The following is a 461,373-nucleotide window of genomic DNA, read 5'->3' as shown; positions in this document are numbered from 1 at the left end:
CGCCGACGCCGACGGGGACGGCGGCGCGCGGGCCCTGTACGAGGCCGTGGCGGTCCTGCGGCGCGCGGTGACGGCCCCGGCCGGGCCCGGCGACCCCCCGGAGGAGGCGGAGACCGAGCTGGCGGGCGCGCTGCTGCGGCTGTGGGCGGCCCAGCGGGACCCGGAGCTCCTCGCCGAGGCGGAACGGGCCGTGACCGGGCTGCGGACGCCGCAGGCGGGAGCGCTGCTCGGCCGGGTGCTGTACGAGCGGGCGCTGGCCTCCGGACCGGATGCGGAGCTGCTGGCCGCGGCGGACATGGAGTTCGCGGCGGCGGGCGCCGCGGCCGACCCCGAACTGCGGCGGGACTGCGCGGTGCGGCGGGCCGAGACCCTGATCCGGCTGAGCCTGCTGCGGGACGAGCCGGGCGCGCTCCGGGAGGCCCGCGCGGCCCTCGAACCCCTGGCGGGCCCGGCCCCCGGCCCCGGTGCGGAAGCGGGCGGGGAGCCCGGCGGAGAAGCCGGTGGGGTAGTCGGCGGAGAGGCCGTTGGGGCCGCCGGTGGTGCGGCCGGTGGGGTAGCCGGCCGCCCGGACCACGCCGGGGCGGGCCGCCGCCGCCCGGCCCCGTACCCCGAGCTGCAACTGGCCCTGGGCCGCGTCCTGCTGGCCCTGCTGCCCCGCACCGCCGACCCGGCCGAGCGCACGGCCCTCGCCGAACAGGCCGCCGCCCGCCTCGGGGCGGCCCTGGGCCCCTCACCGGCCGCCCCGGCCCGGCCCGGTCCGGCCCGGCCCGGCCCGGGGACGGCGCGGGTACGGGTGGAACTCGCCGACGCGCTGCGCCACCTCCCGGGCCGCCTGGAGGAGGCCGCGGTCCAGCTGGACGCGGCCCTCGCGGAGCCGGGCGGGGACCCGGAGCTGCGGGTGGCCGCCCTGGTGTGCCTGGCCCGGGTGCACCGGGAGCGGTACGCACGGGATGCCGACCCGTCGGCACTGGAGGACGCCGCCGAGGCGTACGGCCGGGCCCGGCGGCTGATCCCCCGCGACGCGGAGGCCTTCGCGGAACTGCTGCCCGAGTGGGGCGACGTACTCCTGGACCGGGCCCGGGCGGCCGACGGGCGCCGGTTCACCGGGGCGGCCGTACGCGTCCTGCGCGAGAGCCGGGCCGCGGTCCCCCAGTCCGACCCGGGGGCGGCGCACCGGCTGCAGCGGCTGGCCACCGGGCTCCGGCTGCGGCACGCCTACGAGGGCGACCCGGTGGACCTGCGGGAGGCCGAGTACCTGCTGGAGCTGGCCGTCCGGCACAGCCGCAGCCCGCTGGAACAGGCCCGCGCCTGGCGGGACCACGGCGACGTGCAGCAGGAGATCCACGGCCACACCCGGGCACTGGACCGCCTCGACCGGGCGGCGGACTCCTACCGGCGGGCCTGGCGGGCCGCCCTGGAGGCCGACGTGGAGGACCGCGAGGACACCGCGGTCCAGCTGGCCGCCCGCGTACAGCAGTTGCGCGGGGACGTGCTGGAGCGCCTCGCCCGGCCCCGCGCGGCTCTGGACGCGTACCGCTCGGCGCTGGAGCTGTGGACGCGTACCCGCGAGGGCGCCGCCGGGCGCCCGGAGGCGGTCCGGGCGCGGATCCGGGCCCTGGAGGCCGGTCTCTGATGCGCCCGCGACGCCCGCGCCACGGGCGCGGCCCGGGCCGGGGGCCGCCGTTTCCACGGACCGGTCGGCGGGAAAAGGAAGTGGACCCAGGAGTGGACCAGTGGACCCACTGGACCATCCGGTGTGCGACGCGACAGGGGGACCGGCGGCACATGGTGACGAAGCAGCAGGAAGTGGCGGCAGCGACCCCGGGATGTCCGGGGCGGCTGCCGGATCTCTCCGGGCTGGACCTGGCGGCGCTGCGCGGGATCGACCATCCCGTACTGGCCCGGGTGATCGAGGGCATGGTCGAGCGGGTGAACCGTCCGGCGGAGATCCTCAACGCCTTCGACTCCAGCGTGGCCTGACCGCGGCGCGCCCCGGAGTGCGCCTGATCCGCCCCGACTTGAAACCGAGTTGACCACTTTCCGCCGTTAGCCGGGACCGTCCCCAGGGCAGGGATGGACCGTCCGCCGGGGTGTCCCCGGGCGGTGCCGGCCGGGGGAGGGAGATACGGCGATGGGGCGAGCGGTCAGGAACGGCTCCCCGCTGCCCGCTCCCGGCAGCCCCGACCCCACCACCCCGCACCCGCCCCCGGCGCCCGACGACCCGGCGGCGCAGCACCCGCTCCGCGACCCGGCGGCGGCCGCGCTCCGTGACCCGGCCGTGCAGTACCCGCTCCGCGACCCGGCGGCGGCCGCGCCCGACGACTTGCCGACACCCGCGCACCGCGACCCGGCGGCGCAGCACCCGAACCGAGCTCCGGCAGCTCCCGCGCAGCCCGCGCTCCGTGACCCGGCCGTGCAGTACCCGTACCGCGGCCCGGCGGCGGCCGCGCCCGACGACTTGCCGACACCCGCGCACCGCGACCCGGCGGCGCAGCACCCGAACCGAGCTCCGGCAGCTCCCGCGCAGCCCGCGCTCCGCGACCCGGCCGTGCAGTACCCGTACCGCGGCCCGGCGGCGGCCGCGCAGCCCCCGCGCCCGGCCGCCGCGCTCCACGCCCCCGCCGGGCAGCCCCCGCGCCACGACCCCGCCGCGCAGCGGGCACGGCACGCCCGGCACGCGCCCTGGCCGTACACCCGGCTCGACGTGGCCGCCGCCCGGGCCGCCGGCCACCGGCCCCACCCCGTCCGGCAGTTCGTCCTCAAGACCCGCAGCCGCTGCAACCTCGCCTGCACCTACTGCTACGTCTACGAGATGGCCGACCAGGGCTGGCGTGAACAGCCGCCCGTCATGACCCCCGCCACCTTCGCCCGCGCCGCGCAGCGGATCGCCGAACACGCCGCCGCCCACGACCTGCCCCGCGTCGACCTCGTCCTGCACGGCGGCGAACCGCTGCTCACCGCCCCCGCCCGGCTGGCCGAGCCCGTCGACGCCGTACGGACCGCCGTCGCCGAGGCCGCCCCGCGCACCCGCGTCACCGCCACCGTCCAGACCAACGGCGTCCTGCTCACCCGCGGCCGCCTCGCCGCCCTCGCCGCCGCCGGGATCCGCGTCGGCGTCAGCCTCGACGGCGGCCTGCCCGCGCACAACACCCGGCGCGTGGACCACGCCGGCCGCCCCGGCTTCGGCGCCGCCGCCCGCGGCCTGCGACTGCTCGCCCGGCACCCGCAGAGCTACGCCGGAGTGCTCTGCGTCGTCGATCTCGACCAGGACCCGGTGGAGACCTACGAGTCCCTCCTCGCCTTCGCCCCGCCCAGCATCGGGCTGCTCCTGCCGCTCGCGAACTGGAGCGACCCGCCCCCCGGCCACCACCCGGACCGGACCCCGTACGCCGACTGGCTCCTCGCCGTCTTCGAACGCTGGTGGCACGACGGCGTACGGCGCACCCGGATCCGGCTCTTCGAGGAGATCATCGCCCTGTTGCTCGGCCTGCCCACCACCACCGAGACCCTCGGGCTGACGCCCGCCGCCACCGCCGTGATCGAGACCGACGGTTCCATCGAACAGGCCGACTCCCTGAAATCCGCCTACGAGGGCGCCGCCGCGACCGGAATGACCCTGGACACCCACAGCTTCGACCAGTTCCTCGACCATCCCGGACTCGCCGCCCGCCAGCTCGGGCGGGACGCGCTCGCCGCCCGGTGCCGCGCCTGCGAGCTGGTGGAAGTGTGCGGCGGCGGGCACTACCCGCACCGCTACCGCGCCGGCGAGGGCTTCCGCCAGCCGTCCGTGTACTGCGCCGACCTCCAGCCGCTGATCCGGCACATCGCCGCCGCCGTGGAGCAAGCCGTCCAGCACGCCGCCGCCCAGGCCCCCGCCGGTCCCACCGGTCCCCCCGGTCCCGGCACCCCCGGCCCCGGTGCCCCCGCCCACCCCCCGGCGGTCGCCTCATGACCACCGTCCTCACCGCCTTCACCGTCTCCTCGCCCACCCTGCGCGCCCTCGCCTCCACCGAGCCGTCCATGGAGGGCACCCGCCTGGTCCGCGACGTACGCCGCTCCAAACGCCTGCTCCTGCTGCGCGCCGTCCTCGACGCCGCCCCCGGCGGCCGGTCCGGGGAGACCGCCGACCACTGGGCCCTGCTGGAGGAGGCCGAGCGGCACGACGCGGGCGCCGTGCGCGACGTACTGCACTACCCCGCCACCGGGGTGTGGGCCGAGGAGACCCTGCGCCGGCTGCACGCCCCCTGCGGCCCCCCGCCCGACCTCGGACACCTCGGCGCGCTCGCCGTCGCCGCGGCCCTGCGTGCCGGGATCGCCTTCACCCACACCCTGCGGCCCCTGCACGGCCGGCTCGTCCTGCCCACCCTCGGCCTGCTGCGCCCGGACCGCCCAGGCCCGCTCGCCCTCACCGAACGCTCCTGGGACCCCGACGACCCCGCCACCGTGCCCCTGCACGCCCTGCCCGGGGGCCGGACCGCACTCGACGACCTCGACCCCTACCGGGCCGCCGGCTCCGCGCAGCCCGCCCCGGTCCGCCCCGCCCGCCGGCTCACCCCCAAGGGCCACAAGCGGTGGGACACCCAGTGGTCCGGCGCGCTCACCCTGCTCCAGCGCTACGACACCCTCCGCGCGGAGGAGACCGTCCAGCTCCTGCGCTCCGTCGTACCGCTGGCCGGCGGCTCCCGCTCCAGCGGTGCCACCCTGCCCGCGGCCGCAGGCTGCGTACTGGCCCGCGCACAGGCCCCGCCCGCGCTCGCCGCGACCCTCGTCCACGAGGTCCAGCACGGCAAACTGGCCGCCCTCGCCGACGTGCTGACCCTGCACACCGCCGACCACACACCCCGCCACTGGGCGCCCTGGCGCAGCGACCCGCGCCCCCTGGAGGGACTGCTGCACGGCGCCTACGCCCACCTGGCCCTCGCCGGGTACTGGCAGCGCGCCGCCCTCTACGGGGCCCGCGGCGCCTGGGCCCAGCACGCCCGGGTCCGCGCCCAGGTGGCGGCGGTCCTGCCCACCCTGCGGGCGCACGAGCGACTGACCGCCGCGGGGCGGGAGTTCGCCGACGCGATGGGCGCCGCCGAGCGCGCCATGGACGACCTCCCCCCGCCCGGCGACCAGCACGCCGCGGCCCGCCGGGCCGTCGACCGCGAACGCCGCGCGTGGTGCGAGGCGCACCCCGAACTCGCTCCGTTCGCACAGGGCTGACGGACCGTCCGCTGCGGTACCTTTCAAGCCCGTCCACCGCCCGCATTCAGGGAGACGGCCGCATGACCACCGGTAGTCGGCAGGACCGTGAATCGGCGGCGCCGCAGCCGCCCCACCCGCAGCGATTCGTCATCAGCTTCGCGGGGTTCAACCGCCCCTGGGCGGTGTGGATCGCCCACCGCCTGGAGGAGCACGGCCACCGCGTCGCCCTCCAGCGCTGGGACCCGCAGAGCAGCCCCGGCATCGGCCAGGCCCTCGACGACCTGGCCCGCTCCGGCAGCCGGGTCCTCCTCATCCTCAGCGAGCGCTACTTCTCCGCCGGCACCCACACCGAGGAGGAGTGGAACACCGCCCTGCGCGCGGTCACCGACCGCCATCCCGAACGGTTCGCGGCGGTCTGCCTCACCGACGCCCCGCTGCCCAGCGCCGTCGCCGTACTGGAGAAGACCGACCTGTGGGGCCTGGACGCGTACGAGGCCGAGTACCGCGTGCTGCGCCGCCTGGAGCTGCCCACCGACCGGATCGGCGCCGAGACCGGCCGCCGCGGGCCGCGCTTCCCCAACGACCCGCCGGAGATCTGGGGCCGCGTCCCGCGCCGCAACCCGCGCTTCACCGGCCGCAACGACGTCATCGGGACCCTGCGCGAGGCGCTGACCGAGGCCCCGCCCGGCGCGTCCACCGTCACCCTGCTGGGACTCTCCGGCGTCGGCAAGACCCAGGTCGCCACCGAGTACGCCTACCGCTTCGCCTCCGAGTACGACGTGGTGTGGTGGGTCCCCGCCGAGGACCGGCCCACCCTGCGCGAGCGCCTCGCCGACCTGGCCCCGGCACTCGGGCTGCCGCGCGGCGCGGGCAGCTACGGCGAGCAGATCCGGGCCGTCCTCGAAGCACTCCGGCGCGGGAACCCGTACGGCCGCTGGCTGATCGTCTTCGACGGCTGCGACAACCCGGACGACCTGATCGACCTGCTGCCCTCCGGCGCCGGCGATGTGATCATCACCTCGCGCAACCGCGAATGGGCCGCCCGGCACACCAGCCTCGTCGAGGTCCCCCTCTACGCCCGCCCCGAGTCGATCACCTTCATCCGCCGCCGGGCCCTGCGTCTCACCGCCGCCGAGGCCGACCAGCTCGCCGACGCCCTGGAGGACTACCCGCTCGCCCTCGACCAGACCGCCGGATGGCTCGCCGACTCCCCGCTGCCGGTGGGCGACTACCTCGTCCTGCTCCAGCACCGGATGGACTCGCACGAGGCCGTCACCGTCTCCGAGGACTACCCCCTGCCCTTCCCCACGGCCCTCGCCATACTGCTCAACAACGTCCGCGAGAACTTCCCCGACGCCCTCGCCCTGCTCCGGCTGTTCGTCTTCTTCGCACCGGGACCCGTGCCCCTGCGACTGCTGCGCGAGTTCCCCGCCGACGACGTGCCCGAACAGCTCGCCGGACTCATCAACGACCAGATCCGGTGGAACGCAGCCCTCAACAAGCTCGTCCAGTTCTCCGTGGTGCGCCTGGAGTACTCGGACCTGGCAGTGGAGGAGGGCGGCGGCGGGCTGGAGACCGTACAACTGCACCGCATGGTTCACGGCATCGTCCGCGAGAACCTCTCCCGGGACGAGGCCGAGCCCCTGGCCCGCGCCGTGCGCCAGGTCCTCGCCGCCGCCGACCCCGGCCGGCCCTCCGACTCCCGGCTGTGGCCCCGGTACGCCGAACTCATCCCGCACCTGGCCACCTCCGGCGTGCTCACCAGCAGCAACCCGCGCATCCAGAACTTCCTGCTGCACTGCCTGCGCTACCTGATCCTCGCCGGGGAGTACCGCACCTGCCTGCGCCTGTCGGAGGAGACCGACCTGATCTGGCGGGCCCTGCTCGGCGAGGAGCACCCCAAGGTCCGCGAACTCAGCTACCAGTACGGCGAAGCCCTGCGCAACCTCGGGCTGTTCCGGCGTGCCGAGGCCCTCACCCGCGCCCGCGCCACCCAGCTCACCGGGGAGCGCGGCGACCGCGACCTGGAAACCCTGCGCGCGACCAGCTCGTACGGCGGGGTCCTGCTGTGCATCGCCCGCTTCGAACCGGCCCGGGAGATCTTCGAGCACTGCCTGGCCACCTACCGCGAACTGCTCGGCGAGGACGACTCCACCACCCTCGCCGCCCAGAACAACCTGGCTGCCACCTACCGCCTGCTCGGCCGCTACCAGGACGCCTACGACCTCGACCTGGACACCCTGCGCCGCCGCGAAAGGGTCCTGAGGACCCATCACATCTCCACCCTGTCCTCCGGGATCGCCTGCGCCATGGGACTGCGGCTGATGGGCCGCTACCACGAGGCCCAGACCCGGCAGGAACAGGGCGTGAAGATCAACACCCAGGTGCTGGGCCTGGAACACCCGCAGACCCTGCGCGCCGAGCACAACCTCGGGATGTGCCTGCGCCGCTCCGGTGACATCCCCGGCGCGGGCCTGCGGCTGCGGACCGTGTGGGAGCGGGCCACCAGGGTCTTCGGCGCCGACTACCCGTGGACCCTGATGGTCGCCTCCGACTACGCCACCTACCTCAGGGAGTACGGGGACATCGGCGAGGCCCGCCGGATCTCCGACGACGTGGTCCGCGGCTACCAGTCGCAGCTCGGCCTCGCCCACCCGTACAGCATCGGTACGGTCGGCAACCTCGGCCTCGTCCTGCGGGCGCAGGGCGAGCGCGCGGCGGCCCTGTCGCTGGCGGAGCAGGCGCTGGTGGGCATGCGGGGCGCGCTCGGCGACCGGCACCCCTGGACCCTGGGCTGCGCCCTGAACGCCACCGGGCACCGCAACATCACCGGGCGCCTGGAGGACGCGCTGGACCTGAGCCGGGACACCCTGCGCACGGCCGAGCAGGTGCTGGGCCCGGACCACCCGATGTCCCTGAGCGCCCAGATCGCCCTGGCGGCGGACCTCCGGTCGGTACGCGAACACGAGGAGGCGGCGAAACACGAGGACGCGGGCATCAAGGGCCTCACCCGCACCCTGGGCCCGCAGCACGTCCACACCATCTCGGCGAAACAACAGACCAGGCCGTACTGGGACTTCGAACCGCAGCCGTAGGGGGCGTACGAGGCCACGCGCGCGGGGGCCGAGGGCCTTGCCGGGCGGGTGGGGCGTCGGCGAGCTCCGTGCGGCCGGGCCGGTTCGTGGGGCGGGCTTCGGGGGCGGCACCCGCTTGACCGGCATCAGAGTGGCGTATGGGGGTTTCCTTTCAGGGACGGGCGCGTCGGAGATGCCCGAGCGGGCCGGGGGAAGCCCACCAGATCGCTACGCGCTCCTCATCTCTCAGCGTCTCCGGCCCGTCTTGGGCTGGACCTGGGCAGCCTGTGATCCGTGAGCGCGACGGGTGCGGGGCTGCCAGGTCGAACGTCGTCAGGTATCGGCCACCGATCAGCACTGAAGGCGATGAATGACCGACTGTCAGAATAGGTGACTTTATCACGCTAATCACCTTAAAGCAGGCGACGAGAAATACCGAAATGTCGAGGCGATAGTACTGGAATCGGTCAGAGGAGTTTTGAGTCAATAGATTCAATATTCCTTTGTCGGCAGATGCGGGCCCGTGAAGGATCTCTCCCGTTCCCAACAGGGGGATCAAGGGAGGGAATTTCGTGAAGATTGCCAGTAGATCCATCGCTTTCGCCGTCGCGGGTGCAGCCGTTGCGGCTGTAGGCCTCGCGACCCCGGCCACCGCGGACACGTCTGCAACCGCCGGCGCCTCCGGAGCCACCGTCGCCGTCCACCACCGCGGGGACGGTACCCAGGCGCCTGCAGGGCTGGGCAACCCCTCTGAATGGGGTGTGGTGACGTTCAAGATGGACGCTTCGGCGGGCTCTTTCAGCCCGCAGTCGACTACATGCCTCAGCCCGTCCAGCGGTGGCACCTGGTGTTACGGCTGGTACGCAAGAGAGGTCAGCCCCGGGGTGATCAATAAGTACTGCTACTCGAACTACGCTCACCAGACGAAGGGGCACTCGTCCACGGTGAAGCTCGCGGGCAGTACGCGTCGCGTTTGGGCCGCAGCCGGGAATACCTCTAACGCGAACCTCACTGCGGGCCTCGCCTACACCTGCTCCAGCTACTACAGCGTCGATTAGGTGCTGATTGCCGCACCAAGCAGTAACTCCTCGGAGGGTGCGGTAGGTTGGTGAGCCATTCCGGGGCTGCTCGGTTGCCCGCGCAGCCCCGGAATGGCAATACCTCCAACTCGGACTTACCCACTGAAGGGGGAAGAACAATCACACGCTTTACACGTGCTCGCGTTGTGCCGGTCACCGTGTCTCTCGGAGCGGGTTTGCTGCTTGGCCTGGTGGGCCCCATTTTCGGAAAATGGGACAATTCTCTTTGTGTCGCCGTGGGTATTGTTTTTTCCAGTGGCTGGCCGTGGGCCTGCTACGCAATGCTGGTGGGCTATTTCCGTCGATCCAAAATCGAGTCGACATTGCTGGCGTCTTTGGGATTGGCCATCGGTGTCGTCACGTACTATCTTTTCAAGGATATGAATCCCACCATTCCGGCCGGAATGGAATCCGCCACCTCGGTTCCGGCCGGAATGGAGGTGGAATCTGGCGCTTCCGGTGACGGGCGAATTCTCGTGTGGGGAATGGCGGCTTTCGTGTTCGGTGCGCCTTTGGGACTCATGGGGAACGTCGCGCGAACGCCGGGAGTCGGTGGCCTTCTGTTCCGTCTGCTTGTTCCGTTGATCGCCTTCTTCGAGGCGACTCAGCGGTTGAACGTAGAGGCGGACTCGCAGGGGCAGATTTTCGTCATAACCTGGAACGTAACTCGCGTCGCAGCATGCGTCGCCGCCGTGGCTCTCATGGGACACGCGGTGTGGAGCTGGCGCGTTCGGCGTGGCCGCGCCGACGGGCGAGCGGAAGCTGCCGCGCCGGCACGGCGTCTCTGACCCCTGGTCCGCCAGGACAGCTGAACCGCGACAACGCAAAACAGCCCCGCCCTCCGAAGAGGACGCCGCCGGGCGGGCGCTTGAGGCCGGTGGTCACCCAGGGACCGGCGCCCTGGTAGGCGCGGCAGCCGGTTGTCAGGCCATGCACTGGTGTTGTTCGGCCTGCAGTACGAGCCGGCGGGCCGTGTCCGCCTCCTCGCGGACCTTGTCGAGGCGCTCCTCCAGCTGGGCGACCCGCTCGCGGTAGCGCTCCAGCTCGGCTCGTACGAACTCCACGTCGGCCACCTGCTGCGTGGCCTCCTGGCGGATCTTCTCCGTCTCCTCCGCGAACCGGTGCTTGGAAACGTCCAGTTGGGCGACGGCCAGGTCCGCGGCCTCCTCCGCCAGCGCGGTGCGCTGTTCGGCGTCCAGGGTCCGCTGGGCCGCGGCCTTGGTCACGGTCCGGATGCGCTCCTCGGCGGCGGCCGAGTCCGTGATGATGGCCAGTTCCTCGATGTAGCCGGGCAGGTCCGTGGCCAGCCGGGAGATGAGCGCCACGAGGTCGTCGCGGGCGCCTGATGCGTCCTTGCCCTCTGTTGCGGCTTCCATGGCGGTCCACATGGTGGCTTCCGTCGTGGGATCCACGGGTGCGCCGTCCGCCTTGGCCGCCTTCTTGGCCTCGGCCGCCTGGCGCTTCTCGTCCTTGCGCTGCTGGCGCTTGGCACGGAACTTGCGGAACGCGCCCAGCGCGTTGTGGTCGGGGTGAGCGCAGTATCGGGGTGCGGGGTTGTCGGCCGTCGGCGCCTCGGGGTGGTTCGTGCACTCCGGGTAAGCGCAGTGGGGGAGCGTCTCAACCGTCATTTTTCCGCCTTCTAGTGAAATTCCGGGTTCGCCGGGTGCGGCTTGCGCCGACCGGTCGCACTCGGGGATGTACGAACACGCTAGAGGCGGATGGGGACTTGGGGGCGTCCCCGGGGGGTGGCGTCAGAGATCCGTAAGATCATCGGCCGGCCCGGGGCAGCACGCCGGAAGGCCCGGCCCCCCGAGGGGGCCGGGCCTTCCGTGGTGCCGCGGGGCGGTTACGCCTCGAAGACCTCGTTCAGCAGGAGCTGCTGCTCCGCCTGGTGGCGCTTCGCGGAGCCCACCGCCGGGGACGAGCCGTGCGGGCGCGAGATGCGCCGCAGGCGCTCGCCCGCCGGGACGTCCGCGCCGACCGCCAGGTCGAGGTGGTCGATCAGGTTCAGCGCGATGAACGGCCACGCACCCTGGTTCGCCGGCTCCTCCTGCGCCCAGATGTACTTCGCCGCGTTCGGGAACTTGGCGATCTCGGCCTGGATCTCCGCGCCGGCCAGCGGGTACAGCCGCTCGATGCGGATGATCGCGGTGTCCGTGATGCCGCGCTTCTCGCGCTCGGCCTCCAGGTCGTAGTAGACCTTGCCCGCGCAGAAGACGACCTTGCGGACCGCGTTCGCGTCCACCGTCGCGTCACCGATGACCGGACGGAACGAACCGGTGGTGAACTCCTCCGCCTTCGACGCCGCCGCCTTCAGACGCAGCATCGACTTCGGGGTGAAGACGATGAGCGGCTTGTGGTGCGGGTTGTGGACCTGCCACCGCAGGAGGTGGAAGTAGTTCGACGGGAGGGTGGGCATGGCCACCGTCATGTTGTCCTGCGCGCACATCTGGAGGAAGCGCTCGGGACGCGCGGACGAGTGGTCCGGGCCCTGGCCCTCGTAGCCGTGCGGGAGGAGCAGCGTGACGCCGGAGGTCTGGCCCCACTTCTGCTCGGCCGAGGAGATGAACTCGTCGACGACGGTCTGCGCGCCGTTGACGAAGTCACCGAACTGGGCCTCCCAGAGGACCAGCGCGTCCGGACGGGCCAGCGAGTAGCCGTACTCGAAGCCCATGGCCGCGTACTCGGAGAGCAGCGAGTCGTAGACGTTGTAGCGGGCCTGGTCGTCCGAGAGGTAGAGGAGAGGCGTGTAGTCCTCGCCCGTCTCCCGGTCGATGAGGACCGCGTGGCGCTGGCCGAAGGTGCCGCGGCGGGAGTCCTGGCCGGACAGCCGGACCGGGGTGCCCTCCATCAGCAGCGAGCCGAAGGCGAGGGTCTCGCCCATGCCCCAGTCGATGGTGCCCTCGTCGATCATCGCCGCGCGGCGCTGCAGCTGCGGCAGCAGACGCGGGTGGACGGTGACGCCCTCGGGGATGGTGACCTGGGACTCGGCGATCCGCTTGACGACGTCCTGGGAGATCGCGGTGTTGACGGCGACCGGGAAGTCGGCCTGCGGGGCCGGCACGGGCGCGGCGGCCGCGGGCTGCGTGGCGGCCTCGCGGACCTCCGCGAAGACCTTCTCCAGCTGGCCCTGGAAGTCCTGGAGCGCCTGCTCGGCCTCTTCCAGCGTGATGTCGCCGCGACCGATGAGGGACTCGGTGTAGAGCTTGCGCACCGAGCGCTTCTTGTCGATCAGGTCGTACATCAGCGGCTGGGTGAACGCCGGGTTGTCGGACTCGTTGTGGCCGCGACGGCGGTAGCAGATGAGGTCGATGACCACGTCCTTGTTGAACGCCTGGCGGAACTCGAAGGCCAGACGCGCAACGCGGACGACGGCCTCGGGGTCGTCGCCGTTCACGTGGAAGATCGGCGCCTCGATCATGCGGGCCACGTCGGTCGCGTACATCGAGGAACGCGAGGACTCCGGGGCGGCGGTGAAGCCGACCTGGTTGTTGATGACCACGTGCACGGTGCCGCCGGTGCGGTAGCCGCGCAGCTGCGACATGTTCAGCGTCTCGGCGACCACGCCCTGGCCCGCGAAGGCCGCGTCGCCGTGGAGCGCGAGGGGGAGGACCGTGAAGTCCGTGCCGCCCTTGTTGATGACGTCCTGCTTGGCGCGGGCGACACCCTCCAGGACCGGGTCGACCGCCTCCAGGTGCGAGGGGTTCGCGACGAGCGAGACCTTGATCTGCTCGCCGTCCAGGCCGGTGAAGGTGCCCTCGGCGCCCAGGTGGTACTTGACGTCGCCGGAGCCGTGCATGGACTTCGGGTCGAGGTTGCCCTCGAACTCGCGGAAGATCTGCGCGTACGACTTGCCGACGATGTTCGCCAGGACGTTCAGGCGGCCGCGGTGGGCCATGCCGATGACGACCTCTTCGAGGCGGGCCTCGGCGGCCGAGTCGATGACGGCGTCGAGCAGCGGGATGACGGACTCGCCGCCCTCCAGCGAGAAGCGCTTCTGGCCGACGTACTTCGTCTGCAGGAAGGTCTCGAAGGCCTCCGCCGCATTCAGGCGGCGCAGGATGCGCAGCTGCTCCTCGCGCTCCGGCTTGGTGTGCGGGCGCTCGATGCGGTCCTGGATCCAGCGGCGCTGCTTCGGGTCCTGGATGTGCATGAACTCGACGCCGGTGGTGCGGCAGTACGAGTCGCGCAGCACGCCGAGGATGTCGCGGAGCTTCATCATCGACTTGCCGGAGAAGCCGCCGACCGCGAACTCGCGCTCCAGGTCCCACAGGGTGAGGCCGTGCTCGGTGATGTCGAGGTCGGGGTGCTTGCGCTGCTTGTACTCCAGCGGGTCGGTGTCGGCCATGACGTGGCCGCGGACCCGGTAGGAGTGGATCAGCTCGAAGACGCGGGCCGCCTTCGTGACGTCGTCGTCGTGCGAGGCGTCGATGTCCCGGTTCCAGCGGACGGGCTCGTACGGGATGCGCAGCGACTCGAAGACGGAGTCGTAGAAGTCGTTCTCGCCGAGGAGCAGGTTCGCGACGATGCGCAGGAACTCGCCGGAGGCCGCGCCCTGGATGACCCGGTGGTCGTAGGTCGAGGTCAGGGTCATGACCTTCGAGATGCCCAGCTTGTTCAGGGTGTCCTGCGAGGTGCCCTGGAACTCGGCGGGGTAGTCCATGGAGCCGACGCCCATGATGACCGACTGTCCGGGCATCAGGCGGGGCACGGAGTGCACGGTGCCCAGGCCGCCGGGGTTGGTGAGGGAGCACGTCACGCCGGTGAAGTCGTCCATCGTCAGCTTGCCGACGCGGGCGCGGCGGACGATGTCCTCGTAGGCCTGCCAGAACTCGAAGAAGTTGAGGGTCTCGGCCTTCTTGATGCCGGCGACGACGAGCTGGCGGTCGCCGTTGGGCTTCACCAGGTCGATGGCGAGGCCGAAGTTCACGTGGTCGGGCTTGACCAGGGTCGGCTTGCCGTCCTTCTCCGCGAAGGAGTAGTTCATCGACGGCATGGCCTTGATGGCCTGCACCATCGCGTAGCCGATGAGGTGCGTGAAGGAGATCTTCCCGCCCCGGGCCCGCTTGAGGTGGTTGTTGATGACGATGCGGTTGTCGAACAGCAGCTTCACCGGGACGGCGCGGACGGACGTGGCCGTCGGGACGTCGAGGGAGGCGTTCATGTTCTTGGCAACGGCAGCCGCCGGGCCGCGGAGCGTCACCAGCTCGGGGCCCGCGGGGGCCTCGGTGGCGGGCGCGGCCTTCTGCGGGGCTACGGAGGAGGGGGCGGGCGCGGCCGGTGCGGCGGCCGGGGCCTGGGAGGTGACAGTCACAGCAGGGGCACCAGAGGGGGTGGCAGGAGCAGGGGCAGGGGCTGGCACAGGCGCGGGCGCGGGCGTCGTGGTGGGGGCCGCGGCGCGCGCCGCCCCCGTGGCGGCGGCGTCGGTGACCTGGGGCGCCGCGGCGACGGTGGTGGCGGCCTGTGCGGAGGCGCCGTCCGTCGTCGCGGGCTTCTCGGGACCGTCCGACTTCACCGGAGCGACAGCGCCCCCCGGCTTGTAGTCGGCGAAGAAGTCCCACCAGGCCCGGTCGACCGAGTTCGGGTCCTGGAGGTACTGCTGATAGATCTCGTCGACGAGCCACTCATTCGCGCCGAAGCCTGAGGCAGGGTTCTTCCCGCCCTCTGCTGCTTCGGTCGTGGTGCTCGAGTTACTGGGGGACTGTGGCGACACGGCGGCAACCGCCCTCTTCCGCTTCACAAGGTATGGACAGCGGGAATAAAGGCTACGCCTCCTCGGCCGCTGCATGCAGGCCGGGCGGGACTTACGTCGTGCAGGTCACATCGAACGGCGGGTTTCATGACGTGGAATGGCGGGAAACCAGCCTGGTTCGGGTAGGGGGCACCGAGGTTGCGGCCCCCTTGGCTTCGCACCCCTGACGGACCCCGGGTACGTGTGGCCGAGATCATGTCCTTCCCACTCGAACCCTACGTCAACCCGGCACCTGCGAGCTGCCCGGAAGCGTGACGAGGATGCGGCAGCCACGTGACGATTCGGCCACTCCGATCCGCCCTCCGTGCAGCTCCACGGCCCAGCGGGCGATCGCCAGGCCCAGTCCGGTGCCTCCGTCGCCGCCGCCCGCGCTGCCCCGGTTGAACCGCTCGAAGACCCGGTGCCGCTCCGCCTCCGGGATGCCGGGACCCTCGTCCCGTACCTCCAGGACCAGGCTTCCGGGCGCGTCCCCGGCCCGGGCGCGGACCGTGACCCGGCCGTGCGGAGGGCTGTGCTTGACCGCGTTGTCGATCAAATTTGCCACTACCTGGTGCAGCCGTTCGGCGTCCGCGTGCGCCCACAGCTCGGACGGGAAGACGTCCAGGTGCAGGTGCACGTCGTTGCGGGTGTGCCCGCCCGAACCCGAGAGCAGCCCCGGCCGGCCGGCGGCCGCCAGCCTCGATTCCTTCAGGACGCCCGACAGGTACGGCCACACCTCGAAGCGGCGGGCGCGCAGCGGGACCACACCGTTGTCGACCCGGGAGAGGTCCAGCAGGGTCTCCACGAGCCCGCCGAGCCGCTCGGTCTGCTTCAGCATCGTGCGCATGGTCTCCGGATCGGCGGCCGAGACCCCGTCCACCACGTTCTCCAGCACCGCCCGCAGCGCCGCGATGGGCGTGCGCAGCTCGTGCGACACATTGGCGACGAGCTCCTTGCGGTGCCGGTCCACGGCCTCCAGGTCGTCCGCCATCAGGTTGATCGTGGAGGCCAGGTCGCCGAGCTCGTCGCGGCGACCCGCCCCGCGTACCCGCCGGGTGAAGTCGCCGTGGGAAATCGCCCGGGCCACGGTCGTCATGTCGTCCAGCGGCGCCGTCAGGCTGTGCGCCACGAACTGGGTGATCAGCATCGAGGCGATCACCGAGAAGACCGTGATGAAGCGCAGCTCGGTGTCCGTGCGCAGGGCCACCAGCAGCAGGCCCGTCGTGATGAAGACCGAGACCACCACGAGGGTGCCCAGCTTGGTCTTGATCGAGAAGGGCGAGAAGGGCCGCAGCCCGCCCACGGGCCGCTGGCGCTGCCTCTGCCGCTGCCGTACCGGCGGGCCGCTCATGCCTGGGCCGGGGTCTCCAGGGCGTACCCGACGCCGTGGACCGTACGGATCCGCTCCGCGCCGATCTTGCGTCGCAGGGCCTTGATGTGGCTGTCGACCGTACGGGTCCCGGAGGCGTCGGCCCAGTCCCACACCTCGGCCAGCAGCTGCTCCCGGGAGAGGACCGCCCGCGGGGTGCCGGCCAGGCAGACCAGCAGGTCGAACTCGGTCGGGGTCAGGTGCACGTCCTCGGTGTGCACCCGCACCCGGCGCTGCGCGTGGTCGATCTCCAGATCGCCCAGGCGCAGGGTGGCCCCGCGCGGGGTGTGCGCGGCGATGGTGGCCCGCTCCACGCGCCGCAGCAGGACGTGGACCCGGGCGGCCAGCTCGCGCATCGAGAAGGGCTTGGTCATGTAGTCGTCCGCGCCGACCCCGAGCCCGACCAGCAGGTCGGTCTCGTCGTCACGCGCGGTGAGCATGAGTACCGGGACGGGCCGCTGGGCCTGGACCCGGCGGCACACCTCCAGGCCGTCGAAGCCGGGCAGCATGATGTCGAGGACCAGCAGCTCCGGCAGCCAGTTCTCGGCCGCGGCGACGGCGGAGGGTCCGTCCCCGGCCGTCTGCACCTGGAAGCCCTCGGCGCGCAGGCGGGCCGCGATGGCCTCGGCGATGGTGTGGTCGTCCTCGACGACCAGCACACGCCGCTGGGCGCCGGGTGTCGCCGCGGCGCCCTGATGGGTGGTGTGTGTCTGTTCCATGTCCGCCCCTGAAGATCCCGCGTGAATGGGGTGCAGCGTAGAGGAGGCGTGGGCCTGCGGCTACGTGGGGTTCGGACATGGCATATGTGCTTGACCACAGTAAACGGAATGTGATGTACCGGGTACCGGTCCCCCCACGGGACCGGTACCCGGCGGGCGAGACCGGTCAGGTGCCTCGCCGTCCGTGGGCCGGGCGGCGGCTAGAGGGCCAGCCCGTGGCCGTGCGGGAAGACCGGGTCGAGCGTGTCGTTCGGCACATCCGGACGGGATGCCTCCACGGCCTTCATCGAGCGCGGGAGCTCGAAGGGGAGGCGGCCCTCGGCGGTGGCGCGACCGAAGGCCACGTCCAGCAGGGCGGCGTCACAGGCGCCGTAGTCCGCGATCAGGGCCGCCGCGCGCTCGGCGATCTCCGGGATGACCGCGGCCCGCTCCAGGTTGATGCAGACCAGGGTGGGCACCCGGTCCAGGAGGGCCAGGATCTCGGCGAGCTCGGGCTCGGCGAAGGCCAGCGAACCCGAGTGGAAGTAGGACTCGAAGACGTTCTCCCGCGGCTCGTGCGGCGTCCGCAGCCGCAGTACGGCCAGGTCCGCGTCGGCCGGGTCGGCGACCACCTCGCCGTACGCGGCGGCGACGCTCGCGTCCACGCCCCGCACGTACAGCCTCGGCCGCGCGGTGAGCGGGAGCAGGCCCCCGGGGTTGGTGAGGACGGTGAGGGAGCGGCGCTGGGCCGCGGCCCCCAGGGCCGTGAAATCGGCCCGCCCCACGATCCCGGCCGCCGCGTCCGGGTCCACGTACGGGTCCTCGAACAGGCCGAGCGTGAACTTCTCGCGCAGCAGGCGGCGTACCGAGGCGTCGATCCTGGACTCCGCGACCCGGCCCGAGCGGACCAGCTCCACGATCACCTCCGGGCACTGCTCGCCGCCGAACTGGTCGCAGCCGGCCTCCAGGCCGCGCGCCGCCCGCTCGGCCACGCTCAGGTGCTCCAGTCCCCAGGCGCGCGCCGGGTGCACCTGCCCGAAGATCGTCGCGTCGTTGAGCAGCCCCCAGTCGCTGCAGACGATTCCCTCGAAGCCGAGCTCCTCGCGGAGCAGGCCGGTGACCACGCCCTTGTTGAAGCCGAAGCCGACCTCCTCCCAGTCCGTGCCGATCGGCTGGCCGTAGTACGGCATCATCTGCGCGCACCCGGCGGCGATCGCGGCCCGGAACGGCTCCAGATGGTGCTCGCGCATCCCGCCCGGGTAGACCTGCTCCTTGCCGTGCGCGAAGTGCGGGTCCTCGCCGTCCTTCTGGGGGCCGCCGCCGGGGAAGTGCTTGACCATGGCGGACACCGACCCGGGCCCGAGGGCGGGGCCCTGGAGGCCGCGCACGTACGCCGCCACGAGCTCGCCCGTCAGCCGCGCGTCGGAGCCGAAGGTGCCGGACTGGCGGGCCCAGCGGGGTTCGCTGGCCAGGTCGATCTGCGGGTGGAGGGCGACGCGGAAGCCGACGGCGAGGTACTCGCGGCGGACGGTGTCGGCGAAGCGGTGGACGAGGTCGGGGTCGCCGATGGCGGCCAGGCCCAGGGCCTCCGGCCAGGCGGAGAAGGCGCCGGAGTTGAAGGAGGCGCCGACGTTGTCGGTGAAGGTGTGGCGGGGGTCGGTGGAGAGGGTGACCGGGATGCCGAGGCGGGTGGCCGCGGCCATCTCCTGGACGGCGTTCTGCCACCGGGCCATCTCGCGGGGCCCGTAGGTGCCGAGCAGGTTGAAGTGGGTGAGGAAGCGGTCCTCGATCAGCTCGGGCGTGGTGAGGGGGAGCATCGAGCCGTCGGTCTCGGTGACCGGGGTGCCGTCCGCGTTCATCATCAGCATCGAGTGGAAGAGCTGGCCCGCCTTCTCCTCCAGGGTCATCCGGGCGAGCAGGTCCTCCACGCGGCGGTCGACGGGCAGCGCGGCGTCTTTGTAATCGGGCGTCGTGTTCATGGCGGGGCTCCTGGCGCGTGACCGGCGGATCGGCACGGTCACGGTAGAGCCGAAAACCATGCACCTGCTAGGTTTTTGAAAAGTGACCTGGGTCACGCGGGCCGGGTGGCCTGAAACAGCGGCCGCTTAGGGTGTCCGCATGGCACAGGACAAGGCGCGGACGGGACGGGCGGAGGAACGCCCGGAGGGACGCGCGGAGGGACGGGCGGGCCGGACGGCCCCGAAGGGCTCGGCCCGGGGTACCTACGCGGTCGGCGACGCCCGGCGGCAGAAGATCCTCGACACCGCCGTAGAGCACTTCGCGCAGTGGGGCTTCAACGCGTCCTCGCTGGCCCGGATCGCCGCCGACTGCGGGATCACCCAGGGCGGGCTCCTGCACCACTTCCGCGGCAAGGAGGACCTGCTGCTGTCGGTCCTCGCCCGGAGCGAGCAGCACGACGTGGAGCGGCTCTTCAGCGAGCCCGCCGAGTCGGTCGCCGCCCACTTCGCCACCGTGGTGGACCTCGCCGCCGACAACGAGCGGCGGCCCGGCATCGTCCGGATGTTCAACACCCTGGTCGGCGAGTCCGGCAACCCGGGGCACCCCGCGCACGCGTACTTCACCCGGCGCTACGCCCGGGTGCTCGGCCACACCGTCGACCTGCTGGAGGCCGGCGTCACCCGCGGCGAACTGCGCCCCGGCACCGACTGCGAGGCCGTCGGCCGGGAGACCCTCGCCGTCATGGACGGCCTCCAGATCCAGTGGGTCCTGGCGCCCGGGAGCGTGGACATGCCGGCCCGGCTGCGCGGCTTCCTGGACCGGCTGCTGCGGGACATCTCGGTCGCGGGGACAGGCCTGCCGGACGCCCCGCCGGGCGGGTCCTAAGCCGTCCCTTTCGGATCTTGCCGGGCCCGCGGCGCCCGGCACCGCGCCCGGCCGTGTTGTCGGTGCGCCCGAGTACGTCCAGTGCACGGGCGCCCCTCCGCCTTGCCGGGCACGGCACCGGAGGCCGCGGACTCGGCCGACAAGATCCGGAGGAGACGACCCAGGCCGTCTCCTCCGGATCTTGCCGGGCCGCGACACCCGGCCGCACCCGGCCGCCGCCGTCCGGCTCGCCGCCGGTGGGGCACGGCGCGTGCGCTCGCGAGGCGCAGGAGCCGGAGCACCGGGCGGGAACGCGGTGAGCATCCGCGCCGGTGGTCGGGCCCGCCCCGAACAGCCGGCCGGGCCTCGCGGTACGCCCCGGGCTGTCCTGCCGATCAGGCCGGGCGCCCGCAGCCGTGCACCGAGCCCGGCGCGCATGCTCGGGCCGGGTACCGCTCCCGGACGGGTGCCCCTACGGCGCGTCCTCGGCGCCGGTGAACGGGGGCAGCGCGTCCAGCACCTTCGTGAGGGACTCCGGCAGGGATCCCTGGTCGCGCGACACCTCGTGGCCGTCGTGCACGAAGACGTACGAGAAGCCGTCGTAGATCGTGGGGCCGCCGGTCGCGATCCGGGGCAGCCGGGTGAAGTCCGCCTCCCGGAGGGCGGTGCGCAGGCCGGTGAGCTCCGCCCCGGACATCTTGCCGGTGCCCGTCGGCTTCGCCTTGACGTCCAACCGGGTGAAGGAGCCGTCTCCCTTGACCACGAGGGTGTGGGTCTGCCCGGCGAAGCCGCCGGTCCGGGTGACCCGGATCAGGGTCTCGCCGGGGGCGGGGAGCCGGCCGGCCGTGGGGCTCGCGCCCGGGTCGGCGGGCGGGCTCGCGCTCGCGCTCGTGCCCGGCTGCGTGGAGGCCTTCGGGGGTGCCTCGTCGCCGCCCCCGGCACCGGACGGCCCGCACCCCGCCAGGACCACCGCACTCAGCACTGCCGCGACCACCGCTCGGAACGCGCGCACACCCACCTCCGCAGGGACTCGGGTCCAACCCCGAGTATGGAGTCCGCACACCCGTTCCGACAGCACGCGGAGGCCGCCATCAGCCGGATCGCCCCCTGGCGGCTGCTCCCGCCGCTGCTCGCCGTGGTCCTCGGCCTGTGGGGCCTGGAGCGCGGCGGCAGCATGTGGCGCGACGAGTCCGTCACCTGGCAGGTGGCCCACCGGTCGCTCGGCGGGATCGTGGAGCTGCTGGGCCGGGTCGACGCCGTCCACGGCCTGTACTACCTGCTCATGCACGGGGTGTTCGAGGCCTGGGACGGCGGCCTGTGGGCGCTGCGGCTGCCCTCCGTCGCCGCCACCGCCCTCGCGGCCGCCGGGGTGGCCGCGATCGCCCACCGGCTCGTGGGGGAGCGGGCCGCGCTGCTCGCGGGCTGCGTGTACGCCGTACTCCCGCCCGTGCAGATGTACGCCCAGGAGGGGCGCTCGTACGCCCTGGTCGCCGCTGCCGTGGTGTGGGCGACGTACCTGATGCTGCGCGAGCGGTGGGCGGCGTACGCGGTGGTGCTGCTGCTCGGCTGCTGGCTGCACGAGTTCGCCGCGCTGGCCCTGCTCGCCCACGCCTTCACCGCCTGGCGCTCGCGCGGCTGGCGCTGGAGCGCCGCGGCCGTGGTCGCCCTGCTGCTGCCGCTGGCCGTGGTGAGCGCCCGGCAGGCCGAGCAGCAGCTCGGCTGGCTCGGGCGGCCGAGCTGGCAGGACTGGGCGGCGTACGCGGTGGTGGGCGCCGCGGCCCTGCTGCTCGCGCGGGGGGCCCCGGGAGACCTCGTACGGGTGGCGCTCCCGCTCGTCCTGCTGCCGCCCGGGCTGCTGATGGTGGTCTCGCTGCTCCACCCCTGGTACGTCGACCGGTACGTGCTGTACGCGCTGGCCGGGCTCGCCCTGCTGGCCGGGGCCCGGCTCGCGACGGCCCGGGGGTGGTGGCCGTGGCTGCTGGCGGGGGCCCTCCTGGCGGCGTTCGGCTTCTGGTCGGTGTGGCTGCGTACGCCGGAGAGCCGCAAGGACGACGCGCTCGCGGTGGCCGCCGCGGTCCGCGAGCGGGCGCGACCGGGGGACGCGGTGGTGTTCATGCCCGCGCGCCGGCGCGAGTGGCTGCTCTCCTCGCCGGAGGTCTACGGGGAGCTGCGCGACGTGGCCCTGGACCGCACCCCGGAGGCCTCGCACAGCCTCCAGGGCACCGAGCTGTCCCCGGCGCGGATCCGCGCGGCGCTGCTCGCCTCGCCCCGGGTGATCGCCCTGCTGGACCCGGCCGGCCAGCCGCTGGACCCGTACCCGCGGGAGGTGGTCAAGCGCGAGGAGCTGGCCGCCCGCTTCGACCTGTGCTCCACCACCGGGGTACGCGGCGCCCGGGTCGCGGTCTACGCCCGCCCGGGCACCTGCCCCTGACCCTGCCGTCCCTGACCCGCGGCTGGCCCTGACCCGCGGCTGTCCCTGACCCGACCCGCCGCTGTCCCTGACCCGCCGCGGAGCCGGTCCGGGCCGCGCCGGAGGATGGGGCGACCCGTGTCGTCCAGCCGGAGGTGCCGCATGACCACGCCCGAGAACGCGTCCGAAGAGCTGTCCGAGGCCCCGCGCGAGGCCCGGCCCGAGGTTCTGCCCGACGTTCGGCCCGACGCGCTGCCGGGACCGCTGCCCGGGTCGCTCGTCGGGGCGGACTGGCTCGCCGGGCGGCTGGGCACGCCCGGACTGGTCCTCCTCGACGCCTCCGTCGGCGCCCACCGCGGCGCCGGCCGCCGGATCCCCGGTGCCCGCCCCTTCGACCTCGACGGGGACCTGTCCGACCACACCGCGCCCGCCCCGCACACCATGCCCGGGGTCCCGGAGTTCACCGAGGCCGTACGGGCCCTCGGCGTCGACGACTCGGACACCGTCGTCGTCTACGACGGCGCCGGCCTCTACTCCAGCGCCCGCGCCTGGTGGATGCTGCGCGCCATGGGCTTCGACCGGGCCGCCGTCCTCGACGGCGGACTGCCCGCCTGGACGGCCGCCGGCCTGCCCGTCGAGTCGACCGCCCCGGCGTACGAGGGCCCGCGCGGCTCCTTCACCGCCCGGCCCCGGGCCGGGCTGCTGGTCGACAGCGCCACCGTCGCGCGGGCCCTGGCCGACCCGGCCGCGGCCGTCCTCGACGCCCGCACCCGGGAGCGGTTCGCCGGCACCGCCCCCGAGCCCCGCCCGGGCCTGCGGGGCGGCCACATGCCGGGCGCGCTCAACCTGCCGTTCGGCGAACTCCAGGACCGGGCCGGGCTGATGCGCCCCGCCGGGGAACTGCGTGCGGCCTTCCGGGAGCTGGCCGGGGACCGGGAGCGGCTCTACTTCAGCTGCGGCTCCGGGGTGACCGCATGCGTACTGGCCCTCGGCGCCGACCTCGCCGGGTACCGGGAGCTCGCGGTGTACGACGGCTCCTGGAGTGAGTGGGGCATGCCCTCGGAGCTCCCCGTGACGACGAACTGCCAGGGGAAAGAGGGGGGTTAACCCCACCTTGTTCCGGGTACGCGCCCCATCGGCCCCGGGGGTGCCCCCGTCCGAGAATCGGGCCATGACCTCACACACCACGTCGGCCCGCATCGCCCGCACCACCGTCGCCGCCCTCGGAACCGGCCTCCTGCTGGCCGGCTGCTCCCTCCCCGACGGCCTCAATGACGGTGCGCGCCGGACGACGACCGCCGACGCCACGGTCACCGAGGCGGTCACCGCGGTGCGGCTGACGCAGGCCCGGGCCGGCTCGATCGAGGTCACCCCCGGGGCCGGCCCCGGCGTCACGATCCGCCGCACCGTCCACTACCGCGAGGGCGCCGCTCCGACGCCCGGCCAGCAGGTCACCGGCGGCGTACTGACCTTCACCGACGGCTGCGACGAGAACTGCTACGTCGACTACCGCCTGGAGGTCCCGGCCACCGCCACGGTCGAGCTGGAGAGCACCAGCGGCGGCATCTCGGTGACGGGCGTGGCCGCGGCCGTGGTGACGGCCACCTCCGGCACGGTCAGGGCCGACCGGATCGGCGGCCCGTTGAAGGTCCGCACCACCTCCGGCGACGTCACCGCGACCGGCCTGTCCGCCCCGAGCGCCGACGTCCGCTCCGCCTCGGGCGACGCCCGCCTGGACTTCGCCGGCGCCCCGTCCTCGGTGCTCGCCGAGACCACCTCCGGCAACGTCACCCTGAAGGTCCCCCGGGCCCCCTACCGGCTCACGGTCTCCACCACCTCCGGCGACCGCGACGTCACCCTTCCCGATGACGCCTCCGCCTCCTCCCGCCTCTCGGCGAAGACCACGTCGGGCGACGTCCGGATCTCCGCCGTCTGACGCGTTCGCCCCGGGCGAACGGCGTAGGGGGAACATCGGGAGGCGCACGTGCATTGAGTCGGCATAGCTCAACTTCACTGCCGGAGGGAAGATCATGGCTTCGACGTCCGTCACACTCACTCTGCCCGTGCTGCCGCTCGAAGACGAGGTCGTGCTGCCCGGAATGGTCGTTCCGCTGGACCTCTCCGACGCCGAGGTGCGCGCCGCCGTCGAGGCCGCGCAGGCCGCCGCCGGGAAGAGCGGCAGCGGAAAGCCCCGGGTGCTGCTCGTGCCGCGCATCGACGGGAAGTACGCCGCGACCGGTGTGCTCGGAACCGTCGAGCAGGTCGGCCGGCTCTCCGGCGGCGACCCCGGCGCCCTCATCCGCGGCCTCGGCAGGGTCCGTATCGGGGCCGGGACCACCGGGCCCGGCGCGGCCCTGTGGGTCGAGGGCGAGACCGTCGACGAGGCGGTGCCCGATCCGCTGCCCGGAGCGGTCGCCGAACTCGTCAAGGAGTACAAGGCGCTCGCCACCAGCTGGCTCAAGAAGCGCGGGGCCTGGCAGGTCGTGGACCGGGTCCAGCAGATCGAAGGCGTCTCCGCGCTCGCCGACAACTCGGGGTACTCGCCCTTCCTGACGGTCGAGCAGAAGGTGGAACTGCTGGAGACCGCCGACCCGGTCGCCCGCCTCAAGCTCGCGATCAAGGCGCTCAGCGACCACCTCGCCGAGCAGGACGTGGCCGAGTCCATCGCCAAGGACGTCCAGGACGGCGTCGACAAGCAGCAGCGCGAGTTCCTGCTGCGGCGGCAGCTGGAGGCCGTGCGCAAGGAACTGCGAGAGATCAACGGGGAGAAGGACGGCGAGGAGTCCGACGACTACCGGGCCCGCGTCGAGGCCGCCGACCTCCCCGAGAACGTACGGGAGGCCGCGCTCAAGGAGGTCGACAAGCTGGAGCGGGCCAGCGACCAGAGCCCGGAGGGGTCCTGGATCCGGACCTGGCTGGACACCGTGCTGGAACTGCCCTGGAGCGAGCGCACCGAGGACGAGTACGACATCCGGGGGGCCCGGGCGGTGCTCGACGCCGAGCACGCCGGCCTCAGCGACGTGAAGGACCGCATCACCGAGTACCTCGCCGTCCGCAAGCGGCGCAGCGAGCGCGGCATGGGCGTCATCGGCGGGCGGCGCGGCGGGGCCGTGCTCGCGCTCGTCGGGCCGCCCGGCGTCGGCAAGACCTCGCTGGGCGAGTCCGTGGCGCACGCCATGGGCCGCAAGTTCGTCCGCGTCGCGCTCGGCGGCGTACGGGACGAGGCCGAGATCCGCGGCCACCGCCGGACCTACGTCGGCGCCCTGCCCGGCCGGATCGTCCGGGCGGTCAAGGAGGCCGGGTCGATGAACCCGGTGGTGCTCCTCGACGAGATCGACAAGGTGGGCTCCGACTTCCGCGGCGACCCGGCGGCCGCCCTGCTGGAGGTCCTGGACCCGGCGCAGAACCACACCTTCCGCGACCACTACCTGGAGGTGGAACTGGACCTCAGCGACGTCGTCTTCCTGGCCACCGCCAACGTCCTGGAGGCCATCCCCGAGGCCCTGGCCGACCGGATGGAGCTCGTCCGCCTGGACGGGTACACCGAGGACGAGAAGGTCGTCATCGCCCGCGACCACCTGCTGCCTCGCCAGCTGGAGCGCGCCGGGCTCGGCTCCGACGAGGTGGTCCTGCGGGAGGACGCGCTGCGCAGGCTGGCGGGCGAGTACACCCGCGAGGCGGGCGTACGCACCCTGGAGCGGTCCATCGCCCGCCTGCTGCGCAAGGTCGCCTCGCAGCACGAGCTGGGGGAGCGGGAACTGCCCCTGAGCATCGGCGCGGACGACCTGCGGGGGCTGATCGGGCGCCCGCACCACGTACCGGAGTCCGCCCAGGACCCGGCCGAGCGGCGCACCGCCGTCCCCGGCGTGGCCACCGGCCTCGCGGTGACCGGCGCGGGCGGCGACGTGCTGTTCGTGGAGGCCTCGCTGGCCGACCCGGAGACGGGCGCGGCCGGCCTGACCCTCACCGGCCAGCTCGGCGACGTCATGAAGGAGTCGGCGCAGATCGCGCTGAGCTTCCTGCGCTCGCACGGCGCGGAACTGGAACTCCCGGTCGCCGACCTGAAGGACCGGGGCGTGCACATCCACTTCCCGGCGGGCGCCGTGCCCAAGGACGGCCCGAGCGCGGGCATCACCATGACCACCGCACTCGCCTCCCTGCTCTCCGGGCGGCAGGTGCGCACGGACGTGGCCATGACCGGTGAGGTCTCGCTGACCGGACGCGTCCTGCCGATCGGCGGCGTGAAGCAGAAGCTGCTCGCCGCGCACCGGGCCGGGCTGACCACCGTCATCATCCCGAAGCGGAACGAGGCGGACCTGGACGACGTCCCGGCGGAGGTGCTGGAGGGGCTGGAGGTACACCCGGTTACGGACGTGCGCCAGGTCCTGGAGCTCGCCCTCGCCCGGGCCGAGGCTCCGGTCGGCGCCGCCGCCTGACGGCGGCGCCCGACCCCCGCGTACGGGAACCGCGTACGGCAACCCCGCACGGCAACCGCACACGGCCCGGTGTCCCGCTCCGGCGGGGTACCGGGCCGTCGGCTCACCCCCTGCGAAATACTGGTCCCGCACCCACCGAGGTGCCGGACACCATCGAAGGAGCGGGACGTGCACGGGAGTGAAGACCAGGAGTTCCTTGCCCTGGAGCGGGAGCTGTCCGTCTTCCTCCGGCGGGCCCGCGCCTCGTCCGGCGAGATGGCCCGCGAGCTCCACCCCGAGCTGGAGCCGGCCGCGTACGGGCTCCTCGTACGCCTGGAGGCGGCCGGCCGGCAGCGGGCCACCGAGCTCGCCGCCTACTTCGGGGTCGGCAAGGCCACCATGAGCCGGCAGCTGCGGGCCCTGGAAGTGCTGGGCCTGGTGGCCCGCGAACCGGACCCCGCCGACGGCCGGGCCTCCCTGGTCGGCCTCACCGAGGAGGGCCGGGAACGGTTCCTGCGGGTCCGGGGCGCGCGGCGCGAGCAGTACATGCGCAAGCTCGCCGACTGGGACCGCGGCGAGGTGGCGGAACTGGCCCGGCTGCTGAACCAGTTGAACGCGGGCGCGGAGTAGGCACCCCGGCGCGCGGGGCGGCCGGGCGGCCCTGCGGCCCGGCAGCCCGGCAGCCGGGCGGCGCGAGCCGCTCACAGCTCCGCGTAGACCGCCGAGGCGTCGTCGTGCCGCTTGTACCGGGCCGAAGGCCGGGCCGGGTCGCACTCGACGGCGCGCACCCGGTCGATCAGACCCTGCGCACCCTCCTTGCGCAGCACCGCCAGGCACTGCACCCAGTCGCCCTCCCCGAACGTGTCCGTCCACCGGCTCGCCCCGTCCGTGAGCGCGGCCACCGCCCGCACCCGCCCGCGCGGGGTGCGCCCCGTCACCGCCCGGGCGGCCACCGCCGGGTCCGCGGCCGCCGTGAAGAAGCCGCCCTCCGCGTTGCGCAGCGCGTCCGTCGCCGCCACCGAGCTCAGCACCTCCCGCGGGATCCGGTCCAGCCGGTCGTCGAGCACCGCCGTCACCTCGCCCCCGGGCGCCTCCAGGAGCAGTACGGAGTCCGAGAGCACGAGGTGCTCCACGTACCGCGCGTCCCAGCGGACCACCACGACCGTGGCCTGCGGGGTGCGCACGTGAGAAAGGTCACAGGTGTCGCGATGGGCCTCGGCCGTGGCGCGGACGGATTCGGCCAGAACCTGATCGAGCGGCATGTCCCGCCGCGATCCGGACAGTTCGGTCAACCGGCCGCCGAGCCGGGCCACGAACCAGGGCACTCCGTGCACGCAGCCGTCGTCGCCGCCCGGCGGCGTGACCCCGTCCAGAACCACCACGACGCCGCCGCCCGAAGCGGGGATCGCGGCCGACACCCAGTCCTCATTGGGGCGTTCCTGGTGGCCGGGGGCCGAGGCGAGGTCGATGCGCATACCGGCATTCTGCCGCGCGAGGGGCGGGGGAGGCGGGCAGGTCCGTACCGAAACGGGTGCGGCGGACGGGCTCGCGCGCGGGGCGTCCGGCTACCGGACGTAACCGCCGCGGCCCCGGGTCGCTCCTGTGGGCGGGCATCCTGCCAAAGCCCGTATCGATCTTTCAACCACCTGTCCACGGCAGAGCCCTGACACGGGGTGCCCGAGTTGGTCGGCAACTCATCCGTGATGTTCACTCGTTCGAGTGGCCGGGTGGGCGATGTGCGGCTCTCTCCCCAACACGCTGCAAAGGTCTGAGGCGGTACGAGGGGGCAGGGGGCGTTTACTTGTTGACCGGCCGTTACCTCGGCCACACGAGTAGACGAGCAAGAGCACACGTACAGGATTGCGAGCACCGGTGCAGAAGAAGCGGTCTCGGAAGAACGGCACCGCCGCCGACGGCCCGGCCCCCGCAGGACGCCGCGTCCGCGTGCGCCGCAGGCTGGTCATCGGCGTTGCCGTCGCCGGCCTCACCGTCCTCGCGGCAGGCGCGCCCGCCGTCGTCTCCGCGTCGAGGGAACTGAACGACTCCCAGCGCCTGGTCACCCTCGCGGAACAGACCCGGCAGACCCTCACCCTCGCGCACCTCCTCGCCGACGAGCGCGACGCCGTCGTCGAGTACGCCGCCAAGGGCCGCCCCGGCTCCGCCAAGGCGCCCGTCCAGGAGCGCACCGCCCGGACCGACCGGCAGCTCGCCGAGGTCCAGGCCGAGGCCGACGAGACGACCGCCCGCACCCTCGCGCGGGTCGGGACCGTCCGCGGCGAGGCCGTCGACGGCAAGGGCAGCGCCCTCGCCGCCCACCAGGCCTACGGCGCGGTCATCGCGGAACTCCTCGCCCCGGGCGACCGGCTCGCCGAACTGACCCCGCCGCGCGCCGGCGACGCCCTCGCCACCACCCGTCCGCTGGCCCCGCTGGGCCAGGCCGTGGAACAGGCCTCGGCCACCCGCGGACTGCTGCTCGCCGCCCTGGCCGTCCCCCGCGGCGAGCAGCTCCCCAACTCGGCCGTGGTCGACGAACTCACCACCGCCGCCCAGCGGGCCCGTGTACGGGAACAGGCCGCCCTCGACGACTTCGCGCGGGCGGCGCGCCCCGACGTGCGCCAGACCCTGGCCGCCACCGTCACCGGCCCCGAGGTCAAGACCGCCGACGACTTCCTCAAGCGGCTCACCGACCGGCCCACCCTGAGCGCCCCCGACCGCAAGACCGACGGGGCCACCGTCGGCAGCGCGCTGACCGCGCGCATCGACCGCATGCGGACCGTGGAGGCCACCCTCGCGGGTGAACGGGCCTCCGCGCTGGCCGCCCTGCGCGACGACGACGTGACCCGGCTCGAAATCGTGATCGCCCTGCTGGGCGTGCTGTTCCTGGTCGCCGTCGGCGTCTCGACCGCCGTGGCCCGGTCGTTGACCCGGCCGCTGTCGGTCCTGCGCCGCGGTGCGGAGCGGCTGGCGACGCCGGAGGGCTCCGTCGAACCGGTGCGGTTCACGGGCCGCAACGACGAGTTCGCCGAGGTCGTGAGCCACCTCAACGCGGTGCGCGACCAGACGGTCTCCCTGCACACCCGGATCGCGGGTCTCGACGCCGACCGCCGCCGGATCATCGGCCGCAACGAGGCGCTGGCCGCCGGCCGGGACGTGCTGGAGGAGGAGCTGACGAAGCTGCGGGCGGGGCTGGAGGAGCACCGGCGCATCATGTCGACGACCTCCGTCTCGCTGTCGCTGCGGACCCTGGGCCTGGTGGAACGCCAGCTCGCGGTCATCGAGGAGCTGGAGTCCGAGGAACAGGACCCGGACCGGCTCGCGACCCTCTTCAAGCTGGACCACCTGGCGACCGTGATGCGCCGCCACAACGAGAACCTGCTGGTCCTCGCCGGGCAGGAGCACGGCCACGGGCAGGGCCTGCCGGTGCCGCTCGTCGACGTCATGCGGGCCGCCGTCAGCGAGATCGAGCGCTACGAACGCGTCGAACTCGCCGCGCTGCCCTCGTACACCCAGGTCGCGGGGCATGCGGCCGACGACATCTCGCACGTGCTGGCCGAGCTGCTGGAGAACGCGACCACGTTCTCGCCGCCGGACGTCAAGGTGAAGGTGACCGGACGGCTCCAGGACTCCGGAGACGTGGTGCTGTCCGTCGTGGACGAGGGCATCGGCGTCACCGGGGACCGCCTGGAGGCGCTGAACACCCGGCTGTCCACGCCCGAGGCCTACGACGAGGAACCCGAGGCGGAACACGGCCTCGGCCTCGGCCTCTACGTGGCCGGGCGGCTCGCGGCCCGGCACGGGGTCACCGCGGAGCTGCGCGCCCCGCGGCACGGCGGGACCGAGGCCCTGGTGGTCGTCCCGGCGGCGCTGCTGCCCGCCACCCCGGCGGTCTCCCCGGTGCACGCCCTGGCCAACCCGGGCGGGCCCGCCCTGCGGCTGCCCGGCGTGATAGCGGAGGCGAACGAGAACACGCTGCCGACGCGGCGCCGGGGCGCACACGCGGCCCCGGACCCGGAGGCTCCCGCCGACCCGGAGCCGCAGCCGGACCCGGAGGCTCTCGCCGAGCCGGAGCCGGAGCCGGAGCCGGCGGTTGTCGCCGAACCGGAGCCGGACCCGGAGCCCGCCGTCGCGGCGGTCCCGATCACCCTGGCCGAGGCGCTGGCCGGTCCCGCCGTCGTGGCCGACGCCCCGGCGGAGCCGGACCCGGTCGCCGCCGAGACGGAGCCGGCCGCCGCCGTGCCCGCCGCGGCCGGACTGCCGCCCGCCGAGCAGGTGTTCGTGGCCGCGCCCCCGGCAGGGGACGAGCCCCCGGCAGAGGACGGGCCCACTCCCGAGGAACAGCTGCTCGCGCGGGTCGTCCCCGACGCCGAGCCGGCCGCCTTCGGGGCGCCGGACCCCGCCGAGGGGAGCCCGGCCGCGGCGCACGACGCCGCACCCGTGGCCGACGTACAGGAAGCCGAACCGGAGGCGGAGCCGCACACCCACGCCCCGGCCGAGGGGAACTGGCTCCCCCGCCAGGGCAGTCACCCTGCCGACCCGGCCGAGGGCGGCGGAGCCGTCACCGACAAGGGCCTGCCGAAGCGGACCCCGCGCGCCGTCCCCGCCAAGCGCGCCGCCCAGGACGACGGACCGCCCGAGCCGCCGCGCCGGGTCGACGCCGAGGAGCTGCGGCGCCGGCTCGGGGGCTTCTACCAGGGAGCACAGGACGGACGGCGCGTCGTCGCCGCCGAACTCGCGCAGGACCAGGCCCCCGACCAGGGGCAGACGCAGACGCAGAGGCAGGGCCAGAGCAAGACCGACCGGGGGGACACCGCACAGGAGGCACGCACATGACCGCGCCCAGTACGTACGGACTGAGCACCCAGGCCCGCAACCTGCAGTGGCTGCTGACCGACCTGGTCGAGGAGGTGCCCGGCGTCAACTCCGTCGCCGTCGTCTCCTCGGACGGGCTGCTGCTCCTGTCCTCCGACCCGGGAGCGGGCGCGGCCGAGCCACCCGCCGAGCCCCGGGCCAAGGGCCCGCGCGGTGCGTCCGCCGACCTCGCCACCATCGTCTCCGGCCTCGGCAGCCTCACCACCGGCGCCGCGGCCCTCATGGAGACCGGCTCCGTCAAGCAGACGATGGTCGCGATGGAGCACGGCTCCGTCTTCGTCATGGCCATCAGCGACGGCTCACTCCTGGGCGTGCACGCCACCCCCGACTGCGACATGAGCGTCGTCGCCTACCACATGGCCCTGTTCGTCGGCCGCGCCGGCCACGTACTGACCCCCGAAGTCCGCAGCGAGCTGCGCCAGTCGATGGAGAACACCCCGTGAGGAGTACGGCCTCCGACCGGCTGCCGATACGCGGCGCCGACCGCCGCCCCGCCCGCGTCCGCCCGTACTCCCTCACGGGCGGCCGCACCCGCTTCACGCACGTCCTGCTCGTCGAGACGTTCGTCGCCGCCCTGGACACGAAGGTGTCGGAGCCGCAGAAGCCCGACCGCATGCCCGAGATGCCCGCCATCGTCGAGGTCTGCCGCCGCATGCGGACGATCGCCGAGATAGCCGCGCTGCTGAAGCTGCCGCTCGGCGTGGTCCGCGTCCTGGTGAGCGACCTCGCCGACCAGGGCAGGATCCGCGTCTACGGCACGGGCCACGGCACCGGCCGTCCCGAGCGCGCGCTGCTGGAAAGGGTGCTCAGTGGTCTCCGCCGTCTCTGACACCCCGGTGTCCCTGCCGCAGTCGGACGACGACGAGCCGGTCCAGCCCTGGCAGTACGACCGCTCCCGTGCACCCGTCGCCGTCAAGGTGCTGGTCGCGGGCGGCTTCGGCGTCGGCAAGACGACCTTCGTCTCCTCCGTCTCCGAGATCACCCCGCTGCGTACCGAGGCGGTGATGACCCTGGCGAGCGTCCCGACCGACGACCTGTCCGGAACCCCGGACAAGAGCACCACCACCGTCGCCATGGACTTCGGCCGCGTCACCCTCGACGACGACCTCGTCCTCTACGTGTACGGGACCCCCGGCCAGGAGCGGTTCTGGTTCATGTGGGACGACCTGGTGCGCGGCGCCATCGGTGGTCTCGTGCTGGCCGACACCCGCCGCCTGCGCGACTGCTTCCCGGCCCTCGACTACTTCGAGAGCTGCGGGCTCCCGTACGCCGTCGCCGTCAACCACTTCGACGGCTCGCAGACGTACGAGCCCGAGGACGTGCGCGAGGCGCTCAGCGTCCCGCCCCACGTGCCGGTCGTGATCATGGACGCGCGGCGCCGCGACACGGTGGTCGAATCCCTCCTCGCCCTGGTGGGCCACGCCCTCGACACCACGCCCGAATAGAGCACCCCCGAACAGAGAACGTGAGAGATGCGCAAGATACTTGTCGTCGGAGCCGGCCAGTCCGGTCTCCAGCTCGCCCTCGGACTCCAGTCGAAGGGGTACGAGGTCACCCTCATGTCCAACCGGACGGCGGACGAGATCCGCACCGGTCGGGTCATGTCCACGCAGTGCATGTTCGACTCGGCACTGCAGCACGAGCGCGACCTGCAGATCAACTTCTGGGAGCAGCAGGCCCCGAGGATCGAGGGCCTCGGCGTCTCCGTCGCCGCCCCCGACAACGGCCGCGCCGTCGACTGGCTGGGCCGGCTCAAGGGGTACGCGCAGTCCGTCGACCAGCGCGTGAAGATGGCCGGCTGGCTCGACACCTTCGTGCAGCGGGGCGGGCAGCTGGTCATCCACGGGGCCTCGGTCGCCGACCTCGACTTCTTCTCCCGCACGTACGACCTGGTGCTGGTCGCCGCCGGCAAGGGCGAGCTCGTCTCGATGTTCGGGCGGGACGCGGCGCGTTCCCCCTACGACGCCCCGCAGCGCGCGCTGGCCGTCGCCTACGTGCACGGCCTCGGCCCCCGCCCGGAGCACCCGGAGACGGAGGCGGTCCGCTGCAACCTGGTCCCGGGCGTCGGCGAGCTGTTCGTCATGCCGACCCTGACCACCTCGGGCCGGGCCGACATCCTGTTCTGGGAGGGCGTCCCGGGCGGTCCGCTGGACGTCTTCAAGGGCGTCAAGGACCCGGCGGAGCACCTGGCGCTCACGTTGGAGCTGATGGAGACGTTCGTGCCGTGGGAGTACGCCCGGGCGACGAAGGTGGAGCTGACGGACGCGGGCGCCACGCTCGCCGGGCGGTACGCGCCGGTCGTCCGCAACCCGATCGGCCGCCTCCCGGGCGGCGGCCTGGTGCTGGGCGTCGCGGACGTGGTCGTCGCGAACGACCCGATCACCGGGCAGGGCTCGAACTCCGCAGCGAAGTGCGCGGCCTCGTACCTCTCGTCGATCCTCATGCACGGGGACAAGCCGTTCGACGAGGCGTGGATGAAGGCCACCTTCGACAAGTACTGGTTCACCACCGGCAAGCCGGTCACCCAGTGGACGAACGCGATGCTGGGCGTCCCGCCGGAGCACGTACTGAACCTGATCGGCGCGGCCGGGCAGCTCCAGCCGGTGGCGAACCGATTCGCCAACGGCTTCGACAACCCGGCCGACTTCGACGCGTACTTCTACGACCCCGAGGACGCGGCGGACTACCTGGCGGAGGTCGCCTCGTCCGCCGGAGCCCCCTCAGCAGCCTCCTCCGGGGCCTCCTCGGCGGAGTAGCCGGTGTCGTCCCCCGCCTCCGCCGCCGGTGCCGCCGGCAGCGCGGGCGGGGTGAACTCCGCGAGCGGGGCGCCGTCCGGGTCCGGGCGGACCGCCCCCAGCAGCGGGTTGGCGGCGATCGGCGAGACCTTGACCCGGGCCCCGGGCCGCGGCGCCTGGATCACCTTGCCGTCACCGACGTACAGGCCCACGTGCGTGGCCTTGGGGAAGTAGACCACCAGGTCCCCCGGCCGCAGCCGGTCCAGCGGCACCTTCGGCAGCTGGGCCCACTGCTCCTGACTGGTCCGCGGGATGGCGCGCCCGGCGTGCGCCCATGCCTGCGAGGTCAGCCCGGAGCAGTCGAAGGATCCCGGCCCCTCGGCGCCCCAGACGTACGGCTTGCCGATCTGGGCCGCCGCGTACGTGAGGGCCGCGCCACCGGCCGCCGTGGGCGTGCCCGTACGGGTGGGGAGCCGTCCCGAGTCGACCAGGTTCCGCTGCGCGACGGCGGTGTTCTCGGCCTCCTTCGCACCGAGCCGGGCGAGCTGGTCCGGGGTCAGCGCGGAGAGCACCCGCTCGACCTCCTTGAGCTGCGCCGCGACCTCGCCCTGGTGGAGCTTCTGCCGCGCGGCCAGGGTCTGCCGGGCGTCCAGGGCCTTGCGGGCCCGGACGGCGAGCGTGTCGGCCTCCTTCTCGCCCCGCGCGAGCCGGGTCAGTACGGCCGCCCGCCGGGCGCCCTCGCGGGCGGCGAGGCGGCGCTGGTCCAGGGCCGCCTGCGGGTTCCCGGCGAGCAGCATCCGGGCGTACGGGGACAGGCCCCGGCCGCCCTGGTACTGCTCCCGGGCCAGCCGCCCGGCGAGGGCCTTCTCGGAATCCAGAGCCGTACGGGCCCTGCCGAGGTCGGCGGTGCGCAGCCGCTCCTCGGCCTGCCCGGCCCTGAGGGCCACCTCGGTGGCGTTGTACGCCTCGGTGGCCTCCTCGGCCTTCTGGTACAGGCCCTGCAGGCGGGTGAGCAGTACCCCGACGGACTCCCCTTCGGGGAGCCCCGGCTCGGCGCCGGCCCCCGGGACGGGCCCGGCGACGAGGATTGCTGCGGCGAGGCAGGCGGCGCGAAGCGGCCGATGTGACAGCCGACATGACATGGGATCACCTCCGAGGCGGCCGATGCTGCCACGCCCGGTAGTACAAATCGCCCAACGGAGTCGGCCGGTCGGCGGGGGCCACCCGGTTGGGGGGTGGGTGGGGTGCGGGACGGCTCCCCGTCGGCCGATGCCCCGCGGGCCGATGCCCCGCCGCGGCGCCCGGCACCGCACCCGGCCGCGTTGTCGGGACGCCCGAGCACGCAGTCCAGTACGCGGGCGCCCCTGTGCCCTGCCGGGCCCGGCACCGGACGCCGCGGGCCCGACCGACAGGATCCGAAGGAGACGGCCTGCGCGAAGCGGCGGGAGCCGGCCGGCGCGGTTCAGCCGCGCAGCAGGCGGGCCTTGGCCGCCGTGAACTCCTGCGGGGTCAGCAGGCCCTCGCGGGCCAGCGCCGCCAGTTGGGCGAGCTCCCCGACCAGGCACGCCGAGGGGGCCGGTTCGGCCGTGGGCCCGGCGTCCTGTGCGCGGTCGGCCGCGGGGGGCGCGGCGGCCGGCTCCGGCCCGGCGGGCTCCCAGGGCTCCCCGGGCTCCCCGAACTCCGCGCGCCGCGGCGGGGCGCCCGGCGGCGGCCGGTCCGGGCCCACCGCGCCCGCCGTTTGCGGTGTCGACCCCGCGGCCCCCGCCGCTCCCGCACCGGCCGCCCGCGCCAGCAGGCCCCGTAGCAGCGGACGCCCTGCCGGGCGGTTCGCCGGGTGGACCTTTGCTCCCATCGGGCGGATGAACATCAGGCCACCTCCGCCGCCGGATCCGCCGGGACCCGGTCCGGCGGGATGCGGACCGACCCCACGATCCGGCCGCCCGCCGCCCGTACGGCGACCGCCGCGTCCTCGGCCCACACGTGCTCGACCACCAGCAGCAGCGCGCAGCTCCCGCGCTCCAGCAGTCCCGCCGCCTCCTGCACGTCCTCCGGCCCGATCAGCCGCGCCACGTCCCGGCCCGTCAGCAGGCCGTGCAGCTCCACGAACTCGTCGAACTCGGCCGCCAGCACGTCCCCCGACGCCGTCCTCGTCGCCACGATGCCGTCGATCAGCCGGACCACCCCGGTCTTGCGCAGCCCCATCACGGCCTCGACGGCCGGGGCCCGCAGCTGCTCCTCCGGGAAGGCGAGGACGATGAATTCCACAGGTCCCATACGCCTCGGCTCCTCACTTTCGACACTTCCGACCGTTTTTGACGACTCTTCGGCACACTATGACATAAGCGGACATATCAACCGTCTGCTTGCTACGTTTCGGTGTATGAGCGCTCTGACGGCAAAGGTGGCGGAGCCCGCCCCGCCCCCGCCCCCCGGCGCCGGCGCCCCCAAACGGCGCGGCGTCGAGCTCACGCTCCTCGCCGGTGCCGTCCTGATCTCCGTCCTCGGTCACCTCTACGTCGGCCTCGCGACCACCGGCCGTATCCCCGGCCCCGCCACCCGCTACGCCGCCGGCCTCTGCGCGGCCGCCCTGCTGGCACACCTCGCCGTCCGGATCCGGGCCCCGTACGCCGATCCCCTCCTGCTCCCGATCGCCGTCCTCCTCAACGGCCTCGGCCTCGTCCTCATCCAGCGCCTCGACGTGACCACCCCCGGCCACCTCACCGCCGGGGACCAGCTCCTGTGGTCCGCACTGGGCGTGGCGCTCTTCGTACTGGTCGTCGCACTGCTCCGCGACCACCGGGTGCTCCAGCGCTACGCGTACCTCTCCGTCGCCGTGGCCCTCGTCCTGATGCTGATCCCCGTCTTCTTCCCGGCGGTCAACGGCGCGCACATCTGGATCCGCTTCGCCGGGCTCTCCTTCCAGCCGGGGGAGTTCGCCAAGATTCTGCTCGCGGTCTTCTTCGCCGCCTACCTCGCCGCGAACCGCACGGCACTCGCCCTGACCGGCCGCCGGCTCTTCTGGAAGCTCCGGCTCCTCCCCGGCCGCGTCCTCGGCCCGATCCTCGCGATCTGGCTGCTCAGTGTCGGCGTACTGGTCCTGGAGCGGGATCTGGGGACCTCGCTGCTGTTCTTCGGACTGTTCGTGATCATGCTGTTCACCGCCACCGGGCGGATCGGCTGGATCGCGATCGGGCTGCTGCTGGCCGCCCTCGGCGCCTACGCCGTCGGAACCTTCGAGCCGCACGTGAACAGCCGGGTGGACGACTGGCTGAACCCTTTCGCCTCCATCGAACGCGGCGAGGGCCCCGGCCAGCTCGCCCAGTCCCTCTTCGCCTTCGGCGCCGGCGGCCTGCTCGGTGCCGGGCTCGGCCACGGCCAGTCCTTCCTCATCGGCTTCGCCGCCAAGTCGGACTTCATCCTCGCCACCGCCGGCGAGGAGCTCGGCCTCGTCGGCCTGGCCGCGATCCTGCTCCTCTACGGGCTCCTCGTCGCGCGGGGCTTCCGCGCCGGGCTCGCGCTGCGCGACCCCTTCGGGCGGTTACTGGCCACCGGGCTCGCCTCGATCGTCGCGCTCCAGGTGTTCGTCATCGCGGGCGGCGTCACCGGACTGATCCCGCTCACCGGCATGGCCATGCCCTTCCTCGCGCAGGGCGGCTCCTCCGTCGTCACCAACTGGATCATCGTCGCCCTGCTGGTCCGGCTCAGCGACAGCGCCCGCAGACCCCGCCCCGCGAAGGAGCCGGCCGAGTGATCCGCTACATCCGCTGGTGCGCGTACTTCTGCGCCCTCCTGCTCGTCGCCCTGCTGGTCAACATCGCCCGCGTGCAGGTCTGGGAGTCCGCCGCCTACGGCGCGAACCCGGCCAACAAGCGCCCCGCCATCGAGCGCTACGCCGAACCCCGCGGGGACATCCTGGTCGACGGGCGCCCCGTCACCGGCTCCCGCGACAGCGGCCAACTGCTGCGCCACGAGCGGACGTACGCGAACGGCCCGCTCTACGCGCCCGTCACCGGCTTCTCCTCCCAGACGTACGGGACCAGCTTCGTGGAGCGTGCCGAGGACGCGGTCCTGTCCGGCACCGACCCGGGGCTCTCGGCCTTCCCGCTCTGGTACGAACTCTCCCGCGGCCGCCCCGCCGGCGGGAACGCCGCCACCACCGTCCGGGCCGCCGTGCAGCAGGCCGCGTACGCCGGTCTCGCGGGCAAGCGCGGGGCGGTGGCCGCGCTGGAGCCGGCCACCGGGAGGATCCTCGCGCTGGTCAGCAGCCCCTCCTACGACCCTGCCGTGCTCTCCGGTACGGGGACGAAGACCAAGGGCGCCTGGACGGCCCTGAACGCGGACCCCGCCCGGCCGATGCTCAACCGGGCGCTGCGCGAGACGTACCCGCCCGGCTCCACCTTCAAGATCGTGACGGCGGCGGCCGCCCTCGACGCGGGCGTGGTCACCGATGTGGACGCGCCGACCCGGACCCCCGACCCCTATCCGCTGCCGGGGACCAGCACCCTGCTGCCGAACGCGGGCACGGGCTGCGAGGACGCCTCCATGGCGGAGGCGGTCCAGTGGTCCTGCAACACGGTGATGGCGAAGATCGGCGTACAGGTCGGGCTGCGCAGGATGGTGGAGGCGGCGCGGCGCTTCGGGTTCAACGGCGAGGGGCTGCGGGTCCCCTCGTGGGTCTCCCGGTCGAACTTCGACACCGACATGAGCCAGGACCAGCTGGCCCTGTCCGCCATCGGGCAGTTCAACACGAAGGCCACCCCGCTGCAGATGGCGATGGTGGCGGCGGCGGTCGCCAACGGCGGCGAGGTCACGTACCCCTACCTGGTGGAGCGGACCACCCGGAACGACGGCTCCCAGGTCCGCGTCGGCGACCGGCGCAGCCTCGGCCGGGCGATGAACCCGGCCACCGCGCTGCGGATGCAGGAGCTGATGGTGAAGGTGGTGGAGAACGGGACGGGCCGAAACGCCGCGATCCCGGGCGCGGTGGTCGGCGGCAAGACCGGTACCGCGCAGCACGGCGTCGGCAACGCGGGTACCCCGTACGCCTGGTTCATCTCCTGGGCCAAGGCCGAGGACGCGCCGCTGCCGGCGGTCGCGGTGGCGGTGGTGGTCGAGGACGCGTCGGCCGACCGCGGCGACATCAGCGGCAACGGTGCTGCGGCGCCGATCGCGCGGGCGGTGATGGAGGCGGCGCTGGCCGGCTGACGCACGCCACGGACAGGGCGCCCGCGCCGCCGCCGCCCCGTCCGCGGAGGAAGGCCTACGGGGCGTCCTCCCCGCCCTCCCGGATGGCGGCCTCGACCTCCGAGACCCGGGCCGATTCCTCGGCCGCGAACCGCTCGCGGTCCAGGGCCTCGGCGATCTCCTCGTCCTGGCTCATCAGCAGGTCCAGGTTGGAGTCACCCATGTCGAAGACGCCCAGGTCCAGGTAGGCCCGCTGGAGACGCTCGCCCCACAGTCCGATGTCCTTCACGCACGGCACGATCCTGCTGAACAGCAGCCTGCGGAACAGGTGCAGGAACTCCGACTGCTCACTGAGCAGCGCCGCCTCCCTGGCGTGGACGCCGAAGTTCTCCAGCACCTCCACCCCGAGCAGCCGGTCCCGCATCAGGTAGCAGCCCTCGATCACGAACTCCTCGCGCTCGCGCAGCTCGGCGTCCGTCAGCTGCTTGTAGTAGTCGCGCAGCGCCATCCGCCCGAAGGCCACGTGCCGGGCCTCGTCCTGCATCACGTACGCCAGGAGCTGCTTCGGCAGCGGCTCGGCGGTCGTGTCGCGGATCATGCCGAAGGCGGCCAGCGCAAGCCCCTCGATGAGCACCTGCATGCCGAGGTAGGGCATGTCCCAGCGGGAGTCGCGCAGGGTGTCGCCGAGCAGACCCTGGAGGCTGTCGTTGATCGGGTACAGCATCCCGACCTTCTCGTGCAGGAAGCGCCCGAAGATCTCGGCGTGCCGGGCCTCGTCCATGGTCTGCGTGGCGGAGTAGAACTTCGCGTCCAGGTCCGGCACCGACTCCACGATGCGCGCCGCGCACACCATCGCGCCCTGTTCCCCGTGCAGGAACTGGCTGAAGTTCCAGGAGGTGTAGTGCCGGCGCAGCTCGCCCCGGTCCTTCCCGGTGAGCTTGGCCCAGTGCCGCGTCCCGTACAGCGGCAGGGCCTCGTCGGGGGTGCCCAGCGGATCGTACGGGTCCACCTCGATGTCCCAGTCGATGCGCTTGCCGCCGTCCCACTGCTTGTCCTTGCCCTTCTGGTAGAGGGCGAGGAGCCGCTCGCGGCCGTCGGCGTACTCCCAGCTGAAGCGGGCGGAGCCGGAGGCGGGGACCTGCCAGACCGTCTCGCCCGGGTTCTCGGTGTAGAGCTCATGCGTCGACACTGACGCTCCCTCGTCTCACGTACTGCCGTGTGGGACCGGACAGTTGGCAGCGTCACACGTTGGTAGACACGGGGTCAACAAGTCGTGCGCGAGGGATTGACGACCTTGCTGACAGGCAGTCTCATAAGAAGTGACCGCCGGTAACTCGACGACGAGGTGTCCGAACCCATGACGACCGTGACCGAACGCGCCGCGCTTCAGGACGCCCTCGGCCTGCTCAAGGACCGCGAGCAGATAGCCGAGCGACTGCTCGAATCCTCGGCCAAGCACTCCTTCGACCCCGACAAGGAACTCGACTGGGACGCCCCGGCGATCGAGGGCAAGTACTACTGGCCGCCGGAACTGCTCTCCCTCTACGACACCCCGCTGTGGAAGAAGATGGGGGAGGAGCAGCGCATCGACCTCTCCCGCCACGAGGCCGCGGCGCTCGGCTCCCTCGGCATCTGGTTCGAGATCATCCTGATGCAGCTCATGGTCCGGCACATCTACGACAAGTCCCTGACCAGCAAGCACGTCCGCTACGCGCTCACCGAGATCGCCGACGAGTGCCGCCACTCGATGATGTTCGCCCGCATGATCCAGAAGGCCGGCACCCCCGAGTACCCGGTCTCCCGCGTCAACCACAACCTCGCGCGGATCCTGAAGACCGTCTCCACCACCCCCGGCTCCTTCGCCTGCACCCTCCTCGGTGAGGAGATCCTCGACTGGATGCAGCGCCTGACCTTCCCGGACGAGCGCGTCCAGCCGCTGGTCCGCGGCGTCACCCGGATCCACGTCATCGAGGAGGCCCGGCACGTCCGGTACGCCCGCGAGGAACTGCGCCGCCAGATGCTGACGGCCCCGCGCTGGGAGCAGGAACTCACCCGGATCAGCTGCGGCGAGGCCGCCCGCGTCTTCTCGCTGGCCTTCGTGAACCCGGCCGTCTACGACAACATCGGCCTGGACCGCCGCGAGGCCGTCGCCCAGGTGCGGGCGAGCGGCCACCGCCGCGAGGTCATGCAGAGCGGCGCGAAGCGGCTCACCGACTTCCTCGACGACATCGGCGTACTGCGCGGGGTCGGCCGGAGGCTGTGGCAGAGCTCGGGTCTGCTCGCGTAGGGCGCGCCGGGTCGGTCGGAGGCGGTCCGGAACAGGCCTGATCGACGGGTGATCGACCGGACACCCACTCGGCGGACGCCCGCGGGGCTACCCTGCGGACATGACCGTACGCGCGTACCGCAGGCTGAGCGTCGAGGAGCGGCGAGCCCAACTCCTCGACGCCGCCCTCTCGCTGTTCGCGCACCGGGCACCGGAGGAGGTCTCGCTGGACGACGTGGCCGAGGCCGCCGGGGTCTCGCGCCCGCTCGTCTACCGCTACTTCCCGGGCGGCAAGCAGCAGCTCTACGAGGCCGCCCTCCGCTCGGCGGCGGACGTCCTCGAACTGTGCTTCGCCGAACCCCAGGAGGGCCCGCTGACCCGGCGCCTGTCCAGGGCCCTGGACCGCTACCTCGCCTTCGTCGACGAACACGACGCCGGTTTCGCCGCCCTCCTGCAGGGCGGCAGCGTCGTGGAGACCTCCCGCACGACGGCGACCGTCGACGGCATCCGCCGGGCCGCCGCCGAGCAGATCCTCTTCCACCTGGGCGTCCCGGCCCCCGGCCCCCGGCTGCGCATGATGGTCCGTACGTGGATCACCGCGGTCGAGGCGGCCTCCCTCATATGGATCGACGAGGGCAAGCAGCCGGAGGTCGACCGCCTCCGGGACTGGCTGCTGGACCAGTTCATCGCCCTGCTGACGGCCACCGCCGCCACGGACCCGGAAACCTTGGCCGCCGCCCGGGCCGCCCTCGCCCTGGAGTCGGCGGACGGGCCGGTCGGGGTCCTGGCCCGCCGGGTGATCCCCGTGGTGTCCGAGGCCGCCCACCTGCTGTGACACTGGTGGGGTGAGAAGCCAACCGACCCCGTTCGAGGGCGGCCCCATGGACGGCCGGGTCCTCCCGGTCCTCCTCGGCCCGACCGGACACCCCCCGAAGTGGTACGAGATCCCGGTCCCGGCACCGGACGGCGGCCCGCCGACGGTGCTGCTGTACGAACGCGTCCCGGCGGGGTACTCCAAGCGGCTGGGCCTGCAGAAGGGCTGGAAGTACGACTTCCGCCCCTCGGGCACGAAGCCCAAACTCCGCTGGCCCTGGACGAAGCCGGACGCCTGAGACCGGCGGGCCGAACTGTTACAGCCACCGGGACCCGAGCCCGCCGGGCCGCCTTGCGGCTGGGCCCGAGGCCGGCGGGGTGGACTGCGGCCGGAGCCGGAGCCGGAGCCGGAGCCGGAGCCGGAACCGGAGCCGGAGCCGGAGCCGGAGCCGGAGCCGGAGCCGGAGCCGGAGCCGGAGCCGGAGCCGGAGCCGGGACCCGGGGCCGGCGGGCAGGCTGCGGCCGGGGCCGGGCGCGCGCCGGGACGTCTCCTCGGACGCCGAACCTGACGAGGGATCGGAAGACGCGGCGGCGCTGCGTTCGGCGCCCTGCGGGGATCGCCCCGACACACACCCGTCCCCGACCTCCGCCCAGTCCCCACGGCGTAGCAGTACGGCCAAGGTGTCCCCGACCTCCGCCCGTTCCGCGCGGGGGAGCGCGGCCCACCTGTGCCCAGCCTCCGCCCCGTCCCGCGGCGCGGAGTCCGGCCCACCTGTCGGGCCTCCGGCCAGGAACCCGGCAGGGAGGCCGCCCCGCCTGTTGAGCCTCCGGCCATGAACCTGCGGGGGAGGCCGCCCGCCCGTTGAGCCTCCGGCCGGGAACCCGGACGTGCCTCGGGCCGGGTGCGGAGGCCGGGGCTGGGTGTGTGTCGGGGCGCTCCCCGCAGGGCGCCGAACGCACCGCCGCCGCGCGCTCCGACCTCCCGTCAGGTTCGGCGTCCGAGGAGACGCCCCGGCGCGCGCCCAGCCTCGGCCACGGCCCGCGCAATGCACCGCCGCCCCCGCGCCCCCGGCCGGAACCGCCCGAGCCCGCGCAGTGCATCGCCTTGCCTCCGGCTGAGGACGCCGGGCCCCGGGCGCAGCCCGCGCCTCCCGCGTGCCTCCGGCCGAGAAGGCCGGGCCAGAGAGCGGCCCGCGCAAAGTACTGCCGCCCCCGTGCCCCCCGGCCGAAACTGCCCGGCCCGAACACCGCCCGCGCAGCGCACCCCCGCCCCCGCCCGGCCGCGGCCCGCGCTGCGCACCGCCGCCACCCGCCGAGCCTCCGGCTAGGAACCCGGCAGGGTGAGGACCGCCAGGCCGCCGCCGCCCTCCGCGCGCCGGAACTCCAGTCGCGCCCCGATCACCGCCGCCTGCCCCACCGCGATGGTCAGCCCCAGCCCGTGGCCCTTGCCGCCGCCGCTGCGGAAACGCTGCGGGCCGTGTGCCGCCAGGTACTCCGGGAACCCGTCCCCGTGGTCCCGTACGGTCACCACCGGCCCGTCCACCGTCAGGACCACCGGCGGCCGCCCGTGCTTGTGGGCGTTGGCCACCAGGTTCCCGAGGACCCGTTCCAGCCTGCGCCGGTCCGTCTCCACGTGCGCGTCCCGGACGACCACCACCTCCGTGTCCGTCCCGGACGCCCGCACCACCCGCCGTACCAGCCGCCCCAGTTGGTGCAGATCGCTCTCCACCACCTCGCTGCCCGAGTCCAGCCGGGAGATCTCCAGCAGGTCCTCCGTCAGCTGCCGCATCGTCCGTACCCGCTCCCGCACCAGCTCCGTCGGCCGCCCCTCCGGCAACAGTTCCGACGCCGCGTGCAGGCCCGTCAGCGGCGTGCGGAGCTCGTGCGCCACATCCGCCGTGAAGCGCCGCTCGCTCTCCAGCTTCGACTGCAGGCTCCCCGCCATGGTGTCCAGCGCCGCCGCCACCGTCGCCACCTCGTCCTGGTGCCGCGAGGGGGTCCTGGTCCGCGGGTCGTCCACCCGCGCGTCGAGGTCGCCCTGGGTGATCCGCCGCGCCACCAGCGCCGTCTGGTGCAGCCGCCGGGTCACGCGGGTCACCGCGAACGCGCCCACCAGCAGCGTGCCGCCGATCGCCAGCAGCGAGGAGCCGATGATCGCGTGGTCCAGCCCGCTGATCGTGCGCGAGCTCTGCCCGTAGTCCACGGCGGCCGCGAGCGCCCGGCCGTCCGCCGGAGCCGCCGCCCACATGGTCGGGCGGCCCCGGTGGTCCGCCACCAGCGTGCCCCGCCGCCCGCTGACGGCCAGCGCGCGCAGCTCCGGCGGCAGCCCCACGGGGTCCAGCCCCGCGCCGCGCGGCAGGGGCTCGCCGGCCTCGTACGCGCGTGAGACGTCGTGCAGCTTGCCGAGTGCCTTCTCCCGCGCCGTGGCCACCGTCTGCCGGGTCACCTCCACGTGCACGAGGGCACCCAGTACGGCCGCCAGCGAGCAGCACATCACCACGATGAAGCAGGCCGATTTCCAGGTCAGCGTGGCAGTCCAGGCAGGCAGCTTCAGGTGCTTCATGAGCCTCGGCGTCCCCGGCGCCCCCGGCAGCCCCGCCGGTCTCATCGCCGGCCCGGCACGGGCGCGGGCTCCCGGCTCCCCGGGGCCTGCGGACCACCGGGCACCCGGGCGATCTGCTCGCGCGTCGGCAGCATGGTGAGCTGCTTCTCGTCCCAGGACCAGGCGGTGATCAGCTCGTAGCCGTGGTTGCCGCTGGGCACCCGCAGGATCACGTCACGCCCGGCCAGTTCCACCGAGACGATCGTCTCCGTGGTCGCCATGATCCGGTTGAGCCGCCCGTCCGGGTCGGCCGTGTACACCCGTACCGACATCATCTTGTCGGGGAACTCGATGCCGACGATCAGCTCGTCCTTGCCGTTGCCCGTGAGGTCCCGGTAGTACGGCTTCTGCACCGGGCACGCCTCGGGATCCTCGTCGGCCCTCGCGTCCCTGTCCTTCGCGCACTCCCTGATCGCGGCCGCCGTCGCGGCCGGCATGCCGTCGGCGCCGACCTCGGTGTTCGGACGGGCCCGCAGCTCCGCCTGGACGAGGGCCACCGGGTCGACGGCGTGCACGTCCTGGTCGTGGACGGGCGGGATCCCCTTGATGTACTCGGGCGGGGCCCCACCCGGATCGGCGGGCGGTACGGACGCACCCCGGCGGTCGGGCCACAGGTGTACGGGCCCGCTCGCGGTCGGTGTCGAACCGGCGCTCACCAGCCCACCGGTGTCCCCGCAACCCGCCAGCAGCGGAACCAGGGCGAGCACCGGGAGCAGCGGGTACGCGGCCACACGCAAGCGCAACCTGTTCACAGCCCCTGCGCCCTCCTGCCCGCCGTACGCCAACGCTCGAAATCGCTCGATCACGTCAACCATATGCGGAGGTACATACCTTTACCGCGAGACCGGGGCATCACAGCTGTCTCGGCCGTCACAGCCCCCTCGGCGGTCTCAGCTGTCGGTGCGCCCGCGACGCAGCATCGCGAAGCCGAGCCCGGCGGCGCCGACGGCCGCGATACCGCCCGCGGCCGCGAGCAGCAGCACACCCTCGCCCGGACCGTCCGCCAGCGTACTCAGCCGCCGCCCCCCGCCGGAGCCTTCGGCCACGGTGCGGGTGCCCCCGGCGGCCGCCTGCCGAGGAGCCTGCGGAACCGAGGCCGGTACGACCTGCCCGCCATGGGCCCCGGTACGGGTCCCCGTCTTGTACCCGTCCCCGTCCACGGCGTGGTCGGCGCCCGGGGCGGGGGCGTCGCCCACCCAGGAGGTCAGCCGCCCGGTGGAGTCCAGCGCGGCGTGCAGCTCCCCGGTGCCGCCGAAGCCGGTGACCCCGTCATGGCTGGTCAGCGTGGCGGCCCTGGTGCCGTCGGCCGCCAGGATCTCGGCGTGGTAGCCGCCCCGCGCCGTCCGGTAGACCTTCGCCGTGGACACCCCGTCCGCCAGCGAGAGGCTTTTGACGAGGCTCAGGTGCGGGGCCGCGGAGTGCGCGGACGAAGCCGCGGGCACCCCCTCGGCCAGGGCGGCGGCGGTGGGCAGCGCCAGCAGACTTCCGGCGCATGCGGTCACGGCGGCGGCGCGAACGAGAGTGCGGCGGCTGACGGTGCTCACGGAGAAGTCCTTCGGTGCCGGTCAGGGCCTGGGCCATCCAGGTGGGTCAAACCTAGGGCCCGGCCGTTGCAGCACCGCCCCGTTCGTGTAACAGCGGAGTCGCAACGTCCCGTCGGAGTCGTTACACATCCGAGGGATTGCCGTGCGGCGTCCCGGCTGCTCCCATGGACGGCGGGGGTGAGGGCGATGCGCGGACTCAAGGTGCTGCCGAGCGGCCGGCCCGGCCGCGGCCGGCTGTACGTCAACCTGCCCGACGGGCAGGCGGTTGCCTGGTACGACCGGCAGGCCAACCGGATCAGCGTCCTTGCGGACGACCACCGCGAGGCGATCCTGGCGGTGCTGCGGCCCTACCTGAATGGGACGGTCTCGATCGGCCCGCCCCCGGTGCCCACCGCCGCCGACCTGCGGCGTCTCGCCCTCGGGCCGGACGCGGACCTGGCCCCGAACCGGCCGGGGGAGACCCTGCTGGGAGAACTGGAACACGGCCGGGCGGGCACCAGAGCCCGGCACCGGCTGCGCCAGGACCTGACGGCGCAACAGCGGATGGGCGACGCCTTCGACGCCCTGGAGCCCGACGGCTGGCGGGTCCTGCACTGTGTCCCGCTCCCGGGCCCGGGCCACATCGACCACCTGCTCATCGGACCGGCGGGGATCTTCTGCGTGCGTACGGTCCCGGGCCGCCGCCAGCGCGCGGTGATCGGCGACCTCCTGCTCACGGTGGGCCGCGCCGAGCCCCGCCCGGACCCGCGTTGGATCCGCCGCGCGGCGGCCTACGCGGCCGCGGCCCTGTCGGCGAAGGTCACCCCGGCGCTGGCGGTGGTCGACGCCTCACGCGTCGAGACGGCCCGCACGGTCCGCGACATCCGCATCCTCCAGCCCCCGACCGCCACCCCGAACCTCGCGGCGTCCCCGACGACACTGAAACCCCCGGAGATCGACTCCCTCTTCGCCCGAGCCCGAGACACCACAACCTGGCTCCGCCCCGCCCCATTTCCCGGCCCCGCCGGCGTTCGAGGCGCGGGGCCCGGGGCGGAGCCCCGGGTTTCGGGAACGGGCGGGTAGGGGGAAAGCGCCGCAGGCGCCACCCCACCCCGCCCCGCCCCTCAGGCAGAGGTCCGCTTCCGCGGCGTGGCCGCCTTCTTCGCCGCCGCCCCGCCCGTCTTCTTCGCGGCCGCCGCCGTCTTGGCCGTACTCTTCGTGGCCGCCGCCCTGCCCGTGGACTTCGACGCACCCGAAGTCGACTTCGCCGCCGCCGACTTGCCCGTGCCCGTCGTCTTCTTCTTCGTAGCGGCCGCCGCCGCCGTCTTCTTCGCCGAAGCCGCCGTCGACTTCTTCCCGCCCACCGCCTTCGGCGCCGCCGCACTCCGGCCCGCACCCGACCCCGCACGGGCCCCGGCCTTCCGCCGAATCGGCGTCACTTCGGCCTTCGCCCCGCCCTCCGCCCCGCCATCCGCCTCACCGGAGGCCTCCGCCATGCGGCCCCCCTCCCCCCGGGAGGCCTTCGCCTCCCGCACGCTCTTCTCCAACGCCGCCATCAGGTCGATCACCTGCCCCCCGGCCGGCTCCACGACGGCCTCCGCAGGCTCGAACGCCCCGCCCGACTTGGCGACGATCATCGCCTCCACGGCCTCCCGGTAGTCGTCGTGCAGCGAGGCCATCTCCACCTCCCCCAGCGTCGCCATCAGCGCGTCCGCGAGGTCGAGTTCGGCGTCCCGTACGGACACCGTGACCTCCGGCGCCACCCCCTCCGGCGCCCGGATCTCGTCCGGCCACAACAGTCCGTGCATCGCGATCACGTCGTCCACGACGCGCAGCATCCCCAGCCGTTCCCGCCCCCGCAGCGCGTACTTGGCGATCGCGACCTTCCGGCTCCGCTTCAACGCCTCCCGCAGCAGCGTGTACGGCTTCGCAGCCGTCGCCCCGTTCGCCGCGAGGTAGTACGCCGCGTCCATCTGCAGCGGATCGATCTCCTCCGCCGGTACGAACGACATGATCTCGATGGTCTTCGCGGTCGCCAGCGGCAGCTGCGCCAGGTCCTCGTCCGTGATCGGGACGATCGACCCGTCGGCCTCCTCGTACCCCTTGCCGATCTCGGTGCTCGGCACCTCCTCCCCGTCCAGCTCGCACACCTTGCGGTACCGGACGCGCCCGCCGTCACTCACATGGATCTGGCGGAAGGAGATCGAGTGGCTCTCGGTGGCGTTCACGAGCTTGATCGGGATGCTGACCAGGCCGAAGGAGATCGCCCCGTTCCAAATGGATCGCACGGTTCCTCCCGTTTCGTGGCAGTCTCATCGTATGACGCCGATCACATTGGTGGAGGGTCGTCGCATCGCGCTCAGCAATCTCGACAAGGTCCTCTACCCGGAGACCGGCTTCACCAAGGGCGAGGTGCTGCACTACTACGCCACCGTCGCGGGCCCGCTGCTCGCCCACATCCACGACCGGCCGGTGTCCTTCCTGCGCTATCCCGACGGGCCCGACGGCCAGCTCTTCTTCACCAAGAACCCGCCGCCCGGCACGCCCGACTGGGTGAAGACCACCCCCGTGCCGCGCTCCGAGGACCTGTCCGCCGCCCAGGTGGTCGTCGCCGACATGGCCACCCTCATGTGGTCCGCCAACCTCGTCGTGGAGTTCCACACCCCCCAGTGGACCGCCGGCCGCCCCGCCCTCGCCGACCGGCTGGTCCTCGACCTCGATCCCGGCCCGCCCGCCACTGTGGTCGAGTGCTGCGCCGCCGCGCTCTGGCTGCGCGAGCGGCTCACCGCCGACGGCCTGCACGCCTACGCCAAGACCTCCGGCTCCAAGGGCATGCACCTGGCCGTGCCGCTGGAGCCGACCCCGTCCGAGCGGGTGTCCGCGTACGCGAAGCGGCTCGCCCAGGAGGCCGAGCGCGAGCTCCCGGACCTGGTGGTGCACCGCATGGCCAAGGCGCTGCGGCCCGGCAAGGTCTTCGTCGACCACAGCCAGAACGCCGCCGCCAAGACCACCGCAGCCCCCTACACCCTGCGCGCACGGGCCCGGCCCACCGTCTCCGCGCCCGTTTCCTGGGCGGAGGTCGAAGCCTGCCGGACCGCAGCAGGCCTGGTCTTCCTCGCCGACGACATCGCACCGAGGCTCGCCCGCGACGGGGACCTCTTCGGCCCGCTGACCGACCCCGAACGGGCCCGCCCGCTCCCGGGGGCCCGGCCGTGATCCGCGTCGCGCTGGCCGCGCCCGTACGGACCCTGCCGCGCGGGGCGGGACTGGCGTACGAGCCGAAGTTCGACGGCCACCGGCTCGTCGTGCTGCGCTCGGCGACCGACGTGACGCTCCAGGCGCGCTCCGGCCGCATCGTGACCAGCGCCTTCCCCGATCTGGCCGCGGCGGCGCTGCAGTTGCCCGCCGACACGGTGCTCGACGGCGAGGTGGTGGTCTGGCAAGCGGGCCGTACCGACTTCGCGCTGGTGCAGCGGCGGGCGGCGGCCACCGCGGCGCGGGCCGCCGTACTCGCCCAGCGCCTGCCGGCCTCGTACGCCGCCTTCGACGTGCTGGAACTGGCCGGGCTCGACGTGCGCGCCCGCCCGTACGAGCGCCGCCGGGCCCTCCTCGTGGACCTGCTCCTGCCACTCGGTCCACCGCTCCAGCCCGTACCGATGACGACCGATCCGGAACTCGCCGCCACCTGGTACGAGACCCTCCCGGCCAGCGGCATCGAGGGCCTCGTCGTCAAACGGCTGGACCAGGCCTACCCGGCCGGGCGGCGCGGCTGGCAGAAGCTGCGGCACACGGACGTCCGGGACGCGGCGGTGGTCGGCTACACCGGCACCCCGCGCCGGCCGCTCGCCCTGGTGCTGGTCCTGCCCGTCGGGGACGAGACCCCGCTGGTGTCGAGCCCGTTGACGGCGGCGTTGCGCACGGAGGTGGCGGCCGAGGTGGCCGCCCGCGGGGCGGCCTCGCCCTCCCTGGCCACGGTCACGGCGATCGGGTTCGGGGACGTCCCCTTCCGGCCGCTGGATCCCCCGCTCACGGCGGAGGTCCGGCACACCTCGGCGCGGCACCCGCCGCCGGAGGTGCTCCGACTGCGGACGGACCTCTGACCCGCGCGGGTCAGAGGCCGGTGGAGTCAGTCCGTCAGGGCACGTCAGGGGACGTCAGGACGCGTCAGGTCACGTCAGGAGTGTGCGCCGCGTCCGGCGTCCGGCGGAGCCCCCGGCTGTGGATGCGGCCCCGGCCCCTCCGGCAGCTTGTAGCCGGACTCCCTCTCCGCCCGGACCTCCTCCGGATGGGTGGAGGTGGTGGAGCCGAAGTTCCCGTAGCCCTGCATCTCGTGCGGCCGCAGGCCACCCTCCGGGATCTCCACCTGGTCCCGTTCCTCACGGACCTCGTACACCGCGCCGCCCTCCGGCAGATGCGGCTGGCTCTCGGCGGTGGGCGGGGGTGGCTCCTTCGCCCGCACCTTCTTGCCCAGCAGGAATCCGCCCAGCAGGAAGCCGGCGACGAGGATCCCGACGACCAGGAACCAGGCGATGTCGGTGAGGGTCGCGTCCACGCTCAGGGTCGTGTCCATACGGACCATTTTCACTCACTCCTGTCCGATATGCGTCGCTGTGCCCCGGATAGCGTGAGCCATCCGGGGTACACGCCAGACCTGGACGCGGAACGAGAAGGAGGCAGGCCATGCCCCGCGGATCCTCCCCGAAGCGCGAACGACAGTACGAGCACATCAAGGAAGGTCTGGAGCAGCGCGGCGAGCCCGAGGAGAAGGCGAAGGAGATCGCCGCCCGGACGGTGAACAAGGAACGGGCCCGGGCCGGCGAATCCAGGACCGCCGGCAGGGAATCGATCGAGGACATCTCCTCGGCCCGGCGCGGGGGCCTGCACTCCCACTCGGGCGCGCAGGGACCCACGTACGAACAGCTCTACGCCGAAGCCCGACGCCGCAACATCCACGGCCGCTCGGACATGAACAAGACACAGCTCAAGCGGGCGCTGGGGGAGTGAAGTCGCCATCGTCGACGACGACCGGGGGTTCTAGGAGTTGATGGGGCCCTCGGTGTCCCGCAGGGCGCCGGCGGTCCCACGCGCCCCGAGCACCCCCAGGATCTCGGCGCAGATCGCCAAGGCGGTCTCCGCCGGGGTGCGGGCGCCCAGGTCCAGGCCGATCGGGCCGTGCACCCGCGCCAGTTCGGCCCCGGTGACCCCGGCCGCGAGGAGCCCCTCCCGCCGCCGCGCCGTGGTCCTGCGCGAGCCCAGCGCGCCGACGTACGGGACCCCCAGGTCCAGCGCCACCCGCAGCGTCGGCACGTCGAACGACTCCTCGTGGCTCAGCATGACCAGGCACGCGGCGTCCCGGCGCGCCTCCAGCACCTTGGCCGCCTCCTCCGGCGCGGTGACCAGCACGGCCTCCCAGCCCAGCAGCAGTGCCTGCCGCTCGATGATCCCGGCCAGTTCACCGCCGCCGCCGATGACCACGTACGGGGCCGACGGGAACGCCTCGACCAGCACCAGCCCGGACTCCCCGTACAGCGCGTCCCGCCCGGCCCGCCGCGTCGCCAGCAGCTCTCCCGCACGCCGCCCGGCGTCGTCCCGCGGCGCCTCGGTGGCCCGTACGACCCCACTGGCGGCCCGGTCGGCGGCCTCGTTCAGCCGGGTCACCAGCGCCACCCCGACCCCGTCGCCGAGCAGCTCCCACCACGCACACCGCTCGCTCCGTCTGATCTGGGCGGACGGCGGCTGCACTGGCATGCTCGTCGATTGGGCACGGGAGAGACTCCACCTCGTCCTGGAGATCGTCAAGCGGAGTGACGAGCCGCGTTTCGTGGTGCTGCCGAGGCGGTGGGTGGTCGAGAGGTCGCTGAGCTGGCTGATGCGTTCGCGTCGGCTGGTCCGCGACTACGAGACGCTGCCCGCCACCAGCGAGTCCATGATCTTGTGGTCGATGACCATGTGCCGCCGCCTCGCCCGCCGCACCCAGACAACCACGACGTCGATGTCCCTGGCAGCCTGAACCGCGCCGTCACGCCCTCACTGTTCTCTGTCACCGAGCTTGGCCCGTTTGCCATCGAAGAAGGATCACGTGCCGTGGTCTGCTACAGGCCAGAAGCGGGTACGGCGCGTTCCCACTGCTTCTCGAACTCTTCCCGGGTGATCTCCTGGCCTGCCAACTCCGGATCGAAGAAGTCGACGACCGGCGGGTTGAAGGGCCAGTCGTCAGGTCCGCTCCTGATGCGGCCGCTCCCGTCCTCAGCCAGCTCCACTTCGCGGGTCCGGCGCCCGTCCGATTCGACCTCCATGAGGTAGACCGGGCCGCCGTCGTCTTCGCCGTCCCAGTGACGCCGCACGTACACGATGCTCCTGTCCGCGAGGGCGCCGAAGCCAGGAAGCCCGCGCTGTACGTCGCGTTTGGCCCGCAGGTCGTCCAGACCTGGAGGCATGAGTGGCGCATCGATGTCGACTTCTTCGAGTTTGTCGCCCTCGGCCCAGGTGACCGACTCCTGCCTGGTGACAACCTCGGTCCACGCGAACGTTTCCAGGATCTCGCGGGCCGACCGCGCGTGGACCCACCACCATGAACCGCCCATCCCATAGTCGTGCAGGACGAGGAACCGCGTTTTGGCTGCGGGATTTGAAAGAGTCACAGGACCGAACCCTAACAACGGAGCTATCAGACCTGTTCAGTTGGTCGGTCCACCTTGGATGGCAAACGATCCGGGTTCAGTCACGCCGTCACGCCGTCAGGATGCTGAACTCCCCGAACTGGTGCCGGGTGATCCACCCGCGTTCGGCCACGCGTTTTGCCCGCGAACGTACTCCCTCGATCTTCGCCGGCACCGCGTCCGGTCCCAGGGCCGTCGCGAGGTCCTTGGCCCGAGCCTTGTCCCGGCCCGCCGCCGCCTCGGTCTCCAGCACCGAGATGATCCGCTGGTAGTCCGGCGTGAGGACAGCCCTGGCCAGCTGCCCGTTCTGGCAGGGAACCGGTGATCCCGTCATCGCGGCGGCCACCACCTTGTCCTCGACCACGTCCACTGTTTGGCCAGCCGGCTCGGCCGGCACCTCCACCACCGCTTCACGGGCGATGACCAGCCGGGCAGGAGAAGAGCCTGCCGATGCACTGGTATCGGTCGCCCGACGGCGGGAGTTGTCCTCAGCGGAGTCGGCGGCCGAGGTGCTTACATGGCGATTGGACGGGTGGCGGAAGCAGCGCAGCACGGCCGCCGATGCCTACGGCAGGAGCCCGTCGTCGAGGGCTGGGGGATGGCACGGGGAGGGGCGCCCGCACCCACCCGCTAGCCAGGGGCGCCAGCGCCGATGCATGCATGGGCCGCCCGGCGACGAGCAGCCCAAGGGCCCGAGGCGGGCCCGCTAACGAGGGGAGACGAGCAGTGGCAACACCCACCGAGGGGGAACCGTTCGCCGAGGCGGCGGGCGAGGCGGTGCAGAGCGCCGTCATGTCGGTGCGTCTGATCATGGCCATCGCTGATGCTGTCCGACGGCAGCAGCAGCGGCAGAAGAAGGGCACGGAGGAGGAGCTGCCGCCCGCCGAACAGGCGGCCACCGACGCGAAGGAGGAACTGAAGGACCTCCTGCCCGCGGACATTTCGGTGGCCCTGTTGAAGGGCGCGGACTGGCCGCAGCTCGCCCAGCAGATGATGGCGCTCAAGAAGGCCGGCGTGGACCTGGAGCAGCTGCTGCCGCGTGTCGGCGAGATCGCCGTGACCGTGCGGGACCAGGTCGCCGCGAACGAGCAGCGGATCGCCCGCGACGGCACCGGGCAGTGGGAGAAGCTGCTGCGCGAGACGCTGCCGGCGGGACCGGTGCGGGAAGCGATCCTGTCCTCTCCGACGTGGCCGGACATCGCCGCGACGATGGGGCGGCTGGATGAGCGCGGAGTGGACGTACGACAGATCCTCGCCGACGCGCACGACGAAGGCCTCGGCGTCGACCGGGCGATCGGGAAGGTCCTCGCGGCCGGCGAGGCGCCGCCCGCGAGCCGGGACGCGTTGCTGTCGTGGGGGCCGCTGACGACCGGGCTCGACACTCCGGCAAATCTCGACCTGGGCGACCGCGTGCGGGCCCTGCGCCAGCTCTCGATCTCGCTGCAGGAGAACGAGAGGTACGTGCGGCTGGTGAAGGAGGCGATGCCCGGCCGGGAGCAGGACGCGAACCTGATGGTCACCGCGAAGCAGTGGCCTTTGGTGGCCGCGCGGATGGCGAAGATGGAGAGCGAGGGAAAGCCGCTCGCGGACCATCTTGCCGGGCTGATGAAGGACACCTCGTGGGAGAAGGGCCCGGGAACGTTCGGGTCGCGACTGGCCCACGCAGCGGCCCACGTGCTGTCGCACCCGCCGGGCGAGGCTCCGGCAGTAGGACGGCCGGTGGTCAGCACGGCGGCGGCGCGGTCGCAGTCGTCGACGGTGGGCCCGATTAAGCCGCACGCGGTGAAGGGCGCCGCGCCTTCCGAGCGGGGTGTGGCCCCGCACCGGGAGGCTGTGCCGGCGGCGAAGTCGGGCAAGACCCGATAGCCGCGCCCCCACACGCGCGTGCCGCAGACCCGAACAAGGGTCTGCGGCACGCGCGTGTCCGGCGGCGGGGGGAGAGGGAGGGGTCAGGGGCGGGTGGCCCCGAAGTAGTCCCCGGCCGGCATGGCGGACGTCAGCGGTTGGAGCTCGATGACGCGGCCGGTGCGGGGGGCGTGCAGGACGTTACCGTCGCCCGCGTAGATCGCTACGTGGTAGATGCTGCCCGAGCTGCCGTGGGACCAGAAGAGGAGATCGCCGGGCTTGAGGGCGTCGCGGGAGACCGCTCGGCTGGAGGTGGCGCCGTACTGGGCGGCGGCGACGCGCGGCAGCTGGATGCTGGGCCAGTACGCGTACTGGACGAGCGAGGAGCAGTCGAATCCGACGGTGGAGCTCGCGGAGCAGCTGCCGTTCAGGTAGCCGTTGGTGCCGTCACAGAAGCCGGTGGTCGGGCCGGAGGGGCTGCCACCTCCCCAGGAGTAGGGGGTGCCTGCTCGGGCTGCGGCTCTGCGGAGGGCATCCGGACCGCTGCCGGAGCCGGATACCTCGAGGAGGCCCGAGCCCTGGAAGCGGGGGAGGTCGGCGAGGATGGCGTGCACGTAGTCGTAGGTCTCGCCGCGGGCGAAGGACCTGGGCGGTACGCCGCGGTAGTCCTCGACGGCTCCCCACCCGGCGTTGTATCCGGCGAGCGCGAGCGCCCGCGGGTCGCCGCCGTATCCGGAGGACTTGGCCTGCTTGAGCAGGGAGCACATCATGCGGCCCTGAGCCGTCACGGCGTCGCCGATGTCCCAGGGGGAAGCCTCGCCGTTGCCGTCGGCGTCCCGGCCCCAGGTGACCCAGGTTCCGGGCATGAACTGGGCAGGGCCCTGGGCGCCGGCGTGGGAGGTCGCCTCGCTCCGGGTGGTCTTGAACTCCGACTCCGCCCACAGCTGGGAGGCGAGCAGTGCCGGGGTCATCTCGGGTTCCGGGCAGGCCGCGTCGGCCTGGAGGATCCAGGACCGGAACTCGGCGGGCACACCCTGGAGCCCGCCGCCCCCGTCGGTTGCGTCGGCGGCCTTGGCGTCACCGTCGAGGAGCACGACGGCAGCCAGGGCGGTGAGCGGCAGCACGATGGCGGCTATCACCGCGATGGCGGCTCCGACGAGCACTTTCATATGGGTCCCCCCGCGGGCTTGAGTCTCGCTTCGCTGTCGTTGTTCGGGTGGTGCGCTTCCGCGCGTACTAGATCACGTGATGGTTCACCTGCGCTTTCGAGTTGAGGTGGGGTCAGATCGCCCGGAAGCGCCGGAGCCAGCGGGTCCGCTTGTCGGGGCGTGAGCGGTGCATGCGCCGGCCGTCGGGGTGACTGCGCTCCTGCGGGCAGGGTGTCCGCGTCCGGCGGGTGGCGTGGTGGCGCTTGTTGTACGGGGTCAGAGGTCGTCCAGGCGTGGAGATTTCGGATCGCGAAGGCTTCGCAAGGTCTCTCGTGCCGGGCGAACCCGGGCGGCTCGGGAGCGGGTTCCGGCACCTCGTGAGTATGGCTGGAACCCATCTTCGGGATTTGGCGTGAAAAGAGATGCCAGGGATGATCTTCGTGACGTCCAGTTCTTCGTACGAGTCGGGAATCGGACACACCCCCTGCGCCGATGCCCCTCCGCCGGACACGATCCACGACCTGACCTCCGATGATCTGAAAAACCCTGCTCCGGATTGACAGAGGGACACGCTAGCCTCAGGGGTCCCACGAACCAGGTTCGTGGTCCTTAAACACAGAACACAGGGGGGAGTTGCGGTGTGACCATCCAACCGGTGACATCAACCCCGGCGCATGCGCCGACGGTTGCACTCCGCTACGCGCTGATTCCCGCGCACGGACACGGCATTGCGGTGGCGACCGTTGCTCGGATGCTCGACGGCGACGCCGACGACGCTCGGGCCCGCGTCCTGGCGCCGACCGAGCCCGTGCCCTACGGAGCGCAGCCGGTGCTGCTGGCCGAGAGCACGGTCTACGGCATGACCTGCGTGGAGGAACTGCTCCAGCGCTGGGGCCCTCTGCCGAAGCCCTGGCTGGTGCTCGTCTCGGACGCCCCGGCCCCGCCGGTTCCCGACGCGCGCTACCTGCTGCGCGCCCTGGGCGGACGTCTGGCCGGGGTGGCCAGGGTTGCGTACCTGCCGGTGCTGCGCGGCGTCAGGACCGCTGATGAGGCTCTGGAACACAAAGACGTACTGGCCGCCGCCGGACGGCTGCGGCGCACCATGGAAGGGACCACCAGACGATGACCACCACCTCCACCGAGCTCTTCACGCTCGCCGCGCTGATCCCGGGCGGATCGCCTACCGCGATTCCCGGGATGGACGGCCCCGTCACGAAGATCTTCGGCTACGGGCTGTGGTTGCTGATCCTCGCGGGGGTCGGCGGAACCGCGTTCGGCGTCTACAAGCTCGCGGTGTCGGACAAGAGCCGCAGCGGCGGCGGCAGCGAGCCGTTCAAGTGGATGGGCGGAGGGGTGGCGGCGATTCTGCTGGCCGGATCCCTGATCACCATCCTCAACGGAATCGCGGGTGGCTGACATGTCGCGGACGAGGGGGACGTGGAACACCAAGGGCGTGTGGGCCGCCGGCGCAGCGCTGGCCGCGGTCCTGGTCCTGACGGCCTATTCGCTGCTGGCGGGCGGCGACGGCGGGGCGGATGCCCCGGCCAAGAGCGGGGCGAGCGCGAGCCCGGGAGCGTCCGGTGCGGCGAGCCCCGCGCCCACGTACGCGGCGCCGGCGGACTGGACCGAGCCCGAGCGGTGGACGGCACTGCCGCGGGGGCAGCGCACGGACGACCGTGGCAGCCAGGTCGGATTCCCGCGCACCGTGGAGGGCGCCGCCGCGATGGCCGCGGCCGCCAACAGCACCCGCATCGAGGGCGAGCAGTCCACCACCGACGAGCAGCTGCGGATCTACCACTCGTACGCAGGTAAGGCCGACAAGTCTGCGCAGGCCGCGGAGCGGGTCGAGCTCGAAGCCGGGCAGACCGACAAGACCCTCGCCCAGGAGATGGGCGTCAGCTCCGGGCAGCCGCTGCCGTCCGGTGCCTACGTGCGCGGTCACGTCGTCGGCTACAAGGTGATCAAGAAGTCGGCCGACGAGGTCAGCGTGTGGCTGCTGGGCCGTGTGGTCCAGAAGAACGGCGAGACGCAGAAGGAGGAGAGCTCCTACACGCGCACCCTGCTGGGTGTGCAGTGGCAGGACGGTGACTGGAAGCTGACGGCCGACGCCATCAGGCGGGCTCAGCAGGACATCGCGGGCGAGGCCCAGCCGCCGATGGTCGCGCCCGGCGACGCGGAGTTCAACGCGGGAGGCTGGACGGCCATTCGGGAAGCGTCGTGAGACGGCGCCTGGCGGGCCTGCTGCTCGCCCTGGCCGCGATCTTCGCGATGTCGGTGTCCGCGCCACAGCCCGCGGCCGCCGACCCGATAGCCACGGGTGTCGGCCTGGCGTGCAAGTTCACCTCCGGTGTGGTGGGGGGAGCGATCCTGGGCCCCGTGGGGAGTATTGCCGGAGGATTCGGCAGCGGGAATCTCTGCGACAAGGTCAGCAAGGCCGCCTCCGAGAAGATCAAGGAGGAGTGGGACAACGTCAAGAAGAGCATGCTGGGCGACATCATCGTCGCCATCGAGGACGCGGCGAACTGGGTCCTCAAGAAGGTTCTGACCGTGGCGCTCATGGGGCCGTCGGTGGACCTGGCGAGCACTGGCCTGTGGGGCGGGAAATCCACGCTCGCGGGCATGCTCGTGTGGCTTGGGCTGGTGATCGCCGCAGCGGGGGTCATGTGGCAGATCGGCAAGATGGCCCTCACCGGGCAGGCCAAGCACGTGGGCCGCTCCATGCTGGGCTGGGTCGAGAACATGGTCCTGTCCACCATCGGCGTGACTCTCTTCGCGACGCTGCTGGTGATCGGAGACGCCATCAGCGCGGGCCTGGTGAACTCCGTGTTCAAGGATGACAACGCGGCCCTCGAGCGGATCATCGCGGTGATGATCCCCAAGGGCATCGGCAACCCGATCCTCATGCTCGGCATCGTGCAACTCATGGTCATCATCGGCTTCGTGCAGCTGGTCATGGTGTTCCTGCGGCAGAGCGCCATTCCGATCATCTGCCTGCTTCTGCCCGTGGCCGGCGCAGGACGGACAGGCGGCGACGTCACCCGCCAGTGGGCACCGAAGCTCATCACGAGCGGGCTCGTCATCGTGGCCTACAAGCCGATTCTCGCGATCATCGTGTGCACCGGCTTCAGCGAGTTCGGTAAGAGTCAGACCCTCGCGGAATGGCTGCGTGGCTGCGCCACCCTGCTCCTCGGGGTACTCGCCCCCGGTCCCCTGAGCAAGATCTTCGCGCCCTTCGGCGCTGCGGTCGGCGGCGGGATGGCCATGGGCGGGGCCAGTGGTGCCCTGGGTGCTGCCGCAGGCTTCTTCGGCGACAAGGTCGGTGGCGACGGTGGCGGTGGTGGCGGGGAGCCGACCAGCCCTGTGCAGCACGCGCAGCACGTCCAGCAGAGCATGGGCCCGCAGGGCGGCGGCGGCCAGGACGGCACCGCGGGCGCCGACGCCCATGCCCAGGCCGCCCGGAACGAGAGCGGACGGATTCCGGCCCAGGCCACGGGCGAAGGAGCAGCCGTCGGCGCCGGCAAGACCGCGGCCACGACCGGTTCGGCAGGAACAGCGGCTTCTACCGGTACGGCTGCTGCAGCAGGCCCGGCTGCGATCGCAATCAAGGTCTATGACGGCGTCAACGACACCGTCCAGGGCGCAAGTGAACAAATGGGCGGGGGTAATCAGCAGTGACGGCTCACGAGGTGCCGCGGACCCTGATGGTCGAGGGGTTCCGTACCCGGCGGTCCTTCGGCTTCGGCGGGCTCTCCAAGAGCGCCACGATCGTCGGAGCGATGGTGCTGCTGGCGGACGGAGTGATCGGCACGCAGGCGCCGATCACCCTGCTGGTCACCCTGCCGCTGACCCTCGCGGGATTCGGGCTGGCAGCCGCCCGTCGCCACGGCATGTCCGCGCTCTCCTACTACTGGGCGAAGGCGTCGTGGCGGCGGGCCACCCGGATCGAGGCCACGTCCTACCGGCGGCTTCTGCTGCCGCATCCGTACGCGCTGGACCTGCCCGGGGTGGGCGCCTCGTCCACCCTCATCAAGGCGCACGACCCGACCTCGGGCAAGTCGGTCGGCGTCGTCCACGACCGGGTGACAGGGCGGATGACGATCAGCACCCTGCTCGCCCCGGGCGGCAGCCTGATGGCGCCCACCAGCTCGGTGCAGAGCAGCCTGCGCACCTGGGGATCGGTGCTGGACGCCATGAGCACGGACGAACTGATCCGGGGCGCGTCCGTGACGATCCAGATCACCCCCGGGGCGGGGGACGCACTCGGTGACGACGTGGCATCCCGTCAGGACCCGGGCGCGCCGGAGCTGGCCAAGGCCATCATCAACGAGCTGGTGCGCACGACCCCGCGGGCCACCGCCTCGGTGGCGTCGTGGATGTCGGTCACGGTGGACCCCAACGCCGCCGCGAACCCGCCCACGGACCTCGCCGAGCAGGTCGGGGAGGCCCTGAAGACCGTCGACTCGCTGGACCTGTCCGGCACCGGCACCGACATCGAGCGCCGTGCGACCGACGTGGACCTGCGCCGCCTGGTGCGCAGCGCGTACGACCCTGCGGTCTTCAACGCCCGCGACGGCGAGTTCTCCGACCTCAGCTGGTCGGAGTGCGGGCCGCAGGCCGCCGACGACGGATGGGAGGAATACGCCCACGACGGCGGGGTGTCCCTGTCCTACGTGCTGCGCGAGATGCCCCGCCGGCCGATCGCGTACAGCGTGCTCCTGCCGCTGCTGGCGCCCGGCAAGTTCCAGCGCAGGATCACCCTCGCCTACCGGGTGCTCGACCCGTACGAGGGCGAGGCGGTGCTGGAGCGGGAGATCAGCCACGCTCACCAGCGGGCGCAGGCGACCGCCGAGGTCAAGGGCCGCGCGAAGTGGTCCCAGCGGGCCGACACCCAGCGCGCTGAACAGGCCGCGGCCCAGATGGCCGGCGGGTCCCAGGTCGCGGACTGGACGCTGATGGTGACCGTCACCGCCCGCACCGCCACCGACCTGCCCGCCGCACGCCAGGAACTCGACCGCGCGGTGAAGGCCATGCGCGGTATCCGCATGCGTCCGGCCTACGGGGCTCAGGCCGCCGTGTTCGCGGCCGGGCTGCCGATCGGCTACAACCCGCTCGTTAAGGATTGATGATCATGGCGCGCACGCCGAAGCTGCCGTCGGTGACCACGCCCAAGCGCGTGACCCGTGCGGTGGAGCAGGCCCCGAGCCGCGAGGAGCGCCGGGCCGAGAAGAAGCTGCGGGACCGGTTCGCTCCCCGGCTCGGCTGGGGCGGCCGGTTCGGCGGGCGGGTACCCGTCGAGGACACCGGCGCCGTCTACACCGGCCCCACCACCCAGGCCAGCGGGGTCTATCCGTTCCTGCTGGGCTCCGGCCTGCCGCCGCGCGGCGTCCCGGTCGGCCGGGACGTCCTGACCGGCGAGCTCGTGTGCATCGACCCGTCCGGCTGGACCGGAAAGCTCACGACCAACCCCGGCGTGTGGGTGATGAGTCAGCCCGGCGCCGGTAAATCCGCGCTGGTCAAGCGCGTGTGCCTGGTCTACTCGGCGTACGGCCACATGGTGTGCGTCCCCGGGGACGTCAAGGGCGAGTACAGCACCCTGATCTCCGAACTGGGCGGCTCCGTCGTGCGGATCGGTGACGGCATCGGCCGCATCAACCCGCTGGACTCGGGCCCGCTCAAGGGCCGCGTCCACACCCTGCCCGTCGAACGCCGGCAGGCACTGCTCGACGTCCTCAACGGCCGGCGGCTGGAGACCCTGGTCGCCCTGCTGTCCACCAAGGTCGGACTGGGGCGGCCGGCGGACGAGATCGAGCGCAGCGCACTCGACACCGCCGTGCAGATCGCCTCCGCCGCCCACGAGTCGGGCACCGACCCGGTCGTCGCCGACGTCGTTCGGGTCCTGCGTCACGGGCCGGAGGAACTGCGGGCGAAGCTGTCCGCGGACGGCGAGCGCTACCGGGACCTGACCCGCTCCGTCATCGCCGGACTCGACAACCTCATAGGCGGCCCGCTGCGAGGACTGTTCGACGGCCCCACCACCACCCCGCTCGACATCAACGCGCCCGCGGTCTCGGTGGACATCTCCGCCCTGCGGGCCCGCGGCAACGAGGTCGTCAGCGCGGGCATGATCGCCACCTGGGCGTACACGTACAGCAGCATCGACAGCGCCCGCTCGATCGGCCTGATGGACCGCAAGCTCGTGCTGCCCATGGACGAGATGTGGCGCGCGCTGCGCTCGGGGCCGGGCCTGGTCGATGCCATGGACGCGATCAGCCGCCTCAACCGCGTCACGGACGACGTGACGATCTACGTGACGCACTCCCTGCTCGACGTCGAGGCGCTGCCGACGGAGATGGACCGGGCGAAGGCGCGCGGCCTGATGGACCGCTGCGACACCTGGGTGATCGGAGCCTCCTCGCAGGAGGAGCTGCAACGCGTCACCGGTAAGCGGTCCCTGACGGAGCAGGAGCGGATGATGATCGGTTCGTGGTCGTCGGCGACCTCCACCGGCCTGGACATCGACCCCAGCTACAGCGACGACGACGGTTCTGGGGACGGCAGCCGCCAGGTGGAGGAAGAAGGAGCCCGCCACCCGGGCCGCGGCAAATACATGATCAAGGTCGGGGCGAGGCCTGGCATCGCGTCCGCGCTCGAACTGACCACGACCGAGCAGCGCCTCTACCGCACGGACACCAACCAGCGCCGGACGACGACCTCGGGGAGCGGCAGCCGATGATGACCGAGAACGACCGCGCATGGGCCTTCGGCGGCATTCTTCTCGGGGGCGCGGTGACCCTGTCGGTCTCGACCTGGGCGGGAGCCGCGGCCGGCGCGCTGCTGACCGGCGAGGACGTCACCTCCTTCCCCCTCTCTCTGGTGGCCGCGTGGCAGATGGCCACCGACTGGTCGGGGGCGTGGCCGCACTCGCAGACCGCCTCCGCCGTCGGCGCCGCCGCCTTCGACCTCGCCGTCGTCGCCCTGGTCGTGTGGGGCCTGCGGGTGACCTTCCGCTGGTTCCGCAACCCGGCCGGCCTGGCCACCCTGCACCAGGTCCGAGAGCTCACACCCGACCACGCGGCCCGCACCGCGACCCGGCTGCGGATCTCCCTGAGGAACACCAAGCCCAAGGACCTCCCGGCCCGCGACCGGGGCGTACTCCTCGGCGACCACCTGCCGTCCGGGGTGGAGCTGCGCGGCTCTGACGAGGACACCTACGTCGCCATCATGGCGCCCCGCGCCGGCAAGTCCACGTCGCTGGCCATCCCCGTGGCGGAGGAGGCGCCCGGCGCCCTGCTGATGACGTCCAACAAGGCGGACGTCTACGCCGCGACGCTGATCTCCCGTTCCCGGAAGGGCCAGGCCTGGATTCTCGACACCCAGGGCGTGGCCCAGTCCGAGCGGGAGATGTGGTGGGACATGGTCGCCCAGGCGGAGACGCTGGAGGGCGCCGAACGGCTCGCCTCGCACTTCGTCACGCAGATCACCTCCGAGCAGGCCGACCCGTTCTGGAGCCAGGCCGCGGGTGACCTCCTCGTCGGTCTGTTCCGCGCCGCCTGGTGGGAGGGCGGCAGCGTCCGCGACGTCATGAAGTGGCTGTCCGACCCCAAGGAGAAGGCCCCCCTGCGGGTCCTCTACCAGCACGAGCCGGTGCTCGCCGAGCAGGTCGACTCGTCGATCAACATTGCCGAGGAAACTCAGTCCGGCATTTACCAGAACGCCCGGACCGCGATGTCCGCACTGCGCGACGAGCAGGTCCTCGCGTGGGTGACGCCGGACAAGCACCGCCCGGCCTTCGACCCCGAGCACTTCGCCACCAGCACCGACACGCTGTACCTGCTGAGCAAGAAGGGCGGCCCCGCCTCCGCGGTCGTGGCCGCGCTCGCGGACGCTGTCTTCACCGCCGGCGCCGAGGCGGGCGAGCGCCACGGCGGCCGCCTGCCCGAGCCGATGCGCGCCGTCCTGGACGAGGCCGCCAACATCTGCCGCATCGCAGACCTCCCCGACCTCTACAGCCACCTCGGCTCCCGGGGGATCACCCCGTTCGTCATCCTGCAGAGCTACCGGCAGGGCGTGAAGGCCTGGGGCGAGGTCGGCATGGACGCCCTGTGGTCGGCCGCGACGAAGAAACTGATCGGCGTCGGCCTGGACGACGCCAAGTTCGCCGGCGACGTCAGCACGCTCACCGGCGCGCACCACGTCGAGCGCGGCTCCTACTCCAAGAGCAAGGAGGGCTACAGCCGCAGCTACTCCGAACAGCGCGAGCAGGTACTCGACCCCGCAGAGATCCGCGCCATGAAGAAGGGCACAGCCCTCCTGATGGCCACCGGCATGCCCGTCGCCCAGATCAGCCTGCGCCCCTGGTATGCGGAGAAGGCCATGGCCCACATCGGCCCGCAGATGGCCGCCGAGGAGCTCTCCATCACCAAGCGGGCCATTGCGGCACACGAGCAGAGGAAGGCGGCCCGCGGTGGCCGATGAGCCAGACGGACCGGACCTCGTGGTGCCCATCGGGCTCTTCCAGGACCTGCAGGACCTCAAGGCCCAGATCGCCCGCCTCTCCGCGCAGGTCCAGGAGCTGACCGACGGCGCCGACACCGACGACGGCGAGTCCTCCGCAGACGACGAATCGGCGGCCGACGAGGACGAGGGCGGAGACGCGCAGTTTCCGCCGTTCATCCTGCTCCTCGACTCCCCGCAGTACGACGACGAGCTCCGCGCGCTGATCGAATGGGTGGAAGGAGTACTCGTACCCGGATACCTGGCCGAGCCGTCCGCCGACGCCAGGTGGTGCCACCTGTGGTTCGAGCACCCCGTCGCCGTCGCGCGCCTGCACGCCCTGTGGCTGGCATGGCAAGAGCTCACCGACCCGGCCACCTGCGGGTACACCGGGCCGTCGGCGTGGCACCGGGACCATCTCGACCCCTGCCTGCGGGAACTGCGGAACTCCACCGGACCGTTCGCAGGCTGCACCAAGGGCGAGCACCAGATCGGCCACCGCATGCCCGGCATCGTGCCCAGCGCGTGGAGCCAGATTGAGGCGGACTGACCACAGCTCAGAACATCCTCAACTTCGATGCCTTCGATGCAGCAGCCGCACACCATATATCCATGAATATCGCGCAGTGGGCGCCCGTGGCTGTCGTTACGGGCGCGCTGATCGCCGGTTCCGTCTCCGGGTATACGACGCGTCGGACCGTCCGGGCCGCGGCCCACTCCGCCCACGTCACCCGTCAGCTGGACGCGCTGGACGCATTCTTGACCGCAGTCGATGCGATAGGCGAGGTGACGGTCGACGACAAGGGCGGAAAGAAGGATTGGCTCGAGATCGAGTCCCAGGCGGTACGCGCCGCGGTACGTCGACTGCTGCTGGTCGTTCCTCCTCGACTGAAAGAACGATGCACGGAACTGGCCGAAACCGCCTATTCGGTCGCTCAGAACGGCATCCCGACCACGATGTCTGCGCGCGCCTTGAACGATCTCCGCGGGCAGGCATCCGCGGCATACTTCCAGAAGACGCTCGCGGCGCTGCCCGAGGCACGGCAGGCCCGCGCCCAGGCTGCACTGACCGCCCTGATCGCCGTGGAGAAACTGCATACGGCGCAGGACGAACGGGCTCGGGACGCGGACCACAGCGCCCTCATCGCAGAGGCCCGCGAGGCGTTACGAGCGTCCGGCATTACAAAGCCGTCGGACCAGGTCCATCTGCTCGATCACGGCCGCAGGTCGGCGGAGCACCTCATCCAAGAACGCTTTCGCATCCGGCAAAGCAAACTTGAGCGCCAAAGGATGGAGCTCATCGCGGACGTAAATGCCTGGATCAACGGCACCAAGCGCCGCCCCCAGGCCCGATCCGGCGCCTGAAAAACGCCCAAAATGTCTTTAGCTGAGGGCGTCGCCGAGCAGTCGGCGTCGGGCGCCGTTCAGGTGTCGGTGGAGCAGTTGTGCGCGGGAGTGCACCAGGCCGCTCCGGTATGCGGGTGGTAGCCGGTCGTAGACGGCGGCGGCCATCTCGGCGGCCGCGCCCGGGTCACCGTCGACGCGCAGGCACGCGGCGGTGTCCATGGCGATCAGGGCGCGGGTCATGACCGAGGGCGAGGACGTGAGGGCCAGGGCGTCGTCCTGTGCTCGGTAGGCGGCGCGGGTGTCGCCGAGCAGCGTGTACGCCTGCGAGAGGTGGACCGCGTGCTTCTGGGCCGGTACCCGAACCAGGTGTCGGCTGCCTCGGGGCCGTCGAGCTGTTCGGCCAGGGTGCGGACGTCGTCCACCGCCCGGCGGGCGCCGGGGAGGTCACCGACGGCGGCCAGGGCGCGGGCGTTGACGGCGGCCGCGAGCGCGGCCGCGCCAGAGGGGCGGGTGCCAGCCTCCCGGCGGGCCTGCGCGGCGATGCGGGCGGCCTGCCCCGGGGCGCCGTAATTCAGGCCGACCATGGCGTGGCGGCCCAGGACCCATGCGGTCATCCGCCGGTCGCCGGACTCGCGGGCGGCTTTCGCCGCGGTGGCGAACCAGCGGTGGGCGTCGGCCTGGTCGCCGCGGTCGTGCTGGACGATCGCGACCAGGCCGGAGATCCCGGCGGCCGTGCGCGCCAGGTTGGTGCGGTCCTTCACGGGGTGGGGCCGGCGAAGAACGGCGGCGAGCAGGGAGAGGTCGTCGCGCATCTCGGTCAGGACAGCGTCGGGGGCGCGCCCGTTGTAGCCGCCGCGGTGTCGCTCGAAGGCGCCCTCGAGGTAGGCGAGGGTCCCCGGCGCCGTCGACGTCCAGGCCGGTGTCGATGCCCTCCCGTGCCTGCGCGATGCCGGGCAGCACGGCGAACCCCGCCGTGGCCGCCGCGAGGGTGATCAGCTGTCGTCGCTTCACGTCATCGTCCTTCCTGTGCTGCCTGCGGTGCCGCTGGGTGGTGGCCAGGGCCTCGTCCAGCTGCTCCTCGGTCAGGCCGTAGACGGCGCGGCTCGCCGGACGCCGGACCGGGGTGGGTAACCGGCGCTCGCTCTCCCAGCGCTTGAGGTTCTCGACCCCGCACCAGGGACCGGCGGCCGTCAGCAGCTTGGCCTGTTGCTCCCGGGTCCGGTCCGCGTGCTCCCTGATGCTGCGGAGCAGTCCGCCGATTCCGTCTGGGCTCACCATGCCGGGGCCTCCTGGCACCCCACCGAAGCCTTCGGGATCCACTGGGACGACCACGACACCGTGATCTTCCAGCTCGAAGGCTCGAAACGCTGGAACCTCTACGGGGCGACCCGCACGACCCGCTCCGCCTGGACGTCGAAGCACCCGAGACGCCCGAAGGGCCTCCGGCCACCGAGGTCGCCTGCAGGCCGGGGACATGCTGTACGTGCCGCGGGGCTGGTGGCACGCCGTGGCCGCCACCCAGGGCCGGTCCCTGCACCTGACCTGCGGCCTGACCCCGGCAACCGGCCACCACCTCCTGGTGTGGCTCGCCGGACAGCTCCTCCATTCCCCCACCCTGCGGGCCAACGTGCCCACCGTGGCTGGCCCCGCCGAGCGCACCGCATACGCCGAGCAGCTGCGTAAGGAGGTGTTCGAGGCCCTCCACCCCCCACATCGTCTCGGAGTTCGCCGCCTCCCTGGACGCTCGCGACCCCGGCCGCCCGGCCCCCTCCCTCCCGCACATTGGCGCCATCCCGGCCGACCCCGACGTGGTCCTGGCCCTCACGACCGTCCGGGCTGCGCTGGAAGGATCGGACGGAGCCGTGGTGCTGCGCGCCGCTGGACACGAACGGGAGCTCCACCCGTTCGTGCGCCCCGCGCTCGAGGCCCTGGTGTCCGGATCCCGGCTGACCGCTCGGCGGACTCGCCGAGCGGTCGGGCCTGTCCGTGGAACAGGTCGCAGCCCTCGCCACCGAGCTGGTATCCAAGGACGCGGCCGCCGTTTCCCACCCGAGGTAGGGCCCGCCCCATGTTCGAGGCCCCCGCCCCCGCCACCGTCGACCGGATGCTCGCCGCCCAGCAGCACGCCGCCGCCCAGCTCGGCCTGCGAGCCACCGGCCGACGGGTGTGGGGGTACCGGGGCCGGACCCTGCCGTCGGCCGCGGGCCCGCACTGGCTCCGCGTGGTCTGCGCCGAGGCCGGTACCGAAGGCGGCAAGCTGTGGGACGGCCCTTACGCCTCCCACACCCTCCCAGCCTCGGTGCCCCGACCCGACCTGCTCCACGTCCGGGACTGGAGCGCCGAGACGCACGCCTACCGCGCCGAGCTGTACGCCTTCGCCCCCGATCCGATCGTCTCCCCGCGCCCCGCCCTCGACGAGGACCCCGACCTGCCCGAGACGTGGTGGAAGGAGATGGCGGCCGCCCTGGACGTCCTCGCCGACGTCCCGCCGCCGACGAACCGCGAGGCCGTACGCGAGGAATACCTGCGCCGCGTCATCCCCGAGTTCACCGGCCACCAGGTCGACGGCGTCACCTGGACCACCGCCCACGGCGACCTCCACTGGGCGAACATCAGCTGCGGCCCGCACATCCTGGACTGGGAAGGATGGGGCCGCGCCCCGTACGGCTACGACGCGGCCACCCTCTACATGTACGCGCTGCCCGTCCCCGAGACCTCCGCCCGCACCCGCACCGAGCTCGCCCACATCCTGGACCGCCCCGAACCCGCACCGGCCTGCTGACCGTCTGGGCCCAGATCCTCCAGGCCCAGGACCGAACCGACTTCTACGCCGCACTAGCCGGCCCCATTCGCGAGCACTTGGCCCAGCTGTAGCCGTGTCCCGCGCCTGAGGGTGCCGGGCTGGAGCGGCTCACCTGGGCTACTTGCCCCGTCCGCGCCTGCGCTCTGGAGGCGTGTGGTGCGGCCCGCCGCCCGCTCCCGGCGGGACAACCGGACCGCTCTTCGGCGCTGGGCGACTGCGTGTCGTGGTGGACCGGGCCCGCGCCGCGTTCGCGTCGGGCCGCCGGGAGCCGGCCGGGCCGGCGGAGGGACGTGTTCCCTTCTGGTCGTCCCCGAGCTGGGGGCGAGGAACCGCGACGGAGTCGCTGCTGTGGATGATCCAGTCGGTGGCGCGGAAGTGAGAGGAGAGGGTACGGCCGAGCTGGGTCGCGTCGAAGGGGCCGCTGGACTCGAAGACCCCCAGGGACATCGGCCTGCCCAGCGTCATCTCCCAGCGGCCCGCCCACTCGGCCAGCGCAGGGAAGGCTTCCATCACCGTTTGCTTCTCGAGGTACCCGTGCCCGCCCATGAAGTCGCCCGGATACCGGTCGGAGTGGTGGGCGTTCCAGTGTTCACGTGCGGCCCGGACGATCGCGGTGCTGTTGATATCGAGGTCGAAGTCGCTGGGCTCAGGTTCGGCGCCAAGGCGCCACATCAAGTCGTAGGGGCGCCGCACAGGGCGGTCCTCGTTGCCGCCGAGCCATTCCCGGAGGCGTTGCGCCGCCTCCGGATTGCCGGCCGCCAGATCCTCCTCGCGAGGCAGTGTCTTGTGAAGGCCGGAGAAGAAGTCTGCGCCGGTGCCCTTGAGACGGATGTCGACTTGGGATGCCTCGATGCCGTCCTGCCCCAGTGCCTCCAGCATCTCCGTGCGGAACCCCTGGTAGAGCTCCGGTGTCATCCCCATGGGAGCCTCACCACTGAGCAGCCATTTGATCTGGACCGGGTTGATGCCGAGGAAGTCCAGGTCGCGCTGGGTGATGGCGTAGCCGGAGTCGTCACGGGGCCACCAGTCCGGGAACTCCTCCTCGCCCTCCAGTATCCGGGCGATCCGGCTGTCGAACGGATCGGCGGGATCGAGCTCCGCCGTGATCGTAAGAGGCCGCCACTGGGAGCCGGGTTCATCGGGGACCTGCGCCGTACTCTCCTGCACGGCGTTCTCCGGCTCCTCGGCGTCGGCCAGAAGCGGGGCACCGAGTGCGACGCTGCTCGCCGCGGTCTGTTCCATGGCAGGGGCCGGGGGCCCGGCGGCGAAGACGCCGTCGAGCGTGACCAGGCTGTCGCCCGGCAGCGTGACCCACTCTTTCTGCCCGAAATATCCCATCCCTGTCATGGGAAGGGACAGGATGTCCTCGGCAGGCTTGAGGTCGGCCAGGACCACGCCGCCCCCGCCACGTTGCTCCAGCCAGTCGGCCACGATCTGACGGTCCGCAGACCAGCTCGCCAGCGGCCTCTGGCGGGCCTCGAAGGTTTCCCCGACGTCCAGGCCCGCCCATTCGGGCTGTCCTGCTCCCTCCGGCCAGCTCATCGCCCGGTAGGACATCACTTCGGTGATGCCGTGTGCGGCGAGGGCCTCCTGGGTCATCTCGTACTGGGTGCGCAGGAACTCCCGCAGCGCGTCGCGGTTGTAGTCGAGCTCGAGGTCAACAGCGGACCGGGTCTTCGGGTCCATCCGCCATTCCAGCACCTCGGTGAGGCCGAACTCCTCACGGGTGGCCTGCTGCAGCGCGAGCACGCGGACGTTGTTGTTGGAGCCGTACGACCATGACCCCATGAGTTCACTGACCGCGATCATGCGGACCAGGGTGTCGGCCTGCGGGCCGTCCATGGGCACCGCCATGTCCGGGGCGTGCCGGGGATTGCCCGGGTCGAGTTCATCGACGTGAAGGACGTCGGCCCCCATGGAGGGATACTGCTCGTTGTGCGGGACCAGCACGTAGCTGCCGTCGCCCAGATGGTCCGCCATGTCGTTGCCGATGTTCAGGCCCATCGCCGCGAGGACGAGCTCGGGCGTGGACGATCGCATCCGCTCGGCTATGGCCCGGATCGCGATGGTCTTGGCTTGGGGCGTGCTGCTGATCCGGCCGTTGTCGGTCAGCAGCGCCTCGCCGACCCGGAGCCGGTCGGCCCGTTCCTGCGAGCCCAGTGGCGGGGGCAGCGGGTCGTGTCGCTCCGGTGCCGGCACGGGCAGTGCGACGGGGTGACCGGGCGGCCTGGGTAGCAGTGCCCCGGTACCGGTGGCGTGTTCAGCAACCTGGCCGAACCGTTCCATGACCGTGTCATGGAGCTCGGGCCGGGCAACGTGCTCGAACAGGGGCCGCAGACCGTCGAGGTGCCGGCGCATGATCTCGATGTCGCCGGGGGGAACCGGATTGTCCACCCAGGAGAACACGTGCGGCTCGGCCTGTTGGAAGAAGGTGGTGACGAACGGGTTCGACGGGTCCGGGACGAGGCCGCGGGACGTGACACCGTCCACGACCGTGATCAGGCTCTGCTGCTCTCCGAGTGCGAGTTGGGCGATGGTGAAGCCCTGGGTTGCGGTCAGGGCGTGGTGCAGGCCGAGGAACACGCCGTCACGGGTCCTTACCGCCCCTCGGTCCGCCAGATCAACCAGGTCCTGGTGGCGGGTGGAGGCCGGCTCACCAGGCATGTGATCGGTGTACACCGTACGCGGGCCGATCGGGTGGGACAGCGGAACGCGAGAGCCCACTGCGCGGCCGACGTAGGCGTCGAGCAGTCTGTTCACCACGTCCTGGGCCCGCGCATGCTCCTCGTAGACGGCCTGGGTGCCGTCGTCGAAGGTGGCCAGCTCTCTTTGTGTGATCCCAGCGCCGTGGCCGAGCGCCTCGCGGGCGATCACGTGTGCGCCGGTGACGGGGTGCGCGGGCAGCGACGTGACGTCGGTCGACGCGGTCCCGGGCGTGGACGGCTCACCGTTCAGCACTGAGTCGAGCGCAGTGCGGACCTTGGGCCAACTCGCGGCGAAGCCGGGATGCAGGTTGATGTCCGGGACCTGGGAAAGAGGGATCCAGGCCAGGGCCAGGGACTCGCCCTCGACAGGCTGGACAGCCATTCGCTGGTCGACCGAAACGATCACGGTGTCGTACGACCAGCCGCCGTGGTCGTCCCGTACGACTCGCTCTACGCGGGCCCGGGCGGGATCGAAGTCGCTCTCCTCGACTGCTTCACGGATCGCGGCTTCGGCTGCGGACTCGTTGCTGTCGCGGGCGCCTCCGAGCAGCGACCACGTGTCCCCGTGGTCGGTGCCCGTGCTCCTGTGGTGCAGGAGCACGTACGCCTCACCGTCCGTGCCGCGGTGGACGGGCAGCAGCCCGGCGGCACCGAACCGGCCCCAGTGTCCATGGCCCTGAGCACAGTTCACCCAGCCGTCACCCGCCATCGCGGGCAGCGTGGTGGTTCCGGCGTCTGTCCCGGACGTCTCATGGCCCAACTGCTCGCTCATCGCAGCCCCCGTCTGCTCGTTTCGATACGTGGTGCCGTTGCCGGCCGTCCCCCTGGGCCGGGGGCCCGGCGGCGGGGTCATTCGCCGCGCAGGAACTCCTCGGCCTGGAGCCGCAGAGCCGTGGGGGCGGCGGACCAGGCCGGGGTCCGCATCAGCTCGCGCAGCTTGACCTCCTTGACCTCCCGCGGAGCGTCCGCACGCAGTCCGACGTGCGGCCACACCCGGTCGAGGTCGTCGTACGGCAGGTCCCAGTGGGAGCCGAAGGCGGACTCGGCGTCGCCGGACGGTTCCAGGGACGGGACCAGGACCTCGTCGGCGGTGGCGGCGGGGGTGATCTCGACGGTGGTGAGGCCGAGCCGGTCGATGGCCGCCCGGAACAGGGCACGGTGGTCTTCGACGGTGCCGGCGGAGGGCCGTTGCTCCGGGTAGAACAAGGCGAACACCCAGCCGGACTCGCCGGTCCGGGCCAGGTCCAGGACGAGGCGGGTGCCGTTGTCGTCGGTGAAGGAGCGGTGCGCGATGCTCGACGCCGCTCCGGGCCCTTCGGTACGGGGCGTCGCGTCGAGTCGGAACGCTTCGATCAGCCATTGCTGCTGGTCGGGTGTCAGCTCCCCGTGGGAGAGCGCGCGGAGCGCGGGCCACAGCATGAGGAAGGGTCCCTTCTGGGGGTCGACGGCAACGTGAGGTTTCATGATCGCTGCTGCGTGGGGGTCGGTGCGGCCGAATGTGCTGTGAGATGGATCGGATTGCTCCAGGCCCGCCCGCCATCGGCGTCTTCGACGGTGACTCGGCAGAAACCCTGCCCGAACATGGCCACGGGCAGGGAGCACTCCGTCAGCGCCTCGCCCTCGACGACCTGGAGGCCCGGAGCACCACCGGTGATCAGCATTTTGCTCACGGGTGAACAGCGCACGGTGATCAGGCCGTCGTCGAGCCTGATGTCGTGCAGTTCGGGGCCAGTGCTGGAGTAGTAGTGACCGGCCTTCAGGGCCGACAGGAGCGCTTCAGGGTCGAGGGACTCGGCGCGCACCTGAACCCAGGCCACACAGCCAGGCGGATCCTGGGGCTGGAAGTGCGCATCGTCGGCGGCGTATGCGTTCAGCCGGTGTCCACGGTTGAGGAGGACGTCGGTCAGGTGCCAGCTGTCACCCCGGTGCTCGCGATCCGCGAGCGCGTTGTACACCTCGACTGCATGGGCGGCGTCCAGACTCTCGGCATCGGCGGTGGTGAGCAGCGAAGCCGCCGGGTGAGCCATGCCGATGAACGCACCAGCCGCCCGTGCCCGGCGCGCCAGCTCCGGTCCGCTCTCGCCCGGCTCGGGGGGCGCGAAGCCGCGGGGCAGCCCCACCGCGACGATGTGCCACTTCGGCCCGGCCTCGGTACGCGGGGCGTGCAGCTCGGCTCCCAGCAGTGTGGTGAATCCCGGTGCACGCAGCTGCCGGGTGTCCGTCAGCGGGAATCCGTACTCGGCCCGGAAGTGATCGGTGACGGCCAGGAAGTCGTAGCCGGCCTCCTGATAGCGCTGCGCCACTTCCGCGGGTGAGAGCGCCCCGTCGGACTCGTTGGAATGGGTGTGCAGGTTCCCGCGCCAGAACCGGCCGGGCTGATCGAACGGCAGATCAGTCATGAGCATGAGTCGTCGCACCTCGGGGGTTGGGGACAGTGGGCAGATCGGGTCTGACGGCAGGGACGGGCGGGTGGGGACCGTTTTCGAGCTTCCTGAGCCGGTCGACGTTGGCCAGGGCTGCCGCGTGCAGGTGCACCGCCCAGCTGCGGGGGCCGGGTACGGCTCCGTGGCGGCGATCCTGGCGGCGTCCGGCGTTTGGCGTCCGGCCGGCGGATGGCTGGTGCTCAACAGGTGCGCCCTCCTTCGGTCAGTCGATGGGCTCGGCGGCGTAGGTGCCGTCGCCGAGCGCGACGTCGGTGAGCTCGAAGCGCTGCGTGCGTCCGTCGATGTGGTGGGTGATGACTGTGCCGCTGGGCCGGGTGGTGTCGTACTGGCCCGGGCCGCAGGTGCGCAGCAGGGTGTACCGGCGGAGCGTGCGTGCGCACTCCAACGGGACAGCTGACGCCAGACCTTGACCGGCTGCGGTCCAGCGGTCCAGCAGTCGGCGGGGGACGGTGGCGGCTCCGGCCAGCAGTGCGGTGGAGCACGTGGTGATGAGAGCGCCGGACAGGATGTCGGTGAACAGTTCGGGTAACACGAGGGGCCTTTCGCGGTCGGTGCGGTCCGCTCGTCTGGCGGGCCGCGCCGACTGTGCAGGACGGCGGGGTTAGCCGCGCAACCCCCCTCTCACCCGGGCTCTTGGCCGGGATCGTCGAACATGACGCGGGGTACGCCGTCCCTGGCTCCCCAGCCCGGGGGCGGGTCGAACGCGGACGGCACGTCGTCGCTGCCCCAGGAGACCGGGGCGGGGGCAACGCCCAGGCGGGCGAAGGCGTCCCGGAAGACCGGGACGTTCTCCCCGTCCATCTGGTAGGCGATGTTCTTGTGCCAGCTGGGGTTGTCCGGATCCCATACCGGGCTGATCGGCGCGCTGATTCCCTCCGGCCACCAGCCCTCGCGGACCCCGCGCGGGATCGTGCGGGACAGGGCGACGGTCGGGCCGTTGAGCTTGCCGATCGTGCTGCGCAGCCGGTCGGCGTCGATGTGGCCGTTGCCGTCGACGACGACCATCTCGGCGAACCGGCGGGCGCCGGCGGTCAGGGCGCGGAGGTAGCGCTCGGCCCGGTCGGCGGTCCAGCCGGTGTTGACGGTCGTGACAGTGAGCTCGGCCCGGTGCGCGGCGGCGAGGGCGACGAGTTTCTCGGCGAAGGCCTCGTCCGCGCCCTCGATGGTGATCTTCATGGCGGCTCCGGCAGATTCTTACCCGGTTCTCCGGGTTCTTCATGGCAAGTATGGCCCGCCATGCCTCGCTCCGGTGCGGAATTTGGAGAAACCGGCGAGATTTCTCCACGGGATCGGGGCGACGGTGCACGGAGTGCCTATCGGCTCGGATAATGTGCGATATCCGAGGCGATAAACCGGACATGACGGCGGGTCACCCCGATGCGCCCGAGATGAAGGTGAGACCTTGAATGTCAAAGCCTGAACCACTTCGCTATGCGGCCGACGTCACCCTCGACGACCTGGATGCCGTCAACGCCTTCCTCCGCGACCGGCTGATCAACAAGCGACCGTCCTGGGCCGTCGGCACCGAGGAATTCCGGAACAACTCGGCCCTGCGAGGAGCCTGGGCCTCGCTCTCCGGCATGCTCGGACATGCGCTCGGTGAGTCCGCCCTCGCACATGCCTCCCAGGACAAGCAGTGGGAGCTGGACCGGCGGCACACCCTCCGCAGCACGTGGAACGAACTCGTCGACATTGCCCAGGAGTGGGACGACACGGACGGCTTCGACGCAGCGCGCTGGGTCCGCGTCCGCTTCCACGACACCGCAGACGAGGAGAAGTTCCGGGTGTGGGAGGCGAAGGAGAAGGCATCGGCGGAGGAGTCCGCAGAGTTCATCTCCGAGTACCGCATCCCCGGCCCGCGCAGCAGCAATGAGGTGACCGGCGAGTTCGTCGTCGCGCGCGACCCCGATCACCCGAGCCAGTGGGCCGTGTTCGAGGGCAATGTCCAGGGCCGGCACTGGGACGGCAGCGGCTGGCAGCATGCCCGGTTCACCGGCGCCAGCCCGTACCGGTTCAGCCGCGAGAGCGCCCTGGCCACCGCTCGTCAGCAGGCCGCGGAAGGGACCCAGTGATCTGTGACTGACCCTCGGTCGTAGATAACTCCCTCACGCCCGAGGGCACCGTACGTAAGGGAGCCCCCACCGCCGCCAACACCGATCCCCAGGAGGACCAGCGCCAATGAGCACCGAGCAGCAGATCGACCTTGCGGCCGTCGTCGCAGCCATGCCCGTGATCAACACCGTCGGCGAACTCCGGACCCTGCTGGAGCAGCTGCCCGACGAAATGGGCCTGTGCCTGGACGAGCACTACCGGGCTGTGCCCGATGCGTCGAACCACGGTGTGCTCATCGTGACCCCGCGCTTGGTCGACTACGTCATCGAGTCCGGCACGTCGGCGCCGAGGAAGATGTCCGAGCTGACGCTCACCCAGGTCTACGTCCCCTCCAGCCGAGCGGAGCAGGCCGCCGTCGCCTCCCGCGACGACCTGCCCCCGTTCAGCGAGTACCCCCAGGCCCAGTACTACTTGGAGGGCGGTGAGCTGGGTCTGGGGCTCAAGGGCCTCTCTTGGGTTCTGGGAGAGGTGGCCTACCTGGTGCGTGACGTGGGGGTGGAGCACGTACAGACCGGCTCGGACGTGGCGAGCGCTCTTCAGGTCGAGGCGGAGCGAATTGCCGACAGTGGCATGCAGATCAGGAAGCTTGCCGACGAGGTGGAGGCCACCGGGTGACGGCCACTGAAGGGGAGCATGGGACCCTGCTGGAGCCGGTGGAGGTGGTCTATGCCGAACTCGTCGACGAGGCCGAGACGCCCACCGCCGGCACGGTCGCCGAGTACGACCCGGCCACCGAGGTCCTGGCCGCCCTGGAGATGGAGGCCGCCGAGCATCTGCACGATGTCCGGCCGCACAAGACCCGCTCCGGCTACGCCCGGGACTGGGCCTTGTGGGAGGAGTACCACGACTGGCTTGCCGAGCAGCGGAGTACCCGCCTGCCGCTCAGCTCCATCACCGTGGGCACCTACGTCGGCTTCGTGAAGTGGCTGCACGCCGTACAGAAGGCCGCTCCGAACTCGATTGAGAGGCGCGTCACCAGGGTGGCATCCGAGGCCCGCATGCGCGGGTACGAGGTGCCCAAGGCCGCCCGGGCGGCCGTCACCCAGGCCCTCAAGCCACTCAAGCTGGACAAGGAGCGGCAGGCCCGCGGCCGGGGCAAGGCCGCTGCGATCACCCCCGACGATCTGCGGAAGATGAACACGGCCCCGCGCGAGCGGGCTCCCCAAGAGGGCGCCCGGCGCCGGCGGATGCAGGTGGTGCCGGAGCTGGCCCGGCTGCGCGACCGGTCCCTGCACACGATGCGGTTCGCCGTCGCAGGCCGAAACGCGGAGATGTCCGAGCTCGACGACAGTGGCATCCAGCTCGTGGGCCGAAGGCCTTGAAGTGCACGTTCCCAGCGTGAAGGGCCGCCCCGCCCGCGACGTCGTCGTCTCCTACGGGGAGAGCGTCGATACCTGCGCGGTCCGCTGCTGGATCGCGTGGAAGGAGGCGAAGCTCGCGGCCGGCGCGGCTCCCGACGGTCCCGCGTACCTGCCCGTCTCGCAGTGGGGAGAGCTCGGTACCGAGCGGTTGTCTCCGGATGGGTGCGGCAGGGCGATGTCCCGCTCCGCGAGGTACGCAGGGATGGCCGGACGCCGGATCACCGGGCATTCCGGCCGCCGGGGACTGGTCACCACGGGCCGCAAGCGCGGCAAGCGGCCGGAGAAGCTCCGTACCCAGGGCGGCTGGTAGAAGAACTCCCCGCTCTTCTGGGAGTACGTGGACGAGGGCGGGAAGTGGGAGGACAACGCCACCGAAGGCATCGGCTTGTGACTGAACGTCAGCAAAGTGGTGCGAGGCCTTAGCCTCGCACCGCCAGCGCATCAGGCCGGGATCAGGTAGGCCGCGACCAGCATCCCGAAGGTCGCAGCGCCGGCGAAGGCGACCCAGCCCGACTTCGTTGCGGTGAACGGAGAGCTGCCGTGGCGCAGGGCGTAGCCCCACGCGCCAACACCGACGACGAGAGCGATAAGAACAGCGATGATGACGGCCAGAAGTCTGGTCTGCACCGGGATCCTCCCCGCAGGGTGGTCGGACCGATGCCACGGTGGCAGCCCAGCCTGACCACCCTGCCATTGATGACAGGTGATCGATCTGGACGCTGCTGGTGATCGCGCTCAGTATGGCTTGGCTGCTGACCTCATCGCCCGAATACGAACCTGTACCGGTGCCTCTGATCTCAGGAGACCGACCCCCCCATCGAACACCAGCGGGAGCCAGGGGAGTTAACGCCTGGCGGGCCTGGTTTATTCCCCGCTGGTCACGGCCGCTGGTGCCTGGTTCTCCGGCGCCCGAAAACTCACTGGACAGCCGTAATTATCCTGTGGGTTCATGCGGACCGCTCCGCCGACCCCCTTTCGGGGTCTTGCGTCCATACATCTCGACCCCCTCCTGAAGTGCATCAACGCAAGCTTCCTCAAATACCCCTTGCAGTAGTGCAAGCGTGCATGGGACGGTATTGCCTGACGGACACTCAGCATGGCGCCTGCTTGCGCCGAGAAGAGAGAAGGGAGAGCCGACATGAGCCTGGACGAGCTCTACACCAGTCCCCAGATCGCCAAGCGGCTCGGAGTGAGCCGTCAGCGCGTCGACCAGCTCGTGGACAACGGGCAGCTGCCTCAGCCGCTCGGCCGCTCCGGAAACACCCGGCTGTGGCGGGCCTCCGACATCGAGCTCGCGCTGGCCGGCACCGACCCGGCCAGCGGACGGCAGGCCACACCGGCCTGGGACCGAGTCCCGGCCCCGGACGCGCCGCTGCGCCTGGACGTCGACGAGGTACTCACGGTGCCCGACGTCTGGTTCGCCGATGCGCCCCGCGTGCACGTACGGATCTGGCGCGGACAGGTGGCCGGTGCCGCGCGCACCGTGGTGCTCTACGGTGCTCTGACCGAGTCCCACGGCATCATCGTCAACTACGCCGAGACCGTCGCCCGCTCAATCGCCGCCAAGCACCTCAGCGTCGGCGAGGCCCGCACCGCCTGGTACTTCGGCTTCTGGCCGCGCGGCTTCCCCCGCCCGGACCTCCAGATCCAGTACGTCTCCTTCGCCTTCCCCCGCGCCGCGGGCGGGGGACTTCTCGACACCCTCCTGCGGCGCGGCAGCAGGGACGCCTGGAACGGCGAATTCGAGAACCCCGTCTGGCAGACCATCCAGCCCGCCCAGCTCTCCTGCGTCCTGGGCGCAGAGCCCGATCTCGACTTCCCTCCCGGCACGTACACCGTGGACATCGTCACGGCGCTTGCCGCCGGGCGGCGCCCGGCCGTGGTCGACTTCGACCCCAGTGGCCTGGCGGCCCGGCTGAGCCAGCTGATGCGCCTGCACACCTACCGGGCGGCACTGTTGTCAGGAAACGATGCCTGGCCTGCTCTGCCCGCTCTGGGCCTGCTGGCCGGAAAGGGCCACGACGATGCGGCCCGCACCGCCGAGGCTCTCGGCATCGCCGTACGCGTCCTGGTCGGCGACGCTTTCGTGGTCGTCGACGAGTACAAGGTGCAGGCCGTCGCCGTCGATCCGGGCGCGGGACTGGTCGAGCGCCGCTTCTACCGCCCCACCCCAGCCGAGAGTGAACTGCTCGACCGCTACGCCGACCTGTCCGGCCGCGACCTGACCACCGGCGCGGTGCACCGGGCCCTGACGGCCGTGCGCGCTCTGGCCGGTGAACTGGCCGCCCGGGCCGAGACCGACGGCCCGCACGCCGACCCGGAGCTCAGCGACGCCCTGGCGGCCGCCGAACCCGAGCTGGTCAGCACCCGGCACCTGCTGGATCCCACCCAGATCGACGACCCCGGCCCCTCCCCGCGGGTCGTCACCCAGCTCGGCGACGCCGAACACGCCTACCTCGCCACCATCTCCTGGTGGGGCCCGGCCGCCGGCGACGCCCACCGCGCCGCCGCCCTGCGCGGCCACCTGTGGGAGAAGGACCTGCAGGGCCTGCGCACCGGCTACGACCCGTTCAACCGGCTGGTGCTGCACAACCCCACCACCGAGACCCTCGTCCTCGAGCGGCCCCGGGTACTGCCCGCCACCCCGTACCCCGACGACGCCGAAATCGTCGCCACCCACGGCGCCATGACGGCCTTCGTCCGGCTGCCGGACGGCCGCTGCGACATCCTGCCCACCGACCCCCGCTACACCTACGACGACGTCACCTGGGGATACGGCGGCAGCGGCCCCGAAACCCTCGCCCGCGCCCTCTCGTTCGCCGTGCTGCCCCACCCCGATCCCGAGCACCCGCTCACGCTGGAGAACCGCCATCCCAGCACGGGCACCCGACTGATCAACCTCGCGGCCAGCCAGGCCCAGTACGAGCCGCTGTCCATCAGCGTGCGCGCCCTGCGCGAGGAAGATCCCGCGGCCGACCACCACCAGGCTTGAACCACCAACCAGGACCCTTGGCAGCACGCACCCCTCCAGCGCGGCCGCCCGGGGCCCCTCGCGGACAAGCCTTCAGACAGGGAGATCACATGGACCAGAGCGTCCTGAAGTACAAGACCACGCACACGGACGTCACCGAAACGCTCGTGACCTGGCGACATGAACTGGGCCGCGACGCGAGCTGCCTGGCACGGCTCATCCAGTCCTTCGGCGGGGGGTCGGCGACCGTCGTCCTGTCGGAGATCGCCGAGAACCCCGACGCCCTCGGAATCACCTCCGACTTCCCCGGTGCCGCAACCGCGGCCTGGCCCGTTCTGGCCAGCCAGGCGTCCCGCGTAGACCCGAAGAGCCTGACCTGGTTCGCCCACCACGGACCGTTCTCCTCCTACGATCCGAGCGGACCCGAGACACTCACCGAGGTCGCCCTCTCCTTCGACGGCATGCGCCTCACCGGTGACCTGAGCGGACACCGCCTCCTCGATCCGTACGCGTCCAGCAAACTGCTGACGTCGTGGCAGCTGAAGGCCGTCACTGACGTCCTGGCCCGGCTCGGCAGCGCATGACCCACGAGCTGTCCGGCCGTAACCTGCTGAGCTCCGTCCGCAAGGACCTGGCACGCTACCGCGAGCGCATCGAACCCCAGCAGCTGCGGGTGGCCGTCATACGGTTCCTGCCCACCGAAGGCGACCCACCCGAGTGGTCGCTGCGCATGGAGGCATCACGCGTATCGGCAGAACAGAAGGTCCGGGCCTTCACCCACCTCGGCTTCGGCGTCGACCACGTCGTACTGCCGGGCACTGTCTCGGCTGCCGAGTTCGCGGCCCGCATCGATGCCTGCAACTCCGATCAGGCGACCCGTGCTGTGATCGTTCAGTTCCCGCCGCCTGCCCGTCTGACCTCGCTCGTGCAGCGGCTCGACCCGGCCAAGGACATCGACGGCCTGCTGGGGGAACGTTCCCTCCAGCGGTCCTGTGCGACCGCGGACGGCATCGGCCGCATCGTCGCGGCCTTCGACTCAGGTGCCACGGTCGCCGTCGTGGGTGCACGCGGGTTCGTCGGCAGCGGAGTCGTACGCCTGCTGGCAGACCGCGGCACCCCCGTCGTACCGCTCGATCAGGGCGACGACCTGAGTCGGGCTGCCCGTGCGGACGTGGTGGTCTCCACTGCCGGCAGCGCCCATCTGCTCACCCCCGAGCACATCCGCCCCCACCACCGGGCGGTGATCGACTCAGGGTTCAGCCCACGGTCCGACGGCAGCGTCGCCGGCGACATCCATCCCGATGCCGCCCGCCTCCCGCAGAACATCACCCCAGTCCCGGGCGGGGTGGGCCCCGTCGAGATGGCCGTGCTCATGGAGCGCATCGTCCAGCAGGTCGCTGACCCCGACCTGAAGCCGTGGACCTTTCCGCAGTCGCCCTACGTCAGCCTGCGTGCCTCCGCGGCCCGGATGCGGAGCACCGGCCGCACACCCGGCACGGCATCCAAGCCCCGCGCCGTCCCCGACCACGGCGCAGCTCCCCGGCACACCCAGAGCACCAACAGGAAGCGCGGCAGCCCTACGCGCTGACCACCACCGAGAGAAGGGGGGCGGAATGCTCACCGACCAGCTGTACGCGGCGCTGTCCGCCACCGATATCGCCGACCTGGTCAACCACGGCAAGGTCACGGCCCGCGAGGTCGTAGACACCGCGCTGGCCCTGAGCGCCGAGCACGATGGTGCCCTGCGCGCCTTCACCGCCCTGTGGGCGGACTCCGCCCGGACCTTGGCTGCCGAGGTCGACGCCGCGGTGGCCGACGGGGTGTTCCTGCCCCTGGCTGGGGTACCGATCGCGGTCAAGGCGAGCGAAGGCGCCCAGTCCGTCCAGAACCAGCGCCTGGTCGCCGCCGGGTGTGTACCGATCGGGGCGACCTCCGTACCGCGCGCCGGCACCGGGTGGCAGACCTACGGCTCCACCGACCGCGGTCCCACCCTCAACCCTCTCAATCCCGCCTGGTCCCCGGGTGGATCATCGGCCGGGTCCGCAGCCGCGGTCGCCGCCGGGCTCGTCCCCCTCGCCACCGGATCAGACGGGGCCGGATCGGTCCGCATCCCCGCCGCCTGGTGCGGCATCATCGGCTTCAAGCCCACCAACGGCCTGCTGCCCGCCCGGGACCGGGCCGGGCTCAACAGCCCAGGCGTGCTCACCCGCAGACCGGCGGATGCCGCGGCCTACCTTTGTGCCGTCACCCCCACCAGCCCGCCGGTCCCGGCGGCCGGGACACCGAAGGTGGCCTGGACGCCCACGCTGGGGTACGCCGCCACCGACCCGGAGGTCGCCGGGACCGCCCGGCACGCCCTGCACCGGATCGCACGCGCAGGGATGTGCCGCCTCGTCGAACGGCCGGTGGAGTTGCGCGATCCGGCTCCGGCCTGGACCGCTCTGCGCGCCGGGACTCCCGGCCGGAGCACCGAAGCCCTGATCGCGGCCAACGCGCAGGCCCTGCATGGAATCTTCGAGGAGGCCGACCTCATCGCCACCCCCACCACGCCGCACCCCCCGCACGGCCACGACGGCCCCGGAGCCCGCATGAGCGTGGCACTCACCTGGGCCTTCAACCTCTCCGGCCACCCGGCGCTCACCCTGCCCGCTGGAACGACACCAAACGGCGAGCCCGTCGGCCTCCACCTGGTCGCCCGCCACCACGCCGATACTGCGCTCCTCGCCGCCGCCGAAAGCTGGTACCGCACGGCGACTCCATGAGGCCGCCTATCAGCCCACCCGCACCGCCCGCCGACTCGACACGTGGGCCCGCCAGACGACCCGTACGGCCGCCTGGTCCTGCACAACCCACCACCGGCACCCACGTCGCCGTTCAGCTGCCCACCGAACGATGGGGTGGGCGTGACCACGGTGGACGGTGCGTGCCAAGCTGCCCTCTGTCGCTACCCGTCTCCGGGACGAGGCCGCAACAGGGGGTAGGGCAGCGCGTATTCTCCGACGTGATCTTTCCCCGTCTGCCCGACTCCGAGTGAGGTACCTGTGCGTGCTCCTGTGCGGCCGTTAGCGCTCGCCCTGTCCCTGACCGTCGGTCTGCTTGCAGGATGCGGTCCGGCCGCCGACGACGCGAAGCCGAGCAGCAGCACGGCGGCCGCAACTCCCTCGGCGCCGGCGAAGCGGACCCTGACGCCGCACGACCCCCCGCAGTGGTTCGATGCGCGCGGTCGGGTGCCCCTGCCGGAGGCGGCAACGGAGGGCCGGACGAACCTGGCCGGGCAGGTACGCGGCGGCGGCGAAGACCTGCCGCTGCTTCTCCACGGAGCCCGGGCCTTCGTCGTCTCGCCCAGCGGGGTCCAGGTCGTCGACCTTGCCGACGGTCGCACAGTGGGCGAGGAAGCGGCCCGCGGCGAGGTCCTGCGCCAGGACACCGACGGGTTCATCCTGCCGCCGGTCCTGGCCGGCAGCGAAGTCCTGGTGCCCTTCCTGCTGACGATGCCCGCCTCAGGCACCCACACCGCGGGCGCGATGGTCGAGGTCGTCGCGGTGAGCACGGCGCCGCCGTACAAGGCGGCCTGGCGGACGACCGTCAAGCTGCCCGAGTGGGCGCTCCAGACCTCCGCCAAGGTGCAGGTCGCCGCCGTCGGCGCGGAGAACGGCACGGCCGTCGTCACCGTGAAGGCCGGGGACGACGCGGTGTCGTACGGCATCGACGCCGCGTCCCACGCACTGCGCTGGACGCAGCCCGGGCTCGAAGCCGTCCAGGTCGCTACGGGCATGGCGGTGGGCCTGCTCCACGTCGAGCCCCTCACCTCCGTCCCGCTCGGGGTCGATCTCGCTACCGGCACCGAGAAGTGGCGCGGGGAGAAGACCTACAATCCGATCATGAACGGGGCCGGACCCGGCACCGTCCGGCTCGCAGGCACGCAAACCGGCGGCAAGGGCGACCAACTGCTGGACGTGTCGAGCGGGAAGGCCCGAGCCGCCATGCCGCCGGGGATGAGCGCGATGAGCTGCACCTACGACCGGAGCCAGACACTGGTGTGCACGCACGGGTTCGCGGTCGTGGCGATCGACACGGCCACCGGCGCGCTGCTGTGGGCGCTCAAGGACGGCGATCAGGGCCGAACTCCCCCGACCGTCACTGCGGTGTGGCACGGACGGGTCTACGGCCGCGGTGTGGGCGGCCCTGTCGTCCTGGACGCGCGGACCGGCGCCGACATGCCCACCAAGCCGGAGGCCGCACCGCTCCTCGTCAACGAATATGCCGGGCTGGTGCTCGACGACAACCGCCTGTTCAGCTATCCGGCCGGCGGCTGAACGATCACTTTCGGCTGTCTCCTGGGCACGCCTCTCGCGCGCGAGCGCGAAGCCGGCGAACCCGCCCTTCTTGGTCCGCAGCGCCAGATCGGCGTCATCCACTGGAGGCGCTAGGTCCCCGGGCCGCAGTCCTGGCAGCGCACCGGGCTCCCTAGGCTGATAGTGGGGCTCGATGGAGGCCGCTGTCCGGGGACAACCCGCTCGACTCCGAGAAGCAGGGCCTGCGCCGGGCGCTGTCGATGCACTGCTGCGCTGATGATCTCACCCCGTACCCCGGTGGGCCCTGGCATTCCCTCAGGCGCAATGGTCCGAACGATCACGTGCTGTCACCAGCGTCCGAGCCTTACCTGCTCGCAGGTTACTACTGGGTACTGGTCCCGCACCAGGCGAGGAAGGAGCTGATAGGAGGCGCGGTATTGGCGCAGTTCGCAGCGCCAGCGACCGTCAGGGACAGTTCCGTCGTGCCGGTGGGGGCCTGTCGTCCGGGAAGGCGAGCGGGCCAGTGACCATTGCCGTAGATCATTTACGGGACAAGACTTAGTCTGCGCACTTGCGGCAAGTGGCAAGATCCTTAGGTCCTTTCACGCTGCTCATTGTCATATCTGGGTGCGGGGGCAAGCAGACGACCACCACGACCGGTGACGTCACCACAACGGTCGTGCAGGACAGCCAATGGGTCACTGCCGCGATCTCGGCCGGCGCTGTCCTCATCAGCTCCGCTGCAGCGGCTTGGATCACCCACTACTTCACGGGGCGGACCGAGCGGAGGAGGCAGCAGCACGCCGACGTTCAGGAGGCCGCGAAGAGCACGAGGCCAAGTTGACGCACGAGCAGCGCATCCGTGAGCAGGTCATCGCCACGTCCACGACGATCTCGAAGATGCTCCAGGACTTCCGGGCGAAGATCGGTGAGGCGACGGAGGCACCGGATACCCTGGCCGCCACGCTCCGTACGACGAATGTGCCGCCGTAGTCCGCCGGCACCACGACGACGCCTTGCCTGTCATCGAGGTCATGCCGGACCTGGAGCTCCGGCAGCGGGCCAACGCGCCTTCGAGGCGTACGGGGAGTGGGCGGCAGGCACTGCTGAAGCGCTGTCGAATCTGACGAGGCGACCGGATGCCGCAGGGCTGGACGGGACGCGCGAGTAGTTCTACGAGCGCGCCCGACGGGTGATCAGCGATGTATCAGGCTGACGCGCGGCCCACACGCTCCTCACGCGGGACCAGTGCGTAACAACGACAAAGGCCCGGACTCAGTGGGACTGAGTTCGGGCCTTCATGCTTGGCACTTCAGCTGGTCAGCGGCGTTACCGCGCTGTCTCTGCTGGAGTGCCCCCGGCAGGATTCGAACCTGCGCACACGGCTCCGGAGGCCGTTGCTCTATCCCCTGAGCTACGGGGGCGCGTCGTTGGTGTTGCGGCGACGGGTTGAACACTACCAGCTTCCGTGGGGTGATCAGGAACCCGTTTGCGGGGGAGGAGGGGGTGGTTCGCCCGCAGGGGGTGGAAGTGGCAAAAACCCGGACGCGGGGGCTCGGCTCGACCTACTCTCGAGTTGTGCCAGGCGTCTCGGGCCGGGTGCTTGTTGTCGACGACAACAAGGTCATCCGGCAGCTGATCAAGGTCAATCTCGAGCTGGAGGGCTTCGAGGTCGTGACCGCGAACGATGGTGCCGAGTGTCTGGACGTCGTGCATCGCGTGGCTCCCGATGTGATCACCCTTGATGTGGTCATGCCCCGGCTGGACGGGTTCGGGGCCGCCGCGCAGCTGAGGGCCGATCCGCGGACGCGCGACCTGCCCGTCGCCATCGTCAGCGCCTGCACGCAGCAGGAGGTCGAGGCCGGGATCGCGGCCGGGGTCGATGCCTTCATCGCGAAGCCGTTCGAGCCCGCCGAGCTGGTTCGGGTCGTGCGCAGGCTGGTCGAGGGCAAGGACCGGCGTGACGGGAGGAAAGGGGCACCCGCCGGGAGGGGGAGGGGGTAGCTGCCGTTGGGCCCCCGGACCTTCTTCTGTTTCCGTCGGCGTGCTTCTCGCGTCCGCTGTTCACATGGCGAAACCCTTCGCGGGATGAGGGGGCGTCTCCCCTAGGCTGGGACCCGTGAACCCCGCCGACCTCCCCCGTGCCGTCGTACGCGCCGTGCGCTGCGCCGTCGCCGACGGGGAGCTGGCCGCCACGGTCGTCGTGCCCGAGCGGGTCGTCGTCGAGCGGACCCGGCCCGGTGGTGTGGGGGACTACGCCACCCCCGTCGCCTTCCAGGTCGCCAAGCGCGCCGGGTGCGCGCCGCACGCCGTGGCGCAGGTGCTCGCCCGTCGGCTCGCGCAGGAGCCCGGCATCGACGATGTAGAGGTCACCGGCCCCGGGTTCCTGTGTTTCGTGCTGCCGGCGCCCACCGCCCCCGATGTCATCTTGCGGGGGACCCTCGACGACATCGTCATCCGCGATGCAAGGGGAGGGGCTGCCTTGCTCGCGCCCGCGGACGAGGCGGACCCCTCCCTCGAACTGCGGGAGCGGATCGTGCGCGACTGCGTGCTGCGGCTCCTGCGCACCCGGACCGACCGGGCCACCCGAGGCGACCTCGACGGCCTCGCCGTCGCCCCCGTGGCCAGGCGCGACGGGGACGTCCTCGCCCGGTACGGGCACGACGCCGTCTCGTGGGCCGTGCTCGCCGTGCCGGCCAAGGAGACGCCCACGTTCGGTGCCGCGCTGCTCCTCCAGGGCGAGGCCAACGAGTTCTTCCGGGTGCGGTACGCCCATGCCCGCGCCCGTGACCTCGTACGCAATGCCGCGCAGCTCGGGTTCGGGCCCGACGCCGGGGACGTCGACGACGCTCCCGCGCTGCTGCGCGCCCTGGCCGACCGCCCCCTCGTCCTGGAGGCCGCCGCCCACCACCGCGCGCCCGAGCGGCTGGTCCGGCACCTCGTCGAGCTGGCCGACGCGCTGCTCGACTTCCAGTACCGCGTCCTGCCCAAGGGCGACGAGAAACCCTCGGCCGCCCACCGCGCCCGGCTGGCTCTTGCCGAAGCCGCCGGGACGGTGCTGGCCGGCGGCCTGGCCCTGCTCGGCATAGACGCACCGACACGCCTGTGACCCGCGAAGAGAGATACCGATGAGCCGTTCCGCGCACCCCGCCGGGCCCCGCCACGCCGACGTCCTGCCCGAGGGGCACTACTCCCCGCCGCCCGCCGACCTGAACGCGCTCGACGAGAAGGTCTGGGCCCGGACCGTCACGCGCGGCAGCGACGGCGTCGTCTCCGTCGGCGGCATCGAAGTCACCAAGCTCGCCGAGGAGTTCGGCACCCCCGCCTACTTCCTCGACGAAGAGGACTTCCGCGCCCGGTGCCGGGCCTGGGCGCACGCCTTCGGGCCCGGCGCCGACGTCTTCTACGCCGGCAAGGCGTTCCTCTCCAAGGCCGTCGTGAAGTGGCTGAAGGAGGAGGGGCTGAATGTGGACGTGTGTTCCGGCGGTGAGCTGACGACCGCACTCGCGGCCGGGATGCCCGCCTCCCGCATCGCCTTCCACGGCAACAACAAGTCCGAGAGCGAGATCAGCAGGGCCGTCGAGGCCGGGGTCGGCCGCATCGTGCTCGACTCCTTCCAGGAGATCGCCCGCGTCGCGCACATCGCCCGTGAGCTGGGCGTACGCCAGCCCGTCCAGATCCGTGTGACGGTCGGCGTCGAGGCGCACACCCACGAGTTCATCGCCACCGCGCACGAGGACCAGAAGTTCGGCATCGCCGTGGCCGACGGTTCCGCCGCCGAGGCCGTGCGGCGCGCGCTCGGGCACGACTCGCTGGAGCTGCTCGGCGTCCACTCCCACATCGGTTCGCAGATCTTCGACATGGCCGGCTTCGAGGTCTCCGCCAAGCGCGTCGTGCGCCTGCTGGCCGCCGTACGGGACGAGCACGGCGTGGAGCTGCCCGAGATCGACCTCGGCGGCGGCCTCGGTATCGCGTACACCTCGAACGACGACCCGCGCGAGCCCCACGAGATCGCCAAGGCCCTGCACGAGATCGTCGCCCGGGAGTGCGAGAGCGCCGGGCTGCGCGCCCCCCGGATCTCCGTCGAGCCCGGTCGCGCCATCGTCGGCCCGACCGCCTTCACCCTCTACGAGGTCGGGACGATCAAGCCGCTGGAGGGGCTGCGCACGTACGTCTCCGTCGACGGCGGGATGTCCGACAACATCCGCACCGCCCTGTACGACGCCGAGTACTCCATTTCGCTGGTCTCCCGTACCTCCGACGCCGAGCCCATGCTCGTGCGCGTCGTCGGCAAGCACTGCGAGAGCGGCGACATCGTCGTGAAGGACGCGTTCCTGCCCGCCGACCTCGCCCCCGGCGACCTCCTGGCCGTCCCGGCCACCGGCGCGTACTGCCGCTCCATGGCCAGCAACTACAACCACGCGCTCCGCCCGCCGGTCGTCGCCGTGCGTGACGGAGCGGCCCGAGTGATCGTCCGTCGCGAGACGGAGGAAGATCTCCTGCGTCTCGACCTCGGATGATGAAATAGGTGTCTCACTCAATGGACCGAGGATGGAAACTGCTGTCCATTGAGTGAGACTGGTTCCACCCGGCGGGCAAACCGCCCGCAGGGTACTGATGGAAGACGAAAGGCGTAGGTCGAATGATGCGTACGCGTCCGCTGAAGGTGGCGCTGCTGGGCTGTGGAGTGGTCGGCTCAGAGGTGGCTCGCATCATGACGACGCACGCCGACGACCTCACGCAGAGGATCGGCGCGCCCGTGGAGCTCGCCGGCGTGGCCGTACGCCGCCCCTCCAAGGTCCGCGAGGGCATCGATCCGGCGCTGATCACCACCGATGCGACCGCCCTCCTCAAACGCGGTGACATCGACATCGCCATCGAGGTCATCGGCGGCATCGAGCCCGCTCGTACGCTCATCACCACCGCCTTCGAGCAGGGCATCTCCGTGGTCTCCGCGAACAAGGCGCTGCTCGCCCAGGACGGCGCCGCGCTGCACGCCGCGGCCGAGGCGGCCGGGCTGGACCTCTACTACGAGGCCGCCGTCGCAGGCGCCATCCCGCTGGTGCGCCCGATGCGCGAGTCGCTCGCCGGCGACAAGATCAACCGGGTGATGGGCATCGTCAACGGCACGACGAACTTCATCCTCGACAAGATGGACTCCACCGGCGCCGGGTACCAGGAGGCGCTCGACGAGGCCACCGCCCTCGGGTACGCCGAGGCGGACCCGACCGCCGACGTCGAGGGCTACGACGCCGCCGCCAAGGCCGCGATCCTGGCCGGCATCGCCTTCCACACCCGCGTCCGCCTGGACGACGTGTCCCGCGAGGGTATGACCGAGGTCAGCGCGGCCGACTTCGCCTCGGCCAAGCGGATGGGCTGCACCATCAAGCTCCTCGCCATCCTGGAGCGCGCCGCCGACGGCGAGTCCGTCACCGCACGCGTCCACCCGGCGATGATCCCGCTCAGCCACCCGCTCGCCTCCGTCCGCGAGGCGTACAACGCCGTCTTCGTCGAGGCGGAGGCCGCCGGGCGGCTCATGTTCTACGGGCCGGGCGCGGGCGGCGCGCCGACCGCGTCCGCGGTCCTCGGCGACCTCGTCGCCGTCGCCCGCAACAAGCTCGCCGAGGCAACGGGGCCCGGCGAGTCGGCGTACACCCAGCTGCCGGTCAGCCCCATGGGGGATGTCGTCACCCGCTACCACATCAGCCTCGATGTGGCGGACAAGCCGGGCGTCCTCGCCCAGGTGGCGACCACCTTCGCGGAGCACGGTGTCTCGATCGACACGGTGCGGCAGCAGGGCAAGGACGGCGAGGCCTCCCTCGTCGTCGTCACTCACCGCGCACCCGACGCCGCCCTCTCCGGGACCGTCGAGGCGCTGCGGAGGCTGGACACCGTTCGCGGTGTCGCCAGCATCATGCGTGTTGAAGGGGAGTAAGGACCCATGAGCAGCAATCGCACCCACCAGTGGCGCGGCATCATCGAGGAGTACCGCGACCGCCTGCCGGTGACGGACACGACTCCCGTGGTGACGCTCCGCGAGGGCGGCACTCCCCTCGTCCCCGCACAGGTGCTCTCCGAGCGCACCGGCTGCGAGGTACACCTGAAGGTCGAGGGGGCGAACCCCACCGGGTCCTTCAAGGACCGCGGCATGACCATGGCGATCACCAAGGCCAAGGAGGAGGGCGCGAAGGCGGTCATCTGTGCCTCCACCGGCAACACTTCGGCCTCCGCCGCGGCGTACGCGGTGCGTGCCGGGATGGTCTCCGCGGTGCTCGTGCCCCGCGGCAAGATCGCGCTCGGCAAGATGGGCCAGGCGCTCGTGCACGGCGCCAAGATCCTGCAGGTGGACGGCAACTTCGACGACTGCCTGAACCTGGCCCGCGCACTCTCCGACAACTACCCGGTCGCGCTGGTCAATTCGGTCAACCCGGTACGTATCGAGGGCCAGAAGACAGCCGCGTTCGAGATCGTCGACGCGCTCGGCGACGCCCCCGACATCCACGTGCTGCCCGTCGGCAACGCAGGCAACATCACCGCGTACTGGAAGGGCTTCAAGGAGTACAAGGCCGACGGCCTGTCCACCCGTACGCCCCGTGTGTGGGGCTTCCAGGCCTCCGGTTCCGCGCCCATCGTGCGCGGTGAGATCGTCAAGGAGCCGCACACCATCGCCACCGCGATCCGGATCGGCAACCCGGCGTCCTGGGACTACGCGCTGGCCGCGCGTGACGAGTCGGGCGGCTTCATCGACGAGGTGACGGACCGACAGATCCTGGCCGCCTACCGGCTGTTGGCCGCCCAGGAGGGCGTCTTCGTCGAGCCCGCCTCGGCCGCCTCGGTGGCCGGTCTGCTCAAGGCCGCCGAACTGGGCCTGGTCGACCCCGGCCAGACGATCGTGTGCACCGTCACCGGCAACGGCCTGAAGGACCCCGACTGGGCGATCGCCGGCGCTCCGCAGCCGGTCACCGTTCCGGTGGACGCCGAAGCCGCCGCCGTGCGCCTCGGCCTGGTCTGACGGCAGCGCAGCACCGGGGCGGCACAGCACCGGAGCGGCACCCTGCCGAAGCAGTACCGCAGTACCGCAGTACCGCAGCATCGCGTGAAGCCGGGTTCCGGAGGGCTCCCGAGGGTCTTTCGAGGCCTTCGCGAGGCCCCTCCGGAACCCGGCAACTCACCCCGTACGACAACAAAAATGCGGCCGAAGCCGGTCGAAGTCGGTCGAAGCCCGCGACACGCATCGTGCGCCTCCTGTGCGCCCTATGTCGCGAGAGAACCTTCCTTCGATACGCTGTACCCACATCCGCCACCGTGCATATGACTGCGGTGCTGCCCCGAGGGCCTTCGGGTGTCGTACGTTCTCCAGTACATTCGCAGCGAGCCAGCGAAGAGCGAAGATCTCGCACAGTCACAAGGAGTGTCATCGGACGATGGCCGGTCCAGCGTTCCGCGCCGCCGCCGTACGGGTGCGCGTCCCCGCCAGCAGTGCCAACCTCGGCCCGGGCTTCGATGCCCTGGGCCTGGCCCTGGGGCTCTACGACGACGTCGTCGTCCGGGTGGCCGACTCCGGCCTGAACATCGACATCGCGGGTGAGGGCGCCGACACCCTCCCGCGGGACGAGAGCCACCTGCTCGTACGCTCCATGCGCACCGCCTTCGACCTGCTGGGCGGCCAGCCGCGCGGCCTGGAGGTCGTCTGCGCCAACCGCATCCCGCACGGCCGCGGCCTCGGTTCCTCCTCCGCCGCCATCTGCGCGGGCATCGTCGCCGCCCGCGCCGTGACCATAGGTGGCGAGGCCAAGCTCGACGACGCGGCGCTGCTGGAGCTCGCCACCGAGATCGAGGGCCACCCCGACAACGTCGCCGCCTGTCTCCTCGGCGGGTTCACCCTCGCCTGGATGGACGGCGGCAGCGCCAAGGCGATCCGTATGGAGCCGGCCGAATCCATCGTTCCGGTGGTCTTCGTGCCGTCGAAGCCGGTCCTGACCGAGACCGCGCGCGGCCTGCTGCCGCGCACCGTCCCGCACGTGGACGCAGCCGCCAACGCGGGCCGTGCGGGCCTGCTCGTGGAAGCCCTGACCAGGCGTCCCGAGCTCCTGCTGCCGGCCACCGAGGACCGGCTCCACCAGGAGTACCGGTCCCCGGCGATGCCGGAGAGCGTCACACTTGTCAACAGGCTGCGGGCGGACGGGATCCCCGCGGTCATCTCCGGCGCCGGACCCACGGTCCTCGCGCTGGTCGACAACGGCGCGGCCGACAAGGTCGCGCAGCTCGCGGGCGAGGGGTGGGCGGCCAACCGGCTCGCTCTCGACGCCGCGGGCGCGAGCGTACTTCCGCTGGGCACCCAGGGCGGCTGAGGCCGCTTTTCTGGAGTGCGCAGCCGGTCAGGGGCGGGCGGCCTGGGCAGGCCGCCCGCGCGGAAGGGCGCGATTGCCGGTGATTGAGAGGGGGAATATCTATTGGATCCGGTAGTGTTAGTCTCAAGTGCGCATCGGAAGCCGCCATGGCTCGGTGCTCAGTGTCCCCATTCGGGACCACATTTCTTCCGGGAGCCTCCCCGACTGCTTTGATCACTTCCAGCAGTTTCGAGCACGCTCCGGAATCGGCGTGACATTCCCACGCTTTCAGCTCGGGGGCTTCTCGCCGGAACCAGCCATGCACGTTTCTTCCGCCGTATTTCTACCGGCGGACCACCGCCCCGGCACGGTCCACACCTAGGACTGTTGTCGGACAGCACAACCGGTCGCCGAGCCAGACAGGCCGACGTCCGCTCCAGGGAAGGACCCTTCGTGAGCGACACCACCGATCTGATGGGCGCTGCCGACACCTCTGTCGACGCCAGTGCCCCCGCCGCGGGCGCCGCACCCAAGCGTCGACGCACCGGCACCGGCCTTGACGGCATGGTCCTGGCCGAGCTGCAGCAGGTCGCGTCGGGCCTCGGGATCAGGGGCACCGCGCGGATGCGCAAGAGCCAGCTGATCGAGGTCATCAAGGAGGCGCAGGCGGGCAGCAGTGCCCCCAAGGCCGCTGCCTCCGCTGCCGCAGACACCGCCGAGGCCAAGCCGAAGCGCCGCGCCACCAGCAAGGCCCGCACGGGCGAGGCCGCCGCCGAGGCGCCCGCCGAGAAGCCCGCCGCGCAGGCGCAGATCGAGATCCCGGGCCAGCCGGCAGGGGGCCCCTCCCGCTCGAGCGCAGCCGAGAGTGGGGGAGACGACGCGCCGGCCGGCGAGCGCCGCCGCCGTCGGGCCACGGCCCCCACCGGCAGCCCGGAGGCCTCGGCCCCCGTCGCCGTGCAGGTCGAGCAGAAGACCGAGACCGCCACCACCGCCACCGCCCCGTCCGAGGCCAAGGCCGAAGCCGCCACCGCGGTCTCCGCCGGCCAGGCGCAGGGTCAGGACGGCGAGGGCCGTGGCCGTCGCGACCGCCGTGACCGCGGTGACCGCACCGAGCGTCAGCGCGACCGCCGTGACCGCGGCGCCAAGGGCGACGACCAGGGCCAGGGCGGCCAGGGTCAGGGCCAGGGCGCGCAGGGCGGCCAGGGTCAGGGCCAGGGTCAGGGTCAGGGCGCCCAGGGCGGCGGCCGTCAGGACCGCGCCGACCGCCAGCAGCAGGGCGGCCGCGGCCAGAGCCAGGGCCAGGGTCAGCAGGGCCGTCAGGACCGCCAGGACAACGGTCCCCAGGACGACTTCGACGGCGAGGACGGCCGTCGTGGCCGTCGCGGCCGCTACCGCGACCGCCGTGGCCGTCGTGGCCGCGACGAGTTCGCGGGTCCGAGCGAGCCGACGGTCGCCGACGACGACGTGCTGATCCCCGTCGCAGGCATCCTCGACATCCTCGACAACTACGCGTTCATCCGGACCTCGGGCTACCTGCCCGGCCCCAACGACGTGTACGTGTCCCTCGCCCAGGTCCGCAAGGCCGGTCTGCGCAAGGGTGACCACACCACCGGCGCCGTGCGCCAGCCCAAGGACGGCGAGCGTCGCGAGAAGTTCAACGCCCTCGTGCGTCTGGACTCGGTGAACGGCATGGCGCCCGAATCCGGCCGCGGCCGCCCGGAGTTCCAGAAGCTGACGCCCCTGTACCCGCAGGACCGGCTCCGTCTGGAGACCGACCCGGGCGTGCTGACCACCCGCATCATCGACCTCGTGTCGCCGATCGGTAAGGGCCAGCGCGGTCTGATCGTGGCCCCGCCGAAGACCGGCAAGACCATGATCATGCAGGCGATCGCCAACGCGATCACCACCAACAACCCCGAGTGCCACCTGATGGTCGTCCTGGTCGACGAGCGTCCGGAAGAGGTCACCGACATGCAGCGGTCGGTCAAGGGCGAGGTCATCTCCTCGACCTTCGACCGCCCGGCCGAGGACCACACCACCGTCGCCGAGCTGGCCATCGAGCGCGCCAAGCGTCTCGTCGAGCTGGGTCACGACGTGGTCGTCCTGCTGGACTCGATCACCCGTCTGGGCCGCGCGTACAACCTCGCGGCGCCCGCCTCCGGCCGCATCCTGTCCGGTGGTGTCGACTCGACCGCGCTGTACCCGCCGAAGCGCTTCTTCGGTGCCGCGCGCAACATCGAGGACGGCGGCTCGCTGACCATCCTGGCCACCGCGCTCGTCGACACCGGCTCGCGCATGGACGAGGTGATCTTCGAGGAGTTCAAGGGCACCGGCAACATGGAGCTCAAGCTCGACCGGAAGCTCGCCGACAAGCGCATCTTCCCGGCCGTCGACGTCGACCCGTCGGGCACCCGCAAGGAGGAGATCCTCCTCAACGCGGAGGAGCTCGCCATCGTCTGGAAGCTGCGCCGGGTGCTGCACGCGCTCGACTCGCAGCAGGCGATCGAGCTGCTGCTCGACAAGATGAAGCAGACGAAGTCGAACGCCGAGTTCCTGATGCAGATCGCGAAGACGACCCCGTCGGGCAAGAACGACGACTGACGTCCGGCACGCGCATCACCGCGACAGCCCCCGCCGCACCCGCGGCGGGGGCTGTCGCGCGTCCCGGCGGCTTTACGGGGCAGACGCGGTGTGCGGTGCGGTTCGGCCCGGAATGGAACCCTGCGCGCCGTACACCCGTCTGTGTCAGAGGGACCGCGCGGTGGACGGCGGGCCGGAACGGCCAGGGGACCGGACCGAGGACTGAGGACTGAGGAGAGCATGACCGAGGAGAGCAAGGACCACGGCGGGCGCGCCGCGGCCCGGCGCCGACGCAAGCCGGCGAAGCGCCGCAGGGCCCTCGCCATCGCCGCCTGGAGCGCCGCGGGGGTGGTCCTGCTGGGAGGCGGGGGCCTCGGATACTTCTACTTCAAGTTCAACGGCAACCTGAAGACCGTCGACATCGACCAGGCGCTCGGCACCGACCGTCCGCAGAACGTCGACAACGGCTCGATGGACATACTCGTCCTCGGCTCCGACTCCCGAGGCGGAGCCAACGGCGAGTACGGCCAGGACGACGGAGGCTCCGCCCGCTCCGACACGGCGATGATCATCCACCTGTACGAGGGCCACGAGAAGGCCAGCGTCGTGTCCATACCGCGCGACACCATGATCGCCCGCCCCTCGTGCACGACGACCGGCGGGAAGACCGACCCGGGCGGCTCGCGCACCCAGTTCAACGAGGCGTTCACCGTCGGCGGGGCCGCCTGCGCGGTCAAGACCGTCGAGAAGATGTCGGGGATCCGCATGGATCACTACATCGAGGTCGACTTCACCGGCTTCAAGAAGATCATCGACAACCTCGGCGGCGTCGAGGTGACCACCACCAAGCCGATCAAGGACGGCGCCAGCCACCTCGACCTGGCGGCGGGCACCAACAAGCTCAACGGGGAGCAGGCCCTCGGCCTCGTACGCACCCGCAAGAGCGTCGGCGACGGCAGCGACCTGGGCCGAATACAGCTGCAGCAGGCCTTCATCAAGGCGCTGATCAAGCAGGTCAAGGGCATCGGGCTCTTCGACAACCCGAAGAAGCTGCTCGACCTCGCCGACTCCGCCACCAAGGCGATCACCACCGACAAGGCGCTCGGTGATGTGAAATCCCTCATGGGCTTCGCCCAGGGCCTCCAGGGCATCGACGCCCAGGACATGCAGATGATCACGCTGCCGGTCACCACGGACGCCCGTGACGCCAATCGCGTGGCCCCCCTGACCAAGGAGACCAAGATGGTCTGGGACGCCCTGCTGGCCGACCGGCCCATCCCGGCCGAGGCCACCGTGAACTCCGCCGGCGACAAGAGCGCGGCCGGGTCCATCGTCCAGTAGGACCCGCTCCGCACCGGCCGCGGGCCGGTGCGGAATAGATGGCGGCCCCTCCCCGTTGAGGGAGGCGTCCTCAGAATTTTGACAGGCAGCCCGGTCCTGGCAGACTGGTCTGTCGGCCCCGGTTCACGCAGTGCGCAATTCGGCTCCTGCGACCCGGCGCCCTCCCGAATCTAGGAGACACCTTGAAGCGCGATGTTCACCCCCAGTACGTCGAGACCCAGGTCAGCTGCACCTGTGGCGCGTCGTTCACCACCCGTAGCACCCTGACCGAGGGCTCCATCCGAGCCGAGGTCTGCTCCGAGTGCCACCCGTTCTACACGGGCAAGCAGAAGATCCTCGACACCGGTGGCCGTGTGGCCCGCTTCGAGGCGCGCTTCGGCAAGGGTGCGGCCAAGAAGTAGCGCGACCCAGGCGCCGGTCTCCGGCCGCCCCCTGTCCACTCGGGGGCGGCCGGACCGGCGCCTTTGTCGTCGTTCCGTCACGTCCCCCCCCTGCAGTCCTTCGCACTTTCACCCCAGGAGCCCCCCGATGTTCGAAGCGGTCGAGGAATTGGTCGGCGAACACGCCGATCTTGAGAAGAAGCTCGCCGACCCTTCGGTCCACTCGGATCAGGCCAACGCGCGCAAGCTGAACAAGCGCTACGCGGAGCTGACCCCGATCGTCGCGACCTTCCGCGCCTGGAAGCAGTCCGCCGAGGACATCGAGACGGCCAAGGAGTTCGCTGCGGACGACCCCGACTTCGCGGCCGAGGCCAAGGAACTGACCGCACAGCGCGAGGAGCTCACCGAGAAGCTCCGCCTGCTGCTCGTTCCGCGCGACCCCAGCGACGACAAGGACGTGCTCCTCGAGGTCAAGGCGGGCGCGGGCGGCGACGAGTCCGCCCTGTTCGCCGGCGACCTGCTGCGCATGTACCTGCGCTACGCCGAGCGCGTGGGCTGGAAGACCGAGATCATCGACGCCACCGAGTCCGAGCTCGGCGGCTACAAGGACGTCCAGGTCTCCGTCCGCACCAAGGGCGGCAACGGCGCCACCGAGCCCGGCCAGGGCGTGTGGGCCCGCCTGAAGTACGAGGGCGGCGTGCACCGCGTCCAGCGGGTGCCGGCCACCGAGTCCCAGGGCCGCATCCACACCTCCGCCGCCGGCGTGCTCGTCACCCCGGAGGCCGAGGAGGTCGAGGTCGAGATCAACATGAACGACCTCCGCATCGACGTGTACCGCTCGTCCGGCCCCGGCGGCCAGTCCGTCAACACCACCGACTCGGCCGTGCGCATCACGCACCTCCCCACCGGTGTGGTCGCCTCCTGCCAGAACGAGAAGAGCCAGCTCCAGAACAAGGAGCAGGCCATGCGCATCCTGCGCTCGCGGCTCCTGGCCGCCGCCCAGGAGGCCGCCGAGCAGGAGGCCTCGGACGTGCGCCGCAGCCAGGTGCGCTCCGTGGACCGTTCCGAGAAGATCCGTACGTACAACTACCCGGAAAACCGGATCTCGGACCACCGGACCGGTTTCAAGGCGTACAACTTGGACCAAGTGCTCGACGGTGACCTCGACCCGGTCATCCAGGCCTGCGTGGACACGGACTCCGCGGCCAAGCTCGCGGCCGCGCACTGACCCGATCCCCGTACCATCCCCCCGTACGACAGCAGCCCGGAGGACCAGCGTGAACTTGCTGCTTGCCGAGGTGGCCCAGGCCACCCAGCGGCTGGCCGCCGCCGGCGTGCCCTCACCGCGCTTCGACGCGGAGGAGCTCGCCGCCTTCGTGCACGGCGTCAAACGGGGGGAACTGCACCACGTCAAGGACACGGACTTCGACGCCCGCTACTGGGAGGCCGTCGCCCGCCGAGAAGCCCGTGAGCCGCTCCAGCACATCACCGGCCGCGCCTTCTTCCGGTACCTGGAGCTCCAGGTCGGGCCCGGGGTCTTCGTGCCCCGGCCCGAGACCGAATCGGTCGTGGACTGGGCCATACACGCCGTCCGCGCGATGGACGTCGTCGAGCCGCTGATCGTGGACCTGTGCACCGGCTCCGGCGCGATCGCGCTGGCCATGGCCCAGGAGGTGCCGCGCTCGCGCGTGCACGCGGTCGAGCTGTCCGAGGACGCCCTGCGGTGGACCCGCAAGAACGCCGAGGGCTCACGGGTCACCGTCCACCAGGGCGACGCCCTGAGCGCGCTGCCCGAGCTCGACGGCCAGGTCGACCTGGTCATCTCCAACCCGCCGTACATCCCGCTCACCGAGTGGGAGTACGTCGCCCCCGAGGCCCGCGACCACGATCCGGAGATGGCGCTCTTCTCCGGCGAGGACGGCCTCGACACCATCCGCGGTATCGAACGCACCGCCCACCGGCTGCTGCGGCCCGGCGGCATCGTCGTCATCGAGCACGCCGACACCCAGGGCGGCCAGGTGCCGTGGATCTTCGCCGAGGAGCGGGGCTGGGCCGACGCGGCCGACCACCCGGACCTCAACAACCGCCCGCGCTTCGCGACCGCCCGCAAGGCCCTGCCGTGACCGGCGCGACGTTTTCCGCCACCCACCTGCTGCACGAGGAGGCCCGCTGATGGCCCGGCGATACGACTGCAACGACGCGACGGACCGTAAGACGGGTCTGCGTGAAGCCGCATCCGCCGTGCGCCGCGGCGAGCTCGTCGTGCTGCCCACCGACACCCTGTACGGGATCGGCGCGGACGCCTTCAGCCCGGAGGCCGTCCACGACCTGCTCGCCGCCAAGGGCCGGGGCCGCGGCATGCCCACCCCGGTGCTCATCGGCTCCCCGAACACGCTCCACGGCCTCGTCACGGACTTCTCCGAGCAGGCCTGGGAGCTCGTCGACGCCTTCTGGCCGGGCGCGCTGACGCTGGTCGCCAAGCACCAGCCGTCGCTGGCGTGGGACCTGGGCGACACCGGCGGCACCGTGGCCGTACGCATGCCCCTGCACCCCGTCGCGATCGAGCTGCTGACCGAGGTCGGCCCGATGGCGGTGTCCTCGGCCAACCTGTCCGGGCACCCGGCGCCCGAGGACTGCGACGCCGCGCGCGAGATGCTCGGGGACTCCGTGTCCGTGTACCTGGACGGCGGCCCGACGCCCGGCATCCAGCCGTCGTCGATCGTCGACGTCACCGGGAAGGTTCCCGTCCTGCTCCGCGAGGGGGCGCTCACCGCAGACCAGCTGCGGGAGGTCGTACCCGACCTCGAGGTCGCCCCGTGAGCCCTGAGGGGCGTGGCATAGCAGGGGGGTACCGCCCGCCGGTAGCCGGGGGAAGCACTTTCCGCATACTCCACGTCAGCACGGGGAACGTGTGCCGCTCGCCCATCACCGAGCGGCTGACGCGGCATGCCCTCTCGCACCGCCTCGGCGGCCCGGTCACCGGCGACCTCATCGTGGAGAGCGCCGGCACCTGGGGCCACGAGGGCGCCCCGATGGAGGCGAACGCGGCCGCCGTGCTGGCGGACTTCGGGGCCGACGCGTCCGGGTTCACCGGACGGGAACTGCTGGACGAGCACGTCATACGCGCGGACCTGGTGCTGACCGCCACCCGTGACCACCGGGCCCAGGTCATCTCGATGGGCCACTCGGCGGGTCTGCGCACCTTCACGCTGAAGGAGTTCACCCGTCTGGTCCGGGCGATAGATCCGGCCACGCTGCCGCCGCTGGACGACGGCATGGCGGAGCGGGCCCGTGCGCTGGTCCGGGCCGCCGCGGCACTGCGCGGCTGGCTGCTGGCGCCGTCGCCGGACGCGGACGAGGTGTACGACCCGTACGGGGCGCCGATCACCTTCTTCCGCTCGATCGGCGACGAGATCAACCAGGCGCTGGACCCGGTCGTCACGGCTCTGACCGGCGTGACGGCCGCACGCTGAGCGTTCGTCGGCCGAAGGCCGGCGCAGCGGTGCGGGTGCCCTGCCGGGGAGGGGCCAGACCAGGCGCCGCACCCGGTCGTCACGGCCCTGACGGGCGTGACCGCCCCGCGCCGGGGTCGCGTCCGGCGCGAGTGCCGCGCCGAGGAGGGGCCCGCCCCGCGCCGACAGGGCACGGCGGCGCCCGCGGGCCTAAAGTGGCTGATACCCGGTACCCCTGGAGTCGCGCCATGAGCGTCATCACCCAGCCCACGGACCTGCTGCGCATGCAGGACCCGCAGATGGCCGACGTACTGGCCGGGGAGCGGCAGCGGCAGGCCGACACGTTGCAGATGAGCGCCGCGGAGAACTTCACCTCGACCGCCGTGCTCGCCGCGCTCGGGTCCGCCCTCGCCAACAAGTACGCCGAGGGCTACCCGGGCGCCCGGCACCACGGCGGGTGCGAGTACGCGGATCTGGCCGAGCGGATCGCGGTGGAACGGGCCAAGGCGCTCTTCGGGGCCGAGCACGCGAACGTGCAGCCGCACTCCGGCTCCTCCGCCGTCCTCGCCGCGTACGCCGCCCTGCTGCGCCCCGGGGACACCGTGCTGGCGATGGGGCTCCCGTACGGCGGTCACCTCACGCACGGCTCGCCCGCCAACTTCTCCGGGCGGTGGTTCGACTTCGTCGGGTACGGGCTCGACGCCGAGACCGGTCTCATCGACTACCGGCAGGTGCAGCACCTCGCCCACACGCACCGGCCCAAGGCGATCGTGTGCGGCTCGATCTCCTACTCCCGCCACCCCGAGTACTCGGCCTTCCGGGAGATCGCCGACGAGGTGGGGGCCTACCTCATCGCGGACGCCGCCCATCCCATCGGGCTGGTGGCGGGCGGGGCCGCGCCCAGTCCCGTCCCGTACGCCGACATCGTCTGCGCGACCACGCACAAGGTGCTGCGCGGTCCGCGGGGCGGAATGGTGCTGTGCGGGGCGGAGTACGCCGAGCGCATCGACCGGGCGGTGTTCCCCTTCACCCAGGGCGGGGCGCAGATGCACACCATCGCCGCCAAGGCCGTGGCCTTCGGCGAGGCGGCCCGGCCGGCCTTCACCACGTACGCCCACCGGGTCGTCGCCAATGCCCGGGCCCTGACGGCGGCCCTCCAGGAGCGGGGCTTCGCCATCACCACGGGTGGTACCGACACTCACCTGATCACCGCCGATCCGGCGCCGCTGGGTGTGGACGGCCCGACCGCCCGCGGCCGGCTGGCGGCCGCGGGGATCGTGCTGGACACCTGCGCCCTCCCGTACGGGGACCAGCGCGGCGTGCGGCTGGGAACGGCCGCCGTGACCACCCAGGGGATGGGGGAGGCGGAGATGGTCCGGATCGCGGCGTTGTTCGCCGCGGCGCTGCACGGAGATGGCGCGAAAACACGTACGGAGGTCGGCGAGCTCACGACGGGATTTCCCCCTTACGGGGAGTAAACGGGACAAGCGGGGCGTACTGGAACCGGGATAGCGCCCCCTCGCGTCCTCGAAGGTGGTCACATCGCAGCTAATGTGTGGGGCTGAGATGGCCGGCGATACATCTGGGGCAGCCCGTGCGTGAATATCTGCTGACGCTTTGCGTCACGGTCGCGGTGACCTACCTGCTGACCGGGCCCGTGCGGAAGTTCGCGATCGCGGCCGGGGCCATGCCGGAGATCCGTGCCCGCGACGTCCACCGCGAGCCCACACCGCGGCTCGGCGGCATCGCGATGTTCGGCGGCCTGTGCGCGGGACTGCTGGTCGCCGACCACCTGACGAACCTCAACGGCGTCTTCGAGCTGTCGAACGAACCACGGGCACTGCTCTCCGGCGCCGCGCTGATCTGGCTGATCGGTGTGCTCGACGACAAGTTCGAGATCGACGCGCTCATCAAGCTCGGCGCGCAGATGATCTCCGCCGGCGTGATGGTGATGCAGGGCCTGACCATCCTGTGGATCCCGGTGCCCTTCATCGGCACGGTCGCGCTCACCCAGTGGCAGGGCAACCTGCTCACCGTGGCGCTCGTCGTGATCACCATCAACGCGGTGAACTTCGTCGACGGTCTCGACGGCCTCGCCGCCGGCATGGTCTGCATCGCCGCCGCCGCGTTCTTCATGTACGCGTACCGGATCTGGTTCGGCTACGGCATCGAGGCGGCCGCGCCCGCCACGCTCTTCGCCGCGATCCTGATGGGCATGTGCCTCGGCTTCCTGCCGCACAACATGCATCCCGCCCGGATCTTCATGGGCGACTCCGGCTCGATGCTCATCGGCCTCGTGCTCGCCGCCGCCGCCATCTCCATCACCGGTCAGGTGGACCCCGACGCGCTGGCCCTGTACGCCCAGGGCGAGCGCAACGCGACGCACGCGATGCTCCCGGTCTTCATCCCGCTGATCCTGCCCCTGACGATCATCGCGATCCCGATGGCGGACCTGGTCCTGGCCATCGTCCGGCGCACCTGGAAGGGCCAGTCGCCCTTCGCGGCCGACCGCGGGCACCTCCACCACCGGCTGCTGGAACTCGGGCATTCGCACAGCCGCGCGGTCCTGATCATGTACTTCTGGTCGGGCCTGATCGCCTTCGGCACGGTGGCCTACTCGGTGCACTCCGCCACGATGTGGATCGTGCTGGCGATCGCCGCCCTGAGCGCGGTGGGCCTGATCCTGCTGCTCCTGCCGCGCTTCACCCCGCGCGCCCCGCGCTGGGCGGAGAGTCTGGTTCCGCCGCGGTACCGCCACGCCGAGCGCGCGGCCGAGGCCGCCGCACAGGACACCTCGGGCCAGGAGCCGGAGCCCGCGAGGCCCGTCGCCGCGGGCGTCTCCGGCGTCAACGGAGCGACCGCCGTGGGCCCCCGTTCGCGCTTCCCCGACCGGCGTAAGGCTGAATCCACCCGCTGACCACCTGGTCGCATGTCGGACATGGATGGCCTTTACCAGACAAGACGCCTTCCTGTCGCGCACACACGCGCAGGGTCACTCTCATGTGTGACAGTCGGCACACCTAGCAGGTAAAGCTCTCATCAAATAGTTTGTGATACCGTTCACTAAACCCGGCGACAGAGCCGAAGGACCGTAGTGCGACGGTCCCTTGGCCCGAGGTTCTCTCTCGGACCGGGCTTACGCTCGTCCCGTACGAGTCCAGTGCCCCCACCACCACGCGGAGCAAACCGCCATGCGGTCAGATGACGTCCGACTCCTCCTGCAAGCCGCCGTACCCACAGCTGTAGCCGGCGCTGTCGCCGCCGTGATCAGCGCGTTGGTCGTCGGCAGCAAGGGTGCAGTCGGAGCCGTTGTCGCGACGCTGGTCGTGATTCTGTTCATGGGCATCGGATTCGTCGTTCTGCAGCGCACGGCGAAATCACTTCCGCATCTCTTCCAGGCCATGGGGCTCATGCTCTATACGGCCCAGATCCTGCTGCTCTTCGTGTTTGTCGCGGCGTTCAAGAACACCACCCTGTTCAACCCCAAGGCGTTCGCGATCACGCTCGTCGCCACCACCCTGGTGTGGATCGGCGCGCAGACCCGTGCTCACATGAAGGCCAAGATTCTTTACGTCGAACCGGACTCGGTGAAGGGCGACAAGCCCGAAAATCCGGGGCCGAAGTCGTGAAGGGTAGGGCCGGGATAAGTGGGCGTTCGAGATCCTGCTATCGTCCGGTGCCAACTGCGGCACTGCGGGCGCGGGCATCTGAGCTGACGCCTGTTCCATCGCGAGGCTCGATGCCTGACTGCCGCCCCACCATCCGTTACACCAGTCCAGTGCCGAACCGCGGCTGCGCGCCGCGCCGACACAACGAGGTTGCCGTACCTATGCGCCACGCTGAAGGAGCCCTGCGGTGAGTGCTGCTGACATGACGCTCGCCTTCGAGATCAATTGTCATTTCGAAGACGGCACTGGCTGCGGCTTCCCGGGCCCGACCCTGTACTCGTTCCTGTTCAAGCCGATCTTCGGTGACGACAGCGGCCTGTACTTCAACAAGACGATGCTGCTGGCCCTGCTGGGCTCGATCATCATCGTCGGCTTCTTCTGGGCTGCGTTCCGGAAGCCGAAGGTCGTCCCGGGCAAGCTGCAGATGGTCGCCGAGGCCGGCTACGACTTCGTGCGCCGCGGCATCGTCTACGAGACGATGGGCAAGAAGGAAGGCGAGAAGTACGTCCCCTTCATGGTCGCGACGTTCTTCTTCGTCTGGATGATGAACCTCTGGTCCATCGTTCCGATCGCCCAGTTCCCGGTGACCGCGGTCATCGCGTATCCGGCCGGCCTGGCCCTCGTCATCTACATCATGTGGATGTCGGTGACCTTCAAGCGCCACGGCTTCGTCGGCGGCTTCAAGAACATCACCGGCTACGACAAGTCGCTCGGCGGGATTCTGCCGCTGGTCATGGTGATCGAGTTCTTCTCGAACGTCCTGGTCCGCCCCTTCACCCACGCGGTCCGACTGTTCGCGAACATGTTCGCCGGACACACCCTGCTGCTGCTGTTCACCATCGCCAGCTGGTACCTGCTGAACGGGATCGGCATCGCCTACGCGGGCGTCTCGTTCGTCATGGTCATCGTGATGACCGCGTTCGAACTCTTCATCCAGGCTGTCCAGGCCTACGTCTTCGTGCTCCTGGCTTGCAGCTTCCTGCAGGGCGCGCTCGCCGAGCACCACTGAGCTCGACCCGCCGCTCCAAGCAATCCCCCCAGTCGTCCGGTGGCCAACCCCCACCGGTCCGTGAAAGAGAAGGAAGAACTGGCATGTCCCAGACCCTTGCTGCCGTCACCGGTTCCCTCAGCTCCGTGGGCTACGGCCTCGCGGCCATCGGCCCCGGCGTCGGCGTCGGCATCATCTTCGGTAACGGCACCCAGGCGCTCGCCCGTCAGCCCGAAGCTGCCGGTCTGATCCGCGCCAACCAGATCCTCGGCTTCGCCTTCTGTGAGGCGCTCGCCCTCATCGGTCTGGTCATGCCGTTCGTCTACAGCTGACGAACCCCACGACTAGTCCGAATCGACGAAAGGCACTGATGTGAACCTCCTGGTTCTCGCGGCCGAGGAGCCGGGTAACCCCCTCGTCCCGCCGATCCCCGAGCTCGTCATCGGTCTGCTCGCCTTCGTCATCGTCTTCGGTTTCCTCGCGAAGAAGCTTCTCCCGAACATCAACAAGGTTCTGGAAGAGCGCCGCGAGGCCATCGAAGGCGGTATCGAGAAGGCGGAATCCGCCCAGACCGAGGCCCAGAGCGTCCTGGAGCAGTACAAGGCCCAGCTCGCCGAAGCCCGGCACGAGGCCGCGCGCCTGCGCCAGGAAGCGCTGGAGCAGGGCACTGCGCTCAAGGAAGAACTGCGCGCAGAGGGCCAGCGGCAGCGTGAGGAGATCATCGCTGCCGGCCACGCCCAGATCGCGGCCGACCGTAAGGCCGCTTCCCAGGCGCTGCGTCAGGACGTGGGCAAGCTCGCCACCGACCTGGCCGGAAAGCTCGTCGGCGAGTCCCTTGAGGACCACGCCCGGCAGAGCCGCACGATCGACCGTTTCCTCAGCGAGCTCGAGGAGAAGGCCGAGGCGGCCCGATGAACGGAGCGAGCCGCGAGGCGCTGGCCTCCGCGCGTGAGCGTCTCGACGCGCTGACGGACAACACGTCCGTCGACGCGGCGAAGCTCGCCGGTGAGCTGGCTGCCGTCACCGCGCTGCTCGACCGTGAGGTCTCGCTGCGTCGGGTCCTCACCGACCCGGCGCAGTCCGGCGAGGCCAAGGCCGAGCTGGCCGGTCGGCTGCTCGGCGGTCAGGTCGGCGGGGAGACCCTCGACCTGGTGTCCGGCATGGTCCGGTCCCGCTGGTCGCAGTCCCGCGACCTGGTGGACTCGCTGGAGGAGCTGGCGGCCACCGCCGACCTCACGGCGGCCCAGCAGGGCGACGCGCTCGACAACGTCGAGGACGAGGTGTTCCGGTTCGGCCGGATCGTCTCCTCGAGCACCGAGCTGCGTTCCGCGCTGACCGACCGCGCGGCGACCGCCTCCGCCAAGAGCGAGCTGCTGCGCAGCCTGCTCGGCGGCAAGGTGAACGCCGTCACCGAGCGCCTGGTGATCCGTCTTGTCACGCACCCGCGTGGACGTAGCCTGGAAGCGGGACTCGAGTCCCTTTCCAAGCTCGCCGCCGAGCGCCGTGACCGCATGGTCGCCACCGTGACCAGCGCGGTTCCGCTCAGCGACGTGCAGAAGACGCGTCTCGGCGCGGTGCTGGCCAAGCTGTACGGCCGCCAGATGCACCTGAACCTCGACGTGGACCCCGAGGTCCTCGGCGGGATCTCGGTGCGAGTCGGCGACGAGGTCATCGACGGCACCATCGCGGACCGCCTCGCCGAGGCGTCGCGCCGCATGGCCGGCTGACCAGCCACCAAAAGAACAAAAGCATTCCTAGCGGCCCGGTTGGGCCGTGCAGAACTTGCAGAAGATTCCTGGGGGTCGCCCCCAGACCCCTAAGAAGCTTCAGGCCCAACAAGGAGAGCAGGGAACCCAGATGGCGGAGCTCACGATCCGGCCGGAGGAGATCCGGGACGCACTGGAGAACTTTGTCCAGTCGTACCAGCCGGACGCGGCCTCGCGCGAGGAGGTCGGAACGGTCAGCGTTGCCGGCGACGGCATCGCGAAGGTGGAGGGCCTGCCCTCCGCCATGGCGAACGAGCTGCTGAAGTTCGAGGACGGCACCCTCGGTCTCGCCCTCAACCTCGAGGAGCGCGAGATCGGTGCGGTCGTCCTCGGCGAGTTCAGCGGTATCGAGGAGGGCCAGCCGGTGCAGCGCACCGGTGAGGTGCTCTCCGTCGGCGTCGGCGAGGGTTACCTCGGCCGCGTCGTCGACCCGCTCGGCAACCCGATCGACGGTCTCGGCGAGATCGCGACCGAAGGCCGCCGCGCCCTCGAGCTGCAGGCCCCCGGCGTCATGGTCCGCAAGTCGGTCCACGAGCCGATGCAGACCGGCTACAAGGCCATCGACGCGATGGTCCCCGTCGGCCGCGGCCAGCGTCAGCTGATCATCGGCGACCGTCAGACGGGTAAGACCGCTCTGGCCGTCGACACGATCATCAACCAGCGCGACAACTGGCGCTCGGGCGACGTGAACAAGCAGGTTCGCTGCATCTACGTCGCCATCGGCCAGAAGGGCTCGACCATCGCGTCCGTTCGCGGCGCCCTGGAAGACGCCGGTGCGCTCGAGTACACGACGATCGTCGCCGCCCCGGCGTCCGACCCGGCCGGCTTCAAGTACCTGGCGCCGTACACCGGTTCCGCCATCGGCCAGCACTGGATGTACGCCGGCAAGCACGTCCTGATCATCTTCGACGACCTGTCGAAGCAGGCCGACGCCTACCGCGCCGTGTCGCTGCTGCTGCGCCGCCCGCCGGGCCGCGAGGCCTACCCGGGTGACGTCTTCTACCTGCACTCCCGTCTGCTGGAGCGCTGCGCGAAGCTGTCCGACGACATGGGTGCCGGTTCGATGACCGGTCTGCCGATCGTCGAGACCAAGGCGAACGACGTGTCGGCGTTCATCCCGACCAACGTCATCTCCATCACCGACGGCCAGTGCTTCCTGGAGTCCGACCTGTTCAACGCGGGCCAGCGCCCGGCGCTGAACGTCGGTATCTCGGTCTCCCGCGTCGGTGGCTCGGCCCAGCACAAGGCCATGAAGCAGGTTTCCGGCCGTCTGCGCCTGGACCTCGCCCAGTACCGTGAGCTGGAGGCGTTCGCCGCCTTCGGTTCCGACCTGGACGCCGCTTCGAAGGCTTCGCTGGAGCGCGGCAAGCGCCTGGTCGAGCTGCTGAAGCAGGGCCAGTACCAGCCGATGCCCGTCGAGGAGCAGGTCGTCTCCGTCTGGGCCGGTACCACCGGCAAGATGGACGACGTCCCGGTCGCCGACATCCGTCGCTTCGAGTCGGAGCTGCTGGAGCACCTGCGCCGCGAGCGCAAGGACCTCCTCACCTCCATCGCCGACGGCGGCAAGATGTCGGACGACACCCTGTCCTCCATCGCGGACGCCATCACCGGCTTCAAGCGGCAGTTCGAGACCTCGGACGGCAAGCTCCTGGGCGAGGACGCACCGGCCGTCAACGTCTCCAAGTGACGACGGAAGGGACCTGACTCATGGGAGCGCAGCTCCGGGTCTACAAGCGTCGCATCCGTGCCATCACGGCGACCAAGAAGATCACCAAGGCGATGGAGATGATCGCCGCCTCGCGCATCGTCAAGGCGCAGCGCAAGGTGGCGGCGTCGATGCCGTACGCGACCGAGCTCACCCGTGCGGTGACCGCGGTGGCGACCGGTTCGAACACCAAGCACGCCCTGACGACCGAGGTCGAGCAGCCGACCCGTGCCGCGATCCTGCTCATCACGAGCGACCGCGGTCTGGCCGGCGGCTACTCCTCGAACGCCATCAAGCAGGCGGAGCGGCTCACCGAGCGGCTGCGCGCTGAGGGCAAGGAGGTCGACACGTACATCGTCGGCCGCAAGGGTGTCGCCTACTTCGGGTTCCGCGAGCGCAAGGTCGCGGATTCGTGGACCGGCTTCACCGACAGCCCGGCCTACGCCGACGCCAAGCGCGTCGCCGGACCGCTCATCGAAGCCATCCAGCTGGACACGGCCGAGGGCGGCGTCGACGAGCTGCACGTCGTCTTCACGGAATTCGTGTCGATGATGACGCAGAACGCGGTCGACGGCCGGATGCTGCCGCTCAGCCTCGACAAGGCAGAGGAGGAGACCGGCGCGAAGGGCGAGATCCTTCCGCTGTTCGACTTCGAGCCGTCGGCGGAGGACGTCCTCGACGCCCTTCTGCCGCGCTACGTCGAGAGCCGTATCTACAACGCACTGCTGCAGTCGGCCGCTTCCGAGCACGCCGCCCGCCGCCGCGCGATGAAGTCGGCGACCGACAACGCCGGAGACCTCATCAAGAGCCTCTCCCGGCTTGCCAACGCGGCCCGCCAGGCCGAAATCACCCAGGAAATCAGCGAGATCGTCGGTGGCGCGAGCGCCATGGCTGACGCGACCGCGGGGAGTGACAAGTAATGACGACCACTGTTGAGACGGCCGCCGCCACGGGCCGCGTCGCCCGGGTCATCGGCCCGGTCGTCGACGTGGAGTTCCCCGTCGACGCCATGCCCGAGATCTACAACGCCCTCAAGGTCCAGGTCGCAGACCCGGCCCAGGACGGCGCGCTGAAGACCCTGACCCTCGAGGTCGCGCAGCACCTGGGTGACGGCATCGTCCGCACCATCTCGATGCAGCCGACCGACGGCCTGGTCCGCCAGGCCGCGGTGACCGACACGGGCGAGGGCATCACCGTCCCCGTCGGTGACTTCACCAAGGGCAAGGTGTTCAACACCCTCGGTGAGGTGCTGAACTACCCGGAGGAGAACGCCAACGTCACCGAGCGCTGGCCGATCCACCGCAAGGCGCCTCGCTTCGACGAGCTCGAGTCGAAGACCGAGATGTTCGAGACCGGCGTCAAGGTCATCGACCTTCTCACCCCGTACGTCAAGGGTGGAAAGATCGGTCTGTTCGGTGGTGCCGGTGTCGGCAAGACCGTTCTGATCCAGGAAATGATCTACCGCGTCGCCAACAACCACGACGGTGTGTCGGTGTTCGCGGGCGTCGGTGAGCGTACCCGTGAGGGCAACGACCTCATCGAGGAAATGGCCGACTCGGGCGTCATCGACAAGACGGCGCTTGTCTTCGGTCAGATGGACGAGCCCCCGGGCACCCGTCTGCGCGTCGCGCTTGCCGGTCTGACCATGGCGGAGTACTTCCGCGATGTGCAGAAGCAGGACGTGCTCTTCTTCATCGACAACATCTTCCGGTACACCCAGGCGGGTTCCGAGGTGTCGACCCTGCTCGGCCGTATGCCCTCCGCGGTGGGTTACCAGCCGAACCTGGCCGACGAGATGGGTCTCCTCCAGGAGCGCATCACCTCGACCCGTGGTCACTCGATCACCTCGATGCAGGCGATCTACGTCCCCGCGGACGACCTGACCGACCCGGCGCCGGCGACCACCTTCGCCCACCTCGACGCGACGACGGTTCTCTCCCGTCCGATCTCCGAGAAGGGCATCTACCCGGCCGTGGACCCGCTGGACTCGACGTCCCGCATCCTCGACCCGCGGTACATCGCGGCGGACCACTACGCCACGGCGATGCGCGTCAAGGGGATCCTGCAGAAGTACAAGGACCTCCAGGACATCATCGCGATCCTCGGTATCGACGAGCTGGGCGAGGAGGACAAGCTCGTTGTCCACCGTGCCCGTCGCGTCGAGCGCTTCCTGTCGCAGAACACCCACGTCGCCAAGCAGTTCACCGGCGTGGACGGTTCGGACGTTCCGCTCGAGGAGTCGATCACCGCGTTCAACGCCATCTGCGACGGTGACTACGACCACTTCCCCGAGCAGGCGTTCTTCCTGTGCGGTGGCATCGAGGACCTGAAGGCCAACGCCAAGGAGCTGGGCGTCTCCTGATCCGGCGCGCTCCGCGAGGGGCGCATCGGTTCGTTTCACGGAGAGGGGCGGGTATGTCCCGTCCCTCTCCCCACGCCCATTAGAATTTGACCCAACACCCGGCAGACCCGCCGGGTGGTGACCCGAGGAGCCACCTTGGCTGCTGAGCTGCACGTCGAGCTGGTCGCGGCGGACCGCAATGTCTGGTCCGGCGAGGCCACCCTTGTTGTCGCCCGCACCACGTCCGGCGACATCGGCGTCATGCCCGGTCACCAGCCGCTTCTCGGTGTGCTGGAATCGGGCCCGGTGACCATCCGCACCAGCGAGGGCAACACTGTCGTCGCCGCGGTGCACGGCGGTTTCATCTCGTTCGCGGACAACAAGCTGTCCCTGCTGGCCGAGATCGCCGAGCTCGCGGACGAGATTGACGTCCAGCGTGCGGAGCGGGCACTGGAGCGCGCGAAGGCGGAGGCCGACGCGGCCGCCGAGCGTCGCGCTGATGTCCGGCTGCGCGCCGTAACGGGCTGAATGCCCGTCGGAGTTTGATCGCTTGAGTCCCGGAGGGCGACCTCCGGGACGCAGCAGACCTCAGCCGCGGTCCGTGCTGGAATTTTCCAGACCGGGTCGCGGCTGAGGCGATGCAGGTCCGTTTTTTTCTCATGCGTATTCGATGAGCGAGGAGGTCGGTGAAGATGCTCCTCGCTCTGCTTGTGAGCGGCCTGGTCGTAGCCCTGGTGGTGATCGGGCTGTTCGTGTTCGGACTGCGCCGCAGACTCATCCAGCGGTCCGGCGGCACCTTCGACTGCAGCATGCGCTGGGGTGTGTCGGAGGAGCCCGACATCTCCGGCAAGGGCTGGGTGTACGGGGTCGCGCGCTACAGCGGTGACCGGATCGAGTGGTTCCGGGTGTTCTCGTACTCCCCGCGGCCGCGCCGGCTGCTGGAGCGTTCCTCCATCGAGGTCGTCGCCCGCCGCGCCCCGGAGGGCGAGGAGGAGCTGGCCCTGCTCTCCGACGCCGTCGTGCTGGGCTGTCTCCACCGGGGGACGCGCCTGGAGCTGGCGATGAGCGAGGACGCACTGACGGGCTTCCTGGCCTGGCTGGAGGCGGCGCCTCCCGGGCAACGGGTGAATGTGGCCTGACGGTTTTCGGGCATGAAGAAGCCGGGGAGACGGGGGCGGACCCGTCTTCCCGGCTTCGGTCCTTACTGCAGCCCGGTGTGGATCGCGTTCGCGAGCTCACCGTTCGTGGTGTCGCCGCTGAACTCCCAGAAGAAGGCTCCCTTGAGGCCCTGCTGCTTGGCCCAGGTCATCTTCCCGGCGATGGTGGCGGGGGTGTCGTAGCTCCACCAGTTGCTGCCGCACTTGGCGTAGGCCGTGCCGGCGACGGTGCCGGTGGCGGGGCAGCTGGTCCTGAGCACCTTGTAGTCCTCGATGCCCTGCTCGTACGTGCCCGGCGCGGGCCCGGTGGCGGTGCCGCCGGGGGCCGCCTGGGTGACGCCGGTCCAGCCGCGGCCGTAGAAGCCGATGCCGAGGTTCAGCTTGGCTCCTGCGACGCCCTTGGCCTTGAGCTTGGCGATCGCGTCGGCCGAGTTGAAGCCGGCCTGCGGGATGCCGGCGTACGAGGTGAGCGGGGAGTGCGGGGCCGTCGGGCCCTGCGCCGCCCAGGCGCCGAAGAAGTCGTACGTCATGACGTTGTAGAAGTCGACGTACTGCGCGGCGCCGCCGTAGTCGGCCGCGTCGATCTTGCCGCCGCTGGAGGCGTCGGCGGTGATGGCGGCGGTGACCAGGTTGTTCGCGCCGAACTTGGTCCGGGTCGCCTGCATCAGGTTCTTGAAGGCGGCCGCTCCGCTGGTGTCGCAGGACAGGCCGCAGGCGTTCGGGTACTCCCAGTCCAGGTCGATGCCGTCGAAGACGTCGGCCCAGCGCGGGTCCTCGACCAGGTTGTAGCAGGACTGGGCGAAGGCGGTCGGGTTGGCCGCGGCCTGCGGGAATCCGCCTGACCAGGTCCAGCCGCCGAAGGACCACAGGATCTTGATGTTCGGGTACGCCTTCTTCAGCTTGCGCAGCTGGTTGAAGTTGCCGCGCAGCGGCTGGTCCCAGGTGTCGGCGACGCCGTCGACGCTCTGGTCGGCGGTGTAGGCCTTGTCGTAGTCGGCGTAGGCGTCACCGATGGTGCACTGGCCGTTCTGGACGTTGCCGAAGGCGTAGTTGATGTGGGTGATCTTGCCCGCGGTGCCCGAGGTGACCAGGTTCTTCACGTGGTAGTTGCGTCCGTAGACGCCCCAGTTGGTGAAGTAGCCGAGCTTGACCTTGCCGCCCGGGTCCGGGGGGATGACCCCGCCGGTCGTGGTGACCGTGGCGGAGCCGGACGAGGGGCCCGTCTGGTCGATGGTGTCGCGGGCGGTGACGCTGTAGGTGTACGTCGTGCCCTTGGTCAGGCCGGAGTCCGCGTAGCCGGTCCCGGTGACGGTGGCGATCTTGGCGGAGCCCCGGTAGACGTCGTAGTTCTTGACGCCCTTGTCGTCGGTGGCCGGGGGCCAGGTCAAGGTCAGCGAGGTGTCGGCGACGTTGCTCGCGGTGGGGGTGCCGGGAGCGGTGGGGGGATTGTCGCCGGGCTGGGTGCCGCCGTCGCAGGAGGCGCCGTTGATCCTGCAGCCGCTCGGGGCACCGCCGCCGGCGCCGTTGAAGCCGAAGCTGGCGGTCGCGCCGGGGGCGAGCGTGCCGTTCCAGCCGAGGTTCTTGGCGGTCCAGTGGGTGCCCGAGCCGGTGACGGTGGCGTCCCAGGCCGAGGTGACCGAGGTACCCGCCGGATAGTCCCACTCCACGGTCCAGCTGCTGAGGGTGGTGGTGCCGGTGTTCTTCACCACCCACTTGCCCTCGAAGCCGGAGCCCCAGTCGGAGACCTTGGTGTACGTCGCCGTCGCGGAGGCGGCTGCCTGGGCCGGGCCGGCCAGTGCGACGAGTCCGGTGACGGGCAGGGCGAGCGCGGCCACGACGGCCGCGACTCGGCTGAAGAACCGGGTGCGCCTGGTGCGGGGTGGGGATGCTGTGCTCAAGGGTGATCCTCCGTAGGTCCGTCGCAGCCGTGGGGCCGACTGCGACATGGGGGTGGGACCTGCGCCGCCCGTGAGCACGCTTTGTCATGGCACGCTCACCACAGTGTTGCGGCGAGCGTAGAAAGGTCTGGACCAACCGTCAAGAGGTCCAGACCGGTGCGCGGCCGCGCGCCTATATCCCCAACTCCTGTGCCAGTACCGCGGCTTGGAGTCTGCTGCGCAGCTCCAGCTTGCCGAGCAGCCTGCTGACGTGCGTCTTGGCCGTCGCCTCCGCCATCTCCAGGCGCACGGCGATCTCCGCGTTCGACAGGCCCTCGCCCAGCGCGCTCAGCACCTCCCGCTCCCGCGGGGTGAGGGAGGCGACCGCCGCCGCCCGTTCCGGCGCCGGGGCCGGCCGCGCCGGACGGGGCGCCGCGAACTCGGCGATCAGCCGCCTGGTCACCGCCGGGGCGATCAGACCCTCCCCGCGCGCGACGGTCCGTACCGCCGCGATCAGCTCCGCCGCGTCCGCGTTCTTCAGCAGGAAGCCCGCGGCCCCCGCCCGCAGCGCCCCGAAGACGTACTCGTCGAGGTCGAAGGTGGTCAGCACCAGGACGTCGGCCAGGCCCTCCGACACCACCTGACGCGTCGCGGACACCCCGTCGAGGCGGGGCATCTGCACGTCCATGAGGACGAGATCCGGCCGCAGCTCCCGGGCCAGCCGCACCGCCTCCTCCCCGTCGCCCGCCTCGCCCACGACGTCGACGTCGCCCGCGCTGCGCAGGATGAGCACCAGTCCCGCCCGGACCGCGCCCTGATCCTCCGCCACCACCACCCGGATGGTCATGCCTCCACCGCCTTCTCCTCCGCGGGCAGTGTCGCCCGTACCTGCCACACCGCACCCGACCGGCCCGCAGTGAACTTTCCGCCCAGCAGTTCCGTCCGCTCCCGCATGCCGATCAGACCCGCCCCGGAGCCGGGGGCGCGGGGGCCGGGCCGGTCCCCGTAGGGGGAGTCCACCGCCACGGTCAGCAGTCCGTCGGCGCGCGCCACCCGGACCGTGACCGTGCCCGGGGCGGCGTGTTTGAGGGCATTGGTCAGCGACTCCTGGACGATCCGGTACGCGGCCAGCTCCACCGGCGCCGCCGCCGGCTCCCCGGACGGCCGGGCGTCGTGGAGTACGAAGGTCAGCCCGCTCGCCGAGCCATTGGTCCGGGCCTGCCCGATCAGGGCGTCGAGGCTGTCCAGCGAGGGCACGGCGACCGGCTCCCGGTCGCCCCCGGCATCCCGCAGCAGCCCGATCAGACGGCGCATTTCGGCCAGCCCCTGCACGCTGTTCTCGCGGATCACCCCGAGCGCGTCGCGGCTGGTGGCGGCGGTGTCGATGGAGAGCGCGGCGGTGGAGTGGATGGCGATGGCGGAGAGGTGGTTGGCCACCATGTCGTGGAGCTCCCGGGCCATCCGGGCGCGCTCGGCGGCCACGGCCTGGCTGCGGTCCATCTCGGCCAGCAGCGCGGTCTGCTCCGCGCGCAGCCGGGCCGCCTCGGCGGCCTCGCGGTGGTTGCGCAGGGTGGCGCCGGTCAGCGCCGGGGCGAAGCTCACGATGCCGGTGATCGCACCGATCAGCAGCGCCTGCGGGGTGCGCAGCCAGGCCAGCGAGGCGATGGTGACCACCACGGTGATCAGGCCGGTGGTGACCGGGAGCCGCCGGGCCATGGCCGGTTTTCCGTACACGACGGCGGCGTACATCAGATCGGTGAAGATCACGACGGTGGCGAGGCTGCCCACCGTGAACTGGTCGGCGATCACCCCGACGGTGCCGACGAACAGGGTCAGCTGCGGCAGGGTCCGGCGCAGCAGCTCCATCGAGCCGAGGACCACGAGCGGGACCAGGGCCGCCCAGGCCGGCAGGAGGTCCCGGCCGGGGCTGCTGTAGACCCCGAGCGACCAGAAGGCCACGCCCGCGAGCACGCTGACCACCGCGAGGAGGACGTCGTCACGGTGGGGGCGCAGGCTCTTCTCGGTCACGTTCCCATCCAACAGGGTGCGCGGGCCCCGCACCTCGGCGGAGAGGCCGAGCCGCGGCTACATCGAACGATGCAGCCCGACATGGTCAATGGCGACGACGTATCGGGCCCGGCCGGACGGGAGCCTGGAAGGGAACGGAGAACCCGAGCGGACGGAGAGTCCCATGATCGTCGCGCTGATCATCGCCTGCGAGGTCGGCTTCTGGGTACTGCTGGCGGCCGGCCTGGCCCTGCGGTACCTCGCGAAGATGCCCAGGCTGGGGGCGGCGGTCCTGCTGTGCGAGCCCCTGATGGAGCTGGTGCTGCTGGTGGTCACCACGCTCGACCTGAAGAACGGCGCCGAGCCGGACTGGAAGCACGGTCTGGCCGCGCTCTACATCGGCTACACCGTCGCCTACGGCCACTACACGATCAAGTGGCTCGACGGGCACGCCGCGTACCGGCTGGCCGGGGGACCCAAGCCGGCGGGCGCCGGCTACGGGAAGGCGCGGGCCCGGCACGAGTGGAAGCTGTGGGTCCGTACCGTGATCGCCGCGGCCGTCGCCCTGGCCCTGCTGCAGGTGGCGATCTGGTACGTCGGCGACGCGGGCGACGTCAGCTCGCTCCAGGGCTGGCAGTTCGGCGCCCTGCGCGCCGTCGGGATCCACGCACTGGTCGCCGTGGCGTACACGATCTGGCCGTCGAAGGCCCCGTCGAAGGCCCCGGCGGACACCGCCGAGGACCCGTCCTCCCTGGCCCGAACGGAGCGTTAGCGCTCGCCGCCCGGCACCCACAGAACGTCCCCGACCTCCTTGTTGGCCACCCGGGCCAGGATGAACAGGAGGTCGGAGAGGCGGTTCAGGTAGGTGGCGGTCAGCGGGTTCATCACCTCGCCGTGCACCTCGAGCGCCGCCCACGTCGACCGCTCGGCCCGCCGGACCACCGTGCAGGCCTGGTGGAGCAGGGCCGCGCCCGGGGTGCCGCCGGGGAGGATGAAGCTGCGCAGCTTCTCGACCTGCTCCAGGAAGTGGTCGCAGTCCGCCTCCAGCTTGTCCACGTAGAACTGCTCCACGCGCAGCGGCGGGTACTCCGGGTTCTCGACCACCGGGGTGCACAGGTCGGCGCCGACGTCGAACAGGTCGTTCTGCACGCGGACCAGGACCTTGACCACGTCCGCCGGCAGCCCGCCGAGCGCGATCGCCGTCCCGATGGCCGCGTTGGCCTCGTTGGCGTCGGCGTACGCGGAGATCCGCAGGTCGGTCTTGGCGGTGCGGCTCATGTCGCCCAGGGCGGTCGTGCCCTTGTCGCCGGTACGGGTGTAGATGCGCGTGAGGTTCACCATGCGGCCAGGGTAGACGGGCCCGCCGGGGAAATTCCGGGCGCGGTCGCCGCTGTCCGCGTACGGTCCGGTGGGGCCCCGGTGGCCCCGGGACGGGGGAGCCGCACGGTGGCCGACGTGTACTACATCTGGCGGCTGGCCGAGGCCGCCCAGCAGATCGACGTCCTGGCGGGCTTCCTCGCCACCCGGCACGCGCAGAGCCCGGAGCTCGGCCGGGAGACGGCCGAGTGGGCCGGGGCAGGGCGCGCGGCCGTGGCCGCCGGGCGCCTGGGCGAGGCCCTCGACCGCGTCGACGACCTGCGCGATCGCACCGCCCGCTGGGCAGGGCACCCGCACCATCCGGACGAACCGGGCGCCGCCGAGTACGACGCGAGGGTCCGGGACTACGCGAAGGACATGCTGCGCGCCGGGCTCGGGCCGGCCGAGGCGAAGCTCGCCGCGACCGGCGAGATCCTCCGGAAGCTCGGCTCCCTGCAACGGGAGATCTGCGCGCGGCCGGAGGCGGACGCGCAGGCCCGGGCCGACGCGCACTACCTTGCGGGCCGCGGCGCCATGGCCGTCGAACTCGGCCGCCCGGGCGCCGCGCGCAAGGAGCTGAGGCGGCTGCGCGCACTGGCCGAGCGGTACGCCGGGACCGACCCCACGTGAACTGGACGGCCGGGCAGGGCTGCTGGGCCGTACCGGTGTGATGTCCGTCATCTGAGACGTGACGCGTGTTACTTCGCGGTCACACCGCACCGCCCGGGCGCTAGTCTCCGCCGGAGTGACTACGTGACTGTGCCGTAGGGAAACGAGGGGTGTGTAGTGGCTGGGAAGCTCGCCGTCATCGGTGCCGGACTCATGGGTTCCGGCATCGCGCAGGTCTCCGCTCAGGCGGGTTGGGACGTCGTACTCCGCGATGTCACCGATGCCGCGCTGACGCGTGGCACGGACGGAATCAAGGCCTCCTACGACAAGTTCGTCTCCAAGGGCAAGCTGACGGCCGAGGACGCCGAGGCGGCGCTCGCGCGCATCACCACCACCACGGACCTCGACGCGGCCTCCGACGTCGACATCGTGGTGGAGGCCGCATTCGAGAAGATCGAGATCAAGCACGAGATCTTCCGCGCCCTGGACAAGATCGTCCGTGAGGACACGATCCTCGCCTCCAACACCTCCGCCATCCCGATCACGAAGATCGCGGCCGTGACGGAGCGTCCGGAGCGGGTCGTCGGCGCGCACTTCTTCTCGCCCGTCCCGATGATGCAGCTGTGCGAGCTCGTGCGCGGCTACAAGACGAGCGACGAAACCCTCGCCACCACCCGGGCGTTCGCCGAGTCCGTCGGCAAGACCTGCATCGTCGTCAACCGCGACGTCGCCGGCTTCGTGACGACCCGTCTGATCTCCGCGCTGGTCGTCGAGGCCGCAAAGCTGTACGAGTCGGGCGTGGCCTCCGCCGAGGACATCGACATCGCCTGCAAGCTCGGCTTCGGGCACGCCATGGGGCCGCTGGCCACCGCCGACCTCACGGGCGTCGACATCCTGCTGCACGCCACCAGCAACATCTACACCGAGTCCCAGGACGAGAAGTTCGCCCCGCCGGAGCTGATGCGGCGGATGGTGGACGCCGGGGACATCGGCCGCAAGAGCGGCCAGGGCTTCTACAAGCACTGAGGCCTGGCCCCGCCACCGAGCACCACCGTTCGAATACCTTCACCCGCCAGGGTGAATTAGGTATCGGTTCGCTCACGGTCGGCAACTTCCTCGCTCGCACGGCAGTCAGTTGCAGTGAGAGTTGCCGATCAGGGACCAGTCGGACCAAACGTACGCAGTACCGCCGGGAGTACACATGCACATCAGGGGCGACCACGCCGAACTCGCTGTCGGGGGCCGCCTCGACGTGCGCAGCGCGGCGGACGCCCGTACGGCCCTCCACACCGCCCTCGACGACGGCCAGGGCGATCTCGTGCTCGACCTCACCGGGCTCGACTCCTGGGACGCGACCGGCCTCGGCGTGATCATGGGTGCGCACCGCCGGGCCGGCCGGACCGGCCGGCGCCTGGTCCTGCGCGGCGTGCCGCCGCAGATGCAGCGGCTCCTCGTGGCGACCCGGCTGCACCGGATCCTCGCGATCGAGGGCGGCCTGGAAGCGGAGTCCCTGCCCCGCGTCTGACCGGCAGGCCGCTGACCTTTGCATTTCCTGCGGAAACGTAACGGTCCGGTGGTGATCGCACCCCTGCGGTTTCCCGCACGACCGGCCACGGTCTAGGGTTCGGGCGGAAACCGGACCAGGAGCGACAGCGCGTGCGCGAAGGCCGGGCGGTACGACGGCGAGGCGCGCGGCCCGCGATCGGGGGACTGGGTCATGGACCGTACACAGGGGCAGAACGAGCAGCATGAGCAGCCCACGGGCGGCTCCGCGCCCGCGGTGTCCAAGGCACCCGCGCCGGGAGCTCCGGCCGCCGGCCCCGCCCGGGTGGTGACCCTGACCACGGGCGACTTCACCCTCACCGTCAACCCGGTCGACGGCAGCGAGATCGAACCGCTGCGCCCCGGCACCGAGCCGGTCCGCCCCGCCCGCCGCGACGCGGCCGCCCGCGCGGCCCGCAACGCCGCCGCACGGCCGCCCGTACTGCCGGGCCCCGCCGTCCCCGCCCGCCCCCTGCCGGCGCGCGAGGAGGAGCGGGAGCGACTCGTCCGCCTGCTGGGCCGGGGCCGCTCCGTACGGCTGACCGGGCCCGCGGGATCCGGCCGCAGCGCGCTGCTCGACGCGGTCGCCGACCGGTGCGCGGACCTCGCGCCCGACGGCGTCGTACGGCTCTCCGGGTACGGGCACCAGCAGCCCGGGGAACTGCTCCACGCGCTCTACGCGACCGTGTACGAGGCCGAACAGGCCCGGCCCGGGCGGATCGAGCTCCTGGCCCGCGTACGGGAGATAGGCGCCGTCGTCCTCCTGGACGACCTGGAGATGGGCGGGCCCGCCCTCGACGAGCTGCTGCGCGCCACCCCCGAATGCGCCTACCTGCTGGCCGCGACCCCCGACACCCGGGCCCCCTCGGACCACTCGCACGTCGAGGAGGTCTTCCTCGGCGGACTGGGCAGGGCCGACTGCCTGGAACTGCTGGAGTCCGGTGTCGGACGGCCGCTGACCGAAGAGGAGATCGCCTGGGCGGGCGACCTGCGCTTCGCCTCCGAGGGGCTGCCGCTGCGCTTCGTCCAGGCGGCCGCGCTGCTGCGGCAGCGGGACGAAATCAACCACAGCGACGAGGACGACGAGGAGGAGGAGCCCGGCGTCTTCGAGGGGCGCCCGCGCGACGCCGTGCAGGTACCGCTGCCCACCCTCGCCGAAGGCGCGGCCCCGGCCGAGCTGCTCGCCTCACGGGTCAGCGAGTCGGCGCGCGCGGCCCTGCGCATCGCGTGCGCGCTCGGCGGGGAGCTGCCGCACCACGCGCACCTGCCCGCGCTGGTGGGGGACACCCACGCCGACACGGCCGTGGCGGAGCTGCTCGCCTGCGGGCTGCTGTCCCCCGTCGGGACGCGGTACCGGCTGGCCGCTGGCGTCGCCCGCCAGCTGGAGGAGGTCGGGTACGGGGACACCGCGTCGGAGGAGGCCCGTACGGCCGCCCGGCACTACGCCTGGTGGACCGGGCACGCCTCGGTGGTCCCGGAGCGGGTCGCGGCGGAGGCGGACGCGGTGCTCGCGGCGCTGGCCGGTGCGGACGTGGTCGCGGCGGTGCTGCTGGCGCGCACGGCGGCTCCGGCGTTCGCGGCCTCGCTGCACTGGGAGGCCTGGGAGCGGGTACTGCGCTCGGGGGCCGAGGCCGCACGCAAGGCCGGAGAGGTCGCCGAACAGGCCTACTTCCACCACGAGCTCGGTGTGCTGGCCCTGTGCGAGGAGCGCCTGGACCGGGCGCGGGCCGAGCTGGAGACCTCGATCGGGCTGCGGGGCGCGCTGGCGGACAAGCGGGGCACGGTCGCGGGACGGCGGGCGCTGGCCCTCGTCGTCGACCGGGAGACCGCGGGTGCGGCCGTGTCGCCGCCGCTCCGGCTGGAGGCACCGGCGGCCCCGGCAGCCGCCCCGGAGGCCGTGACGGTGGCCACCCCGGCCGCTCCGGCGGCCCCTGCGCCCAAGGCGGCCCCTGTGGCCTCCGAGGCACCCACGACCAAGGTGGCCCCCGTGACTCCCGGGGCTTCGGGGGCAACGGGGGCCCGTGTGGCCCCCGTGGCCCCGGTCTCCGCCGAGGCGGTGACCCGGATGACTCCGGTCGTCCCGGTGACCGCCCGCTCGGAGTCGCCCACGACGCTGTCCGAGGTCTTCGAGGACGCCTTCCCGATGGCCCCGAAGCCCGCTCCGGCCCCTGCCCTGCGGCCCGCCGCCGCGCCGGCCCCGGCCCCCGGCCGTCGCCGGCTGGTGCTGCTGGCCGGTGCGGGCGCGCTGACGGTGGTGGCACTGGGCACGGTCGTGAGCCTGGCGCTCAGTTCCTCGGACACCTCGCCGCCGGCCCAGGGGCCGTCGGTGTCCCGGACCCCGGCGGTCACGGCGTCCTCGACGGATCCGGTCGTCAGCCGGAACGATCCTGCGCCGGAGCCGCCCGTATCGACGCCGCCGGCGCAGTCCGCGGCGCCCGGCCAGAGCGTCGCCCCGACCCCGGGCCGCACCCCCGCCCGTACCCCGTCGCGCCGTCCGGCCGCGACGCCGCCGAGCTCCCCGCCCGCGACGTCCGCTTCGCCGGCGCCGACCACGGCCGGGCCCTCGCCCTCCCCGTCGGAGACCGTCGTACCGTCGCCGACGGCCACCACCCAGACGGGTACGGCCACGGCGACCTCTCCGGCCACGGGCCGGTGAACGACAACGGCTCCGTCCCTCGGGACGGAGCCGTTGCTCGAGAAGTGCCGGAGAACCGGAAGAGGATCAGAACAGGCGGAGCTTGTCGTCCTCGATACCGCGCAGCGCGTCGTAGTCCAGAACCACGCAGTCCATCCCGCGGTCCGTCGCCAGGACCTTCGCCTGCGGCTTGATCTCCTGGGCCGCGAACACGCCGCGCACCGGGGCCAGGTGAGGGTCGCGGTTGAGGAGTTCGAGATAGCGGGTCAGCTGCTCGACACCGTCGATCTCGCCGCGCCGCTTGATCTCCACGGCCACCGTCGCGCCCTTGGCGTCCCGGCACAGGATGTCCACGGGGCCGATCGCCGTCATGTACTCGCGCCGGATCAGCGTGTAGCCCTCGCCCAGCGTTTCGATGCGGTCCGCGAGGAGTTCCTGGAGGTGTGCCTCGACGCCGTCCTTGATGAGGCCCGGGTCGGTGCCCAGCTCGTGGGAGGAGTCGTGAAGGACTTCCTCCATGGTGATGATGAGCTTCTCGCCCGCCTTGTTGATGACCGTCCACACGTTGGCCTCGTCACCGCTCCCCTCCTTGAGGGTGCACGGCGGCGACATCCAGTTGAGCGGTTTGTACGCTCGGTCGTCCGCGTGGATCGAGACACTGCCGTCGGCCTTCACGAGGATCAGACGGGGTGCCGAGGGCAGATGGGCGGTGAGCCGGCCCGCGTAGTCGACGGAGCAGCGGGCAATGACGAGACGCATGGTCGGCAACGCTACTCGACGAGAAGGCCTTCACGCGATTCGCCCCTGAAAGCCCCCTTCGCCGATGGCGCGTTGTATGCGCATTCTCCTGGTGCGTCACCCATGGGACGCCTACCGTGGTGAGCGGGAGGTTGTCGAGCGTGCACTCTGCGTCGCGATCTCCTTCCCTGCCCGTAAGACTCCGGCAACCCAAACAGCCGGGGTCGCGAGAGGAGAACCCATGTCGCTCGACGTCTCACCGGCCCTACTCGAACAGGCCGAGCGAGGCGAGGTCGACGAAGCCGCTTTCGTCGACTGCGTCCGGACCTCCCTGCCCTACGCCTGGGAGATGATCAGCTCACTGGTGGCCCAGCTGAAGGTGGACGGCGGACAGTTCGCCGACAACCAGACGCCGCCGCCGGACGAGCAGGCTCGGGGGCAGCTGCTGCGCGCCCTCGCGAGTGACGCGATACGCGGTGCGCTGCAGCGGCACTTCGGAGTACGCCTGGCGTTCCAGAACTGTCACCGGCTGGCGGTGTTCCCGCTGGATCCCTCGGTGGACGACCGGCTGGCCAAGTTCACTTCGATCCGCGGCCAGCTGCTCAACCAGTCGCCGGAGCTGCGGGACTGCTAGGCCGTCTCCTTCGGATCATGCCCGGCTCCACCGGGGTGATCCGAAGGAAACGGCCCGGGCAGGACCGGCAGGTCTCAGTCGAGACGGGGAAGGACCTCGGCGCCGAGTCGTCGTACGTTCTCCTCCGTCGCGGCGAGATCACCGGAGCCCTCCGTCAGGAGGGCGAAGCGCGTGATGCCCGTCCGTGCCGACGTGGCCGCCAGCCGGTCCGCCGCCACCTCCGGGGTACCCACCGGGTGCAGGTCGCAGAGCAGTTCCGTGTAGGCGACCGGATCCCGCATCGCGCGCCCCCGACCGTCGACCGTCACATGTGCGTCGAGGCCCTGCTTGAGCCAGCCCGGCATCGCCTTCAGCAGGGTCTCGCGTGCATCCGCCGCACGGTCCGCGATCTGGCACACCCCGGCCGAGACGTGTCCCGCGCCGGCCACGAACTCGCGCGAGTGGCCCGCCGCCAGCGCCGTGCTGCGCCACAGGGCGACCATTTCGGCCTTGCTGTCGTCCCCGCAGTGCATCCCGAGCAGCATCGGCAGCCCCCGCTCCGCGGCCATCCGTACCGACGCCGGCGAGGTGCAGGCCACGATGATCTCGGGCCCGGCCGCGTCCCCGTCCAGGGCCTCCGACGGCCGCGGTACGACGGCCACCTCGCGGAATCCGTACCGCTCGCCGGCGGCCCCCACGCGGGCCTCGGTCAGCCAGCGCCGCAGCAGGTCCAGGCCCTCCGGGAAGCCGTTCTCGTAACTGTCCAGGCCACCCCCGAACACCTCCAGGTCGACCCACGGCCCGCCCCGTCCCACCCCGAGGGTGAACCGGCCGCCCGAGGTCATGTGCAGCAGGGCCGCCTGCTCCCCGAGCGCCACCGGGTGCGTGCTGGGCAGCACGCTCACCGCCGTGCCCACCCGCAGCCGCCGGGTCCGGCCCAGCAGCAGGGCCGCCAGGGTCACCGCCGACGGGCAGACCCCGTACGGGACGAAGTGGTGCTCGGCGAGCCAGACCGAGTCGAGCCCGGCCTCCTCGGCCACCTCGGCGGTCCGCACCGCCCGGTGCAGTGCCTCGCCCTGTCCCTGACCCGGGAACTGGGCCGCCAGTACAAACGCTCCTACGCGCATCGCCTTTAGCCTCCTCGCGGCTGACGCGGCCTCCCCCAGGTGGACCGGTTCTTCCTATGGCAACAACGTCTGACACGTGCCAAAGGCACGGGCTGACACGAAAGTTATTGGGATTGTCGGGCCATTCCTCTTCGCGGGCCGGCCTTCATCAGCCACCCTGCGGGTACCCGGGCTCGCTGCGCGTAGTCTGGGAGAAAGTCACTGCCGTCCGCCCATCCGTGAGGTATACGTGTCACCGCGCAACAACCGCCCCAGGGGCGGCGAGACTCCGGACGAACGCCCCAGCACCGGCCTCGACCGCTACGGGCTGGAGCGCACGGAGGAGTACCAGGGCGAGGACTGGAAGGTCCGGCACGTGGCCGGCGCGAGCGCGGCGGGCAAGCGCTACCGCTGCCCCGGATGCGACCAGGAGATCCCCTCCGGCACCCCGCACCTGGTGGCCTGGCCCGAGTACGGCGGCGTGGACGACCGGCGGCACTGGCACAAGGCCTGCTGGAACGCGAAGGACCGCCGCACCACGAAGGTGCAGCGGTCCCGCAACGCGCCGAAGTACTAGCCGAAGACCCGGCCGGAGTCTTTGCCGGATTACTAGACGTCCCGGCGGCCGACGACCGCGTACGAGCCGGCCACCGCGGCGCCCGTGACCAGCACGATCAGCATCAGGTGCGAGAGGTTGCTCGGCGACGGGCCGAGGTCGCCGCCTTCCTGCAGGCCGAACAGCTGCATCATCGCCACCGGTACGTTGTACTTCAGGATGAGCCGGCCGAGGGGCTCGACGGCCGGCCACATGCTGAGCATGCCCCCGATCACCGGCGGCAGCGTGACCAGGCCCAGCATCAGGGCGATCGCCCCGGCCGAGTGCCGCACCAGTGCGCCGATCGCGAGCGCGAGCACGCCGAGCAGGGTGACGTAGCCACAGCCGAGCAGCGCCCCGAGCCACTCGCCGGCCGCGTGCGGGCCGGACGCGGTGCCGCCGCGCGCGACCGCCGCGGTGACGCCGACCACGAAGACCGACAGCGTGGTGGTGACGAAGGCCGTCATGCTGAAGACGAGGTACTTCGCGGTGAGCACCCGGTACCGGTCCGGGGCGGCCGTGAAGGTGGTCCGCACCAGCCCGGTGCCGTGCTCCGAGCTGATGGTCAGCACGCCGAGGACGATCACCGCGAGCTGGCCGACCAGCAGGCCGATCAGGGCGGGCGTGGTGAAGTTGATCTGCGCGAAGTCCTCGTCCGCGGTCTGTCCGACGACGGTCAGGCCGATGCCGACCACGGTCAGCACGAGCGAGCCCAGCGTCCACAGGGTGGAGCGGAGCGAGACCAGCTTGGTCCACTCCGAGGCCAGGGCGTGCCCCAGGTGCGGCCGCGGCGTGGCCAGGGGGGAGCTGTAGCTCCCGGGCTGCTCCGCCGTCGTGGTCGTCGGGGTCATCGGGTGTCCTCGGGGGTGTTCGGGGAGGTGTTCCCGGACGCGCTCGCCAGCTCGCCGGGGTTGCTCGGCATCAGGAAGGGCTGCCCGCCCGCCCCGGGCGGCGGGGGAGCGTAGAAGCCCGTCCGCGGGACCTCGGGGGCGGCCTCCGCCTCGTCCTCCCAGGCCGGGAGGGAGAGCGGCTCCGGCTCCCACAGCTCGGCCCGCGGGTCCTCGGTGGAGGTGTACTCGACCGAGGACTGGGTCATCCGCATGTACGCCTCCTCCAGCGAGGCCCGGTGCGGTGACAGCTCCCACAGCCGTACGCCGGCCCCGTGCGCGAGGTCCGAGATCTGCGGCAGCTCCAGACCCGTCACGCGCAGTGCTCCGTCGGGCTCCTGGAGGACCCGGCCGCCCGCCCTGGTGAGAGCCGTACCCAGCGTCTCCCGGCCATCGCGATCGGTGTCGGCCGCGCGCACCCGAGCGAATCCGGCCGAGTTGTGCGCGATGAACTCCTGGGTGCCCATGTCGGCCAGCAGGCGGCCCCGGCCGATCACGATGAGGTGGTCGGCGGTCAGGGCCATCTCGCTCATCAGGTGCGAGGAGACGAGGACGGTGCGGCCCTCGGAGGCGAGGCGGCGCATGAGGTTGCGGACCCAGAGGATGCCCTCGGGGTCGAGACCGTTGACCGGCTCGTCGAACAGCAGTACCTGCGGGTCGCCGAGCAGAGCGGTGGCGATGCCGAGCCGCTGGCCCATGCCGAGCGAGAAGCCCTTCGTACGCTGCCGGGCGGCGTCCTGGAGGCCGACCACGGCCAGCACCTCGTCCACCCGCTTCTCCGGGATCCCGGAGAGCTGGGCGATGGAGAGCAGGTGGGCGCGGGCCCGGCGGCCGCCGTGCACGGCCTTGGCGTCGAGCAGCGCCCCGACGTGCCGCTGGGCGTTCGGCAGCTCCCGGAAGGGCCGGCCGTTGATCGTGACGTGGCCGGATGTGGGCCGGTCCAGGCCCACTATCATGCGCATGGTGGTCGACTTGCCGGAGCCGTTGGGCCCCAGGAATCCGGTGACGTGACCCGGCTTGACCTGGAAGGACAGCTGGTCGACGGCGGTCTTCGCGCCGTAGCGCTTGGTCAGGCCGACTGCCTCGATCATCTTGCTGCCCCTTACCAGGCCGGGACGACTTTCGCCCGCGTAAGGGTTAAGAGGATAACGAGCTTCCTACGGTTCCGTCCCCGCCCGGATCCCTGAAGCGCCCCTGAGGCCGACCCGGGCATCACCCGTAGTACTTCAGGCGGGCGCCGGACCTCAGGCGTCCTTCTTCTTGAGGACGAGGTAGCCCCCGAGTACGGCGGCGAGCGTCCACAGGGTCATGATCCCGAGGCCGCCCCAGGGTCCGTAGGGCGTGTCCGGGGAGTCCATCCCGTTCGGCACCACCTGCATGATCTTCGATCCGGCCTGGTTGGGCAGGTACATGCCCACCTTCCGGGTCGCCTCGGCGATGGACAGGATGGCCGGGAGCACCAGGATGAAGGGGATCAGGAGGCACATGGACAGGACCGAGCTGCGCAGCAGCGCGGTCACCCCCATCGAGAGCAGGGCGAGCAGGGCCATGTAGAGGCCGGCGCCGACCACCGCGCGCAGCACGTTCTCCTCACCGATCCCGATACTGCGGTCGCCGAGCAGTGCCTGACCGAGGAAGAAGGAGAGGAAGCTGGTGAGGAGGCCGACCACCAGGGCCAGGGCGGTCGCCACCGTGAGCTTGCCGAGCAGGAAGTACTCCCGGCGGGGCACGGCGGCCAGCGAGGTGCGGATCATGCCGGTGCTGTACTCGGTACCGACCACCAGCGCCCCGAAGACGATCATCGCCAGCTGGCCGAGGGTCATCCCGGCGAAACTCGCCTGGGTGGGGTCGAAGGTGGCCTGCTGGGCCGGGGGCATGTCCTGGAAGCTCGCGCTGATGAAGGCGCAGATCGCGGCGCTGACGCCGACGGTGACCACCAGGGAGACGATCAGGGTCCAGCTGGTGGAGGCGACCGTACGGATCTTGGTCCACTCGGACTGCAGGACGGCGGTGAGGGCCATGCTCACTCACCGGCCTTGCGCGTCGCCCCGTAGCCGGCGCCCCAGGCGGGAACGTCGGCCGGCCGGGCGGGACGGTCCGCGGCCGTGCCGGGCGGTACCGGGGTGCCGGGTGCCCCCGGCGCGTGGGCGTGGTACTCGACCGAGTCCGCGGTCATGCGCATGAACGCCTCCTCCAGTGAGGCCCGCTGCGGGCTGAGCTCGTGCAGCACGATCCGGTGCTGAGCGGCCAGCTCGCCGAGCTGCTCCGCACTCACGCCGTCGATCTCCAGGGCGCCGGTCGCGGGAACGCTGACGACGTTGATCCCGGCTTCGTGCAGGACGTCCTTCAGCCGCTCCTGCTGCGGTGAGCGCAGCCGCACGTAGCTGCGCGAGTTCTGCTGGATGAAATCGGCCATCGGCAGGTCGGCCAGCAGCCTTCCCTGGCCGATCACGACCAAATGGTCTGCGGTCAGTGCCATTTCGCTCATCAGATGGGAGGAGACGAAGATCGTCCTTCCCTCGGCGGCCAGGCTCTTCATCAGATTGCGGATCCAGAGAATTCCCTCGGGATCCAGACCATTGACCGGCTCGTCGAACATCAAGATTTCCGGATCGCCCAGCAATGCGGAGGCGATTCCCAGCCGTTGGCTCATTCCGAGCGAAAATCCTTTGGACTTCTTCGTCGCCACGGAGGTCAGACCGACCAGATCCAGCACCTCGTCGACCCGCTGCCGCGGGATGCGGTTCGACTGGGCCAGGCAGAGAAGGTTGTTGTATGCACTTCGGCCACCGTGCATCGCCTTCGCGTCCAGCAGCGCCCCGATGTGCTTCAGCGGCTCCGGCAGCTCCCGGTAGTGCTTCCCGTAGACCCGGACCGTACCGCTGGTCGGGTTGTCGAGGTCGAGCACCATGCGCATGGTCGTGGACTTGCCCGCCCCGTTCGGGCCGAGGAAGCCGGTCACCGCGCCCGGTCTGACCTGGAAGCTGAGGTTGTCCACGGCGGTCGTCGTACCGAATCGCTTGGTGAGGCCCTCAAGCTCGATCATGCGGCCACGCTAGAACGCCCGAGGGCCCTACGCCACCTCACAAGGTGACATAGGGCCCTCGATCGGGCAAACGGGGAGCGCTGCGCCCCACCCGTGGGTGATCAGCGGCTCTGCTGCGCCGGGACGCCGCGGGTGACGGGCTCGTCGTCCACGATCGGGGTGGCCGCCGCGACGGCCGCACCGGTGAGCGTCGCCAGCATCTCGCGGACGTTGGTCAGCTGCGCGTTGATCGAGTCGCGGCGGTTGGTGAGCGCCGCCAGCTCGCGCTCGGACTCGCTGCGGATCCGGTCCGCCTTGGCGTTGGCGTCGGCCACGATGTCCTCGGCCTGGCGCTGCGCGGTCTCCACGGTCTGGCGGGCCCGGCGCTCGGCGTCCGTACGCAGCTTCTCGGCCTCCAGGCGCAGCTGCTCGGCGCGGTGCTCGATCTCCGCGAGACGCTTCTCGGCCTTGGCCTGGCGGGAGGCCAGGTCGCGCTCGGACTGCTCACGGCGCTTGGCCAGGTTGGTCTCGAAGTCCGCGGCGGCCTGGGCGGCCTTGGCGCGGGTCTCCTCGAACAGCGCGTCGGCCTCCTCGCGCTTGGAGGCGGCGTCCTTCTGGGCCTCGGAGCGCAGGGTCGATGCGTCGCCCTTGGCCTTCTCGACGATGCGGACGCCCTCGTCCTCCGCCTTCGACTTGCGGTCGGCGGCGAACGACTCGGCGTCGTTGCGCACCTGCTGGGCGGCCGACTCGGCGAGCTCGCGGTGCTGCTCGGCCGCGCGACGGGCCTCCTCGCGCAGGTCCTTCGCCTCCTCCTCGGCCAGCCGCAGGATCTTCTCGACCCGGGCGCCGAGACCGGCGTACGACGGCTCGGCGTCGTTCACCTGGGCCTGGGCGTTCTGCGTCTCGAGGTGCAACTCCTCGATCCGCTTTTCCAGAGAGTTGATACGTCCAAGGGCGCTGTCGCGGTCGGAGACCAGCTTGGTAATGCGGTCGTCCACCTGACCACGGTCGTAACCACGCCGCACGAGCTCGAAGCCGAAGGGGGAGGAAGTGTCGCTCATGGGGTTCCTGTCGAATGAGACCGATGAGGTGCTACGTGAGGTGTTAGGGGAATCCTAGGCGCCCAGACGGCGTGTCATCGAGTCAATCCGCGTTTGATCTGGACAATGACACCCCTTTTGAGTGGCAAGACAGCAGAACGCTTGTCACTCGTTCGCCTGAACCTTCATCAGGTGCACACATCGTTGGGCATTTGGCTACCCCTCCGACGCCTTGCCACCCGAACGAGTGGAACCTGCTGTCGCTCCGGCCTTCACGCCCCCCGCGCCCTGCCCGCCGACCGTCGGCTTTCCGCCGCCCGAAGGCGCCTCGAATGATTCCAACGCCTCAAGAACGTCCTGGACACGGGAGATCTCCGCCTGAATGTCCTCACGGCGGCGCACCAGGACCTCCAGCTCGCGGCGGCCCTCGTCGACGAGCTGCTCGGCCTCCGCCTTGGCCTGCGCGAGCGCGCTCTCGGCCTCCCGGGCCAGCTCCGCCTTCTTCTGCTCGGCCTCCTTGAGCAGCGCCTCCGCCTTGCGGACCGCGGCGATGCGCACCTTGCTCGCCTCGCTGCTCGCGTCCGACACCAGCTCCTTGGCCTTCGCCTCGGCCTCGACGCTCTGCTCGGTCGCCGCGCGCACCAGCTTGTCCACACGCTCGCCGGCCGACTTCATCTGCTCGGCCGACTCCCGGCGGGCCCGCTCGTGCAGCTCCTCGACCTCGCCCTCGACGCGGCCGCGCAGCTCCTCCGCCCGCTCCCTTATGGCCGCCGCGTCCGTGCGCGCGCCCACCAGCAGCTCGTCCGCGTCCGTACGGGCCTTCTCCACCAGGGAGTTGCCCTCGACGGTCGCCTCGGAGGTGATCCGCACGGCCTCCTTGCGGGCCGCGTCGACCATCGCGTCGGCCTGCTCCTCGGCCGCCGTGGTGGCGGCGAGAGCCTGCTTCTGCGCGTCGGTCGTGAGCTTCTCGGCTTCCGCCGAGGCCTCGGTGATGAGCCGGTCGACCTGCTCCGCGGCCTCGCTGCGGCGCTTGTTGGCCGCCTCGCGGGCCTCGTCCAGCAGCCGCTCGGACTCCGCACGGGCCTCGCTGCGGATGCGCTCCGCCTCGGAGGCCGCCTGCGCCTTGACCCGCTCGGACTCCGACCGGGTGCGGGTCGCGTGCTCCTGCGCCGAGGACAGCGCCTCGGACGCGTCCGCGCGCAGCCGCTCGGCCTCGGTGGCCGCCTCGCCGACCTTCCGTTCGTTGTCCTTGCGGGTCTGCTCGGTGAGCTTCTCCGTCTCGGACACGGCCTCCGTGACGAGCCGGTCCGCCTGCTCGGCCGCCTCGGTGCGCAGCCGGTTCGCCTCGGCGCGCGCCTCGTCCAGCGTCTGCTCGGCATCGCGCTCGGCGCCCGCCAGGGTCTCGTTCGCCGCGACCGTGACCCGGTCCGCCTCCGCGGTGGCCTCGCCGATGATCCGGCCGCCCTCCGCACGGGCGTCGTCCAGCTCCCGGGCCGCCTCGGCGCGCAGCCGGTCGGCCTCCGCCGCGGCCTCGCCGACCGTGGCCTCATTGGCCACGCGGGTCTCGTCGATCAGCCGGTCGCCCTCGGCACGCGAGTCGACCATGATCCGTGCGGCGTCGCGCTCGGCGCTCGCCAGGGTCTCGGCCGCCTGCGCCTTGAGCCGGGTCGCCGCGGTGGTGAGCCGCTCGGCCTCCGCCGCCGCCTCGCCGACCGTCGCCGCGTTCGCCGCCCGGGTCTCCTCGGTGAGCCGGTCTGCCTCCGCCGAGGCCTCGGTGATGAGCCGGTCGATCTGCTCCGCGGCCTCGGTGCGCAGCCGGTTCGCCTCGGACCGCGCCTCGTCCAGGGTGTTCGCGGCCTCGGTGCGGGTGGCCTCGGCGGCCTCGGCCGCCTCGGCGGTGATCCGCGCGGCCTCCGCCTCGGCGTCCGCGACCGTGGCCGCGTTCGCCGCGAGGGTCTCCTCGGTGATCCGCTCGGCCTCCGCGGCCGCCTCGGCCGTGATCCGGGCGCCCTCGGTACGGGCGGCCTCCAGGGCCTCCGCCGCCTCGCCGCGGATTCGGTTCGCGTCGTCCCGGGCGTCGGCCCGGGTCCGGGCGGCGTCCCGCTCGGAGGCGGCCAGCGCGTCCGTGGCCTCCGTACGCACCCGCTGCGCGTACTCGGCGGTGTCGCTGCGCAGCTGCTCCGCCTCGGCGATGGCCTCGCCGACCGTCCGCTCCGCCAGCGCCTTCGCCGCGTCCGTCTCGGCCCGCGCCTCGCTGCGGATCCGGTTGGCGTCCTCGGTGGCCCGCTCCCGCTCCGCGTAGGCGTCGGAACGGACCCGGCCGGCCTCTTCCTCGGCCTCCGACTTCGTACGCTCCGCCGCGTGCTCGGCGGCGTTGCGCAGCCCGGCGATCTCCTCCTCGGCCTGCTCGTGCAGCCCGGCCACGGAGTCCCGTACCTGCTGGGCGGTGGTCTCCGCCGCCGACACGACCTCCGACGCGCGCCGCTCGGCCTCCTCGGTCAGCCAGACCGCCTCGGCCTGTGCCTCCTCGGAGCGCTTGCGGGCCTGAGCCAGCAGTTCCTCGCTCTGCTCGCGGGCCTGGGCCCGCTCGCTGTCCGCGTCGGTCCGCGCCGACGCCAGGGTCTCCTCGGACTCCCGGCGGCGCCGGGCGGCCTCCTCCTGGGCGGCGGCCAGCGCCTCCGCGGCCTCCGCGGCGACCCGCTCGGCGGCGGCCTTCGCCTCCGCGCGCAGCCGGTCCGCGGTCTCCTGAGCCTCGGAGCGCACCCGCTCCGCCTCGGCCTCGGCCTCACCGCGCAGCCGCACGGCGGACTGCTCGGCCTCCGCGCGGACCCGGCCGGCGTCCTGGGCCGCGTCGGTGCGCAGCTGGTCGGCCTCGGCCTCCGACTGCGTCTGGAGGGTACGGATCCGCTCCGCCGACTCGGCGCGCAGCCGGTCGTTCTCCTCCGTGGTCTCCCGGCGGATGTTCTCCGCGGCGGCGCGGGCGTCGCGCAGCGTCTGCTCGGCCGTCGTCAGCCGGCCCTCGGCCTCGGTGTGCAGCCGTACGAGCTCCTCGTCGGCCTCCGCGCGCTTGGCGGCCAGCGCCTGCTCGGTCTCCTCGCGCCGGGCCAGGGCCGCCGCGTCCGCCTCGGCCCGTACGCTCTCGGCGCCTTCCTCGGCCTCGGCGCGCAGCCGCTCGGCCTCGGCGCGGGTCCGCTCCAGGGTCTCCTCGGCCTGCTTGCGCAGGGTGCCGGCCCGCTCCACGGCCTCGGCGCGCACCCGCTCGCTCTCGGCGGTCGCCCCGCCGCGCAGCTCGTCCGCGTCCGCCTTGGCCTTGCCGAGCAGCTCCTCGGCGGTCCGGGCCGCCTCCTCGATCTGCTGGACGGCCTCGCGGCGGGCCTCGCCGCGGATCCGCTCGCCCTCGGCGACGGCCTCGGCGCGCAGCTGCTCGGCCTCGCCGCGCAGCCGCCGGGCCTCCTCCTGGAGCTCGACCGTGCGGGCCCGGTACTCCTCGGTGTCGTCCTTCGCGGCGCCCTTGAGCTCGTCGGCCGTGGTCGCCGCCTGCAGGCGCAGCCGGTCGGCCTCGGTCTCGGCCTCGCGGCGGATCCGCTCGGCCTCCTCGGACGCGGCCCGGGTGGTGGCCCGGGCGTCCTCCGAGGCCTTGTTCAATACGTCCTCGGCCGTACGGGCGGCCTTCGCCAGCTGGGCCGCCATGTCCTCGGCCGCGGCCGTACGGGCACTGTCGCCGGCCTCGCGGCGCAGCCGCTCCGCCTCCGCACGGGCGTCGGCGAGGGCCTGCTCGGCCTCGGCCTTGAGGACCTCGGCCTCCTTGGTGGCCTCGCCGACCAGCCGGGCGACCTGCTCCTTGGCGGTGCGGGTGCGCTGCTCGTTGACGGATTCCGCCGACGCCAGCTGCCGGGTGGAGCTCTCCTTGGCCTCCGCGAGGAGCTTCTCGGCCTCGGCGCGCGCCTCGCGCAGCGCGGAGTCCGCCTCCTGCGCACGGGATTCGGCCAGCCGGCCGAGGTCCAGGGTCTGCTGCCGGGTGTGCTCGGCCTCGGCGGAGCTGGTGGAGCGCAGCCGCTCCGCGTGCTCGCTGGCCTCCTGGGCCTGCGAGGAGGCGGCGGTCAGCAGCCGCTCCGCCTCCTTGCGGGCACGCAGCAGGGTGGCCTCGGCCTCCCCGCGGGCGGCCTCGGCGTCCGCGGCCATCCGGCGCCGGGTCTCCTCGGCGACCCGGGCGGCTTCCGCGCGGGCGGCGTTCAGGGACTGCTCGGCCTCGGCGCGGGACTCCTCCATGAGCCGGCGCGCCTGGGCCTCCGTACGGGCGCGCAACTGCTCGGCCCAGGCCACGTTCTCGTTGACGTGGGCCTCGACGGTCTGGCGCCGCTCGCCCAGCTCCTGATCCAGGCGCTGGCGGCGGTTGACGGCCTCGGCGTGCAGCTCGGCCTGCAGGCGCGCCTGGTGCTCGGCGTGCTCCTGGAGGATGCGCTGGGTCTGCGCCCGGGCGTCGCGCAGCTCGCGCTCGGCGTCCGAGCGCATCTGGTCGGCCTGGATCTGGGCATTGCGAAGCAGCTGCTCCGCCTGGTACCCCATGTCCGCGCCGTCGTAGGCGGGGCGGGACGCCAGTGCGCGCCGTACCTCGTGAAGCTTGGCGCGCAGCACCTCGACCTGGTATCCCAGGTCCTCAGCGTGCTGGACGGCCTTCCCGCGCTCCTTCTTCAGCCGCTCCATCTCGGCCTCGAAGCGCGAGAGATGGTCGGCCTCGGCCTGATGGCTCTCCTGGCTTTCGTAGCCCCGCACAGCGCGGTCCCATCCGTCCCCTGGTCGCAAGCTCACTCCCAAATGAGCATCGCTCGCCCGCTGAACGACGCCCCCGGGGGAATGGTGTCAGATACCGGGGCAGGGGTCACAGGCCCCGACCCCGTCTCCGCACCGAACCCCGGCCGAGCCATGGCCACTCTACCGGCCGGGGAATCGGGCCATCAGTGGTCCATCAGTGCTCGGGGTTCGAGGTGACCAGTTCGGTGAGGACGCCGTGGCAGTCCTTGGGGTGCAGGAAGGTGATCGAGGAGCCCATGGAACCCGTGCGGGGCTGGTCGTAGAGGACCCGGACACCCTTGCCGCGGATGGCCTCCGAGTCCCCCTGGACGTCCTCGGTGCCGAAGGCGATGTGGTGGACCCCCTCGCCGTTCTTCGCCAGCCACTTGCCCACGGCGGAGTCCTCGCGGGTGGGTTCCAGGAGCTGGAGGTAGGAGGCGCCGCCGTCGGAGGTTTCGTTGATCTTCAACATGGCCTCGCGGACACCCTGCTCCTCGTTGACCTCGGAGTGGAACACCTCGAAGCCGTACGTGGCACGGTAGAACTCGACAGTCTTGTCCAGGTCGAAGCAGGCGATCCCGATGTGGTCGATTCTTGTCAGCATGGTGACAGTGCACTCCTGAAGGGGGTGGTCACGCAACGTGCGCGCGATCACACCGGCAGCCCGGTGACCGCTGCGGTACCGCCCAGTACATTCACGTAAACCCTCGTTCACTCCTCATCCAAGGGGCTGTGCCTCATGTCCGGATCGAACAACACCACTTCTGTGATCGTCGCCGGGGCCCGCACGCCCATGGGGCGGCTGCTCGGCTCGCTGAAGTCCTTCTCGGGTGCCGACCTCGGCGGTTTCGCCATCAAGTCCGCGCTGGACCGGGCCGGGATCTCCGGCGACCAGGTGCAGTACGTGATCATGGGCCAGGTGCTGCAGGCCGGCGCGGGCCAGATCCCCGCCCGCCAGGCGGCGGTCAAGGCCGGCATTCCGATGAACGTGCCCGCCCTCACGATCAACAAGGTGTGCCTCTCGGGCCTGGACGCGATCGCGCTGGCGGACCAGCTGATCCGCGCCGGGGAGTTCGACATCGTGGTCGCGGGCGGTCAGGAGTCCATGACCAACGCCCCGCACCTGCTGCCCAAGTCCCGCGAGGGCTTCAAGTACGGCGCCATCGAGATGCTGGACGCGATGGCCTACGACGGCCTCACCGACGCCTTCGAGAACATCGCGATGGGCGAGTCCACCGAGAAGCACAACACCCGCCTGGGCATCGAGCGCGCCCCGCAGGACGAGTTCGCCGCCGCCTCGCACCAGCGGGCCGCGGCCGCGCAGAAGAACGGCGTCTTCGAGGCCGAGATCGTCCCCGTGGAGATCCCGCAGCGCAAGGGCGAGCCGGTCGTCTTCTCCTCGGACGAGGGCATCCGTCCCGAGACCACCGTGGAGTCCCTCGGCAAGCTGCGTCCGGCCTTCGCCAAGGACGGCACGATCACCGCCGGCACCTCCTCCCAGATCAGCGACGGCGCGGCCGCCGTGGTCGTGATGAGCAAGGCGAAGGCGGAGGAGCTCGGCCTGGAGTGGATCGCCGAGATCGGCGCCCACGGCAACGTGGCCGGTCCCGACAATTCCCTCCAGTCGCAGCCGTCGAACGCGATCCTGCACGCGCTGAAGAAGGAGGGCCTGCAGGTCTCCGACCTGGACCTCATCGAGATCAACGAGGCCTTCGCGGCGGTCGCCGTGCAGTCAATGAAGGACCTCGGCGTGACCCCGGAAAAGGTGAACGTCAACGGTGGCGCCATCGCCCTGGGCCACCCGATCGGCATGTCCGGAGCCCGTGTGGTGCTGCACCTGGCGCTGGAGCTCAAGCGCCGCGGCGGCGGCGTCGGCGCGGCCGCCCTGTGCGGTGGCGGCGGCCAGGGCGACGCGCTGATCGTCCGCGTCGCCAAGTAGGCGGCGCCAGGCCGCCGGGCCCCGCTACGGGGACCGGCGGCCCGCACGTACCCGTACGAGAACCGAGGAGCGCAGCAGTATGACGGCGGTGGACGTCCCCCAGCTGGTGGCCCAGGCCCGTGAGGGCCGGCCGAGAGCGGTGGCCCGGCTGATCTCGCTGGTCGAGGGGGCGTCCCCGCAGCTGCGCGAGGTGATGGCCGCGCTGGCGCCGCTCACGGGCGGGGCGTACGTGGTGGGTCTGACGGGATCGCCGGGTGTCGGCAAGTCGACCTCGACCTCGGCGCTCGTGTCCGCGTACCGCAAGGCCGGCAAGCGGGTCGGCGTCCTCGCCGTCGACCCCTCCTCGCCCTTCTCGGGCGGGGCGCTGCTCGGCGACCGGGTGCGGATGTCGGACCACGCCTCGGACCCGGGGGTCTACATCCGCTCCATGGCCACCCGGGGCCACCTGGGAGGGCTCGCCTGGGCCGCCCCGCAGGCGATCCGGGTGCTGGACGCGGCCGGCTGCGAGGTGATCCTGGTCGAGACGGTCGGGGTCGGGCAGTCGGAGGTGGAGATCGCCTCCCAGGCCGACACCTCGGTGGTGCTGCTGGCGCCCGGCATGGGCGACGGGATCCAGGCGGCCAAGGCGGGCATCCTGGAGATCGGCGACGTGTACGTGGTCAACAAGGCGGACCGGGACGGCGCGGACGCGACCGCCCGGGAGCTGAACCACATGCTGGGCCTCGGCGAGGCGCGGGGCCGGGACGACTGGCGGCCGCCGATCGTGAAGACGGTCGCGGCCCGCGGCCAGGGCATCGACGAGCTGGTCGAGGCGCTGGAGAAGCACCGGGCGTGGATGGACGAGCGCGGGGTGCTGGCGCAGCGCCGGGCCGCCCGGGCGGCCCGGGAGGTCGAGACGATCGCCGTGACGGCGCTGCGGGCGCGGATGGCGGATCTGCACGGCGACGCGCACCTGGACGCGCTGGCCGCCCGGGTGGCCGTGGGCGAGCTGGACCCGTACGCGGCGGCGGACGCGCTGCTGGCGACGCTGACGGAGGCCTAGGCCCAGGCTCAGGCCCCGGGCCTGGCCCGGCCCCGGTGGGACGCGTGCGGCGTCCCTGCCGGGGCCGGGCCGGGGGCGTCAGTTGTTCTGGTCGGAGTCGGAGTCCGAATCGGAGTTCGAGTCGGTCTGTGCGGTGACCTTGCCGGTCGTGGCGTCCACGGAGCCGTCCCACGTCGTGCCGTCGGAGCCGCGCACCTCGACGTGCCAGGACGCGGCCTTGCCGTTGTCGTCGTCGGAGTCCCATTCGACGGTCCAGGCCGTGCCCGGGTGGGCCGCCACGGCGGCCTTGGCGGCCTGCTCCGCGGTGACCTTGGCGGCGAGCAGGGCCTTGTGTTCGCTCGGGTTCTGGCCGGTGTCCACGTTCTCGCGGGTGACCTTGCCCGTGGCGGCGTCGACCTCCAGCTCGGCGTGGGCCTTGCCGTCCTTGGTGATCACGTCCACGTGCCAGACGTTGCCGTCCCGGTCGAGGGACTCGACGACGCCCGGGTAGTTCTTGAGGGCGGCGGCGATGGCCTGCTCGGCCGTGACATCGGCCCGGGCGGCGACCGCGGGGGCGGTTCCGGCCGTGTCGGCGGACGCCGCGGCACCGGTGGCGACGGGTCCCGCGACCAGCAGGGCCACGGACGCGGCTGCGGAGACGAACACGTTGCGCTTCATGGGCTGGACCTCCTCAGGCCGGCCCGACGGGCACGGGGCCGGCAGCGAGCGTTCCCAGCCATTGTCGGGCCGATCACCGGCCGGGGCGCGACGAGCCCGCGCGCCCCGGCCGGTGCGGCCTCAGACCTTGCCGCGGTTGGCGCGCAGGTGCTCGGCCACCGGGGCCAGTGAGGAGCGCAGGGCCGCCAGGGCCTCCGGCGGCAGCAGGTCGATGAAGTGCTGGCGGACGGACGCCACGTGGTGCGGGGCGACCCGTCGCATCGTCTCCATGCCCTCGTCCGTGAGCACCGCGTACAGGCCCCGGCGGTCGGACTCGCAGTTCACCCGGCGCACCAGACCCGCCGTCTCCATGCGGGTGATCTGGTGCGACAGCCGGCTCTTGGACTGCAGCGTGGCGGTCGCCAGGTCGCTCATCCGCATCCGGTGGTCCTGCGACTCCGAGAGGTTCACGAGGATCTCGTAGTCGTTGTTGGTGAGTCCGAAGGGCTGGAGATCCTTTTCCAGCTGGTGCATCAGCAGTCTGCTGACGTCCAGGTGGGTGCGCCAGGCGCACTGCTCGGCGTCGGTCAGCCAGCGCGTGGCCGTCTCGGTCTCCATGGTCTCCATGAATGAACTCTACCTAAAAAGTTGAATTACGTACAAAAATCCGAGGTCTGGTGGATCACAGTCCGAGTCGGCGCTGGAGATCACCCAGCTGTCCCGGCATCCGCGGCACGCCCAGCTGCCCCATCGGGCCCTGACCGGCCCCCGGAACGCCCTGTGCGTTGCCCGTGGCCGCATTGGCGCCGACCGCGCCGATCGCCTGCTCCGCCATCAGCATCTCCGACGACTGCAGCAGCACCGTGCCGGCACCGACGAACTCGAACTGGTGCTCCTCGCCCGAGCTGCCCCCGATGCCGGTCAGCGAGCGCAGTCCGCCCATCACGCCCGTCATGTAGCCGTGGTCGTAGTGGTGGCACGGCGAGGGGCAGTCCGCCCAGCCGACCAGCGCCTGCGGGTCCACGCGCAGCGGCGGCTCCATGAACACCACCGGTCCGTTGGACGCCGCCACGAACTTCCCGGTTCCGATCAGGGTCAGGAAACCCGGCACGATCGACTGCTTCAGGGCGAGCGAGGGCTGGTACGCGAGCAGGTTGCCCGAACGGATCGTCAGGTTGCCTTTGTCCAGGTCGTACGAGTTCACGTCGAAGGCCCGGTCGGCCAGCAGCATCTTGCCCGAGCCCTCGGCCACCACCCAGTCACTGGCGTGCAGCGGCGAGTGGAAGCTGGTGCGCAGCAGGCGGTCGAAGCGTCCGTTGCCGATGCCGTTGAACTCGATGTGCCCGTAGTACGAGATCATCTTGCCCTTCTGCAGGAACCACTGGCTCCCCTTGAGCTCCACGCAGAAGGTGTATGCGTTCACGTTGTCGTCGGAGGGCAGCGTGTACGGGTCGTGGACCGTCGGGCCGCCCGGTCCGCCGGTCACAGGGCCAAAATTCACAGCTTCTCCTCGGAGGCCTGTACGTACACCGCGCCCTGGCCGGACAGCTCCAGCTGGAACGCCTCGCCCGAGCCGCGGCCCACCATGTCCCGCCAGCCGAGGGCGGTGGAGAGCTTGTTGCGTACGTCGCCGTGGTGGGCGACGTACGCCTGCGGGTCCACGTGGATCGGGCGCTGGGGGGTGATCGGCAGCTCGATGACCCCGCCGTGGGCCATCACGGCGACGGATCCGTGGCCCTTGAGGGTGGTGGTGAAGAGGCCCTGACCGGTCACCTGACCGCGGACCATGCCCATGACCCCGCCCTGGGAGCCCATGAACATCGTGCCCTGCTGGAGGGTGCCGTCGAAGGCGAGCAGCCGGTCGGCCTCGACGTAGAGGGTCTCGCCGGACAGGTTGATGACCTGGATGTGGTGACCGCCGTGGCCGAACATCACGGTGCCGCTGCCCTCGACCGCCATCAGCGGGGTCTGCTCGTTCGCCACCCGGCGCCCGATCATGCCCATGACCCCGCCCTGACCGCCCGTCAGGCTCGGGGTGAAGGAGACCTCGCCGCGGTACGCGAGCATCGCGCCGCGCTGGCTGTACATCTTCTGCCCCGGGACGACCTGGGCCTCGACCATCTTCGAGTTGATCTCGCGGAACGGCATCAGATGTCGCCCCCGACGGTGTTGCGCTCGCTGGGCTGCACGTAGACCAGGCCCTCGCCCTCGAAGCGGATCTGGAACGCCTCGCCGGAGCCCTCGCCGATGAGTGTGCGGAAGTTCACACCGGACTGGAAGGACTGCTGGAGGTTGCCCGTGTGCGCGATGTACGCGCCGGGGTCGACGGAGAGCGGGTACTGGGCGCTCACGCGCAGCACCACGGCCGGGCCGTCGGACATGATCGCGGCCTGGCCCGATCCCTCGACGGTCGTGGTGAACAGGCCGTTGCCCGTCGTCGCGCCGCGCAGGCCGGTGAAGGTGGTGCCGGTGCGCAGACCGGCGTCGGTGCACAGCAGGTTGCTGGACTCGACGTAGAGCTTCTCGCCCTGCAGGTTGACCAGATTGATCTCACTTGCGCGGTCGGCGAAGAAGCACGTGCCGTGCCCCTGCACCTCCATCACCGTCATCTGTTCGCCGGTCAGCCGGCGGGTCACCATGCCGCGGAGGCCTTCGCCACCGCCGGTCATCTTCTTGAAGGCCATCTGCCCGTCGTACGCGACCATGGAGCCGTTCTTCGCTTTCACGGCATCCCCGGTCAGGTCGACGGCCAGCACCTTGCTGCCTTGGAGTCGGAACTGAGCCACGGGAAGACGTTATCGGCAGCGGGCGACCCGGAACAGGGCCCTGTGGCCGATATATGCCACACCCGGGAGATAAGGGGGCGATGTCGTCGCGGTGTCGGCCCCCGCCGGGGGCGCCGACGGGGGAGGGGTCGGGTCAAGATCCCGTAAAGCGGCTGAGACACTGGGAGGGACCCTGGCCTCCACCCCGAAGGTTCCACGTGGACATCAAGACCGCCTCCGCCCTGCACCGGCTTCGCCTCGTCTCCGTTCCCGAGGCGCTGTCGTTCCCGGCCCTGCTGATCTTCGGTTCTCTGCTGAGCCGGGTCTCGGACATCGACTACCTGCTGATGCCGCTGGGTTTCCTGCACGCGATCCTGTTCATGGTCTACGGGGTGCTGCTGCTGGACGTCTGGTACAAGGCGAAGTGGCCGTTCAAGAAGGTCCTGTTCTTCTTCGTCCTCTCCGTGGTGCCCCTGGGCGGCCTGTACGGCGACAAGCTGCTCAAGCGGGAAGAGGCGGACAGCGTGGTGGCGGCCCGCGTCGCGCGCGAGGCGGCCCAGGCATGATCGTCGCGTTCTCGGTGACCCCGCTGGGGGTCGGCGAAGAGGTCGGCGAGTACGTGGCCGACGCGGTCCGGGTGGTCCGCGAGTCCGGGCTGCCGAACCGCACCGACGCCATGTTCACCACGGTCGAAGGACCTTGGGACGAGGTCATGGACGTGGTCCGGCGTGCGGTGGCGGCCGTCGAGGAGCGGGCGCCGCGCGTCTCCTTCATCCTGAAGGCCGACATCCGCCCCGGGGTCCACGACGGGATCACCTCGAAGGTCGAGACGGTCGAGCGGCACCTCGCCGAGGGCTGAGGCCCCCTCACCGGCTCCCGTTCCACCGGTTTTTGCGAAAGCGCCCCCGGCCGCCCGGCCGGGGGCGCTTTCGCATGCCCGAAGCCCGGCCGGAGGGGACTTGAGCGATCGCTCAACTTCTCCTAGGGTGCCGTTTGAGCGATCGCTCAACACGGGAAGCGGGGGGTGGAGATGGGCCTGTACGTCGAGACGCGGATCCGGGCCGGCATGGACGAGCTCTGGGAACGCAGCCAGGACCCGGCGCAGCACCAGCGGTGGGACCTGCGGTTCACCTCCATCGGCTACCTCCCGCGCGCCGAGGGCGAACCCCAGCGGTTCCGGTACGCGACCCGCGTGCTGCCGTTCCTCTCCGTCGACGGAACCGGGATCTCCGCCGGGGAACGCCACCGAGCCGACGGGACCCGGGTCTCCGCCCTGCGGTTCGCCTCGGAGCACCCGCTGTCGCTGCTCGCCGAGGGCAGCGGGTACTGGTGCTACGTCCCCGGCCCCGACGGGATCCGCTTCCTCACCGGCTACGACTACCGCCCGCGCTGGGGCCGCTTCGGCGCCCTCGCCGACCGGCTGGTGTTCCGCCCGCTCATGGGCTGGGCCACCGCCTGGTCCTTCGACCGGCTGCGGCTGTGGTGCGAGCGCGGGACCACCCCGGGCCGCGCCCTCGCCCGCGCCGTCGGGGAGAGCGCCCTGCGCGCACTGCTCTGCACGGCCGCCCTGCTGTACGCGCCGCCGGTGGCCGCCCTGTTCGTCCTGGCCGCCGCCGTACTGCTGCCCCCGCTGCCCGGCACCCCGGCCGCCCGCCGCTGCCTGCGCACCCCGCCCGGCCGCACCCCCGCCCGCGCACCCCGCCTGCTCAGCACCCTGGAGCCGTCATGACCTCCATCTTCCGCACCCACATGGGGGCCGACTTCGACCGTCTGCACCCGCAGATCCAGCGCCGCTTCTCGGTCGGGCTGACGAGCGGCGAGGGCTGCATCGGCCGCGGCACCATGGAGCGGATATGGCACGGCCCGGGCTATGTGAAGCCCTTCCTCCGGCTCGGCGGCCTGCGGAACATCCTGGTGCCGCGCGAGGGCCGCGACGTCCCCTTCGTCATCGAGAACCTCCCCTACCTCGACTCCTTCGGGCGCGAGACCGTCACCTTCGTACGGACCTTCCGGCTGCCCGGCGGACCCCACCGCTTCGACGCCACGATGGTCCACAGCCCCGAGCGCGACTGCGTACTCGACTACCTCGGCACCCACCAGCACCTCGCCAGCGACCTGCACATGAGCGCCGAGCCCGACGGTTCGCTGCTCATCCGCTCCGGTGAACACCGCTTCCGCGAGGGCCCCGTCGACGTCCGCGTCCCCGACCTCATCGGCGGCGACGCCGAGGTCCGCGAGTCCTTCGACGAGGCCACCGGCCGCTTCCGGATCCGGGTCCGCGTGGTCAACCGTCGCTTCGGACCCCTCTTCGGCTACGAGGGCTCCTTCACCGCGGAGTACGTCGACGCCCGCGACCGGTGGGCGACGGGACTCTGCGGCGACCTGCGTCCCGTCCGCGAGGAGGTCCGGGCATGAGCGCCGCCACCAGGGAGAAGCTCCTCGAGGGGGCCCTGCGCACCGTGGCCGAGCAGGGCGTCGCCAAGACCTCCGCCCGCACCATCGCGGCCACCGCCGGGGTGGGCCAGGGCCTGATCTTCTACCACTTCGGTTCCGTGGACGAGCTGCTCGCCGCGGCCTGCCGGTTCGGCGCCGAGCAGCGGGTGGCCCGCTACCGCGAACGGCTCGCCGCCCTGAACAGCCTCGCCGAACTGCTGGAGTTCGCCCGCTCCATGCACGCGGAGGAACGGGCCGCCGGGAACGTGGCCCTGCTCGGGCAGCTGCTGGCCGCCGGGCAGAGCTCGCCCGTCCTCGCCGCCGCCACCGCCGACGGGCTCGGGCTGTGGATCGGGGAGCTGGAGGACGTCCTCACCCGGCTGCTGGCGGCGACCCCGCTGGCCGGGTACGCCGACCCGGCGGGGCTGGCCCGGGCCACGGCCGCCTCCTTCATCGGCATCGAGCTGTACGAGGGGGTGGACCCGCAGGGCGCCGGCAGCGCGCTCGACGCGCTGGAACAGCTCGCCGGGCTGGCCGCTGTGCTGGAGGGCCTCGGCTCCCTGAGCCAGCGCGTGGTCCGGCACGGCCTGCGGCGCGGCACCCGCTGACCCGGCCCGCGCCGCCGGGATCCGGCGCGGGGATCACCCGTACGGCCCTGCGGACCCGGACCCGCGCAGGACCGCCCGGTCGGCCGATCCCCGTTCGACACACCCCGGCCCGTCACCTTTCGTAGGGATATCAGCCTCGGGTTGGAGCACCGGGAGGGACCGTGGCGCCGGAAGGTTTCGACTACGAGACGCACAGCCGCCTCGCCGGTCCGTTCGCGCAGCCGGCGCCCGGCCCCGACGGCGTCCACCACGTGGCGTACCGCTCGCTGCTCTCGCGCGAGGAGGTCCGTACCCGAATACGGGCCGTCGCCCTCATGACGCTCGCCCCGGTGGCCGCGGCCGGACTGCTCCTCTACCTCGTCTGGCCCACCCACTGGACCGTCCGGGAGGGCGCCGCCCGCTGGCTGGTCGTCTGCGACGCCGTGATGCTCTGCTCCATCGCGCTGATCATGCTGTTCACCCTGGTCAACGTGGTGTCGGTGGCCCACGCCACCATGGTCGCCCGCAACCCCGTTCCGGTACCGGCCGAGCCCGGCACCCGCGTCGCGTTCCTGACGACCTACGTCCCCGGCAAGGAACCGCTCGCCATGGTGCGGGCCACCCTCCGGGGCGCCCGCCGCATCCGGCACGACGGACCGCTGGACGTCTGGCTGCTGGACGAGGGCGACGACCCCGAGGCCAGGGCGCTGTGCGCGGAGCTCGGCGTACGGCACTTCACCCGCAAGGGCGTGCCCGAGTGGAACACGTCCAAGGGCGCCCACCGGGCGAGGACCAAGAAGGACAACAGCTTCAAGAAGATCCCGACGCCCGAGGACTTCTTCTGCGCGGGGCACAGCCAGCTGCCCGACGGGCGGCTGCTGGTGGCGGGCGGCACCGCCCGGTACGAGGTCCTCCGCGGCAAGGTCACCCGGGCGGGCGGGCGGATGCGGGTCAAGAACGAGAACCCGGACAAGTCCTTCAAGCTGCGCAAGGGCACCCGGTTCCGGTCCCCGTCCGGGGTGGAGTACGAGGCGAAGTTCGACGTGGTCGTGCCGCGGGCGAGGAAGAAGTTCGAGATCACCTACGGGCGCGGCGGGCAGGTCGTGCCCTGGCGGACCACGGTGGTCGCCGCCGAGTCGAGGGTCTTCGTCGAGGCGGTGAAGACCGGCGCCGAGGGGCTGACGACGGAGGCCGCGCAGTACGAGGTGCTCGGCCTCACGGGCAAGGACGCCGACAACGTCTACGGGCTCGCGGAGCGGCTGAGCGCCGACAAACAGGACTTCCAAGGCATCAAGTCGGCGTACGAGTTCGACCCGAGGACGGAGAAGTACCTCCCCGTCGACCCGATGAGCGACGCCCGCTGGTACCCGACGCTCGTGACCCTGGAGGACGGGCGGGTGCTCGCGGTCTCCGGGCTCAACGACGTGGGCGACGTGGTGCCCGGCGACAACGAGTACTACGACCCGCGGACGAAGAAGTGGTCGAAGGGTCCCTTCCACTACTTCCCGACGTATCCCGCGCTCTTCCTGACGCAGGGCGGCAAACTCCTCTACACCGGCTCCAACGCGGGCTACGGCCCGAAGAACAAGGGGCGCGAGCCGGGCGTGTGGGACCTGCGGACCAACGAGTTCACGAAGGTGGGCGGGCTCGCGGAGCCGGACCGGATGGAGACCTCCTCCTCGCTCCTGCTGCCGCCCGCCCAGGACCAGAAGGTGATGGTCCTCGGCGGCGGCGGAGTGGGCGAGTCCAGGCTCGCTTCCAGCCGCACCGCGATCGTGGACCTGAAGGAGGAGAACCCGGTCTTCCGGTCCTCCGCGCGGCTGCCCCGCGCCACCCGCTACCTGAGCAGCGTGCTGCTCCCGGACGACTCGGTCTTCACCACGGGCGGCTCCGCCGACTACCGCGGCCGGGGCGCCAGCGACATCCGCAAGGCGCAGTTCTACCACCCGCGCACCGACTCCTTCGTGGCCGCCGCCGATCCGACCGTGGGCCGCAACTACCACTCGGAGGCGCTGCTGCTGCCCGACGGACGGGTGGCCACCTTCGGTTCGGACCCGCTCTTCGCCGACAAGGACAACACCCGGCTCGGCAGGTTCGAGCACCGGCTGGAGGTGTACACGCCGCCCTACCTCCACCGGGACCCGGCCCTGCGGCCCGCCCTGGGCGCCGGGCCCGAGGAGCCCGACGCGCACGGGCGGGCCACCTTCGCCGCGGCGCACCCGGAGCGGATCGAGCGGGCCCGCCTGATGCGGCCGAGCGCGGTCACGCACACCACGGACGTCGAGCAGCGCTCGATCGAGCTCGGGCTGACCCGGACGGACCACTCGGTCACGGTCGAGGTGCCGCGGGACCCGACGCTGGTGCCGCCGGGCTGGTACATGCTGTTCGTGACCGACGCGGAGGGGACGCCCTCGGTGGCGAAGTGGCTCAAGGTGGGGGCCCCGGGGCAGCCGGCCGCACCGTAGGAGTCCCTACGTCCGCCAGAGGACCCGGGACTCGGCGGTGCAGGGCGCCTGCAGGGCCTGGTCGTCGTTCCCGCCGTCCGGGCGGACCGATACGCACTTGCCGCTGTTGCGGTTGACCAGGTGTCAGGCCCGGTGCGGGGCGTTGTAGCGGAAGGCCCAGAACCGGTCGGGGAAGAGGCCGCTCTCGTCCCCGCACAGGTACTGGGTGACGAGCGCGTCGTCCGCGGTGCGGGCGGCGTCGACCGACAGGCACAGCCCGCTGTGCAGGTTGCGGAGTGCGTAGACGGTCCCCTCGGGGCCGGTGGCCTCGGCGGTGAGCTTCCAGAACTGGTCGGAGTTCGCCCCGCAGCCGGTCTGTACGAGTCCTCCCGAGGGCACGGTGCTGCCGCGGTCGGCGGACAGGCACATCCTGCTGCCCGTGTTGGTGAGCCGGAACAGCCCGTCCGGCAGCGCGGGCGGGCCCTCCAGCATCGCCCCGCGCCCGCGCGGGTCGCGTACGCGGTCCCGTACGACCGTGTTGAGCCGCCCGAGCGGGATGATCCGTGCGCCGCAGCGGTACTCGCCCCACAGGGTCTTGCCGCCGCCGTAGCGCTCGGCCAGCTCACGGACCGTCAGCGAGTCGGTCATCGTCCGCAGGAACCGGGCGAGCGCGTTCGCCTCGTCCGTCGCCCCCTTCGACTCCCCCTGTGGACGGCCTGCCTTCCCCATGTCTCGCCCCCCGGTGTCCGCGGCCCAGCGAACACCGGGGGCATGCGACCGTCCACAGCAGGGCTCCCCGGGGGTCCGGAAAACGGCCGGGAGTGCGTGGGGAGCGACCGGGAGCCGCCGGGAGCCGCCGGGAAGGCGGCCGAGGTGGTCGCGCGGTCGGCCCAGGGGCCGGGAGCCCCCGAGGCGGGGCGGACCCGGCGGGCGCCCGCTCCCGATGGGTGGGAATGGCCGGTTCCGCGTCATTCCCTCGCGCGGCGCGCCAGCCCCAGGGCGTAGTCGGGCCACCAGGTACCGGCCGCCGGGCCGCCGCGGCAGGTGCCGTCGGACTCGCCGGGCCGCTTGACCCAGAGGTACGCGTCCACGAGCGGGTCGTCCGTCCGGTCGGTCGGCGGCGCCCCGAGGGCGCGGCCGGGCGGATTGCACCAGGCCTGGTTGCGGTCGCCGGGCAGCGGGCCGTCGCCGTTGCGGCTGGTGTCGATGACGAAGTGCTTGCCGTTGGTGCCCTTGGAGATCCTGGCGCCGTAGGCCCGGGCCGCCGCGTCGGACTGGAAGTTGGAGACGTTGAGGGCGAAGCCGTCGGCGCGGGCGAGACCCGCCTTGAAGAGGGGTTCGACGAGGTCCGTCGGGTCGGGGATCCAGGCCGGGTTGCCCGCGTCCAGGTAGACCTTGGTGTTCCGGTTCTTCTTCAGCCGGTCGACGGCCTCGGAGAGCAGCCGGTAGCGCTCGGCGTGGTGCTCCGGCCGGGTGCAGCCGTCGATGATGTGCGCGACGGCGTCCGGCTCCAGGACGACGACGGCCCTGGTGTCCTTGATGTTGTCGGCGAAGGCGCCGATCCAGCTGCGGTAGGCCCGGGCGTCCCGGGCGCCGCCGGCCGAGTGCTGGCCGCAGTCCCGGTACGGGATGTTGTACGCGGCGAGCAGCAGGGTCCGCCCGGTGGCGTCGGCCCCGGCCCTGGCCCGGCGGATCTCGGGGCCCGGGTCGCCGCCGGGGATCCACAGGGCGAGCGGACGGTCCGCGATCCTGCGCAGCACCTGGGCGTCGCTGTTGCGGCCCGCCGCCTCCCATGCGGCGACCTGCCGGGCGGCGTCGCTGTGCGGGTCCACCCAGAACGGGGACTCCTCGGCCGCCGCGACGGGGGAGGGGGCCCGGGGCGTGGCGGCGGGGATCCCCGGCCCGGGCGCGGACGCCCCGCTGCACGCGGGCGCCGCCGCGAGGAGCAGGAGGAGGCCGAGGACGGGGGCGGGGGCGGTGGAACGCGGCCTGCGAGCGGCGGGGGGCATCCGGCTTCCTCGGGACGAAGGGTCGGGCAGCGGAGCGAGATACCGGGATATGTTGACATGTCAGGCACTGGGCGTGGCTGTGCGACACCGGGCGGCGGGGGCGGTCGGGCAGCCCCCGCGGGGCGGTTCAGCCGGCGGCGTCGCCCGTGGTGAGCGCGATCGCCAGCGGCGTGCGCTCGTAGCGGACCTGATGGCCGTGGCGGGCCGAGATGAGCAGCCCCGCCGCGCGCAGGACCCCCAGGTGGGCCGAGACCGTGGACGGGGCCAGACCGAGCCGGTGGGCCAGTGCCGTGGTGGAGGCCGGTTCCTCCAGCGCGCACAGCACATCGGCCCGGACCCGGCCCAGCAGGCGGGCGAGCGCGGCCGGGGTGTTCTCCCCGACCGGCGTCCACAGGGCGCCGATGCCGCGGGCCGGGTAGACGACGGTCGGCTGCCAGGGCGGGTCGAAACCGCCCGCGATCTGCGGCCAGACGAAGGCGCTCGGCATCAGCAGCAGCCCCCGGCCGCCCAGGACGCGCTCGTGGTGACTGGGCCGCTCGATGGTCAGGGTGAGGGAGGCGGCGTCCCAGGAGAGGTCCGGGTGCAGACCGTCGAAGAGCGACTGGAGCCCGCCGTCGGCGAGCCGGCGCGAGTGGAAGAGGACGTCCGCCTCCAGCAGGGCCCGCAGCCGCGGCCAGTGCGGCTCGATCAGGACGCTCCAGGCCCGCTCCAGCAGATCGGCCAGCTCGCGCACGGCCCGCGCCGGGTCGGCGAGCAGGGCCCGGCCCAGGTCGCTGTCGAGGGCGCCCGGCGTACAGGCCAGTGACTTGCGCATGTCCTCGCGCGCCGCGGCCGGATCGGCCGCGCGGATCAGTGCGAGCTCCTCCTCGAAGGAGACCCCCGGTCCGCTCGGCGGCGGGCTGATGAAGTCCGTACTGTGCCCCCGGTTCGGCATCAGCAGCCACAGCGGCCGCAGGTCCAGACCGTCGGCCGCGGCGCGGATCCGTCGCAGCCAGGGCAGGTGGTAGCCCTGCCGGTCCGGGCGGTTCAGGGTGCGGACGGCCTCCTGCGTCTCCCACGCGGGCGACAGCGCGAAGCGGCACCGCAGCAGGTCCTCGTGCCCGAAGTAGTGGTGCAGTCCCATCCCGGCGCCTCCCCTTCCCCTGTCCAGGGGACTCTGCCCCAACATTCGGCCACAGGCGAATCTCTGGGGCGCCGGGTGCGGGCCCGGAACGCTGGGTCCATGCCAGCCGACACCCAGGCGCCCGGGCGGTCCACACCGCCACCGGGCTACCGCTCCGTGTTCCGGGTCCGGGAGTTCCGGCCCGTCTTCGCCGCCCATCTGCTGTCCGTGTTCGGCGTGGTCGTCGCCGAGATCTCGCTGTCCGTCCTCGTCTACCGCGCCACCGGTTCGCCCCTGATGAGCGCGCTCGCCTTCGCCCTCGGCTTCCTCCCGTACGTCCTCGGCGGCACCCTGCTCGCCGGGATCGCCGACCGCCACCCCGCCCGCCGGGTCCTCGTCGCGTGCGACCTCGTCTGCGCGCTCTGCGCGGCGGCCATGGTGCTGCCGGGCACGCCGGTCGCCGTGCTCCTCGCCCTGCGCTGCGCGATGGCCTTCGTGGCCCCGCTGTTCCAGGGCACGCGCAACGCCTCCCTCTCCGACATCCTGGGAGTCGGCGACACCTTCGTCCTGGGCCGCTCGCTGCTGCGCATGGTGGCCCAGAGCGCCCAGCTCATCGGCTTCGGCCTCGGCGGGCTGCTGCTCACCGTGCTCGCGCCGCGCGGTGCCATCGCCCTCACCGCCGCCGGATTCCTCGGCTCCGCGCTCCTGCTCCGGCTGGGCACCCGCAGCCGTCCCGCCCGCGGCGGCGCCCGTACCTCCCCGCTCGCCGGACTGCGCGCCGTCCTCGGCCGGCGGCGGCTGCGCGCGCTGATGCTGCTCTTCTGGCTGCCGCCCGTCTTCCTCGTGGTGCCCGAGGCGCTGCTCGCCCCGTACGCGGACGGCATCGGCGCCGGCACCGCCGCCCTCGGCCTGATGATGTGCGCCATGCCCGTCGGCACCATCGCCGGGGAACTCTGGGCCGGCTCGGCCCTCAGCGCCCGGACGCGCTCGCGGATCGTGGTCCCGCTCGCCGCCGCCGGTCTGCTGCCGCTGCTGCTCTTCGCCGTCCGGCCGGGCGTGACCGTGGTCCTCCTCGCGCTGCTGCTCGCCGGGCTGGCCCACGCCTACACCCTCGGCCTGGACCAGTGGTACGTCGACGCCGTGCCCGAGGAGCTGCGCGGGCGGGCGATGACCCTGCTCAGCACCGGTCTGATGACCCTCCAGGGAGTCGGCATGGCACTGGCCGGCCTCGCCGCCGAATTCCTCCCGGTGCACGGGGTGGTCACCGGATCCGGGATCCTCGGCACCGGGGTCGTCCTGCTGCTCCTGGCCGAACTCCGGTCCGCCGTCCGGCAGGAGGACCGACTGAGGGGTGAGACGGCCCCCGCCGCGAAGTGACCTCCCGGTAGGGTCACAGGCGTGCCCAAGCCGCTCAGCCTTCCCTTCGACCCCATCGCCCGCGCCGACGAGCTCTGGCAGCAGCGCTGGGGACCCGTGCCCTCGATGGCCGCGATCACCTCGATCATGCGCGCGCACCAGATCCTGCTCGGCGAGGTCGACGCGGTCGTCAAGCCGTACGGGCTGACCTTCGCCCGCTACGAGGCGCTGGTGCTGCTCACCTTCTCCAAGGCCGGCGAACTGCCGATGTCGAAGATAGGCGAGCGGCTGATGGTCCACCCGACGTCGGTGACCAACACCGTGGACCGGCTGGTGAAGTCCGGACTGGTCGCCAAGCGGCCCAACCCGAACGACGGCCGCGGCACCCTCGCCTCCATCACGGAGAAGGGCCGCGAGGTCGTCGAGGCCGCGACGAAGGACCTGATGGAGGTCGACTTCGGCCTCGGCGCGTACGACGCCGAGGAGTGCGGGGAGATCTTCGCGCTGCTGCGCCCGCTGCGGGTGGCCGCGGCGGACTTCGAGGAGTAGGGGACCGGGTCCCGGCCTCCGGGGGCGCGTCAAGATCGAGCAAAACGGACGGCTAGGCTCGTCGGCATGAAACGAAGCGTGCTGACCCGCTACCGCGCCATGGCCTACGTGACCGCGGTCATGCTCCTGATCCTCTGTGCCTGCATGGTGGCGAAGTACGGCTTCGACACCGGCGCCGACCTGACCTTCGTGGTCTCGCAGGCCCACGGTGTGCTCTTCATGATCTACCTCGCCTTTGCCCTCGACCTGAGCTCCAAGGCCAGGTGGCCCTTCGGCAAGATGCTCTGGGTCATGATCAGCGGAACGATTCCGCTGGCCGCCTTCTTCGTCGAGCGCAAGGTCCGCGCCGAGGTCGAGCCGCTGGTCAACGACTCGCTCGCGACCGCCAAGGCCTGATCGGCGCCCCGTACGAGGCGAGCGTCACCCACCCCCGGGACGAGTCCCCGGGGGTTTGCCATCGACATTTACTAGGACGTCCTAGTAAATTCATGGGTATGGACGCTGACGCCATCGAGGAAGGCCGCCGTCGCTGGCAGGCCCGTTATGACAAGGCCCGCAAGCGCGAGGCAGACTTCACCACGCTCTCCGGCGACGAGGTCGAACCGGTCTACGGGCCCCGGCCCGGCGACGCGTACGAGGGATTCGAGCGCATCGGGTGGCCGGGTGAGTACCCGTACACCCGAGGGCTCCACGCCACCGGCTACCGAGGGCGGACCTGGACCATCCGGCAGTTCGCCGGCTTCGGCAACGCCGAGCAGACCAACGAGCGCTACAAGATGATCCTGGCCGCCGGCGGCGGCGGGCTCTCCGTGGCCTTCGACATGCCGACCCTCATGGGGCGCGACTCCGACGACCCCCGCTCGCTCGGAGAGGTGGGGCACTGCGGGGTCGCCATCGACTCCGCCGCCGACATGGAGGTCCTCTTCAAGGACATCCCGCTCGGCGACGTCACGACCTCGATGACGATCTCGGGCCCCGCCGTGCCCGCCTTCTGCATGTACCTGGTCGCCGCCGAGCGGCAGGGCGTGGACCCCGCCGTCCTCAACGGCACGCTCCAGACGGACATCTTCAAGGAGTACATCGCCCAGAAGGAGTGGCTCTTCGAACCCGAGCCGCACCTGCGCCTCATCGGCGACCTCATGGAGTACTGCACGAAGGGCATCCCGGCCTACAAGCCGCTGTCCGTCTCCGGCTACCACATCCGCGAGGCCGGAGCCACGGCCGCGCAGGAGCTCGCGTACACCCTCGCCGACGGCTTCGGCTACGTGGAGCTGGGACTCTCGCGCGGGATGGACGTCGACGCCTTCGCGCCCGGCCTCTCCTTCTTCTTCGACGCGCACCTCGACTTCTTCGAGGAGATCGCCAAGTTCCGCGCCGCGCGCCGGATCTGGGCCCGCTGGATGAAGGAGGTCTACGGGGCGAAGAGCGACAAGTCCATGTGGCTGCGCTTCCACACCCAGACCGCCGGTGTCTCGCTGACCGCGCAGCAGCCGTACAACAACGTCGTGCGCACCGCCGTGGAGGCCCTCGCGGCCGTGCTCGGCGGCACGAACTCCCTGCACACCAACGCCCTGGACGAGACCCTCGCCCTGCCGAGCGAGCAGGCGGCCGAGATCGCCCTGCGCACGCAGCAGGTGCTGATGGAGGAGACCGGCGTCGCCAACGTGGCGGACCCGCTGGGCGGTTCCTGGTTCGTGGAGCAGCTCACCGACCGCATCGAGGCCGAGGCCGAGAAGATCTTCGACCAGATCAAGGAGCGCGGCCTGCGCGCCCACCCGGACGGGCAGCACCCCATCGGGCCGATCACCTCGGGCATCCTGCGCGGCATCGAGGACGGCTGGTTCACCGGGGAGATCGCCGAGTCGGCCTTCCAGTACCAGCGGTCCCTGGAGAAGGGTGACAAGCGCGTCGTCGGCGTCAACGTGCACCACGGGTCGGTCACCGGCGACCTGGAGATCCTCCGGGTGAGCCACGAGGTCGAGACCGTCCAGGTACGGGAGCTCGTAGCCCGCAAGGCCCGGCGCGACGACGCCACGGTCGACGCGGCGCTGAAGGCGATGCTGGACGCCGCGCGGGACGGGTCGAACATGATCCCGGCCATGCTGGACGCGGTGCGGGCCGAGGCCACGATGGGCGAGATCTGCAACGTCCTGCGCGACGAGTGGGGCACCTACACCGAGCCGCCCGGCTTCTGATCCCGCGGAGTGCGACGGCCGGTCATGGCGCCCGTGCGGGCGGCGCGATGACCGGCCTTCCGCGTTCCCCGGACCGGGGGCTGCGTCAGAGCGCGGCGCCCGGGCCCCGCAGGCCGTGCATCAGCAGCGCCGTGAAGGTGGCCACCCAGAGCTCGTCCACCGGCTCGGAGCTCACCAGGGCGCGGTGCACCACCGTGCCGGCGATCACGTCGAAGATCAGGTCCGTGGTGCGGCCCGCGAGGGACTCGTCCTCCTCGTACGGGAGTTCCCCACGCTCCTGGGCCCGCTCGCGACCCAGCACGACGAGACGTTTCTGCCGGTCCACGATCGCCGACCGGATCCGGTCACGCAGGGCCTCGTCCCGAGTGGACTCGGCGACGACCGCCATCAGGGCGGTACGGGCCTCGGGGCGCCGCAGCAGTTCCGCGAACTGCAGGACCACGTACTCGATGTCCGCTTCCAGGGAGCCGCGGTCCGGGAGTTCCAGGGCGTCGAAGAGCTCCGCCACCGCGTCCACGACCAGCTCGTTCTTGCCCGCCCAGCGCCGGTAGAGGGTGGTCTTGGCGACCCCCGCACGGGCGGACACGTCCCCCATGGTCAGCTTCGACCAGCCCAGCTCGACCAGCGCGTCCCGGGTCGCGGCGAGGATCGCGGCGTCCGCGGCGGCACTGCGGGGACGACCGGTGCGGCCGGGGCTGGGGTTGCGCATGGCCGAGACCATACCCGCCGGTAGCCGAAGCGGCCGCTGTGGTTCAGATCACGGGGCGGGAAGGGGAGCGCGCGGCCTCCGGGGGAGTTACGCTACGGCTCGTAGCGTAAGAGCGACAACCACGCGAAGAGCTACGGGCGCCAGGTGGGGACCCGGCGCCGACCGGTCATCACGATCGCGACGGTACGGCGGCACGGCCAATTCGCGCGATCTTTTTCGTCGGTGCGCACACACGGGGGAGGATGTACGCATGCAGCCCAGAAACATGTCCATGAGCGGCGTCGTCGACCTCGCCGCGGTGAAGGCGGCCGGCGAGGCCAAGGCCAAGGCCGAGCAGGCCCGCGCCGAAGCGGCACGCCAGGCCGGTCAGGCCGGCGGGGCGGGTCCGTCCGCCGGTGCGGTGCCGCCGTCCGCGCTCGTCATCGACGTAGACGAGGCCGGCTTCGAAAGCGATGTGCTCCAGCTCTCCGCAGAGGTTCCGGTCGTCCTGGACTTCTGGGCCGAGTGGTGCCAGCCGTGCAAGCAGCTCAGCCCCCTGCTGGAACGTCTGATCACCGAGGCGAACGGTCGCCTCGTGCTCGCCAAGGTCGACGTCGACGCCAACCAGATGCTCATGCAGCAGTTCCAGATCCAGGGCATCCCGGCCGTCTTCGCCGTGGTCGCCGGTCAGGTGCTGCCGCTGTTCCAGGGCGTGGCCCCCGAGGAGCAGATCCGCGACACCCTCGCCCAGCTGGTCCAGGTCGCCGAGGAGCGCTTCGGGATCATCGGCATCGAGGTGGACCCGAACGCGGAGGGAGCCGCCCCGGCCGCCCCGGCCGCGGACGACATCCCGGCCGGCCCGTACGACGCCCTGCTGGAGGCGGCCGTCGTCGCGCTCGACGCCGGTGACCTGGGCGGCGCGGTCCAGGCCTACAAGAACGTACTGGCGGACGACCCGGGCAACACCGAGGCCAAGCTGGGCCTGGCCCAGGCCGAGCTCCTCGCCCGGGTCCAGCACATGAACCCGCAGGCGGTGCGCACCACGGCCGCCGAGAACCCGCGGGACCCGGCGGCGCAGATCGCCGCGGCCGACCTCGACCTGGTCGGCGGTCACGTGGAGGACGCCTTCGGGCGCCTGGTGGACACCGTCCGGGTCACGTTCGGTGAGGACCGGGACGCGGTGCGGCTGCGGCTGCTGGAGCTGTTCGAGGTCATCGGCGCGGACGATCCGCGGGTGTCGGCGGCGCGTACGGCGCTCGCGCGGGTGCTCTTCTAGGCCGGCCCGGACCCGGCTCCGGGGCCGCTCCGAGCCTGCCGCGGCGGGTCTGCCGTACACCGCCGGGCCACCGGCGATTTGTTGACACGTAGATAAACAGCGGCCGCGCTTTGCCAAAACTTGGTAATCGCGGCCGCTGTTACTCGCAGTAAATCGAACCCCGTGAACTGTCCGGTGTGTTCGGCAATCCACCGTTCTGTCGTGGCCCTGGGTGACACCCTGTGTTGCTGCCCGACGGCGGGGGGTCGTACTCAGGTTATCTGGCCGTTACCCGCCAGTAACGAACCCCCTTGTGCCCCGGCCTGGAATGGACCACGATCGGCGACGCTCGGTCCTTCCCGCAGAGCCGCTCACTCGGAGCCGCGGTGGAGGGTCCCCACCGAGCCGGCCTGTGGCAGTGGCACCGGCCGTGGGACAGGGGGGTCTCTGCCACACCGGCGGGGCCTGTCCTCCAGGTTGCGCGAACGCGTGGCCCAGTGGTTGTCGCTCGGGGGTGATCGCCGGTGTATCGGACGTGGCACAGCCGCGGCCCGGCCGCCTGCGCTCCTTCCCGAGGACGTAGCACTTCTCCCATCCCAGGACGGGCACGGCCCGGACCGGAGATGTACGTCCGAGAAGGAGGAACGAAATGAGTTCTCAGGTTCGTGGCGGGACCAGATGGAAGCGCTTCGCGCTCGTCATGGTGCCGAGCATCGCGGCCACGGCCGCGGTCGGTGTGGGACTGGCGCAGGGTGCCCTCGCGGCGTCTTTCAGCGTCTCCGGCCAGGACTTCAAGGTCTCGGCCGACAAGCTCGACGGTGAAAACCTCATCCAGTACGGCGGTATCGCCGAGGGGCACGACCTCAAGGGCAACGCCCAGCACCACCCGGTCACCATCTCCGGGTTCAGCAACGCCAAGATCACCAACATGTGCCAGTCCCTGGTCACCCCGACTCCGCTGGGCAACATCACGCTCCAGCTGAAGACCGGTCACAAGGGCACCCCGGCCGAGGCCAGCAACATCTACCTGGATGTGGCCGAGCTCGACACCGACGCCGAGTTCACCAACCTGGACATCGGTGTCGCGGTCGGCGACCCGAGCCACAAGACCAAGCCGCAGGCCGGTACGGTCGCCAGCCCGTACGCGTTCTCGCAGCGCGCCGACCGGGCCGTCCTGACGAACGTGAAGCAGAAGGCGTGGGCGACCACGGCGGGCACCTTCAAGCTGCCCAACCTGAAGCTGCGCCTCCTCGGTGGCGACCAGCCCTGCTACCAGGACATCAAGGACTGATCGGTCCCCGTGTCCGACCGGCCGGGCGGGTGGCGGCAGCCGTCGTCCCCCGCCCGTCCGGGCTCCACAGATTTCTCCGTACCACCGTTTCCAGGGAGCTGTTGTCCATGAACCCCCAGGCCCCGGTTTACGTTCGCGCAGAAGACGACGCCTGGCCCACCGTGGTGTATTACCACTTCCATGCATGGAGCGGCCGCCGTCCCTTCTGGGCCGGGTTGTTCACGCTCCTCGGTGGCTTCCCGATCGCATACTTCCCCTACGCGGACCTCCGGCTGGGCAACGTCAGTCTTGCGATGGCCACCACCGGCGGCGCCGGTGCGCTGATCATCGGTGTACTGCTGATCACGCTGGGACTGGCCCTCTGGTTCCAGGAGACCATCCGCGTCTTCGCCGGCGTGGCCGCGATCCTGCTCGCCCTGGTCTCGATCCCGGTCTCCAACCTCGGTGGCTTCTTCATCGGCTTCACCCTCTCCATGGTCGGCGGCGCACTCGCCCTGGCCTGGGCGCCGGGGCAGCCGGCGGTGGAGCAGCCGCCGGGCGTGGTCGGCCTGACCAAGGCGGAGGCGACGGCGGACATGGGCGTCCAGGGAATCCAGGGCATTCCTGGTCCCCGTGGGACGGAAACGGCACACGCGAGCGAGACGACTGCCCACGCCGATGGCGGGAGGAACAGTGCGGGGTGACGAGACGCAGCGGGGCGTGGCCCCAGGCGCAGAGTCCCGTGTAGTGAAGGGGCCGCGGCACGCGGCACCCAGGAAGTCGCTGCTGAACAAGATCCAGATACCCGTCGGCAAGACGATGGCGCTCGCGGCGATGCCGACGGCCGTGTTCGTCGGGATGGGCATGGCGCCGAAGCTGGCCGTGGCCGACGACAAGGAGATCCCCTTCGCGCCCGGCCCGTGTGTGACGCGGTCCGACGAACCCGCGGAGACCGAGTCGAAGTCCCCGTCCCCCACGCCCTCGAAGACCCCGTCGCCGAGTACGTCGCCCAGCGCGACGCCCTCACCCTCCGCGTCGGCGTCCACGAAGGACAAGGCGAAGCCGAGCACTTCCCCGTCGGCGACCAAGCCGCCGGCGACGAACGAGACGGCCCCGGCCCCCACCCCGTCGCCGGACCAGCCCAAGTCCACGAACCCGCTGGACCCGCTGGGCGTCGGCGACGCGCTCAAGGATCTCGTCGACGAACTCGGCAGGCCCCTCAAGGACGCGCGGGAGCAGGCGACCCCGACTCCCACGCCGTCCACGACCCCCAAGGCGACCCCGACTCCCGACCCGGCCGCGGACGCGATCCGCGACGCGGCGAAGAAGGCCGGCGTCGAGGTCAAGGACCTGTCCGACGAGGTCAAGAAGACCGAGAAGACCCCGAAGGACGAGACCGGCGAGGACGAGGACAAGCCCGAGGGCGAGGACAAGGCCAAGGACGAGGAGACGAAGGACCCGGACGGGAAGCAGCCCTTCCCGTGCCCGACCTACGACGCCAAGGCGCTGGCCGATGCCGAGCTGGAGCAGGGCGTCCCGCTCCTGCCGGACGAGCCCTGGTACCTCGACAGCTCCCTGCTGACCCTTTACGGCCTGGACTACCACGGCATCGTCGAGGTGAAGACGGGCAGCGGCAAGGTCAAGAAGGTCCTGAAGTTCACGGCGGACTCGCTCGACATCAAGGACCTGTACCAGACGGTCGGCAAGGGCGGGAACGTCGCCCACCTCAAGTCCCGTCCGGGCTCCACGTCCAAGATCCGCGGCGGCACGGTGACGATGTACACCGAGAGCCTCAAGGGGAACCTCTTCGGTCTGATCCCGATCGAGTTCACCCCGAACAGCCCGCCGCCCCTGAACGTCCCGTTCGCCTTCTTCACGGACGTCAAGGTGGTTCAGGCCGGCCAGTTCGGCGGCACCCTGACGGTCCCGGGCCTGAAGAACTACATCGGCCCGCCGGAGTAGTCCCGTACCGGGCGCACGCGAAAACGCCGAGGGCGGCACCCCGCATCACTGCGGGGTGCCGCCCTCGGCCTCTGTGCGGCAGAGTCGGTGCGGCGGGCGACGTCAGTCGCGGGTGTCGCCGCCCAGGTGGTGGACCCGGACCATGTTGGTGGTGCCGGGGACACCGGGGGGCGAGCCGGCGGTGATGACCATGGTGTCGCCCTGGTTGTAGCGGTTCAGCTTGAGCAGCTCGCCGTCCACCAGGTCGACCATCGCGTCGGTGGTGTCCACGTGCGGGACGATGTAGGACTCGACGCCCCAGCTCAGCGTGAGCTGGTTGCGGGTGTTGACGTCGGTGGTGAACGCCAGGATCGGCTGGGTGACGCGGTAGCGCGACAGGCGGCGGGCGGTGTCCCCGGACTGGGTGAAGGCGATGAGCGCCTGGCCGTCGAGGAAGTCCGCGATCTCGCACGCCGCGCGGGCGACGGAGCCACCCTGGGTACGGGGCTTCTTGCCCGGCACCAGCGGCTGGAGGCCCTTGGAGAGGAGCTCCTCCTCGGCCGCCGTGACGATCTTCGACATCGTCTTGACGGTCTCGATCGGGTAGGCGCCGACCGAGGACTCGGCGGACAGCATGACCGCGTCCGCGCCGTCGAGGATCGCGTTGGCGACGTCGGACGCCTCCGCGCGCGTCGGGCGGGAGTTGGTGATCATCGACTCCATCATCTGGGTCGCGACGATCACCGGCTTGGCGTTGCGGCGGCACATCTCGATGAGCCGCTTCTGGACCATCGGGACCTTTTCGAGCGGGTACTCGACGGCCAGGTCACCACGGGCCACCATGACCGCGTCGAAGGCGTCGACCACGGCCGCCATGTTCTCCACGGCCTGCGGCTTCTCGACCTTGGCGATGACGGGGACCCGGCGGCCCTCCTCGTCCATCACCTTGTGGACGTCCTTGACGTCGTTGGCGTCGCGGACGAAGGACAGGGCGACCATGTCGCAGCCCATCCGCAGGGCGAACCGGAGGTCGTCGACGTCCTTCTCCGACAGGGCGGGGACGTTCACGGCGGCACCCGGCAGGTTGATGCCCTTGTGGTCCGAGATGACACCGCCCTCGATGACGATGGTCCTAACCCGCGGGCCCTCGACCTCCGTGACGCGGAGCTCGACGTTGCCGTCGTTGATCAGGATCTGGTCGCCCTTGGTGACGTCGCCCGGGAGGCCCTTGTAGGTGGTGCCGCAGATGGACTTGTCGCCCGGGACGTCCTCGGTGGTGATGGTGAACTCGTCACCGCGCACCAGCTCGACGGGACCCTCGGCGAAGGTCTCGAGACGGATCTTCGGGCCCTGGAGGTCGGCGAGGACGCCGACGGCGCGCCCGGTGTCTTCGGAGACCTGCCGGACGCGGTCGTACCGCTCCTGGTGTTCTGCCTGGGACCCGTGGCTGAAGTTGAATCGGGCCACATTCATACCTGCCTCGATGAGCGCTTTCAGCTGCTCATACGAGTCGACGGCGGGGCCCAGCGTGCAGACAATTTTGGAACGGCGCATGACTGGATCCTATCGGTTTGTTTCGTAGCGGAATATTCCGTCTGGTGGAAAGTCCAAGTGACTAACGGGTAACCAGCGCATACGCCTGGGTGGCGATCTCCAGTTCCTCATCCGTCGGGACCACCGCCACCGCCACCCGGGCGTGATCCGCCGAGACCAGCCGCGGCTCGCCGGAGCGCACGGCATTGGCCTCCGGGTCCAGCGCCAGGCCCAGCTCGGCCAGACCGTCCAGTGCGGCCGCGCGGACCTGGTGGGCGTTCTCGCCGACCCCGGCCGTGAAGGTCACCGCGTCCACCCGTCCCAGCACGGCCGAGTAGGCCCCGATGTACTTCTTCAGACGGTGGACGTACGCGGCGAAGGCGAGGCTCGCCGCCTCGTCGCCCTCGCCCGCCCGCCGGAGCACCTCGCGCATGTCGTTGTCGCCGCACATGCCCAGCAGACCGCTCTTCTTGTTCAGGAGCGAATCGATCTCATCCACCGAGAAGCCGCCCACCCGCGCCAGATGGAAGACGACCGCCGGATCGACATCGCCCGAACGGGTCCCCATGACCAGCCCCTCCAGCGGGGTCAGGCCCATGGACGTCTCCACGCACACCCCGCCCCGCACGGCCGAGGCGGAGGCGCCGTTGCCCAGGTGCAGCACGATCACGTTCACGTCCTCCACCGGTCGGCCCAGCAGCTCGGCCGTCGCCCGGGAGACGTACGCGTGGGAGGTGCCGTGGAAGCCGTACCGCCGGATGGAGTACGCGTCGGCGGTCGCGGCGTCGATCGCGTACCGCGCCACGTACTCCGGCATCGTCGAGTGGAAGGCCGTGTCGAAGACGGCGACCTGCGGGATGTCCGCGCGCAGGGCCCGCGCCACCTCGATGCCCGTCACGTTCGCCGGGTTGTGCAGCGGAGCCAGCGGGATCAGGCTCCGGATCTCCGCCAGTACCTCGTCGTCGATCACGGTCGGCCGGGTGAAGCGCGTCCCGCCGTGCACCACCCGGTGGCCCACCGCGGCCAGTTCGGGGGAGTCCAGCCCCATCCCGTCGGCGGCGAGCTCCGCGGCCACGGCCTTCAGTGCCGCCCCGTGGTCCGCGATCGGGCCGACCTGCTCCCGCCGTCCGCCCACGGCGCCGGGACCGGTGAGCGGCTCGTGCACCAGCCGGGAGGTCTCCTCGCCGATGCGCTCCACCAGGCCGGACGCCAGCCGGGAGCGGTCCGCCATGTCGAGGAGCCGGTACTTGACCGACGAGGAGCCGGAGTTGAGGACGAGTACGCGCGATGCGGTCACGGTGGAGGTCTTTCCTTGTCGCGGGTGGTGAGGGGGAGTGGCAGGGGTCAGACGGTGGGCGCCGGCGCGCCCTGCGCCTGGATCGCGGTGATGGCCACGGTGGTGACGATGTCCTGGACGAGCGCGCCGCGCGAGAGGTCGTTGACCGGCTTGCGCAGACCCTGGAGCACCGGGCCGACCGCGACGGCGCCCGCCGAACGCTGCACGGCCTTGTAGGTGTTGTTGCCCGTGTTGAGGTCGGGGAAGACCAGCACCGTCGCGCGGCCGGCCACCGCGGACCCGGGCAGCTTGGTCGCGGCGACCGAGGGCTCCACGGCCGCGTCGTACTGGATCGGCCCCTCGACGGCCAGGTCGGGGCGCTGCTCGCGGATCAGCTCGGTGGCCTTGCGGACCTTGTCGACGTCCGCACCGCTGCCGGAGGTCCCGGTCGAGTACGAGAGCATCGCGATCCGCGGCTCGACGCCGAAGGCGGCCGCGGTGGCGGCCGACTGGACGGCGATGTCGGCGAGCTGCTCGGCGTTCGGGTCCGGATTGACCGCGCAGTCGCCGTAGACGAGGACCCGGTCGGCCAGGCACATGAAGAAGACCGAGGAGACGATGGACGCCTCCGGCTTCGTCTTGATGATCTCGAAGGCCGGGCGGATGGTCGCCGCGGTGGAGTGCACCGAACCGGAGACCATGCCGTCCGCCAGGCCGCGCTGGACCATCAGGGTGCCGAAGTAGTTGACATCGGTGACCACGTCGTGGGCCAGCTCCACCGTCATCCCCCTGTGGGCGCGGACCTGGGCGTAGTACTCGGCGAAACCCTCCCGCATCGGGGAGGTCGCAGGGTCGATGAGCTGTGCGCCCGAGATGTCGATGCCGAGGTCGCCGGCCTTCTTCAGGATCGCCTGCTCCTCGCCCAGCAGGGTCAGGTCGCAGACCCCTCGGCGCAGCACCACGTCCGCAGCGCGCAGCACCCGCTCCTCGGTGCCCTCGGGCAGCACGACGCGGCGGCGCTCCGAGCGGGCCCGCTCCAGCAGCTCGTGCTCGAACATCATCGGGGTGACCCGCTCCGAACGGGCCACCGACAGCAGACCGCGCAGCTCCCCGGTGTCCACGTGCCGCTCGAACAGGCCGAGCGCGGTCTCCAGCTTGCGCGGGGTCGCCGAGTTCAACCGGCTCTGCAGCGAGAAGAGTTCGGCGGCGGTCGGGAAGCTGTTGCCGGCCACCGACACCACGGGCGTGCCCGGCGCCAGCTTCGAGGCCAGTGCCAGGATGTCCCGGCCCGGGCGCTCGTTCAGGGTGAGCAGCACACCGGCGATCGGCGGGGTCCCCGAGGCGTGCGCGGCCAGGGCGCCTATCACCAGGTCGGAGCGGTCTCCCGGGGTCACGACCAGGCAGCCGGGGGTCAGGGCGTTCAGGAAGTTCGGCAGCATCGCACCGCCGAAGACGAAGTCCAGGGCGTCGCGGGCCAGCCCGGCCTCGTCGCCGAGGAGCACCTCACCGCCGAGGTCCCGGGTGATCTGGGCGACGGTCGGGGCGGAGAGCGACTTGTCGTCCGGCAGCACGTAGCAGGGCACGGGGAGCCGGGCGGCCAGCCGCTCGGCTATGACGTCGCGGTCCTCCGCGGCCACCCGGTTCACGACCATGGCGACGACGTGGCAGCCCAGGGTCTCGTAGGCGCGGTAGGCGTTGCGGGCCTCGGCGCGGACGGCCTCGGCCTGGTGCCTGGTGCCGCCCACGACGGGCACGACGACCGCGCCGAGCTCGTTGGCGAGGCGGGCGTTGAGCGCCAGCTCGTCGGGGAGGTTGGTGTCGGCGTAGTCGGTGCCGAGGACGAGCATGACCTCGTAGTCGCGGGCCACCCGGTGGTAGCGGTCGACCAGCTCGGAGACGAGTTCGTCGGTGCCCTTCTCGGCCTGGATCGCCGAGGCCTCCCGGTACGACATCCCGTAGGCCGTCGAGGCGTCCTGCTCGATCCGGTAGCGGGCCTTGAGGAGGTCGAAGAGCCGGTCCGGTGAGTCGTGCAGGAGCGGACGGTAGACGCCGACCCGGCCCGTCTGCCGGGTCAGCAGCTCCATGATCCCCAGCTCGACGACCTGCCGGCCGTCCCCCCGCTCGATCCCGGTCACGTACACGCTGCGCGTCACGCCGGCTCTCCGTCCCATGCTGTGGATGTCTTTTTGGTCTGGCTCGACCTCTTGACAATACCTCTGTCAATGGGTAGGGCGCCCCCCGGAAAAAGGTCTGGCCGGGAGGGTCGAAAGACCTTCCGGGCGGAGCAGCCGAAAACGCGCGGTACCCCGGGCCCGTGGAACAATCGGACAGGCTTCATCATTACGCCCTTCATATGTACGGCAGGAGACACAGCACGATGCGTATCGGAGTTCTCACCGCAGGCGGCGACTGTCCGGGCCTCAACGCTGTCATCCGGTCGGTCGTACACCGTGCCGTGGTCGGGCACGGTGACGAGGTCATCGGTTTCGAGGACGGCTTCAAGGGCCTCCTCGACGGCAACTTCCGCCCCCTCGACATCAATGCCGTCAGCGGCATCCTCGCCCGCGGCGGAACGATTCTCGGTTCGGCACGCATGGAGCGCGCACGTCTCCACGAAGCCGCCGAGAACGCGCAGGAGCTGGCGGAGCGCTACGGCATCGACGCCCTCATCCCGATCGGCGGCGAGGGCACCCTGACCGCCTCCCGGATGCTGTCGGACGCCGGGATGCCGGTCGTCGGCGTACCGAAGACCATCGACAACGACATCTCCTCCACCGACCGCACCTTCGGCTTCGACACCGCCGTCATGGTCGCCACCGAGGCGATCGACCGTCTCAAGACCACCGCCGAATCGCACCAGCGCGTGATGGTCGTCGAGGTCATGGGCCGCCACGCCGGCTGGATCGCCCTGGAGTCCGGCATGGCCGGCGGCGCGCACGGAATCTGCCTGCCGGAACGCCGGTTCGAGGTGGACGCGCTCGTGAAGATGGTCGAGGAACGGTTCGCCCGCGGCAAGAAGTTCGCCGTGATCTGCGTTGCCGAGGGCGCGCACCCGGCCGAGGGCTCCATGCCCTACGAGAAGGGCGCGATCGACCAGTACGGTCACGAGCGCTTCGCCGGCATCGGCAACCGCCTCGCGATCGAGCTGGAGCACCGCCTCGGCAAGGAGGCCCGCCCCGTCATCCTCGGCCACGTCCAGCGCGGTGGCACCCCCACCGCCTACGACCGGGTGCTCGCGACCCGCTTCGGCTGGCACGCCGTGGAGGCCGTCCATCGCGGCGAATTCGGCAACATGACCGCCCTGCGCGGCACCGACATCGTGATGGCCCCGCTCGCCGAGGCGGTCACCGCACTGAAGACGGTCCCCGAGGAGCGCATGTACGAGGCGGAGTCGGTCTTCTAGACGCCCCGCGGGCCGCCGAACCGGGCGGCCCCGCACGGAGCGGCCCGAAGCGAGCGGCTCCGCGCCGGTCGGCGTCGTGCGGGGACGGGGGATCCCGGCCGGGCAGGATCCGGAAGGGACGGCCTAGCCCGCACCGCCCGCGAGGTACCAGAAGCGGTCCACGATCTCGGCGAGGAACTCGCGGCCGGCGTCGCCGCTGCCGGCTTCGCCCTGGCCGCCGCCCCAGCTGAGGGTGGCCACCATGCGCGACTGGTAGTCCCCGTGCAGCTGCTCCAGTACCCGCTCCAGGTGGTGCTTGGGGATCGGCAGCAGCTTGCCCAGTGGTTTCACGTACGCCTGCCAGCGCGTGGTGACCGCGCTGCGCAGCAGCTCGGCCAGTTCCTCGTGCTTGCCGGTCGCGGTCACGAACTGGGCCAGAGTCAGACCCAGCACCGAGGCGAGGGCGGCGGACTGCCGCTCGTTGCCCTTCCAGCGGCCGGTGTCCTCCATCTTCTGGTACGACCCGGTCTCCAGGCCGATCCGCCGGGCCAGGTCGTCCGCCGCGAGGCCCCGGGCGACCCGGTGCTCCCGCAGGGTGACCGGCTCGGCGAGCAGTTCCCCGGGGGAACACCACAGGACGCCCGCGAGCGCCGTGACTTCGGCGGAGGAAGGTGATATTTCGCCACGCTCCCAGGCCATCACGGTCTCGGGTGCGACGACGAGTCCGTACTGGGCGCGCAGGCCGTAGGCGACATGACCGGGAGCCATGCCCAGGGCCGCGCGCAGGCGACGCGCGGCGGGGGCATTGAAAGGCGGGCTGGAGTGCACACCGCACACCGTAGAAGTGGCCAGGCTGTGGCGCCTACAGACCAAACAAACAAGCCCATACCTCGTAGGAACGTCCTATGAAGTTAAGGGCTTTCGTCGGGTTTCCGTGCGACTGTCCGGTAATCGGTGACGCCGCTAGATCCTTTCCATGGGTACGGTTCCAGCCATCGCCCGTCGATGCAAGACCCTTCACATCCTCCGCACCATGTGAACCGACCATCCATCCCGTGCGTGATTCCTTCAGGGGCCCTCGCCCACGGGGGTGGCGAGGGCCCTTGCCTTGACGTCGGCGTCAAGGAATACGGTCCTGCCATGCGCATCGGCGAACTGGCGGAGCGGGCCGGGACGAGCACCCGGACGCTGAGGTACTACGAGTCGCGCGGGCTGCTCCCCGCGCGACGGGCCGACAACGGCTACCGGACCTACGACGAGGACGACCTGCGGCTGCTGAGTCAGATCCGCGTGCTCCAGGACTTCGGCTTCGAGCTGGAGGAGACCCGGCCCTTCGTGGACTGCCTGCGGGCCGGCCACCCGGCCGGCGACTCCTGCCCCGCCTCGCTCGCCGTCTACCGGCGCAAGCTCGCCGAGCTGGACGGCCTGATCGGCCAGCTGGCCGACGTGCGCGAGCAGCTCGGGCGGCAGCTGGCCGACGCGGAACGGGCGGCCGGCGAAGCGGCCGTGCCGAAGTGCGAGATGACCGGATGACCGGGTGACCGGACGGACGAGAGGGACGGGGACATGAAGGCTCACGGTGTGGCACAGGTGACCGACGCGGATTTCGAGGCCGAAGTGCTCGGGGAGCGGGGACGGCCCGTCCTCGTGGAGTTCACGGCGGACTGGTGCGGCCCCTGCCGCCGGCTCGCCCCCGTACTCTCCTCGATCGCCGCCGAGGAGGCCGACCGGCTCAAGGTCGTGCAGATCGACGCGGACAGCAACCCCGGGGCCGTCACCCGGTACGGGGTGCTGTCCATGCCGACCCTGCTCGTCTTCCGTGACGGCGAGCCCGTCCAGCAGATGGTCGGGGCCCGGGCCAGGCGCAGGCTGCTCCAGGAACTGGAGGAGCAGCTGGCCACGGCCTGAGCCCCGATGCCCCGGAGCCGGCTCCGGGGCATCGGGGCCTCAGCCCTCCGGCCGGAACCAGACCGTCGCCAGCGGCGGGAGGGTCATGCGCAGGCTCGCCGGGCGGCCCTGCGCCGGGACCGGCTCCGGCCGCAGCGGCTGCGCGTGGTGGACGCCGCTGCCGCCGTAGACCTCCAGGTCGGTGTTGAGCACCTCCTGCCACAGCGGCACCTCCTCCGGCACCCCGATCCGGTATCCGTGCCGGACCACGGGCGAGAAGTTCGACACCGCCAGCAACTGCGAGCCGTCCTGCGCGTACCGCAGGAACGCGAAGACGTTGTCCTCCGCGGCGTCCGCCTCCACCCAGGCGAAGCCCTCCGGCACGGTGTCCCGCTCCCAGAGCGCGGGCGCCGCCGCGTAGGTGCGGTTCAGGTCGCGCACCAGGTCCCGTACGCCGCGGTGGTCACCCGCCGCCGAGTAGGAGGAGTCCAGCAGCCACCAGTCCGGCCCGTGCGCCTCCGACCACTCCGATCCCTGCGCGAACTCCTGCCCCATGAAGAGCAGTTGCTTGCCCGGGTGGGCCCACATGAAGCCCAGGTACGCGCGGTGCGAGGCCCGCCGCTGCCACCAGTCCGCCCCGGGCATCCGCGACACCAGCGAACCCTTGCCGTGCACCACCTCGTCGTGCGAGATGGGCAGCACGTAGTTCTCGCTGAAGGCGTAGATCATCCCGAAGGTCATGTCGTTGTGGTGGTACTTGCGGTGCACCGGCTCCTTCGACATGTAGCGCAGGGTGTCGTGCATCCACCCCATGTTCCACTTCAGGCCGAAGCCGAGCCCGCCGGAGTCCGTCGGCCGGGTCACGCCCGTCCAGGCCGTGGACTCCTCCGCGATCGTCACGACCCCCGGGCAGCGCCGGTACACCGTCGCGTTCATCTCCTGGAGGAAGCCGACCGCGTCCAGGTTCTCCCGCCCGCCGTGCTCATTGGGCGCCCACTCGCCCTCACCGCGCGAGTAGTCGAGGTAGAGCATCGAGGCCACCGCGTCCACCCGCAGGCCGTCCACGTGGAACTCCTCGCACCAGTACACGGCGTTGGCGACGAGGAAGTTGCGGACCTCCTTGCGGCCGTAGTCGAATTCCAGCGTCCCCCAGTCCGGGTGCGCCGCCCGGCGCGGGTCGTGGTGCTCGTAGAGCGGCCGCCCGTCGAACTCCGCGAGGGCCCAGTCGTCGCGCGGGAAGTGCGCGGGAACCCAGTCGACGATCACCCCGATTTCGGCCCGGTGCAGCGCGTCCACGAGGAAGCGGAAGTCGTCCGGCGTGCCCATCCGTGAGGTCGGCGCGTAGAAGCCGGTGACCTGGTACCCCCACGAGCCGCCGAAGGGGTGCTCGGCGACCGGCATCAGCTCCACGTGCGTGAAGCCCAGTTCCTTGACGTACGCGGGGAGCTGTTCGGCGAGCTGCCGGTAGGACAGCCCGGGCCGCCAGGACGCCAGGTGCACCTCGTACACCGAGAACGGGGCCTGGTGCGGGGGACGGGCGCCGCGCCCGGCCATCCACGCCGCGTCCTGCCACTCGTACCGGGAGGAGGTGACCACCGAGGCGTTCGCCGGGGGGACCTCCGCGGACCGGGCCATCGGGTCGGCGCGCAGGGTGTGACTGCCGTCCGGGCGGGTGATGTCGTACTTGTAGAGCGTCCCGGCGCCCACCCCGGGCAGGAACAGCTCCCACACCCCCGTCGAGCCGAGCGAGCGCATCGGGTAGGCGGCGGAGTCCCAGTACGAGAAGTCCCCGGAGACCCGGACCCCCTGGGCGTTCGGCGCCCACACCGTGAAGCGGGTCCCGGCCACGCCCTGGTGCTCCATGGGCTCGGCGCCGAGCGCCTTCCACAGCTGTTCGTGGCGGCCCTCGCCGATCAGGTGCAGGTCCAGCTCGCCGAGGGCGGGCAGGAACCGGTACGGGTCGTGGACCTCGATCTCGTCGCTGTCGTAGGTGAGCAGCAGCCGGTACTCCGGCACGCCGGTCAGCGGCAGCAGCCCCGAGAAGAGCCCGTCGCCCTCGTCGACGAGCTCGGCCCGCAGTCCCTTCGCCACGACGGTGACCGCCTTGGCGTAGGGGCGCAGCACCCGGAAGGCCACCCCGCCCCGCTGGGTGCGGGCCCCCAGCACCGCGTGCGGATCGTGGTGGCGGCCCTCCAGCAGCCGGGCCCTTTCGTCGGCGCCTAGTGCGGGCGCCGGCCGGACGCCGTGCGCAGGATCGGCGCGGCGGGCCCGGGGAGTACGGGCCTTCTTCACCGCCGCCGGAGCGGGTGCGGCTTCGTCGCGGACGGTCGGTGACGGCTGTCGTGCGGCGCTCACGCGAGCGGCCTCCTCGGGGGCTTCGGATGGGGGTGCGGGGAGATGGAGCCGGGGGCGGGCGGGGTCGGCGGCACGCGGTGGGCGGGCCGTACGGGCTCCGAGAGCCGCCGGATGGCGGCCATCGGGACGTGCAGCCAGTCGGGGCGGTGCCGGGACTCGTACCGCGCCTCGTAAACCGCCTTGTCGGTCTCGTACGCGCGCAGCAGTACGGGGTCCTCGCGGGGGTCCCGGCCGGTGGTCCGGGCGTAGCCCTCGCAGAAGGCGGCCCGGCAGTCGTCCGCCCAGGCGGGGGCGAACGGCCGGTGCGAGCGGGCGGCGTAGTCGAAGGAACGCAGTATCCCGGCGATGTCGCGCACCGCCGGTTCGGGACGGCGCCGGTCGGCCAGCGGCCGGGCCGGCTCGCCCTCGAAGTCGATCAACGACCAGCTGCCGTCGAGGGTGCGCAGGGTCTGACCCAGATGGAGGTCCCCGTGGATCCGCTGGGCGGGCACGCCCGCGCCCCGGGAGGCGGCCAGCGCGTCGAAGGCGCCCCGCAGCCCCGCCTCGTAGGGCCGCAGCGCCGGTACCTCGCGGGCGGTGGCGGCCAGCCGCGCCGTCATGCCCGCGGCGAGCCGGGCGGTCTGCTCCGGCCCGAGCGCGACCGTGGGCAGCGCGGCGGCCAGCGCGCTGTGCACCTCGGCGGTGGCCCGGCCCAGCGCGTGCGCCTCCGCGGTGAAGTCGGCCCCGGCGCCGAGCCGGCGCAGTGCGAGCTGCCAGCCGTCGTCGGAGCCGCGCAGGTACGGCTGGAGCACCCCCAGGGTCAGCGGTTCGCTGCCGGGCGGCACGGCCTCGTACCAGGCGACGGGCGCCGGGACGCGGGCGCAGCCGGCGGCGGCCAGCGCCCTGGGCAGTTCCAGGTCCGGGTTGATCCCGGGGCCCACCCGGCGGAAGACCTTCAGGATGAACGAATCTCCGTAGATCAGAGAGGAGTTCGTCTGCTCCCCGGAGATCGGCCGGGGCGTGAGCCCCGCCGGGATCGGCGTGGCCGGGTCCCGGTCGAAGCGCAGCGGCCCGAGGCTGCCGGGGGAGCGCAGCCGCTCCAGCAGCATGGCCGCGAGCCGCGGGTCGCCGAGCGCCTCGTACACCGCCCGGCCCGCGTACGGGCCGTCCTCGGCGTGGCCGATCAGGGTCGGTGCGAGGGCGGGCGGCAGGGACGGGCGGATGCCCAGCAGCAGTTGGTAGCAGTCCCCGTCGACGTCGAGGAGCACGTGCAGCAGTCCGGGGGTGGACCCCGGTGGCAGCAGCTCGGCCGCCGAGACGGTTCTGAGGCTGCTGATGGTGCGGCCCTTGCCCGCGAACCAGCGCTGTGCGGGCAGCCAGGCCCTCAGCATCGGCTCCAGCGGAGCGATCCCGGCGGCCCGGTCGGCCGTCAGCCGGCTCCGGGCGGATGCAGCCTCCGACATGGCGTCGCGTCCTTTCCCCGGGCCGTCACAGAATGCGCAGAGTGTCCCGGATGCGCGGCAGTTGCTTCTCCGGCATGTGCGAGTGTCGGGTCAGGATGGTCCGTACAGGGCGGGCGATTGACCCATTCGAGCTGCCCGCCCCGTCCTCGGCCCGCTACTCGGCGCGTTTGTCGACGCGCTGTTCGGTCCGCAGGCGGAACCAGTAGAAGCCGTGGCCCGCCAGGGTCAGCAGGTACGGCCACTCGCCGATCGGCGGGAAGCGCACGTCACCCGTGAGCTCCACCGGGACCCGCCCGTTGAACGACCGCAGATCCAGCTCGGTGGGCTGCGCGAAGCGGGAGAAGTTGTGCACGCACAGCACCAGGTCGTCCCCGTACTCGCGGAGGAACGCGAGCACCGCCGGGTTCGACGACGGCAGTTCGGTGTACGAGCCGAGACCGAAAGCGGTGTTCGCCTTGCGGATCTCGATCAGCCGCCGGGTCCAGTGCAGCAGTGAGGAGGGCGACGCCATGGCCGCCTCGACATTGGTGACCTGGTACCCGTAGACCGGGTCCATGATGACCGGCAGGTTCAGCCTGCCCGGATCGCACGAGGAGAAACCGGCGTTGCGGTCCGGGGTCCACTGCATGGGCGTGCGCACACCGTCGCGGTCGCCCAGCCAGATGTTGTCGCCCATGCCGATCTCGTCGCCGTAGTAGAGGATCGGCGAGCCGGGCAGGGACAGCAGCAGGGCGGTGAACAGCTCGATCTGGTTGCGGTCGTTGTCCAGGAGCGGGGCGAGCCGGCGCCGGATGCCGATGTTGGCCCGCATCCGCGGATCCTTGGCGTACTCGGCGTACATGTAGTCGCGCTCTTCGTCCGTGACCATTTCGAGGGTGAGCTCGTCGTGGTTGCGCAGGAAGATTCCCCACTGGCAGCGGTCCGGGATCGCCGGAGTCTTGGCCAGGATTTCGGAGACCGGGTAGCGGGACTCTCTTCGTACGGCCATGAAGATGCGCGGCATGACGGGGAAGTGGAACGCCATGTGGCACTCGTCCCCGCCCTTCGCGTAGTCCCCGAAGTAGTCGACGACGTCCTCGGGCCACTGGTTGGCCTCGGCGAGCAGGACGGTGTCCGGGTAGTGCGCGTCGATCTCGGCCCGGACCCGCTTGAGGAGCTGGTGGGTTCGGGGCAGGTTCTCGCAGTTGGTGCCCTCCTCGGCGTACAGGTAGGGCACGGCGTCGAGGCGGAAGCCGTCGATGCCGAGGTCGAGCCAGAAGCGCAGGGCCGAGACGATCTCCTCCACCACGGCCGGGTTCTCGTAGTTGAGGTCCGGCTGGTGGGAGAAGAAGCGGTGCCAGTAGTACTGCTTGCGTACCGGGTCGTACGTCCAGTTGGAGGTCTCGGTGTCGACGAAGATGATGCGGGCGTCCTGGTACTGCTTGTCGTTGTCGGCCCACATGTAGTAGTCGCCGTACGGACCGTCCGGGTCCTTGCGCGACTGCTGGAACCACTCGTGCTGATCGCTGGTGTGGTTCATGACGAAGTCGATGATCACCCGCATGCCGCGGGTGTGCGCGGCGTCCACGAACTCCACGAAGTCGGCGAGGTCGCCGAACTCGGGGAGCACGGAGGTGTAGTCGGCGACGTCGTATCCCCCGTCGCGCAGGGGTGAGGCGAAGAACGGCGGCAGCCAGAGGCAGTCGACACCGAGCCACTGGAGATAGTCCAGCTTGCTGGTGAGCCCCTTGAGGTCCCCGACGCCGTCGCCGTTGCTGTCGTGGAAGGAGCGGACGAGGACCTCGTAGAAGACCGCCCGCTTGAACCAGTCGGGATCGCGGTCCTTGGCGGGGGTGTCCTCGAAGGTGTCGTGGACGGGATCGTTGATCATCATGTGGTGGGTGACCCTCCGGTGGGCGGGGACGGTCGCAGAGCGGCCAGTACGTGCGCGGGCGCGCGGCCCGGCTCTAGGCGCACGTAGTTCGCTCTGCCCCAGTGATAGGTCTCGCCGGTGAGCTCGTCGCGCACCGCGAGGGACCCGTGCCAGTCGAGGCCGAGTACCGGCATGTCCAACGAGACCGTCGCCTCCTGGGTGTGGTGCGGATCGAGGTTGACGACCACCAGTACGGAATTGGCTCCGGCGTGCTTCGAATAGGCGATCACCTGTTCGTTGTCGGTCGAGTGGAAGTGGATGTCGCGCAGCTGCTGGAGCGCGGGGTTGCGGCGGCGCAGCCGGTTCAGCGAGGTGATCAGCGGGGCGATGGTGGCGCCGGTGCGGTCGGCGGCCGCCCAGTCGCGTGGCCGGAACTCGTACTTCTCGGAGTTCAGGTACTCCTCGCTGCCCTCCCGCACCGGAGTGTTCTCGCAGAGCTCGTAGCCGGCGTAGACCCCCCAGGCGGGGGAGAGGGTGGCCGCGAGGACGGCCCGGACCTCGAAGGCGGGACGGCCGCCGTGCTGGAGGTACTCGTGCAGGATGTCCGGGGTGTTGACGAAGAAATTCGGCCGCATGACCGAGGCGGAGGGGGTGGCGGCCAGTTCGGTCACGTATTCGGTCAGCTCGGCCTTGGTGTTGCGCCAGGTGAAGTACGTGTACGACTGCTGGAAGCCGATGGCGGCCAGCGCCCGCATCATCGCGGGCCGGGTGAAGGCCTCCGCCAGGAAGATCACGTCCGGGTCGGACTTGTTGATGTCCGCGATCACCTTCTGCCAGAAGACGACCGGCTTGGTGTGCGGATTGTCGACCCGGAAGATCCGGACGCCGTGGCCCATCCAGTGCCGCAGGATCCGGCAGGTCTCCTCGACGATCCCGGCCATGTCGGTGTCGAAGTGGATCGGGTAGATGTCCTGGTACTTCTTCGGAGGGTTCTCCGCGTACGCGATCGTCCCGTCGGCGCGGTGGCGGAACCACTCCGGGTGCTTCTCCACCCAGGGGTGGTCGGGGGAGCACTGCAGGGCGAAGTCCAGCGCGATCTCCATGCCCAGCTCGCGGGCGCGCCCGACGAAGGCGTCGAAGTCCTCGATGGTGCCGAGCTCCGGGTGGACCGCGTCGTGCCCGCCCTCCGTGGAGCCGATGGCCCACGGCACGCCGGGGTCCCAACTCCCCGCGGAGAGCGTGTTGTTCGGCCCCTTGCGGTAAGTGGACCCGATCGGGTGGATGGGTGGCAGGTAGACCACGTCGAACCCCATCGCGGCGATCGCCGGCAGCCGCTCGGCGGCGGTCCGGAAGGTCCCGCTGACGGGAGCCTCGTCGGGCTCCAGCACTGCTCCCTCGGAGCGCGGGAACATCTCGTACCAGGAGCCGAAGAGGGCCCGCTTGCGCTCCACCAGCAGCGGCAGCGGCTTGGAGGCCGTGACCAGCTCCCGGTACGGGCGCCTGGCGAGCGCGGCGTCCACGGCGGGGTCCAGGGCGGCCCTGTGGCGTTCGATCGCGGGCCGGTCCTCGTCGCGCATGGCCTCGGCGGCGGCCAGAACGGCCTCGCGCCCGTCGCGCTTGGGGATCCGGGCCCCGGCCCGCTCGTAGAGCTCGGCGCCCTCCAGCAGCATCAGCCCGGTGTCGATCCCGGCGGGGATCTTGATCGCGGCATGGGCCCGCCAGGTGGCCACCGGATCGCTCCACGCCTCGACGGTGTACGTCCACCTCCCCTCGACCTCGACGGAAATCTTGGCCCCCCACCGGTCGGTGCCGGGGGCGAGTTCGCTCAGCGGCACGGGGGCGCGCAGCCGCCCGCCCGGATCACGCAGGACGAGGTGGGCGGCGACGGCGTCGTGCCCCTCGCGGAACACGGTGGCGGAGATCTCGAAGACCTCGTCCACGACCGCCTTTGCGGGTCTGGCGCCGCAGTCGACGGCGGGGCGGACGTCCAGCACGGGAATGCGACCGATCATGATGGGATCACCTGGGGGCAGTTCGCAGGGCTCGGTGACAACAGGCCAGCCGGAATCACGGCTGGTAGTGCACGCTCTGTTCGCTCTGTTTCTAGCCGCTCAGTGGACGGCTGGGCTGCGGGCATGGCCGCTCCTGTCCGCGTTCACTCGGGTGGCGGGGAGAGGGTTTGTGGGCGGGTGCGCCGTGCGTGTACGCGTGTACCCGGGGAGCCCTTCCCACTATCACCCCACCCAACCCGGGTGCTCGGTTAACTACTCGTACGTAGTGGAACGGGCAATACCAAGGGTCCGGTCGACTTCCGGCCGGGCTTCGTCAAGTCGGCCGGGACCAGGTGACGTACGGGCGGACGCGGCGGCGGGCGGGGGCGCGGCCGGGGTGGGGCCGGGGCGCGGCCGGGGCGGGGAAACACCCGTCACACGGGCCCCGGGGACCCCGTCGACCGAGCCGCCGGCACCACCCCGGGAGGCGACGGTCCGTCAGGCCGGAAGGCCGGGGTGACCAGCGGTCCCGGGATCCTGAAGATGCGTTCGAAGGGCGACCGCCGTCGTCCGGCTGTGCCGGCGCGCACTCGCCGGGGCCGACGGGCGGGGCGGAGCGCCCGCTGCCGCGGCGGATCCCGGGCGGCGGCGCGCAGGAGAGGCGATCCCCGGCGATTTCCGGCCGAGCGCCCGGAAGCCCGCGGTCGCACCCGCCTCCGCGGGCGCCACAGGCGCCATGGCCGGAACCCGCGGGCGTCGCTAGCCTTCCGGGGGTGATGCGCGGGTGCACAGCGTGGTGCGGCCGCTCCTATCCGTAATCCCCTGCGAAGGTGGAACACGTGAAGGCTATCCGTCGATTCACCGTGCGCCCCGTCCTCCCGGAATCCCTGCTGCCGCTCACCGGCCTCGCGCGCAATCTGCGCTGGTCGTGGCATGCCGAAACCCGTGAACTCTTCCAATCCGTCGACCCCGAGGGCTGGCAGGCCGCCGGCGGCGATCCCGTCCGGCTGCTCGGCGCCGTCCCCGCGGCCCGGCTCGCGGAACTGGCCGCCGACCGCCGGTTCCTGCGGCGGCTCGCCGTCGCCGCCGCCGACCTCGATGACTACGTGAACGGCGGGAGGTGGTACCAGAGCCAGGAGAACGCCGCGGAACTACCTGCCGCCATCGCCTATTTCTCGCCCGAATTCGGGATCACCGCCGCCCTGCCCCAGTACTCCGGCGGCCTCGGCATCCTCGCCGGGGACCACCTGAAGGCCGCCAGCGACCTCGGCGTCCCGCTCATCGGCGTGGGCCTGCTCTACCGCCACGGCTACTTCCGGCAGTCGCTCTCCCGCGACGGCTGGCAGCAGGAGCACTATCCCGTCCTCGACCCCAACGAACTTCCGCTCGGCCTGCTCCGCCAGGACGACGGCACCCCCGCCCGCGTCTCGCTGACCCTGCCCGGCGGACGCACCCTGCACGCCCACATCTGGCAGGCCCGTGTCGGCCGGGTGCCGCTGCTGCTCCTGGACTCCGATGTCGAGGACAACGACGCCCCGGCCCGCGAGGTGACCGACCGGCTCTACGGCGGCGGCAGCGACCACCGGCTGCTCCAGGAGATGCTGCTGGGCATCGGAGGCGTGCGCGCGGTGCGCACGTACTGCCGGATCACCGGGCACCCCGACCCCGAGGTCTTCCACACCAACGAGGGCCACGCCGGATTCCTCGGGCTCGAACGCATAAGGGAACTGGAGCGGGAGCAGGGCCTCGGTTTCGAAGCCGCCGTCGAGGCGGTGCGCGCCGGAACCGTGTTCACCACGCACACCCCCGTCCCGGCCGGGATCGACCGCTTCGAGCGGGCCCTGGTCGCCCGGCACTTCGGGGAGGGCGGCGAACTGGCCGGCGTACCCGTCGAGCGGATCCTGGAACTGGGCGCCGAGACCTACCCCGGCGGCGACCCCGGGGTGTTCAACATGGCCGTGATGGGCCTGCGCCTGGCCCAGCGGGCCAACGGGGTGTCCACCCTGCACGGCGCCGTGAGCCGGGAGATGTTCGCCGGGCTGTGGCCCGGCTTCGACCCGGCCGACGTGCCCATCACCTCCGTGACCAACGGGGTGCACGCCCCGACCTGGGTGGCCCCCGAGGTGATCCGGCTCGGCGCCCGCCAGATCGGCGCGGGCCGCACCGAGGACGCCCTGTCGGTCGGCGGCTCCCCCCGCTGGGACGCGGTCGCCGACATCCCGGACCAGGACGTGTGGGACCTGCGCCGGGTACTGCGCGAGCAGCTGGTGCAGGAGGTACGGGACCGGCTGCGGGCCTCGTGGCGCCAGCGCGGGGCCGCGGCGGCCGAACTGGGCTGGGTCGACTCCGTACTCGACCCCGACGTGCTGACGATCGGCTTCGCCCGGCGCGTGCCCTCGTACAAGCGGCTGACACTGATGCTGCGCGATCCGGAGCGGCTGCGCAGGCTGCTGCTGGACCCGGAGCGGCCGGTGCAGATCGTCGTCGCGGGCAAGGCGCACCCGGCCGACGACGGCGGGAAGCGGCTCGTGCAGGAACTGGTGCGGTTCGCGGACGACCCGCGGGTACGGCACCGGATCGTGTTCCTGCCCGACTACGGCATGGCCATGGCACAGAAGCTCTACCCGGGCTGCGACGTCTGGCTGAACAACCCGCTGCGGCCCCTGGAGGCCTGCGGCACGAGCGGGATGAAGGCCGCACTGAACGGCTGCCTCAACCTCTCCGTGCTGGACGGCTGGTGGGACGAGTGGTTCGAGCCGGACTTCGGCTGGGCCATCCCGACCGCCGACGGGCTCGGCGCGGACGAGGACCGGCGCGACCACCTGGAGGCGAGCGCCCTCTACGAGTTGATCGAGAATCGGGTCGCGCCCCGGTTCTACGACCGGGGCGGGCGCACCGGGCTCCCGGTGCGGTGGATCGAGATGGTCCGGCGCACCCTGGTCTCGCTGGGGCCGAAGGTGCTCGCCGGACGGATGGTCCGGGAGTACGTGGAGCGGCTGTACACGCCGGCCGCGCTCGCCCACCGGGCCCTGGACGCCGAGGCGGCGCGTGACCTCGCCTGGTGGAAGGGGCGGGTCCGGGCGGCCTGGCCGAGGATCTCCGTCGAGCACGTGGAGACGCTGGCCGAGGCTCCGGTCAACGGCACCGCCGAGCTGGGCGCCACCCTCACCCTGCGCGTGCAGGTGGCGCTGGACGCGCTCGCGCCCGAGGACGTGGAGGTACAGGCCTTCGCCGGCCGGGTGGACCCGCAGGACGTGATCCGGGACGGGCGGAGCTTCCCGCTCAAGCCGGCCGCGGGACCCGATCTGGACGGCCGCTGGGTGTACGAGGGCCCGCTCGCGCTCGACCGTACGGGGCCCTTCGGCTACACCGTGCGCATCCTGCCGTCGCATCCGCTGCTGGCCACCCCGGCCGAATTGGGCCTGGTCGCGGACCCGGTCGAGACGGACGCGGGGGGCGGCGTGCTCCTGCGCTGACCTCATGGGGCCGGGCGGCCCGCACCGCGGGTGCGGGCCGCCCGGCCTCCCGGGTGAACCACGCTCGCGCAGGGTCTGCCGAAACGTTTCGGCGCGGTGTCCCGCTCCTACGCTGCCCGAGGATGCCACCGGACCGGTATCCGCGGAACCCGAGGAACGGACACCCCCATGCGTCTTCGCTCGACCGCCGCCGTGATCGTCGGCGCTCTCGCGCTCGCCCTGCCCACCGCCGGGCCGTCGCTCGCCGACGACCACGGCGAACGCGCCCTCGGCACGCTGCACTACGAGTACCTCGACGCGAGCGGCGCCCCGCGCAACGGGCGGATCCTGCCCGCCGACAACGACACCTGCTACCTGCTGACGCGCACCTCACGCGACGAGCCCGCCATCGAGGTGCGCAACGAGACGCAGTCGCTGGCGGTCCTCTTCGACAACCGCAGCTGTGAGGGCGAGGCGGAGACGGTGCTGCAGCCGGGGGGCAGGGCGAAGCAGGTGGAGGTCGTCTCGGTCCGCTTCAAGCCGGTGGACGACGAGGAGGCGGGCCGCGGCGACAACGGCGGCAACGGCACCTGGCCGGGCCGGGGCGACCAGGACCAGGACCAGAACCGTGACGACGAGGACGAGGTGGAGGGCTTCGTCGCCCGCATCCTGCGCGCCCTCGGCTGATCCGGCCCCGATCGCCCCGGACACCCCGATCGCCCCGGACTCCCCGGTCGCGAGGGGCTCATGGAACAGGGCCGCCCGGGGAGGATTCCTCCCGGGCGGCCCCGTGATCTATCTGCTCAGCCGGTGTTCACGCTGCCCCGGTGGGGTCAGAAGGTGAGCTTCCAGCTGTTGATGTAGCCGGTGTCCAGGCTGGCGGCGTCCCTGACGCGCAGCTTCCAGGTGCCGTTCGCGACCTCGGAGGAGGCGTTCACGGTGAAGGACTGGACGATGTTGTCCGCGCTGCCGCCGGTGCGGTTGCGCAGGTTGTAGACGCTGCCGTCGGGAGCGACCAGGTCGACCACCAGGTCACCGACGTAGGTGTGGACGATGTTCACGTCCACCTTGAGGGCGCTCGAGGCGTTGCCCGTGCGCGTCACGTTGATCGGGGACTCGACGGTCGCGTTGTCCGCGATCTGGTAGTCCGTGGTGTTCTCGAAGACGTTCGGCTGCGTGGTGCCGACCGTCCAGGTGAACGCCGCGGTGCCGGTCTGGTTCTGCGAGTCGGTCACCGTGACGGTCACGTTGGACGTGCCCGCGGTGGTGGCGGTGCCCGAGATCAGGCCGTTGGAGGAGTTGATCGACAGCCCGGCCGGCAGGCCGGTCGCCGCGTAGCTCAGCGCACCCGGGTTCGTGCTGGTGGCCTGGACCTGCAGGCTGACGGCACTGCCCGTGACGGTGTTCTGGTTGGCGATCGGAGTGACCGAGACGCCGTTGGAGATGCGGGATCCGACGGCGATGCCGGCCCACGCGTTGGCGACGTTGTTGTAGATCGTCGAGCCCTGGCCGTAGAGGTCCGCGGCGGCCTTCAGGGTCTGGACGCGGGCTTCGGCGTAGTTGGTGTTCGACTTGAAGTAGCCCACCGTCAGCGCACGGAACCAGATCTTCGAGGCGGCGTCACGGCCGATCGCGGTGACGGGCAGGCCGTCCGCGGTCGGCGAGTTGTAGCTCACGCCGTTGATGACCTTGGCGCCCGAGCCCTCGGAGGCCAGGTAGTACCAGTGGTTGGCCGGGCCCGAGGAGTAGTGGACGTCGATGCCGCCGAGGCCGGAGTACCAGCTGTCCTTGGACGAGCCGTCCTTGCTCGGCTTGTCCATGTAGCGCAGCGGGGTGCCGTCGCCGTTGATGTCGATCTTCTCGCCGACCAGGTAGTCGCCGACGTCCTGCGGGTTGTTGGCGTAGAACTCGACGGCCGCGGCCATGATGTCCGAGGTCGCCTCGTTCAGACCGCCGGGCTCACCGCTGTAGGTCATGTTGCCGGTGACCGAGGTCAGACCGTGGGTCATCTCGTGCGCGGCCACGTCGGTGGAGGTGAGCGGCTTGTTGTTGCCCTCACCGTCGCCGTAGGTCATGCAGAAGCAGGAGTCGCTCCAGAACGCGTTGACGTAGGCGTTGCCGTAGTGGACCCGGGTGTACGGGGCCACGCCGTCGTTGCGCAGGCCGTTGCGGCCGTGCACGTTCTTGTAGTAGTCCCACGTGACAGCGGCGCCGTAGTGGGCGTCCGCGCCGGCGGTCTCCAGGTTGGACGGCAGGTTGTTGCCCCAGGTGTCGTCCGGGCCGGAGAACAGGGTGCCGGTGCCGGAGCCGGTGCCGCGGTTGAGGTTGTACGTCTTGTGGTTGCCGCGGGCGGCGTCGGTCAGGTTCCAGGTGCTGCCCGACTGGGTGGTCCCGAGGGTCACCTGGCCGCTGTACATCGTGTTGCCCGTGCCGGTCTCGATGGCCTGCCACTCGGTGATCTTGGCGCCGGTCTTGGCGTTGGTCACCACGTGGAGCTCGTTCGGCGTGCCGTCGTGCTGGAGGCCGCCGACGACGGTCTCGAACGCGAGGACCGGCGCGCCCTCGGCCGCCCAGATCACCTTGCGGGCGCCCTTGGAGGCCTTGGCCTCCTTGGAGCCCTCGGCGTTGGCGGCGGAGACGGCCTGGCTCTCGGCGGCCGCCGGGGTGACGGTCGCGCTGGTGTCCGCGACCTTGATCTCGTGGTTCGTCGCCTTGGTCACGCTCTTGGTGACCCCGCCCTTGGCGTGGACGGTGAGGTCACCGCCGAGGACCGGGAGTCCGTCGTAGGTGCGCTCGTAGGTCGTGTGCGTGGTGCCGTCGGCGTCCTGGACCACGTCGCGGACGACGAGCTTCTCGCCACTGCCGAGGCCGAGCGCCTTGGCGGCCTGGACGGTGGTGGAGTTGGCCTCGGCCAGGAGCGTCGCACGCTCCGAGGCGCTGAGTGCGCGGTTGGCCGAGCCCGGGTTGGACTGGGCGGCCTTGGGTGCCTGCGACGCGGTGGCGTCGGCGGTCGCGGTGCCGGTCTGTATACCTACGGCGAGCAGGGCTGCCGCGGCAACGAGCGCGCCGGCTGCGGTGGCACGCCTCTGGGGGGTGGACCTCAACGCAGACTCCTTCTGCAAGGGGGGTTCCGGATGGCTGGGTGGGCCTCCGGGCAGAACAGGGCTGGTGCGATGAACGGTCGAAGATTGCCACTCGCAGCGACAGATGTCAGGGCCGCGTCAAAAGGTTGGCCGGAAACGGTCCGTTGTTCGAAGATGCGTCTCCGGTATCCGGACCATTCACCTTCGCATGCCTCCCTGTACCGCCCAGCATCCGGAATGTCAGGTACCGGTTGCTAACACTTGCGCAACAAGCGGCTACGTTGACCCAAACGGCATTTACCGTACGGGTGTTTGTCGTACTGTTTGCCGGTGCGGCAGATGTTCGGTGCCAGGGGAAGCCATGGACACCTGCCGTTGTCATAGACCACGTGCCAGGGGGGCCCATGAGGCATGTCCATTTTCCTGCGCAAAGAGTGGCCAGGGCGGCCCGGGAGTCCCTTGCGCCCGCACGGCGCCTCGGGGACAAGGCCCGTTGGTACCGCCCTGCCGCAGTCGCCGCCGATTTCCTCGGCGCCGCGATCCCCGTAGGACTCGTCTTCGATGCCGCGCAGCAGGTCCGGCCGGTCTACTGCGCCCTGGCCGCGGCCGTGGCGTGGACCGGGGTGCAGGCGCTGCGCCGGCGCTACGCGTCCCGGGCGCTCGGGGAGTCCCGCGGTGTGCTGCCCGTCGTACATGACTGGCTGATTCTCATCGGCGTGCTGGCCGTTGCGCGCGTGGTGACCGAAGAGGCCACCCCCCGGCTGTCCGCCCTCGGGGCCCTGCTGCCCGCTCTGCTCATCACCGTCGCCGTCCACAAACTGACCTACCGTCACCTCTCGGCCGCCCGCCGCGAGGCCCAGGCCGTGAGCCGCGTCCTGGTCGTCGGCGAGCCCGACGCGGCCGAGGACGTCATCGCGCACCTCGCCGCCCGCACCGACCACCCGTACGTCGTCGTCGGAGTGGTCCCGGTCGGTACCGGGCCCCTCGCCAGCGGGGTACCCGTGGCGGCGCGGCTCGACGGATCGACCCCCGAGGTCCCGAACGGCGACTCCGCCGCCGTGCTCGGCGCCGTCGCCAGCCACCACGCCGATCTCGTGCTCGTGGCCCCCGGCGTGCGGATCACGGGGGAGCGGCTGCGCCGGATCGCCTGGGCGCTGCACGACGCGGGGCTGGAACTCGCGGTGTTCCCCGGGCTGGTGGAGGTCTCCGTCAAGCGGCTGGAGACCCTGTCCGCGGGCGGGCTCGCCGTGCTGCGGGTCGCGCCGCCCGTCAGCCGCGGGGTGCAGACCCTGCTCAAGTCGGCCCTGGACCGGGTGGGAGCCGCGGCAGGACTGCTGCTGCTCTCCCCGCTCCTCCTGGGGATCGTGCTGGCCATACGGTGCGGCTCGCGCGGCCCGGCCTTCTACCGCCAGCGGCGGATCGGCCGCGACGGGGCCCCGTTCGTCATGTGGAAGTTCCGCACGATGGTCGTGGACGCCGACGCGCTCAAGGCCGACCTGTCCGGGTCCAACGAGAACGACGGCCTGATGTTCAAGATGCGCCGCGACCCCCGGGTCACCCGGGTGGGCAGACTGCTGCGCCGCACCTCGCTGGACGAACTCCCGCAGCTCATCAACGTACTGACCGGCAACATGTCGCTGGTCGGGCCGCGCCCGCCGCTGCCGGAGGAGGTGGCGAAGTACGACGAGGTCGAGCTGCGCCGGCTCACCGTACGGCCCGGGATGACGGGGCTGTGGCAGATCAGCGGACGGTCCGACCTGTCCTGGGACGAGACCATCCAGCTCGACCTGCAGTACGTCGACAACTGGTCCTTCACCAGCGATGTCGACGTCATGGGCCGCACGCTCCGCGCCGTCGTCGACGGCCGCGGAGCGTACTGAGGAACCTGGGCCGCCCGTGCGATCAGCTCTGCTCGCGCCACCACCGGTAGGTGGCGGCGATGCCGTCCCGCAGTGGGACGGCGGGCTTCCAGCCGAGCGAGGTCAGGCGGCTCACGTCCAGCAGCTTGCGCGGGGTCCCGTCCGGCTTGGACGTGTCCCAGGCGAGGCGGCCGCGGAAGCCGGTCACCTCGGCGACGGTCTCGGCGAGTTCCTTGATGGTCAGGTCCTCGCCGCAGCCGATGTTGACGGGCTCGTCGCCGTCGTAGGTGTTCAGCAGCACGGCGCAGGCCGCGGCCAGGTCGTCCACGTGCAGGAACTCCCGGCGCGGGGTGCCCGAGCCCCACAGCGTGACCTCGTCACGGCCCTCGGCGGCGGCCTCGTGGAAGCGCCGGACGAGGGCCGGCAGGACGTGCGAGGTCTCCAGGTCGAAGTTGTCGCCCGGGCCGTAGAGATTGGTCGGCATGGCCGAGATGTACGAGGCCCCGTACTGCTTGCGGTAGGACTGGACCTGGACGATGCCGGCGATCTTCGCGAGGGCGTAGGCCTCGTTGGTCGGCTCCAGCGGGCCGGTCAGCAGCGCGTCCTCGCGGATGGGCTGCGGGGCCAGCTTCGGGTAGATGCAGGACGATCCGAGGAACAGCAGCCGGCCCACGCCGGCGGCGTGCGAGCCGCCGATCACGCTGAGCTGGATCTGCAGGTTCTCCTCCAGGAACTGCACCGGGTACGTGCTGTTGGCCATGATTCCGCCGACCTTGGCGGCGGCCAGCACCACGGCGTCCGGGCGGACGTCCTTCAGGTACGCCGCGGTCGCGGCGGCGTCCCGCAGGTCGAGGTCGGCCCGGCCCCGGGTGAGCACCTCGTGGCCGTCGGCGGTGAGCCGCCGGACGACCGCGGACCCCACGAGGCCGCGGTGGCCCGCGACGAAGACGCGGGCGTTCGGGGGCAGGAGCGGCAGCGAACTTGTCATACCGCCGATGATGCCAGTCCGCGCGCGCCGGGGTCGCAGGGGTCCACCGGGGCGACCGGAACCAGGGCCGGCCCGGCGCGCGTCCGCTCCGGGGAGGGGCCTGCGCCCCGCCGGGGCGGCCCGGGGGCGGCCGTGTACGGTAACGCAATCCGGCCCCCGGGCCGCGGCCGGGCCGTTCGGTGCGACGCCCGAAAGCCCGCTCCGCACCCACCCCGAGGCACAGCCTCATGAGGCGCAGCCTCATCACGACCGACAGCAACCACCTTCAAGGGGACCCCATGGGCAAGACCGCACTGATCACCGGAGTCACCGGACAGGACGGCTCGTACCTCGCCGAGCTCCTGCTCTCCAAGGGCTACACGGTGCACGGGCTCGTGCGGCGGTCCTCCAGCTTCAACACGGAGCGGGTCGACCACATCTACCAGGACCCGCAGACGGCCAACCGGTCCTTCGTCCTGCACCACGCCGACCTCTCCGACGGCGTCGCGCTCGTGAACCTGCTCCGCGACATACGCCCCGACGAGGTCTACAACCTCGGTGCGCAGTCCCACGTCCGCGTCTCCTTCGACGCCCCGCTCTACACGGGCGACGTGACCGGCCTCGGCGCGCTGCGGCTGCTGGAGGCCATCCGGGCCAGCGGTGTCGACACCCGCATCTACCAGGCCTCGTCCTCCGAGATGTTCGGCGCCACCCCGCCCCCGCAGAACGAGGCCACGCCGTTCCACCCGCGCAGCCCGTACGGCGCCGCGAAGGTGTTCGCGTACTGGACGACGGTCAACTACCGCGAGGCGTACGACATGTTCGCCGTCAACGGGATCCTCTTCAACCACGAATCCCCGCGCCGCGGCGAGACCTTCGTGACCCGCAAGATCACCCGCGCGGTGGCCCGTATCAAGGCCGGTCTCCAGGACCACCTGTACCTCGGCAACCTCGACGCGGTGCGCGACTGGGGCTACGCCCCCGAGTACGTGGACGCCATGTGGCGGATGCTCCAGCAGGACGAGCCCACCGACTACGTCGTCGCCACCGGAGTGGCCGCGACCGTCCGCGAGTTCGTCGAGTCCTCCTTCTCGCACGCCGGCCTCGACTGGACCGAACACGTGCGCTACGACGCCAAGTACGAGCGCCCGAGCGAGGTCGACGCCCTCATCGGCGACGCTTCCAAGGCCCATGACCTGCTTGGCTGGAAGCCGACGGTCCTGGTGGCGGAGCTGGCGCAGATCATGGTCGACGCCGACATCCGCCAGGTGGAGGACCAACTGGCGGGCGTGACGGTCCGGATCGATCGCTGAGGCCTTATATTTCCCCTAGGTTTGCCGTGTTCCGGCCATACGGCGCAGCTCTGCGTGGGTATGGCCGGGGTAAACCTGCCGTATGTCCCTTGTGCACCCTCATGTTGAACCTGTTGATTCCAACTTGGTATGCAATGGGTCAAGAGAGGTGACCGGGCCTTCAGATGAGCCCTAGTCTGCGCCAGTACATATGGCTGTTCGGATAGTTCCAGCCATCAAACCGGGCGATTGCCCTGGGGGGCTCATGCGTAGATCCAGAGGGCTGACTGCTGCCCTCGTCCTGTCACTGGCCGGTGCGGGTACCGGTATAGGCCTGGTGTTGATGCCTCAGGCGTCCGCCATCACGCCGCCTGTGGCATTCACCGCCGACGAGCTGCCCACCTGGCAGCCGAACGGCATCGTCTGGGCCATGGCCCAGGCCAACGGAACCGTCTTCGCCGGCGGTACCTTCTCGGCCGTCCGCCCGCCCGAGGGCGCGGCCGGAGCCGAGCAGGACGCCGTGAACTTCGTCGCGCTCGACGCCGCGACCGGTAACCCCACCTCCTGCAAGCTGGCCTTCACCATCGGCGACGGCTCCGCGACGGTGCGTGCGCTGGTCGTCTCGAAGGACAAGAAGACCCTCTACGCGGCCGGCTCCTTCGGTGCGGTCAACGGGACCCCGGTCTCCAGCCTCGCGGCCATCGACATCGCGAGCTGCACCCCCAAGGCATCGTTCCACCCGAGCTTCCCCGCCACCGTGCGTGCGCTCGCCGTCACCGACGACACCCTGTACGCGGGCGGCGACTTCAACACCGTCGACGGCCAGACCCGCGAGCGGTTCGCCGCCGTGGACGCCTCCTCCGGTGCGCTCAAGCCCTTCGTCGCCAACGTCGACGAGCCGGGCCGCGCGGTCGAGGTCACCCCCGACGGCAAGAACGTCCTCCTCGGTGGCGACTTCTTCACCGTCAACAACTCCAACAGCCACGCCCTGGCCGTGGTCAACGCCACGACGGGTGCGGTCACCAAGACGTACAGCAACATCCCGTCGAACTCGGTCGTCAAGGACATCTCCACCGACGACACCGGCTTCTACACGGGCCACGAGGGCTCCGGCGGCGGTGTCTTCGACGGCCGCATCGGCCTGCGCCTGAGTGACTTCACCGAGAAGTGGCGCGACCGCTGCCTCGGCGCCACCCAGTACGTCCTGCCGTACGAGGGAGTGCTCTACAGCTCCTCGCACGCGCACGACTGCTCCACCGAGCTGGAGTTCCCCGACGGCAAGCGGAACTTCCTGCTGGCCCAGCCGACCAACCACGAAGGCGCCGCCCCCGCGCCCGTGGACGGATTCGTGCGCGGCCCCGGCAAGCTCGGCTGGCACCCCACGGCCAACGACGGCCTCGGCGAGGGCATCGGCCCGCGCGTCATGTCCGTGGCCGAGAAGAACGACGTCAAGTACATGTGGGTCGGTGGTGAGTTCACCCTCATCAACGGCAAGGCCCAGCAGGGTCTGACCCGCTTCGCCTCCACCGGCGACGTCGGCGCCCCGACCACCCCGGTGGCCAGCGCCTCCAGCGTCAAGCCCGGCGAGGCCCAGGTCCGCTGGCGCACCAGCTACGACGCGGACGACAGCAAGCTGACGTACCGCATCTACCGCAACGGCTCGGCCACCCCGGCCGCCACGGTCACCGCCAGCTCGCTGGAGTGGGAGCGCCCGCAGGCCTCCTGGAACGACACCACGGTCAAGGCGGGCCAGAGCTACACCTACCGCGTGACCGCGACCGACGCCGCCGGCAACACCAGCGCCCTGTCGGCCACCACCTCGGTGACGGTCCCGACCTCGGTCCAGTCCTACCCGAACCAGGTCCGCACCGACGGCGCCGACCTGTACTGGCGCTACGACGACGCGGTCAGCCCGTACGTCGCCGACTCCTCGGTGTCGGGCAACCGCAGCGGCATCCAGGTCAACGCCCCCGCCCTGAAGCAGTCGCCCGGCGCCGTCTCCGGCAGCACGGCGATGGGCTTCAACGGGACCAGCCAGCAGGTGCACAGCGACCGCCGTCAGTCGGTCGGCAACACCTTCACCATCGAGACCTGGTTCAAGACCAACACCACGCGCGGCGGCAAGCTGGTCGGCTTCGGCAACAACACCACGCGCAACAGCGGCTCGCACGACCGCCACATCTACCTGACCAACACCGGTCGCCTGGTGTTCGGCGTCTACAACGGCTCGGCCCGGACGGTCTCCACCGGCCTGTTCGAGACGTACAACGACAACAAGTGGCACCACGTGGTCGGCACCCAGGGCCCCGGCGGCATCACGCTGTACGTCGACGGCCAGAACAAGGGCACGCTGAACGCCACCAGCAACACCACCTACGCGGGCTACTGGCACGTCGGCGGCGACAACCTCTCCGGTTGGCCGACCCGCCCGACGAGCAACTTCTTCGCCGGCCAGATCGACGAGACGGCCGTCTACCCGTCGGCGCTCACCCAGGCCCAGGTCAAGAACCACTTCGACCTGGCCAAGGCCCCCACCGACACGGTCTCCGCGGTCAAGACGACCGAGGACACTTACATCAACCAGGGCGCCCCGAGCACCGCCTACGGCACGTCCACCTCGCTCGCGGTGCGCGGCAGCGGCTCGCTGTACGAGTCGTACCTGCGCTTCAACCTGCCGGCCGCCCCGGCCGGCCAGGTCCTGAAGTCCGCCTCGCTGCAGATCAAGACCACCACCCAGACGGGCGCCGGCACCGCCGACACCGTGAAGGTGGTCCCGGTCAGCGGCACCTGGACCGGCGCGGGCACGACCTTCAACACCAAGCCCACCCTCGGCACCACCCCGCTCGGCAGCATCACGGGCGTGCCGGACGGCTCCGCGGTCCACAACGTGGAGCTGGACACCACCGCGCTCTCCGCGGTGCTGGGCAGCAGCTACAGCCTGGGCCTGACGAGCACGGGCACCGACCCGCTGTGGATCTGGTCCGCCGAGGCCACGGCGGCGGAGGGTACTCCGCAGCTGGTCCTCACCTTCGGCGCGAAGTAAGCGACGAAGACCCGAACAACCGCCTTACGGCGTGCGGGGCCCGGCTCTACGTGGCCGGGCCCCGCTTGTACACCCCCTTGAGTACGGGAGCCATCCGATGTACCGACGCTCCGCAGCGGCTGCTGTCCTGCTGACCGCCGCCCTGACGCTCACCGCCTGCAGTTCGGGCGGGGACAAGGCCGACTCCGGCGCCAAGCCGAAGCCCCCGGCCTCGTCGGCGGCCCCCGACCCCGCGGACACCCCGCAGCCGTCGGGCTCCGCGGCCGACGCGAAGCCGACGGGCCCCGTCCTTCCCGACGCGAAGATCACCCCGAAGACGGGCAGCTTCACGGCGGAGGAGAAGAAGTACCTGAGCGGTCGGGTCCCCGAGAAGATGGACCCGGCGGCCGTTCTGCAGACCGGCCAGGACGCCTGCCAGCGGGTGGCGCGCACCGCGAAGCGCGACAAGGACGCGGCGACCGGCGCCGTCATCACCGGCGAGATCGCGGGCGCCAAGGACGCGATCAACCTCCTGTGCCCGGAGCAGAAGCCGATCCTCGCCGCGGCGGAGAAGGGCTTCGCGGAAGGCCCCCGGACCTCGCCCGCGGCGGGCAACTACCGGGCGCTGACCCAGGCGACGAACTGCACCTGGGAGGCCAAGGGCAAGGACGGCTCCGTCCTCGCCTCGGGCCCCGAGACCCCGCCCAAGGCGGGCGACAAGATCACGGCGACGATCCCGGCGGGCACCGCGGAGTTCAACTCCTCGGGCTGCTACGCCTGGATCCCCGCGTAACCGAACGCCGACGCCCCCGAGGACCGGACTCCCGGCCCCCGGGGGCGTTTTCGTACCCGCAACCGGGGTACCCGCGCGGTCACAGCCATGACAGCGGAAGGCGGACCCATGGGCATCGGCGGATGCATCGTCCTGATCGTGGTGGGTGCCATCCTCACCTTCGCCAGCGACTGGGAGCTGGAGAGCGTCGACCTCGACCTGGTCGGCCTGATCATGATGGCGGTCGGCGGCATCGGTCTCGCCGTGTACACCAGCATCTACAAGCGCCGCCGCACCGCGGGCGGCGCCATCCCGGTGGTGGAGGAACACCGCCGCGATGTCATCTGACCCATCCGACGCCGCTGTGCGCAGGCGTCCGATTGCATGGCCGGCACGCTCGTCCGCCGGGGCCCCTCACAGGGGCCCCGGCGGACGAGCGTGCCGTTCACCGCATCAGCGAGCGGAGTACCCGAAGGCCACACCGTTGGCCGGCAGGCCACCCGAGCCGGGCTTGTAGGTGGTCACGGGAGCGACCGCCCCGCCCTGGGTGACGTTGGACATCGGCAGCGCGTACAGCGCACCGGCCGCGTTCGGCCCGAAGGGCATCCCCACGTACAGCTTGGTCGCGGTGAGGTGGATGTTCTTGCCGAGCTGCTGGTTGGCCCCGGGTGTCCCGGGGATCCCGTCGCCGTCGCCCGCCTCGATCCAGCGGTCGTTGGGTCCGGCCGAGCCGGCCATGGAGAACGTGTGGATCGCGCCCGCCCTGGTCGCGGTCCCGAGCGCCTCGCCGGGCGTGCCGACCGCGAGCCGCATGGAGGCCACGGTGCTCACCGAGCCCGGGGCGGTGTTGACGGCGGTCAGCGTCTCGCCCATGCGGTCACCGGTCTCGGAGGTGCCGGAGACGTCGTCGTCCGCGGTGCCCTGCTTCAGCTCGCGCAGGTAGCTCCAGCTCCCGTCGGCCTTGATCCGGATCAGCACCACACGGCCCGCGTTGAGCCGGTTCTCGGTGCCCACGACCACACCCTCACCGGGCGAACCGATCGCGAGGATCGATTCGGTCGGGGCCGGGGAGCCCGTGGGCCGGAACGGTGCGATGGCCACCGCGTAGCCGAACTGGTCGCCCGCCTCGGCGTCACCGGAGATGGCGGCGCTGTCCTGGTCGAGACCGGCCAGCGGGGCCGGGCGGCCGTCGGCGTCGAACGCGTTGGCGTCGAAGATGACGACACCGCCCGCCTTCGCCTTGGTGCCGAGCGCCTCGTTGGGGGAGGCGATGGCGATGTAGTTGGCGTCCGCGGTCAGGGCGAGGCCGAAGTTGTCGTCCTTCTCCGGGTCGCCGGGGACGCCGGGCTTCTCCTGGCTGATCGTCAGGCTCGTGTTGCCGTACACGTAGAAGGCGGTGCCCGCGCCGGTGAGCGTGCCGATGGCCTCGCCGGGCGAGCCGATCAGCAGGTACGGCCGGCCGGCGTCGTTGACGGCCGCCGCGAGGGACTGCCCCATCCGGTCATTGGCCTCGGCTGCCGACGCGGCGATCGCCCCGGTGCCCGCGCCCTGCTCGAAGGTCGTGGCTTTGAGGGTGCCCGCGCCCAGGCCGCCCGCGGAGCCGTACAGGATGTCGACCTTGCCCGCGTTCGAGGCCGTGCCGATGGCCTCGCTCGGAGTGCCGACCACCAGGTCGGTGAAGCCGTCCTTGTTCCAGTCGATGGTGGCGAGGCTCTCGCCGAAGTAGTCGTCCTTCTCGGAGCCGCCCGGCACCCAGTCCAGGTCCTGGCTGAGCTCCGCGGTGCCCTTGCCGGCGCCGTACACGACACGGATCAGGCCGGCGTTGGCGTTCGTGCCGACGGTGGCCTGGGTGTCGGAGATCGCGATGTCCTCGGCGCCGTCACCGTTGAAGTCGGTCATGCCGACCGGCTTGGGGGTGTTGCCGCCGCCGCCGAGCGCCGCGCCGAGGTCGATCCGGGAGGTGGTGGCTCCCGTGTAGATGACGGGCCGGCCGCTGCTCTTCAGCAGGGCCGTGAGGTCCGCGACGCTCTTGGTGGGATAGGCCTGCTTGAGCACGGCGAAGGCGCCGGCCACGTGCGGGGTCGCCATCGACGTGCCGCTCTTGGAGGCGTAGTTGCCGCCGGGCACCGAGGAGACGATGCTCGTGCCCGGGGCGAAGAGGTCGAGCAGCGGGCCCCGGTTGGTGAAGGTGGACAGCTCGTCGTCGTCGGTGGTGGAGCCGACCGTGACGGCGGAGGAGATGCAGCCGGGGACGCTCACCGCGTCGGCGTACCCGTTGTTGCCGGCCGCGATCACGGTGGCGACACCGGCCGCGAGCAGGTTGTCGACGGCCGCCTTGCGCGGGTCGGCGTCACAGGCGGCCGTGTAGTGGCCGCCACCCAGACTCAGGTTCGCCGCGATGACCGGTGTCCCCGCCTGCTTGATCTTCAACACCTTTTCCAGGGCGGCGAGTTGGGCGCTGGGGAAGCTGGCGACACAGGGCACTTCGCCGGCGCAGGAATCGGCCGTGTTGAACTGCGAGAAGACCTGGATCGCGATGATGTCGGCGTCGGGGGCGACACCCGTCTTCGGGGCCCCGGTGGCACCCGTGCCCTTGCCCGCGGCGATGCCGGCCACATGGGTCCCGTGGTCGCAGGCGGTCAGGGTCGCGCACGGCCCGGAGTCGCTGTCGGCGGAGCCGGGACCCTCCTGCTCGGCGGCGCCGCCCGGGCACAGGCTGGTGGCGCCCAGATCCGGATCGATCGGCGAGAAGCAGGCCTCGGTCTTGATACGGCCCTTCAGGAACGGGTGCTGGGTGGCGACACCGGTGTCCAGAACGGCGATCGCGGTGCCCGCTCCGGTCTTCCCCGCCTTGGCCGCGGCGTCACCGCCGATGAGCGGGATGCTCTCGTCCAGGGACGCCGGCTCCGGCTTGTCCTCGGTGACGGAGACCACGCCCGGCTGGGCGGCGAGCCGGTCCAGGCCCGCCTTGTCCACCTTGAGCGTGACCACCGGCAGCGACTCGAAGTCCTGCTTCGTCTCGCCCGCGGCGGCGGCCTCGGGGATGTCCGTGCGGCTCTTGGTGAGCACGTTGACGCGGATGGTGCCGGCGTCGGCGGCCCGCGCGTACAACGGCGGGTCGACGATCCCGCCCGGGACCGCGGACTTGACGGCGTCGGGGACGCCCGTCGGCGCGGCGGCCCGGGCCGGTATCGCGCCGAGGGTCGTGGTCATCGCGACGGCGACGACCGTGACCCAGATCTTCTTCTTCATGGTGCCTCGGGAAGCAGGGGGCCTGGCATGGCCCGTGGACGGGCGGACATGGCCGGACCCGTGGAGATGGGGGAAGAGATGGGGTGTGACGGGGCCGGGCGGCGCTGCTGCGGCGCCACCCGGCCCGATCCCCTCCCAAGGGCGTGGACCTCAGGAGGCCGTGCGAGGGAACATCAGGAGTCCGCGCCCGTCATCAGGTGGCGTTCGCGCCGTTCTTGGCCCGCCCGAAGATCGTCACCGCGCCGTAGTACGTGTTGGCGAGGGAGCGGCAGGTGCTCTTGAAGAAGTAGCCGGGGCAGGTCTTGCTGTAGAGCGTGCTGTAGAACACGGCGTCCACGGCCAGGCCCTTGTTGCGCGACAGGTAGTACCTGTAGCCCTTGTACGAGTTGCCGATCAGGCCGTAGCCGTAGTCGTGCATGTCGCAGGCGGGGATGAAGTTGTAGCCGAGCGGCTTGTCGGGCGCGGTGGTGCAGTGGTCGTGGTTGATGCCCCGGACCCAGTAGCCGGTCTTGGTCTGCTCCCACTTGGGCGAGTACCACCCGTAGTGCGCCACCTTGGAGGTGCAGCCGGTCTTCCAGTAGTACATCCAGTGCCGCGCCCAGCTGCACTTCGACGGGTAGGACGTCGGGTCGGTGATCTCGCCGCCGGGGAAGTCCGAGGCGGGCGGCGGGGTGGTGAGGCCGGAGCCGTCGGCCGGGGCGTCGCCCTCGACGGGCAGGCCCGGGGTCGGAAGGGCCTCGCCGTCGAGGGTGGCGGTCGGGGCTGCGGAGTCGGCCGCGAAGCTCAGGTCCCAGCTGCCGTTGGTGGGCGAGCTGATGTCGGCGAGGCGCTTGGTCGCGTCGTAGGCGTAGGTGGCCTGCGGCTCGGCGGCCTCGCTCGGGTTGGTCACGGTGCGCAGCAGACCGGAGGAGTCGTAGGCGTACCGGGCGAGGGTCTGCGTGGTGGCGCCCTCGGTGACGGTGATCTGCTTGACGCGGCCCGTGTAGTCACCGAACGAGGTGCCGGCGGCGGTGGTCGAGGCCGCGTAGGTGACCGCGGTGGACGTCGCGAGCCGCTCGCCCGCGGCGGGGTTCGAGATCTTGAAGACCCGGCCCTGGGCGTCGTACTGCACGGTGGTGGCGTAGACGTTGTTGCCGACGCTGGTGACCCGCCACTTGTCGGTGCCGGTCGCGGCCTGCTGCCACTTGTACGTGGGCTTGAGGTCCGCGGCCGGGATCGGCTTGCCGGAGGCGTCGGTGAACGCGTCGTCGCCCGAGGCGACCGCGGTGAGGTCGACACCGAGCACCTCGACGATGGACGTCACCATGGTGCCGGTGGCGTCGTTCCACTTGGAGGTCGCCGTGACCTGGGACCCGTCGGTGGTCGCGTACTTCTTCACGCCACCCCCGTCCGGGTAGTCGAGGCTCGACTTCAGCGCGTACGTGATCTTCTCGTCGACCCCGAGGTCGGTCACGACGATGCTGTCGCCCTTCTGCTCCAGCTTCCGGTTGAGCTGGCCGCCGACGAACTCGGCTTCCCAACTGGGGCCGAAGACGCCCATCTCGGGGCGCGTGTCGGGCGCGGACTCGGGCTTGGCGAGTCCACCGTCGGGCTGCGCGGCGACGGTGTGGCGGCGACCGATGAGGGCCGCGTCCACGTCGTTCTCGGCGACCTGGAAGGTCTTGTCCTCGGTCGAGTACTGACCGGGGCCGATCGTGGACAGCGTGCCCTGGGCCTGCGGCTGGTCAGGTATCTCGGCCGCGGCGGCCGTCGCCTGCTGGGCGGGCGCGACCGCCACGGACTGCTGCGGCAGAAGCAGCGTCAGTGACAGCGCGGCGATGGCAGGAAGCGCAATTTTGCGCACGAGTCCCCCCTCGTGTTCGTTCTTGGCTGGTGATCGCTGCGGACAGTAGACGCCTGTCGATCACGTCCACAAGGCATGTCTGACGCGGACTCAGCAGACCCGCGCTTGCTCCCGTGAAGTCCGCTACCGCCGCCGAATGCCCGCACACGACTGAGTACAAGTACTCATGCGGTGCTCAGGCCGCCGCCCCAAACTGTGCGCATGACGGAAACCCCGACCCCGATCGCCGACCCCTCCGACCGGCGCCGATGTCGATCAACGCACGGCCCGCGAGCCCTGCGCCACATGGTCGGGACACGCCGCTCGACGAGGCCGGAGCGACCCTCGCCAGGGCACGCACAGCCTCCTGAAAGAACATTGGCGATAGCAAATAATAAAGATCCAGGGCTTGGCCTGAGTGACTCTGATCACTTACCAGACACTTACGCCAGAAGGGATCTGATCAACTTTCAACCGCCTTAAACCAGGCTAAAGCGACCCTAACGCCTCCTCTCCGGGAGGCATTGAACGGCGCGCACCTCTGGTTCGCCGCCCCTCGCGCCGATCGCCTCTCTCATTGCATTAGCAATCTCCAGGCCGTTCGGGGTGGTTGATGAAAGTCGTCGGAACCCCATCGGTCGGGGCAGCCGGTTCCTCCCGCCGTGCACGGCGGGTTCGGCCGACAGGCCGCGCCGGCGGACCTCGTGCACGGCTGCGGAGCGGTGGGCGACGAGGGGTACGAGGAGTCGCCGATCGGCGCGACGTTGCGGTGCGGGCGGCAGGGGCGGCGCGGCCGGCCGGGCCGCTGCGCAGGGGGACTCCCGTGCGGATGGAGGCATGGCCCGCACCGTGTCGATGCGGGCCGCGGTCCTCAGCGGCGGATGCCCTCGTAGACCGGGAGGAGGGTGTCCAGGACGGCGTCCATGGAGAAGGACTGTGCGGCCAGTTCGCGGGCGGCGCGGGAGGCCCTCTGGTTCGCCGTCGGGTCCAGCAGGTCCAGGACGGCGGCGCAGACGCCCGCCGGGCCGGGGTCGACGGCGTGGCCGGCGCCGCTGCGGGCGATGTCGCGGGCCAGGCCGTTGGAGTGGGTCACGACCGCGGGGACGCCCACGGAGAGGGCTTCCAGTACCGACATGGGGAACGGCTCGTCCACCGACGGCAGCACGTAGACGTGGGCCCGGCGCAGTTCGGTGAGTACTTCCGCGCTGGACAGGGCCCCCGGGACGGTGAACCGGTCGATGAGGCCCAGAGTCCCGATCCGGGCCCGTACGGCGCCCAGTTCGCCCTCGTCCGGTCCCGCGACCACGAAGTGGGCGTCCGGGTGGGCGGCGAGGACCGCCGGGGCCGCGTCCACGAAGTCCACCGGCCGCTTACGGGCCTGCAGGCGCGCCGAGTACAGGATGCGCGGCGGGCCGCTCAGCGGGGGCCGTTCCTCCTGTCCCGGGGTGCCGTTGACCAGGCGGACCGCCTGCGCCAGCGGAGCGCCGACCACCGCGTCCAGCCCCTCCCGCTCGTGCGGGGTCAGGTGGAGCACCGCGTCCGCGCCGCGCAGCAGGCGGCGTACCGCCACCGCGTCCAGCACTTTGGCCAGCAGCTTCTCGCTCGGGTCCACCATGCCGTGGGTCTGCAGCACCAGCGGCTTGCCCGCCCGCAGCGCCGCCAGGGCCACCGGCAGCGTCACCAGGTCACGCGCCAGGTGGACGTGCACGACATCGGCGTCCCGCACCAGCCGGCCGGCCGAGGCCAGCAGGGCCGGCGAGGTCATCCCGCTGAAGCCCAGGGGCAGCAGCCGGCGTGCCGGGAACAGCTTCGCCGGAACGCCCTCCACGTCGGTCGGCCACTCCTCGAAGCCCTCGCCGAGCGCCAGCAGCCGCGCCTCGTGACCCCGGGCCCGCAGCCCCTTCGCCAGGTTCAGCGCGACCCGGACCGGACCGCCGAAGGCGTGCGAGGGGGAGTGGAGCGTGACGGCGTGCAGGACTCTCACTTGGGCTCCTCGACCGGGCGGCGCTGCCCGTCCATCGTCTGCAGGGTCAGTGCAGGAAGGTTTTTGTGGACCACCGAACCGGCGCCCGCGACCGCGCAGCGCCCCAGGGTGACCCCGGCCAGCACGGTCGCCCGTACGGCCACCCACGCGCCGTCCTCGACCACGATCGGCGCGTTGCGGTAGCGGAAGTCGGCGGCCCGGTGGTCGTGCGAACCGGTGCACAGCATGGCTTCCTGCGAGACGCACACGTTCGCCCCGATGGTGACCGGCTCCAGGTTCAGCAGCCAGGTGCCCTCACCGATCCAGGTGTGGTCCCCGACCTCGAGCTTCCACGGCCACAGCACCCGCACCCGGTGCCGGATCAGTACGCCCTCGCCGATCTTCGCCCCGAAGGCGCGCAGCAGCGCCACCCGCAGCCGTGCCGGACAGAACCAGCTCATGAACAGCGTGTTCATGACGGCGAACCAGAGCGCCTGCGTCAGCAGCCCGCGCCCCTTGTCGTACCCGGCCAGCGTGAAGGAAGGAAGATCCCGCAACTGTCGCCCCCATCTGCTCCCCGGACTCCGTCCGGGGGGACCCCCGCGCCGCGGCCTCCCCGGGCGTGGCCCGCTCAGACTAGACTGCGCGCGGACCAGGCACATCGGGTGGGGGCGGCAGTGACGACGGACATACGCAAGCCCTCCACGGCACCCGCGAAGCAGCCCGTTCCGTCCCCTTTCGAGGACGAGAGCCTGTGGGGCCGGGCCACCCTTCCGCGCACCCTCCTCTCGCGCGCCCTGTCCGTCCCGCTGGCCCTCGGATTCACCGTCTTCCTGCCGCTGTTCGTCGCGCTCCAGTCGGGCGCCGGCGCCCGCGACGCGGCCTTCTGGCTCCAGCTGCTGCTCACCATGTACGCGGGCGCCCGGCTCTCCGCGATGGTCCTCACCAGCCGCCGCAAGCTCCTCCAGGGCTCCTTCTGGCTCTTCGTCTACATGGCCATGGGGGTGGCCCCGCTCGCGCAGGCCGTCCTCGGCCAGGTCCCCACGCCGGTCGTCGGCCCGCGCTCCGACCTGACCGTCGCCGTCGGACTCGTGCTGCTCGGCTGCACGGCCTTCGACGTCGGCGTGCTGCTGGCCCGGCACCGGCCGACCGGCCGGGCGGGCGGCTCCCAGAAGGAGTCGAAGCCCGTCATGGCGCACCGGCGCCGGCTCCAGCTCCTGACGGGCCTGTCGTTCCTGTGCAGCGCCGTCTTCATCATGAAGCTCGGCGGCCCCGCGGTCTTCTTCTCCAGCCGCCAGGAGATCATCGCCGGCATCGAGGAGGCGGGCGTCTCCAACGGCGACGGCCAGGCCGGCCAGGCCCTGCTGCGCGGCTTCGGCACCGTACCGGCCCTGCTCGCGCTGCTCCTGTACACCCGCTGGCTGATCACCTCGAAGTTCGCCCGCCGCAAGGTGTCGGTCATCGTCACGTGGGCGGCTCTCGCCGGCCTCAACCTGATCGTCAACAACCCGATCTCGAACCCGCGGTACTGGTTCCTGACGGTCATGTTCGCGCTGCTGTTCACCGTCTTCCCGGTGAGCGCGGCGATGTACCGGGTCGCACTGTCCATGGCGGTGGTCGTCGCGCTCCTGATCTTCCCGTTCGCGGACCGCTTCCGCTACGACGAGAAGAACTACCGGCCGGTCGAGACCACGTCCTTCCTGGAGCCGATGGCCCTCAAGGACTACGACCAGATCGGTATGTTCGCCAACACCATCACCTTCTCGAACTCCGGCCCCGGCCACTTCTACGGCCGCCAGCTCGCGGGATCGATCTTCTTCGCGGTGCCGCGCGCGGTGTGGCCCGGCAAGCCGCGGGACACGGGCGTGATGGTCGGCCAGTGGATGGGCACGGTCAACACCAACCTCTCCTCGCCGATCTGGGCGGAGCTGTGGCTCGACTTCGGTCCGCTGGGCATGGGCGCGGGGCTGCTGGGCATGGGGTACGCCTCGGCGCGCGTCGACCGGCGCTACGCGAAACGCGCGACGCGGCGGAGTCCGCCGGGCAGCCTGATCTCGGTGGTGGTCCCGCTGGTCGCGGGCTACTCGTTCATCCTGCTGCGCGGGCCGTTGCTCCAGGCGTCCGGGCGGGTGGCGATCGCGGCCCTCTGCCTCGCGCTGGTCGCGACCTACCGCACGGACAAGTCCACCACCCTGCGCTAGGCCGTGACGGCTCGCGCGGTAGCCGGGCTCCGCCCGGGGAACGGTGAAGGGCGGGGCGGGGAGAGAAGCCCGCGCAGTGGTCACGGCGGTCCGGTGGGGCTCATCGTTCCGCGCGAGCGGGTCAGGCGGCAGCCACGGGCTCGGTGTCCCGTGAGCCGGCGGCGGCCGGGAGGCGGGTGACGCGCCACCAGGCGGCCAGGGCCTTGAGGGCCGAGCCGGCCGCCAGGCCCCACGCGGCGCCCGCCACCCCCCACACCGCGTACCCGCCGAGCAACAGCCCCACGGACAGCAGCGAGAAGACCACCTGCAGGGACAGCGTGGCCTTGGGGGCCAGTACCCGCAGGGTCAGCAGGGCGCACGTACCGAGCCCCATCACGGCGTACTGCGCCCCCGTGGCCGGCAGCAGCGCGGAGGCGTCCGCCCAGGTGTCGCCGAGGAGTTCCCGTCCCAGCCGGTCCGGCAACAGGTACAGGGCCGTGGCCCAGCCCGCGCCGACCCCCGCCAGTACGAGTCCCAGCGCGGCCGTGGCCCGGACCGTGGCGCGCTTGCCGCCGAGGCGCCCGAGGAGCGGCGGCCCGAAGGCGTTCGCCGAGTTGAACAGCACGTTCAGCGGCCCGAAGAGCGTGGTCGCACCCCGCAGCGCGCCGACGGCCAGCGGTGTCGCGAACACGCCGAGGCCCAGTACGGCGAGCTGGCTGGAGCCGTTGCCCACGGCGAACTCGACCACGAACCGCTGCCCGAGGTGACCCCGCCGCAGGTAGGGCCGCAGGTCCGCGCGCGCGCCGCGGACGTACGGCCGCAGCAGCCACAGGCCCACCGCCAGCGCGGGCAGCGCGGACAGCCCCCACACCAGCACCAGCCGCCCCGCCGAAGCCCCGTCGGGCTGCACCGCCAGCGCCGCGACCACGCACACCAGCCGCAGCGCGTCGGCGGCCAGCGCCCGCTCCGGGGCGCGCAGCGCGGAGAAGCAGTACCGCAGGCCGTCCTGGAGGAGCACCAACGGCAGTACGAGGCCCAGCGCGAGGAAGGCCGTCCCGGTGGCCCCGGCCAGCGCGAGGCCCACCAGCAGCAGTAGCGCGCCCACGGCGGCCGACGCGGCGGCGGTGAAGCCCACGGCGGAGCGGCACTCGGCGCCGAGCTGTTCGCCCTTCTGCAGCACGAGGCTCTGGCCGACGTAGGCCATGTTCAGTCCGAGGAGCACGCTGAAGGTCACGTACACCATGGAGAAGTCGGCGAACCCGGCCGCCGACGACAGCCGGGCGGCCAGCACCAGCACCAGGATGTTGGTGGCGCTGGAGGCGGCCTGGTCCAGGACCGACGCGACGGCGGCGAGGCCGCGTCGGCTCATCTGCGGCCCATGCGGACGGTGCGCAGCGCGACGGTGTCGGTGCCGTCACCAGGGATGTGCTGTTCGGGCTCGGCCACTTCGTACGGGATCGGCTGCGGCTGCGGCACGGGCTTGCCGGACTTGGCGGCGGTCCCGGGACCCGCGCCGGGTCCGACCGGAGCCGGGCCGCCCTTGTCCTTGCTGCGGCCGCGCTTCTCGCCGGGCAGCGGCGCGTGCAGCACGGCGCCGAGCACGGTGCCGCCGGCGCCGCTGATCAGCTCGCGGATCCGGGACAGGTCGGTGCGGTGCACGGCGCGCGGGTCGCAGACGACCAGGACGCCGTCGACGCGGTCGACGAGCGCGAGGGCGTCGGCGTACGAGAGCACGGGCGGCGCGAGCACGACGACGGTGGCGTTGGGGGAGTCGGCCTCGGAGATCAGCCGGGTGGCGCGGGCCGAGGTCAGCGCGCGCGGGACGTTGCGGGCCCGCTCGCCGGGGATCAGGTCGAAGGATCCCGACTCCCCGGCGTCCACGACGAGCTGGCGTCCGTCGGGCCATTCGGTGTCCGAGTGACGGCCGCCCGCGGACGGGCTGCCCGGGGTCTGGCTCCAGCGCGGCCGGCCGCCGGCGTCCGTCGGCAGCTGGCTGGCCAGGACCGGGGTGCGCAGGTCGGCCTCGATGAGGAGCACGTCCTTGCCGGTCTCCGCGAAGGAGGCGGCGAGGTTCACGGCCACCGCGGCGGCGGTCTCGCTGCTGCCGCGCGGGGCGACGACGAGCAGCCGGCGCCGGTCGGCGAAGCGGGCGTCGTAGGCGAGGCGGAAGGCCACCGAGCGGTACTCCTCGGCGAGCCGGGGGTCGGCCTCGCCGGCGGCGAGCAGCGGTCCGCCGCCCGTCCGGTCCCGGGGCAGGTAGCCCAGGACGGGTGCGCGCAGCGCCCGGGCCACGTCGCCCTCGGAGCGCGGCGCCGGGTCGAAGACGAGGCGGACCCAGGCGGCCAGCAGGCCGAGTGCGAGGCCGACGGCCGCGCCGAGCGCGAGCGACATGATGATGCCGGGGCCGTCGGTGGCGGTGGGCGCGGTCGCCGCGCTGGTGACGCGGCCCGGGGTCATGTCCAGGGCCTCAAGCTTGGTGATCTTGGTGTTGTAGCCGCCGACCTCGCTCTGCAGGTCGGTCTTGGAGGAGCTGGCGGCGTCGCGTCCGGCGCCGGCAGGCATCCGGGCGATCTCCTTCGACAGCTCGTCGAGCTGCTTGGCGATCGGGTCGCGCTGCTCCTTGTACCCCTTGACCATCTTGTCGCGGGTGGCGTCGAGGGCCTCCTGCCGCTTCAGCAGGTACGCCTCGGTCATCGTGTTGGCGCGCTTGGCGGCCTCCTTGGGGGAGTCCGCGGTGTACGTGAAGCGCAGCACCATGGTCTGCGGCGGGTTGGTGACCTGCAGCCCGCTGCGCAGGGCGGCGAAGCCGGACGCGCCCACGCCGAGCTTCTTCGCCGCCTCGTTGGCTATGGAGGAGCTGAGCGCGACCTGGCGCTCCGAGCCGATGTTGATCGCCTTGTCCGGGGCGAGGCTGGGGTTGAACGGGTCGTCGGTGGGCGCGCGCAGGACGACGTCGGCGGTCGCGACATAGGTGTCCGCCGTGGAGATGCCGAGGTAGACGCCGCCCAGCAGGCCTATCCCGATGCCCGCGCCGATGAGCCTGCGGTAGCGCAGGAGCTGCCGGAACTGATCCCTGAGGAGATCGGGTTCGTCGTCGGCCGGTGCCGCTGCAGGGCGGTTCGTCTCGATCACGGCCGGGGTCCCCCAAGTGCTTCGTCTATCAGTGCGTCGATGCGGGCCAGGCCCGCTTCGCGGCTCAGATGGGCCGCCACGTGGCGGGGTCCGGCCGCTCCCAGTGCGTCCGCGCCTTCCGGGTCCTCGGCCAGGGCCCGGACGGCCTTCAGCAGGGCCTCCGGATCCTCCGGGGGTACGAGTACCCCCGCGCCCGAGCGTTCCACTTCCTGGGCGGTCCCGCCTTCCGCCGCCACGGAGGCGACGACCGGCCGGCCCGTCTGGAAGTAGGAAGTGAGCTTGGACGGGACGCTCATGTCCAGCACGGCGGCGTGCTGCGTGACCGCGAGAACGTCCGCCGCGGCGAGGATATCCGGGAACTCGCCGTCAGCGGCAGGGGGGATGATGTCCAGATTCGGTACATCCGCCGCGAGTTCGGACAGAGCCGCCCGCTGGCTGCCGTCGCCCATCAGGACGAAGCGGACACTCGGATCCAGCCGGGCGGCGCCCACGAGGACTTCCAGGCCCTGCTTGAGGCCCATGTTCCCGGAGTGCAGGACGACGGTCTCGCCCGGTGCCCAGCCCAGGTGGTGGCGGGTCTCCCCGCGCGGCTTGGTGGGCACGGACACGTGGGACCAGTTGGGGACGAGGCGGATCTTCTTCGGGTCCACGCCCATGCCGACGACCCGGTCCACGAAGGTCTCGTGGATGACGCCGACGAGGGTGGCCCGCTTGAGGGCGTACGCCTCGGCGCGGCCGGCGATCGCGGCCGCCTTGTCGCCGCCGCTGATCCCGCTCTGCGCGGCGGCGGCGCCCATCAGGTCCTGGACGACCGGGATGTAGGGGACCTTCCACCGGGCCGCGAGCCGGGCGGCGAGCACCCCGCCGGCCAGGCTGGGCATCTGGGCGAGGACCGCGTCGGGCCTGGGCATCCGGGGCGGGGCCACGGCGCCGTGCAGCAGAATCGATCCTTCAAAAAGGGCGCGTTTCACGGCGGTCTGACGCGGCGGCACGGTGTGCGCGCGCCGGTGCACGGTCACGCCCGCCCGCTGTTCCGTGCGCCGGAAGGCACCCTTGTACTCCGGTTCGAGCGACCACGCCGGGTAGTGCGGCATGCCCGCCAGCACGTGGGTCTCGTGACCGAGATCCGCCCAGTGCTCCGCGATCTGGGTGGCGTACGGGCCGATCCCCGCGTGCTCCGGAGCGTAATTGGTGGAAACCAGCAGCATGCGCCGGTGACCGGATCTGGACACTGAGCGTCCCCTTCTCCCCTGGATGATGCGCACGTCACCCTATTCGTTCACCAACGTGGTGCGGAACGTGCACGCTATTGTCTGCTAATCCGCTGCACCGGGGGGTGTGGCCGCTGGGGGTAAATGATGACGGAGCACGACATGTCCGACCTTGCCGCGCCTTCGCGCAGGCCGTATCGCGTCGGCTACGCGCCCGGTGCCTACGATCTGTTCCATATCGGCCATCTCAACATCCTTCGGCACGCCCGGAGTCAGTGCGACTATCTGGTCGCCGGTGTGGTCTCCGACGAGATGGCCGAACTCGCCAAGGGCCGCCGCCCGATGATCCCGCTCGTCGAGCGGCTGGAGATCGTCCGCAGCGTCAAGTACGTCGACGCGGCTTTCGTCGAGACGGTCCCCGACAAGGTGGAGACCTGGAAGCAGGTCCGCTTCGACGTCATCTTCAAGGGCGACGACTGGCGCGGCACCCCCAAGGGCGACCGGCTGGAGAAGGACTTCGCCGCCCACGGCGTCGACGTCGTCTACTTCCCCTACACCGTGCACACGTCCAGCACCCAGCTGCGCCGGGCCCTGGACGCGCTCGCGGAACCGGCAGCGGTCCCGGGCCAGGTCACCGGCGAACGGCGCTGAGCTCCCGGAACCACTTCGCGAGGAACGCCAGCAGGAACAGCGCGGCGACCACGCCCAGTCCCGCGTACGCCCAGGCGAACAGCTTCCCGCCGCCGAGCAGTACGAACACCAGGCAGAACACCCCGTAGTCCACGGGCAGCAGGGCCACCGCGCGCGCGGTCGACGGCGCGGCCGCCGGGCTGCCGGGGGCCGGCTTCGGCTTGAGCTTCTCCGTCAGCAGCCCGCCGAAGAAGGTCACCACCGCGGCGAACTGGAAGCCCAGCGGAACCAGCAGCCAGCCGTCCCCGCCCGTCCCGTACGCCTCGGGGAAGCGGTAGAAGGCGATCAGCACACAGGAGTGCAGGGCGGTCAGCTTGGCGGCGTCCACGACGTGGTCGAGCCATTCGCCCGCCGCGCTGCCGCCCCCGCGCAGCCGGGCCAGCTGCCCGTCCGCGGAGTCGAAGGCGAAGCCGACGGCGAGGGCGGCCCACACCGCGATCCCCAGCCCCCACGAGGGCGCGGCCAGCGCGACCGCGGCCACGGCGGCGAAGCTGAAGGCCGCACTGATCAGCGTCACCTGATTCGGGGTGAGCCCCAGCGCGTACGAACCGGCGGCCAGGTACCGGCCGACGGGCCGGTTCACGAACCGGGAGTAGAGCGAAACCCCCTTCGCCGACTTCTGCGCCCCGCGCAGTTCCTGCAGCGCGGTCGTGACTCTGCCCATGCAGGGACCCCCTCCGAGACGATGTCGAACACATCATCGCAGTACGAACGAGGGTGCTGGTTCCGGATGTACGGGTACGTCCGGAACCAGCAGGACGGCCGGGTCGTCCCGGGCCGCCGGTGCTCAGCTCACCACCCTCAGCAGCAGCACCGACCGCGCCGGGACCGTCAGGGTCAGCCCGCCGCGGTGCCGGGTGCCGGGAGCGTCGGACTGGGTCTCCAGGGAGGTGTCCAGGACGACCTCGTACTCCTCCGCCCACGGAGCCCCCGGCAGGACCCACGGCACCGGCCGGTCCCCGGTGTGCAGCAGCACGAGGAAACTGTCGTCCGTCACCTGCCGCCCCCGCTCGTCACGGCCCGGGATGTCCCGCCCCGACAGGTACATCCCCAGCGCGGCGGCCGGCGCGTACCAGTCCCGCTCGGTCATCTCCGCACCCGCCGTGGTGAACCAGGCCAGGTCCCGCAGCCCGTCCGCGCCCTGCGACTGCCCCGAGAAGAACGCCCGCCGCCGCAGCACCGGATGGGCGTGGCGCAGCGAGATCAGCCGGGAGGCCAGGGCGAGGAGGGACCGCCAGGCCGGATCCTCCAGCAGCGACCAGTCCACCCAGCCCGTCTCGTTGTCCTGGCAGTACGCGTTGTTGTTGCCGTCCTGGGTCCGCCCGAACTCGTCGCCGGCCACCAGCATCGGCACGCCCGTGGACAGCAGCAGGGTGGTGAGCAGGTTGCGCAGCTGGCGGCGGCGCAGCACCCCGATCCGGGGATCGTCGCTCTCGCCCTCCGCCCCGCAGTTCCACGACCGGTTGTCATTGGTCCCGTCCCGGTTCGCCTCCCCGTTCGCCTCGTTGTGCTTTCGCTCGTAACTGACCAGGTCGCGCAGGGTGAAACCGTCGTGCGCGGTCACGAAGTTCACCGAGGCGTACGGCCGCCGCCCGCCCCACGCGTACAGGTCGCTCGACCCCGACAGCCGGTACCCGAGATCCCGTACGTCGGGCAGCGCGCCCCTCCAGAAGTCCCGTACGGCGTCCCGGTAGCGGTCATTCCACTCCGTCCACAGCGGCGGGAAGGCGCCCACCTGGTAGCCGCCCGAACCCACGTCCCACGGCTCGGCGATGAGTTTGACCCGCCGCAGCACCGGGTCCTGGGCGATCACCGCGAGGAACGGCGAGAGCATGTCCACGTCGTGCATCGAGCGGGCCAGGGCCGCCGCCAGGTCGAAGCGGAAGCCGTCCACCCCCATCTCGGTGACCCAGTAGCGCAGCGAGTCCGTGATCAGCCGCAGCACGTGCGGGCGGCCCGCGTGCAGGGTGTTCCCGCAGCCCGTGTAGTCGGCGTAGCGCCGCTGGTCGGACTGGAGCCGGTAGTAGCCCCGGTTGTCGATCCCGCGCAGCGACAGCGTGGGACCCAGCTCGCCCGCCTCCGCCGTGTGGTTGTAGACCACGTCGAGGATGACCTCGATCCCGGCCGCGTGCAGGGCCCGGACCATCCGTTTGAACTCCCCGACCTGCTGCCCGGCCGTACCGCTCGACGAGTACCCCGCGTGCGGGGCGAAGTAACCGACCGAGTTGTAGCCCCAGTAGTTGCGCAGCCCCCGGCGCAGCAGGTGGTCCTCGTGCGCGAACTGGTGCACCGGCAGCAGTTCGACCGCCGTCACGCCCAACCCGGTCAGGTGCTCGATCGCCGCCGGGTGCGCGAGGCCCGCGTAGCTGCCGCGCAGTTCCTCGGGAATACCCGGATGGCGCATCGTGAAGCCGCGCACGTGCAGTTCGTAGATCACCGAATCGGCCCACGGGGTCTTCGGCCGGACGTCGTCCGCCCAGTCGTCGTCGTCGTGGACCACCACGCCCTTCGGGACGAACGGCGCCGAGTCCCGGTCGTCGCGCACCGTGTCCGCGATGTACTGCTGCGGCCAGTCCCGGACATGCGCGTACACCTCCGGGGGCAGCGTGAAGTCCCCGTCCACGGCCCGCGCGTACGGGTCCAGGAGCAGCTTCGCCGGGTTGTACCGGGCGCCCGTCCAGGGGTCCCAGCGGCCGTGCACCCGGAATCCGTACCGCTGCCCGGGGCGCACGCCCGGCACGAACCCGTGCCAGATCTCGTGGGTGTGCTCCGTCAGGGCGCAGCGGGTCTCGGCGCCGGCCTCGTCGAACAGGCACACCTCCACCGCCTCCGCGCCCTGTGCCCACAGGGCGAAATTGGTGCCCGCGGTCCCGTCCGGACCGTGGTGGAACCGGGCTCCCAGCGGATGGGAGGACCCCGGCCACACCGGTGCCCCCGGGCGCGCGTGCACCCGTGACACCTGGCCCCTGACCTGGCCGTTCGGCCGCTCCTTCGGCCGCTCGATCGGTCGGCCGTCGATCTGCGGTACGGGCGCGGCCTGGCCGCTCCGCACCGCTCCGACGGCATTGCTGACGGCTTCCACCGCCTCCTGCTCGGCTGCGCTCGACACTGCCCGCCTCCACGGCTCCTGGGTACCGGCGGGGGTAGGGGAGAGTGCGGCCCCGGCGTCCCGGCCTGGGCCCGCCCCCGTCTGGTCCTTCCCACTGTTCTGCCCGGACAGTTCTGCCCGGAACGTCGCCCGCGCTCACGTTTCCCCCGCACCGCCCGGTCGTTGGAGGGATCGTGACACTTCTGACGAGGCGGGCAGGGGCGGGCTTGGCCGCCGTGGCGGCATGGGCGGGCCTGCTGGGCGGCCTGGCCGGATGCACCCAGGACGGCAGGGCCCCGGTCGAGATCCAGCTGCCCGGCAAACCCCGCTCGCCGGACGAGGCCATCCGCATCACCCCCGACGACAACGCGAAGGCGGTGCCCGCCGACGGCCGGCTGTCCGTCACCGTGCCCGAGGGCCGCCTGGAACGGGTCGTGGTCACCAAGGTGGAGGACGCGCAGCAGGAGCAGGTCCCCGGCTCCATCGCCGCCGACGGGCTCAGCTGGAGCCCCGAGCCCGCGTCCGCGCGGCTCGCGCTGGCGGCCAAGTACACCGTGGACGCCGTCGCCCTCGACGGGCACGACCGCCGCCAGGCCCGCCACACCACCTTCACCACCTACGTTCCCGAGGAGCGGTTCATCGGCTACTTCAAGCCCGAGAACCGCTCGACCGTCGGCACCGGGATGATCGTCTCCTTCCGGTTCAGCCGTGCCATCGAGCGCCGCGCCGAAGTGGAGCGGGCCATTTCCGTCACGTCGGATCCGGGCGTGCAGGTCGTCGGCCACTGGTTCGGCCGCGACCGGCTCGACTTCCGGCCCAAGGAGTACTGGAAGTCCGGGACCAGGGTCACCGTGAAGATGGACCTGCGCGACATCGAGGGCGCGCCCGGCTCGTACGGCATCCAGGACAAGACCGTCACCTTCACCGTCGGCCGCTCCCAGGTCTCCACTGTGGACGCGGCCGCGCACACCATGGAGGTCCGCCGGGACGGGCAGCTGGTGTCGACGGTGCCGATCAGCGCCGGGGCGCCCAAGACCACCACCTACAACGGGAAGATGGTGGTGATGGAGATGTTCGACGTCACCCGGATGAACGGCCAGACCGTCGGCTTCGGCGGCGAGTACGACATCCCCGATGTCCCGCACGCCATGCGGCTCACCTCCTCCGGGACCTTCCTGCACGGCAACTACTGGTCCAGCCCCGACAGCTTCGGCACCACCAACCTGAGCCACGGCTGCGTGGGCCTGCGCGACGACAAGGGCGGCGGCTCCGACACCCCCGCCGGCTGGTTCTTCGACCGGACCCTGATCGGGGACGTGGTGGAGGTCGTGAACTCGCAGGACAAGACGGTCGCCCCCGACAACGGGCTGGGCGGCTGGAACATGTCCTGGGCGGACTGGGTCGCCGGGTCCGCCGTCGCCTGAGCGCGGACGGCCCGGGCGCGGCCCGAGCCGCCCCGCTCCGAGCGGCCCCGCCCCCGGTCGAGGGGGGCGGCCGCCGGGGCGCCGTTCCGGGCAGTTGGGACGGAACGGTGACAAGACCGTGGCTCATCGTGATCCCTCCCTGTGATTACCTGTCAACAAGCGCGCGACAGTCCGCGCGCGGGGGACATGGGGAGAACACGAGTGAACCTGCAGCCGATACGCGGCCGCGCCCGCACCGGCCTGCCGGCCCTTCTGCTGGGGGCGGCGCTGCTGTTCACCACCGCGTGCAGTGGCGGTGGCGGAAGTAACGGCAGCGGCAGCGGCGACAACGCCGGGGGCGGCGGCAAGACCGGTACCGAGGCTTCGAAGGCGGTCGTCAGCGTCAAGCCCGACGACGGGGCCAAGGAGGTCGCCACCAGCGGCGTCCTGAAGATAACGAGCACCGGCGGCAAGCTGACCACTGTGACGGTCGCCGACACCAAGGGCAACGCGGTCGAGGGCAAGCTCGCCGACGACGGCGCCAGCTGGGAGCCGGCCCGCCACCTGGCCTCCGCCACCGAGTACAAGGTGCACGCGGTCGCCAAGGACGAGGGCGGCCGGGAGTCCGCCAAGGACACCACCTTCACCACCCTGACCCCGACGAACACCTTCGTGGGCCACTACACCCCCGAGGACGGCTCCACCGTCGGCGTGGGCATGCCGGTCTCGATCAACTTCACCCGGGGGATCACCAACCCGGAGGCCGTCGAGAAGGCCATCACGGTGACGGCCGAGCCGGCCGTGCAGGTCGAGGGCCACTGGTTCGGCAACGACCGCCTGGACTTCCGCCCCGAGAAGTACTGGGCCGCGGGCACCAAGGTCACCGTGAAGCTCGCCCTCGACGGAGTCGAAGGCCGCCCGGGCGTCTACGGCAAGCAGACCCGTACGGTCACCTTCACCGTCGGCCGCTCCCAGGTCTCCACGGTGGACGCCAGCGAGAAGGAGATGCAGGTCGTCCGTGACGGCCAGGTCATCAAGACCCTCCCGATCACCGCGGGCGCCCCGTCGACCACCACCTACAACGGGCAGATGGTCATCAGCGAGAAGTACAAGGTCACCCGCATGAACGGCGCGACCGTGGGCTTCGGCGGCGAGTACGACATCTCCGACGTCCCGCACGCGATGCGCCTGTCGCAGTCGGGCACCTTCGTCCACGGCAACTACTGGGCCTCCGCCGGCACCTTCGGGTCGGCGAACGTCAGCCACGGCTGCGTCGGTCTCAAGGACGTCCGCGGCGCCGGCGACAACAACCAGCCGGCCGCCTGGTTCTTCAACGAGTCCCTGATCGGCGACGTGGTCGTCGTGAAGAACTCCAAGGACAAGCAGATCGCCCCGGACAACGGCCTCAACGGCTGGAACATGGACTGGGCGGAGTGGATCAAGTAAGCGGGTCCCGTACCCCGTGAAGTGGCCCGGTGCTGTGACCCACAGCACCGGGCCACTTCACGTTAACCGGCGCTAACCTGGCCCGTATGACCATCTCTCTCGAAGTCTCCGAAGGCGTCGGCACCATCCGCCTGGACCGGCCGCCCATGAACGCCCTGGACATCGCCACCCAGGACCGGCTGCGCGAGCTCGCCGTGGAGGCGACCGACCGGGCCGACGTCCGCGCGGTCATCATCTACGGCGGCGAGAAGGTGTTCGCGGCGGGCGCGGACATCAAGGAGATGCAGACGATGGACCACGCGGCGATGGTCGCCCGGTCCCGCGCGCTCCAGGACGCCTTCACCGCCGTCGCCCGCATCCCCAAGCCCGTCGTCGCGGCCATCACCGGCTACGCGCTGGGCGGCGGTTGCGAGCTCGCGCTGTGCGCCGACTACCGGATCGCCGCCGACAACGCCAAGCTCGGCCAGCCCGAGATCCTGCTCGGCCTGATCCCGGGCGCCGGCGGCACCCAGCGGCTGTCCCGGCTGGTCGGACCGTCCAAGGCCAAGGACCTGATCTTCACCGGCCGCATGGTCAAGGCCGACGAGGCGCTGACCCTCGGCCTGGTCGACCGGGTGGTGCCCGCCGCCGAGGTGTACGAGCAGGCGCACGCCTGGGCCGCGAAGCTGGCGCAGGGTCCGGCGATCGCGCTGCGCGCCGCCAAGGAGTGCGTGGACGCGGGTCTGGAGGCCGACATCGACACCGGCCTGACCATCGAACGCAACTGGTTCGCGGGCCTGTTCGCCACCGAGGACCGCGAGCGCGGTATGGCCAGTTTCGTCGAAGAGGGCCCGGGCAAGGCGAAGTTTGTCTGAGCAGGGGGCTGCGGCCGAGTGCGGCGGTCCTCCCTGCGGGTGCATTAGCCAGGCCTTAAGGCAACCTTAAGGAGAAACCGTGATCCACTCGCTGTGATCGCTTCCGTGCGCGGTGTCACCGCAGGTCATGGTGTGTGCCGAGGTCCTCTGATTGCCTCCTGCATATGACAGAACACCCCCTTGGATTGGTTGAATCCGGGGGGTGTTTTCCTGTGGAACCGCCCGGGAGGGCGCATCGGCCGTCCATGATGGGTGCATGGCGGGCCTGGAGGGTGTGGAACAGCCGCGGCAGCGCGGCAGCGCTTCGGCGGTACGGCTCACGGCGGCTGTCGAGGACGAACAGGGCCTCAAAGCGCTGGAGTTTTACGGAAATCCGGCCGAGGCGGAAGTGACGTTGCCGTCCATGCCGGAGTCGGCGAGCACCGCGCGCCGGCTCACCCAGTGCGTGGTGATCCGCCTCTGGGGCCTCTCCCCGCAGATCGCCGAGCATGCCGTCCTGCTGGTCTCCGAGCTCGTCGGCAATGCGGTCCGGCACACCGGGGCCCGCTCCTTCGGCTTACGGATGCTGCGGCGCCGCGGCTGGATCCGGGTCGAGGTGCGTGACCCCTCGCGCGGACTGCCCTGCCTGATGCCGGTCCACGAGATGGACACCACGGGCCGGGGCCTCTTCCTCGTCGACAAGCTGTCCGACCGCTGGGGCGCCGATCTGCAGCCGCGCGGGAAGATCACCTGGTTCGAGATGCGGGTCGCCGACCGCCAGAACGCCTGAAGCCCCCGTGCGCCGGATCGGCGTGGGGGGCTTCATGGGTGCGCCGAGGTTCGAAGGGGGTGTGATCCTCGGCGTTGTGACTTCGCTCGGGTCAATGGGGAAGTCGTGCTTCCGACTATGGCAGACGAGGGCCCAAACGCCAAAAGTCCCTACTTGGGCATAAGTGGGCAAATCGTAAGACTTTCTAGCTAAATCCTAGGTGAGGTGGGCCACTCACCTCGCAATCCATGAATAAGCGTCGGCTGCTCTGTGTAAATCGTTGATCACTTAGCGGCCCTACCACCCGGTTGGCCCCTTTGAGTGGACGTACCGAATTGGGTCAATCATTACCATCCGGGTCATCCACCCCTTAAATGGGCAAGTGCTCTCACAACCAGGCCGCCGCGCGGCCCTGCGCGTGGCCCTGCGCGCGGCCGCCCTCCCGGCGGTCGGCGCCGCCGCTGCCGGCCTCACCGCCGCCTGCGGACCGGGCCGGCCCGCCACCGCGTCCTCCGGCCCGCCGCCGGGTCCGGCCCGCCCGGCACAGGCCGCCCCGGCCGCCGCCCCGCGCCGGTTCGCCGGGCAGCCCGTCGAGATCGACCACGGACCGCGCGACCGCCCCCGGGTCGCCCTCACCTTCCACGGCAACGGGGACCCCGCCATCGCACGGTCCGTGCTGGCCGCGGCCGAGAAGGGCGGCGCCCGGATCACCGTCCTCGCCATCGGCTCCTGGCTCGACGCCCATCCGGAGCTGGCCCGCCGCATCCTCGACGGCGGTCACGAGCTCGGCAACCACACCCAGCGCCACCTCGCGATCAACGACATGACCGAGGCGGAGGCGTACGCCGAGATCACCGGCTGCGCCCAGCGGCTCAAGCGGCTCACCGGATCCATCGGCACCTGGTTCCGGCCCTCCCAGACCCAGTACGCGACCCCGCTCGTCCGGAAGCTGGCCCAGCGGGCGGGCTACCCGCACGTGCTCTCGTACGACGTGGACTCCCTCGACTTCACCTCGCCCGGTGCCGCGGCCGTCATCCGCACCGTCATCGGGACGATCCGGCCCGGATCGGTGGTGAGCCTGCACTTCGGCTACGCGGACACGGTCGACGCGATGCCTCCCCTCCTCGAAGAACTCGCGCGCCGCAAACTGCGCGCGGTGACCACCACGGAGCTGCTGACCCCATGACGACCACCCGCCTTCCCCGGACTGCCGGCGTGCTGCTGGCAGGGCTGGTCCTCGCCGCCCTGGCCGGCTGCGGATCAGCCGACAAGGGACCTGCCGAGGCGCTCGGCACCAAGGGCCCGGCCAAGCCGGTCAAGGCCGTGCCGGCCGCCCCGCCCGGTCTGCCCGGCATGCCGCCGCTCCTCGATCCGAACGACGTCTACGCGGCGGACCGGCCGGACAAGCTCTCCCCCGTGGTCAAGGACTTCCCCTCCCGCGTCTACGTGCCGAACACCAACTCCAACACGGTGTCCGTCATCGACCCGGCGACCTACCAGGTCATCGACACCATCCCGGTCGGGGTCCAGCCCCAGCACGTGGTCCCCTCCTGGGACCTGAAGACCCTGTGGGTCAACAACAACCGGGGCCACACGCTCACCCCGATCAACCCGGCCACCGGCGAGGCCGGAAAGCCGGTCGAGGTGCACGACCCGTACAACCTGTACTTCACGCCCAACGGCAAGTACGCGATCGTCATGGCCTCGATGGACAAGGAGCTCGTCTTCCGCGACCCGCACACGATGGACCGGGTGAAGACGGTCCCCGTGACCTGCTACGGCGTCAACCACGCGGACTTCTCCGCGGACGGCCGCTACTTCATCGTGAGCTGCGAGTTCTCCGGCGAACTCCTCAAGGTCGACACCGAGCGGATGGAGGTGGTCGGCCAGCAGAAGCTGCCGTTCGAGGGCGCGATGCCGCAGGACGTCAAGGTCTCCCCGGACGGGAAGACCTTCTACGTCGCGGACATGATGGCGCACGGGATGTGGGTGCTGAGCGGGGACAAGTTCGAGACCCCCAAGCTGCTGCCCACGGGCAAGGGCTGCCACGGCCTCTACGTGAGCCGTGACTCCAAGGAGATGTACGTTTCCAACCGGGGCGAGGGCACCATCTCCGTCTTCAACTTCCCGGAGAACCGGCTCACCAAGAAGTGGACGCTGCCGGACGGCGGCAGCCCCGACATGGGCGGGGTCTCGGCCGACGGCAAGGTGCTGTGGCTGTCGGGCCGCTACAACTCCGAGGTCTACGCGGTCGACACCCGGACCGGCAAGCAGGTCGCCCGGATCCCGGTGGGCGGCGGACCGCACGGTCTCGCCGTCTACCCGCAGCCCGGCCGCTACTCGCTCGGCCACACCGGCATCTTCCGCTGACGGAATCGGGACGGGACCCGAGGAGGGGGCGGAACGGGGCGGCCGCTACCCTGAGCCGGTCAGTAAGGCATCAAGAAGGAGTGGACCCAGTGGCGGACATCGAGAGCGCACGGACGACGTTCGGCAAGTTCGACGTGAACGGTGACGGCTTCGTCACGGCCGACGAGTTCAAGGCGGCCATGGCGGCCATGGGCGACCCGTTCGTCACCGCCCCCGTCGCGGACGCCGTGATCGCCGCCAAGGACGCGAACGGCGACGGCCTGCTGAGCTTCGACGAGTTCTGGGCCTCCCTGAACAAGTAGTCCCTCCCGCTGCCGCCCCGTCCCGGACCGCCGGGGCGGGGCGGCAGCGTGCGTCCCGCCCCGGCGCCCCGCGTACCGGAGTCAGGCCTGCGGGCCGGACATGTCCTCGACCTCGGTGAGGGCCTCCTCCAGCCAGTGCAGCCAGAACGTCTCCAGGGCGATCCCGCCGTGCAGCACGAGCCGGCGCAGCCGGTCCTCCACGGCGTCCCGCCCCGGCGGGAAGTCCTTCTCCTCGATGGCCTCGTACTGTGCGAGCTGGCGCCGGTGCAGCTCCAGGTGGCGCCGCAGCTCGGGGCCGAGCCCCTGCGGCCCCACCACACCCGCGGCGCGGATCCGCAGCAGCAGCGGGTCGCGCATCGGCTTGGGGTCCTGGCTCTCACCGACCCACCGGGCCAGCTCCGCGCCACCGGCCGGCAGCACCTCGTACTCCTTCTTCTGCCCCCGCACGGGCACCTCGCTGGGCAGCTCCCGGATCAGCCCGGCCTCCTCCAGCCGCCCCAGCTCACGGTAGATCTGCTGATGCGTCGCCGACCAGAAGTACCCGATCGACTTGTCGAACCGCCGGGTCAGCTCCAGCCCGGACGAGGGCTTCTCGAGCAGGGCGGTGAGGATGGCGTGGGGGAGCGACATGCGGTCATCCTAGGTTCGCCGCAGTGCGGGCCACGCCGGGGCCGCCTCCGTACGGCCGTCCCCCGGTGGCGGAGGCGGGCCGCCCTGTCCAGGCTGGGGGAGTGGCTGCCGCATACGACTACTCGGACCTGACCGCCCTCTACGTGAACTGCACGCTCAAGCGTTCGCCCGAGACCAGCAACACCGAGGGCCTGATCGACAAGAGCCGCGCGGTCATGGAAGCCGCCGGCGCCCGGACCTCCCTGGTCCGCGCCGTCGACCACGACATCGCGACCGGGGTCTGGCCCGATATGACCGAGCACGGCTGGGAGAGCGACCAGTGGCCGGTCCTCTACAGCCAGGTCATGGACGCCGACATCCTCGTCCTGTGCGGCCCCATCTGGCTCGGCGACAACAGCTCCGTGATGAAGCAGGTCATCGAGCGGCTCTACGCCTGCTCCTCGCTGCTGAACGACCAGGGCCAGTACGCCTACTACGGGCGGGTCGGGGGCGCGCTGATCACCGGCAACGAGGACGGCGTCAAGCACTGCGCCATGAACATCCTCTACAGCCTCCAGCACCTCGGCTACACGATCCCGCCGCAGGCCGACGCGGGCTGGATCGGCGAGGCCGGGCCCGGACCCTCGTACCTGGATCCCGGTTCGGGCGGCCCCGAGAACGACTTCACCAACCGCAACACCGCCTTCATGTCCTGGAACCTCATGCACCTGGCCGCCCTGCTCAAGCGCTCGGGCGGCATCCCGGCGCACGGCAACCAGCGCGCGCAGTGGGACGCGGGCTGCCGCTTCGACTTCCCCAACCCCGAGCACCGCTGAGCCCGCCCCGGAGAGGCACGCAGCCATGCAGCAACTGCTGAGAGTCCAGAACTTCGGTGTCTCGCGCGACGGATTCGGCGCCGGCGAGAACCAGAGCCTGGAGCGGCCGTTCGGTGACGCCGATCCCGGCGCGCTGTTCGCCTGGGCCGGAGCGACGGCGAGCTGGCCCAACCGCACCGACCCCGGAGGAAGCCGCGGCCTCGACGACTACTTCACCCGGGACTTCGCGCACAACATCGGCGCCGAGATCATGGGCCGCAACAAGTTCGGGCCCCAGCGCGGCCCCTGGGCCGATCACGACTGGCGCGGCTGGTGGGGCGAGGAGCCCCCGTTCCACACCCCCGTGTTCGTGATGACCCACCACCCGCGTCCTTCGTTCACGCTCTCCGACACCACGTTCCACTTCGTCGCCGGAGACCCGGCGACGGTCCTCGCCGCGGCGCGGGACGCGGCGCAGGGCAAGGACGTCCGGCTCGGCGGCGGGGCCACCACCGTCCGGGAGTTCCTCGACGCGGACCTCGTCGACACCCTGCACGTGGCGGTCGCGCCGGTGGAGTTCGGATCCGGGGCCAGGCTCTGGGAGTCCCCAGAGGAGCTGCTCGACCGGTTCCACCTCGACGTCGTGCCCAGCCCCAGCGGTGTGAAGCACCACTTGTTCTGGCGGAGGTGAGGGGACGGGGGCCGACGGCGAGGCCCGGGGCGTGGGACGCCCCGGGCCCGGCGGCCGGCGGACCGGCTCAGTGCGCGATGTCCACCACGTACCGCTCCGGCGCGTGCAGGGCGAACGCGCGGTAGTACGGCAGGGTGTCGAAGGCGGCGCCGAAGGTCACGTACCCCTCGTAGTCGCCGGTCAGGGCGATGCCCTTGAGCTTGCTGAGGTTGATCTGCTGGAGCTTGGGGCCCTGGTAGACGTTCCCGCCCGCGTCGTTGTGCGCGGCGGCCGGGTTGAGGCGGATCTCCAGGAAGTACTTCCCGGGCAGCGGCACGGGCTTCCCGGAACCGTCGTAGATCAGCTGGTTGACAGGGGTGACGGTCACCGTGGGGACGTACCCCTGAAGGTCGATGACGATCCGGTCGTACGAGGGGTGCCCGGCCCAGCGGGCATTGACGACGAGCGGGGTCTGGGCCTGTGCCTCGGTGGCGGTGATGGAGGAGGCCGAGGCAGGGGCGGCGAAGGAGAGGCAGGCGGCGAGCAGCGCGCCGGTTGCCAGGGCCATGGACTGCCGGAGACGGGAGTGGATCATGACGTCCCCTCGATTCTCGAGAGACGGGGACTGGTGGCACAGCCTGGGACGCCACTGGGGGCCCCGCGGTTCCGGTTCCGGACGGGGAAGGGCCCGGCGCGAGCGCCGGGCCCTTCCCCGTGTCACGCGGTGTGCGTCAGCACTCGATGACGTTGACCGCGAGGCCGCCGCGGGCGGTCTCCTTGTACTTGACCTTCATGTCGGCGCCGGTCTCCTTCATGGTCTTGATGACCTTGTCGAGGGACACCTTGTGGCTGCCGTCGCCGCGCATCGCCATCCGGGCCGCGGTGACGGCCTTGACGGCCGCCATGCCGTTGCGCTCGATGCACGGGATCTGGACGAGGCCGCCGACCGGGTCGCAGGTCAGACCCAGGTTGTGCTCCATGCCGATCTCGGCCGCGTTCTCGACCTGCTCCGGGGTGCCGCCGAGCACCTCGGCGAGGGCGCCGGCCGCCATCGAGCAGGCGGAGCCCACCTCGCCCTGGCAGCCGACCTCGGCGCCGGAGATCGAGGCGTTCTCCTTGAAGAGCATGCCGATCGCGCCCGCGGCGAGGAGGAAGCGGACCACGCCGTCCTCGTCCGCGCCCGGCACGAAGTTCATGTAGTAGTGCAGCACGGCCGGCAGGACGCCCGCGGCGCCGTTGGTCGGCGCGGTCACGACCCGGCCGCCGGCCGCGTTCTCCTCGTTGACCGCCATCGCGTAGATCGTCGCCCATTCGCTGCGGTGCAGCATCGGGTCGCCCTCGGTGCGCAGCTGGCGCGCCGTGGAGGCGGCCCGGCGCTTGACCCGCAGGCCGCCGGGGAGGATGCCCTCGCGGGACATGCCGCGCGAGACGCAGGACTGCATGACGCGCCAGATCTCCAGGAGGCCCTCGCGGATCTCCTCCTCCGTGCGCCAGGCCTTCTCGTTCTCCAGCATCAGGGAGGAGATCGACAGCCCGGTCTCGTTCGCGAGGCGCAGCATCTCGTCGCCGGAGCGGAAGGGGTACTTCAGCACCGTGTCGTCGAGCTTGATCCGGTCCTCGCCGACCGCGTCCTCGTCCACGACGAAGCCGCCGCCGACCGAGTAGTAGGTCTTCTCCAGCAGCGGGGTGCCCGCGGTGTCGTACGCGAAGAGCGTCATGCCGTTCGCGTGGTACGGCAGGGAGCGCCGGCGGTGCAGGATCAGCTGGTTCGGCTCGTCGAAGGCGATCTCGTGGACGTCACCTATCTCCGCGCCCATAAGCCGCAGCCGGCCGGTCCTGCGGATGCGCTCGACCTCGTCGTCGGCGGTCTCGACGTTCACCGTGCGGGGGGAGTGGCCCTCCAGGCCGAGGAGCACCGCCTTGGGGGTGCCGTGCCCGTGGCCGGTCGCGCCGAGGGACCCGAAGAGCTCGGCCCGGACGGAGGCGGTCTGGGCCAGCACGCCGTCCTTCTTCAGCCGCGTCACGAACATGCGCGCGGCCCGCATCGGACCGACCGTGTGGGAGGAGGAGGGACCGATACCGATGGAGAAGAGATCGAAGACGGAGATGGCCACGGTGGCGGACTCCCTTGTCTGCTCGTGGGGTGGGAGGGGGCAGGAGAGGTGGATTATTCGGATTTTGTCCGGCAGACGAGCTTAACGCGGTGAGGTGAACGCGCCGGCTGCCGGACGAGGTGGGATGTATTACGCGGACGGGTCGGGCGGGTGCCGGTCCGCGGTCCCGGGCCCCGCGCGCCCCGGTGGGGACGGCGCCGGGGCCGTCGGGCGGGGAGAGGGGGCGGGCGGAGCGGTACGGGGAGGTGCGGCCGCGTGAGGCGTGCGGCTGCGTGCGGCTGCGTGGGGAGGAAGACGAAAGGGGCCCGGCCTGTGCGGGAACAAGGCCGGGCCCCTTCGTGGCCGGTGACCGGCCCCCGGCTAGAGCGTCGGGTACAGCGGGAACTTCGCGGCGAGCGCGGAGACGCGAGCCTTCAGGGCCTCGCTGTCGTACGCGGGCTTCAGGGCCTGCGCGATGATCTCGGCGACCTCGGTGAAGGCCTCGGCGTCGAAACCGCGGGTGGCCAGGGCCGGCGTACCGATCCGCAGACCCGAGGTGACCATCGGCGGCCGCGGGTCGTTCGGGATGGCGTTGCGGTTGACCGTGATGCCGACCTCGTGGAGGCGGTCCTCGGCCTGCTGACCGTCCAGCTCGGAGTTGCGCAGGTCGACCAGGACCAGGTGCACGTCGGTGCCACCGGTGAGGACGTCCACGCCCACGGCCTTGACGTCGTCCTGGACCAGGCGGGCGGCGAGGATCTTCGCACCCTCCAGGGTGCGCTCCTGGCGCTCCTTGAACTCGGGCGAGGCCGCGACCTTGAAGGAGACCGCCTTGGCCGCGATCACGTGCTCCAGCGGGCCGCCCTGCTGACCCGGGAAGACCGCGGAGTTGATCTTCTTGGCCAGCTCCTGCGTCGACAGGATGACACCGCCGCGCGGACCGCCGAGGGTCTTGTGCGTGGTCGTGGTGACGACGTGGGCGTGCGGCACCGGGTTCGGGTGCAGACCCGCGGCGACCAGGCCGGCGAAGTGCGCCATGTCGACCATCAGGTACGCGCCGACCTCGTCCGCGATGCGGCGGAAGGCGGCGAAGTCCAGCTGGCGCGGGTAGGCGGACCAGCCGGCGACGATCAGCTGCGGCTTGGACTCCTTGGCGAGGCGCTCGACCTCGGCCATGTCCACCTCGCCGGTCTCGTCGACGTGGTACGGGACCACGTTGTAGAGCTTGCCGGAGAAGTTGATCTTCATGCCGTGGGTCAGGTGACCGCCGTGGGCCAGGTTGAGGCCCATGATCGTGTCGCCCGGCTTCAGCAGCGCGAACATCGCGGCGGCGTTGGCCTGCGCACCGGAGTGCGGCTGGACGTTCGCGGCCTCGGCGCCGAACAGTGCCTTGATGCGGTCGATCGCGATCTGCTCGACCACGTCGACGTGCTCGCAGCCACCGTAGTAACGGCGGCCCGGGTAGCCCTCGGCGTACTTGTTGGTCAGGACCGAACCCTGGGCCTCCATGACGGCGACCGGAGCGAAGTTCTCCGACGCGATCATTTCCAGGGTGGACTGCTGGCGTACGAGCTCGGCGTCGACAGCGGCGGCGACGTCCGGGTCGAGCTCGTGGAGCGGGGTGTTCAGTACAGACATCAGGATCCCCTGGGGTGTCAGTTACCGGCGGTGAGCTTGGCGTACTCCTCGAAGGAGAGCGTGTCCTTCGGCTCCTCCGAGAGGCGGACCTTGAAGAGCCAGCCACCCTCGAACGGGGCGGTGTTCACGAGCGCCGGGTCCTCCACGACGTCCTGGTTGGCCTCGACGATCTCACCGGTGACCGGGGAGTACAGGTCGCTGACCGACTTCGTCGACTCCAGCTCGCCGCAGGTCTCGCCCTCGGTCACGGTGTCGCCGACCTCGGGGAGCTGGGCGTAGACGACGTCACCGAGCGCGTTGGCCGCGAACTCCGTGATGCCGACCGTCGCGACGCCGTCCACGGCGTCCGACAGCCACTCGTGCTCCTTGGTGTAACGCAGCTTCTCGGGGTTGCTCATGACCTGATTCTCCTGGATGCGGGGGAGTGGATACGAACTGTGGTCTTGGGTACTGAGACGGCGCCGTACGGGTTCCCGTACGGCGGACGTGGTACGTGGGGTTACTTCTGCCGCTTGTAGAACGGCAGCGCCACGACCTCGTACGGCTCATGCGTACCGCGAATGTCGACGCCTACGCCGGAGGTACCGGGCGCGGCGTGCGCCGCGTCCACGTACGCCATCGCGATCGGCTTGCCCAGCGTCGGGGACGGGGCGCCGGAGGTGACCTCGCCGATGACCTGACCGTCGGCGACGACCGGGAACCCGGCGCGCGGAACGCGGCGGCCCTCGGCGATCAGACCGACCAGCTTGCGCGGCGGGTTGGTGGCGGCACGCTCGGCGGCGGCCTCCAGCGCGGCGCGGCCGACGAAGTCCCCCTCCTTCTCGAACTTCACGACCCGGCCCAGGCCCGCGTCGAACGGGGTGAGGGAGGTGGTCAGCTCGTGCCCGTACAGCGGCATGCCCGCTTCCAGGCGCAGGGTGTCGCGGCAGGACAGGCCGGCCGGGACCAGGCCGACGCCCTCGCCGGCCTTGGTCAGCGCCTGCCACAGCTCGACGGCGTGCTCGGGGGAGACGAACAGCTCGAAGCCGTCCTCGCCCGTGTAGCCCGTACGCGCGATCAGCGCGGGCACGCCCGCGACGGTGCCCGGCAGGCCGGCGTAGTACTTGAGGCCGTCCAGGTCGGCGTCGGTCAGGGAGGCCAGGATGCCGGGGGACTCCGGACCCTGCACCGCGAGCAGCGCGTACGCGTCGCGGTCGTCGCGGACCTCGGTGTCGAAGCCGGCGGCACGCTCGGTCAGGGCGTCCAGGACGACCTGGGCGTTGGAGGCGTTGGCGACGACCATGTACTCGGTCTCGCCGAGGCGGTAGACGATCAGGTCGTCGACGATCCCGCCGTCCTCCTGACAGATGTGCGTGTAGCGGGCGCGGCCGACACCGACGGTGGAGATGTTGCCGACCAGCGCGTGGTCCAGGGCCTTGACGGCCTCCGGGCCGGTCAGTGTGATCTCGCCCATGTGGGAGAGGTCGAAGAGACCGGCCTTCGTACGGACGGCGTTGTGCTCGTCGCGCTCGCTGGCGTACCGCAGCGGCATGTCCCAGCCCGCGAAGTCGGTCATGGTCGCACCGAGCGAGCGGTGCAGCGCATCGAGGGCGGTCAGGCGGGGGGCAGTGCTCATGGGTGTGGCTCCCGGGTCCCAGGGCATCGACATGACATGACGAGGACGTTCCTCCCCATCTGTCATCGGAACCTGAGAGGTTCGCCGAGAGTTCCGCCGATCAGCAGATCGCCGGGTCTCATCGACTTGCACCTTGGGTGGAGCTGCGCAGCAGCTCGCTTTTCAGATCTGCCTCATCCACGCGGTACGGGGCCTGAGAGATTCAAGGGAGGTTCTTGCTCCTTCGGCGCCCGCGCACGGCCTTGCGGCGTGCCGGGACTCTCCCGCGCGGATTCAAGCGGCCGGTATGCAGTTGGTCCAGATGGCGCACATCATTGCACGCCATGCCCGGCATCGGGCGGTGGGGGCCGAAAGTTCGTACGGCCCTCCGAAGGGTCCGACCGGAACCGGCGCCGCCGGATTACCGTCTCTTTACACTCAGTGGGCAAGGGTCCTGGCGACCCGATTCGGGGGAGGCGAACACTGTGCGGAGATTCGGAGTGGTGACGACGACGGGAACCGTGGAGGCGGTGCCGGCGCAGCGGGGCGCGCAGGGCCGCAGGAAGGCGGCCGACGCCGGCCTCGGCCTCGTGCGCGACCTGCGCGGCCCCGCCGTGCGCACCCCCCAGCCGCTCGGCTTCGCGGCCGGGGACATCGTCGTGGTGTCCGGCCTGCCCGGCGGCGGCAAGAGCACCCTGATCAAGCGGGCGGCCGCCGAGGGCGGGGCCGTCGACTCCCAGGACACCCGCGAACGCTGGGAGCGGAGCATGCCCGCCGCCCTCCCGTACGCGGTGTACCGGCCGCTGGTGCGCGCCGCGCACTACTGGGGGCTGTGGCGGATCCTGCGCTCAGGGGCCTCCGTGGTCGTCCACGACTGCGGTACGCAGAGCTGGGTACGGGGGCTGCTCGCGGCCGCCGCCCGCCGCCGGGGCCGGTCGCTGCACCTGCTCCTGCTGGACAGCAGCCCCGAGGAGGCCCTCTCCGGGCAGGCCGCGCGCGGCCGCCGGGTGTCCGTGTACGCCTTCGCCCGCCACCGCGGTGCGGTGGCCCGCCTGCTCCGCGAGGCCGAAGCGGGGCGCCCGCCCGCGGGCTGCGCCTCGGCGACCCTGCTGGACCGACGCTCGGCCGCAGCCGTGACCGGGATCCACTTCCACGGCTGAGCCGCCGGCGGGCCGGACGATCGGGCCCCGACGGCGTTCGAGGCACGGGGTCCGGGGGCGGCCCCCGGCAGCGGTGCGGCACGCCGGGCCGGTACCCTGCGGGGCGACACGCGGCGGGATCACGGAGGCACGGGACATGCAGGGCAGCGGCTGGCCGGGGAATGAGCTGGAGCAGGTGCTCGGGGCGGCGCTCGGGCAGCCGGACGCCGGCGGGCGGATCCTCGAGGTCCTCGGGCGCAGCCAGGTGTGGGTGCCCCTGCCGGGCGGCGCCACACAGGCGACGGGCGGGCTCGACCTGCCCACCATGGACATCGGCGGGGCGGCGTACGTGCCCGTCTACAGCTCCGAGGCCCAGTTCCTCGCCTGCGTCGGCCCCGGCATGGACTTCGCGGTGGCGCCCGCCGTCGAGTTCGCCCGCGGCCTGCCCCCGCAGCTCGGCATCGCCCTCAACCCCGAGGGCGCCGTCGGCGTACCGCTCCCGCCGCCCGCCGTCGCCGAGCTCTGCCGTACCGGACGGACCCTGCTCGACGGCCCCGCCACCGGCGGCCGCGTCCGGCTCTACGAGCCCGACTGGCAGGACGATCCGGTGGACTTCCTGGCCGCCGCCACCGAGGAGTTCCGTGCCACCGGGGTGGTCGCCGCGGCGCACCGCTGCCTCGCCAGCGTCGAGGGCGGGGCGCCCCAGCTGTTCATCGGTGTCCGCCTGGTGGGATGGGAACCGGAGATGCAGGGCGCGCCGATGGAGGCCCTCGGACGGGCCCTGACGCGCGTCCCGCCGCAGTGGCCCGTGCAGTTGATCCTGCTGGATGCGGTCCAGGACCCGGTCACGGACTGGATTCGTGAGCGCGTACGCCCCTTCTACGTCCCGTAGGGCCGCTTAAGCTGGTTACATCTCCTGGCCGCACGCGTGATGCCGGTTCGGAGGGCACGCGTGGAGCGACGGGCGGACGAAGAGGGGTTCCGGGTGAGTGCGTCAGGCACGGCCGCGGCCGGGCAGGTCGAGCACATGATGCGCCAGGTGACTCCCGGGCGCTACGAGAGTTACGAGTCACTCCTGCATGCCCTCTCCGAGGGCCGGCTGTGGATGCTGCTCTGGCAGGGGCAGCCGGGCTCCCCGGACGCCCAGTACGGCGGCATGGAGGTCGAGAGCCTCGGTTACGCGCCCTGCGTCACCTCCCCCCAGGAGCTGGCCGCCAGCGGCTGGAACCGGGGCTACGAGGTGGTCACCGGGCGGGACATCGCCCGCGCGCTGTACCCGGACCGCTGGGGCCTGTGGCTCAACCCGCACGCCCAGGGGGGCGGCCTCGGCGTGCCCTGGGCCGACCTGCGACGGATCGCCACCGGCCTGGAGCGGATGCCGGCCGGCCCGCTGCGCCTGTCCGAGCCCGCGATCGAGCTGCCGCAGTTCTACGGGCTGCTGACCCAGCACGCGCACCGCACCCCGGCCGTCCGGTCGCTGCGCCGCGCCTGGGTGCAGCCCGCGCTTGGCTCGCCGTACCTCGCGGTCGGGCTCGACCTGTACGACGCCTCCGCGCCCGCGCTGGAATCCGTACGGGAGATGATGCGCCAGTCGGTCGGGGTGGTCCCCGAGGGGGTCCCGGTGTGCACGGTCGCGCTCGCGGACGAGCACGACCCCGTGGCCATGTGGCTGCGCGCGCAGACCCGCCCCTTCTACGACCGCGAGGGCCAGGCTCCGGCGTACTGACCCGGGCATCGCGCGATATCCCGCATATTGAGACATCCATCTCGAAGGCCGCACCGGTCCCATCGGTGCGGCCTTCGGCATATCCGGTGAATCCGCACAAGATCCATGCCTGAAGGGGTAGTTGGGTCGGATGTCCGTTCCGTGCCGAACGGGCGGTGTTTCACCGCTCAACAGATCCCGGGGTTCGGATAACGGAAGGTGTAGGCGTAGATCACGGTTGCGCATCACATCCCCGGCAGGTCTGGCGGGCGCTCGAGAGGGCGTTGAAGACTCCACCCCACCGAAGGCCGGTCCATCTCGCAAGCGCCAGCTCTTCACGTGCACTTCAGGCACATTTCTCGCCAATCGCACCACCAGCGACGCCGATTGAACCAAGCCGCCACAGCGGCGGGCATGGGCCGGCCACCGTCGGCCGAGAGGGGTCCCCACCACGATGACGGCACCACTGCACGACACCAGCGCGGCCGAGCCCGCGGCCGTGGCCACCCCCGAGGTTCCGCAGAAGGCGATCGAGGGCCGCTCCCCGTGGCAGATCGCCTGGCTGCGGCTGAAGCGCGACAAGGTCGCGCTGGCCGGCGGCGTCATCGTGCTGCTGCTGATCCTCGTCGCGATCTTCGCGCCGCTGATCGTCAAGGCCCTCGGGCACCCGCCGGAGGAGCTGCACGAGGACCTCCTCGACCCGCTGCTCGGCCTGCCGGTCGGCGACTGGGGCGGCATGAGCGGCGACTTCCTGCTCGGCATCGAGCCGGTCAACGGCCGCGACGTCTTCAGCCGGATCGTCTACGGCGCCCGGATCTCGCTGCTCGTGGCCTTCCTGTCCGCCTTCGTGGCGGTTTCGCTGGGAACCTTCTTCGGCATCATCGCCGGCTACTTCGGCGGCTGGGTCGACGCGGCCATCAGCCGGGTCATGGACCTGCTGCTGGCCTTCCCGCAGCTGCTCTTCATCATCGCGCTGATCTCCGTCATCCCCAACAAGCTGTGGGGCTTCGAGGGATCGGGCCTGCGCATCGCCGTACTGGTGCTGGTCATCGGATTCTTCGGCTGGCCGTACATCGGCCGGATCGTCCGCGGCCAGACCCTGTCGCTGCGCGAGCGCGAGTACGTGGAGGCCGCCCGCAGCCTCGGCGCCGGCCGCTTCTACATCCTCTTCCGCGAACTGCTCCCGAACCTGGTGGCGCCCATCACCGTCTACGCGACGCTGATGATCCCCACCAACGTGCTGACCGAGGCGGCCCTCAGCTTCCTCGGAGTCGGCGTCAAGCCGCCCACGCCGTCCTGGGGAGAAACCCTCTCCACGGCCGTGCGTACCTACGAGGACGATCCGCTCTTCATGATCTTCCCCGGCGTGGCGATCTTCATCACCGTGCTGGCCTTCAACCTCTTCGGCGACGGCGTCCGTGACGCCCTCGACCCGAAGGGCTCCCGCTAGCCGACGCAGGGCCAACCAGGAACCGGCTTCGTGCCGTACGTACACCGGAACTACAACGGAGGGTTGCGAGCATCGTGACTACCCATCGCACGTCGAAGCGCAGACTTGCTGCCGGCACGGCCGTCGTGCTCGCGGTCATGCTGACCGCGACCGCCTGTGGCGGAGACGGCTCCAAGGACGAGAAGGCGACCGCCGGCGGCGGTGCCTTCAACGCCGGCATCGACAAGGTCTCCAACGCGTCGGACAAGAAGGGCGGCGAACTCAAGTTCGTCGGTACCCAGGACGCCGACTCGTGGGACCCGCAGCGCGGCTACTACGGCTTCATGTGGGACTTCTCCCGCTACTACACGCGCCAGCTGGTCAGCTTCAAGCCCGCCCCCGGTCAGCAGAGCACCGAGCTCATCCCGGACCTCGCCACCGCCAAGGCCGAGATCAGCGACGGCGGCAAGACCTACAAGTACACCCTGAAGGACAACGTGACCTGGGAGGACGGCTCGCCCGTCACGGCCCAGGAGATCAAGTACGGCATCGAGCGCACCTGGGCGCAGGACGTCATCTCCGGCGGTCCGGTCTACATCCAGCAGGTCCTGGACCCGAAGGCCGAGTACCCCGGCCCGTACAAGGACACCGCCCCGGACAAGCTCGGCCTGAAGGCGATCGAGACCCCGGACGCGAAGACCATCATCTTCAAGCTCCCGACGCCCAACGGTGACTTCGAGCAGATGCTGGCCATGCCGGCGGCGAGCCCGGTCAAGCAGGACAAGGACACCGCGGCCAAGTACGGCCTGAAGCCCTTCTCCAACGGCCCGTACAAGATCGACTCGTACGAGCCCAACAAGAGCATGAAGCTCTCGCGCAACGAGAACTTCAAGGCCGACTCGGACACCATCCGCAAGGCGCTCCCGGACACCATCTCGGTCACGTTCATGGCGAACGCGGACGACATGGACAAGCGCCTGATGAACGGCGAGTTCGACGTCGACATCAACGCGACCGGCATCGGCCAGGCGGCCCGCGCCACCGCGCTGAAGGACCACAAGGGCAACCTCGACAACGGTCAGACGGGCTTCATCCGGTACGCGGTGATGCCGCAGACCGTCGCCCCGTTCGACAACATCGAGTGCCGCAAGGCCGTCATCCACGCGGCCGACAAGAAGTCCCTGCAGACCGCCCGCGGCGGCCCGCAGGCCGGTGGCGACATCGCCCCCAACATGCTCCCGCTGGGCATCAAGGGCTCCGACGCCAAGTACGACCCGTTCGAGGTCCTGCAGAACGACGGCAAGCCGAACCTGGAGAAGGCCAAGGCCGCGCTGAAGGCCTGTGGCAAGGAGAGCGGCTTCAAGACCACCATCGCGGTCCGCAACAACAAGCCGGTCGAGGTCGCGACCGCCGTCTCGCTGCAGAACGCCCTCAAGCAGGTCGGCATCGAGGCCGACGTCGACCAGTTCGACGGCGCCCAGCACTCCGGGATCATCGGTTCGCCGAAGGTCGTCAAGGAGAAGAACTACGGCATCATCATCATGGGCTGGGGCGCCGACTTCCCGACCGGTCAGGGCTTCTCCCAGCCGCTGGTCGACGGTCGCTTCATCCTGCAGAGCGGCAACAACAACTACTCCGAGCTCAACGACCCGGCGATCAACAAGCTGTTCGACGACGCCATCGCGGAGACCGACCCGACCAAGGCCGGCGAGATCTACAAGCAGATGAACCAGAAGGTCTCCGAGGCCGCGGTCTACCTGCCCTTCGTCTTCGACAAGACGATCACCTGGCGCAGCACCCGGCTGACGAACGCCTACACCACCGACGCCTACAACGGCCGCTACGACTACGCCTCGCTCGGTGTCGTGAAGTAACCGTCCGTCCGTCCAGTTCAGTGTTCCAGTGCCACACCCGCTAGGCACGAAGGGCAGGTGATGGCCGCGGTTACGGCTTGGGGGCGCTCTCCGGAAGGGGGCGCCCCCGGGCCGCAGCCAGGCCGAGCGCAGTGCTTGCATATTTCATCCGACGGATCTTCTCCGTCATCGTCATGCTGCTGGTCATCTCGTTGGTGACCTTCGGAATCTTCTTCCTCTTCCCGAAGATGATCGGGACGGATCCGGCGCTGTACTTCGTCGGTAAGCAGTCCGACCCCATCGCCATCGAGGGCATCCGGCAGAAGATGGGTCTCGACGACCCGATCCTCGTCCAGTTCGGCAAGTTCGTCGTCGGGCTGGTGGCGGGTCGCACGTACGCCAACGGCCCCGATGTCACGCAATGCGCCGCGCCCTGCTTCGGCTACTCCTTCAAGACCGAGCAGGAGGTCTGGCCGCTGCTGCTGGACTGGCTCCCGGTCACCCTGTCCCTCGCCCTCGGCGCCGTCGTCCTCTGGGTGATCGGCGGTGTCGCCACCGGCGTCATCTCCGCCCTCAAGCGCGGCACCGTACTGGACCGCTCGGCCATGGGCATCGCCCTCGCCGGCGTCTCCCTCCCCATCTACTTCACGGGCATGCTCGTGATCGCCGTCTTCTCCGACCAGCTCGGCTGGTTCGGCCGGCCCGACGCGACCTTCGCGGAGGACCCGGGAAGATGGTTCAACGGCATGATCCTGCCGTGGGTCTCGCTCGCCTTCCTCTACGCGGCGATGTACGCGCGGCTGACCCGGGCCACCATGCTCGAAGTCCTCAACGAGGACTACATCCGTACCGCCCGCGCCAAGGGCCTGACGGAACCCGTGGTCATCGGCAAGCACGCCATGCGCTCGACGATGACGCCGATCCTGACCGTCCTGGGTCTGGACCTCGGAGCCCTGATGGGCGGCGCGGTCCTGACCGAGTACACCTTCTCGCTGCACGGCCTCGGCTACAGCGCCGTCCGCGCCATCAGCGAGCACGACCTCCCGGTCATCCTGGGCATCACCCTGATCTCCGCCTTCTTCGTCGTCGCGGCGAACCTCATCGTTGACCTCATGTACGCGGTGATCGACCCCCGAGTGAGGCTGTCATGACCGAATCGACCAAGACCGGAGCCCTCAACCAGCCGTTCACCGGCACCTCCTCGCCCTCCACGGCCTTCCTGGAGGTCCGCGACCTCAAGGTGCACTTCCCGACCGAGGACGGTCTGGTCAAGTCGGTCGACGGACTCTCCTTCACGCTGGAGAAGGGCCGGACCCTCGGTATCGTCGGCGAGTCCGGATCCGGCAAGTCGGTCACCTCGCTCGGCATCATGGGTCTGCACCGCGTGGGCCAGTACGGCCGCCAGCGGGCCCGGCTCTCCGGCGAGATCTGGCTGGACGGCAAGGAGCTGCTCTCCGCGGACGAGGACGAGGTGCGCAGGCTGCGCGGCCGGGAGATCGCGATGATCTTCCAGGACCCGCTGTCCGCGATGCACCCGTACTTCACCATCGGCAAGCAGATCGCCGAGGCGTACCGGGTCCACAACAAGGTCGACAAGAAGACCGCCCGCAAGCGGGCCGTCGAACTCCTCGACCGCGTCGGCATCCCCGAGCCGCACAAGCGGGTCGACAGCTACCCGCACGAGTTCTCCGGCGGCATGCGCCAGCGCGCGATGATCGCGATGGCGCTGGTCAACAACCCCGAACTGCTCATCGCGGACGAGCCGACCACGGCCCTGGACGTCACCGTCCAGGCCCAGATCCTCGACCTGATCCGGGACCTGCAGAAGGAGTTCGGCTCCGCGGTCATCATGATCACGCACGACCTCGGCGTGGTCGCCGAGATGGCCGACGAACTCCTCGTGATGTACGGCGGCCGGTGCGTGGAGCGGGGCACCGCGGAGAAGGTCTTCTACGAGCCCCGGCACCCCTACACCTGGGGCCTGCTCGGCTCGATGCCGCGCATCGACCGGGAGCAGACCGAGCGCCTGATCCCGGTCAAGGGCTCGCCGCCCAGCCTCATCAACATCCCCAGCGGCTGTGCCTTCAACCCGCGCTGCCCGTACGCCGACGTACCCAAGGGCAACGTGACCCGCACGGTACGGCCCGAGCTGACGGCGCCGGACGACGCGGGGCAGGGCGGCAGCCGACACTGGTCCGCCTGCCACATGTCGCAGGAGGAGCGGACCCGGATCTGGACCGAAGAGATTGCGCCGAAGCTGTGACCGACACGAAGAAGACGGATACGGCCGCCGGCATTCCGGCGCAGGCCACGGACTCTCCCGAGCCGCTGCTCAAGGTCACCGGCCTGACCAAGCACTTCCCCATCACCAAGGGGCTGCTGCGCCGCCAGGTGGGCGCGGTCAAGGCCGTCGACGGCATCGACTTCGACGTCCGGCGCGGTGAGACCCTCGGCATCGTCGGCGAGTCCGGCTGCGGGAAGTCGACCATGGGCCGGCTGATCACGCGGCTGCTGGAACCGACCAGCGGCACCATCGAGTTCGAGGGCAAGGAGATCACGCACCTGGGAGTGGCGGGCATGCGCCCGCTGCGCCGCGACGTGCAGATGATCTTCCAGGACCCGTACGGCTCGCTGAACCCCCGCCACACGGTGGGCACCATCGTCAGCGCGCCCTTCAAGCTCCAGGACGTCACCCCGGAGGGCGGGCTCAAGGCAGAGGTCCAGCGGCTGCTGTCGCTCGTGGGCCTCAACCCCGAGCACTACAACCGCTACCCGCACGAGTTCTCGGGCGGCCAGCGCCAGCGCATCGGCATCGCGCGGGCCCTGGCGCTGAAGCCGAAGCTGGTGGTGGCGGACGAGCCCGTCTCGGCGCTGGACGTGTCGATCCAGGCCCAGGTGGTCAACCTGATGGACGACCTCCAGGAGGAGCTCGGCCTCACCTATGTGATCATCGCGCACGACCTGTCGGTCATCCGGCACGTCTCGGACCGCATCGCGGTGATGTACCTCGGCAAGATCGTCGAGCTGGCCGACAACAAGTCGCTGTACGGGGAGCCCATGCACCCGTACACCACGGCCCTGATGTCGGCCGTGCCGGTGCCCGACCCGAGGCGGCGCGGCGCCAAGAGCGGCCGCATCCTGCTCAAGGGCGACGTGCCGTCGCCGATCTCGCCGCCGAGCGGCTGCCGCTTCCACACCCGGTGCTGGAAGGCCACGCAGATCTGCGCGACGCAGGAGCCGCCGCTGCTGGCCCTGAAGCCGGGCCACCAGGTGGCCTGCCACCACCCGGAGAACGCCCCCGACCAGGCCCCGGGCGACCAGCCCCTGCCGGGCGCGGCGGACGCGGTGGCGACGGTCACGGAGTAGCGCGAACGCCGGCGGGGCGCCATCCCGGCCCCGCCGGCACCCCGCCAGCAACGGCGTCGGCACCCCGCCGGCAGCGGCGCCGGCAACGGCGTCGGCACCCCGCCGGCGTTCGGGGCGCGGGGGCCCGGGGCCGCGCCCCCCGGCAACGGCGCCGCACGGTCTCACGGGGCAGGCCCCACCCCCGCACGGTCACCCCGGCGGGAGCCGAGGGGTGACAATGGCCCGGTGTTCCACGATCTCTTCCCGCCCGGGATCCAGCATGCCCTGGACCTCGCCGGCATCTTCGTCTTCGCCACCGCGGGCGCCCTGCTCGCCGTCCGCAAGAACTTCGACGTCTTCGGCATTGTCGTCCTCGCCCTGGTCACGGCCCTGGGCGGCGGTCTCTTCCGCGATCTCGTCATCGGCGCCGTGCCGCCCGCGGCCTTCGGTGAGCTCAGCTTCTTCGTCACCCCGCTGATCGCCGCCGGGATCGTGTACTTCCTGCACCCCGAGGTCCAGCGGATCAACCGCGCCATCAACGTCTTCGACGCGGCCGGCCTCGGGCTCTTCTGCGTGACCGGCACGACCAAGGCCTACGAGTACGGCCTCGGCCTCACCGCCTCCGCCGCGCTCGGCGTCGCCACGGCCGTCGGCGGCGGCGTCCTGCGCGACGTCCTCGGGAACGAGGTGCCGTCGCTGCTGCGCGACCGTGAGATGTACGCCGTGCCCGCCCTGGTCGGCGCCACGATGGTGGCCGTCTTCATCAGCATGCACAGCCTCAACGCCATCACCACCGGCCTCGCGATCGTCACCACCTTCGTTCTGCGCCTCCTCGCCATGCGGTACCACTGGCGGGCGCCGCTGGCCTGGAACCGGCGGTCCTCGGTGGCCGAAGAGCCGTAACAAAAGAAAGCTACCGCTTAGTAGTAAGCCCGTGTACCGTCGTTTGCATGTCACACGCAGCTGCCAAGGCCTCCATCGGCGACAGTGAGTTCGACCGCGACACCGCCATCACCGCGCGCGCGGACGAGCCCGGGGTGTACGACGCGGAACTCTCCGCCGGCTGGACGATCATCGCCGCCGTGAACGGCGGCTACCTGCTGGCGCTCGTCGGCCGTGCCCTGTCGGCGGCCCTGCCGCACCCGGACCCCTTCACGGTCTCCGCGCACTACCTGACCTCCTCCGTGCCCGGCCCCGCCGTGATTCGCACCCAGGTCGTCCGCGTCGGCCGCACCCTCTCCACCGGCCAGGCCTCGCTGTTCCAGTACGACGAGAGCGGCGCCGAGATCGAACGCATCCGCGTCCTCGCCTCCTACGGCGACCTCACGGCCCTGCCGGACGACGTACGCACCGTCGCCGTGCCGCCCGCCATCCCCGCCTACGAGGACTGCATCGGCCCCGAGGCCGGCCCGGCCCCGATCCCCGGCAGCTCCGCCATCGTGGACCGGCTCCGGCTCCGCCTGGACCCGGCGACCGCCGGATGGGCCGTCGGTGCCCCCTCGGGCAAGGGCGAGATGCGGGCCTGGTTCGAGCTGTCCGACGGCCGTGACGCCGACCCGCTCTCCATGCTCCTGGCCGTGGACGCGCTGCCGCCGACCGCCTTCGACCTCGGCCTGGTGGCCTGGACCCCGACGGTGGAACTCACCACCCACGTCCGCCGCCGCCCGGCTCCCGGCCCGCTCAGGGTCTCCATCACCACCCGCAACCTGGCCGGCGGCTTCCTGGAGGAGGACGCCGAGGTCTGGGACTCCTCGGACCACCTGGTCGCCCAGTCCCGCCAACTGGCCCGCGCGCTGCGCCCGTCCTGACGTCCGGCCACCGGGTTCCGCCACCGGGTCCGGCCGCCGGATCCGGCCGTTCCGGCGGCGCCCGGGGGTGCCCCGCGGGCCGTCGCGGGGTCCCGCGGCGCAAGGGGCCACCGGTGGACTCGTAGAATCGGGGGATCATGGCCTACCTCGACCACGCCGCCACCACCCCGATGCTGCCGGAGGCCGCCGCGGCGATGACCGCGCAGTTCGCCGCCACGGGGAACGCCTCCTCCCTGCACGCCGCCGGCCGCCGGGCCCGCCGTACCGTGGAGGAGGCCCGCGAGGCCTTCGCCGAGGCGGTCGGTGCCCGTCCCAGCGAGGTGGTCTTCACCGCCGGCGGCACCGAGGCCGACAACCTCGCCGTCAAGGGCCTCTACTGGGCCCGGCGCGACGCCGACCCCGCCCGGACCCGGGTCATCGCCAGCCCGGTGGAGCACCACGCCGTGCTCGACGCCGTCCACTGGCTCGCCGAGCACGAGGGCGCACAGGTCGAGTACCTGCCTGTGGACCGCTACGGACGGGTGCCCGCGGAGGCCTTCCGCGAGGCCGTCGAGCGCAACCCCGACGACGTGGCCCTGGCCACCGTGATGTGGGCCAACAACGAGATCGGGACCGTCATGCCGGTCCGCGAACTGGCCGCCATCGCCCGCGAGTACGGGATTCCGCTGCACTCCGACGCCGTCCAGGCCTTCGGACAGCTCGACGTCCGCTTCGGCGACAGCGGGCTCGCCGCCATGACCGTCAGCGGCCACAAGATCGGCGGCCCCTACGGCATCGGAGCACTGCTGCTCGGCCGCGACCAGAGCCCCGTACCCGTCCTGCACGGCGGCGGTCAGGAGCGGCACGTCCGCTCCGGCACCCTCGACGTACCGGCCGTCGCCGCCTTCGCCGTGGCCGCGGTCCTCGCCGCCGAACGGCGCGAGCAGTTCGCCGCAGAGATCGGCGCCCTGCGCGACGAACTGATCGCCGCGGTCCGTGCGACCGTGCCCGACGCCGTCCTCGGGGGAGACCCCGACGAGCGGCTTCCGGCCAATGCGCACTTCGGCTTCCCCGGCTGCGAGGGCGACTCCCTGCTGCTCCTGCTCGACGCCCAGGGCATCGAGTGCTCCACCGGATCCGCCTGCACCGCGGGCGTCGCCCAGCCCAGCCATGTCCTGCTGGCCACCGGTACGGACCCGCAGCTGGCCCGCGGCACCCTGCGCTTCTCCCTCGGCCACACCTCCACCAAGGAGGATGTCGCGGCACTGGCCGCGGCGATCGGCCCGGCGGTGGAACGCGCCCGCACGGCGGGACTCAGCTAGGGCCTGCCGCCAGGACCTCCCGGACGAGGCGTATGTAGCGGTCCCAGTTCCAGTGGGGGCCGGGATCCGTGTGGTCGGCGCCCGGGACCTCGGAGTGCCCGACGAGGTGGGTGCGGTCCGCCGGTATGTCGTACCGGCGGCAGATGTCGGCCGCCAGCCGCGCCGAAGCCGCGTACATCGCGTCCGTGAAGTCCTGCGGGCGGTCCACGAAGCCGACGTGCTCGATGCCGATGCTGCGCTCGTTCATCGAGCGGTTCGCCGCGTGGAAGGCCACGTCCATCTCGCGCACCAGCTGCTCCACATGGCCGTCGCCGCGCACCATGTAGTGCGCCGAGGCCCTGTGGAAGGGGTTCTGGAAGGCCTTCACCGAGCCCTCGAAGCTGCCCTGTGTGACATGGACGACGATCCGGTCCACCCGGTAGTCGTCGGGCCGGTCCGCCATCCGCCAGTTCGCCGGCGAGGCCGAGGTCCAGCTCGCGCCCACGTGGTCGAGCTCGCCCTCCTTGCGCGGCTTGGCCACTCCCGGTATCAGCCACCAGGCCCGGCCGATCTCCTCCCGGCCGGCGACCGCCGTCGCCGCGACAACCCCGAGCCCGCCGAAGAGCACCGCCCTGCGGGTCCGGCTCCGCGGTTTCGATCTTTTGTTCCCGAGCTCGGTCATGTGATCCACCCCCCGTACTCGATAACGCGCTGTGACCCCGCTCGGTTCCCCCGTACTCTGGACGGTGCTATGACTGAGAACCTGCCGCGCACACACCGCCCGCTTCGCGTCCTGGCCGCCATGTCCGGCGGCGTGGATTCCGCCGTCGCCGCCGCCCGCGCCGTCGAAGCCGGGCACGACGTGACCGGCGTACACCTGGCGCTGTCCGCGAACCCGCAGTCCTTCCGGACCGGCGCCCGCGGCTGCTGCACCATCGAGGACTCCCGCGACGCCCGGCGGGCCGCCGACGTCATCGGCATCCCCTTCTACGTCTGGGACCTGGCCGAGCGCTTCCGCGAGGACGTGGTCGAGGACTTCATCTCCGAGTACGAGGCCGGGCGCACCCCGAACCCCTGCCTGCGCTGCAACGAGAAGATCAAGTTCGCGGCGCTGCTCGACAAGGCCCTCGCACTCGGCTTCGACGCCGTCTGCACCGGCCACTACGCGACCGTCGTACTGAACGAGGACGGCTCCCGCGAACTGCACCGCGCCTCCGACATGGCCAAGGACCAGTCGTACGTCCTCGGCGTGCTCGACGAGAAGCAGCTCGCCCACGCCCTCTTCCCGCTCGGTGACACCCTCACCACCAAGGACGAGATCCGCGCCGAGGCCGAGCGCCGGGGCCTGGCCGTCGCGAAGAAGCCCGACAGCCACGACATCTGCTTCATCGCCGACGGCGACACCCAGGGCTTCCTCGCGAACCGCCTCGGCAAGGCCGAGGGGGACATCGTCGACGAGGCGACGGGCGAGAAGGTCGGCACCCACGAGGGCGCCTTCGGCTTCACCATCGGCCAGCGCAAGGGCCTGCGCATCGGCCACCCCGCCCCCGACGGCAAGCCGCGCTACGTCCTCGACATCTCCCCGGTGAACAACACCGTCACCGTCGGCCCCGTCGAGGCCCTGGACGTCACCGCCCTCACCGCGATCCGCCCCCGCTGGTGCGGAGCCGTGGCCGCCGCCCCGGGCACCTACACCGCCCAGCTGCGCGCCCACGGCGGCGAGACCGAGGTCTTCGCCGAGGTCGTCGACGGCGAGCTGCGGGTCTCCTTCGGCGAGCCGGTCCGGGGCGTCGCCCCCGGCCAGGCGATCGTGCTCTACGACGGCACCCGCGTGGTCGGCTCGGCCACCATCGCGACCACGACGCGGGCCGCCGCCGCCGTCTGACCGGCGCCCCTCACGACATGACGCCGCGGCCCCCCCCCGTGCGGGCCGCGGCGTCGCGCCGTCCGGAATCAGGCCGCCGGGTACCAGACGGTGCCGCTGCCGCCGTGCTGCGTCAGGGTGGTGGCGATGATCTCGCCCTCCCGAAAGTAGCGCGGGTGCTGCTGCAGGAAGCCGGGGAAGGAGTCCAGGGACGTCGCGTCACAGACCCCGTCGGTCCTGATGCAGTGACGCTGGACGGGGACGCCCGGGAAGTCCTCCGGCCCCGTGCCGGGGGAGTAGGCCACGAAGGGGATGAGGACCCCCTGCGGAACCAGGCGCCAGAAACCGGTTCCGGGCTGCATCGGGTCGGAGTAGAGCATGCCGTCGACCCGGTCGCGGGGTACCTCGGTGCCGTTGGCGGCGATCGTCTGGAGCAGCAGATCGCCGACCCAGGCGCCCTGGGAGTAGCCGGCGATGGTGAAGCGTGCCGTCGGGTCGGCGCGGTAGGCGTTCTCCAGGGCGGCCTTGGCGTTCCAGTAGCCCTGGTTCACGCTGTCGCCGAAGCTCGGCGCGAAGGGGGCCGGCTGCTCGTTGTGGCTCCCGACGAAGGGGCCGCCGCTGGCCACGTAGCAGACCGGTATCGCGATGCCCCCGTTCAGGTTCCTGTTCGCGGCGTCGAAGCTCGTGGTGCATCCGGGCGCGTCCGCGGCCGCGCCGGTGCCGCCGATCTCGATGTGGTAGTGGTTCGCCGGGGCGGCGTGCGCGCCGGTCTCGTACTCGGGCTCGTGGCCACCCTGGAGACCCCCATCGACCTCGGCCGCGCCGCCACCCCGACGGACCTGCTGGCCGTCAACCGCAGCATCGTGGTGCGCCAGGCCCTCTTCCTCGCGCCGATGCTCACCCTGGTGATCGCCTTCGGCGGCCGGCTCATGACCGAGCTGCTCCAGGGCGTCGTGGGCCCCCTGACCTGGCCGATGGCCGACGGACTCGCCCTCGGCGCGGTGGGCGGGATGGCCGGCGCGCTCTCCTACGCCCTGGCGTTCACCGCCTGGGGCCAGTGGGTGCTCCTGACCCGCGTCTGGCTGCCGCTGACCGGCCGGCTCCCCTGGGCGACCGTCGCCTTCCTGGAGGACGCCTACCGGCGCGGCGTGCTGCGCCAGGTCGGCGCCGTCTACCAGTTCCGCCACGCCCGGCTCCAGCGCCACCTGCGCGGACGGCCCACGGATCAGGGGCCTGTCCCTCGGACCGGGCCCTGATCCGCGGGCCGTGCCGCGGTGGACGTGCCGCGGCGGGCCGTCCCGCGGCGGACCGTGCCGCTCAGGCGACGGTCAGGACGATCTTGCCGGTGGTGCGGCCCTGCTCGCCGATCTCGTGGGCCTTCGCGGCCTGCTCCAGCGGCAGCACCGTGTCGACCAGCGGCTTCAGCAGGCCCTGCTCGACGAGAGCCGCGATCTCCAGCAGGCCGCCCAGGTCCGGCTCCACCAGGACCCAGGAGGCGTGCACGCCCTGCGGGTCGGCCGGGAGGGAGTCGGGGCCGGGCAGGGTCACCAGGTGGCCGCCGGCCTTGAGGACCTTCAGCGAGCGCTGCGTGTAGTCCCCGCCGATGGCGTCGATCACGACGTCCACGTCGGCGACGGCGTCCTCGAAGTCCGTGGTGCGGTAGTCGATCACCTCGTCGGCGCCGAGCTCGCGCAACAGCGCGTGCTTGCCCGCGCTCGCGGTGCCGATCACGTACGCGCCGCGGGCCTTGGCGATCTGCACCGCCAGGTGACCCACCCCGCCGGCCGCCGCGTGCACCAGCACCCGCTGTCCGGCGCTCACCCCGGCCGTGTCCACCAGGGCCTGCCAGGCGGTCAGGGCGGCCAGCGGCAGAGCCGCCGCCTCCACGTGGTCCAGCGCGGCCGGCTTGGGGGCGAAGTGCCGGGCGGGGCCCGTCACGTACTCGGCGTACGCACCGGCCTGCTGCGGGAAGCGCGGCATTCCGTACACCTCGTCGCCCACCCGGTACAAGGTCACGCCCGGTCCCACGGCCTCGACGGTGCCGGACACGTCCCAGCCGACCGCCGGCACCGGGCCCCAGGGGATCAGGGCGCCGCTCTCGCGCGTCTTCCAGTCCACCGGGTTCACCCCGGCGGCGTGGACGCGGACCAGGACCTCGCCCATACCGGGCTCCGGACGCTCGGCATCGGTCTCGACGAGGACCTCGGGTCCGCCCCACTTGCTGATGACGACGGCGCGCATTTCATGTCTCCTTGCTGGGTTCTCCGGTGCCGGTGTCCCGGCCGATGACCTCACTCTCTCCGCTCGCCGACCCTTGCAGTGTTGGCCGTACGGCCACCATGTGTCAGGATCTGGCCATGCACCGAATCGCCGTACTCGCCCTCGAAGGGGTCCCTCCGTTCGAGCTCGGCATCCCCTCCCGCGTCTTCGGCAACGCCCAGGACGAGGCCGGGGGCCCGCTCTACGAGGTGACCGTCTGCACCGCCGACGGCCTGCCCGTGGCCAGCGACGCGGGCTTCACCGTCGGCGTCTCGGCGGGCCCCGAGGCCCTCGCCGCAGCCGACACCGTGATCGTCACGCCCACCCACGCCATGGACGAGCTGGCCCACGGCGCCCCCCTGCCGCAGCCGCTGACCGACGCGCTCGCCGCGATCCGGCCCGGCACCCGGCTGGTCTCCCTGTGCACCGGCTCGTACGTCCTGGCCGCCGCCGGACTGCTCGACGGCCGGCCCGCCACCACGCACTGGCTGCACGCGCCCGAGTTCCAGCGCGGCTTCCCGCGCGTCCGGCTCGACGAGGAGGTCCTCTTCGTCGACGACGGCGACGTCCTCACCTCGGCCGGCGTGGCGGCCGGCATCGACCTCTGCCTCTACCTGATCCGCCAGGACCACGGCACGGGCGTGGCCAACCGGGCGGCGCGGCTCTGCGTGGTCCCGCCCTGGCGCGACGGAGGCCAGGCCCAGTACATCGACCGGCCCGTACCCGAGCCCACCGTCGCCACCACCACCGCCACCCGCGCCTGGGCCCTGGAACGCCTCGCCGAACCGGTCACCCTCGCCGAACTGGCCGCGCACGCCCGGATGAGCCTGCGCACCTTCACCCGCCGGTTCCGCGACGAGGTCGGCATGACCCCGGTGCAGTGGCTCACCGCCCAGCGGCTCGAACTGGCCCGCCACCTGCTGGAGTCCAGCGACCTGCCGGTCGACCTGGTGGCCCACCGGGCCGGCTTCGGCTCCGCCAACTCGCTGCGCCAGCACATGCGCTCCACGCTCGGCGTCTCCCCGATCGCCTACCGGCGCACCTTCCAGCCCGCATCGGTATGACCTGCGGGGTAATCGCCGCAGGAGCCGCGCGCTGACACGATCGGATCAACGGGCCCGGACCGACGGGCCGGTCAACAGGGGAGTCGACCATGACCGCGTACGCCATCGCCCACATACGCCCCACGACCATGAACGAGGACATCCTCCGGTACATCGAGCGGATCCAGCCGACCATGGACCCCTTCGGCGGCCGCTTCCTCGTCCACGGCCAGGACGTCGAGGTCCTGGAGGGCCCCTTCCCCGGCACCGTCGTCATGATCGGCTTCCCGGACATCGAGAGCGCCCGCGCCTGGTACGCCTCCGACGCCTACCGGGCCATCCTGCCGCTGCGCACCGACCACATCGAGGGCGAGGTCGTCCTGGTCGAGGGCGTCCCCGCCGACTACGACGCCTCGAAGACGGCCGCCGCCCTGCGCGCCGAAGCCCGCCTCTGATGGGCAACCGAGCCACCTTCGTGACCGCGGGCGCCGATGGGTACGAGCGCCGGAGCTCCTCCTTCGGCGCCGTCGGCCTCGATCTCGACCTGCTCGGCGGCCCGGAGGCGGTTCTGCCGTTCGTCCTGGGCCACCGGCTCGAGGAAGGCCCCTGGTACGACGACGACATGTGCGAGGCGGGCGCCCTGATCGACCCCGCCCGCAGACTGCTCCTGGTCTTCGCCCAGGAAGGCCCGTCGGTGGCCATGCGCACCCGCGCGGCCTGGTGGCGGCTGCTCGGGCCCGCCTGGCCCGGATGGGAGCTCCGCTGGGTGTACGACGGCCAGAGCGGCCTGCGCGCCCACCTCGGCCTGGACCCGGGGCACGAACGCGACACCCTGTATCCCGGCCCGCCGCTGGAGGCCGACGACGAGGAACTGGCCGATCCCGACCCGATGGCCGCCGTCGTCACGGTCGGATCCGGCCGCTGCCACGTCCTCGCCCACATCGACGACCATCCCGTGGCCGAGGGCCCGGCGCTCCTCGACCGGCTCTCGGGCGCCCCCGGCCACGCCGGGTACGCAGGTCGCGCCGAGGCCGGCATCCACGTCGACCCCGGGGCCCGCAGGGTCGGCTGGTGGCTGACCGGAATCGTGCCCCACGCCGGACGGATGGCCGCACGCTGGCCCGGCTGGACCGTGGAATTCTGGGCCGACCGCTGGAGCGAGCACGCCCGGTCGGTTCCCGGCCTGTTCACCCCGTCCGCCGGCGACCCGGCGGCCGCGCTGGACGCCGTACGCGACGAGGCGCTGGAGCGCTGGGCCGAACCGCGTGCCGACCGGCGGGCACAGCTCGTCGCCGCGTACCCGCGGATGGTCATCGGCACCGGCTTCCCGCCCGCCGTCACCGCGCAGCGGGCGGCCCTGGCACGGGCGGTCGTCGAACGCTCCCGGCGGGCCGCCGCGGCCGGCTGAGCGCCCGGCGCGCGGACGGCCCGTCCGCGCGGGGACGGACCGCCGGGACGGGGAGTCCCGGGGCCGAGCCGGGCACCGGGGCTTCGCCCTCCCCGGCCCGCGGGACCTGCGAGCATGGGCGACATGGCTACTCACTTGATCACCGGTGCCGGCTCCGGCATCGGCGCCGCCGTCGCGGCCCGGCTGCACGCCCGCGGCGACGACCTCGTCCTCCTCGCCCGGGACGCCGGCCGTGCCCGCGAGCTCGTCGACCGCTACCCCGGCGCCACGTCCCTCGTCGGCGACCTCGCCGACCCCGACCGGCTGTCGTGGGCGTTCTCCAAGCAGGCCGTCCCGGAGCGGATCGACTCCCTGCTGCACATCGCCGGGATCGTCGACCTCGGACCGGTGGGCGAGCTCCGGCCCAAGACCTGGCACCAGCAGCTCAACGTGAACCTGATCGCCCCCGCGGAGGTCACCCGGCTGCTGCTGCCCACCCTGCGGGCCTCCAGGGCCACCGTCGTCTTCGTGAACTCGGGCGCCGGTCTGACCGCCCACGCCGACTGGAGCGCGTACGCCGCCTCCAAGCACGGCCTGAAGGCCCTCGCCGACTCGCTGCGCGGCGAGGAGCGGGCCCACGGCATCCGCGTCACCTCCGTCTACCCGGGCCGCACCGCCAGCCCCATGCAGGCCAAGGTGCACTCCCAGGAGGGCAAGGAGTACGACCCGGCCGCCTGGATCGACCCCGAGTCCGTGGCGACCACGATCGTCATGGCCATCGACCTGCCCCGTGACGCCGAGGTCAACGACCTGAGCGTCCGGCCGGGCCGATGAGCGCGGGAGCCACCGGCGTCGGATCGCTGCCCGGCGGCGACGCCCGCGAGGCCGCGAAGACCGTCACCGGGTCCTTCGAGGAGTTCCCCTACCTCGCCGAGCTGCCCGCCCGGGGCCCCGGCGCGGACATGATCGGCCGTTCCCTCGGCCTGCTCGTCGACATGTACGCCCACGTCGAGCCCAGCGGCTGGCGGATCAGCGACCGCCCGGGACGGGACTCGAAGCGGTCCCGGTCCTGGCTCGGGGAGGACCTCGACGCACTGGAGGAGTTCACCCAGGGGTACACGGGGAAGCTCAAGGTCCAGGCCGTCGGGCCGTGGACGCTGGCCTCCGCCCTGGAACTGCACGGCGGCGAGTCCCTGCTCCAGGACGCGGGTGCCTGCCGGGACCTGGCCGGATCGCTGGCCGAGGGCCTGCGCGAGCACCTGGCCGACGTACGCAGGCGGATCCCCGGGGCCGACGTCGTGCTCCAGCTCGACGAGCCGTCCCTGACGGCCGTGCTGCTCGGCCGGGTCCGCTCGGCGAGCGGCTACCGCACCTACCGCGCCGTCGACCGGCAGGTGGTCGAGGGCGCGCTGCGCGACGTGTTCGCCGTCCACGACGGGGACGTCGTCGTGCACTCCTGCGCGCCCGAGGTGCCCTTCGCCCTGCTCCGCAGGGCCGGTGCCACCGGGGTCTCGTTCGATTTCTCGCTGCTCACCGAGCGCGAGGACGACACCATCGGGGAAGCGGTCGAGGGCGGCACGAAACTCTTCGCCGGAGTGGTGCCCGGCACCGACGCCCCGTTGTCGGACCCGGGCGGTAGCGTCATGGGTGTCAGGAAGCTTTGGCGCAGGTTGGGGCTGGCCCCGGGGACTCTGGCGGAGTCCGTCGTGGTCACCCCGTCGTGCGGTCTGGCGGGTGCTTCACCCGCCTACGCCCGCGCGGTGCAGGCGCATTGCGTCAGGGCGGCGAGGTCGCTCGCCGACAACCCTGAGTGACGGTCGAGACGGGCCACGGGAGGACACGGCATGGCAGCCGAACAGCAGGACACGGCAGTACCGGCGGCGGTGCGTGAGCAGCACGCATTGCTGGCCGAGCAGATCGAGGAGCACCGCTTCCGGTACTACGTGAACGACCAGCCGGTCGTCAGCGACGCCGAGTTCGACAAGCTGCTGCGCTCGCTGGAGGCGCTGGAGGAGCAGTACCCGGAGCTGCGTACGCCCGACTCGCCCACCCAGAAGGTGGCCGGGGCGTACGAGACGGACTTCGCCTCCGTCGTGCACCGGGAGCGGATGCTCTCCCTCGACAACGCCTTCGACGACGAGGAACTGGCGGCCTGGGCCGAGCGGGTGGCCCGGGACGTGAACACCTCGGACTACCACTACCTGTGCGAGCTCAAGGTGGACGGCCTCGCCGTCAACCTCACCTACGAGAACGGCCGTCTCACCCGGGCGGCCACCCGCGGCGACGGCCGCACCGGTGAGGACATCACGCCCAACGTCCGCACCATCGCCGAGATCCCGGACCGGCTGAAGGGCGACCGGATCCCGGCCCTGGTGGAGATCCGCGGCGAGGTCTACTTCCCGATGGAGAAGTTCCAGGAGCTCAACGCGCGTCTGGTGGAGGCGGAGGGCAAGCCCTTCGCCAACCCGCGCAACGCGGCGGCCGGTTCGCTGCGGCAGAAGGACCCCAAGGTCACCGCGAGCCGCCCGCTGCACATGGTCGTCCACGGCATCGGCGCCCGCGAGGGCTTCGAGATCGAGCGACAGTCGCAGGCGTACGAGCTGCTGCACGAGTGGGGTCTGCCGACCGCACAGCACAACAAGGTGGTCTCCACCCTCGCCGAGGTCCGGGAGTTCATCGCGGACTTCGGGGTGAACCGGCACTCGGTGGAGCACGAGATCGACGGCGTGGTCGTCAAGCTCGACGAGATCTCCCTCCAGGGCCGCCTCGGTTCAACGGCCCGCGCGCCCCGCTGGGCGATCGCCTGGAAGTACGCGCCCGAGGAGGTCAACACCAAGCTGATCGACATCAAGGTCGGCGTCGGCCGCACCGGCCGCGTGACCCCGTACGCGCAGGTGGAGCCGGTGAAGGTGGCGGGCTCCGAGGTGGAGTTCGCGACCCTGCACAACCAGGAGGTCGTCAAGGCCAAGGGCGTCCTCATCGGGGACACCGTGGTCCTGCGCAAGGCGGGCGACGTCATCCCCGAGATCCTCGGCCCGGTGGTGGACCTGCGCGACGGCAGCGAGCGGGAGTTCGTGATGCCGGCCATCTGCCCCGCGTGCGGGACGGAGCTGCGGCCGATGAAGGAGGGGGACATCGACGTCCGGTGCCCCAACGCCCAGACCTGCCCGGCCCAGTTGCGCGAGCGGCTCTTCTACCTGGCCGGCCGGCAGTCCCTGGACATCGAGAACTTCGGCATGGTGGCGGCGGCCGCGCTGACCGACCCGCTGGAGCCGGACCGGCCGCCGCTGCTGGACGAGGGCGACCTCTTCGACCTGACCATCGAGCAGCTGCTGCCCATCAAGGCGCACGTCCTGGACCCGGACAGCGGGCTGCCCAAGCGGGACCCGAAGACGGGCGAGGAGAAGATCGTCACGGTCTTCGCCAACCAGAAGGGCGAGCCGAAGAAGAACGCCCTGGCCATGCTGGAGCACATCGCCGCCGCCAAGGAGCGCCCGCTCGCCCGCATCATCAACGGCCTGTCGATCCGTCACGTGGGACCGGTCGCGGCCGAGGCCCTCGCCCGCGAGTTCCGCTCGATCGAGCGCATCGAGCAGGCCACCGAGGAGGAGCTGACCGCCACCGAGGGGGTCGGCGCGATCATCGCCGCCTCCCTCAAGGAGTGGTTCGCCGTCGGCTGGCACCAGGAGATCCTGCGCAAGTGGCGGGAGGCCGGGGTCCGGATGGAGGAGGAAGGTTCCGCCGAGGAGGAGGGACCGCGGCCGCTGGAGGGGCTGACCGTCGTCGTCACCGGCACTTTGCAGAGCCACACCCGGGACGGCGCGAAGGACGCCCTGCAGAGCCGTGGAGCCAAGGTCACCGGATCCGTGTCGAAGAAGACCTCCTTCGTCGTGGTCGGTGACAACCCCGGCTCGAAGTACGACAAGGCCGTGCAGTTGAAGCTCGCCATCCTCGACGACGCCGGGTTCGCGGTGCTGCTGGAGCAGGGCCCCGACGCGGCACGTGAGGCCGCGCTCCCGGTGGACGGCGGGGGTGAAGGGGAGTAGTACCTGAAGGGGGAATCCCCGAGGGGGAGTAGCGAAGGCGAACGGATGCGTGGCGTGCGGCCGTACGGGCGGGCGCACGCCGGGCGCGGCGAACGGTGGTAAACGGCCGGTACAAGCCTGGTCGCAGGGCGGTGAGCTGTCGGATCATCGGATGGGTGACAAGGGGGGCCCAGTCCAAACTCACCCGTTCGGCGGATACCGTACTGATGAGGATGGCTGGGTCGCATTCGGGCAACCACTGCCGACCGCTGCCCCTGGGAGCCTCGCGCGTCCTACTGTTGAGGGGTGCGCCTGTCGTGCACGGCTGCAGAATGCGATTTCGGCCGTGGTGGCATGACATCGGGGCCATCGCGTGACATCGGCATCGCCGGCTGTGAGAGGTACGGGCATGAAACCCACCGAAAGCGCCGACCCGTCACCTGAATTCGGCGGGGAACTCCCGTCCATGCGGGCGGGCAGGGCGGGCAGACTCGGTGTTCTGGGTACCAGGACACCGGAGACCCGGCCGATCGACACCGGTGCGGGCGGGCAGGAGCGGCGCGGTGTGCTGCCCTTCCTCGTCGTGGGCCTGGCCGTCGTGGTGCTCACCGTCGGCATCGTCACCGCGCTGAGCGGTCATCACGCGCTGTTCCCCGGCGGACCGGTCGGCTGGGCCCTCGCCCTGCTCACCGGCATCATCGTCGGCCACCTCGTCGCCCTCGGCCGCGACCGCTGGTGGGGCGGCACCGGCTCGGGCGCGGCCCTGACCCTCGGCGTGCTCATCCTCTACGGATGGGTCCCCGCCGGACTGGTCTCCCTCGCCGTGGTCTCCCTGGTCGGGGCCGCGCGCCGGCACCGCTGGCGGCAGGGCCTGCTGCACGGCTCCGTGGACATCCTCGGCATCGGCGCGGGGGCCCTCGTACTCGCCGCCTTCGGCGAGGTGCCCTCCGTCGAGACCCCCTGGCTGCCCACCTTCTGGGGGCTGGAGGCGGTCCCCGAGATCGTCCTCGTCGCCGTCGCCTACCTGCTCGCCACCCGCGTCCTGCTCTGGATCGCGCTGGCCCCGCGCGGCGGAGGCCTGCCCACCGTCGCCCGCACCGCACTGATCCGGCAGGCCTTAGTAGCGGTCGCGCTGCTCGGCATCGCGCCCCTGATCTGCGTTGTCGCCGTAGCCCAGCCGGTCCTGCTGCCGCTGTTCGCCGTACCGCTGATCGCGCTGGACTCCACCCTGTGGATCGCCCGGGCGCGCGCCGAGGAGCAGCTGCGGGACCCACTGACGGGGCTGCCCAACCGGCAGTGGCTGCTGGAGCGGGCCTGGTCCGCCCTGGACGAGGCCGAACGTTCGGGCACCCGGGCCGCTCTCGTGCTGATCGACCTGGACCGCTTCCGGGCGGTCAACGACACCCTGGGGCACCTCGCGGGCGACCGCCTGCTGCTCCAGATCGCCGAACGGCTGCGCCAGGCCCTGCCCGAGGACGCGGAGGCGGCCCGGCTCGGCGGCGACGAGTTCGCCGTCCTGCTCCCCTTCGCCGACTCCACCACCAGCGCCCAGCGCATCGCCCGCCACCTGGTCGCGGAGCTCAGCTCCCCCCTCGATCTGGACGGCCTCACACTCGTCCTGGAGGCCAGCGCGGGCCTCGCCGTCTTCCCCGACCACGCGCTCGACGCGGAGGGACTGCTGCGGCGCGCGGACGTGGCGATGTACCAGGCGAAGCGCGACCGCACGGGCGTGGAGGTGTACGAGTCCAAGCGGGACAGCAACACCCCCGACCGCCTCGGCCTCCTCGGCGACCTCCGCAGGGCGCTGGACGCCGGCGAAGTGGAACTCCACTACCAGCCGAAGGTCCGCTTCGACGGCCAGGTGGCCGGGCTCGAGGCCCTCGTGCGCTGGGTGCACCCGGAACGCGGCAGGGTCTCCCCGGACGAGTTCATCGCGATCGCCGAGACCTCCGGGCTGATGCCGCACCTGACGGAGTACGTACTGGAGACCGCCCTCGCCCAGGTGGCGCGCTGGCGGGCCCAGGGCCTCAAGGTCCCGGTGGCCGTCAACGTCTCACCGCGCGACGTCCACACCCCCGGCTTCGCGGGCGCGGTCGCCGCACGACTGGCCCGCCACGGCGTCCCGGCGAGCGGGCTGCAGCTGGAGATAACGGAGCACGTCCTGCTGGAGGACCCCCAGCGGGCCGCCGACACCATGGCCGGGCTCACCGGGCACGGCGTGAAGATGTCCCTGGACGACTTCGGCACCGGCTACTCCTCGCTCGTCCACCTGCGCCGCCTGCCGGTCAGCGAGCTGAAGATCGACCGGTCGTTCGTCGGCCGGCTGGCGGTCGACGCGCAGGACGCGGAGATCGTCCGCTGCACGGTCGACCTGGCGCACTCCCTGGGCCTGCTGGTCGTGGCGGAGGGCGTGGAGGACGACGAGACCTGGGAGCGGCTGCGGGACCTGGGCTGCGACGCGGTCCAGGGCTGGCTGGTCGCCGCCGCCATGCCGCCGCAGGAGGCCACCGCCTGGCTGCTGGCCCGCGGCGAGCGCGGCTGGCGCCGCCCGGCGGACATCACGGCGGAGCTCGCGGCCGCGGAGGCCGACGCCGTCTGACTCCCTGGAGTATCCAGCCCCGCCGGCGATCGAGGCGCGGGTTCGGGCCGCGCCCGGAAGCACCGCGCAGCGGCCCCGCACCCGCCCCCGTACCGGCATCGGCGCAAACCGTTTCGTGGGTCGGGGGCCGGGCCCCATAGGATTGGGTCCGAAACGAAACATCCACCCACCCCCAGAGGATCGCTGCATGCCTGGCATTACGCGCGAGGAGGTCGTCCACCTCGCTCGGCTGGCGCGCCTTGAGCTGTCCAGCAACGAGCTGGATCACTTCGCCGGACAGCTCGGCGACATCATCGGCGCGGTCGCCCGTGTTTCCGAGGTCGCCGACCAAGACGTCCCGCCGACCTCCCACCCGCTGCCGCTGACGAACGTCATGCGCGCGGACGAGGTCCGTCCGTCGCTCACCCCCGAGCAGGCGCTCTCCGGTGCTCCCGCCCAGGAGCAGCAGCGTTTCAAGGTGCCGCAGATCCTGGGGGAGGACTAACAACCATGGTCGACATCATCAAGCTCACGGCCGCGCAGACCGCCGAGAAGATCGCCTCCGGCGAGCTCACGGCCGTCGAGGTGACCGAGGCCCACCTGGCCCGCATCGACGCCACCGACGAGAAGGTCAACGCCTTCCTGCACGTGGACCGCGAGGGCGCGCTCGCCCAGGCCCGCGCCGTCGACGCCAAGCGCGAGGCCGGCGAGAAGCTCGGCCCGCTGGCCGGTGTGCCCCTGGCCCTCAAGGACATCTTCACCACCGTCGGGGTTCCCACGACCGTCGGTTCGAAGATCCTCGAAGGCTGGATCCCGCCCTACGACGCCACCCTGACGCGCAAGCTGAAGGAAGCCGACGTCGTCATCCTCGGCAAGACCAACATGGACGAGTTCGCCATGGGGTCCTCCACCGAGAACAGCGCCTACGGCCCCACCGGCAACCCGTGGGACCTCACCCGGATCCCCGGCGGCTCCGGCGGCGGTTCCGCCGCGGCCCTCGCCGCATTCCAGGCCCCGCTGGCCATCGGCACGGACACCGGCGGCTCGATCCGCCAGCCCGCCGCCGTCACCGGCACGGTCGGCGTGAAGCCCACGTACGGCGGTGTCTCCCGCTACGGCATGGTCGCGTTCTCCTCCTCCCTCGACCAGGGCGGCCCCTGCGCCCGTACGGTCCTGGACGCCGCGCTCCTGCACGAGGTGATCGCCGGGCACGACCCGCTCGACTCCACCTCCATCGACGCCCCGGTCCCGCCGGTCGTCGAGGCCGCCCGCAACGGCTCGGTCGCCGGCATGCGCGTCGGTGTGGTCAAGCAGTTCGCCGGTGAGGGCTACCAGGCCGGTGTCGTCCAGCGCTTCAACGAGTCGGTGGAGCTCCTCAAGGAGCTCGGCGCCGAGATCGTCGAGCTGGACTGCCCGTCCTTCGACCTCGCCATGGCCGCGTACTACCTGATCGCGCCGTCCGAGTGCTCCTCGAACCTCGCCCGCTTCGACGCCATGCGCTACGGCCTGCGCGTCGGCGACGACGGCACCAAGTCCGCCGAGGACGTCACGGCCCTGACCCGCGAAGCCGGCTTCGGCGACGAGGTCAAGCGCCGCATCATCCTCGGCACGTACGCGCTCAGCTCCGGCTACTACGACGCGTACTACGGCTCGGCCCAGAAGGTCCGCACGCTCATCACGCAGGACTTCGAGAAGTCCTTCGAGCAGGTCGACGTGATCGTCTCCCCGACGACCCCGACCACCGCCTTCCCGATCGGTGAGCGCACCGACGACCCGCTGGCGATGTACCTCGCGGACCTGTGCACCATCCCGACCAACCTGGCCGGCAACTCCGCCATGTCGCTCCCCTGCGGCCTGGCTCCGGAGGACGGTCTCCCGGTCGGGCTGCAGATCATCGCCCCGGCGATGAAGGACGACCGGCTCTACAAGGTCGGCGCGGCCGTCGAGGCCGCCTTCGTCGCTCGCTGGGGTCACCCGCTGCTTGAGGAGGCACCGTCGCTGTGAGCACCAGTGCACTGTCCAAGGCCAAGGGCTTCAAGAAGTCCAAGACCGGCACCTACCTGTCGATCGGCACCACCGCCTTCGGCGCGTTCAGCGTGATCAAGCAGGTCAAGAAGGCCCGCAGCGAGCACGACGTGCTGAAGCTGGTCGACGCCGCCGTGTCCGCCGCCGCCATCGTCACCGGCCTCGCGATCCTGTACCGCGAGCTGAAGCGCCTTGGCGACGACGACGTCCTGCTGGGCTGAGAGGGAAAGTTTCACCGTGACCACCTTCACCGAACTGCTGTCGTACGAAGACGCCCTCGCGTCGTACGACCCCGTCATGGGCCTTGAGGTCCATGTCGAGCTCGGCACCAAGACCAAGATGTTCTGCGGCTGTTCCACCGAGCTGGGCGCCGAGCCCAACTCGCAGACCTGCCCGACCTGCCTCGGTCTGCCCGGCTCCCTGCCGGTCGTCAACGCGATCGGCATCGAGTCGGCCATCAAGATCGGTCTCGCGCTGAACTGCGAGATCGCCGAGTGGTGCCGCTTCGCCCGGAAGAACTACTTCTATCCGGACATGCCGAAGAACTTCCAGACCTCCCAGTACGACGAGCCCATCGCCTTCAACGGCTTCCTGGACGTCCAGCTGGAGGACGGCGAGATCTTCCGCGTGGAGATCGAGCGCGCCCACATGGAGGAGGACACCGGCAAGTCGCTGCACGTCGGCGGCGCCACCGGCCGTATCCACGGCGCGTCCCACTCCCTGCTGGACTACAACCGCGCCGGCATCCCGCTCATCGAGATCGTCACCAAGCCCATCGAGGGCGCGGGCGAGCGGGCCCCCGAGGTCGCCAAGGCGTACGTCGCCGAGCTGCGCGAGGTCATCAAGGCGCTCGGCGTCTCCGAGGCCCGCATGGACAAGGGCCAGATGCGCTGCGACGTGAACCTGTCGCTGCGCCCGACCCCCGAGTCCGAGTTCGGCACCCGCTCGGAGACCAAGAACGTCAACTCCCTGCGTTCCGTCGAGCGCGCGGCCCGCTTCGAGATCCAGCGCCACGCGGCGGTGCTCTCGTCGGGCGGCTCGATCGTGCAGGAGACCCGGCACTTCCACGAGGAGGACGGCTCCACCACGGCCGGCCGCATCAAGGACAACGCCGAGGACTACCGGTACTTCCCGGAGCCCGACCTGGTCCCCGTCGCCCCGGCCCGCGACTGGGTCGAGGAGCTGCGCGCCGGTCTGCCCGAGATGCCGCGCGTACGCCGCAACCGGCTCCGCGAGGAGTGGGGCGTCGGCGAGCACGACATGCAGTCGATCCTCAACGCGGGCGCGGTGGACTCCATCGTCGCCACCATCGAGGCGGGTGCCGACTCGGCCGCCGCACGCAAGTGGTGGATGGGCGAGCTGGCCCGCAACGCCAACGAGCAGGGCATCGTCGTCGACGAGCTGCCGATCACCCCGGTGCAGGTGGCCCAGGTCGCGGCGCTGGTCGCGGACGGCTCGCTCAACGACAAGCTGGCCCGCAAGGTCCTCGAAGGCGTCCTCGCCGGCGAGGGCACCCCGGACGAGGTCGTCGAGAAGCGCGGCCTGAAGGTCGTCTCGGACGAGGGTGCGCTCGGCGCGGCCGTGGACGAGGCCATCGCGGGCAACGCGGCCATCGCGGACAAGATCCGCGGCGGCAAGATCGCCGCCGTCGGCGCGCTGGTCGGAGCGGTCATGAAGACCACCCGCGGCCAGGCCGACGCCGCGCGCGTCAAGGAGCTCATCCTGGAGCGCCTGGGCGTCTCCGAGTAACGCTCCCCACGGAGAACGACGGCCCCGCACCGGTCCCCCCGATGCGGGGCCGTCGCCGCTCCCGGCACACTGTGGCCGGGGCGATCGCCGCGCACCGGGCGTTCCCGATACCGTCCTCGCGTCGGCGACGCTGGTCCACCATGCCCTGACTGCCGTCTACGGGCAGGTGAAGCGCCTGGAGCGGGGCACGCCGGAGGCGGGGGAGTCGATGGAGTCGGCGGTGGAGGCGCAGCAGGCGATCTGGGACCCGCTCCGCGAGATGCGGGCGGCCATGCGCGCCGACCTCGGCGTCGGCTGAGGTCGGCGGGCGGTCGGGAGGCACCGGCGGGCTCAGTCCTGGCGGACCGGCTTCGGCAACCCGTCACCGCCACGGCGCCGGGCAGCGGGCCGGGCACGGTCTGCGTGGGGCGGACCGTGGGCTCGTCGGGAGTGAGCCCGCGGGCCGCCCTTCGTCAGCGCTTGAGGACGGGGGCGGCGATGACGGCGCTGCCGGTGTCCTTGCAGCCCTCCTCCACCTTCAGCCGCAGGCGCAGGGCCCCCTTGATGTCCAGGGACTTGGTGACCGGCTTGCCCAGGTGGACGGCCTCGGAGAAGATCGCGGGCTTGTCGTCCACGGAGATGGTCACGCGGGCCGATTCCATGGTCGAGCCGTCGTCGATGCCCGCGGTGAACTCCAGCGTGGACCAGGCGCGATTGACGTCGTACTCGACCGTCGCACCGTAGTAGCAGCTGCCGATGAGGGCGGCCCCGTACTCCTTCGTGTTCAGCTTGGCCGAGCCCACGTCGAAGTGCCGGACCTGTCCGACCGACGACAGCACGGTCAGATCGGCCACGTTGCTGTCCTTCACCGAGCCCGGGCCGCCGGGGCTCGACGAGGCATCGGGACCGGTGGAGCTCTCGGGAGTCGAACCGGTGGCCGTGGGGTCGGCGGACGCAGTCGCCGAGGCCGACGCGGAGGCCGGAGCCGACGCCTGGGGCGCGCTCGTGCCGCCCGGCTTCGCGCTCGCCGCGGTGTTCTCCTTGTCCTTGTCGCCCAGGAGCCGTACGCCGACCACCGCGAGGCCCGCCAGCACCAGCACCGCGGCGACCGAGCCGATGACCAGGCCGGTCCGCCGCTTCTTGGGGCGCACCGGTTCGGGGGCGGGGGCCGGGCTCAGGTTGTACGTGGGCCCGTACCCGGCGGGCACCGCCGACGGCTCCGGCTGCGGGGCCGGGACAGGGGTCGGCGGGGGCGCGGCCGATGGCGCGGGCGCCGGCGCGGGCGTCGGGGCGGTGGCCGGTTCCGTCCGTACGGCCTCGACCGGCGGGGCCGCCTCGACCGACGCGGCCGGCTGCACGGTCGGCGTGTACGTCGGCGGCGGGGCCACCGGCTGCGGCGGGACCACGGGCGGTGCGACCACCGGCGGCGGTGGGGCGGCCGGCATGGGCGGAGCCTGCCGGGCGGCCTGCTGCGAGGTCGCGGTGGTCGTGGACACCACCGCGTGGCGGACGTCCTTCATCCAGCCGGCCAGGCTCACCGGCCGTTTCCCCGGATCGGCCGAGTAGATCGCGGTGATCCGCGCCCGCTGCTCGGCGTCCAGCACGGCGATCTGCGGCAGCGCGGTCAGCGCCTGCGACAGCTGCTCCGGCGTGGCCGGCGGGGACTGCCCGCTCAGCAGGAAGTAGGCGATCGCTCCGAAGGCGTACCGGTCCGTCCCCGGGGTCCGCTTGCCGTCGAAGACCTCCGGTGCCGCGTAGCCCGGGGTGAACCAGACCTCGGCCGTCTGGTGGTCGGCGGTCAGCTTGCTGAGGCCGAAGTCCACCAGGGTGGCCTGCCCGTGCGCGTCGACCATCACGTTGCCGGGGGAGAGGTCGCCGTGGACGACCTGGCGCCCGGACGGGGTGGCCTTCCCCGAGTGCAGCCAGTCCAGCACGTCGGCCAGCTGCTCCAGCGTGCGCATCACCTCACGCCGCTCCGCGGCGGTGGCCAGGGTCCGCTCGGCCCGCCAGTCCCGCAGGTCCAGCCCGTCGACGTGGTTCATGACGAGGACGAGTGCCCGCCCGGTCAGGGTCGAGGACTCCCCGGGCCGGTGGATCGGCGGCCCCTCGAAGTGCTCGCGCACGCCCACGACACCGGGCCGGTGGACGAACCGCAGCAACTCCGCCTGCTCGTTCCACTTCTGGCTGATCCGGTCGAAGATGTCCGGCGTGATGGTCGTCTTGGAGTCGAGCACCTTGACGACCACGGGCTCGGAGCCACCGGCGAGTTCGATCTCGGCGAGATAGAGCACGGCCTCCCCGCCGCGCCCGATCGAGCGCAGCAGGCGGTACCGGTCGGCCGCCGAGTCCGGGCCGATGTGCAGGTTCTGACTGGTCAATGTCCCCCACCTCAAGGTGCTTTGAGAGGCCAACAGCTTCCCGGGGGGAGACGCGCGAGGTCAATCGGAATGGGGAATCCCCGTGGGGGTTCACTCTTTTCGTCCGCGAGCGACGGGGAGCGCCCGCGCCCGGACACGCCGCCGGGCGCCCGGCTCGCGGAACCGCCCCAGGGGGGCGGCTTCCGTTCGCCGGACGCCCGGTGAAGGAGAGGGACCAGGGTCAGCCGGTCGCCGAAGCGGCGCCCGGAGCACTGAGGAAGGCCAGCCGGGCCGGCTTCGCCGGGAGGTAGACCTCGGGCAGGTCGATCTCCGGGAGGACGACCTCCGGTCCCAGCACGAAGCCGGTGCGTTCCATGCGGGCGATCGCCTTGGTGTTGCGGGCGTCCGGTTCGACGACCACGCGCCGCGCGGCGCCGTCGGAGAACACGAACGCGATGAAGGCGCTCATCAGGGCCCCGGTGAAGCCGCGCTCGGCCGCACCCTCGGTCGGGCCGATCAGCAGGTGGACGCCGACGTCCCCGGGCCGGACCTCGTAGCACTCGCTGACGCGGTCCTCGGCGCAGTCGTACGTCTGGAACAGCGCGACCTGCTCACCGTCGCGGCTGACCATGAAGGCGTGGTGGGTGGTGCGGCGGTCGACGTCCTCGTAGATCTCCTGGATCAGTTCGCGGCCGGCCTCGCCCATGCCCCAGAAGCGGGCCCGCTCCTGCGTGACCCAGCTGTGGATCAGCGCGGAGTCGGCGGCCGGGTCGACGGGCGTGATGGTGACGGTACCGAAGCCCTCCACGACCTGGGTGTGCACGGACTGTCCGACGGAGGGGGCGGCGGTCATATCGATTCCTTGGTGAGACGGGTCCAGTCGGTGACGACGGGGACGAGTTCGCACTGTGCCCACAGGGGCAGCTGGTCGCGGTGGTGGGGGGAGCCGGTGACGCCGTCCGCGCCCAGCGGGACCGCCCAGAGGCTGTCCTCGCGGCGGGCGAGGTCCCATACGTAACGGGCCGCCGACGCGCGGGCGGTGAGGTCGGTGAAACCGGGGACGGTGGAGGTGGCGTTCACGCAGTCGTGGTCGCCGCCGAGGCCGGGCCAGTCCGTGGCCTCCAGGTCGGGCACGGCCTGCCAGGGGGTCAGCCGGTGCACCTTTGACCAGGGGGTGTCGGGGCTGTCGGCTGCGGCCGTCTCCTCCAGGGCGGCCCGGACGTGCGCCGCGCGGTCGAGGCCGGGGACGAGGGAGGTGGTGAGCAGGCCTTCGAGGGCGTAGCCGATCTTCGGGACCAGGTACAGCCACGGGTGGAAGACGGCCGGGCCGGTGGGCGCGCCCCACAGGCCCTCGAAGACCGGGTCGGCGGCGAAGCGGCGTACGGTCGCGCTGCGGAAGGCCGAGAAGACGGTGGCGTCGGTGCTGTCGGCCGCCATGTGGCGGTCCCAGGCCAGCAGCCGGCTACGCAGGGCCTGCGCCGCCGGGGTCAGGTCCTCGAAGCCGGGCAGCAGGGCGAGCAGGGGCGCGGCCGAGGCCAGGTGCGTGTCCCGGTGTACGTCGGCCATCGCCTTCGGGGACCAGTCCGCGGAGCCGCTGAGCAGCTCGCGGATGCGGTTGGCGCGGTGCGGGGGAGCGAACTCCACGCCGAGCGGGGAGGCGATCCCGCGCGCGTTGGCCATGACGGCGAAGCCCTGCACCGGCTCGGCGGGGGTCGGGGCCCAGCCCTGCCAGGCGTGCTGAGGGTCCCAGGCGGGCACGGGGCGCAGCCGGTTGGTGCGGTGGCGCAGCGGCACGGCGCCCGCGACGCGGTGCAGCAGCCCGCCCTCGGTGTCGGCGGCATGGACGACGTTGACCGGCTCGGCCCAGTCGTCGAAGGCGCGGTCGATGTCGGCGACGGTGCGGGCGCGCAGGAGGGCGGGGAGGGCGGCGAAGCCGAGGTCCCGGCGGACCCGGGGCGGGTAGCGCAGGGAGAGGGTCTGGGCGCTGCCGTCGGCGTGGGCCTCGGCCTCGGCGTCGGCCCCGAGGTCGCCGTCCGCGTGGATGATCACGGGACCGCGGGGGGTCTCCAGGATCTCCACCTCGACGTCCTCGCCGCCGGCGACCGTGATGGTCTCGGTGTGGCGGGTGACGGGCTCCCAGGCGCCGTCCGCACCGAGGGCCTCGACGACGCCGTCGGCACTGCGGCGCAACTGCTCGATGTACAGGTCCTGGTAGTCGGACATCGCGTTGGTGATCGCCCAGGCGGCGGTGCCGGTGTGCCCGAAGTGGCCGAGGCCGGGGACGCCGGGGACGGCGAGGCCGAGGACGTCGTAGTCCGGGCAGGAGAGACGTATCTGCTGGTAGACGCCCGGGTCCTCGATGAACCGGTGCGGGTCGCCCGCGATGATCGCCGATCCGGAGGTGGTGCGGTCGCCCGGCACCAGCCAGCCGTTGCTGCCGGCGGTGCCGGGGCCGTCGGTGGCGAAGAGGGTGACCGCCTCGTCGCCGAGGGCCCGGGCGACGCGCTCGCGCCACAGCTTGGTGGCGAAACCGGCGAAGAGGATGTGCGTGGCGATCCAGATGGCGAGCGGCACCCACGGTTCCCAGGAGGAGGGGGTGAGGCCGGTGCGCGCGAAGCGCTCGTCGCGCGCTGCGCCCGCGGCGAGCCCGTCGTTGACGCCGTCCACGTACGCGCGGACCCAGGCGGCGGTCGCCGGGTCGTCGGCCTCCATGGCCTCGTAGCAGCGGCGGGCCGTGTCGGCCAGCCGGGACTGGCGGGCGAAGCGGTCCCAGGTGACGGCTTCCTCGCCCAGGAAGGAGGCGCTGGAACCCTCGGCCCGGTGCCGTTCCACCTCCAGCTGCCAGGCGCGGTCGAAGGCGGTCACGCGGCCCTGGGCGTGGATGAGGCCGAGCTCGTCGGCGGCGCGGAGGTGGGGGATGCCCCACTGGTCGCGGTGGACACCGTAGGATTCCGGGGTCTCCACGGAGGGCTCGCCCCGGTTCGTTCCGTACGACTGGGCGTCGCCGCTCTCGCTGCTGGCACTGCTCACGCTGCTCACACTCTTCCCCGACGTGCGTTTAGGTTAGGCTGACCTAACTATAAGGGTGCCAGGGGAGGGGTTGGACATGGCTGTCAGCAAGGGCTGGGAGGGCGTGGTCCTCAAGCTCATGCGGGGCAAGGACTTCACGTTCACGGTCGCGGGAGCGGAAGACCTGACGGAGGACTACCGCCGGGTGAGCTTCACGGACGGTGGGCTGCTGGCGGCCGCCGGCGAGTCGCTGCATCCGACGATGTGGGTGCGCGTCTGGTTCCAGGGCGCGGGCAAGCCGCACCAGCGGGCCTACACACTCGTGGACCCGGATCCGCAAGCGGGCACCTTCAGCTTCGAGTTCGCCCTGCACGACGGTGTCGCCAGTGCCTGGGCACGCGGCGCGAAGCCGGGCGACACGGTCGACGCAACCGTCCAGGGCACCGGCTTCACCGCCCCGGAGCCGGCACCGGAGCAGCTGCTCGTCATCGGGGACGCCGCGTCCCTCCCGGCGATCAACTCGCTGCTGGACGCGTACCCGCAGACGCCGGCGACGATCTGGTTCGAGACGCAGCACGACTCGGACGAGCGACTGCCGATGCGCGTGGAGCAGGGCCGGCACGACATCCGCCGGGTGCGGCGGGACGGCACGGCCCTGGCCGACCGGGTGCGGTCCGAACTCCCCGAACTGGCCGGGGACCCGGAGTCGGCGTACGTCTGGCTGGCGTGCGACACGGTGACGACGCGCACCCTGACGGCGTACCTGCGCAAGGAACTCGCGCTGCCCAAGCACCGGGTGAACGCGCTGGGCTACTGGCGGCCGGGGGCCTGAGAGACGGCCTAGGCGCCGGTGGTGCCGTCGATCCCCTCGCGGAGGAAGTCGGCGTGGCCGTTGTGGCGGGCGTACTCGTGGATGAGGTGGAGCATCACCAGGCGCAGCGAGGCCTCCTCCTTCCAGCTCGGCACGTACGCCGTCACGTCCAGGGACTCGGCGGCGGCCTCGATACGGCGGGCGTGCGCGACCTCGCCCTCCCAGGCGGTGAAGGCCTCGGCGCGGGTGCAGCCGGTGGCGTCGTAGGCCGCCTGGAAGTCGTGGGTGTCCGACCACAGGTGCGGGAGGTCCTCACCGTCGACGACGCGGCGGAACCAGTGCCTCTCGACCTCGGCCATGTGCCGGACCAGCCCCAGCAGGGACAGGGTGGACGGGGGCATCGAGGTGCGGCGCAGGTCCTCGTCGTCGAGGCCCTCGCACTTCAGGGCGAGGGTGGCCCGGTGGTAGTCGAGGAAGGTCCGGAGGGTCTCGCGTTCGTCGCCGGTCAGGGGCGGGCTGATGCGTTCCATGATCCCGATCCTGCCCGTTGCTCCCGGGCGGGGGAACCCTGCGGCGTTCGAGGCGCGGGGTCCGGGGCCCGGGGCCCCGCGCGGAGCCCCGGCACGGCGCGGAGCGATGCCCTACGAGGCGGCGGCGGTCCACATGTACGGCACCGTCACGCCCAGCACCCCGAAGCCCAGCCGCTCCAGGATCGGACGGCTGTCGTCCGACGCGTCGACCTGGAGGTACGGGATGCCGAGCTCCGCCGCCACGCGGGCGCGATGGGCCACCAGCAGCCGGTAGATGCCGCGGCCGCGCCACTGCGGGACCGTACCGCCGCCCCAGAGGCCCGCGAAGGCCGTGCCCGGCCGCATCTCCATCCGGGCCGCGCTCACCGGGGTGTCGCCCGCCATCGCGAGTACCGCGGTGATGGTCTCCGGCTCGTCACGCAGCCTGCTGAGCAGCTGCTCCCGGATCCGCGGCCGCTCCGTCCCGAAGGCGCCCGCGTGGACCTCCATCATCAGGTCGACGCCGGCCTCGTCCGTCACCACCCGCAGCGTGATGCCCTCCGGCGGCTCCACCGGCAGCTTCGCGAGCTCGGAGGTCAGGCCCACCATCAGCGTCTCGGGCGGCTCCGGCACGAAGCCCGCCGCGCGCAGCCGGCCGCCGAGGTCCGCCGGCCGGTCGTGGTCGTACAGCTTCCACTCGAACTCCGGACAGCCGCGGCCCTCGAAGAAGGCCACCTGCGCCGCGATCTCCGCGTCCGCCGTTTCCTCGTCGAGGTCCGACCAGAGCACGCCGTTCCACCCGAGCCCGGACACCGTGTGCCGTACGACGGCTCCCGCGCGCTCCACGCTCGCGTGCGGGGCGTCCGCCTGCGCACCTTCGCGCACCTCGGCGTCGAAGTGGGCCCGCACCTTCATCAGTTCATCAAGATCGATCGTCATACCCCCAGCTCACCAGTGTCCGACGGTTTCCGACAACTGCATTAGCCTCACCTGCGTGAATCACGACTCCACCATCTACACCGGTAAAGCCACTCCCGACGCGGCCGCCGACCGCGGCTGGCTCCTCGGCCATTTCAAGGACCCCTCCGATCCCCGTCACAGCGAGGACGTGGAGATCAAATGGGGTGTTCACCCCAAGGGCGACGAGCGGGAGCGGTGGGCGACCGCCGAGAAGCGCACCGCACTGCTGGTGCTGATCAGCGGCCGCTTCCGGCTGGAGTTCCCCGGGCGCACCGTCGTCCTCGCCGAGCAGGGGGACTACGTGCTGTGGGGACGCGGGGTCGACCACTCCTGGTACGCGGAGGAGGACGCCGTGGTCCTCACTGTCCGCTGGCCCTCGATCCCCGGCTACCGGGTGGACGAGCCCGACGATCAGGACGGGTCCCAAGCGCAGTGGGAGGCAGGGCACTCGGGCAGCCGCCCGGCGCTGTGACGATGCCCACGAAAGGGGCCAACGATCACGAAACGCTGAGATCGTGGAGGGTGTGGACCATATGGGCCGAACCGTCCCGGGGTGATCCCCCGGGCCCCTCGGCCGGGCCTTCACGCGTTCATGCGTTCTTTGCGACGGGCTGACTCCCGCTGAAGATCCGAACCACCAGGGAGCACGTCCGTTGGCTGTAATCGCACGCTGGTGCATGCGCCACCGTCTCTTCGCCGTGCTCATCTGGCTGCTCGCCCTCGGCGGGACCGCGGCGGCCGCAGTGACTGCCGGATCCGCGTTCTCCAACAACTACGAGGTCCCCGGCACCGAGTCCGGCAAGGCCAACGCCCTCCTGCGCGAGGGCTTCCACGGCCAGGGCGGCGACACCGACACCATCGTGTGGCGGGCCCCGGACCGGCAGAGCGTGCACACGCCGGACATCGAGCAGCGCATGACCCGGGCCCTCGACGCCGTAGCCGAACTCCCCGGCGTCGGATCGGTCGACGGCCCTTACGGTCCGGGCCCCGAGAGCACCGCACGGATCAGCTCCGACGGGCGCACCGCCTACGCCGTGGTGACCTTCGACCAGCAGGCGGACGCGGTACCCAAGGCCCAGGCCAGGGCGGTGGTCGATGCGGCGAAGAACGCCACCACCGAGACCGGCGGCCTCCAGGTCGAACTGGGCGGCCGGGCCATCCAGCTCACCGAGGCCCCCACCGCGCACCTCGCCGAGGTCATCGGCGTCGTCGTCGCGGCCCTGGTGCTCTTCCTCGCCTTCGGCTCGCTCGCCGCGAGCCTGCTGCCCATCGCGACCGCCCTGGTCAGCGTGGGAACCGCCTATTTCGGCATCACCCTCCTCGGGCACGCGATGCCGGTCGCCGACTTCGCCCCGATGCTCGGCACCCTCATCGGCCTCGGTGTGGGCATCGACTACGCGCTGTTCATCGTCACCCGGCACCGCAAGGCCCTGGCGCGGGGCGCCGCCGTGGAGGAGGCGGCCGCGAACGCCGTCGCCACCACCGGCCGGGCCGTCGTCTTCGCCGGTGCCACCGTCTGCATCGCGCTCCTCGGCATGCTGGTGCTGCGCCTCGACTTCCTGAACGGCGTGGCGATAGCGGCCTCCGTGACCGTGATCCTCACGGTCGCCGCCTCGGTCACCCTGCTGCCCGCCCTCCTCTCGTACATAGGCATGCGCGCCCTCTCGCGCCGCGAGCGCCGCAGGCTCGCCGCCGAGGGACCGCGGCCCGAGCAGACCTCCGGTTTCGCCGCCCGCTGGTCCGCCTTCGTCGAGCGGCGCCCCAAGCTGCTGGGCGTGGTCGCCACCGCGGTCATGGTGGTGCTGGCCCTGCCCACCCTCTCCCTCCACCTCGGCACGTCCGACCAGGGCAACAACCCGGCCACCTCCACCACCCGGCAGGCCTACGACCTGCTGGCAGAGGGATTCGGCCCCGGCACCAACGGCCCGCTCACCGTCGTGGCCCGGCTGGACGGCGCCGGCGACCGGCTCGCCGTGGACCGGCTGGCGCAGGCGCTGCGCACCACCGAGGGCGTCGCCTCCACCGGACCCGCGGTCCTCAACCGCAGCGGCGACACCGCCGTCCTGACCGTCGTACCGGACTCGGCGCCGCAGTCCCGGGCCACGAGCGACCTCGTCGACACCCTCCGGCGGGACGTCATCCCCGGGGCCGGGCAGGGCAACTCCATGGAGATCCACGTCGGCGGAGTGACGGCCGCCTACGACGACTTCGCCGAGGTCATCATCGGGAAGCTGCCGCTCTTCGTCGGCGTGGTCATCGCGCTCGGCTGCGTGCTCCTGCTGCTGGCCTTCCGGTCCATAGGCATCCCCCTCAAGGCGGCTGCCATGAACGTCGCCGCCGTCGCCTCCTCCTTCGGCGTCGTGGTCGCGATCTTCCAGTGGGGCTGGGGCAGCGAGCTGCTGGGCCTGGGCAGCGCCGGCCCCATCGAACCCTTCCTGCCCGTGATCATGGTGTCCGTGCTGTTCGGACTGTCGATGGACTACCAGGTCTTCCTCGTCAGCCGGATGTACGAGGAGTGGCTGGCGACCGGCGACAACAGGCGGGCCGTGCGCGTGGGCCTCACCGAGACCAGCCGTGTCATCAACTCGGCCGCCGTCATCATGATCTCCGTCTTCCTGGCCTTCGTCCTGAGCGGCGACCGGATCATCGCGATGTTCGGCATCGCGCTCGCCGCGGCCGTGGCCCTCGACGCCTTCGTGCTGCGCACCCTCCTCGTCCCGGCCCTGATGCACATGCTCGGCGGGGCCAACTGGTGGCTGCCGGCCTGGCTCGACCGGCGCCTGCCCCGGATCAGCATCGAGCCTCCCGAAAGCCGCCCGCACGTGGAACTTCCGAGGCAGCGGGATGCCGCGGACCCTGCCGCGAACGAGGACGGCGCCGAACCCGCCACCGCCTCCCGCTGATCCGGCCACGGACCCGCGGATTCTCAGAAAACTCTCAGACAGGGCGCCTACGGTGCCCCGCATGGACACCACGAAGACCCCCGCCCCGAACGCCGCCGAGGCGGACACCACCCCGGCCGACCTCGCAAAGGCCGAGACCCCCCAGCCGGCCGAGGCCGACTCCGCGGTCACCGGCGCGGCCACCGACATCGACCTGGACGACGACGAGGCGTTCGCCGACGACCAGGCCGAGGACGCGGAGCCGAGCCACGTCGGGTCCGCCGCCTTCGCGATCGTCGCCGCGGGTCTCGGCGTCGTCGCCCTCAGCGGCAGCTGGGTCGCGGGCATCGTGTCCGAGCGTGCCAGCGTCGCCGCCCGGCTGGAGCTCACCCAGGCCGCCGACGCCAACGCGCAGATCGCCGCCCAGTTCGTCGACCCGTGGCACAGCACCGCGATGGTGAACGGCATCTTCTCCGCCCTGGCCCTGATCATCGCCACCTTCGTGCTGGCCCTGCCCGCCTTCAGCAGCCCCGAGCGCACCCTCCCCACCTGGGTGCGGTCCGTCTCCTGGGCCGGCATCGGGCTCGGCGCCCTCGGCGTCCTGATCTTCCTCCTCATGTACTTCGACCTCCTCCTCGCCATTCCCAAGGCTGCGGGCGCGGGCGCCTAGGCAGCGCCTTAGGTCCTGATGGACCGGTCCGGGGCTCCACGGCCCCGGACTAAGGCCCCCTGCCCCGGGCAGATGCGGCATGCGACCGATGTACCGGTACCCCCTGGGGCGCGAATCTTGGATCACACCGAACGAGGTGTCCGGGAAACGCGACCAGGGAGTACGAGATGTTCGAGTACGAGATCGTCACCGCCGTCCGCAGCGCCGACCTCATCCGCGAGGCGGCCGAGTACCGCACGGCCCGGGCGGCACGGAAGGCGCACCGCGCCTCCTTGCCCGACCAGGAACCCCGAAGGCCGGTGAGAGCCTTCCGGAGCCGGTCCACCCGCACCGCGTGCTCCGCGCCGCACACCGCGTGAACTGACGCGTGAGGGGAAGCGCACCGGCGACGAGTGCCGCCGGACAGGACGTCTGTGCGATGCTCGGCGGCGTGGAGACCAGATCTGTCAGCCCGGTGTTCGTCGGCCGAGCCGACGAACTGGCCGTACTCACCGACGCACTGACCCGCGCAGCGGGTCAGGAACCGCAGGCGATGCTCATCGGGGGAGAGGCCGGAGTCGGCAAGACCCGCCTCACCGAGGAGTTCCTCTGCGAGGCGGACCGCCGCGGCGCCGTCGTCGCGGTCGGAGGCTGTGTGGAGATCGGGGCGGAGGGACTTCCCTTCGCCCCGTTCTCGACGGCCCTGCGCACCCTGCACCGGCTGCTGCCCGAGGAGTTGGCCACCGCTGCCGCCGGTCAGGAGGACGAACTCGCGCGCATCCTCCCCGAACTCGGCGACACCCCGCGCGGCCCGCACGACGAGGAGAGCACCGCCCGCCTCTTCGAACTGACGGCCCGGATGCTGGAGCGCCTCGCCGCCGAACGCACCGTCGTCCTCGTCCTGGAGGACCTGCACTGGGCGGACACCTCCACCCGGCACCTGCTCTCCTACCTCTTCCGCACCCTCGGCAGCGGCCGGCTCGTCATCGTCGCCACCTACCGCGCGGACGATGTGCACCGGCGCCACCCGCTGCGTCCGCTCCTCGCCGAACTCGACCGGCTCCGCACCGTCCGGCGCATCGAACTGTCCCGCTTCAACCGGGCCGAGGTGCGCCGCCAACTCGCCGGCATCCTCGCCGCGCAGCCCGACGAGGACTTCGTCGACTCCGTCTTCGACCGGTCGGACGGCAACGCCTTCTTCGTCGAGGAACTCGTCGCCTCCAGGGAGAGCGGCTGCCGCACCGGACTCACCGAATCCCTGCGCGACCTGCTCCTCGTCCGCGTCGAGGTGCTCCCCGACGAGACCCAGAGCCTGGTGCGCATCGTCGCGGAGGGCGGCTCCACCGTGGAGTACCCGCTGCTGCGCGCCGTCGCCGGGCTCACCGAGGACGAGCTGATCGAGGCGCTGCGGGCCGCCGTCGGGGCCAACATCCTGCTCGCCACCCCCGACGGCGACGGCTACCGCTTCCGGCACTCGCTGGTCCGCGAGGCCGTCAGCGACGACCTGCTGCCCGGCGAGCGGGCCCGCGTCAACCGACGCTACGCCCAGGCCATGGAGGCCGACGGATCGCTGGTCCGCGCCGAGGAACGGGCCATCCGGCTGGCCAGCTACTGGTACCAGGCGAACGATCCCGCCAAGGCACTGCCCGCCGTACTCGCCGCCTCCGTCGCGGCCCGCCGCCGGCACGCCTACTCCGAGCAGTTGCGTCTGCTGGAGCGGGCCATGGACCTCTGGGACAGTGCCCCCGAGGAGGTCCGCGAGGCGCTTCGCCCGGCGGACTACACCGAGGTGTACCCGCCGTGCGGCTGCGACCCCGCCACCACCGCGCTCCAGCGTCTCGACCTGCTGGCCGAGGCGACCGTCGCGGCGCGCTACGGCGGCGAGCGCGATCGCGCCCTGAAGATCACGAAGACCGCGCTGCGTCTGCTGGAGGACGACCGCGACCCGCTGCGGGCCGCCTGGTTCTGGACCGAGCGCTCCCGGCTGACCGCCGGCCTCGGGCGCGGCGACGGCTGGGAGGAGATCGCCAGGGCGCAGGACCTCGTCCGGGGGCTGCCCCCGTCCCAGGTGCACGCCGAGGTCCTGGTCCGGGCCGCGAGCTGGGGCATGCTCCACAAGCCCGGCCCCGGCAACCTCGCCGCCGCCGAACGCGCCGTCGAGTACGCGCGCATGGTCGGCGCGGAGGAGACCGAGCTCAATGCCCGGATCACGGTGGGCGCCCTGCTCACCGACTCCGGCGACGCCCCGGGCGGTCTCGCCGAGATGCGGGCGGTCGGGGAACGGGCCGCGGAACTCGGGCTCACCATGCTGGCCGGTCGTGCGCATATCAATCTCACCTCTCAGCTGGAAAGCCTGGGCCGGTCCCGCGAAGCCGTGGAACTGGCCGAACAAGGGGTCGAACTGGTCCGCAGGTCCCGGCTCCTGGACAGCGAGGCCTGGGTCTGCGGAAACATGGCCGAGAGCCTCTACAGCCTCGGCCGCTGGGACGAGGCCGCCGAAGCCGCCCGGCGCACCCTGCTCGTCGGCCAGAGCGCCGCCCCGCGCGGCTCCGCCTCCGCACGGCTGGCCTACCTGGCCCTGGCCCGGGGCGAGTTGACCGAGGCGGCCCACCGGCTCGCCGCGGCCCACACCCACTTCGGCACCCACGAGACCCAGCCCCAGCACCGGATACCGCTGTACCGCCTCGCGATCGGAATGGCCGCGAGCGAGGGCCGGATCGCGGACGTCCGCACCGAGATGTCCGCGGCGGCCGCCTACGGATTCCCCCTCGGGCAGCACCGCTACGCCTGGCCGCTGCTGCTCGCCGCGGCCTCCGCCGAAGCGGACGCCCGGGGGCTCCCCGCCGCCGAGGCCGGCCGGGACGCCGCACTGGACGTGCTGCGCACCGCCGCCCGCTCCCTCGCCACCCCGGTCCCGGTGTGGACCGCCCACGCCGAGTACGTCCGGGCCGAACTGCTGCGGGCCGAGGGCCGGGACACCCTCGCCGACTGGGTCGCCGTCGAGAAGGCCGTTCGGCCGCTGGAGCGCCCGTACCTGCTGGCCAGGGCCGGCTACCGGCTCGCGGAGGCCATGCTCGCCGCCGGTGACCGGGATCCCGCGGCCGCCCTGCTCCGTGAGGCCTACGCCACTGCCGAGCGGATCGGCGCACGCAGGCTGCGCGAGGACCTGGCCCTGCTGGCGCAGCGCGCCCGGCTCCCGCTGACCGCCGCCGACCCCGCCGCCGGTCCGCCCGTACCGGAGACCGACCCGGTCGAGGCGCTCGGGCTGACCAGCCGCGAGCGGGACGTGCTGCGTCTGGTGGCGGCCGGCAGCACCAACCGGAAGATCGCCGAGGAGCTCTTCATCTCCCCGAAGACGGCGAGCGTGCACGTCTCGAACATCCTGGCGAAGCTGGGGGTCGCCGGCCGGGGCGAGGCTGCCGCCCTCGCCCACCGGCTGCGCCTCTTCGCCGCGCCCTCCCCGGTCAGCCCCCGTCCGGAGGCTGCTCGTCAAGGCGTATGAGCACCTTGCCGGATTCGAGGTCTATCGGACCCCGTCCCGGGTCGTTGTCATTGACGTCGGTCCGGGACAGCTCCAGCCGCTTCTTCTCCTCGTCCGTGTGCTTGCGCCCCGGATTGAACAGCTCCTCGATCATGTTGAACACCGTGCCCACCCCACCCTTCGTCCCCTGCCGGGGACCTGCTGGTCACCGCACCGTCAGGGTCAGGATCCGGTCGTCGCCCGCTTCCGGTGACCCGCGTCCGTCCGTCTCGCTCGTGACGAGCAGCATGCGGTCCCCGCCGAGGGGCACCACCGTCCGCAGCCGGCCGTACTCACCCGTCAGGAAGGCCTCCGGCTCCGCCGCCAACTGGGCATCGGCCAGAGGGATCCGCCACAGCCGCTGGCCCTTCAGCCCGGCCATCCAGATGGAACCCTCGGCCCAGGCGATCCCGCTCGGCGAGGCCTCGTCCGTCTTCCACACGGCCACCGGATCCCGGAATCCGGGCCGGCCCGCCTTGCCCTCGGCCTCGGGCCAGCCGTAGTTGGCGCCGGGCTCGATCAGATTCAGCTCGTCCCAGGTGTTCTGGCCGAACTCGGCCGCCCACAGCCGTTTGTCCTTGTCCCATGCGAGGCCCTGCACATTGCGGTGCCCGTAGGAGTAGACGACGGAATCCGCCTCCGGATTGCCGTGCACCGGATCCCCGTCCGGGGTCATCCGCAGGATCTTGCCGCCCAGCGACTTCTTGTCCTGCGCGAGCCCCTTTTCGCCGGTCTCGCCCGTTCCGGCGTAGAGCATCTTGTCCGGGCCGAAGGCGATCCGGCCGCCGTTGTGGATGAGGCCCTTGGGAATGCCCCGGAACACCGTGTCCGGCGCCCCCAGTTGCTGTCCGGGAGGTCTCTGCTCGTCATAGCGCAGCCGGGCGATGCGGTTGTCGGACTCGGTCGTGAAGTACACGTACACCAGCCGGTCCGACGCGAAGCCGGGCGACAGCGCGAGCCCCATCAGCCCGCCCTCCCCGCCCGGAGCCACCCCCGGCACCTCACCGATCTGCGTCACCTCGCCCGAGCCCGCGGCGACCCTGCTGATCGTCCCCTTGTCCCGCGAGGCGACGAGCAGGTCCCCGCCCGGCAGGGGGGCCACGCCCCACGGCGACTCCAGACCCTTGGCGACCTCGCCGGTCACCGTCACCGTCCCCTTCGTCGGCGGGCCCGTGGCCTCCGGCGAGGCGGACGGTCCGCCCGACGGACCCGGTGATCCCGATCCGGCCGCGGCCGTGCCCGGTGGGGAGCCGCCCGGCCCCGTGCCCCTGGCACCCTCCGGCGCGCATCCCGCCGCCAGCAGGGCGCCGCAGCCGGCCAGTGCGAGCGCCGCCAGCACCCCCCGGCGCCCGCCACCCGTACCCACCGACCCCGCCCGCCCGGGAGAATTTCCGTATCGCATCGCCCTGCTCCCTTCCGGTCCTCCGATCCTGCCTTCCATCTGTCTCAACAGCTCCGGCAGTTCGCGAAGTTCCACCACTCGTACACTCGATCGAGTGGTTGCGGGCCGGGGTCAGTCCCAGGCGACCGCCTCGACCGGGAGGCCCGCGATCTCGGCCAGGTCCCCGGCCGACAGCCGCACCTCCGCCGCCCGTGCGTTCTCCGCCGCCCACGGCGCCCGGTCGGCCCCCGGCACCGGCACCACGTGCGGCCCCTGCGCCAGTACCCACGCCAGCGCAACCTGCGCGACCGTGACCTCCGGGCCGTGCCGCCGCGCCACCCGCCGCAGCCCCGCCAGCAGCACCTGGTTCGACGCCATCGCCTCCGCCGTGAACCGCGGATGCCGGGCTCGCACGTCCTGCGGCTCGAAGCCCTCGCCCGGCGTGAGGGTCCCCGTGAGGAACCCGCTGCCCAGCGGCATCGCCGCCAGGAACCCGACCCCGCGCGCCGCGCACCAGGGCAGCAGCTGCCAGGCCGCCTCCGGCGACCACACCGACAGCTCCGCCTGCACCGCGCTCACCGGGAAGACCTGCTGCAGCCGCTCCAGGTGCCGCAGCGTCGTCCGGTAGGCCCGGTCCCCGCTGCGCCCCGCACCCGGCCCGGCCCCGGCACCGAGCGCGCAGAAACCGAGCGCCCGCACCTTGCCCGCGCCGACCAGCTCCGCCATGGCGCCCCAGGTCTCCTCCACGGGCACGTCCGGATCCACCCGGTGCAGCTGGTAGAGGTCTATGACGTCGGTCCGCAGCCGCCGCAGCGACGCGTCGCAGGCCCGCCGCAGATAGCCGGGCCGCCCGTCGGCGACCACGTGCTGATCACCCGCCCGCAGCCCCACCTTGGCCGAGACGAACGCCTCGGACCGCCGTTCCCGCAGCACCCGCCCCAGGAGCAGCTCGTTGGTGAACGGCCCGTACACATCGGCCGTGTCCAGCAGGTTAGACCCCAGGTCCAGCGCCGTGTGCACGGCGGCCAGCGACTCGTGCCCCCGCCGCCGCGAAGGCGCGTACGCCCAGCTCATCGGCATACAGCCGAGGCCGACGGCGCCCACGGTCAGCGCCCCCGCCCCGATCGACCTGCGCTCCACCCCTGCGTCCCCCTCCGGCTCCGGCCCTCAAACTAACGGCTTGATCCGGATGGCTTGGCATAGCCTCGTGATCATGACTGCAATGACCCCGGATGTCTGGCTCCCGTTCCCCGCCGAGGAGGTCGAGGGCCTTCCCGACTGCTTCCGGTACCGCCTCTGGGACGGCGAGGACGCCTTCCCGGCCGATCCGGCCGACTGCGTCTTCTACGTGACCCCGTACATGAAGTCCCCCGAGGTCACCGTGCGCCCGCTGGCGGCGATGCCCGCCGTCCGGGTCGTCCAGACCCTGACCGCCGGGATCGACCACGTGCTGGGCGGCCTCGGCGACCTGCGCCCGGGCGTACGGCTGTGCAACGCCGCGGGGGTCCACTCGGCCAGCACCGCCGAGCTCGCTCTCGCGCTGACCCTCGCCTCCCTGCGCGGCATTCCCGGCATGGTGCGCGGCCAGGACCGCGAGGAATGGCGCTCCGGGTTCTACGACGCACTCGCCGACAAGTCGGTTCTGATCATCGGCTACGGATCGATCGGCTCGGCCATCGAGGACCGGCTCGTGGCCTTCGAGTGCGGGCCGGTCGCCCGGGTGGCGCGGACGGCGCGGACCGGCGCCCGCGGGCCCGTGCATGCCCTGGCCGACCTGCCCGGGCTCCTGCCGTCGGCCGATGTGGTGATCCTCGTGACCCCGCTGACCGAGGCCACCCGCGGCCTGGTCGGCGCCGAATTCCTCGGCCGGATGAAGGACGGCGCCCTGCTGGTGAACGTGTCCCGCGGCCCCGTCGTCGACACCGAATCCCTGCTGGCGGAAGTGGAGTCGGGCCGGCTGCACGCGGCGCTCGACGTCACCGACCCGGAACCGCTGCCCGCGGGCCACCCGCTCTGGCATGCTCCGAATGTCCTGATCACGCCCCATGTCGGCGGCAGCAGCTCGGCGTTCGAACCGAGGGCCAAGCGCCTGCTGGCCCGCCAGCTCACCCGGTTCGCCGCGGGAGAGCCGGTGGAGCACACGGTGTTGGTCACCGAGTGACGGGCGGCGCACACGCTCCGAAGTCACCCGAATGCGTGCAGTGTGCACAACTCCCCGAACGGTAACGGAGAGTAGAGGGAGCATGTCCCTGAGTGACGAAAGTGGTGTATCGTCCGGAAGAAGGGGCTGCGCCACGAACGTCTGGCGCTGGGGAGTGATCGGACACTTTGGGGGGCGACGGGCGATGTACGGCCAATGGACGAAGGATCCGACGCGGCACTGCCGCCGGAGGCGACGCTGCCGAGACTGGGCTGCACCGGAACCAGCCGGCGAGGGGGACCGGTGAGCACCCAGGGGGCGGCGCTCCTGAACCGGCCCTCCGTCTCCGGCGGAGGCAAGGGTCTGGCGATGCAGCTGCTCCTCGCGGTGGTCAGCGGCGGCTATGCCGTCGGCGCCGCCCTCAACTGGGGCTCGGAGGAAGTCGCCGAGATCATGGGCGACTTCGGGCTCAGTGCGGCCGGCTTACTCGCCGCGGTCTCCTGCTACTCCTACGCGAGGGCGATCGACAGCCGCGAACGCCCCGCCTGGCTGCTCTTCGCCTTCTCCTCCCTCATGGGCGCCGGCGGCAACGCGGTCTGGGGCTGGTACGAGGTGATCCTCGGCGTGGAAGTGCCGAAGCCCTCGGTCGCCGACTTCGCCTTCCTCTGCTTCGCCCCGCCCGCCATCGTGGGCCTGCTCGTCCTCGCCAAACGCCCGGTCACCCGCGCCGGCTGGGTGTGCCTCGGACTCGACTCCTGGCTCATCGGCGGCTCCCTGCTCACCCTCTCCTGGAGCCTGGCCCTGGCCCATGCGGCGCGGACCGCCCAGTCCGGCGCCCCCGGCAGCGTCCCGCGCGCCGCGCTCTCCCTCGCCTATCCGCTCCTGGACATCGCGCTCGTCTCGATGGTCCTGGTCCTGCACTTCCGGCGCAGCGAGACCAACCGCTCCGCCGTCAACACCGCCATCGCGGCGCTGGCCCTGACCGTGCTCAGCGACGCACTGTTCACCTCGCCCCTGCTCAGCGCCGAGTACCAGTCCGGACAACTGCTCGACGCGGGCTGGTTCGCGGGCTCGCTGCTGCTCGCGTACGCGCCCTGGGGCGCCCGGCGCATCCACCCGGGCCCGGAGCCTGCCGGGCGTCCGCGCGCGGACCGGCCGCACAGCCGCCCGATCACCGGCTCGCTGCCCGCCCTCACCCCGTACCTCGCGGCCGCCGTGTGCACCCTCGGCATCCTGTACAACGTCGTGGACGGCCGGAAGGTGGACCGGATGGTCGTCTTCACCGGCTGCACGGTCGTGCTCGCCCTCGTCATCCGCCAGGGCATCATGCTCCTCGACAACATCGCCCTCACCCAGGAACTGGCCCAGAAGGAGAACCACTTCCGCTCCCTGGTCCAGGGCTCCAGCGACGTCATCATGATCGCCGCGCCCACCGGGACCCTGCGCTACGTCAGCCCCGCCGCCGCCGGGGTCTACGGCCGCGAGGCGGAGGAGCTGGTCGGCACCGAGCTCGCCACCCTGATCCACCCCGACGACCTCGGGCGGGTGGTGCACGAGGTCCGCCGCTTCCTCGCCGCACCGCCCACCGAGGAGCCCACCACCCGCATCGAGTGCCGCTTCAAGTCCGGCGGCGGCGAATGGCTCAATGTGGAGTCCACCGTCAACCGCCACCAGGGCGGGCTCATCCTCAACAGCCGGGACGTCACCGAACGGGTCCGGCTCCAGGCCCAGCTCCAGCACAGCGCGGAGCACGATCCGCTGACCGACCTGCCGAACCGGGCCCTGTTCACCCGGCGCGTGCGGCAGGCCCTGACCGGCAGGCGGGCGGGCGACCACAGCACCGCCGTGCTCTTCATCGACCTCGACGGCTTCAAGGCGGTCAACGACACCATCGGCCACCAGGCCGGTGACGAGCTGCTCGTCGAGGCCGCGCGCAGGCTCCAGGACTCGGTCCGGGCCGGGGACACCGCGGCCCGCCTCGGCGGCGACGAGTTCGCCGCACTGATCCTGGGCGACGGCAACCGCGACCCCGGCGCCCGCGAGTACCAGGTGCGCGAGATCGCCGACCGGCTGCGCACCACCCTCTCCCAGCCGTACCGGATCGGCGGCAGCGAGGTACGGGTGGCCGCGAGCATCGGCGTGGCCTTCGCCGACCCCGGCATCACCCCTTCGGACCTGATGCGCAACGCGGACCTCGCGATGTACCGGGCCAAGGCGGGCGGCAAGGACCGCGTCGAGATGTACGCCCCGCAGATGCAGGCCGAGGTGGTGCGCAAGGCCGAGCTGGCGGGCCGGCTGCGGACCGCGATGCACGAGGGAGAGTTCGCCCTGCTGCACCAGCCCGTGGTCTCGCTGACCACCGGCGAGGTGTCGGCCGTCGCCGCACAGGCCCGCTGGCGCTCCGCCCAGGGGATCCTCTTCACCCCGGCGGAGTTCCTGCGGGTCGCCGAGTACAGCGAGGGCGGAGCGGGCGGACAGGGCTCCGCCGGCGGTCCCGGCCAGGACGCCGCGCGCACCGCCGAGCTGGGGCGCTGGCTGCTGCAGGAGGCCGTGGAGCAGGCCGCCGACCGGCACCGGGCCGGACACGACGTACCCGTGGCCGTACGGATGACCGCGCAGCGGCTCCTGGACCGGTCCATGCCGCTCGGCTCCGTTGAGGCCCTGCTGACCCGGCACGGACTGCCCTCCGGGGCCCTCGTGCTGGAACTGGCCGTATCCGACCCCAGAGTGCCCTTCGACGACCTGGAGCGCCGTCTGGCAGCCCTGCACCGGCTCGGGGTGGGTATCTCCCTGGACGGCTTCGGCAGCGGCTACGCGGCCATCAGCGCCCTGCGCCGCCTCCCCGTGGACATGCTCAAGCTGGACCGGGGCCTGGTGGAGGGGGTGGTCGAGTCCGCCCGCCTGCACAAGATCACCGCCGGTCTCTTGCGGATCGCAAACGACCTGGGCATGCGGTCGGTCGCGGACGGGGTGGACCTGCCCGAGCAGGTCCTGGCGCTGCGTGCGATGGGGTGCACGCACGGCCAGGGAATGGCCTTTTCCGGCCCGCTCGACGAGTACAGGCTGCGCCGTGCGCTGGTGCGCGGTACGTTCCCAGTACCGGGCGGAGCGGCCCAACCAGCACTGGCCGGCGGCTCCCCCGGGGGCTCGATGGCCATCCGCAGAGGCTCACATAATGAGACGCCCGTCCCACCTACTTGACATCACCCTCCCGCCGGAGGGAGGGTCAGTGCCATGCGCACCCGAATTCTCGTACTTGGAAAGCGCGTCGGCTGAAGCTGGGACCTGCATGTCCCCGCTCAACACCCCCGACGCGCTCCCCTCGCTTGCCTCCTGGCACGAGGGGTTTTTTGTTGCACTGGCACAGAGTCGAATCCGCGTAAAACCCTCAGCTTCGAGAAGAGAATGCCGATGACCGAGCAGGCCACCGGGGCCCACCATCCGCAGCCGCGGCCCCGTTCCGGCGGACAGCAGTCCGCCGCAGTTGAGCACGTCACGGGTGCGCAGTCCCTCATCCGCTCTCTCGAAGAGGTGGGGTGCGACACCGTTTTCGGTATTCCGGGCGGCGCCATCCTTCCCGCGTACGACCCGATGATGGACTCCAAGAAGGTCCGTCACATCCTGGTCCGCCACGAGCAGGGGGCCGGCCACGCCGCCACCGGCTACGCCCAGGCCACCGGCAAGGTCGGCGTCTGTATGGCCACCTCCGGCCCGGGCGCCACCAACCTCGTCACCCCGATCGCCGACGCGCACATGGACTCCGTCCCGCTCGTCGCGATCACCGGTCAGGTCTCCTCCAAGGCGATCGGCACCGACGCCTTCCAGGAGGCGGACATCGTCGGCATCACGATGCCGATCACCAAGCACAACTTCCTGGTGACCAAGGCCGAGGACATCCCGCGGACGATCGCCGAGGCCTTCCACATCGCCTCCACCGGCCGCCCGGGCCCGGTCCTGGTCGACATCGCCAAGGACGCCCTGCAGGCGAAGACCACCTTCTCGTGGCCGCCGGCCCAGGACCTCCCCGGTTACCGCCCGGTCACCAAGCCGCACGCCAAGCAGATCCGCGAGGCCGCCAAGCTGATCTGCCAGGCCAAGCGCCCGGTCCTGTACGTCGGCGGCGGCGTCATGAAGTCCGGCGCGACCGCCGAGCTGAAGGTCCTCGCCGAGCTGACCGGCGTCCCGGTCTGCACCACCCTGATGGCACTGGGCTCCTTCCCCGACAGCCACCCGCTGCACGTCGGCATGCCGGGCATGCACGGCAGCGTCACCGGCGTCACCGCGCTGCAGAAGTCGGACCTGCTGATCGCGCTCGGCACCCGCTTCGACGACCGCGTCACCGGCAAGCTGGACAGCTTCGCCCCCTTCGCCAAGATCATCCACGCGGACATCGACCCGGCCGAGATCGGCAAGAACCGTGCGGTCGACGTCCCGATCGTCGGTGACGCCCGCGAGGTCATCGCCGACCTGATCCAGGCCGTCCAGGCCGAGCACACCGAGGGCAACGCCGGCGACTACACCGCCTGGTGGAACGACCTCAGCCGCTGGCGCGACACCTACCCGCTGGGTTACGACCTGCCCACCGACGGCAGCCTCTCGCCCCAGCAGGTCATCGAGCGGATCGGCGCGCTCGCGCCGAAGAGCACGATCTTCGCGGCCGGTGTCGGCCAGCACCAGATGTGGGCCTCGCACTTCGTCAAGTACGAGGAGCCCCGCACCTGGCTGAACTCCGGCGGCGCCGGAACCATGGGCTACGCGGTCCCGGCCGCGATGGGCGCCAAGGTCGGCATGCCCGAGCGCACGGTGTGGGCGATCGACGGCGACGGCTGCTTCCAGATGACCAATCAGGAACTGGTCACCTGCGCGCTGAACAACATCCCGATCAAGGTCGCGATCATCAACAACGGCGCCCTGGGCATGGTCCGCCAGTGGCAGACCCTGTTCTACAACCAGCGGTACTCCAACACCGTCCTGCACGCCGACGAGACCGGCCACGACACGGTCGGCTCCCAGCTCGGCGAGTCCATCGCGCCCCGCAAGGGCACCCGCGTCCCGGACTTCGTCAAGCTGTCGGAGGCCATGGGCTGCGTGGCGCTGCGCTGCGAGGACCCGGCCGACCTGGACAAGGTCATCGCCGAGGCCAACGCGATCAACGACCGCACCGTCGTGATCGACTTCATCGTCCACGAGGACGCCATGGTGTGGCCGATGGTCGCCGCCGGCACCTCCAACGACGAGGTCATGGCAGCCAGGGGCGTCCGTCCCGACTTCGGCGACAACGAAGACGACTGAGCCGAGAGAGCCCGAGAGAGAGAACGCCCCACATGTCCAAGCACACGCTCTCCGTCCTGGTCGAGAACACGCCCGGCATCCTCGCCCGGATCGCCGCACTGTTCTCGCGCCGCGGGTTCAACATCGACTCCCTCGCGGTCGGTGTCACCGAGCACCCCGACATCTCCCGCATCACCATCGTCGTCAACGTCGAGGACCTCCCGCTGGAGCAGGTGACCAAGCAGCTGAACAAGCTGGTCAACGTGCTCAAGATCGTCGAGCTGGAGTCCCACAACGCCATCGAGCGCGAGCTCGTCCTGGTGAAGGTCCGCGCCGACAACGAGACCCGCTCGCAGATCGTCGAGATCGTCCAGCTGTTCCGCGCCAAGACGGTCGACGTCTCCCCGGAGGCCGTCACCATCGAGGCCACCGGCGGCTCCGACAAGCTCGGTGCGATGCTCAAGATGCTGGAGCCCTTCGGCATCAAGGAGCTCGTGCAGTCCGGCACGATCGCCATAGGGCGCGGCGGCCGGTCCATCACGGACCGCAGCCTGCGCGCGCTCGACCGCAGCGCCTGACCGCAGCACCTGCCGCAGCACCCGACCCGGCCGGCACAGCGGCCGCCGGGGCCGCGGCAGACACGCTCGCCCGCATGGCGAGACCGAGAAACTCAGATTCCGTTCCCCGCCGTACGGTGGGAGCAACACCAGCGCACCAAGGAGATATCCCAGTGGCCGAGCTGTTCTACGAGAACGACGCCGACCTGTCCATCATCCAGGGCCGCAAGGTCGCGGTCATCGGTTACGGCAGCCAGGGCCACGCCCACGCGCTGTCGCTCCGTGACTCCGGCGTCGACGTCGTCGTCGGCCTGAAGGAGGGCTCGAAGTCCAAGGCCAAGGCCGAGGAGCAGGGCCTGAAGGTCGTCCCCGTGGCCGAGGCCGCCGAGTGGGCGAACGTCATCATGATCCTCACCCCGGACCCGCTGCAGGCCGAGATCTACGAGGAGTCCATCAAGGACCACCTCAAGGAGGGCGACGCGCTCTTCTTCGGCCACGGCTTCAACGTCCGGTACGGCTTCATCAAGCCGCCCGCCAACGTCGACGTCGCCCTGGTCGCCCCGAAGGGCCCGGGTCACCTGGTCCGCCGTCAGTACGAGGAGGGCCGCGGCGTTCCGTGCATCGCCGCCGTCGAGCAGGACGCCACCGGCAAGGCCTTCGACCTGGCGCTCTCGTACGCGGCCGGCATCGGCGGCACCCGCGCCGGCGTCATCAAGACCACCTTCACCGAGGAGACCGAGACCGACCTGTTCGGTGAGCAGGCCGTCCTCTGCGGTGGCGCCTCCGCCCTGGTCAAGGCCGGTTTCGAGACCCTGACCGAGGCCGGCTACCAGCCGGAGATCGCGTACTTCGAGTGCCTGCACGAGCTGAAGCTCATCGTGGACCTCATGTACGAGGGCGGCCTGGAGAAGATGCGCTGGTCCGTCTCCGAGACCGCCGAGTGGGGCGACTACATCACCGGCCCCCGCGTCATCACCGACGCCACCAAGGCCGAGATGAAGAAGGTCCTCGCGGAGATCCAGAGCGGCGAGTTCGCCAACACCTGGATGGCCGAGTACAAGGCCGGTCTGCCGAAGTACAACGAGTACAAGAAGGCCGACGAGGAGCACCTGCTGGAGACCACCGGCAAGAAGCTCCGCAAGCTGATGAGCTGGGTCGACAACGACGAGAGCTGAGCCCGTGACGGCGGGGCCGGGACACCTGGGGTCCCGGCCCCGCCGCGCATCACCGGAACTTTCCGGCCGCGAGGCCGGACCGGGTTTCGGGCGCCGGGAATCCGGCCCCGAGAGGTGCGGGTTGTCCACCCCGGCCAACCACGGACGGGTGATCCTTCCGTACAGGCGGAAATCCGGACCGTCAGCGCCACTACACTGCTCAACACATACGCGTCAGGCCCACAGTGTCGTGCGTCTTCCACGCGGCTACCCCCTCCACCGCCTGCGGCCGTCGGGACGGCCGTCCGCACTGGACTTGTGAGGACCCACGTGAGCTCGAAACCTGTCGTACTCATCGCCGAAGAGCTGTCGCCCGCCACCGTGGAGGCGCTCGGCCCGGACTTCGAGATCCGCCACTGCAACGGCGCCGACCGCGCCGAGCTGCTGCCCGCGATCGTCGACGCCGACGCGATCCTCGTCCGCTCCGCCACCAAGGTCGACGCCGAGGCCATCGCCGTGGCCAAGAAGCTGCGGGTCGTCGCGCGTGCCGGTGTCGGTCTGGACAACGTGGACGTCTCCGCCGCCACCAAGGCCGGCGTGATGGTCGTCAACGCCCCGACCTCGAACATCGTGACCGCGGCCGAGCTCGCCTGCGGCCTGCTCGTCGCCACCGCCCGCAACATCCCGCAGGCCAACACCGCCCTGAAGAACGGCGAGTGGAAGCGGAACAAGTACACGGGTGTCGAGCTCAGTGAGAAGACCCTCGGCGTCGTCGGCCTCGGCCGCATCGGCGTCCTGGTCGCCCAGCGCATGTCGGCCTTCGGCATGAAGGTCGTCGCCTACGACCCCTACGTACAGCCCGCGCGCGCCGCCCAGATGGGCGTCAAGATGCTGGCGCTGGACGAGCTCCTCGAGGTCGCCGACTTCATCACCGTGCACCTGCCCAAGACCCCCGAGACCCTCGGTCTCATCGGGGACGAGGCCCTGCACAAGGTGAAGCCGTCCGTCCGCATCGTCAACGCCGCCCGCGGCGGGATCGTGGACGAGGCCGCGCTGTACACGGCCATCAAGGAGGGCCGCGTCGCCGGCGCCGGTCTCGACGTGTACGCCAAGGAGCCCTGCACGGACTCCCCGCTCTTCGAGCTCGACCAGGTCGTCTGCACCCCGCACCTCGGCGCGTCCACGGACGAGGCCCAGGAGAAGGCCGGTGTCTCGGTCGCCAAGTCGGTGCGCCTCGCGCTCGCCGGTGAGCTCGTGCCCGACGCGGTCAACGTCCAGGGCGGCGTCATCGCCGAGGACGTCCGTCCCGGCCTGCCGCTCGCCGAGAAGCTCGGCCGCATCTTCACCGCCCTCGCGGGCGAGGTCGCGGTCCGCCTCGACGTCGAGGTCTGCGGCGAGATCACCCAGCACGACGTCAAGGTGCTGGAACTCTCCGCCCTCAAGGGTGTCTTCGAGGACGTCGTCGACGAGACGGTCTCCTACGTCAACGCCCCGCTGTTCGCGCAGGAGCGCGGCGTCGAGGTCCGTCTGACCACCAGCTCGGAGTCCCCGGACCACCGCAACGTGGTGACCGTACGCGGCACCCTGTCGGACGGTCAGGAGGTCTCGGTCTCCGGCACGCTCGCGGGCCCGAAGCACCTTCAGAAGATCGTCGGCATCGGCGAGTACGACGTGGACCTGGCGCTCGCCGACCACATGGTCGTCCTGCGCTACACCGACCGCCCCGGCGTGGTCGGCACCGTCGGCCGCGTCCTCGGCGAGGGCGGTCTGAACATCGCGGGCATGCAGGTCGCCCGTGCGGAGGAGCACGGCGAGGCGCTCGCCGTCCTCACCGTCGACGCCGCGGTACCGGCGGACGTCCTCGCGGACATCGCCTCCGAGATCGGCGCCGTCTCGGCGCGCACGGTCAGCCTCGCCTGAGCCCGCCGGGGTGACGATGTGAGGCAAGGGCCCGGGGGAGACCCCGGGCCCTTCCGCTTTCCGTCGGCCACGCGCCACGGCGAGCGGTTCAGTTGTACGTCGCCTCGCGCGGGCGGTCCCCGGCGCCGGCCGCGGGCTCCGCCGCGGGCGGGGCCGACGCTTCGGTCCCCCGCAGCAGAGCCGAGGCGAGCAGGGCCGCCGCGAGCAGCAGCGCCGTACCGCCCCAGGCCGCGTACTGCATTCCGTGCACGAAGGCCTCCCGGGCAAGCGCCAGTACCTGCTCACCGGCCGGTCCGCCGAGGTGGTGGGCGGTGGCGACGGCCCCGCCCAGGGTCTCCCGGACCGCGGGCTCGGCACCGGCCAGGTCGCTGCGGTAGACCGCGGTGCCCAGGCTGCCGAGGACCGCCATGCCCAGGGCACCGCCGAATTCCGTCCCGGTCTCCAGCAGGGAGGCGGCGGAACCGGCCTTCTCCGCGGGTGCCGAGCCGAGCGCCATGTCGGAGATCAGGGACAGCACGGTGACGATGCCCGAGGCCAGTACCCCGGCGCCGGTCAGGATCAGCCACAGCGAGTCGGTGTCCACCAGGCTGATCAGGACGAAGCCGGCGGCGGCGAGGACGAACCCGCCGGCGATGACGTGGGCCCGGTCCACCTTCTGGGCGAGGGCGGCGGAGACCGGGGCCGCGGCGCCGATGACGACCGACGGGGCGAGGCTCCACAGCGCGGCTTCCAGGGTGCCCATGCCGAGCACCGACTGGAGGTACTGGGTGGTGAAGTAGGCCGATCCCATCATGGCGAAGGCGGCGACGGTGTTCAGCCCGATGCCCGCCCCGAAACCGCGGCCCCGGAACAGCGCCCGGCTCACCATGGCGTCCTCACGGGAGCGCTGGCGGCGGACGAAGGCGTAGCCGAAGGCCAGGCCGACGGCGACGCAGACCGCGTAGAGGGGTTCGAAGCCCTCGGCGGCGATCTCCTTGAGCCCGTAGACGACCGGCAGTACGGCGGCCATGGAGAGCGGGACGCTGAGCAGGTCGAAGCGGCCGGGGGCCGGGTCCTTGAACTCCGGTACCAGGACCGGGACCAGGAGCAGCAGGAGCAGCATCGCGGGCACGTTGATGAGGAAGACGGAGCCCCAGTAGAAGTGGTTCAGCAGCACCCCGCTGAGCACCGAGCCGAGGGCGATGCCCCCGGTCATGGCGCCGGACCAGATGGCGATGGCCCGCCCGCGCTGCCGGTCGTCCTGGAAGAGGTTCCGTACGAGGGCCAGCGTGGAGGGCATCAGGGTCGCGCCGCCGATGCCGAGCAGGACGCGGGCCGCGATGAGCATCTCGGCGCTGGTGGCGCAGCCGGCGCCGATCGAGGCGAGGCCGAAGGCGGTCGCGCCGATCAGCAGCAGTTTGCGGCGGCCGATCCGGTCGCCGAGCGAGCCCATCGTGATCAGCAGGCCGGAGAGGGCGAAGGCGTAGCTGTCGAAGATCCAGAGCTGCTGGGTGGAGCTCGGGTCCAGCTGGTCGGTGATGGCCGGGATGGCGAAGTAGAGGACGGAGACGTCCATCGAGACCAGGAGCAGCGGCAGCAGGAGGACGGTGAAGGCGGTCCATTCGCGGCGGCCGGCAAGTTGCGCTGTGGCGGCGGGAGTTGTCATGAGCAGGAATGTACAGACGTCTTAAACGTTTGTCTATGACGGATGTCTAGAACTGTTGTCTGGGACGGTTGTCTTGCTACCGTGGGGGCCATGGGACATCGCGAAGATCTGCTCGAAGGCGCCAAGAAATGCCTGGTCGAGAAGGGGTTCGTGCGCACCACCGCGCGCGACATCGTCAGCGCCTCGGGGACCAACCTGGCCTCCATCGGCTACCACTACGGCTCGAAGGACGCCCTCCTTACCGAGGCCTTCATCGGCCTGATGGAGGAGTGGGGCGCGGTCTTCCAGTCCGGCCTCGACGGTGAGGGCGGGTCGCTGGAGCGCTTCCGCGCCCTGTGGGAGGGCGTGCTGGCGCAGCACGAGAAGTCGGGTCCGGTCTGGGCGGCCAGCCTGGAGGTGGCCCTCGGCCGGGACCAGCGGCCGGAGTTGCGTTCCATGCTCGCCGCCTCGCAGGCCGAGGGCCGGCGGGGGCTGATCTCGATGCTCACCGGCACCCCGGAGGACCGGCTCGACGAGCGGGACGTCCGCACCCTGGGCGGCTTCTACCAGGCACTGTTGAACGGCCTGATGATCCAGTGGCTCTTCGACCCGGAGTCGGCGGCGACCGCCGAGGAGTTCACCGAGGGCATGCGCCGGGCCGCCGAGGCGATGACCCGGCCCCGGGACTGACCGGAGCCGAAACCTCCGCCGCGTGGTCGAACAGGTCCCGTCGCCGGGACACCGGCAAGATCCGAAAGAGACGGCCTAGGCCAGGCGGGAGGCCTTGAGGGCCATGTGGAGCAGCAGGCGGTCCTCGCCCTCGTCCAGGTCGAGGCCGGTCAACTGCTCGACCCGGCCCAGGCGGTAGTAGAGGGTCTGGCGGTGGATGCCCAGGGCGGCCGCCGCGCGGCCCGCCTGGCCGGCGCAGTCCAGGAAGACCTCGGTGGTACGGGCGAGTTCGCGGTTGGCCGGGGTCAGCAGGGTGCGGGCCGCGGGGTCCTCCACCGGGTCGGCGGCGAGGCTTGCCAGCAGCCGGTACGGGCCGATCTCCGACCACTGGGCGACCGGGCCGAGCCGGGGCTGGGCGACGGCCGCCCGGGCGGCGGCGACGGCCTGCTCCCAGGCGGCGGGCAGGTCCGCGAGGCCCCGTACGGGGTCGGCCACGCCGGCTGTCACCCGGGGCGCGGCGGCGGCGCCGCCCGCCGGGTCTGCCGCGACGCGCGGCAGCAGCCGGGTCGCCGCCGCCAGGGCCGGAGCCAGCGCGTCCGTCGAGCGCAGCCGGAGCAGTACCGCGAGCCCCGCCTCGGCCCCGGGCTCCTGCCCCGGCCCGGACCCGACCCGCCGGGGTACGACGCACACCGCCGCCGCGCCCGGGACCGACGCCGGAGCCTCCCCGGGCCACGGCGTCACGCAGACCGCCGCGTGCAGCCCGTCCCCGCCGGCGCCGAGCGCGACCCGAAGCGCGGCCACCGCCATGTCCTGCTGCCAGCCCCGGTCGGCCGTGAGCACCGCCAGGAACTCCCGCGAGAGGTCCGCCCCGGCCTTGGCCTCCTCGGCGAGCAGCACCCCGATCCGCTGGGCCACCTCCATGGCCGCGTCCAGCGCCGACGGCCCGGGCCCGGGCAGGCCCGGCTCCTGGTCCAGGAGCCATACGTAGCCCTGCACGATGCCCCGGTACCGCACCGGCAGGCAGATCCGCCCCCGGTACACCCCCGCGTCGGGCGCCGCCGGGATCCGGACGGGGCCGGTGGCGCGGGCGATGCCGAAGCCCTCGAACCAGGACCGGACGTCGGCCGTGGACTGCCGCGTCAGGATCGAGCGGGTCCGTACCGGGTCCATCGCGAGGTCGTCCTCGCTGTCGTGGGCGCCGAAGGCGATCAGCCGGAAGTCCCGGTTCTCCAGGGTCGCCGGGGCGCCGAGCAGCGCGGAGATCTCGTCCACCAGGTCCTGGTAATCGCCCTTCACGCGGACATTCTCCCACCCCGGCAGGGGCCCTTCAGACAGATGTATGAGATCCGGGACACGGATGCGTGACAGCTGTCGATGGCAGAGGATCAAAGCGATCCTTAGGTTTCACGGTGGTTTTACTTGCGCTTTTCTTCTGCCACCCGCTGGAGGTGCCCCCGTGCTGGGTCCCGTGATCCTCGCCGCTTCGCGCAGCGACAAGATGCGTCGTATCGTCTCTGCCGCCCCGGTGACCAAGCCCGTGGTGAACCGGTTCATCCCCGGCGAGACCGTCGATCAGGTCATCCCGATCGTCGAGGAGCTCACGCGGGCCGGCCTCGAAGTCACCCTCGACGTCGTGGGCGAGGACATCACCGAGGTGGAGCAGTCCTACGCCGCCCGGGACGCCTACCTCCAGCTCATCGAGCGCCTCGCGGAGCTCGGCCTCGGCGAGAAGGCCGAGATGTCCGTCAAGCTGTCGATGTTCGGCCAGGCGCTGGAGGGCGGCCACGAGCTCGCCCTCGCCAACGTCCGCCCGGTCGTCGAGGCCGCCGCCGCCATCGGCACCACCGTGACGCTCGACGCCGAGGACCACACCACCCTCGACTCGATGTTCGCCATCCACGAGGAGCTGCGCCGCGACTTCCCGCAGACCGGCTGCGTGATCCAGGCGTACCTTTTCCGTACGGAGGCCGACGCCCGCCGCCTCGCCGCCGCCGGCAGCCGCGTGCGCATCGTGAAGGGCGCCTACAAGGAGCCCGCCGAGGTCGCGTACCAGGACAAGGCGGAGATCGACAAGGCGTACGTCCGGATCCTGAAGACCCTGATGGACGGCGAGGGCTACCCGATGATCGGGTCGCACGACCCGCGCCTCATCGCCATCGGCCAGGAGCTCGCCCGCAAGGCCGGGCGCAAACTGGACGAGTACGAGTTCCAGATGCTGTACGGGATCCGCAGCGAGGAGCACCTGCGGCTCGCCGCCGAGGGGCACCGGATGCGCGTCTACACCGCGTACGGCACGGACTGGTACGGCTACTTCATGCGCCGCCTCGCGGAGAAGCCGGCCAACCTGCTCTTCTTCGTCCGCTCGATGATCACCAAGAACTAGCCAAGAACTAGGTCAAGGAGTTACCAGCCCCATGGATGCTGTGACCCAGGTCCCCGCTCCGGTCAACGAGCCGGTCCACTCGTACGCCCCCGGCACCCCGGAGCGCGCGCGCCTCGAAACGCAGCTCAAGCAGCTGTCCGAGAACCCGATCGACCTCCCGATGACGATCAACGGCGTCAAGCGGATGGGCGGCGGCGAGCGCTTCGACGTGGTCCAGCCGCACGACCACAAGTCGGTGCTCGGCACCTATGCGAACGCCACCGAGGCCGACGCGCAGGAGGCGATCGACGCCGCCCTGGCCGCCGCCCCGGCCTGGCGCTCGATGTCCTTCGACGACCGCGCCGCGATCATCCTGCGCGCCGCCGAGCTGCTGTCCGGCCCGTGGCGCGAGAAGCTCGCCGCCTCCACCATGCTGGGCCAGTCGAAGACGGCGCAGCAGGCCGAGATCGACACTCCGTGCGAGCTCGTCGACTTCTGGCGCTTCAACGTCCACTTCGCCCGCCAGATCCTGGCCGAGCAGCCGGTCGCGAACTCCGCCGGCGTGTGGAACCGCAGCGACCACCGCCCGCTCGAAGGCTTCGTCTACGCGATCACGCCGTTCAACTTCACGGCCATCGCGGGCAACCTGCCGACCGCCCCCGCCCTGATGGGCAACGTGGTCCTGTGGAAGCCGTCCCCGACGCAGACCCACTCCGCGATCCTCCTCATGGAGCTCCTGGAGGAGGCCGGCCTGCCCAAGGGCGTCATCAACCTGGTGACCGGCGACGGCATCGCGGTGTCCGAGGTGGCCCTGAACCACCCCGAGCTGGCCGGCATCCACTTCACCGGCTCGACCAAGACCTTCCAGTACCTGTGGAAGACGGTCGGCAACAACATCGAGAAGTACAAATCCTACCCGCGCCTGGTCGGCGAGACCGGCGGCAAGGACTTCGTCGTCGCGCACCCGTCCGCGGACCGCGCCGTCCTGAAGACCGCCCTGACCCGCGGTTCCTTCGAGTTCCAGGGCCAGAAGTGCTCGGCGTCCTCGCGCGCCTACGTCCCGGCCTCGATCTGGAACGACGGCTTCAAGGAGGCCTTCGCGGCCGAGGTCGACGGCATCACCATGGGTGACGTCCGCGACCTGACCAACTTCATCGGCGCCGTCATCGACGAGCGTTCGTATCTCAAGAACAAGGCCGCGATCGACCGCGCGATCGCCGACCCGACCTGCGAGATCATCGCCGGCGGCACGTACGACGACTCGGAGGGCTACTTCGTCCGCCCGACCGTCATCGCGTGCACCGACCCGGAGAACGAGGTCTTCACGACCGAGTACTTCGGCCCGATCCTCGCCGTGCACGTCTACGAGGACGCCGACTTCCACGCGATGCTCGCGCAGATGGAGTCCGTCTCGGCGTACGCCCTGACCGGCTCGATCATCGCCGCCGACCGCTACGCGGCCGCGGACGCGATGGAGAAGCTCCGCTTCGCGGCGGGCAACTTCTACATCAATGACAAGTCCACCGGTGCCGTCGTCGGCCAGCAGCCCTTCGGCGGTGGCCGCGCCTCGGGTACCAACGACAAGGCGGGCGCCGCGTCGAACCTGATGCGCTGGACCTCCACCCGCTCCATCAAGGAGACGCTGGTCGCGCCGACCGACTACGCGTACCCCCACATGGGCTGATCCGGCCCCGCAGAACCCCGCCCCCGCTCCGGTACCCCCCAGTCCGGAGCGGGGGCGGTTTCCATTTCCCCGACCGGCAACTCCTGCTAGCCTGGCGACAGTTGTCGTGTACGGCGACACGCTCCAGTACTCGGGCCCGGTTACCCGAGGGAGCCGAGGGCTCTGACGAGTTCCCGTACGGGGTGGGATGTTTGCCAGGAGATACGAGACCTCTACGCGTCCGTGCCGGGACGACGCACGGGGAGACGTATGTCCAGGCGCACCGACAACCGCCACCGCGTGGCGACCATCTGCCGTGAGGCCACCGGTCTTCCGCACCACACCTGCATGCGGTGGGCCGCAGACGGGCTGATCACCCGGCGCCAGCCGGTCCCCGATGCCGCCGACGAGCAGCAGCGGACCTTCGAGGCGCTCGTGGTGGCCGAGCTCGCCGACGGGCTCCGCGGACACGAACTGCGCGACGGGGCCCTCCTCGGCTTCACCCGCGCCCGTCCCGAGCCGGGTGGTCTGACACTGTCGTTGCATCCGGTGACGGCCGACCGGGTCCTCGGCACGCTGCTGCCCCGGATCGACGAGCACCGGGGCGGTCTCCGCGGTGTGCCGGGGCTGCGGCTCGTCCCGAGGGGCGGGACGTGGGTACTGACCCGGGTCCAGGGCCGTGCCGCGATCCATCTGATCCACCCGGCCGCGGACTGGCGGCCCGCCCTGCCGGAGCACGGCGAGGGGCTCACCCAGCTGTGGCGGCGCAACCGCCACCGCATGCACCCCGCCGAGGCGGCGGACTGGGAGCAGCGGTCCGGTGGGGGCCACGACCACGGTGTTCCGGCGCAGAACCGCCTGAACAGCAGGCTGCTCAGGCGCCCCCTGCTGCTGGCCGCCGCCGGGGCCGCACACGGTTCGGCGAACGTCTACACCCACGGGGGAGGGGACGTCGTCGTCGAGTGGTGCTGCTCCGTGGAACGCTCCGACCTGGAGCAGCGGCTGCGGCGCAGCGGCCTCGCGCAGCGGCCGGACGAGAGCCCGGAACGGGAACGGGAGCGGGACCGCCCCTGGTTCCCCGGCGAGATCGTGATGGGCGGCGGGTTCGTCACCCTGCGGCGCGGACCCTGCTACGCGGCCACCGCGGAACCGGGGGCGCGCTGATGCTGCTCGCGGCGATCGCAACGGCGGCCGTGCTCGGCGTGGCCAAGGTGGTCCGGGACGCGCTCATCCTCCGCCAGGTGCGGGCGGCCATGGAGGGCTGCTCGGCGGAGGACCGGGTCCGGATCGGCATCAGACTGGCCGGGGCGCTGGGCGGCGGTCAGGCCGGGGAGCCGGAGCCGGGCCCGGCACCGCTTCCGGGCCCGCCCACCGCGCCCGGCGCCTAGGCCGTCGCTTTCGACGGGACGCCGCGGGCTCGGCCGACAAGATCCGAAAGAGACGGCCTAGACCTCGACCATGACCTGGTCCAGGGACTTGCGGACGAGGTCCGGGACCTCGCAGTCGTCCGCCGGGTAGCCCACCGGGATGACGGCGAAGGCCTTCTCGTTCTCGGGGCGTTCCAGGACATGGCTGAGGAAGCGCATGGGGCTGGGGGTGTGGATCAGCGCCGCCAGGCCGGACAGGTGAAGCGCGGACAGGAGCATGCCCACCGCGATGCCGACCGACTCGTCCACGTAGTAGTGCTTGCGCTTCGTGCCGTCCGGGCCGAGCCAGTAGCGCTGCTGGAAGACCACGATCAGTGCCGGGGCGTCCGTCAGGTGGGTCTTCACGGCGTCCGTGCCGATGGGGCGCAGGGCGGCGAGCCATTCGTCGCCCAGACGGCCGTCGTAGGACAGCTGCTCCTCCTGCTCGGCGGCCGCGCGGATCTGCTGACGCACGGCCGGGTTCTTGACCAGGACGAAGGTCCACGGCTGCTGGTGCGCCCCGGACGGGGCGGTCGCCGCGCAGGCGATCGCGTCCCGGACCACCTGATCGGGCACGGGGTCGGGGGAGAAGTGGCGTACGGTCCGCCGCTCGTCCATCCGCGTCCGCAGCTCGGCGGCGCGCGCGAGGGATTCCTGCTGCGGCATCCGCTCGGGCCGGTAGGGGGCGGGACGGTACGGCTGGCCGTGGATCGGGGTCCACTGCTGGGTTTCGGGCGACATGGGGCGAGTCTGCCGAGGCAATGGTCCGGACCGCCAGGGCCGCGTCGGCCGATTCCGGCCGGTGAACGGCGTCCGGCGTCCGCAATGCGGTCATTGGTACGGTCACGGGATGAGCGAGTGGGACGCGCAGGCGGTACGGGAGCGGCTGCGCGCGAAGACCCTCCGGTACGAACTCAGGGCGCCGCTCCCGGAGGCGGAGGTCCGGGCCTTCGAGGCGGAGCACGGCATCCGGCTGCCCGAGGAGTACCGGACGTTCGTCACCACGGTCGGCGACGGACCGGCGGGCACGGCCTACGGGCTGATGCCGCTGATCACTCCGCGTCCCGAGGCCGACGACGACTGGGCGGTGGACGACGAGTGGCGGGAAGACCGCCGCCCGGGCCGGCCGGCCGCGCCCTGCCCGATCCGGGAACCCCGTCCGTTCGACGTGAACCGCAGGTTCGACGAGCGCGAGGGGATGACCCTGGGCACGCTCATGCTGGCCGAGCAGGGGTGCGGCATGTATTCGAGGCTGATCCTCAACGGGCCGCTGGCCGGGCAGGTCTGGCACCTGGACCAGGACTTCGGGACCTGCCTGCCCGAGAGCCCGGACTTCCGCACCTGGTACACCGACTGGCTGGAGAAGTGATGGACGTGCGCGTCGCACACACCGCCGGGCTGACCGGCGACGAGCTCCGCGAGGTGCGGGCCCTGCTCGACGAGGCTTTCGAGGGGGACTTCGGCGAGGAGGACTTCGAGCACGCCCTCGGCGGGATGCACGTCCTGGTCCGGGACGCGGGCGGCGCGCTCGTCGCGCACGGCAGTGTGGTGCAGCGCCGGGTCGTGCACGGTGGGCGGGCCCTGCGGACCGGGTACGTCGAGGCCGTCGCCGTACGGGCCGACGCGCGGCGGCGCGGCCTCGGCGGGCAGGTCATGGCCGAGCTCGAACGGATCGTCGCGCGGGCCTACGTGCTGGGCGCGCTGTCGGCCTCGCAGGACGGGGCCCGGCTCTACCTCGGCCGCGGCTGGGCGGTGTGGCCGGGCCGGGTCGGGGCACTGTCGCCGGACGGGCCGGTGCGCCTCCCCGAGGAAGAGGGCTCCACCTACGTGTGGGTGCCGCCCGGCGGGATCCTGCTGGACCCCGCCGGCCGGCTCGACTTCGACTGGCGGGACGGGGACGTCCTCTAGACGGTCGCTCCCGGCCCCGTGCGCGCTACGACCCCGAGATGCTGGGCGCGCCCGACTCGATGTGGCCCGTGTAGCGGCGCGACCAGGTGCCGTCGGAGTCGGCCAGGATCGTGAAGTCGTACCAGCCGTTGCTGTAGGCCACGGCGTTGAAGTAGTCCTCGCGCGAGGAGTTCGCCGGGACCGTGTAGGTCCACGGGCCGTCCGTGCGGTAGGCGTTCGAGCGGATCGTGAAGGTGACGGGGGAGCCGGAGGCGTTCTTCATCCTGAAGTAGACCGCCGTTCTGCCGGTGCCCGGCTCGACCGCGAAGCGGGCGACCACCTCGATGTCCTTGCCCGGCTTCGAGGCGTCGCCGATGAAGCGGCGCAGGAAGCGGTTCGGCCCGTGCATGGAGATGTCGTACTTGCCCGAGCCGTGGCCGAGGCCGATGTTGAAGTAGTCGCTGCCCGTGGCGCCCGGGTCGACCGTGTACTGCCAGGCCGCCGTGTCCCGGTGCTGGTGCGGGTGGATCGAGAAGTGCGCCGCCCGCTTCGCCTCGGCGCCCTGGTTGGTCATCGAGAACCAGGCCAGGATCTTGCCGGCCGCCCCGAACTCGAAGCGGTCCAGATTGCCGTTCACCTGGTACGGCAGGGCCCGTGCCGGGCGGGTACCGGGCTCCTGCGCCGGGAGGGCGTTGTCCTGCGGGGCCGGGTTGGGCAGCGGGGCGCAGGTCGACTGGCCGATCACCTCGGCGGTGGACGGGAGGCCCGCGGGGACCCCGTAGACCGGGTGCGCGAAGTCGAAGACGCCGGTCAGGTCGCCGACCACCCTGCGGCGCCAGGCGCTGATGTTCGGGCAGGTCGCGGGGGTGCCGAGGGCGGCCGTCCATGTCTCCATGAACCGCAGGACCGAGGTGTGGTCGAAGACCTCGGAGCTCACCCAGCCGCCGCGGGTCCACGGGGACATCACGATCATCGGGACGCGGAAGCCGAGCCCGATCGGGGTGCCGTCGATGTACTCGCCGGGGGTGCCGGGCGGCGCGACCGGCGGCGGGACGTGGTCGAAGAAGCCGTCGTTCTCGTCGTAGTTGAGGAAGAGGACCGTGGAGTCGAAGACCTCGGGGTTCGCGGCCAGCGCCCGGTGGACCAGGTCCACGAAGTGCGCGCCGTCGCCGGGCGGGGCGTACGGGTGCTCCGAGAAGGCCTCGCTGGCCACGACCCAGGACACCTGGGGCAGGGTGCCCGCGACGACGTCGGCGCGTATCGCGGCCGCGATGTCGTCCGGGGTGGAGCCGGTGACCTTGGGGACCGAGCCCATGCCGCGGTCCCACAGCGGGTTGCCGGGGGCCGCGTCCGTGAACTTCTTGAAGTAGGCCAGCCCGTTGTCCCCGTAGTTGTCCTGGGCGTTCTGGTAGACCTTCCAGGTCATCCCGGCCCGCTGGAGGGCCTCCGCGTAGGTCTCCCAGGTCAGCCCGGACTCGTCGCCGCCGTCCTTGCTGGAGGCGTCGATCCTGCCGCTCCACAGGAAGGTGCGGTTCGGGCCGGTCGCGCTGAGGGTGGAGCAGAAGTACGCGTCGCAGACCGTGTAGTTGTCGGCGAGGCCGTAGTGGAAGGGGATGTCTCCCCGGTCCAGGTAGCCGAGGGTACGGGTGTTGCCGACGCCGAGGACCCAGTTGTCCATCCGGCCCTTGTTCCAGGCGGCGTGCTGCGAGGTCCAGCTGTGCGGGAGGTCGCCGTTGCACTGGGCCAGCGTCTCGCCGTCCACCCCGCCCGCCGGCGGGGTGGCGGACAGCTTCCACGGGTACTGGCGGCCGCCCCAGTTGGGCTGGTTGAACATGCCCCAGCCGCCCGGGATGTTGCCGGCGGCGCGGTCGCCGAAGCCGCGGACGCCCTTCAGCCTGCCGAAGTAGTGGTCGAAGCTGCGGTTCTCCTGCATCAGGATCACCACGTGCTTCACGTCGGTGATGGTGCCGGTAGCGGCGGCCGCGGCCGCCGTGGTCGGCGTCATCGCGGGCAGGGTGGCGCCCGCCACGAGCCCGGCGCCGATTCCCACGAAACCTCTGCGGCTGATCGGTGTCACTGGCCTCTCGCCTCCAACTCAAGTGCCCCGCTGGCACAACGACGGCAAGAGTGGCGGCGCCGGGATCAAAGGTCTACATCCGTGCGGTAAGAGTTCGGTGAACATAGGGGTGGCTGGAATCAGCCACCGGTCCGGACCAGCATCTTGCCCAGATTCTCACCCCGGAGCATGCCCAGAAAGGCCTCCACCGTCCGGTCGAAGCCCTGGACAACGGTGGTGTCGGTGCCGATCCGGCCGCTGCGCAGATGGGGTACGAGGAACTCCTCAAGCTCCTCCTGCAGATTGGTGTGATTGCGAACCAATACCCCTTCCAGTCGTAGCGACTTGTGTACGACCTCGAAGAGGTTGCGGGGTGCGGCGGGCGAGCGGTCCCCGTTGTACATCGAGATCGCGCCGACCCACGCGATCCGCCCGTACTCGCGCAGCGCGTCGATCGCCCCCTCCAGGTGCTCCCCGCCGACGTTGTCCACGTAGACGTCGATGCCGTCCGGGGCGGCCTGCGCGAGCTGCTCGCCGACCGGGCCGTCGTGGTAGTCGAAGGCCGCGTCGAAGCCGAGTGAGTCGGTGAGGTGACGGACCTTCGCCGCCGATCCCGCGCTGCCGATGATCCGCCGGGCGCCCAGCAGCCGGGCGATGTGGCCGGCGGCCGTGCCGACCCCGCCCGCGGCGGCGGAGACGAAGAGGTCCTCGCCGCCCCGCAGGGCGGCCGTCCGGGTGAGGGCGGCGTACGCGGTCAGGCCGGTGCCGCCGAGGTGGGAGAGGTACGCCTCCAGCGGGACGCCGTCGTGGCCGCGCAGCCTGCGCGTTCCGTCCACGCCCAGGGTGACCGGGGCGTGGGTCCGCCAGCCCGCGCGGTGGAAGACCAGGTCGCCCTCGCGCAGCCCCGGATCGCGGGAGGCGATCACCCGGCCCACCGAGCGTCCCTCCAGCGGGGTGTTCAGCTCGAAGCCGCCCTCGCCGCCGTCCATCAGGCCGCGGTGGTACGGGTCCACCGAGAGCAGGAGGTTCTCCACGAGCGCGGCGCCGGGCCCCGGCTCCGGCACCGGCGAGGCGACGAGGGCGAAGTCCGCGGCGGTGGGGAAGCCGGAGGGGCGGGCGATCTGGTGGACGAAGCGAGCGGTGTTCGTGGTCATGGGCCCGACGCTAGGAAGGAATGGGCGGCCCGGGCAGGGGGTTGCGTTCATGGAAGCCGCCCATCCATGAACACCGCTCATAGAACGAGGTGGAAGCGCGCATGGCGGGAAGCACTGCCGACCTGCTGCCCCAGGAACTGCGGATCCTGGTCGCCGTCGCCGAGAGCGGCGGCTTCACCGCCGCCGCCACCGCGCTCGGCCTCACCCAGTCCGCCGTCTCCCACTCCGTGCGCGGCACCGAGGCCAAGGTCGGCACGGTGCTCTTCGAGCGCGGCCGCGGCGGGGCCACGCCCACCCCGGCGGGGGACCGGGCGGTCGCCCTCGGCCGCCGGATCCTGCGGATGTACGAGGTCCTGGGCGCGGAGGCGCGCGGCGCGGGCCGCGGTGGCGCGGGTGGCGGTGCGGGCCGCGACACGGTGGAGGGCGTGCTGCGGATCGCCGCCTTCCGCAGTGCGGCCCTGCATCTGCTGCCGCCCGCCCTGGAGCGGCTCGCCTCCCGGCACCCGGGTATCCGCCCCGAGGTCCGCGTGGTGCGCGAGATCGGCGCCGGCGCGGCCGGGGAAGTGGCGTCGGGCCGCGCCGACCTGGGCATCGCCACGCTGGGCGGGTCGCACGACGCGCCCCCCGGCCTGCTGACCGGGGTGCTCGCGCAGGAGGCGTACCGCCTGGTCCACCCGGCCGGGCACCCGGACCCGAAGGGCCTGCCGCTGATGGACTGGGACGAGAACTGCGGCTCGTACACGCGCTCCTGGTGGCGGGCCCAGGACTGGATCCCGCGGGCCACGGTCAAGGCGGAGGACGACGCGATGGTGCTGACCATGGTCGGCCGCGGGCTCGGCATGGCGATCATGCCCGAGCTGTCGCTGAGGGAGGCCACCGGGGCGGTGGGCATCACCGATCTGGGCCCTGGGGGGCCGGTGAGACAGGTGGGATACGTCACTACGCCGGAATCGGCGTCGACTCTCGCCGTCAGGGCTCTGATCAGGGAACTTCGCTCCGAGAGGGGGTGAAACGGATGCCCGGGACGGGGCCTTCCGAGGGTCCTCGCGTCTCAGATAGTAGGAAGCCCGAGTAATTGCCGAGACATACAACGGGACCTGCCCTAGCTTTGTAGAAGCCGAACGTCTCGCCGATCCGGCGAATGGCGGTCGAGAGCGCGCGCCCCTGGCAGGCAACCCCTGCGGCGCACTGCTCCCCGCCTCTTCCGGCGCCTTGAAGGAACCCCTCATCCGTGGCTTCGCCACGCCGTGATCTCAAGGAGTCGATCACCATGACCGCTTCCACCGCCACCCGCCGCGTCCGCCACAGCTCCGCCTCGGCCGACGACCGCAAGAACGCCGCCGCCGCTCTCCAGCGGGCCCTCGACCGCCGTGACAACGGCGGATCCACCGGCCACTGACCAGCGCCGCCCGAGAGATTCTGCGTCCACCGCGGCCCCACCGCGGACCCCACCTTGGTCCACATGGTGGACGCAGAATGTCTGAGGGCTGGGACACGGAGTACGGTTCCGTCATGTCGACCAGCATCAATCTCGCAGTGATCCCCGGTGATGGCATCGGCCAGGAAGTCGTGGCTCAGGGACTCAAGGTCCTTACCGCGGTCCTGCCCCAGGATGTGAAGCTGGAGACCAAGCAGTACGACCTCGGGGCCCAGCGCTGGCACCGCACCGGTGAAACCCTCCCGGACGCGGAGCTCGAAGCTCTCAAACACCACGACGCGATCCTCCTCGGCGCCATCGGCGACCCCTCGGTCCCGTCCGGCGTGCTGGAGCGCGGCCTGCTGCTGAAGCTCCGCTTCGCCTTCGACCACTTCATCAACCTGCGCCCGTCGAAGCTGTTCCCGAACACGGCCACCCCGCTCGCCGGCCGTCCGGAGATCGACTTCGTCGTGGTCCGCGAGGGCACCGAGGGTCCGTACACCGGCAACGGCGGCAGCCTGCGCACCGGCACCCCCGCCGAGGTGGCCACCGAGGTCAGCATCAACACCGCGTACGGCGTCGAGCGCGTCGTCCGCGACGCGTACGAGCGGGCGAACGCCCGCCCCCGCAAGAAGCTGACGCTGGTCCACAAGAACAACGTCCTCGTGTACGCCGGCCACATGTGGAAGAACATCTTCGACAAGGTCGGCCAGGAGTACCCCGAGGTCACCACCGACTACCTGCACGTCGACGCCGCGACGATCTTCTTCGTCACGCAGCCCGAGCGCTTCGACGTCATCGTCACGGACAACCTCTTCGGTGACATCCTCACCGACCTGGCCGCCGCCGTGACCGGCGGAATCGGCCTCGCCGCCTCCGGGAACATCAACCCGACCGGCTCCTTCCCGTCCATGTTCGAGCCCGTCCACGGCTCGGCCCCGGACATCGCCGGCACCGGCAAGGCCGACCCGACCGCGACGATCCTCTCCGTCGCCCTCCTGCTGCGTCACCTCGGCCACGAGTCCGAGGCCGCCCGCATCGAGGACGCGGTCACCGCCGACCTCGCGGAGCGTGACGGAACCTTCCGCTCCACCGACGCGATCGGCGACGCCCTCGCCGCTCGAGTAGCCGGCTGACCCGGCAGCTCCACCTCAGGAAGCCGCCGGGTCACAATGGGACCCGGCGGCTTTTCCTGTGCGGCCCCGGGTGCCACCATCTCCCCTGGGCCGCTCTCCCCGCTTCTCCGAAGCCTGCCCGCGCGCGATAATCGAACGCGAGGCCGCGGAATGCGGGGAAGCTCGGACGTCCTAGTACGCCGTGAGCGCGGTCCGCCATACACAACCGGTGAAGGACAAGCACTCATGACGACGCCCACGATCGAGCTCAAGCCCTCCTCGAACCCGCTGTCCGATGCGGAGCGCGAGGCGATCCTGGCCAGCCCCGGCTTCGGCCGCCACTTCACCGATCACATGGTGACGATCAAGTGGACCGAGGGCCGCGGCTGGCACGATGCCGAGCTGGTCCCGTACGCGCCGCTCGCGATCGACCCGGCGAACATGACGCTGCACTACGCGCAGACGATCTTCGAGGGTCTCAAGGCCTACCGCCAGCCCGACGGCACCGTGGCCACCTTCCGCCCCGAGGCCAACGCCGCGCGCTTCCAGTCCTCCGCCCGCCGCATGGCCATGCCGGAGCTGCCGACCGAGCTGTTCATCGACGCCTGCGACGCGCTGATCAAGCAGGACCGCGCCTGGGTGCCGGACTCCGGCGAGGCCTCGCTCTACCTGCGGCCCTTCATGTTCGCCTCCGAGGTCGGCCTCGGTGTCCGCCCGGCGAACGAGTTCCTCTTCATCGTCATCGCCTCGCCCGCAGGCGCGTACTTCCCCGGTGGCGTCAAGCCCGTCTCGGTCTGGCTCTCCGAGGACTACGTCCGCGCGGTCAAGGGCGGCACCGGCGCGGCCAAGACGGGCGGCAACTACGCGGCCTCGCTCGTCGCGCAGGCCCAGGCCGCCTCGCACGGCTGCGACCAGGTGGTCTGGCTCGACGCCGTCGAGCACCGCTGGATCGAGGAGATGGGCGGGATGAACCTGTACTTCGTGTACGGGGACCGCATCGTCACCCCGGAGCTCACCGGCTCCCTCCTTCCCGGCATCACCCGCGACTCCCTCCTCACCATTGCCCGCGACCTCGGCTACACCGCCGAGGAGGGCCGCCTGACCACCGAGGACTGGCAGCGCGACAACGCCAACGGCACCCTCACCGAGGTGTTCGCCTGCGGCACCGCCGCCGTCATCACCCCGGTCGGCTCGGTCAAGTCCGAGCGGGCCAACTGGACCCAGGGCGACGGCGAGCCGGGCCAGGTCACCATGCGCCTGCGCAAGGCGCTGCTGGAACTCCAGACCGGCCACAGCGCCGACACCCACGGCTGGATGCACCCGCTGGGCTAGTTCCCGGCTGCTCCACGTACGGCGCAGGCCCGCGCCCCGGATGTCCGGGGTGCGGGCCTGCGTGCGTACGTACGGGGGTGCTTACGCGTTCGCGGGCTCCTCGGCGGCGGCGACCACCGGGACCGGGGCGGGGGAGCGGCGGGCGGTGAGCGCGGTGTAGACGAGCCCGCCCGTCAGGCCGGAGAGGACGAAGGAGCAGTCCACGCCGCCGGTGAGGGCGAGCAGCGGGCCCTCGTAGAACGGGGTGGTCACGGCGAGCAGGCCGACGCCCGCGCCGATCGCCCAGGAGGCGGTGGCCGCGAGGTTCCAGCCGGAGCGGTACCAGTAGATCCCGCCCACCGAGCGGCGGTTGAAGACCTGGAGCGCGTCGGCGTCGTAGCGCCCGCGGCAGCGCACGTACCCGATCAGGGTGATCACGGCCCACGGGGTGCCGATGGCGGTCAGCACCAGCACGAACGAGGTCATCGCGGACTGCACGTCCCACTCGAAGGAGCCGATGAACACGAAGGCGGTGGCGACGGCCGCCGCGACGAGGGTGGCCGTGGTCCGGGTGGCCCTGGGCACGATCGCGTCGAGGTCGAGGCCCATCGAGTAGAGCATCAGCCCGGCGTTGCCCACCGAACCGCCCGCGGCGGCGGCGAGCAGCGGCACCAGGTACCAGAACGGCGCCGCCTCGACCAGCGGCCCGGCGTACTCGGCCCCGGCCCGGGCGGCGAGCGCCGTGTAGGTGCCGAACAGCTGCGGGATCAGCAGGCCGAAGAGCAGGCCGAGACCGGTGGCCCGGAGCACCTTGCGGGAGCTGTGCCGGCGCGGGGAGATGTAACGGGTGTAGTCGCCGAGCAGGGTGATGAAGGCGACCGGGCCGCTGAGCCCGGCGGCGACGGCGGCGAGGATCCAGGTCGGCCAGAAGGAGCCGAGCAGGTACGCGGTCTCCGGCGGGGCGGCGGTGGTGAAGTCCCCGGAGTAGGCGAAGACGCCGATGGCCAGCAGCACCACCATGCCGATGGCCAGGATCTTGCTCATGCGCAGCAGCAGCCGGTAGCCGAAGACGGCCGCGACGACCGTACAGGCGGCGAGGACGCCGTACATCACGGCCCGCGAGACACCGGTGTCCGGCAGTCCGGTGAGGCGGGAGAGGGTGCCCACCATCACGTCGCCGCCGATCCACAGGGTGAGCGCGGTATAGCCGAGGGAGAGCAGCAGGCCCACCACCGAGCCCACGAGCCTGCCGCGGACGCCGAACTGGGCGCCGCTGGAGGTCGAGAGGTTGGTCGCGGTGCGCAGGGAGACGAGCGCCAGCGGCGCGGTGAAGACGATACCGACGAGCGTGCCGGTCACGATGGCGGTGACCGAGGGCCACAGGCCCAGTCCGAAGGACGGGGGCAGCCAGCCGAAGACGATCACACCGAGGCAGAGGTTGGAACCGAGAAGGATCGAGATCAGGTCACGGGGACCGCTCGTCCGCTCGTCCTCGGGGATGGTGTCGACTCCGCGCTGTTCGATGGGCATGGGGGACTCCCTTGGCAGGGCGGGGGGTGGTTGCGCTTATGTTTGAGCGACACTCAATGTGACCCAAGGGCTGGTCCCAGGTCAATGATTCCCTGCAACGAAATGAAGAGTTAGAGTGATGCTCTAACCCATCGATTCAAGAGGTGGTGGATCGGCGTGCGGCTGACCCCTACGGAGCGCGACCGGCTGCTGCTCCGCAGCGCTGCGGAGCTGGCCAGGGCCCGGCGGGCCCGTGGCCTGAAACTCAATGTCCCGGAGGCGACCGCGCTGATCGCGGACACGGTCTGCGAGGCGGCGCGCGACGGCAAGCGGCTCGCCGAGGCCATCGAGGAGGCCCGCAGCGTGCTGGGCCCGGGCGATGTCCTGCCGGGCGTCGCCGACGTGGTCGCCGAGGTGCACGTGGAGGCCGTCTTCGACGACGGGTCCCGTCTCGCGGTGGTCTCGTCCCCCATCCGGGGCGCGGTCCCGCTCGGCGACGACGCCCCGGGTGCGGTCGTCCCCGGCCCCGGCGCCCCGCAGCCGGAGCCGGTCCTGCACCTGCGCGTCCGCAATACCGCCGCGGTGCCGGTGAGCGTGACCTCGCACTTCCACTTCTTCGAGGCGAACCCGCGGCTCGACTTCGACCGGGCCGCGGCCTACGGGATGCGGCTGTGCGTCCCGGCGGGCTCGTCCGTACGGTTCGACCCCCACGGCGAGGGCGAGGTCGGCCTGGTGCCCATCGGCGGTGACCGGATCGCGGTCGGTTTCGCGGGGTTGGTGGACGGGCCCCTGGATGTGCCGGGAGCCAGGGAAGAGGCCCTGCGCCGTGCGGCGGCCTGCGGCTACCTGGGCGTGGCCGCCGAACACGAGGACGGAGACCGGGCGTGAGCAGGAAGACCCCGCACAGTGATCACTGTGCGCCGGGCGGCCGGCACATCGATCCGCACGAGTACGCGTCCGTGTTCGGGCCGCGGGCCGGCGACCGGGTGCGGCTCGGTGATTCCGGGCTGACGGTCCGGGTGGAGCACGATGCGCAGAAGCCGGGTGACGAGTTCCTGGCGGGTTTCGGGAAGACGGCGCGTGACGGGCTGCATCTGAAGGCGGCCGCGGTGCGTGAGACCTGTGATGTGGTGATCAGCAATGTGCTGGTGATCGATGCGGTGCTCGGTATCCGGAAGGTGTCGATCGGTATCCGTGAGGGCCGGATCCATGCGATCGGCCGGGCGGGCAACCCGGACACCCTCGACGGCGTCGACGTGGTCGTCGGCACCGGCACGACGATCGTGTCGGGCGAGGGCCTGATCGCGACGGCCGGAGCCGTGGACACCCATGTCCACCTGCTCTCCCCGCGGATCATGGAGGCCTCCCTCGCGAGCGGCGTGACCACGATCATCGGCCAGGAGTTCGGCCCCGTCTGGGGCGTCGGCGTCAACTCCCCGTGGGCGCTGAAGCATGCCTTCAACGCCTTCGACGCCTGGCCCGTCAACATCGGCTTCCTCGCCCGAGGGTCCTCCTCGGACGCCGCCCCGCTGGTCGAGGCGCTGGCCGAGGGCGGTGCGTCCGGTTTCAAGGTGCACGAGGACATGGGCGCCCATACGCGGGCCCTGGACACGGCGTTGCGGGTGGCCGAGGAGTACGACGTGCAGGTCGCCCTGCACAGTGACGGTCTGAACGAGTGCCTGTCGGTGGAGGACACGCTGCGGGTGCTGGACGGGCGGACCATCCACGCCTTCCACATCGAGGGCTGCGGCGGTGGGCATGTCCCGAACGTGCTGAAGATGGCGGGGGTGCCGAATGTCATCGGCTCCTCCACCAATCCGACGCTGCCGTTCGGGCGGGATGCGGTCGCCGAGCACTACGGCATGATCGTCTCGGTCCACGACCTGAAGCCGGATCTGCCGGGTGATGCCGCGATGGCCCGTGACCGGATCCGGGCCGGGACGATGGGCGCCGAGGACGTGCTCCACGATCTCGGTGCGATCGGCATCACCTCCTCCGACGCCCAGGGCATGGGCCGGGCCGGTGAGACGATCCGCCGTACCTTCGCGATGGCGGCCAAGATGAAGGGCGAACTCGGCCCGATGGCCGGTGACGGGGAGGGCGACGACAACGCCCGCGTCCTGCGCTACATCGCCAAGCTGACCATCAACCCGGCGATCGCCCACGGCCTCTCCCACGAGATCGGCTCCATCGAGGTCGGCAAACTCGCCGACATCGTGCTGTGGCGCCCGCAGTTCTTCGGGGCCAAGCCCCAGCTCGTGCTGAAGTCCGGCTTCCCCGCCTACGGCGTCACCGGCGACCCCAACGCCGCCACCGACACCTGCGAACCCCTGGTCCTCGGCCCGCAGTTCGGTTCGTACGGAGCCACGGCCGCCGACATCTCCGTCGCCTTCGTCTCGGCCGCGGCCGCCGCCCTGGGCAGCGACGAGATGCCGACCCGCCGACGCCGCGTCGCCGTCCGCGGCACCCGCGGCATCGGCCCCGAGGACCTCCTGCTCAACTCCCGGGTGGGCGCGGTCGATGTGGACCCGCGCAGCGGACTGGTCTCCCTCGACGGGGAACCGCTGCGCTCCGAGGCCGCCGAATCGGTCTCCCTCAACCGCCTGTACTTCCTCTAAAGCCGGCACAGCCTGTAAGCCAGCACAGCCCCCTAAGGACCTGCCTGCCATGACCAAGCCTGTGAACGACGGCTTCCGGATGCCCGCCGAGTGGACGCCCCACGAGCGCACCTGGATGGCCTGGCCCAGCCCCAACCCGACCTTCACCAACGCCCAGGAGCTCGCAGAGGCCCGCGAGGCCTGGGGCGCCGTCGCCCGCGCGGTCCGCGCGTACGAGCCGGTGACCCTCGTGGTCTCGCCCGGCGACGCGGAGAGCGCCCGCGCGATCGTGGGCGACGACGTACAGCTGGTCGAGCAGGAGCTCGACGACGCCTGGATGCGCGACATCGGCCCGACGTTCGTCACCAACGACGCCGGCGAGCTCGCGGCCGTCGACTGGACCTTCAACGGCTGGGGCGCCCAGGAGTGGGCCCGCTGGGACCACGACTCGAAGATCGCCCGGCACGTCTCGGACGTGATCGGCACCCGTACGTACAGCACCGAGCTCGTCAACGAGGGCGGCGCCATCCACGTCGACGGCGAGGGCACCGTACTCCTCACCGACACCGTGCAGCTGGGCGAGGGCCGCAACCCCGGCTGGACCCGCCAGCAGGTGGAGGCCGAGATCCACGCCCACCTCGGGACCACCAAGGCGATCTGGCTGCCGTACGGCCTGGCCGGCGACTACGGCACCTACGGCACCCAGGGCCACGTCGACATCGTCGCCGCCTTCGCCCGCCCCGGCGTCGTCATGGTCCACACGCAGCCCGACCCGGCCCACCCGGACCACGAGCGCTGCAAGACCGTCGCGGCCATCCTCCGCGCGTCCACCGACGCCAGGGGCCGGCAGCTGGAGGTCGTGGAGATCCCGGCGCCGACCGTGCTGGAGGAGGACGGCGAGTGGGTGGACTACTCGTACATCAACCACTACCTCTGCAACGGCGGCGTCGTGCTCTGCGCCTTCGACGACCCGCGCGACGAGGAGGCCGCCGAGATCTTCCGCGGACTGTTCCCCGAGCGGACCGTGACACTCGTTGACGCACGTACGATTTTCGCCGGGGGTGGCGGTATCCACTGCATCACCCAGCAGCAGCCGAAGGTCTGATCCGCAGACGACCGGCAGCCGACCGACAAGGAGTGGGTCCATGGTGGCGGGTGGAGTACCGGTACGCGCGGCGCGGAAGAACGCGCCCCCGCGCGAGGACGTACTCGTCGCCGCCATGGCCACGATCGCCGAGCGCGGCCTGGAAGGCCTGACCATGGCCGGCCTGGGCCGCGAGGTCGGCATGAGCAGCGGCCACCTCCTCTACTACTTCCGCAGCAAGGACGAGCTCCTGCTGCAGACCCTGGAGTGGAGCGAGGCGGAACTGGGCAGCGAGCGGCGGGCCCTGCTCGCCCGCCGCGGACCGGTGAGCGAGCGCCTCCAGGCGTACGTGGACCTGTACGTGCCCACGCAGCCCCGCGACCCGCACTGGACACTGTGGCTGGAGGTCTGGAACCGCTCCCAGAACGCCGGCCCCCAGGAACGCGACCGGCAGGCGGCCATCGAGGGCGCCTGGCACCGTGACCTGGTGGCCCTGCTGGCCGAGGGCATCTCGCGCGGGGAGTTCCGCCCGGTGGACGCCGAACGCGTGGCGACCCGGATCCGGGCCCTGCTCGACGGATTCAGCATCCAGCTGGCCGTGGGCCTGCCGACGCTGGACCGGACGGCGATCCTCACCCACGTGAGGGAATTCCTGGTGGAGACCCTCACCCCGCCCCACTAGCCCCACTGGCCCCGCAACGGCGCCGCAGAGGCCCGCACTCGGGTGCGGGCCGGTGCCCCCGAAGCCCGCGCGTCGAACACCGGCGCGGACGCGTGCCCGCATGCTGAGATCCCTGTCCATCCGCGGCGAGCGTTGTGGCACACTGCCAGCGTGCCTGCTCAGCTCATGATTATCGCCAGCAGCGCGCCGGTCCCCAGTGGCCGCTGAACCGTGGAAGAACTCCGCGGAAGCGGCCACCGTGCCTCGGACCCGCGCGCAGACCTCTCGCTACCCGCGAGAGGTTTTTTCGTTTCCCGGACCATCCCTGCCGGGACCGAACCGCGCGCGATGATGGGGGCAGTGACGGCGGCCTGCCCCTTTGGCGGGCATCCGGAACCACTCATCCGACAGGAGTCAGATCAGCATGACGACGACACCAGAGGCGGCAACTGTGCTGTCAGAAGGCCTGGACGACAGCTTCCACGTCTTCGACACCACCCTGCGCGACGGCGCCCAGCGCGAGGGCATCAACCTCACGGTCGCCGACAAGCTGACGATCGCCCGGCATCTGGACGACTTCGGAGTGGGCTTCATCGAGGGCGGCTGGCCCGGCGCCAACCCCCGTGACACCGAGTTCTTCGCCCGCGCCCGCGCGGAGATCCGGTTCAGGAACGCCCAACTGGTCGCCTTCGGCGCGACCCGGCGCGCGGGCGGCTCGGCCGCCCAGGACCCCCAGGTGCGGGCCCTGCTGGAATCCGGCGCCCCGGTCATCACGCTCGTCGCCAAGTCCCACGACCGCCACGTCGAGCTCGCCCTGCGCACCACCCTGGAAGAGAACCTGGAGATGGTCCGCGACACCGTCTCCCACCTCGTCGCCGAGGGCCGCCGCGTCTTCGTCGACTGCGAGCACTTCTTCGACGGCTACCGGGCCAACCCCGAGTACGCCAAGTCCGTCGTCCGCGCCGCCCACGAGGCCGGCGCCGACGTGGTCATCCTCTGCGACACCAACGGCGGGATGCTGCCCGCCCAGGTGACCGCCACCGTCGCCACCGTCCTCGCCGACACCGGCGCCCGCCTGGGCATCCACGCCCAGGACGACACCGGCTGCGCCGTCGCCAACACGCTGGCCGCGGTGGACGCCGGCGCCACCCACGTCCAGTGCACGGCGAACGGGTACGGCGAGCGCGTCGGCAACGCCAACCTCTTCCCCGTCGTCGCCGCCCTGGAGATCAAGTACGGGCGCAAGGTGCTCCCCGACGGGGCGCTCGCCGAGATGACCCGGATCTCGCACGCCATCGCCGAGGTCGTGAACCTCACCCCCTCCACGCACCAGCCCTACGTCGGCGTCTCCGCCTTCGCGCACAAGGCGGGCCTGCACGCCTCGGCCATCAAGGTCGACCCGGACCTCTACCAGCACATCGACCCCGAGCGGGTCGGCAACACCATGCGGATGCTGGTCTCCGACATGGCCGGCCGCGCCTCCATCGAGCTCAAGGGCAAGGAGCTCGGCGTCGATCTCGGCGGGGACCGCGCGCTGATCTCCCGGGTCGTGGAGCGGGTCAAGGCCCGTGAGCTCCAGGGCTACACGTACGAGGCGGCCGACGCCTCCTTCGAGCTGCTGCTGCGGGCCGAGGCCGAGGGCCGGGCCCGCAAGTACTTCCGCATCGAGTCCTGGCGGGCGATCATCGAGGACCGCCCGGACGGCACCCACGCCAACGAGGCCACGGTCAAGCTGTGGGCCAAGGGCGAGCGGATCGTCGCGACGGCGGAGGGCAACGGCCCCGTCAACGCGCTGGACCGGGCCCTGCGGGTGGCATTGGAGCGGTTCTACCCGCAGCTCGCCAAGTTCGAGCTGGTCGACTACAAGGTCCGCATCCTGGAGGGCACGCACGGCACGGAGTCCACGACCCGCGTGCTGGTCGCGACCACGGACGGCGAACGCGAGTGGTCCACGGTCGGGGTGGCCCCGAACGTGATCGCGGCGTCCTGGCAGGCCCTGGAGGACGCATTCACGTACGGCCTCCTGCACGCGGGCGTCGAACCGGCCGAGTGATCCGCCGGCCCTTATATCCAGCTCACACGGGAAAGTACCGGTTCCGGTAGCGTCATGGTATGAGGACCAGGCTGATTTCCGTACGCTTCGGACCGCTGCTCTCCGGTCTGCTGCTGGCGCTGGCGACGACCGCCCTCGTCGCCGCGCCACAGGCTTCGGCGGCCACCGGGGTCGCGGCCGTGGGGGAGGCCCTCAAGCAGGGCCCGGTCTACGTCGCCCCGGGGGCCGAGGCGCAGCTGTCGACGGCCCAGGCGGACGCGCTCGCGAAGAAGATCAAGGATGCGGGGAAGCCGGTGTTCGTGGCCGTGCTGCCGGCCACCGCCGAGTTCCCCGAGGACAAGGTGCTCGGCGCCGTCCGTGCCGAGACCGGTATCACCGGTCTCTACGCGATCCGGCTCGGTGACGGCTTCGACGCCGGCGCCGACCGGGCGGTCATGCCGGCGAACGCCGTGCGCAACCTCACCGAAGCCGTCAAGACCGGCGCCCCGGTGGACGCGAACACGCAGCTCAACAACTTCGTGGACCAGGCCCTGACCCAGGTCAGGGGCGGTGCTCCCGCTTCCTGGGGCACCACCGGCGCCGACGAGGGCGTCCCGGTCGGCGGGCTGGTCGCCCTCGGCGCGGTGGCCGTGGTGGGTGGCGGCAGTGCGTACGCGCTGGTCCGCCGCAACCGCAAGAAGAAGGAAGAGGCCCGGCGCGAGGCCATCGCCCGGCTGGGCGTGGTCGTGGACGAGGACATCACGGCCTTCGGCGAGGAGCTCGAACGGCTCGACTTCCACCCGGGCGAGCCGGGCGCCGACGACGCGATGCGGGGGGACTACGAGCAGGGGCTCGACTCCTACGACAGGGCCAAGCAGATCATGGCCTCGGTGCAGTACCCCGACGAGGTCAGGGGTGCGACCCAGGCCCTGGAGGACGGCCGCTTCGCGCTGGCCACCCTCGATGCGCGCCGACAGGGCAGGCCGCTGCCCGAGCGCCGCTCGCCCTGCTTCTTCGACCCGCGCCACGGGCCGAGTACGCAGGACGCGAGCTGGGCCCCGGCGGGCGGGGCCGCCCGTAGCGTGCCGGTCTGCACGGCGGACGCCGTCCGGCTGCGCGACGGCCTGGACCCGGCGGTCCGTACGGTCGAGACCGACCGCGGGCCGCGGCCGTACTACGACGCCGGCCCGGCGTACGGCCCCTGGGCCGGCGGCTACTTCGGCGGCGGCATCCTGCCCGGCCTGCTCGTGGGCACGATGCTCGGTTCGATGATGTCCAGCCCGGCGTACGCCGCGGACTACGGCGGCGGCATGGACGGTGGTTTCGAGGGCGGGGACGTCTCCGGGGCCGACTTCAACCCGTCCGACTTCGGCGGCGGGGACTTCGGCGGCGGAGGCGGTTTCGGCGGCGGAGGCTTCGACGGCGGGGGCGGCTTCTAGCCGCCCCCGGTTCCGGGCGTCGGGACGTCCGGCGTCAGGCCTGCTTGATGGCGGAGATGTCGAAGGTCAGCTTCACCTTGTCGCTGACCATCACACCGCCGGCCTCCAGCGCGGCGTTCCAGGTCAGGCCCCAGTCGGAGCGCAGGATCTCGGCGGAGCCCTCGAAGCCGACGCGCTCGTTGCCGTAGGCGTCGGTGGCCGAGCCGTTGAACTCCAGGTCGATGGAGAGCGGGCGGGTGACGTCCTTGATCGTCAGGTCGCCCGTGATGCGGTACGTGTCCCCGCCGAGCGTGGCCGCGGTGGTGGAGCGGAAGGTCATCAGCGGGAAGGCCTCGGCGTCGAAGAAGTCGCCGCTGCGCAGGTGGGCGTCGCGGTCGGCGATGCCGGTGTCGACCGAGGCGATCTTGACCTCGATGGTGGCCGAGGAGCGAGCCGGGTCGGCGCCGTCCAGGTGCAGGGCCCCCTCGTGCTCGGTGAAGGCACCGCGGACGTTGGTGACCATGGCGTGGCGGACGGTGAAGCCGATGCTGCTGTGCGCCGCGTCGATGACGTAGTCGCCGGTGAGGGCGGCGAGCGCCGGGTCGACCTCCAGGGTGGCGACGGCGGCGCCGTCCTGGACGTTCACGTTCTGGTTGCGGCGGGTGAAGATTCCCATGACGTACTCCTCGGTGGTGTGCTGGTCGGATCGACCGACTATCTGTTGAATGTTCAACGACTTCAACGAGGATGACGCTAGACCTATTCCGTTCAAATTTCAACATCTGGTCGGGGTGTCAGCTCAATTTGTGAAGGTCCTACAACGGGGGCGTGCCCCGTCTGGCGGAGTCCCTACATCCCCCGGGCGTACTGTGCGGGCCGGACAGCGGAAGACTCCCGAGACTGTGCGGAATGAACGGAGGTTTTTCATCGCGATCTTCGTAAGGTCGGTACATGACCGTTGTGGACCAGACCCCGAGCGAGCCGACGGACGCCCGCGGGCGCGTGGCCGAGCTGCACTCCCTGCGCGAGCAGGCGAGGCGCGGCCCCAGCGACCGTGCGACCGAGACCCAGCACGCCAAGGGCAAGCTGACCGCCCGTGAGCGCATCGCGCTGCTGCTCGACGAAGGTTCCTTCCGGGAGGTCGAGCAGCTCCGCCGCCACCGGGCGACCGGATTCGGCCTGGAGAACAAGAAGCCCTACACCGACGGTGTCATCACCGGCTGGGGCACGGTCGAGGGCCGCACGGTCTTCGTCTACGCGCACGACTTCCGCATCTTCGGCGGCGCCCTGGGCGAGGCCCACGCCACGAAGATCCACAAGATCATGGACATGGCCATCGCGGCCGGTGCCCCGCTGGTCTCCCTGAACGACGGCGCCGGCGCCCGCATCCAGGAGGGCGTCTCGGCGCTGGCCGGCTACGGCGGCATCTTCCAGCGCAACACCAAGGCCTCGGGCGTCATCCCGCAGATCTCGGTCATGCTGGGCCCCTGCGCCGGTGGCGCCGCCTACTCCCCGGCCCTCACGGACTTCGTGTTCATGGTCCGGGACACCTCGCAGATGTTCATCACCGGCCCGGACGTGGTCCGCGCGGTGACCGGCGAGGAGATCACCCAGAACGGCCTCGGCGGCGCCGACGTGCACGCCGAGACCTCCGGCGTCGCGCACTTCGCGTACGACGACGAGGAGACCTGCATCTCCGAGGTCCGCTACCTCATCTCGATGCTGCCCTCCAACAACCGCGAGAACCCGCCCGTCCACGAGACGAGCGACCCGGCCGACCGGCGCAGCGAGGTCCTGCTGGACCTGGTGCCCGCCGACGGCAACCGCCCGTACGACATGCTCAAGGTCATCGAGGAGCTCGTCGACGAGGGCGACGTCCTGGAGATCCACGAGCGCTGGGCCCGCAACATCATCTGCGCCCTGGCCCGGATGAACGGCCAGGTCGTCGGCATCGTCGCCAACCAGCCCGGCCACCTCGCCGGTGTCCTGGACATCGAGGCCTCCGAGAAGGCCGCACGCTTCGTCCAGATGTGCGACGCCTTCAACATCCCGATCATCACCCTGCTCGACGTCCCCGGCTTCCTGCCGGGCGTGGACCAGGAGCACGGCGGCATCATCCGCCACGGTGCCAAGCTCCTGTACGCGTACTGCAACGCCACCGTCCCGCGGATCTCGCTGATCCTGCGCAAGGCCTACGGCGGCGCGTACATCGTCATGGACTCCCAGTCCATCGGCGCCGACATCACCTACGCCTGGCCGACCAACGAGATCGCCGTGATGGGCGCCGAGGGCGCGGCCAACGTCATCTTCCGCAAGCAGATCGCGGACGCCGAGGACCCCGAGGCCATGCGCGTCCGCATGGTCAAGGAGTACAAGGCCGAACTGATGCACCCGTACTACGCGGCCGAGCGCGGCCTCGTCGACGACGTCATCGACCCCGCCGAGACCCGCGAGGTGCTCGTCAGCGCCCTCGCGATGCTCCGCAACAAGCACGCCGATCTGCCGTCCCGCAAGCACGGCAACCCGCCGCAGTAACCGCGAAGGAGACCTGCCACCACATGACCACCGCCACTGACACCCTGCTGCGCGTCGAGAAGGGCAATGCCGCCCCCGAGGAGCTGGCCGCGATCACCGCGATCCTGCTCGCCCGCGCGGCCGCCACGCCCGACGAGACCCCGGTCAGCGTGCCCCGCCAGGCCGGCTGGCGCCGCCTGGAGCGCACGCCCGGCTTCCGCGCCCCGCACAGCTGGCAGGGCTGAGTTCCCGAGCCCCGAAGGCCCCGCACCCGTCCAGGATGCGGGGCCTTTCGCGTACCCCGGTGCCCACGTGCGTACGTACCGCCGGGCGCGCTGCCCTGCGTGGCCGCGTACCCGCTGCGCGCGGCGCACGCGAGAAGGCCCCCGCGTCGTGACACAGGGGCCTGTCGGGTGCGGCGGACGAACTACCGCAGGCGCGCCATGAGGGCGTGCTCCACGAGCGTGATGAGCGCGCTCTTGGCGTCCGCGCGGTGGCGGGCGTCGGTGGTGATGATGGGAGCGTCCGGGCCGATCTGAAGGGCCTCGCGGACCTCCTCCGGCGTGTAGGGCTGGTGCCCGTCGAAGCCGTTGAGGGCGATGACGAACGGCAGGCCGCTGTTCTCGAAGTAGTCGACCGCGGGGAAGCAGTCGGCGAGACGGCGGGTGTCCACGAGGACCACGGCACCGATGGCGCCGCGGACGAGGTCGTCCCACATGAACCAGAAGCGGTCCTGGCCCGGCGTACCGAAGAGGTACAGGATCAGGTCCTGGTCCAGGGTGATGCGGCCGAAGTCCATGGCGACCGTGGTGGTCGTCTTGTCACCGGTGTGGGTGAGGTCGTCGATCCCGGCCGAGGCGCTGGTCATGACGGCTTCGGTGCGCAGCGGGTTGATCTCGGAGACCGCGCCGACGAACGTGGTCTTGCCCACGCCGAAGCCGCCCGCCACCACGATCTTCGCGGAGGTGGTGGAGCGGGGAGCCGCTCCGCCGTTAGAGCTTGCGAAGTCCACTGAGCACCCTTTCGAGCAGTGTCACGTCTGGCTGGCCACCGGCAGACTCGTCGCCGCCGGGCTGGTGAATGGCGACAAGGCCCGCCTCCGCCAGGTCGGCGACGAGGATGCGGGCGACACCAAGAGGAATGGAGAGAAGTGCCGAGATCTCCGCTACGGATTTGATCTCCTGGCACAGGCGGCAGATGCGCTGGTGCTCGGGCAACTGCCCTTGCAGACGCGCGGGATCCGCCGTGGTACTGACCAGCGCCTCGATGGCGAGCTGGTAGCGCGGCCGAGTACGGCCGCCGGTCATGGCGTACGGACGCACCAGCGGGTTGTGCGCCTTCGGCGCCGGCTGCCGCGCGGCGCGCGGCGGCTGCTGGTGCTGCGGAGGCATCTGGGGCTGTCCGTACTGCTGCTGGTAGGGATTCTGCTCCGGCACGGGCCGGCTGGGTGCGGAGGGGAAGTTGAAGCGGTTCTGGTCGTGCCCACCCTGCGGCTGCTGCGCGCCGCCATAAGGATGTCCTCCGGGTGTTGTCACGTTTCCTCCTCCGACTCCAAGTACGCAGTACTCCCTGTGGAACCGCGCCACCGCACCCTATGGTGCGATGGCGCGAAACGCACTGCCTGTCTGCTAGTTGAGAAGACTTCCCTGCAGTTCGGCACGCAGATCCGGAGTGAGGACACTGCCCGCGCGATCCACCAAAAGGGCCATCTCGTAACCCACGAGGCCGATGTCGCACTCGGGGTGCGCGAGCACCGCGAGGGACGATCCGTCCGAGACGGACATGAGGAAGAGGAACCCCCGGTCCATCTCGACCACGGTCTGGTTGACGGCGCCACCCTCGAAGATGCGGGAGGCACCGGCGGTCAGCGAGGTCAGTCCGGAGGCCACGGCCGCCAGCTGATCGGCGCGGTCGCGCGGAAATCCGTCGGACATCGCCAGAAGAAGGCCGTCGGCGGAGACCACCACCGTGTGGGACACCCCAGGGGTGTTGTCCACGAAGTTGGTGATCAACCAGTTCAGGTTCTGTGCCGCCTGGCTCATCGGGCTCACACTAACGCTCCTGGTCATAGCTGTTACTTGACTGCTCAGAACCCGCGCTGCGTCCCTGCTGGACACCGCGCCGCAGGTTGCTCAACCTGCCGCGGACGTCCTCCGGAGCGCGGGAGACCTGGGGGCCGCCCTGCGGGGTCGTCTCCGCTGCGCCCTCGACCAGGTTGGCCTTGGGCACGCGCCGAGGGAGACCGGACGGGGTGACCCCGCCCGCCTTCGGCTCACGGAGCTTTCCGGCCTGCTGCCAGCGTTCGTCGTTGCGCGAACGCCAGGCTGCGGTGCCTTCAGTTTCCTCCGGGGCCCGCTCCGGTTCGGCGGCCTGCTGCTGGCGCGGCGACCGCTGTTCGAAGAGGGATCCGGTGGACTCCGCTTCCTGCTTCCCGGGCGGCCACTGCTGCTGGCTGCCGCGTCGCGGCAGGCCCGCTCCGGTCATCGTGTGACCGGTGTCGGCGGCGGCACCCGGACGGTCGAAGCCTACGCGCTCCGGCGCCGGTTCGGGGACGGCTTGGGATTCCGATTCGGTCCCGTAATTCTGCTGGTAGGCAGCCGGATACGTGTTCTGCTCGGGCCACTCGGCCTGCTCTGAGCTGGCATCGAAGCCATTGTCGTAGCCCTGAGCGGCCGGCTGCTGGTCCGGGTAGCCGTCTTCCGTATAGCCGTAGTCCTGCTGCGGGTACGCGTCGTAGCCCTGCTGGGCCTGCTGCGCCTCGTAGGAGGTGTCGTACGCCTGCTCGGACGGCTGTTCGTAACCCTGGTACTCCTGGTACCCGTGCTCAGGCTGGGGTTCCGGATACTCCTGCGCGGGGTACGGCTGCTGTTCCTGCGGGTAACTCACCTGGGCCGCCAGCGCGGCCCGGCGCTCCTGCTGGCCCAGGGACCGGCCGACCGGGTCGGCCGGGAGGCCGTCGGCGCCCAGCTGGTCGTACCGCGAGTCGTCGAAGCCGAGCTCGGCGGCGGTGCGCAGCGGGGCGGCCAGCTGGGCCTGCTGCTCCGGAATGATCTGCGAGACCGTGAAGTCGTCGTCCGGAATGCCCTCGCCACCGCCACCGTGGGTGATGGCGTCGGGGAGCATGACCAGCGAGGTGGTACCGGCCGCCTCGCCCGAGGGGCGCAGCTGGACGCGGATGCTGTGGCGGTCCGCCAGCCGGCCGACCACGAACAGACCCATGCGCTGCGAGATCGCGGCGTCCACGGTCGGCGGGTTGGCCAGCTTGTGGTTGATGTCCGCGAAGTCCTCGGCGGTGAGGCCGATGCCCTTGTCGTGGATCTCGACCATCACGCGGCCGTCGGGCAGACGCGTGGCGTTGACGCGGACCTTGGTCTGCGGGGAGGAGAACGTGGTGGCGTTCTCCAGCAGCTCGGCGAGCAGGTGCACGAGGTCGGTCACGGCCTGGCCGTGGATCTCGGCCTCGGAGACACCGGAGAGCTCGATGCGCTCGTACTGCTCCACCTCGGACGAGGCGGCGCGCAGCACGTCGACGAGCGGCACCGGCTGGTCCCAGCGGCGGCCCGGCTCCTCACCCGCGAGGATGAGGAGGTTCTCGCCGTTGCGGCGCATACGGGTGGCCAGGTGGTCCAGGCGGAAGAGGTTCTCCAGCTGGTCCGGGTCGGCCTCGTTGTTCTCCAGGTCGGTGATGAGGGTCAGCTGGCCCTCGATCAGCGACTGGTTGCGCATGGAGAGGTTCGTGAAGATCGCGTTGACGTTGCCCCGCAGGAGGGCCTGCTCGGCCGCGAGCCGGACCGCTTCCCGGTGGACCTGGTCGAAGGCGCGGGCGACCTCGCCGATCTCGTCCTGGGAGTCGATGGGGATCGGGTGGACACGGGTGTCCACCTTGCCGGGGTCGGTGCGCGAGAGCTGGTCGACGAGCATCGGCAGGCGCTGCTCGGCGATGTCGAAGGCGGCGCTGCGCAGGCGGGCCATGGCGCGGCCCATCTGGCGGGCCATCATGCCGGCCAGGATGAAGGCGGCGAGCAGGGCCACGACCACGATGGCGCCGTTGACGATCGCGTCCGTGCGGGCGTCGTCGGAGACCGCGACGGCGTCCTTGACGGCCTTGTCGAGGAGTTCCTTCTCGACCTCGTCGTAACCGTCGAACTTCGCGGTGGCGGCGGCCTGCCAGAACGCGGGGTTCGTCCCGTTCTCGGCGAGCTTCTTCTTGGGCTCACCGCTGGCGATCGCCTCGGTCATACCGAGGAGCGGGTTCTTGTTGACCTCCGGCGGAGGCACGAAGCGGACGCCGGCCTGCTCGGCCTGGTGCTTGGCGTCGGCGATCTTGGCCGCGCCCTCCTCGGACTTCTTGGCCATGACCGCCTTGAGGCGGTTCACGTCCTCCTCGGTACCCGCCGCGACGTACTCGCCGATGGCGATTTCCTCGAGGTAGGCATAGGAGGAGAAGGCGACGAGCTGGGCCTTGCGGATGTTCTCGTCCGCGCTCGGACGCACCAGCAGGTGGGTGCCCACGGAGCGCTGCAGCGAGTTCGCCGCCTTGGCCAGCTGGATCGCGTAGACCATGCGGCCGTACGAGGTCACGTTGCCGGTGCCGAGACCGAGCTCGTTCGCGAACTGCATGAGGTAGTGCTGAACCAGCACATAGCCCTCTTCGGTCGGGATGGGGCCGGCCGAGGTGGGCAGGTTCTTCTTGGGGCTCTCGACCGCCGCGAGGTACGCCTTCTCGCGTACCTGGGCGAGCTTGGGCTCCTCCGCGCGGAAGAGGTCCAGACGCCGCTCCAGGCCGAGGTTCTTCGGCATGTCCTGGACGGCCTTGTCGAACTTCTCCTTGGCCGCGGCGGTGTCCTCGTAGGCCTTGGCGACCTTCGGGTCCTTGGTCTGGCCGTTCAGGAGGGGCTCGGCGGTCAGGTCACGCTCGTTGAGCAGTGCCTGGCTGTAGCCCGAGGCCGCCTGGACGACCGTGGCTATCTTCTCCGCGTCCTGGGCCTCGCTCCAGGTGTCGATGGACCCCTTCACCTGGAAGCCGCCCATGACCAGGCCCACGAGGGCCGGCACGAGCAGGATGGCGTTCAGACGGGTCGGCACACGCCAGTTGCGGGGCGAGAACCTGCTGCTGCTCCCGCTGCTCGCGGGCGGTTCCACGGGCACGTCGACGGGCGACGCGGCCGCTCGCGGCGGCGGGGTGAAGTTGCCGCGCGCGGGTTCATCCGCGGGGCTTGCGTTGCTTCGCCTCACTCGACCAACAACCTCTCGGCGGTGCTACTAGCTAGTTCGTTGAATTCCAGCACGGTTAACGGCCGTGTTCCAAACAGTTGAAACCGGCCATTCGCAGAACCTTATGCCCCACATAAATCGGACATAAAGAGCGTCCTGCGGCAAAAATAGGGGCAGTTGTGCGCGCAGTGGTACCAGGCGACCGCACCCCGTTGCCAAATGGCTGCAATTCTCTGTCGAAACGTTATGAACGACACGGGCGGGCCGTGTCGTATGACACAGCCCGCCCGTCCCGCGCGACAACTGAAACCGTGTTACTTGAGCCGCGCCATGAGCGCGTGCTCCACGAGCGTGATGAGCGCGCTCTTGGCGTCCGCGCGGTGGCGGGCATCGGTGGTGATGATGGGAGCGCCGGGGCCGATCTGAAGGGCCTCGCGGACCTCCTCCGGCGTGTAGGGCTGGTGGCCCTCGAAGCCGTTGAGAGCCACGACGAACGGCAGACCGCTGTTCTCGAAGTAGTCGACCGCGGGGAAGCAGTCGGCGAGACGGCGGGTGTCCACGAGCACGATCGCACCGATGGCGCCGCGGACCAGGTCGTCCCACATGAACCAGAAGCGGTCCTGGCCCGGCGTACCGAAGAGGTACAGGATCAGGTCCTGGTCGAGCGTGATGCGGCCGAAGTCCATGGCGACCGTGGTGGTCGTCTTGTCACCGGTGTGGGTGAGGTCGTCGATCCCGGCCGAGGCGCTGGTCATGACGGCTTCGGTGCGCAGCGGGTTGATCTCCGACACGGCTCCGACGAACGTGGTCTTGCCCACGCCGAAGCCGCCCGCCACCACGATCTTCGCGGAGGTGGTGGAGCGGGGAGCCGCTCCGCTAGATGTTCCGAAGGCCACTGAGCACCCTTTCGAGCAGCGTTACATCCGGCGTGCCGCCGGCCTCTCCATTGCCCGGCTGGTGGATGGCCACCATTCCGGCCTCCGCCAGGTCGGCGACGAGGATCCGGGCGACACCGAGCGGCATCGACAGCAGTGCGGAGACCTCGGCGACCGACTTGACCTCGCGGCACAGGGTGCAGATGCGCTGGTGCTCCGGGAGCAGGCCGGACAGGTGCATCGGATCGGCGGTGGTGCTGACCAGCGCCTCGATGGCGAGCTGGTAGCGGGGCCGGGTCCGGCCGCCGGTCATCGCGTACGGACGCACCAGCGGCTGATCGCCTTCCGAGTACGAGTCTCCGTACGCATCGGAGTAGGCGGGGGGCGGGGTCATTGATCCTCCGGGCTGGACAGCAGTGGTCAGCGTGCCGTCTGACGGGGCGGCCGGTGGGGGGAACGGTATGACGGCCTGGCGGGGGTACTGGATTTCGGGGCGGGGCCCCGATCTTCCGGCCGGTAGTACCGTCCGGCCGGAAGATTCGGAAGTCAGCCGAGCAGGCTTCCCTGCAGTTCGGCGCGCAGGTCCGGAGTGAGGACACTGCCCGCGCGATCCACCAGAAGGGCCATCTCGTAACCCACGAGGCCGATGTCGCACTCGGGGTGCGCCAGTACGGCCAGCGAGGATCCGTCCGAGACGGACATGAGGAAGAGGAATCCCCGGTCCATCTCGACAACGGTCTGGTTGACGGCGCCGCCCTCGAAGATGCGGGAGGCACCGGCGGTCAGCGAGGTCAGTCCGGAGGCCACGGCCGCCAGCTGATCGGCGCGGTCGCGGGGGAAACCTTCGGACATCGCCAGAAGGAGTCCGTCGGCGGAGACCACCACCGTGTGGGACACCCCGGGGGTGTTGTCCACGAAGTTGGTGATCAACCAGTTCAGGTTCTGTGCCGCCTGGCTCATCGAACTCAACTAACGCTCCTGCTGGTAAGTGGGGTCGATGTGGTAACTGCCGGTCGCCGGTCCGTTGTTGCCGGCCTGACGGCCCTGCTGGATACCGCGTCGGAGGTTGGTCAGACGGCCACGGACATCGTCCGGCGCCCGCGAGACCTGGGGACCCGCCTGCGCCTCGGCCTGCTGCTGCGCGGTGCCGGCCACGAGGTTCGCCCGCGGGACCCGGCGGGGCAGCCCCGAGGTCGTGATGCCGCCGGCGGCGGGCTGACGGACGCGCTCGGCCTGGCGCATCAGCTCGTCGTTCGGCGAGGACCGCCAGCTGACGGTCGGCGTGGTGCCGGTCGCCGTGACGGCGGATTCGGCCGCCTGCTCCTGGCCGCGCTGCGGCAGCGGCTGCTGCTGCGGGGCCTGCTGCGGCTGCTGGGGTACGGACGGTCCCTGCGCGGTGGCCTGCTGGCCCTCCTCGCGGAACCAGTTCGACTCCAGCGTGTCGAAGATCGGGCTGCGGGCGTCACCGGAGCTCTGCGCCGGGGGCAGGGCCTCCGGCCGGTGGCCCTGCGGCAGTCGCGGAGCCTCGGGGCGCGCGGGCGGTACGGGTGCGTACCCGTCGCCGGCCTGCGGCTGCTGCGGGGCCTGCGACTGCGGGGCGTACCCGCCGACACCGGGGCCGCCCGGGCGCTGGGGCTGGTACCCCGGGCGCTCGAACTGTCCGGTGGTGGACGGGTTCAGCGGGCCGCGTACGTCCGGACGCTCGAACTGGCCGGTCGTGCTGTTGCCGCCGTCCGCCTGGGGCATCGGGGCGTTGAAGTCCGGGCGGGCGAACTCGGCCGTCGAGCCGGGGCCCGAGAGCTCGTCGTGACCGCGGGCCTGGTCGCTGCCCCAGCTGGTGCTCTGCGGGCCGGGCAGCTCCGGACGCGCGGCGTTACCGCGCGGCGGCAGCTGCGGCCGGGGGCCGCCCGGCGCCGGAGCCGCGGGAGCGGCCGGCTGCTGGTGCTGCTGCTGAGGAGGCTGCGGCCGCTCGAAGCCGTTGCCCTGCGGGTATCCGGAGGGACCGGAAGCCGGACGGGTCTGCTGGCCGCCACCGAATCCGGCACTGGCGACCGGACCGCGGGTCGGCAGCGGCGTACCGGCACCGAAGGCACCCTGGCCCTGTCCCGTGGTGGTCGGACCCTGCTGCGGACGGCCACCGGGAGCACCGGGACCACCCTGCGGGGGACGACCGCCCTGCGGGCCCTGCGGACGCTGACCGGCACCGCCGTCGCGGCCCGGCAGGGCGGCGCGCTGGCCGCCTCCGGCGACCTGACCGCGCTGCGGGCCGGAGCCCACGGACGGACGTGCGCCCGGGCCGGGTACGGCACCCTGCGCTCCGGGCGCGCCCGGAGCGCCACCGGGGCCGCCCTGACCCGCCATCGGAGCCGGCTTCTTGCCGCCCTGGGCGACGTCCACCGGCAGCATGACGAGGGCCGTCGTACCGCCCGAGTCGGAGGGGCGCAGCTGGATCCGGATGCCGTGTCGCAGGGACAGGCGGCCGACCACGAACAGACCCATGCGTCGGGAGACGGAGACGTCCACGGTCGGCGGCGACGCGAGCCGCTCGTTGATCGCGGCGAGGTCCTCGGGGGAGAGGCCGATACCGGTGTCGTGGATCTCGACGAGCACGCGGCCGTCGGGGAGCGCGTGACCGGTGACCTTGACCTTGGTCTGCGGGGAGGAGAACGAGGTGGCGTTCTCCAGCAGCTCGGCGAGGACGTGCACGAGGTCGTTGACCACGCGGCCGGCGACATCGGTGCCGGGCACCGAGGACAGCTCGACACGCTCGTACTGCTCCACCTCGGAGGCGGCGGCACGGAGCACGTCGACCAGCGGGACGGGGCGGGTCCACCGGCGGCCCGGCTCCTCACCCGCGAGGACGAGGAGGTTTTCGCCGTTACGGCGCATGCGGGTCGCGAGGTGGTCGAGCTTGAAGAGCGAGGACAGCTGGTCCGGGTCGGCCTCGCGCGACTCCAGTTCGGAGATGAGCGAGAGCTGACGCTGGATGAGGCCCTGCGAGCGGCGCGAGAGGTTGGTGAACATCGCGTTGACGTTGCCTCGCAGGAGGGCCTGCTCGGCGGCGAGGCGGACGGCCTCGCGGTGCACGTCGTCGAATGCCGCGGCCACCTGGCCGATCTCGTCGCGGGTGTGCACACCGACCGACTCCACGGACGTGTCCACGTCCTGCGGGTCGGACTCGGACAGCTGCTTGACGAGCTCGGGCAGCCGGTCCTGGGCGACACGCGTCGCGGTGTCCTGCAGGCGGCGCAGCGAGCGGATCATCGAGCGGGCCATGACGAAGGCGCCGACGAGGGAGACGCCGAGGACGAGGAGGATCAGGGCACCGTTGATGATGGCGTCCTGCTGGGCCTCGTTCTTCAGCTCACGGGCCTTCTGCTCCATCTCCTCGAGCAGGGTCAGCTCGATGACCTTCATGGCCGTGAGCTTGGTGCCGTCGGCGTCGTACCAGTCGAGCCACGAGCGGTTCTTCTCGCGCAGGAAGGCGTCCTGGCTGGCCAGTACGCGGCGCGCGTAGTGGTCGGCGCTGGAGATCTCGGAGTTGCTGTCGCCCAGACCCGCGAGGAGTTCCTCGGTCTTGCCCTGGTAGACGAGCTCGAAGGTCGTCTTCGACTGCTGCTCGCCCTTCTGGGCGGACAGGGCGTACAGACGGTCGTTCTCCTTCAGCTCACCCTGGCGCTCGTTGGTGTCCGGGAGCGAGGCGGCGATGATCGCGCGCTGGATGGAGGCGTACTCCTTGGCGGCGGAGAAGGCCGCCAGGGCACGCGTGCGCTTGATCATCTCCGGGTTGGAGGTGGCCTGCGCCATGTCCTGGGAGAGCGAGAGGAGCGAGACGATGAGCGAGTTGTACTCGCTGACGGTCTGCTGGGCGCCGTTGACGTACGCCTTGGTGCGGATCGTCTCGATGTTCGTGAGCTGGCGGCCGATCTGCAGCACGTTGTTGCGGATCGACTTGAGCGTCTCGTCCTTCTCGCCCGTGCTGTCGACCTTGTCGGTCGCGGCGGCGAAGGACTCGGCGGCGGTGTCGGTCAGCTTGCGGGCGTTGTCGACACTGCTGGTGGTCTTGCCCTTGGAGAGGGTGAGCGGACCCGCGGAGAGGTCACGCTCCTCCTGGAGCATGGCCGCCAGGTTGGTGGCCTGTCGCGTCATCGTGGTCAGCAGCTGCATGTGTTCCAGCTGCGCGATGTCGTTGAGCGAGTCGTTGATGCGGAAACCACCGAGCGTGGTGGCGGCGACGACCGGCAGGGTCAGCAGCGACACCAGTCGCGTGCTGATGCGCCAGTTCTGCATGGCGAGGCGGGAACCGGGCCCACTGGGGGCCTTCGGTATCGCCACGTCCTGCTCGGCCGGTCCGGCAGGCGCGACGGATCCGGCTTTCGCCTTGACCCGGGCCTTGACGGACTTCCCACGGCCCTTCGCCTTCACCGCGGCGGAGGTGTCGGGGCCTGCGCCTTCGACAGCCGGCCCGCGGTTCTGGGCGTGCTGGGGCGAGGAGCCACGGTCGGTCCCGCCGCGCGGCTCCTGCTCCGCCGCAGCGCTGCCATCCCTCTTGAATCGTCCCTGCACTAGCGTCGCAACCTCTGGACCAGGCGTCCCGCCGGGCGACCGGTGGGACGGTGTCGAGTCGTGGGGCACTTGCCGCCCCATGGTGGTCGTCGGTGACCGGCGCGTCTTCCTCTCCATGCCGCCGCGCTCGGCGCTGAGTCGCGCCCCTTGCGCACCGGCTGATTCCCGCGGCGGTCCCGCGAATTCCAGCACAGTGGAGGATCTCCAACAAGGTGCGAGCGTCGGCCCGGAGAGTCGGTCACGGCTTGTGACAGAGGCGCTACTCGATGTGCGACTGCATTCGGTAGAAATCGGACTTACGTCATCCAAACAACAGGGCTGTCAAGGTGTCCCAGTCGAGATGATCAGGAGCGGAATGGCGCATTCAGTGGCGCAATGTCTGTTTTGACGGCTGAAGTTGACTGTCCATGATGTCTGGAATGTCAGGTCACAGGTGAGCAAACTCACACAGCCATGGCCATTACTTCCTGGTTCGCCGGGGGATTCAGATGTTTAGCCTTGCCACTTAAAGGGTTGGCGCCAGGGTTGGTGCGGGCGACAGCCGACACTCACAGATCGAACCGAGGACCCCGAATTCCGATGAAGACGACGACGATGTTCCGCAACATAGCCAACCCCCGCCGCACCACCCTCGCGCACCTCAAGGACGCCGAGGACCTGCAGGCGGCCCCGGCCATCCCGGAGCACGCCGTCGAGCTGCCGACGCAGACCGCGAACCCGCGCCGCACCGTTCTCATGAACGTGCCGGTCGCCGCCGCCGCGGAGTAGCCACCCCGCAAAGGAACGTGAACCGCCCCTGCCCGCCGCGTTAGCCTGGGGTCCGCAGACTCCAGCCAGCGGAAATACAGAGGGGCAGACGCAACAGGTGCGCATCGCCAGGTTCTCGATCGACGGCAACGTCGCGTTCGGCGCGGTCGAGGGCGACGGCGCCCCCGGCGACGACTCCACGCTCGTGCTCGACATCATCAAGGGCATCCCCTTCGCGGACTTCGAGCTCTCCGGCACGAAGGTCCCGCTGAGCAAGGTCCGGCTGCTGCCGCCCGTGCTCCCGAACAAGGTCGTGGCCATCGGCCGCAACTACGCGGAGCACGCGGCGGAGCTGGGCAACGAGGTCCCGGACGCCCCGATCACCTTCTTCAAGCCGTCCACCTCGGTGGTCGGCCCGGGCGATCCGATCACCTACCCGTCCTTCTCCCAGGACGTCCACCACGAGGCGGAGCTCGCCGTGGTCATCGGCCGCATGTGCCGGGAGGTCCCCAGGGAGCGCGTCAAGGACGTCATCCTCGGCTACACCTGCGCCAACGACGTCACCGCCCGCGACGTCCAGCAGCGGGAGAAGCAGTGGGCCCGGGCCAAGGGCTTCGACAGTGCCTGCCCCCTCGGCCCCTGGATCGAGACCGACCTGGACCCGAGCGACCTGACCATCCAGTGCACGGTCAACGGCGAACAGCGCCAGCTCGGCCGCACCAGTGACATGGTCCGCTCCATCGAGGACCTGATCGTCCACATCACCGAGGCCATGACGCTGCTCCCCGGCGACGTCATCCTCACGGGGACCCCGGCCGGAGTCGGCCCCCTCAACGTCGGCGACGAGGTCGCCGTCACCATCGAAGGCATCGGCACTCTCACCAACAAGGTGATCAAGCGTGGTTAACGGACCTGTCCGCGTACGTTTCTGTCCCTCCCCGACCGGCAACCCCCACGTGGGCCTGGTCCGGACCGCACTCTTCAACTGGGCGTTCGCCCGCCACCACGGCGGTACGTTCGTCTTCCGCATCGAGGACACCGACGCGGCCCGTGACTCCGAGGAGTCCTACGACCAGCTGCTCGCCTCGCTGCGCTGGCTCGGCTTCACCTGGGACGAGGGCCCCGAGGTCGGCGGCCCGCACGCCCCGTACCGCCAGTCCGAGCGCATGGACATCTACGCGGACGTCGCGAAGAAGCTGCTCGACGGCGGGTACGCGTACCACTGCTACTGCACCACCGAGGAGCTCGACGCCCGCCGCGCGGCCGCCCGCGCCGCCGGCAAGCCCTCCGGCTACGACGGCCACTGCCGCGAGCTCACCCCCGTGCAGGTCGCGGCGTACAAGGGCGAGCACCGCCCGGCGATCGTCCGCTTCCGGATGCCCGACGCGCCGATCACCTTCACCGACCTGGTCCGCGGCGAGCTGACCTTCACCCCGGAGAACGTGCCGGACTTCGGCATCGTCCGGGCCAACGGCGCCCCGCTCTACACGCTGGTCAACCCGGTCGACGACGCGCTGATGGAGATCACGCACGTCCTGCGCGGCGAGGACCTGCTCTCCTCGACCCCCCGCCAGATCGCCCTCTACGCGGCGCTGATCGAGCTGGGCGTCGCCAAGAGCACCCCCGCCTTCGGCCACCTGCCGTACGTGATGGGCGAGGGCAACAAGAAGCTCTCCAAGCGCGACCCCGAGGCCTCGCTCAACCTGTACCGCGAGCGCGGCTTCCTCCCCGAGGGCCTGCTGAACTACCTCTCGCTCCTCGGCTGGTCCTTCTCCAAGGACCAGGACGTCTTCTCGATCGAGGAGATGGTCCAGAAGTTCGACATCGACGGCGTGAACGCCAACCCGGCCCGCTTCGACCTGAAGAAGGCCGAGTCGATCAACGGCGACCACATCCGCCTGCTGGACCCGAAGGCCTTCGCGGACGCCTGCGCCCCGTGGCTGCAGGCCCCCCACGCCAACTGGGCCCCCGAGAACTTCGACGCCGAGGCCTGGGAGCGGATCGCTCCGTACGCCCAGACCCGGGTCACCGTCCTGTCGGACATCACGGCCAACGTCGACTTCCTGTTCCTGAAGGAGCCGGTGGAGGACCAGGCCTCGTGGGACAAGGCGATGAAGGGCGAGCCGGCCGCGCTGCTCACCACGGCGCGCGCCAACCTGGAGTCGGCCGACTGGTCGGACCCCGAGTCCCTCAAGCAGGCCGTGCTGACCGCCGGTGAGGCCCACGGCCTCAAGCTCGGCAAGGCCCAGGCCCCGGTCCGCGTGGCCGTCACCGGCCGCACCGTCGGCCTGCCGCTCTTCGAGTCCCTGGAGATCCTGGGCAAGGAGCGCTCGCTGGCCCGTATCGACGCGGCGCTGGCCAGGCTCGCCGCGTAGCTCTCGACGTGCGTCCCGCAGGGGGCGGTGGCCGGAAACCCCCGGCCACCGCCCCCTGCGGCGTTGCGGGCGGCACCGGATTTCCCGACCGGCCCCCGCCGGACGATCTTCCGGCGTAGCCTCTGCGGTATGCCGATCCGCGCCGTGCTGTGGGACATCGACGACACCCTCTTCGACTACACGGGGGCCGACGCCGCCGGGCTCGCGGCGCAGCTGGCGGCCGTCCGGCTCGCGGAGCGGTACGGGACCCCCGCGCAGGCGCTCGCGCTGTGGCGGGAGATCACCGACCGGCACTGGGCGCGCTTCGCGGCGGGCGAAGGGACCTTCCAGGGGCAGCGGCAGGAGCGGGTGCGGGAGTTCCTGGAGCAGCCCGCGATGACCGCGGACGAGGCCGACGCCTGGTTCGACCAGTACGTGGAGCACTACAAGGCGGCCTGGACCCTCTTCCCCGACGTGGTGCCCGCCCTCGACGCCCTCGCGGCCGGCTACCGGCACGGGGTGCTCTCCAACTCCTCCACCGCCAACCAGGACCCCAAGCTGCGCCGTCTCGGGCTCCGCGACCGCTTCGAGGTGCTGGTCTGCGCCGTCGAACTCGGGGTCAGCAAGCCCGAGGCGGAGGCCTTCCTGGCCGCGTGCGCCGAGCTCGGGCTGCCGCCCGGTGAGGTGGCGTACGTGGGCGACCAGCCGGAGATCGACGCCCGGGGCGCCCGTGACGCGGGACTGCTGGCCATCTGGCTGGACCGTACCGGCGGCCGCGGGCCCGGGCCGGACGGCGTGCACCGCATCGAGGACCTTGACCGGCTTCCGGAGCTGCTGGCAGGGGATACCCGTTTTGGAGCACGGTCAGGCATCCGGTAATGTTCTTTCTGCGCCGCCGGAGCGGGCCGAAAGGCCGGACGGAGGCGCCACCCAAAGAAAAGCCCCCGCAAGGGGTTGACTTTTGGTGGGGTATAGTGTAATTGGCAACACGAGGGTTTCTGGTTCCCTTATTCTAGGTTCGAGTCCTGGTACCCCAGCGCAGTGCAGCAGTAACGCAGTGCTTTGCCCCCGTTGTGTAGCGGCCTAGCACGCCGCCCTCTCAAGGCGGTAGCGCCGGTTCGAATCCGGTCGGGGGTACAGATCCTTCCCGCGAGATCTCCTGGGTCGCACCCGGACGTCTCGAAGCAGGATCGCTAGGGCCCCCGTTGTGTAGCGGCCTAGCACGCCGCCCTCTCAAGGCGGTAGCGCCGGTTCGAATCCGGTCGGGGGTACTGTTGGTCTGGTATAGACCACTTTGGGCTATAGTGTAATTGGCAACACGAGGGTTTCTGGTTCCCTTATTCTAGGTTCGAGTCCTGGTAGCCCAGCGCAGTAACAGCAGCACCAGCTAGCCCCCGTTGTGTAGCGGCCTAGCACGCCGCCCTCTCAAGGCGGTAGCGCCGGTTCGAATCCGGTCGGGGGTACGCATCGAAGAGGCCCTCCGCGTTCATCGCGGAGGGCCTCTTTCGTGTTCCGTGCTCCGTGTGCCGCTGCGCGCGCACCGCTGTGCATATGAGGGCCGTACGCATATGCGTACGGGCCCGGAGGCGCGTGTACAGGACGTGTGCGGCGTCGTACGCGCCCCCGGACCCGGGGGATCGGCGGGGGAAGGCCCTTGACGGGCCCGGAGGATGCTCAGCCGGAGCGGCGCAGCGCCTCCGTGAGACGGGCGGCCGCGTCGATGACGGCCTGGGCGTGCATGCGCCCCGGGTGGCGGGTCAGGCGCTCGATCGGCCCGGAGACCGATACGGAGGCCACCACGCGGTTCGACGGCCCGCGCACCGGCGCCGACACGGAGGCCACACCGGGCTCCCGCTCGCCGATCGACTGCGCCCAGCCGCGGCGCCGTACGCCCGAGAGCGCCGTCGCCGTGAAGCGCGCGCCCTGAAGGCCGCGGTGGAGCCGCTCGGGCTCCTCCCACGCCATCAGGATCTGCGCGGCCGAACCGGCCTTCATCGGGAGCGTCGAGCCCACCGGGACGGTGTCCCGAAGGCCCGACAGCCGCTCCGCGGCCGCCACGCAGATGCGCATGTCTCCCTGACGGCGGTAGAGCTGCGCGCTCTCTCCCGTCACGTCACGGAGGTGGGTGAGTACCGGTCCCGCCGTGGCCAGCAGACGGTCCTCGCCGGCCGCGGCGGCGAGCTCCGCCAGCCGCGGTCCGAGGATGAACCGGCCCTGCATGTCCCTCGCCACCATCCGGTGGTGTTCCAGTGCCACGGCAAGGCGATGTGCCGTGGGTCGTGCGAGCCCTGTCGCCGCGACCAGCCCGGCGAGGGTGGCCGGACCGGACTCCAGTGCGCTCAGTACCAGAGCTGCCTTGTCGAGAACGCCGACGCCGCTAGAGTTGTCCATGAAACGATATTCGCGTCTCACACTGTGAAACGCAAGTTCAATTTTTCCAAGAACCAGCGAGTCTGTATGTGCGGGTCCACGAACCACTGGGTCCGAGCCGTCGTCCGGGACGTGGGGTACGGACGCACGGCGCACAAGATCTCTATGAAGCGCCGGCACAACCGGCCGGCCGGAGGGAAAGCGATGGGTAGGACACTCGCGGAGAAGGTCTGGGACGACCATGTCGTCCGGCGCGCCGAGGGCGAGCCCGACCTCCTCTTCATCGATCTGCACCTGCTGCACGAGGTGACCAGCCCGCAGGCCTTCGAAGGACTGCGTCAGGCCGGCCGCAAGGTCCGACGCCTCGACCTCACCATCGCGACCGAGGACCACAACACCCCCACCATCGACATCGACAAGCCGATCGCCGACCCCGTCTCCCGGGCCCAGCTGGAGACGCTGCGGGCGAACTGCGCCGAGTTCGGCGTCCGCCTGCACTCGCTGGGCGACGTCGAGCAGGGCGTGGTCCACGTCGTGGGACCGCAGCTCGGTCTGACCCAGCCCGGCACCACGGTGGTCTGCGGCGACTCGCACACCTCCACGCACGGCGCCTTCGGCGCGCTGGCCTTCGGCATCGGCACCAGCCAGGTCGAGCACGTGCTGGCCACCCAGACGCTGCCCCTGGCCCGCCCGAAGACCATGGCGATCACCGTCACCGGCGCGCTGGCCGACGGTGTCACCGCGAAGGACCTGATCCTGGCGATCATCGCCAAGATCGGCACCGGCGGCGGCCAGGGCTACATCCTGGAGTACCGCGGCGAGGCCATCGAGAAGCTGTCGATGGAAGCCCGCATGACCATCTGCAACATGTCCATCGAGGCCGGCGCCCGGGCGGGCATGATCGCCCCCGACCGGACCACCTTCGACTACCTGCAGGGCCGCGACCACGCCCCGACGGGCGAGGACTGGGACGCGGCGGTCGCGTACTGGCAGACCCTGCGCACCGACGACGACGCGGTCTTCGACGCGGAGGTCGTCGTCGACGGCGCCGCGCTGTCCCCGTTCGTCACCTGGGGCACCAACCCGGGCCAGGGCGCGCCCCTGTCGGCCAACGTCCCCGACCCTGCTTCGTACGAGGACGCTTCGGAGCGCCACGCCGCCGAAAAGGCCCTGGAGTACATGGGGTTGACCGCCGGGCAGCCGCTGCGCGACATCAAGGTCGACACCGTCTTCGTAGGTTCCTGCACCAACGGCCGCATCGAGGACCTGCGCGCCGTCGCCGGGATCGTCGAGGGCCGCAAAGTCGCCGACGGCGTACGGATGCTGGTCGTCCCGGGCTCCGTCCGGGTCGCCCTGCAGGCGGTGGAGGAGGGCCTGGACAAGGTCTTCAAGGAAGCCGGCGCCGAGTGGCGGCACGCGGGCTGTTCGATGTGCCTCGGCATGAACCCCGACCAACTGGCGCCCGGTGAGCGCTCCGCGTCCACCTCCAACCGCAACTTCGAGGGCCGGCAGGGCAAGGGCGGGCGCACCCACCTGGTCTCCCCGCAGGTGGCCGCCGCCACCGCGGTGCTGGGCCATCTGGCCTCGCCCGCCGACCTGTCCGACGCCAACGCGACCGCCGGAGTCTGAACCATGGAAGCCTTCACCACCCACACCGGCCGAGCCGTCCCGCTGCGCCGCAGCAACGTCGACACCGACCAGATCATCCCGGCCCACTGGCTGAAGAAGATCACCCGCGACGGGTTCGAGGACGGACTCTTCGAGGCCTGGCGCAAGGACCCGGAGTTCGTCACGAACCGCCCGGAGCGCGCCGGCGCGACCGTCCTGGTCGCCGGCCCCGACTTCGGTACGGGTTCCTCGCGCGAGCACGCCGTCTGGGCCCTGCAGAACTTCGGCTTCAAGACGGTCATCTCCTCCCGCTTCGCCGACATCTTCCGTGGGAACTCGCTGAAGAACGGCCTGCTGACCGTGGTCCTCCCGCAGGAGACCGTCGAGCAGCTGTGGAAGCTGACCGAGGCCGACCCGACCGCCGAGATCACGGTCGACCTGGTCGACCGCCAGGTGCGAGCAGAGGGTGTCGTGGCCGAGTTCGAACTCGACGACAACGCCCGCTGGCGTCTGCTGGAGGGTCTGGACGACATCTCGCTCACCCTTCAGAACGAAGCGGACATCGCCACATACGAAAGCGGCCGCCCCACCTACAAGCCGCGCACGATTCAGGCCTGATTCCTGCCTGATCAGCGCTTATTCACCCTTGGGTGATCACATGGACAACACTGTGCCCCCCGCCCTCCGGCGGGGGGCACAGCCGTTTGTTGAGGCCCCGTGAGGCGACAACTCGCCCCAGATGGCACAATCTGTGCATGGAACGCGACAGTCAACTCGAGCTCTACGAACTCGTCGCGGACCGGCTGAAAGAAGCACACACACGGGTGCGCTCACTGCAAGTCCCGGAGGGCGTAAGGATGGCGCTGTCCCGGAAGCTGTTGGTCGTCACAGCCGCGGCGAAGCACGATCTCGCCGATGCGGCAAGGCGCCTGGACAGGTTGATGAAGGACCTCGACGAGGGTCGATTCCCTGAAGGCGACTGATGCGAAGGAACTCCGTAACGGACTACAGCGTTGCGGCACTAGGGTGATTAGCCCGTTTCGTGTTTGATTTGCGGTATATATCCGCCTAACGTGCGAAATAAGCTTGAACACATTCGTTCTGGCGAAGTCTCCGAAGGGGAAGACGTGAACAAGGCGCAGCTCGTAGAAGCGATTGCCGACAAGCTGGGCGGCCGCCAGCAGGCCGCGGATGCTGTCGACGCGGTACTGGACGCGATCGTCCGCGCTACCGTCGCGGGCGACCGGGTCTCGGTCACGGGCTTCGGCTCGTTCGAGAAGGTCGACCGTCCGGCCCGTTACGCCCGCAACCCGCAGACGGGGGAGCGCGTCCGGGTCAAGAAGACCTCTGTCCCCCGTTTCCGTGCCGGCCAGGGCTTCAAGGACCTGGTCAGCGGCACCAAGAAGCTGCCCAAGGGCGGCGAGGTGTCCGTGAAGAAGGCGCCCAAGGGCAGCCTCACCGGTGGTGCCTCCGCGACGGTCAAGAAGGCCGTTGCGAAGAAGGCCACCACGGCCAAGAAGGCCGCGGCGAAGACCGCGGTCGCGAAGAAGGTCGTGGCCAAGAAGACCACCGCCACCGCCAAGAAGGCGGCGGTGAAGAGCACCGCCACGGCGAAGAAGGCCACGGCCGCCGCCAAGAAGGCCACCCCCGCGGCGAAGAAGACCACGGCCACCGCGAAGAAGACCACCGCCGCGGCGAAGAAGACCGCGCCGGCGGCCAAGAAGGTCACCGCAGCGACGAAGGCGCCCGCCAAGAAGACGGCGACGCGCAAGGCCACCGCGAAGAAGACCACCGCCCGCAAGAAGTAGGGGCACGCGTCACACAGGCCGGGCCGGCTTTCCCCGTGTGGGGGAGCCGGCCCGCGGTGCGTTCGGGGCGCCGGCAGGACCCGTACGGGGCCCCGGCGGCCGTGTGTCAGAAGGTCTGCAGCGTCACCAGGGTGATGCGCAGGCTCGCGCCCGCGCCGTCCGTCTCGATCCGGACCCGCTGCCCGGGCCGCAGCAACCGCAGGCCGCCCGCGTCGAAGGCCGGAGCCTCGAAGGGCACCGGAGTGCCGTCGTCCAGCAGCACACTGCCGCTGCGGGTCTCGGAGTCGTACGTGTACGCGGTCGCCTGCATACGGGCACTGTATCGGGCGGTGTGGCGCCCCACGCCGAGGGTGAGCGCCGTCCGCAGATCCGCCGCCGTGTCCACGTCCCGGCGCACGCTCTCGACGTCCGCCAGAGCGATTTCCACCGCTCCCGAGGCCGAATGCCTGGCCCGTGACGGCCCGCCGAAGGACGGGGCCAATTCCACGTCCGGCGCGGCGGAAAGCAGGGTCGTCCCGATTCCGGCCGCATCCGCCAGAAATGCCCGTGGAAATACCGAGGCGTTATCGAGCACGCGTTGCAATTCCGGGGACCGCAGCGCGGGCAGATCGGCGTTCAGCGCGGCCACCGCCACCCCGGGCCGCCGCGAGCGCGCCACCCGCGCACCGTGGGCCAGGGCCGCGTTGAGCCCGGCCGCAGGGGCGTCCGGAACGATCCGCGCCCCGAGCCGCGCCAGTTCCGCACCCGCCTCGGCGTCGTCCGTGACGACCACCACATCCTCGACCGCGGCGCAGGCCAGAGCGCCCGCGACGGTGTCCTGCGCGAAGGCCAGGGCGAGGCCCGGACGGGAGGAGCCCACGGCCCGCGCGAGACGGCTCTTCGCCACCGCCAGAGGCTTCAGCGGGACCACCAGACTCCAGACGGCGTTCGTGACGGACCCCTTCCCTCCGGTGCGCTCCGGCACGTCCTGCGGCCATGGTCGGGTCATGGCCGGGTCATGTGTCGGCCCATTGTCGCCTCCACCCGGGCAACCAGGGAGTCCGGTGGCGTGAGCGGGGCGTACGGTGTTCTCGACAGAGACCGGGCGTGGGGTGACACTTGTCCGGCCCACGAGGTGCCCAAGCCGCGCACCGGTCCTAGAGGAAGGTGTCCGAGTGTCCCGCCGCAGAATCGGCTTCTGGTACCGCCTGGCGGCGGTCATCGCGAAACCGCCGCTGGTAGTGCTCTTCAAGCGGGACTGGCGGGGAATGGAGCACATTCCGGCCGAGGGCGGTTTTATCACCGTCGTCAATCACAACTCGTATCTGGACCCGCTCTCGTACGCGCACTTCCAGTACAACACCGGCCGCGTGCCCCGATTGCTCGCCAAGGCCGCCCTCTTCAAGGTCCCTATTGTCGGGTCGATCCTGCACGGATCCGGGCAGATCCCCGTCTACCGGGAGTCCACCAACGCCCTGGACGCATTCCGGGCCGCCGTGGACGCCATCGAGCGCGGCGAATGCGTGGCCTTTTACCCCGAGGGCACCCTCACCCGCGACCCCGACATGTGGCCCATGGCCGGCAAGACCGGCGCCGCCCGCGTGGCGCTGATCACGAGGGCGCCCGTCATTCCGGTGGCCCAGTGGGGCGCGAACCTCGCGATGCCGCCCTACGCCAAGGAGAACAAGGTCCGGCTCTTCCCGCGCAAGACCCTCCAGGTGCTTGCCGGACCGCCCGTGGACCTCTCCGCCTTCTACGACCGGGAGGCCACTCCGGAGGTCCTGAGGGAGGCCACCGAGGTCATCATGGCGGCCATCACCGCGCTGCTGGAGGAGGTGCGCGGCGAGACCGCGCCCGAGCAGCTGTACGACCATCGCAACGCCAGGGCGGAACAGCGGCGCAAGGCCGCAGGGGAGGGCAACAAGTGACACGTCCCGTGAAGGCGACCGTCTTCGGAACAGGCTCCTGGGGCACGGCCTTCGCCATCGTCCTCGCCGACGCCGGCTGCGAGGTGACGCTGTGGGGCCGCCGCCAGGAGGTGGTCGACGCCATCAACACCGGCCGGACCAACCCGGACTACTTCCCCGGCGTCGAACTCCCCTCGAACCTCCGGGCGACCACCGACCCGGCCGAGGCCGCGGCCGGCGCCGACTTCACCGTCCTCGCCGTCCCCTCGCAGACCCTGCGCGACAACCTCGCCGCGTGGGCACCCCTGCTGGCCCCCGAGACCGTGCTCGTGTCCCTGATGAAGGGCATCGAACTCGGCACGGCCAAGCGGATGAGCGAGGTCATCGAAGAGGTGGCCAAGGTCCCGGCCGAGCGCATCGCCGTGGTCACCGGCCCCAACCTGGCCGCCGAGATCGCCGCCCGCCAGCCCGCCGCCTCCGTCGTGGCCTGCGTGGACGAGGGCGTGGCCCAGCGCCTCCAGGCCGCCTGCCACACCCCGTACTTCCGCCCGTACACGAGCACCGACGTCACCGGCTGCGAGCTCGGCGGCGCCGTCAAGAACGTCATCGGCCTCGCCGTCGGCATCGCGGACGGCATGGGCCTGGGCGACAACACCAAGGGCTCGCTCATCACCCGCGGACTCGCCGAAGCCACCCGCCTCGGCATCGCGATGGGCGCCGACCCGCTCACCTTCTCCGGCCTCGCGGGCCTCGGCGACCTGGTCGCCACCTGCTCCTCGCCGCTCTCCCGGAACCACACCTTCGGCACCAACCTCGGCCGCGGGATGACCCTGGAGGAGACCATCGCGGTCACCAAGCAGACCGCCGAGGGCGTCAAGTCCTGCCAGTCGGTGGCGGATCTGGCCCGCCGGCACGGGGTGGACATGCCCATCACCGACACGGTGGTGGACATCGTCCACCACGGCAAGCCGACCCTGGTCGCTCTCAAGGACCTTATGGGCCGCAGCGCCAAACCGGAACGTCGCTAGCTCCTTTCCGGACGCTCGAGCGGGTACTCTCGTGGCGATATGAGCAGCGAGAACCTCCCCCAGACCCCTGAGCAGCAGGGCCGCAAGCCCCGCGTGGCCGTCGTGTTCGGCGGCCGCAGCTCGGAACACGCCATCTCGGTCGTCACGGCGGGCGCCGTGCTGCGCTCCATCGACCGCTCCAAGTACGAGGTGCTGCCCATCGGCATCACCACGGACGGCCGATGGGCGCTGACCGCCGACGAGCCCGAGCGGATGGCCATCGCCGACCGCAAGCTCCCCAGCGTCGAGGAGCTCGCCGACTCCGAGGACGGCGCCGTCGTGCTCTCGGTCGACCCGGCCAGCCGCCAGGTCGTCTACACCGAACCGGGCGCCGTCCCCAAGGCCCTGGGCGAGGTCGACGTCGTCTTCCCCGTCCTGCACGGCCCGTACGGCGAGGACGGCACCCTCCAGGGCCTCCTGGAGCTCTCCGGCATCCCGTACGTCGGCTCCGGCGTCCTCGCCTCGGCCGTCGGCCAGGACAAGGACTACATGAAGAGGGTGTTCACGTCCTTCGGGCTGCGCGTCGGCCCGTACGTGACCATCCGCCCCCGCGAGTGGGAGGCCGACCGGGACGCCGCCCGCGGCCGGATCCTGGACTTCGCCGGCGAACACGGCTGGCCGCTGTTCGTCAAGCCCGCCCGGGCCGGCTCCTCCATCGGCATCACCAAGGTCGACGACGCCTCCGGCCTGGACGCCGCGGTGAAGGAGGCCCGGCGCCACGACCCGAAGATCATCGTGGAGGCGCTGCTGCGCGGCCGCGAGATCGAGTGCGGTGTCCTGGAGTTCGAGGACGGGCCGCGCGCGAGCGTCCCGGCCGAGATCCCGCCGGTCTCCAGCCACGACTTCTACGACTTCGAGGCGAAGTACATCGACTCCGCCTCCGGGATCGTGCCCGCCCCGCTGACCCCGGAGCAGACCGCCGAGGTGCAGCGGCTCGCGATCGAGGCCTTCGAGGCGGCGTCCTGCGAGGGCCTGGTGCGCGCCGATTTCTTCCTCACCGAGGACGGCAGCTTCGTCATCAACGAGATCAACACGATGCCGGGCTTCACGCCGATCTCCATGTACCCGCTGATGTGGCAGAAGACGGGCATCGAGTACCCGGAACTGGTGGACCGCCTGATCCAGGCGGCCCTGCGCCGCTCCACCGGCCTGCGCTGACTCGTCCGACAAGCCGACCGCCCGCCGCCCGCCCTGAAGGCGTGGACGGCGGGCGGCGGTGTGCTCGGTACCCGGTGCGCGGTGTTCGGCCGTGCTCAGTGGTGCTCAGTAGGAGGCGATGCCCTCCGGGACGGTCGAGGCGATCGCCTCGGACAGTCCGACGAGCATCCCGGCATCCGTGGCATGCTCCTTGTCGACCTGTACCTCGGTGTACGCCAGCCGCAGCCCGGTGGTGAACCGGTACCCCCCGCCGGAAGCCTTGTCGCGCTCCTCCAGCAGCCAGGCCACTCCGTTCACATGGACTCCGTCCTGTTTCGGATCGGCCATCTCGGGGGGCTTGGGGATACCGCACCGCAGTACGATCGCCGAGCCGCCCCACGCGGCGGTCAGATCGGACTCCGGTTCGGTCCTGGTCCGCGCCAGGCCGGCCACCGACTCCGGGAGCTCCTTGTGCAGTGCGGCACAGAGCCCCGCGACGGCGGCGGGCGGCGTGGGCGGAGGGCCGACCCGGGCGACGGAGCCGCCCGGGGAACAAGCCGCGAGGGCCAGGACGGCCGACGCGGCGAGGACACGGAGGGGCCGGCGGTGGAGGGACATCACCGGCCAAGAGTAGACGGGGGCTACAGATGGACCACCGGGCAGGTCAAGGTGCGGGTGATCCCCTCCACCTGCTGGACCTTGGCGACGACCATGCGGCCGAGCTCGTCCACGGTGTCGGCCTGGGCGCGCACGATCACGTCGTACGGGCCTGTCACGTCCTCGGCCTGGATCACCCCCGGGATCTGGCCGATGGACTCGGCGACCAACGACGCCTTGCCCACTTCGGTCTGGATAAGGATGTACGCCTGTACCACGGAACCTCCAGGGCGGCCACGAGGATCATTTCCCCTAACCTTCGGGTGGGCCCCACACGATTGAACGGGCCGGGGGAAGAAGGGACGCCACGGTACCGCGTCGCCGCGCGCCACGGGGAGACCCGCGGGCCCGGCGCCACGCACAGCGGGGCGTGCGGAGAGCACAAGTTGACGTATCTGTTGACGGTACCCAGAGCTGAGACGGCTCGCGACCGCAAGCGGACTGGGCAAGAAGGGGCACAGCGATGAAGGGCACTGTCGGCGAGCTGGGGGAGTTCGGGCTGATCAGGGAGCTCACCTCACGGCTCACCACCACCCCGGCGGTCCGGCTCGGACCGGGCGACGACGCCGCGGTGGTGTCCGCCCCCGATCGGCGGGTCGTGGCGAGCACCGACATCCTGCTGGAGGGCCGGCACTTCCGGCGCGACTGGTCCACGGCCTACGACGTCGGCCGCAAGGCAGCCGCGCAGAACCTCGCCGACATCGCCGCCATGGGCGCGGTGCCGACCGCGCTGCTCCTCGGCCTCGTCGTCCCCGCGGAACTCCCGGTCACCTGGCCCACCGAGCTGATGGACGGGATCCGCGACGAGTGCCAGGTCGCCGGTGCGGCCGTGGTCGGCGGGGACGTCGTCCGCGGGGACGTCATCACCGTCGCCATCACCGCCCTCGGCGACCTGCGCAACCACGAGCCGGTCCTGCGCTCCGGCGCCCAGCCCGGCGACGTCGTCGCCGTCACCGGCTGGCTGGGCTGGTCCGCGGCCGGATTCGCCGTGCTCTCGCGCGGCTTCCGCTCCCCGCGGGCCTTCGTCGAGGCGCACCGGCGCCCCGAACCGCCGTACCACGCGGGCCCCGCGGCCGCCGGACTCGGCGCCACCGCCATGACCGACGTCAGCGACGGGCTGATCGCCGACCTCGGGCACATCGCCGAGGCCAGCAAGGTGCGGATCGACCTGCGCTCCGCGGCCGTCGACATCCCGACCCAGATGCACGACATCGGGCAGGCCGTCGGCGTGGACCCGCTGCAGTGGGTGCTCACCGGGGGAGAGGACCACGCGATCGTGGCGACCTTCCCGCCCGACGTGAAGCTCCCCGCCCGCTGGAAGGTCATCGGCGAGGTCCTCAACCGCTCCGCGCTGCCCCAGGTGACCGTGGACGGGGCGCCCTGGACCAGCACCGGCGGCTGGGACCACTTCGGGGCCGACCCGGCCGCCCAGGACGGCACGCTGTGAGCACCGCCCCGCCGCTGTGCCTGACCGTCGCCGGATCCGACTCCGGCGGCGGCGCGGGCATTCAGGCCGACCTCAAGACGATGCTGGCGCTCGGGGTGCACGGCATGAGCGTGGTGACCGCCGTGACGGCACAGAACTCGCTCGGCGTACGGGGAGCCTGGGAGCTGCCCGCCGAGGCCGTCACGGCCCAGTACCGGGCCGTCGTGGACGACATCGGCGTCCGGGCCGTGAAGACCGGGATGCTCTCCTCCGCCACCCTGGTGGAGACGGTGGCCGCGCTGCTCGCCGACACCCCGGCCCCCGCCGTCGTGGACCCCGTCGGGGTCTCCAAGCACGGGGACGCGCTACTCGCCGACTCGGCGCTGGACGCCGTACGCAAGGAGCTGCTGCCGCGGGCCACCGTGGCCACCCCGAACCTGGACGAGGTGGCCCGGCTCACGGGTGTGGTGGTGGAGACCGAGGACGACATGCGGCGGGCCGCCGACGCGATCCTGGGCCACGGGCCGCGGTGGGCGCTGATCAAGGGCGGACACCTCGCCGCCCACGGCCACGAGGCCGTCGACCTGCTCACCGACGGGACCGAGGAGCGGTGGCTGCGCGCTCCCCGGCATGACAACCGGCACACCCACGGCACCGGCTGCACCCTCGCCAGCGCGATCGCGGCGGGCCTGGCCAAGGGCCTGACCGTCCCGGAGGCCGTCACGGCCGCGAAGGAGTACGTCACGGGCGCCATCGCCGCCGGCTTCGCGCTCGGCGGGGGCATCGGCCCGGTGGATCACGCCTGGCAGTGGCGCTGAGCCCCGCCGGACAAGGCAAAAGGCCGGTTCACCAGAGGTGAACCGGCCTTTTTGGCAACCGGAAAGGGCTGCGCTACGACGGGAGGCGTCAGCGCGAGACCTTGCCGGCCTTGATGCACGAGGTGCAGGCGTTGAGGCGCTTCGGCGTCCCATTGACCACGGCACGGACGCGCTGGATGTTCGGGTTCCAGCGACGCGAGGTGCGGCGGTGCGAGTGGGAGATGTTGTTGCCGAAGCTCGGCCCCTTGGCGCAAACGTCGCAGTTGGCAGCCACAGGTCACTCCAAGACTTCAGATGCAATTACAGTGAAACCGGCGCACCGGATTCAGAGGTCTGAAGTGGTTTGCCGGGGGAATGGCCCGACTCTCATCGGGCAACCGGAGCAGCATACAACGACTGCGTCCGTCCAAGAAAACTACCATGGCCGCCGCTGCCCCCGCCCCGCGGTCCGGACGCCCGGGCGGTCCTTCGTTACCCTGCGGTGAACCCTGGCCCGCACAAGGAGGAACGCCCGGTGCCGCACGAGCCGCAGCCGCAGCACCCTGACGAGCTCGACGCCGAAGCGGTGCGCACCTGGAGCTCGCTGGCCCTGGCCGCACTGGGCCGGGCCCGCGAGGACATCGACGCGATCAACGTCTACCCGGTCGCCGACGCGGACACCGGAACCAACCTCTACCTCACCGCCGAATCGGCCGACCGCGGCCTGGCCGAGGCCTTCCCCGGGGTGACCGACGGCACAGGGTCCGCCTCCCTGTCCGAGGCCGTACGGGCCTGGGCGCACGGGGCGCTGGTGGGGGCCCGCGGGAACTCCGGGACGATCCTCGCGCAGCTGCTGCGCGGGGTGGCCGACGTACTCGGCGAGCAGTCCGGGCAGTCCGGGCAGTCCGGGCAGTCCGACCCGGCGGAGCACGGCGGGCGGGGGACCGGCACGTTGCTGGCACGCGCCCTGACCCGGGCCGCGGAGGAGGCGTACGCGGCCGTCGCGCACCCGGTGGAAGGCACCATGCTCACCGTCGCGGGCGCCGCCGCCCGGGCCGGCGAGGCGGCCGGAGCCGCCGCCGGGACCGCGGTCGACGTGGCCCGCGCCGCCTACGACGGGGCCCGCGCCGCCCTCGCCGAGACCCCCGGGCAGCTCCCCGCGCTGGGCCGGGCCGGGGTGGTCGACGCCGGGGGCTGCGGGCTCGTCGTCGTCTTCGGGGCCCTGTGGCAGGCGCTGTCGGGCCAGGAACCGGCCGCCGAACCGGTGCGCGGCCGGGCGGTACCCGTCCCGCAGCCGCCGGAGCCCTGCGCGCAGGAGGACGGGCCCGCGTACGAGGTGATCTACCTGCTGGAGGCCTCCGAGGCGGCCGTCGGTGAACTGCGCGAACGCCTCGACGGACTCGGCGACTCACTGGTCGTGGTCGGCGGCGACGGACTGTGGAACGTCCACGTCCACGTCGACGACCCGGGCGCGGCCGTGGAGGCCGGAGTCGTGGCCGGACGGCCCTACCGGATACGGATCACGCACTTCGGGGACGAGCGCCGCCGGGCGCGGGGCGAGCGCGCCCAGCGGGCCGTGGTCGCCGTCGTCCCCGGCGAGGGACTGGCCGGGCTGTGCGGGGAGGCCGGAGCGACCACCGTGCTCGTACGCCCCGGCGAACTCCCGGCCGCCGCCGAACTCCTCGACGCCGTCCGCCGCGCGCACGCCCGCGAGGTGGTGCTCCTGCCGGGCGGCGCCGAGCTGCGCGCCGCCGCGGCCGCGGCGGCCGAACAGGCCCGCGCCGAGGGCGTACGGGTGGCCGTGATCCCCACCCGCTCCGCGGTCCAGGGCCTGGCCGCCCTCGCCGTGCACGACCCCGAGGGCAGCTTCGACGAGGACGTGGTCGCCATGACGGCGGCGGCCGGCGCCACCCGGTACGGGGAACTGGCCGTCGCCGAACGGCAGTCCTTCACCTCGGCCGGCATCTGCCAGGCCGGCGACGTGCTCGGCCTCATCGACGGGGACGTCGCGGTCATCGGCTCGGACCTGACCGAGACCGCCGAGGCCGTCCTGGACCGGATGCTGGGCTCCGGCGGCGAACTCGTCACCCTGGTCCTGGGACCCGACGTACCGGACGCCGTCGCCGAGCGCCTGGAGGCGTACGTCCAGCACGGCCACCTCGCCGTGGACACCGTCACCTACCGGGGCGGCCGGTACTCGGCTCCGCTCCTCATCGGGGTGGAATAGCGGGCTTGTCAGCGCCATGGTGTGCAATGGAACACGTGCCCGCGCTCGACGAAGACCTCAAGAAGACGCTCGGTCCCGCCACCGCCAAGGTGCTGGCCGAGCAGCTCGGCCTGCACACGGCCCTGGACCTGCTCCACCACTACCCCCGGCGGTACGCCGAGCGCGGTGAGCTGACCTCGCTGGCCGAGCTCGCCGACCAGATCGACGAGCACGTGACCGTCGTCGCGCAGGTCGCCGACGCCCGGATCCTGACCTTCAACGGGGGTCGCGGCAAGCGCCTGGAGGTGACCATCACCGACGGCAGCGGCCGCCTCCAACTGGTCTTCTTCGGCGCCGGGGTCCACAAGCCGCACAAGGACCTGCTCCCCGGCAGCCGTGCGATGTTCGCGGGCAAGGTCTCCAGGTTCAACCACAAGCTCCAGCTCGCGCACCCGGCCTACGAGCCGCTCGGCGCGGACGCCTCCGACCGGGACGCCGCGGCCGCCTTCGCCGGTCAGCTCATCCCGATCTACCCGGCCTGCGCGAAGCTGGAGTCCTGGAAGATCGCCAAGTGCGTGGACGCGGTGCTGCCCAGCGCCCGGGAGGCGGTGGACCCGCTGCCGCCCGCCCTGCGCGAGGGCCGCGGTCTGGTCCCGCTCACCGAGGCCCTGCTGAAGATCCACCGGCCGGGCACCAAGGCCGACATCGACGACGCCCGCCAGCGCCTCAAGTGGGACGAGGCCTTCGTCCTCCAGGTCGCCCTGGCCCGCCGCCGGCACGCCGACTCCCAGCTCCCGGCCGTCCCCCGCCGCCCGGCCCCCGGCGGCCTGCTCGACGCCTTCGACGCGAAACTGCCCTTCACCCTCACCCAGGGCCAGCAGACCGTCTCGAAGGAGATCTTCGACGACCTGGCCACCGACCACCCCATGCACCGCCTCCTCCAGGGCGAGGTCGGAAGCGGGAAGACGATGGTGGCCCTGCGCGCGATGCTCGCCGTCGTGGACAGCGGCGGGCAGGCGGCCATGCTCGCGCCCACCGAGGTGCTCGCCCAGCAGCACCACCGCTCCATCACCGAAATGATGGGCGAGCTCGCCGAGGGGGGCATGCTCGGCGGCTCCGACCAGGGCACCAAAGTGGTGCTGCTCACCGGCTCCATGGGTGTGCCCGCCCGCCGCCGGGCCCTGCTCGACCTGGTCACCGGCGAGGCCGGCATCGTGATCGGCACACACGCGCTGATCGAGGACAAGGTGCAGTTCCACGACCTCGGCCTGGTCGTCGTGGACGAGCAGCACCGCTTCGGGGTGGAGCAGCGCGACGCGCTGCGCTCCAAGGGGAAGCAGCCCCCGCACCTGCTGGTGATGACGGCGACGCCGATCCCGCGCACGGTCGCCATGACCGTCTTCGGCGACCTGGAGACCTCCGTCCTGGACCAGCTGCCGGCCGGGCGCTCCCCGATCGCCACGCACGTGGTGCCCTCGAAGGACAAGCCGCACTTCCTCGCCCGGGCCTGGGAGCGGGTCCGCGAGGAGGTCGACAAGGGGCACCAGGCGTATGTGGTCTGCCCCCGCATCGGCGACGGGGAGGACGACCCCAAGAAGAAGGCCGCCGAGGACGACGGCGAGCGGCGGCCGCCGCTCGCCGTCGTGGAGATCGCCGAGCAGCTCACCCGCGGACCGCTGGCCGGGATCGGCGTCGAGGTGCTGCACGGCCGGATGGACCCCGCCGACAAGGACTACGTGATGCGCCGGTTCGCCGCCGGCGAGGTCAAGGTGCTGGTCGCCACGACCGTCATCGAGGTCGGGGTGAACGTCCCCAACTCCACGGTCATGGTGATCATGGACGCGGACCGGTTCGGCGTCTCCCAGCTCCACCAGCTGCGCGGACGGGTCGGCCGCGGCTCCGCGCCGGGTCTGTGCCTGCTGGTCAGCGAGATGCACGAGGCGAGCCCCGCCCGGGCCCGGCTGGCCGCCGTGGCCGCCACCCTCGACGGCTTCGAACTCTCCCGGATCGACCTGGAGCAGCGCCGCGAGGGCGACGTACTGGGCCAGGCCCAGTCCGGAGTCCGCTCCTCGCTGCGCATGCTCGCCGTCATCGAGGACGAGGAGGTCATCGCCGAGGCGCGGGAGGAGGCCACCCGCGTCGTCGCCGAGGACCCCGCGCTGGAGCGGCTGCCGGGCCTGCGGACCGCGCTGGAGGCCCTGCTCGACACCGAGCGCGAGCAGTACCTGGAGAAGGGCTGAGCGGCACGACCTATCGTTGGAGTGCCGCGGCGACGCCGGGGCACCCCCCTACCGCCGTACCGAAGGACCCCAGATGACCCGCGTGATCGCCGGCAGCGCCGGCGGGCGACGGCTGGCCGTGCCCCCCGGCACCGGCACCCGGCCGACCTCGGACCGGATGCGCGAAGGCCTCTTCTCCACCTGGGAGTCGCTGCACGGCGTCGAAGGGGCCCGGGTGCTCGACCTGTACGGCGGCTCCGGCGCCGTCGGCCTGGAATCGCTCTCCCGCGGTGCGGCCCACACCCTGCTCGTCGAGGCCGATGCCAAGGCCGTCAAGGCGATCCGGGACAACATCAGGACGCTGGGCCTGCCCGGCGCGGAGTTCCGCGCGGGCAAGGCGGAGCAGATCGTGGCCGCCAGGGCCGCCGGGGACCCGTACGACATCGTCTTCCTGGACCCGCCGTACGCCGTGGACAGCGCCGACCTGCGGGAGATCCTCCTCACACTCCGGTCCAATGGCTGGATCACCGGCGATGCGCTCGTCACCGTGGAGCGCAGCACCAGGAGCGGCGCCTTCCCGTGGCCCGAGGGCTTCGAGCCGCTCCGGTCGCGCAAGTACGGCGAGGGCACCCTGTGGTACGGCCGCGCCGCCTTCACCAGCGAAGACTCATGAACGAGGGAGTTCAGTTGCGCCGCGCCGTCTGTCCGGGGTCCTTCGATCCCATCCACAACGGGCACCTCGACATCATCGGACGGGCCTCCAGGCTGTACGACGTCGTGCACGTCGCAGTGATGATCAACAAGTCGAAGCAGAGCCTGTTCACCGTCGAGGAGCGGATCGAGCTGATCCGCGAGGCGACCGCCGACTACGGCAACATCCAGGTCGAGTCCTTCCACGGCCTGCTCGTCGACTTCTGCAAGCAGCGGGACATCCCGGCCATCGTCAAGGGCCTGCGCGCGGTCAGCGACTTCGACTACGAGCTCCAGATGGCCCAGATGAACATGGGGCTGTCGGGCGTCGAGACGCTGTTCGTCCCGACCATCCCCACCTACAGCTTCCTGTCCTCCTCGCTGGTCAAGGAGGTCGCGACCTGGGGCGGCGACGTCGCCCACCTGCTGCCCGCGCACGTCCACGCGGCGCTCCTGGAGCGGCTGCGCAACCGCTGACCATCTGACGGGTCGTCAGGCAGTGTCGGGGGCCCGCCCGGTGGCCTTACAGTCGTCCCGTCCGTCTCAGGAACCGCCCGAGGCCGAGAGAGTGCGAGCCCCCATGGACGTGCAGAAGAAGCTCGACGAGATCGTCGCGGCCGTCGGCGGCGCCCGGTCCATGCCCATGTCGGCCTCCTGCGTGATCAACCGCGCCGAGCTGCTGGCCCAGCTCGAAGAGGTGCGGAGCGCGCTGCCCGGCTCGCTCGCGCAGGCTCAGGAGCTCATCGGCGGCCGGGAGCAGATGGTCGAGGACGCCCGCCGCGAGGCGGAGCGGATCATCGACGCGGCCCACAACCAGCGCGGTTCGCTGATCTCCGACACCGAGATCGCGCGGCGCTCCCAGGCCGAGGCGGACCGGATCCTGGACGAGGCCCGCCGGGAGGCCGAGGAGATCCGGGCCGAGGCCGACGACTACGTCGACAGCAAGCTCGCGAACTTCGAGGTCGTGCTGACCAAGACCATCGGTTCGGTGGACCGGGGCCGGGAGAAGCTCCTGGGCCGGGGTCCGGGCCTGGACGAGCACGGCTACCCGGACATGGACGCGCCCGAGCGCAGCCACGACCCGGAAACGCAGCGGCAGCAGGCGGACGCGTACGTCGACACCAAGCTGGCCACCTTCGAGGCGGTGCTCTCCAAGACCCTGGAGGCCGTGGGCCGCGGCCGCCAGAAGCTCCTGGGCCGGGTCCCGTCGGACGACCTGGGCGTGCACATGGCGGCCCAGGACGCGGTGGGCGGACAGGCCTCCCGCTCGGCGAGCGACTCGGACTTCCTGGCGGGCCTGGCGGAGCCGGAGCCGCTGCACGCGCAGGGTCCGATCCCGGCGCAGCAGGAGCCGGTGTACGACACGTACTCCTACCAGCAGCAGCCCGCCCAGCAGCAGGACGCGTACTCCTACCAGGACCCCTACGGCGGCTATCAGCAGCAGCCGGACCCGTACTCCGCGGGCGGCACCAACGGAGCGGGTTACGCCACGCACTACGACGCGCAGCAGCCCGACCCGTACGCGGCCTACCCGTCGCAGGACCAGCAGCAGGCCGGGCAGCCCTCGCTCGACGAGACCAGCCTCTTCGACACGAGCATGATCAACCTGGACCAGCTGCGTCAGTACGAACAGGGGCGCTAGTACCGGATTGGGCGCTGGGCGCCGCGCCGGGTATCCTGGCTGTTCGGTCGCGCGTATGCACCGCGATCCATGCTGCCCTGGGGCGGCGGAATTTTTGATCTTCAGCGATCTGTGAAAGCAGGAACGGCCCTGAATACCCGCCTCGACCACCACAACCCCCTCGTGTTCGACACGCACGAGCTGGGCCGGCGTCCTGGTGCCATGCAGCGGCTGTCCCGTGAGATCGCGGCACCGGCGGACTTCGGTCTCGTCGGCGTCATCGGAGTGCCGGAAGGCGCCCCGGTGAAGCTCAGCCTCCGCCTCGAGTCGGTCATGGAGGGGGTGCTTGTCACAGGCACCGCCCGTGCGCAGGCCGTAGGGGAGTGCGTAAGGTGTCTGGAGTCCGTGGAGCGCGAGCTCAAGGCGGACTTCCAGGAGATGTTCTCGTACCCTGACGCCGACGACCGGAGCCGCTCCAAGGCGGAACCGGCCGACGACGCCGAGGACGACGAGGACACGCTCTTCCTCGAGGACGGTTTGTTCGACCTCGAACCCGTGCTGCGGGATGTGGTGGTGCTCGCACTGCCCATGCAGCCGGTGTGCCGGGAGGACTGTCTCGGACTGTGCCCCGATTGCGGGCTCAGCCTGAACGACGACCCGGACCACCACCATGACGCCGTCGACATCCGTTGGGCGGCATTGCAGGGACTCGTCGTGACCGATCAGGACGACGAGAAGGACAACATGAGCGGCACTGCCTCTGACGGAGTTCAGGGCGCCGCCGAGAAGCAGGAGAAGTAGCCGTGGCTGTTCCGAAGCGGAAGATGTCGCGCAGCAACACGCGCCACCGCCGGTCGCAGTGGAAGGCTGCGGTCCCCACCCTGGTTTCGTGTGAGCGTTGCCAGGAGCCGAAGCTCCAGCACATTGCGTGCCCGAGCTGCGGCACCTACAACAAGCGCCAGGTCCTCGAGGTCTGAGCGGCTGGTGAGAGGCGCAATGTCTGAGCTGTCCAACGCTGAGAAGCAGGCAGACAGTAACAACGCGGCCTCGTCCCACACGCTTCTGGAAGGGCGGCTCGGGTATCGACTCGAGTCCGCCCTTCTGGTGCGTGCGCTGACCCACCGCTCGTACGCGTACGAGAACGGCGGTCTGCCCACCAACGAACGGCTGGAGTTCCTCGGGGACTCCGTGCTGGGCCTGGTGGTCACGGACACGCTGTACACGACCCACCCGGATCTCCCCGAAGGCCAGCTGGCCAAGCTTCGGGCCGCGGTGGTCAACTCGCGTGCACTGGCGGAGGTCGGGCGCGGCCTCGAACTCGGCTCCTTCATCCGGCTCGGCCGGGGCGAAGAGGGCACGGGTGGCCGGGACAAGGCCTCCATCCTCGCCGACACCCTTGAAGCGGTGATCGGCGCGGTTTACCTCGATCAGGGCCTCGACGCGGCCTCGGAGCTGGTTCACCGGCTCTTCGACCCGCTCATCGAGAAGTCCTCGAACCTCGGGGCCGGCCTGGACTGGAAGACCAGTCTCCAGGAACTCACGGCGGCCGAAGGCCTTGGCGTGCCCGAGTACCTGGTCTCCGAGACAGGTCCGGACCACGAGAAGACCTTCACTGCTGCCGCCCGCGTCGGTGGTGTCTCGTACGGCACCGGCACCGGCCGCAGCAAGAAAGAAGCGGAACAGCAGGCCGCGGAGTCCGCATGGCGTGGGATCCGCGCCGCCGCGGACGAGCGGACCGCTGCGGCGGCAGCCGTCGCAGCAGCCGCTCCGGCCGAGGTCCCGGCTCCGGCCGAGACCGGGGACGGCGGGGTGCCGACGCCCGCCGATCCGGCGCCGGACGCCTGACGCTTCCTTCGGGACGTACCCGCCCGCTCCTGCCTCGCAGGGGCGGGCGGCTGTCGTTCCGGCGGCCGGTACGCTCGCGGGAAGCGTCAGATCCACTCCCACCGGAGGTGCACCGTGCCCGAGTTGCCCGAAGTCGAAGTTGTGCGGCGGGGGCTCGAGCGCTGGGTGGCCGGGCGGACCGTCGAGGCCGTCGAGGTCCTGCACCCGCGGGCGGTACGGCGTCATCCGGGCGGCGGGGCCGACTTCGCGGCGCGACTGCGCGGGGAGACCATCGGGGTGGCGCAGCGGCGCGGGAAGTACCTGTGGCTGCCCCTGGAGGGGCGGGACCTGTCCGTGCTCGGGCACCTCGGGATGAGCGGGCAGCTGCTCGTGCAGCCGCAGGACGCCCCCGACGAGAAGCACCTGCGCATCCGGGTGCGGTTCACCGATTCCGGCAGCGGCTCCGCCGCGGGCGCCGCGGGGACGGAACTGCGCTTCGTGGACCAGCGGACCTTCGGCGGGCTCTCCCTGCACGAGAACACCTCCGACGGCCTGCCCGACGTCATCGCGCACATCGCGCGCGACCCCCTGGACCCGCTGTTCGACGAGGTGTCCTACCACCTCGCGCTGCGTGCCAGGCGGACCACCGTCAAGCGGGCGCTGCTGGACCAGTCCCTGATCAGCGGCGTCGGCAACATCTATGCGGACGAGGCGCTGTGGCGCGCCCGACTGCACTACGAGCGCCCCACCGCCAACCTCACGCGCCCCCGGAGCGCGGAACTCCTCGGCCACGTCCGGGACGTCATGAACGCGGCCCTCGCCGTCGGCGGCACCAGCTTCGACAGCCTCTACGTCAACGTGAACGGGGAGTCGGGCTACTTCGACCGTTCGCTCGATGCCTACGGGCGCGAGGACGAGCCCTGCCGGCGCTGCGGTACGCCGATACGCCGCCGCCCGTGGATGAACAGGTCGAGCTACTTCTGCCCGCGCTGTCAGCGGCCGCCGCGCGTGGCGTCGTAGGACTCCCGGGCGGTCAGCACGGCCGGCATGCTCCCCTCCAGGCAGTGGATGAGCGCGAGCAGCCGGTCCGCGACCTCGACGCCGAGCGGGGTCAGTTCGTAGTCGACGCGCGGCGGGTTCGTCGGCTGCGCCTCGCGGTTGACTATGCCGTCGCGCTCCAGCGCGTGCAGGGTCTGGGAGAGCATCTTCTCGCTCACGCCCTCCACCCGGCGGCGCAGTTCGTTGAAGCGGCACGGGCCTTCGCGCAGGGCGCCCACCGTGAGGCTGCCCCAGCGGCCGGTGACGTGCTCCAGGGTTTCCCGGGACGGGCAGGCGCGCGCGAAGACGTCGAACGGTTGCTCGGTCTCGGCGGCATCGGTGCAGGCGGGGGTCTCCATGAGGGCAAGCGTACGCCCCTACAGCGCTAACTGGTGGGTTGCGCTTTCCAAAAGTTAGTGGTTCTCTTTCTCTCGTCGCACCACGCCCTGTGCTGCGGCGGGAGTTTTCCGAGGGAGAGATCAGCCTTGTCCGCAAACACGCACACCCCCGTCGTCTCGATCGCCTACCACTCCGGCTACGGCCACACCGCCGTCGTCGCGGAGGCGGTCCGCAGCGGCGCCGTGGACGCCGGGGCGACCGTTCACCTGATCAAGGTCGACGAGATCGACGACGCGCAGTGGGAGCTGCTCGACGCGTCCGACGCGATCGTCTTCGGCTCCCCGACCTACATGGGCACCGCGTCCGGCGCCTTCCACGTCTTCGCCGAGGCCTCCTCGAAGCGCTGGTTCGGCGACGCCTGGCAGGACAAGGTGGCGGCCGGCTTCACGAACTCGGCGTCCAAGAGCGGCGACAAGCTGCACACCCTGCAGTTCTTCCAGATCCTGGCCGCGCAGCACGGCATGAGCTGGATCAACCTGGGCCTGAAGCCGGGCTGGAACTCCAGCACGGCCTCCGAGAACGACCTGAACCGCCTCGGCTTCTTCGCCGGCGCCGCCGCCCAGTCCAACTCCGACGAGGGCGCGGACGCGGTCCACAAGGCCGACATCGCGACCGCCGAGCACCTCGGCCGGCGCGTCGCCGAGCAGACCCGCATCGTCATCGCGGGCCGCGCGGCCCTGGCCACCGCCGCGGTCTGAGCGGACGGCCCCCACGGGGCCCGCGTCCGTCAGAAGCCGAAGTCCTGCGTCCACCAGGGGCCGCCGACGGCGAAGTGGGCGCCGACGCCCAGGGTGCGGAACTCGCAGTTGAGGATGTTCGCCCTGTGCTCCGGGCTGTTCATCCAGGCCTTCATCACGGCCTCGGCGTCACCCTGGCCGCGGGCTATGTTCTCGCCGCCGAGGCCCGAGAGGCCGGCCTTGGTGGCACGGTCCCAGGGAGTGTTGCCGTCGGGGTCGTCGTGGCTGAAGAAGCCGCGCGTGGCCATGTCCAGGCTGAAGGCCCCGGCCAGCGCCGCGAGCGGCGGATTGGCCCGGACCGGGCCGCACCCGGCCGGCGCGCGCTCCTGGTTCACCAGCTCGACGACGGAGGCCTCCTCCGCGGAGTGGCCGTCCAGCGGCGGCCGGGGCGCGGGGGTGGCCGACTTCGAGGGAGTTGCCGGCTTCGAGGGGGCCGGGGCGGCCGTGCTCCTGGAAGGCTCCGGGGCGGGCGGCGCGGCCGGGCTGGTACGCGGGGCCCTGGGGGACGGCGCCGTAGTGGCCGGCGCCGGTGCCGACGGGGAGGGCGAGGCGCTCGGCGTGGTGGGGATGCTCGGCGAGGCCGACGGGGAGCTGCTCGGCGAGGGGCTCGCGGACGCCGAGGGCGAAGGCGAAGCGGAGGCGGAGGCCGAGGGGTGCGGGGACGCGGTGCCCGCGCCGGCGCCCGTGGAGGCGCGGCCCGACAGGTTCGCGAGGCCGCTCTGCTCGCGCACTGCCCCATCCGGGTCGGCCGGTGCCTTGGCCCTGGCCGCCGAGGTGGGGGTAGCCGTACCGCTGACACCCACATAGGGGAAGGATCCACCGACCGGCACCATGCCGGTGGTGACGGCTGCCGTGCCGAGGGCAACGGCCACCGAGACGCCCAGCAGGCCGGTGCGCAGGGCGGTGCCGCGCTTGCCGCCGCTGTGCGGCGCGGTGGGGAGTCGATGACGTCCCATCGGAGCGTGCCTTCCTTGCCAGATCAAGATCATCCCTTACCCACCCAAATGGGTGAGTTCATTGGTGCGCGACTGTACGCCATGGGCCCAGGGGGGCGATGTGTCCCGAAAGTGCTCGCCCGGTTAGCGTTCACGCATGAATGAAGATGTCCGTCTGACCGCCTGGGTGCGCGGCCGTGTGCAGGGAGTGGGCTTCCGCTGGTTCACCAGGGAGAACGCCCTGGAGATCGGCGGGGTCGTCGGCTTCGCGCTCAACCTCGACGACGGGCGAGTACAGGTGGTCGCCGAAGGTCAACGTGAGAATTGCCACCGGCTTCTCGACTGGCTGCGCTCCTCCGACACGCCCGGCCGGGTGGACGGAGTGACAGAGATCTGGGGCACACCGCGCGGTGGCTATGACGGATTCGGCATGCGGTGACCGATCGGCTGATCATGCACTCATCACACGTCTGAGCTGCCGCACATGGTCGGAACTGCGCATTCCTCGTCGACGCGTTGCCGACGGGGGCGATCCGTGGAAGGCTCGGAGGCGAGGATGATCTCCACATCCCTTGCGGGGACCGGGGGCGCCCGCCGATACGGGGCGTGATCGTGTTGACCGTCAAACTTTTTGGTGAGACGCTGGAAGCCCCGCGCACCTGAGCTGTTTGGCAGTGTTGGCAGTAGTAAGCGCAGTGACTGTCAGTCGCTGTCGGACATCCGCGGGTGCGATTCCCTCACGACCCACACCGCTTCGGTCGGTCACTCAGTGTGGAGGACCATCCATCATGGCAAAGGCGCTTCTCGGTTACGTCGGCGGTTCTGACCCGCGACTCCTCGCCGAGATGCGACGGCTTCAGCAGCGCGTCCAGGACCTCGAGTCCGAGCTCGTACGGATTCAGTCCGAAAATGACGCGCTGAACGCGGCCGCCGCTCAGCACGACGGAGACTCGCTGCTCGGCAGCATCGACATCGACGTACCCCAGGCGGAGCCTGCGCTCACCTGACCCGCTCACTCGTCGCTCGACTCCAGCCCCGCATGATCTGCAAGGGACGCTTCGGCGTCCCTTCTTTCTTTCCTCGGCCTCTCTTCGGGACCACCACGCCATGGACCACAGGGCCAGGTGGGGGTCCTGATCCCATTGGCGTCAGTTGTGCCCAGCACCTTCATGGGTGAAACCGAACGCGAAAGGTAGAGTCCGGCGGCGTGCACCTCAAGTCCCTGACCCTGCGTGGCTTCAAATCCTTCGCGTCCGCCACCACCCTGCGCTTCGAGCCCGGTATCACCTGTGTCGTGGGCCCGAACGGCTCCGGCAAGTCCAACGTGGTGGACGCGCTGTCCTGGGTCATGGGCGAACAGGGAGCCAAGTCCCTGCGCGGCGGGAAGATGGAGGACGTCATCTTCGCCGGCACCACCGGGCGTCCGCCGCTGGGGCGCGCCGAGGTGTCGCTGACGATCGACAACTCCGACGGCGCGCTGCCCATCGACTATGCCGAAGTCACCATCACCCGGATCATGTTCCGCGGCGGCAGCAGCGAGTACCAGATCAACGGTGACACCTGCCGCCTGCTCGACATCCAGGAGCTGCTCTCCGACTCCGGCATCGGCCGCGAGATGCACGTCATCGTCGGCCAGGGCCAGCTGGACTCCGTACTGCACGCCGATCCCATGGGCCGCCGCGCCTTCATCGAGGAGGCGGCCGGCGTACTCAAGCACCGCAAGCGCAAGGAGAAGGCGCTGCGGAAGCTGGACGCGATGCAGGCCAACCTCGCGCGCGTCCAGGACCTGGGCGACGAGCTGCGGCGCCAGCTCAAGCCCCTGGGACGGCAGGCGGCGGTCGCCCGGCGGGCGGCCGTGATCCAGGCCGACCTGCGCGATGCGCGGCTGCGGCTGCTCGCGGACGACCTGGTCGTGCTGCGGCGCGCGCTCGACGCGGAGGTCGCGGACGAGGCGGCGCTCAAGGAGCGCAAGGAGGCCGCCGAGGCCCAGCTGGCGGGGGCACTGCGGCGCGAGGCGGAGCTGGAGGAGGCGGTACGCGAGCTCGCACCGCGGCTGCAACGGGCACAGCAGACCTGGTACGAGCTGTCGCAGCTCGCCGAACGCGTCCGGGGGACCGCGTCCCTGGCGGACGCGCGGGTCAAGAGCGCGACGGCTCCGGCCGAGGAGGAGCGGCGCGGCCGCGATCCCGAGGAGATGGAGCGGGAGGCCGCGCGGATCCGCGAGCAGGAGGCGGAACTGACGGCGGCTCTGGAGGCGGCCTCGCGCGCGCTGGAGGACACGGCCGAGCACCGGGCCGAGCTGGAGCGGGCGCTGGCCGACGAGGAACGGCGGCTGCGGGACGCCGCGCGGGCCATCGCCGACCGCCGCGAGGGGCTGGCTCGGCTGACCGGGCGGCTCGGCGCCGCCCGCTCCCGCGCGGGGGCGGCGCAGGCCGAGATCGACCGGCTCGTGGCGGCGCGGGACGCCGCGCAGTCCCGGGCCGCAGCCGCGCAGGAGGAGTACGAGGCACTGGCGGAGGAGGTCGGCGGGCAGGACGACCCGTCGGCCGACACGGACCACGAGGCCGCGCGGGAGCGGCTGGCGGCGGCGGAGACGGCGCTGTCCGACGCGCGGGACGCCCTGTCCGCGGCGGAACGCTCACGGGCGGCCGTCTCGGCGCGGCGGGAGGCGCTGGCGCTCGGGCTGCGCCGCAAGGACGGTACGGGCGCGCTGCTCGCGGCGCGGGAGCGGCTGGCCGGGCTGCTGGGACCGGCGGCGCAGCGGCTGTCGGTGACCCCCGGGTACGAGGTAGCCGTGGCCGCGGCACTGGGCTCGGCGGCTGACGCGCTGGCGGTGGCCTCCCCGGCGGCGGCCGCCGGGGCGATCCGGCACCTGCGCGAGTCGGACGCGGGCCGCGCCACCCTGTTGATCGCCCCGGCGACGCCCGCGCTCCCGGGCCAGGGCCCGGGAGGCGGTGACCGGGTGGGGGCGCCCGCCGCGACCGAGACTGCGGCCGGGGACGCCGGCGGGGGTGCCGGCGGGGGTGCCGTACCCCGTCCGGCCCCGTCCCGGGACGGGGATCTGCCCGTACCCGCATCACACCTGCCGGCGGGCGTCGGTACGTCCGCCTCGGCTGCGGCGGCGGTTCCGGCCTCCTCCCCGGCCCCGGTCCAGGCCCCGGCGCCGGTCCCCGGGGACGGACCCGCGGGCCCGCCCGTACCCGCCGCCGAGCTGGTCGGCGGGGACGCCGAGGTGCGGCGGGCCGTCGGATGGGTGCTGCGCGACCACCTGGTGGTCGCGACCCTGGACGAGGCCGAGGCGCTCGTCGCACAGCGGCCCGACGCGGTGGCCGTGACCCTCGACGGTGACGTGCTCGGCGCACACCTCGCGCACGGCGGCTCCGCCGGGGCGCCCAGCCTGATCGAGGTACAGGCCGCCGTCGACGAGGCCGCGGCCGAACTGGACCGGCTGGGCGTGCGGTGCGAGGAACTCGCCGCCGCTCAGGCGGCCGCCCGGACCCACCGCCAGGACGCGGCCGCCCGGGTCGACGAGCTCGCCGAGCGGCGGCGCGCCGCGGAACAGGCCCGGGCCGGGGTCGCCCAGCAGCTCGGGCGGCTCGCCGGGCAGGCGAAGGGCGCCGCGGGCGAGGCCGAGCGCAGCGCCGCCGCCGCGGCCGGGGCGCAGGATGCGCTGGAGCAGGCCCTGGCCGAGGTGGAGGAGTGCGCGGAGCGGCTCGCGACCGCCGAGGAGATGCCCGTGGACGAGGAGCCGGACAGCTCCCGGCGGGATCGGCTCGCGGCCGACGGGGCCAATGCCCGGCAGACCGAGATGGAGGCCCGGCTTCAGCTGAGGACCCACGAGGAACGGGTCAAGGGGCTGGCCGGGCGGGCGGATTCACTCGACCGCGCGGCCCGGGCGGAACGCGAGGCCCGGACCCGGGCCGAGCGGCGCCGGGCGCGCCTGCGCCACGAGGCGGAGGTGGCCCGGGCGGTGGCCGACGGCTCCCGCCAGCTCCTCGCGCACGTGGAGGTCTCGCTCCGCCGGGCCGACGAGGAACGTACGGCGGCCGAACGGGCGAAGGGCGTCGCCGAACGGGAGCTCGGCGGGGCGCGCAACCGCGGACGGGAACTGAAGGGGGAGCTGGACAAGCTCACCGACTCCGTCCACCGCGGCGAGGTGCTCGGCGCCGAGCAGCGGCTGCGCATCGAGGCGCTGGAGGCCAGGGCGCTGGAGGAGTTCGGCATGGCCGCCGCCGGTCTGATCACCGAATACGGACCTGACCAGCCGGTTCCCCCGTCCCCGGCCGCCGAGGGGGAGGAGCTGCCCCAGGATCCGGAGCATCCGCGCAACCGGCCCGGCCCCTTCGTCCGGGCCCAGCAGGAGAAGCGGCTCAAGGCGGCCGAGCGCGCCTACCAGCAGCTCGGCAAGGTCAATCCGCTCGCTCTGGAGGAGTTCGCGGCGCTGGAGGAGCGCCACCAGTTCCTCAGCGAACAGCTGGAGGATCTCCGTAAGACGAGGGCCGATCTCCTTCAAGTGGTGAAGGAGGTCGACCAGCGGGTCGAGCAGGTGTTCACCGAGGCCTACCGGGACACGGCCCGGGAGTTCGAGGGGGTGTTCTCGCGGCTGTTCCCCGGTGGTGAGGGCCGGCTGATCCTGACCGATCCCGACAACATGCTGGCCACCGGCGTCGACGTGGAGGCCCGTCCGCCGGGCAAGAAGGTCAAGCGCCTGTCGCTGCTCTCCGGCGGCGAACGTTCGCTGACCGCCGTGGCGCTGCTGGTGTCCATCTTCAAGGCGCGCCCCAGCCCGTTCTACGTGATGGACGAGGTCGAGGCCGCGCTGGACGACACCAATCTGCAGCGGCTGATCCGGATCATGGAGGAACTCCAGGAGAGCTCGCAGCTCATCGTCATCACGCACCAGAAGCGGACGATGGAGGTCGCGGACGCGCTCTACGGCGTTTCGATGCAGGGCGACGGGGTATCGAAGGTCATCAGCCAACGACTGCGCTGAGGCGAGTCGATTCAAGAAGTGAATTCAAGGGCGCCAATCGCGGTGACACGTGAACTTTGCGCCAAGTATTGACTTCAGAACCTGAACGCATAGGCTCGCTCCGCTGTCTCCCGCCTTCGAGTGGTGCCCGATCATGAACTGTGCGCCACTGTGAGGACGGACAAAACCCCCACGGAGCACACCTTGACCAGCAGCACATCGCGGGCCTCGGCGCCGGGCGGCGGATCCTCGCCCCACCCCGATCACCTCGGCCACGTCATCTTCATCGCCGCGGCCGCGGCGATGGGCGGCTTCCTCTTCGGCTACGACAGCTCCGTCATCAACGGCGCGGTCGAGGCCATCCGGGACCGCTTCGACGTCGGCTCGGCGGCGCTCGCCCAGGTGATCGCCGCAGCGCTGATCGGCTGCGCCATCGGTGCCGCCACCGCGGGCCGCCTCGCCGACCGGATCGGCCGAATCCGCTGCATGCAGATCGCCGCCGTCCTGTTCACCGCGAGCGCCCTCGGCTCGGCCCTCCCGTTCGCCCTCTGGGACCTCGCCATGTGGCGCGTCATCGGCGGCTTCGGCATCGGCATGGCCTCCGTCATCTGCCCCGCCTACATCGCCGAGGTCTCCCCGGCCGCCTACCGGGGCCGGCTGGCCTCCTTCCAGCAGGCGGCCATCGTCATCGGCATCGCCGTCTCACAGCTGGTCAACTGGGCCATCCTCAACCTCGCGGGCGGCGACCAGCGCGGTGAGATCGGCGGGCTCGAAGCCTGGCAGTGGATGCTCGGCGTGATGGTCGTCCCGGCCGTGCTCTACGGCCTGCTGTCCTTCGCCATCCCGGAGTCCCCGCGCTTCCTCGTCTCGGTCGGCCGCACGGAGAAGGCCAAGAAGGTCCTGCGCGAGGTCGAGGGCTCGGGCATCGACGCCGACGCCCGCGTCCGCGAGATCGACCACTCGATGCGCTCCGAGGTGAAGTCCACCTTCAAGGACCTGCTCGGCGGCCGCTTCGGCTTCCTGCCCATCGTCTGGGTCGGCATCGGCCTCTCGGTCTTCCAGCAGCTGGTCGGCATCAATGTGATCTTCTACTACAGCTCCTCGCTGTGGCAGTCGGTCGGCATCGACGCGAGCTCCTCGTTCCTGTACTCCTTCGAGACCTCGGTCGTGAACATCATCGGTACGGTCATCGCGATGATCTTCGTGGACCGGCTCGGCCGCAGGCCGCTCGCCCTCATCGGCTCCGTGGGCATGGCGCTGTCGCTGGGCACGGCGGCCTGGGCGTTCTCGTTCAAGACCGGAACCGGCGACGACATCTCCCTGCCGCACGCGCAGGGCATCACCGCCCTGGTCGCGGCCAACCTCTTCGTCCTCTTCTTCGCCCTCTCCTGGGGCGTGGTGGTCTGGGTGCTGCTGGGCGAGATGTTCCCCGGTCGCATCCGCGCCGCCGCCCTCGGCGTGGCCGCCTCGGCCCAGTGGATCGCCAACTGGGTCATCACCGTCACGTTCCCGTCGCTCTCCGACTGGAACCTCTCGGGCGCCTACATGATCTACACGTTCTTCGCCCTGCTCTCGATCCCCTTCATCCTCAAATGGGTGCCGGAGACCAAGGGCAAGGCGCTGGAGGAGATGGGGTAACCACCCCCGCCAACACCCCTTCTCCTCGATACTGCCCCGGCTCAGCCCTTGAGCCGGGGCAGTACCTGTTCGCAGAGCAGGTGCAGGCTGCGCCAGCCCTCGTCCAGCGGCATCCCGCCGCACAGCGGGTGCAGGACCAGGTTCCCCGCCTCGCCCGCGGCCCGGCCGTACGCGACGGCCTCGTCCGGGGTGAGGATCCGGTACACGCCCTCCGCCCGCAGCTCCGCAACCGAGCGCGCGGCCGACCGTACGGCGCTGCGGATGTCCTTGGACTGCCAGGACGCGTACATGGCCGCCTCGTGCAGGAAGCGCTCACCGTGCTCGGCCCAGACCCGGTCCGGGTCCTCCGCGATGTGCAGCAGCGGGGTCTCGGCCGCGGGCATCATGCAGAAGCCCTCCGTGCCGTACTCCGCCAGCCGCGCGGTGTAGTACGCCTCCAGCTCCGGCAGGTGCGCGCTGGGGAAGAAGGGCAGCCCCAGCCGGGCCGCGCGGCGCGCCGCCGCCTGTGAGCTGCCGCCGACCAGCAGCAGCGGGTGCGGCCGGGTGAAGGGCGCCGGGGTGACCCGTACCGTGCGGCCGCGGTACTCGAAGGGTTCGCCGGTCCACGCCTTCAGCAGGGTCTCCAGCAGCTCGTCCTGGAGCCGCCCGCGCCGGCCCCACTCCACTCCGTGCTGCTCGTACTCCTCGGGCCGGTAGCCGATGCCCGCGACCGTCACCAGGCGGCCGCCGCTGAGCAGGTCGAGGACGGCGATGTCCTCGGCGACCTTCAGCGGGTCGTACAGCGGGCCGATGATCGCCGAGACGGTGACCGCGATCCGGCGGGTGGCGCCGAAGACCGCGCCCGCGAAGGCGAAGGGGGAGGGCAGCCAGTTGTTGTCGGTGCCGTGGTGCTCCTCGGTCTGGATGGTGTCGATCCCGCGGTCGTCCGCGTACCGGGCCATCTCCAGCGCCGTCCGGTAGCGGGCGGAGAGGGACTCGGGGGTGCCGTTCGGGTCGACCAGATTGAACCGGGCCACGGTGATGGGCATGGAGAAGTCCCCCTTCGCCGGATGTGGGTGGGCGGGCGAAGGGGGACGTTAGCTGACGTGGCGTCAGTTGGACAGGGATCCGGCGAGCTCGGGCTCCCCGGTCGCGACCGGCTCCACCGGCGCCGTGCGCGGCAGTACGGCGTACAGCGCGGCCGAGGTGAGGATGCCCGCCGCCCAGCCCAGGCCGTTCTCCCCGATCCAGGTGGAGGCGAGCGGTCCGCCGAACCAGTCCACCTTGGTGAACATCAGGCCCACCACGAGGGCGAGGCCCCACGCGGTCATCGCCTGCCAGGCGAAGCCGCCCCGGTACCAGTAGGCACTGGTCCGCGTGGTGTCCAGCAGCGCCGGGCCGTCATAGGCGGTGCGGCGCAGCATGTCCACGCCGAAGACGCCGATCCAGGCGGAGAAGGCCACGGCGAGCAGGGTCAGGAAGGAGATGAACGAGCCGAAGAAGCTGGTCGCGACCACCATCAGCAGGAAGCCGAAGATCAGGCTGATGATCGCGTTGACGCTGACCGCCCAGGCGCGCGGCACCTTGATCCCCAGGGTCTGCGCGGTGAAACCGGCCGAGTACATGGACATCGAGTTGATCAGCAGCATGCCGACGAGCGCGATCAGCAGGTACGGGACCGCGATCCAGGTCGGCAGCAGCTCGCCGATGAAGGAGACCGGGTCCTGGGCGGTGGCCAGGTCCGGGGTGCCGACGGCCATGACCGCGCCCATCAGCACCATCGGGAGCACGACCACGCCGGCGCCGCCGACCGTCGCGCCGACCATGGCCCTGGAGGAGGCGGTGCGCGGCAGGTACCGGGTGAAGTCGGGGCCCGAGGGCACCCAGCTGATCCCGCCGGCCGCGATCGTGCCGATGCCGGCGATCATCATCGCGCTGGACCCGGCCGGCTTGCCGAAGACGGCGGACCAGTCGGTGGTGAAGAGCAGGTACCCGAGGACGAGCACGCTGAAGGCACCGAAGAGGTACGTCGACCAGGTGGAGCAGACGCGCAGCGCGTTGATGCCGAGGCCGGAGACCACGAAGGTGCAGCCCACGAAGAACAACAGGGTGACGGCGATGAGCGGGGTGCTGCTGCGCACCCCGAACAGCAGGTCCAGCACGGTCAGCACGGCGTAGGCGCCGCTGACCGCGTTGATGGTCTCCCAGCCCCACCGGGCCACCCAGATCAGGGCCCCGGGGAAGAGGTTGCCCCGCTGCCCGAACACCGCCCGCGAGAGCGCCATGCCCGGAGCGCCGCCGCGCTTGCCCGCGATCGATATGAGACCGACGATCCCGTACGAGACGACGGGCGCGGCGACCGCGACGACGAGCACCTGCCAGATGTTGAGCTTGTTGAAGATCACCAGCCCCGCACCCATGGTCAGCAGCAGCACGCTGATGTTGGCGGCGACCCAGGTGGGCACGAGCTCGCGGACCCGGCCGGAGCGCTCGCTGTCCGGGACGGGCTCCAGGCCGCGGGTCTCGATGGCGGTTTCGGCTGCGCCGTCGGCAGGCTCGGCAGGCATGCGGTTGCTCCGTGGGAGGGGTATGAGGGGAAGTTGCTCATCATCGTGGATTTGCCGCTAAAACCACAAACAGAGGCTTACGTCCTGCTCCGCACGTCCAGGTTCCCGGCTCCGGGGCGGCCGTGGCCGATACTGGGGGGGTTATGGACATCCTCATCCTTGCTCTAGTCATCGCCCTGGTCGCGGTCGGCGCGATCAGCGGGCTCGTGGTCAGCAGCCGCAAGAAGAAGCAGCTGCCGCCCCCGGCACCGCCGAGCACGCCGACCATCACTGCCCCGCCTGCCGAGCCGCAGGTGGGGGAGGACGCCGTAGAGACGGCGGAAGAGCCGCGCCGCACGATCGAGGAGGTCGGGCTGCCGGAGGCGGCAGCCACCGCCCCGGCGCCGGTGGCCGAGCCCGAGGCTCCGGCCGCGCCCGCGATCGAGGTGCCCGAGCCCACCGCCGGCCGCCTGGTCCGGCTGCGCGCCCGCCTCGCCCGGTCGCAGAACTCCCTCGGCAAGGGGCTGCTCACGCTGCTCTCCCGGGAGCACCTCGACGAGGACACCTGGGAGGAGATCGAGGAGACCCTCCTCGTCGCCGACGTCGGTGTCGTTCCGACCCAGGAGCTCGTGGACCGGCTCCGCGAGCGGGTCAAGGTCCTCGGCACCCGCACCCCGGCGGATCTGCGCGCCCTGCTCAAGGAGGAGCTGCTGACCCTGGTCGGCACCGACTTCGACCGCGTCGTGAAGACGGAGAGCGGCGAGGACACCCCCGGCGTGATCATGGTCGTCGGCGTCAACGGCACCGGCAAGACCACCACCACCGGCAAGCTGGCCCGGGTGCTCGTCGCCGACGGCCGCAGCGTGGTGCTCGGCGCGGCCGACACCTTCCGCGCCGCCGCCGCAGACCAGCTCCAGACCTGGGGCGAACGGGTCGGGGCGCGCACCGTGCGGGGCCCCGAGGGCGGCGACCCGGCCTCGATCGCCTACGACGCGGTCAAGGAGGGCATCGCCGAGGGCGCCGACGTGGTGCTCATCGACACCGCCGGCCGCCTCCACACCAAGACCGGCCTGATGGACGAGCTCGGCAAGGTCAAGCGCGTCGTGGAGAAGCACGGCCCGCTGGACGAGATCCTGCTGGTCCTGGACGCCACCACCGGGCAGAACGGCCTGACCCAGGCCCGCGTCTTCGCCGAGGTCGTGGACATCACCGGCATCGTGCTGACCAAGCTGGACGGCACGGCCAAGGGCGGCATCGTCGTCGCCGTCCAGCGCGAGCTGGGCGTGCCGGTCAAGCTCATCGGCCTCGGTGAGGGCCCGGACGACCTGGCGCCCTTCGAGCCGGAGGCGTTCGTGGACGCCCTGATCGGCGACTGAGCGCGGTCCCTACGGACACCTGCGCCCCCGCGTTCCGCCGGAACGCGGGGGCGCCGTCATTGCCGGGACTCCGGGGCCGCAGCTCCCGTGCGCGGGCTCCCGGGCAGGGGCATTCCTAGCGACGGAACCGGTGGCAGATGTACGCGAGGGTGCCCAGCAGCAGCCGGGCCTGCGGCGGGCCCCCCGCGGAGTCGAGCGCGGGCGGCCGCAGCCAGCCGACCTGGCCGAGCCCGGCCCGGTCGGAGGGCGGGGCGGTCACGAAGGCGCCCCGGCCCAGGGCCCGCAGGTCGAGGTCGGCGTCGTCCCAGCCCATCCGGTACAGGAGCTGCGGCAGCTCGGCCGCCGCCCCGGGGGCCACGAAGAACTGGGCCCGGCCGTCGGCGGTGACGATGACCGGGCCGAGCGGCAGCCCCATCCGCTCCAGCCGTACCAGCGCGCGCCGCCCGGCCTCCTCGGAGACCTCGATGACGTCGAAGACGCGGCCCACGGGGAGCAGTACGGCCGCCCCCGGGTACTCGCTCCAGGCCTCGGTGACCTCGTCCAGGGTGGCCCCGGCCGGGACCGTGGGGGCGAAGGGCAGGGGATGCGCCCCGGGCGCGGGGCACTTCGGATCCCCGCAGGAGCAGTCGCGGGCGGGCGCCGCGGCGCGGGCGCCGGGGACCACGTCCCAGCCCCACAGCCCGGTGTACTCCGCCACCGCCGTGCACTCCGAGGTCCGGCCGCCGCGGCGCCGGGTGCCGGAGCGGAACTCCTTGGTACTGCGACTGCCGCCGATCGTGAAGCCCATGCCCATGCCCCCTCCAACGGGTCGGACGTGCCGGTGGTTACGAAGCCGGTGGTGACGACCTCGGCGGGACCCTGCCCGAGGCCCCGCCGCGAGGTGTCCTGCGAAGCCGCCCGGCGCACTCCTCGCCGCGCGCGCCCCGAGCGCACCCCAGTCCAACCGATCCGCTTTCACCTCGGTGTCAAGTGAATCGCGCCTGGCCGGTGGCGAGTTCATTCGAAGGGGTGGCGAATGGTGGCGTTTCTGGAATCGACCTCGCCGCAGGGGTGATCGTAGGATTACTTTCGGTACACGAAACCGAAGGCGGCCCATCCGTGGGTATGCCGGAGGCAATACGTGAAGGACCTGTGAAGGTCCGTGGCGGCGCGCTGCGTCCCGGCCAGGGTTTCGTGTGGAAGATGCTGAGCGGATGGGGGCGTTCCAGTGAGCGGCAACGACGCAAGCGGAACGATCGAGGATGCTGCTGCGCGCAATGACCAGCTGACCTCGTGGTTCGTCCGCAGCGGTTGGTCCAAGGGTGAGCTCGCCCGGCAGGTCAACCGCCGGGCCCGCCAGATGGGCGCCCACCACATCAGCACGGACACCTCCCGGGTGCGCCGCTGGCTCGACGGTGAACAGCCCCGCGAGCCCGTCCCGCGCATCCTGTCCGAGCTGTTCTCCGAGCGCTTCGGCTCCGTCGTCGCCATCGAGCAGCTCGGACTGCGCACCGCCCACCAGACCCCGTCCGTCTCCGGGGTCGACCTGCCCTGGGCCGGCCCGCAGACCGTCGAACTGCTCGGTGAGTTCTCCCGCAGCGACCTGATGCTGGCGCGCCGCGGCTTCCTCGGGACCTCGCTCGCGCTCTCCGCCGGCCCCGCCCTCATCGAGCCCATGCAGCGCTGGCTCGTCCCGGTACCGGCCGCCGACCCGGGACCGCGCGGGGCGGGGCCGACGGGGGCCCTCGGCGGCCACCGCCCGCCCCGGCTCTCCGAACCGGAGCTCGACCTCCTCGACGCCACCACCGTCATGTTCCGCCAGTGGGACGCCCAGTGCGGCGGCGGCCTGCGCCGCAAGGCCGTCGTGGGCCAGCTCCACGAGGTCACCGACCTGCTCCAGGAGAACCACCCGGCCCCGGTCATGAAGCGGCTCTTCAAGGTCGCCGCCGAACTGGCCGAACTGGCCGGCTGGATGAGCTACGACATCGGCCTGCACCCCACCGCGCAGAAGTACTTCGTGCTCGCGCTGCACGCCGCCAAGGAGGGCGGGGACAAGCCCCTCGGCTCGTACATCCTCTCCAACATGAGCCGCCAGATGATCCACCTGGGACGTCCCGAGGACGCGCTCGAACTCGTCCACCTGGCCCAGTACGGCAGCCGCGACTGCGCCGGCCCGCGCACCCAGGCCATGCTGTATGCGATGGAGGCCCGCGCGTACGCCAACATGGGCCAGCCCAGCCGTTGCAAGCGGGCCGTGCGGATGGCCGAGGACACCTTCTCCGACGTCGGCTTCGCGGACGAGCCCGAGCCCGACTGGATCCGCTTCTTCTCCGAGGCCGAACTGAACGGCGAGAACTCCCACTCGTACCGGGACCTGGCCTACGTGGCCGGGCGCAGCCCCATGTACGCCTCCCTCGCCGAGCCCGTCATGGAACGCGCCGTCGAGCTCTTCGAGAAGGACGACGAGCACCAGCGCTCCTACGCCCTCAACCTCATCGGCATGGCCACCGTGCACCTGCTCCAGCGCGAGCCCGAGCAGGCCGCCGTCCTTGTCGGCCGGGCCCTCGACGTGGCGGGAAAGGTACGGTCCGAACGGGTGAACACCCGGCTGCGCAAGACCGTCGACACCGCCGCCCGTGAGTACGGCGATGTCGCCGAGGTGCGCCGGCTCACCGATCACCTCGCCTCCCGGCTCCCCGAAGCCGCGGAGGCCGTCTGACGGCCCTTGCGGCCGCCCCCGAGGCCCCGGCCGCGGCAGTCACCCCGTGAAGCCCGATCAGGCTCCCCCAGCCAGGACATCCGGGTACTGCCGCGGCCGGCTCACGCCCCCCCCTCGCGCCCCACCGGCGCCGCTCTCGCGGACGGGGTTGCGCGCGGTCGTGGTTGATCAATTGATGGTTCCTGCGTTCATCGCGTCGTAACAACCCGGACGCCTTCGTCATCGGAGCGAAACACCCAGCGGCGCCGCCGGAAACCGGCCTGCGCGAATCTCGGGGTCAATAACCGGCCAGCTTCCCCGGCCCGGCCGGACACCCCTTTTACGCCGCTCAGGTTTTCACGATCGCCCGCACGCGAACGTACCGACGACGAGGAGACGCCGATGGCATCAGCCATCACGACCCTCGCGGCAGACGCCCCGACGCTGTCTGCCGCGAACACCGGGTTCATGCTCATCTGCTCCGCCCTGGTCATGCTGATGACCCCGGGACTTGCCTTCTTCTACGGAGGCATGGTCCGCGTCAAGAGCAGCCTCAACATGCTGATGATGAGCTTCATCAGCCTCGGGATCGTCACGATCCTGTGGGTCCTGTACGGCTTCAGCCTCGCCTTCGGCACCGATGCCGGCTCCCTCATCGGCTGGAACTCCGACTACGTCGGCCTCAGCGGCATCGGGATCACCGAGCTGTGGGACGGCTACACCATCCCGGTCTACGTCTTCGCCGTCTTCCAGCTGATGTTCGCCGTGATCACCCCCGCCCTGATCAGCGGTGCGCTGGCCGACCGCGTGAAGTTCGGCGCCTGGGTCCTGTTCACCGGCCTGTGGGTCACCGTCGTCTACTTCCCGGTCGCCCACTGGGTCTGGGGCGCCGGCGGCTGGCTCTTCGAGCTCGGCGTCATCGACTTCGCGGGCGGTACCGCCGTCCACATCAACGCAGGCGCCGCCGCCCTCGGCGTGATCCTGGTCATCGGCAAGCGCGTCGGCTTCAAGAAGGACCCGATGCGCCCGCACAGCCTGCCCCTCGTGATGCTCGGCGCCGGTCTCCTCTGGTTCGGCTGGTTCGGATTCAACGCGGGCTCCTGGCTCGGCAACGACGACGGCGTCGGCGCGGTCATGTTCGTCAACACCCAGGTCGCCACCGCCGCCGCCATGCTCGCCTGGCTCGGCTACGAGAAGCTGCGCCACGGCTCCTTCACCACCCTCGGCGCCGCCTCCGGCGCGGTCGCCGGACTCGTCGCCATCACCCCCTCCGGCGGTGCGGTCAGCCCGCTCGGCGCGATCGCCGTCGGCGCCATCGCCGGTGTGCTGTGCGCCATGGCGGTCGGCCTCAAGTACAAGTTCGGCTACGACGACTCCCTCGACGTGGTCGGCGTCCACCTCGTCGGCGGTGTCGCCGGCTCCCTGCTGGTGGGCCTCTTCGCCACCGGCGGCGTCCAGTCCGACGTGGCCGGCCTCTTCTACGGCGGCGGCCTGGAACAGCTCGGCAAGCAGGCCATCGGCGTCTTCGCCGTCCTCGCCTACTCTCTCGTGGTGTCCGCGGTCCTCGCCTTCCTCCTCGACAAGACGATCGGGATGCGGGTCACCGAGGACGTCGAGGTCGCCGGCATCGACCAGGTCGAGCACGCCGAGACCGCCTACGACTTCAGCGGAGCCGGTGGCGGAGCCGCCTCGCGGAACACCGCCGCCCCCGCCCCCGCCGCGAGCAAGAAGGTTGACGCATGAAGCTGATCACCGCGATCGTCAAGCCGCACAAGCTGGACGAGATCAAGGAAGCCCTCCAGGCCTTCGGAGTCCAGGGGCTCACGGTCACCGAGGCCAGCGGCTACGGCCGCCAGCGCGGCCACACCGAGGTCTACCGCGGCGCCGAGTACCAGGTCGACCTCGTACCCAAGATCCGCATCGAGGTCCTGGTCGACGACACGGAGGCCGAGGAGCTGATCCGGGTCATCGTGAGCGCCGCCCAGACCGGCAAGATCGGTGACGGCAAGGTGTGGAGCGTCCCCGTGGACTCGGTCGTCCGGGTCCGCACCGGCGAACGCGGCGCTGACGCGCTCTAGCGGACAGGAGCTCCTGGGTGACGAGCGTCGAAGAGAACACGGACCACACGGCCGACTCGGGACCCAGCGGATACGCCGCGGCCCGGCTGCGACTCCTCCAGGAGGAGTCGCAGTCCGGGCCTTCGCGGCGTTCCGCCCTGGCCGGGCTGACCGACGAATGGCTGAACGCCCTGTTCGCGACCGCCGTACGGGAGACCGGCGTCCGCGGCGCCACCCTGGTGGCCGTCGGCGGCTACGGACGGGCCGAACTCTCCCCGCGCAGCGACCTCGACCTGCTGCTGCTGCACGACGGCAAGGCGGACCCGCGGGCGCTGAGCGCACTGGCCGACCGCGTCTGGTACCCGGTGTGGGACCTGGGCCTCGCCCTCGACCACTCGGTACGGACCCCCGCCGAGGCCCGCAGGACCGCCACCGAGGACCTCAAGGTCCACCTCGGGCTGCTGGACGCCCGTACGGTCGCCGGTGACGCCGGACTCCTCGCCGGCCTGCGCACCTCCGTACTGGCCGACTGGCGCAACCAGGCGGCCAAAAGGCTCCCGGAGCTGCACTCCCTGTGCCGGGAACGGGCCGAGCGGGCCGGGGAACTCCGCTTCCTGCTCGAACCCGACCTCAAGGAGGCCCGCGGGGGCCTGCGAGACGCCACCGCGCTGCGGGCGGTCGCCGCGTCCTGGCTGGCCGACGCCCCGCGCGAGGGCCTCGCCGACGCCCGGCGGCGGCTCCTGGACGCGCGGGACGCCCTGCACCTGGTGACCGGCCGCGCCACCGACCGGCTCTCCCTCCAGGAACAGGACCAGGTCGCGGACCGGCTCGGCCTGCTCGACGCCGACGCGCTGCTGCGCGAGGTGTACGAGGCCGCGCGTGTCGTCGCGTACGCCGGCGACGTGACCTGGCGGGAGGTCGGGCGCGTCCTGCGGGCCCGCGCCGCCCGGCCCAGGCTGCGCGGGCTGCTGGGCGCCCGCGGCGACCGTGCGGGTACGCGGGCCCCCCTGGCCGAAGGCGTGGTGGAGTCCGACGGCGAGGCCGTACTTGCCCTGGCCGCGCGCCCGGACCGGGACCCCGTACTCGCCCTGCGGTTCGCCGCGGCCGCCGCCCAGGCGGGTCTGCCCGTGTCCCTGCACGCCGTACGCAGGCTCGCGGCGCAGGGCAAACCGCTCCCCGTGCCCTGGCCGGCCGAGGCGCGGGAGCAGCTGCTCACCCTGCTGGGGGCGGGGGAGCCGACGGTCGCCGTCTGGGAGGCCCTGGAGGCGGAGGGCCTGATCACACGGCTGCTCCCGGACTGGGAACGGGTCCGCTGCCGCCCGCAGCGCAACCCCGTCCACACCTGGACCGTGGACCGGCACCTGATCGAGACGGCCGTGCGGGCCTCGGCCCTCACCCGCCGGGTCGGCCGCCCCGACCTGCTGCTGATGGCCGCGCTCCTGCACGACATCGGCAAGGGCTGGCCGGGCGACCACTCGGTGGCCGGCGAGACCATCGCCCGCGACGTCGCCGCCCGGATCGGCTTCGACGAGCAGGACGTCGCCGTCCTGGGCACGCTCGTACGGCACCACCTGCTGCTGATCGACACCGCGACCCGGCGCGACCTGGACGACCCGGCCACGGTCCGCACGGTCGCCGACGCCGTGGGCTCGGTGGGCACGCTGGAGATACTGCACGCCCTGACCGAGGCGGACGCCCTGGCCACCGGACCGGCGGCATGGAGCGCGTGGCGGGGATCGCTCGTCGCGGACCTCGCCGCCCGGGTCGCCGCCGTGCTGCGCGGCAGCTCCCCGGCCGCCGGTGAACCCGAGATCCCGACCACCGAGCAGGAACGCCTGGCGGTGGAGGCCCTGCGCACCGGGGAGCCGGTCCTGGCCCTCCAGGCCCGCCAGGAGGAGGACGCGGTCGGCGTGGACCTCGTCGTCGCCGTCCCCGACCAGCCGGGGGTCCTCCCGGCGGTGGCCGGGGTGCTGGCCCTGCACCGGCTCACCGTACGGGCGGCCGACCTGCGCTCCATGGAGCTCCCGGACCGGCTGGGGGAGGTCCTGGTGCTGCGCTGGCGGGTGGCGGCGGAGTACGGCTCGCTCCCGCAGGCCTCCCGGCTCCGTACCGATCTGGTCCGCGCCCTGGACGGCTCGCTCGACGTCCCGGCGAAGCTGGCGGACCGCGAGGCGGCGTACCCGCGACGTCGCGGGGTCGTCCCGCCGCCGCCCCGGGTCACCGTGGTACCCGAGGTCTCCTCGCTGGCCACGGTCCTGGAGGTGCGTGCGCCCGACGCCGTCGGCCTGCTGCACCGGATCGGCCGGGCCCTGGAGTCGGCGGGCGTCCGGGTGCGCAGCGCCCACGTCTCCACGCTGGGCGCGAACGCCGTGGACACCCTCTACGTCACCACTCCCGAGGGAAAGCCCCTGGACCCCGCGGTGGCCGCCGCCCTGGCCGCCTCGGTGACCGCCGCCCTGTCCTAGCGCGGGCGGCCACTGCCGGGGGCTCCGTCCCCGCACCCCGCGCCCCACGCGCCGGCGAGGCCGGATCTCGGCCGGCGTACGAGGCGCGGGGCGCGGTGCCGTCCGAGACCGGGAAAGGACCGCCGGGTCCATCACGGGGTACGGCCGGATACCCTGGGGGACGACCACAACGCCCCCGACCCGAGGAATCGCGACCACCGTGTTCGATACGCTCTCCGACCGCTTGGCGAATACCTTCAAGGGCCTGCGCGGCAAAGGCCGGCTGTCCGAGGCTGACATCGACGCAGCGGCCCGGGAAATCCGTATCGCGCTCCTCGAGGCCGACGTCGCCCTCCCGGTCGTCCGCTCCTTCATCGCGAACGTCAAGGAACGCGCGCGCGGTGAAGAGGTCAGCAAGGCCCTGAACCCGGGCCAGCAGGTCCTGAAGATCGTCAACGACGAGCTCGTCACCATCCTCGGCGGCGAGACCCGGCGGCTGCGCTTCGCCAAGACCGCCCCCACCGTGATCATGCTGGCCGGTCTTCAGGGTGCGGGTAAGACCACCCTCGCCGGAAAGCTCGGCCTCTGGCTGAAGGGGCAGGGCCACGCCCCGCTGCTCGTCGCCTGCGACCTCCAGCGCCCCAACGCCGTCAACCAGCTGAGCGTCGTCGCCGAGCGCGCCGGCGTGGCCGTGTACGCGCCCCAGCCCGGCAACGGCGTCGGCGACCCGGTCCAGGTCGCGAAGGACTCCGTCGAGTACGCGCGGACCAAGCAGTACGACATCGTCATCGTCGACACCGCCGGCCGCCTCGGTATCGATGCCGAGCTGATGCAGCAGGCCGCGGACATCCGCGACGCCGTCAGCCCCGACGAGATCCTCTTCGTCGTCGACGCCATGATCGGTCAGGACGCGGTCAACACCGCCGAGGCCTTCCGTGACGGTGTCGGCTTCGACGGCGTCGTGCTCTCCAAGCTGGACGGCGACGCCCGGGGCGGCGCCGCGCTCTCCATCGCGCACGTCACCGGCAAGCAGATCATGTTCGCCTCGAACGGCGAGAAGCTCGACGAGTTCGACGCCTTCCACCCCGACCGCATGGCGGGCCGGATCCTCGACATGGGTGACATGCTCACCCTCATCGAGCAGGCCGAGAAGACCTTCTCGCAGGCCGAGGCCGAGAAGATGGCGGCCAAGCTCGCCAAGGGTCCCAAGGAATTCACGCTCGACGACTTCCTGGCCCAGATGGAGCAGGTCCGCAAGATGGGCTCCATCTCCAAGCTGCTCGGCATGCTGCCCGGCATGGGGCAGATCAAGGACCAGATCAACAACATCGACGAGCGCGACGTCGACCGCACCGCCGCGATCATCAAGTCGATGACCCCGGCGGAGCGCCAGGACCCGACGATCATCAACGGCTCGCGCCGTGCCCGTATCGCCAAGGGTTCCGGTACCGAGGTCAGCGCGGTCAAGTCGCTGGTCGAGCGGTTCTTCGACGCCCGCAAGATGATGTCCCGCATGGCTCAGGGCGGCGGCATGCCGGGCATGCCCGGCATGCCCGGGATGGGCGGCGGCCCCGGCCGGCAGAAGAAGCAGGTCAAGCAGGCCAAGGGCAAGCGCAAGAGCGGCAACCCGATGAAGCGCAGGGAAGAGGAGGCCGCAGCCGCGGCCCGCCGTGAGCAGGGCCCGCAGGCGGTCGAGCCCGCGGCCGGCGGCAACCCCTTCGGTCTTCCGACGGGCGGCCAGGACGGTCAGGACTTCGACCTTCCGGACGAGTTCAAGAAGTTCATGAAGTAACCCGCGCAGGTGGGTCAGGAGGGCCCCGGCCGTGTTCGCACGGTCGGGGCCCTGCTGTTTCCTGCTGGGGCGATGGTCTGGTTTATCCCTTATGGTCGGCCGGGAGGACGGCAGAAGGAGGCGCCCCGTGCCCAGCCCCACCCCCGTACCTCCGCGCGACAGGGCCGACACGCCCTGGCGCTCGGAAGGCGCCCCGCCCACCCCGCCACCGAAGAAGAAGGGGCTGCCGGGCGGCTGGCGGGGGCTGATCCTCGCGGCACTGATCGTCTATCTGGTGGCCAACCTGGTGCTGTCCTTCTTCAACGAGGGGGACGAGCCGACGATCTCGTACACCGAGTTCAGCAAGCAGGTCGCCGACGGCAACGTCTCGAAGATCTACTCCAAGGGCGACGCCATCCAGGGCGAGCTGAAGGCCGAGCAGCCCCTGCCCGACGCAGACAAGGGCGACTACACCAAATTCGTCACCCAGCGCCCGGCCTTCGCCGACGACGAGCTGTGGGCGAACCTCACCAAGCAGAACGTGACCGTGACGGCCTCCCCGGTCGTCGTGCAGCGCAGCTTCCTCTCCAACCTGCTGATCTCGCTCGCGCCGATGTTGCTGCTGGTCCTCCTGTGGGTGGTCATCGCCCGCCGGATGGGCTCGGGAATGGGCGGCATGGGCGCGCTGGGCCGCAAGGCGCCGCCCAAACCGGTGGAGCTGGAGACGGGCGCCCGACGCACCACCTTCGAGGACGTGGCCGGCATCGACGAGGTCGAGGGGGAGCTCAACGACGTCGTCGACTTCCTCAAGAACCCCCAGGAGTACCGGAAGATGGGCGCCCGGATGCCCGGCGGGGTCCTGCTCTCCGGGCCGCCCGGCACCGGGAAGACCCTGCTGGCACGGGCGGTCGCCGGCGAGGCCGGGGTGCCCTTCTTCTCCGCCTCCGCCTCCGAGTTCATCGAGATGATCGTCGGCGTCGGCGCCTCCCGGGTGCGCGAACTGTTCACCGAGGCGCGCAAGGTGGCCCCCGCCATCATCTTCATCGACGAGATCGACACCATCGGCCGGGCCCGCGGCGGCGGGAGCGCCATGGGCGGCCACGACGAACGCGAACAGACCCTCAACCAGATCCTCACCGAGATGGACGGGTTCTCCGGCTCGGAGGGCGTGATCGTCCTCGCGGCCACCAACCGCGCGGACGTGCTCGACCCCGCCCTCACCCGCCCCGGCCGCTTCGACCGCATGGTGGTCGTCTCCCCGCCCGACCGGTCCGGCCGCGAGGCCATCCTGCGCATCCACACCCGGGACATCCCGCTCGCCGAGGGCGTGAACCTGGCACAGGTGGCCCGTACCACCCCGGGCATGACCGGGGCGGACCTGGCCAACCTGGCCAACGAGGCCGCCCTGCTGGCCGTCAAGCGCCAGCAGACGCAGGTCACCCAGTCGGACCTGTCGGACGCCCTGGAGAAGGTCCAGTTGGGCGCCGAGCGGCCGCTGGTCATGCCGGAGGAGGAACGCCGCCGCACCGCCTACCACGAGAGCGGCCACGCCCTCCTGGGCATGCTCCAGCCGGGCGCCGACCCGGTCCGCAAGATCACGATCGTCCCCCGCGGCCGCGCGCTGGGCGTCACGCTCTCGACCCCGGACGCGGACCGGTACGCGTACACCGAGGAGTACCTGCGCGGACGCATCATCGGCGCGCTGGGCGGCATGGCGGCCGAGCAGGTGGTCTACGACGTGATCACCACCGGCGCCGAGAACGACCTGGAGCAGGTGACCAACATCGTCCGCGGCATGGTCGGCCGCTGGGGCATGAGCGAGCGGATCGGCCGCCTCACCGCCATCCCCTCCGACGGGCAGAGCCCCTACGGCCTCTCCGCGGCCCCCGCCACCCTCGACGCCGTCGACCACGAGATGCGGCGCATCGTCGACGAGTGCTACCTGGAGGCCTGCCGGCTGCTGCGCGAGCACCGCCCCCAGCTGGACGCCCTTGCGGAGGCGCTCCTCGCCAACGAGACCCTGGACGAAACGGCCGCCTACGCCGCCGCGGGCATCGTCCGGATGACGAAGGCGCACGGCACCGACTGAGGGCGGCCGTCAGCCGACCCGGGCGATCACGTACCGGAAGATGTTCGGCAGCCATACGGCGCCGTCGGACCGCTCGAACGGGTGAAGCGCCTCGGCCAGCTCCTTCTCCGCCAGCACGGGGTCCGCCATCCCGAAGGGGGCGGAGCCGGCCGCTCCGGTGGAGCCGGTGCTCGCGACGGGGTAGAGCCCGGTCGAGAGCAGTCCGCGTACCGCGCTGTCCACATCCGCGTACCCGAACGGGCAGAACACCCGCCCCGAACCGTCCGGCCGGAGCCCGGCCCCCTCCACCAGCGCGTCCAGGTCCCGCGGAGCGGGCCCGCCGCCCAGGACCGAGGGCGCCGTGCAGCGCTCCGCCGGGCCCCAGTCGGCCAGCACCACCGCCCCGCCGCGGCGGACCGCGGGCAGCGCCGCCGCCAGGGCCTCCGGGGCCGGGGAGAAGGCCAGTACGGCGTCGTACGGGCGCGGCGGCTCCGGCTGCTCCGGCGGAGCCGCCAGGACCTCCAGCAGCCGCTCACGGGCCAGCGCCCGCCGGGCCGGATCCGCCTCCACACCCGTGGCCACGGCTCCCCGGCCGGCTGCCAGCAGCAGGGACAGGCCCGCCCCGCAGTCCAGGCCGAGCAGCCGGTCGCCCGGCCCGACCTCCAGCCGGTCGTAGACCGCTTCGTACAGCGGTACCAGCATCCGTTCCTGGATCTCCGCCCAGTCCCGGGCGACGAGCGTCGCCGTCGGCGTCGGTGTCATCGAAAGAGCGCTCCTGATTCCGTCTCGCCCCCTTGCCCCCGTTGCCAGAGAACTCCCCATTCGCCCCCGCGTCCAGAGGAGCGCACCACCCGATTCACGTATCGCGCGCCGGGCGCCGTACGATTCGCGGCATGGCAAAGGCACCCGTTCTCACCCCGCAGGCGGAGGATTTCCCCCGCTGGTACCAGGATCTGATCAACAAGGCCGAGCTGGCCGACAACGGTCCGGTCCGCGGCACCATGGTCATCCGACCGTACGGCTACGGCCTGTGGGAGCGGATGCAGCAGGAGATGGACGCGCGCATCAAGGACGCGGGCGCCCAGAACGCGTACTTCCCCCTCTTCATCCCGCAGTCGTACCTGACGAAGGAAGCTGAGCACGTCGAGGGCTTCGCCCCCGAGCTCGCGGTCGTCACGCACGGCGGCGGCAAGGAGCTGGAGGAGCCGGTCGTCGTCCGGCCCACGTCCGAGACGATCATCAACGACTACTTCTCCAAGTGGGTCCAGAGCTACCGCGACCTGCCCCTGCTGATCAACCAGTGGGCCAACGTGGTCCGCTGGGAGATGCGCCCGCGCGTGTTCCTCCGTACGAGCGAGTTCCTCTGGCAGGAGGGCCACACGGCCCACGCCACCTACGAGGAAGCCCGTGACTACGCCGCCCGCATCCACACGGACGTCTACGGCGACTTCATGACGAACGTGCTCGGCATCGACGTCGTGCTCGGCCGCAAGACCGCCAAGGAGCGCTTCGCCGGAGCCATCAACACCCTCACCCTCGAGGGCATGATGGGCGACGGCAAGGCCCTCCAGCTGGGCACGAGCCACGAGCTCGGCACCAACTTCGCCAAGGCCTTCAACACCCAGTACCTGTCGAAGGAAGGCAAGCAGGAGCTCGTCTGGCAGACCTCGTGGGGCGTTTCGACCCGCATGGTCGGCGGCCTGATCATGTCCCACGGCGACGACAACGGCCTGCGGGTCCCGCCGCGCCTCGCGCACATCCAGGTCGTCGTCATGGCGATCAAGGGCGACGAGGCCGTGACCAAGGTCCGCGAGCTGGGTGCTCAGCTGAAGGCCGCCGGACTCCGCGTCCATGTCGACGACCGCGTCGACACCCCCTTCGGCCGCCGCGCCGTGGACTGGGAGCTCAAGGGCGTACCGGTCCGCATCGAGATCGGCCCCCGCGACCTGGAGGCCGGCACCGCGATGCTGGCCCGCCGGATCCCGGGCGGGAAGACCCCCGTGCAGATCGACGCCCTCGCCGACCTGCTGCCCAAGGTGCTGGACGAGGACCAGGCGCAGCTGCTGCGCGAGTCCCGCGAGCGCCGCGAGGCCCGCACCTCCGACGTCTCCACCATCGGTGAGGCCGCCGAGGCCGCCATCGCCGGCGGCTGGGCGCGGATCCCGTGGGCCGACCTCGGTCCGGAGGGCGAGGCGAAGCTGGCCGAGCAGGCCGTCTCCGTGCGCTGCCTGATCGCCGCGGACGGGTCGGTTCCGGAGACGGACGACGCCCCGGGTACGCTCGCGATCGTCGCGCGCTCGTACTGACGGGCCGAAAGGGCTTCCCGGCCCCGGCGTGCGGCACGTGCCGCACGCCGGGGCCGGTTCACTTTGGTCGACGTTACGTACCGACTCCTCCTGGGATCGGCGCACCCGTCCTCGTCAGGACGCATGAGTGTGAACTGACTGGTACGTGCAAAAAATTTGGAATGGCCCGGAATCGGAACACCCGGGCACCTCGGCTCGTTGTCACGACGTGAGCACGACACCACCTGTTCTCGCCGCAGAGCTGGCGCAGGCGTGGGCCGATATTCAGCGGTACCACCCCGAGCTGCCTGACCTTGCCGCGCCCGAGTCCCTGATCGGAGAGTCCTCGTCCGCCTGCGGCGCCGAACTCTCCTTCGAGCGACTGCTGCACGAGGCAGTCCACGGCATCGCCGCCGCCCGCGGTGTCCGTGACACCTCGCGCGCCGGCCGCTACCACAACCGCAGATTCCTCGCGATCGCCGAGGAAATGGGGCTGGACCACTCCGAAGAGCCGCACGCGAGCAGCGGCTTCTCCCTGGTCACGCTCAATCCGGAGGCGAAGCGGCGCTACCGGGCCACCATCGAACGCCTTCAGCGCGCACTGAAGGCGCACACGGCCGCCACCGCGGCCGACACCAAGCGCAGCTTCCGAGGGCCGGCGGCGCGGCACGGCTCCTCGGGCGGCGGTGTGCGGGTCAAGGCGGTCTGCGACTGCGGGCGCAACGTACGGGTGGTCCCCTCCGTGCTGGCCCAGGCGCCGATCGTGTGCGGTGGCTGCATGAAGCCCTTCCGCATCCCCGACGTGGCCATCGCGGCGGCCTCCTGACCGCCGTCGCCGTAGCCGTCGCCACCGGGGCCACCGCCCCACGGCGAACGGGCCGCCGGGCCACCGCTCCCACCGGGGCGGCAGCCGACGGCCCGGGCGCGGGTGGCCCGCACCCGGGCGGCCCGCACCGCCGCACACCGGTGGGGTGTGCCGTGCGCCCGGTCGTGCCCGCCCGGCTGAGCCCGCCGCAGGCGTATGGCACAATGGCTAGCTGTACTCGACAGTCGCATAGGACCCCTCTCTCCTCCGGCTGACGCGTCCATCGGGCACCCGAGTACCGCAACCCCACGTGGCATCTCATGTGCCCAACCACGTCAAGTTCAGGAGACACCACTCCAGTGGCAGTCAAGATCAAGCTCAAGCGCCTCGGCAAGATTCGCCAGCCGCACTACCGCATCGTCGTCGCCGACGCCCGCACCCGCCGGGACGGTCGCGCGATCGAAGAGATCGGTATCTACCACCCGACCTACAACCCGTCGCGCATCGAGGTCAACGCCGAGCGTGCGCAGTACTGGCTGTCCGTCGGCGCCCAGCCCACCGAGGCTGTGCTCGCCATCCTGAAGCTGACCGGTGACTGGCAGGCCCACAAGGGTCTCCCCGCCCCCGCGCCGCTCCTGCAGCCGGAGACGAAGGAGAGCAAGCGTCGCTCCTTCGACGAGTTCGCCAAGGCCCTCGAGGGCATCGGCGAGGGCAAGGGCGAGGCCATCACGCAGAAGGCGAAGAAGGCCGACAAGAAGGCGGACGAGGCTGAGGCCGCCGCCGAGTCGACCGAGGCCTGAGCATGCTCGAGGAGGCTCTTGAGCACCTCGTAAAGGGCATTGTGGACAACCCCGACGAAGTGCAGGTCGCCTCGCGCAACCTGCGTCGCGGGCAGGTGCTCGAGGTCCGGGTTCACCCCGACGACCTAGGCAAGGTGATCGGTCGCAACGGCCGCACCGCACGTGCTCTGCGTACCGTCGTGGGCGCCATCGGCGGCCGGGGGATCCGCGTCGACCTCGTCGACGTGGACCAGGTCCGCTGAGCAGTTGAATCACCGGCACGGGCCGGGGAGGGCGTAGGTCGCCCGCCCCGGCCCGAGTCGTTTCTGCCCCCGGGCAGGAGCGACCATTGATCTGAGCAACCACGCCGCAGTAAGGGAAGAGCACAGTGGAGTTGGTAGTCGCGCGGATCGGCCGCGCCCACGGCATCAAGGGTGAGGTCACCGTCGAGGTGCGCACGGACGAGCCGGAGCTGCGGCTCAGCCCCGGCGCCGTGCTCAGGACGGAGCCCGCGACGGTGGGACCGCTGACGATCGAGACCGGCCGCGTGCACAGCGGGCGGCTCCTGCTCCGCTTCGCGGGCGTCAAGGACCGCACCGGCGCCGAGTCGCTGCGCAACACCCTCCTGATCGCCGAGGTGGACCCCTCCGAGCTGCCGGAGGAGGACGACGAGTACTACGACCACCAGCTGATGGACCTGGACGTGGTGCTGGCGGACGGCACCGAGATCGGCCGGATCACCGAGATCTCCCACCTGCCCTCGCAGGACCTCTTCATCGTCGAGCGGCCGGACGGCTCCGAGGTGATGATCCCCTTCGTGGAGGAGATCGTCGCCGAGATCGACCTGGAGGAGCAGCGCTGTGTCATCACCCCGCCGCCCGGGCTGATCGACGAGCGCGAGGCGATCGTCGTCTCCACCCGTGACGAGGAAGCGGCCGACTCCACCGACTCCACCGACGCCGCGGACTCCGGGGACAAGGCCTGATGCGACTCGACGTCGTCACGATCTTCCCCGAGTACCTGGAGCCGCTGAACGTCTCCCTCGTCGGCAAGGCCCGGGCCCGCGGGCAGCTCGACGTACACGTCCACGACCTGCGGGACTGGACGTACGACCGGCACAACACGGTGGACGACACCCCGTACGGCGGTGGTCCCGGCATGGTCATGAAGACCGAGCCCTGGGGCGAGGCTCTGGACTCCGCGCTGGCCGACGGCTACGAGGCAGGGGCGCACGGGCCGGTCGTCGTCGTCCCCACCCCCAGCGGCCGGCCCTTCACCCAGGAGCTGGCCGTCGAGCTCTCCGAGCGGCCCTGGCTGATCTTCACGCCGGCCCGGTACGAGGGCATCGACCGCCGGGTCATGGACGAGTACGCCACGCGCATGCCGGTGTACGAGGTCTCCATCGGCGACTACGTGCTGGCGGGCGGCGAGGCCGCCGTACTGGTGGTCACCGAGGCCGTCGCCCGACTGCTGCCCGGGGTGCTCGGCAACGCCGAATCACACCGGGACGACTCCTTCGCGCCGGGCGAGATGGCGAACCTGCTGGAGGGGCCCGTCTACACCAAGCCCCCCGTGTGGCGCGGCCGGGACATCCCCGAGGTGCTGCTCAGCGGCCACCACGGGAAGATCGCCCGGTGGCGCCGGGACGAGGCCTTCCGCCGGACCGCGCAGAACCGCCCGGACCTGATCGAGCGCTGCGAGGCCTCCGCCTTCGACAAGAAGGACCGGGAGATCCTCTCCGCCCTGGGCTGGAAGCCGTCGGCCGACGGCCGATTTTGGCGCAGGCCCCCAGCCGTGGAAGAATAGGCGGCTGTTGTGTGCTCGCGGACGCCCCTGCCACAGGGGGACCGTCGTCCGCCGGGTTCCACGACTCCCGAATTCTCTCCGGAAACCCGCACTGGCGACCTGTGGCGTCATGCGAAGAAAGCAGACGAAGAACATGTCTCACCTGCTCGATGGCGTCAACGCCGCCGCGCTCCGCTCGGACGTCCCGGCCTTCCGCCCGGGTGACACGATCAACGTGCACGTCCGCGTGATCGAGGGCAACCGCTCCCGTATCCAGCAGTTCAAGGGCGTAGTCATCCGCCGCCAGGGCGCCGGTGTCTCCGAGACCTTCACCGTGCGCAAGGTCTCCTTCAGCGTCGGCGTGGAGCGTACCTTCCCGGTCCACTCCCCGATCTTCGAGAAGATCGAGCTCGTCACCCGCGGTGACGTTCGCCGTGCCAAGCTGTACTACCTCCGTGAGCTCCGCGGCAAGGCCGCGAAGATCAAGGAGAAGCGCGACCGCTGAGGTCGACTCCGGAGTCCGGGGGCGGCCGGATAGGCTCGCCCTCGATGGACACCGAAGCACCTCACACGCAGCGCGGCCACTCTTCCCCCGTCGAGGGGGACGAGCGGCCGCGTTTTGCGTTCTCCCGGAGCGGGCGGACCGCCGGCGGGCGACCCCTGACGTGGCGCCGAGCCGGAGTGCTCGGTGTGGTCTGCACCGTGTTCCTGCTGCTGCTCAGCAACTTCGTCGTCCAGCCCTTCCTGATCCCGAGCCGCTCGATGGAGCCGACGCTCCGGGTCGGGGACCGGGTGCTGGTCAACAAGCTGGCGTACCGATTCGGCGAGCAGCCCCGTCGCGGGGACCTGGTGGTTTTTGACGGCACGGGCTCCTTCGTGCGGGAACGCCCCGCGGGAAATCCGGTCGGCGCCCTGCTGCACGGAGCGGCCTCGGCGCTCGGGCTGGCGGAGCCGTCCGACACCGACTTCGTGAAGCGGGTCGTGGGCGTCGGCGGTGACGACGTGGTGTGCTGCGACGCGGGCGGGCGGGTGGCGGTGAACGGCGTGCCGCTGGACGAGCCGTACCTGTACCCCGGTGACGCCCCCTCGGTGGTGCCCTTCCGGATCGTCGTACCGCTTGGGACCCTGTGGGTCATGGGTGATCATCGTTCCCAGTCCCGCGACTCGCGGGACCACCTGGGGGAGCCGGGCGGGGGGATGGTGCCGGTGGAGAAGGTGATCGGGCGGGCCGACTGGATCGGTTGGCCGCTCTCGCGCTGGGACTCCGTAGGCGGTGGTCATGGGTAGCCGCGGGCGGTCGAAGGGCGGACGGGACTGGGACTTCGAGCCCGAGCCGGAGCCCGAGCCCGCCCCGGCCCGGCTGGTGGCGGGCGGCCGGGTGGAGGGCGGCCGGGCCGAACGGCGCCGGACGGCCCGCAAGGTGCGGCGGCGCCGCCGCACGCGCCGGGCCGGCGAACTGCCGCTGCTGGTCGTCGTGGCCCTGTGCATAGCGCTGCTCCTCAAGACCTTCCTGGTGCAGGCCTTTTTCATTCCGTCGGGCTCGATGGAGCAGACCATACGGATCGGCGACCGCGTCCTCGTGGACAAGCTGACCCCGTGGTTCGGCTCCACGATCGAGCGCGGTGACATCGTCGTGTTCAAGGACCCGGGCGGCTGGCTGCGGGGCGAGGCGGCCCGCCCGGCCAAGGACCCCGTGGTGGTCAAGCAGGTGAAGCAGGCGCTGACCTTCATCGGCCTGCTTCCTTCGGCCGACGAGCAGGATCTGATCAAGCGGGTCATCGGCGTCGGCGGGGACAGCGTCAAGTGCTGCGACAGCAGGGGCCGGGTCACCGTCAACGGCTCGCCGCTCGATGAGCCGTACGTGAACCCGGGCAACGCTCCCTCGGACATCCCCTTCGACGTGCAGGTGCCGGAGGGCCGGCTCTTCGTCATGGGCGATCACCGCGCCAACTCGGCCGACTCCCGATTCCACCTCGACGAGGGGTTTCAGGGCACCATCGCCGAGAGCGGGGTCGTGGGAGAGGCCGTCGTGATCGCCTGGCCGTTCGGGCACTGGACGAAGCTGGAACAGCCGGCGACCTTCCGGATGGTGCCCGATCAGGCACGGCGCGAAGGACGCGGCCGTCGTCGGCGCCGTCGGGGCGCGCCGTTCGCATAGTGTGTCCTCGGTCTCCCGCGCCTTAGGGAACTCCCGCTCGTTAAGGGAGGGGAGGGCCCGTGCCGGCTTCGGCGCGGGCGGCAATCGCGAGTGAGGAGTGGATGTGGGGGACGTGGCGGTAGGCGCACGGTCCGGACGCGACGAGGGCGAGGAGCGTCCTGACGACGCCGGCCCGCGCGAGGCCGGGGCCGAGGAGGACGGCGCTGCCAAGGAGCACTCGCACCGTTCCTTCTGGAAGGAGCTTCCGCTCCTCATCGGCATCGCGCTGCTGCTGGCCCTGCTGATCAAGACCTTCCTGGTCCAGGCGTTCTCGATCCCGTCCGACTCGATGCAGAACACCCTGCAGCGGGGGGACCGGGTGCTGGTGGACAAGCTGACCCCGTGGTTCGGCTCCGAGCCGGAGCGCGGCGAGGTCGTCGTCTTCCACGACCCCGCGAACTGGCTGTCCGGGGAGCCCACCCCCGAGCCGAACATCTTCCAGCAGGTGCTCAGCAAGATCGGCCTGATGCCGGACGCCGCCGAGAAGGACCTGATCAAGCGGACCATCGCGATCGGCGGGGACACGGTCGAGTGCAAGAAGGGGGGACCGGTCGTCGTCAACGGCAAGGAGCTGGACGAGCCGTACATCTACCCCGGCAACACCCCGTGCGACGACGCCCCGTTCGGCCCGATCACCGTGCCCAAGGGCAAGATCTGGGTCATGGGCGACCACCGGCAGAACTCCCAGGACTCCCGCTACCACATGCAGGATTCCACCGGGGGCTTCGTGCCGGTCGACAAGGTCGTCGGCCGGGCCGTCGTGGTCGCGTGGCCGCTGACCCGCTGGTCCACCCTGCCCGTCCCGGAGACCTTCGACCAGCCGGGCATCGGCAACCAGGCCGCGGCGACCGCGCTCGGCCTCGGGGCCGCCGGGCTGGCGCCGGTCGGGCTCGGCCCGGCCGCGCTGGGGCTCGTCGGAGCCGTCCCGCTCGTCATGTGGAGCCGGCGGAAGCTGACCGGCGGCCGTACCGACGGGTAGGGTGCCGCCCAGGTCGACGATCCCGAAGTGTGTGGGGGCGCTGGAATGGGCGGAACACAAGCAATACGCAGTGGCAGCGATGGCCGCGGCGGTCTCGGCAACGTGTTGTCGGGCATCGCCGTGGCCATCGGCTTTGCGCTCTTCCTGGGCGGCTTCGTGTGGGGGGCGGTCGTCTACCGGCCCTACACGGTGCCCACCGACTCGATGATGCCCACGGTGCGGCCCGGGGACCGGCTGCTGGCGCAGCGCATCGACGGCGCCGAGGTGCGCCGCGGCGACGTCGTCATCTTCAGCGATTCCCTGTGGAGCGATTCGCCCATGGTCAAGCGGGTCGTCGGCATCGGCGGCGACACCGTGAAGTGCTGCGGCGCGGGCGGCGAGCTGACGGTGAACGGCACCGCTCTGGACGAGCCGTACGCGGACACCACCCGGCCCGATACGGGCCTGGCCATGCCGCCCGGACAGACCGCGCCCACCGGGACCCCCTTCGAGGTGACGGTCCCCGAGGGCAACCTCTTCCTGCTGGGCGACCGGCGGGCCGCCTCCCTGGACTCCCGGGCTCACCTGCAGGAGGCCGGGCAGGGCACCGTGCCCCGGTCGGCCGTCAGCGCCCGCGTCGATGCCCTGGCCTGGCCCTCCATGACGATGGTGGAGCGGCCGGCTACGTACGCGGCCCTGCCCGGCGGCATCTCGCGGCCCGGGCCGCTGCGCCTGCAGGTCGTGGCGGTACTGGCCGGGGCCGCCCTGGTGGTGCTGGGAGCCGCGTACGGGCCCGTCGCACGGGTCCTGGGGCGCGGGCGGCGGAAGGAGCCCGCCGGTGCCCACTGACCCGCCCGGGGAGCGCGGCGGCCGCAAGGTGTCGCGGGTGATCCTGCTGGACCCGGCCGACCGGATCCTGCTGCTGCACGGCTTCGAGCCGGCCGACCCCTCGGACGACTGGTGGTTCACCCCCGGCGGCGGGCTGGAGGGGACGGAGAGCCGGGAGCAGGCGGCACTGCGCGAGCTGGCGGAGGAGACCGGGATCACGGACGTGGAGCTGGGCCCGGTGCTGTGGCACCGCTACTGCTCCTTCCCCTTCGACGGACGGCGCTGGGAGCAGGACGAGTGGTACTTCCTGGCCCGTACCACCCAGACGGCCACCGAGATGGGCGGCCTCACCGAGCTGGAGCGGCGCAGCGTCACCGGAGCGCGGTGGTGGACCTCCGAGGAACTTCTCGCAGCACATGAGACGGTGTACCCGACCAGACTCGCCGAGCTGCTCCGTACGCTGCTCGACGACGGTCCTCCGGGTGAGCCGGTGGTCCTGGCCCCGGAAATCGTTTAGGGGCACATGGGCCTGGCGCACAATAGGGGGACGCACGGCTGAAGGGGAACATGCCATGAGTGCCGAGGACCTCGAAAAGTACGAGACCGAGATGGAGCTGAAGCTCTATCGGGAGTACCGCGACGTCGTCGGGCTGTTCAAGTATGTGATCGAGACGGAACGCCGTTTCTACCTCACGAACGACTACGAGATGCAGGTGCATTCCGTTCAGGGGGAGGTGTTCTTCGAGGTCTCGATGGCCGACGCGTGGGTGTGGGACATGTACCGCCCGGCCCGCTTCGTGAAGCAGGTGCGGGTGCTGACCTTCAAGGACGTGAACATCGAGGAGCTCAACAAGAGCGATCTCGAACTGCCCGGCAGCTGAGCGGCCTCACCCCACGGGGTGAGGCCGTTGTCCACAACGGCCGGGTTGTCCACCAAGATCCACAAGGTGGGCGGGGGCGCGGGACATTCGGTGCCGGAGGTGGTGCCGGATGAACGCGAAGGGCGTGGCACAGCAGGCATTGGGGCGGTACGGCGAGGACCTCGCGGCGCGGCGGCTGACCGAAGCCGGGATGACCGTGATCGCGCGGAACTGGCGGTGCCGCGGCGGGGAGATCGACATCGTCGCCCGGGACGGGGACGCCCTCGTCGTGTGCGAGGTCAAGACCCGCCGGGCGAGTGTCTTCGAGCATCCGATGGCCGCCGTGCGGCCCGCCAAGGCCGAGCGGCTGCGCGGGCTCGCCGGGCGCTGGCTCGCCGACCACGGCGGACCACCCCCGGGCGGGGTGCGCATCGACCTCGTCGGGGTACTGCTGCCCCGGCGCGGAGCTCCCCTGGTGGAACACGTCAGGGGGGTGGCCTGATGGGCTTCGCGCGCGCCTGCTCGGTGGCCCTGATCGGCGTCGACGGCGTGGTGGTCGAGGTCCAGGCCGACCTGGAGCCGGGGGTGGCCGCCTTCACCCTGGTGGGGCTGCCGGACAAGACCCTGGTCGAGAGCCGGGACCGGGTCCGGGCGGCGGTGGTCAACTCGGGCGCGGCCTGGCCGCAGAAGAAGCTCACGGTCGGGCTGAGCCCGGCCTCGGTACCGAAGTCCGGTGCGGGTTTCGACCTGGCCGTCGCCGCGGCGGTGCTCGGGGCCGCCGAGGTGGTGGACCCGGGCGCGATCGCCGACCTCGTCCTGATCGGGGAGCTGGGGCTGGACGGCCGGGTGCGCCCGGTCCGGGGGATCCTGCCCGCCGTCCTCGCCGCCGCGGAGGCCGGCTACCGGCAGGTGGTGGTCCCGCAGCAGTGCGCGGCCGAGGCCGCGCTCGTCCCGGACGTCTCGGTGCTCGGCGTACGCAGCCTGCGCCAGCTGATCGCGGTGCTCACCGGCGGCGAGCTCCCCGAGGAGGAGCCCGGCGACCCGCCGGGCCGGCCCGACCCGATGCTCGCCGGGCTGCTCGTCCCGGGGGCGGGACTGGGCACGGGGCTGGCCCGCGCCCGTCCCGGGTGTGAGGACGGCGGCGGCTTCCCCGACCTCGCCGACGTGGCCGGGCAGCACACGGCGCGCCGCGCCCTGGAGGTCGCGGCCGCCGGTGGACACCACCTCTTCCTCAGCGGACCGCCCGGAGCGGGCAAGACCATGCTGGCCGAACGGCTGCCCTGGCTGCTGCCGCCGCTCACCCGTCAGGACTCCGTGGAGGTCACGGCCGTCCACTCGGTCGCGGGAATCCTGCCGCCCGGCGAACCACTGGTCGCCAGGCCGCCGTACTGCGCGCCGCACCATTCGGCGACCATGCAGTCCCTGGTGGGCGGCGGGACCGGGATCCCGAGGCCAGGGGCTGTCTCGCTGGCGCACCGGGGCGTGCTCTTCCTCGACGAGGCCGCCGAGTTCCACAGCCGGGCCCTGGACGCGCTGCGCCAGCCCCTCGAATCGGGGCACGTGGTCATCGCCCGCGCCGCCGGAGTGGTAAGGCTGCCCGCCAGGTTCCTGATGGTGCTCGCCGCGAACCCGTGCCCGTGCGGGCGGCACACCCTGCACGGAGCCGGGTGCGAGTGCCCGCCCTCGGTGATCCGGCGTTACCAGGCGCGCCTGTCCGGGCCGTTGCTCGACCGGGTGGACCTGAGGGTGGAGGTCGAGCCCGTGACCCGCGGCGACCTGCTGGGGCAGGGCGGCCGCGGGGAATCCACCGCCGTGGTCGCCGACCGGGTGCGGGAGGCCCGGGAGCGCGCCGCGGCCAGGCTCGCCGACACGCCCTGGCGGCTCAACTCCGAAGTGCCCGGGCAGGAACTGCGCACGCGGTGGCAGGCGGGACCGGGAGCGCTGGCCCCCGCCGAGCGCGATCTGGAACGGGGGCTGCTCACCGCGCGCGGGCTGGACCGGGTGCTGCGGGTCGCCTGGACCGTGGCGGACCTGCGCGGGCGGGACCGGCCCGAGGCGCTGGACGTGGCCGTGGCACTGGAGCTGCGGACCGGGATCGCCCGCGGGGCGATGTCGCTGCCGGGGGCCGGGACATGACCGGAACCGGGGACGGGGAGCTGCTGGCGCGGGCCGCGCTCACCCGGGTGCTGGAGCCCGGCGACGCGCACGGCGGACGGTGGCTGAGGGAGTTCGGCGCGGTGGGTCTGATACGGCTGCTGACCGACCCCGGGGCGGAGCCGGGCACGCCGTCGGGCGTGGGACCGGAGCGGCTCGCCGGATACCGCAGACGGGCGGCGCTGGCCGACCCCGAGCGGGACCTCCAGCTGGCCGCCGGGGCGGGGGCCCGGTTCGTGTTCCCGGGATCGGCCGAGTGGCCGACCCAGCTCGACGACCTCGGCGACGAACGCCCCGTCGGGCTGTGGCTCCGGGGCCGCCCGAACCTCCGTACCTGGGCACTGCGTTCGGTTTCCGTGGTCGGGGCCCGGGCCTGCACCCCGTACGGTGCGTACATGGCGCAGACCCTGGCCGCCGGGCTCGCCGAACGGGGCTGGGTCGTGGTCTCCGGCGCCGCCTTCGGGATCGACGGAGCCGCGCACCGAGGCGCCCTCGCCTCCAGCGGAGCGACCGCCGCGGTGCTCGCCTGCGGGGTGGACGTCGCCTACCCGCGCGGACACGCCGGGCTGCTCGGCCGGATCGCCGGGCAGGGGCTGATCCTGGGGGAGTTGCCACCGGGCAGCCACCCGACCCCCAGCCGGTTCGTCCTGCGCAACCGGGTCATCGCCGCCCTCACCCGGGGCACGGTCGTCGTCGAGGCCGCGCACCGCAGCGGTTCCCTGGTCACGGCCCGGCGGGCGCAGCGCCTCGGGCGGTTCACCATGGGCGTCCCCGGGCCCGCCACCAGCGCACTCTCCGCCGGGGTGCACGAGCTGCTGCGCGGCGAGGCCGTGCTCGTCACCGACGCGGCCGAGGTGGTCGAGCTGGTCGGGGCCATGGGCGAGCTGGCTCCCGAGCGGCGCGGCCCGGTGTTCGCCCGGGACCTGCTGGACCGGGACACCGCCCGCGTGCTGGAAGCGCTGCCGGCCGGCCGCCCGGCGGACGTGGGCGAGTTGGCACGTGCCTCCGGCACCGGCGCCGATGAAGTCATCGGCAGACTGTACGAACTTCACTCTCTGGGGTTCGTCGAACGGCAGGGCGACGGCTGGCAGTTGAGCAGACAAACGGCTGGAGGAGGCACACAAACCGGAGGTGACCGGCGAGGCGGTCGTTGACCTGGGGTGTTCCGGTGAAAGAGTGAAAGCGATGAGAGACGCGGTCTTCCCGGTGGCGGTCACCGGGACCGAGCGCCAGGCGCCGGTCCCGGGTCGTCCGCGCGAGTCGGGGCGCCCCTCGGCCCCCGCGCCATCCCGTACTCTTCGCGCACCGCGACACTCTCGTCACGCTACGCTCCCAAGGAATCCGGCTCCGGCAAAGGCGAAGCATGCCCCAGCACACCTCAGGGTCCGACCGCGCTGCGGTGCCCCCCGCTGCCCGCGGCGGCGTGCGGTCCACCGCGCCCTCGTCCCTGGAGGTGCTGTGGCGCTCGTACAAGGAATCGGGTGACGAGCGGCTGCGGGAGCAGCTGATCCTCCACTACTCGCCCCTGGTCAAGTACGTCGCCGGCCGCGTCAGCGTGGGCCTGCCGCCCAACGTGGAGCAGGCCGACTTCGTCTCCTCCGGGGTCTTCGGGCTGATCGACGCCATCGAGAAGTTCGACATCGACCGGTCGATCAAGTTCGAGACGTACGCGATCACCCGGATCCGCGGCGCGATGATCGACGAGTTGCGGGCACTGGACTGGATCCCCCGCTCGGTCCGGCAGAAGGCGCGCGCCGTGGAACGGGCCTACGCCACGCTGGAGGCCCAGCTGCGGCGCACCCCGACGGAGAGCGAGGTCGCCGGGGAGATGGGGATCGGGGTGGAGGACCTCCACACCGTCTTCAGCCAGCTGTCGCTGGCCAACGTGGTCGCCCTGGAGGAATTGCTGCACGTCGGCGGGGAGGGCGGCGACCGCCTCTCGCTGATGGACACGCTGGAGGACACCGCAGCCGACAACCCGGTGGCGGTGGCCGAGGACCGCGAACTGCGCCGCCTGCTGGCACGGGCCATCAACACACTTCCCGAGCGGGAGAAGACCGTGGTGACCCTCTACTACTACGAGGGGCTCACGCTCGCCGAGATCGGCAACGTCCTGGGCGTCACCGAGAGCCGGGTCAGCCAGATCCACACCAAGTCCGTGCTGCAACTGCGCGCGAAGTTGGCCGATGTGGGGAGGTGAGCTTGCGGTACCTCCGTAGAGTGGATGCGTGCCCAGGATTCGAGCGGCCTCCGTGGCCGAGCACCGGTCGATGCAGCGCGGCGCCCTCTTGGACGCTGCGCGTTCCCTGCTGTCCGAAGGCGGGACGGAGGCGCTGACCTTCCCCGCCCTCGCGGAGCGGACCGGGCTGGCCCGGTCCTCCGTGTACGAGTACTTCCGCTCCCGCGCCGCCGTGGTCGAAGAGCTGTGCGCCGTGGACTTCCCCGTGTGGGCCGCCGAGATCGAGGCGGCGATGGAGCAGGCGCAGTCGCCGGAGGCGAAGATCGAGGCGTACGTGCGCAGCCAGTTGGGGCTGGTGGGGGACCGGCGCCACCGCGCGGTGGTGGCCATCTCGGCCAGCGAGCTGGACGCGGGCGCGCGGGAGAAGATCCGGGCGGCCCACGGTGGGCTGGTGGCGATGATCGTCGAGGCGCTGAGCGGCCTGGGGCAGGCGGAGCCGAGGCTGGCCGCGATGCTGTTGCAGGGGGTCGTGGATGCGGCCGTGCGGCGGATCGAGCTCGGCGCGGCGGAGGATCCCGCCGTCGTGACGGAGGCCGCCGTCGCCATGGCCCTGCGGGGCGTACGGGGCTGAGCTCCGGCCGAGGTCCCCGGGGCTCCGCCCCGGATCCCGTGCCTCCGCCCCGGATCCCGTGCCTCCGCCCCGGACCCCGTGCCTCCGCCCCGGACCCCGTGCCTCACACGCCGGCGGGGCCGGATTCCGCCGGGTGTTCGACCGGTGGGACCGGTAGGAGGCGGGGTGTCGGGCGGGGGAGGAGGGTCAGGGGGTTGAGGTAGGTCTCGCCCGCCAGCAGGCCCCAGTGCAGACACGGCGCCGGGCAGTGCGAGCCCTCCGTCAGGACCGCCACCACCTGGCCCGCCCTGACCTGCTCGCCCTCCGTGACCAGGGGCCGGACCGGCTCGTACGTCGTGCGCAGGCCGTTCGGCAGGGCCAGCGAGAGGACCCCGCGGCCGGCGACGGGGCCCGCGTGGTGGACCCGGCCGTCCGCGACCGCCCGGATCTCCGCGCCCACCGGGGCCGACAGGTCCACGCCGCGGTGACCGGCCGCGTACGGGGTCGGCGGCGGGTCCCACCAGCGGGCCACCGACAGCGGCGCGGGCAGCGGGCGGACCCCCGGGACGGCCGACTGGGCCAGGGCCAGGAGCAGGCTGAGCAGCAACGTCGTCATGGGCCACAGCGTCGCGCGCGTGAGCCGGCCCGTGCCCGGTCCTGTGGACGACCGGGCCGCTGTGGACAACGGCGTCACCCGGCATACCGCCGGGTCCCGTACACTTCTTGTGGCGATCCGGGTCACCGGGTCGACTTCGCACGCCCCGGCGCCAGGCTGAAACAGCCAGGTGACAGCGTCTCTCGGTCCCCTCATGGGGGCAGGGCGCGGTGGGGCGTCAGGAACCAAACCGAGAAACCAAGGAGATGGCCATGGCCGTCGTCACGATGCGGGAGCTGCTGGAAAGCGGCGTCCACTTCGGTCACCAGACCCGCCGTTGGAACCCGAAGATGAAGCGCTTCATCTTCACGGAGCGCAACGGCATCTACATCATCGACCTGCTGCAGTCGCTGTCGTACATCGACCGCGCCTACGAGTTCGTGAAGGAGACCGTCGCGCACGGTGGCTCCATCATGTTCGTCGGTACCAAGAAGCAGGCCCAGGAGGCCATCGCCGAGCAGGCGACGCGCGTTGGTATGCCGTACGTCAACCAGCGGTGGCTGGGTGGCATGCTCACCAACTTCTCCACCGTCTACAAGCGCCTTCAGCGTCTGAAGGAGCTTGAGGCGATCGACTTCGAGGACGTCGCCGCCTCGGGTCTCACCAAGAAGGAGCTCCTGGTCCTCTCCCGCGAGAAGACCAAGCTGGAGAAGACCCTCGGTGGTATCCGCGAGATGTCGAAGGTTCCCAGCGCCGTCTGGATCGTCGACACCAAGAAGGAGCACATCGCCGTCGGTGAGGCGCGCAAGCTCCACATCCCGGTCGTCGCGATCCTCGACACCAACTGCGACCCCGACGAGGTCGACTACAAGATCCCGGGCAACGACGACGCGATCCGTTCCGTCACCCTGCTCACCCGCGTGATCGCCGACGCCGTCGCCGAGGGCCTCATCGCCCGCTCCGGCGCTGCGACCGGCGACTCGAAGCCGGGCGAGAAGGCCGCCGCCGAGCCGCTCGCCGAGTGGGAGCGCGACCTGCTCGAGGGTGACAAGAAGGCCGACGAGACCGAGGCCGCCCCGGCTGCCGAGGCTGTCGCCGAGGCCCCGGCCGCCGAGGCCCCGGCCGCCGAGGCTGTCGAGGCTCCGGCCGCTGAGGCTGTCGAGGCTCCGGCCGCCGACGCCGAGCAGGCCTGACCCACTGAGAGCGCCCGGCGTTCACGCGCCGGGCACTCGCAGCACGGACGATGACGGCGGGGGAGCCGCGCCAAAAGCGCGGCGCCTCCGCCGTTCACCCGTAGATCTACGACTTCGAGAGAGAATCACAGACTCATGGCGAACTACACCGCCGCTGACGTCAAGAAGCTCCGCGAGCTCACCGGCGTCGGCATGATGGACTGCAAGAACGCGCTGGTCGAGTCCGACGGCGACGTCGACAAGGCCATCGAGGCCCTCCGCATCAAGGGTCAGAAGGGCGTCGCCAAGCGCGAGGGCCGTTCTGCCGAGAACGGTGCCGTTGCCTCCCTCATCGCCGACGACAACACCTCCGGTGTCCTCGTCGAGCTGAAGTGCGAGACGGACTTCGTCGCCAAGGGCGACAAGTTCCAGGCGGTCACCAACCAGATCGCCGCGCACATCGCCGCGACCTCCCCGGCCGACATCGAGGCGCTGCTCGCGTCCGAGATCGAGCCCGGCAAGACCGTCCAGGCGTTCGTGGACGAGGCCAACGCCAACCTCGGCGAGAAGATCGTCCTGGACCGCTTCGCGCAGTTCACCGGCGGTTACGTCTCGGCGTACATGCACCGCACCATGCCCGACCTGCCGTTCCAGATCGGCGTCCTGGTCGAGCTGGACAAGGAGAACGCCGAGGTCGCCCGCGGCATCGCGCAGCACATCGCCGCGTTCTCCCCGCAGTGGCTGTCCGCCGAGGACGTTCCGGCCGAGAAGGTCGAGTCCGAGCGTCGCGTGGCCGAAGAGGTCACCCGCGCCGAGGGCAAGCCCGAGGCTGCCATCGCGAAGATCGTCGAAGGCCGCGTCAACGGCTTCTTCAAGGAGAACACCCTCCTTGGCCAGGCCTACGCCCTGGACAACAAGAAGTCGGTCCAGAAGGTCCTGGACGAGGCCGGTGTCACCCTGGTGCGCTTCTCGCGCATCAAGGTCGGCATCTGAGTCCGTCCGTACGCGACGGACACCGGACCCCGGTAGGGTCTGAGGCAGTCGTCCGCGCTCGCGCGAGGCGACCGCAGATCTGACGAGGAGGCCATTGCCGTAGAGGGAACCGCAAGGACCCACCGGCAATGGCCTTCTTCGTATGTGCACGAGGAGATCTCCATGAATCAGGGCGTGGACCCCCACACCGCATCCGACGACAAGAGCGACCAGGACAAGAAGGGCCGCCGCTTCATGCTGAAGCTGTCGGGCGAGGCCTTCTCCGGTGGCGGAGGACTGGGCGTCGACCCCGACGTGGTCCACGCCATCGCGCGTGAGATCGCCGCGGTGGTCCGCGACGGCGCGGAGATCGCGGTCGTGATCGGCGGCGGCAACTTCTTCCGCGGCGCCGAACTCCAGCAGCGCGGCATGGACCGGGCCCGGTCCGACTACATGGGCATGCTCGGAACCGTCATGAACTGCCTCGCACTCCAGGACTTCCTGGAGAAGGAGGGCATCGACTCCCGCGTGCAGACGGCCATCACCATGGGCCAGGTCGCGGAGCCGTACATCCCGCTGCGTGCCGTGCGGCACCTGGAGAAGGGCCGCGTCGTCATCTTCGGCGCCGGCATGGGCATGCCCTACTTCTCCACCGACACCACGGCCGCCCAGCGCGCCCTGGAGATCGACGCCGAAGCCCTGCTCATGGGCAAGAACGGTGTCGACGGGGTCTACGACTCCGACCCCAAGAAGAACCCGGACGCGGTGAAGTTCGACGCGCTGGAATACAGCGAGGTCCTCTCCCGCGACCTCAAGGTCGCCGACGCCACCGCCATCACGCTCTGCCGCGACAACAAGCTGCCGATCCTCGTGTTCGAGCTGCTTGCCGAGGGCAACATCGCCCGCGCCGTCAAGGGTGAGAAGATCGGGACGCTCGTGAGCGACCAGGAAACCCGGGCCTGAGCAGTCCGCTTCCGGACCGAGCGGGCCCGCACCGGCCCGCCAGACCCGCCCGCCCGCCTGAACCATCCATTTCTGACATGCAGGAGCACGTGGTGACCGAAGAGATCCTCCTCGAGGCCGAGGAGAAGATGGAAAAGGCCGTCGTCGTCGCCAAGGAAGACTTCGCCGCGATTCGCACCGGCCGTGCGCACCCGGCGATGTTCAACAAGATCGTGGCGGAGTACTACGGCGCCATCACGCCCATCAACCAGCTCGCCTCCTTCTCGGTGCCCGAGCCGCGCATGGCGATCGTGACCCCGTTCGACAAGAGCGCCCTGCGCAACATCGAGCAGGCCATCCGCGACTCCGACCTCGGTGTCAACCCGAGCAACGACGGCAGCATCATCCGGGTGACCTTCCCCGAGCTGACGCAGGACCGCCGCAAGGAGTACATCAAGGTCGCGCGCACCAAGGCCGAGGACTCGAAGATCTCGCTCCGCGCCGTCCGCCGCAAGGCCAAGGACGCCCTTGACAAGCTGGTCAAGGACAAGGAGGCCGGCGAGGACGAGGTGCGCCGCGCCGAGAAGGAGCTCGACGACACCACCGCGAAGTACGTCGCGCAGGTGGACGAGCTCCTGAAGCACAAGGAAGCCGAGCTCCTCGAAGTCTGATGAACGACTCTTCCTGGCAGCCGGAGCCGGTTCCGGCGGGTCCCGCATACGATGCGCAGGTGGGCCCGCACACTCGGCCCATGCCCATCGTGCCCGATGCCGCCGGCCGTGACTTCGACGACCGGGAAGCACGCGATCGGGGGGTCGCCGCCGACAGCGGCCCCCTCTTCCGCGCCGATACGCCGCCGCAGGAGCCCATGCCCAGCCCCCCGCCTCCGCATGCCCAGCAGCCGCAGGACGCCTCGCCCCCGCCGCCGAAGAAGCGCGCGGGCCGGGATCTACGTGCGGCCATAGGGGTCGGCGTGGGCCTCGGCGCGGTGATCTTCGCCTCGCTGCTGATCGTCAAGGCCGTGTTCGTCGGCGTCATCGTCGTCGCCGTCGTGGTCGGCCTGTGGGAGCTCACCTCCCGGCTGCAGGAACAGAAGGGCATCAAGGCCCCGCTGGTCCCGCTGGCGGTCGGCGGCGCCGCCATGGTCATCGCCGGATACGTCCGCGGGGCCGAGGGCGCCTGGGTCGCCATGGCCCTGACCGTGCTGGCCGTCCTGGTGTGGCGGATGACCGAGCCGCCCGAGGACTACCTCAAGGACGTCACGGCGGGCGCCTTCGCGGCGTTCTACGTCCCCTTCCTGGCCACGTTCGTCGCGATGCTGCTCACCGCCGACGACGGCCCCCAGCGCGTGATCACCTTCCTGCTGCTGACCGTGGTCAGCGACACGGGGGCGTACGCGGTCGGCTGGCGCTTCGGCAAGACCAAGCTCGCGCCGCGCATCAGCCCCGGCAAGACCCGCGAGGGACTCTTCGGCGCGGTGGCCTTCGCGATGGCGGCCGGCGCGCTGTGCATGGAGTTCCTGATCGACGGCGGCTCCTGGTGGCAGGGTCTGCTGCTCGGCCTTTCGGTCGCGGTCAGCGCCACCCTGGGCGACCTGGGCGAGTCGATGATCAAGAGGGACCTCGGCATCAAGGACATGGGCACGCTGCTGCCGGGACACGGCGGCATCATGGACCGGCTGGACTCCCTGCTTCCGACGGCCCCGGTGGTGTGGCTGCTGCTCGCAGCCTTCGTGGGCACCGGCTGACCTGCGAAAAGGCGTCGCAGGACGCCGGGCGGTTACTCTTGGAAGGCGCGCTGCTTCTGCGGCGCGCCTTTCGTCTTACAAGGAGTACCTGCCATGGCCCGCCCCGTTCCGGGAGAGCTCACCTTCGTCGCCCCTCGTGGGGCCAAGAAGCCGCCCCGGCACCTCGCCGACATGACCCCGGCCGAGCGCCGCGAGGCGGTCGCCGCGATCGGCGAGAAGCCGTTCCGGGCCAAGCAGCTCTCCCAGCACTACTTCGCGCGGTACGCGCACGACCCGGCCGAGTGGACCGACATCCCGGCGGGCTCGCGCGAGAAGCTCCAGCAGGAGCTGCTGCCGGACCTGATGAACGTCATCCGGCACATCTCGTGCGACGACGACACCACCCGCAAGACCCTGTGGAAGCTGCACGACGGCACGCTCGTGGAGTCCGTGCTGATGCGCTACCCCGACCGGGTCACCATGTGCATCTCCTCGCAGGCCGGCTGCGGTATGAACTGCCCGTTCTGCGCCACGGGCCAGGCGGGCCTCGACCGCAACCTCTCCACCGCCGAGATCGTGCACCAGATCGTCGACGGCATGCGGGCGCTGCGCGACGGCGAGGTCCCCGGCGGCCCGGCGCGGCTGTCGAACATCGTCTTCATGGGCATGGGCGAGCCGCTGGCCAACTACAACCGCGTGGTCGGCGCCATCCGCCGGCTCACCGACCCGGAGCCCGACGGCCTGGGTCTTTCGCAGCGCGGTATCACCGTCTCCACCGTCGGCCTGGTTCCGGCCATGCTGCGCTTCGCCGACGAGGGCTTCAAGTGCCGTCTGGCCGTCTCGCTGCACGCGCCCGACGACGAGCTGCGTGACACCCTCGTCCCGGTCAACACCCGCTGGAACGTCCGCGAGGTGCTCGGCGCGGCCTGGGAGTACGCCGAGAAGTCCGGCCGCCGGATCTCGATCGAGTACGCCCTGATCCGCGACATCAACGACCAGGCCTGGCGCGGTGACCTCCTGGGCAAGCTGCTCAAGGGCAAGCGTGTGCACGTCAACCTGATCCCGCTGAACCCGACGCCGGGCTCCAAGTGGACCGCCTCGCGGCCCGAGGACGAGAAGGCCTTCGTGGAGGCGATCGCCCGCCACGGTGTGCCCGTGACCGTACGTGACACCAGGGGTCAGGAGATCGACGGCGCGTGCGGCCAGCTGGCCGCCTCGGAACGCTAGATTCCGCTTCCGTTCGATGTGATTCGGCCGCGGGGTACCCTGTGGCCGAACCAATTTCATATTCCGACAGGGGAGCGCCACAGCGCTGAGAGTGCGGTATCCGTCATCCGCAGACCCTCTGAACCTCGCCCCGGTCATTCGGGGTAGGAAGTTCGGTCACCACTCTTGCTGTTGCGCCCTGCCCGGCGTCCGCTCCTGCAGAGCGCCGGGCAGGGCCGCGTCTTCTCCTGGACATCCCAGGAGGAATTCACCAATGAGCACCACCAAGAAGATCGCGGGCGCCGCGCTCGCGGCCGCGCTCGGCGTCACCACGCTCAGCGCCTGTGGCGGCGGCGACGCACAGGACAAGACCGGCGCGAGCGACGCCCCGAAGTCCAAGACCGTCACGCTCGTCTCCCACGACTCCTTCAACGTGACCGACACGGTCCTCAAGGAGTTCGAGCAGCAGAGCGGCTACACCGTCAAGGTGCTGAAGTCCGGGGACGCGGGCGCCGCGCTCAACCAGGAGATCCTCACCAAGGGCTCCCCCCGCGGCGACGTCTTCTTCGGCGTGGACAACACGCTCCTCTCGCGCGCCCTCGACAACGGCATCTTCACCCCGTACGAGGCCAAGGGCCTCGGCGAGGTGAAGCCCGAGTACGTGCTCGACAAGGAGCACCGGGTCACCCCGATCGACTCCGGTGACATCTGCGTCAACTACGACAAGGCCTACTTCGCCGAGAAGAAGCTCGCCCCGCCGCAGACGTTGGACGACCTGATCAAGCCGGAGTACAAGAACCTGCTGGTCACCGAGAACGCCGCGACCTCCTCGCCCGGCCTCGGCTTCCTCCTCGCGTCCGTCGGCAAGTACGGCGACGAGGGCTGGAAGGACTACTGGAGCAAGCTGAAGGCCAACGGCGTCGAGGTCGTCGACGGCTGGGAGCAGGCCTACAACGAGCGCTTCTCCGGCTCCGCGGGCGGCAAGAAGGCCAAGGGCGACCGCCCGCTGGTCGTCTCCTACGCCTCCAGCCCGCCGGTCGAGGTCCTGTACGGCGAGCCGCAGCCGGCCGAGGCCCCCACGGGCGTCTCCACCGGCACCTGCTTCCGCCAGATCGAGTTCGCGGGTCTGCTCAAGGGCGCCAAGAACGAGGAGGGCGGCAAGGCCCTCGTTGACTTCCTGGTCAGCAAGAAGTTCCAGGAGGACATGCCGCTCCAGATGTTCGTGAACCCGGTGACGAAGGACGCCGTCCTGCCGGAGCTGTTCACCAAGCACGGCGTGGTCGTCGAGAAGCCGGAAAACGTGGCTCCGGAGACCATCGCCAAGAACCGTGAGCAGTGGGTCAAGGCATGGACCTCGCTCGTCGTGAAGTAAGCGGTTCCAAGGAGCCGGGCGCGGCGTCGGGGGGCGCCGCGCCGGGCCCCGGCCCCCGCGAGGGGGCGCGGGCGACCGCCGTGCGGCTCGCCCTGATGGCCCTCCCCCTCGCCTTCTTCGGGCTGTTCTTCGCCTACCCCGTCGCCGCGATCGTGGGGCGCGGCCTCAAGACCGACGAGGGGTGGCAGTTCGGCCGGTTCGCCGAGGTGCTGACCCGGCCCGACATCGCCGACGTGCTGTGGTTCACCACCTGGCAGGCATGCGCCTCCACCCTGCTCACGCTGGTGATCGCCCTCCCCGGCGCGTACGTCTTCGCCCGCTTCGAGTTCCCCGGCAAGCAACTGCTGCGGGCCTTGGTGACCGTTCCCTTCGTCCTGCCCACCGTGGTGGTCGGCACCGCCTTCCTCGCGCTGCTGGGGCGGGGCGGACTGACCGACGAGCTGCTGGGCGTCCGGCTCGACACGACCGTCTGGGCGATCCTGCTCGCGCACGTCTTCTTCAACTACGCCGTCGTCGTCCGCACGGTCGGCGGGCTGTGGGCCCAGCTGGATCCGCGCCAGGAGGAGGCCGCCCGGGTACTGGGCGCCGGGCGGTTCACCGCGTGGCGGCGGGTGACGCTGCCCGCACTGGTCCCGGCGGTGGCCGCCGCCTCGCTGATGGTGTTCCTGTTCACCTTCAGCTCCTTCGGCGTCGTCCTGATCCTGGGCGGGCCCTCGTACTCCACCCTGGAGGTGGAGGTCTACCGGCAGACCGCGCAGCTCCTGGACCTGCCGACGGCCGCCGTGCTGACGATGGTGCAGTTCGCCGCGATCGGCGGGATCCTCGCCGTGCACGCCTGGACCGTGCGCAGGCGCGAGACGGCGCTGCGGCTGGTGGACCCGGGCCGCACCACGCACCCGCCGCGCGGCTGGGCCCAGCGCACGCTGCTGGGCGGCGTGCTCCTGACCGTCGCGCTGCTGATCGTGCTGCCGCTGGGCGTCCTGGTCGAACGGTCCTTCGACACCCCCGGTGGCTACGGTCTCGGCTACTACCGGGCGCTGCAGGACGCGGGCGCCGGTGGCGGGACCTTCCTGGTGGCGCCCCTGGAGGCGATCTGGAACTCCCTGCAGTACGCGCTGGCCGCCACCGCGATCGCCCTGTTCGTCGGGGGACTCGCGGCCGCGGCGCTCACCCGGCGCGGGGGCCGCTTCGTACGGGGCTTCGACGCGATGCTGATGCTCCCGCTCGGGGTGTCCGCCGTGACGGTGGGCTTCGGTTTCCTGATCACCCTCGACGAGCCGCCGCTGGACCTGCGGACCTCGTGGATCCTCGTGCCGCTGGCCCAGGCGCTGGTGGGCGTGCCCTTCGTGGTACGGACCATGCTGCCGGTACTGCGCGCGGTGGACGGGCGGCTGCGGGAGGCCGCCGCGGTGCTCGGCGCCTCGCCCTTGCGGGCCTGGCGGGAGGTGGACCTGCCGCTGGTGCGGCGGGCGCTGCTGATCGCGGCCGGGTTCGCCTTCGCGGTGTCGCTGGGGGAGTTCGGTGCGACCGTGTTCATCGCGCGGGCGGACCGGCCGACGCTGCCGGTGGCCGTGGCGCGGCTGCTGGGGCGGGCCGGCGAGCTGAACTACGGGCAGGCGATGGCCCTCAGCACGATTCTGATGCTGGTGTGCGCGGCGTCCCTGCTGGTGCTGGAGCGACTGCGCCCCGACAAGACCTCCGGAGAGTTCTGATGACACTGCTTCAGCTGGAAGGGGTGTCGGTCCGCTTCGGTGAGCGCGCGGTCGTGGACGCCGTGGACCTCGCGGTCGCCGAGCACGAGGTGGTGTGCGTGCTGGGACCGAGCGGGAGCGGCAAGTCCACGCTGCTGCGGGTCGTCGCAGGGCTCCAGCAGGTCTCCGGCGGCCGGGTCCTGCTGGGCGGGGCCGACCAGGCCGGCGTACCGGTGCACCGGCGCGGCGTGGGCCTGATGTTCCAGGACCACCAGCTCTTCCCGCACCGCGATGTCGGGGCGAACGTCTCCTTCGGGCTGCGGATGCGGGGGGCCGGGCGGGCCTCGTACGCGGCCGAGGTCGCTCAGCTGCTGGACCTGGTCGGGCTCCCCGGGGCGCAGGGCCGGGCGGTGGCCTCCCTGTCGGGCGGCGAGCAGCAGCGGGTGGCGCTGGCCCGGGCGCTGGCTCCGTCGCCGCGGCTGCTGATGCTGGACGAACCGCTGGGCCAGCTGGACCGGGGGCTTCGGGAGAGGCTCGTCGTGGAGCTGCGCGGGCTGTTCTCCCGGCTGGGCACGACCGTACTGGCCGTCACCCACGACCAGGGCGAGGCCTTCGCCCTGGCCGACCGGGTGGTGGTGATGCGGGACGGCCGGATCGCGCAGGCCGGAACCCCGCTGGAGGTGTGGCAGCGGCCCGCGTCGGAGTTCGTGGCGCGGTTCCTCGGCTTCGAGAACGTGGTCCCGGCCGTGGTCTCGGGTACCGGCGCCGCCACGGCGTGGGGGAAGGTGCCGGTGCCGGCCGGATCCCCCGAGGGGGAGCAGCGGCTGCTGATCCGCCCGGCGGGGGTCGCGCTCAGCGCGGCGGGGCTGCGGTGCGAGGTGGTGTCCCGCACCTTCCGCGGCACCCATGTCGCGCTGCTGCTGCGGCCGGAGGCGGGCCCGGTGCTGGAGGCGGAGTGCGGCCTGGCGGGGGCGCCGGCCGTGGGGGACCGCGTCGCGGTGACCTTCACCCCCGCCGAGGTGGTGGTCCTTCCCCCGGAGACTCCCTAGGGGCGGATGCCGTCGCAGGCGATCGGCAGGTGGCGCGGGCCGCGCAGGACCGCGTTCTGGCGGTACTGCGGCGGGTCCTCCAGCAGCCGCGGGTTCTCCAGCCGGCGGGCCAGCTCGCTCAGTGCCAGCTGGGCCTCCTGCCGGGCCAGCGGGGCGCCGAAGCAGCTGTGGATGCCGCTGCCGAGGCCGAGGTGCTGGATGTCCTTGCGGTCGGGGTCGAAGCGGTCCGCATCCTCGAACCGCTTCGGGTCACGGTTCCCGGAGGCGAGCATCAGCCAGACGGACGCGCCCTTGGGGATGGTGACACCGGCTACCTCGACGTCGGAGAGGGTGGTGCGCTGGGGCAGCAGCTGCACGGGCGGCTCGTAGCGCAGCAGTTCCTCGACGATCGGGACCGCCAGGTCCGCGTTGTCGCGCAGCCGCTGGAGTACGTCCGGGTGGCGCAGCAGCGTCAGCATCCCGTTGGTGATGAGGTTGACCGTGGTCTCGTGGCCGGCGATCAGCAGCAGAGCGGAGGTGCTGAGCGCCTCCATGGTGGTCATCGCGCCGTCCGGGCCGTCCGCCGTCGCCAGCTGGGACAGCATGTCGTCGCCGGGCTTCTTGCGGCGCTCCTCGATCAGCCCGGCCAGGTACATGCCCAGCTCCATACGGGCGTCCATCGCGCCCTTCCCGTGCTGCGTGGGGTCGGCGTCCGGGTCGGGGTCCAGGCTGGCGGCCAGGGTCTCCGCCCAGACGTGGAAGCGGGGCTCGTCCTCGCGGGGGATGCCGAGCAGCCGGCAGATGACCGAGACCGGGAACGGGTACGCGAACTGATCGACGAGGTCGATCCGGTCCATCTGTCCGGTCTCCACGATGCCGTCGATGAGGCCGGTGACGAGTCCGCCCAGTTCGTCGCGCATGTCGTGCACCCGATGGGGGGCGTGCGGGGGGCCGAACGGCCGGTTCGTCATCCGCCGCAGACGGTCGTGGTCGGGCGGGTCGAGCTTGAGGAACGACGGGGGCAGGGTCGTCCCCTCCTCGTCGGACCGGCCGCCCAGCGGATCGTCCCCGGTCGCCTTCAGGTTCTTGGCGTCGGAGCTGATCCGCGGGTCGTGCAGGAGGCTGTGGATCTCGTAGTACGTGCTGACGACGTACGGGCCGTCCCCGTCCTGGGACACCGGGGTCTTGCGGAGCTCCTCGTACAGCGGGTACGGATTCGCGCGGTTCGCGTAGGCGATGATCTCCCGCAGGATGGCTTGTGTCATGACAGGTCCTCGTGATCCTCGGGGGAGGGCGCGGTGCGGCCCTGGCGCGGCCGGTGGTGCGCGGGGACGAAGGTCATCGTCCGGGAGTGAAGGTCATCTTCCGGTCGGCCGGCGAGTAGCCGCTCAGCGTGATGGTCGGCCCGTGGGTCGGGACCGACGGGTCGGGGAAGTCGGCCGGCAGCGGCTTGGCTCCGTCGGACCTGCGGTCCACCGTGGAGAACGGCGGCGGGAACGGCGCCGTGGACTCGATCTGCTGCTCGTAGAACGGCAGCCAGCGGCAGTTGTCGAAGGTGACGGCGGCGATCGTGCGCCCCTGGTACCCGTACACGGCCGCGAACCGGCGCTCGGCCAGCGAACCCTGCGTGATGAAGATCTCGGTGCCCATCGGCGGGACCCCGACCGACTTGATGTTCACGCCGAACTGCGAGGACCAGAACGCCGGAACCCACAGATGAGGGCGGCGGTCGGCGCTCTCGCTCAGCATGTTGTGCGCGGCGGTGTCGGCCTGTGCGACGGCATTGCCCCAGTGCTCCAGCGAGAGGAACTGGTAGCCGAACAGGGCGTGCGGGGAACGCGCCACGTCACCCGCCACGTAGATGTCGTCGGTGACGATGCCCCGGATGTCGAAGGCCCGGCAGCCCGCGTCGCAGGCGATGCCCCGCGGACCGGCGCCCAGTCCGGAGCCGGCGAGCCACTCGGTGTTGCGCTGCGCGCCCAGCGAGACGACCACCACCTCCGCCTCCACGGTGGACCCGTCGGAGAGGTGGGCGGCGCGGACCCGCCCGGAGGGATCGCCCTCCAGCGAGGTCACCATGACCCCGGTGCGCAGGTCGACGCCGTTCTCCCGGTGCATCCCGGCCGCCACCTCGCCGATGACCCCGCCCAGCGCACCGACCAGCGGGGCCCCGCCCCGTTCGGCGACGGTGACGTCCAGGCCGCGCTCGCGGCAGGCGGAGGCGATCTCGGATCCGGTGAATCCGGCGCCGATGACCAGCACCCGGCGGGGACCGGCGGCGAGGGCCCGTTGCAGCCCTTCGCCGTCGTCGCGCGTGCGCAGCACGAAGACACCCTGCAGGGCGCCCTCCTCGGCGTTGGGCCAGGGCCGGGCGCGTACCCCGGTGGCGATCAGCAGCCGGTCGTACTCGACCTCGTCGCCGTTGCCGAGCCGTACCCGGTGGGCGGCCATGTCCAGGCCCGTGGCCGGGACGCCGAGGCGCCAGTCGGCGTCGATCGCCCGGCGGCGGGGGAGCGCCGTGTGTTCGGCGACCGCGTTGCCGAGCAGGACCTGCTTGGACAGCGGAGGCCGGTCGTACGGCTCGTACGGTTCGTCGCCGATCATGGTGAGCGAACCGGCGAAGCCCTTCTCGCGCATGGTCTCGGCGGCTCGCAGCCCGGCCAGTGAAGCGCCGACGACGACGATGCGGCCCTCGCGCTTGAGGCGCTCCAGGGATCCGTCATGCGTTCCTGCTACGGTCACCGCGCGCCTCCGGAAGCGGATCCGGCTCCGGCCACGGCGTCCGGGGCAGCCATCTTCGCCATGTCCTCGTCCGTGATCTCCAGGAGGATGGCCTGGACCGGGCAGGCGGCCACGGCACGCAGGACGTCCTCGCGCTGCTCGGGATCGGCGTTCGGGTTGTAGAGCAGCGACTCGTCCCCGTGCATGGCAAAGACATCGGGCGCGAGGAATGCGCACTGGGCGTATCCCTGGCAGCGGTTGAGGTCGACGACAAGCCTCATGACGGTTCTGCCTTTCCCTCGGCCGTTCCTCCCCGTCACCCCCCGGTTCCTCTCCATCACCCAGCATGCACGCGGCACCCGCAGGGCGCCTGCCGGAGTAGGAATCCACAGGTCAGAGCGGATCGGTGGGGTTCGGGGCACCCGTTTTGGCGGTGCCCCGCCGGACGCGCAGGATGTACAGGCTGATGACCAGCGCCCAGGCCGGGAACACCAGCTCGGCCCAGGGCACACCGGAGGCGACCACGAGCAGGACCAGACCGACGACGGTGCCCAGCATCGCCAGCGGCTTGGGGAAGACGCCGAGCATCCGCCCGATGGTCGAGGTCGCGAACACGAAGACGGCCGCCATCCGCATGGCGTACGTCGCGAGCATCGTGTAGGCGTAGTGGCGGCCGAAGTCGGAGGGCGTGCCCTCGGAGAGCACCGTGCCCGCCGCCGCGGCGGAGCCGAACAGGGTGGCCACGAAGACGAATCCGCTGCCGAGGAACACGGTGGCGACGAACCGGTCCTCGGCCGCGCCCGTGTGCGCACGCAGGGCGCCCATGAACCAGAGGAAGAAGATGCCCGCGAAGGGCACGATCTCCAGCGCCACTTGGATCGCCCAGTGCTTGCCCGGGTCGATGGGCGCGTCGGCGACGTCGCCCGAAGGCACGGCGATCCGCATCAGGACGATGGCCGCCGCGAGCAGCAGGGCGAAGGCGACTCCCGCCATCCCGGCCGCGCGCGGCGTGTCGAGCCGATCGGTCGTGGCATTCACGAGCCCTCACTCTCTCCCCCGCTCCAGCAAGCGGCAGCCACCGCCGCGCCACCACCGGGGGCGGCCGACCGGGTGAGGAGCCCGGTCGGCCGACGGGTCAGCCGACCGGTTCCGGCACCGGCTCGGTGGCCCCCTCGCCTGCTCCCTCGTCGGAGCCCTCGTGCTTGCCGTACCAGGCGACCGCGACCGCGCCGGCGACGGCCATGACGAATCCGAGCACCGCCAGCCAGGCCAGGCCCTGACGGGAGGCGTCGCCGAGCCACAGGACGCCGATCGCGCCCGGGAGGACCGTCTCGCCGACGACCAGGGCCGCCGTGGCGCCGTTGACCGAGCCGATCTGGAGGGCGACCGTGTGCAGGTACATGCCGCCGATGCCCGCCACCAGGATGGCGTAGAGGGCCGGGTCGGCGAGGAAGGTGGCGAGGTCGAACGGGTCGACGCCGTTCAGGATCCGGACGCCGACGCCGAGCGCGCCGAAGCCCAGGCCCGACAGCAGGCCCGCCAGGATCGCCGCCCCGCCGCCGAGGAGACGTACGGCCACCGTGCCGCCCACCATCAGCACCAGGGTGATCCCCAGCAGCCACCAGTGCGTGGACATCGGCGCGTGGTGGCCGCCCTCATGGCCCGCGGCCGTCGCCAGCAGCACCAGCGCGGTGCAGACGACCCCGATCGAGGTCCACTCCTTCCGGCTCAGCCGGATGCCCAGCATCTTCACGCTCAGTACGGCCGTGATCACCAGGTTGGCGCTGATCACCGTCTGGGAGAGGAAGAGGGGAAGGAGGCGCGCTGCCAGCGCCCCGAGCCCGAAGCCCACGAAGTCCAGGATGGTGCCGACGATGAATTCCCAGGTCATCGCCGCTTTCGCGGTGGACGACAGGTTGGGGCCGCCGTGGGCGGTCGTCCCGGCGGCGGTCGGGGACATCCGTGCGGCGCGGCGCGAACCGACAGCTTGCAGCACGGATCCTGTGCCGTAGCAGATGGATGCCGCGATGGCGGTCAGCAGGCCTATGAGCACGAAGGGCTCCGTTCACGTCTGGCAGGGTTTGCGGTACCTCTCCTGAGACGTGAGAACCGACCGGTAAGTTGCTTCCCGAGGTCAGCTCATTGTCGCGAGGACGTCCGGGACCTCGTCCACGGAGTCGACGAGCGCGATCCGGGACTCCATCGCACGGCCGCGGGCCAGCGCGCGGAGCAGGGGCCACGCCGGGAGGTGCTCGGTCCAGTGGGTGCGGCCGACCAGGATCATCGGCGCCGGTTCGCCCCGCGACCCGTAGTAGTTCGGCGTCGCGTTGTCGAAGATCTCCTGGACCGTGCCCGCCGCGCCGGGCAGGAAGACCACGCCCGCGGTGGAACGGGCCAGCAGCCCGTCCTCACGGGTGGCGTTCGCGAAGTACTTCGCGATGTGTCCCGCGAAGGCGTTCGGCGGCTCGTGCCCGTAGAACCAGGTCGGGATGCCCACCGAGTCACCGCCGGCCGGGAAGCGCTCGCGTACGTCGAAGGCCGCGCGCGCCCATTCGGACACCGACGGCGTGAAGGAAGGGGCCTTGGCCAGCAGCTCCAGGGCCTCGGTGAGGGCCTCGTCCGGGGCCGGGGCCAGGTAGGCGCCCAGGTTGGCGGCCTCCATCGCGCCCGGGCCGCCGCCGGTGGCGACCGTCAGCCCGGACCGGGTCAGCGCCCGGCCCAGCTCCGCCGCACCGCGGTAGTCCGTACCACCGCGCGCCATGGCGTGGCCGCCCATCACACCCACGACCCGGGCGCCCACGAGGTGCTCGTCGAGGGCGTCGGAGATGGCGTCGTCGTGGAGGGAGCGCAGCATCGAGGAGAAGACGTCGCCGTCGGACTTCGCCTCCTGGAACCAGGCGTACGCCTCGGCGTCCGGGGTGGCCTCGTACCCGTCGGGCAGCCCGGTGAAGAGCTCCTCGGGCGTGTAGAGCAGGCCCCGGTACGGGTTGAACGGCAGGTCCGGCACGGGCGGGAAGACCAGCGCACCGTCGGCGCGGACCTTCACCGCCGCGTCGGGCTCCATCGGGCAGCCCAGGAACACCGCCGCCGAGGTGTCGGCCGAGAGCAGCGCGAAGGTCCGCTCCAGAAGGTTCACCGACTGGATCCGGTAGCCGCTGAGCGAGCCGCGCGCCACGACCTGGTCGAATTCGGCGAGCGTCTCGATCTCGATGTCTGGGGTGACCATTCGGCCCACCCTAAGGGCTGCTCGTCTCAGCGGGTCAATGCCAGCGACGTCAGTTGCGCCACACCCCAGCTGAGCGGGAGGCACACGGCCAGGAGCGCGGTGGCCCGCAGACTCGCGGCGCTGCGCAGCACGTTGGACGGGGCGCCGAGGTCGAGCAGGGCGGTGCGTCCGGATTCCCGGCCCCGGCGGGCCTCCACCACGGAGGTGAGAAGGGTCGCGGCGGCGCACAGGGTCACCAGGAGGGCGGTCGGCCAGGTCAGCGGGCCCAGCGGGACGGGCAGTCCGCCCCGGTCGCGCAGGGCGAGGGCGGTCAGGGCGCACGCGGCCACCGAGCACAGCACTCCCAGCGGCGGCCCGATCCGGGGGGCCTCCTGCTGGAGGACCCGTCCGGCCAGCAGCCGGAGCGCGCCCGGGCGTACGGCCTGGACCAGGCTGCCGCAGGCGTAGGCGAGACCCGGTCCGGCGAGGGCGAGCCCGACCGCGGTCAGCGACCAGCCGACGAGTACCCCGCCGCCGGTCCGGCCCGCGTACGCGAGGACGGCGAGCCCGCAGGCGGTCAGGGCGATGCCCCAGGGCAGTCCGGTCTGCGGGGCCAGCGGCGGGTGCGGGCGCAGCGCGAGAGCGGTGGCGGCCGAGGCGGCCACCGGGATCAGACCCAGCAGGGTGAGGGCGCCCGCCACGGGCAGCGGCCGGTCGGCGTGGAGCAGCTCGGCCCCGGCCCCGTCGAACGGCAGCCCGGCCACGTCCCCGCGCAGGTGGAGGAAGACGGCCAGGGCAAGGGCGGCGCCCAGGGCGCAGGCGACGGCGGTGGAGATCGCGGCGGCCAGCGTGAGCCGGAGGGGGCCCAGCCCGGCGGCGTCCATTCCCTCGCGGGGCCGGGTGGCGGGGTCGGCCCGGGCCACGACGACGGCGAGGTGGACGGTGACGGCCAGCGGGATCAGTGCCCACAGCAGGCGAGGGAACGATCCGGCAGGCTGGGCCACGGCCCCGGCGAGTACGTAGAGCAGCAGGAAGCCGGTCCCGGCCGAGGCGGCGGCGACGAGGAGCCGCCGCAGCTGGACGAGTGGCCGGGAACCGCGGGCTAGGCGGAGAGCGAGCACGCGGTCTGGTCCTCCGTTGTGTCGGCGACGGCGGAGGCGGCGGCCGCGGCCCCCGCGAGGCGGCCGTCGAGCAGGGCGATCCGGCGGTCCGCGACGGCCGCGGTGGCCTCGTCGTGGGTGGCCAGCAGCACGGTGACGTCGTGGGAGCGGGCCGCGGTGGTCAGCGCACGCAGCAGCAGCGCCCGCTCGGTGAGGTGCAGCGGGGCCGTGGGCTCGTCGGCGAAGATCACCGCGGGCTCGTTGACCAGGGCCCGGGCGAGGGCGACGCGCTGGCACTCGGAGCGGCTCAGGGCGCCGGGGCGCTTGCGGGCGAAGCCGCCGATGTCGAGGCGGTCCAGCCATTCGCAGGCGGCGCTGCGGGCGCTGCGGTGGGAGGCGCCGGCGAGCAGCAGGGGCAGGGCCGCGTTCTCCCAGACCTTCAGCTCGGGCAGCAGCTGGGGTTCGTGGCCGATCCAGCCGAACCGGTCGCGGCGCAGCCGTTCGCGGACGACCGTGCCCATGGTGTGCACGGGGACGCTGTTGAACCAGACCTCGCCCTGCTGGGGGCGCAGCTGTCCGGACAGACAGCGGAGCAGGGTGGTCTTGCCGCTGCCGCGGGGGCCGGTCAGGGCGAGGATCTCGCCCTGGCGGACTGCGACGGAGACCTCGACGAGGGCCGGGGAACCGTCGTGGGAGTAGTGAAGGGACCGAGCCCACAGGACGTCATTGTCAGGCGGGGCATTGTCCGGTGGAGCCACCATGGCGTACACCTCCGTCCGGGGGAACGAAGCGGAACCCGCTGAAGTCACTGGCGCCGCACTGAGATGTAAAGAGATGAACGTCTTGGATGGTGACAGCACACGGCCCGGACCCCCGCGTTCTCACTCGAACGGAGGATCCGGGCCGTGTGATTGGGCTACTGCGGCTCGGAGGGCCGGTGGCCCGGGGCTACAGCTTGGTCCACGCCTCGGTGAGCACGGAGCGCAGGATGGCCTCGATCTCGTCGAAGGTGCCCTGGTCCGCGATCAGCGGCGGCGCGAGCTGGATGACCGGGTCACCGCGGTCGTCGGCCCGGCAGTACAGGCCGTTCTCGAAGAGGGCCTTGGAGAGGAAGCCGTAGAGCACGCGCTCCGTCTCCTCGTCCGTGAAGGACTCCTTGGTCACCTTGTCCTTGACGAGCTCGATGCCGTAGAAGTAGCCGTTGCCGCGGACGTCGCCGACGATCGGCAGGTCGTGCAGCTTCTCCAGCGTGGCGCGGAAGGCGTCCTCGTGCTTCAGCACGTGCTGATTGAGGCCTTCCTTGTCGAAGATGTCGAGGTTGGCGATGGCCACCGCCGAGGACACCGGGTGTCCGCCGAAGGTGTAGCCGTGCAGGAAGGTGTTCTCGCCCTTGTAGAACGGCTCCGCGAGGCGGTCCGAGATGATGCAGGCACCGATCGGGGAGTAGCCCGAGGTCATGCCCTTGGCGCAGGTGATCATGTCCGGCACGTAGTCGAACTTGTCGCAGGCGAACATGGTGCCCAGACGGCCGAAGGCACAGATCGTCTCGTCGGACACGAGCAGTACGTCGTACTCGTCGCAGATCTCGCGGACCCGCTGGAAGTACCCGGGCGGCGGCGGGAAGCAGCCGCCGGCGTTCTGCACCGGCTCCAGGAAGACGGCGGCGACGGTGTCGGCGCCCTCGAAGAGGATCTCCTGCTCGATCTGGTCGGCGCACCAGCGCCCGAAGGCCTCGGGGTCGTCGCCGTAGATCGGGGCGCGGTAGATGTTGGTGTTCGGCACCTTGTGCGCGCCGGGGACCAGCGGCTCGAAGGGGGCCTTCAGGGCCGGCAGACCCGTGATGGACAGGGCGCCCTGCGGGGTGCCGTGATAGGCGACCGCACGCGAGATGACCTTGTACTTCGTGTGCTTGCCCTGGAGCTTGAAGTACTGCTTGGCGAGCTTCCAGGCCGTCTCGACGGCCTCGCCGCCACCGGTGGTGAAGAAGACCTTGTTCAGGTCGCCGGGGGCGTACTGGGCGAGGCGCTCGGCGAGCTCCACGGCCTTGGGGTGCGCGTACGACCAGATGGGAAAGAACGCGAGTTCCTGGGCCTGCTTGTAGGCGACCTCGGCCAGTTCCTTGCGGCCGTGACCGGCGTTGACCACGAACAGGCCGGCGAGGCCGTCCAGGTAGCGCTTGCCCTTGTCGTCCCAGATGTAGGTGCCCTCGCCCCGGACGATGGTGGGGACGGGGGAGTTCTCGTAGGACGACATGCGGGTGAAGTGCATCCACAGGTGGTCGTACGCGGTCTTGGAGAGGTCCTGGCTCACGGTTATCGGGTTCCCCACATGTAGGTCTGCTTCTTCAGCTTCAGGTAAACGAAGCTTTCGGTTGATCGCACGCCGGGGAGCGTGCGGATCTTCTTGTTGATCGTTTCGAGCAGGTGGTCGTCGTCCTCGCAGACGATTTCCACCATCAGGTCGAACGACCCTGCGGTCATGACCACGTACTCGCACTCGGCCATGGCGGTCAGCGCGTCGGCCACCGGGTCGAGGTCTCCCTCGACGTTGATGCCGACCATGGCCTGGCGTCGCAGGCCCACGGTGAGCGGGTCGGTGACGGCGACGATCTGCATGACGCCCTGGTCGAGCAGCTTCTGCACCCGCTGGCGCACCGCCGCTTCGGACAGGCCTACGGCCTTGCCGATCGATGCATAGGGACGGCGACCGTCCTCCTGCAGTTGCTCGATGATCGCCAGGGACACAGCATCGACCGAAGGGGACGGTTGTCTGTTCCTGGAATCTGCGCTTCGACTGACCACGACCTCACTGTGCACGAGGGTCGTCTGTTCCGCAAGACGGATTCGATGAAATCCGTTGTTTGAAGACTCCGATCTCACTGATTTCGTAGTTGGTGGCGTCCGGGTCTGTCGAAAGCCTCCGCCGAGGGGCTAGGCTTGGCTTTTGTCTCAATCGTTGGACATGTGATCAGGAGTGTGGCTGTAGTGACCACCGAACTGCGTCGTCTGCGCAACTACATCGGCGGGGAGTTCAAGGACGCCGCCGACGGGCGGACCACCGAGGTGGTCAACCCGGCCACCGGCGAGGTGTACGCCACCGCCCCGCTCTCGGGCCAGGCCGATGTCGACGCCGCCATGGCCGCCGCCGCGGCCGCCTTCCCGGGCTGGCGCGACACCACCCCGGCGGAGCGCCAGAAGGCGCTGCTGAAGATCGCGGACGCCTTCGAGGCGCGCGCGGACGAGCTCGTCGCCGCCGAGTCGGAGAACACCGGCAAGCCGCTGGCCCTCACGGCCAGTGAGGAGCTGCCGCCGATGGTGGACCAGATCCGCTTCTTCGCCGGTGCCGCACGCCTGCTGGAGGGCCGCTCGGCCGGCGAGTACATGGAGGGGATGACCTCGATCATCCGCCGCGAGCCGGTCGGCGTCTGCGCCCAGGTCGCGCCGTGGAACTACCCGATGATGATGGCCGTGTGGAAGTTCGCCCCGGCCATCGCGGCGGGCAACACCGTCGTGCTCAAGCCCTCGGACACCACCCCGGCCTCCACCGTGCTGATGGCGGAGATCATCGACTCGGTACTGCCCAAGGGTGTCTTCAACGTCATCTGCGGTGACCGTGAGACCGGCAAGGCCATGGTCGAGCACTCCACCCCGGCGATGGCCTCCATCACCGGCTCGGTGCGTGCCGGCATGCAGGTGGCCGAGAGCGCCTCCAAGGACGTCAAGCGCGTCCACCTGGAGCTCGGCGGCAAGGCCCCGGTCGTGGTCTTCGAGGACGCCGACATCCCCAAGGCCGTCGAGGACATCGCCGTCGCCGGTTACTTCAACGCCGGCCAGGACTGCACCGCCGCCACCCGCGTGCTCGTGCACGAGTCGATCCACGACGAGTTCGTGGCCGCGCTCGCCAAGGCCGCCGCCGACACCAAGACCGGCCAGCCGGACGACGAGGACGTGCTGTACGGCCCGCTGAACAACCCGAACCAGCTCAAGCAGGTCGCGGGCTTCATCGAGCGGCTCCCCGCCCACGCCAAGGTCGAGGCGGGTGGCCACCAGGTCGGCGAGAAGGGCTACTTCTACGCCCCGACCGTGGTCTCCGGCCTCAAGCAGGACGACGAGATCATCCAGAACGAGGTCTTCGGCCCCGTCATCACCGTCCAGTCCTTCACCGACGAGGGCCAGGCCCTGGAGTACGCGAACGGCGTCGAGTTCGCCCTCGCCTCCTCCGTGTGGACCAAGGACCACGGCCGCGCGATGCGGATGTCCAAGAACCTCGACTTCGGCTGCGTGTGGATCAACACCCACATCCCGCTCGTCGCCGAGATGCCGCACGGCGGCTTCAAGAAGTCCGGCTACGGCAAGGACCTCTCCGCCTACGGCTTCGAGGACTACACGCGCATCAAGCACGTGATGACCTCGCTCGACGGCTGATCGGCCGCATCGATCACAGCACAGCGTTGACGGGGCGGGCAGTAGACAACATGTCTATTGCCCGCCCCTTCCGTGTTCCCCGAGGCTTTGCCCATGCCCGAACTCGCCTTCTCCCGCCGTTCTGCGCTGTACGGCCTCGGTGCCGCGGGCCTCGCGGCCGCCCTCGCCGGCTGCGGCGTGCCCGCCGCGTACGTTCCCGAGGAAGGGCGCGAGGGCCCGGACAGCTCGGAGCGGGACCGCAGTGTCGCCTTCTCCAACTGGCCGCTCTACATCGACACCGATGAGGAGGACGAGGAGCGCCGTCCCACGCTGGAGGCGTTCTCGGAGCAGACGGGCATCGAGGTCCGGTACACCGAGGAGATCAACGACAACGACGAGTTCTTCGGCAAGGTCAGCCCGGCCCTGATGAACCGCCAGGAGACCGGTCACGACCTGATCGTGGTCAGCGACTGGATGGCCGCGCGCTTCGTCCACCTGGGCTGGGCCCAGAAGCTGGACCGGCCGGCCCAGCCCAACGTGGCCAGGCACCTCGACCCGCAGCTGCGTTCCCCCGCCTTCGACGAGGGCCGGCTGCACACCGTCCCCTGGCAGTCGGGGATCACCGGCATCGCCTACAACCGCAGGGCCCTGGGCCGGGAGATCAAGTCGGTCAAGGACCTGTGGCAGCCGGACCTGGCGGGCAGGGTGACCCTCTTCTCCGGCCTCGACGAGTCCTTCGCCCTGCTGATGCAGGGCAACGGCGTGGACGTCACGCGCTGGACCGAATCCGACTTCCACCGGATGTGCGACCAGGTCGAGAGCATGGTGAGGAAGAAGCACATCCGCCGTTTCACCGGCAACGACTACACCTCCGACCTGAGCAAGGGCGATGTCCTCGCCTGTCAGGCCTACTCCGGAGATGCCATCCAACTCCAGGCCGACAACCCGGACATCGAGTTCGTGGTCCCCGAGGAGGGGGCCGAGCTCTGGGCGGAGAGCCTGCTCGTCCCCAACCTGGCCCGGCACAAGGCCAATGCCGAGGCCCTCATGGACTACTACTACGCCCCGGAGGTGGCCGCCGAGCTCGCCGCCTCCGTCAACTACGTCTGCCCCGTCCCGGCCGCCCGGGAGGTCCTCGCCGCCTCCGACGACAAGGAGACCGCCGAACTGGCCGAGAACCCGCTGATCTTCCCGGACGAGGACATGCGCAAGAGGCTGGTCGTGGCGCGGGACATCTCCTCGGCCGAGCGCCGCTCCCTCGCCAGGCGCTGGAACGCGATCGTCGGCCTCTGACGGGGCACCGGGCGGCTGGTGTTGAACACGTTCAGCAAATTGGCTGAACGTGTTCAGAAATGGGCGTAGGCTTCCTTCCATGAGCGAGAGAAGCGCCCTTCAGCGGCGGATCCGTGCCTGGTTGACCCTGTTCCTGATCTGCCTGGTGCTCAGCGGCCTCACGGCCTTCCCTCTGGTCAGCGAACTCCGCTGGGCCAACGCCCTGATCGACAACGAGTGGCTGCGACGGGTGGGCGACGGGCTGGAGCAGGCCGACGCCGATTACCCCTTCCTCCTGTACGGGACCGACTGGCTCGCCTTCGCCCACCTCGTCATCGCCGTGTTCTTCTACGGGGTCCACCGCGACCCGGTCCGCAACATCTGGATCGTCGAAGCCGGCATGATCGCCTGCGCCGGAGTGATCCCGCTGGCCCTGATGTGCGGCCCGATCCGGGGCATCCCCATCTGGTGGAGCGTCATCGACATGTCGTTCGGCGTCTTCGGGGTGATCCCCCTGCTGGTCCTCCGCCGCATGATCAAGCGCCTGGAGCGCCTGGAGGGTTCGGAGCGCCCGGAGCGTCCGGAAGCCGTGTCGGCCACCGGGTGAAGGCCCGTATCACCGCCCGAGCCCGGCCCGTACGGACGCCAGCGCGTCCAGCCGGTTCGTGGTGATCGAGTCGACCCCTGCCGCGACGAGGGCCTTCATCGTCCGCTTGGTGTCCGCGGTCCAGGCCGACACCAGCAGCCCGTCCCGGTGGAGCGCGTCGACCAGCTCCCGGCCCACCAGCCCGAAGCGGTAGTTGAGCCAGCGCGGCGCCAGGGCGTCGACCAGGGCCCGCCGCGGCGGCGACAGCGAGGTCCAGGTCAGCGCGATCTCCGCGCCCGGATCCGCGGCACGGACCGCCAGCATGGTGTTCGGGCCCGCGCAGTAGTACGTGCGCTCGCGCGCCCCGCACTCGCGGACCTCGCCCACGACGATCCGTACCGCTTCGGGGGTGGCGCCCGGGAGGTCGAGCATCAGCCGGCCCGGGCCCGCGGCCAGCAGGGCGTCGCGCAGCGTCGGCACCCCGCCCAGCGTCAGCTCCTTCAGCTGCGGGGCCGTGACGTCGTCGAGGCGTACGTCGTGGCCCCACAGCCGCTGGAGCGTCTCGTCGTGGAGCAGGACCGGAACTCCGTCCCGGGTCAGCCGTACGTCGATCTCGACGTCGTCCGCCCCGCGCGCGAAGGCGGAGCGGATCGAGGCCAGGGTGTTCTCACGGACACGGTAGGGATCGCCGCGGTGGCCGACGGCAGTCAGAGTGCTCATGTCCCCATTCTCGGGGGCGCAGTTGCCGGAAGGGCGTCAGCGCGCGAGCCATTGCGAGGTGTACGTGTCGATCTCCGCGTTCAGCTTCGCCTTGCCGGCCGGGTCCAGGAAGGAGGCCTCGACGGCGTTCTTCGCGAGCTGCGCGAGCCCGCGCTCGTCGAGGTCGAGGAGGCGCGCGGCCACCGCGTACTCGTTGTTGAGGTCGGAGCCGAACATCGGCGGGTCGTCGCTGTTGATGGTGACGAGCACGCCCGCCGCGACCATCTCCTTGACCGGGTGCAGGTCGAGGTCGGTCACCGCGCGGGTGGCGATGTTGGAGGTCGGGCAGACCTCCAGGGCGATCCGGTGCTCGGCGAGGTACGCGAGCAGCTCGGGGTCCTGTGTGGCGCTGGTGCCGTGGCCGATGCGCTCGGCGCCGAGCTCGCGGATGGCGTCCCAGATCGTTTCCGGGCCGGTGGTCTCGCCGGCGTGCGGGACGCTGTGCAGGCCGACGGCGCGGGCCGCGTCGAAGTACGGCTTGAACTGCGGCCGCGGGACGCCGATCTCGGGGCCGCCGAGGCCGAAGGAGACCAGGCCCTCGGGGCGGTGGTCGACGGCGAGCCGCGCGGTCTCGGCGGCGGCCTCCAGGCCGGCCTCGCCGGGGATGTCGAAGCACCAGCGCAGGATGACGCCGAGTTCGGTCTCGGCGGCCTTGCGGGCGTCCTCGATGGCCTCCATGAAGGCCTTCTCGTCGATGCCGCGGCGGGTGGAGGAGTACGGGGTGATGGTCAGCTCGGCGTAGCGGATGTTCTGCCGGGCCATGTCGCGGGCCACCTCGAAGGTGAGGGTGCGCACGTCGTCCGGGGTGCGGACCAGGTCGACCACCGACAGGTAGACCTCGATGAAGTGGGCGAAGTCGGTGAAGGTGAAGTAGTCGGCGAGGGCCTCGGGGTCGGTGGGGACCTTCGAGTCCGGGTGCCGGGAGGCGAGCTCGGCCACGATGCGCGGGGATGCCGAGCCGACGTGGTGGACATGGAGTTCGGCCTTGGGCAGCCCCGCGATGAAGGGGTGCAGGTCGGTCATGGGGTTGCCTCCGGGAGGACGCGGGTGCGGTCGGGTCGGGATTCATCGTAGGCACGCCGGGGACTGTCGGTGGCAGCGCTTAGCATGGCTGTACGAGAGGGGGGCGCCGTATGACCGACAGCAGTCCCGAGCCGCGAGACCCGTGGGTGCCGCCGGAGCGGCCGGCGGTCGAGCTGGGCAAGCCGCAGGCCGCGCAGGGTCAACCGGGCGTGTCGGGCCCGCCGTCCGTGCACGACCAGCCGACGCTCGCCGGGATGCCGGGAGGCGACCCGTTCCCCCCGTCGGCGCCGGCCCAGCCCTATCCGGCGACCCCGACCCCGACTCCGACGCCGATGCCGATGCCGATGACCGGGCCGCCCGCGTCCGCGGCGTACGGGTACCCGGCCCAGCCCGGTTACGGGTACCCCGGCGACGCCGGATACCCCGGGACGACCGGCTACCCGGGATATCAGGGGTACCAGGGATACCCGGGCCAGGGTGCGTACCCGCCCTACGGGGCCCGGCGCAGCAATGGCTTCGGCGTCGCCGGGCTCGTCCTCGGGATCCTCTCGGTCGTCGGCTGCATCACCAGCTTCTTCGCGATAGCCCTCGGCATAGCCGCGGTCGTCTTCGGCACCCTGGGCCGTGGCAAGGCGAGCCGCGGCGAGGCCGACAACGGTGGGATGGCGCTCGCCGGCATCATCCTCGGCGCGATCGGGATCGTGCTCGGCGCCCTGATGATCGCGGTCATGTTCGCCGGTTTCATGGACCGGGGGCCGAGCGACGACTCGCCCTACGACAGCCCGTACGACAACTCCCGGCTGCGCGAGAAGGTCTGACCGGGCCGCTGCCTCAGGAGGCCCACGGCCAGTCGGCGTTGCTGCCGGCCTCGATCAGGGACACCATCCGGAAGGCACCGTCGGTGAGCCCGCCGAAGGTGTGCCGGTTCGCCCCGCCGGAGGGCGCGTGCCCGGCGCGGTAGCCGGCCAGGTTCCAGGTGTAGACGGGAACCGTGGACGGTACCTCGGCCGTCGGATCGCCGCCGTGCCCGTATGCGGCGGCCTGCTCGTCGGTGACGATCAACACCCGGTCGTGGTCCCGGTAGTGCTGCTTCACCGCCTTGGCCGTGTAGGTCGCGCCGAGGTTCCCGAACCGCTCCAGCACCTTCAGTACGGACTCGCCCCGGCGGTACGGAACCGCCTGACCGGTCGTACCGAACTGCACCAGGTCGGCCTGCTCGGCCCGCAGCGCCAGCGCCGCACCGAACACGGCGGCGGCGTCCGCCCGGTTGAGCCGGGACCGGTCCGAGAGCGGGTACCACATCGACCCCGAGCGGTCGACGAGGACCAGTGTCCGCCCGGGCAGCGCCGGTACGTTGGCCAGCGAGTGGCCGAGCGCCTGTTCCAGCGGGTACGCCCAGCGCCGCGAGGGAGCGTGCTGATGGGCGGCCAGGTAGCGGAGGGGGAACTGCCGCGACCGGGCGACGACCTCCGGGTCGGAGATCCTCGCCGCGACCTGCGCGGCCACCGCGTCCGAGACCCCGGCCCCGTCGAAGTTGCGCAGGTTGCGCAGCAGCGCCATCGCGCCCATCGAGGGGATGATCGCCTCCCAGGCGGCCGCGTCCATCGGCCCCTGGAGCCAGCCGGCCAGCGCCTCCCAGGTCATGCCCGCCTCCGCGAGCCGCTCGGCGGCATCCGCCTCGGATCCCCGCCCCAGACCTCGGCGCCGGACCTCGGCCTCAGACCTCGACCGTGGACAGCAGCGTCGCCACCATGACCTCGCCCTCGGCGGCGCCCCGCGACAGCGGGACCCAGATGAGCCCGACCATCCGCGGGCAGTCGCACGTGAGGTCCGCGTCGACGCCGAGGACCGGCTCCCCGGGCTCGACCTCCACACGGAAGCAGGAGGTCCAGCCCGAGGGGTAGGGCGCGTCGTACGCGAACCGCACGTCCAGGGCGCGCAGGCCGACCTCCTCCGCCACCTCCCGCCGGACCGCGTCCTCGGGCTCCTCGCCCGCCTCCAGGCCGCCGCCCGGCAGCGTCCAGTACTCCGGCCCGTCATGCCGCCCCGTCGGCCCCAGGCCGCGCTCGCGCACCATCAGCACGCAGCCGTCCCGGAGGATCACGGCGGCGACCCGGCGCCGTTCCGTCACGCGTCGCCCTCGCGCAGTCGCTTCCGGGCCTCCATGAGGGCGAAGCCCAGTAGGTTCAGCCCGCGCCAGCTCGCCGGGTCCAGTGCGCGCCCGTCGTCGGCCGCGAGCCCGATGCCCCAGATCCGGTCCATCGGGCTCGCCTCCACCAGTACCCGGTCACCGGTGTTCAGCAGGTACCCGCGCAGCGCAGGGTCGGAACCGAACTTGTGCACGCTGCCCTCCACCACCAGGGCGAAGCGCTCCCGCTCCCATATCGCGTTGTCGAAGCGGCGCACGAGCCGCCCGACCTTCTTCGCCTCTGCCGGGCTCTTCGCCTCCAGCGCGGCGCGCTCCGCCTCGGCGTCGCCGAACAGCCGGGCCTTGCCGGCCATCATCCAGTGCTCCGCGGTCGCATAACGGACGTCACCGACAGTGAAGGCAGAGGGCCACCACTGGCTCATACAGCTCGGTCCGAGGCGGCCGTCCGGCTGCGGCCGGTGCCCCCAGAACGGCAGGTACTTCACCCGCTCACCACGGCTGACCTGCTTGATCAGTTCGTCCAGCATCTCCATGCACGCGAGTCTGGCAGTCGCCACTGACACTTCGTACGGGATTTTCGGTGCGCCTCGACACATGGTCGACCGATTCCGTCGCGTAATCAAAAGGCAACAACGGAATCCCTTGGCCGAGGGCACCACCTCTGTCAGGATCGGCACTCAATTCGAGCTGTAGCTCGAACTGTAGCTACGGAGAGCGTGAGAGCGTTATGGGCAACCGCTTCCAGGTCAAAGACCGCTTCGCGGACGGCGCGCAGTACATCGACGGGCAGCTGAGGTCCGGCACGTCCGGACAGTCACACACCGTGGTCGATCCTGCGACCGGCGACGAGGTCCTCACCTACGAGCTCGCGAGCACCACGGACGTCGACGAGGCCGTCGCCGCCGCCAAGAGGGCCTTCCCGGGCTGGTCCGGCGCCACCCCCGGCGAGCGTTCGGACGCCCTGCACCGGCTGGCCGCCGTACTGGCCGAGCAGGCCGAGGACTTCGCGTACGCCGAGTCCCTCCAGTGCGGCAAGCCGATCAAATTGTCCACGGAGTTCGACGTACCGGGGACCATCGACAACACCGCCTTCTTCGCGGGCGCCGCCCGGCACCTGCAGGGGCAGGCGGCCGCCGAGTACTCCGGCGACCACACCTCCTACGTACGCCGCGAGGCCATCGGGGTCGTCGGCTCGATCGCGCCCTGGAACTATCCGCTCCAGATGGCCGCCTGGAAGATCCTTCCGGCGATCGCCGCCGGCAACACCATCGTCCTCAAGCCCGCCGAGCTCACCCCGCTGACCTCCCTGATGTTCGCGCAGGCGGCCAAGGACGCGGGCCTGCCCGACGGCGTGATCAACATCGTCACCGGCGCCGGCCGCGAAGCCGGAGAGCACCTGGTGGGCCACCCCGACGTGGTCATGACCTCCTTCACCGGCTCCACCGCCGTCGGCAAGCGGGTCGCCGAGATCGCGACCGCCACCGTCAAGCGGCTCCACCTGGAGCTCGGCGGCAAGGCCCCCTTCCTCGTCTTCGACGACGCCGACCTGGAGGCCGCCGCGCACGGCGCCGTCGCCGCCTCCCTCATCAACACCGGCCAGGACTGCACGGCCGCCACCCGTGCCTACGTCCAGCGCCCCCTGCACGACGCCTTCGTCGCCCGGGTCGCCGAGCTGATGGAGAGCGTCCGCCTCGGCGACCCCTTCGCGCCCACCACCGACCTGGGCCCGCTGGTCTCGCACGCCCAGCGCGACCGGGTCGCCGGATTCGTCGAGCGGGCCCGCGGCTACGCCACCGTCGTCACCGGCGGTGAGATCCCGGCGGGAGACCTGGCCGAGGGCGCGTACTACCGGCCCACCCTCATCGCCGGCGCCGCCCAGGACAGCGAGGTGGTCCAGTCCGAGATCTTCGGTCCGGTCCTGGTCGTCCTGCCCTTCGACAGCGACGACGAGGGCATCGCGCTGGCCAACGACACCCCGTACGGACTCGCGGCCTCCGCCTGGAGCCGTGACCTCTACCGGGCCAACCGGGCCACCCGCGAGATCAAGGCGGGCTGCGTCTGGATCAACGACCACATTCCGATCATCAGCGAGATGCCCCACGGGGGCTACAAGGCCAGCGGCTTCGGAAAGGACATGTCGGCCTACTCCTTCGAGGAGTACACGCAGGTCAAGCACGTGATGTACGACAACACCGCGGTGGCCGAGAAGGACTGGCACCGCACGATCTTCGGGGACCGTCCGTAACCATCTGCGGCTCATCGCCGCGTGGGCCCACCGCCTGACCAGCGGTACACCTCCCGAAAGGGCACAGCGCATGGAGCAGTTCGAGCCCGACCGCCTCTCGGCGGCGCAACTCGCCGCGATGCGGCGCAGCCTCACCAGCGGGCGCGGCGCCCTCACCCGCCGCTCGTTGCTGCGCGCCTCCGGAGTCGGAGCGCTCACCCTCGGCGGGCTGACCACCCTCGCCGGGTGCGGGATCCCGCCCGCCAAACGCGAGGGCGACGCGGCCGTGGCCTCCGACGACCACTCGGCCGGGGAGAAGGAGATCAACTTCTCCAACTGGACCGAGTACATGGACACCAGTGAGGACGAGAAGTCCCGTCCCACGCTGGAGGAGTTCACCAAACGGACCGGGATCAAGGTCAAGTACACCGAGGACATCAACGACAACGTCGAGTTCTTCGGCAAGGTCCGCCCCCAGCTCGCGGCCGGCCAGGACACCGGCCGCGACCTGATCGTGGTGACCGACTGGCTGGCCGCCCGCATCATCCGCCTCGGCTGGGCGCAGAAGCTGGACCCCGCGCACCTGCCGCACGCGTACGCCAACCTGATCCCGCAGTTCCGCACCCCCGACTGGGACCCCGGGCGCTCGTACAGCTACCCCTGGACCGGCATCGACACGGTCATCGCCTACAACGAGAAGGCGACCGGCGGCAAGAAGGTCGACTCCGTCACCCAGATGCTCGACGACCCGTCCCTCAAGGGCCGCGTCGGCTTCCTCACCGAGATGCGCGACTCCGTCGGCATGACCCTGCTCGACCAGGGCAAGGACCCGGCGACCTTCACCACCGCCGACTTCGACGAGGCCGTCGGGCGGCTCCAGAAGGGCGTGGACAAGAACCAGATCCGCCGCTTCACGGGCAACGACTACACCTCCGACCTCGACAAGGGCGACCTCGCCGCCTGCCTCGCCTGGGCCGGGGACATCATCCAGCTCCAGGCCGGCAACCCGGACATCAAGTACGCCATCCCCGCCCCCGGATACATCACCTCCAGCGACAACCTCCTGGTCCCCGCCAAGGCCCGGCACAAGGCCAACGCGGAGAAGCTCATCGACTTCTACTACGAGCCGCCGATCGCCGCCCAGCTGGCCGCGTACATCAGCTACGTCTGCCCGGTCGAGGGCGTCAAGGACGAACTGGCCAAGATCGATCCCGCGCTCGCGGACAACCCCCTGATCGTCCCGGACAAGGCGATGGCCGCCAAGGCCCACGCCTTCCGCTCCCTCACCAGCGAGGAAGAGACGGCGTACGAGGAGAAGTTCGCCAAGCTCATCGGCGCCTGACGCACGCCTTGCGGCGAGCCCGCCGGAGCGCGGCGCCGCCGCCGGAGTCCTCCGGCGGCGGCGCGGCCCGGCCGGCTCCGCCGAGCCTTCGACCCCTTGCCCCACCCAACCCCGGGACCATCCATGACTGACAAGACCGCGGGCGGCGACGTCCGCCTCTCCGGGATCAGCAAGCACTACGGCACCTTCACCGCCGTGCACCCGCTGGATCTCACCATCCCCCAGGGCTCCTTCTTCGCCCTGCTCGGCGCCTCCGGCTGCGGGAAGACCACCACCCTGCGCATGATCGCCGGCCTGGAGGAGCCCTCCACCGGCACGGTCCACCTCGGCGACCGGGAGGTCACCGACCTCCAGCCGTACAAGCGCCCGGTCAACACGGTCTTCCAGAGCTACGCCCTCTTCCCGCACCTGAGCATCTTCGAGAACGTCGCCTTCGGACTGCGCCGCCGCGGCATCAAGTCCGTCAAGAAGCAGGTGGACGACATGCTGGAGCTCGTCCAGCTCGGCCAGTTCGCCCAGCGCAAGCCGCACCAGCTCTCCGGCGGCCAGCAGCAGCGCGTCGCCGTCGCCCGGGCCCTGATCAACCACCCCCAGGTGCTGCTCCTCGACGAGCCGCTCGGCGCCCTCGACCTCAAGCTGCGCCGCCAGATGCAGCTGGAGCTCAAGCGGATCCAGACCGAGGTCGGCATCACCTTCGTGCACGTCACGCACGACCAGGAGGAGGCCATGACGATGGCCGACACGGTCGCCGTGATGAACGGCGGCCGCGTCGAGCAGCTGGGCGCCCCCGCCGAGCTGTACGAGAACCCGGGCACCACCTTCGTCGCCAACTTCCTCGGCACCTCGAACCTCATCGAGGCCACCGTGGAGACCGCGGGCACCGGGGCGTCCGCCGGCTCGGGCTCCGAGATCGTCGTATCCGCCTCCGGCGCCGTCCTCCGGCTGCCCGCCGGCCGCTGCGCGACCACCCCCCGTACGGGCGGAAAGCTGCTGGTCGGAGTGCGCCCCGAGAAGATCTCCCTGGTCCACGCGGACGAGGAGCACACCATCGCGACCGGCCGCAACAAGATCACCGGGCGGATAGCCGACTCCTCCTTCATCGGCGTCTCCACGCAGTACGTCATCGACAGCCAGGTCTGTCCGGAGCTGGAGGTGTACGCCCAGAACATCGAGCGGGACAGCCGCCTGGTACCGGGCGCCGAGGTGATCCTGCACTGGAACCCGGAGCACACCTTCGGCCTCGACGCGGCCCAGTCCATGCTTGCAGGGACGATGGGCGACGCGGGCATCGAGACGGTGGAGGAGAGCGCATGACGACCACCGCGGCGCCGCCAAAGGCGCCCGCCTCCACCGAACCCCCGGTGCACAGGGCGTCGCTGCGCAAGCGGCTGATCCCGTACTGGCTGCTGCTCCCCGGCATCCTGTGGCTGCTGGTGTTCTTCGTGCTGCCGATGGTCTACCAGGCCTCGACCTCGGTGCAGACCGGCTCCCTCGAAGAGGGCTTCAAGGTCACCTGGCACTTCGGGACCTACTGGGACGCCTTCACCGAGTACTACCCGCAGTTCCTGCGCTCCCTGCTCTACGCGGGCACCGCGACCGCGCTGTGCCTGCTGCTCGGTTACCCGCTGGCCTACCTGATCGCCTTCAAGGCGGGCCGCTGGCGCAACCTGCTCCTCGTCCTGGTGATCGCCCCGTTCTTCACCAGCTTCCTGATCCGCACGCTGGCCTGGAAGACGATCCTGGCCGACGGCGGCCCCGTGGTCGCCGTCCTCAACAACATCGGCTTCCTCGACGTCACCAGCTGGCTCGGGATGACCGAGGGGGACCGGGTGCTGGCCACGCCGCTCGCGGTGGTCTGCGGCCTGACGTACAACTTCCTCCCCTTCATGATCCTGCCGCTGTACTCCTCGCTGGAGCGCATCGACACCCGCCTCCACGAGGCGGCCGGGGACCTGTACGCCCGCCCCGCCACGGTCTTCCGGAAGGTGACGTTCCCGCTCTCCATGCCGGGCGTGGTCTCCGGGACCCTGCTCACCTTCATCCCGGCGAGCGGCGACTACGTGAACGCCGAGCTGCTCGGGTCCACGGACACCCGGATGATCGGCAACGTCATCCAGTCGCAGTACCTGCGGATCCTCGACTACCCGACCGCGGCCGCGCTGTCCTTCATTCTCATGGCCATCGTGCTGATCATGGTCACCATCTACATCCGCCGAGCGGGGACGGAGGACCTGGTCTGATGCGCAATCCCCTCACCTGGCTCCGGCGCAACCTGATCGTCATCGCGGGGCTCGGCACGCTCGCGTACATGATCCTGCCGAACGTCGTCGTGACCGTCTTCTCCTTCAACAACCCCACCGGGCGGTTCAACTACGCCTGGCAGGAGTTCTCCCTCGACGCGTGGAAGGACCCCTGCGGGGTCGCCGACATGTGCGGGTCGCTGTCCCTCTCGCTCCAGATCGCCCTCTGGTCCACGCTGGTCGCGACCGCGCTGGGCACCGCGATCGCCTTCGCGCTCGTGCGCTACCGCTTCCGGGCGCGCGGGGCGGTCAACTCGCTGATCTTCCTGCCCATGGCCATGCCCGAGATCGTGATGGCGGCCTCGCTGCTCGCGCTCTTCCTCAACATGGGCATCCAGCTGGGCTTCTGGACGATCCTGATCGCGCACATCATGTTCTGCCTCAGCTTCGTCGTCGCCGCCGTCAAGGCGCGTGTCCTGTCCATGGACCCGCGGCTGGAGGAGGCCGCCCGCGACCTGTACGCCGGCCCGGTGCAGACCTTCGTACGGGTCACGCTGCCGATCGCGGCACCCGGTATCGCGGCGGGCGCGCTGCTCTCCTTCGCGCTCTCCTTCGACGACTTCATCATCACCAACTTCAACTCGGGCAACACCGTCACCTTCCCCATGTTCGTGTGGGGATCGGCCCAGCGCGGTACGCCCGTGCAGATCAACGTCATCGGTACGGCGATGTTCGTCATCGCGGTGCTGGTGGTCCTCGCCGGCCAGATGGTCGGCAACCGCCGCAAGAAGGCACAACCGAAGTAATTCGGATAGCACGTCATCAGTTCCGTAGGGAGTTGGAAGCCATGGCCCCAGTCGCCATGCGTAGTGTTGCGAAATCCCTTTCCGAAGCGAAGCCGGTCTCGTACTGGCTGGACGACCCCGGCAAGCCCGCGCCCGAGCCGGCGCTGACCTCCGACGAGCGGTGCGACCTGCTGGTCGTCGGCGGTGGCTACAGCGGGCTGTGGACCGCCCTCATTGCCAAGGAGCGCGACCCCGACCGGGACGTCGTACTGATCGAGAGCAAGGAGGCGGGCTGGGCCGCCTCCGGCCGCAACGGCGGATTCTGCGCCGCTTCCCTCACCCACGGCCTGAGCAACGGGCTGGCCCGCTGGCCCGGCGAGCTGGCCAGGCTGGAGGAGCTGGGCAACCGCAACCTCGACGCCATCGAGGAGGCCGTCGCCCGCTACGGCATCGACTGCGACTTCGAGCGGACCGGCGAGATCGACGTCGCCACCGAACCGCACCAGGTCGACGAGCTGCGCGAACTGCACGAGGAGGCACTGCGCCTGGGCCTCGCCGACGGCTCCGAATGGCTGGACGGCGAGGCGGTGCGCGCCGAGGTCGACTCGCCGACCTTCCTCGCCGGCCTCTGGGACCGCGACGGAGTCGCCATGCTCAACCCGGCGAAGCTGGCCTGGGGCCTCAAGCGGGCCTGCCTGGAGCTCGGGGTGCGGATCTACGAGAACACCCGCGGCCTCAAGCTGGCCGCGGCCGGCTCCGGGATGACCGTGACCACCCCTTACGGCACGATCCTCGCCCGCCGGGTCGCCCTGGGCACCAACATCTTCCCCTCGCTGGTCCGCCGGGTCCGCCCGTTCACCGTCCCGGTCTACGACTACGCGCTGATGAGCGAGCCGCTCGACGAGGCCCAGCTCGCGGCCATCGGCTGGAAGAGGCGGCAGGGGCTCGGCGACAGTGCCAACCAGTTCCACTACTTCCGGATCACCCGCGACAACCGGATCCTGTGGGGCGGCTACGACGCGATCTACCCCTACCGGGGGAAGCTCGACTCCGAGTACGACCACCGCCCCGAGACCTACCTCAAGCTCGCGGAGCACTTCTTCACCGCCTTCCCGCAGCTGGAGGGGCTGAAGTTCAGTCACGCCTGGGGCGGCGCGATCGACACCTGCTCGCGCTTCTCCGCCTTCTTCGGCACCGCCCACGCGGGGAAGGTGGCGTACGCGGCCGGCTACACCGGCCTCGGGGTGGGGGCCACCCGGTTCGGCGCGGACGTGATGCTGGACCTGCTGGACGGGCTCTCCACCGAGCGCACGCGGCTGCAGATGGTGAAGTCCAAGCCGATGCCCTTCCCGCCCGAGCCCTTCGCGTGGACCGGGATCGCTCTCACCAAGTGGTCGCTGGCCCGCGCGGACGCCCGCGGCGGACACCGGAACCTGTGGCTCAAGACGCTGGACCGCTTCGGCCTCGGCTTCGACAGCTAGGCCGTCCCTTTCGGATCCTGCCGGGCCCGCGACGCCCGGCACCGCACCCGGCCGCGTTGTCGGTGTGCCCGAGTACGTCCAGTACAAGGGCGCACCTCCGCCTTGCCGGGCACGGCACCGGACACCGCAGGCTCGGCCGACAAGATCCGAAAGAGACGGCCTAGGTGTGTTGTCCGGACAGGCCGTCCCCACGGTCCGCCGCGCGCCGTGTGTCTCTGCCGCGCGCCCGGCGCGGACTGCCGGTCACCGTGTGACCCGATTCAATACCAGGGCCAACGAAAACCCGCGTCATAATCACGCCCGGCCCCGCTCTCTCCAGGTGAGAACCCCTCATCTACAGGGAACGGAGGCCGGGCGATGACGATCCCGGGGGCCAAGACGGCAGTGGACTGGCTGGTGTCGGTGGCGCCGGATCCGGACGCCTGCCGGTGGGAGTGGGAGCGCAACCCCCTAGGGGTCGCCCTGCTGCCCGCCGGCCGGCGCTGGGACGTGCTGATCCTGCCCGGGGAGCTGGGGCGGCCCACCCTCGACGTGCTCCGCCTGCTGCTCGGCCGGCCCGGCCCGGTGCTCGCCGACTTCGGCGACTCCCGGCTGGGCTTCTTCGTGCCCGCCGGCACGGCGTCCCGGTGGCTCGCCACGGGCGTACGGGGTGCCGGGCGAGGGACCTGGATCGTGGTCCCGTACCCCGGCCGGGCGACCGGCGGGGTGCGCTGGCTGGAACTCCCCGACGGCGAGGGGACGCTCACCGACCCGGCCGTGCTGGAGCTCGCAATGCACGAGGCGGCCGCGTGCGTGCTGGCGAAGGAGGGCCGAAAGTCTTGACAAGGGTATTGGTCTGGACCATCTTGGGCGCCGCTGACCCCCTCCATCCCCCCATGCACCGGAGGCAGTTGTGCGCAGAGCCCTACCCTTCCTCACGGCCGCCGCCCTCGCGGTGGCCGGCTTCCTCGCCGCGGGCCCGCCCGCCGCGGCGGCCGACGCCGACCTCGTACGCAACGGCGGCTTCGAGGCCGGACTCGACGGCTGGAGCTGCTCGGGCGGCAGCGGAGCCACCGTCACCGCACCCGTCCACGGCGGAGGTTCCGCCCTGCGGGCCACCCCGGCCGGCCAGGACAACGCCCGCTGCTCCCAGGCCGTCACCGTCAAGCCCGACTCGACGTACACCCTCGCCGCCTGGGTGCAGGGTGCGTACGTCTACCTCGGCGCGAGCGGTACCGGCACCACCGACGTGTCGGCGTGGACGCAGACGCCGGGTGCGTGGAAGCAGCTGACGACCACCTTCCGCACCGGCCCGTCCACGACCTCGGTGACGGTCTACACCCACGGCTGGTACGGCCAGCCCGCCCACGTCACCGACGACCTCACCCTGGTCGGCCCGGACCCCGGCGGTCCCGGCCGGCCCCAGCTCCCGGCCGCCCCCACCGGCCTGACCGCTTCCGCCACCTCGTCGACCTCGGTCGCGCTGTCCTGGTCGGCGGTCCCGGGCGCCACCTCGTACACCGTCCACCGGGACGGCGCGGCGCCCGTGAGCGTCACCTCCGCCTCGGCGACCGTGACCGGCCTCGCCGCGGCCACCACGTACACCTTCCGGGTCGGCGCGGTGAACGCGGCGGGCACCTCCCCGCAGAGCCTGCCCGCCTCCGTGACCACGCCCGCCGGCGGCGGTGGAGGTGGCGGCCTGCCCGCCCACGCGCTGGTCGGCTACCTGCACGCGAGCTTCGCCAACGGCTCCGGGTACGTCCGGATGGCCGACGTACCCGCCTCCTGGGACGTCATCAACCTCGCCTTCGGCGAACCCACTTCGGTGACCTCCGGCGACATCCGCTTCCGGCTCTGTCCGGTCGCGGAATGCCCGAACGTCGAATCCGCGGCGGAGTTCAAGGCGGCCGTCAAGGCCAAGCAGGCCGCCGGCAAGAAGGTGCTGATCTCGATCGGCGGCCAGAACGGCCAGGTCCAGCTCGCGAGCACGGCCGCCCGGGACACCTTCGTCTCCTCCGTCGGCGCCATCATCGACGAGTACGGCCTCGACGGCCTGGACATCGACTTCGAGGGCCACTCGCTCTCCCTGGCCACGGGGGACACCGACTTCCGGGCGCCCACCACCCCGGTCGTCGTCAACCTGATCGCGGCCGTGAAGACCCTGAAGGCCAGGTACGGCCCGGACTTCCTCCTGACGATGGCCCCGGAGACCTTCTTCGTCCAGCTGGGATACCAGTACTACGGCTCCGGCCCCTGGGGCGGTCAGGACCCGCGCGCCGGCGCGTACCTGCCGGTGATCCACGCCCTGCGCGACGACCTCACGCTGCTCCACGTCCAGGACTACAACTCGGGCTCGATCATGGGCCTCGACAACCAGTACCACTCCATGGGCGGCGCCGACTTCCACATCGCCATGACCGACATGCTGCTCACCGGCTTCCCGGTCGCCGGGAACACCGCCCGGGTCTTCCCGGCCCTGCGCCCGGACCAGGTCGCCATCGGCCTGCCGGCCACGACCGGCGCGGGCAACGGCCACACCTCGCCCGCGGAGGTGAACAAGGCACTGAACTGCCTGACGAAGAAGACCGACTGCGGGACCTACCGGACCCACGGCACCTGGCCGGGGCTGCGCGGCCTGATGACCTGGTCGATCAACTGGGACCGCTTCGGCGGCTGGGAGTTCAGCCGGAACTTCGACGCCTACTTCGGCGGCTGACCCACGCCACGCCGAGCAGCAGGGGAGTGCAGAGCAGCAGGCTGGCCAGTACGTCCAGCGGCCAGTGCCACCCCCGCAGGATCAGTCCGACGGCCGTCGCCCCCGTGAGTACCAGGGCGACGGCCGTCGGCCATGCCAGGCGGGTGTACGGGCGCACGAGCAGGGCCGCGCCGAGATAGGCGACGGCCGCGGTGGCCGTGTGACCCGAGGGGAAGTAGCCGGCGGCCCAGGGCTCCAGCGGGCCCGGCCGGCCGGTCCACTCCTTGAAGGGGATGACCAGGGCCGGCACCAGGGCCATGGCCAGGCCCGCGGCTGTGGCGGCGAGGCGCCGGCCGCGGACGGCGGCGTAGGCCATGGCCAGCGCCAGGACGGGCACGGCGACCGGGATGTTGCCGAGGTCCGAGAGGCGCTCGGTGACGGAGTCCGGGAGCGTGCGCACCAGGGCGCGGCTCAGCGCGTGGTCCGGGGCCAGCAGCGGGCCGGAGACCAGCACCTGCCACGTGACCAGAGAGAAGAGGAGGCCGCAGACCGCGGCGATCAGGAGAGGAGTGGCCGGCCGTCCCGGAACAGGGGGGATGGTTCCGGGACGGCCGCCCGGATCGGGTTGCCGGGCGCCCCGGGGGGTTTGGGGCGAACGGCTGTCCGATCGGTGAGGAGTGTGCGCGAACGCATCCCCAGTACGGTGCTGGGGAAGCCCAGTACTGGTGTCGCCCCCGGTTTCCCCGGAGCGGGGTGTTTCACTCATCTGCAGAAACCGTACGGCAGCGAAAGGGGGACCGACAGCAGGATCGCGCTCCCGCCATCGCCCCCCCACAGCTTCTTCACAGCGTCCGCCCGTTACCGCCGGTAGGACCCGGTCGCAGCGCGCGCACGTTCTCGTCCTTCGATCAGATGGCCGTGCCGATGGCCGCGAAAGCGGCCTCGATGAGGTCCATGCCCTCGTTCAGCAGGTCCTCACCGATGACGATCGGCGGGAGGAAGCGGAGCACGTTGCCGTAGGTGCCACAGGTGAGGACGAGCAGGCCCTCGGCGTGGCAGGCCTTGGCGAGCGCGCCGGCCGCCTCCGGGAACGGGGTCTTGGACACCGGGTCCTTGACGAGCTCGATCGCGATCATGGCGCCGCGGCCGCGGATGTCGCCGATGATGTCGTACTTCTCCTGCATGGCCGTCAGGCGGGCCTTCATGATGGACTCGATCTTCTTCGCCGCGGCGTTGAGGTCGAGCTCCTTCATGGTCTCGATGGAGCCGAGCGCACCGGCGCAGGCCACCGGGTTACCGCCGTAGGTGCCACCCAGGCCACCCGCGTGCGCGGCGTCCATGATCTCGGCGCGGCCGGTCACGGCGGCGAGCGGCAGACCGCCCGCGATGCCCTTGGCGGTGGTGATCAGGTCCGGGACGATGCCCTCGTCCTCGCACGCGAACCACTGGCCGGTGCGGCAGAAGCCGGACTGGATCTCGTCGGCGACGAAGACGATGCCGTTGTCGTTGGCGAACTTCACGATCGCCGGCAGGAAGCCCTTGGCCGGCTCGATGAAGCCGCCCTCGCCGAGGACCGGCTCGATGATGATCGCGGCGACGTTGTCGGCGCCGATCTGCTTCGTGATCTCGTCGATCGCCTGGGCGGCGGCCTCGGGGCCGCAGTTCTCGGCGCCGGTGGGCCAGCGGTAGCCGTAGGCGACCGGGACGCGGTAGACCTCGGGGGCGAACGGACCGAAGCCCTGCTTGTACGGCATGTTCTTCGCGGTCAGCGCCATGGTGAGGTTCGTGCGGCCGTGGTAGCCGTGGTCGAAGACGACGACGGCCTGGCGCTTGGTGTACGAACGGGCGATCTTGACGGCGTTCTCGACGGCCTCGGCACCGGAGTTGAACAGGGCCGACTTCTTGGCGTGGGTGCCCGGGGTCAGCTCGGCGAGGGCCTCGCAGACCTCGACGTAGCCCTCGTACGGGGTGACCATGAAACAGGTGTGGGTGAAGTCGGCGAGCTGCGCGGAGGCGCGGCGCACGACGGCCTCGGCGGAGGCGCCGACCGAGGTCACGGCGATGCCGGAGCCGAAGTCGATCAGGCGGTTGCCGTCGACGTCCTCGATGATGCCGCCGCCCGCGCGGGCCGTGAAGACGGGCAGCACGGAGCCCACGCCACCGGCCACGGTCTGCAGGCGGCGGGCCTGCAGCTCCTGCGACTTGGGGCCGGGGATCGCGGTGACGATCTTGCGCTCCTGCGGAACAGCGGTCATAGGGGGCTCCTGGGGGGTGTTTTCGGACGCACTTGTCTCTTTGTCCGCAGGCTAGGCCCGGGAGCGGTGGTCCTGCATGCTCCGTTCGGTAGTGATCACCACGTGTCCTTGTCCGTGACGGCCATAGGAAGGACCCGAGCGGGCGTCCTGCGGACGGCACGTCGAACCGGAGCGCGGGTACGGGCCCACGGCCGACGCCGGGCAACTACATTGAGCGACGCAGCGCAGGCACGGGCAGGGGGCAGGGGTTTCATGGACACCGACGGCACGCACGAGACGCGCCCGCAGCGAGCCGGGCACGTTCCGAGACCGGCCGGCCCGCCGCCCCAGGGCCTCCCCCCGAAGCCGTCGCACGCGCCGACGGCCGGCCCGACACTGGGCGACTGGCTGCGCTTCCCCCGTTCCTCGGACGGGCCGGGCGTATGGACGTACGGGCACGTGCCGCGGGCCGCCGAAGCGCCCGAGGAGACCCCCACCCGCCAGCTGATCAGCGGGGCCCTGATCTCCCTGCTCGCAGGACTGCTGCTCTGGTCCCTGCTGTGGAACGGCTACCTCGGCGGCTTCTGGCTCTGGCCCCTCTATATGTTCACGCCGGACTCCTGGGCCGGGACGTTCCCCTCTGTCGTGGCCTCATACATCTGGTACGCCGTGGTCGCCACCGTCCTGATCATCGGCTTCGGGCGCCTGGGTCGCTGGCCCGAGCTGGGCCGTCGCATGCTCAGCAGCCGCGCCCTGCGTGCGGTGCAACCCGCGCACGCTGCCGACGCCACGGGCCCCGAGGCGGGCGGCCCGGACGACCCCGCGTGCTGGCCGCAGTTGCGGGGGGCCGGGCTGGGGGATGTGGCCGAGCGGTTGGAGGTGGAGGCCGGGGGTGGGCGGATGAATGACGTCGACTACGCCCGGATCCGGCGGGCGTGGGACTCCGTGCGCGTCGACCCGTCCCGCATGCGCGCCTTCGCCGACGCCGTGCGCGACAACGGCGCCGCCGCCTGCCTGCACCCGTCCGGGGCGCGGGACCTGCCCGTGCGGTCCGCCCGGCACGATCTGCTGGCCCGGCAGGTGCTGCTCGGCACCGTCGAGGACGGCGCGCGCAACCCGTACTCCCGCCGCGGCACCGCCCTCGCCCTCGACCCCGACGTGCTCGGCACCTCCCTGCTCGCCGTGGGACCCTCCGGCACCGGCAAGACCCGGCAGCTGGTGCGGCCCGTCGTCGAGTCGCTCTCGCTCCAGGCGCTCGCCGGCCAGGCCGCCGTCGTCGCCGTCGGAGCCGCCGGCGCCCAGCTCGGGCCGGACGCCGCCTTCGACGTGGTGGTCCGCGTCGGCGACCCCGCCTCCGTCTACGACCTCGACCTCTACGGCGGCGCCACCGACCCCGACGAGGCCGCCACCCTGCTCGCCGAGGCGTTCGTCGGGGACGTCCCCGGGATCGACGTACGCCGCGCCGCCACCGCCCTCGCCCAGCTCCTCGGGCCGTTCCGAGCGGCGTACGAACGCTTCCCGGCCGTGCCCGAGCTGCGCGAGCTGCTCGACGGGGTCCCCACCGCCTTCGACGCCCTGCGCCGCGACCTCGCCGGGCAGCACGCGATGCTGCGCGAGCTCGACGCCCGGGCCCGCCAGCACGGCGCCCCCGCGGACCCCGGTCCCGCCCTCGCCGACCGGGTGGCCCTGCTGGACCGGCCCGCCTTCGCAGGCTTCTTCGACACCACCGGCCAGGGCCGGCCGTTCTCGCTGCGCGCCCTGGAGCACCCGATCCGCGTCCGCGTCGACCTGCCCGAGCGCGGGCACGCCGACGCCTCCCGGATGCTGGCCCGGCTGCTGCTCGCCCAGTTCAACGCCGCCGCGGCCGCCCGTACCGACCGTTCCCTGTTCGCCTTCCTCGCCCTCGACGACGCCTCGCACACCCTCACCGCCGGGACCGTACGGGGCGTCCAGCGGCTGCGCTCGGCGCACGCGGGCGTCCTGCTCACGCTGCGCACGCTGGACGACGTACCGGAGGAGCTGCGCACGCCGCTGCTCGGGGCGGTCGGCTGCCGGATGGCCTTCTCCGGGGTCACCACCTGGGACGGCAAGCGGTTCGCCGAGGCCTGGGGCACCGAGTGGGTGGAGACGCGGGACGTCACCCACCGCACCGTCTTCGCCGACCAGCCGCTGACCCGGCTGATGCATTCCTTCCGCAAGCTCGTCACCGGCAAGGCGGTCACCACGGACGCGGTGACCGTGCGGCAGGTGGAGCGGGAGCGGTGGTCCGCGTCGGACCTGGCGCACGCCGTGCCGCCGGGGCACGCGGTGCTGTCGCTGACCTCGGTGCGCGGGGAGCGGGCGGCGCCGCTGCTGGTCCGCCTGGCCGGAACGTCCTGACCCGCACCCCGACCCGTACGAGGTGGCAGAATCGAGGGGAGTCGTTCGTACGACACGGCGAAAACCCTCGGCGGTCTCCCGGTCCCGTCCCCCTCCTGTCTCGGCCCGTCCTGCCGGTCCTGCCGGTCCTGCCCGCCCTGCCGGTCCTCCGCTCCGACGCCCCCTCCCGCTAAGGCCACTGGTAACCGATGCCGCTCACCCTCGCCTCACTCGTCCAGCACTCGGCGCTCAAGCTCAGCGTCCGGGCGGGGGAGGGTCGCCTCGACACCCCGGTGCGCTGGGCCCACGTCAGCGAGCTCGCCGACCCGGTCCCGTACATGGAGGGCGGGGAGCTGCTCCTGATCACCGCGATGAAGCTGGACGCGGGGGACCCGGACGAGATGCGGGCCTACGTGCGCCGCCTCGCCGCGGCCGGGGTCGTCGGCATCGGCTTCGCGATCGGCGTCAACTACGAGGAGATCCCCGAGGCGCTGATCGAGGCCGCGCGGACCGAGGACATGCCGCTGTTGGAGGTACCGCGGCGGACCCCCTTCCTGGCGATCAGCAAGGCCGTCTCCGCCGCCCTCGCGGCGGACCAGTACCGGGCCGTCACCGCCGGCTTCGAGGCGCAGCGCGACCTGACGCGCGCCGCGCTCTCCGTCGACGGCCCCGCCGAGCTGCTGGCCAGGCTGGCGGCGCACGTGCACGGCTGGGCCGCCCTGTACGACACCTCGGGCGCGGTCGTCGCGGCCGCCCCCGACTGGGCCGCTCGGCGCGCCGCCCGGCTCACCCCCGACGTGGAACGGCTGCGCGAGCGCCCGGCGCCCGCGAGCGCCGTGGTCGGCGGATCCGAGGACCGCGTGGAACTCCAGTCCCTGGGCACGGGCCGGCGGGCGCGCGGCGCTCTCGCCGTCGGTACCGCGGCCCCGCTGGGCACGGCCGAGCGGTACGCCGTCCACTCCGCGGTCGCGCTGCTCACCCTCACCACCGAGCGCTCCCGCTCCCTGCACGACGCCGAGTCCCGGCTGGGGGCGGCGGTGCTGCGGATGCTGCTGGCGGGCGAGGCGGACCACGCGCGGTCCGTGGCCGGAGACCTGTACGGGGCCCTGCTCGAGGCACCGTTCCGGCTGATCGTGGCCGAGCCGGCACTGGCCGGGACCGCGCAGCCGGAAGGGCTGGCGCTGCTCTCCGACGTGGTGGAGTCGGCGGCCGCCCGGACCGGGGAGACCCTGCTGGTCGTCCCGGAGCCGGGCCGGCTCGTGATCCTCGCCTCCGACGGGGGCTCGGCCGCCCAGGCGTGCGTGGACCACGCGGAGGCGCTGGAGGTCCGGCGCGGCCGGGACGCGGCCGGGCCCGAGCCGGACGAGCTGGTCGTCGGCCTGTCCGCGCCCGCCGGACCCGGCGGCGTGGCGGCGGCCCTCAAGCAGGCCGACCAGGCCCTGGCCGTGGCCCGGCGCCGGGGGCGGCCGATGGTGGAGCACGAGGACATGGCGGCGGGCTCGGTCCTGCCGCTGCTGGCCGACGACGCCGTACGGGCCTTCGCGGACGGCACCCTGCGCGCCCTGCGGGAGCACGACGCGACCGGGCGCGGCGACCTGGTGGCCTCGCTCCAGGCCTGGCTCTCCCGCCACGGGCAGTGGGACGCGGCCGCCGCCGACCTCGGCGTGCACCGGCACACCCTGCGCTACCGGATGAAGCGGGTCGAGGAGATCCTCGGCCGCTCCCTGGAGGACCCGGACGTCCGTATGGAGCTGTGGCTCGCCCTCAAGGCCAGCCCGCCCGCCGCGTAGCCCGGTCCGCCCGCCGCGTGGCCCGGTCCTTCCGTGCGCGTGGCCCGGTCCTTCCGTGCGGGTAGCCCCACCCGCTCGCGGCGGAGCCCCAGCAGACCGGCCGGACGTGTGACATTGACAAAGCGGCGCAGCCTCCGCGACGGGTACTACACGCCGGACAAACGCCGAATCGCCCACGGAGTCCTACGGTGGAGGTGTCAGGACCCACCGCACACTTCCGAAGGGCCGGGATTCGCATGACTTCCACCCACGCCTTCTGGCTCGCCGGCCGCCAGGCCACCGGCGAGGACAGCTTCGACGTCCACTCCCCGTGGGACGGCCGACTGGTCGCCGCCGTCAGCGTGCCCACCGACGAGCAGGTCGAAGAGGCCGTGGCCGCGGCGTACGCCGTGACGGCGGAGTTCTCCGCGACCCCCGCCCACGTACGTGCCGCGGCGCTGGACCACGTGTCCAAGCGGCTCGTCGAGCGCACCGAGGAGATCGCCCAGCTGATCTCCGCCGAGAACGGCAAGCCCGTCAAGTGGGCCCGCGGTGAGGTCGGCCGTGCGGTCTCCGTGTTCCGCTTCGCCGCCGAAGAGGCCCGCCGCTTCAACGGCGGAGAGGCCCAGCGCCTGGACACCGACGCCGGTGGTGTCGGCCGTCTGGCCCTGACCCGCCGCTTCGTCAAGGGCCCGGTCCTCGGCATCGCGCCGTTCAACTTCCCGCTGAACCTGTGCGCCCACAAGGTGGCCCCGGCCATCGCCGTCGGCGCGCCGATCATCCTCAAGCCCGCCCCGGCCACGCCGCTGTCCGGTCTGATCCTGGGTGAGCTGCTCGCCGAGACCGACCTCCCGGCCGGTTCCTGGTCGGTCCTGCCGGTCGCCAACGACAAGATGCCGGCCCTGGTCAAGGACGAGCGCCTGCCCGTCATCTCCTTCACCGGTTCCGACACCGTCGGCTACGCCATCCAGCAGTCGGTGCCCCACAAGCACTGCACCCTGGAGCTCGGCGGCAACGCCGCGGCCGTGGTCCTGGACGACTGGTCCTCCGAGGCCGACCTCGACTGGGCCGCGACCCGTATCGCGACCTTCTCGAACTACCAGGCCGGCCAGTCCTGCATCTCCGTGCAGCGCGTGATCGCCGACGCCGCCGTCTACGACCGCCTCGTCGAGAAGGTCGTCGAGAAGGTCCAGGCGCAGGTCACCGGAGACCCGTCCGACTCCGCCACCGACGTCGGCCCCCTCGTCTCCGAGGCCGCCGCCCAGCGCGTCGAGTCCTGGGTGGACGAGGCCGTCTCCGCCGGAGCCAAGCTCCTCACCGGTGGCAAGCGCGCGGGTGCCTCGTACGAGCCCACCGTCCTGGCCCATGTGCCGGACGGCGTCAAGCTCGCCACCGAGGAGGTCTTCGGGCCGGTCCTGACGCTGAAGAAGGTCGAGAACACCGACGAGGCCTTCGCCGCCGTCAACGACTCGAAGTTCGGTCTGCAGGCCGGCGTCTTCACCCGCAACGTGCAGACCGCGTTCCGCGCCCACCGCGAGCTCGAGGTCGGCGGTGTCATCATCGGCGACGCGCCGTCCTACCGCGCCGACCAGATGCCGTACGGCGGCGTCAAGCAGTCCGGTGTGGGCCGCGAGGGTGTCCGCTATGCGATGGACGACTACACGTACGAGCGAGTCCTGGTCCTGACCGGCCTCGACATCTGATCTCGTACGGCCAAAAAGCCGACGGCCGGAGCCTACTGTGCGGGGGCTCCGGCCGTCCCCCTTTTCCGAGGCGCCGACTTGGGGTACGACTCACAGGTAGCACCGGCCGGTAACGCCGGTGGACCCCCGACTCCGGCGGCGAGGTGAGTCCCCTCATGTCCGCAACACAGCCCAAGGTGACCGAGCGCGAGGCACGGCAGGTCGCGGAGGCGGCCCGGGAACAGGACTGGCGCAAACCCAGTTTCGCCAAGGAACTCTTCCTCGGGCGCTTCCGGCTCGACCTGATCCACCCCCACCCGCTCCCCGCCGACGAGGACGTCCGGCGCGGCGAGGCCTTCCTGGCCCGGCTGCGGGAGTTCTGCGAGACCCGCATCGACGGAGCCCGCATCGAACGCGAGGCGAAGATCCCCGACGAGACCGTGCGCGGGCTCAAGGAGCTCGGCGCCCTCGGCATGAAGATCGACCCCAAGTACGGCGGCCTCGGTCTCACCCAGGTCTACTACAACAAGGCGCTGGCCCTCGTCGGCTCGGTGAGCCCCGCCATCGGGGCGCTGCTCTCCGCCCACCAGTCGATCGGCGTTCCCCAGCCGCTGAAGATGTTCGGCACGCAGGAGCAGAAGGACACCTACCTGCCCCGCTGCGCCACCACCGCCATCAGCGCCTTCCTGCTCACCGAGCCCGACGTTGGCTCCGACCCGGCGCGCCTGGCCACCACGGCGGTTCCCGACGGGGACGACGCGTACGTGGTCGACGGCGTGAAGCTGTGGACGACCAACGGGGTCGTCGCGGACCTGCTCGTCGTGATGGCCCGCGTCCCGAAGTCCGAGAACCACCGCGGCGGGATCACCGCCTTCGTCGTGGAGGCGGACTCACCGGGGATCACCGTCGAGCACCGCAACGCCTTCATGGGCCTGCGCGGCCTGGAGAACGGGGTCACCCGCTTCCACCGCGTCCGGGTCCCTGCGGCCCAGCGCATCGGCGCCGAGGGCGCCGGCCTCAAGATCGCCCTGACCACTCTCAACACCGGCCGGCTGTCCCTGCCCGCCATGTGCGTCGGCGCCGGCAAGTGGTGCCTGAAGATCGCCCGCGAGTGGTCCGGCGTCCGCGAGCAGTGGGGCCGGCCGGTCGCGAAGCACGAGGCGGTCGGCGCCAAGATCTCCTTCATCGCCGCCACCACCTTCGCCCTCGAAGCGGTGGTCGACCTCGCCTCCCAGATGGCCGACGAGGACCGCAACGACATCCGCATCGAGGCCGCCCTCGCCAAGCTCTACGGCTCCGAGATGGCCTGTCTGATGGCCGACGAACTGGTCCAGATCCGCGGCGGGCGCGGCTTCGAGACCGCCGACTCCCTGGCGGCCCGCGGCGAACGCGCCGTCCCCGCCGAACAGATGCTCCGCGACCTGCGCATCAACCGGATCTTCGAGGGCTCGACGGAGATCATGCACCTGCTGATCGCCCGCGAGGCCGTGGACGCCCACCTCTCGGTGGCGGGCGACCTCATCGACCCCGACAAGGCACTCGGCGACAAGGCGAAGGCCGGCGCCCGCGCCGCCGGCTTCTACGCCCGCTGGCTGCCCAAGCTCGCCACCGGCCCCGGCCAGGTCCCCGGCACCTACCGCGCCTTCCACCCCGGCGGCCACCCCGACCTCTCCACCCACCTGCGCTATGTGGAGCGCAGCGCCCGCAAACTCGCCCGCTCGACCTTCTACGCCATGTCCCGCTGGCAGGGCCGCATGGAAACCAAGCAGGGCTTCCTCGGCCGGATCGTCGACATCGGCGCCGAGCTCTTCGCGATGAGCGCCGCCTGCGTCCGTGCCGAGCACCTGCGCGCCACCGGCGCCCACGGCCGCGAGGCGTACCAGCTGGCCGACGCCTTCTGCGAGCAGTCCCGGCTGCGCGTCGAGGAGCTCTTCGGCCGGCTCTGGTCCAACACCGACGACCTCGACCGCAAGGTGGTCGCGGGCGTCCTGTCCGGCACCTACGCCTGGCTGGAGGAGGGCGTCCTCGACCCCTCCGGCGACGGCCCCTGGATCGCGGACGCCGCCCCCGGACCGTCGACCCGGGGAAACGTGCACCGCCCCATCCGCTGACCTGCGATCATCGCCGCACGTCGGACAGGCGTACGAGGATGAGTACGAGTACTGGTACGCGTACGAGCACAGCGCGAGGCGGACGAGAACGATGTCGACGGCCGAGGAAGACCGCACCAGCCGGCGGCTGGCCTGGTGCGTGGCGCACCTGCTGCGCCACGCACCGGACCACGTCGTCACCGACATGATCGGCAGGCTGGACCGGCCCACCCGCAAGTACCTGTGCCGGGACGAGTGGCTCTCGGCATCGACCGTCACCCTGCTGCTGCGGCACGGCAGCGAGGAGGACCGGCACTACATCGCCCGTAACCCCCGTGTGGTCGGACGACCCCTGCCGGGCCTGCCCGGCCCCACGCGGTACGCCCGCCGCCGGACCCCGCCCGAACTCCTCCCGGTGCTCCGCGCCGAGCTGGGCCGGGACCCCGACGACGGGCCGCTCACCGCCGCCGAGCTGGTCGGCCTGCTGCGCCGGCACGGCCGCCGCGGGCCGCGCGTCCCACTGGACATCCTGGCGCTCCCGTACGAGGCGGACCCGGACCTGCTGTGCGCCGAGCACGCCCGGCAGCCGCTGCCCGTCGGCTCCTTCGAGGCCCTGCTGATGGTCGCGGACCTGTCCCCCGGGAGCGTCCACGCCCTGCTGGCCACGGGGGCGCAGGACGCGACCGGGCGCTCCTGGCACCGGCCCGCCGTCCGGGCCGTCCGGATCGGCCGGGTCACCCACGAGGAACTGGTCACCCACGTCGCTCCCGCCCGCCACACCCTGCTGCTCGGCCACCTCCCCGTACGGGAGTCCCTGCGCTGGACCCTGCCCGAACAGGCGGGCATGCAGACGGCCGTGCAGCGCGCCCTGCGTCCGCTGGGGAACGACCCCCGCCTGTGGGCCGAGCTGCTGCGGCACGCCCCCGGCCACGCGGGCCCGCTGCCCGCACTGGTGGCGGCCGTGGCCGACGACGCCCTGCCCGAGCCCGCCGGGGCGGGCGAGCCCGGTCCCGAGCTGGTCCGGGCCGTACGCCACCTGGCCCCCACGGCCGCCGAGCCGACCGGGGAGGTGGAGCGCGAGCTGGCCCTGGCCAGCCTCGCCGTCCCGATGGACAGTGCCCTGGAGGACATCCGCTGGGTGCGCGACTGCCTGGACCGCGGCCTGCTGACCGGCATCGACGTGGTCCGGCACAAGCTGCCGGCCTGCTGGGCCCTCGACGAGGACCACTGGCTCGGCGACGTGGACCACCCCGACCGGCACGACCGCCCGGAGGCCGTCCTCACCGCCCGCGCCGAGGCGGACCGGCTGTTCACCGCGGCTCTCGGGGAGGATCCGGAGGCCTGGTGGCGTGCCGCGCGCACGCTCCCGGAGTTTGCCGGAACGCTCCCGCACCTGCTCCTGCGGGTAACGGAAGGGGGCTCCGTGTCCGGCCGCTCCTGACTTGCGGCAACAATGGGGGGCATGAGCGACCGCCCAGCCCCCCTCGCCGATCCGCACCTCCTCTTCGACCCCGCGGCCGGCCTCCGGGACATCGTCATCCTCGGGTCCACCGGGTCCATCGGGACCCAGGCCATCGACCTCGCCCTGCGCAACCCGGACCGGTTCCGGGTCACCGCACTGTCCGCCGCGGGCGGGCGGGTGGAGCTGCTGGCCGAGCAGGCCCGGCTGCTGCGGGTCAAGACGGTGGCCGTCGCCCGCGAGGACGTCGTACCGGCCCTGAAAGAGGCGCTGAGCGCCCAGTACGGCCCGTCCGAGCCGCTGCCGGAGATCCTGGCCGGTCCGGACGCCGCGGCCGAACTCGCCGCCTCCGAGTGCCACACCGTTCTCAACGGCATCACCGGTTCCATCGGCCTCGCACCGACCCTCGCCGCCCTGCGGGCGGGCCGGACCCTGGCCCTGGCCAACAAGGAGTCGCTGATCGTCGGCGGCCCGCTGGTCAAGGCGCTGGCCGCGCCCGGCCAGATCATCCCGGTGGACTCCGAGCACGCGGCGCTCTTCCAGGCGCTCGCCGCCGGCACCCGGGCCGACGTCCGCAAGCTCGTGGTGACCGCCTCCGGCGGTCCCTTCCGCGGCCGCACCCGCGCCGAGCTGGCGACCGTCACCGTGCAGGACGCCCTCGCGCACCCCACCTGGGCCATGGGCCCGGTGATCACCGTCAACTCCGCGACCCTGGTCAACAAGGGGCTGGAGGTCATCGAGGCGCACCTGCTCTACGACATCCCCTTCGACCGCATCGAGGTCGTGGTCCATCCGCAGTCCTACGTGCACTCGATGGTGGAGTTCACGGACGGCTCCACGCTCGCCCAGGCCACCCCGCCGGACATGCGCGGCCCCATCGCGATCGGCCTCGGCTGGCCCGAGCGGATCCCGGACGCGGCCCCCGCCTTCGACTGGACCAAGGCGTCCACCTGGGAGTTCTTCCCGCTGGACACCGAGGCCTTCCCGTCGGTGGGCCTCGCCCGGCACGTGGGCACCCTCGGCGGCACCGCCCCGGCGGTGTTCAATGCGGCCAACGAGGAGTGCGTCGAGGCATTCCTGGCAGGTCGGCTGCCGTTCACAGCAATCATGGATACGGTCTCTGCCGTGGTCGATGAGCACGGAACACCTGAGTCGGGAACCTCCCTGACGGTCCAGGACGTCCTAGAAGCGGAGGCCTGGGCCAGGGCCCGGGCGCGGGAGATGGCGGCACGGGCCGCCGTGGAGGCGCGCGCATGACACTACTGATGACGGTGCTCGGGGTCGTGGTCTTCGCCGTCGGCCTGCTGGTCTCCATCGCCTGGCACGAGCTGGGGCACCTCTCCACGGCCAAGGTCTTCGGCATCCGCGTGCCGCAGTACATGGTGGGCTTCGGGCCGACCATCTGGTCGCGGCGGAAGGGCGAGACCGAGTACGGGATCAAGGCCATCCCGATGGGCGGCTACATCCGCATGATCGGGATGTTCCCGCCCGGCGAGGACGGCAAGGTCACCGCCCGCTCCACCTCGCCGTTCCGGTCGATGATCGAGGACGCGCGCTCGGCGGCGTACGAGGAGCTCCAGCCCGGGGACGAGAGCCGGCTCTTCTACACGCGCAAGCCGTGGAAGCGCGTGATCGTGATGTTCGCCGGGCCGTTCATGAACCTGATCCTGGCCGTGGCGATCTTCCTCACCACCCTGATGACCTTCGGGCTGAACACCCAGACCACCTCGGTCGCCACCGTCTCGGACTGCGTCATCCAGCAGAGCGAGAAGCGCGACAAGTGCGCCCCCGGCGACCCGGCCGCCCCCGCCAAGGCGGCCGGCCTGAAGGCGGGCGACAGGATCGTCGCCTTCAACGGGCGCACGGTCGGCGACTGGTCCGCCCTGCAGAAGGACATCCGCGCCACCGTCGGCCCCGCCACGATCACGGTGGAGCGGGCCGGTCAGCGCGTGGACCTCACGGCGAACCTGATCGAGAACAAGGTCGCCAAGACGGACGGCAGCGGCCGGTACGTCAAGGACGAGTACGTCACCGCGGGCTTCCTCGGCTTCGCCCCCGCCTCCGGCTACGTCCCGCAGTCCTTCGGCCAGTCCGTCGACCGCATGGGCGAGATGATGCAGGCCGGCGTCCAGTCGCTGGTCGAGCTTCCGTCCAAGGTCCCGGACCTGTGGAACGCGGCCTTCAACGGGGCCGAGCGCAAGCAGGACAGCCCGATGGGCGTCGTGGGCGCGGCCCGGGTCAGCGGTGAGATCTTCACCCTCGACATCCCCGCCCAGCACCAGCTGGTCTTCTTCCTCAACCTGCTGGCCGGCTTCAACCTCTCGCTGTTCCTGTTCAACATGCTGCCGCTGCTCCCGCTCGACGGCGGGCACATCGCCGGCGCCCTGTGGGAGTCGGTCCGGCGGAGCGTCGCGCGGATCTTCCGGCGCCCCGACCCCGGCCCGTTCGACGTGGCGAAGCTGATGCCCGTCGCGTACGTGGTCGCGGGCCTGTTCATCTGCTTCACGCTGCTGGTGATGGTGGCCGACGTGGTGAACCCGATCAAGATCACCTGATCTGCGGGAGTTTCTGCCCCAGTCGTCAGGGAGCCGGGCACGGATCGTGCCCGGCTCCCTACGTTCGGGTGGCGCACCCCCTCGGATGCACGGCCCGCTCCGTGGTTGGCGTAATCTCGAAGCCTGGAGCCCGCCGATCTCGGGACCTTGATCCACACCTTGGGGTTGCACAGCAGATGACTGCCATCTCTCTCGGAATGCCGGCCGTGCCGACGAAGCTTGCCGACCGCAGGGTCAGCCGCAAGATCCAGGTCGGTTCCGTGGCCGTCGGTGGCGACGCACAGATTTCCGTGCAGTCGATGACCACCACCCGGACCTCCGACATCGGCGCCACGCTCCAGCAGATCGCCGAGCTGACCGCCTCCGGCTGCGACATCGTCCGTGTGGCCTGCCCGACGCAGGACGACGCCGACGCCCTCGCCGTGATCGCGAAGAAGTCGAACATCCCGGTCATCGCCGACATCCACTTCCAGCCGAAGTACGTGTTCGCCGCGATCGACGCGGGCTGCGCCGCGGTCCGCGTGAACCCGGGCAACATCAAGCAGTTCGACGACAAGGTCAAGGAGATCGCGCGGGCCGCCAACGACGCGGGCACCCCGATCCGTATCGGCGTCAACGCCGGCTCCCTCGACGCCCGGCTGCTGAAGAAGTACGGCAAGGCCACCCCCGAGGCGCTGGTCGAGTCCGCGCTCTGGGAGGCCGGCCTCTTCGAGGAGCACGGCTTCAGCGACATCAAGATCTCGGTCAAGCACAACGACCCGGTCGTCATGGTCAACGCCTACCGCCAGCTCGCCGCCGCCTGCGACTACCCGCTGCACCTGGGCGTCACCGAGGCCGGCCCCGCCTTCCAGGGCACCATCAAGTCCGCGGTCGCCTTCGGCGCGCTGCTCTCCGAGGGCATCGGCGACACCATCCGCGTCTCCCTCTCCGCCCCGCCGGCGGAGGAGGTCAAGGTCGGCATCCAGATCCTGGAGTCGCTGAACCTCAAGCCGCGCCGCCTGGAGATCGTCTCCTGCCCGTCCTGCGGCCGCGCCCAGGTCGACGTCTACAAGCTGGCCGAGGAGGTCACGGCGGGCCTGGAGGGCATGGAGGTCCCGCTGCGCGTCGCGGTCATGGGCTGCGTCGTCAACGGCCCCGGCGAGGCCCGTGAGGCCGACCTCGGCGTCGCCTCCGGCAACGGCAAGGGTCAGATCTTCGTGAAGGGCGAGGTCATCAAGACCGTCCCCGAGTCGAAGATCGTGGAGACCCTCATCGAAGAGGCGATGAAGATCGCCGAGCAGATGGAGAAGGACGGCGTGATGAGCGGCGAGCCCACCGTCGCCATCGGCGTCTGACTGTCCCGGCTCGGCTCGCCTCCGCGGCGCCTGTTGCCGGCTCGTGCCGGCGTACGTGCTCGGAAACGCTCGTGCCTCGCGTTTCCTGCGCGCGTTCGCCGTCGCTCCCCGGCGCGCCCCTTCGGCTCGCTCGCCCTGCTCCGCTCGTGGCCCCGGTGCCGTTCCCGCAGTTCGGGGGCGGGCCGGGGCTGTTTCGTGACCGCGGACACGGCATCCCCGGGCGCCGCCGGGTACAGTTCGGAGATCAGCAGACTTGCATGGTGAGGCCCCAGTGTTGACGCAGACCACCACCCGGGTCCTCGAGCCCAGTGATCTCGACGCCGCGATGGAAATCCTCGGACGCGAGCCGGTCGAGAACGCCTTCGTCACTTCCCGGGTCCAGGTCGCCGGACTCGACCCCTGGCGCCTGGGCGGCGAGATGTGGGGCTGGTACGCCGACGGCGAGCTCCGCTCGCTCTGCTACGCGGGCGCCAACCTGGTCCCCGTCTGCGCCGCACCCGACGCCGTACGCGCCTTCGCCGACCGGGCCCGCCGCACCGGCCGCCGCTGCTCCTCCATCGTCGGCCCCGCCCAGGCCACCCGGCTGCTGTGGCAGCTCCTGGAACCGAGCTGGGGCCCCGCCCGCGAAGTCCGCTCCCACCAGCCGCTCATGGTCATCGAGCGCCCGTCCACCACGGTCGAGGCCGACCCGCAGGTCCGCCGGATCCGCAAGGACGAGATGGAGCTGATCATGCCCGCCTGCGTGGCCATGTTCACCGAGGAGGTCGGCATCTCGCCGATGGCCGGTGACGGCGGGCTGCTCTACCAGGCCCGCGTCGCCGAACTCGTCGCCGGTGGCCGCTCCTTCGCCCGCGTCGACGACGGCAAGGTCGTATTCAAGGCCGAGATCGGCGCCGCCACCGCCCGCGCCTGCCAGATCCAGGGCGTGTGGGTGGACCCCGAATTCCGCGGCCTCGGGCACTCGGAGACCGGGATGGCCGCCGTCGTCGCATACGCGCTGCGGGACGTGGCGCCCGTGGTCAGCCTCTACGTGAACGACTTCAACGCCGCCGCGCGGGCGGCCTACCGGCGCGTCGGCTTCCGCGAGGTCGGCGCCTTCATGAGCGTGCTGTTCTGAACCCGGCCGCGACCTGATCCGAAAGGCGGGCCACCGACCTCGGCAGTGGCATTCCGGCGCCCCGGTACCGCCGAGTAAGGTCGCCGCATGCTGCCTTCCGGAGTCCGAATCGGTCCCCTCGACCTCGCCGCCCGCGTGGACGAGGCCCTCCGCGTGCAGGCCGTCGCCTTCGGCCTCAGCGAGGAGGAGGTCGGCATCCGGCGCTACATCGTCCAGCGCCACATGACCTGCCGCGGAGCCCGCGCCCTCGGGGCCTTCGCCGAGGACGGGGCGCTCACCGGATTCGTGTACGGGATGCCGAACGACCGTACGCACTGGTGGTCCACGATCGTCGAGCCCTATCTGCGGGCCGGCGGGCACGAGGACTGGCTCGACGACTCCTTCGTGATCACCGAGCTCCACGTGCACCCCGGATTCCAGGGCAACGGCATCGGCCGCGCGCTGATCACCGACATCACCGACGCCGCCGACGAGCCCCGCTCGATCCTCTCCGCCATCGACACCGAGAGCCCCGCCCGCGGCCTCTACCGGGCCCTCGGCTACACCGACCTCGCCCGCCAGGTCCACTTCCCGAGCGCGAGCCTCCCGTACGCCGTCATGGGTGCCACCCTGCCACTGACCAGGCGCTGCCCCACGCGCTGACCGGCCACCGAAACGAGTACCGCGGGCGACGGCGCCCCCGGTAACCTCCCGGCATGTCTACGCAACACGTGCAGCGCATGTCCCGTCTGATGGCCAAGACCCTCCGCGAGGACCCGGCCGACGCCGAAACCCTCAGCCACCGGCTGCTGGTCCGCGCCGGCTACGTCCGGCGCAGCTCCGCCGGGGTGTGGACGTGGCTGCCGCTCGGCAAGCGGGTCCTGGACAACGTCTCGCGCATCGTCCGCGAGGAGATGGACGCGATCGGGGCCCAGGAGGTGCTGCTCCCGGCCCTGCTGCCGAAGGAGCCGTACGAGGTCAGCGGGCGCTGGTCGGAGTACGGGGACCTGCTGTTCCGGCTCAAGGACCGCAAGGGCGCGGACTACCTGCTCGGGCCGACCCACGAGGAGATCTTCACCCTCGTGGTGAAGGACCAGTGCACCTCGTACAAGGACCTGCCGGTCATGCTGTACCAGATCCAGACCAAGTACCGCGACGAGGCGCGGCCCCGGTCCGGGGTGCTGCGCGGGCGCGAGTTCCAGATGAAGGACTCGTACTCCTTCGACGTGTCCGACGAGGGGCTGGCGGAGTCCTACCGGCTCCACCGCGAGGCGTACGTCCGCATCTTCGAGCGGCTCGGCCTGGACCACCGCATCGTGTCGGCGGTCTCGGGAGCGATGGGCGGCTCGGCGTCGGAGGAGTTCCTGGCCCCGGCCGGAGCGGGCGAGGACACCTTCGTGGACTGCCCCTCCTGTGCCTACGCGGCGAACACGGAGGCCGTGACCTTCGCCCTCGCTCCCGTGTCGGCCGAACACCCGGCGCTGGAGCTGGTGGACACCCCGGACACCCCGACGATCGAGACCCTGGCCGCGCACCTGGGCGTACCGGCCTCCGCGACGCTGAAGAACCTCCTGGTCAAGGTCGACGGCGAGATCGTGGCCGTCGGTGTGCCGGGGGACCGGGAGGTGGACCTCGGCAAGCTGGGCGAGCACCTGGCCCCGGCGGTGGTGGAGTTGGTGACGGCCGAGGACTTCGGGGGCCGCCCGGACCTGGTACGCGGATACGTGGGCCCGCAGGGACTGGAGAAGGTCCGCTACCTGGCCGACCCCCGTGTCGCGCCCGGCACTTCCTGGGTGACGGGGGCCAACCGGGCGGACACGCACGCCCGGAACGTGGTCTGCGGGCGGGACTTCGAGGTGGACCAGTACGTGGACGTGGTCGTCGTGGAGCCGGGCGACCCCTGCCCGTCCTGCGGGGCGGGGCTGCGGCTGGACCGGGCGATCGAGATCGGGCACATCTTCCAGCTGGGCCGCAAGTACGCGGACGCCTTCGGGCTGGACGTCCTCGGCCGCGAGGGCAAGCCGGTCCGGGTGACGATGGGCTCGTACGGCATCGGCGTCTCCCGCGCGGTGGCGGCGCTGGCCGAGCAGACGGCCGACGAGCGCGGCCTGTGCTGGCCCGCGGCGGTGGCTCCGGCCGACGTCCACGTGGTGGCGGCGGGCAAGGCGGTGCCGCTCGCCCTGGCGGAGGAGGCGGCGACGGCGCTGGCCGCGTCGGGGCTGCGGGTCCTGCTGGACGACCGGCCCGGCCTGTCGCCCGGCGTGAAGCTGACGGACGCGGAACTGATCGGCGTGCCGTGGATCCTGGTGGCGGGCCGCCGCTCCGCCGACGCGGTGGTCGAACTCCAGAACCGCGCGACCGGCGCCCGCGAGGAACTCCCCCTGGCCGAGGCCCTCGCCCGCCTGACGTAACCGGGGCAGAGCCCGGCCGGGGGCCCCCGGACGGAGTCCGGGGGGATGGAGAAAGGGCGGGGCGGGGAGAAGGCCCCGCGCAGCGGCTAATCGCGCAGCCCGTCCCGTTCCTGCTCCGGCGCGGGCGCGTCCAGCATCAGGCCGTCCGCCGGGCTGTCGAGCGCGTCCGGAGCCGGGGCTGCGTCGACCGCGTCCGGAGCCGGGGCTGCGTCGACCTCGGCCGGCCCGGGGCCTTCGGAAGCCGGGCCGGCCGGGGCCGGTTCCTTCCGCGCAGGAGCCGCCGCAGGGGGTGGCGCCGAGCGCTCGAGGAAGCGCAACAGCTCCACCGGGAACGGCAGTACCAGCGTGGAGTTCTTCTCGGCGGCGACCGCCACGATCGTGTGCAGCAGACGCAACTGGAGCGCCGCCGGCTGCTCCGACATGACCTCCGCCGCCTCCGCGAGCTTGTGCGAGGCCTGCAGCTCCGCGTCCGCGTTGATCACCCGGGCCCGGCGCTCCCGGTCCGCCTCCGCCTGCCGGGCCATCGACCGCTTCATGGTCTCCGGCAGGGACACGTCCTTGATCTCGACCCGGTCGATCTGCACGCCCCAGCCCACCGCCGGGCTGTCGATCATGAGCTCCAGGCCCTGGTTGAGCATCTCCCGGTTGGACAGCAGATCGTCGAGGTCGGACTTTCCGATGATCGACCTCAGCGAGGTCTGCGCCATCTGCGAGACGGCGAAGCGGTAGTCCTCCACCGCCACGATCGCGCTCGCCGGGTCGACGACCTTGAAGTACACGACCGCGTCCACCCGCACCGTGACGTTGTCCCGGGTGATGCCCTCCTGGGCGGGCACCGGCAGCGTCACGATCTGCATGTTGACCTTGCGGAGCCGTTCCACGAACGGAACGATCGTCGTGAAACCGGGCCCGCGGATCTCCTGGCGCAGCCTGCCGAAGCGGAAGACCAGGCCCCGCTCGTACTGCTTCACCACCCGGGCCGCGGCGCTCACGTAGACCACGGCGCCCACACCCGTGGCGATAGCCGCTGTCAGCAGTTCTTCGACCATGACGGCCCCCTGCCGGACATACCTTCCTACCTACGGTATGCCCTACAGCCAGGCCGCGAACTCCAGGAGCAGCTCCGCGTCCCGGCGCCGCCCCGCGGCCAGCGCGCGGTTGCCGGACTCCACCGCCCGGAACAGCGTCCAGCCCCGCAGCCGCTCCCGGTCCACGTCCAGCGCGTCGGCCAGCTTGTTCACCCGGCGCCGGGCCCCGGCAGCCCCCGCCGAGGACGCCACCTGGTCCTCCAGCCGGTCGCGGACCAGCCGTGCCAGGTCGTACGCCCGCTCGCCGACCAGCGGATCGGGACCCACCGTCAGCCACGGCGCCCGCTCACCCGCCAGCACCTTGCCCTGCCGGAAGTTCCCGTGCAGCAGCAGCTCCTCCGGCGGAGCCGCCACCAGCTCCGCCCGCATCGCCAGCGCCGTGTCGGCCAGGGCCCGGACCTCCGCCGGGGCCGCCCGCACGGCCGTCGCCTGCTGCTCGGTGCGATCCGCGACCGTCTCCCACCCGTGCCCGGCCGGCGGCGCCACCCACAGCCTGCGCAGTGTGCCGCTCGCCTCCAGCAGGGCCTTGGCATCCGGCAGCGAGCGCAGCGACACCTCCGGGTGCAGCCGCTCCAGCAGCAGCGCCCCGTCGTCCTCGTGGTGCCGCGTGTCGAGGACCCGTACGGCCCCGAAGCCGGCCCAGTGGGCCAGCGCGGCCAGCTCCCGGTCGGGCCGGGCGTGCGGGGGCGCCAGCTTCAGCGCCGCCGGAGTCCCGTCGGCGTACGTGACGAGGACCACCAGGCTGCTGCGGCCGCCCGGGGCCTGCACCCGCAGGGCCTCCACCCCGCGCCGGGACAGCGCCGCCTCGGTGAGTCGGGGCAACTGCCCCAGCCAGTCCGCGTCCTGCGCCGTCTCCGGCATCTCGCCGAGCGCCCGTACGAGACGCTGCGGCGGTTCGAAAGCCATGCGTGCGTGGTCCCTTTCAGCTGTGCTGGGCCCGTTGCGCCTCGTCAGCGCGTTCCGCGAGCCCAGGGAAGGCTACGCCGACACCGCGCCAGCGTGCCGCGCGCACTGCCGCCGCGCTCAGCGCGTCGGCCGCCTCGCGGCGCAGCGGACCCTCCGCCGCACGCACCAGATCGGAGTACGCGCCGGCCACCCGGTCCTCGATCTCGGCGGCCAGCCGCTCGGCGTCCGCCGGGGTGCGCACCTCGAACGGCAGGGCGTACGCGGCCTCGGCGGGCCGGGGCGCGCCGCCCAGCTGGCGTACGGTCCGGGCGAGCGCGTCCCGGCGCGCGAGGTGGCCGCCGTACGACTCCCGGGCCTGCGTCGCGCGGGCGCCGGTGGACCGGGCGCCGATCACCCCGTATCCGTACGCCGCCGCGTGCTCGGCGGCGAGCGCGGCCTGGGCGGCCTCCAGGGACCCGCCGGCGGGGGAGGGTTCGGGCTTCACGAGGTCGCTCCGGGGTTCGAGGTCAGCAGGTACGCGTGTACGGCGCCGCAGGCGGCCACCGAGGCCAGCAGCCGGGCCAGCTCCGCGGGAGCCCCGGCCAGGTCGATCGTCCGGGACTCGGACAGGCTCCGCTCGGCGTCCGCGAGGGCGGTCAGGGCCTCCTCGGGCTTCGGCGGCGCGGGCTCACCGCTCGCCGCGGGCGCGGCCGCCCCCGTACCGCCGGACCGGGACGGGGCGGGCGAGGGGCGGTCCGAAGGGGTCGGGGACAGGGCCGCGGCGTGCGCGGCGACGGCGGCGCGCAGCGGAGCGAGGCGGGCGGCCAGGGCCGGATGCGCGGCCGCGGTGGCGTCGTAACGTTCCAGCAATCGCGTACTGTCACGGACGGCCGTCTCACGCATCCGCCGTTCGAGTGGAATCGTGAGGGCCGCGTCGGCCGCACGGTCGACGGAGCACCCGGTCAGCAACGCGGCGCCGGCCGCTCCGGCGAGCAGGCTCCTGCGCGAGGGTCTCGAAGGCAGAGTCCAGGGCACGGCGACGTCCTCCGGGTGATGACGGGGCGATGGCGGGGCAGGGTGTGATCACGGTACCCGGGGCCCTGTCCACAGGGAGGACGGCAACACCCTCCGACACCGGATACCCTTTGACCTGACACACGACGGAAATCACAACAGCACACGCGGCCGAGGAGTCACCCGGATGAGCACCACCCAGAGCGACAGGCTGCGCGGACTGCTGGAGCCGCTCGTCGCCGCCAAGGGCCTGGACCTCGAAGAGATCGAGATGTCCCGGGCGGGCAAGCGCCGGATGCTGCGGATCATCGTGGACTCCGACGAGGGCGTGGAGCTGGACGCGTGTGCGGAGCTGAGTCGCGAGGTCTCCGACAAGCTCGACGAAACCGATGTGATGGGTGAGGACGAGTACGTCCTCGAAGTGAGCTCGCCGGGCGCCGACCGCCCGCTGACCGAGCACCGTCACTACGTACGGGCGATCGGCCGTCTCGTGAAGTTCCAGCTCGCCGAGGGCGGGGAACTGATCGCCCGCATTCTCGAAGTCGACGACGAGGGCCTGGACCTCGAAGTCCCGGGTGTGAAGGGCCGCAAGGCGACCGCCCGGCGTATCGCATTCACCGACATCGCCAAGGCGCGTGTCGAGATCGAGTTCAACCGCAAGGACAAGAAGGAAGAGGAGGCGTAGCCGTGGACATCGACATGAGTGCCCTGCGGGGTCTGGTCCGGGAGAAGGAGATCTCCTTCGACCTGCTCGTCGAGGCGATCGAGTCGGCCCTCCTCATCGCGTACCACCGGACCGAGGGGAGCTTCCGCCGCGCTCGCGTCGTGCTGGACCGCACCAACGGTCACGTGGTCGTGTGGGCGACGGAAGACCCGAGGGATCTCGAAGAGGGCCAGGAGCCCAAGGAGTTCGACGACACGCCGTCGGACTTCGGCCGGATCGCCGCGACGACCGCCAAGCAGGTGATCCTGCAGCGTCTGCGCGACGCCGAGGACGACCTGACCTTCGGCGAGTTCGCCGGCCGTGAGGGCGACGTCATCACCGGCGTCGTGCAGCAGGGCAAGGACCCGAAGAACGTCCTCGTCGACATCGGCAAGCTGGAGGCCATCCTGCCGGTGCAGGAGCAGGTCCCCGGTGAGGAGTACACGCACGGTCTGCGCCTGAAGGCGTACGTCGTGCGCGTGGCGAAGGGTGTCCGCGGTCCGTCCGTGACCCTTTCGCGCACCCACCCCAACCTCGTGAAGAAGCTCTTCTCGCTGGAGGTCCCGGAGATCGCCGACGGCAGCGTCGAGATCTCGGCGATCGCCCGTGAGGCCGGTCACCGCACCAAGATCGCCGTTCGGTCCACCCGTTCGGGTCTCAACCCGAAGGGCGCCTGCATCGGCCCGATGGGCAGCCGTGTGCGCAACGTCATGGCCGAGCTGCACGGCGAGAAGATCGACATCGTCGACTGGTCGGACGACCCGGCCGAGATGGTCGCGAACGCGCTGTCACCCGCCCGGGTGAGCAAGGTCGAGGTCGTCGACTGGGACTCCCGGTCCGCCCGGGTGACCGTGCCGGACTACCAGCTGTCGCTGGCCATCGGCAAGGAGGGCCAGAACGCCCGCCTCGCCGCCCGGCTCACCGGCTGGCGCATCGACATCCGCCCGGACACCGAGACGGCGCCCGACGCCGACCGGGACCGGGACCGGGACGGGGAATAAACCGGTACCGTCCGGGCTTGCCCGGACGGTAGACAGGGTGCACGACCGCTGCTCCGGCAGCGGATACAAGACAACACGACAGCCGTTCGATCTTTCCCCCGCCACTTGTCGGGAGAGAGGTCGGTGCGGGGAGGTAGACTTAGGCGTGTCTGGCCGGACGCAAGCCCGCGCATGCCCCGAACGAACCTGTGTGGGGTGTCGGGAGCGAGCGGCCAAGAACGATCTGCTGCGCGTCGTGGCGGATGGGGACGCTTGCGTCCCCGATCCACGCGGTACGCGGCCGGGACGGGGTGCCTACGTGCACCCTGCCGTGGTCTGCCTCGACCAGGCGATCCGGCGACGTGCGTTCCCCCGGGCCCTTCGGTCCGCCGGAACGCTCGACACGGAGAACCTGCGCAATGCCGTGGCCGCTGAGGCCGGGCACACCGTAATGAAGTAGTACGGCACGGATACCCCGTGCGGTCAGGTACCTCGCGAGTTGGAAGTAGGTCGAGATTGCGATGAGCACTCGATGAGTACGCGATGAGTACGCCCATGAAGTAGCGACGGTCCGGCGTAACCCGGACCTAAAAGGAGCGAAGTGGCTAAGGTCCGGGTATACGAACTCGCCAAGGAGTTCGGGGTGGAGAGCAAGGTCGTCATGGCCAAGCTCCAAGAACTCGGTGAATTCGTCCGTTCGGCGTCCTCGACGATCGAGGCGCCGGTTGTACGCAAGTTGACTGACGCACTGCAGGGGCCCGGCGGCAACGCCGGCAAGTCCGCTGCAAAGCCCGGCGCGCCCCGCAAGGCCGCGCCCGCCAAGCCCGCAGCGCCCTCCCCGGCCGCTGCGGCACGTCCCGCTGCCCCGAAGCCCGGAGCGCCGGCCCCCAAGCCGGCCGCCGCCGAGGTTCCGGCCGCAGCCCCCGTGACGCCGGCCGCCTCCGGCCCGCGTCCCGGCCCGAAGGCTCCGGCCGCCCCGAAGCCCGCTCCGGCGGCGCCCGTGGTGACCGAGTTCTCCGCGCCTCCGGCGGCTCCGGCCGCCCCGGCGCGCACCGAGCGTCCCGCCGCTGCCGCTCCCGGCCCCCGTCCGGCGCAGCAGCGTCCGGCCCAGGGCCAGGGTGGCCAGGCCGGCGCCCGTCCCGGCGCCCCGCGTCCGGCCGGCGCCACTCCCGGTGCCCAGGGGCAGCGCCCCGCCGGTGCACCCGGCTCGGCCCCGCGCCCCCAGGGTGCTCGTCCGGCGGGTCCCCGTCCGGGCAACAACCCCTTCACCTCCGGCGGCTCCACCGGCATGGCGCGCCCCCAGGCGCCCCGTCCGGCCGGCGCGCCCCGTCCCGGTGCCCCCGGCGCCGGTGGCGGCCAGGGTGCTCCCCGCCCGCAGGGTGGTCCCGGCGGCGCTCCGCGTCCGCAGGGTGCCGGTGCAGGTCGTCCGACCCCGGGCGGCATGCCGCGTCCGCAGGGCGGCGCCCCGCGTCCCGGTGGTGCTCCCGGTGGTAACCGTCCCAACCCGGGCATGATGCCGCAGCGTCCCGCTGCCGGTGGTCCCGGTCCCCGTCCCGGTGGCGGCCCCGGTGGCCGTGGTCCCGGTGCGGGCGGTGCCCGTCCCGGTGGCGGCGCCGGTCGTCCCGCGGGCGGCGGCTTCGCCGGTCGTCCGGCCGGTCCGGGCTCGCGTCCCGGCGGCGGTGGCGGCTTCGGTGGCCCGCGTCCCGGTGGCGGCGGCTTCGGCGGCGGTCCGGCCGGTGCCGGTGGCGGCGGTCGTCCCGGCTTCGGTGGTCGTCCCGGTGGTCCCGGTGCCCGTGGTGGCACGCAGGGCGCCTTCGGTCGTCCCGGTGGTCCGGCCCGTCGTGGTCGCAAGTCCAAGCGCCAGAGGCGCCAGGAGTACGAGGCCATGCAGGCCCCGTCCGTCGGCGGCGTGATGCTGCCGCGCGGTGGCGGCGAGACCGTGCGCCTGTCGCGCGGTGCCTCCCTCACCGACTTCGCGGAGAAGATCAACGCCAACCCGGCGTCGCTCGTCGCCGTGATGATGAACCTCGGCGAGATGGTCACTGCCACGCAGTCCGTCTCCGACGAGACGCTCGAAATGCTGGCCGGCGAGATGAACTACGTCGTCCAGATCGTCAGCCCGGAGGAAGAGGACCGCGAGCTCCTCGAGGGCTTCGACATCGAGTTCGGCGAGGACGAGGGCGGCGAGGAATACCTCATGCCGCGTCCGCCGGTCGTGACCGTCATGGGTCACGTCGACCACGGTAAGACCCGACTGCTCGACGCCATCCGCAAGACGAACGTCGTTGCGGGCGAGGCCGGCGGCATCACGCAGCACATCGGTGCGTACCAGGTCTCCACCGAGGTGAACGACGAAGAGCGTCGCATCACCTTCATCGACACCCCGGGTCACGAGGCGTTCACCGCCATGCGTGCCCGTGGTGCGAAGTCGACCGACATCGCGATCCTCGTGGTCGCGGCCAACGACGGCGTCATGCCGCAGACGATCGAGGCGCTCAACCACGCCAAGGCCGCCGGCGTCCCGATCGTCGTCGCGGTCAACAAGATCGACGTCGAGGGTGCCGACCCGGTCAAGGTGCGCGGTCAGCTCACCGAGTTCGGTCTGGTCGCCGAGGAGTACGGCGGCGACACGATGTTCGTCGACATCTCCGCCAAGCAGGGTCTGCACATCGACTCCCTGCTCGAGGCCGTCGTCCTCACCGCCGACGCCTCGCTCGACCTCCGCGCCAACCCGGAGCAGGACGCTCAGGGTATTGCGATCGAGTCCCACCTCGACCGCGGCCGCGGTGCCGTCGCCACCGTCCTCGTCCAGCGCGGTACCCTCCGCGTCGGCGACACGATGGTCGTGGGCGACGCCTACGGCCGAGTGCGCGCCATGCTCGACGACAAGGGCAACAACGTCGAGGAAGCGGGTCCGTCGACCCCCGTCCTGGTCCTGGGTCTCACCAACGTCCCCGGCGCCGGCGACAACTTCCTCGTCGTCGACGAGGACCGCACCGCCCGTCAGATCGCCGAGAAGCGTGCTGCGCGTGAGCGCAACGCCAACTTCGCCAAGCGCGTCCGCCGGGTGTCCCTGGAAGACCTCGACTCGGTCCTCAAGGCCGGTCTGGTCCAGGAACTCAACCTCATCATCAAGGGCGACGCGTCCGGTGCGGTCGAGGCTCTCGAGTCCTCGCTGCTCCAGCTCGACGTCGGTGAAGAGGTCGACATCCGCGTCCTGCACCGCGGTGTGGGTGCGGTCACCGAGTCCGACATCTCGCTGGCGATGGGCTCCGACGCCATCGTCATCGGTTACAACGTCCGTGCGGCCGGCCGTGCCGCGCAGATGGCGGACCGCGAGGGCGTCGACGTTCGCTACTACTCGGTGATCTACCAGGCCATCGAGGAGATCGAGGCGGCCCTGAAGGGTCTCCTCAAGCCGGAGTACGAAGAGGTCGAGCTCGGTACGGCGGAGGTCCGCGAGATCTTCCGCTCGTCCAAGCTGGGCAACATCGCCGGTGTCCTCATCCGGTCCGGCGAGGTCAAGCGCAACACCAAGGCGCGGCTCCTGCGCGACGGCAAGGTCGTCGCCGAGAACCTCACCATCTCCGGTCTGCGCCGCTTCAAGGACGACGTCACCGAGATCCGCGAAGGCTTCGAGGGTGGTATCAACCTCGGTTCCTTCAACGACATCAAGATCGACGACGTCATCGCGACGTACGAGATGCGCGAGAAGCCCCGCGCGTAAGCGCGAGGCACATCGCACGTGTCGTAGCTCGTAACACCGGGGCCGGTCGGCGGAATATCCGTCGATCGGCCCCGGCCGTTGCGTGTACGGTTCTGGTGACCCGGCCGCGCGAGCGCCGGGTGATCCTTCCGGGCGACGGCCCGGCAGGCCACCGAACCCGCACCGGCGGGATATCCGGAACTGCATGTACGTGGGGACTCTGTCCTTCGACCTGCTCCTCGGCGACGTCCACTCGCTGAAGGAGAAACGCTCTGTCGTCCGGCCCATCGTCGCCGAGCTCCAACGGAAGTTCTCGGTGAGCGCGGCCGAAGTGGGTGACCAGGACCTCCACCGCAGGGCCCGTATAGGGGTCGCGCTGGTGAGTGGGGACGCGGGGTTCCTCTCGGACGTACTGGACCGCTGCGAGCGGCTGGTCGCGGCGCGTCCGGAAGTGGAGCTGCTGTCCGTACGACGGCGCCTCCACGGTGATGAAGACTGATAGCAAGACATAAGAAGGAGACGGACCAGTGGCCGACAATGCGCGGGCGAAGAAGCTGGCGGACCTCATCCGGGAGGTGGTGGCGGAGAAGCTGCAGCGCGGTGTCAAGGACCCCCGCCTCGGTACGCACGTGACCATCACGGACACCAGGGTCACCGGCGACCTGCGGGAGGCCACGGTCTTCTACACGGTCTACGGCGACGACGAGGACCGCGCCAGCGCGGCAGCGGGCCTGGAGAGCGCCAAGGGCGTGCTGCGCTCCGCGGTCGGCCGGGCGGCGGGCACCAAGTTCACGCCCACCCTGACCTTCGTCGCGGACGCCCTCCCGGAGAACGCCAAGACCATCGAGGACCTCCTCGAGAAGGCACGCACCTCCGACGCCCAGGTGCGCGAGGTCTCCTCCGGCGCCCAGTACGCCGGCGAGGCCGACCCGTACAAGAAGCCGGGCGAGGACGACGACTCCGACGAGGACGCAGCCGCGGAATGAGCACCGACGCAGGAAAGACGCCGGACGGCCTTGTCATCGTCGACAAGCCGTCCGGCTTCACTTCGCACGACGTGGTCGCCAAGATGCGCGGGATCGCCAGGACCCGCCGCGTCGGCCACGCCGGCACGCTCGACCCGATGGCGACGGGCGTGCTGGTCCTGGGCGTCGAGAAGGCCACCAAGCTCCTCGGCCACCTCGCGCTCACGGAGAAGGAGTACCTCGGCACGATCCGCCTGGGCCAGAACACCCTGACGGACGACGCCGAGGGCGAGATCACCTCCTCCACGGACGCCGCCGGGGTCACCCGGGAGGCCGTGGACGAGGGCATCGCCAAGCTGTCCGGCGAGATCATGCAGGTCCCGTCCAAGGTCAGCGCCATCAAGATCAAGGGCGTGCGTTCCTACAAGCGCGCCCGCGACGGCGAGGACTTCGAGATCCCGGCCCGGCCGGTGACCATCTCGTCGTTCCAGGTGTACGACATGCGCGAGGCCGAGGCCGCGGACGGCACGAAGGTCGTCGACCTCGTCGTCTCCGTCGTCTGCTCCAGCGGTACGTACATCCGCGCCCTCGCCCGGGACCTGGGCGCCGACCTCGGAGTCGGCGGACACCTGACCGCGCTGCGGCGCACGCGGGTGGGCCCGTACAAGCTCGACAGGGCGCGCACCCTGGACCAGCTCCAGGAGGAGCTGACCGTCATGCCCATCGGCGAGGCGGCCGCCGCGGCCTTCCCGCGCTGGGACCTGGACGCCCGGCGGGCCTCGCTGCTCGCCAACGGCGTGCGGATCGACATGCCGGAGGAGTACGAGGCCGGTCGCACGGTCGCGGTCTTCGGGCCGCAGGGGCAGCTGCTCGGGCTCGTCGAGAACAAGAACGGAAAGGCGAAGTCCCTCGCGGTCTTCGCCTGATCCGGGTCCTCCGCCGATCCCGGCGGTCGACCGATCCGGATCGTGCGCCCGGTCACCGGGTGTTGACGTGGAGCGGTGAGCGCACAGGTCCTGCTGCTCACCGCTCCACGACCCCCCTCGGGTAGGTCTCTATCCACCCGGACCCCTGTATTCACCCGTCCGAGCAGGCGCTCGGAGTGAATGGAGGGAGCGTAAGGGGGCGCTTTCGCCTCGCGTGCTGTTCGTGCTGATCTTCACCTGCCTACCGTCGGAGCACGGGGCGTTGCGGGGGAGCAGTGCGGGGAGTGGTGCGGCCATGGCGGAGCTCGTCAAAATCTGCGATCCCGGCGGGCGGGCGCGCGGCAGCGGATTCGTCGCCGACGACCGCGGGACGGTGGTCACCAGTCACGAGGCCGTCGACGGCCTGACCCGGGTGGTGCTGCACGCGCCGGGACCCGCCGGGCGGACCTGGCTGGCCGAGGCGGCGGATGTGACCGTCCTGCCGGGGCTCGCGCTGGCGCTCGTACGGACCGACGGACTCGGGGTCCGGCCCCTGCCGGTGGCGCTGCGCGAGGTGATCGATCCCGGGACGTACGTACGGCTGCCCGCGCGGGGATGGCGGCAGGCGCGGGTGCTGGGGGGCGCACAGGCCACGTACCCGGCGGCGGCGCGGACCCACGCGGTGCCCGAGGGCGTGGCCGTGGAACTGGCGATCGGTACGGACGGCCGGGACGCGCTGCGGCTCGGCGGGGAGGCCTGCGGGGGCCCGGTCCTCGACGCCGGGACCGGAGCGGTGCTCGCGGTACTGGGCACCGCTCTGCGGGCGGAGCACCGCTCAGGGGGCTTCGCGGTGGCGTTGCGGGCGGCGGCCGGAGCCGACCCGGACGGCCCGCTGGCCGCCCTCCTGGAGCGCAACGCCGCGACCGTGCCCGGCCACGGCGCCGACCTGAACCTCGCCGGGGCGCTGGAGCTGACCGCGACCACCCTCGGCGCCTGCCTCCGCCCGGACGGCCCGGAGCCCGTCGAACGCCCGGCCGTGGCCGCCGAACTCGCCGCGTTCACCTCCGGGGACCACCCGGTCCTCGGCCTCGTCGGGGACCCGGGCACGGGCCGCACCACGGAACTGGCCGCCCTGGCTGTCCGCCGGGCCCACGGGGCCCGCCCCGCCCCGACCCTGTGGCTGCGCGGGGCGGACCTGCGCGCCGGGGACACCTCCCTGGCCGACGCCGCGACCCGGGCCCTGACGACGGCGGCCCGAATCGTCTCCACCGCCGGCGAGCCGGTGGCTCCCGCCGCGGGCAGCGGGATTCCGGGGCCGGTCCCGCAGACCGAGGAGCACGCGGCGGGGGCCACCCGTCCGGTGCCGGTGGCGTGCACCGACGACCCCGCGGCGGACGCAGGGCCCCCGACCGCGCACCGGCTGCCCGCCCCGGACCGTGACAGCCCCCGCGAGGAGCCCACCGCCCGGGCCACCGCCACTGCCCCGGTCCCGGGCCCGGCCCCGGCCCCGGGCACTGGCCGGGCGACGGGCACCAGCACCGGTTTCGGCCCGGCCACGGTCCCCGGCACCGGCCCGGTCCCGGCCACGGGCTCCGGCCCGGGTACCGGTCCGACCACCGGCACGGAGCGGGGCACCGTCCCGGCCATGGGCACTGGCGCAGCCCCGGCGAAGGGCGCCGGTACCGGCTCGGGCAGCGGCCCGGCCACAGGCACGGGCACGGGCTCGGGCGTCGACCGGGCGACGGGCGCCGACCCGGCGACGGGACCTGGCCCCGGCACCGTCACCGGCACGGCCCCGGGCGCGGCCCCGGGCACCGGCACGGCCGTGGGCACCGGCGCGGCTCTGGGCGCGGCCCCGGGCGCGGGCGCCGGCCCGGTGACGGGCACTGGCCCGGCAACGGGAACCGGCTCCGGCGCGGGCGCTGGCTGCGGCGCTGACCTGGGCAGCGGCCCGGGGGCGGGTACCGGCAGTGGCCCGCGTACCGCCGCCGGGTCGGGCAGCGGCGCCGCGGCCGGCGGCATTGCCGAGCAGGTTGCGCGGCTGGCCGGTGGGGCCGGGCGGGGGCTGCTCGTCGTGCTCGACGCCCCCGAGGAGATGCCACCGGAACTCGCCCACCGGCTCGGCCCCTGGACCGCCGCCACCGCCGAGTGGCTGCGCGGCACCGGGGCCCGGCTGGTCGTCGCCGCCCGGCCCGAGTACTGGGAACGGGCCGGCACCCTCTACCCGCCCGACGCACTGCACACCCCGGCCCGCCCCGCCCGGCGGATGCCGCCCGCCCTCCCGCTCGCGGACCTGACGCCCGCCGAGGCCGAGACCGCCCGGGACCGCCTCGGCATCCCCGCCGACGCCGTCCGGGAGGCCGACGCCCGGCATCCGCTCACCCTGCACCTGCTCGCCGGGATCCGCGCCGCCGAGGTCACCGCCGGCCGCCCCGGCCGCGACGAGGTCTTCGCCGCACACCTGGACCTGCTGTGCCTGCGCGCCGCCGTCCGCATCGCCGCCGCCTGCGCCGACGCCGGGGGCGCCCGGGTGCACGGCCCAGGAGTCCGCCGGCTCGCGGCGCGCGTCGCCGGCCGGGTGCACGAGGCCGCGCGGCGCGCCCTCGGGCCCGGGCAGGGGCAGCTGGACCGGGCCGCCTTCGAGGAACTCTTCCCGTGGCGCACCGGATGGGCCTCCGCCGTGCTCACCGAGGGCCTGCTGGTGCCCGCCGGGCCCGGCTACCGCTTCGCCCACGAGGAGCTGTCCGACTGGATCCAGGCCGGCCACCTCGACGTCCCCACCGCCCTCGGCCTCCTCGTCCACGGCCCCGCCGTCCCCGGCCTGCCCGTGCCCCGGCACCGGATCGGGCCCGTCCTGGAAGCCCTGCGCCGGCTCGCCCCCGACCCGTTGCGCAGGGAGCTCGCCGCTCTGGTCGACCGCCTCAACCGCTTCGCCGAGGAACCCGCGCGAGCCACCCCCGATCGCGCCTGGTGGGCCGCCCGGCTGCTGCGCGAGACTCTGCTCCGGGCCCCCGACGCCCGCCCGCACCTCCCCGTCCTGCACGCCCTCGCCGAGCACGTGGCCCGCGCCGGCCCGGGGGAGTTCGGCGGCTGGTTCTGGAACCGGCTGCGGCTGCCCGAGCCCGACCGCCTCGACCTGCTGCGCCGTCTGCTGCCCGCCGACCCCGCCGAGGCGGTCCCCGGCGACCGCTACCTCGACGCCGCGGCCCGCCGCCTCGCCCGGGACCCGCAGCGCGCACAGCCGCTGCTCTGCGCCTGGTTCGCCGACGGCCGCAGGCTGCGCGGCCGCCCCGGGGCCACCGTCGCCACCGCCGCCCAGGCCCTGCTGCACACCCACCGCGGCCTCGCCGTGGACGACCTCACCGAGGCGCTCGTCACCGCCGCGCACCCCCGCGCCGACGAGCTGCTGGCCGTACTCGCCGAGGAGGAGCCCTCCGCCCTGTGCCGGGCGGTCGACCGCTGGGCGCACGACGAACGCCCCGACCGCCGGGTCGCGGCCGCCGCCTACGGGCAGGCCACCGCCCCGCACGTCCGTACCCCCGCCGACCGCGAGCTGCTGCGCCACGCCGCCCAGGCCCTGCTCGCCCGCCCCGCCGACGCCACCCTGCACGGCAGCGCCCTCGCCGTCCTGCTGCGCGATCCGCAGGTGCGCGGCCGCTACCTGCCCGACGCCCTCGCCTGCTTCCGCTATCCCGAGCTCGGCTCCCGGCTGCCCGCGGCGGCGCTGGTCGCGGCCCTGCCCGTCCTGCCCGATCCGGACGAGGTGTTCGCCGCCCTGCGGGCCCGCGCCGACGGGGAGGTGGTGCGCGCCCTGGCCGCGCTGACCACGCCGGGGCTGGCCCGGCGCGCGGGTGACCTCGTACGGGAGCACCTCGCGCGGAGTCCCGGGGACGCGCCGCACGCCGCCTTCTTCGTCGACCGGCGGCTCGACCAGGGGCCGGCCGCCGCCTCGGTGGTGCGGCCCCTGGTCCTGGACCTGCTCCTCGGGGCCCCGGCGGTGGTGCGCGCCGAGCTGGCCGTCGTCCTGGCCGCGCCGGGCGCGGAGGCCTCGCACCCGCTGCGCGGGGAGCTGGCCGACACCCTGCTGCGCGAGGAGGCAGATCCGCAGGTGCTCGACGTGTTCCTCGGGGCCGTCGCGGCCGGGGTCTCCGGGCGCCCGGAGGACCGTACGCGGGAGCTGCTGCGGCGCACCGGACGGCAACTGCTGCGGGTCCCGGGCGGGCCGGCGGTCTTCGAGCGGCGGACGGTCGAGCTGGCCCGGGCCGCACCGGCCTTCGGGGCGCTGGTGGCCCGCTGGCTGGCGACGGCGGAGGCGGAGGCGGCGGCCCTGCTGGGGCCGAGCGCCCGGCGGACGGTGGAGACCCTCAGCAGGGCGGCCGCCGATGTGACGTGACGACAGACACGGTGGCCGATCCAGTCAGATGCCGATGCGGGGCACCGGCCAAGGGCATGGCAGTCTTAGACCTGCAATCGGCAATCAGTTCAAGGACCAACCGGGTTCGGGCGAGGAGCGGTCACAGTGCAGCGCTGGCGTGGCTTGGAGGACATCCCCCAGGACTGGGGACGCAGCGTCGTCACCATCGGCTCCTACGACGGCGTGCACCGGGGACATCAGCTGATCATCGGACGGGCGGTGGCCACCGCGCGTGAGCTCGGCGTGCCGTCCGTGGTGGTCACCTTCGACCCGCACCCGAGCGAGGTGGTGCGCCCCGGCAGCCACCCGCCGATCCTGGCCCCGTACGACCGGCGTGCCGAGCTGATGGCCGGGCTCGGCGTGGACGCGCTGCTGATCCTGCCGTTCACGGCGGAGTTCTCCCAGCTCTCCCCGGCCGACTTCATCGTGAAGGTCCTCGTCGACAAGCTGCACGCGCGGGCCGTCATCGAGGGCCCGAACTTCCGCTTCGGCCACCGGGCCGCCGGGAACGTCGACTTCCTGCGCGAGCTGGGCTCCACCTACGACTACGAGGTCGACGTCGTCGACCTGGTCGAGCGGGGCGAGGTGGGCGGCGGGGTGCCGTTCTCCTCGACGCTGGCGCGCAGGCTCGTCGCCGAGGGCGACATGGACGGCGCGGCCGAGATCCTGGGGCGTCCGCACCGGGTCGAGGGCGTGGTGGTGCGCGGTGCGCAGCGCGGGCGGGAACTCGGCTACCCGACGGCCAACGTGGAGACCCGGCCGCACACCGCGATCCCGGCGGACGGGGTGTACGCGGGCTGGCTGACGGCGGACGGCGAGCGGATGCCCGCGGCGATCTCGGTGGGGACGAACGTGCAGTTCGACGCCACCGAGCGGACCGTGGAGGCGTACGCGATCGACCGCGTGGGCCTCGACCTGTACGGGATGCACGTGGCCGTCGACTTCCTCGCGTACGTGCGGGGGATGGCGAAGTTCGAGTCGCTGGACGGGCTGCTGGAAGCGATCGCGGACGATGTGAAGCGTGCGCGGGTGCTGACGGACGCGTACGACGCCAAGCGCTGACGAACGACGCGGAAGGGCCCGTACCACCTTCGGGGTGGTACGGGCCCTTTCTGCTGCTGCCGGTCGCCGGTCGCCGGCCGTCGTCAGCCGAGGCGCGGGTCCCGCGGGGGCTGCTGGGGGTGCGGAGGCTGCTGCTGCGGGGCCGGGGGCTGCTGCCACGGCTGGCCGGGCTGCGGGTACGGCTGCCCGTAGGGCTGCGGCGGCTGCTGGTAAGGGGGTTGTCCCTGCGGCTGTCCCTGGGGCTGGCCGTACGGCTGCGGCTGCTGGGGGTGCTGAGGCTGCTGAGGGGGCTGCGGATACGCCTGCTGCGGAGCCTGGGGCTGCTGCGGAACGCCCCAGTGCCCCTGCGGGGCCTGCTGCTGCGCCCGCAGGAAGTCCTCGGCCACCAGCGCGGAGAGATTGAAGTACGCCTCGCGCGTCTTGGGCCGCATCATGTCGAGATCGACCTCGGCGCCCGCCGCGAGGTGTTCGTCGAAGGGCACCACGACCACTCCGCGGCAGCGGGTCTCGAAGTGCTGCACGATGTCCTCGATCTTGATCATCTTGCTGGTCTCGCGGACCCCGGAGATGACCGTGAGGGAACGTGAGACGAGGTCGGCGTACCCGTGCGCGGAGAGCCAGTCGAGAGTGGTGCTGGCGCTGCTGGCACCGTCCACCGACGGGGTCGAGATGATGATCAGCTGATCGGCCAGATCCAGGACGCCGCGCATGGCGGAGTAGAGGAGGCCGGTGCCCGAGTCGGTGAGGATGATCGGGTACTGGCGGCCCAGCGTCTCTATGACGCGGCGGTAGTCCTCGTCATTGAAGGTCGTGGAGACGGCAGGGTCCACGTCATTGGCGATGATCTCCAGACCGGAGGGCGCCTGCGAGGTGAACCGGCGGATGTCCATGTACGAGTGCAGATACGGGATCGCCTGCACCAGGTCCCGGATCGTGGCACCGGTCTCGCGGCGGACGCGGCGGCCGAGGGTACCGGCGTCGGGGTTCGCGTCGATGGCCAGGATCTTGTCCTGGCGCTCGGTGGCCAGAGTGGCACCGAGGGCGGTGGTGGTCGTGGTCTTGCCGACGCCGCCCTTGAGGCTGATGACGGCGATGCGGTAGCAGGACATGACCGGGGTGCGGATCAGCTCCAGCTTGCGCTGGCGTTCCGCTTCGGCCGCCTTGCCGCCGAAGCGGAACCGGCCGCCGGCGCCGTTGTTGTTGTTCTTCGGCTTCTGCTTGTTGCGCAGCAGGCGGTCGGAGGACAGCTCGACGGCGGCGGTGTAGCCGAGGGGCGCCCCGCCGCCGGTCTGGCCGGCCGAGTAGCGCGGGTCGTGCGGCTGCGGCTGCGGCTGGTGCTGGTGCTGCGGAGGCTGCTGACCGGGCCCGGCGGACCACTGCCCGGCGGTGCGGGGGTCGTAGTGCTGCGGCTGGGGCGGCTGCGGCTGCTCGGGCTGCGGAGGTACGGGAGCCGGCGGCGCGAACGGGTACGCGTCGGGCGTCCCGAACGCGGGGGGCGGCGACGGCACTTCGCCGGCGGGTCCCCCGAACGGGGTCTCCGCGGCGGGCGCGGGCGGCGCGTCCATGGGGCTGACCGCGGCAGGCGCCGGAGCGGCCGACTGCCCGGCGGGCGGCGGTACGGGCGTTCCCTCGGCGGGAGTGTCCTGTGGTCCGGCCCAGGGCGCGGGCGGTGCCTCGGTCACCGGCGCCAGCGCCGGGTACGGCGTGACCCCGTCGACGGGGGGCAGCGCCGGGAAGGGCGTCGCGGGCGGGGCATCGACGGGTTCCGGAGCCGGAGCGATCTCCTCCACCGGGGCCGCGGGGACGGGTGCGGGCACCTCGTCGACCGGGACGGGGACTTCGAGCGCGGGCGGCGCATCCTCGACCGGAGCCGGAGCCGGAGCCGGAGGCGTCACCTCAGCCGGTGCAGGAACCGGCGTCGGGGCCGACGTCGCGTACGGCAGCTCCGGAGCCGGAGCCGGAGCCGGAGGCGTGAAGGGCAGGGCGGACTCCACCGGAGCCGGCGGTGCGATCGGGGCCGGGGCCGGGGCCGGGGCGGGCGTCGCGTACGGCAGTTCCGGTGCCGGGTACACGGGCGCCGCGTCGACCGGGGCCGCGGGAGCGGGCGGGAACGGGGCCGGCAGGCCCACGCCGTCGGACGGCGTCCGCGGTGCGGGCGGAGCGATGCGCATCGTCGAGGGCGATTCCGGCTCCGACGGGCGGTGGGGCTCGAAGCCGCTGCCCTCGGGGAGTCCCGGTACCTGCGCGGCCGGGGTCCCGCCCTGCATGTACCAGGCCGGCGGGGTGTAGTCGATGGTGAACTCGCCCGTGACTTCGGGCTCCGCGTCGGACTGATCGTCCGTCGGGACGTCCCACGTCCCGCCGCGGCTCTCGTTCCGATCGCCGTTCACTGGTCCTCCTGGTCTGTCGAACACTGGTCCGGCGCCCACCTCGCCGCGCCCGGACCCAGCCTAATCGCGCCCCGACATCGCTGTCCGCCCCCCTCAGGGGCCCGTCGGCTCAGTCGATGCGCCGGGCCCCGCCGAGCAGGCCCGTCTCCGCGTCCGTCCCCTGCGTCATCACGAACTGCCGGTCCCGCGGGGTGCACCACAGGGTCACCCCGTCGCCCAGCGTCGGCAGGGAATCCACCGCCTGCCGCGGGAGCCGCATCAGACGGCCGATCTGCTCCGCCTCGTCCGGGGACACCCGCTGCACGCCCACCAGGGACGACTGCTGCAACAGCCGCGGCGCCGTCGGGCTCAGGTACGGCAGCAGGGTCAGCACCGCCTGCCACGGTCCGGCCACCACCCGCCCGCGCGGCGGCCGCATCCCGCAGTCGCGGATCACCAGCACCGGGCTGCCCGCCGACGCGCCCTGCGGCGGTATCCGGCCCACCTCGTGCAGGGTCACGCACTGCTGTCCGCCGCCCGCCGCCTGGGCCAGCCCGGACCACACCTGACCGCGACCGGTCTCCACCGCCACGCGCGCACCCGTGGCCGCCGCGCGCAGCGCCAGTACCTGCGCCGTCCACAGCCCGCCGATCAGCGTCACCTCGTACGGCGTCGGCCGGTTGATGCCGAGCACCGCCGACCGGCCCTCGGCGTCCACGCCGATGACGACCCCGTCGTCCCCGACGGGCAGCGCCAGCAGGTCCAGGTCCGCGGCGGGCACCACGTGCCGCTCCCGACGCGGACCGACCAGCCCGAAACCGCCCCTCATCGAGCCCCTCCCAGCGGCAGCGAAGCCAGCAGCCCCGGCACCTGTTCACGGTCGAGCCGAACCAGCCCGGTCTTCACGCCGCGCGCTGTTCTCTCCAACTCCCGTCGCGCAGCGACGAGTTCCTCGTCGCTGCGTCCTGTCACCCGTACGTGTCCGGTCAGGGTGACGCCCTGTCGCTCCGCCGGGGCCATCGTCAGGCTGAAGTTCGTCGCCAGCGCGGGCAGCGAGGTCAGCAGCGCCACGAACTGCGGCAGCGCGGCCGAGCCGGCGCCGCCCAGCTGCGGCCAGCGGCCTATCCAGTACGTCGTGTGCCGCCGGTCGTCGCAGCGCCAGGTCCGCGAGGTCTCCTCGGTCCGCCGCCCGGTGCTGCTCGACCGCCCGGCCTGGGTGATCGCCATCGGGTTGGCGCACGAGGACGTGGCGAGCGCCGCCGTCAGCTCCTGCTCGGTCAGCACGGTGGCCGTGAACCCGGCTCCGGCCAGCCGGCTCGCCAACTGGTCCGCCGCGCGCACCAGGCAGCGCTGCGCCCCGGGCAGCCCGCCGCCGCGCGCGGTGACGGCCTCCGGGCACAGCTCCGGGTCGAGCTTGAGCGCGATCCACGTCAGGCGGACCGCCGGGGTGCCCGTCCGGGCCTGCAACGGCGCGTAGTTGCGCGTCGCCATCGACTGGGCGGGCAGGTGCGGGGCGGGCGCGGGCTGGGTGTGCTGCACGAGTTGTGCGGACTCCAGCCGGATGCCGTCCACTTCGAGGATGTCCCGTACGACGGCGAGCGGCAGCGGCCGCGCCGCCCGGTCGGGCCGCAGCGCCGTGGCGTCCGTGTCCACCTGGACGACCGCGGTCAGGAAGGTCCCGTCACCGATCATCCCGACAGGCCGTCGGTCCCGGTCGCTGAAGGTGAGGGTGCGCAGCGCCGGATCGGCCTCGACCAGCGGGGCGAGGCCCGGTTCGGTGCCCGCGGGCACGGTGAAGGCCGCGGCCCGGCGCCGGCGCGAACGCAGCGCGAGCGCGCCGCCGATCCATTCGGGCAGGGAGCGCTGGTGGCGGCGAACGACCGCGAGCACCACCAGGACGAGCGCCAGCACGCCGGTGGGGACCAGCAGCAGCGGTTCGACCACCCAGGCCACCAGCAGCGCCGCTGCCGCGACTTGAAGCAGTACGAGCTGTTGCAGTCGGAACGGACCGAAGCGGCCGGGGCTCGACTTCGGATGCGGCGTCACCCCGCCGCGCGCCGGTGCGGGCGCGCCGGTCTGCTGCTCCGTCGCGGTGGCCATCACTCGCGCACTTCCCCTTTCCGGGGCCGGACCCCATGAGTTCCGGCGCTGCGCGACGACTGCCGCACGCCCCCGGAATCTCCCCAATCCACCCCAACAAGCCCTGATTAACCCGGTGCGGAAGGGGCTGAGCGGCAGCCTCACCCTACCCGGCCCCTGCATACCGTCGGTCAAGAGGCATAGTAGGTGCCCGGTCGGACAATCGAGGCCCGGGGACCGTACTCACCGGCCGGGCCGTGCGGGGAGAAGCAGGCGGTCATGGCATCACGACGTGATGAGCTCAACGCGTACACCTTTGCGAAGCGGCGCACGGTGGCCGCGTTCCTCCAGCCATCCGCCACCGGCACCGAGGAGGGCGCGCCGCGCCCGCTGCGCGCGGTCCTGCCGGGGGTGATCGTGGGCGCGCTGGTGCTCGCCGGGTTCGGCGCCTGGGGCATGTTCAAGCCGACGGCCCCCAAGGGCTGGGCGGAACCGGGTACCAGGGTCATCGTCGGCAAGGACTCGACCACCCGGTACGTGGTCCTGACGACCAAGGTGGGCGGCAAGGACCAGACCCGGCTGCACCCGGTGCTGAACCTCGCCTCCGCCCGACTCCTCCTGGATCCCAAGAAGTTCAAGGTGATCCAGGTCGAGGACAAGGTCCTGGACGCGGGCAAACCGCCGCGCGGCCCCATCATCGGCATCCCGTACGCCCCGGACCGGCTGCCTTCCAAGGACGACGCGGGCACGGCCAAGCGCTGGGCCGTCTGCCAGCAGCCGGGCGGCAACGGCCGTGGCGTGCAGACCGCCACCTTCGTCCTCGCCGACCGCGAGGCGGCCAAGACGGACGACGCCCGCAGGCTCACCGACACCCAGTCGCTGTACGTGCAGAGCACCGGCGCGGGCCAGGAGCGCTACCTGATCGACGCGGCCGGGACGAAGTACAAGTTCCCGGAGGGCACCCCCGCCGCCGGGACGATGACCAACGCGCTGGTCGGCACCGGCGCCACTCCGCAGCAGGTCACCCCGGAATGGCTGGGCACCCTCAACTCCGGCGACGACCTGTCCTTCCCGCCGCTGCCCGGCAAGGCCGGTTCCGACGCCGGGGTCAAGGGCCTGGGCACCGCCGACAACAAGGTCGGCATGGTGCTCAAGGCGCAGACGGGCTCCGGCGCGCAGCACTACGTGGTGCTGCCCGGGAAGGTCGCGCCGGTCTCCGACTTCGTCGCATGGCTGCTGATCTCGGCGCCCGCGACGGACGGCCTCAACATGCACGGCAAGGCTCGCGAGGTCGACCTCCAGTCCATCAACCCGGAAGCCACCCCGTTCGCGGGCGAGGTCAGGTGGCCGCAGAAGAAGACCGACCGGATCAACCAGACGACACCGGCCGCCGGCACCCAGACCGGCGGGGCCAACAACCGCGACACCGTCTGCAGCGTCCTGCGCTCGGTCGACGCCCAGGGCAACCAGACCCTGAGCACCTGGGCCGGTACCGGCTTCCCCGTCGACATCACCGCCAGCGGCACCAGCGCGTACGTCACCCCCGGCTCGGGCCTGCTCTACACCCAGGTCCAGGGCAAGC

At 71.6% G+C, this 461,373-nt stretch carries 402 protein-coding genes, 6 tRNA genes, 5 pseudogenes and 2 riboswitches (2 of these 415 only partly in view); of the genes and pseudogenes, 275 read left to right on the top strand and 138 right to left on the bottom strand.

What is annotated here, in order from left to right:
* The 7 genes from OG373_RS14120 to OG373_RS14090 all read left to right on the top strand — a co-directional run.
* A protein-coding gene (locus OG373_RS14120) for an SAV_2336 N-terminal domain-related protein (protein WP_405438579.1) crosses the window boundary here: on the top strand, positions 1–1,633 show its end. The gene continues 1,724 nt to the left of window position 1, outside the view; only the last 1,633 of its 3,357 coding nucleotides appear in the window; its start codon lies off the left edge, out of view; it ends in the stop codon at positions 1,631–1,633.
* 152 nt (positions 1,634–1,785) lie between these two features.
* Positions 1,786–1,980 (top strand): FxSxx-COOH cyclophane-containing RiPP peptide, encoded by a 195-nt coding sequence (gene fxsA / locus OG373_RS14115; protein WP_405438577.1) that lies wholly within the window; start codon positions 1,786–1,788, stop codon positions 1,978–1,980.
* Positions 1,981–2,704: 724 nt separating this feature from the next.
* Positions 2,705–3,952 (top strand): FxsB family cyclophane-forming radical SAM/SPASM peptide maturase, encoded by a 1,248-nt coding sequence (locus tag OG373_RS14110; RefSeq protein WP_405444051.1) that lies wholly within the window; start codon positions 2,705–2,707, stop codon positions 3,950–3,952.
* Entirely contained in the window at positions 3,949–5,205 is a 1,257-nt protein-coding gene (locus tag OG373_RS14105) for an aKG-HExxH-type peptide beta-hydroxylase (protein ID WP_405438576.1), read from the top strand. Before OG373_RS14110 ends, OG373_RS14105 begins: the two co-directional genes overlap by 4 nt.
* A 62-nt stretch (positions 5,206–5,267) precedes the next feature.
* Positions 5,268–8,282, top strand: coding sequence for an FxSxx-COOH system tetratricopeptide repeat protein (gene fxsT, locus OG373_RS14100; protein WP_405438574.1), 3,015 nt, complete (start codon positions 5,268–5,270; stop codon positions 8,280–8,282).
* Between the two features lie 755 nt (positions 8,283–9,037).
* The gene (locus OG373_RS14095) at positions 9,038–9,319 is read left to right on the top strand and encodes a lactococcin 972 family bacteriocin (protein ID WP_405444049.1); all 282 of its coding nucleotides are present in this window, start codon (positions 9,038–9,040) and stop codon (positions 9,317–9,319) included.
* Between the two features lie 167 nt (positions 9,320–9,486).
* Positions 9,487–10,128 carry a hypothetical protein gene (locus OG373_RS14090; protein ID WP_405438572.1) on the top strand — a complete coding sequence of 214 codons (642 nt, stop codon included), beginning with the start codon at positions 9,487–9,489 and terminating at the stop codon, positions 10,126–10,128.
* A gap of 135 nt (positions 10,129–10,263) precedes the next feature.
* Here the strand turns inward: OG373_RS14090 and OG373_RS14085 are convergent, their stop codons facing one another.
* From OG373_RS14085 to OG373_RS14065, 5 genes are all read right to left on the bottom strand, one after another.
* Positions 10,264–10,968, bottom strand: coding sequence for a hypothetical protein (locus tag OG373_RS14085; protein ID WP_405438570.1), 705 nt, complete (start codon positions 10,966–10,968; stop codon positions 10,264–10,266).
* Between the two features lie 218 nt (positions 10,969–11,186).
* Positions 11,187–15,053, bottom strand: coding sequence for a multifunctional oxoglutarate decarboxylase/oxoglutarate dehydrogenase thiamine pyrophosphate-binding subunit/dihydrolipoyllysine-residue succinyltransferase subunit (locus OG373_RS14080; protein ID WP_397729111.1), 3,867 nt, complete (start codon positions 15,051–15,053; stop codon positions 11,187–11,189).
* Positions 15,054–15,312: 259 nt separating this feature from the next.
* Complete coding sequence (locus OG373_RS14075; RefSeq protein ID WP_397729110.1) at positions 15,313–16,422, bottom strand: ATP-binding protein; 1,110 nt, start codon at positions 16,420–16,422, stop codon at positions 15,313–15,315.
* The gene (locus OG373_RS14070; RefSeq protein WP_189972324.1) at positions 16,419–17,159 is read right to left on the bottom strand and encodes a response regulator transcription factor; all 741 of its coding nucleotides are present in this window, start codon (positions 17,157–17,159) and stop codon (positions 16,419–16,421) included. Before OG373_RS14070 ends, OG373_RS14075 begins: the two co-directional genes overlap by 4 nt.
* Positions 17,160–17,359: 200 nt before the next feature.
* Positions 17,360–19,117, bottom strand: a complete 1,758-nt coding sequence (locus OG373_RS14065) for a glycoside hydrolase family 3 protein (RefSeq protein ID WP_405438567.1) — start codon at positions 19,115–19,117, stop codon at positions 17,360–17,362.
* Positions 19,118–19,256: 139 nt separating this feature from the next.
* On the opposite strand from OG373_RS14065, the gene OG373_RS14060 reads away from it, so the two are divergent.
* Positions 19,257–19,982 carry a TetR family transcriptional regulator gene (locus OG373_RS14060; protein ID WP_405438565.1) on the top strand — a complete coding sequence of 242 codons (726 nt, stop codon included), beginning with the start codon at positions 19,257–19,259 and terminating at the stop codon, positions 19,980–19,982.
* A gap of 451 nt (positions 19,983–20,433) precedes the next feature.
* Here the strand turns inward: OG373_RS14060 and OG373_RS14055 are convergent, their stop codons facing one another.
* Positions 20,434–20,973 (bottom strand): hypothetical protein, encoded by a 540-nt coding sequence (locus OG373_RS14055; protein WP_405438563.1) that lies wholly within the window; start codon positions 20,971–20,973, stop codon positions 20,434–20,436.
* A gap of 36 nt (positions 20,974–21,009) precedes the next feature.
* On the opposite strand from OG373_RS14055, the gene OG373_RS14050 reads away from it, so the two are divergent.
* The 5 genes from OG373_RS14050 (at position 21,010) to OG373_RS14030 (ending at position 27,416) form a co-directional block, all read left to right on the top strand.
* Entirely contained in the window at positions 21,010–22,392 is a 1,383-nt protein-coding gene (locus tag OG373_RS14050; RefSeq protein ID WP_405438561.1) for a hypothetical protein, read from the top strand.
* A gap of 141 nt (positions 22,393–22,533) precedes the next feature.
* Entirely contained in the window at positions 22,534–23,478 is a 945-nt protein-coding gene (locus tag OG373_RS14045) for a sulfurtransferase (protein WP_405438559.1), read from the top strand.
* A 64-nt stretch (positions 23,479–23,542) separates the two neighbouring features.
* A complete protein-coding gene (locus OG373_RS14040; protein ID WP_405438558.1) occupies positions 23,543–24,307 on the top strand; it encodes a DUF4097 family beta strand repeat-containing protein in 765 nt (254 codons plus the stop codon).
* A gap of 94 nt (positions 24,308–24,401) precedes the next feature.
* Positions 24,402–26,807: an endopeptidase La gene (gene lon, locus OG373_RS14035; RefSeq protein WP_405438556.1), complete on the top strand. Its 2,406-nt coding sequence runs from the start codon at positions 24,402–24,404 to the stop codon at positions 26,805–26,807.
* Positions 26,808–26,975: 168 nt separating this feature from the next.
* Positions 26,976–27,416 (top strand): MarR family winged helix-turn-helix transcriptional regulator, encoded by a 441-nt coding sequence (locus tag OG373_RS14030; RefSeq protein WP_030013696.1) that lies wholly within the window; start codon positions 26,976–26,978, stop codon positions 27,414–27,416.
* Positions 27,417–27,487: 71 nt separating this feature from the next.
* On the opposite strand, the gene OG373_RS14025 is transcribed toward OG373_RS14030, so the two are convergent.
* Positions 27,488–28,261, bottom strand: a complete 774-nt coding sequence (locus OG373_RS14025; protein WP_405438554.1) for a protein phosphatase 2C domain-containing protein — start codon at positions 28,259–28,261, stop codon at positions 27,488–27,490.
* Between the two features lie 397 nt (positions 28,262–28,658).
* Between OG373_RS14025 and OG373_RS14020 the strand changes: the two genes are divergently transcribed.
* Genes OG373_RS14020 through OG373_RS14000 form a run of 5 tightly spaced genes read left to right on the top strand, consistent with a single transcriptional unit; the run spans position 28,659 to position 34,411 of the window.
* Positions 28,659–31,616 (top strand): nitrate- and nitrite sensing domain-containing protein, encoded by a 2,958-nt coding sequence (locus OG373_RS14020; protein WP_405438552.1) that lies wholly within the window; start codon positions 28,659–28,661, stop codon positions 31,614–31,616.
* A complete protein-coding gene (locus OG373_RS14015; protein WP_397729100.1) occupies positions 31,613–32,098 on the top strand; it encodes a roadblock/LC7 domain-containing protein in 486 nt (161 codons plus the stop codon). The genes OG373_RS14020 and OG373_RS14015 overlap by 4 nt, the downstream gene beginning before the upstream one ends.
* Entirely contained in the window at positions 32,095–32,484 is a 390-nt protein-coding gene (locus tag OG373_RS14010) for a DUF742 domain-containing protein (RefSeq protein WP_189972335.1), read from the top strand. The genes OG373_RS14015 and OG373_RS14010 overlap by 4 nt, the downstream gene beginning before the upstream one ends.
* The gene (locus tag OG373_RS14005) at positions 32,465–33,100 is read left to right on the top strand and encodes a GTP-binding protein (protein ID WP_397729099.1); all 636 of its coding nucleotides are present in this window, start codon (positions 32,465–32,467) and stop codon (positions 33,098–33,100) included. Before OG373_RS14010 ends, OG373_RS14005 begins: the two co-directional genes overlap by 20 nt.
* Positions 33,101–33,127: 27 nt before the next feature.
* Positions 33,128–34,411: a styrene monooxygenase/indole monooxygenase family protein gene (locus OG373_RS14000; RefSeq protein WP_405438549.1), complete on the top strand. Its 1,284-nt coding sequence runs from the start codon at positions 33,128–33,130 to the stop codon at positions 34,409–34,411.
* On the opposite strand, the gene OG373_RS13995 is transcribed toward OG373_RS14000, so the two are convergent.
* The 3 genes from OG373_RS13995 to OG373_RS13985 all read right to left on the bottom strand — a co-directional run bounded on the left by OG373_RS13995 (position 34,339) and on the right by OG373_RS13985 (position 36,664).
* Positions 34,339–35,532 carry a C40 family peptidase gene (locus tag OG373_RS13995; RefSeq protein WP_405438547.1) on the bottom strand — a complete coding sequence of 398 codons (1,194 nt, stop codon included), beginning with the start codon at positions 35,530–35,532 and terminating at the stop codon, positions 34,339–34,341. The genes OG373_RS14000 and OG373_RS13995 overlap by 73 nt on opposite strands.
* 320 nt (positions 35,533–35,852) lie before the next feature.
* Positions 35,853–36,257, bottom strand: a complete 405-nt coding sequence (locus OG373_RS13990) for an SHOCT domain-containing protein (protein WP_405438546.1) — start codon at positions 36,255–36,257, stop codon at positions 35,853–35,855.
* Positions 36,257–36,664 (bottom strand): DUF6325 family protein, encoded by a 408-nt coding sequence (locus OG373_RS13985; RefSeq protein WP_405438544.1) that lies wholly within the window; start codon positions 36,662–36,664, stop codon positions 36,257–36,259. Before OG373_RS13985 ends, OG373_RS13990 begins: the two co-directional genes overlap by 1 nt.
* Positions 36,665–36,770: 106 nt before the next feature.
* Here OG373_RS13985 and OG373_RS13980 point away from each other — a divergent pair, with 106 nt between their 5' ends.
* Both OG373_RS13980 and OG373_RS13975 read left to right on the top strand, forming a co-directional pair.
* Positions 36,771–38,141: an FtsW/RodA/SpoVE family cell cycle protein gene (locus OG373_RS13980; protein ID WP_405438542.1), complete on the top strand. Its 1,371-nt coding sequence runs from the start codon at positions 36,771–36,773 to the stop codon at positions 38,139–38,141.
* Positions 38,138–39,595 carry a penicillin-binding transpeptidase domain-containing protein gene (locus OG373_RS13975; RefSeq protein ID WP_405438540.1) on the top strand — a complete coding sequence of 486 codons (1,458 nt, stop codon included), beginning with the start codon at positions 38,138–38,140 and terminating at the stop codon, positions 39,593–39,595. Before OG373_RS13980 ends, OG373_RS13975 begins: the two co-directional genes overlap by 4 nt.
* Positions 39,596–39,650: 55 nt before the next feature.
* Here OG373_RS13975 and OG373_RS13970 read toward each other — a convergent pair whose 3' ends face one another.
* Positions 39,651–40,763 (bottom strand): ferritin-like domain-containing protein, encoded by a 1,113-nt coding sequence (locus OG373_RS13970; protein WP_405438539.1) that lies wholly within the window; start codon positions 40,761–40,763, stop codon positions 39,651–39,653.
* A 168-nt stretch (positions 40,764–40,931) separates the two neighbouring features.
* Here OG373_RS13970 and OG373_RS13965 point away from each other — a divergent pair, with 168 nt between their 5' ends.
* The 3 genes from OG373_RS13965 (at position 40,932) to OG373_RS13955 (ending at position 42,952) form a co-directional block, all read left to right on the top strand.
* Positions 40,932–41,861: a diiron oxygenase gene (locus OG373_RS13965; RefSeq protein WP_405438537.1), complete on the top strand. Its 930-nt coding sequence runs from the start codon at positions 40,932–40,934 to the stop codon at positions 41,859–41,861.
* 100 nt (positions 41,862–41,961) lie between these two features.
* On the top strand, positions 41,962–42,675 hold the full coding sequence (locus OG373_RS13960) for a TetR/AcrR family transcriptional regulator (protein ID WP_397729090.1): 714 nt from the start codon (positions 41,962–41,964) through the stop codon (positions 42,673–42,675).
* Between the two features lie 10 nt (positions 42,676–42,685).
* Positions 42,686–42,952: a hypothetical protein gene (locus OG373_RS13955; RefSeq protein WP_405438535.1), complete on the top strand. Its 267-nt coding sequence runs from the start codon at positions 42,686–42,688 to the stop codon at positions 42,950–42,952.
* A gap of 1,025 nt (positions 42,953–43,977) precedes the next feature.
* Here the strand turns inward: OG373_RS13955 and OG373_RS13950 are convergent.
* From OG373_RS13950 to OG373_RS13940, 3 genes are all read right to left on the bottom strand, one after another.
* Positions 43,978–45,216 carry a histidine kinase dimerization/phospho-acceptor domain-containing protein gene (locus OG373_RS13950; protein WP_405438532.1) on the bottom strand — a complete coding sequence of 413 codons (1,239 nt, stop codon included), beginning with the start codon at positions 45,214–45,216 and terminating at the stop codon, positions 43,978–43,980.
* Between the two features lie 41 nt (positions 45,217–45,257).
* Positions 45,258–46,007: a hypothetical protein gene (locus OG373_RS13945; RefSeq protein WP_405438531.1), complete on the bottom strand. Its 750-nt coding sequence runs from the start codon at positions 46,005–46,007 to the stop codon at positions 45,258–45,260.
* A gap of 138 nt (positions 46,008–46,145) precedes the next feature.
* Complete coding sequence (locus OG373_RS13940) at positions 46,146–46,799, bottom strand: hypothetical protein (protein ID WP_405438529.1); 654 nt, start codon at positions 46,797–46,799, stop codon at positions 46,146–46,148.
* A 186-nt stretch (positions 46,800–46,985) separates the two neighbouring features.
* On the opposite strand from OG373_RS13940, the gene OG373_RS13935 reads away from it, so the two are divergent.
* Positions 46,986–47,861, top strand: a complete 876-nt coding sequence (locus OG373_RS13935; RefSeq protein WP_405438527.1) for a nuclease-related domain-containing protein — start codon at positions 46,986–46,988, stop codon at positions 47,859–47,861.
* A gap of 41 nt (positions 47,862–47,902) precedes the next feature.
* Here the strand turns inward: OG373_RS13935 and OG373_RS13930 are convergent, their stop codons facing one another.
* Positions 47,903–49,066 (bottom strand): Ku protein, encoded by a 1,164-nt coding sequence (locus OG373_RS13930; protein ID WP_405438525.1) that lies wholly within the window; start codon positions 49,064–49,066, stop codon positions 47,903–47,905.
* A 31-nt stretch (positions 49,067–49,097) separates the two neighbouring features.
* On the opposite strand from OG373_RS13930, the gene ligD reads away from it, so the two are divergent.
* Positions 49,098–49,994, top strand: a complete 897-nt coding sequence (ligD, locus tag OG373_RS13925; protein WP_405438523.1) for a non-homologous end-joining DNA ligase — start codon at positions 49,098–49,100, stop codon at positions 49,992–49,994.
* A complete protein-coding gene (locus tag OG373_RS13920) occupies positions 49,994–50,878 on the top strand; it encodes an ATP-dependent DNA ligase (RefSeq protein WP_405444048.1) in 885 nt (294 codons plus the stop codon). The genes ligD and OG373_RS13920 overlap by 1 nt, the downstream gene beginning before the upstream one ends.
* Positions 50,879–50,952: 74 nt before the next feature.
* Here the strand turns inward: OG373_RS13920 and OG373_RS13915 are convergent, their stop codons facing one another.
* Positions 50,953–51,348, bottom strand: coding sequence for a DUF6479 family protein (locus tag OG373_RS13915; protein WP_397729081.1), 396 nt, complete (start codon positions 51,346–51,348; stop codon positions 50,953–50,955).
* Between the two features lie 110 nt (positions 51,349–51,458).
* On the opposite strand from OG373_RS13915, the gene OG373_RS13910 reads away from it, so the two are divergent.
* Positions 51,459–51,782 carry a plasmid stabilization protein gene (locus tag OG373_RS13910; protein WP_405438522.1) on the top strand — a complete coding sequence of 108 codons (324 nt, stop codon included), beginning with the start codon at positions 51,459–51,461 and terminating at the stop codon, positions 51,780–51,782.
* A gap of 30 nt (positions 51,783–51,812) precedes the next feature.
* Here the strand turns inward: OG373_RS13910 and OG373_RS13905 are convergent, their stop codons facing one another.
* Entirely contained in the window at positions 51,813–52,526 is a 714-nt protein-coding gene (locus OG373_RS13905) for an XdhC family protein (RefSeq protein ID WP_405438520.1), read from the bottom strand.
* Here OG373_RS13905 and OG373_RS13900 point away from each other — a divergent pair.
* Entirely contained in the window at positions 52,525–52,788 is a 264-nt protein-coding gene (locus tag OG373_RS13900) for a hypothetical protein (protein ID WP_405438519.1), read from the top strand. The genes OG373_RS13905 and OG373_RS13900 overlap by 2 nt on opposite strands.
* Positions 52,789–52,870: 82 nt before the next feature.
* On the opposite strand, the gene OG373_RS13895 is transcribed toward OG373_RS13900, so the two are convergent.
* Positions 52,871–53,362, bottom strand: a complete 492-nt coding sequence (locus OG373_RS13895; protein WP_405438518.1) for a hypothetical protein — start codon at positions 53,360–53,362, stop codon at positions 52,871–52,873.
* A 145-nt stretch (positions 53,363–53,507) separates the two neighbouring features.
* The gene (locus OG373_RS13890; RefSeq protein ID WP_405438516.1) at positions 53,508–53,990 is read right to left on the bottom strand and encodes a hypothetical protein; all 483 of its coding nucleotides are present in this window, start codon (positions 53,988–53,990) and stop codon (positions 53,508–53,510) included.
* Positions 53,991–54,163: 173 nt separating this feature from the next.
* Between OG373_RS13890 and OG373_RS13885 the strand changes: the two genes are divergently transcribed.
* A complete protein-coding gene (locus OG373_RS13885; RefSeq protein ID WP_405438514.1) occupies positions 54,164–55,303 on the top strand; it encodes a hypothetical protein in 1,140 nt (379 codons plus the stop codon).
* 83 nt (positions 55,304–55,386) lie between these two features.
* Here the strand turns inward: OG373_RS13885 and OG373_RS13880 are convergent, their stop codons facing one another.
* Complete coding sequence (locus OG373_RS13880; RefSeq protein WP_405438512.1) at positions 55,387–56,451, bottom strand: NlpC/P60 family protein; 1,065 nt, start codon at positions 56,449–56,451, stop codon at positions 55,387–55,389.
* 712 nt (positions 56,452–57,163) lie between these two features.
* On the opposite strand from OG373_RS13880, the gene OG373_RS13875 reads away from it, so the two are divergent.
* From OG373_RS13875 to OG373_RS13835, 9 genes are all read left to right on the top strand, one after another.
* Complete coding sequence (locus OG373_RS13875) at positions 57,164–57,556, top strand: hypothetical protein (RefSeq protein WP_405438510.1); 393 nt, start codon at positions 57,164–57,166, stop codon at positions 57,554–57,556.
* Complete coding sequence (locus tag OG373_RS13870) at positions 57,553–57,846, top strand: hypothetical protein (protein ID WP_053169072.1); 294 nt, start codon at positions 57,553–57,555, stop codon at positions 57,844–57,846. The genes OG373_RS13875 and OG373_RS13870 overlap by 4 nt, the downstream gene beginning before the upstream one ends.
* Before the next feature lies 1 nt (position 57,847).
* Positions 57,848–58,651, top strand: coding sequence for a hypothetical protein (locus OG373_RS13865; protein WP_405438509.1), 804 nt, complete (start codon positions 57,848–57,850; stop codon positions 58,649–58,651).
* Positions 58,648–60,105 (top strand): hypothetical protein, encoded by a 1,458-nt coding sequence (locus OG373_RS13860; protein WP_405438507.1) that lies wholly within the window; start codon positions 58,648–58,650, stop codon positions 60,103–60,105. Before OG373_RS13865 ends, OG373_RS13860 begins: the two co-directional genes overlap by 4 nt.
* On the top strand, positions 60,102–61,553 hold the full coding sequence (locus tag OG373_RS13855) for an SCO6880 family protein (RefSeq protein ID WP_405438506.1): 1,452 nt from the start codon (positions 60,102–60,104) through the stop codon (positions 61,551–61,553). The genes OG373_RS13860 and OG373_RS13855 overlap by 4 nt, the downstream gene beginning before the upstream one ends.
* A gap of 5 nt (positions 61,554–61,558) precedes the next feature.
* Positions 61,559–63,163, top strand: coding sequence for an ATP-binding protein (locus tag OG373_RS13850; protein WP_405438504.1), 1,605 nt, complete (start codon positions 61,559–61,561; stop codon positions 63,161–63,163).
* A complete protein-coding gene (locus tag OG373_RS13845; protein ID WP_405438502.1) occupies positions 63,160–64,905 on the top strand; it encodes a type IV secretory system conjugative DNA transfer family protein in 1,746 nt (581 codons plus the stop codon). The genes OG373_RS13850 and OG373_RS13845 overlap by 4 nt, the downstream gene beginning before the upstream one ends.
* Positions 64,895–65,473: a DUF4913 domain-containing protein gene (locus tag OG373_RS13840; protein WP_405438501.1), complete on the top strand. Its 579-nt coding sequence runs from the start codon at positions 64,895–64,897 to the stop codon at positions 65,471–65,473. The genes OG373_RS13845 and OG373_RS13840 overlap by 11 nt, the downstream gene beginning before the upstream one ends.
* A gap of 62 nt (positions 65,474–65,535) precedes the next feature.
* Complete coding sequence (locus tag OG373_RS13835; RefSeq protein WP_405438499.1) at positions 65,536–66,288, top strand: hypothetical protein; 753 nt, start codon at positions 65,536–65,538, stop codon at positions 66,286–66,288.
* Positions 66,289–66,306: 18 nt separating this feature from the next.
* Here OG373_RS13835 and OG373_RS13830 read toward each other — a convergent pair whose 3' ends face one another.
* Positions 66,307–66,510 (bottom strand): hypothetical protein, encoded by a 204-nt coding sequence (locus tag OG373_RS13830; protein ID WP_405438497.1) that lies wholly within the window; start codon positions 66,508–66,510, stop codon positions 66,307–66,309.
* Positions 66,507–67,082, bottom strand: coding sequence for a hypothetical protein (locus tag OG373_RS13825; protein ID WP_405438495.1), 576 nt, complete (start codon positions 67,080–67,082; stop codon positions 66,507–66,509). Before OG373_RS13825 ends, OG373_RS13830 begins: the two co-directional genes overlap by 4 nt.
* Positions 67,083–67,497: 415 nt before the next feature.
* On the opposite strand from OG373_RS13825, the pseudogene OG373_RS13820 reads away from it, so the two are divergent.
* From OG373_RS13820 to OG373_RS13810, 3 genes and pseudogenes are all read left to right on the top strand, one after another.
* A pseudogene (locus tag OG373_RS13820) lies at positions 67,498–67,659 on the top strand (JmjC domain-containing protein); the annotation flags it as partial.
* 34 nt (positions 67,660–67,693) lie between these two features.
* Positions 67,694–67,828: pseudogene (locus OG373_RS13815) on the top strand (JmjC domain-containing protein); the annotation flags it as partial.
* 510 nt (positions 67,829–68,338) lie between these two features.
* Positions 68,339–69,052 (top strand): hypothetical protein, encoded by a 714-nt coding sequence (locus OG373_RS13810; protein WP_405438493.1) that lies wholly within the window; start codon positions 68,339–68,341, stop codon positions 69,050–69,052.
* Between the two features lie 138 nt (positions 69,053–69,190).
* On the opposite strand, the gene OG373_RS13805 is transcribed toward OG373_RS13810, so the two are convergent.
* The 5 genes from OG373_RS13805 to OG373_RS13785 all read right to left on the bottom strand — a co-directional run bounded on the left by OG373_RS13805 (position 69,191) and on the right by OG373_RS13785 (position 75,398).
* On the bottom strand, positions 69,191–72,550 hold the full coding sequence (locus tag OG373_RS13805; protein ID WP_405438491.1) for an NUDIX domain-containing protein: 3,360 nt from the start codon (positions 72,548–72,550) through the stop codon (positions 69,191–69,193).
* 77 nt (positions 72,551–72,627) lie between these two features.
* Positions 72,628–73,242: a hypothetical protein gene (locus tag OG373_RS13800; protein ID WP_405438489.1), complete on the bottom strand. Its 615-nt coding sequence runs from the start codon at positions 73,240–73,242 to the stop codon at positions 72,628–72,630.
* On the bottom strand, positions 73,239–74,183 hold the full coding sequence (locus OG373_RS13795; protein WP_405438488.1) for a CehA/McbA family metallohydrolase: 945 nt from the start codon (positions 74,181–74,183) through the stop codon (positions 73,239–73,241). Before OG373_RS13795 ends, OG373_RS13800 begins: the two co-directional genes overlap by 4 nt.
* 241 nt (positions 74,184–74,424) lie before the next feature.
* Positions 74,425–74,754: a hypothetical protein gene (locus tag OG373_RS13790; protein ID WP_405438486.1), complete on the bottom strand. Its 330-nt coding sequence runs from the start codon at positions 74,752–74,754 to the stop codon at positions 74,425–74,427.
* 89 nt (positions 74,755–74,843) lie between these two features.
* Positions 74,844–75,398 (bottom strand): hypothetical protein, encoded by a 555-nt coding sequence (locus tag OG373_RS13785; protein WP_405438485.1) that lies wholly within the window; start codon positions 75,396–75,398, stop codon positions 74,844–74,846.
* Between the two features lie 230 nt (positions 75,399–75,628).
* Here OG373_RS13785 and OG373_RS13780 point away from each other — a divergent pair, with 230 nt between their 5' ends.
* The 4 genes from OG373_RS13780 (at position 75,629) to OG373_RS13765 (ending at position 78,005) form a co-directional block, all read left to right on the top strand.
* A complete protein-coding gene (locus OG373_RS13780; protein WP_405438483.1) occupies positions 75,629–76,294 on the top strand; it encodes a hypothetical protein in 666 nt (221 codons plus the stop codon).
* Positions 76,295–76,400: 106 nt separating this feature from the next.
* On the top strand, positions 76,401–76,949 hold the full coding sequence (locus tag OG373_RS13775; protein ID WP_405438481.1) for a hypothetical protein: 549 nt from the start codon (positions 76,401–76,403) through the stop codon (positions 76,947–76,949).
* Positions 76,946–77,656 (top strand): hypothetical protein, encoded by a 711-nt coding sequence (locus OG373_RS13770; protein ID WP_405438479.1) that lies wholly within the window; start codon positions 76,946–76,948, stop codon positions 77,654–77,656. The genes OG373_RS13775 and OG373_RS13770 overlap by 4 nt, the downstream gene beginning before the upstream one ends.
* A 16-nt stretch (positions 77,657–77,672) precedes the next feature.
* The gene (locus OG373_RS13765) at positions 77,673–78,005 is read left to right on the top strand and encodes a hypothetical protein (protein WP_405438477.1); all 333 of its coding nucleotides are present in this window, start codon (positions 77,673–77,675) and stop codon (positions 78,003–78,005) included.
* Between the two features lie 131 nt (positions 78,006–78,136).
* On the opposite strand, the gene OG373_RS13760 is transcribed toward OG373_RS13765, so the two are convergent.
* Entirely contained in the window at positions 78,137–78,322 is a 186-nt protein-coding gene (locus tag OG373_RS13760; RefSeq protein ID WP_405438475.1) for a hypothetical protein, read from the bottom strand.
* Between the two features lie 511 nt (positions 78,323–78,833).
* Here OG373_RS13760 and OG373_RS13755 point away from each other — a divergent pair.
* The 6 genes from OG373_RS13755 (at position 78,834) to OG373_RS13730 (ending at position 85,954) form a co-directional block, all read left to right on the top strand.
* Positions 78,834–80,687: a helix-turn-helix transcriptional regulator gene (locus tag OG373_RS13755; RefSeq protein ID WP_405438474.1), complete on the top strand. Its 1,854-nt coding sequence runs from the start codon at positions 78,834–78,836 to the stop codon at positions 80,685–80,687.
* A gap of 89 nt (positions 80,688–80,776) precedes the next feature.
* Positions 80,777–81,250: a hypothetical protein gene (locus OG373_RS13750; protein ID WP_405438472.1), complete on the top strand. Its 474-nt coding sequence runs from the start codon at positions 80,777–80,779 to the stop codon at positions 81,248–81,250.
* Positions 81,247–82,254 (top strand): tetrahydrofolate dehydrogenase/cyclohydrolase catalytic domain-containing protein, encoded by a 1,008-nt coding sequence (locus tag OG373_RS13745; protein WP_405438470.1) that lies wholly within the window; start codon positions 81,247–81,249, stop codon positions 82,252–82,254. The genes OG373_RS13750 and OG373_RS13745 overlap by 4 nt, the downstream gene beginning before the upstream one ends.
* A 25-nt stretch (positions 82,255–82,279) precedes the next feature.
* On the top strand, positions 82,280–83,428 hold the full coding sequence (locus OG373_RS13740; RefSeq protein ID WP_405438468.1) for an amidase: 1,149 nt from the start codon (positions 82,280–82,282) through the stop codon (positions 83,426–83,428).
* Between the two features lie 279 nt (positions 83,429–83,707).
* A complete protein-coding gene (locus OG373_RS13735; protein ID WP_405438466.1) occupies positions 83,708–84,982 on the top strand; it encodes a hypothetical protein in 1,275 nt (424 codons plus the stop codon).
* 819 nt (positions 84,983–85,801) lie between these two features.
* Positions 85,802–85,954, top strand: coding sequence for a hypothetical protein (locus OG373_RS13730; RefSeq protein ID WP_405438465.1), 153 nt, complete (start codon positions 85,802–85,804; stop codon positions 85,952–85,954).
* Positions 85,955–86,313: 359 nt separating this feature from the next.
* Here OG373_RS13730 and OG373_RS13725 read toward each other — a convergent pair.
* Positions 86,314–86,385: transfer RNA gene (locus tag OG373_RS13725), tRNA-Arg, on the bottom strand.
* A gap of 106 nt (positions 86,386–86,491) precedes the next feature.
* On the opposite strand from OG373_RS13725, the gene OG373_RS13720 reads away from it, so the two are divergent.
* The 25 genes from OG373_RS13720 (at position 86,492) to OG373_RS13600 (ending at position 112,651) form a co-directional block, all read left to right on the top strand.
* Entirely contained in the window at positions 86,492–86,965 is a 474-nt protein-coding gene (locus OG373_RS13720) for a response regulator (RefSeq protein WP_405444047.1), read from the top strand.
* 115 nt (positions 86,966–87,080) lie between these two features.
* Positions 87,081–88,070, top strand: coding sequence for an ArgS-related anticodon-binding protein NrtL (gene nrtL, locus OG373_RS13715; RefSeq protein WP_405438463.1), 990 nt, complete (start codon positions 87,081–87,083; stop codon positions 88,068–88,070).
* A 19-nt stretch (positions 88,071–88,089) separates the two neighbouring features.
* Positions 88,090–89,481 carry a diaminopimelate decarboxylase gene (lysA, locus tag OG373_RS13710; protein ID WP_397729070.1) on the top strand — a complete coding sequence of 464 codons (1,392 nt, stop codon included), beginning with the start codon at positions 88,090–88,092 and terminating at the stop codon, positions 89,479–89,481.
* A 125-nt stretch (positions 89,482–89,606) separates the two neighbouring features.
* Positions 89,607–90,896, top strand: a complete 1,290-nt coding sequence (locus OG373_RS13705; RefSeq protein ID WP_405444045.1) for a homoserine dehydrogenase — start codon at positions 89,607–89,609, stop codon at positions 90,894–90,896.
* Between the two features lie 6 nt (positions 90,897–90,902).
* Positions 90,903–91,973: a threonine synthase gene (gene thrC, locus OG373_RS13700; RefSeq protein ID WP_405438461.1), complete on the top strand. Its 1,071-nt coding sequence runs from the start codon at positions 90,903–90,905 to the stop codon at positions 91,971–91,973.
* Positions 91,974–92,385: 412 nt separating this feature from the next.
* The gene (gene thrB / locus OG373_RS13695) at positions 92,386–93,312 is read left to right on the top strand and encodes a homoserine kinase (RefSeq protein WP_397729067.1); all 927 of its coding nucleotides are present in this window, start codon (positions 92,386–92,388) and stop codon (positions 93,310–93,312) included.
* A gap of 432 nt (positions 93,313–93,744) precedes the next feature.
* Entirely contained in the window at positions 93,745–95,892 is a 2,148-nt protein-coding gene (gene rho, locus OG373_RS13690; protein ID WP_405438459.1) for a transcription termination factor Rho, read from the top strand.
* Positions 95,893–96,111: 219 nt separating this feature from the next.
* Positions 96,112–97,212 carry an LCP family protein gene (locus tag OG373_RS13685; RefSeq protein WP_405438457.1) on the top strand — a complete coding sequence of 367 codons (1,101 nt, stop codon included), beginning with the start codon at positions 96,112–96,114 and terminating at the stop codon, positions 97,210–97,212.
* A gap of 182 nt (positions 97,213–97,394) precedes the next feature.
* Positions 97,395–97,613, top strand: a complete 219-nt coding sequence (rpmE, locus tag OG373_RS13680; protein WP_030386961.1) for a 50S ribosomal protein L31 — start codon at positions 97,395–97,397, stop codon at positions 97,611–97,613.
* A gap of 127 nt (positions 97,614–97,740) precedes the next feature.
* Entirely contained in the window at positions 97,741–98,820 is a 1,080-nt protein-coding gene (prfA, locus tag OG373_RS13675; protein ID WP_189973994.1) for a peptide chain release factor 1, read from the top strand.
* 49 nt (positions 98,821–98,869) lie between these two features.
* A complete protein-coding gene (gene prmC, locus OG373_RS13670; protein ID WP_327383224.1) occupies positions 98,870–99,715 on the top strand; it encodes a peptide chain release factor N(5)-glutamine methyltransferase in 846 nt (281 codons plus the stop codon).
* Between the two features lie 49 nt (positions 99,716–99,764).
* Positions 99,765–100,412, top strand: coding sequence for an L-threonylcarbamoyladenylate synthase (locus OG373_RS13665; RefSeq protein WP_030386960.1), 648 nt, complete (start codon positions 99,765–99,767; stop codon positions 100,410–100,412).
* Complete coding sequence (locus OG373_RS13660) at positions 100,409–101,065, top strand: protein-tyrosine-phosphatase (protein WP_384818115.1); 657 nt, start codon at positions 100,409–100,411, stop codon at positions 101,063–101,065. The genes OG373_RS13665 and OG373_RS13660 overlap by 4 nt, the downstream gene beginning before the upstream one ends.
* Before the next feature lie 227 nt (positions 101,066–101,292).
* Positions 101,293–102,522, top strand: coding sequence for a serine hydroxymethyltransferase (glyA, locus tag OG373_RS13655; RefSeq protein ID WP_405438454.1), 1,230 nt, complete (start codon positions 101,293–101,295; stop codon positions 102,520–102,522).
* Positions 102,523–102,626: 104 nt separating this feature from the next.
* Positions 102,627–103,961, top strand: coding sequence for an MraY family glycosyltransferase (locus OG373_RS13650; protein WP_397729391.1), 1,335 nt, complete (start codon positions 102,627–102,629; stop codon positions 103,959–103,961).
* 274 nt (positions 103,962–104,235) lie between these two features.
* Entirely contained in the window at positions 104,236–104,673 is a 438-nt protein-coding gene (locus tag OG373_RS13645) for a hypothetical protein (RefSeq protein WP_053174603.1), read from the top strand.
* Positions 104,674–104,914: 241 nt separating this feature from the next.
* Positions 104,915–105,721 (top strand): F0F1 ATP synthase subunit A, encoded by an 807-nt coding sequence (atpB, locus tag OG373_RS13640; RefSeq protein WP_405444043.1) that lies wholly within the window; start codon positions 104,915–104,917, stop codon positions 105,719–105,721.
* 83 nt (positions 105,722–105,804) lie between these two features.
* Positions 105,805–106,032, top strand: coding sequence for an ATP synthase F0 subunit C (atpE, locus tag OG373_RS13635; RefSeq protein WP_030386954.1), 228 nt, complete (start codon positions 105,805–105,807; stop codon positions 106,030–106,032).
* 40 nt (positions 106,033–106,072) lie between these two features.
* Positions 106,073–106,615: a F0F1 ATP synthase subunit B gene (locus OG373_RS13630; protein ID WP_053705305.1), complete on the top strand. Its 543-nt coding sequence runs from the start codon at positions 106,073–106,075 to the stop codon at positions 106,613–106,615.
* A complete protein-coding gene (locus OG373_RS13625) occupies positions 106,612–107,427 on the top strand; it encodes a F0F1 ATP synthase subunit delta (protein ID WP_327416468.1) in 816 nt (271 codons plus the stop codon). Before OG373_RS13630 ends, OG373_RS13625 begins: the two co-directional genes overlap by 4 nt.
* Positions 107,428–107,557: 130 nt before the next feature.
* Entirely contained in the window at positions 107,558–109,153 is a 1,596-nt protein-coding gene (gene atpA / locus OG373_RS13620; RefSeq protein ID WP_327264468.1) for a F0F1 ATP synthase subunit alpha, read from the top strand.
* A 20-nt stretch (positions 109,154–109,173) separates the two neighbouring features.
* The gene (locus OG373_RS13615; RefSeq protein ID WP_215148870.1) at positions 109,174–110,091 is read left to right on the top strand and encodes a F0F1 ATP synthase subunit gamma; all 918 of its coding nucleotides are present in this window, start codon (positions 109,174–109,176) and stop codon (positions 110,089–110,091) included.
* The gene (atpD, locus tag OG373_RS13610; protein WP_397729057.1) at positions 110,091–111,533 is read left to right on the top strand and encodes a F0F1 ATP synthase subunit beta; all 1,443 of its coding nucleotides are present in this window, start codon (positions 110,091–110,093) and stop codon (positions 111,531–111,533) included. The genes OG373_RS13615 and atpD overlap by 1 nt, the downstream gene beginning before the upstream one ends.
* Positions 111,534–111,668: 135 nt before the next feature.
* Complete coding sequence (locus OG373_RS13605; RefSeq protein ID WP_150259378.1) at positions 111,669–112,040, top strand: F0F1 ATP synthase subunit epsilon; 372 nt, start codon at positions 111,669–111,671, stop codon at positions 112,038–112,040.
* 164 nt (positions 112,041–112,204) lie between these two features.
* Positions 112,205–112,651, top strand: a complete 447-nt coding sequence (locus OG373_RS13600; protein WP_397729056.1) for a DUF2550 domain-containing protein — start codon at positions 112,205–112,207, stop codon at positions 112,649–112,651.
* A gap of 62 nt (positions 112,652–112,713) precedes the next feature.
* On the opposite strand, the gene OG373_RS13595 is transcribed toward OG373_RS13600, so the two are convergent.
* The 3 genes from OG373_RS13595 to OG373_RS13585 form a co-directional block, all read right to left on the bottom strand.
* Complete coding sequence (locus tag OG373_RS13595) at positions 112,714–114,615, bottom strand: glycosyl hydrolase family 18 protein (RefSeq protein ID WP_405438449.1); 1,902 nt, start codon at positions 114,613–114,615, stop codon at positions 112,714–112,716.
* Between the two features lie 124 nt (positions 114,616–114,739).
* Positions 114,740–115,393 carry a response regulator gene (locus OG373_RS13590; RefSeq protein WP_405438448.1) on the bottom strand — a complete coding sequence of 218 codons (654 nt, stop codon included), beginning with the start codon at positions 115,391–115,393 and terminating at the stop codon, positions 114,740–114,742.
* Complete coding sequence (locus tag OG373_RS13585; protein ID WP_405438446.1) at positions 115,390–116,574, bottom strand: sensor histidine kinase; 1,185 nt, start codon at positions 116,572–116,574, stop codon at positions 115,390–115,392. The genes OG373_RS13590 and OG373_RS13585 overlap by 4 nt, the downstream gene beginning before the upstream one ends.
* Positions 116,575–116,737: 163 nt before the next feature.
* Here OG373_RS13585 and OG373_RS13580 point away from each other — a divergent pair, with 163 nt between their 5' ends.
* Positions 116,738–117,325, top strand: a complete 588-nt coding sequence (locus OG373_RS13580) for a hypothetical protein (protein WP_405438444.1) — start codon at positions 116,738–116,740, stop codon at positions 117,323–117,325.
* Here the strand turns inward: OG373_RS13580 and OG373_RS13575 are convergent.
* Positions 117,322–117,894 (bottom strand): cob(I)yrinic acid a,c-diamide adenosyltransferase, encoded by a 573-nt coding sequence (locus tag OG373_RS13575; RefSeq protein WP_052873719.1) that lies wholly within the window; start codon positions 117,892–117,894, stop codon positions 117,322–117,324. The genes OG373_RS13580 and OG373_RS13575 overlap by 4 nt on opposite strands.
* A gap of 105 nt (positions 117,895–117,999) precedes the next feature.
* Here OG373_RS13575 and OG373_RS13570 point away from each other — a divergent pair, with 105 nt between their 5' ends.
* From OG373_RS13570 to OG373_RS13555, 4 genes are all read left to right on the top strand, one after another.
* Positions 118,000–118,539 carry a hypothetical protein gene (locus tag OG373_RS13570; protein ID WP_405438442.1) on the top strand — a complete coding sequence of 180 codons (540 nt, stop codon included), beginning with the start codon at positions 118,000–118,002 and terminating at the stop codon, positions 118,537–118,539.
* 156 nt (positions 118,540–118,695) lie between these two features.
* Positions 118,696–119,544: a 3-hydroxyacyl-CoA dehydrogenase family protein gene (locus tag OG373_RS13565; RefSeq protein WP_030386931.1), complete on the top strand. Its 849-nt coding sequence runs from the start codon at positions 118,696–118,698 to the stop codon at positions 119,542–119,544.
* Positions 119,545–119,719: 175 nt separating this feature from the next.
* Positions 119,720–120,043: an STAS domain-containing protein gene (locus OG373_RS13560; RefSeq protein WP_030386930.1), complete on the top strand. Its 324-nt coding sequence runs from the start codon at positions 119,720–119,722 to the stop codon at positions 120,041–120,043.
* A 192-nt stretch (positions 120,044–120,235) separates the two neighbouring features.
* The gene (locus tag OG373_RS13555; protein WP_405438441.1) at positions 120,236–122,716 is read left to right on the top strand and encodes an ATP-binding protein; all 2,481 of its coding nucleotides are present in this window, start codon (positions 120,236–120,238) and stop codon (positions 122,714–122,716) included.
* Positions 122,717–122,782: 66 nt separating this feature from the next.
* Here OG373_RS13555 and nucS read toward each other — a convergent pair whose 3' ends face one another.
* Positions 122,783–123,454, bottom strand: coding sequence for an endonuclease NucS (gene nucS / locus OG373_RS13550; RefSeq protein ID WP_398664993.1), 672 nt, complete (start codon positions 123,452–123,454; stop codon positions 122,783–122,785).
* A 220-nt stretch (positions 123,455–123,674) separates the two neighbouring features.
* Here nucS and OG373_RS13545 point away from each other — a divergent pair, with 220 nt between their 5' ends.
* Positions 123,675–124,067 (top strand): SCO5389 family protein, encoded by a 393-nt coding sequence (locus OG373_RS13545; protein WP_030386927.1) that lies wholly within the window; start codon positions 123,675–123,677, stop codon positions 124,065–124,067.
* A gap of 74 nt (positions 124,068–124,141) precedes the next feature.
* On the opposite strand, the gene OG373_RS13540 is transcribed toward OG373_RS13545, so the two are convergent.
* Positions 124,142–125,173 (bottom strand): LLM class flavin-dependent oxidoreductase, encoded by a 1,032-nt coding sequence (locus tag OG373_RS13540; protein ID WP_405438438.1) that lies wholly within the window; start codon positions 125,171–125,173, stop codon positions 124,142–124,144.
* Positions 125,174–125,402: 229 nt separating this feature from the next.
* Between OG373_RS13540 and OG373_RS13535 the strand changes: the two genes are divergently transcribed.
* Positions 125,403–125,729, top strand: a complete 327-nt coding sequence (locus OG373_RS13535; protein ID WP_030386925.1) for a hypothetical protein — start codon at positions 125,403–125,405, stop codon at positions 125,727–125,729.
* A gap of 32 nt (positions 125,730–125,761) precedes the next feature.
* Here the strand turns inward: OG373_RS13535 and OG373_RS13530 are convergent, their stop codons facing one another.
* The 7 genes from OG373_RS13530 to mce form a co-directional block, all read right to left on the bottom strand.
* Positions 125,762–126,598 carry an ABC transporter permease gene (locus tag OG373_RS13530; protein WP_397729045.1) on the bottom strand — a complete coding sequence of 279 codons (837 nt, stop codon included), beginning with the start codon at positions 126,596–126,598 and terminating at the stop codon, positions 125,762–125,764.
* Positions 126,595–127,725: an ABC transporter ATP-binding protein gene (locus OG373_RS13525; RefSeq protein WP_405438436.1), complete on the bottom strand. Its 1,131-nt coding sequence runs from the start codon at positions 127,723–127,725 to the stop codon at positions 126,595–126,597. The genes OG373_RS13530 and OG373_RS13525 overlap by 4 nt, the downstream gene beginning before the upstream one ends.
* Positions 127,726–127,878: 153 nt before the next feature.
* Positions 127,879–128,655 (bottom strand): ABC transporter permease subunit, encoded by a 777-nt coding sequence (locus OG373_RS13520; RefSeq protein ID WP_405438434.1) that lies wholly within the window; start codon positions 128,653–128,655, stop codon positions 127,879–127,881.
* A 2-nt stretch (positions 128,656–128,657) separates the two neighbouring features.
* The gene (locus OG373_RS13515) at positions 128,658–129,680 is read right to left on the bottom strand and encodes an ABC transporter ATP-binding protein (RefSeq protein WP_405438432.1); all 1,023 of its coding nucleotides are present in this window, start codon (positions 129,678–129,680) and stop codon (positions 128,658–128,660) included.
* Positions 129,681–129,781: 101 nt separating this feature from the next.
* Positions 129,782–130,720 (bottom strand): cellulose-binding protein, encoded by a 939-nt coding sequence (locus OG373_RS13510; RefSeq protein WP_405438430.1) that lies wholly within the window; start codon positions 130,718–130,720, stop codon positions 129,782–129,784.
* A 195-nt stretch (positions 130,721–130,915) separates the two neighbouring features.
* Complete coding sequence (gene scy / locus OG373_RS13505; protein WP_405438428.1) at positions 130,916–135,472, bottom strand: polarized growth protein Scy; 4,557 nt, start codon at positions 135,470–135,472, stop codon at positions 130,916–130,918.
* Positions 135,473–135,665: 193 nt separating this feature from the next.
* Entirely contained in the window at positions 135,666–136,094 is a 429-nt protein-coding gene (gene mce / locus OG373_RS13500; protein ID WP_008738238.1) for a methylmalonyl-CoA epimerase, read from the bottom strand.
* Positions 136,095–136,229: 135 nt separating this feature from the next.
* Between mce and OG373_RS13495 the strand changes: the two genes are divergently transcribed.
* A complete protein-coding gene (locus tag OG373_RS13495; protein ID WP_397729040.1) occupies positions 136,230–137,429 on the top strand; it encodes an acetyl-CoA C-acetyltransferase in 1,200 nt (399 codons plus the stop codon).
* Positions 137,430–137,508: 79 nt separating this feature from the next.
* Positions 137,509–138,471: a methylmalonyl Co-A mutase-associated GTPase MeaB gene (gene meaB / locus OG373_RS13490; protein WP_030386916.1), complete on the top strand. Its 963-nt coding sequence runs from the start codon at positions 137,509–137,511 to the stop codon at positions 138,469–138,471.
* Between the two features lie 78 nt (positions 138,472–138,549).
* On the opposite strand, the gene OG373_RS13485 is transcribed toward meaB, so the two are convergent.
* From OG373_RS13485 to OG373_RS13465, 5 genes are all read right to left on the bottom strand, one after another.
* Entirely contained in the window at positions 138,550–139,128 is a 579-nt protein-coding gene (locus OG373_RS13485; protein ID WP_405438424.1) for a PepSY domain-containing protein, read from the bottom strand.
* Between the two features lie 120 nt (positions 139,129–139,248).
* Positions 139,249–139,725 (bottom strand): MarR family winged helix-turn-helix transcriptional regulator, encoded by a 477-nt coding sequence (locus OG373_RS13480; RefSeq protein ID WP_189973038.1) that lies wholly within the window; start codon positions 139,723–139,725, stop codon positions 139,249–139,251.
* A 64-nt stretch (positions 139,726–139,789) separates the two neighbouring features.
* Positions 139,790–140,593 carry an AIM24 family protein gene (locus OG373_RS13475; RefSeq protein WP_405444041.1) on the bottom strand — a complete coding sequence of 268 codons (804 nt, stop codon included), beginning with the start codon at positions 140,591–140,593 and terminating at the stop codon, positions 139,790–139,792.
* 11 nt (positions 140,594–140,604) lie between these two features.
* A complete protein-coding gene (locus OG373_RS13470; protein WP_405438422.1) occupies positions 140,605–141,255 on the bottom strand; it encodes an AIM24 family protein in 651 nt (216 codons plus the stop codon).
* A complete protein-coding gene (locus OG373_RS13465) occupies positions 141,255–141,893 on the bottom strand; it encodes an AIM24 family protein (RefSeq protein ID WP_403628283.1) in 639 nt (212 codons plus the stop codon). Before OG373_RS13465 ends, OG373_RS13470 begins: the two co-directional genes overlap by 1 nt.
* A gap of 197 nt (positions 141,894–142,090) precedes the next feature.
* Here OG373_RS13465 and OG373_RS13460 point away from each other — a divergent pair, with 197 nt between their 5' ends.
* The 6 genes from OG373_RS13460 to OG373_RS13435 all read left to right on the top strand — a co-directional run bounded on the left by OG373_RS13460 (position 142,091) and on the right by OG373_RS13435 (position 147,357).
* Positions 142,091–142,438, top strand: a complete 348-nt coding sequence (locus OG373_RS13460) for a DUF3817 domain-containing protein (protein WP_398561764.1) — start codon at positions 142,091–142,093, stop codon at positions 142,436–142,438.
* A complete protein-coding gene (locus tag OG373_RS13455; RefSeq protein WP_030386909.1) occupies positions 142,435–142,731 on the top strand; it encodes an MTH1187 family thiamine-binding protein in 297 nt (98 codons plus the stop codon). Before OG373_RS13460 ends, OG373_RS13455 begins: the two co-directional genes overlap by 4 nt.
* A gap of 171 nt (positions 142,732–142,902) precedes the next feature.
* Positions 142,903–143,601 carry a hypothetical protein gene (locus OG373_RS13450; RefSeq protein ID WP_405444039.1) on the top strand — a complete coding sequence of 233 codons (699 nt, stop codon included), beginning with the start codon at positions 142,903–142,905 and terminating at the stop codon, positions 143,599–143,601.
* A complete protein-coding gene (locus OG373_RS13445) occupies positions 143,598–144,287 on the top strand; it encodes a DUF4166 domain-containing protein (RefSeq protein WP_405438420.1) in 690 nt (229 codons plus the stop codon). The genes OG373_RS13450 and OG373_RS13445 overlap by 4 nt, the downstream gene beginning before the upstream one ends.
* Positions 144,284–144,913 carry a TetR/AcrR family transcriptional regulator gene (locus tag OG373_RS13440; RefSeq protein ID WP_405438418.1) on the top strand — a complete coding sequence of 210 codons (630 nt, stop codon included), beginning with the start codon at positions 144,284–144,286 and terminating at the stop codon, positions 144,911–144,913. Before OG373_RS13445 ends, OG373_RS13440 begins: the two co-directional genes overlap by 4 nt.
* A 161-nt stretch (positions 144,914–145,074) precedes the next feature.
* Positions 145,075–147,357, top strand: a complete 2,283-nt coding sequence (locus OG373_RS13435; protein ID WP_405438416.1) for a galactose oxidase-like domain-containing protein — start codon at positions 145,075–145,077, stop codon at positions 147,355–147,357.
* Positions 147,358–147,480: 123 nt separating this feature from the next.
* Here the strand turns inward: OG373_RS13435 and OG373_RS13430 are convergent, their stop codons facing one another.
* The 3 genes from OG373_RS13430 to OG373_RS13420 all read right to left on the bottom strand — a co-directional run bounded on the left by OG373_RS13430 (position 147,481) and on the right by OG373_RS13420 (position 150,468).
* A complete protein-coding gene (locus OG373_RS13430) occupies positions 147,481–148,065 on the bottom strand; it encodes an RICIN domain-containing protein (RefSeq protein ID WP_405438414.1) in 585 nt (194 codons plus the stop codon).
* Between the two features lie 239 nt (positions 148,066–148,304).
* Entirely contained in the window at positions 148,305–149,345 is a 1,041-nt protein-coding gene (locus OG373_RS13425; protein WP_405438412.1) for a glycoside hydrolase family 6 protein, read from the bottom strand.
* A gap of 127 nt (positions 149,346–149,472) precedes the next feature.
* Positions 149,473–150,468: a DUF5937 family protein gene (locus OG373_RS13420; RefSeq protein ID WP_405438410.1), complete on the bottom strand. Its 996-nt coding sequence runs from the start codon at positions 150,466–150,468 to the stop codon at positions 149,473–149,475.
* 99 nt (positions 150,469–150,567) lie between these two features.
* On the opposite strand from OG373_RS13420, the gene OG373_RS13415 reads away from it, so the two are divergent.
* From OG373_RS13415 to OG373_RS13400, 4 genes are all read left to right on the top strand, one after another.
* Entirely contained in the window at positions 150,568–151,824 is a 1,257-nt protein-coding gene (locus tag OG373_RS13415) for an MFS transporter (RefSeq protein ID WP_405438409.1), read from the top strand.
* Positions 151,825–151,845: 21 nt separating this feature from the next.
* Entirely contained in the window at positions 151,846–152,352 is a 507-nt protein-coding gene (locus OG373_RS13410) for a MarR family winged helix-turn-helix transcriptional regulator (RefSeq protein WP_397732598.1), read from the top strand.
* Positions 152,353–152,418: 66 nt separating this feature from the next.
* Positions 152,419–152,748, top strand: a complete 330-nt coding sequence (locus OG373_RS13405; RefSeq protein ID WP_030386901.1) for a DUF3817 domain-containing protein — start codon at positions 152,419–152,421, stop codon at positions 152,746–152,748.
* A 98-nt stretch (positions 152,749–152,846) separates the two neighbouring features.
* Positions 152,847–154,547, top strand: a complete 1,701-nt coding sequence (locus OG373_RS13400; protein ID WP_405438406.1) for a methylmalonyl-CoA mutase — start codon at positions 152,847–152,849, stop codon at positions 154,545–154,547.
* Between the two features lie 85 nt (positions 154,548–154,632).
* Here the strand turns inward: OG373_RS13400 and OG373_RS13395 are convergent, their stop codons facing one another.
* On the bottom strand, positions 154,633–155,256 hold the full coding sequence (locus OG373_RS13395) for a TetR/AcrR family transcriptional regulator (protein ID WP_397732594.1): 624 nt from the start codon (positions 155,254–155,256) through the stop codon (positions 154,633–154,635).
* 250 nt (positions 155,257–155,506) lie between these two features.
* Between OG373_RS13395 and OG373_RS13390 the strand changes: the two genes are divergently transcribed.
* From OG373_RS13390 to OG373_RS13375, 4 genes are all read left to right on the top strand, one after another.
* The gene (locus OG373_RS13390) at positions 155,507–156,511 is read left to right on the top strand and encodes a tetratricopeptide repeat protein (protein WP_405438405.1); all 1,005 of its coding nucleotides are present in this window, start codon (positions 155,507–155,509) and stop codon (positions 156,509–156,511) included.
* Between the two features lie 628 nt (positions 156,512–157,139).
* A complete protein-coding gene (locus OG373_RS13385; RefSeq protein ID WP_189972941.1) occupies positions 157,140–157,781 on the top strand; it encodes a DUF6230 family protein in 642 nt (213 codons plus the stop codon).
* A 107-nt stretch (positions 157,782–157,888) separates the two neighbouring features.
* Positions 157,889–158,464 (top strand): DUF6114 domain-containing protein, encoded by a 576-nt coding sequence (locus OG373_RS13380; RefSeq protein ID WP_405438403.1) that lies wholly within the window; start codon positions 157,889–157,891, stop codon positions 158,462–158,464.
* On the top strand, positions 158,454–159,722 hold the full coding sequence (locus OG373_RS13375; protein ID WP_405438401.1) for a hypothetical protein: 1,269 nt from the start codon (positions 158,454–158,456) through the stop codon (positions 159,720–159,722). The genes OG373_RS13380 and OG373_RS13375 overlap by 11 nt, the downstream gene beginning before the upstream one ends.
* A 102-nt stretch (positions 159,723–159,824) precedes the next feature.
* On the opposite strand, the gene pyk is transcribed toward OG373_RS13375, so the two are convergent.
* The 3 genes from pyk to pta all read right to left on the bottom strand — a co-directional run bounded on the left by pyk (position 159,825) and on the right by pta (position 164,663).
* Positions 159,825–161,255 carry a pyruvate kinase gene (gene pyk / locus OG373_RS13370; protein ID WP_397732586.1) on the bottom strand — a complete coding sequence of 477 codons (1,431 nt, stop codon included), beginning with the start codon at positions 161,253–161,255 and terminating at the stop codon, positions 159,825–159,827.
* A 61-nt stretch (positions 161,256–161,316) separates the two neighbouring features.
* Positions 161,317–162,531: an acetate kinase gene (locus tag OG373_RS13365; RefSeq protein WP_405438398.1), complete on the bottom strand. Its 1,215-nt coding sequence runs from the start codon at positions 162,529–162,531 to the stop codon at positions 161,317–161,319.
* Positions 162,532–162,578: 47 nt separating this feature from the next.
* A complete protein-coding gene (gene pta / locus OG373_RS13360; RefSeq protein WP_405438396.1) occupies positions 162,579–164,663 on the bottom strand; it encodes a phosphate acetyltransferase in 2,085 nt (694 codons plus the stop codon).
* A 224-nt stretch (positions 164,664–164,887) separates the two neighbouring features.
* Here pta and OG373_RS13355 point away from each other — a divergent pair, with 224 nt between their 5' ends.
* Positions 164,888–165,913 (top strand): ATP-dependent 6-phosphofructokinase, encoded by a 1,026-nt coding sequence (locus OG373_RS13355; protein ID WP_189972947.1) that lies wholly within the window; start codon positions 164,888–164,890, stop codon positions 165,911–165,913.
* A gap of 123 nt (positions 165,914–166,036) precedes the next feature.
* Here OG373_RS13355 and OG373_RS13350 read toward each other — a convergent pair whose 3' ends face one another.
* Positions 166,037–166,660, bottom strand: a complete 624-nt coding sequence (locus OG373_RS13350) for a helix-turn-helix domain-containing protein (RefSeq protein ID WP_397732627.1) — start codon at positions 166,658–166,660, stop codon at positions 166,037–166,039.
* 372 nt (positions 166,661–167,032) lie between these two features.
* On the opposite strand from OG373_RS13350, the gene OG373_RS13345 reads away from it, so the two are divergent.
* Both OG373_RS13345 and OG373_RS13340 read left to right on the top strand, forming a co-directional pair.
* Entirely contained in the window at positions 167,033–167,425 is a 393-nt protein-coding gene (locus OG373_RS13345) for a MerR family transcriptional regulator (RefSeq protein WP_052873692.1), read from the top strand.
* Between the two features lie 33 nt (positions 167,426–167,458).
* A complete protein-coding gene (locus OG373_RS13340) occupies positions 167,459–167,800 on the top strand; it encodes a thioredoxin family protein (protein ID WP_405438394.1) in 342 nt (113 codons plus the stop codon).
* 39 nt (positions 167,801–167,839) lie between these two features.
* Here the strand turns inward: OG373_RS13340 and glgB are convergent, their stop codons facing one another.
* The 4 genes from glgB to OG373_RS13320 all read right to left on the bottom strand — a co-directional run bounded on the left by glgB (position 167,840) and on the right by OG373_RS13320 (position 175,440).
* A complete protein-coding gene (glgB, locus tag OG373_RS13335; protein ID WP_405438392.1) occupies positions 167,840–170,134 on the bottom strand; it encodes a 1,4-alpha-glucan branching enzyme in 2,295 nt (764 codons plus the stop codon).
* Positions 170,131–171,576, bottom strand: coding sequence for a maltokinase N-terminal cap-like domain-containing protein (locus OG373_RS13330; RefSeq protein WP_397732576.1), 1,446 nt, complete (start codon positions 171,574–171,576; stop codon positions 170,131–170,133). The genes glgB and OG373_RS13330 overlap by 4 nt, the downstream gene beginning before the upstream one ends.
* 154 nt (positions 171,577–171,730) lie before the next feature.
* Positions 171,731–173,449: a maltose alpha-D-glucosyltransferase gene (gene treS, locus OG373_RS13325; protein WP_397732574.1), complete on the bottom strand. Its 1,719-nt coding sequence runs from the start codon at positions 173,447–173,449 to the stop codon at positions 171,731–171,733.
* Positions 173,446–175,440 (bottom strand): maltotransferase domain-containing protein, encoded by a 1,995-nt coding sequence (locus OG373_RS13320; protein ID WP_405438390.1) that lies wholly within the window; start codon positions 175,438–175,440, stop codon positions 173,446–173,448. Before OG373_RS13320 ends, treS begins: the two co-directional genes overlap by 4 nt.
* A gap of 818 nt (positions 175,441–176,258) precedes the next feature.
* On the opposite strand from OG373_RS13320, the gene glgP reads away from it, so the two are divergent.
* Together glgP and OG373_RS13310 are read left to right on the top strand one after the other, a co-directional pair.
* Positions 176,259–178,895, top strand: coding sequence for an alpha-glucan family phosphorylase (glgP, locus tag OG373_RS13315; RefSeq protein WP_405438388.1), 2,637 nt, complete (start codon positions 176,259–176,261; stop codon positions 178,893–178,895).
* Positions 178,896–179,063: 168 nt separating this feature from the next.
* Entirely contained in the window at positions 179,064–179,561 is a 498-nt protein-coding gene (locus OG373_RS13310) for a hypothetical protein (protein WP_405438385.1), read from the top strand.
* A 146-nt stretch (positions 179,562–179,707) separates the two neighbouring features.
* Here the strand turns inward: OG373_RS13310 and OG373_RS13305 are convergent, their stop codons facing one another.
* Positions 179,708–181,978, bottom strand: a complete 2,271-nt coding sequence (locus OG373_RS13305) for a M4 family metallopeptidase (RefSeq protein WP_405438384.1) — start codon at positions 181,976–181,978, stop codon at positions 179,708–179,710.
* A gap of 383 nt (positions 181,979–182,361) precedes the next feature.
* On the opposite strand from OG373_RS13305, the gene OG373_RS13300 reads away from it, so the two are divergent.
* Positions 182,362–183,837: a sugar transferase gene (locus OG373_RS13300; protein ID WP_405438382.1), complete on the top strand. Its 1,476-nt coding sequence runs from the start codon at positions 182,362–182,364 to the stop codon at positions 183,835–183,837.
* A gap of 22 nt (positions 183,838–183,859) precedes the next feature.
* On the opposite strand, the gene OG373_RS13295 is transcribed toward OG373_RS13300, so the two are convergent.
* Complete coding sequence (locus OG373_RS13295; RefSeq protein WP_405438380.1) at positions 183,860–184,804, bottom strand: GDP-L-fucose synthase family protein; 945 nt, start codon at positions 184,802–184,804, stop codon at positions 183,860–183,862.
* A gap of 278 nt (positions 184,805–185,082) precedes the next feature.
* Between OG373_RS13295 and gmd the strand changes: the two genes are divergently transcribed.
* The 4 genes from gmd to OG373_RS13275 all read left to right on the top strand — a co-directional run bounded on the left by gmd (position 185,083) and on the right by OG373_RS13275 (position 190,217).
* Positions 185,083–186,096 carry a GDP-mannose 4,6-dehydratase gene (gmd, locus tag OG373_RS13290; RefSeq protein WP_030386879.1) on the top strand — a complete coding sequence of 338 codons (1,014 nt, stop codon included), beginning with the start codon at positions 185,083–185,085 and terminating at the stop codon, positions 186,094–186,096.
* 244 nt (positions 186,097–186,340) lie between these two features.
* Positions 186,341–189,118 (top strand): LamG-like jellyroll fold domain-containing protein, encoded by a 2,778-nt coding sequence (locus tag OG373_RS13285; protein WP_405438378.1) that lies wholly within the window; start codon positions 186,341–186,343, stop codon positions 189,116–189,118.
* 97 nt (positions 189,119–189,215) lie between these two features.
* Complete coding sequence (locus OG373_RS13280; RefSeq protein WP_405438376.1) at positions 189,216–189,890, top strand: hypothetical protein; 675 nt, start codon at positions 189,216–189,218, stop codon at positions 189,888–189,890.
* Positions 189,891–189,998: 108 nt separating this feature from the next.
* Entirely contained in the window at positions 189,999–190,217 is a 219-nt protein-coding gene (locus OG373_RS13275; RefSeq protein ID WP_189972963.1) for a DUF6458 family protein, read from the top strand.
* Positions 190,218–190,322: 105 nt separating this feature from the next.
* On the opposite strand, the gene OG373_RS13270 is transcribed toward OG373_RS13275, so the two are convergent.
* The 4 genes from OG373_RS13270 to OG373_RS13255 form a co-directional block, all read right to left on the bottom strand.
* On the bottom strand, positions 190,323–193,121 hold the full coding sequence (locus OG373_RS13270) for a S8 family serine peptidase (protein WP_405438374.1): 2,799 nt from the start codon (positions 193,119–193,121) through the stop codon (positions 190,323–190,325).
* A 193-nt stretch (positions 193,122–193,314) separates the two neighbouring features.
* Complete coding sequence (locus OG373_RS13265; protein ID WP_405438372.1) at positions 193,315–194,964, bottom strand: phospholipase A2; 1,650 nt, start codon at positions 194,962–194,964, stop codon at positions 193,315–193,317.
* An 850-nt stretch (positions 194,965–195,814) separates the two neighbouring features.
* Positions 195,815–196,927, bottom strand: coding sequence for a glycosyltransferase (locus OG373_RS13260; RefSeq protein ID WP_405438371.1), 1,113 nt, complete (start codon positions 196,925–196,927; stop codon positions 195,815–195,817).
* The gene (locus OG373_RS13255) at positions 196,924–197,463 is read right to left on the bottom strand and encodes a WcaF family extracellular polysaccharide biosynthesis acetyltransferase (RefSeq protein WP_405438369.1); all 540 of its coding nucleotides are present in this window, start codon (positions 197,461–197,463) and stop codon (positions 196,924–196,926) included. Before OG373_RS13255 ends, OG373_RS13260 begins: the two co-directional genes overlap by 4 nt.
* A 120-nt stretch (positions 197,464–197,583) precedes the next feature.
* Between OG373_RS13255 and OG373_RS13250 the strand changes: the two genes are divergently transcribed.
* Positions 197,584–199,107 carry a hypothetical protein gene (locus tag OG373_RS13250; RefSeq protein ID WP_405438367.1) on the top strand — a complete coding sequence of 508 codons (1,524 nt, stop codon included), beginning with the start codon at positions 197,584–197,586 and terminating at the stop codon, positions 199,105–199,107.
* 121 nt (positions 199,108–199,228) lie between these two features.
* Here OG373_RS13250 and OG373_RS13245 read toward each other — a convergent pair whose 3' ends face one another.
* From OG373_RS13245 to OG373_RS13235, 3 genes are read right to left on the bottom strand one after another with little or no spacing between them, the layout of a single operon-like run.
* Entirely contained in the window at positions 199,229–200,455 is a 1,227-nt protein-coding gene (locus OG373_RS13245) for a hypothetical protein (RefSeq protein WP_405438366.1), read from the bottom strand.
* Positions 200,452–202,218: a lipopolysaccharide biosynthesis protein gene (locus OG373_RS13240; RefSeq protein ID WP_397732548.1), complete on the bottom strand. Its 1,767-nt coding sequence runs from the start codon at positions 202,216–202,218 to the stop codon at positions 200,452–200,454. The genes OG373_RS13245 and OG373_RS13240 overlap by 4 nt, the downstream gene beginning before the upstream one ends.
* Positions 202,215–203,426 (bottom strand): glycosyltransferase, encoded by a 1,212-nt coding sequence (locus tag OG373_RS13235; RefSeq protein ID WP_397732625.1) that lies wholly within the window; start codon positions 203,424–203,426, stop codon positions 202,215–202,217. The genes OG373_RS13240 and OG373_RS13235 overlap by 4 nt, the downstream gene beginning before the upstream one ends.
* Positions 203,427–203,591: 165 nt before the next feature.
* Here OG373_RS13235 and OG373_RS13230 point away from each other — a divergent pair, with 165 nt between their 5' ends.
* Entirely contained in the window at positions 203,592–204,080 is a 489-nt protein-coding gene (locus tag OG373_RS13230; RefSeq protein WP_189972969.1) for an adenylyltransferase/cytidyltransferase family protein, read from the top strand.
* Here OG373_RS13230 and OG373_RS13225 read toward each other — a convergent pair.
* Together OG373_RS13225 and glgX are read right to left on the bottom strand one after the other, a co-directional pair.
* Positions 204,061–204,783 (bottom strand): CDP-alcohol phosphatidyltransferase family protein, encoded by a 723-nt coding sequence (locus OG373_RS13225; protein WP_405438363.1) that lies wholly within the window; start codon positions 204,781–204,783, stop codon positions 204,061–204,063. The two genes, OG373_RS13230 and OG373_RS13225, sit on opposite strands and share 20 nt — an antisense overlap.
* A 123-nt stretch (positions 204,784–204,906) precedes the next feature.
* Entirely contained in the window at positions 204,907–207,078 is a 2,172-nt protein-coding gene (gene glgX, locus OG373_RS13220) for a glycogen debranching protein GlgX (RefSeq protein ID WP_405444036.1), read from the bottom strand.
* Between the two features lie 332 nt (positions 207,079–207,410).
* On the opposite strand from glgX, the gene OG373_RS13215 reads away from it, so the two are divergent.
* From OG373_RS13215 to OG373_RS13185, 7 genes are all read left to right on the top strand, one after another.
* Positions 207,411–208,631: an Ig-like domain-containing protein gene (locus OG373_RS13215; protein ID WP_405444034.1), complete on the top strand. Its 1,221-nt coding sequence runs from the start codon at positions 207,411–207,413 to the stop codon at positions 208,629–208,631.
* 186 nt (positions 208,632–208,817) lie between these two features.
* On the top strand, positions 208,818–210,056 hold the full coding sequence (locus tag OG373_RS13210) for an Ig-like domain-containing protein (RefSeq protein ID WP_405438361.1): 1,239 nt from the start codon (positions 208,818–208,820) through the stop codon (positions 210,054–210,056).
* A gap of 86 nt (positions 210,057–210,142) precedes the next feature.
* Positions 210,143–210,910, top strand: coding sequence for an enoyl-CoA hydratase/isomerase family protein (locus tag OG373_RS13205; protein WP_405438359.1), 768 nt, complete (start codon positions 210,143–210,145; stop codon positions 210,908–210,910).
* 256 nt (positions 210,911–211,166) lie between these two features.
* Positions 211,167–211,679, top strand: coding sequence for an ATP-binding protein (locus OG373_RS13200; RefSeq protein ID WP_405438357.1), 513 nt, complete (start codon positions 211,167–211,169; stop codon positions 211,677–211,679).
* Positions 211,680–212,040: 361 nt separating this feature from the next.
* Positions 212,041–212,844 (top strand): polysaccharide deacetylase family protein, encoded by an 804-nt coding sequence (locus tag OG373_RS13195; protein WP_405438355.1) that lies wholly within the window; start codon positions 212,041–212,043, stop codon positions 212,842–212,844.
* Positions 212,841–214,028, top strand: a complete 1,188-nt coding sequence (locus tag OG373_RS13190; RefSeq protein WP_405438354.1) for a YncE family protein — start codon at positions 212,841–212,843, stop codon at positions 214,026–214,028. The genes OG373_RS13195 and OG373_RS13190 overlap by 4 nt, the downstream gene beginning before the upstream one ends.
* A gap of 89 nt (positions 214,029–214,117) precedes the next feature.
* On the top strand, positions 214,118–214,330 hold the full coding sequence (locus OG373_RS13185; protein ID WP_397732536.1) for an EF-hand domain-containing protein: 213 nt from the start codon (positions 214,118–214,120) through the stop codon (positions 214,328–214,330).
* 81 nt (positions 214,331–214,411) lie between these two features.
* Here OG373_RS13185 and OG373_RS13180 read toward each other — a convergent pair whose 3' ends face one another.
* A complete protein-coding gene (locus OG373_RS13180; RefSeq protein ID WP_189972976.1) occupies positions 214,412–214,960 on the bottom strand; it encodes a PadR family transcriptional regulator in 549 nt (182 codons plus the stop codon).
* 101 nt (positions 214,961–215,061) lie between these two features.
* Between OG373_RS13180 and OG373_RS13175 the strand changes: the two genes are divergently transcribed.
* Both OG373_RS13175 and OG373_RS13170 read left to right on the top strand, forming a co-directional pair.
* Positions 215,062–215,775 carry a flavodoxin family protein gene (locus OG373_RS13175; protein ID WP_398665096.1) on the top strand — a complete coding sequence of 238 codons (714 nt, stop codon included), beginning with the start codon at positions 215,062–215,064 and terminating at the stop codon, positions 215,773–215,775.
* 25 nt (positions 215,776–215,800) lie between these two features.
* Complete coding sequence (locus OG373_RS13170) at positions 215,801–216,445, top strand: dihydrofolate reductase family protein (protein ID WP_405438351.1); 645 nt, start codon at positions 215,801–215,803, stop codon at positions 216,443–216,445.
* A gap of 67 nt (positions 216,446–216,512) precedes the next feature.
* Here the strand turns inward: OG373_RS13170 and OG373_RS13165 are convergent, their stop codons facing one another.
* From OG373_RS13165 to gcvT, 5 genes are all read right to left on the bottom strand, one after another.
* Positions 216,513–217,019 carry a hypothetical protein gene (locus OG373_RS13165; RefSeq protein ID WP_405438349.1) on the bottom strand — a complete coding sequence of 169 codons (507 nt, stop codon included), beginning with the start codon at positions 217,017–217,019 and terminating at the stop codon, positions 216,513–216,515.
* A gap of 136 nt (positions 217,020–217,155) precedes the next feature.
* Complete coding sequence (locus OG373_RS13160; RefSeq protein WP_405438348.1) at positions 217,156–218,538, bottom strand: L-serine ammonia-lyase; 1,383 nt, start codon at positions 218,536–218,538, stop codon at positions 217,156–217,158.
* A gap of 360 nt (positions 218,539–218,898) precedes the next feature.
* Positions 218,899–220,155, bottom strand: a complete 1,257-nt coding sequence (gene glyA, locus OG373_RS13155) for a serine hydroxymethyltransferase (protein ID WP_030763890.1) — start codon at positions 220,153–220,155, stop codon at positions 218,899–218,901.
* Positions 220,156–220,172: 17 nt separating this feature from the next.
* Positions 220,173–220,553, bottom strand: a complete 381-nt coding sequence (gene gcvH, locus OG373_RS13150; RefSeq protein WP_189972982.1) for a glycine cleavage system protein GcvH — start codon at positions 220,551–220,553, stop codon at positions 220,173–220,175.
* A 101-nt stretch (positions 220,554–220,654) separates the two neighbouring features.
* Positions 220,655–221,770, bottom strand: coding sequence for a glycine cleavage system aminomethyltransferase GcvT (gcvT, locus tag OG373_RS13145; protein ID WP_189972983.1), 1,116 nt, complete (start codon positions 221,768–221,770; stop codon positions 220,655–220,657).
* 172 nt (positions 221,771–221,942) lie between these two features.
* Positions 221,943–222,046, bottom strand: a riboswitch (glycine riboswitch).
* Positions 222,047–222,252: 206 nt separating this feature from the next.
* Here gcvT and OG373_RS13140 point away from each other — a divergent pair.
* From OG373_RS13140 to OG373_RS13090, 11 genes are all read left to right on the top strand, one after another.
* A complete protein-coding gene (locus tag OG373_RS13140; protein WP_405438345.1) occupies positions 222,253–222,909 on the top strand; it encodes an AAA family ATPase in 657 nt (218 codons plus the stop codon).
* 136 nt (positions 222,910–223,045) lie between these two features.
* On the top strand, positions 223,046–223,780 hold the full coding sequence (locus OG373_RS13135; RefSeq protein WP_405438344.1) for an enhanced serine sensitivity protein SseB: 735 nt from the start codon (positions 223,046–223,048) through the stop codon (positions 223,778–223,780).
* 93 nt (positions 223,781–223,873) lie between these two features.
* Positions 223,874–224,614, top strand: a complete 741-nt coding sequence (locus OG373_RS13130) for an enhanced serine sensitivity protein SseB C-terminal domain-containing protein (protein ID WP_405438342.1) — start codon at positions 223,874–223,876, stop codon at positions 224,612–224,614.
* Positions 224,615–225,047: 433 nt separating this feature from the next.
* Positions 225,048–226,043, top strand: a complete 996-nt coding sequence (locus OG373_RS13125; RefSeq protein WP_397732520.1) for an ABC transporter permease — start codon at positions 225,048–225,050, stop codon at positions 226,041–226,043.
* A gap of 74 nt (positions 226,044–226,117) precedes the next feature.
* A complete protein-coding gene (locus tag OG373_RS13120) occupies positions 226,118–227,896 on the top strand; it encodes an ABC transporter substrate-binding protein (RefSeq protein WP_405438340.1) in 1,779 nt (592 codons plus the stop codon).
* Between the two features lie 131 nt (positions 227,897–228,027).
* Entirely contained in the window at positions 228,028–229,026 is a 999-nt protein-coding gene (locus tag OG373_RS13115; protein WP_030386843.1) for an ABC transporter permease, read from the top strand.
* Complete coding sequence (locus OG373_RS13110; RefSeq protein ID WP_397732517.1) at positions 229,023–230,138, top strand: ABC transporter ATP-binding protein; 1,116 nt, start codon at positions 229,023–229,025, stop codon at positions 230,136–230,138. The genes OG373_RS13115 and OG373_RS13110 overlap by 4 nt, the downstream gene beginning before the upstream one ends.
* Positions 230,135–231,241, top strand: a complete 1,107-nt coding sequence (locus tag OG373_RS13105) for an ABC transporter ATP-binding protein (protein ID WP_397732515.1) — start codon at positions 230,135–230,137, stop codon at positions 231,239–231,241. Before OG373_RS13110 ends, OG373_RS13105 begins: the two co-directional genes overlap by 4 nt.
* 225 nt (positions 231,242–231,466) lie before the next feature.
* Entirely contained in the window at positions 231,467–232,123 is a 657-nt protein-coding gene (locus tag OG373_RS13100; RefSeq protein ID WP_405438337.1) for a trimeric intracellular cation channel family protein, read from the top strand.
* Between the two features lie 47 nt (positions 232,124–232,170).
* Positions 232,171–233,028 carry a thioesterase family protein gene (locus tag OG373_RS13095; protein ID WP_405438335.1) on the top strand — a complete coding sequence of 286 codons (858 nt, stop codon included), beginning with the start codon at positions 232,171–232,173 and terminating at the stop codon, positions 233,026–233,028.
* 137 nt (positions 233,029–233,165) lie between these two features.
* Entirely contained in the window at positions 233,166–234,329 is a 1,164-nt protein-coding gene (locus OG373_RS13090; RefSeq protein ID WP_405438334.1) for a cysteine desulfurase family protein, read from the top strand.
* On the opposite strand, the gene OG373_RS13085 is transcribed toward OG373_RS13090, so the two are convergent.
* Positions 234,322–234,990, bottom strand: a complete 669-nt coding sequence (locus OG373_RS13085) for an N-acetylmuramoyl-L-alanine amidase (protein ID WP_405438332.1) — start codon at positions 234,988–234,990, stop codon at positions 234,322–234,324. The genes OG373_RS13090 and OG373_RS13085 overlap by 8 nt on opposite strands.
* Before the next feature lie 69 nt (positions 234,991–235,059).
* Between OG373_RS13085 and mnmA the strand changes: the two genes are divergently transcribed.
* Positions 235,060–236,193 carry a tRNA 2-thiouridine(34) synthase MnmA gene (gene mnmA, locus OG373_RS13080; protein ID WP_397732507.1) on the top strand — a complete coding sequence of 378 codons (1,134 nt, stop codon included), beginning with the start codon at positions 235,060–235,062 and terminating at the stop codon, positions 236,191–236,193.
* 68 nt (positions 236,194–236,261) lie between these two features.
* Here mnmA and OG373_RS13075 read toward each other — a convergent pair whose 3' ends face one another.
* Positions 236,262–236,798, bottom strand: a complete 537-nt coding sequence (locus tag OG373_RS13075) for a PE-PPE domain-containing protein (protein ID WP_405438330.1) — start codon at positions 236,796–236,798, stop codon at positions 236,262–236,264.
* A 132-nt stretch (positions 236,799–236,930) separates the two neighbouring features.
* Here OG373_RS13075 and OG373_RS13070 point away from each other — a divergent pair, with 132 nt between their 5' ends.
* Positions 236,931–237,428 (top strand): hypothetical protein, encoded by a 498-nt coding sequence (locus OG373_RS13070; RefSeq protein WP_405438329.1) that lies wholly within the window; start codon positions 236,931–236,933, stop codon positions 237,426–237,428.
* Between the two features lie 61 nt (positions 237,429–237,489).
* Here the strand turns inward: OG373_RS13070 and OG373_RS13065 are convergent, their stop codons facing one another.
* Entirely contained in the window at positions 237,490–238,413 is a 924-nt protein-coding gene (locus tag OG373_RS13065; protein ID WP_397732501.1) for an NADP-dependent oxidoreductase, read from the bottom strand.
* A gap of 116 nt (positions 238,414–238,529) precedes the next feature.
* Between OG373_RS13065 and OG373_RS13060 the strand changes: the two genes are divergently transcribed.
* The 12 genes from OG373_RS13060 to OG373_RS13005 all read left to right on the top strand — a co-directional run bounded on the left by OG373_RS13060 (position 238,530) and on the right by OG373_RS13005 (position 251,536).
* Complete coding sequence (locus OG373_RS13060) at positions 238,530–239,495, top strand: GlxA family transcriptional regulator (RefSeq protein ID WP_405438327.1); 966 nt, start codon at positions 238,530–238,532, stop codon at positions 239,493–239,495.
* Positions 239,496–239,584: 89 nt separating this feature from the next.
* On the top strand, positions 239,585–239,929 hold the full coding sequence (locus OG373_RS13055; protein ID WP_405438325.1) for a DUF1330 domain-containing protein: 345 nt from the start codon (positions 239,585–239,587) through the stop codon (positions 239,927–239,929).
* Complete coding sequence (locus OG373_RS13050; RefSeq protein WP_405438323.1) at positions 239,929–240,882, top strand: hypothetical protein; 954 nt, start codon at positions 239,929–239,931, stop codon at positions 240,880–240,882. The genes OG373_RS13055 and OG373_RS13050 overlap by 1 nt, the downstream gene beginning before the upstream one ends.
* Positions 240,883–241,005: 123 nt before the next feature.
* Positions 241,006–241,695 (top strand): SDR family oxidoreductase, encoded by a 690-nt coding sequence (locus OG373_RS13045; RefSeq protein ID WP_397732495.1) that lies wholly within the window; start codon positions 241,006–241,008, stop codon positions 241,693–241,695.
* A complete protein-coding gene (locus tag OG373_RS13040; RefSeq protein ID WP_405438320.1) occupies positions 241,692–242,675 on the top strand; it encodes a methionine synthase in 984 nt (327 codons plus the stop codon). The genes OG373_RS13045 and OG373_RS13040 overlap by 4 nt, the downstream gene beginning before the upstream one ends.
* A gap of 30 nt (positions 242,676–242,705) precedes the next feature.
* Positions 242,706–244,907 (top strand): NAD-dependent DNA ligase LigA, encoded by a 2,202-nt coding sequence (ligA, locus tag OG373_RS13035; protein ID WP_405438319.1) that lies wholly within the window; start codon positions 242,706–242,708, stop codon positions 244,905–244,907.
* 388 nt (positions 244,908–245,295) lie between these two features.
* Positions 245,296–247,485, top strand: a complete 2,190-nt coding sequence (locus tag OG373_RS13030) for a putative bifunctional diguanylate cyclase/phosphodiesterase (RefSeq protein WP_405438317.1) — start codon at positions 245,296–245,298, stop codon at positions 247,483–247,485.
* A 187-nt stretch (positions 247,486–247,672) separates the two neighbouring features.
* On the top strand, positions 247,673–247,969 hold the full coding sequence (gene gatC / locus OG373_RS13025; RefSeq protein WP_030010586.1) for an Asp-tRNA(Asn)/Glu-tRNA(Gln) amidotransferase subunit GatC: 297 nt from the start codon (positions 247,673–247,675) through the stop codon (positions 247,967–247,969).
* Between the two features lie 5 nt (positions 247,970–247,974).
* On the top strand, positions 247,975–249,468 hold the full coding sequence (gatA, locus tag OG373_RS13020; protein ID WP_030010587.1) for an Asp-tRNA(Asn)/Glu-tRNA(Gln) amidotransferase subunit GatA: 1,494 nt from the start codon (positions 247,975–247,977) through the stop codon (positions 249,466–249,468).
* Positions 249,465–249,710 (top strand): hypothetical protein, encoded by a 246-nt coding sequence (locus OG373_RS13015; protein ID WP_397732486.1) that lies wholly within the window; start codon positions 249,465–249,467, stop codon positions 249,708–249,710. The genes gatA and OG373_RS13015 overlap by 4 nt, the downstream gene beginning before the upstream one ends.
* Positions 249,711–249,726: 16 nt before the next feature.
* Positions 249,727–251,238: an Asp-tRNA(Asn)/Glu-tRNA(Gln) amidotransferase subunit GatB gene (gene gatB, locus OG373_RS13010; RefSeq protein WP_405438315.1), complete on the top strand. Its 1,512-nt coding sequence runs from the start codon at positions 249,727–249,729 to the stop codon at positions 251,236–251,238.
* A 166-nt stretch (positions 251,239–251,404) separates the two neighbouring features.
* Positions 251,405–251,536 carry a hypothetical protein gene (locus tag OG373_RS13005; RefSeq protein WP_405438313.1) on the top strand — a complete coding sequence of 44 codons (132 nt, stop codon included), beginning with the start codon at positions 251,405–251,407 and terminating at the stop codon, positions 251,534–251,536.
* A 154-nt stretch (positions 251,537–251,690) separates the two neighbouring features.
* Here the strand turns inward: OG373_RS13005 and OG373_RS13000 are convergent, their stop codons facing one another.
* From OG373_RS13000 to OG373_RS12990, 3 genes are all read right to left on the bottom strand, one after another.
* Complete coding sequence (locus OG373_RS13000; protein WP_405438311.1) at positions 251,691–253,595, bottom strand: protein kinase domain-containing protein; 1,905 nt, start codon at positions 253,593–253,595, stop codon at positions 251,691–251,693.
* Positions 253,596–253,815: 220 nt separating this feature from the next.
* On the bottom strand, positions 253,816–254,427 hold the full coding sequence (locus OG373_RS12995; RefSeq protein WP_405438310.1) for a GNAT family N-acetyltransferase: 612 nt from the start codon (positions 254,425–254,427) through the stop codon (positions 253,816–253,818).
* On the bottom strand, positions 254,424–256,538 hold the full coding sequence (locus OG373_RS12990) for a penicillin acylase family protein (protein WP_405444032.1): 2,115 nt from the start codon (positions 256,536–256,538) through the stop codon (positions 254,424–254,426). Before OG373_RS12990 ends, OG373_RS12995 begins: the two co-directional genes overlap by 4 nt.
* Positions 256,539–256,680: 142 nt before the next feature.
* Here OG373_RS12990 and OG373_RS12985 point away from each other — a divergent pair, with 142 nt between their 5' ends.
* Positions 256,681–257,415, top strand: coding sequence for a siderophore-interacting protein (locus tag OG373_RS12985; protein WP_405438308.1), 735 nt, complete (start codon positions 256,681–256,683; stop codon positions 257,413–257,415).
* An 8-nt stretch (positions 257,416–257,423) separates the two neighbouring features.
* On the opposite strand, the gene OG373_RS12980 is transcribed toward OG373_RS12985, so the two are convergent.
* Positions 257,424–257,924 (bottom strand): DinB family protein, encoded by a 501-nt coding sequence (locus OG373_RS12980; protein WP_405438307.1) that lies wholly within the window; start codon positions 257,922–257,924, stop codon positions 257,424–257,426.
* 111 nt (positions 257,925–258,035) lie between these two features.
* Positions 258,036–258,842 (bottom strand): GNAT family N-acetyltransferase, encoded by an 807-nt coding sequence (locus OG373_RS12975; protein ID WP_405438305.1) that lies wholly within the window; start codon positions 258,840–258,842, stop codon positions 258,036–258,038.
* 55 nt (positions 258,843–258,897) lie between these two features.
* On the opposite strand from OG373_RS12975, the gene OG373_RS12970 reads away from it, so the two are divergent.
* The 5 genes from OG373_RS12970 (at position 258,898) to OG373_RS12950 (ending at position 265,896) form a co-directional block, all read left to right on the top strand.
* Complete coding sequence (locus OG373_RS12970) at positions 258,898–259,335, top strand: signal peptidase I (protein ID WP_397732472.1); 438 nt, start codon at positions 258,898–258,900, stop codon at positions 259,333–259,335.
* Positions 259,336–259,516: 181 nt separating this feature from the next.
* Positions 259,517–261,766 (top strand): MMPL family transporter, encoded by a 2,250-nt coding sequence (locus OG373_RS12965; protein ID WP_405438304.1) that lies wholly within the window; start codon positions 259,517–259,519, stop codon positions 261,764–261,766.
* Positions 261,767–261,827: 61 nt separating this feature from the next.
* Complete coding sequence (locus OG373_RS12960) at positions 261,828–262,415, top strand: hypothetical protein (protein WP_405438302.1); 588 nt, start codon at positions 261,828–261,830, stop codon at positions 262,413–262,415.
* Positions 262,416–262,582: 167 nt separating this feature from the next.
* Positions 262,583–262,774 (top strand): hypothetical protein, encoded by a 192-nt coding sequence (locus tag OG373_RS12955; protein WP_405438301.1) that lies wholly within the window; start codon positions 262,583–262,585, stop codon positions 262,772–262,774.
* Between the two features lie 59 nt (positions 262,775–262,833).
* Positions 262,834–265,896: an AAA family ATPase gene (locus OG373_RS12950; RefSeq protein ID WP_405438299.1), complete on the top strand. Its 3,063-nt coding sequence runs from the start codon at positions 262,834–262,836 to the stop codon at positions 265,894–265,896.
* Here OG373_RS12950 and OG373_RS12945 read toward each other — a convergent pair.
* The 3 genes from OG373_RS12945 to OG373_RS12935 all read right to left on the bottom strand — a co-directional run bounded on the left by OG373_RS12945 (position 265,859) and on the right by OG373_RS12935 (position 268,435).
* Positions 265,859–266,038 carry a DUF6191 domain-containing protein gene (locus OG373_RS12945; RefSeq protein ID WP_405438297.1) on the bottom strand — a complete coding sequence of 60 codons (180 nt, stop codon included), beginning with the start codon at positions 266,036–266,038 and terminating at the stop codon, positions 265,859–265,861. The genes OG373_RS12950 and OG373_RS12945 overlap by 38 nt on opposite strands.
* Positions 266,039–266,080: 42 nt before the next feature.
* Positions 266,081–267,316: a PQQ-dependent sugar dehydrogenase gene (locus tag OG373_RS12940; RefSeq protein WP_405438296.1), complete on the bottom strand. Its 1,236-nt coding sequence runs from the start codon at positions 267,314–267,316 to the stop codon at positions 266,081–266,083.
* Between the two features lie 111 nt (positions 267,317–267,427).
* A complete protein-coding gene (locus tag OG373_RS12935) occupies positions 267,428–268,435 on the bottom strand; it encodes an aldo/keto reductase (protein ID WP_405438294.1) in 1,008 nt (335 codons plus the stop codon).
* A 73-nt stretch (positions 268,436–268,508) separates the two neighbouring features.
* Between OG373_RS12935 and OG373_RS12930 the strand changes: the two genes are divergently transcribed.
* The 6 genes from OG373_RS12930 (at position 268,509) to serA (ending at position 278,337) form a co-directional block, all read left to right on the top strand.
* Positions 268,509–269,456, top strand: a complete 948-nt coding sequence (locus OG373_RS12930) for a 2-hydroxyacid dehydrogenase (RefSeq protein ID WP_405438292.1) — start codon at positions 268,509–268,511, stop codon at positions 269,454–269,456.
* 282 nt (positions 269,457–269,738) lie between these two features.
* Positions 269,739–272,636: a putative bifunctional diguanylate cyclase/phosphodiesterase gene (locus OG373_RS12925; protein ID WP_405438290.1), complete on the top strand. Its 2,898-nt coding sequence runs from the start codon at positions 269,739–269,741 to the stop codon at positions 272,634–272,636.
* A 204-nt stretch (positions 272,637–272,840) separates the two neighbouring features.
* Positions 272,841–274,727, top strand: a complete 1,887-nt coding sequence (locus tag OG373_RS12920) for an acetolactate synthase large subunit (protein WP_362805314.1) — start codon at positions 272,841–272,843, stop codon at positions 274,725–274,727.
* 32 nt (positions 274,728–274,759) lie between these two features.
* Positions 274,760–275,284 (top strand): acetolactate synthase small subunit, encoded by a 525-nt coding sequence (gene ilvN, locus OG373_RS12915; protein ID WP_030010002.1) that lies wholly within the window; start codon positions 274,760–274,762, stop codon positions 275,282–275,284.
* 152 nt (positions 275,285–275,436) lie between these two features.
* A complete protein-coding gene (gene ilvC, locus OG373_RS12910) occupies positions 275,437–276,438 on the top strand; it encodes a ketol-acid reductoisomerase (protein ID WP_397732455.1) in 1,002 nt (333 codons plus the stop codon).
* Between the two features lie 309 nt (positions 276,439–276,747).
* Positions 276,748–278,337, top strand: a complete 1,590-nt coding sequence (gene serA / locus OG373_RS12905; protein ID WP_405438288.1) for a phosphoglycerate dehydrogenase — start codon at positions 276,748–276,750, stop codon at positions 278,335–278,337.
* A gap of 88 nt (positions 278,338–278,425) precedes the next feature.
* Here the strand turns inward: serA and OG373_RS12900 are convergent, their stop codons facing one another.
* Positions 278,426–279,982 (bottom strand): MFS transporter, encoded by a 1,557-nt coding sequence (locus OG373_RS12900; protein WP_405438286.1) that lies wholly within the window; start codon positions 279,980–279,982, stop codon positions 278,426–278,428.
* Between the two features lie 90 nt (positions 279,983–280,072).
* Here OG373_RS12900 and OG373_RS12895 point away from each other — a divergent pair, with 90 nt between their 5' ends.
* A complete protein-coding gene (locus OG373_RS12895; protein ID WP_189973023.1) occupies positions 280,073–280,651 on the top strand; it encodes a TetR/AcrR family transcriptional regulator in 579 nt (192 codons plus the stop codon).
* A 75-nt stretch (positions 280,652–280,726) separates the two neighbouring features.
* Here the strand turns inward: OG373_RS12895 and OG373_RS12890 are convergent, their stop codons facing one another.
* Entirely contained in the window at positions 280,727–281,926 is a 1,200-nt protein-coding gene (locus tag OG373_RS12890; protein WP_405438285.1) for a PucR family transcriptional regulator, read from the bottom strand.
* 160 nt (positions 281,927–282,086) lie between these two features.
* On the opposite strand from OG373_RS12890, the gene OG373_RS12885 reads away from it, so the two are divergent.
* The 4 genes from OG373_RS12885 to OG373_RS12870 all read left to right on the top strand — a co-directional run bounded on the left by OG373_RS12885 (position 282,087) and on the right by OG373_RS12870 (position 286,043).
* Positions 282,087–283,013, top strand: coding sequence for a proline dehydrogenase family protein (locus tag OG373_RS12885; protein ID WP_189973025.1), 927 nt, complete (start codon positions 282,087–282,089; stop codon positions 283,011–283,013).
* A 31-nt stretch (positions 283,014–283,044) separates the two neighbouring features.
* Positions 283,045–284,676 carry an L-glutamate gamma-semialdehyde dehydrogenase gene (gene pruA / locus OG373_RS12880; RefSeq protein WP_405438283.1) on the top strand — a complete coding sequence of 544 codons (1,632 nt, stop codon included), beginning with the start codon at positions 283,045–283,047 and terminating at the stop codon, positions 284,674–284,676.
* 249 nt (positions 284,677–284,925) lie between these two features.
* Positions 284,926–285,819, top strand: coding sequence for a hypothetical protein (locus OG373_RS12875; RefSeq protein WP_405438281.1), 894 nt, complete (start codon positions 284,926–284,928; stop codon positions 285,817–285,819).
* Positions 285,819–286,043: a hypothetical protein gene (locus tag OG373_RS12870; protein WP_405438280.1), complete on the top strand. Its 225-nt coding sequence runs from the start codon at positions 285,819–285,821 to the stop codon at positions 286,041–286,043. The genes OG373_RS12875 and OG373_RS12870 overlap by 1 nt, the downstream gene beginning before the upstream one ends.
* Positions 286,044–286,100: 57 nt before the next feature.
* Here OG373_RS12870 and OG373_RS12865 read toward each other — a convergent pair whose 3' ends face one another.
* Complete coding sequence (locus tag OG373_RS12865; protein ID WP_405438278.1) at positions 286,101–286,802, bottom strand: nitroreductase family protein; 702 nt, start codon at positions 286,800–286,802, stop codon at positions 286,101–286,103.
* Between the two features lie 109 nt (positions 286,803–286,911).
* Between OG373_RS12865 and OG373_RS12860 the strand changes: the two genes are divergently transcribed.
* Both OG373_RS12860 and OG373_RS12855 read left to right on the top strand, forming a co-directional pair.
* The gene (locus tag OG373_RS12860) at positions 286,912–287,430 is read left to right on the top strand and encodes an SMI1/KNR4 family protein (protein ID WP_405438276.1); all 519 of its coding nucleotides are present in this window, start codon (positions 286,912–286,914) and stop codon (positions 287,428–287,430) included.
* The gene (locus OG373_RS12855) at positions 287,430–287,969 is read left to right on the top strand and encodes a GNAT family N-acetyltransferase (protein ID WP_405438275.1); all 540 of its coding nucleotides are present in this window, start codon (positions 287,430–287,432) and stop codon (positions 287,967–287,969) included. Before OG373_RS12860 ends, OG373_RS12855 begins: the two co-directional genes overlap by 1 nt.
* 25 nt (positions 287,970–287,994) lie before the next feature.
* Here OG373_RS12855 and OG373_RS12850 read toward each other — a convergent pair whose 3' ends face one another.
* Together OG373_RS12850 and OG373_RS12845 are read right to left on the bottom strand one after the other, a co-directional pair.
* Complete coding sequence (locus tag OG373_RS12850) at positions 287,995–290,025, bottom strand: phosphocholine-specific phospholipase C (RefSeq protein WP_405438273.1); 2,031 nt, start codon at positions 290,023–290,025, stop codon at positions 287,995–287,997.
* A gap of 119 nt (positions 290,026–290,144) precedes the next feature.
* Positions 290,145–291,158, bottom strand: a complete 1,014-nt coding sequence (locus OG373_RS12845; RefSeq protein ID WP_405438271.1) for an NADP-dependent oxidoreductase — start codon at positions 291,156–291,158, stop codon at positions 290,145–290,147.
* Between the two features lie 101 nt (positions 291,159–291,259).
* On the opposite strand from OG373_RS12845, the gene OG373_RS12840 reads away from it, so the two are divergent.
* The 4 genes from OG373_RS12840 to OG373_RS12825 all read left to right on the top strand — a co-directional run bounded on the left by OG373_RS12840 (position 291,260) and on the right by OG373_RS12825 (position 295,022).
* Positions 291,260–292,168: a LysR family transcriptional regulator gene (locus OG373_RS12840; RefSeq protein ID WP_405438269.1), complete on the top strand. Its 909-nt coding sequence runs from the start codon at positions 291,260–291,262 to the stop codon at positions 292,166–292,168.
* 260 nt (positions 292,169–292,428) lie between these two features.
* The gene (locus OG373_RS12835; protein ID WP_257789859.1) at positions 292,429–292,557 is read left to right on the top strand and encodes a hypothetical protein; all 129 of its coding nucleotides are present in this window, start codon (positions 292,429–292,431) and stop codon (positions 292,555–292,557) included.
* Between the two features lie 113 nt (positions 292,558–292,670).
* Positions 292,671–293,711 carry a 3-isopropylmalate dehydrogenase gene (locus OG373_RS12830; protein WP_405438267.1) on the top strand — a complete coding sequence of 347 codons (1,041 nt, stop codon included), beginning with the start codon at positions 292,671–292,673 and terminating at the stop codon, positions 293,709–293,711.
* 225 nt (positions 293,712–293,936) lie between these two features.
* A complete protein-coding gene (locus OG373_RS12825; RefSeq protein ID WP_397732427.1) occupies positions 293,937–295,022 on the top strand; it encodes a branched-chain amino acid aminotransferase in 1,086 nt (361 codons plus the stop codon).
* Between the two features lie 81 nt (positions 295,023–295,103).
* On the opposite strand, the gene OG373_RS12820 is transcribed toward OG373_RS12825, so the two are convergent.
* Positions 295,104–296,531, bottom strand: a complete 1,428-nt coding sequence (locus tag OG373_RS12820) for a cytosine permease (protein WP_405438265.1) — start codon at positions 296,529–296,531, stop codon at positions 295,104–295,106.
* A 156-nt stretch (positions 296,532–296,687) separates the two neighbouring features.
* On the opposite strand from OG373_RS12820, the gene ureA reads away from it, so the two are divergent.
* The 6 genes from ureA (at position 296,688) to OG373_RS12790 (ending at position 304,323) form a co-directional block, all read left to right on the top strand.
* Positions 296,688–297,398, top strand: coding sequence for an urease subunit gamma (gene ureA / locus OG373_RS12815; protein WP_405438263.1), 711 nt, complete (start codon positions 296,688–296,690; stop codon positions 297,396–297,398).
* Positions 297,395–299,128 (top strand): urease subunit alpha, encoded by a 1,734-nt coding sequence (locus OG373_RS12810; RefSeq protein WP_405438261.1) that lies wholly within the window; start codon positions 297,395–297,397, stop codon positions 299,126–299,128. Before ureA ends, OG373_RS12810 begins: the two co-directional genes overlap by 4 nt.
* A 49-nt stretch (positions 299,129–299,177) precedes the next feature.
* A complete protein-coding gene (locus OG373_RS12805; protein ID WP_405438260.1) occupies positions 299,178–300,212 on the top strand; it encodes an agmatine/peptidylarginine deiminase in 1,035 nt (344 codons plus the stop codon).
* 40 nt (positions 300,213–300,252) lie between these two features.
* Positions 300,253–300,873, top strand: coding sequence for a TetR/AcrR family transcriptional regulator (locus OG373_RS12800; protein WP_397732419.1), 621 nt, complete (start codon positions 300,253–300,255; stop codon positions 300,871–300,873).
* A 403-nt stretch (positions 300,874–301,276) separates the two neighbouring features.
* A complete protein-coding gene (gene cimA, locus OG373_RS12795; RefSeq protein ID WP_405438257.1) occupies positions 301,277–302,905 on the top strand; it encodes a citramalate synthase in 1,629 nt (542 codons plus the stop codon).
* 59 nt (positions 302,906–302,964) lie between these two features.
* Complete coding sequence (locus OG373_RS12790) at positions 302,965–304,323, top strand: hypothetical protein (RefSeq protein ID WP_405438255.1); 1,359 nt, start codon at positions 302,965–302,967, stop codon at positions 304,321–304,323.
* Positions 304,324–304,357: 34 nt separating this feature from the next.
* Here the strand turns inward: OG373_RS12790 and OG373_RS12785 are convergent, their stop codons facing one another.
* A complete protein-coding gene (locus OG373_RS12785) occupies positions 304,358–304,978 on the bottom strand; it encodes a YceI family protein (RefSeq protein ID WP_405438252.1) in 621 nt (206 codons plus the stop codon).
* Positions 304,979–305,253: 275 nt separating this feature from the next.
* On the opposite strand from OG373_RS12785, the gene OG373_RS12780 reads away from it, so the two are divergent.
* On the top strand, positions 305,254–306,837 hold the full coding sequence (locus tag OG373_RS12780) for an acyl-CoA carboxylase subunit beta (RefSeq protein WP_030390884.1): 1,584 nt from the start codon (positions 305,254–305,256) through the stop codon (positions 306,835–306,837).
* Positions 306,838–306,860: 23 nt separating this feature from the next.
* On the top strand, positions 306,861–307,061 hold the full coding sequence (locus OG373_RS12775) for an acyl-CoA carboxylase subunit epsilon (protein WP_327264618.1): 201 nt from the start codon (positions 306,861–306,863) through the stop codon (positions 307,059–307,061).
* Positions 307,062–307,243: 182 nt separating this feature from the next.
* On the opposite strand, the gene OG373_RS12770 is transcribed toward OG373_RS12775, so the two are convergent.
* The 8 genes from OG373_RS12770 to OG373_RS12735 form a co-directional block, all read right to left on the bottom strand.
* Positions 307,244–307,828 carry an ATP/GTP-binding protein gene (locus tag OG373_RS12770; protein ID WP_007266770.1) on the bottom strand — a complete coding sequence of 195 codons (585 nt, stop codon included), beginning with the start codon at positions 307,826–307,828 and terminating at the stop codon, positions 307,244–307,246.
* Positions 307,809–308,351 (bottom strand): DUF742 domain-containing protein, encoded by a 543-nt coding sequence (locus OG373_RS12765; RefSeq protein WP_405438248.1) that lies wholly within the window; start codon positions 308,349–308,351, stop codon positions 307,809–307,811. Before OG373_RS12765 ends, OG373_RS12770 begins: the two co-directional genes overlap by 20 nt.
* Before the next feature lie 93 nt (positions 308,352–308,444).
* Entirely contained in the window at positions 308,445–308,858 is a 414-nt protein-coding gene (locus tag OG373_RS12760) for a roadblock/LC7 domain-containing protein (protein WP_030037347.1), read from the bottom strand.
* A gap of 10 nt (positions 308,859–308,868) precedes the next feature.
* Entirely contained in the window at positions 308,869–312,051 is a 3,183-nt protein-coding gene (locus OG373_RS12755) for a nitrate- and nitrite sensing domain-containing protein (RefSeq protein WP_405438246.1), read from the bottom strand.
* A 293-nt stretch (positions 312,052–312,344) separates the two neighbouring features.
* Positions 312,345–312,926, bottom strand: a complete 582-nt coding sequence (locus OG373_RS12750) for an ATP/GTP-binding protein (RefSeq protein ID WP_046776286.1) — start codon at positions 312,924–312,926, stop codon at positions 312,345–312,347.
* Positions 312,907–313,299: a DUF742 domain-containing protein gene (locus OG373_RS12745; protein WP_405438244.1), complete on the bottom strand. Its 393-nt coding sequence runs from the start codon at positions 313,297–313,299 to the stop codon at positions 312,907–312,909. The genes OG373_RS12750 and OG373_RS12745 overlap by 20 nt, the downstream gene beginning before the upstream one ends.
* 152 nt (positions 313,300–313,451) lie before the next feature.
* On the bottom strand, positions 313,452–313,865 hold the full coding sequence (locus OG373_RS12740) for a roadblock/LC7 domain-containing protein (protein ID WP_030708442.1): 414 nt from the start codon (positions 313,863–313,865) through the stop codon (positions 313,452–313,454).
* Positions 313,866–313,874: 9 nt separating this feature from the next.
* Complete coding sequence (locus tag OG373_RS12735) at positions 313,875–317,471, bottom strand: nitrate- and nitrite sensing domain-containing protein (protein ID WP_405438242.1); 3,597 nt, start codon at positions 317,469–317,471, stop codon at positions 313,875–313,877.
* Between the two features lie 579 nt (positions 317,472–318,050).
* Here OG373_RS12735 and OG373_RS12730 point away from each other — a divergent pair.
* The 9 genes from OG373_RS12730 (at position 318,051) to OG373_RS12690 (ending at position 322,035) form a co-directional block, all read left to right on the top strand.
* On the top strand, positions 318,051–318,239 hold the full coding sequence (locus OG373_RS12730) for a hypothetical protein (RefSeq protein WP_397732405.1): 189 nt from the start codon (positions 318,051–318,053) through the stop codon (positions 318,237–318,239).
* Between the two features lie 97 nt (positions 318,240–318,336).
* Entirely contained in the window at positions 318,337–319,125 is a 789-nt protein-coding gene (locus OG373_RS12725) for a fumarylacetoacetate hydrolase family protein (RefSeq protein WP_030386447.1), read from the top strand.
* Entirely contained in the window at positions 319,118–320,593 is a 1,476-nt protein-coding gene (gene gltX, locus OG373_RS12720) for a glutamate--tRNA ligase (RefSeq protein WP_405438240.1), read from the top strand. Before OG373_RS12725 ends, gltX begins: the two co-directional genes overlap by 8 nt.
* Positions 320,594–320,722: 129 nt before the next feature.
* The gene (locus OG373_RS12715; protein ID WP_397732401.1) at positions 320,723–321,451 is read left to right on the top strand and encodes an HAD family hydrolase; all 729 of its coding nucleotides are present in this window, start codon (positions 320,723–320,725) and stop codon (positions 321,449–321,451) included.
* An 86-nt stretch (positions 321,452–321,537) separates the two neighbouring features.
* A tRNA-Gln gene (locus tag OG373_RS12710) sits at positions 321,538–321,609 on the top strand.
* Between the two features lie 27 nt (positions 321,610–321,636).
* Positions 321,637–321,709 (top strand) — tRNA-Glu (locus tag OG373_RS12705).
* Positions 321,710–321,770: 61 nt separating this feature from the next.
* A tRNA-Glu gene (locus OG373_RS12700) sits at positions 321,771–321,843 on the top strand.
* Between the two features lie 24 nt (positions 321,844–321,867).
* Positions 321,868–321,939: transfer RNA gene (locus tag OG373_RS12695), tRNA-Gln, on the top strand.
* A gap of 23 nt (positions 321,940–321,962) precedes the next feature.
* A tRNA-Glu gene (locus OG373_RS12690) sits at positions 321,963–322,035 on the top strand.
* 211 nt (positions 322,036–322,246) lie between these two features.
* On the opposite strand, the gene ndgR is transcribed toward OG373_RS12690, so the two are convergent.
* Positions 322,247–322,963 carry an IclR family transcriptional regulator NdgR gene (ndgR, locus tag OG373_RS12685; RefSeq protein ID WP_007266782.1) on the bottom strand — a complete coding sequence of 239 codons (717 nt, stop codon included), beginning with the start codon at positions 322,961–322,963 and terminating at the stop codon, positions 322,247–322,249.
* A gap of 183 nt (positions 322,964–323,146) precedes the next feature.
* Here ndgR and leuC point away from each other — a divergent pair, with 183 nt between their 5' ends.
* The 4 genes from leuC to OG373_RS12665 all read left to right on the top strand — a co-directional run bounded on the left by leuC (position 323,147) and on the right by OG373_RS12665 (position 326,358).
* The gene (leuC, locus tag OG373_RS12680; RefSeq protein WP_405438238.1) at positions 323,147–324,571 is read left to right on the top strand and encodes a 3-isopropylmalate dehydratase large subunit; all 1,425 of its coding nucleotides are present in this window, start codon (positions 323,147–323,149) and stop codon (positions 324,569–324,571) included.
* 3 nt (positions 324,572–324,574) lie between these two features.
* Positions 324,575–325,168, top strand: coding sequence for a 3-isopropylmalate dehydratase small subunit (leuD, locus tag OG373_RS12675; protein ID WP_405438236.1), 594 nt, complete (start codon positions 324,575–324,577; stop codon positions 325,166–325,168).
* A 137-nt stretch (positions 325,169–325,305) separates the two neighbouring features.
* A complete protein-coding gene (locus OG373_RS12670; RefSeq protein WP_030009267.1) occupies positions 325,306–325,533 on the top strand; it encodes a hypothetical protein in 228 nt (75 codons plus the stop codon).
* Positions 325,534–325,677: 144 nt separating this feature from the next.
* On the top strand, positions 325,678–326,358 hold the full coding sequence (locus OG373_RS12665; protein WP_397732394.1) for an HU family DNA-binding protein: 681 nt from the start codon (positions 325,678–325,680) through the stop codon (positions 326,356–326,358).
* Positions 326,359–326,671: 313 nt separating this feature from the next.
* Here the strand turns inward: OG373_RS12665 and cofC are convergent.
* Positions 326,672–327,322: pseudogene (gene cofC, locus OG373_RS12660) on the bottom strand (2-phospho-L-lactate guanylyltransferase); the annotation flags it as partial.
* A gap of 190 nt (positions 327,323–327,512) precedes the next feature.
* On the opposite strand from cofC, the gene OG373_RS12655 reads away from it, so the two are divergent.
* The 3 genes from OG373_RS12655 to OG373_RS12645 are packed head-to-tail and all read left to right on the top strand — an operon-like array spanning position 327,513 to position 330,469.
* Positions 327,513–328,265, top strand: coding sequence for a lysophospholipid acyltransferase family protein (locus tag OG373_RS12655; protein WP_405438234.1), 753 nt, complete (start codon positions 327,513–327,515; stop codon positions 328,263–328,265).
* Complete coding sequence (locus OG373_RS12650; protein WP_405438232.1) at positions 328,262–329,272, top strand: NAD(P)H-dependent glycerol-3-phosphate dehydrogenase; 1,011 nt, start codon at positions 328,262–328,264, stop codon at positions 329,270–329,272. The genes OG373_RS12655 and OG373_RS12650 overlap by 4 nt, the downstream gene beginning before the upstream one ends.
* A 39-nt stretch (positions 329,273–329,311) precedes the next feature.
* Positions 329,312–330,469, top strand: coding sequence for a D-alanine--D-alanine ligase family protein (locus OG373_RS12645; protein ID WP_397732388.1), 1,158 nt, complete (start codon positions 329,312–329,314; stop codon positions 330,467–330,469).
* Positions 330,470–330,574: 105 nt separating this feature from the next.
* Here OG373_RS12645 and OG373_RS12640 read toward each other — a convergent pair whose 3' ends face one another.
* Positions 330,575–331,066 (bottom strand): DUF3515 domain-containing protein, encoded by a 492-nt coding sequence (locus OG373_RS12640; protein WP_405438230.1) that lies wholly within the window; start codon positions 331,064–331,066, stop codon positions 330,575–330,577.
* A 23-nt stretch (positions 331,067–331,089) separates the two neighbouring features.
* Positions 331,090–331,323 (bottom strand): Lrp/AsnC family transcriptional regulator, encoded by a 234-nt coding sequence (locus tag OG373_RS12635; protein WP_030386435.1) that lies wholly within the window; start codon positions 331,321–331,323, stop codon positions 331,090–331,092.
* 245 nt (positions 331,324–331,568) lie between these two features.
* Here OG373_RS12635 and OG373_RS12630 point away from each other — a divergent pair, with 245 nt between their 5' ends.
* Positions 331,569–332,552: a thiamine-phosphate kinase gene (locus OG373_RS12630; RefSeq protein WP_397732386.1), complete on the top strand. Its 984-nt coding sequence runs from the start codon at positions 331,569–331,571 to the stop codon at positions 332,550–332,552.
* The gene (thiD, locus tag OG373_RS12625) at positions 332,549–333,349 is read left to right on the top strand and encodes a bifunctional hydroxymethylpyrimidine kinase/phosphomethylpyrimidine kinase (RefSeq protein WP_405438227.1); all 801 of its coding nucleotides are present in this window, start codon (positions 332,549–332,551) and stop codon (positions 333,347–333,349) included. Before OG373_RS12630 ends, thiD begins: the two co-directional genes overlap by 4 nt.
* A gap of 88 nt (positions 333,350–333,437) precedes the next feature.
* On the opposite strand, the gene rpmB is transcribed toward thiD, so the two are convergent.
* Complete coding sequence (rpmB, locus tag OG373_RS12620) at positions 333,438–333,623, bottom strand: 50S ribosomal protein L28 (protein WP_007266795.1); 186 nt, start codon at positions 333,621–333,623, stop codon at positions 333,438–333,440.
* Between the two features lie 240 nt (positions 333,624–333,863).
* On the opposite strand from rpmB, the gene OG373_RS12615 reads away from it, so the two are divergent.
* The 9 genes from OG373_RS12615 to mutM all read left to right on the top strand — a co-directional run bounded on the left by OG373_RS12615 (position 333,864) and on the right by mutM (position 342,908).
* On the top strand, positions 333,864–335,555 hold the full coding sequence (locus OG373_RS12615; protein ID WP_405438225.1) for a DAK2 domain-containing protein: 1,692 nt from the start codon (positions 333,864–333,866) through the stop codon (positions 335,553–335,555).
* A gap of 26 nt (positions 335,556–335,581) precedes the next feature.
* On the top strand, positions 335,582–337,774 hold the full coding sequence (gene recG, locus OG373_RS12610) for an ATP-dependent DNA helicase RecG (protein ID WP_405438223.1): 2,193 nt from the start codon (positions 335,582–335,584) through the stop codon (positions 337,772–337,774).
* Between the two features lie 73 nt (positions 337,775–337,847).
* Positions 337,848–338,426, top strand: coding sequence for a 16S rRNA (guanine(966)-N(2))-methyltransferase RsmD (rsmD, locus tag OG373_RS12605; protein WP_405438221.1), 579 nt, complete (start codon positions 337,848–337,850; stop codon positions 338,424–338,426).
* Between the two features lie 14 nt (positions 338,427–338,440).
* Positions 338,441–338,920, top strand: coding sequence for a pantetheine-phosphate adenylyltransferase (coaD, locus tag OG373_RS12600; protein WP_397732617.1), 480 nt, complete (start codon positions 338,441–338,443; stop codon positions 338,918–338,920).
* Positions 338,921–339,023: 103 nt separating this feature from the next.
* Complete coding sequence (locus OG373_RS12595; RefSeq protein ID WP_405438219.1) at positions 339,024–340,085, top strand: DivIVA domain-containing protein; 1,062 nt, start codon at positions 339,024–339,026, stop codon at positions 340,083–340,085.
* 69 nt (positions 340,086–340,154) lie between these two features.
* Positions 340,155–340,865, top strand: coding sequence for a YceD family protein (locus tag OG373_RS12590; protein WP_398665285.1), 711 nt, complete (start codon positions 340,155–340,157; stop codon positions 340,863–340,865).
* A gap of 2 nt (positions 340,866–340,867) precedes the next feature.
* Positions 340,868–341,041 carry a 50S ribosomal protein L32 gene (gene rpmF / locus OG373_RS12585; RefSeq protein ID WP_003965982.1) on the top strand — a complete coding sequence of 58 codons (174 nt, stop codon included), beginning with the start codon at positions 340,868–340,870 and terminating at the stop codon, positions 341,039–341,041.
* A gap of 19 nt (positions 341,042–341,060) precedes the next feature.
* On the top strand, positions 341,061–341,909 hold the full coding sequence (rnc, locus tag OG373_RS12580; protein ID WP_397732374.1) for a ribonuclease III: 849 nt from the start codon (positions 341,061–341,063) through the stop codon (positions 341,907–341,909).
* A 114-nt stretch (positions 341,910–342,023) separates the two neighbouring features.
* Entirely contained in the window at positions 342,024–342,908 is an 885-nt protein-coding gene (mutM, locus tag OG373_RS12575; protein ID WP_405438215.1) for a bifunctional DNA-formamidopyrimidine glycosylase/DNA-(apurinic or apyrimidinic site) lyase, read from the top strand.
* Here mutM and OG373_RS12570 read toward each other — a convergent pair.
* Complete coding sequence (locus tag OG373_RS12570) at positions 342,881–343,285, bottom strand: helix-turn-helix domain-containing protein (RefSeq protein WP_030386424.1); 405 nt, start codon at positions 343,283–343,285, stop codon at positions 342,881–342,883. The two genes, mutM and OG373_RS12570, sit on opposite strands and share 28 nt — an antisense overlap.
* Positions 343,286–343,411: 126 nt before the next feature.
* On the opposite strand from OG373_RS12570, the gene OG373_RS12565 reads away from it, so the two are divergent.
* Positions 343,412–344,023, top strand: a complete 612-nt coding sequence (locus tag OG373_RS12565) for a flavodoxin family protein (RefSeq protein WP_397732371.1) — start codon at positions 343,412–343,414, stop codon at positions 344,021–344,023.
* 29 nt (positions 344,024–344,052) lie between these two features.
* On the opposite strand, the gene OG373_RS12560 is transcribed toward OG373_RS12565, so the two are convergent.
* The gene (locus tag OG373_RS12560; protein WP_405438212.1) at positions 344,053–345,018 is read right to left on the bottom strand and encodes a CAP domain-containing protein; all 966 of its coding nucleotides are present in this window, start codon (positions 345,016–345,018) and stop codon (positions 344,053–344,055) included.
* Positions 345,019–345,154: 136 nt separating this feature from the next.
* Here OG373_RS12560 and OG373_RS12555 point away from each other — a divergent pair, with 136 nt between their 5' ends.
* The 4 genes from OG373_RS12555 (at position 345,155) to OG373_RS12540 (ending at position 351,607) form a co-directional block, all read left to right on the top strand.
* Positions 345,155–345,436 carry an acylphosphatase gene (locus OG373_RS12555; protein ID WP_030012523.1) on the top strand — a complete coding sequence of 94 codons (282 nt, stop codon included), beginning with the start codon at positions 345,155–345,157 and terminating at the stop codon, positions 345,434–345,436.
* Positions 345,437–345,785: 349 nt separating this feature from the next.
* Positions 345,786–346,004, top strand: coding sequence for a hypothetical protein (locus OG373_RS12550; RefSeq protein WP_030012524.1), 219 nt, complete (start codon positions 345,786–345,788; stop codon positions 346,002–346,004).
* 200 nt (positions 346,005–346,204) lie between these two features.
* The gene (locus tag OG373_RS12545) at positions 346,205–349,990 is read left to right on the top strand and encodes an AAA family ATPase (protein ID WP_405438209.1); all 3,786 of its coding nucleotides are present in this window, start codon (positions 346,205–346,207) and stop codon (positions 349,988–349,990) included.
* A gap of 183 nt (positions 349,991–350,173) precedes the next feature.
* A complete protein-coding gene (locus OG373_RS12540; RefSeq protein ID WP_405438207.1) occupies positions 350,174–351,607 on the top strand; it encodes a sugar porter family MFS transporter in 1,434 nt (477 codons plus the stop codon).
* A 41-nt stretch (positions 351,608–351,648) separates the two neighbouring features.
* On the opposite strand, the gene OG373_RS12535 is transcribed toward OG373_RS12540, so the two are convergent.
* Together OG373_RS12535 and OG373_RS12530 are read right to left on the bottom strand one after the other, a co-directional pair.
* Positions 351,649–352,635 (bottom strand): LLM class flavin-dependent oxidoreductase, encoded by a 987-nt coding sequence (locus OG373_RS12535; RefSeq protein ID WP_405438205.1) that lies wholly within the window; start codon positions 352,633–352,635, stop codon positions 351,649–351,651.
* 63 nt (positions 352,636–352,698) lie between these two features.
* Positions 352,699–354,153, bottom strand: a complete 1,455-nt coding sequence (locus OG373_RS12530) for a purine-cytosine permease family protein (protein ID WP_405438202.1) — start codon at positions 354,151–354,153, stop codon at positions 352,699–352,701.
* Positions 354,154–354,296: 143 nt separating this feature from the next.
* On the opposite strand from OG373_RS12530, the gene ftsY reads away from it, so the two are divergent.
* Positions 354,297–355,508 carry a signal recognition particle-docking protein FtsY gene (gene ftsY, locus OG373_RS12525; protein WP_405438200.1) on the top strand — a complete coding sequence of 404 codons (1,212 nt, stop codon included), beginning with the start codon at positions 354,297–354,299 and terminating at the stop codon, positions 355,506–355,508.
* A gap of 115 nt (positions 355,509–355,623) precedes the next feature.
* Here ftsY and OG373_RS12520 read toward each other — a convergent pair whose 3' ends face one another.
* Complete coding sequence (locus OG373_RS12520) at positions 355,624–356,295, bottom strand: bifunctional DNA primase/polymerase (RefSeq protein WP_397732357.1); 672 nt, start codon at positions 356,293–356,295, stop codon at positions 355,624–355,626.
* 420 nt (positions 356,296–356,715) lie between these two features.
* Here OG373_RS12520 and OG373_RS12515 point away from each other — a divergent pair, with 420 nt between their 5' ends.
* The 6 genes from OG373_RS12515 (at position 356,716) to ftsH (ending at position 366,546) form a co-directional block, all read left to right on the top strand.
* The gene (locus OG373_RS12515) at positions 356,716–358,206 is read left to right on the top strand and encodes a hypothetical protein (protein ID WP_405438198.1); all 1,491 of its coding nucleotides are present in this window, start codon (positions 356,716–356,718) and stop codon (positions 358,204–358,206) included.
* Positions 358,207–358,587: 381 nt separating this feature from the next.
* Positions 358,588–359,928: an ammonium transporter gene (amt, locus tag OG373_RS12510; protein ID WP_397732353.1), complete on the top strand. Its 1,341-nt coding sequence runs from the start codon at positions 358,588–358,590 to the stop codon at positions 359,926–359,928.
* Positions 359,925–360,263, top strand: coding sequence for a P-II family nitrogen regulator (locus OG373_RS12505; protein WP_397732351.1), 339 nt, complete (start codon positions 359,925–359,927; stop codon positions 360,261–360,263). Before amt ends, OG373_RS12505 begins: the two co-directional genes overlap by 4 nt.
* A gap of 17 nt (positions 360,264–360,280) precedes the next feature.
* Positions 360,281–362,707 (top strand): [protein-PII] uridylyltransferase, encoded by a 2,427-nt coding sequence (locus tag OG373_RS12500; RefSeq protein ID WP_405438196.1) that lies wholly within the window; start codon positions 360,281–360,283, stop codon positions 362,705–362,707.
* A gap of 199 nt (positions 362,708–362,906) precedes the next feature.
* A complete protein-coding gene (gene ffh / locus OG373_RS12495; RefSeq protein ID WP_405438194.1) occupies positions 362,907–364,478 on the top strand; it encodes a signal recognition particle protein in 1,572 nt (523 codons plus the stop codon).
* Between the two features lie 91 nt (positions 364,479–364,569).
* A complete protein-coding gene (gene ftsH, locus OG373_RS12490) occupies positions 364,570–366,546 on the top strand; it encodes an ATP-dependent zinc metalloprotease FtsH (protein ID WP_405438192.1) in 1,977 nt (658 codons plus the stop codon).
* A gap of 9 nt (positions 366,547–366,555) precedes the next feature.
* Here the strand turns inward: ftsH and OG373_RS12485 are convergent, their stop codons facing one another.
* Entirely contained in the window at positions 366,556–367,287 is a 732-nt protein-coding gene (locus OG373_RS12485) for a methyltransferase type 11 (protein ID WP_405438190.1), read from the bottom strand.
* Between the two features lie 131 nt (positions 367,288–367,418).
* Between OG373_RS12485 and proS the strand changes: the two genes are divergently transcribed.
* The 18 genes from proS to OG373_RS12395 all read left to right on the top strand — a co-directional run bounded on the left by proS (position 367,419) and on the right by OG373_RS12395 (position 381,986).
* A complete protein-coding gene (gene proS, locus OG373_RS12480; protein ID WP_405438188.1) occupies positions 367,419–368,831 on the top strand; it encodes a proline--tRNA ligase in 1,413 nt (470 codons plus the stop codon).
* 208 nt (positions 368,832–369,039) lie between these two features.
* Positions 369,040–369,636: a hypothetical protein gene (locus OG373_RS12475; protein WP_030386407.1), complete on the top strand. Its 597-nt coding sequence runs from the start codon at positions 369,040–369,042 to the stop codon at positions 369,634–369,636.
* A 338-nt stretch (positions 369,637–369,974) separates the two neighbouring features.
* Positions 369,975–370,415 (top strand): 30S ribosomal protein S16, encoded by a 441-nt coding sequence (rpsP, locus tag OG373_RS12470; RefSeq protein ID WP_030386406.1) that lies wholly within the window; start codon positions 369,975–369,977, stop codon positions 370,413–370,415.
* Positions 370,416–370,417: 2 nt separating this feature from the next.
* The gene (locus OG373_RS12465) at positions 370,418–370,657 is read left to right on the top strand and encodes an RNA-binding protein (protein WP_030011889.1); all 240 of its coding nucleotides are present in this window, start codon (positions 370,418–370,420) and stop codon (positions 370,655–370,657) included.
* Positions 370,658–370,782: 125 nt separating this feature from the next.
* Complete coding sequence (gene rimM / locus OG373_RS12460) at positions 370,783–371,379, top strand: ribosome maturation factor RimM (protein ID WP_405438186.1); 597 nt, start codon at positions 370,783–370,785, stop codon at positions 371,377–371,379.
* Positions 371,379–372,200 carry a tRNA (guanosine(37)-N1)-methyltransferase TrmD gene (trmD, locus tag OG373_RS12455; protein WP_405438184.1) on the top strand — a complete coding sequence of 274 codons (822 nt, stop codon included), beginning with the start codon at positions 371,379–371,381 and terminating at the stop codon, positions 372,198–372,200. The genes rimM and trmD overlap by 1 nt, the downstream gene beginning before the upstream one ends.
* Before the next feature lie 133 nt (positions 372,201–372,333).
* Positions 372,334–372,684, top strand: coding sequence for a 50S ribosomal protein L19 (rplS, locus tag OG373_RS12450; protein ID WP_030386403.1), 351 nt, complete (start codon positions 372,334–372,336; stop codon positions 372,682–372,684).
* A 44-nt stretch (positions 372,685–372,728) separates the two neighbouring features.
* Entirely contained in the window at positions 372,729–373,466 is a 738-nt protein-coding gene (gene lepB, locus OG373_RS12445) for a signal peptidase I (RefSeq protein WP_405438181.1), read from the top strand.
* Positions 373,459–374,337, top strand: a complete 879-nt coding sequence (gene lepB, locus OG373_RS12440) for a signal peptidase I (protein ID WP_405438179.1) — start codon at positions 373,459–373,461, stop codon at positions 374,335–374,337. The genes lepB (OG373_RS12445) and lepB (OG373_RS12440) overlap by 8 nt, the downstream gene beginning before the upstream one ends.
* A 112-nt stretch (positions 374,338–374,449) precedes the next feature.
* Positions 374,450–375,355: a signal peptidase I gene (lepB, locus tag OG373_RS12435; protein ID WP_397737180.1), complete on the top strand. Its 906-nt coding sequence runs from the start codon at positions 374,450–374,452 to the stop codon at positions 375,353–375,355.
* Between the two features lie 45 nt (positions 375,356–375,400).
* Entirely contained in the window at positions 375,401–376,183 is a 783-nt protein-coding gene (lepB, locus tag OG373_RS12430; protein WP_405438177.1) for a signal peptidase I, read from the top strand.
* Complete coding sequence (locus OG373_RS12425) at positions 376,173–376,679, top strand: NUDIX hydrolase (RefSeq protein WP_405438175.1); 507 nt, start codon at positions 376,173–376,175, stop codon at positions 376,677–376,679. The genes lepB (OG373_RS12430) and OG373_RS12425 overlap by 11 nt, the downstream gene beginning before the upstream one ends.
* A 55-nt stretch (positions 376,680–376,734) precedes the next feature.
* Positions 376,735–377,043 (top strand): DUF2469 domain-containing protein, encoded by a 309-nt coding sequence (locus tag OG373_RS12420; RefSeq protein WP_005311352.1) that lies wholly within the window; start codon positions 376,735–376,737, stop codon positions 377,041–377,043.
* Between the two features lie 109 nt (positions 377,044–377,152).
* Positions 377,153–377,524: a YraN family protein gene (locus tag OG373_RS12415; RefSeq protein ID WP_397737174.1), complete on the top strand. Its 372-nt coding sequence runs from the start codon at positions 377,153–377,155 to the stop codon at positions 377,522–377,524.
* A complete protein-coding gene (locus OG373_RS12410) occupies positions 377,524–379,158 on the top strand; it encodes a YifB family Mg chelatase-like AAA ATPase (RefSeq protein WP_405438172.1) in 1,635 nt (544 codons plus the stop codon). The genes OG373_RS12415 and OG373_RS12410 overlap by 1 nt, the downstream gene beginning before the upstream one ends.
* Entirely contained in the window at positions 379,155–380,330 is a 1,176-nt protein-coding gene (dprA, locus tag OG373_RS12405) for a DNA-processing protein DprA (RefSeq protein WP_405438170.1), read from the top strand. Before OG373_RS12410 ends, dprA begins: the two co-directional genes overlap by 4 nt.
* 209 nt (positions 380,331–380,539) lie before the next feature.
* Complete coding sequence (gene whiG, locus OG373_RS12400) at positions 380,540–381,376, top strand: RNA polymerase sigma factor WhiG (protein WP_030386395.1); 837 nt, start codon at positions 380,540–380,542, stop codon at positions 381,374–381,376.
* Between the two features lie 52 nt (positions 381,377–381,428).
* The gene (locus tag OG373_RS12395; RefSeq protein ID WP_405444031.1) at positions 381,429–381,986 is read left to right on the top strand and encodes a TetR/AcrR family transcriptional regulator; all 558 of its coding nucleotides are present in this window, start codon (positions 381,429–381,431) and stop codon (positions 381,984–381,986) included.
* A gap of 103 nt (positions 381,987–382,089) precedes the next feature.
* Here OG373_RS12395 and OG373_RS12390 read toward each other — a convergent pair whose 3' ends face one another.
* Entirely contained in the window at positions 382,090–382,581 is a 492-nt protein-coding gene (locus OG373_RS12390) for a M23 family metallopeptidase (protein ID WP_405438167.1), read from the bottom strand.
* Between the two features lie 251 nt (positions 382,582–382,832).
* Here OG373_RS12390 and rpsB point away from each other — a divergent pair, with 251 nt between their 5' ends.
* The 9 genes from rpsB to OG373_RS12345 all read left to right on the top strand — a co-directional run bounded on the left by rpsB (position 382,833) and on the right by OG373_RS12345 (position 392,690).
* On the top strand, positions 382,833–383,753 hold the full coding sequence (gene rpsB / locus OG373_RS12385) for a 30S ribosomal protein S2 (RefSeq protein WP_405438165.1): 921 nt from the start codon (positions 382,833–382,835) through the stop codon (positions 383,751–383,753).
* A gap of 135 nt (positions 383,754–383,888) precedes the next feature.
* Entirely contained in the window at positions 383,889–384,725 is an 837-nt protein-coding gene (gene tsf / locus OG373_RS12380) for a translation elongation factor Ts (protein ID WP_405438163.1), read from the top strand.
* Between the two features lie 162 nt (positions 384,726–384,887).
* Positions 384,888–385,667 (top strand): UMP kinase, encoded by a 780-nt coding sequence (gene pyrH / locus OG373_RS12375; protein ID WP_030016384.1) that lies wholly within the window; start codon positions 384,888–384,890, stop codon positions 385,665–385,667.
* Between the two features lie 92 nt (positions 385,668–385,759).
* On the top strand, positions 385,760–386,317 hold the full coding sequence (frr, locus tag OG373_RS12370; RefSeq protein WP_030016386.1) for a ribosome recycling factor: 558 nt from the start codon (positions 385,760–385,762) through the stop codon (positions 386,315–386,317).
* On the top strand, positions 386,317–387,393 hold the full coding sequence (locus OG373_RS12365) for a phosphatidate cytidylyltransferase (RefSeq protein ID WP_405438161.1): 1,077 nt from the start codon (positions 386,317–386,319) through the stop codon (positions 387,391–387,393). The genes frr and OG373_RS12365 overlap by 1 nt, the downstream gene beginning before the upstream one ends.
* Before the next feature lie 93 nt (positions 387,394–387,486).
* Positions 387,487–388,599 carry a 23S rRNA (adenine(2503)-C(2))-methyltransferase RlmN gene (gene rlmN / locus OG373_RS12360; protein WP_073911009.1) on the top strand — a complete coding sequence of 371 codons (1,113 nt, stop codon included), beginning with the start codon at positions 387,487–387,489 and terminating at the stop codon, positions 388,597–388,599.
* 58 nt (positions 388,600–388,657) lie between these two features.
* Positions 388,658–388,767, top strand: a riboswitch (TPP riboswitch).
* Positions 388,768–388,852: 85 nt separating this feature from the next.
* Positions 388,853–389,950, top strand: a complete 1,098-nt coding sequence (locus tag OG373_RS12355; RefSeq protein WP_397737162.1) for a thiamine ABC transporter substrate binding subunit — start codon at positions 388,853–388,855, stop codon at positions 389,948–389,950.
* 95 nt (positions 389,951–390,045) lie between these two features.
* The gene (locus OG373_RS12350; RefSeq protein ID WP_405444030.1) at positions 390,046–391,662 is read left to right on the top strand and encodes an ABC transporter permease; all 1,617 of its coding nucleotides are present in this window, start codon (positions 390,046–390,048) and stop codon (positions 391,660–391,662) included.
* Positions 391,662–392,690 (top strand): ABC transporter ATP-binding protein, encoded by a 1,029-nt coding sequence (locus OG373_RS12345; protein ID WP_405438158.1) that lies wholly within the window; start codon positions 391,662–391,664, stop codon positions 392,688–392,690. The genes OG373_RS12350 and OG373_RS12345 overlap by 1 nt, the downstream gene beginning before the upstream one ends.
* Here the strand turns inward: OG373_RS12345 and OG373_RS12340 are convergent.
* From OG373_RS12340 to OG373_RS12295, 10 genes are all read right to left on the bottom strand, one after another.
* On the bottom strand, positions 392,687–393,934 hold the full coding sequence (locus OG373_RS12340) for a cytochrome P450 (RefSeq protein ID WP_397737158.1): 1,248 nt from the start codon (positions 393,932–393,934) through the stop codon (positions 392,687–392,689). The two genes, OG373_RS12345 and OG373_RS12340, sit on opposite strands and share 4 nt — an antisense overlap.
* Positions 393,935–394,007: 73 nt before the next feature.
* Entirely contained in the window at positions 394,008–395,411 is a 1,404-nt protein-coding gene (locus OG373_RS12335; RefSeq protein WP_405438155.1) for an NAD(P)/FAD-dependent oxidoreductase, read from the bottom strand.
* Positions 395,408–395,671, bottom strand: a complete 264-nt coding sequence (locus OG373_RS12330) for a ferredoxin (RefSeq protein ID WP_397737154.1) — start codon at positions 395,669–395,671, stop codon at positions 395,408–395,410. The genes OG373_RS12335 and OG373_RS12330 overlap by 4 nt, the downstream gene beginning before the upstream one ends.
* A gap of 112 nt (positions 395,672–395,783) precedes the next feature.
* The gene (locus tag OG373_RS12325) at positions 395,784–396,428 is read right to left on the bottom strand and encodes a hypothetical protein (RefSeq protein WP_405438152.1); all 645 of its coding nucleotides are present in this window, start codon (positions 396,426–396,428) and stop codon (positions 395,784–395,786) included.
* A gap of 97 nt (positions 396,429–396,525) precedes the next feature.
* On the bottom strand, positions 396,526–397,443 hold the full coding sequence (locus OG373_RS12320; RefSeq protein WP_405438150.1) for a hypothetical protein: 918 nt from the start codon (positions 397,441–397,443) through the stop codon (positions 396,526–396,528).
* An 81-nt stretch (positions 397,444–397,524) separates the two neighbouring features.
* Positions 397,525–398,616, bottom strand: a complete 1,092-nt coding sequence (locus tag OG373_RS12315) for an LOG family protein (protein WP_405438148.1) — start codon at positions 398,614–398,616, stop codon at positions 397,525–397,527.
* A 26-nt stretch (positions 398,617–398,642) separates the two neighbouring features.
* The gene (locus OG373_RS12310) at positions 398,643–399,716 is read right to left on the bottom strand and encodes a hypothetical protein (RefSeq protein ID WP_405438146.1); all 1,074 of its coding nucleotides are present in this window, start codon (positions 399,714–399,716) and stop codon (positions 398,643–398,645) included.
* Positions 399,698–400,456 (bottom strand): ABC transporter ATP-binding protein, encoded by a 759-nt coding sequence (locus OG373_RS12305; RefSeq protein WP_405438144.1) that lies wholly within the window; start codon positions 400,454–400,456, stop codon positions 399,698–399,700. The genes OG373_RS12310 and OG373_RS12305 overlap by 19 nt, the downstream gene beginning before the upstream one ends.
* A 187-nt stretch (positions 400,457–400,643) precedes the next feature.
* Positions 400,644–402,023 (bottom strand): aspartate aminotransferase family protein, encoded by a 1,380-nt coding sequence (locus OG373_RS12300; protein WP_397737142.1) that lies wholly within the window; start codon positions 402,021–402,023, stop codon positions 400,644–400,646.
* A complete protein-coding gene (locus OG373_RS12295; protein WP_007266859.1) occupies positions 402,008–402,511 on the bottom strand; it encodes an Lrp/AsnC family transcriptional regulator in 504 nt (167 codons plus the stop codon). Before OG373_RS12295 ends, OG373_RS12300 begins: the two co-directional genes overlap by 16 nt.
* A gap of 168 nt (positions 402,512–402,679) precedes the next feature.
* Between OG373_RS12295 and OG373_RS12290 the strand changes: the two genes are divergently transcribed.
* The 3 genes from OG373_RS12290 (at position 402,680) to OG373_RS12280 (ending at position 405,977) form a co-directional block, all read left to right on the top strand.
* Complete coding sequence (locus OG373_RS12290; protein WP_189973268.1) at positions 402,680–404,119, top strand: gamma-aminobutyraldehyde dehydrogenase; 1,440 nt, start codon at positions 402,680–402,682, stop codon at positions 404,117–404,119.
* A gap of 93 nt (positions 404,120–404,212) precedes the next feature.
* Complete coding sequence (locus tag OG373_RS12285; RefSeq protein WP_405438141.1) at positions 404,213–405,391, top strand: spermidine/putrescine ABC transporter substrate-binding protein; 1,179 nt, start codon at positions 404,213–404,215, stop codon at positions 405,389–405,391.
* A gap of 79 nt (positions 405,392–405,470) precedes the next feature.
* A complete protein-coding gene (locus tag OG373_RS12280; protein WP_405438139.1) occupies positions 405,471–405,977 on the top strand; it encodes a hypothetical protein in 507 nt (168 codons plus the stop codon).
* Between the two features lie 9 nt (positions 405,978–405,986).
* Here OG373_RS12280 and OG373_RS12275 read toward each other — a convergent pair whose 3' ends face one another.
* Positions 405,987–406,676: a glycerophosphodiester phosphodiesterase gene (locus OG373_RS12275; protein ID WP_405438137.1), complete on the bottom strand. Its 690-nt coding sequence runs from the start codon at positions 406,674–406,676 to the stop codon at positions 405,987–405,989.
* A gap of 36 nt (positions 406,677–406,712) precedes the next feature.
* Positions 406,713–407,738 carry an adenosine deaminase gene (locus OG373_RS12270; protein WP_405438135.1) on the bottom strand — a complete coding sequence of 342 codons (1,026 nt, stop codon included), beginning with the start codon at positions 407,736–407,738 and terminating at the stop codon, positions 406,713–406,715.
* Positions 407,739–407,848: 110 nt separating this feature from the next.
* On the opposite strand from OG373_RS12270, the gene OG373_RS12265 reads away from it, so the two are divergent.
* Entirely contained in the window at positions 407,849–408,556 is a 708-nt protein-coding gene (locus OG373_RS12265) for a DUF4190 domain-containing protein (RefSeq protein WP_405438133.1), read from the top strand.
* Between the two features lie 13 nt (positions 408,557–408,569).
* Here the strand turns inward: OG373_RS12265 and OG373_RS12260 are convergent.
* From OG373_RS12260 to OG373_RS12250, 3 genes and pseudogenes are all read right to left on the bottom strand, one after another.
* Positions 408,570–409,412: pseudogene (locus OG373_RS12260) on the bottom strand (TROVE domain-containing protein); the annotation flags it as partial.
* A 43-nt stretch (positions 409,413–409,455) separates the two neighbouring features.
* Positions 409,456–409,869, bottom strand: coding sequence for an NUDIX hydrolase (locus tag OG373_RS12255; RefSeq protein ID WP_405438131.1), 414 nt, complete (start codon positions 409,867–409,869; stop codon positions 409,456–409,458).
* A complete protein-coding gene (locus OG373_RS12250) occupies positions 409,866–410,420 on the bottom strand; it encodes an NADAR family protein (protein WP_405438129.1) in 555 nt (184 codons plus the stop codon). Before OG373_RS12250 ends, OG373_RS12255 begins: the two co-directional genes overlap by 4 nt.
* 194 nt (positions 410,421–410,614) lie before the next feature.
* Between OG373_RS12250 and OG373_RS12245 the strand changes: the two genes are divergently transcribed.
* The 8 genes from OG373_RS12245 (at position 410,615) to OG373_RS12210 (ending at position 420,654) form a co-directional block, all read left to right on the top strand.
* Positions 410,615–412,132, top strand: a complete 1,518-nt coding sequence (locus OG373_RS12245) for a gamma-aminobutyraldehyde dehydrogenase (protein WP_397737120.1) — start codon at positions 410,615–410,617, stop codon at positions 412,130–412,132.
* Positions 412,133–412,202: 70 nt separating this feature from the next.
* On the top strand, positions 412,203–413,453 hold the full coding sequence (locus OG373_RS12240) for a spermidine/putrescine ABC transporter substrate-binding protein (protein ID WP_405438124.1): 1,251 nt from the start codon (positions 412,203–412,205) through the stop codon (positions 413,451–413,453).
* A 123-nt stretch (positions 413,454–413,576) separates the two neighbouring features.
* The gene (locus tag OG373_RS12235) at positions 413,577–414,767 is read left to right on the top strand and encodes an ABC transporter ATP-binding protein (RefSeq protein ID WP_405438122.1); all 1,191 of its coding nucleotides are present in this window, start codon (positions 413,577–413,579) and stop codon (positions 414,765–414,767) included.
* A complete protein-coding gene (locus tag OG373_RS12230) occupies positions 414,764–415,693 on the top strand; it encodes an ABC transporter permease (protein WP_397737114.1) in 930 nt (309 codons plus the stop codon). The genes OG373_RS12235 and OG373_RS12230 overlap by 4 nt, the downstream gene beginning before the upstream one ends.
* Positions 415,693–416,499 (top strand): ABC transporter permease, encoded by an 807-nt coding sequence (locus OG373_RS12225; protein WP_397737111.1) that lies wholly within the window; start codon positions 415,693–415,695, stop codon positions 416,497–416,499. Before OG373_RS12230 ends, OG373_RS12225 begins: the two co-directional genes overlap by 1 nt.
* Before the next feature lie 41 nt (positions 416,500–416,540).
* Positions 416,541–417,959 carry an NAD(P)/FAD-dependent oxidoreductase gene (locus OG373_RS12220; protein WP_405438119.1) on the top strand — a complete coding sequence of 473 codons (1,419 nt, stop codon included), beginning with the start codon at positions 416,541–416,543 and terminating at the stop codon, positions 417,957–417,959.
* 357 nt (positions 417,960–418,316) lie between these two features.
* The gene (locus tag OG373_RS12215; RefSeq protein WP_405438117.1) at positions 418,317–418,781 is read left to right on the top strand and encodes a hypothetical protein; all 465 of its coding nucleotides are present in this window, start codon (positions 418,317–418,319) and stop codon (positions 418,779–418,781) included.
* A gap of 112 nt (positions 418,782–418,893) precedes the next feature.
* A complete protein-coding gene (locus tag OG373_RS12210; RefSeq protein WP_405444029.1) occupies positions 418,894–420,654 on the top strand; it encodes a chitinase in 1,761 nt (586 codons plus the stop codon).
* Here OG373_RS12210 and OG373_RS12205 read toward each other — a convergent pair.
* Both OG373_RS12205 and gabT read right to left on the bottom strand, forming a co-directional pair.
* On the bottom strand, positions 420,620–421,147 hold the full coding sequence (locus tag OG373_RS12205) for a phosphatase PAP2 family protein (RefSeq protein ID WP_405438116.1): 528 nt from the start codon (positions 421,145–421,147) through the stop codon (positions 420,620–420,622). The genes OG373_RS12210 and OG373_RS12205 overlap by 35 nt on opposite strands.
* 394 nt (positions 421,148–421,541) lie before the next feature.
* Entirely contained in the window at positions 421,542–422,888 is a 1,347-nt protein-coding gene (gene gabT / locus OG373_RS12200) for a 4-aminobutyrate--2-oxoglutarate transaminase (RefSeq protein ID WP_081522299.1), read from the bottom strand.
* A gap of 252 nt (positions 422,889–423,140) precedes the next feature.
* Here gabT and OG373_RS12195 point away from each other — a divergent pair, with 252 nt between their 5' ends.
* From OG373_RS12195 to OG373_RS12145, 11 genes are all read left to right on the top strand, one after another.
* Positions 423,141–425,246 (top strand): ATP-binding protein, encoded by a 2,106-nt coding sequence (locus OG373_RS12195; RefSeq protein WP_405438114.1) that lies wholly within the window; start codon positions 423,141–423,143, stop codon positions 425,244–425,246.
* Positions 425,247–425,434: 188 nt separating this feature from the next.
* Positions 425,435–427,015 carry a PucR family transcriptional regulator gene (locus tag OG373_RS12190; protein ID WP_405438112.1) on the top strand — a complete coding sequence of 527 codons (1,581 nt, stop codon included), beginning with the start codon at positions 425,435–425,437 and terminating at the stop codon, positions 427,013–427,015.
* A gap of 236 nt (positions 427,016–427,251) precedes the next feature.
* Complete coding sequence (locus OG373_RS12185) at positions 427,252–428,697, top strand: aldehyde dehydrogenase family protein (RefSeq protein WP_189973247.1); 1,446 nt, start codon at positions 427,252–427,254, stop codon at positions 428,695–428,697.
* A 155-nt stretch (positions 428,698–428,852) separates the two neighbouring features.
* On the top strand, positions 428,853–430,787 hold the full coding sequence (locus OG373_RS12180; RefSeq protein ID WP_405438110.1) for an acyl-CoA dehydrogenase family protein: 1,935 nt from the start codon (positions 428,853–428,855) through the stop codon (positions 430,785–430,787).
* 91 nt (positions 430,788–430,878) lie between these two features.
* Positions 430,879–432,207: a hypothetical protein gene (locus tag OG373_RS12175; RefSeq protein ID WP_405438108.1), complete on the top strand. Its 1,329-nt coding sequence runs from the start codon at positions 430,879–430,881 to the stop codon at positions 432,205–432,207.
* A 21-nt stretch (positions 432,208–432,228) separates the two neighbouring features.
* Positions 432,229–433,482, top strand: a complete 1,254-nt coding sequence (gene dxr / locus OG373_RS12170; protein WP_405438106.1) for a 1-deoxy-D-xylulose-5-phosphate reductoisomerase — start codon at positions 432,229–432,231, stop codon at positions 433,480–433,482.
* The gene (locus OG373_RS12165; protein WP_397737092.1) at positions 433,479–434,780 is read left to right on the top strand and encodes a M50 family metallopeptidase; all 1,302 of its coding nucleotides are present in this window, start codon (positions 433,479–433,481) and stop codon (positions 434,778–434,780) included. Before dxr ends, OG373_RS12165 begins: the two co-directional genes overlap by 4 nt.
* 176 nt (positions 434,781–434,956) lie before the next feature.
* On the top strand, positions 434,957–436,114 hold the full coding sequence (ispG, locus tag OG373_RS12160) for a flavodoxin-dependent (E)-4-hydroxy-3-methylbut-2-enyl-diphosphate synthase (RefSeq protein WP_189973241.1): 1,158 nt from the start codon (positions 434,957–434,959) through the stop codon (positions 436,112–436,114).
* A gap of 274 nt (positions 436,115–436,388) precedes the next feature.
* On the top strand, positions 436,389–437,231 hold the full coding sequence (locus OG373_RS12155) for a GNAT family N-acetyltransferase (RefSeq protein ID WP_405438104.1): 843 nt from the start codon (positions 436,389–436,391) through the stop codon (positions 437,229–437,231).
* Positions 437,232–437,318: 87 nt separating this feature from the next.
* On the top strand, positions 437,319–437,873 hold the full coding sequence (locus tag OG373_RS12150; RefSeq protein ID WP_405438102.1) for a GNAT family N-acetyltransferase: 555 nt from the start codon (positions 437,319–437,321) through the stop codon (positions 437,871–437,873).
* A 53-nt stretch (positions 437,874–437,926) separates the two neighbouring features.
* Positions 437,927–439,621, top strand: a complete 1,695-nt coding sequence (locus tag OG373_RS12145; protein ID WP_405438099.1) for a proline--tRNA ligase — start codon at positions 437,927–437,929, stop codon at positions 439,619–439,621.
* A gap of 86 nt (positions 439,622–439,707) precedes the next feature.
* On the opposite strand, the gene OG373_RS12140 is transcribed toward OG373_RS12145, so the two are convergent.
* From OG373_RS12140 to OG373_RS12125, 4 genes are read right to left on the bottom strand one after another with little or no spacing between them, the layout of a single operon-like run.
* Positions 439,708–440,670 (bottom strand): slipin family protein, encoded by a 963-nt coding sequence (locus OG373_RS12140; RefSeq protein WP_405438097.1) that lies wholly within the window; start codon positions 440,668–440,670, stop codon positions 439,708–439,710.
* Between the two features lie 42 nt (positions 440,671–440,712).
* Positions 440,713–441,615, bottom strand: coding sequence for an aminoglycoside phosphotransferase family protein (locus OG373_RS12135; RefSeq protein WP_405438096.1), 903 nt, complete (start codon positions 441,613–441,615; stop codon positions 440,713–440,715).
* 16 nt (positions 441,616–441,631) lie between these two features.
* Complete coding sequence (locus tag OG373_RS12130; RefSeq protein ID WP_405438094.1) at positions 441,632–442,099, bottom strand: ferritin-like domain-containing protein; 468 nt, start codon at positions 442,097–442,099, stop codon at positions 441,632–441,634.
* Complete coding sequence (locus OG373_RS12125) at positions 442,096–442,629, bottom strand: hypothetical protein (RefSeq protein ID WP_397737079.1); 534 nt, start codon at positions 442,627–442,629, stop codon at positions 442,096–442,098. The genes OG373_RS12130 and OG373_RS12125 overlap by 4 nt, the downstream gene beginning before the upstream one ends.
* Positions 442,630–442,795: 166 nt before the next feature.
* Here OG373_RS12125 and rimP point away from each other — a divergent pair, with 166 nt between their 5' ends.
* The 9 genes from rimP (at position 442,796) to OG373_RS12080 (ending at position 455,343) form a co-directional block, all read left to right on the top strand.
* Positions 442,796–443,293, top strand: coding sequence for a ribosome maturation factor RimP (gene rimP / locus OG373_RS12120; RefSeq protein ID WP_030386337.1), 498 nt, complete (start codon positions 442,796–442,798; stop codon positions 443,291–443,293).
* A 2-nt stretch (positions 443,294–443,295) separates the two neighbouring features.
* A complete protein-coding gene (gene nusA, locus OG373_RS12115; protein ID WP_405438091.1) occupies positions 443,296–444,312 on the top strand; it encodes a transcription termination factor NusA in 1,017 nt (338 codons plus the stop codon).
* A 145-nt stretch (positions 444,313–444,457) separates the two neighbouring features.
* Positions 444,458–444,751 (top strand): YlxR family protein, encoded by a 294-nt coding sequence (locus tag OG373_RS12110; protein ID WP_405438089.1) that lies wholly within the window; start codon positions 444,458–444,460, stop codon positions 444,749–444,751.
* Between the two features lie 141 nt (positions 444,752–444,892).
* Positions 444,893–448,018, top strand: coding sequence for a translation initiation factor IF-2 (gene infB, locus OG373_RS12105; RefSeq protein ID WP_405438088.1), 3,126 nt, complete (start codon positions 444,893–444,895; stop codon positions 448,016–448,018).
* Positions 448,019–448,202: 184 nt separating this feature from the next.
* Positions 448,203–448,496 (top strand): DUF503 domain-containing protein, encoded by a 294-nt coding sequence (locus OG373_RS12100; protein ID WP_030651158.1) that lies wholly within the window; start codon positions 448,203–448,205, stop codon positions 448,494–448,496.
* 28 nt (positions 448,497–448,524) lie between these two features.
* Positions 448,525–448,983, top strand: a complete 459-nt coding sequence (gene rbfA / locus OG373_RS12095) for a 30S ribosome-binding factor RbfA (RefSeq protein ID WP_397737073.1) — start codon at positions 448,525–448,527, stop codon at positions 448,981–448,983.
* Positions 448,980–449,888: a tRNA pseudouridine(55) synthase TruB gene (gene truB, locus OG373_RS12090; protein ID WP_405438086.1), complete on the top strand. Its 909-nt coding sequence runs from the start codon at positions 448,980–448,982 to the stop codon at positions 449,886–449,888. Before rbfA ends, truB begins: the two co-directional genes overlap by 4 nt.
* 295 nt (positions 449,889–450,183) lie before the next feature.
* Positions 450,184–454,260 (top strand): hypothetical protein, encoded by a 4,077-nt coding sequence (locus OG373_RS12085; protein WP_405438085.1) that lies wholly within the window; start codon positions 450,184–450,186, stop codon positions 454,258–454,260.
* A 126-nt stretch (positions 454,261–454,386) separates the two neighbouring features.
* Positions 454,387–455,343 (top strand): bifunctional riboflavin kinase/FAD synthetase, encoded by a 957-nt coding sequence (locus OG373_RS12080; RefSeq protein WP_405438083.1) that lies wholly within the window; start codon positions 454,387–454,389, stop codon positions 455,341–455,343.
* Positions 455,344–455,426: 83 nt separating this feature from the next.
* Here OG373_RS12080 and OG373_RS12075 read toward each other — a convergent pair.
* The 3 genes and pseudogenes from OG373_RS12075 to eccE all read right to left on the bottom strand — a co-directional run.
* Positions 455,427–457,733 (bottom strand): annotated as a pseudogene (locus OG373_RS12075) (SCO5717 family growth-regulating ATPase); the annotation flags it as partial.
* 109 nt (positions 457,734–457,842) lie between these two features.
* Positions 457,843–458,541 (bottom strand): hypothetical protein, encoded by a 699-nt coding sequence (locus OG373_RS12070; protein ID WP_189973227.1) that lies wholly within the window; start codon positions 458,539–458,541, stop codon positions 457,843–457,845.
* Positions 458,538–459,812, bottom strand: a complete 1,275-nt coding sequence (eccE, locus tag OG373_RS12065) for a type VII secretion protein EccE (RefSeq protein ID WP_405438081.1) — start codon at positions 459,810–459,812, stop codon at positions 458,538–458,540. Before eccE ends, OG373_RS12070 begins: the two co-directional genes overlap by 4 nt.
* Before the next feature lie 258 nt (positions 459,813–460,070).
* Here eccE and eccB point away from each other — a divergent pair, with 258 nt between their 5' ends.
* Positions 460,071–461,373 carry the 5' portion of a type VII secretion protein EccB gene (eccB, locus tag OG373_RS12060; RefSeq protein ID WP_405438079.1) on the top strand. The gene runs 275 nt beyond the window's last position, so 1,303 of the gene's 1,578 nt are visible here — the first part of the coding sequence; its start codon is at positions 460,071–460,073; its stop codon lies off the right edge, out of view.

The organism is Streptomyces avidinii (assembly GCF_045161815.1).
In the GTDB taxonomy this organism is placed as follows: Bacteria; Actinomycetota; Actinomycetes; order Streptomycetales; family Streptomycetaceae; genus Streptomyces; species Streptomyces avidinii.
The sequence above is the reverse complement of the archived record's forward strand: the minus strand, read 5'-3'. Positions and strand labels throughout refer to the sequence as shown.

What these genes read in the sequence shown, in the direction of transcription:
- fxsT (WP_405438574.1), top strand. Translation starts at nt 5,268, where the DNA reads ATGACCACCGGTAGTCGGCAGGACCGTGAATCGGCGGCGCCGCAGCCG.
- OG373_RS13515 (WP_405438432.1), bottom strand. Translation starts at nt 129,680, where the DNA reads ATGATCGAGCTTGAGGGCCTCACCAAGCGATTCGGTACGACGACCGCC.
- OG373_RS12855 (WP_405438275.1), top strand. Translation starts at nt 287,430, where the DNA reads ATGGACGTGCGCGTCGCACACACCGCCGGGCTGACCGGCGACGAGCTC.
- OG373_RS13745 (WP_405438470.1), top strand. Translation starts at nt 81,247, where the DNA reads ATGACCCACGAGCTGTCCGGCCGTAACCTGCTGAGCTCCGTCCGCAAG.
- amt (WP_397732353.1), top strand. Translation starts at nt 358,588, where the DNA reads ATGGCATCAGCCATCACGACCCTCGCGGCAGACGCCCCGACGCTGTCT.
- OG373_RS13785 (WP_405438485.1), bottom strand. Translation starts at nt 75,398, where the DNA reads ATGAAGATCACCATCGAGGGCGCGGACGAGGCCTTCGCCGAGAAACTC.
- OG373_RS12085 (WP_405438085.1), top strand. Translation starts at nt 450,184, where the DNA reads ATGGCGGAGCTCGTCAAAATCTGCGATCCCGGCGGGCGGGCGCGCGGC.
- OG373_RS12530 (WP_405438202.1), bottom strand. Translation starts at nt 354,153, where the DNA reads ATGCCTGCCGAGCCTGCCGACGGCGCAGCCGAAACCGCCATCGAGACC.
- OG373_RS13910 (WP_405438522.1), top strand. Translation starts at nt 51,459, where the DNA reads ATGCCCCGCGGATCCTCCCCGAAGCGCGAACGACAGTACGAGCACATC.
- OG373_RS12215 (WP_405438117.1), top strand. Translation starts at nt 418,317, where the DNA reads ATGACGATCCCGGGGGCCAAGACGGCAGTGGACTGGCTGGTGTCGGTG.
- OG373_RS13225 (WP_405438363.1), bottom strand. Translation starts at nt 204,783, where the DNA reads ATGGGCAGAGTCACGACCGCGCTGCAGGAACTGCGCGGGGCGCAGAAG.
- OG373_RS12150 (WP_405438102.1), top strand. Translation starts at nt 437,319, where the DNA reads ATGCTGCCTTCCGGAGTCCGAATCGGTCCCCTCGACCTCGCCGCCCGC.
- OG373_RS12980 (WP_405438307.1), bottom strand. Translation starts at nt 257,924, where the DNA reads ATGGAACGCATCAGCCCGCCCCTGACCGGCGACGAACGCGAGACCCTC.
- OG373_RS12830 (WP_405438267.1), top strand. Translation starts at nt 292,671, where the DNA reads ATGTCGACCAGCATCAATCTCGCAGTGATCCCCGGTGATGGCATCGGC.
- atpE (WP_030386954.1), top strand. Translation starts at nt 105,805, where the DNA reads ATGTCCCAGACCCTTGCTGCCGTCACCGGTTCCCTCAGCTCCGTGGGC.
- nucS (WP_398664993.1), bottom strand. Translation starts at nt 123,454, where the DNA reads ATGCGTCTCGTCATTGCCCGCTGCTCCGTCGACTACGCGGGCCGGCTC.
- OG373_RS12410 (WP_405438172.1), top strand. Translation starts at nt 377,524, where the DNA reads ATGGGCTTCGCGCGCGCCTGCTCGGTGGCCCTGATCGGCGTCGACGGC.
- OG373_RS13905 (WP_405438520.1), bottom strand. Translation starts at nt 52,526, where the DNA reads ATGCCAGTGCAGCCGCCGTCCGCCCAGATCAGACGGAGCGAGCGGTGT.
- fxsA (WP_405438577.1), top strand. Translation starts at nt 1,786, where the DNA reads ATGGTGACGAAGCAGCAGGAAGTGGCGGCAGCGACCCCGGGATGTCCG.
- OG373_RS12535 (WP_405438205.1), bottom strand. Translation starts at nt 352,635, where the DNA reads ATGCCCATCACCGTGGCCCGGTTCAATCTGGTCGACCCGAACGGCACC.
- OG373_RS13740 (WP_405438468.1), top strand. Translation starts at nt 82,280, where the DNA reads ATGCTCACCGACCAGCTGTACGCGGCGCTGTCCGCCACCGATATCGCC.
- cimA (WP_405438257.1), top strand. Translation starts at nt 301,277, where the DNA reads ATGACGACGACACCAGAGGCGGCAACTGTGCTGTCAGAAGGCCTGGAC.
- OG373_RS12265 (WP_405438133.1), top strand. Translation starts at nt 407,849, where the DNA reads ATGACCGACAGCAGTCCCGAGCCGCGAGACCCGTGGGTGCCGCCGGAG.
- trmD (WP_405438184.1), top strand. Translation starts at nt 371,379, where the DNA reads ATGCGACTCGACGTCGTCACGATCTTCCCCGAGTACCTGGAGCCGCTG.
- OG373_RS13510 (WP_405438430.1), bottom strand. Translation starts at nt 130,720, where the DNA reads ATGAGCGACACTTCCTCCCCCTTCGGCTTCGAGCTCGTGCGGCGTGGT.
- OG373_RS13400 (WP_405438406.1), top strand. Translation starts at nt 152,847, where the DNA reads ATGGACGCTGACGCCATCGAGGAAGGCCGCCGTCGCTGGCAGGCCCGT.
- OG373_RS12730 (WP_397732405.1), top strand. Translation starts at nt 318,051, where the DNA reads ATGAAGACGACGACGATGTTCCGCAACATAGCCAACCCCCGCCGCACC.
- gatC (WP_030010586.1), top strand. Translation starts at nt 247,673, where the DNA reads ATGCCTGGCATTACGCGCGAGGAGGTCGTCCACCTCGCTCGGCTGGCG.
- OG373_RS13030 (WP_405438317.1), top strand. Translation starts at nt 245,296, where the DNA reads ATGAAACCCACCGAAAGCGCCGACCCGTCACCTGAATTCGGCGGGGAA.
- OG373_RS13425 (WP_405438412.1), bottom strand. Translation starts at nt 149,345, where the DNA reads ATGCCCCCCGCCGCTCGCAGGCCGCGTTCCACCGCCCCCGCCCCCGTC.
- meaB (WP_030386916.1), top strand. Translation starts at nt 137,509, where the DNA reads ATGACGGCGGTGGACGTCCCCCAGCTGGTGGCCCAGGCCCGTGAGGGC.
- OG373_RS12285 (WP_405438141.1), top strand. Translation starts at nt 404,213, where the DNA reads ATGCCCGAACTCGCCTTCTCCCGCCGTTCTGCGCTGTACGGCCTCGGT.
- OG373_RS12330 (WP_397737154.1), bottom strand. Translation starts at nt 395,671, where the DNA reads ATGAGGCTTGTCGTCGACCTCAACCGCTGCCAGGGATACGCCCAGTGC.
- OG373_RS14060 (WP_405438565.1), top strand. Translation starts at nt 19,257, where the DNA reads ATGGCACAGGACAAGGCGCGGACGGGACGGGCGGAGGAACGCCCGGAG.
- OG373_RS13180 (WP_189972976.1), bottom strand. Translation starts at nt 214,960, where the DNA reads ATGTCGCTCCCCCACGCCATCCTCACCGCCCTGCTCGAGAAGCCCTCG.
- OG373_RS12245 (WP_397737120.1), top strand. Translation starts at nt 410,615, where the DNA reads ATGGGCAACCGCTTCCAGGTCAAAGACCGCTTCGCGGACGGCGCGCAG.
- OG373_RS12875 (WP_405438281.1), top strand. Translation starts at nt 284,926, where the DNA reads ATGTCCAGGCGCACCGACAACCGCCACCGCGTGGCGACCATCTGCCGT.
- OG373_RS12825 (WP_397732427.1), top strand. Translation starts at nt 293,937, where the DNA reads ATGACGACGCCCACGATCGAGCTCAAGCCCTCCTCGAACCCGCTGTCC.
- OG373_RS13090 (WP_405438334.1), top strand. Translation starts at nt 233,166, where the DNA reads ATGGCCTACCTCGACCACGCCGCCACCACCCCGATGCTGCCGGAGGCC.
- OG373_RS13795 (WP_405438488.1), bottom strand. Translation starts at nt 74,183, where the DNA reads ATGCTCATGACTGATCTGCCGTTCGATCAGCCCGGCCGGTTCTGGCGC.
- OG373_RS13950 (WP_405438532.1), bottom strand. Translation starts at nt 45,216, where the DNA reads ATGAAGCACCTGAAGCTGCCTGCCTGGACTGCCACGCTGACCTGGAAA.
- OG373_RS14085 (WP_405438570.1), bottom strand. Translation starts at nt 10,968, where the DNA reads ATGACGGTTGAGACGCTCCCCCACTGCGCTTACCCGGAGTGCACGAAC.
- OG373_RS12345 (WP_405438158.1), top strand. Translation starts at nt 391,662, where the DNA reads ATGACACTGCTTCAGCTGGAAGGGGTGTCGGTCCGCTTCGGTGAGCGC.
- OG373_RS12190 (WP_405438112.1), top strand. Translation starts at nt 425,435, where the DNA reads ATGCCGCTCACCCTCGCCTCACTCGTCCAGCACTCGGCGCTCAAGCTC.
- OG373_RS13705 (WP_405444045.1), top strand. Translation starts at nt 89,607, where the DNA reads ATGCGTACGCGTCCGCTGAAGGTGGCGCTGCTGGGCTGTGGAGTGGTC.
- OG373_RS13575 (WP_052873719.1), bottom strand. Translation starts at nt 117,894, where the DNA reads ATGGTGAACCTCACGCGCATCTACACCCGTACCGGCGACAAGGGCACG.
- OG373_RS13350 (WP_397732627.1), bottom strand. Translation starts at nt 166,660, where the DNA reads ATGGCTCCCGGTCATGTCGCCTACGGCCTGCGCGCCCAGTACGGACTC.
- OG373_RS12760 (WP_030037347.1), bottom strand. Translation starts at nt 308,858, where the DNA reads ATGAGCCAGGCGGCACAGAACCTGAACTGGTTGATCACCAACTTCGTG.
- OG373_RS13965 (WP_405438537.1), top strand. Translation starts at nt 40,932, where the DNA reads ATGACGACCGTGACCGAACGCGCCGCGCTTCAGGACGCCCTCGGCCTG.
- OG373_RS13050 (WP_405438323.1), top strand. Translation starts at nt 239,929, where the DNA reads ATGGGCAACCGAGCCACCTTCGTGACCGCGGGCGCCGATGGGTACGAG.
- gatA (WP_030010587.1), top strand. Translation starts at nt 247,975, where the DNA reads ATGGTCGACATCATCAAGCTCACGGCCGCGCAGACCGCCGAGAAGATC.
- OG373_RS12465 (WP_030011889.1), top strand. Translation starts at nt 370,418, where the DNA reads ATGCTCGAGGAGGCTCTTGAGCACCTCGTAAAGGGCATTGTGGACAAC.
- pyk (WP_397732586.1), bottom strand. Translation starts at nt 161,255, where the DNA reads ATGCGCCGTTCCAAAATTGTCTGCACGCTGGGCCCCGCCGTCGACTCG.
- pruA (WP_405438283.1), top strand. Translation starts at nt 283,045, where the DNA reads ATGGATGCTGTGACCCAGGTCCCCGCTCCGGTCAACGAGCCGGTCCAC.
- OG373_RS13845 (WP_405438502.1), top strand. Translation starts at nt 63,160, where the DNA reads ATGATGACCGAGAACGACCGCGCATGGGCCTTCGGCGGCATTCTTCTC.
- OG373_RS13755 (WP_405438474.1), top strand. Translation starts at nt 78,834, where the DNA reads ATGAGCCTGGACGAGCTCTACACCAGTCCCCAGATCGCCAAGCGGCTC.
- gcvH (WP_189972982.1), bottom strand. Translation starts at nt 220,553, where the DNA reads ATGAGCAACCCCGAGAAGCTGCGTTACACCAAGGAGCACGAGTGGCTG.
- OG373_RS12070 (WP_189973227.1), bottom strand. Translation starts at nt 458,541, where the DNA reads ATGAGGGGCGGTTTCGGGCTGGTCGGTCCGCGTCGGGAGCGGCACGTG.
- OG373_RS13395 (WP_397732594.1), bottom strand. Translation starts at nt 155,256, where the DNA reads ATGCGCAACCCCAGCCCCGGCCGCACCGGTCGTCCCCGCAGTGCCGCC.
- OG373_RS13555 (WP_405438441.1), top strand. Translation starts at nt 120,236, where the DNA reads ATGGACCGTACACAGGGGCAGAACGAGCAGCATGAGCAGCCCACGGGC.
- OG373_RS12145 (WP_405438099.1), top strand. Translation starts at nt 437,927, where the DNA reads ATGTCTACGCAACACGTGCAGCGCATGTCCCGTCTGATGGCCAAGACC.
- OG373_RS12590 (WP_398665285.1), top strand. Translation starts at nt 340,155, where the DNA reads ATGCTGCCCTGGGGCGGCGGAATTTTTGATCTTCAGCGATCTGTGAAA.
- atpA (WP_327264468.1), top strand. Translation starts at nt 107,558, where the DNA reads ATGGCGGAGCTCACGATCCGGCCGGAGGAGATCCGGGACGCACTGGAG.
- OG373_RS13780 (WP_405438483.1), top strand. Translation starts at nt 75,629, where the DNA reads ATGTCAAAGCCTGAACCACTTCGCTATGCGGCCGACGTCACCCTCGAC.
- OG373_RS13330 (WP_397732576.1), bottom strand. Translation starts at nt 171,576, where the DNA reads ATGTCGGAGGCTGCATCCGCCCGGAGCCGGCTGACGGCCGACCGGGCC.
- OG373_RS12305 (WP_405438144.1), bottom strand. Translation starts at nt 400,456, where the DNA reads ATGGTGGCTCCACCGGACAATGCCCCGCCTGACAATGACGTCCTGTGG.
- OG373_RS13900 (WP_405438519.1), top strand. Translation starts at nt 52,525, where the DNA reads ATGCTCGTCGATTGGGCACGGGAGAGACTCCACCTCGTCCTGGAGATC.
- thrC (WP_405438461.1), top strand. Translation starts at nt 90,903, where the DNA reads ATGAGCAGCAATCGCACCCACCAGTGGCGCGGCATCATCGAGGAGTAC.
- OG373_RS13775 (WP_405438481.1), top strand. Translation starts at nt 76,401, where the DNA reads ATGAGCACCGAGCAGCAGATCGACCTTGCGGCCGTCGTCGCAGCCATG.
- OG373_RS12780 (WP_030390884.1), top strand. Translation starts at nt 305,254, where the DNA reads ATGACCGTTGTGGACCAGACCCCGAGCGAGCCGACGGACGCCCGCGGG.
- OG373_RS12135 (WP_405438096.1), bottom strand. Translation starts at nt 441,615, where the DNA reads ATGGCTTTCGAACCGCCGCAGCGTCTCGTACGGGCGCTCGGCGAGATG.
- OG373_RS12865 (WP_405438278.1), bottom strand. Translation starts at nt 286,802, where the DNA reads ATGTCGCCCGAAACCCAGCAGTGGACCCCGATCCACGGCCAGCCGTAC.
- OG373_RS14065 (WP_405438567.1), bottom strand. Translation starts at nt 19,117, where the DNA reads ATGAACACGACGCCCGATTACAAAGACGCCGCGCTGCCCGTCGACCGC.
- OG373_RS13055 (WP_405438325.1), top strand. Translation starts at nt 239,585, where the DNA reads ATGACCGCGTACGCCATCGCCCACATACGCCCCACGACCATGAACGAG.
- OG373_RS12785 (WP_405438252.1), bottom strand. Translation starts at nt 304,978, where the DNA reads ATGGGAATCTTCACCCGCCGCAACCAGAACGTGAACGTCCAGGACGGC.
- OG373_RS13190 (WP_405438354.1), top strand. Translation starts at nt 212,841, where the DNA reads ATGACGACCACCCGCCTTCCCCGGACTGCCGGCGTGCTGCTGGCAGGG.
- glyA (WP_405438454.1), top strand. Translation starts at nt 101,293, where the DNA reads ATGAGCGTCATCACCCAGCCCACGGACCTGCTGCGCATGCAGGACCCG.
- OG373_RS12420 (WP_005311352.1), top strand. Translation starts at nt 376,735, where the DNA reads ATGAGTGCCGAGGACCTCGAAAAGTACGAGACCGAGATGGAGCTGAAG.
- OG373_RS12225 (WP_397737111.1), top strand. Translation starts at nt 415,693, where the DNA reads ATGCGCAATCCCCTCACCTGGCTCCGGCGCAACCTGATCGTCATCGCG.
- OG373_RS13040 (WP_405438320.1), top strand. Translation starts at nt 241,692, where the DNA reads ATGAGCGCGGGAGCCACCGGCGTCGGATCGCTGCCCGGCGGCGACGCC.
- OG373_RS13295 (WP_405438380.1), bottom strand. Translation starts at nt 184,804, where the DNA reads ATGACAAGTTCGCTGCCGCTCCTGCCCCCGAACGCCCGCGTCTTCGTC.
- OG373_RS12390 (WP_405438167.1), bottom strand. Translation starts at nt 382,581, where the DNA reads ATGACGACGTTGCTGCTCAGCCTGCTCCTGGCCCTGGCCCAGTCGGCC.
- OG373_RS12550 (WP_030012524.1), top strand. Translation starts at nt 345,786, where the DNA reads ATGGCAAAGGCGCTTCTCGGTTACGTCGGCGGTTCTGACCCGCGACTC.
- OG373_RS13200 (WP_405438357.1), top strand. Translation starts at nt 211,167, where the DNA reads ATGGCGGGCCTGGAGGGTGTGGAACAGCCGCGGCAGCGCGGCAGCGCT.
- OG373_RS13895 (WP_405438518.1), bottom strand. Translation starts at nt 53,362, where the DNA reads ATGGGCGGTTCATGGTGGTGGGTCCACGCGCGGTCGGCCCGCGAGATC.
- OG373_RS13560 (WP_030386930.1), top strand. Translation starts at nt 119,720, where the DNA reads ATGCACATCAGGGGCGACCACGCCGAACTCGCTGTCGGGGGCCGCCTC.
- atpD (WP_397729057.1), top strand. Translation starts at nt 110,091, where the DNA reads ATGACGACCACTGTTGAGACGGCCGCCGCCACGGGCCGCGTCGCCCGG.
- OG373_RS12930 (WP_405438292.1), top strand. Translation starts at nt 268,509, where the DNA reads ATGACTGCAATGACCCCGGATGTCTGGCTCCCGTTCCCCGCCGAGGAG.
- OG373_RS13495 (WP_397729040.1), top strand. Translation starts at nt 136,230, where the DNA reads ATGTCCGGATCGAACAACACCACTTCTGTGATCGTCGCCGGGGCCCGC.
- dprA (WP_405438170.1), top strand. Translation starts at nt 379,155, where the DNA reads ATGACCGGAACCGGGGACGGGGAGCTGCTGGCGCGGGCCGCGCTCACC.
- OG373_RS12185 (WP_189973247.1), top strand. Translation starts at nt 427,252, where the DNA reads ATGACTTCCACCCACGCCTTCTGGCTCGCCGGCCGCCAGGCCACCGGC.
- OG373_RS12350 (WP_405444030.1), top strand. Translation starts at nt 390,046, where the DNA reads ATGGCCCTCCCCCTCGCCTTCTTCGGGCTGTTCTTCGCCTACCCCGTC.
- OG373_RS13060 (WP_405438327.1), top strand. Translation starts at nt 238,530, where the DNA reads ATGCACCGAATCGCCGTACTCGCCCTCGAAGGGGTCCCTCCGTTCGAG.
- OG373_RS14050 (WP_405438561.1), top strand. Translation starts at nt 21,010, where the DNA reads ATGGAGTCCGCACACCCGTTCCGACAGCACGCGGAGGCCGCCATCAGC.
- OG373_RS13530 (WP_397729045.1), bottom strand. Translation starts at nt 126,598, where the DNA reads ATGACCCCGACGACCACGACGGCGGAGCAGCCCGGGAGCTACAGCTCC.
- OG373_RS13320 (WP_405438390.1), bottom strand. Translation starts at nt 175,440, where the DNA reads ATGATCGGTCGCATTCCCGTGCTGGACGTCCGCCCCGCCGTCGACTGC.
- OG373_RS13300 (WP_405438382.1), top strand. Translation starts at nt 182,362, where the DNA reads ATGAGGCATGTCCATTTTCCTGCGCAAAGAGTGGCCAGGGCGGCCCGG.
- OG373_RS12140 (WP_405438097.1), bottom strand. Translation starts at nt 440,670, where the DNA reads ATGGTCGAAGAACTGCTGACAGCGGCTATCGCCACGGGTGTGGGCGCC.
- ligA (WP_405438319.1), top strand. Translation starts at nt 242,706, where the DNA reads ATGGCAGCCGAACAGCAGGACACGGCAGTACCGGCGGCGGTGCGTGAG.
- OG373_RS12165 (WP_397737092.1), top strand. Translation starts at nt 433,479, where the DNA reads ATGACACTACTGATGACGGTGCTCGGGGTCGTGGTCTTCGCCGTCGGC.
- OG373_RS12340 (WP_397737158.1), bottom strand. Translation starts at nt 393,934, where the DNA reads ATGACACAAGCCATCCTGCGGGAGATCATCGCCTACGCGAACCGCGCG.
- OG373_RS12740 (WP_030708442.1), bottom strand. Translation starts at nt 313,865, where the DNA reads ATGAGCCAGGCGGCACAGAACCTGAACTGGTTGATCACCAACTTCGTG.
- OG373_RS13355 (WP_189972947.1), top strand. Translation starts at nt 164,888, where the DNA reads ATGCGTATCGGAGTTCTCACCGCAGGCGGCGACTGTCCGGGCCTCAAC.
- OG373_RS13995 (WP_405438547.1), bottom strand. Translation starts at nt 35,532, where the DNA reads ATGTCATGTCGGCTGTCACATCGGCCGCTTCGCGCCGCCTGCCTCGCC.
- ilvN (WP_030010002.1), top strand. Translation starts at nt 274,760, where the DNA reads ATGTCCAAGCACACGCTCTCCGTCCTGGTCGAGAACACGCCCGGCATC.
- OG373_RS12835 (WP_257789859.1), top strand. Translation starts at nt 292,429, where the DNA reads ATGACCGCTTCCACCGCCACCCGCCGCGTCCGCCACAGCTCCGCCTCG.
- lepB (WP_405438177.1), top strand. Translation starts at nt 375,401, where the DNA reads ATGGGCGGAACACAAGCAATACGCAGTGGCAGCGATGGCCGCGGCGGT.
- leuC (WP_405438238.1), top strand. Translation starts at nt 323,147, where the DNA reads ATGGGTAGGACACTCGCGGAGAAGGTCTGGGACGACCATGTCGTCCGG.
- ftsY (WP_405438200.1), top strand. Translation starts at nt 354,297, where the DNA reads ATGGACATCCTCATCCTTGCTCTAGTCATCGCCCTGGTCGCGGTCGGC.
- OG373_RS13990 (WP_405438546.1), bottom strand. Translation starts at nt 36,257, where the DNA reads ATGTTCATCCGCCCGATGGGAGCAAAGGTCCACCCGGCGAACCGCCCG.
- OG373_RS13805 (WP_405438491.1), bottom strand. Translation starts at nt 72,550, where the DNA reads ATGAGCGAGCAGTTGGGCCATGAGACGTCCGGGACAGACGCCGGAACC.
- OG373_RS12355 (WP_397737162.1), top strand. Translation starts at nt 388,853, where the DNA reads ATGAGCACCACCAAGAAGATCGCGGGCGCCGCGCTCGCGGCCGCGCTC.
- prfA (WP_189973994.1), top strand. Translation starts at nt 97,741, where the DNA reads ATGTTCGAAGCGGTCGAGGAATTGGTCGGCGAACACGCCGATCTTGAG.
- OG373_RS12275 (WP_405438137.1), bottom strand. Translation starts at nt 406,676, where the DNA reads ATGAGCACTCTGACTGCCGTCGGCCACCGCGGCGATCCCTACCGTGTC.
- OG373_RS14095 (WP_405444049.1), top strand. Translation starts at nt 9,038, where the DNA reads ATGGACGCTTCGGCGGGCTCTTTCAGCCCGCAGTCGACTACATGCCTC.
- thrB (WP_397729067.1), top strand. Translation starts at nt 92,386, where the DNA reads ATGGCCGGTCCAGCGTTCCGCGCCGCCGCCGTACGGGTGCGCGTCCCC.
- OG373_RS13135 (WP_405438344.1), top strand. Translation starts at nt 223,046, where the DNA reads ATGCAGGGCAGCGGCTGGCCGGGGAATGAGCTGGAGCAGGTGCTCGGG.
- OG373_RS13125 (WP_397732520.1), top strand. Translation starts at nt 225,048, where the DNA reads ATGACGGCACCACTGCACGACACCAGCGCGGCCGAGCCCGCGGCCGTG.
- OG373_RS13525 (WP_405438436.1), bottom strand. Translation starts at nt 127,725, where the DNA reads ATGATCGAGGCAGTCGGCCTGACCAAGCGCTACGGCGCGAAGACCGCC.
- OG373_RS12645 (WP_397732388.1), top strand. Translation starts at nt 329,312, where the DNA reads ATGAGCAGCGAGAACCTCCCCCAGACCCCTGAGCAGCAGGGCCGCAAG.
- OG373_RS14000 (WP_405438549.1), top strand. Translation starts at nt 33,128, where the DNA reads ATGCGCAAGATACTTGTCGTCGGAGCCGGCCAGTCCGGTCTCCAGCTC.
- OG373_RS13470 (WP_405438422.1), bottom strand. Translation starts at nt 141,255, where the DNA reads ATGCCGTTCCGCGAGATCAACTCGAAGATGGTCGAGGCCCAGGTCGTC.
- OG373_RS12630 (WP_397732386.1), top strand. Translation starts at nt 331,569, where the DNA reads ATGAAGGGCACTGTCGGCGAGCTGGGGGAGTTCGGGCTGATCAGGGAG.
- whiG (WP_030386395.1), top strand. Translation starts at nt 380,540, where the DNA reads ATGCCCCAGCACACCTCAGGGTCCGACCGCGCTGCGGTGCCCCCCGCT.
- OG373_RS12270 (WP_405438135.1), bottom strand. Translation starts at nt 407,738, where the DNA reads ATGACCGACCTGCACCCCTTCATCGCGGGGCTGCCCAAGGCCGAACTC.
- OG373_RS12995 (WP_405438310.1), bottom strand. Translation starts at nt 254,427, where the DNA reads ATGACCGCCGCCCCCTCCGTCGGACAGTCCGTGCACACCCAGGTCGTG.
- OG373_RS14040 (WP_405438558.1), top strand. Translation starts at nt 23,543, where the DNA reads ATGACCTCACACACCACGTCGGCCCGCATCGCCCGCACCACCGTCGCC.
- OG373_RS12960 (WP_405438302.1), top strand. Translation starts at nt 261,828, where the DNA reads ATGGACACCACGAAGACCCCCGCCCCGAACGCCGCCGAGGCGGACACC.
- OG373_RS12235 (WP_405438122.1), top strand. Translation starts at nt 413,577, where the DNA reads ATGACTGACAAGACCGCGGGCGGCGACGTCCGCCTCTCCGGGATCAGC.
- OG373_RS13310 (WP_405438385.1), top strand. Translation starts at nt 179,064, where the DNA reads ATGCGTCTTCGCTCGACCGCCGCCGTGATCGTCGGCGCTCTCGCGCTC.
- OG373_RS13430 (WP_405438414.1), bottom strand. Translation starts at nt 148,065, where the DNA reads ATGGGGAAGGCAGGCCGTCCACAGGGGGAGTCGAAGGGGGCGACGGAC.
- rnc (WP_397732374.1), top strand. Translation starts at nt 341,061, where the DNA reads ATGTCTGAGCTGTCCAACGCTGAGAAGCAGGCAGACAGTAACAACGCG.
- OG373_RS13270 (WP_405438374.1), bottom strand. Translation starts at nt 193,121, where the DNA reads ATGAAGAAGAAGATCTGGGTCACGGTCGTCGCCGTCGCGATGACCACG.
- OG373_RS12240 (WP_405438124.1), top strand. Translation starts at nt 412,203, where the DNA reads ATGGAGCAGTTCGAGCCCGACCGCCTCTCGGCGGCGCAACTCGCCGCG.
- OG373_RS13445 (WP_405438420.1), top strand. Translation starts at nt 143,598, where the DNA reads ATGACCTCCATCTTCCGCACCCACATGGGGGCCGACTTCGACCGTCTG.
- proS (WP_405438188.1), top strand. Translation starts at nt 367,419, where the DNA reads ATGGCAAAGGCACCCGTTCTCACCCCGCAGGCGGAGGATTTCCCCCGC.
- OG373_RS12220 (WP_405438119.1), top strand. Translation starts at nt 416,541, where the DNA reads ATGGCCCCAGTCGCCATGCGTAGTGTTGCGAAATCCCTTTCCGAAGCG.
- OG373_RS12560 (WP_405438212.1), bottom strand. Translation starts at nt 345,018, where the DNA reads ATGGGACGTCATCGACTCCCCACCGCGCCGCACAGCGGCGGCAAGCGC.
- OG373_RS12670 (WP_030009267.1), top strand. Translation starts at nt 325,306, where the DNA reads ATGGAACGCGACAGTCAACTCGAGCTCTACGAACTCGTCGCGGACCGG.
- OG373_RS13625 (WP_327416468.1), top strand. Translation starts at nt 106,612, where the DNA reads ATGAACGGAGCGAGCCGCGAGGCGCTGGCCTCCGCGCGTGAGCGTCTC.
- eccE (WP_405438081.1), bottom strand. Translation starts at nt 459,812, where the DNA reads ATGGCCACCGCGACGGAGCAGCAGACCGGCGCGCCCGCACCGGCGCGC.
- OG373_RS13205 (WP_405438359.1), top strand. Translation starts at nt 210,143, where the DNA reads ATGACCATCTCTCTCGAAGTCTCCGAAGGCGTCGGCACCATCCGCCTG.
- OG373_RS13980 (WP_405438542.1), top strand. Translation starts at nt 36,771, where the DNA reads ATGAGCGCTCTGACGGCAAAGGTGGCGGAGCCCGCCCCGCCCCCGCCC.
- dxr (WP_405438106.1), top strand. Translation starts at nt 432,229, where the DNA reads ATGAGCGACCGCCCAGCCCCCCTCGCCGATCCGCACCTCCTCTTCGAC.
- OG373_RS13245 (WP_405438366.1), bottom strand. Translation starts at nt 200,455, where the DNA reads ATGAGCCGACGCGGCCTCGCCGCCGTCGCGTCGGTCCTGGACCAGGCC.
- lepB (WP_405438179.1), top strand. Translation starts at nt 373,459, where the DNA reads ATGGGTAGCCGCGGGCGGTCGAAGGGCGGACGGGACTGGGACTTCGAG.
- OG373_RS13870 (WP_053169072.1), top strand. Translation starts at nt 57,553, where the DNA reads ATGACCACCACCTCCACCGAGCTCTTCACGCTCGCCGCGCTGATCCCG.
- OG373_RS13095 (WP_405438335.1), top strand. Translation starts at nt 232,171, where the DNA reads ATGTCACACGCAGCTGCCAAGGCCTCCATCGGCGACAGTGAGTTCGAC.
- OG373_RS14105 (WP_405438576.1), top strand. Translation starts at nt 3,949, where the DNA reads ATGACCACCGTCCTCACCGCCTTCACCGTCTCCTCGCCCACCCTGCGC.
- OG373_RS12840 (WP_405438269.1), top strand. Translation starts at nt 291,260, where the DNA reads ATGGCGGGAAGCACTGCCGACCTGCTGCCCCAGGAACTGCGGATCCTG.
- truB (WP_405438086.1), top strand. Translation starts at nt 448,980, where the DNA reads ATGAGCACCGACGCAGGAAAGACGCCGGACGGCCTTGTCATCGTCGAC.
- OG373_RS12595 (WP_405438219.1), top strand. Translation starts at nt 339,024, where the DNA reads ATGGACGTGCAGAAGAAGCTCGACGAGATCGTCGCGGCCGTCGGCGGC.
- gabT (WP_081522299.1), bottom strand. Translation starts at nt 422,888, where the DNA reads ATGACCGCTGTTCCGCAGGAGCGCAAGATCGTCACCGCGATCCCCGGC.
- OG373_RS12180 (WP_405438110.1), top strand. Translation starts at nt 428,853, where the DNA reads ATGTCCGCAACACAGCCCAAGGTGACCGAGCGCGAGGCACGGCAGGTC.
- OG373_RS12365 (WP_405438161.1), top strand. Translation starts at nt 386,317, where the DNA reads ATGAACGACTCTTCCTGGCAGCCGGAGCCGGTTCCGGCGGGTCCCGCA.
- mce (WP_008738238.1), bottom strand. Translation starts at nt 136,094, where the DNA reads ATGCTGACAAGAATCGACCACATCGGGATCGCCTGCTTCGACCTGGAC.
- OG373_RS13935 (WP_405438527.1), top strand. Translation starts at nt 46,986, where the DNA reads ATGCGCGGACTCAAGGTGCTGCCGAGCGGCCGGCCCGGCCGCGGCCGG.
- OG373_RS13340 (WP_405438394.1), top strand. Translation starts at nt 167,459, where the DNA reads ATGAAGGCTCACGGTGTGGCACAGGTGACCGACGCGGATTTCGAGGCC.
- OG373_RS13345 (WP_052873692.1), top strand. Translation starts at nt 167,033, where the DNA reads ATGCGCATCGGCGAACTGGCGGAGCGGGCCGGGACGAGCACCCGGACG.
- OG373_RS12230 (WP_397737114.1), top strand. Translation starts at nt 414,764, where the DNA reads ATGACGACCACCGCGGCGCCGCCAAAGGCGCCCGCCTCCACCGAACCC.
- OG373_RS13665 (WP_030386960.1), top strand. Translation starts at nt 99,765, where the DNA reads ATGGCCCGGCGATACGACTGCAACGACGCGACGGACCGTAAGACGGGT.
- recG (WP_405438223.1), top strand. Translation starts at nt 335,582, where the DNA reads ATGGAACACGTGCCCGCGCTCGACGAAGACCTCAAGAAGACGCTCGGT.
- ftsH (WP_405438192.1), top strand. Translation starts at nt 364,570, where the DNA reads ATGGTCGGCCGGGAGGACGGCAGAAGGAGGCGCCCCGTGCCCAGCCCC.
- OG373_RS12775 (WP_327264618.1), top strand. Translation starts at nt 306,861, where the DNA reads ATGACCACCGCCACTGACACCCTGCTGCGCGTCGAGAAGGGCAATGCC.
- OG373_RS14075 (WP_397729110.1), bottom strand. Translation starts at nt 16,422, where the DNA reads ATGAGCGGCCCGCCGGTACGGCAGCGGCAGAGGCAGCGCCAGCGGCCC.
- OG373_RS13580 (WP_405438444.1), top strand. Translation starts at nt 116,738, where the DNA reads ATGATCGTCGCGCTGATCATCGCCTGCGAGGTCGGCTTCTGGGTACTG.
- OG373_RS13285 (WP_405438378.1), top strand. Translation starts at nt 186,341, where the DNA reads ATGCGTAGATCCAGAGGGCTGACTGCTGCCCTCGTCCTGTCACTGGCC.
- OG373_RS13685 (WP_405438457.1), top strand. Translation starts at nt 96,112, where the DNA reads ATGACCGAGGAGAGCAAGGACCACGGCGGGCGCGCCGCGGCCCGGCGC.
- OG373_RS13110 (WP_397732517.1), top strand. Translation starts at nt 229,023, where the DNA reads ATGACCGAATCGACCAAGACCGGAGCCCTCAACCAGCCGTTCACCGGC.
- OG373_RS12640 (WP_405438230.1), bottom strand. Translation starts at nt 331,066, where the DNA reads ATGTCCCTCCACCGCCGGCCCCTCCGTGTCCTCGCCGCGTCGGCCGTC.
- OG373_RS12520 (WP_397732357.1), bottom strand. Translation starts at nt 356,295, where the DNA reads ATGGGCTTCACGATCGGCGGCAGTCGCAGTACCAAGGAGTTCCGCTCC.
- OG373_RS12745 (WP_405438244.1), bottom strand. Translation starts at nt 313,299, where the DNA reads ATGACCCCGCCCCCCGCCTACTCCGATGCGTACGGAGACTCGTACTCG.
- OG373_RS12985 (WP_405438308.1), top strand. Translation starts at nt 256,681, where the DNA reads ATGGCTGTCAGCAAGGGCTGGGAGGGCGTGGTCCTCAAGCTCATGCGG.
- ispG (WP_189973241.1), top strand. Translation starts at nt 434,957, where the DNA reads ATGACTGCCATCTCTCTCGGAATGCCGGCCGTGCCGACGAAGCTTGCC.
- OG373_RS12415 (WP_397737174.1), top strand. Translation starts at nt 377,153, where the DNA reads ATGAACGCGAAGGGCGTGGCACAGCAGGCATTGGGGCGGTACGGCGAG.
- OG373_RS12950 (WP_405438299.1), top strand. Translation starts at nt 262,834, where the DNA reads ATGCTCGGCGGCGTGGAGACCAGATCTGTCAGCCCGGTGTTCGTCGGC.
- tsf (WP_405438163.1), top strand. Translation starts at nt 383,889, where the DNA reads ATGGCGAACTACACCGCCGCTGACGTCAAGAAGCTCCGCGAGCTCACC.
- OG373_RS13210 (WP_405438361.1), top strand. Translation starts at nt 208,818, where the DNA reads ATGGGGAGAACACGAGTGAACCTGCAGCCGATACGCGGCCGCGCCCGC.
- OG373_RS13170 (WP_405438351.1), top strand. Translation starts at nt 215,801, where the DNA reads ATGCAGCAACTGCTGAGAGTCCAGAACTTCGGTGTCTCGCGCGACGGA.
- OG373_RS13615 (WP_215148870.1), top strand. Translation starts at nt 109,174, where the DNA reads ATGGGAGCGCAGCTCCGGGTCTACAAGCGTCGCATCCGTGCCATCACG.
- OG373_RS12570 (WP_030386424.1), bottom strand. Translation starts at nt 343,285, where the DNA reads ATGGAGACCCCCGCCTGCACCGATGCCGCCGAGACCGAGCAACCGTTC.
- OG373_RS13835 (WP_405438499.1), top strand. Translation starts at nt 65,536, where the DNA reads ATGAATATCGCGCAGTGGGCGCCCGTGGCTGTCGTTACGGGCGCGCTG.
- OG373_RS13960 (WP_397729090.1), top strand. Translation starts at nt 41,962, where the DNA reads ATGACCGTACGCGCGTACCGCAGGCTGAGCGTCGAGGAGCGGCGAGCC.
- OG373_RS13440 (WP_405438418.1), top strand. Translation starts at nt 144,284, where the DNA reads ATGAGCGCCGCCACCAGGGAGAAGCTCCTCGAGGGGGCCCTGCGCACC.
- mnmA (WP_397732507.1), top strand. Translation starts at nt 235,060, where the DNA reads ATGACTGAGAACCTGCCGCGCACACACCGCCCGCTTCGCGTCCTGGCC.
- OG373_RS13600 (WP_397729056.1), top strand. Translation starts at nt 112,205, where the DNA reads ATGCTCCTCGCTCTGCTTGTGAGCGGCCTGGTCGTAGCCCTGGTGGTG.
- OG373_RS14015 (WP_397729100.1), top strand. Translation starts at nt 31,613, where the DNA reads ATGACCGCGCCCAGTACGTACGGACTGAGCACCCAGGCCCGCAACCTG.
- OG373_RS13385 (WP_189972941.1), top strand. Translation starts at nt 157,140, where the DNA reads ATGAGTTCTCAGGTTCGTGGCGGGACCAGATGGAAGCGCTTCGCGCTC.
- OG373_RS12900 (WP_405438286.1), bottom strand. Translation starts at nt 279,982, where the DNA reads ATGACAACTCCCGCCGCCACAGCGCAACTTGCCGGCCGCCGCGAATGG.
- gcvT (WP_189972983.1), bottom strand. Translation starts at nt 221,770, where the DNA reads ATGAGCACTGCCCCCCGCCTGACCGCCCTCGATGCGCTGCACCGCTCG.
- OG373_RS12820 (WP_405438265.1), bottom strand. Translation starts at nt 296,531, where the DNA reads ATGCCCATCGAACAGCGCGGAGTCGACACCATCCCCGAGGACGAGCGG.
- OG373_RS13380 (WP_405438403.1), top strand. Translation starts at nt 157,889, where the DNA reads ATGAACCCCCAGGCCCCGGTTTACGTTCGCGCAGAAGACGACGCCTGG.
- rpsB (WP_405438165.1), top strand. Translation starts at nt 382,833, where the DNA reads ATGGCCGTCGTCACGATGCGGGAGCTGCTGGAAAGCGGCGTCCACTTC.
- OG373_RS12505 (WP_397732351.1), top strand. Translation starts at nt 359,925, where the DNA reads ATGAAGCTGATCACCGCGATCGTCAAGCCGCACAAGCTGGACGAGATC.
- gmd (WP_030386879.1), top strand. Translation starts at nt 185,083, where the DNA reads ATGGGCAAGACCGCACTGATCACCGGAGTCACCGGACAGGACGGCTCG.
- atpB (WP_405444043.1), top strand. Translation starts at nt 104,915, where the DNA reads ATGACGCTCGCCTTCGAGATCAATTGTCATTTCGAAGACGGCACTGGC.
- OG373_RS12920 (WP_362805314.1), top strand. Translation starts at nt 272,841, where the DNA reads ATGCCGATGACCGAGCAGGCCACCGGGGCCCACCATCCGCAGCCGCGG.
- OG373_RS12955 (WP_405438301.1), top strand. Translation starts at nt 262,583, where the DNA reads ATGTTCGAGTACGAGATCGTCACCGCCGTCCGCAGCGCCGACCTCATC.
- OG373_RS13750 (WP_405438472.1), top strand. Translation starts at nt 80,777, where the DNA reads ATGGACCAGAGCGTCCTGAAGTACAAGACCACGCACACGGACGTCACC.
- OG373_RS13645 (WP_053174603.1), top strand. Translation starts at nt 104,236, where the DNA reads ATGCGGTCAGATGACGTCCGACTCCTCCTGCAAGCCGCCGTACCCACA.
- rlmN (WP_073911009.1), top strand. Translation starts at nt 387,487, where the DNA reads ATGGCCCGCCCCGTTCCGGGAGAGCTCACCTTCGTCGCCCCTCGTGGG.
- OG373_RS12715 (WP_397732401.1), top strand. Translation starts at nt 320,723, where the DNA reads ATGCCGATCCGCGCCGTGCTGTGGGACATCGACGACACCCTCTTCGAC.
- OG373_RS12800 (WP_397732419.1), top strand. Translation starts at nt 300,253, where the DNA reads ATGGTGGCGGGTGGAGTACCGGTACGCGCGGCGCGGAAGAACGCGCCC.
- OG373_RS13800 (WP_405438489.1), bottom strand. Translation starts at nt 73,242, where the DNA reads ATGAAACCTCACGTTGCCGTCGACCCCCAGAAGGGACCCTTCCTCATG.
- OG373_RS13545 (WP_030386927.1), top strand. Translation starts at nt 123,675, where the DNA reads ATGTCGCTCGACGTCTCACCGGCCCTACTCGAACAGGCCGAGCGAGGC.
- pyrH (WP_030016384.1), top strand. Translation starts at nt 384,888, where the DNA reads ATGAATCAGGGCGTGGACCCCCACACCGCATCCGACGACAAGAGCGAC.
- ndgR (WP_007266782.1), bottom strand. Translation starts at nt 322,963, where the DNA reads ATGGACAACTCTAGCGGCGTCGGCGTTCTCGACAAGGCAGCTCTGGTA.
- OG373_RS13390 (WP_405438405.1), top strand. Translation starts at nt 155,507, where the DNA reads ATGCAGCCCAGAAACATGTCCATGAGCGGCGTCGTCGACCTCGCCGCG.
- OG373_RS13595 (WP_405438449.1), bottom strand. Translation starts at nt 114,615, where the DNA reads ATGTCGCAGTCGGCCCCACGGCTGCGACGGACCTACGGAGGATCACCC.
- OG373_RS14070 (WP_189972324.1), bottom strand. Translation starts at nt 17,159, where the DNA reads ATGGAACAGACACACACCACCCATCAGGGCGCCGCGGCGACACCCGGC.
- OG373_RS13280 (WP_405438376.1), top strand. Translation starts at nt 189,216, where the DNA reads ATGTACCGACGCTCCGCAGCGGCTGCTGTCCTGCTGACCGCCGCCCTG.
- rsmD (WP_405438221.1), top strand. Translation starts at nt 337,848, where the DNA reads ATGACCCGCGTGATCGCCGGCAGCGCCGGCGGGCGACGGCTGGCCGTG.
- OG373_RS12485 (WP_405438190.1), bottom strand. Translation starts at nt 367,287, where the DNA reads ATGACACCGACGCCGACGGCGACGCTCGTCGCCCGGGACTGGGCGGAG.
- glyA (WP_030763890.1), bottom strand. Translation starts at nt 220,155, where the DNA reads ATGTCTGTACTGAACACCCCGCTCCACGAGCTCGACCCGGACGTCGCC.
- OG373_RS13850 (WP_405438504.1), top strand. Translation starts at nt 61,559, where the DNA reads ATGGCGCGCACGCCGAAGCTGCCGTCGGTGACCACGCCCAAGCGCGTG.
- OG373_RS12555 (WP_030012523.1), top strand. Translation starts at nt 345,155, where the DNA reads ATGAATGAAGATGTCCGTCTGACCGCCTGGGTGCGCGGCCGTGTGCAG.
- OG373_RS13045 (WP_397732495.1), top strand. Translation starts at nt 241,006, where the DNA reads ATGGCTACTCACTTGATCACCGGTGCCGGCTCCGGCATCGGCGCCGCC.
- OG373_RS13485 (WP_405438424.1), bottom strand. Translation starts at nt 139,128, where the DNA reads ATGAAGCGCAACGTGTTCGTCTCCGCAGCCGCGTCCGTGGCCCTGCTG.
- OG373_RS13455 (WP_030386909.1), top strand. Translation starts at nt 142,435, where the DNA reads ATGATCGTCGCGTTCTCGGTGACCCCGCTGGGGGTCGGCGAAGAGGTC.
- OG373_RS13415 (WP_405438409.1), top strand. Translation starts at nt 150,568, where the DNA reads ATGCCAGCCGACACCCAGGCGCCCGGGCGGTCCACACCGCCACCGGGC.
- OG373_RS13590 (WP_405438448.1), bottom strand. Translation starts at nt 115,393, where the DNA reads ATGACCATCCGGGTGGTGGTGGCGGAGGATCAGGGCGCGGTCCGGGCG.
- OG373_RS13165 (WP_405438349.1), bottom strand. Translation starts at nt 217,019, where the DNA reads ATGATCCACTCCCGTCTCCGGCAGTCCATGGCCCTGGCAACCGGCGCG.
- OG373_RS13915 (WP_397729081.1), bottom strand. Translation starts at nt 51,348, where the DNA reads ATGGACACGACCCTGAGCGTGGACGCGACCCTCACCGACATCGCCTGG.
- OG373_RS12860 (WP_405438276.1), top strand. Translation starts at nt 286,912, where the DNA reads ATGAGCGAGTGGGACGCGCAGGCGGTACGGGAGCGGCTGCGCGCGAAG.
- OG373_RS12790 (WP_405438255.1), top strand. Translation starts at nt 302,965, where the DNA reads ATGAGGACCAGGCTGATTTCCGTACGCTTCGGACCGCTGCTCTCCGGT.
- OG373_RS13880 (WP_405438512.1), bottom strand. Translation starts at nt 56,451, where the DNA reads ATGAAAGTGCTCGTCGGAGCCGCCATCGCGGTGATAGCCGCCATCGTG.
- OG373_RS13275 (WP_189972963.1), top strand. Translation starts at nt 189,999, where the DNA reads ATGGGCATCGGCGGATGCATCGTCCTGATCGTGGTGGGTGCCATCCTC.
- lon (WP_405438556.1), top strand. Translation starts at nt 24,402, where the DNA reads ATGGCTTCGACGTCCGTCACACTCACTCTGCCCGTGCTGCCGCTCGAA.
- OG373_RS13420 (WP_405438410.1), bottom strand. Translation starts at nt 150,468, where the DNA reads ATGGGACTGCACCACTACTTCGGGCACGAGGACCTGCTGCGGTGCCGC.
- OG373_RS12940 (WP_405438296.1), bottom strand. Translation starts at nt 267,316, where the DNA reads ATGCGATACGGAAATTCTCCCGGGCGGGCGGGGTCGGTGGGTACGGGT.
- OG373_RS13480 (WP_189973038.1), bottom strand. Translation starts at nt 139,725, where the DNA reads ATGGAGACCGAGACGGCCACGCGCTGGCTGACCGACGCCGAGCAGTGC.
- OG373_RS13235 (WP_397732625.1), bottom strand. Translation starts at nt 203,426, where the DNA reads ATGCTGCTGGTTTCCACCAATTACGCTCCGGAGCACGCGGGGATCGGC.
- leuD (WP_405438236.1), top strand. Translation starts at nt 324,575, where the DNA reads ATGGAAGCCTTCACCACCCACACCGGCCGAGCCGTCCCGCTGCGCCGC.
- rimP (WP_030386337.1), top strand. Translation starts at nt 442,796, where the DNA reads ATGAGCACCACCCAGAGCGACAGGCTGCGCGGACTGCTGGAGCCGCTC.
- OG373_RS13865 (WP_405438509.1), top strand. Translation starts at nt 57,848, where the DNA reads ATGTCGCGGACGAGGGGGACGTGGAACACCAAGGGCGTGTGGGCCGCC.
- OG373_RS13810 (WP_405438493.1), top strand. Translation starts at nt 68,339, where the DNA reads ATGTTCGAGGCCCCCGCCCCCGCCACCGTCGACCGGATGCTCGCCGCC.
- OG373_RS13405 (WP_030386901.1), top strand. Translation starts at nt 152,419, where the DNA reads ATGAAACGAAGCGTGCTGACCCGCTACCGCGCCATGGCCTACGTGACC.
- rplS (WP_030386403.1), top strand. Translation starts at nt 372,334, where the DNA reads ATGTCTCACCTGCTCGATGGCGTCAACGCCGCCGCGCTCCGCTCGGAC.
- OG373_RS12100 (WP_030651158.1), top strand. Translation starts at nt 448,203, where the DNA reads ATGTACGTGGGGACTCTGTCCTTCGACCTGCTCCTCGGCGACGTCCAC.
- OG373_RS13985 (WP_405438544.1), bottom strand. Translation starts at nt 36,664, where the DNA reads ATGGGACCTGTGGAATTCATCGTCCTCGCCTTCCCGGAGGAGCAGCTG.
- OG373_RS12870 (WP_405438280.1), top strand. Translation starts at nt 285,819, where the DNA reads ATGCTGCTCGCGGCGATCGCAACGGCGGCCGTGCTCGGCGTGGCCAAG.
- OG373_RS13825 (WP_405438495.1), bottom strand. Translation starts at nt 67,082, where the DNA reads ATGCGCGACGACCTCTCCCTGCTCGCCGCCGTTCTTCGCCGGCCCCAC.
- OG373_RS13065 (WP_397732501.1), bottom strand. Translation starts at nt 238,413, where the DNA reads ATGCGCGCCGTCGTCATCAGCAAGTGGGGCGGACCCGAGGTCCTCGTC.
- OG373_RS13540 (WP_405438438.1), bottom strand. Translation starts at nt 125,173, where the DNA reads ATGCGCGTAGGAGCGTTTGTACTGGCGGCCCAGTTCCCGGGTCAGGGA.
- OG373_RS14025 (WP_405438554.1), bottom strand. Translation starts at nt 28,261, where the DNA reads ATGCGCATCGACCTCGCCTCGGCCCCCGGCCACCAGGAACGCCCCAAT.
- OG373_RS13085 (WP_405438332.1), bottom strand. Translation starts at nt 234,990, where the DNA reads ATGACCGAGCTCGGGAACAAAAGATCGAAACCGCGGAGCCGGACCCGC.
- OG373_RS14045 (WP_405438559.1), top strand. Translation starts at nt 22,534, where the DNA reads ATGACCACGCCCGAGAACGCGTCCGAAGAGCTGTCCGAGGCCCCGCGC.
- treS (WP_397732574.1), bottom strand. Translation starts at nt 173,449, where the DNA reads ATGATGATCAACGATCCCGTCCACGACACCTTCGAGGACACCCCCGCC.
- OG373_RS12195 (WP_405438114.1), top strand. Translation starts at nt 423,141, where the DNA reads ATGGACACCGACGGCACGCACGAGACGCGCCCGCAGCGAGCCGGGCAC.
- OG373_RS12280 (WP_405438139.1), top strand. Translation starts at nt 405,471, where the DNA reads ATGAGCGAGAGAAGCGCCCTTCAGCGGCGGATCCGTGCCTGGTTGACC.
- OG373_RS12895 (WP_189973023.1), top strand. Translation starts at nt 280,073, where the DNA reads ATGGGACATCGCGAAGATCTGCTCGAAGGCGCCAAGAAATGCCTGGTC.
- OG373_RS12805 (WP_405438260.1), top strand. Translation starts at nt 299,178, where the DNA reads ATGACCAAGCCTGTGAACGACGGCTTCCGGATGCCCGCCGAGTGGACG.
- lepB (WP_405438181.1), top strand. Translation starts at nt 372,729, where the DNA reads ATGGACACCGAAGCACCTCACACGCAGCGCGGCCACTCTTCCCCCGTC.
- OG373_RS13520 (WP_405438434.1), bottom strand. Translation starts at nt 128,655, where the DNA reads ATGGCCCTCACCGCCGTCCTGCAGTCCGAGTGGACCAAGATCCGTACG.
- OG373_RS12845 (WP_405438271.1), bottom strand. Translation starts at nt 291,158, where the DNA reads ATGACCACGAACACCGCTCGCTTCGTCCACCAGATCGCCCGCCCCTCC.
- OG373_RS13830 (WP_405438497.1), bottom strand. Translation starts at nt 66,510, where the DNA reads ATGACCCGCGCCCTGATCGCCATGGACACCGCCGCGTGCCTGCGCGTC.
- OG373_RS13230 (WP_189972969.1), top strand. Translation starts at nt 203,592, where the DNA reads ATGTCCGACCTTGCCGCGCCTTCGCGCAGGCCGTATCGCGTCGGCTAC.
- OG373_RS13450 (WP_405444039.1), top strand. Translation starts at nt 142,903, where the DNA reads ATGGGCCTGTACGTCGAGACGCGGATCCGGGCCGGCATGGACGAGCTC.
- OG373_RS12975 (WP_405438305.1), bottom strand. Translation starts at nt 258,842, where the DNA reads ATGACGATCGATCTTGATGAACTGATGAAGGTGCGGGCCCACTTCGAC.
- ligD (WP_405438523.1), top strand. Translation starts at nt 49,098, where the DNA reads ATGACGCCGATCACATTGGTGGAGGGTCGTCGCATCGCGCTCAGCAAT.
- OG373_RS12315 (WP_405438148.1), bottom strand. Translation starts at nt 398,616, where the DNA reads ATGGTCACCCCAGACATCGAGATCGAGACGCTCGCCGAATTCGACCAG.
- lysA (WP_397729070.1), top strand. Translation starts at nt 88,090, where the DNA reads ATGAGCCGTTCCGCGCACCCCGCCGGGCCCCGCCACGCCGACGTCCTG.
- OG373_RS12250 (WP_405438129.1), bottom strand. Translation starts at nt 410,420, where the DNA reads ATGGAGATGCTGGACGAACTGATCAAGCAGGTCAGCCGTGGTGAGCGG.
- OG373_RS12175 (WP_405438108.1), top strand. Translation starts at nt 430,879, where the DNA reads ATGTCGACGGCCGAGGAAGACCGCACCAGCCGGCGGCTGGCCTGGTGC.